Source organism: Ectopseudomonas alcaliphila (assembly GCF_900101755.1).
In the GTDB taxonomy this organism is placed as follows: Bacteria; Pseudomonadota; Gammaproteobacteria; order Pseudomonadales; family Pseudomonadaceae; genus Aquipseudomonas; species Aquipseudomonas alcaliphila.
In genome coordinates, this window is the sequence record NZ_FNAE01000001.1 from 283,700 (window position 1) to 733,400 (window position 449,701).

Below are 449,701 nucleotides of genomic sequence, written 5' to 3' on the forward strand. Positions count from 1 at the left end.
CGAGAAGGTCGCAGGTTCGAATCCTGTCTCTCCGACCAATCAAGAACCCGCCTTAATCGGCGGGTTTTTTATTGCCTGCGTTTTGTTGAAATGACTTTCTCAGCTCAGAAAGGCCACTACCTGCTCGGCATCGAATGGCCAGCTCAGTTCACTTCCACTGTCGCAGCGGCGCAGTACCGGAATGCGCAAGCCGTACTGCTCGACCATTCCCTCATGCTCGGCGATGTCGATCAACTCGACCAACAGACCATTCTCGACGAACGGCATCAGTAGCGCCTCGGCCACCTCGCAAAGATGGCAGCCCAGGGTTCCGAAAAGTTGGCATTCAGGCGTCATGAGCGCACCTCACTATCAGCAAGGTGTGCAGTTTAACATCGGCCCGGATCAGCTCGCGTCAACTCCCTTGTTGCCCGCCTGAGCGGCGAGCAGCGACTGCAAGCCGTCGAGCAGGCTGCGGTTGAGGTTGTCAGCCTTTTCCAGACGCGGCAGGTCGAAGCGCTCGTCGAGCGAGAAGCCGCCCTTGAGCAACTCTTTGAGCATGCCGCCGGCATCCTGCGCCAGGTCGCCGGCACTGCGCAGCGCATCGAGCAGGCCCTGGGCATATTCCTGCAGCCCAGCATTGACCGCACTGGCGCCCTTTCCGGCCACGGCGCCATAGGCATCGGTGGCCTGGCGCACAGTGGTCTGAGTCAGGCGCAGCGACATCGAAGCCAGTTGTTCACCATCCATTTCCAATGCCATGGCGCGATCGAAGGCGCCGGCCAGATCGCCTGCGTAGAACTTGTCGGAGAGGTCCTGCACCTGACTGAAGAGCTTCTCCAATGCCTTGATCTCGTCATCGTCCAGCTCACCCTCGACATCCACCTGCCAGCCGCCGATGCGCATGCTGCCAGACTGACTGCTGCCCACCACGCTGCTGGACTTGCCGTCGCTGGAGGCGGCGAAACTGCTCTGCGACCAACTGGCCGAAGCCTGCGCCACGGAAATGCGCAGGCGGTCACCATCACGGGTGGTGACGGACAGATCGAAAGTTTCTGCCAGCGCGCTGAAGCGCTCGCTGTAACCCGCCAGCGCAACCTTGTCCGAGGCACTCGGGGCACTGCCGAAGCGCTTGTCGAGATCGCCGAAGCCATCCTGAATGCGCTTGTAGGTATCGTCGATATCGCTGGCCACCTGGCCTTTGAGCACGCCCATGCCATCGAGAATTTTGCGCGCCTCGGCAAAGCCCTTCTCGACACCATCACGCGCCTGGGACAGCAGCTTGTCCAATTTGGCCGGATCAGCGCCAGCAGCGGCCTCGCTCTGCAAGCGCTGCTCGATGAAGCCCAGAATCCGCCCTGCCACTTTCTCCGGAGTGTAATCATCACGCGCGCCAGACAGCGAGCCCGGCGGCACGCCGAGCTTCTCGGCGAGACGATTGGCCAGCGTAGCCTGGGCGTCGGCGGCATTGTTGCGCGCCGCCATGGACTGGCTGGCTTGTGCACTGCGCGAAGCAGCGGAATTCAGTGAGCTCAGAGGATTCATGACTAAGTACCCGAACAGGTTATCTGCCGAACTTAACGGCCATTAAAAGGCAAGCTTTAACCTTTATCGACCAACGGTTGTCGATTTTTCTCAGCTCGATCGTGCTCGAACGCGTTTTTCCCGATCGATGGCCAAACCACGGAAATCCCTGATACCCACGACCTAGAGCCCACGCTCAGCTAAGCCCCGACTCCGCTCAAAGCCCCGCCAGACTAAAGTCTTACAGTCGACTCGCTATCGAGATGCTTTATTTCATCGCGCCGTAACTGGCCGGTCACTTAGTGGCCGACCTGCTTATAACAACGAGGAGACAACAATAATGAGTAAGACTCCCCTCGCCCGCGCCGTGGCCCTCGCCACGCTGGGCGCCAGCCTGACCCTGCCGAGCCTGGCACAGGCTGATTTCATCGGCGACAGCAAAGCCACTTTGGAACTCCGTAACTTCTATATGAATCGCGACCTGCGCGACACGACGGCTGCCCAGCAGTCCAAGCGTGAAGAATGGGCGCAGGGCTTCATCCTCAAGGCCGAGTCTGGCTTCACCGAGGGCACCGTGGGCTTTGGCCTGGACGCGTACGCAGGGCTGGGCTTGAAGCTGGACTCCTCGGACGAACGCGCCGGCACCAACCTGCTGCCAAACGCCTTTGGCAACGAGGGCCCGGACGAATATTCCGAAGCCACCGGCGCAGTGAAGGTGCGCCTGTCCAAGACAGTTGCCAAGGTTGGCGGGCTGATGCCCAAGCTGCCCATCGTCTCTTCTGGCGACTCGCGCCTGCTGCCTCAGGTCTTCACCGGCGGCATGATCACCTCGCAGGAGATCGACGGACTGACGCTCAACGGAGGCCAGCTGCGCGAAGTGAACTTCCGCAACTCCACCGACCGCCAGGACATCAGCGCAACCAACTACACCTCGGCGGCGAGCCCACGTGACAGCGACCGCTACAATTTCGCGGGCGGCGACTACAAATTCAATGGCGGCAACACCACCGTCGGCTTGTGGTATGGCGAGCTGGAAGATATCTACGACCAGAAGCTGTACAACCTGATCCACGTGCAGCCAATCGGCGACTGGAAGCTAGGCGCCAACCTGGCCTATTTCGACTCGCAGAACAACGGCGCCAGACGAGCCGGCAAGATCGACAACGACCTGACCTCGCTCAATCTCTGGGCCGGCCTCGGCGCCCACACGTTCCGCCTGGGCTATCAGAAAGTCAGCGGCCACGGCGCATTCCCCTTCCTCAACGAGACCGACCCCTACATCGTCAACTACATCCAGATTCTCGACTTTACCCGTGAAGACGAGAAATCCTGGCAGGCACGTTATGACGTCAACTTCGCCAGCTATGGCATTCCGGGCCTGACGGCCTTCGTCCGCTACGTGACCGGCGACGGCTTCGACGGCGTGGGTGGTGCAAGCGGCAAGGAATGGGAACGCGATGTGGATATCAGCTACATCATCCAGGAAGGCCCGCTCAAGAACCTCGGCCTGCGCTGGCGCAACGCGATGGTGCGCTCCAATGCGAGCATCGGTGATCTGGACGAAAACCGCCTGATCGTCAGCTACACCATCCCTCTGATGTAAACACTGCAGCACAACGAAAACGCCGCAACGCCTGTATCGGGTTGCGGCGTTTTTTGTCTCCCTGGAAACAGTCGGAGCCATTTCTCGGCTAGGCTCTGGCGATCGCGGAGGATGACTCGATGGACGAATACCAACCCTTGGCCTGCGCTCTCTACGACTACCTGGAGATCGCCTGCATGCACTGCTATCAGCTGGATATCGAACTGGTCGACGGCTCTCGCCTGCAGGGCCAGGCCCTGACCACGGAAACCACGGCGAGCAAGGAAGAATTTCTGCTGGTGCGCACAACAGATGGCGAGCAGCGCCTGCGCATGGACCGCCTGCTGGCGATCACCCCGCAGAATGCAGGCGCCAGTTTTGGCCGGGTACTGCTGAACGACAACCGCTGCTAGCCGCAACGCACCTAGGGATAGGGTGAGTCATGCGCGCCAGCAGCAGTCGCACTCATCTGCGGTGCGCACAGCGCAGCCTACGCGAGCGTGCAGAAACGCCGCATTACCACATCAGATCATCGGGAATCTGATAGGCCGCGTAAGGATCATCGGCATCCGGTTCTTCGACATGGGTATTGAGCAGGACGATGCGCGAGGCATCGCGCTCCTGAATCTTCAGCGCCGCCTCACGCGGGATGATTTCGTAACCACCGCCATGGCGGACGATGGCCAGCCAGCCGTTGGACAGCTTGTTGCGCACCAGGGTGTTGACCGGCAGGCGCTTGACCTTCTTGTCGTCGACGAAGTTGTAGTAGTCCTCGCCGTCGAGCTTGGGCAGGCGTGAACGCTCGATCAGTTGCTTGACCTGCGCGGTACGGGCTTTCTGCTCGGCTTTTTCCTGCTGCTGACGATTCAGCTCCTGGTCACGGGCGGCCTTCTCGGCCTGCGCCTGCAGCGCCGCCTGGCGCGTGCTGTCATCCAGCTCGGCCTGGCCCTTTTGCGCCAGACGCTTCTGCTTTTGCTGCTGCTTGCCAGCCTGCTTGGCTTGTTTTTCATTGACCAGGCCGGCTTTGAGCAGCTGGTCGCGCAGGGAAAGACCCATGAATAAAGATCCCGAACATGATTCAGTTGCGGCAGCGACGCGGATTCGCGCTACCAATCCAAGGCGCCCAGCATAAGGGCTAAGCAGCGGCGGCTCCAGCCCGAAAGCCAAGCCGCGACCCGGATGCAATCCGGGCGGCATCCATCAACAGCCAGGTGACTGCTTCTCCAGCTTCTTGGCCTCGCCCCACAGCGCATCCAGCTCCTCCAGCGAGCAACCGTCCATGCTGCGTCCCGCTTCACGCACGCTTTGTTCGATAAAGCGAAAACGTCGCTCGAACTTGCCGTTGGCCGCACGTAGCGCGGTTTCCGGATCGACCTTCAGGTGCCTAGCCAGGTTGGTGACGACGAACAGCAGGTCGCCGATTTCCTCGGCAACCGCCTCGGTATCGTTCTCGCTCATGGCTTCGAGCACTTCGTCGAGTTCTTCGCGTACCTTGTCCACCACCGGCAGTGCCTCGGGCCAGTCGAAACCGACCTGAGCTGCACGCTTCTGCAGCTTAGCCGCACGCGAGAGCGCCGGCAGTGCAGTGGGTACATCGTCGAGCAACGACAGTTGCTCGGGGGCGGCAGCCTTTTCGGCGCGCTCCTGCGCCTTGAGTTCTTCCCAGCGTTGCTTGACCGCGGCCTCTTCCAGCTTCGCCGCATCCGGCGCACCGTACAGATCGCCGTCGGGAAACACGTGCGGGTGGCGGCGGATCAGCTTGCTGGTGATGCCATCGACAACCCGGGCAAAGTCGAAACGTCCCTCCTCCTGCGCCAGCTGGCTGTAATAGACCACCTGGAACAGCAGATCGCCGAGCTCACCCGGCAGATGCTCGAAGTCGCCACGCTCGATGGCGTCGGCGACCTCGTAAGCCTCTTCCAGAGTGTAGGGCACGATGGTCGCGTAGCTTTGCTTCAGATCCCACGGGCAGCCGTGTTGCGGGTCACGCAGACGCGCCATCAGATGCAGCAGGTCGTCGAGTCGATACATGAAAGCTCTCGCTAGGGTTTGTACGAAAAGTCGTCGAGCGAAGGTCAGGCAATACCGATGGCGGCCCCGCGAAATCGCTCGAAGAAGCGCAGTTTACGTGTTGTAAATGAGCATTCTGAGAGCGATTTCAACGCAGCATCACCGAGCGCAGGCACTTTCCGTACGAAGCCTAGGATACGCGGTGGCGACGCGCCTCGATGATATTGGGCAACTGACCGATACGTGCCAGCAGACGGCCAAGGGCATCGAGCCCCGGAATCTCCACGGTGATCGACATGGAGGCGGTGTTGTCCTCCTTGTTCGAGCGGGTGTTGACCGCCAGCACGTTGAGCTTCTCGTTGAGCAGCACCTGGGTCACGTCACGCAGCAGACCGGAACGGTCGTAGGCCTTGATGACGATCTCCACCGGGTAGGTCTGCACCGGCACCGGGCCCCAGCTCACCTGGATCATCCGCTCCGGCTCGCGCGCAGTCTGCTGCAACGCCGTTGGGCAGTCCTGACGGTGAATGGTGACGCCACGGCCGAGGGTGATGTAACCGACGATCGGATCGCCCGGCAGCGGCTGGCAGCAGCCGGCCATCTGCGTCAGCAGGTTGCCGACCCCTTGGATCTGGATATCGCCACGCTTGCCCGGCTTGAAGCCCTGCGCCTTGCGCGGGATCAGCTCCAGTTGCTCGTTGCTGCGTTCCGGCTCGAGCAGTTGCTGAGCCAGGTTGGCCGCATGGGCCAGGCGCACGTCGCCGGCGCCCAAGGCTGCGAACAGATCCTCGGCGGTTTTCAGGTTGGCCTTCTCGGCCAGCTTGTCGAAGTCCGCGCCAACCAGGGCCAGGCGCGCCAGCTCGCGTTCGAGCAACTGCTTGCCGGCGGCGACGTTCTGGTCGCGATCCTGCAGCTTGAACCAGTGGACGATCTTCGCCCGTGCGCGGCTGGTGGTGACATAACCCAGGTTGGAGTTGAGCCAGTCGCGACTGGGCGTGCCCTGCTTGCTGGTGATGATTTCCACCTGCTCACCGGTCTGCAGACTGTAGGTCAGCGGCACGATGCGGCCGTTGATCTTGGCGCCCCGGCAGTTGTGGCCAATCTCGGTGTGCACGCGGTAGGCGAAGTCCAGCGGCGTGGCGCCCTTGGGCAGGTCGATGGCGTGACCGTCGGGGGTGAACACGTAAACCCGATCCGGCTCGATATCCACGCGCAGCTGTTCGGCCAGACCGCCGATATCGCCCAGTTCCTCGTGCCACTCGATGACCTGGCGCAGCCAGGAGATCTTCTCTTCATAATGGTTGGAGCCGGATTTGACGTCGGTGCCCTTGTAGCGCCAATGCGCGCAAACCCCCAGCTCGGCTTCTTCGTGCATGGCGTGGGTGCGGATCTGCACCTCCAGCACCTTGCCCTCCGGCCCGAGCACGGCAGTGTGCAGCGAGCGGTAGCCGTTTTCCTTGGGGTTGGCGATGTAGTCGTCGAACTCCTTGGGAATGTGTCGCCACAGGGTGTGCACGATGCCCAGGGTGGTGTAACAGTCGCGCACCTCCGGCACCAGCACGCGCACCGCGCGCACGTCGTAGATCTGGCTGAACTGCAGGCCCTTGCGCTGCATCTTGCGCCAGATCGAATAGATGTGTTTCGCCCGGCCACTGATGTCGGCCTTGATGCCGGTGGCTTCCAGCTCCTGACGCAGATGCGCCATGGCGTCGTTGATGTACTGTTCGCGATCGAGGCGACGCTCGTGCAGCAGCTTGGCGATCTGCTTGTACTGCTCCGGCTCCAGGTAGCGGAAGGACAGATCCTCCAGCTCCCACTTGATATGGCCGATACCGAGACGGTGAGCCAGCGGCGCGTAGATGTCGAACACCTCACGCGCCACGCGCTGACGCTTCTCTTCGTCGGCTTCCTTGATCGCGCGAATGGCGCAGGTGCGTTCGGCCAACTTGATCAGTGCCACGCGCACGTCATCGACCATGGCCACCAGCATCTTGCGCAGGTTCTCGACCTGCGTCTGCGAGCCGACCACCACCGACTCACGCGGATTGATACTGGCGCTGATCGCCGCCATGCGCAGCACGCCTTCGATCAGCTTGGCCACCACCGGACCGAAGCGCTGATGCACCGCGGCCAGGGTGATCTTGCCCTCACGCACGCCGCGATAAATGATCGCCGCGACCAGCGAATCCTGATCGAGCTTGAGATCGGCGAGGATTTCCGCGATGTCGAGACCGGCGCGGAATGTAGACGCGTCCTCGCTCCAGTGATGCGGTGTGGTGTTGGCCTGCTGCTCCAGATCACGGGCGAATTCGCAGGCTTCTTGCAACGCCTGACGATCCAGCGCCGGATCGACGCGAGTGACATGCTCCAACCAGGCCTCGAGATTGATGCTGCCGTCATCGTTGACCGGCTGATGCGCTCTCACCTGAACCATCGTCTTACCTTCCCTACGGCGCGCATAGGTCGCACCGAGCAGTCGCCGGCCTTCTCTGAGCCGGTCGGATTAACTGAAAGAATGCGCATCCTGCACATCCCTGCGGTACCGAACGTACCGCTTTGGCCCAAGACCTAAGTCTCGGGTTTCTCGAATAGAGCCATCGCCTCGACATGTGCCGTCTGCGCGAACATGTCGAGAATCCCGGCGCGGCGCAGGCGATAGCCCTGCTGCGCCAGCTCGGCCGCATCGCGCGCCAGGGTGGTCGGATTGCAGGAGACATAGACCAGGCGCCGCACGCCCAACTTACTCATCCCACGCACCGCCTCCAACGCACCATCGCGCGGAGGGTCGAGCAGCGCCGCGGTAAAACCGCCACGCGCCCAGGCCTCGGAGGCCAGCGGGTTGGACAGATCGGCACGAAAAAAGTGCGCATTATCCAAGCCATTGTTCTGCGCGTTGCCAGCGGCCCGCTGCACCATCGCTTCGACACCCTCCACAGCCACCACTTCAGCGGCCTGCCGCGCCAGCGGCAGGGCGAAATTGCCCAGACCGCAGAACAGATCCAGCACCCGCTCGCCAGGTTGCACTGCCAACCAGTCTAGCGCCTGAGCGACCATCGCCTCGTTGACCAGACCATTGACCTGTACGAAATCCCCCGGACGGTAGGCCAACTGCAGTTGCCAGCGCTCCAGCTGGAAACCCAGCTCGGCGGACGGATCGTCGGGCTGCGGCTGCCCTTCACCCTGCAACCACAACTGCGCGCGATGCTCACGGCAGAATGCACGCAGGTGGCTCAGATCAGCCTCCGTCAGCACTGCAGTGTGGCGCAGCAGCAACGCTTCGGCAGTACCACTGAACAACTCCACGTGCCCGACTGCCTGCGGTTTCTCCAGGCTGCACAACAGCGTCGGCAACGCGCTGAAAATGGGTTGCAAAGGCTGTACCAGCACCGGGCAGTCGTCGATGGCGACGATGTCCTGGCTGGCCTCTGCGCGAAAGCCGACCTGCAGCTGACGCGCCTTGGCGTCCCAGCGCACGGCGATACGCGCGCGGCGGCGGTAGCCGAATTCAGGACCGGCCAGCGGCGCGGCCCACTCATCCGGCTGCACACCGCCCAGACGTGACAGTTGCTCGGCCAGCGTGCGCTGTTTCAGGGCCAACTGATCGGCATGGGGCATGTGCTGCAGGTTGCAACCGCCACAGCGGTCGGCGTGCATGCAGGGCGCCTCACGGCGCTCACTGCTGGCGGTGATGATGCGCTCGGCGCGCGCCTCAACGGTCTGGCTGCGGGCGCTGAGCACCCGCGCTTCGACCTGCTCACCGGCCAGGGCGCCGCTGACGAACCAGGTGCGCCCGCTTTCGAAGGCGATGCCACGACCGTCACCGGCCAGGCGTTCGATGGCGAGCTTCTGCTTCTTGCCGACCGGAACCTGCGCCGCACGACTGCCGCCGCTGGGCTGAAAGCGCAGGTTGGAGCTGCGTCTGGCCATCAGCGCGCCGGTTCTTCGTAAACGCCGGTGGACAGGTAGCGGTCGCCGCGATCGCAGATGATCGCCACCAGCACCGCGTTTTCCACTTGCTGCGACAGACGCAGCATGCCGGCCACCGAACCGCCGGAAGACACACCGCAGAAGATGCCCTCTTCCCGCGCCAGGCGGCGCATGACGTGCTCGGCCTCGGTCTGGCCCATGTCCATCACCTGATCGACCCGTTCGGCCTGATAGATCTTCGGCAGATATTCCTCGGGCCAGCGGCGGATGCCGGGAATGGCCGAGCCCTCCTGCGGCTGCAGACCAACGATCTGGATCGCCGGATTCTGCTCCTTGAGGTAACGCGAGGTGCCCATGATGGTGCCGGTGGTGCCCATGGAGCTGATGAAGTGAGTGATGGTTCCGCCGGTCTGGCGCCAGATTTCCGGGCCGGTACCGCTGTAGTGCGCCTCGGGATTATCGCCGTTGGCGAACTGGTCGAGCACCTTTCCGCGCCCTTCGGCCTGCAGCCGCTCGGCCAGGTCACGCGCGCCCTCCATGCCCTCCTCCTTGCTGACCAGGATCAGCTCGGCACCGTAAGCGGTCATTGCCCACTTGCGCTCGGCGGTGGAGTTGTCCGGCATGATCAGGATCATCTTGTAGCCCTTGATCGCCGCCGCCATCGCCAGGGCGATGCCGGTGTTGCCGCTGGTGGCTTCGATCAGGGTGTCGCCAGGCTGGATATCGCCACGCAGCTCGGCGCGATTGATCATCGACAACGCCGGGCGGTCCTTGACCGAGCCGGCCGGGTTGTTGCCTTCCAGCTTGACCAGCAGGGTGTTGCTGGTTTCGCCGCCCAGGCGTTGCAGGCGTACCAGGGGGGTATTACCGATGCAGTCGGCAATGGTGGGGAATTGCAGGGTCATGGGTCGCTCGAATCCAGACTGACGCGAAGGGGCATCATGATACGCCGAACCCGTCGCTTCATCACGCCATGATCGGTTGCAGGGCGTGATCGAGCCTCGACCCGAATGCTGTCCGGGATCGTCTGATGGTGGCCCGGATGGCATCCGGGCCATGCCATTTCTTTATTGCGCGGCGGCGAAATCCTTCAGGGTGCTCATCAGCCCCTGGTGGCCGCCAGTGGCGATGTACCAGGTCGCCGGATCGAGGTAGAACACCTTGCCATCAGCCCAGGCCTTGCTGGCTGTTATACCGGCATGCTTGCCCAGCGTCTCGTCGGCCTTGCCTTCGCCGCCGGTTGCCGCGCCACGATCGAGGATCACCAGCCATTGCGGCTGTTCTTTCAACGCCGCCTCCAGGCGTACCTGCTGCCGCTCGCGCAGTTGCCTGGCCTCGGGTGAATCCGGCGCCGGGCGCCCCTGCGCAACGCTCGCCGGGTCCACCGGCTCGACCACCGAGCGAGTGCCCAGCACTTCGTTGAGCATGCCGAAACGCTCGCCCGGCGCATGCAGCATCAGCGCGTCATTGACGGTGAACAGCGTCAGCGAACTCAGGCCGGCGGACTTGGCATGAACGGCAGCCAGCTCCTTGTTCAGTTGCGCTTGCAGCTGCGCAGCCTGCTCCTGCTTATCGAAGATTTCGCCCAACAGTTGCAGATTGTTCTGAACACCCGCCAGGAACTGGTCCGGCGCGATGCTCAGGTCGATGGTCGGCGCCAGCGCCGAGAGCATCTCGAACTGATTGCTGGAGCGGCCGGCGATGATGATCAGGTCAGGCTTGAGCCGTTCCAGGGCCGCCTGATCCGGCTCGAACAGGGTGCCGACATTGACGGTCTCGCGCCCTGCGTATTGTGCTTTCAGGTAGGCCGGCCCGGCCATCTGCGGCACGCCAGCGGCGGCGATGCCAAGGGCGTCGAGCGTGTCGAGCACGCCCAGATCGAAAACGGCGACGCGCGTGGGCGCCTGGTCCAGCGTCAGCTTGCCCTGGCCATGTTCGATCACCAGCGGGTAGGCGGCCTGGGCCGATACGGCGCACATCAGCGCGCCAAGGTACAACAGGTTGATCAGGGTACGCTTGAACAGCGTCATATCGCTTTCCTCACTTTTTGAGTGTTCGGGAATGCCGCAGCAGCGCGCCAGGAGCTGGTGGCAAAGGCCGCCCGGAAGGACTCCAGGGCAGCCTGGAAGCTGTGCTGCGGATCAGAAGTTCTGGGTCAGGCCGAACACGTACCGCCTGCCATCGAGGTTGTAGGCATAGTCATCGTCGGTGGTGACTTCCTTGTTGGTGACGTTGTACACGCCGAACTTCAGGCTGAGGTCCTTGGTCGGCCTGTACACCAGACCGACGTCGGCAAAGGTATAGGACGGGTAGGTCACACCATTGGTGGAAGCACCACTGGTGCCGGTCTGCCAGCGCCCGGATGTTTCGCCCCGGTAATTGAGCTGGGTCCAGAGGTTCAGCTTCTCCGTTGCTTGCAAGTCCAGCGAGACGTTGAACATGTGCTTGGCCATGTCGTTGAGCGGCTCGCCCTTGTACTGGCCGGTCTTCTGCTCCGTGCGGGTATAGGTGTAGCTGTGGCGATACATCAGGTTGTCGAGTAGCTGGTAATCCAGGGTGAACTCGACGCCACGGAGCTCTGCCTCGTCCACGTTTTCGTAGGCGGTGTAGCCGAACTGGTGCGCCGGGTAGGTGGCGCCGTTGTACACGCAGGGCACGTTCGGCTCGCAGACACGACCGGTGCGGTTGATCTTGTCCTTGTAGTCGGTCTGGTAGACGGTCAAGGTCGTGTTGAGACCCAGATCGACGTTCTCGTAGCCGATGCCGATCTCGCGATTGAGGCTGGTCTCCGGCGTCAACTCGGGGTTGCCGATGATGACGCCGCCCCTCGAGGTGGAGCCAAAATCGGTTGCGGCCTGACGCAGGCTAGGTGCCTTGTAACCGGAGGTCACACCGCCCTTGAGGGTGAAGTTCTCGGTCAGGTGATAGACGGCATAGACCTTGGGACTGACTTCGCTGCCGAACGCCTCGTTGTCGTCATAGCGGGCACTCAGGGTCAGCGACAGGTCGTCGGTCAGGCTCCAGTTGTCTTCCAGGAAGATCGAGTTCTGGTAGCGATCCATCTCCACTACGGCATCGGCAACCGCAACGACCGGCGGACGCAGTCCGCTGCTGGCACCGTCCTTGAGCTCCTCGTACTTGTGGGTCAGGCCACCGGTCAGCGCATGGGAGCCGAGGAAATAGGTCGCCTGGGTGTTGGCCGTCAGCACGTTGTACTCGATGCCATTGCCGGTATTGGCGTTGACCCGGGTCGGGTTCTCCGAGGTGTCGTAGTTGACGTAGGTATCCAGCAGCAGGTTGTCGTAACGCCCTTCGTGGGTGATCGCGTAGGTCTTGAGGATCGACTCGTTGTAGCTCGGCTCATCGGCCACGTCGATGCTCTTACCCGGATTGGCCCAACGCCGTTGCAGCGCCTCGTTGTAGTTGAAGGTGACCAGGTTCTGCTCGTTGATGTTCCAGCCCAGCTTGCCGCCCAGGTTGCTTCTTCTGTACCTGGGGTCGGAGGCAGCGCTGTCGTCACCGCCGAGGAAATGGCTTTCGTCCTGGTGCAGGAATGAACCGTTGACCTGCAAGGCCAGCACATCCTCGATCAGTGGCGCGTTGAGATAGGCGCTGGTCTGGTAACCGTCCTCGTTCACCTTGTTGGCGCTGTCGGCCAGGCTGTACTCGGTGGTGATGCTACCGGCGAACTCGTTGCGGATTTTCTTGGTGATGATGTTGATCACCCCGCCCATGGCATCGGAGCCATACAGGGACGACGCCGGGCCACGAATGACCTCGATGCGCTCGATCGCCTCGATGGGTGGCAGGAAGTTGATCGGTGTACCGTTCTGGGTACCGTTGAGGCCGAAGGCGTCGTTGCCCTGCATCGGCCGACCATCGATCAGAAACAGCGTATAGCCGGAGGTCATGCCACGGATCTGGATCGAGCGCTCCACACCACCACCGGCAATCTGCACACCTGCCACATTCTTCAGCGCGTCGGTCACATCGGTATAGGAGCGCTTCTTCAGCTCTTCTGCGGAGATGACCGTAATGGCGGCGGGAGCGTCCTTGACGCTTTGCTCGAAGCCCGTGGCGGTGACGACCACCGCTCCGAGTTCCAGTTGCCTGGACTTCTCGTCGGCAGCAACCGAGCAGGCCAGCGAAGCCAGCGCGACTGCCAATAGGGTTTTCTTGAATCGAGGCCGAGACGATGCAACGAGACGTCGCGGGTTCAGTGACATGTGGATTGCTCCCAGTGATCGAGGTGAATCGAGTTGTCGGCTTGTTTCCAGCGACCGTCCTGCACAGGAACTCGAACCCTGCACTCCCCCGGACATAGGCTTCGCTGGCTGACCCATTCCGCAACATCGGCGGCATGCTCCGCCGTGGTCAGCGGAAGCAGCCTGCATGCAATGGTCGAAACCAATCGAAAGGGCCGTGGCAAAGCCTCGGATGGACAACACGCCATCGAGAGCGAGCACCAGGAAAAAAGAAGCGCCACTACTTGCCGGCCCTGTCGGGTCAGACACAAATAGTAAGAATTTACATTTGAGAGTAAATCTAATTTACGAACTATACACTTTGCAGGCGGAGCTTAAGCCGCAGCCCAGGCGCGGCATTCTCTGCCCACAGATAACCGCCCTGAGTCGCGATCATGCTGCGCGCAATGGCCAGCCCCAGGCCGAAGCCATCACCACCCGGACGGGCAGCGCTGAGCCGGGTGAAGGGACGGAAGATGGTCTCAAGCTCGCTCTCGGCGACACCCGGCCCCTGGTCCTCGATCCATAACAGCCATTGGTCCCCTTCGCGCTGTCCGGCCAGGCGCACCACTGCGCCTTCCGGCGAGTGGCGAATGGCATTGCGCAGGATGTTTTCCAGCGCCTGCGCCAGACCGTTGAGATTGCCCAGCACCCGGCAGTCGGCCGGCAGCTCGCAGGGCATACGCTCGATCGGCCAGCCCGTCTCGAAGCCGGCGTTCTCCCGCAGCACATCCCAGAGCCTGACGATATCCACTTCTTCCAGCGGCAAGCTGGGTCTTTCGGTGTCCAGCCAGACCAGCTCCAAGGCATCGCCGACCAGCTTTTCCATTTCCTCGACTTCACGGGCCAGACGCTGACGCAGGGCCTCGACGTCCTGTTCGCTCTCCCCTGCCACGCGCAAGCGGGCCAACGGCGTGCGCAGTTCGTGGGACAGGTCGCGCAGCAGCTGGCGCTGGAACATCACGGTGCCCTGCAGGCGTTCGGCCATATGATCGAAGGTTCGCGCCAGCTCGCCCAACTCGTCTTTGCGCCGTGTCACCTGCGGCCCGAGCCGGGCAGACAGGTCGCCAGCGCTGAGCGCGGCGGCCTGACGCCTGAGAATCGCCAGCGGCGCGATCAGCAGGCGGTAGAGCAGAACGGCCACGACGACCGCCAGAATGGCCGGCAGCACGCGCTGCAGCAGCAACTCCCACAGCTCGTTGTACTTGCGCGGGTTCAAACGCTGCGGCAACTCCATGACCAACCGGGCATTGCCGTCGTTGAAAGGAATGTAAAAAGTCGGCGTGCCACCTGGTCGTCCGACCGGGAAATCCAACCTGCGCACGAAATCAAGGCGCTGCGCCTGCTCGGCCGTCAAGGCTTGCGAGGACAGCGAAGCCTTGTGCTCATCGACCACCACAGCCCAGATCTGCTCACGCTCCTGCAGCCGCTGCAGGAAGGTATCGACGCCAGGTGCGCCCTCCTCGCGCCACGTCGCTTCCGCCTCCTGGGCATAGCCTTTGAGCGTCTGCCTGGTGGATTCGGGCAGATAGGAGGTCGCATCGATCAACTCGCGGCCCACATCCACATGCAAGCTGACCAGCAGCAGGCAGAACAGCGCCAATGCTCCGGCCAGCCGCCACAGCAGTGAGTGCCGCCCCGGCAGGTTCATGCCCCGGCCTGCGTCAGGATATAGCCCTTGCCCCAGACGGTATCGACACGCGTCGCCTCATAGCCGACGGCCTGCAACTTGCGCCGAATGTGGCTGACGTGCATGTCCAGGCTACGGTCGTGCTGGGCGTAGGCGCGGCGCAGCGCCTGCTGATAAAGGAAGGGCTTGCTCAACGCCTCGTCCCGGTGCCGCCAGAGCAGCTCCAGCACCCGGTATTCGCTGGGCGTCAGGCCGACCCAGGTGCCACGAAAAACCACATCGCAACGCCCCTCGTCGAACTGCAAGCCGTTGCCCTCCGCACTCGACTGCGGCTCGCGACGTTCATAGGCAACACGCCGCAGAATCGCATCCACTCGAACGCTCAGTTCGCCGAGACTGAAGGGCTTGGGCAGATAATCGTCGGCGCCCTGACTGAAACCGGCGATGCGATTCTGCTCATCGCCCAGCGCGGACATCAGCAGAACCGGCACGCTGCAGCGCTGGCGCAATTGCTGCAGCGCCACCAGGCCGTTGGTGCCGGGCAGCAGGATATCCATCAGGATCAGATCGAAATCCTCGTTCTCAGCCAAGCGCAACCCATCGCTACCGTCATGACTGAGGGTCACGTCGAAGCCACGGGCCATCAGGTGAGACTGCAGGTGACTGGCAAGCAGAGGGTCGTCCTCGACGGCGAGGATCCGGGCTGGAGAAGCAGAGCTGGCATTCATGAAGAGAAACCGAACAGGCAGAATGAGAACAATTCTACCTATTAAACGACAATCGCTCATCTACAGATTCCGCCGCGCTGAATCGCTACACTGCCCAGATGTCATTAAGGAGGAACGTCGTGTTCAAGGATCTAGGCATCAAAGGCCGCGTGCTGCTGCTCACCCTGTTCCCCACCAGCCTGCTGGCTCTGGTACTGGGTGGCTATTTCACCTGGGTGCAGTTGTCCGGTTTGCAGACGCAGTTGCTGCAGCGCGGTGAGATGCTGGTCGAACACCTGGCGCCCCTGGCAGCCCCCGCGCTGGAACAGAAAGCCCTGAAAAAACTCGAGCGCATCGCTCAACAGGCACTGGAGCACCCGGATGTGCGTGCGGTGGGTTTTCTCACCCCTGAGCGCGCCTCACTGGCACACGCTGGGCCCAGCATGCTCAACCCGTCACCCGGCGGTCAGCCGGGCATCAGCTTGCTCAGCGGCCAGGACGCCACGCGCTTTCTGCTCCCGGTCTACGACCAGCACCTGGTGCTCAGCGACGATTTCACTGAGGATCGCCAGCTGGAGCTGCTCGGCTGGGTCGAACTGGAGCTTTCGCATCAGGGCACCTTGCTCAGCGGCTACCGCAGCCTGTTCGCCAGCCTGCTGCTGATCGCCGGCGGCCTTGCCGTTACCGCCCTGCTTGCCCTGCGCATGGGCCGCAGCATCAACGAGCCATTGCGCGAGATCAAGGCCGGTGTCGCCCAACTCAAGGACGGCCACCTGGAAACCCGCCTGCCACCGCTGGGCAGCCATGAGATGGATGAGCTGGCCGCCGGTATCAACCGCATGGCCGAAGCCCTGCAGAACGCGCAGGAAGAACTGCAGCACAGCATCGAGCAGGCCACCGAGGACGTACGGCAGAACCTGGAAACCATCGAAATCCAGAACATCGAGCTGGACTTCGCGCGCAAGGAGGCCCTGGAAGCCAGCCGCATCAAGTCCGAGTTCCTGGCCAACATGAGCCACGAGATCCGCACCCCGCTCAACGGCATCCTTGGCTTCACCAACCTGCTGCAAAAGAGCGAGCTCAGCCCGCGCCAGCAGGACTACCTGTCGACCATCGAGAAATCCGCCGACAGACTGCTCGGCATCATCAATGAGGTGCTCGACTTCTCCAAGATCGAAGCGGGCAAGCTGATGCTCGAATCCATCCCCTTCAACCTGCGCGATCTGCTGCAGGACACCCTGACCATCCTCGCCCCCGCGGCCCACGAAAAGCAGCTGGAGCTGGTCAGCCTGATCTACCGCGACACACCGCTGGCTCTGCGCGGCGACCCACTGCGCCTGAAGCAGGTGCTGACCAACCTGGTCAGCAATGCGATCAAGTTCACCCGCGAAGGCACCATCGTCATGCGCGCCATGGTCGAGGATGAAAGTGCCGACAGCGCACAACTGCGTATCAGCGTGATGGACACCGGCATCGGCCTGTCGGATGAAGACCTGCGTGCGCTGTTCCAGGCCTTCAGCCAGGCCGACAACTCGCTCAGCCGCCAGGCCGGTGGCACCGGCCTCGGCCTGGTGATTTCCAAGCGTCTGATCGAGCAGATGGGCGGCGAGATCGGCGTCGACAGCACCCCGGGCGAAGGCTCCGAGTTCTGGATCACCCTGACCCTGCCCAAGGCCCGCGACGACGCCGAAGACCTGCCGCGTGCCGCCCTCCAGGGCCGCCGCGTGGCCGTGCTGGAAAGCCACGAGCTGGCGCGCCAGGCGCTGGCCCACCAGCTCGAAGACTGCGGCCTGGAGGTGGAAAGCTTCGCCGACCCCGGCCAACTCTTCGATGCAGTGAGCCAGCAGCAGAATCGCGAACACCCGCTGAGCCTGGCTGTTCTTGGCATCACCGCCAGCCAGCTACCGCCCGACACCCTCGGTCAACGTATCGAGGATCTCGACCGGCTCGGCTGCAAGGCCCTGGTGCTGTGCCCGACCACCGAACTGGGGCTGTTTCATGAATCGCTGCCCGATGCCTACGCCCAACTGCAGGCCAAACCAGCCTGCACACGCAAACTGTACAAGGCGCTGGTGGAGATGGTCAGCCCGCAACGCCCGTCCAGCGAGTCGGTCACCATCGGCAACACGCGCCGGCCGCAAATCCTCTGCACGGACGACAACCCGGCCAACCTGCTGCTGGTGCAAACCCTGCTCGATGACCTCGGTGCTCAGGTCACCGCCGTGGACAGCGGCTACGCGGCTATAGAAGCGGTACAGCACGGTAGCTTCGACCTGGTGTTCATGGACGTGCAGATGCCCGGCATGGATGGCCGCGAAGCCACCGAAGCGATTCGCCAGTGGGAAAGCGAACAGGGCCGCAGCGCCACGCCGATCATCGCCCTCACCGCCCACGCCCTGGCCAACGAGAAGCGCGCCCTGCTGCAGAGTGGCATGGACGACTACCTGACCAAGCCGATCAACGAGCGCCAACTGGCCCAGGTGGTGCTGAAGTGGACGGGGCTTAATCTGCGCAACCAGCCGAACAACAGGGTGGTCCCGGCTGCTGCGCCGCAGTCGCAGCCCAAGGTACTCGACGCCGAAGAAGGGCTGCGCCTGGCCGCGGGCAAAGCCGATCTGGCGGCGGACATGCTGAGCATGTTGTTGGCCGGTCTGCCCGGCGACCGCCAGGCGATCCGCCAGGCGCGCGATGCCGGCGAACGCACCGCACTGATCGAGCGGGTGCATCGCCTGCACGGTGCCACGCGCTACTGCGGGGTGCCGCAACTGCGCATGGCCTGCCAACGCAGCGAGACGTTGCTCAAACAGGACGACCCCGAGGCCCAGCGCGCCCTGGACGAACTGGACGCAGCGATCGAGCGCTTGACCGAAGCGGCGGCACAAAGTGCCTGAGGACCTGCCATGCGTATCTGCCTGTTCAGCAGCAAAACCTACGACCGCGACTCTTTCCTGGCGGCCAACGGCTCGTCCGATTGGCACCTGCAGTTTCATGAAGCGCGCCTGACCCGCGACAGCGTAGCACTGGCCACAGGCAACGACGTGGTCTGCGCCTTCATCAACGACGACCTGTCGGCAGCGGTGCTCGAACAATTGGCGGCCGGCGGCACGCGTCTGATCGCCTTGCGCTCGGCCGGCTACAACCATGTCGACCTGGCAGCGGCGCAGCGCCTCGGCCTGCCAGTGGTGCGAGTACCGGCCTATTCACCGCATGCCGTGGCCGAACACGCCGTGGCCCTGGTGCTGGCCCTCAACAGGCGCATCCACCGCGCGTTCAACCGCACGCGCGAGGGTGATTTTTCCCTGCATGGCCTGACCGGCTTCGACTTGCATGGCAAGACCGTCGGCGTGGTCGGAGGTGGCAAGATCGGCCAGGTATTCGCCCGCATCATGCACGGCTTCGGCTGCCAGGTGCTGATCTACGATCCGTTCCCGCTGACCGGGCTCGGTGAGCTCGGCGCACGACAGGCATCACTCGAAGAGGTGATCGCCAGCAGCGACATCCTCAGCCTGCACTGCCCGCTGACCGACGACAGCTACCACCTGATAGATGCCGCACGTCTGGCTCAGATGAAACGTGGCGCGATGCTGATCAACACAGGCCGCGGCGCGCTGGTCGACGCGCCGGTCCTGATCAAGGCCCTGAAAAGCGGCCAGCTCGGCTATCTGGGCCTGGATGTCTACGAGGAAGAGTCGGAGCTGTTCTTCGAGGATCACTCCGACCTGCCACTGCAGGACGACACCCTGGCCCGCCTGCTGAGTTTTCCCAACGTCATCGTTACCGCGCACCAGGCCTTTCTCACCCACGAGGCGCTCGACGCCATCGCCCGCACCACCCTGGACAACATCGCTGCCTGGCTCGCCGGCCAGCCGAGCAATGAGGTCAAGGCCGGCGCGTGATAGCATGCCGGCTGATCTGGAGGACCCATGGCCGAACACGATTTCCGTTATTCCCTGCTCAACCCGCAACACACCCTTACCGAGTGCCGCGCACTGGCGCCGGGCCGCTACCAGGTCACCGGCAACGGCGGTTTTATCCAGGCCAATGACGTGCTGCTGGTCACTCTCAAGGGCAGCCGCGACCTGCACATGCGCCTGGAGGTGGAGAAGGTTCGCCACCTGATCAACCCGCCCGGCCAATGGCTGGCCGTATGCAAGGGCCCGCAGTTCAAGGAGCTGGCCATTCATAACTGGCAAGTGAACTGCGACAGCTGCGGCAAGCAGCTTGATTTCGAATTCGCCGTCGACGCCGCCTTGGGCAAAACCGCACAAGCCCCGGCCGCCGAGGCACGTATCACCGAACTGGGCTGGCGCAACGACGCCGGCCGCCATTTGTGCCGCACCTGCCAGGAGGCCTGACACCATGTACCGCGCCCTGCCCCTCGCCCTGCTCGCCGCCACTTTGGCCGGCTGCGCCAGCGACGCACCGCAGCTGGAAACCGAACGCAGCTACCAAGTGGAATGGATCGGCGAAAGCCCGCTGATCGACCGCAGCCACCTGACCGTCACGTTTGCCGCTGACGGTCGTGCTCACGGGCACGCCGGCTGCAACCACTGGTTCGCCGGCTACACGTTAAAGGGTGATGCCGTCCGTTTCGAAGCCCCGGGCAGCACCCGCAAGATGTGCGCGCCCTCACTGATGGAGCAGGAGCAGCGCTTCCTCGCGGCATTGACTGAAGTGCAACGCTGGGACTTCAACGACATCGGCCAGCTGCAACTGTGGCCTGTCACCGGCAAGCCGATCCGCCTCTGGCCGCAATGATCGAGTCGTGAAGGTACTCCGTGGGAGGCGCTTCAGCGGCGCTACATTTATTGATGATCGCGGCTAACGCCCCTCCCACAACGGCAACTACGCGAACAGATCGAGCTGCTCCTGCCGCCCGCGCAGATCGTGCAACCTGACGCCCACACCGAGCAACCGCACCGGCTTGTTGCCACGGGCGAATGCGTTGCTCAGCAATAGCCGGTAGCTTTCCAGATCCCGACTGGCCCCCGCCTGCTCCAGAGTGGTCTGGGTGAAATCGTGGAACTTGACCTTGACGAAGGGCTTGTCCGGTCGATAGCTGGCGTCCAAACGCTGCAGGCGACCGTTCATCTCCTCGAGCAGCGCCGGCAGTTTGCCCAGACAGGTATCCAGGTCCGGCAGGTCCTGATCGTAGGTGTGCTCCACACTCAAAGACTGGCGACGGCTGTCCACCTGCACGGCGCGCTCGTCAATGCCGTGGGCCAGCCGCCACAAGCGCTCGCCAAAACTGCCGAACTCACGCACCAGCACCAACTTGTTCCAGTCACGCAGATCCAGACAGGTGCGGATGCCCAGGCGCGTCAGCTTGTCCGCCGTGACCTTGCCGACGCCATGCAGCTTGTTCACCGGCAACTCGGCCACGAAATCATCGACCTGATCCGGGGTAATCACGAACAGCCCGTTGGGTTTACGCCAGTCGCTGGCGATCTTGGCCAGGAACTTGTTCGGCGCGACACCGGCCGACACGGTGATGTGCAGCTCCTGCGCCACACGACGGCGAATTTCCTGAGCGATGCGCGTGGCACTGCCGGCGAAATGCGGCGAGTCGCTGACATCCAGATACGCCTCGTCCAGCGACAACGGCTCGATCAGATCGGTGAACTGGCGGAAGATGCCATGAATATCGCGCGACACCGAGCGGTACACCTCGAAGCGCGGCTTGACGATCAGCAGGTCCGGGCACAGCTTCAACGCATGCCGCGACGACATGGCCGAACGCACGCCATAGGCACGCGCCTCATAGTTGCAGGTAGCGATCACCCCACGCCGGTCCGCCGAACCGCCGACAGCCAGCGGCCGACTGGCCAGGCTCGGGTCGTCACGCATCTCGATGGCGGCATAGAAGCAGTCGCAGTCGACGTGGATTATCTTGCGCACAACACCCTCGGAAGCCTCGTCCAGCCTGGCCTGGAGCCAGGAAGTCTAACAGTTGTTTGACGCTAAGCACCTGAGTTGAAAACACTTTTCTTGAAAATAGCGGTTGACAGCCCAGCTTCTGGCTGTAGAATGCCGACCCACAGACGCGGGATGGAGCAGTCTGGTAGCTCGTCGGGCTCATAACCCGAAGGTCGTAGGTTCAAATCCTGCTCCCGCAACCAGCTTCACGAAAAGGCCACTCAATCGAGTGGCCTTTTTGCTTTGATGGAAAATTAACTTTTTCGATCAAAAGAAACAAATCGATTGACAACATATTAAGTAAGCGTAGAATTGCCGGCGCGGGATGGAGCAGTCTGGTAGCTCGTCGGGCTCATAACCCGAAGGTCGTAGGTTCAAATCCTGCTCCCGCAACCACCTTCAGATAAAGGCCACTCAATCGAGTGGCCTTTTTCGTTTCCGAGCGTTGATCTTCCTCAGTTTTCCTTAAGCCAAGCGCTCCTATGCTTGACGTACCTGCCGCAGATGCAGGACATCGACCGAGGAAAGCTTGTATGAATTGGAAAAACACCCCACCCCGCTATGGACGCCTCTCCATCGGCCTGCACTGGCTGATGCTGATCCTGATCGCGGCGGTTTACGCCTGTATCGAACTCAAGGGCAATTTCCCCAAGGGTAGCGATACCCGCGAACTGCTCAAGCAATGGCACTTCATGCTCGGCCTGAGCGTCTTCGCACTGGTCTGGCTGCGCCTGCTGGCCCGCGCACTCAGCCCCACCCCAGCCATCGAGCCGCCGCTGCCGACCTGGCAAGCCCTGCCTGCCAAACTGATGCACCTGGCACTCTATGCACTGATGATTGGCGCGCCGCTGGCCGGCTGGCTGATCCTCAGCGGCGCTGGCAAGCCCATCCCCTTCTTCGGCCTGGAGCTGCCCGCGCTGATCGGCCCGGACAAGGAACTGGCCGGACAGATCAAGGAACTGCACGAGTTGGCCGGCACCGCCGGTTACTGGCTGATCGGCCTACACGCCATTGCCGGCCTGTACCACCATTACGTGGCGCGCGATAACACCCTGACGCGCATGCTGCCGGGGCGTAATTGAGGTGAAGGCGCCTCTGGTCAAGCGCACGAAGCGCCGCTAGAATTGCGCACTTTTTGATCAGAGGCGCCACTCAGGCGCCCGTTAGAGGTTAGCCCGCATGTCCACCGCCACCCCGAAAGTCGGATTCGTCAGCCTTGGCTGCCCGAAAGCAACCGTCGACTCCGAACGCATCCTGACCCAACTGCGTATGGAAGGTTACGAGATCGTACCGACCTACCAGGATGCCGACGTGGTGGTGGTCAACACCTGTGGCTTCATCGACAGTGCCAAGGCCGAGTCGCTGGACGCCATCGGTGAGGCGCTGGCGGAGAACGGCAAGGTGATCGTCACCGGTTGCATGGGCGTGGCCGAAGACAGCATCCGCAACGTGCACCCCAGCGTCCTGGCGGTGACCGGCCCGCAGCAGTACGAGCAGGTGGTCAACGCCGTGCATGAGGTGATCCCGCCGAAAGCCGAGCACAATCCGCTGATCGACCTGGTACCGCCGCAGGGCATCAAGCTGACGCCTCGCCACTACGCCTACCTGAAGATTTCCGAAGGCTGCAACCACAGCTGCAGTTTCTGCATCATCCCGTCCATGCGCGGCAAGCTGGTCAGCCGTCCGGTGGGCGACGTGCTCAGCGAAGCCGAGCGCCTGGTCAAGGCCGGCGTCAAGGAGCTGCTGGTAATCAGTCAGGACACCAGCGCCTACGGCGTCGACATGAAGTACAAGCTGGACTTCTGGAACGGCCAGCCGGTGAAGACGCGCATGCTCGAGCTGTGCGAAGCGCTGTCGTCGATGGGCGTGTGGGTGCGCCTGCACTACGTCTACCCCTACCCCAACGTCGATGACGTGATCCCGCTGATGGCCGCCGGCAAGCTGCTGCCGTACCTGGATATCCCCTTCCAGCACGCCAGCCCGAAAGTGCTCAAGTCGATGAAGCGCCCTGCCTTCGAAGACAAGACCCTGGCGCGCATCAAGAAGTGGCGCGAGATCTGCCCGGAGCTGACCATTCGCTCCACCTTTATCGTCGGTTTCCCCGGCGAGACCGAGGAAGACTTCCAGTACCTGCTGGACTGGCTGACCGAAGCCCAGCTTGATCGCGTCGGCTGCTTCCAGTACTCGCCTGTAGAAGGCGCACCAGCCAACGACCTGGGCCTGGAAGTAGTGCCTGACGACGTCAAGCAGGACCGTTGGGAGCGCTTCATGGTGCACCAGCAGGCCATCAGTTCTGCACGTCTGCAGGCCAAGATCGGCCTGGAAATGGACGTGCTGGTCGACGAAGTGGACGCCGAAGGTGCCGTGGCCCGCTCCTGGGCCGACGCCCCGGAGATCGATGGCAGCGTGTTCATCGACTCCCCCGACGTCAAGCCGGGCGACAAGGTACGCGTGCGTATCGTCGATGCCGACGAGTACGACATGTGGGGCGAGCTGGTCTGACCGACCTATCTCCTGAAAAGCCCCGCAGCATGCGGGGCTTTTTCTTTCCCGGCACCACAGCTTCTTGCCGGTACAATGACCTTCTTTTTGTCGAGCGCCGTCATGAGCGAAGCCACCCGTCTGTCCAAACGCGTCATCGAACTGTTCGGTTGCTCGCGCCGTGAAGCCGATCTTTACATCGCCGGCGGCTGGGTGACGGTGGACGGCCAGGTGGTCGAGGCGCCGCAGTTCAAGGTCGAGGATCAGCGCGTCGAGTTGCATCCCGATGCCAGCCTCGACCCCGTGGAACCCGTCACCCTGCTGGTGCATGGCTCGACTGGCTGCAACGCCGCACAGTTGCAGCACCTGCTGGTGCGCGAACGACACTGGGAACAAGATCCGCACGCCCAGCGCGTCCTGCATGGCCACTTCCTGCGCCAGGAGCAGAGCCTGCCGCTGCAGACCGGCGCCAGCGGCCTGATGGTGCTTAGCCAGGACTGGCGTACGCAACGCAAGCTGCGCGAGGACGCGGCCAAGCTGGAGCAGGAATACCTGGTCGAAGTAGCCGGCGAAGTGCCCGCCAGCTCACTGGAACGCCTGAAGAAAGGCTGGTTGCACAAGGGCACGCAGTTCCCGCCGTGCAAGGCCAGCTGGCAGAGCGAACAGCGCCTGCGCTTCGCCCTGAAGAACCCGGCTCCCGACCTGCTGCGGCAGATCTGTGCGGCGTTGGGCCTGAAGGTGCTGGGCATGAAGCGCATCCGCATCGGCGGCGTACCCATGGCCAAGTTGCCGGTCGGGCAATGGCGCTATCTGGGCGAGAAGGAACGATTCTGAGGTCGTGTTAGGCTGTGTCCGTCACGCTCTGGAGACCACCATCATGCGCACCCTGCTCCTTACCGTACTGCTCGCACTGAGCCTGCCCAGCCTCGCTGCACCTGCACCGTTCTTCCTCTGGCAGAGCAAGGTCGATGGCCACCTGACCTGCGCTCAGGTCAGCCCTGGTGAGGGCTGGATTCGCTTCACCGGCCCGTTCCGCGACGCTGGCTGCCGGGTAGCGCACGACGCGCCTGTGCGTAGCCGCTAAGTAGAACGCCATGCAGCATCTGGTTTCTCCGGTCGGTATCGTTCGCTCCTGCTTCAAGGAAAAATTCGCCATTCCTCGCCAGCCGCACCTGGCGCCCGCCGCACGCGGCGTGCTGGAACTGCTGCCACCCTTCGATCAGGGCGAGGCCGTCCAGGGTCTGGAACAGGTCAGCCACGTCTGGTTGCTGTTTCTCTTTCACCAAGCGCTGGAAGACAAGCCGCGCCTGAAAGTGCGCCCGCCACGGCTGGGCGGCAACCAGGCGGTCGGCGTGTTCAGCACCCGCGCCACCCACCGCCCCAACGGCATCGGCCAGTCAGTGGTGCGCCTGGAGCGAGTGGAGCCGGACCGCCTGCACCTGTCCGGCATCGATCTGCTCGACGGTACCCCGGTACTGGATATCAAGCCCTACGTGCCCTACGCCGATGCCGTGGCCGATGCGCGCAACGACATGGCCGACGCGCCACCACCCCTGATCGCCGTGGACTGGCAGGATGACGCCCTAAACCTGGCGCACCAGCACGCGCAGCGCCTGGGTGAACCCTTGGTGGAGCTGATCGAGCAGTGCCTGGCGCAGGATCCGCGCCCTGCCTATCAGCAGCCGCAGCCCGAGCGGCGCTATGGCGCATGCTTCTGGGATCTGGACGTGCACTGGCACTATCCCGAGCCAGGGCGTATCCGCGTGCTGGATGTGCAGATGGCACAGAGCACGGCCTGACCGAGCCAAGCCTTCGGAGCGGCCGGAGCCCAGGGCTGCCTCTCTTCAGCGTGATGGATTGAGCGCCAGCATATCGGCTTCGATAGCCTCCTGACGCTCGATCAGCGGTTCCACCAGCGGCCGGCTGGCGAGGAAGTGCGCGGTTCGCGTATGCGCCTCGAAAGCCGCCTCGTCGACGTACACCTCATACAGCCAGACCCGATCGGGGTCACTGCGGTCACGCATCACGTCGAAGGTCAGGCAGCCCGGCTCATCGCGCACCGAAGCGGCCGCGTTGACACCCATGGCACCCATGAACGCCCCGAAACTGCCAGGTTTGAGTTGGGTCTTGAGCAATAGCACGTACACAGCGAACTCCATTTTGTTTTATATTCGAAAATAATTGTATACAAACTGGAGTACAAAAAGATGCTCGAACGCCCATCGCGCCTCAATGGCCTGCGCCACCTGGCCCTGCTGGTGCCCAATCTGGAAGAGTGCGAGCGCTTCTACGTGGACGTGCTGGGCATGCAGTTGCTGCACCGCGCCAACGAGGACCTAGTCTACCTGACCTGCGGCAACGACAACCTGTCGCTTGGCCGCGCTTATGCCGAGAGCCACGGCGTACCGCTGGTCGATCATTACGGTTTTATCGTCGACAGCGTCGAGGAACTTGACGCCTGGTACCAGTACCTCAAGGCACAAGGGGTGACGCTGCTGGATAGGCCCTTCGACCATGGCGACGGCGCGCGCAGCTTTCACCTGCTGGACCCGGCTGGCAACAAGGTCCAGCCGCTCTATCATCCTGCAATCTCGGGCCAGCGCTTCAACCAGCCGCAAGCGTAGCGACCGCGTCGTAGGGTGCGCCGTGCGCACCGCCGCTACTGGCGTTACGTGCCAGTGGAAGCGACCACGGCAAGCGCTCGTATGGGAATGCTCCGCAAGAGCCGGTGCGCACAGCGCACCCTACGTCCAGCAGCATTCAGATTCAGGTGCGGAACTGTCGCACCAGCTCCTGCAGCTCGACACCCAAACGCGCCAGCTCGGCGCTGGAGGCCGCAGTCTGCTCCGTGGCCGTAGCGCTCTGCTCACCGATATCGCGCACACGGGTGACGCTCTCGTTGATCGCCTCGGCCACTGCGCTTTGCTCCTCGGCAGCGGCAGCGATCTGCTGGTTCATCTGCTCGATGGTGCTCACCGCCTGGGTGATGCGCCCCAGCGCGTCGCCAGCCTCACCCGCCAGTTCGACAGTGCGACGGGTCAGGTCACGGCTGCTGTCCATCTGTTGCACGGCGCCCTTGGCCATACGCTGCAGGCCTGCGATCAGGCTCTCGATTTCTTCGGTGCTGTCCTGCGCGCGCTTGGCCAGCGCTCGTACCTCATCGGCGACCACCGCGAAACCACGGCCCTGCTCGCCCGCACGCGCGGCTTCGATGGCAGCGTTGAGTGCCAGCAGGTTGGTCTGCTCGGCGACGTTGCGAATCACTTCCAGCACACTGCCGATACGCGCGCTTTCCTGATTCAGGTCAGCGATGGCCTTGGCGGACTGTTCCACTTCGTTGGCCAGACTGTCGATCTGATCCACAGCCTGCTGCACCACGCGATTGCCCTGTTGCGCCTCCAGGTCCGCATCGCGCGCGGCCAGCGAGGCCTGCTCGGCGTTCTGCGCCACCTCCTGCACGGTCGCAGCCATCTGGTGCATGGCCGTGGCGGTCTGCTCGGTCTCCAGCTTCTGCGTCTGCACCCCGGCGCTGGTCTGCGCGGTGATCGCCGACAACTGCTCGGCGGCCGCCGCGATCTGCCCTACCCCCCCGCCAATGCGCCCGACCAGGGTGCGCAGGCTGAGGGTCATGTCCTGCATGGCTGCCAGCAGCTGCCCCACTTCGTCGTGGCGATCCTGCGGGATGTCCTGGCTGAGATCGCCAGCGGCGATGCGCTGGGCGAACGTCACGGTCTGGCGCAGCGGTGCAACGATCAGGCGGGTGATCAGCAACGCCGCGCACAGGCCCAACACCACCGCGGCAGCGCCCATGATGCCGAGCATTACCAGCGAGCGCTGACTCTCGTCGAGCATGCCCTGCTCGGCCGCAGCCTGGGCAGCTTCGGCCAAATCCACCACCGAGCGCGCACGTTCGATCATGGCGGTCTCAGTCGCCAGATTCTGCTCACGCAGTTGCTGGTAATAGAGGAAGGAACGCTGGTAGAAGGTCAGCGCCTGCAGCGCGGTGTCGATGGCGCCTTTCTGGTCGTCGTTGAGCCATACCATCAGGCTGCGAGCCACGGTCTGCAGGTCCTCGCTGACGTATTCCCACTCCTCCAGCGCCTCAGCCGAACCGTCGATGATGTACAGGCTTTCGTGGCCGCGCAGATCGAGCATGCGTTTGCTCAAGCCGGATGCGGTTTCCGCCAGGGTCAGCGGATCGCTGCCGCGCAGGCGATCGCCCTGCAGACGCAGTTCACGCACCGCGTCGTACATGTCCAGCTCGATCACCTCGAACTGGTCGCGCGCTTCGGCAGCGGCGCTACGCATGTCCTGCCGCGCCTCGCGCGACTTGCCCTGCTGCTCGACATAGTTGTCGAACTGCTTGAGGTACTCGGCCACGGCCTGCTGCATGGTCTGATTGCGCGAACTGGCGCCAGAACCGTCCTGGGCGAGCTTTTCCAGCAGCGTCTGCACCTTGAGCAGGCTGGCCCGCACGAGCTCGGCACTCTGCGGGGTCTGCTCGATGGCGAAACTGCGCTCCAGGCGACGCGCCTGAAGAATCTCCTGGTTGACCTGCGCCAACTGGCCGACCTGAGCATGCCCTTGCAGCACCGCCTGTACAGCGAGAAAGCCGCTGCCGGTCATGGCTGCAGTGAGCAGCAATACCAGACCGAAGCCGATGAATAACTTCTTGCCGACGGCAAGGTTGGCGAATACGCGTGCGGCAGGTACAAACATAGGGGCAACTCCAGGTTCTTCTTATAAAGCCGCACCTCGTGAGCGCGGCCTGGTCGGAAGGCAAGGCAACTGCTGTGCCAAATCGAACCCCAGATATCGGCAGCAAAGGCACTCAGCTTGAGTACTGGCAATTCGCCAATTCGCTTTTTTAAGCATAGCCCCTGAAAGGCGAACACCTGGCCATGCTCGGCAACTATCCGCTTATTGACGCCGATTCACTGGCGATTTTTCGCCGATAAAAAAGGCGCAGCCCCTCGCAGAGCTGCGCCTCGATCTGTCGTCAAAGCCTCAGCGACCAGCCAGCACCGGCATCACCCGTGGCCGCAGCACCTCGCCGGCCACAGCCAGCAGGCCGATGGCACCGGCAATCCAGTACCACTGCTCCACCGGATCGAACAGCAGCCAGCCCAGCGCATGCAGGAACACCACCATGATCAGCACCGGGCTGACGTAGCGCACCATGAACAACCACAAGGCATAGCCCAGCGGCGGCAGGTTCAGTTCGTCGCGCATGATGTCGCCGCGCAGCACGTAACCGGCCAGCAGCACCATGAAGATGCCGCCCAACGGCATCATCCAGCGCGAGGTCAGGTAATCCAGCCAGTCGAAGAAGTTCTTGCCCAGTGGCGTCCAACCGGCCAGCAGGTTGAACGAGAGCATGGCCAGCAGGCTGATCAACAGCAACACCACACCGGCCAGCACCGCCGACTTCAGGCGGCTGATGCCGTGTTTCTCGTTCAGGTAAGCGACGCTGGCCTCGATCATGGAAATGGCCGAGGTCAGCGCAGCAATCGACACCATGGCGAAGAACAGCACGCCGAACACCGTGCCGAACGGCATCTGCTGGAAGGCCAGCGGCAGGCTCATGAAGATCAAGCCTGGACCTGCCCCCGGACTCATGCCGTTGGCGAAGATGATCGGGAAGATCGCCAGGCCGGCGAGCAAGGCCACGCAGGTGTCGCAGATCGCCACCAGGAAGGTGGTGCGGGCGATGGATTGGCCGTCGGGAATGTAGGAGCCGTAGGTGAGGATGGCGCCCGAGGCCAGGCTGAGGGTGAAGAAGGCATGACCGAGCGCTGCCAGCAGCGCGTCACCGGTGATCTTCGAGGCATCGAAATGGAACAGGAAGTCGAAGCCGGCCTGGAAGCTGCCGCTGGTGAAGGCATAGCCGACCAGCACGATCAACATCAGTGCCAGGCCCGGCATCATCCAGCGCACGGCGTTCTCGATGCCCTTCTGCACGCCCTTGGCGACGATCCACAGGGTCAGCAGCGCCACCAGCACACTCCAGCCGCCGAGCTGCCAGGGGTTGGCGTTGTGCGCCTCGAACACCCCGCCGAGGGCCTCGACGCTGGTGGCGGCCAGAGAACCGTCGAGCATCTTCCACGTGTAGGCGAAGGCCCAGCCGGCGACGACCACGTAGAAGCACAGGATCATGAAGCCGGCGAGCATGGCCATACCGCCAACCGCCTTCCACAACGGGTTGCCATTGTTCTCGCGCACCACACGACCGATGGCGTCGATGGGGCTGCCACGACCACGACGGCCGATGGCGATCTCGGTCATCATCACCGGAATGCCGATGGCCAGGATGCAGGCCAGGTACATCAGCACGAAGGCGCCGCCGCCGTACTCGCCGGTGATGTAGGGGAATTTCCAGATATTGCCCAGCCCGACGGCCGAACCGGTTGCAGCGAGGATGAAGCCCCAGCGCGAGAGCCAGAGGTTCTTCGGTTTTTCACGGGTCATGCGTCACCTGTTTGTTTTTATCTGTGACGGAATCGGACCCGCCGCGCTCGTGGCGCAGCGGAATGCAAGGCTTGGGTTGAAGCCGAAGTGTCACTGGGCGTCGGCTTGTGCCTCCGGCGCGGCCAGTTGGAAGGCCTCCAGGGGTTCACAGCGCGCCGCCATGGCGACAATGCGTGGGTACGCGGCAAGGTCACAGTTAAAACGCCGCGCATTATACAGCTGCGGAATCAGGCAGGCCTCCAGATATCCCGGCCGCTCGCCGAGCGACAGGCGCCCGTCGAACGGCGCCAGGCCGTCCTCCACTGCCGCCAGGCCCAACGCGACCCAATGCCGGTACCAGGCGTTCTTCGCTTCGTCGGCAACGCCCAGTTCATTGCTCAGGTACTGCAGCACACGCAGGTTGTTCAGTGGGTGCACGTCGCAGGCGAGATGCAGCGCCAGCGCCCGCACCTGCGCGCGCTCGGCCGGGTCGGCCGGCAGCAGCGCCGGTACCGGAAAGATTTCTTCGAGGTATTCGATGATCGCCAGCGACTGGGCGATGCGTACGCCGCCGTTTTCCTCGTCCACCAGCAGCGGCAGCAAACCCTGCGGGTTCAGCGCACGGTACTCGGCCGAGTGCTGCTCACCCCCGCCGCGAACCAGATGCACCGGCACCGGATCAAAGGCCAGGCTCTTGAGGTTCAGGGCGATGCGCACGCGGTAGGCGGCACTGGAGCGCCAGTAGCCATAGAGCTTCAACATTGCGGATTCCTCGCGAAACGCAAACTGTAGGAGCGGCTTCAGCCGCGATCGATCTTGAACGTACCAACAACATCGCGGCTGAAGCCGCTCCTACCGATCAGCGAGCGTCGTACTTTTCCACCACCTGATCGATGGCGCCGAAGACGCTCTGCCCGGCTGCGTCGAACATCTCGATGCGCACCCGGTCGCCAAACTTGAGAAATGGCGTCTTCGCCTCGCCCTGCTCGACGATTTCCAGCATGCGTTTTTCCGCCAGGCAGCTCGAGCCCGCGCTGCGATCGTAGTTGGACACGGTGCCCGAACCGATGATGGTGCCCGCGCCCAGCGGACGGGTCTTGGCGGCGTGGGCGACCAGGGTCGGGAAGTTGAAGGTCATGTCCACGCCGGCATCCGGCTGGCCGAACAGCGCGCCGTTGATATGCGAGACCAGTGGCCGATGCACCTTGCCGTCCTTCCAGCTTTCGCCCAGCTCGTCCGGGGTGATGGCCACCGGGGAAAAACTCGACGACGGCTTGCTCTGGTAGAAACCGAAGCCCTTGGCCAGCTCGCCGGGGATCAGGTTGCGCAGCGACACGTCGTTGACCAGCATCAGCAGGCGGATATGCCCTGCCGCTTCGGCCGGCGTGGCGCCCATCGGCACGTCGTCGGTGATCACCGCCAGCTCCGCTTCCAGGTCGATGCCCCAGGCTTCGTCGGCCAGGCGGATCGGGCTGTGCGGCGGGATGAAGGCATCGGCGCCGCCCTGGTACATCAGCGGGTCGTGCCAGAAGGATTCCGGCATCTCGGCGCCACGCGCCTTGCGCACCAGTTCGACGTGGTTGACGTAGGCGCTGCCATCGGCCCAATGGTAGGCACGCGGCAGCGGGCTGTGACAGGCCGCCTGATCGAAGGCGAAGGCGCCCTCCTCCAGGCCGTCGTTGAGGCGCTGATAGACCGCCTCCAGCTTGGGCCGGGCGACAGCCCAGTCGTCCAGCGCGGCCTGCAGGGTGATGGCGATCTGCGGCGCGAGCACGGCGCGGGTGAGATCGCGGGAGACCACGATCAGCACGCCATCGCGGCCTTGGTTTAGTGATGCGAGTTTCATGGTTTCTACCTATTCGTCTGTTCGGGTGCGGGCTGTTCTCCCCTCTCCCACTTGTGGGAGAGGGGCCGGGGGAGAGGGTGTGTTGCCAGCCCCCTCTCCCTAACCCTCTCCCCGAGGGGAGAGGGGACGATTGGTGCCCGCCCTTAAGCTTGTGTGCCCGGCGCGCGCCAGGAATTGACGTACTCGGCGACATCCACCGCACTGGCGGCATCGGCCACTTCCAGGGCACGACGGGTATCGATCATCACCGCCACCTCGTCGATGAAGGTGGCCGGATCCTCCTGGCTCTTCTTCAGCGCCTTGGGGTGTGGCCCGTGTGGGAAGCCACAGGGGTGCAGGGTGACCATGCCCTGCTCGATGTTGTCGCGGCTGAAGAAATTGCCACGGTGGTAGAACAGCACTTCGTCGTAGTCATCGTTGTTGTGGAAGAACGGCACCTTGAGCGCGCCGGGGTCGGATTCCACCGGCCGCGGGGTAAAGGTGCAGATCACGAAACCGTTGGCGACGAAGGTGGTGTGCACCGATGGCGGCAGGTGGTAGCGATGGCTGATCAGCGGGCGAATGTCGCGCCAGTTAAGGCGTACCACGGTGTTGTCACCGTGCCAGCCGACCACATCCAGCGGGTTGTACGGGTAGGTCACGGTGCTGATCTGATTGCGCCGTTTGATCCTGATCTGCCAGGTGTTCTCGTCCTGCTGCGCCTTGAAGGCGTCATCGATATGCGGGTGCTTCAGCACCGCCGCATCGAAGATCGCCTGCGGGCCGAGCAGACCCTTGTCCGGCAACTGGTAGGCGCCGTCGGTATTCTCGATCAACAGGAAGTAGCTCGGCGTGCTGGCCTCGATACGCCAGGCGGTGCCACGCGGGATCAGCAGGTAATCACCGTCGCGGTACTCCAGGTGGCCGAAATCGCAATAGAAATGGCCACTGCCTTCATGCACGAACAGCAACTCGTCGCCATCGGCGTTGCGCACCAGGTGACGCATGGCGCCATGGGTGCGCCAGACGCGCAGCTTGACGTCGGCGTTGTGCAGGGTCAGCGGCGCCGCCAGCGGGCAGTCTCGCTCGCTGGGGATGTCGTTGAAGTTGAACGCGTGCGGGCGCAGCGGGCCTTGCCAGTCGATCCAGCCGGTCGGCGGATGCTTGTGGTGCAGGTGCGCAGTGGGGCCGAAGAAGCCCTCACGGCCCATCTCGCGCTCATAGGTGCCCTGCGGCAGGTCGCAATGCGCCTGGCGCGAACACTCGCCTTCGCGCAGGGGGAAACGGATCCATTGGCGGCTCATGGCATCACTCCTCGGAGATCACGCCGCGACGCAGCTGGTCTTCCTCGATGGATTCGAACAGCGCCTTGAAATTGCCCTCGCCGAAACCTTGGTTGCCCTTGCGCTGGATGATCTCGAAGAAGATCGGGCCGATCACCGTGTTGGTGAAGATCTGCAGCAGGATGCCGTCGTCGCCCGGCGCACCGTCGATCAGGATGTTCAGCTCGCGCAGCACATCAGTCGGCTCACCATGGCCGGCGACGCGGCTGTCGACCTTTTCATAATAGGTGTCCGGGGTGGTCATGAAGTCCACGCCGTTGGCACGCAGCTGGCGCACGGTGGCATAGATGTCGTCGGTGGACAGGGCGATGTGCTGGATGCCCTCGCCATGGTACTCGCGGATAAATTCCTCGATCTGCGACTTGTCATCGGCCGACTCGTTGATCGGAATGCGGATCTTGCCGCAGGGCGCGGTCATGGCGCGGGAGAACAGGCCGGTGAGCTTGCCTTCGATATCGAAGTAGCGGATCTCGCGGAAGTTGGCGATGCGCTCGTAGAAGCCGGACCAGACGTCCATCTGCCCGCGGCGCACGTTGTGGGTCAGGTGGTCGATGCACTGCAGGCCGACGGCGTTGTCGTTGGCGCTGCGGCCTTCGATGTACTCGAAGTCGACGTCGTAGATGCTCTTGTCGCCGTAACGGTCAACCAGATACAGCAGGGAGCCGCCGATGCCTTCGACGCAGGGGATGTTCAGCTCGCCGAAGTTGGCGTGGCTGCCCACCAGCGTGGCGCCCTGCTGCTCGACGTAGGCCGCGGCCTGGGCGGCGTTCTTGACCCGGAAGGCCATGGCGCAGGCGCTGGGGCCATGTTTTTCGCCGAAGGCACGCACGTGGCCGGTAGGACTGCCGTTGAGCACGATATTGATGTCGTTCTGCTGGAACAACCACACCTCTTTCGAGCGGTGCTTGGCGGTTTCGGTGAAGCCCATGGCAGTGAACAACTGGCGCAGTTGCTCGATGCCTTCGGCGTTCGGTGCGGTGAATTCGACGAACTCGAAACCGTCGGTTCCGATGGGGTTGTGCTGCTCGATCTTGGCCACGGCGGTCATTTCGCCTCCTGATTGTCATTGTTATGGCAGACGCACGAATGCGTTGCGGACAACCTCATGACAACCGAGCGCAGACCCGCTCTCAAGATGGCTTGCGACACTTCGACACAGCAGCCAAGCGCAGCACCGGCAAATTTTCGTTACGCCAGGCAGCTAACGCAGGCAGCGCCCCGCTTACCGTAAAAGAAACCTTACAGAGCGGTCTGCCGGCTTGCCGCCGGCACTCAGTCGGAGCGCGAGAAGGTGTAGGCACGCTCCACCTTGGCCACCCGTGTGGCGAAGGCGGCGTACCAATCGGCTCGCCCCTGCTCACGTACAACGCGGTGCTCGGCGTGCTCGCGCCAGGCACGAATGGCCTCCTCGCTCTGCCAGTAGGACAGGGTAATGCCCAGGCCATCGCTGCGCGCCGACTCCACGCCGAGGAAACCGGGCTGCTGGGCGGCCAGCTCCAGCATGCGCTGTGCCGCCTCGGCGTAGCCGGCATCCACTTCGGTGCGCTGGCTGGTAAACATCACCACGTAATAAGGTGGCTCAGGCGTAACGGCGATCACACTGCTGCCTGCAGATGCGCTTCGTGTACCGATTGCACCGCACAGGCGCCGACCAGACCGGCCACGACCGGCGGCAGGCGACCTTCCAGCGCCGCACGCTCGGGCTGGAACAGGGTGGCGATGAAGAACGGATGGTCCTCCAGCTCAATGGCACGCACCGCGCCCGCCTGGTCATGCCCGGAGGCCTTCAGCGCCTGGGCCATCAGCGGCTCGACGAAAGCATCGACGAGACCATAGCGGCACAGATACTGCTCGCTGATCTCACGTACGCCGTAGAGTTCGGCAATGCGCGAGCCGGAAACCAGATGCACGTGCTCGCTGACATCCAGCAAGGCGCAGGCCAGGGGCGCGATCAGAGGATTCTGCGCTTGCGGCGACAGCTCGGCGTGTTCGGCATCGGTCCAGCCAAGGCGGTTGCGCGCGTACTCCAGCAGCGCGTGCTGGAAGCCGCCACAGGTGCCCAGGAACGGCACGCCCTGTTCGCGCGCGAAACGAATGGCGCGCAGCGCACCTTCGGTGGCGGCATAGGGGCTGCCCGGCACGCACCAGATGCCGTCATAGGCCATCAGCGCGGCATCATCGAGAATGCTGTCGGTGGCCAGCCAGTCGTATTCGACCGCCACACCCAGCGCCTCGCTGGCCAGACGCAGCGCCTCGGGAATGGCCCGATGCGCGGCAATCGCCGCATTGTAGTCACCCACCAGAGCGACCTTGACTCGACACTTGCTGTACATACGCCTATCCCCCTCTTGCATGGCGGTCTCCCTGCCACTATAAGATGGCGCTCGCGCAATAATAATTGGCGAATAGACAAGCAGAGATTGCAGCCGTGCAATATCAGATCGACCATACCGACCTGTCCCTGGTGCTCGCCCTGGTGCGTGGCCGCTCCCTCGCGCGAGCGGCAGAATTGATGCAGGTCGACGTCTCCACGGTATTCCGCGCCGTGCGCAGACTGGAGGCTGCCCTGGGAGTGGCGCTGTTCGAGAAGAGTCGGCGTGGCTACGAACCCAGCGAAACCGCCCGCGCACTGGCCGAGCAGGCCGAGCGCGCCGAACAGGCACTGGATGCTGCACGCGTGGCGCTGGAGCTGGGCAAGCAGGTGGTCAGCGGTACGGTGCGCCTGACCTGCACCGATGCGGTCCTGAGCAGCCTGCTGCTGCCGGCGCTGGCGCGTTTCATGCCCAGTTACCCGGCGCTGGCGCTGGAGCTGGTGACGTCGAACGACTTCGCCAACCTGAGCCGCCGCGACGCCGACCTGGCCTTGCGCCTGACCAATCAGCCGCCGGAGCATCTGGTCGGCCGGCGTCTGGCCAGCGTGTCCTACTTCGTTTGCACCCGCGATGATGGCCAGGATCGCAGCGACCTGGCGCGCCAGAGCTGGATCGCCCCGGACGAGGCGATGCCGGACCATGCAACGGTACTCTGGCGCCTGCGCGAATTGCCGAGCGTCACCCCCAACTACCGCTGCAGCAGCATGTACGCCGTGGCGCAACTGGCCCGCGCCGGGCTGGGTGTCGCCGCCCTGCCCGGCTTCGTCCTGCGCGCCCATCCCGAACTCAAGGCACTCGGCCCGCCCCTGACCGGCTGCGACACCGAACTCTGGCTGCTGACCCGCCCCGACTGCAGGGCACTGCGCTCGGTGCAGACGCTGTTCGAGGAATTGAGCGAAGCTCTGATGAGCCATGGCTGAGGCAGAGCGTCGCCGCTAAAGCGCCTCCCACAGAGCGGGGGGCAGCCTGTCATTGCAGCTGCGAAATCTTGTGGGAGGGGCTTCAGCCGCGACAGGCCCGGAAGCTGCGTAGCCCGGATGCAATCCGGGAAATGGCGTGGCGAAGCGTTCCCCGGATTGCATCCGGGCTACGGCTGAGAGCCGACCGATCCCCCCAGCCTGCCTGGTCCGTAGGAGCGGCTTCAGCCGCGAAGAATTTACCGACAATCCTGAGCGCCGCGGTGCGCACTGCGCACCCCAGGGTTCAGCCCTGCTGCAAATGCCCGTAGAGCTTGGCGTACAGGCCGCCTTCAGCAATCAGTTGCTGGTGGTCGCCATCCTCGGCGACGCTGCCGCCATCGAACACCAGCACGCGGTCGGCCTGCTTCACCGCACTGAGGCGGTGGGCGATGATCAGCGTGGTGCGCCCCTCGAGAAACTGCGCCAGCGCTTCGTGCAGGGCGTACTCGGTGGCGGCATCCAGCGCCGAGGTGGCCTCGTCGAGGATCACCACCTTGGGCTCGGCCAGCACCATGCGGGCAATGGCCAGGCGCTGACGCTGGCCGCCAGAGAGGCGCACGCCACTGCGCCCGACCACGCTGTCCAGGCCCTGCGGCAGTTGCGCAATGCTGTCGTGAAGCTGGGCGATATGCAGCGCCTGCCAGCAGGCTTCGTCACTGCGCTCACGGCCCATGGTCAGGTTGGCGCGCACCGTGTCGTTGAACAGCGCCGGGTGCTGCAACACCACGGCGACGTTGTCGCGCACGCAATCGAGACCGATCTCCTCCAGCGCGCTGCCGCCGAAGCGAATGCTGCCCGCCTGCGGTGTGTAAAGGCCCAGCAGCAACTGCACCAGGGTGCTCTTGCCGCCACCCGAGGCACCGACGATGGCGACCTTCTCGCCCGGGCCTATGGACAGATCGAGACGATCGAGCACCGGCTCCTCGCCATAGCCGAAGGTCAGCCCGCGCACCTCGATGCCGACCGTGTCGCGCCCCTTGAACGGGTCGACACGCCCGGCGTACTGCGGCTCGTCCTTGCGCGCCAGCAGCTCGTTGATCCGCGTCAGTGCGCCACCGGCGGCGTAGAAGGCGTACTGCAGGCTGAGCAACTGTTCGACCGGGCCGATCATGAACCACAGGTAGCTGAATACCGCCAGCATCTGGCCGATGGACAGATCGGAGAACAGCACCGTGAGCATCGCCGCGGCGCGAAACACATCGATACCGAACTGGAACAGCAGACCGCTGGCACGGTTGGACGCATCGCTCTTCCATTGCGAGGCCACCGCGTAGTCGCGCACCTCACGTGCGCGCCCACCGAGACGGCCGAGGAAGTAGCCCTGGCGATTGCCAGCGCGCACCTCCTGAATCGCCTCCAGGGTCTCGGTCAGCGCCTGGGTGAAGCGTGAGGTGCTGTCGTTCTCCAGCTTCTTCAGGTGCTTGACCTTCTTGCCCAGCAGCACGGTGGCGTAGATCACCAGCGGGTTGAACAGCAGGATCAGCAAAGCCAGCTGCCAGTGCATCCAGATCAGGATGGCCGAGGTGCCGACCAGGGTCAGCACCGCCACCAGAAAGCGGCTCAGGGTTTCACCGACGAACTTGTCCAGCGTGTCCAGATCGGTGACCAGATGAGTGGTCACGGTGCCGCCGCCCAGGCTCTCGTACTCGCCGAGGGAGATGCGCTTGAGCCGTTCGATCAGGCGCATGCGGATGCGGTAGACGATGTCCTTCGACAGCCTGGCGAACAGGCGCGCCTGCAATACGTTGAAGATCAGCGCCGAACCGCGCAGCAGCAAGGTCAAAAACAGCATCAGGCCGATATAGCCGGCCGCCGTTTCCCAGTCGGCTGGCAGGAAGTTGTCCATCACCTTGAGCGCCGCGTCGCCGTCGTGCAGCAGCACTTCGTCCACCAGCAGCGGCAGCAGCAACGGGATTGGCACACTGCACAGGGTCGCCAGCACAGCCACCAGATTCGCCAGGATCAGCGCCTTCTTGTGATGCAGGGCCAGGCGACGGATTTCTGCCCAGCTCAACCGATCAGGCATGGGCAGCGCGCTCCAGCCAGCGACCCAGCAGTGGCGATAACACCTCGAGCGGCTGATAGCCATTGGTCAGCAGCGCCAGTTGGCCGTCGCGCTCGGCCAACAGCGTGGGAAAGCCGGAGATGCCCAGATCCTGCACCCAGGTGAAGTCGGCGGCGGTCGCCTCCTCCATGGCCTGGCTGTCGAAGGCCTCGGCGAACTCGATGCGCGGGATACCGGCCTGCTCGGCCAGTTGCACCAGAACGCTGGCCTGGGTGACGTCGGCGCCCTCGGTGTAGAAGGCTTCCTGAATCAGCTTGAGCAGCGTCCAGGCACTGGGCGCATGCAGGTTGCGCGCGGTGACCAGCGCGCGGCAGGCCGGCTCGGTGTCGTACACCAGGCCCTCGGGCAGGCCGCGCTCGAAGTCGAACAGCTGCCCAGTGCTGGCATTGACCGCCTGCCAATAGCCCAGGTAACGCACCCGGGCGGCGGCATCAACTGCCACCTGATCACGGCGCAGGCCGCCGACCACGATCTGCAGCGGCACAGAGGCTGCCGCCGCCTGCTCGGCGAGCGCTTCGACTACCGGCGCGAAACCCCAGCACCAGGAACACATCGGGTCCATCACGTAGAGCAGACGGCTAGCCATGGTCAGGCCTCGTTCAGTTGGCGGGGGTCACGGCCGATGGGGTGCGGCTGGTTGCGCGCACGGGCCAGCTCGATCTGTTTCTGCCGCTCGCGGGCGCTTTCGCGGGTTTTCTCTGGCAGCGAATCCCAGCAATGCGGGCAGCTGACACCGGGGCTGTAGAACTCGGACTGGCGATCTTCCACGGAAATCGGCGTGCGGCAGGCGTGACACTGATCGTAGTCGCCTTCGGACAGGTCATGGCGCACGGTCACGCGATTATCGAAGACGAAGCAGTCGCCCTGCCACTTGGTCTGTTCCTGCGGTACTTCCTCGAGGTATTTGAGGATGCCGCCCTTGAGGTGATAGACCTCCTCGAAACCCTCGCCGAGCATGTAGCTGGAGGCTTTCTCGCAGCGGATACCACCGGTGCAGAACATCGCCACCTTCTTGTGCTTGCTCGGGTCGAAGTGCTCACGAATATACTCGGGAAACTCGCGGAACGACTTGGTCTTGGGGTCGATGGCGCCCTCGAAGGTGCCGATGGCCACCTCATAGTCGTTGCGGGTATCGATCAACAGCACCTCGGGGTCGCTGATCAGGGCGTTCCAGTCCTGCGGCTCGACGTAGGTGCCGACGCGCTGGTTGGGGTCGACGCCGGGCACGCCGAGGGTGACGATTTCCTTCTTCAGCTTGACCTTGGTGCGATAGAACGGCTGCTCATCGCAGTAGGATTCCTTGTGGTCGATATCGACCAGGCGGGCGTCCAGACGGAACCAGGCGAGCAGCGCATCGATAGCGGCGCGGGTGCCGGAAACGGTGCCATTGATGCCCTCTTCGGCAAGCAGCAGGGTGCCCTTGATGTCATTGTCGATAAGGGTTTGCAGCAGGGGTTCGCGCAGCACCTGGTAATCAGGCAGGGAGACGAATTTATACAGCGCCGCGACGACGATCTTGTCGGTCATGAATATTCTCTCAGTAGTCACCCACGTAAAGGGCGGACTGGCGTGGCATGAAAACGCCGGCATAGGCCGGCGCGGGGCGATTGTAACAAAGCGGCGAATCACCGGGGCAGGTTGGCGACAAGGCGCGACAGCCTGTCACGTAGCCCGGATGCAATCCGGGAATTGCCGACGGGTTTCCCCGGATTGCATCCGGGCTACCTCAATGACCGCCGCGGCAGGTCGGCGAGGCCGGAGCCACGCCCTGCGCTGCCCACTCCTCAGGGGTATAGGTGTGCAGCGCCAGCGCATGGATCTGCCCCATCAGCTCGCCGACCGTCGCATAAACCTTCTGATGTCGCTTGACCGCATTCAGGCCGGCAAACGCCGGACTGACGATCACCGCCTTGTAGTGAGTCTCCAGACCACGGCTGTGCATATGACTCTCGTCCAGCACATCGAGGTGCTCGGGCTGCAGCGCTGCCAGGGCGGTGACGATCAGGTCTTGCTTGGACATCTTGGGCTCCATCAGGGTTGTTTTGGCAGGCCGAGCTCACCGCTCATGTCCGCCAGCAGCTTGTTCACCTCGGGCACTGCGGTTTCCAGCTTGCTCTGGGTGATCTGCGCAGACTGCGCGGTCAGGGTCGGCATCTTCTGCAGCACCTTCTGCCCCAGTGGCGACTCGTAAAAAGCGATCAGGTCCTTGAGCTCCTGCTCGTTGAAGTTGCTGGTGTAGAGCTTGACCATGTCCGGCTTGAGCTTGTCCCAGCCGACGGCCTTGTCCAGCGCAGTGTTGGCCTTGGCCTGGTAACTCTCAAGCACAGCTTTCTTGCCATCCGGCGCCTCGGCGAAACGCTGGGCGAACATCTGCTGCACCTGGCCATAGACCGGCACGGTCAGCTTGTCGGCGTGAGCCAGCTTGAGGAAACGTTCGGCATCGGCGGCGTGGCTGGCGGCATCGGCCATGGCCAGGGATGTCGAAGCGCTGAGCAGAACGGCGGTGCAGAGTTTGGAGAAACGGAGCATGAGAAGCTTCCACTGGTAATGAATGAGTCTGGGTAGACTGCGGTGGCGGCATTTTGTGCCCTGCGCCGAAATCCCTCAAGCGATGCGAGTTGTGCACTGGCTCACACGCGTCATGCACACCGGCGCACCCACTGGTCAGTTGCCAAAATGCCAGTACTTGCTCATGCTCGGCAGGGCTCGGCATTCTTTGCGATCTCCGCCATTTTTCAACAAGGCGTGCGCACCTCAAGACCCGGCAATTGATCGCCAGCTCGCGCATACACATGGACGTGCCCGATGACCAGCCTCACCTCACACGCGCCCCTGCCGCTACAGCCGCTTTGCGACAGCAAAGGCCGACTGCTGGACGAGGCCATTGGTTGGTCCAATCGACCGCAGGTGGACTGCACGCTGCACGGTCACGCCGGGCGGCGCAAGCGCTGGAATCATTGGTGCATCACCACGCCGCAGTGGATGCTCTCACTGACCCTGGCCGACCTCGACTACCTGGGCTACGGCGCCGCCTACTTTCTCGATCTGGCAACCGGTCAGTCGGTCGCCCACGCCCAGTTCCGCCCTTTTGCCCTGGGTTGCCAGCTGCCCGATCTGCCGCTGGAAAGCCACGCCTTCAACCATTCTCGCCTGCAGCTACGCATCGATGAACACCCCGGTCGCCTGCGTCTTACCGCCTCGGCGCCTGATATCGGCGGCCAGCCCCTGCAAGTCTCCCTGGACATTCAGCGCCCTGCCCACCTGCAATCGGTCAACCTGGTGTCGCCACTGCAAAAGGGCGGCTTTCATGCCACCAGTCGCCAGCTGGGCCTGCCCACCGCCGGCAGCCTGCAACTGGGTAGCAAGCATTACAGCTGCGTGCCCGGTCAGAGCTTCGCCGCGCTGGACTTCGGCCGCGGCGTCTGGCCGCTGAACACGTACTGGCAGCGCGCGGCCTTCGCGGCGGCGGGCGGCATCGCTGGCAACTTCGGTTCTGGCTGGCTCGATCACAGCGGCCTGTCGGAAAACGCCTTGTGGTTCGGCGGTGAAGTGCAATTGCTCGACAGCACGCTGCATATCGAGCGCAGTTCACAGGCGCCACTGGCCCCCTGGCGCCTGGACAGCGAAGACGATCGCGTGTCCCTGCGCTTCAAGCCCCGTCAGCTGCACAGAGCCTGCCCCAAACTCGGCCCCGTTCACGCCAACACCGTACAGCGCTTCGGTCATTATGACGGCGTATTGCGCGGTCCGAAGGGCGAGCGCGTTCCGGTGGACGGCGCGCTGGGGTGGCTGGGGGAAACCCACGCCCGCTGGTAATCGGCTCGATAGATAAGTTGCGGAACCAGTCTCCAGCGGCACGACCTAAACTGCCAGCAACCTTGCACTTGCCCCGGAGAACGCCATGAGCCGCACCGAAACCGACAGCATCGGCCCCATCGAAGTCCCTAACGACGCTTACTGGGGCGCGCAGACCCAGCGCTCGCTGATCAACTTCGCCATCGGCCAGGAGCGCATGCCACTGGCCGTATTGCACGCTCTGACGCTGATCAAGAAAGCCGCGGCGCGGGTCAACAGCCGTAGCGGCGAGCTGCCGGCGGATATCGCCCGCCTGATCGAACAAGCCGCCGACGAAGTGCTCGAAGGCAAGCACGACGCGCAATTCCCCCTGGTGGTCTGGCAGACCGGCAGTGGCACGCAGAGCAACATGAACGTCAACGAGGTAATCGCCGGCCGCGCCAATGAACTGGCCGGCGGCCAGCGCGGCGGCAAGAGCCCGGTGCACCCCAACGATCACGTCAATCGCGCGCAGAGTTCCAACGACTGCTTCCCCACGGCCATGCATATTGCCGCGGTACAGGACGTGCGCCATTGCCTGCTGCCGGCGCTGGCCGAGTTGCGCGACGGCCTGCAGGAGCAGGCGCAGCGTCACGCCAACCTGGTCAAGACCGGGCGCACCCACATGATGGACGCCACGCCGATCACTTTCGGCCAGGAGCTGTCCGCCTTCGTCGCCCAGCTCGGCCACGCCGAAGCGGCGATTCGCGCCGCCCTGCCGGCCGTCTGTGAACTGGCCCAGGGCGGCACCGCCGTCGGCACCGGCTTGAATGCGCCGGCCGGCTTCGCCGAAGCCATCGCCGCCGAGCTGGCCGCGCTCACCGGCCTGCCACTGACCAGCGCGCCGAACAAATTCGCTGCACTGTCCGGCCACGAGCCTCTTGTGCATCTGTCAGGTGCTCTGAAAACCCTGGCCGTGGCGCTGATGAAGCTGGCCAACGACCTGCGCCTGCTCGGCTCCGGCCCGCGTGCCGGCTTCGCCGAGGTACGCCTACCGGCCAACGAGCCGGGCAGCTCGATCATGCCCGGCAAGGTCAACCCGACCCAGTGCGAAGCGCTGTCGATGCTCGCCTGCCAGGTGCTGGGCAACGATGCCACCATCAGCTTCGCCGCCAGCCAGGGCCACCTGCAGCTCAATGTGTTCAAGCCGGTGATCATCCATAACCTGCTGCAGTCGATCAGGCTGCTCGCCGACGGCTGCCGCAACTTCCAGCAGCACTGCGCCGCCGATCTGCAGCCGGATGCCGCGCAGATGGCCGCGCATCTGGAAAACGGCCTGATGCTGGTGACCGCGCTCAATCCCCATATCGGCTACGACAAGGCCGCTGAAATCGCCAAGAAGGCCTACGCCGAGGGCAGCACCCTGCGCCAGGCCGCGCTGCAGCTCGGCTATCTGAACGAAGAGGAATTCGACCAATGGGTACGACCGCAGGACATGCTCGGAGCCGGGCGGCATGAGTGAAGGCAAGAGCGGCGCCACACCGCTGGAAGGTGATGGCAAACGAATCCTGCTGATTCTCGGCACACCGAAGAAGGAAAGCCTCTGCCATGCCCTGGCCGAGGCCTACAGCCTGGGAGCGCGCAGCAAAGGGCATGTGGTGCGCCAGCTCAGGCTGGGCGAGATGCAGTTCGACCCGATACTGCGCGAAGGCTACGAGCAGAGCCAGAGCCTGGAGCCGGACCTGCTCGAGGCTCAGCGTCTGATCCACTGGGCCGAGCATCTGGTGTTCGTCTACCCGGTCTGGTGGGGCGGCATTCCTGCGCTGCTCAAGGGCTTCTTCGATCGGGTGTTCCTGCCCGGTTTTGCCTTCAAGTACCGCAACCGCTCGCAACTCTGGGACAAGCTGCTGAGCGGGCGCAGCGCCGACCTGCTGGTAACCATGGACACGCCACGCTGGTACTTCCGCTGGATCTATGGTGCCCCGGCCCATCGGCAGATGGTGCGCACCATTCTCGGTTTCTGCGGGATCAGAACGCGGCGCCTGAGCGAATTCGCCCCGGTGCGCCCGTCCAACGAGGAGCAGCGCCAGAGCTGGCTGCGCAAGGCCGAAGCGTTGGGCAAGAAGGCGTGAGCATGGAGGCAAGCGCGTCTGCTCTACAGATGCCTGCTGCCCTCTTGCACCCTACCCGCCCGCCACAAGGCCAACGGGCCCAGCGTCAGTAGCAGGCCCATCAGCGCGAACGCTGCCCACCAGCCGAGCAACTGTTGATCACCCAGGACGTCGAGGGTCATGCCGAACAGCAGCGGGCCGAGAAAGGCGCCGGTAAAGCCGGTACAGGAATACAGCGCCATCGCCGCACCACGGTGGCTGGCCGGGGCGACGCTGACCAGCCCGGCGGTCAGCGAGGCGGAGTCGGCGGTCACCGTCACCGCATAGAGCAGCACCAACACCAGCATCACCCAGAACGGCAATGCCGCGCCCAGGCCGACGACCGCCGCCAGCATCGCAGAGCTGAGCATCACCCCGATCAGCCAGCGCTGCCGACCGAAACGCAGCGCCAGCTCATTGCCCAGGATGCTCGACGGCATACCGATCAGCGTTGCCAGCATCGCCACCCAGGTACCGGACAACCAGGGATCGACGCCCTGAAAATGCCCGGAGAACACCACGAAGGCCACCAGCCAGGCGCGCAGGGCGAACAGTTCCAGGTTGTGCATCGCGTAAGCCAGGCAGTAAGCCAACACCGCACGACTTTTCAGCGGTGCCAGATCCAGCAGATTGCGCGGCGCATGGACCACCACCGGTTTCGGCGCCAGCCCCCAATACACCAGCGCCCAGGCCAACAGCGCGCAGGCGCCACTGAGCAGCGCAGGCAGCTGCCAGCCACCGAGCGTGGCCAGTTCGCCGGATAGGGTGAAGGACAGCGCCGTGCCCAGGCCGAAGCTGGCGGTATAGAAGGCGATCGCCCGTGATTGCGAAGCGCCGTCGATACGCTCCGACAGTGCCTTGAGCCCCGGCATGTAGGTGCCCGCCAAGCCGATACCGGCCAGCACACGCCAGAGCAGCGCCGACCAGAAACCCTCGGCGAAGACGAAGCCGGCGCTGGCCACGGCCGTCAGCAGCATGGCCCACAGGTAGATCAGCCGGGCATCGTGGCGGTCGGTCAGGCCAGTGAGCACCGGCACGGCCAGCATGTAGCCGAGAAAGAAGCCACCGCCGATCCAGCCGGCCTCGGTGTTGCTCAGTCCCCAGAGCGTCTGGAATTGCGGCAGCAACGCGGCGAACAGGGCAAAGCCAGCCATGCCCAGGGTTTCGGCCGTACACAGCAACAGGGTTATGCGGCGAGCGTTCATGCTTTTCTTAAGGCAAGAAATCAGAAGGCTTTGCACTGTAACGGCAAAGCCGCGCGAATCGAAATATTTGGTTACACCAGGTTCAGAGCACCAGGCCGTCGCTGGCCAGGCTTACGCCGCTCGGCAGCGCCTCGGGGTGTTCCAGCAACCAGGCATCGAAGGCATGGCCGATATGGGTCAGCACCGCCTGCGTCGGCTGCAACCGCTCGATGACCTCCAGCGCGCGGGTCAGGTCGTTGTGGTTACGTGGTGCGACGGGTTGCGGCGCGGTGGAGCAATCGAGCACCAGCAGATCGAACGGCGCACGCAGCAGCTCGACGCAACTGGCCTCGGGCACGCCAACCGTATCGGTGAGGTAGGCGATGCGCCTGCCCTCGCCTTCAAGCAGGTAGCCGAAGGTGGGTTTGGAGTGATTCAGCGGCAGCGCGGTCACCCGCAACTCACCCAGCTGCCTGCGCTCGAAGGCCGCGAACGGCTGGCTGAAGTCGAGGATGCCGGGGTGTTTGTACAGATCGGCCAGACCTTCCGGGTCATCCGGGCCATGCACCGGAATCACCAGCCCCTGCCCCCAGCGCAAGTGCAGCAGGCCCTGGGCGTGATCGGCGTGGTAGTGGGTCTGCAGAATGCCGCTGAGGCTGTGCGGCGCGAAGCGCTCGGTGAGATCGGTCAGGCCGCTGTCGAGCAGCCAGCGCTGCGCGCCGCATTCGATCAGCGCACAGCAGGGGCCACGTCTTCGCGAGGGATAGACGCGGGCGGCATCGCAGGCCGGGCAGCTGCAGTTGTACACCGGCACCTGGCGCGCATCACCGGTGCCGAGCAGGGTCAGGCGCATTGGCGGGCCTCGTCGAGCAGTTGCAGCAGGCGGCTGACGGTTTGCGGCAGGGGGCCGGAATTGTCTAGAACGCAAATGTGCTCCTGCGCGACAGTCGCCGCTGAAGCGCCTCCCACAGTGCTAAAGCCGCGGCTGCGCGCCAGGCGCTGCTCGATCTGCTCCGGCGTCTCGCGGCCGCGAGCCAGCAGGCGCCGGCGCAACACCGCTTCGTCGACCTGCAGAAGAATCGCCAGCAGTTGCGGGTAGCGCTGGCGCGCAGCCTCAAGATGACCGCGCGAACCATTGATCAGCACATCCTGCCCGGCACTGAGCCAGTCATCGATCTCGCGCGGGATGCCGTAGGCCAGGCCATTGGCGCGCCAGCTCAGGGCGAAGGCGCCCTCGCCTTCCAGGCGCTCGAACTCGGCCGGGGTGACGCCCAGCGCATCCTCGCCGACGGACTCGGCACTACGGGTGATCACCCGCCGGGCGAAACGGCAGCCGTGCGCCTCCAGCGGCGCACGTGCGGCTTGCAACAGGCTGTCCTTGCCCGAGCCCGAAGGCCCCATCAGATAGATCAACCTGCCCTGCATCAGAACACCCTTCGTGCTTGGCGCCACACCTGCTGGATCACCGGCTGCTCGCCATGCGCCCTGGCCTGCACCAGGTCGGCGCGCAGACCGACGCGGATCTCGCCGCGATCATCCATCCCGGCCGCCCTGGCCGGTGCGCGGCTCACGGTGGCGATGGCCGCAGGCAAATCATAGTCGTTGTCCTGCCCGGCGAGCAGCCACGCAGCATGCAACAGGCTGGCCGGATAGTAGTCGCTGGACAGGATATCCAGCACGCCATGGCGCGCCAGTTCGGCGGCGGCGATATTGCCCGAGTGCGAACCGCCGCGCACCACGTTCGGCGCCCCCATCAGCACCTTGAGGCCCAGCTCGTGGCTGGCCCTGGCCGCTTCCAGGGTGGTAGGGAACTCGGCGATGGCCATGCCGAAGCCGGCCGACTCCTGCACATGGGCCAGGGTCGCGTCGTCGTGGCTGGCCACCGAGATACCGCGACTGTGGCAGTCCTCGACGATGGCGCGGCGCTGGCGATCGCTATACTGGCGCGAGTTGGCGATCTGTTCCTGGAGGAAATCCTCCATCTCCGCCGGGCTCAGGTGGTACTTGCCCATGTAGTACTCGCGGTACTTCTCCACCTTGGCGAACTGGCGCTGGCCGGGCGAGTGATCCATCACCGACACCAGCGCCACCAGCGGGTGCTCGACCAGGTCGCGATAGATCGTCAGAGCATCGGGATGGCACAGCTCGCAGCGCAGGTGCAGGCGGTGCTCGGCGCGGGTCTGTCCGGCCGCCTCGCTGGCGGCGATGGCTTCGATCATCGCCGGCAACTGCTGCATGCGCCGCCCACGCGGGTTGATGTCGCCGATGGACAGGGCATCGAACACCGTGGTGATGCCGGCGGCGACGATCTGTGCATCGTGAGTCAGCACCGCCGAGGCCGACGGCCAGTCCACGCCGGGACGCGGGCTCATATGCTTTTCCAGGTTGTCGGTGTGCAGCTCCACCAGCCCCGGCAGCAGGTAATCCCCCCCGAGATCCTGGACCTGCGGCAGGCGGCTGGCGCCCTCGTCCACGGCGGCGATCAGCCCGTCACGCAGCAGCAGGGTGCCGAGGAACTCGCGCTCGGCGGTGACGACACGGGCGTTGCTGAGAATCTGTTCAGACGACATAGACGTACTCCGGTTGCGCAGCGGCGGCGCTCATGTCGAGGTAACGATCGGCCACTGCCTCGCGGGCGCTGCGGTCGTGGAAAATACCGATCAGCGCGCTGCCGGCTGCCTTGGCCTCATTGATCAGCTCCAGCACCACCTGGCGGTTGGTGTCGTCCAGCGAGGCGGTGGGTTCGTCGAGCAGCAGCACCGGCCACTCGACCATGAAGCCGCGGGCGATGTTGACGCGTTGCTGCTCGCCGCCGGAGAAGGTGCCCGGCGCCAGTTGCCACAGCGCCTCGGGAATATTCAGGCGCGCCAGCAGCGCCTTGGCCCGCGCCTCGGCGTCACTGCGCGCCCAGCCACGCGACAGCGCCGGCTCCATCACCACGTCCAGCGTCGAGACGCGCGGAATCACCCGCAGGAACTGGCTGACGTAGCCCAGGCTCTGCCGGCGCACCGCCAGCACCTGGCGTGGCTCGGCGCCGACCAGTTCGACCCAGCTGCCTGCATGGCAAATGCGGATGCTGCCGCCGGCGGCCAGGTAGTTGCCGTACAGGGTGCGTAGCAGCGTGGATTTGCCGGCACCAGACTGGCCGTGCAGCACCAGACACTCGCCGCCGCGCACGGCAAAATTCAGGTCACGCAGCACCTGCAGGACGACGCCGTTCTGCTGGTGCAGGGTGAAGGTCTTGCTGAGGCCGCTGACCTCGATCAGGTTGTTCATGGTCAATAATCTCTGCGTGCGTGGGAGGGGCTTTAGCCGCGACAAAAGGGGTCGCGGCTAAAGCCCCTCCCACAAGACGGAATCAAGGCTGCAACACCGACGACACCAGCAGCTGCGAATAGGGATGCTGCGGGTCGTCGAGAATCTGGTCGGTCAGCCCCGCCTCCACCACGCGCGAGCGGCGCATCACCATCAGGCGGTCGGCCAACAGGCGCGCCACCGCCAGGTCGTGGGTGACGATCACCACCGCCAGGTCCAGTTCGCGCACCAGGCCGCGCAGCAGGTCGAGCAGGCGCGCCTGCACCGATACGTCCAATCCGCCGGTGGGTTCGTCCATAAATACCAGGCGCGGCGCGGAGACCAGGTTGCGGGCGATCTGCAGGCGCTGCTGCATGCCGCCGGAGAAGGTGCGCGGCAGGTCATCGATACGCGCCGGGTCGATCTCCACCTGGCTCAGCCAGTCGAGACCGGCGGCGCGCAGCTCGCCGTAGTGGCGCACGCCCTGGGCCATCAGCCGCTCGCCGATATTGGCGCCGGCCGACACCGCCATGCGCAGGCCGTCACGCGGGTTCTGCTCGACGAAGCCCCACTCGGTACGCAGCAGCGTGCGCCGCTCGGCCTCGCTGGCGCTGTACAGATCGAGCCACTGGCCGTCGCGAGCGCGATAACTCACCGCGCCGCGATCCGGCGGGCAGCGCCCGGAGAGCAGGCTGAGCAAGGTGGACTTGCCCGAGCCGGACTCGCCGACGATGCCCAGCACCTCGCCGGGATAGAGGTCGAAACTCACCCCCTGGCAGCCCTTGTCCGGGCCGTACAGACGGGTCAGGTCGCGCGCCGAGAACAGCGGCTCGGTCGCTGCCACTGCAGGTTGCAGACGTTCGGCGGCGCTCATTGCAGGTTCTCCTCGAGGCGCTCGGTGCGCTGGCGGCAGTAGTCGGTGTCGGAGCAGACGTAGCGCTTGCTGCCGGCATCGTCGACGATCAGCTCGTCGAGGAAGGACTCGCTGCTGCCACAGAAGGCGCAGCACTCGTCCCAGCGCTGCACGGCGAAGGGGTGATCCTCGAAGTCCAGACTCACCACGCGGGTAAAGGGCGGCACCGCGTAGAGGCGCTTCTCACGGCCGGCGCCGAACAGCATCAGCGCCGGGCTCATGTCCAGTTTGGGGTTGTCGAATTTCGGGATCGGCGACGGGTCCATCACGTAGCGCTCGTCCACCGTCACCGGGTAGGCGTAGGCGGTGGCGATATGGCCGAAGGTGGCGATGTCCTCGTACAGTTTCACGTGCATCACGCCGTAGTCCTCCAGCGCATGCATGGTCCGTGTCTCCTGCTCGCTGGGCTCGATAAAGCGCAGCGGCTCGGGGATGGGCACCTGGTAGACCATGATCTGCCCGGCCGACAGCGGGGTTTCCGGGATACGGTGGCGGGTCTGGATCACGCTGGCCTCCACCGTGCGTTCGGTGGTGGCGACGCCTGCGGTGCGGGCGAAGAAGCGGCGAATCGATACCGCATTGGTGGTGTCGTCGGCGCCCTGGTCGATCACCTTGAGCACATCGTCCGCGCCGAGAATGGCGGCGGTCAGCTGCATGCCGCCGGTGCCCCAGCCGTAGGGCAGCGGCATCTCGCGGCCGCCAAAAGGCACCTGGTAGCCGGGGATCGCCACCGCCTTGAGCAGGCCGCGGCGGATCATGCGCTTGGTCTGCTCATCCAGATAGGCGAAGTTGTAGGCCGACGCCTCGCGGGCGCCGCTTACGGTACAAGCGTTCATCAGCGGTTCTCCTCTGCCGGCGCCTGGCGGCGCAGCTTGCGGATCAGTTCCAGTTCGGCCTGGAAGTCGACGTAGTGCGGCAATTTCAGGTGCGAGACGAAGCCGGCAGCCTCGACGTTGTCGCAGTGCATCAGCACGAATTCCTCCTCCTGCGCCGGGCCCTGCACTTCCTCGCCGTACTCACTGGCACGCAGGGCACGGTCGACCAGGGCCATGCCCATCGCCTTGCGCTCGGCGTAACCGAAGGTCAGGCCGTAGCCGCGGGTGAACTGCGCCTGCTCGGCGCTTTCACCGACGAACTGGTTGACCATCTCGCACTCGGTGATTTCGATGTCGCCCAGCGGCACGGCGAAACCCAGTTCGGCGGGCGTCATCCATACCTCGACGTCGCCGATGCGAATCTCCCCGGCGAAGGGGTGATTGCGCCCATAACCACGCTGAGTGGAATAACCCAGCGCCAGCAGAAAACCTTCGTCGCCACGGGCAAGTGCCTGCAGGCGCTCGGCACGCTTGGAGGGAAAGGCCAGCGGCTCGCGGGTGATGTCCGGTACCGGCGCGCCGTCATCCTGCTCGCGGGCCATCAGGCCTTCGCCTGCGAGAAAATCCAGTACTCGCGGACAGGGCTTGGGCTCATCGCTGAGAGTGGTTTCCGGCGCCGGATACTCGCCCTCGGCCAGCAGGGCGAAGTCCAGCAGGCGGTGGGTGTAATCGAAGGTCGGGCCGAGCAGCTGACCGCCGGGCAGGTCCTTGAAGGTGGCGGAGATGCGCCGCTCCAGCTGCATCTGCGTGGTGTCCAGCGGCTCGCTGGCACCGAAACGTGGCAGCGTGGTGCGGTAGGCGCGCAGCAGGAAGATGGCCTCCATCAGATCGCCAGCCGCCTGTTTGATCGCCAGCGCGGCCAGCTCCTCGTCATACAGCGAGCCTTCGCTCATGACGCGTGCCACGGCCAGCGGCAACTGTTGACGAACCTGTTCCATGCCCAGCTCGGCGACAGCAGCATCGCCACGGCGACGGTTGGCCAGCAGTTGATGGGCGTTGTCGATGGCGCGTTCGCCACCCTTGACGGCGACATACATCAGGCAGCCTCCTCGTTTTCGATCAGCACGCGGGTGCTGCGCGGCAAGCCGATGACTTCGCCGCTTGCCGCGAAGAAGCAGTCCAGGCCACGGGGAAAGGCGTTGCGCGCCTGGCGCTGCTGCCAGAACGAGGCCGGCAATGGCAGGCTGACACTGCGCACATCCTTGATGCCCGGACCGCGCCAGCGCAGGGCTGGGCCGGCGTGCAGATCGTCGAGTTGAATGAGCAGCGTGCAGGACTGATCCGGGTAGCGTTCGCTGCCGTTGTCGAAGTCCGACAGATCATCCAGCTCGCTTTCGTCGAGCAGGGCGAACAGGGCGATCTCGCGCTCGGCGACGATCGGGCAGCCGCAGTGGAAGGCCAGGTTGGCGCGGATCAGCGGCGTATCGAAGCGCGGCGCCAGCCATAGCGGCGTGTCGCTGTCGAGAAAGGCCAGGCACAGGCCATAGGTGGCCGGCGCCAGGTCGCCCAGGGTGTGGGCGCGCGCCATCGGCTGGGCCAGGCCGGGTTCGGCCAGGGCAGCGAGGGCAGCGCGGAAGCTGACCTGGGCATCCAGCACCGGGTCGTCGAAAGCCGGTTGCAGCCAGTGCGAGCTGTGCGGCGTAGTCATCAATCCTCTCCTCTGACCAGGGTGAAGAACTCCACCTGGGTGGTGGCAGTACGGGCGGCCCGGGCCAGGCGTTGTTCACGCTGCTGGCGGGCCAGGGGTTCGATCAGGTCACTGAGCCAGCGCGCCTGGTCGCTGCCCTGCAGGTGAGCGTCGGCCAGCGCCGCCAGCTCGGCGCGGCGCTTGTCGCGGCCGGCCAGGTAGCTGTAGCCGGTGCGGCCGTCGGCCAGGCGCACCACGCAGCGGGTCACGGTCATCTCGCCGAGGTTGAAGGCGCTGCCGGTGCCGCCCATGCGCCCGCGCACCAGGGTCATACCCACCTCGGGCGCGCGGATCAGCTGATAGGCGCTGTCCTTGAGCGCCGCCTCATGGCTATCGAGGGCCTGGCCGGCACGGGCCAGCACGCCCATCCAGCGCTGTCGCGCGGTGGTGTTCGGATCATGGTCGTTCATGCGGGTCTCCATCAGGTCGCTACCTGGTACTGGAAGCGGTCGGCACGACTGCTGGACTGCGCCAGCTCCACGGCACGACCGGCGGGATCGCGGGACAGGGTGAGTACGCTGAGCAGCGGCGCATGGCGCGGCATCAGCAGGTGCGCGGCCTCCTCGCGACTGGGCAGGCGCGCGCCAATCAGGCTGAAGGTGCGCGCCAGGGGCAAGTCGCGCTCGGCCAGGTACTGGCGCAACGAGCCGCCCTGGTAGTCGGCGAGAAGCGGCGCCAGGCTGGCGCAGAAGCGGTGGCGGATCAGGCTCAGCGGCTGACCCTCGAGCAGGCGCAGGGTGGCCAGTTCGATCAGCTCGCTACCCTCGGGCAGTTGCAGATGGCGGCACTCCTCGCTGGTAGCGGTGCGGCGCAGGTTCTCGATCAGTCTCGCTTCGACACGGTGGCCAAGCGCCGATAGCGACTGACTGAAGGCGCTGCCCGCCTCCACCGGATACACCAGCGGTCTGGCCAGCACCTGGGTGCCCTTGCCCTGGCGGCGCAGCAGGCGGCCTTCGAGCACCAGTTCGTCCACGGCGCGACGCAGGGTGTGGCGGTTGACCGAGAAGCGCGCGGCCAGCTGCATCTCGCCCGGCAGGTAGTCACCAGGGCTCATGCGCTGCACGTCTTCGCGCAGCACGGCGGCCAGTTCGCGGTACAGCGGTTCGCTTTGTCTAGACAAGTTCATCGTTTGAAAAGGGCGCACGCAGGCGCCCTCCCTCTCCTTCAGATAAAGAGCTTGCGCAGGCGCTGGGACAGGATGTCGATGGCGCTCACCACCAGGATGATCACGATCAGCAGCGCGCAGGTCTGGGCGAACTGGAAGCCCCGGATGGACTCCCACAGCACCACGCCGATGCCGCCGGCGCCGACCATGCCGACCACCGTGGCCGAGCGCACGTTGGATTCGAAGCGGTACAGCGAGTAGGAAATCCACAGCGGCAGCACCTGCGGAATGACCCCGAAGATCACCTCCTGCAGGGCACTGGCACCAGTGGCGCGCACGCCCTCGACCGGGCCCGGATCGATGGCTTCGACCGCCTCGGCGAACAGCTTGGCCAGTACCCCGGTGGTGCTGATGAACAGTGCCAGCACGCCCGCGAAGGGGCCGAGCCCGACCGCAACGACGAAGAGCATGGCGAAGACCATTTCGTTGATCGAACGGCAGGCATCCATCACCCGGCGAACCGGCTGGTAGATCCACCAGGGCACGATGTTCTCGGAACAGAGGATGCCCAGCGGAATGGCGCAGACGATGGCCAGCACCGTGCCCCAGAGGGCGATCTGCACGGTGGTCACCATCTCCTTGAGGTAGTGCTGCCAGCTGCTGAAATCCGGCGGGAAAAAGTCGGCGGCGAAGGTAGCCATGTTGCCGGAGTCACGCACCAGCGCCAGCGGGTTCATTTCCGCGCCCTGCCAGGACCAGGCGAGCACGGCGAAAAACAGGCCCCAACCCATCAGTTGCGGCCAGCTGCGCTTGCCGTCGGCGATTGTGGTAGAGGTGGTCAGTGTGGTCATGGGTAATTCTCGATCCTGTGGGAGGCGCTTCAGCGGCGAGCTTGTCGAGAGCCGCCCCGCTTTCGCGGAGCGGCTCTCGCGGTCAGCCGGCGCTGGCGCCGCCCTGCTTCTCACGCTCGGCCATACGCTGCTCCAGCTTGGCCAGCTCGGCGTCCAGCTCCTTGAGCTGAGCCTGCTTGTCGGCGTCCTTGAGCTTGTCGTTGTTGGCCACTTCGGTGCGTTTCTTGAACAGTTCGAGCTGACGGATCGGCAGCAGCTGATCGTTGTCGGACGGCTTGAACTGGCCCCACTGCAGGCCTTCGAGCACCTTCTTCTCTTCCGGCTTGGCGCCGTAGGTCATGAAGAAGTTGCGCAGCTTGTCGCGGGTTTCCTGCGGCAGGTTCTTGCGCCAGACGATTGGGTCCGACGGGATCAGCGGCGAGGTCCAGATCACCTTGAGCTGCGCGGCCTTGTCCGGCGCGGTCACCTCCAAACGCTCCATGCCTTCGCTGTTGAAGGTGCCAACGTCGACCTGCTTGTTGGCCACCGACAGGGCGTTGACCTCATGGCTGCCGTTGAGCGAACGCTTGAAGATCTTGCCGGCGTCGGCATTGTTCTGGGCGAAGACGTAGTAGCCCGGCACCAGGTAGCCGGAGGTGGAGTTCGGGTCGCCGTTGGCGAAGGTCAGCGACTTGGCGTTCTTGAGCATGTCTTCGGCCGAGTCGATCGGGCTGTCCTTGTGCGCCACCAGCAGGCTGTAGTAACCCTGTGCGCCGTTGGCCGCCACGGTCTGGGCGAAGATCTCACCACCGGCACGATCCACCGCTTCCATCGCCGACTTGTTGCCGTACCAGGCCACGTCGACCTTGTCGAAGCGCATGCCCTGGATGATCCCGGCGTAGTCGGGGGCAAAGAAGGCGTTGATCTTCACCCCGGTCTGCTTGCTCATATCGGCCAGGAAGGGGTCCCACATGGCCTTGAGGTTTTGCGAGGACTCGGTGGAAATGATGCCGAAGTTGAGTTCTTCGGCGGCCTGGGCCGAGCCCAGCAGGGAACCGGTGACGAGCGCAGAGGCAGCCAGCACCTGGCCGATGCGTTTGAACATAGAGCACACTCCTGTTGCGGGTTGGCGTTTTTGTTTCGAATGAGGAAGGCGACGTCAGGCCTTGGCTAGCGCCAGCGGACGCTCTACAGCCTGTGGCCGCTGCCCTTGCGGCAGCAGCAGGCTGATATCGAGATCGCCGCCATAGAGATCGTTGAGGAAATCGGGGTTGAAGCTATCGGTGGGGCCGTCGAAATGAATGCGCCCACCCTTGAGCGCCACGGCGCGCTGGCAATAACGCACCGCGTAGTCGACCTGATGCAGGGTCACCACCACCGTCTTGCCATCGCGGCGGTTGATGTCGGCGAGAATCTCCATCACCTTGCGCGCCGACTCCGGGTCGAGCGAGGCGATGGGTTCGTCGGCGAGAATCACCTCAGCCTGCTGGCACAGCGCACGGGCGATGGCCACGCGTTGCTGCTGCCCCCCGGACAGGGTCGAAGCACGCTGTGCGGCGAACTCGGCCAGACCGACCCGCTCCAGCGCCTGCATGGCGCGCTGCTTCTCTTCGGGGTTGAACAGGCTCAAGCAGCCACGCCAGCGCGGCATGCGCCCCAGGCCACCGAGCAACACGTTCTGCATCACACTGAGGCGCCCGACCAGATTGAACTGCTGGAAGATGTAACCGATATCGGCGCGCTGACGACGCACGTCGCCGTTCAGGCGGCCATCGGCCTGCACCTGACGCCCGAGCACCTCGATGCTGCCGGCATCACCGCGCGCCAAGCCAGCGAGATGGCGCAGCAGGGTCGACTTGCCCGAGCCCGAAGCGCCGATCAACGCCACCATTTCCCCCGGCTGTACCGACAGAGCCAGGTCGAACAACGCCTGTTTACGGCCGAAGCTCTTGTTCAGACGGTCGACTCGAATCGCTGCGCGCATGGGCTGGCCCTCTACTATCATTGTCGATGCGAAGGCAGCTAGCGGGCGCCTTCTGGTGTAGACCAAGGTAGGCGCAAGCTGTGTCAAACCCGTGAACCGGGGATGACGATTGAGTGACCAAAACTTGAAACTTTTATGCTCCAGCGGAGCAACAAGATGAGTTCTGCCGAATACCGCGCATTTCAGACAATCGGTGCTGGCATAAAGCCGCCACCTGAATCACAATTCGACACGTATTTGGCGTCAAGGAAATGTTCAGATGACCCTCAGGTCATAATGACGCAGAACGCGATACCGGTTGAACGGCTAGTGCGAAACACGGTCAAACCGGTGACAATCTCGACACTGACTACCAGTATCGCTCCCTGAACTAACCGGTAATGTATGCGCCCTATGAAACAGGCTATTTATTCCAGCCGCACGGCTGACAAATTTGTCGTTCGCTTGCCAGATGGCATGCGTGAGCGTATCGCTGACGTAGCACGCAACCATCACCGCAGCATGAACTCGGAAATCATCGCCCGCCTGGAGCAAAGCATGCTTCAGGAAGGTGCTCTGGATGACGATCTCAGCCTGCGCCTCGACAGCCCCGAACTGAGCCTCCATGAGCGTGAATTGCTGCAGCGTTTTCGTCAGCTGTCGCGCCGCCAGCAGAACGCGCTGGTTGCTCTGATTGCCCACGACGTGGAAATGGCCGCCGAAGAAGCCTGAGGCGAGCCCATAAAAAAACCGGCCTTGAGCCGGTTTTTTTATGGGCAACGAAAAGACGCGGAGCGAACTCCGCGCCTTGATCAGCCAACGAAGCTGAGCAGCACCCCCGCCGCCACTGCCGAGCCAATCACCCCGGCCACGTTCGGCCCCATGGCATGCATCAGCAAGAAGTTCTGCGGATTGGCCTCCAGACCGACCTTGTTCGATACCCGTGCCGCCATTGGCACCGCCGACACGCCAGCCGAACCGATCAGCGGATTGACCTTGTGCGTGCTGAACACATTCATCAGCTTGGCCATCAGCACACCAGCTGCAGTGCCACCGCAGAACGCCACCATGCCCAGCATCAGGATGCCCAGCGTCTTGAGCTGCAGGAAGGCCTCGGCCGACAGCTTCGAGCCCACGGTCAGGCCGAGGAAGATGGTGACGATATTGATCAGCGCGTTGCGCGAGGTGTCGGCCAGGCGCTCGACCACACCACTTTCACGCAGCAGATTGCCGAGAGCGAACATACCGATCAGCGGGGCCGCGTCCGGCAACAGCAAGCCCACCAGCAGGCACAGCACGATAGGGAAGACGATTTTCTCGGTCTGCCCCACCGGACGCAGTTGCTGCATGACGATGGCGCGCTCTTCCTTGGTGGTCAGTGCGCGCATGATCGGCGGCTGCAACAGCGGTACCAGCGCCATGTAGGCATAAGCCGCCACGGCAATGGGGCCGAGCAGATCAGGCGCCAGCTTGGAGGTGACGAAGATCGATGTCGGCCCGTCCGCCCCGCCGATGATGGCGATGGACGCCGCCTCCTTGAGGGTGAACTCCATGCCGGGAATGCCCAACGCGGTGATCGCCAGAGCGCCGAGCAGGGTGCCGAAGATACCGAACTGCGCAGCAGCACCGAGCAGCAACGTCTTCGGGTTGGCCAGCATAGGACCGAAGTCGGTCATGGCGCCGACACCTAGGAAGATCAGCAACGGGAAGATGCTGGTCGGCAGGCCCACTTCGTAGATCAGATGCAGGAAACCTGCGCCCTCGGCCATGTTGGCCACCGGGATGTTCGACAGCAGGCCGCCGAAGCCGATGGGCACCAGCAGCAGGGGCTCGAAACCCTTCTTGATGGCCAGATAGATCAGCAGCAGGCAGACCGCGATCATGAATACCTGACCGGGCTCCAGATGGTACAGACCGGTGCTCTGCCAGAGCTTGAGCAACTTTTCCATGGTCCGCCCCTCAGCCGATGGTCAGCAGGCTTGCGCCCACTGCCACTGCATCGCCGACCTTGACGTTGACGGCACCGACGGTACCCGCCTTGAAGGCGCGGATCTCGGTTTCCATCTTCATTGCTTCGAGGATGATCACCAGTTGCCCCTCCTCCACGGCCTGGCCAGGCTGCACCAGCACCTTGAAAATATTGCCAGCCAGCGGCGCGGCTTGCGGCTCGCCGCCACCCACGGCGGCCGGAGCCGCCGCCGGTGCGGCGCTCGCCGCGCCACCGACAGGTTTGATGCCTTCGATATCGCCGCCTTCGTTCACTTGCACGACGAACGACTTGCCATTGACTTCGACGGTGTAGACCTCAGGCTTGCCGGCCTCGCGAGCCGGGCTTTCCTTACCGGTCGGGGCTGGTTCGAAGGCTGCCGGATTGCCGCGATTTTCCAGGAACTTCAATCCGATCTGCGGGAACAGTGCGTAAGTCAGTACATCATCGATTTCGTCGACCGCCAGCTTGATGCCTTTCTCCTGGGCGATGCCCTTGAGTTCGGCGGTCAGCTTGTCCATCTCCGCCTCGAGCAGGTCAGCCGGGCGGCAGGTAATGGCTTCGGCGCCATCGAGCACACGGGCCTGCAATTCGGCGTTGAACGGTGCGGGCGCAGCGCCGTACTCGCCCTTGAGCACACCCGCCGTTTCCTTGGTGATGGACTTGTAGCGCTCGCCGGTAAGCACGTTGATCACCGCCTGGGTGCCAACGATCTGCGAGGTCGGTGTCACCAGCGGGATGAAACCCAGGTCTTCGCGCACGCGCGGAATCTCGGCCAGCACCTGGTCGAACTTGTCCTGGGCGCCCTGCTCTTTGAGCTGGCTTTCCATATTGGTGAGCATACCGCCCGGCACCTGAGCGACCAGGATGCGCGAGTCGACGCCCTTGAGGTTGCCCTCGAACTTCGCGTACTTCTTGCGCACCTCGCGGAAATAGGCAGCAATTTCTTCCAGCAGCTCCAGGTTCAGCCCGGTATCACGTTCGGTGCCCTGGAACATGGCCACCACCGATTCGGTCGGCGAATGGCCGTAGGTCATCGACAGCGAGGAGATGGCGGTGTCGACGTTGTCGATACCGGCTTCCACCGCCTTGAGGATGGCCACGGACGACAAGCCCGCCGTGGCATGGCACTGCATATGAATCGGGATACTCAGGCTGGCCTTCAGCCGCGACACCAGTTCGAACGCGGTGTAGGGCGTAAGAATGCCGGCCATGTCCTTGATGGCGACCGAATCGGCGCCCATGTCTTCGATCTGCTTGGCCAGATCGACCCACATTTCCAGCGTGTGCACCGGGCTGGTGGTGTAGGAGATGGTGCCCTGAGCATGCTTGTCCTGCTTCTTCACCGCCTTGAGTGCGGTTTCCAGGTTGCGCGGGTCATTCATCGCATCGAACACGCGGAACACGTCGACGCCGTTGACAGCTGCGCGCTCGACGAACTTTTCCACCACATCATCGGCGTAGTGGCGGTAGCCCAGCAGGTTCTGCCCACGCAGCAGCATCTGCTGACGGGTATTGGGCATGGCTTTCTTCAGCTCGCGGATGCGCTCCCAGGGATCTTCGCCGAGATAACGAATGCAGGCGTCGAAGGTCGCACCGCCCCAGGACTCCACCGACCAGAAGCCGACCTGATCGAGCTTGGGCGCAATCGGCAGCATGTCTTCGAGACGCACACGCGTCGCCAGGATCGACTGATGCGCATCACGCAGCACCACATCGGTGATTCCGAGTGCTTGTTTCACGGCAGTCATACAGATGCTCCCTCTGAACCTGATCAACCGCGGCGTGCGCGGTGCTGAGCAATAGCGGATTGGATGGCGACCAGCGTTTCCGCATCCGGCTCATGGCTGGCCGACTTGACACTGGGCGCTGGAGAAGAAACGGCCGGGGTCGGCGCGGGCGGAGCGAAGGTCGCGATCAGACGTGACATCAGACTGACCACACCCACCAGCAACACCAAAAAGACAAATACGAAGCCCATGCCAAACAGCATGAGTTCGACACCCTCGAGCAGCAGTTCACTGGGGGTCATCTTGGCTCCTTTAGCCAGCAGCTAAGCGGCTGCGTTCATTATTGATTAGGAGCGCCCAGAGTCAGCACCTGGGCAAAGCTGGCGAACCTTAGCGTGAAACAAGCGTTTGAAGCAAACGCCAAAAGAGCTGGACGGGCTATTTATGTAGTGCTTTATCAGCATCCACTACCAAAGAAGTAGAAAGGCCCTGCGAGCGAAGCCTCAGGATGCGGAGCGAGCAGCGGTATCAACGGCAGGAGCAAGCCTCAGCAGCATCTTGAAGTGACGCGTCTCATCGCCAGGGGTGCGCCCGAACAGACGCTTGAATTCCCGGTTGAACTGCGACGGGCTTTCATAGCCCACACGCTGCGCAGCACTGATCGCACTCATCTGGTTGCGGATCATCAGCAGGCGCGCCTGATGCAAGCGAATGGCCTTGAGATACTGCAATGGCGAGCGGCTGGTCATTGCCTTGAAATGCACATGGAAGGTCGGCACGCTCATGCTGGCGATTTCGGCCAGCGAGGGCACATCGAGCGATTCCTGATAATCCCGGTGAATCCGCTGCAGGACGCGTGCAATACGACCGAAATGACTGTGTTGCGCCAGGGTCGCGCGCAGACCACTGCCCTGCTCACCCTGCAGCACGCGAAAGACGATCTCACGCAGAATCGACGGACCGAGCAGGCGCACCTCGTCGGGGTCAGCCAGCGCCTCCAGCAGGCGCAAGGTGGCGTCGCTCAGGCGTGCATCCATCGGGCTGGAATAAAGCGTGGCCGGTCGAGTTGGCTGGGGCTCGTCCAGATCCATGACCAACTCGGCCACCAGCAGCGGATCGACACGCAGCGCCACCCCCAGCATGGGCTCTTCGGCACTGGCCTCGGTTTCGATGGAGAACGGCAAAGGCAGCGCCAGCACCAGATAGTGCTGCGCATCGTAGACGTACAGATTGCCGTCGTGCAGCCCGCGCTTGCGCCCCTGGATCACGATCACGATGCTCGGCTCGTAAAGCGCTGGCGTCACCGGAAGCGGCCGATTGGAGCGCATGAAGGTGACCCCGTCGAGCTGCGCCGCGGTATACCCCTCCTCGGGGGCCAGGCGCAGCATCAGTTCGACCATGCGCCGCCTCATGCTTTCGGGATTCGCGCTCATGCCTCAGGCACCCACTCATGATGAAGACTCGGCATTTTAGGAAGCAGTCAATAGAAACAGGCAATATCGAAAGAGTAACGAGACTTAGCAACCGGCCCTCCCCTGCCTAGCATGGACTCTCCAGAACCTAATGGAGACCGACATGAGCAAAGTCATCCTCATCACCGGCGCCAGTAGCGGCATCGGTGAAGCCATCGCCAGACACCTGGCAAGCCTGGGTCATCACGTGGTACTCGGCGCACGACGCCTCGAGCGTTTGCAAACACTGGTAGAAGAACTGCAAGCACAAGGTCAACACGCCTCCTGCCGCGCCCTCGATGTCAGCCAACTGCATGACATGCAAGCCTTCGTCGAGCACGCCGAAGCGCATCACGGCCCCATCGACGTGATCATCAACAATGCCGGCGTCATGCCGCTGTCGCCGCTCAACGCCCTGAAAGTGGATGAATGGAATCGCATGATCGACGTCAACGTGCGCGGCGTGCTGCACGGTATCGCCGCCGTGCTGCCGGGCATGGAAGAGCGCGGACGCGGCCAGGTAATCAACATCGCCTCCATCGGCGCCCACGCCGTATCACCGACGGCAGCGGTCTATTGCGCCACCAAGTATGCCGTCTGGGCGATATCCGAAGGCCTGCGCCAGGAAAGCGAGCGCATACGCGTCACCACCATCTGCCCGGGCGTGGTCGAGTCCGAACTGGCCGACAGCATCTCCGACGCCAGTGCGCGCGAGGCGATGCAAGCCTTTCGCCGTATAGCCATAACACCGGACGCCATCGCCCGCGCCGTGGCCTATGCAGTCGAACAGCCGGACGACGTCGACGTCAGCGAACTGATCGTTCGGCCGACCGCCAGTCCTTATTGAGGGAGACCCGCATGCCAGCGAAGAACACCCTGGCGGCGCTGCTGATAAGCAGCGCCCTGTTGCCCGAGATGACAATGGCAGAAGCGAACAATCCACATCCCTACGTAGGCATGTGGGTAACGGACGATGGCCATGTCCGTCATGCGCTACTGGCCAACGGGCGTTATGACGAAGCACGCGGGAATCGAGAAAGCGCCTATCAGGGCAACTACCGGATCACCGGTAATCACATCGACTATGTCGACGACACCGGCTTTACCGCCGACGGTGAATTCATCGACGACGTGCTCTACCACGGCGGGATGGTGCTGCGCCGCAAAAGCCCCCCAACTAACGAGTAACGATACCCATCAGCCAAGGGAAGAAGCCCATGAACATGCAAAAGATTGTCGCCGCACTGCTTCTGAGTGCATCACTCTGCCTCCCGACCTGGGCCAGTGACAACACCGAGGCCAATCAGGCTCTGATTCAGCAAGCCTTCGATGACTGGCGTGCAGGCCAAGGCGGCATCTTCCAGTTGCTGGCCGATGACGCCGTCTGGGTCGTGGCCGGCAACAGCCCTTACTCCGGGACGTACCGCACGCGCGAGGCGTTCATGGAAGATGCAGTCAAACCCATCACTGAAAAACTCGCGACACCTATCGTCCCCACCGTCCGCCAGATCGTGGCGCAGGGACCTTACGTCGTCGTGCAGTGGGATGGCCAGGCGACCGCCAAGGACGGCAGCCGCTACGAGAACAGTTATTCCTGGCACATGCAGCTGGAGAACGGCCGGATCACCCGGGTCACGGCCTTTCTCGATACATGGCGACTGGTCGAGCTGATGAACTGACGAGACCTACATCAGGAAGATCGACGCCAGCCCCAGGAAGATGAAGAAACCGCCGCTGTCGGTCATGGCGGTGATCATCACGCTGGCTCCCATGGCCGGGTCGCGCCCCAGGCGTGCCAGGGTCATGGGGATCAGCACCCCCATCAGCGCCGCCAGCAGCAGGTTGAGAGTCATCGCCGTGGTCATCACCACGCCCAGCGACCAGCTGCCGTAGAGCGCATAGGCAACAGCACCGATCACCCCGCCCCAGAGAATGCCGTTGATCAGGGATACGCCAAGCTCCTTGCGCAGCAGGCGCTTGGTATTGCCGGTGCTGACCTGATCCAGCGCCATGGCGCGTACGATCATGGTGATGGTCTGGTTACCCGAGTTACCGCCGATACCGGCGACGATGGGCATCAACGCCGCCAGCGCCACCAGCTTCTCGATCGAACCCTCGAACAGGCCGATCACCCGCGAGGCCAGGAACGCGGTGACCAGGTTGATCGCCAGCCAGGCCCAACGGTTGCGCACCGACTTCCACACCGAGGCGAAGATATCTTCCTCCTCGCGCAGACCGGCCATGTTCAGCACTTCGCTTTCGCTTTCCTCACGGATCAGGTCGACCATCTCGTCGATGGTCAGACGGCCAATCAGCTTGCCGTTCTTGTCCACCACCGGGGCGGAAATCAGGTCGTAACGCTCGAAGGCCTGGGCGGCGTCGTAGCCGTCCTCATCCGGGTGGAAGCTCACCGGATCGTCGGCCATGACCTCGCCGACCTGCTTTTCCGGGTCGTTGACCAGCAGGCGCTTGATCGGCAGCACACCCTTGAGCACGCCGTCATAGTCGACCACGAACAGCTTGTCGGTATGCCCTGGCAGCTCCTTGAGGCGGCGCAGGTAACGCAACACCACCTCCAGGCTGACGTCTTCACGGATGGTGACCATCTCGAAGTCCATCAGCGCACCGACCTGATCCTCCTCGTAGGACAGCGCCGAGCGCACACGCTCGCGCTGCTGCGCATCGAGGGTTTCCATCAGCTCGTGAACGACGTCGCGCGGCAGTTCCGGCGCCAGGTCGGCCAGTTCGTCGGCGTCCATGTCCTTGGCCGCGGCGAGAATCTCGTGATCGTCCATGTCGGCGATCAGGGTTTCGCGTACCGCGTCGGAGACTTCCAGCAGAATGTCGCCGTCACGCTCGGCCTTGACCAGTTGCCAGACAGTCAGACGGTCATCGAGCGGCAGGGCTTCGAGGATGTGAGCGATATCGGCGGGGTGCACATCGTCGAGCTTGCGTTGCAGCTCGACGAGATTCTGCCGATGCACCAGGTTCTCGACCCGGTCTTGGTGCTGGCCTTCCTGACGATGGGTCAGGTCTTCGACCAGTTTGTGCCGATGCAGCAGTTCGATCACCTGGGCCAGGCGATCCTGCAAGCTCTCTTGCGGCTTTTTGGCTTCTACTTCAGTCATAGCGCGCTCCACCCCCAGTTGGCGGGCACGCCAAAGGGGATCAATCAGGTCTTACACGATTGTGCGATGGGAGTATTGAGTAACTACTGGGTAAGTCCATGGTGGTATTCCACAAGCCCCGGCGGGGCTGACGCGGCGAATGATAACACCGCAAAACAGCTTTGTACGTGACAAAAGCGCGGCAAGAACAATTGCTTGCATCACAAACTTCGATCTCGCATGAAAACCTGGTTATGCGACGCTGGCCAGTCGCGCCAGGGCACCCTGGCGAGCGCGAAAAAACGGTCTAACCTGAAGCAGGCAAACGTCATGGAGGACGAGTCATGCGAGGAAAGCACTTCGCAGCGCTATTGGCCGCTGCGCTTCTCTACCCTATTGAAGACAGCTCGGCCGCCAGCGTGTTCCGCTGCGTCGACGCTGACGGCCATATCACCTTCACCCGTCACGGCTGCGCTGCCGATCAGGAGCAGCATCTGCAGGATGCACGCAACCATACGCCCAGCAGTGGCAAGGCAATCCCCCTGGCCGACCCAGGCCGACGCGCGACAACCGCCTCGGCAAGCAGTAGCGAGGTGGTCATCGTCGGTCAACAGGACGATGGCTGCGGCAATCTGCTGACCAGCAGCGAAAGGCGCCAGGCAATCATCCGCAAGGAAGTGCGCCGCGGCATGAGCCGTGCCGACGTGGAAAACAGCCTGGGCAAACCGGACCGAGTCACAGCCAGCAACGGGCAGCAGCGCTATCACTACCGCGAAAAACGCAAAGGCGGCAGTAGTCGGCAGGTCAGCTTCGACGAAGCCGGCTGCGTGAAGAAATGACGGGCAAAAAAAAGGGCCTGCATTGCTGCAGGCCCTTTCGGTATGGCGGACTCAGGAGGATTCGAACCTCCGACCGCTCGGTTCGTAGCCGAGTACTCTATCCAGCTGAGCTATGAGTCCGTTTGGCGCTTTTAGACCAGATCACCACTGGTTGAAACAAAATGGCTTGCAGCGATGCAAGCCATTTGAATATGGCGGACTCAGGAGGATTCGAACCTCCGACCGCTCGGTTCGTAGCCGAGTACTCTATCCAGCTGAGCTATGAGTCCGGTCGGTGCTTTTATACCAGATCACCTCTGGTTGATTCGCCAGCCCGGCTTACACCTGACTCGCTGAATAATGGCGGAGAAGGGGGGATTCGAACCCCCGACACCCTTTTGAGGTGTACTCCCTTAGCAGGGGAGCGCCTTCGGCCACTCGGCCACCTCTCCGCAACACGGGGCGCATGATAAACATGTTTTCCCCGTTTGCAAACAGAAATTTGTAGAAAAATTAGTGGCTTGGTTCGTCACCCTTCTCTTTCTGGATGCGCTGGTAGATTTCTTCACGGTGCACGGCAACCTCTTTCGGCGCATTGACACCAATGCGCACCTGGTTACCTTTCACACCCAACACGGTGACAGTCACATCATCACCGACCATCAGGGTCTCTCCGACCCGGCGAGTCAGAATCAGCATTCCTTTCTCCTCAACGGATTACATTTTCAGGACAACAGTCTGCAAAAAGAAAATGGTGCCGGCCTCCTGCTAAATCAAGCCTGAAAGCCTCCACCCAAGTATTGACCAGCCCGCGTAGAAAGAAAGTTCCCACGTGTCAGTCAAAAAGACGAAAGGCGCGGAACCAGCCGCGCCTTTCAAATCAGTTGAATCACTCGCCCTGTCGGGCCGGGGCATCCAGCTCGAAGGCGGTATGCAGAGCGCGAACCGCCAGCTCCAGATACTTCTCTTCGATGACGACGGACACCTTGATCTCCGAGGTGGAGATCATCTGAATGTTGATGGTCTCCTTGGCCAGGGCTTCGAACATGCGGCTGGCAACGCCGGCGTGGGAACGCATGCCGACACCGACGATGGAAACCTTGGCGATATTGGTGTCGCCGACCACTTCACGGGCGCCCAGCTCGTCCGCAGTCTTCTGCAGCACGCCCAGGGCGTTGTTGTAGTCGTTGCGGTGCACGGTGAAGGTGAAATCGGTGGTGTTATCGTGCGAGACGTTCTGCACGATCATGTCCACTTCGATGTTGGCCGCGCTGATCGGGCCGAGAATCTTGAAGGCGATGCCGGGGATATCCGGTACCCCACGGATGGTCAGCTTGGCTTCGTCGCGATTGAAAGCGATGCCGGAAATGATCGGCTGTTCCATGGATTCCTCTTCATCAAGGGTAATGAGGGTGCCCGGCCCCTCCTGGAAGCTGTGCAGGACGCGCAGCGGGACGTTGTACTTGCCGGCGAACTCCACCGAACGAATCTGCAGCACCTTGGAGCCGAGGCTGGCCATTTCCAGCATCTCTTCGAAGGTGATCTTTTCCAGGCGCTGGGCCTTGGGTACAACGCGCGGGTCAGTGGTATAGACACCATCGACGTCGGTGTAGATCTGGCACTCATCGGCCTTCAGCGCCGCAGCCAGGGCCACACCGGTGGTGTCGGAACCGCCACGACCGAGGGTGGTGATGTTGCCGTGCTCGTCGACCCCCTGGAAACCGGCGACGACGACGACGCGACCGGCCTTGAGGTCAGCGCGAATCTTCTGGTCATCGATCTGCAGAATGCGCGCCTTGTTGTGCGCGCTGTCGGTGAGAATGCGCACCTGGTTGCCGGTGTAGGACACCGCTGGCACACCACGCTTGATCAGCGCCATGGCCAGCAGGGCAATGGTCACCTGCTCACCGGTGGACACCATGACATCCAGCTCACGCGCAACCGGCTCGCCATCGGTGATCTGTTTGGCCAGATCGATCAGGCGGTTGGTTTCGCCGCTCATGGCGGAAACCACGACGACGATGTCGTCACCGTTCTCGCGGAACTTCTTCACCTTGTCGGCTACCTGCGCGATACGCTCGATGGTGCCGACGGAGGTGCCCCCAAACTTCTGTACGATCAAAGCCATTTCAAAAAGCCGCCTGATTCCTCGAAGGGCGCCCATTAAACCCGCATCGGGTCATACTGCCAAGGCCCGCCGGGCGCACTGCGGGCCCCGCTTGCCAACTGTTACAGGCCCTGTTCGACGAAAGTAGCAGCCAGTGCCAGTGCTTCGTCCAGCTTGCCGGCATCGACGCCGCCGCCCTGAGCCATGTCCGGGCGACCACCGCCCTTGCCACCCACGGCAGCGGCGGCCTGACGCATCAGGTCGCCAGCCTTGAGCTTGGCGGTCAGATCCTGGGTCACACCGGCGACCAGCACCACCTTCTCGTCGAACACGCCGCCGAGCAGGATCACGGCGCTGCCCAGCTTGTTCTTCAACTGGTCGACCAGCGCCAGCAGCGCCTTGCCGTCCAGACCATCGAGACGCGCAGCCAGCACCTTGGCGCCCTTGACGTCCACGGCCGAACCGGCCAGGTCGTTACCGGCAGCGCTGGCGGCCTTGGCCTTGAGCTGCTCCAGCTCCTTTTCCAACTGACGGTTGCGCTCGATCAGGGCCGAGAGCTTGTCCAGCACGTTGTCGCGGCTGCCCTTGACCAGGGAAGCGGCTTCCTTGAGCTGCTCCTCGGCACCGTTGAGCCAGGCCAGCGCAGCGGCGCCAGTGACCGCTTCGATACGACGCACGCCAGCGGCCACACCGCCTTCGCTGGTGATCTTGAACAGACCGATGTCGCCGGTACGCGATACGTGGGTACCACCGCACAGCTCGACGGAGAAGTCGCCGCCCATGCTCAGCACGCGCACCTGGTCGCCATACTTCTCGCCGAACAGCGCCATGGCGCCCTTGGCCTTGGCGGTCTCGATGTCGGTTTCCTCGGTCTCGACCTCGGAGTTCTTGCGAATCTCGGCGTTGACGATGTCTTCCAGCTGCTTCAGTTGCTCGGGCTTGATCGCCTCGAAGTGGCTGAAGTCGAAACGCAGGCGCTGACTGTCGACCAGCGAGCCTTTCTGCTGTACGTGATCGCCCAGCACCTGACGCAGCGCGGCGTGCAGCAGGTGAGTCGCGGAATGGTTCAGCGCGGTCGCCTGGCGCACACCGGCTTCGGCTTCGGCCTTGACGCTGGTGCCGACGCTCAGGCCGCCCTTGACCACCACACCGTGGTGCAGGAAGGCGCCGCCGGCCTTGGTGGTGTCACGTACGTCGAAGCGCACGCCAGCACTTTCGAGGTAGCCGCAGTCGCCGATCTGGCCACCGGATTCGGCGTAGAACGGGGTCTGATCCAGCACCACCACGCCCTCCTCGCCTTCGGCGAGGCTGTCGACCGCAGCGCCGGCTTTGAACAGGGCAATGATCTTGCCGCTGCCGCTGGTGCCTTCGTAGCCGAGGAAGCGAGTATCACTGTCGACCTTGACCAGCGCGTTGTAGTCCATGCCGAAGGCGCTGGCGGAACGGGCGCGCTCGCGCTGCGCCTCCATCTCACGCTCGAAGCCTTCTTCATCCACCGACAGCTCGCGCTCGCGGGCGATGTCGGCGGTCAGATCAACCGGGAAGCCGTAGGTGTCGTAAAGCTTGAACACCACATCACCCGGAATGACCGAGCCCTGCAGACCGGCCAGATCCTGCTCGAGAATCTTCAGGCCCTGCTCCAGGGTCTTGGCGAACTGCTCTTCTTCGGTCTTCAGCACGCGCTCGATGTGCGCCTGCTGCTGCTTGAGCTCAGGGAAGGCTTCGCCCATCTCGGCCACCAGGGCGGCGACGATCTGGTAGAAGAAGCTGCCCTTGGCGCCCAGCTTGTTACCGTGACGGCAGGCACGACGCACGATGCGGCGCAGCACGTAGCCACGACCCTCGTTGGACGGGGTGACGCCGTCGGCGATCAGGAAGCTGCAGGAACGGATGTGATCCGCCACCACTTTCAGCGAGGCCTGGCCTTCGTTGGCGCAGCCAATGGCCTTGGCCGAGGCGGCCAGCAGGTTCTGGAACAGGTCGATCTCGTAGTTCGAGTTCACATGCTGCAGCACGGCGCTGATGCGTTCCAGGCCCATGCCAGTGTCCACGCTCGGTGCCGGCAGCGGGTGCAGCACGCCATCCGCGGTTCGGTTGAACTGCATGAACACGTTGTTCCAGATCTCGATGTAGCGGTCGCCATCTTCTTCCGGGCTGCCGGGCGGGCCGCCCCAGATGTGCTCGCCATGATCGAAGAAGATCTCGGTGCACGGGCCGCACGGGCCGGTGTCGCCCATCGCCCAGAAGTTGTCGGAAGCGTACGGTGCGCCCTTGTTGTCGCCGATGCGGATCATGCGCTCGGCCGGAACACCGATTTCCTTGTTCCAGATGTCATAGGCCTCGTCATCGGTGGCGTAGACGGTGACCCAGAGCTTGTCCTTGGGCAGGTTCAGCCACTTGTCGGAAGTCAGGAACTCCCAGGCGTAATGAATGGCATCGCGCTTGAAGTAGTCACCGAAGCTGAAGTTGCCCAGCATTTCGAAGAAGGTGTGATGGCGCGCGGTGTAACCGACGTTTTCCAGGTCGTTGTGCTTGCCGCCGGCACGCACGCACTTCTGGCTGGTGGTGGCGCGGGTGTAGGCGCGCTTTTCCAGGCCCAGGAAGCAGTCCTTGAACTGGTTCATGCCCGCGTTGGTGAACAGCAGGGTCGGGTCGTTCGCCGGGATCAGCGAGCTGGAAGCGACACGGGTGTGCCCTTTTTCTTCGAAGAAGCTCAGGAAGGCTTCACGGATTTCTGCGCTTTTCATAGGGATATCCACGGAATCAGGCGGCCACGGCAAAGCCGGCGAAGCAGACAAAGTGAAAACGTAGCGAGCGAAGGTCAGGCAAGGCAAAAAACGGAGAAGAAGCGCAGTTTACGAGTTGTAAATGAGCATTCTGAGCCGGTTTTTAACGCAGCATGACCGAGCGCAGTAGTTTTCACGCAGTCTGCAAAGGGCCGCATTATATCGGGCCCACCGCGCGCGGCTAGTACCTTGTTGATAGCCGACAGCTATGAACTGTCGGCATATTGCTCAATGAGAGCGGAAAGCGGCGAACGCCTCGATCACACGCTCGATATCTGCGCTGTCAACATCCAGATGAGTGACCAGGCGCAGCCGCGGCGCCGCGCTGACGACGATACCGCGCTCGGCCATGAAGGACTTGATCTGCTCAGCACGCTCGCCGAGCTGCACATAGACCATATTGGTTTGCACTGGCTCGACGCTGTAGCCCAGTTCGGCCAGGGCGCCGCCCAGATGCGCCGCGTTGGCGTGGTCATCGGCCAGACGCTGAACCTGATGCTGCAGCGCATACAAGCACGCCGCTGCCAATCCACCCGCCTGACGCATGCCGCCGCCGACCATTTTGCGCAGACGGCGTGCCTTGGCGATCAAGGCGGCGCTGCCGCAAAGCACGGAGCCGACTGGCGCACCGAGCCCCTTGGACAGGCATACCGAGACCGAATCGAAGTGCTGGGTGATCTCGCGCGCCGGCACGCCGAGCTTGACCGCCGCGTTGTACAGGCGGGCGCCATCGAGGTGCAGGCTCAGGCCACGACGCCGAGTGAGTTCACGGGCGGCGGCCAGGTAGTCGAGCGGCAGCACCTTGCCCTGCATGGTGTTTTCCAGGGCCAGCAAGCGGGTGCGGGCGAAGTGGAAGTCATCCTGCTTGATCGCCGCTTCGACCTTGGCCAGATCCAGCGAGCCGTCGGCTTCACCGTCGATCGGCTGCGGCTGAATGGAACCGAGCACGGCCGCGCCGCCGCCTTCGTACTTGTAGGTGTGCGCCTGCTGGCCGACGATGTATTCGTCACCCCGTTCGCAATGAGCCATCAGGCCGAGCAGGTTGCTCATGGTGCCGGAGGGGACGAACAGCGCCGCCGCGAAGCCCAGCTCATTGGCCAGCCAGGTCTCCAGACGGTTTACCGTGGGGTCTTCGCCATAGACATCGTCACCCAGCTCGGCAGCCATCATGGCTTCGCGCATGGCAGCGGTGGGTTGGGTGACGGTGTCGCTACGCAGGTCGATCAGGGGCATGACAGGCTTTCCCGGCAATTGGCGAAAGGCTCATGCTAAAGAGGTCGCGGAGACTCCCACAAGATACAGTTGAGGCGAAATCTTGCGACACGGGCGGTGAGATTGTAGGAGCGGTTTCAGCCGCGATCCGCTGTAATCGCATCGCGGCTAAAGCCCCTCCCACAGCAGTCGCTATACCAGGCCGGCGCCGTCGTCCGGGACGATCAGGATGGCCGCGCGCAGGCCATTCTTGACCTTGGGGTTGGGGAAGATGATCCGTGCGCCCCGCTCCTCCACTACCCAACGGCTGTCGGCGATGTCTTCGGCGAGCAGGTAACCGGGCTCCAGTTCGGTGAAGTTTTCGATATCCGCCGGTAGGTGTAACTGAAAGCTGTCGCTGTGCTTGATCACTTCACGCGATACCGAAAACAGCTGTAAGCCATCGAGCGTCGGCTCGCCGCTGATCACGTCGCGCCCTTCGATCAGCGCGTGCAGCGCATTCTCCAGCAGATCGAGGTTGACCAATTCGTTCTGCCCGAAGGCACGCGCCTTGCCCAGCTCCAGAGTGAAGGCCTCGGCACCGAGCTGCGCATAGGTAAAGGCGCTGAAGGTGATCGACGACTTGTTCTGCAGCAGCACCGCCTCGATGCCGGAAGCGCGCAGGCGCTCCAGCTCGCGACGCGAGTGGGCACGACCTTCCTGCCAGGGATAGAGGGCGAACTGCTCGATCTTCGAGCCGCGAATGGCGGTGTGCAGGTCGTAATGCAGGCGCGTGCGACCCGATTCCTTGCCGAAAAAAGTAGCGGCCAGATGCTCCAGATCGCAGGCACGAATGGCCTCGAAGCCGCTGGATTGCTCATGACGACCGCTGAACAGGCGATTGAGGTCCTGCTCGACATAACGCTCGCCGCGGCGCATGGCCTCGGGGTTGCCGAACAGGAAGAGAATGCGCGCCGCCGGGTGGAGCTCGTTGCGCGCAATGCCGCGTAGCAGGCGGTCGAGCAGTTCGATGGGGGCGGTTTCGTTGCCGTGCACGCCGGCCGACAGCAGCAGGTCGAGACCATTGTCGCGCGCCGCAGGCGGAGTTACCTCCAGCGCGCCTTCATCGAGCCAGCGCAGACGCGTGCCATCGGGCGTCAGTTGAATCTTCGCCGACGGCTCATGGCCGGCCAGGGTCAGTTCAAGCAGTTTGCCGAGGGCAAGCATCGAATACTCCTTGGTTCGCAGCATTCTTGTAGGGTGGGCTGAAGCGGAGCGCCGCCCGACTCACCCTACAAGGTTCAATCAGTGGTTGCAGTCAGGGCCGTGAACGTGATCATCCTCGTCCATCTCCACCGGTTCCATCTCCAACTGCAAGCTGACCAGGTTGGTGGCCTGCGGGCGCAGCAGCAGATTGACGTACTCGGTATCGCCTTCATCCACATCGACGCCGATCAGCAACTGATCGCCAACGGCCTGCACCCACAGTTCCTTGCCCTGCCAGACCACAGCAAAGCGGCTGCAGGAGGTCTCCAGCTGGGTGCCGTCGTTATCTTCAAGAATCAGTTGCAGAGCGTCGCTCATAAAATCTCCGGGAATCGAGGTTAGGTTCAGGTCATCTGGAAAGGATAGACCGAGCCCAGTTTAAGGATCTGCGTCAGTTCATCCAATGCCGTGCGGCATTCGGTCAGCAATTGTGGGTCGGCCAGATCGGCTTCGCTGAGACGGTCGCGGTAGTGTTTGTCGACCCAGACCACCAGGGTGTCGTGCAGCGCATCGCTCATCACCACGCCCGGATTGACCGCAGCCAACTCCTGCTCGTTAAGTGCCACACGCAGGCGCAGGCAGGCCGGGCCACCGCCGTTCTGCATGCTCTGCTTGAGGTCGAACACCCGCACCTCACGGATCGGCCCGCCGCTGGCGGTCAGCTGCTGCAGATAGTGCCAGACGTTGGGGTTGTTGCGGCACTCCTCCGGCACCACCAGCAGCATGCTGCCATCGGCACGGCTTAGCAGTTGGCTGTTGAACAGGTAGGAACGCACTGCGTCCTGCACGCTGACGGCAGAGCCCGGCACGCACACGGCCTGGAAGTTGCCACCACGGCGAGCCAGCTTGTCGCCCAGCTCGGCCAGCACCTTGTCGGTATCGAGGAAAGCGTCCTGGTGATAGAACAGCACCTCGCCGTTACCCACGGCGATCACGTCGTTGTGGAACACGCCCTGATCGATCACCGCCGGATTCTGCTGGGCGTAGACCACACCCGCCTCGCTCAGCCCGTGCAGACGGGCGACCGCCTGGCTGGCCTCCAGGGTTTGCCGCGCCGGATAGCGCGCCGGTGCCGGATAACGGGTATCGAAAGCGCTGCGCCCATAGACGAAGAACTCCACCCCTGCGTCGCCATAACCCCTGCAGAAGCGCGTGTGATTGGCCGCGCCTTCGTCACCGAACTGCGCCACCGCTGGCAGCGCCGGGTGATGAGCGAAGTGCGCCTCGTTGGCGAACATCGCCTGCAGCACACGGCTGGTGGTCGGGTGTTCGATGCTGCGGTGGAACTTGCAATTGAGGTTGGCGGCGGTGAAGTGCACACGGCCGTCTGCAGTATCGGCGCTGGGGCTGACGGTGCAGGCATTGGCCGTCCACATGCTCGAAGCCGAGCAGCTCGCCACCAGCAGCGGCATGGCCTCGCGCGCAGCACGCTGGATCACTTCGACGTCACTGCCGGTAAAGCCCAGGCGACGCAGCGCGGCGACATCCGGACGCTCCTGCGGGGCCAGCACAGCCTGCTTGAAGCCCATGTCCATCAGCGCCTTCATCTTCGCCAGGCCCTGTTTGGCGGCTTCCCTGGGGCTCGACACGGACTGACTGTTGCTCTGCGAGGCGACGTTGCCGTAGGACAATCCACCGTAGTTATGGGTCGGCCCGACCAGGCCATCGACATTCATTTCAAAAGCGGGCATTGCAGAGGCAGACATCACAGGGTCACTCCCGGGGTCAGGGTCGCGGGCAGGGTCAGGTTTTCACTTTCGAGTCCGGCCACCGGGTAAGCGCAGTAGTCCGCTGCGTAATAGGCACTGGCGCGATGGTTGCCCGAGGCGCCGATACCACCGAACGGCGCGGTGCTGGCAGCGCCGGTGAGCTGTTTGTTCCAGTTGACGATGCCGGCGCGGCTATGCAGCCAGAACTGCTCGAAGCGCGCGCGGGAGTCGGACAGCAGGCCGGCAGCCAGGCCGTACGCCGTGGCGTTGGCCTCAGCGATGGCAGACTCGAAGCTGTCGTAGCGGATCACCTGCAGCAGCGGGCCGAAAAATTCCTCATCAGGACGCTCGCCAACTGCCGTGACATCGAGGATGCCGGGCGTCAGCAGCGCAGCATCGGCCTGCGGCTGAGTCATCGCCAGCAATGCCGTGGCGTCGCCCGCCAACAAGTCCTGCTGCGCCTGCATCAGTTGCGCGGCGGCTTGCAGGGAAATCACCGAGCCCATGAACGGCGCCGGCTGTTCGTCGAAGCGACCGACCTTGATCTGCCCGGCGACCTGCACCAGGCGCGCCAACAGGGCATCACCCCACTCCCCCTGCGGTACCAGCAGGCGGCGCGCGCATGTGCAGCGCTGGCCGGCAGAGATGAACGCAGACTGGACGATGGTGTAAACGGCGGCGTCGACATCAGCGACCTGATCGACGATCAGCGGATTGTTGCCGCCCATTTCCAGCGCCAGGATCTTGTCCGGGCGCCCGGCGAACTGCGCATGCAGCAGGTTGCCGGTGCGGCTGGAGCCGGTGAAGAACAGCCCGTCGATACCGGGATGGCCAGCCAGGGCGACGCCTGTTTCACGACCGCCCTGCAGCAGGCTGAGCACGCCTTCGGGCAGCCCGGCCTCGATCCAGCACTGCACGGTCAGCTCGGCCACCTTGGGCGTCAGCTCGCTGGGTTTGAACAGCACGCAGTTACCGGCCAGCAGCGCCGGCACGATATGCCCGTTGGGCAGGTGACCGGGGAAGTTGTAGGGGCCGAACACCGCGACCACACCGTGCGGCTTATGGCGCAGTACCGCGGTGGCGTCGCCCAGCGGGCCGCTCTTCTCACCGGTGCGCTCGCGATAGCTCTGGATCGAGATGGCGACCTTGTTGACCATGCTGGTCACTTCAGTAGCGGCCTCCCACAGCGGCTTGCCGGTCTCTTCGCCAATCGCCCGTGCCACTTCGTCGGCACGCGACTTCAGGCAGGCAGCGAAACGTTCCAGCACGGCGATGCGGCCATCCAGCGAGTGCGCAGCCCACAGCGAGAACGCGCCACGCGCAGCGGCAACGGCTGCGTCGACCTGCGCCGCGGTGGCGCCCTGACCTTGCCAAAGCACCGCCTGGCTGACGGGGTCGAGCGATTGCAGCGACTCGCCCAGACCGGGCTGCCACTGACCTGCGATGTAATGAGTGCTCATCTTGTTTTACCACTCCCAGCATTTTCCAGCGGCCTACTTGGGCCGCCGCGCAAACGAATAACTCAGCCGTGCGCCGCCAGCGGCACGGCGCGCACCTGATCACCGGCCGAAAGGCGCAGGCGCTTGGCAGTCAGCGGGTCGACCACCAGGGTGCCCGCAGCCAGACGCGCAGGCGCAGCGGTGATGCGGCAGTCCTGGCACTTGCGGTTGTGCACCAGGAAGGGTTCGGCGTCGTCACCCGGCGTACCGATGGCCAGCACCAGATTCTGGCTGCCCTGCACGGCGCGAATCTTCCCGGTTTCCGCCTCGATGGCCGGGCCCGCATCGAAGATGTCGACATAGCCCTGATAGCTGAAGCCCTCGGCCTTGAGCATGGCCAACGCAGGCTCGGTGTCAGGGTGGACACGGCCGATCACGGCACGTGCGTCCTCGGAAAGGAAACAGGTGTACAGCGGAAACTTCGGCATCAGCTCGGCAATGAAGGCCTTGTTGCCGACGCCGGTGAGGTAGTCCGCCTGAGAGAACTCCATCTTGAAGAAATGCCGGCCCAGGCTTTCCCAGAAAGGCGAACGTCCATACTCGTCGGACATACCACGCATCTCGGCGATCAACTTGTCGCCGAACAGCTGGCGAAACTCGGCAATGAACAGAAAGCGTGCTTTCGATAGCAGCCGTCCGTTGAGGCCATTGCGGTAATCGGCGTGCAGGAACAGCGAGCACAGCTCGGAGTTGCCAGTCAGGTCGTTGGCCATGAACAGCGTCGGCACCTGGCGATGGATGTTCAGCTCCTGCGAGGCGCTGACGGTCAGGCCGACCCGGTAGTTGTACCAGGGCTCGCGCAGGCCGACGGCACCGGCCACCGCAGAAATACCCACCACCTTGCCGGCATCGTCTTCGAGCACGAACAGGTAGTCGGCGTCGGCACGCTCGGCCTCGCCACGAAACGCCTTCTCCGCCCAGCCGACCCGGTGCGCAAGACGCTCCTCATTGGCCGGCAGCGTGGTCAGGCCAGCGCCGGTACTGCGAGCCAGGTCGATCAGGGCCGGCAAGTCGGCACTGCGCACGGGACGAACGATCATAGAACCTCCGATTCGGCTTCAGGCCACAGGCGCCAGGCCTTGGGCAAAAGCCGTCATTCTCTGCCTGCAGCCTGCCGTTTGCAGTCTGCAGCCTTCTCTTTAAACCGCTACCAACCTGACGCTGGCGCCCTCACCGACACCCAGTGCCTCGGCCGCTTGCGCGCTGAGCAGCACGGGTTTGCCCGGTACCCAGTCGAGGTCGGCGACGATGGCGCGGAAATCCTGCAGTTGGCCGTTGCTCACCAGATACTGGCGGCCACCGGCCTCGGCCTCGCCAATCTTCACCGGCACCAGGCGGCTCTGCGCGATGCTGCGGATGCCCGAGGTACGCGCATGCAGAGTCGGGCCACCGTCGAAGATGTCGATGTAGTGATCGGTCTCGAAGCCTTCGCGCATGAGGATGTCGAAGGTGATCTGCGCACGCGGATGCACCTGGCCCATGGCCTCCTGCGCCTCGTCGGAGAGCAGCGGCACGTAGATCGGGTAATGCGGCATCAGCTCGGCGAGGAAGGTACGGCTCTTCAACCCGCACAGGCGCTCGGCCTCGGCGTAGGTCATGTCGAAGAAGTTGCGCCCCACCGCGTCCCAGAACGGCGAATCACCGTTCTCGTCGCTATGGCCGACAATCTCCACCACCACGGCATCGGCGAAACGCTCCGGGTGACCGGCCATGAACAGCAGGCGCCCGCGCGAGTTGAGTTCGGCGAATGCGCTGCTGACCAGCGGGCGCTCGACGTAGAAACTGGTGAGCAGGCTGTTGCCGGTCAGGTCGTGACACAGCGACAGCACGTGAATCTTGTTGTGGATCTTCAGCTCACGCGAGTTGTGCACGAAGGTTTCGTTGCGAAAGCTGTAGAAGGGTTCGGAGTAACCCGCCGAAGCGACGATGCAGGAACAGCCGACCAGACGGCCACTCTCTGTGTCCTCGAGGACGAAGAAGTAGCTTTCCTCGCCGTTGAAACTGACCTCGGCGGCGAAGGACGCCTCCGATGCGGCGATCTTGTCGCCCAGCCGGCCTGCATCGTCCGGCAAGGAAGTGACGCCTACCGGACTGTCAGCAGCCAGTCGCTGCACATCCGCCAGGTCCGCCATTTGCGCAGGGCGCATCACCAGCATGGGTCACTCCTTCTAAACACGGAATCTTCAGGGCGAGCAGACTCGAAGCTTGCCCACCGGATCGGCAACAGCGATGGACAGCGCCGTGGGAGGCGCTTCAGCGGCGATTGTCGCGGCTGAAGCCCCTCCTACGGTTGGTCCGGAAATACTCAGACCGCCGTCAGTTTGCTCAGCGCACGCTCGAAACGAGCCAGGCCTTCTTCGATGTCGGCGTCTTCGACCACCAGGCTCGGGGCGAAACGCACCACATCCGGGCCGGCCTGCAGAATCATCAGGCCTTCGGCGCTGGCGGCATCGAGCACCTGCTTGGCCTTGCCCATCCACGCCTCGTTGAGCACGCAGCCGAGCAGCAAGCCCATGCCACGCACCTGCTCGAACAGGCCGTACTGCTTGCCCAGAGCCAGCAGGCGAGTCTTGAACTGCTCGCTCTTGGCCTTCACTCCATCCAGGGTCTGGCGGGTGTTGACGATGTCCAGCACCGCTTCACCGACCGCGCAGGCCAGGGGGTTGCCGCCGTAGGTGGTACCGTGGGTGCCAGGCGAGAAATGCTTGGCCAGGTCGGTGGTGGTGAGCATCGCCGCGATGGGGAAGCCGCCGCCCAGGCTCTTGGCGCTGGAGAGAATGTCCGGCACCACGCCGTAGTTCATGTAGGCGAACAGTTCGCCGGTACGGCCCATGCCGCTCTGCACTTCATCGAACACCAGCAGCGCGTTGTGCGCGTTGCACAGTTCGCGGGCGCCTTCCAGATAGGCCTTGTCGGCCGGCAGCACACCGCCCTCGCCCTGCACGGGCTCCAGCACCACAGCGCAGGTCTTGTCGGAAATGGCGGCTTTCAGCGCGTCCAGATCGTTGTACGGCACATGGCTGATGCCCTGGATCTTCGGGCCGAAACCATCGGAGTACTTCGGCTGGCCACCGACGCTGACGGTGAACAGGGTACGGCCGTGGAAGCTGTTGGTGGCGGCGATGATCTCGTGCTTTTCCGGGCCGAAACGGTCATGGGCGACACGGCGGGCCAGCTTGAACGCCGCCTCGTTGGCCTCGGCGCCGGAGTTGCAGAAGAACACGCGCTCGGCGAAGGTCGCCTCGACCAGTTTCTTGCCCAGGCGCAGGGTCGGCTCGTTGGTGAAGACGTTGGAGATGTGCCACAGGGTGTTGGCCTGCGCGGTCAGCGCCGCGACCAGAGCCGGGTGGCAATGGCCGAGCACGTTGACGGCAATACCGCCGGCGAAGTCGATCAGCTCTCGACCGTTCTGATCCCAGACTCGCGAGCCCAGGCCGCGCACGGGTACGAAGGCAGCAGGGGCGTAGTTGGGGACCATGAACTGGTCGAAATCGGCGCGTTGCACCGCATCGTGCTGAACGGACATCAAAGCTCTCCTGATGAGAAAAACCAGCCGCAGGCAGGCGACGAAAGGCCCGCAACGACAGGGAATGCAAGGATTGTAGGGACTGAATCGGGGCCGGCATTGTCGCCATGCGACAACTTATTACAGCGCCACCCCAGGTTTTCCGCGGGTTTTCGTCCAAGCGACAGAAAGCGTCGGAAAGGCGCAGTTTAATCGCAGATCACCGCCTGGAGCACGCCGCCGGAAAAAATCTCCGCAGGCTGACCGGTCGGTATCGAAACCCTCGATTGCGTAGCCAGGATGCAATCCGGGAGCTGACATCGAGATCGCCCCGGATTTCATCCGGGCTACGGCTACCGCCGCGCAGGAGCGAACTCTGCTCGTGAACCGGGGCAACGCCAAAGCTTCGCGAGCAGAGCTCGCTCAGGCAAGACGGATCAGCCGCGCTCGACCGGGGTGGAGGTCAGTTCGAAGGGGCTGTTGCTGCGGCGCTGGTTGCGGTCATCGCGCGGCGTGGCGCCAAAGAAGTTGCGGTAGGCGCTGGAGAAGTGCGGCCCCGAGGAGAAGCCGCACGAGAGGCCGATCTGGATGATCGACTTGCTGGTCTGCATCAAGAGCTGGCGCGCCTTGTTCAGGCGCAGCTCCAGGTAGTACTGGCTGGGCACGCGATTGAGGTACTGCTTGAAGATGCGTTCCAGCTGACGACGCGACACGCACACGTGCTGGGCGATCTCGTCGGTGGTCAGCGGCTCCTCGATGTTGGCTTCCATCAGCAGCACGGCCAGGGTCAGTTTCGGATGGCTGGAGCCCAGGCGATTCTGCAGTGGAATGCGCTGACGCTCGCCCCCCTCGCGAATGCGCTCTACCACCAGTTCCTCGCTCACCGCACCGGCCAGTTCGGCGCCGTGATCGCGCGCCAGCACCGCCAGCAGCAGATCGAGCACGGCCAGGCCACCGCAGGCGGTCAAGCGATCACGATCCCAATCGAACAGATGACTGGTGGCGATGACCTTGGGGAAGCGCTCGGCGAAATCGTCCTGCCAGCGCCAGTGCACCGCTGCGCGATAGCCATCGAGCAAACCGAGCTGAGCCAGCGGGTAGACCCCGGCAGACAGACCACCGATCACACAACCGCTGCGCACCTGCTGCTTGAGCGCAGCGGCAAGGCCGGCAGCCACCTGCGCCGGCGGCGCATCGGCGAGCAGAAACAGCTTGTCTAACCCCTCCAGATGCCCGGCCCAGGGCTCGCCTGGCAGACGCCAGTCACCCGCGACCAAGGGTTCAGCCTGGAGAAACACCAGCTCGTACACCACTTCCGGGTGCACACGCTGGGCAACACGCAGGGTTTCCTCAGCCAGGGACAGGGTCAAGGCCTTGGTGCCGGGCCAATAGAGGAAGCCAATTCGATGGGGGGTCATGAGTGCCTGTTCAAAGTCTGCTACGCACCAACTCAGGGCGAAGTCTAGCTTCTTATTATTTGAGACTGCCGGAAAGGAACTGCTGCAGTCGTTCGGATTGCGGATTGACCAGCACTTCCTTCGGACAACCGCGCTCCTCGACCAATCCCTTGTGCAGGAACACCAGCTGATTCGACACCTCGCGAGCGAAACCCATTTCGTGGGTCACCACCACCATGGTGCGGCCTTCGGTGGCCAGGTCCTGCATGACCTTGAGCACCTCGCCGACCAGTTCCGGGTCGAGCGCCGAAGTCGGTTCGTCGAACAGCATCACCTCCGGCTCCATGGCCAGGGCACGGGCGATGGCCACACGCTGCTGCTCACCGCCGCTCATGTGCGCGGGGTAGGCATCCTTGCGGTGCGCGACGCCGACCTTGGCCAGGTAGTGCTCGGCCTTGTCGCGCGCCTCGGCCTTGCTCATGCCGAGTACGTGCACCGGCGCTTCCATCACGTTTTCCAGGGCGCTCATGTGCGACCACAGATTGAAGTGCTGGAACACCATGGCCAGGCGCGAGCGCATGCGCTGCAACTGCTTGGCATCGGCGGCGCGCAGCGAACCGTCCTTGGCCGGCACCAGCTTCAGCTCTTCGTTGTTGAGCAGGATCTTGCCGGCATGCGGCTGTTCGAGCAGGTTCAGGCAGCGCAGGAAGGTGCTCTTGCCCGAGCCACTGGAGCCGATGATGCTGATCACGTCGCCAGCCTTGGCCGCCATCGATACGCCCTTGATCACTTCATGGCTGCCGTAGCGCTTGTGCAGGTCCTGAACTTCGAGTTTGTACATGTTCGGGTTCTCTTGAATCGTCATGGCATCAACCCTTGCGCGGTGCCATATAGGCCAGCCAGCGGCGCTCGGCCAGCTTGAACAGGCGCACCAGGATGAAGGTCAGCGCCAGGTAGAACAGACCGGCGGTGATGAAGGCTTCGAACGGCATGTAGTACTGCGAGCTGACCGTACGCGCGGCACCGGTGATGTCGATCAGGGTCACGATCGACGCCAGCGAGGTGGTGTGCAGCATCATGATGACTTCGTTGCTGTACTGCGGCAGCGCACGGCGCAGCGCCGATGGCAGCAGGATGCGGCGATAGAGCTTGCTGCGCGACATGCCCATGGCCTTGGCCGCCTCGATCTCGCCATGCGGCGTGGCCTTGAGGCTGCCGGCAAGGATTTCGGCGGTGTAGGCGCTGGTGTTGATGGCGAAAGCCAGACAGGCGCAGAAGGTGGCACTGGAGAAGTACGGCCACATGAAGCTGTCACGGATGAATTCGAACTGGGCCAGACCGTAGTAGATCAAGAACAGCTGCACCAGCATTGGCGTGCCGCGAATCACGTAGGTGTAGAGCCAGGCCGGGAAGTTGACCAGGGGCGATTTCGACACCCGCATCAGCGCCAGCGGCACCGCCAGACTGAGGCCGACGGCCAGAGAGATCAGCAGGATTTTCAGGGTAACCAGCACGCCGCCCCAGTACAGCGGCAGGTTTTCCCAGATCATTTGATAGTCGAAGATCATAGGTCAGCCGCCTTGGTCCCCACCGAGTAGCGCTTCTCGAGGAAACGCAGCGCCAACAGGGAAACGCTGGTCAACACCAGGTACAGCCCTGCCACCGCCAGATAGAAGGTGAACGGCTCGCGCGTGGCGTCAGCCGCACTCTTGGCCTTGAACATCATGTCCTGCAGGCCGACCACCGAGATCAGCGCGGTGGCCTTGGTCAGCACCAGCCAGTTGTTGGTGAAGCCGGGAATGGCGAAACGGATCATCTGCGGCACGAGGATGCGGAAAAACACCTGCATCCCGCTCATGCCATAGGCCGCCCCGGCTTCCGCCTGACCTTTGGGGATCGCCATGAAGGCGCCCCGGAAGGTTTCCGACAGGTAGGCACCAAAAATGAAGCCCATGGTGAAGACGCCAGCGACGAAGGGGTTGATGTCGATGTAATCGTCATAGCCGAGCATCGGTGCAAGACGGTTCACCATGTCCTGGCCGCCATAGAAGATCAGCAGGATCAGCACCAGGTCGGGAATACCGCGGATCACCGTGGCATAGGTCTCACCGAGCAGCGCCAACCAGCGGATCGGCGACAGACGAAAGGCTGCACCCAGCAGACCCAGGAAGATCGCCACTGCCATCGACGTCAGCGCCAGAAGCAGAGTGAGCCAGGCACCATCGAGAATGGTCGAGCCGTAGCCTTGAAGCATGCGCTAATACCTCTCAGGCACCGCAGGCGCCACATAGCACAGAGGAAATTCATGTCGCTCACGCGACGGGTCACAGGGTTGGCATTCAGCCAAGGGCGGAAGAACCAGACCAGCAGAACCAAGAAAAAAGTGGCACAACCTCGGAAAAGGTTAGTGCCACTTCATCTGCCTCGGATCGCTTACTCGCCGTAAACGTCGAAGTCGAAGTACTTGTCCTGCACTTCCTTGTACTTGCCATTGGCGCGGATCGCCAGGATTGCAGCACTGATCTTGTCGGCCAGCGCCTTGTCACCCTTGCGCACGGCGATGCCCTGGCCTTCGCCGAAATACTTCACGTCGGTGAAATCCGGGCCGGCGAACGCAAAACCTTTGCCAGCGTCGGTCTTGAGGAAGCCATCATCGATGTTGACCGAGTCGGCCAGGGTGGCGTCCAGACGACCAGACTGCATGTCCAGGAAGATTTCGTTCTGCGAGCTGTAACGGACGACTTCCACGCCGGCCGGGGCAAAGATGTCGGTGGCGTAACGGTCATATACGGACGAACGCTGCACGCCGACCTTCTTGCCTTTCAGGTCGACCAGCGGGTCCTTGACCTCGGTACCTGCCTTCATCGCCAGCTTGGCGGGAGTAGCGTAGTACTTGCCGGTAAAGTCCACGGATTTCTTGCGATCTTCGGTGATCGACATGGACGACAGCACGGCATCGAACTTGCGCACTTTCAGTGCCGGGATCAGGCCGTCGAACTCCTGCTCGATCCACTTGCACTCGACCTTCATCTCTTCGCACAGGGCGTTGCCGATGTCGTAGTCGAAGCCGGAAATCTGGCCATCGGGAGTCTTGAATGCGAAGGGCGGATAGGCCGCCTCGATGCCAATGCGCAGCGGCTTCTCGGCCATGGCCAGGGGCGACATCAGGGACAGCGCCAGGGCGCCAAGCAGTGCGATCTTCTTCATTCTTTGCTCCTTCGAATTGGGTATGACATCGATGGCAGTGAGGGGCCCGGGCCTTTTATGGATTGTAGAAGGCGGTGCTGCGCTGTCGTGGTGGACGAGCGACAAAGGGGCCTTGGCTGGGTGAGCGGCATTCTAGCGGCAGGCAATGAGGCGATATTTCCTCAATGCGACAACTAATTACAGAAGCACAGGAAGCGCCGGGGACAGATATTGACAGCCTGCAAAAGGAGTGATCAAGCAGAAAAGGGTAAACGGATATCTACAGCAATACTCAGGCCACAAATCAACGAATGCCCATTTCATGGGCACCCAAGCCTCTCATGCGTTTCATCCGACCCTGAAAATGGCACCACATCGGCGCACCAACGTTCCCTAACCGCCCAACTGGGTGCGCAATGTTACCGTGGTGCCATGCACACCGTAGGGCGCGCCGTGCGCACCGAGATAACCACGCGCGATAGCCAAGCCCACAAGCAGCCGGTGCGCATGGCGCACCCTACCCGTCGACGCGCAGGCTTAGACGCGCGGTCACGCGGTTTTCCTCGGCGCGGTCCAGCCCGGCTTCCTCGATGCGTATGCCCTGCCCCTCCAGCGCCTGAATCCAGCGCAGCAACTGGGCGAATGCCACTGGCTGCAGGTTGACCTGCACCGCGCCAAAGCCCTCGGTATCCAGGCGCTCGATCATCAGGCCCTGCTCGGCCGCACTTGCCGTGACCACACCCTGCAGGCGCGCCGGGTCGAGGCTGGCGCGTGGCTGCAGGTCGCGCCCCTGAACCTGTGGCGCACGGCTTTGCATATAGGCATAGAGGCTGCGCTGCTCTTCGAACGCGGTGCGCGCGGCCTGAGCGTGGCGCTGCACCGGCTGCCACAACGCCAGATAGAACAGCACCAACAGCAGAAAAGCGCTCAGCGCCAGAAGTGCCAGGCGATCACGCGCCGGCAGCATCTGCCAGCGCTGCGCCAACGGCGAGCGCTGCCAGTGCAGTTGCACGCTATCGGTCAAACCCGTCCTCGACATGCCAATCATCCTCCTATCACCACGCGTGCGCTGACACCCTCGGCTTCGCGACTGGCCGAGCCCATCTGTACCGACAGGCCAGATTCCTCCAGACGCTCACGCAAACGCTCCAGCTCGGCAAAGCCCGGCGCCTGCAGCTGCAACGACAGATCGCCACGGGGCGCGCTGTAATCGAGCTGATTGACCTGCACCAGCGCTGCGCCATCGGCCTGCAGCGCCGCCGCCACTTCGGCCAGCAGGCCCAGCACCGGGCTGTCGCCGCCCGTGGACTGCGCCAGATGCTGATCGAACTGCGCGCGCAGGTTGATCAGCTTGCTGTCCTGCGGGAACAACTCGCGATAAAGCGCCTCGCTGGACGCGGCGTAGGCATCGGCTTCGCGCTGCAGATACCAGCCCTGCGCAAGATTGAAACCCCACTGCAATACGAGACACAGCGCCAGCACCCCGGCCAGCGGGCGCCAACGCCGCCAGGCGTCGCCACTCTGGCGCAAGGCAAATTCCCCCTGGGCCAGATCGACACCGCCGCCCTGACGCACCAACCACTGGTGCGCATCCTCAAGCAGATGCACCTCATCGACCGGCTCGGGCAGAGCCAGGCCAGCCGGCGCACCAACGATGCACGGTGATGGGCAGCGCTCTGCCAGCGCTGGCCAGTCCTCGCTCTGCAAAGCCAGACGCCAGGGCGCCTCGCCACCGAGCAACCAGCGCGACTGCAACCAGAGCAACTGACTACCCTGACGTGGCAACAGATCGGCATCGACGCGAATCGCCTGCGGCGGCTGCACCGCACACAGGGCCAGGCACTCGCGCAGCCAAGCGGCGCGCAGCGCATAGACGCGGTGACGACCATCGGCCAGTTGCTCCCCCAACGCCAGGTGCATCAGCTCGACATCTTCGGCCAGCAACTCCTCTACCGCGAACGGCAGCGCCTGGCGCATCCAGCGCGCCTTCTGCGTCGGCAGTTGCACCACGCAAGCGGTGACCGCCTCCACCGGCAGCACCAGCTCCCAGTGCGCCGGCAGATCGGCCAGGGCCTCGGCCAGACTGAGGGTGAGGCTGCCGTCTGCAGTGACGCGCTGCACGGGTAGATCCGCGGAGAGAGCGTGACACGCCTCAGGCGGTAGAAAAATCCATAAGGGGTTCATTCTTGTTCTTCCTCGATAGGGCGTGGCGGCATACCACCCTGCCCCAGATCACGCGCCAGGATACTGACCTGGCCATCATTGCTGCGCTGCAACAGGCTGCGCAATACCACACGGCGTTCACCCAGATTCACCTCGCTGAACACCTCGAAATACTGGCTGCCGACCGCCAACCCCTGCACCGCCTGCTCACCCAGACCGGCAAGCACAGGCTGCGCGGCGAAGGCTGCCGGGCTGGCGTACCCCTCGGTGCCGCGCCCGGCGATCAGCGCCAGGGCCGCATCCGGCGTCAAACCATCGGACAGGCTGGAGAGCACCATCGCGCTGGCGGTGTTGACGTTGAGCAGCGCCTCGCTCGGCAGCGCGCTGACGAAGGGCAGCAGGCGGCGATAGTCAGCCTCCTCCATCTCCAACAGCAGACGCAGTTCTGACACGTCGGTGATCTCACGATTGGCGGTGCGATAAGGCGGTGTCGCCAGCAGATACTGGCCGTCCTCGGCGCCATTGCCGCCCTGCAGCTCACTGTCGCTATCGAGCCAGTCCAGCAGACGCTCGGCGTAGGGTTTGTCGATCCCCAGACGCAGCAGCAGGCGGCGCAGGCGCAGCACCGCCAGCTCATTGGGCCGCCCCTGGCGCACCAGGCTGTTGAGGTTGAAGCGAGCGCTGGGATCGACGATACGAACACGCAGCTCACCGCCTTCATCCAGGGGGAACACCAGCGGCCTGGCCCAGGGCTCCAACAGATGGTCCACCGGCTGGCGCGGATCGCCCTGGCGCAGATCGCGCTCGAGCATCGCCTTGGCCAAGGTCTCGCCGCCCTGGGCGTAATGCCAGGCCTGGGTCACGTGCAACTGGTTGGCACTGCTGCGGATCGACAGCTGCTGACGAGCGATCAGCCCGGCGCAGACCACCGTGACCACGGCGACCACCAGCAGCACGGTGATCAACGCCACCCCGTTTTGCCGCTTCATGACTGCGGCCCCTCATCCGGCTCAGTCGGTGGCGCGCCAGGGCGGTTCTGCGCCGGCAGATCGGGCAGGCGCAGCAGGCGGCGCAATTCGCCATGGCGTCGATGCTGCAGCCGCAGTTCCACAGCGCGCGGCAACTCGGTGAGCAAACCATCGCCAGAGGCATTGGCCGGCGGCCAGTCAGGCTGCCACTGCCCGTCCTTGTCAAGGTAACGCAGGCTCAACGACTCGACACCATCGAGCGCCTGCTGGATCTGCGGCGCGCTGTCCTGAGCGCGATCCAGCACGCGCCAGTATCGCCGCTGCCATTGCTCGCCACTGAGTTGCCAGCGCACCCGCTGCACCTCGGCACGCGGTTGGCCAAGCGGGTTACGCCAGCCGACGCGGCTCAGTTCCAGCGCCGTGGCATCGGCCAGATCGCTGTGCAGCGCCGGCTGTGCATCACCGAAACCATCGCGAATCGGCCGGACCGTTACCTGGCGCAGATCGCGCTCGAAGGCTGACAGGGCACGAGTCAACTCGCGCAACTGGCGTTCGTGCTCACGGGTGACGGTATCGGCCCTGAGCACGCTGTCGAGCATGCGGTAGGTGGCTAGGCCCAGCAGAGCGAAGATGGCGATGGCGATCAGCAACTCAAGCAGGGTAAAGCCGCGCTGACGTGGTTTTGTAGGAGCGAGCTCTGCTCGCGAACCCGCATCGATGCCATTTCGCGAGTAGAGCTCACGCCAACAGGGCAGACGAATCACTGCGGCGCCCCCAGGAAACCGCTGAGCGTGACCAGCGCCCGTTCACGCAGGTCGCCACGGGCGCCCCGCTCTTCAGCGGCGACCCACAGCGTCACGCGGCGCATGGCTGGCTCGCTGGTAGCCTGAATCTCGCTCTGCCACGACCAGCGACGACCGGCAAACTCCACCTGGCCCTGGTCGCGACCATCAGCCGGTGGCGTGTCGGCCAGTTGCAGCTCGGTCAGTCGGTTGTCCGCCACCCACATGGCCAGGGTCTTGTTCTCAAGCTGACTGGCCGTACGCACGCTGCGGGCGCTGGCGGTCAGCACGCTGGCAGCAATCAGGGCGAAGATGGCCAGGGCCACCAGCACCTCGAGCAGCGTAAAACCGCGCGCGCGCCTCATCCGGCGCGCCCCGTGCCCAATTCCTCGACACGCGGCAGGCCAAAGCCATCGCTGGACAGTTGCAGGCGCAGGCCGTCACGACGGCGTTCGGCCAAGCGTAGACGGAAGGGTGTCAGTTCACCGCTGGAGAGAATCAACAGCTGTGGCGCGTCAGCGCTAGCTGTCGCTGGCAGGCTGAGGGCCTCGCCCTCCACCTCGAACGCCAGCTCGGCCCAGTCCGGCAGACGATGAGCCTGTCGATCCAGGGTCTGCCATTCGTTGCGCTGCGGGTCGTAACGCAGCACCCGATAGCCTTCGCGGGTGAAACTCAGGCCGTATTCGCGATTATCCAGCACCGCTTCATCGACCAGCACGCCGATCAGCCCACTGAGGCGCTCGGCCTCGCTGCGCAATTCGCGCGCCGGCCCGGCGATGCCGGTACTGAACACCGCCAGACCGATCAGACTGCCGAGGATGACCAGCACCACCAGCAGCTCGATCAGGGTGAAGCCGCGCTGCGCCTTCAACGTAGGAGCGAGCGCTGCTCGCGAAGGTTTTCCACGACGCATGTTTCGCTCGCGACACTCGCTCCTACAGGCGAACGACGGCATGGTCGAGTCAGAGATCCCAGTTGCCGATATCGGCGTTCAGGTCACTACCACCCTGCTTGCCGTCGGCGCCGAGCGAATAGAGATCGAAAGCACTCTTGGTGCCGGGGGCCAGGTATTGATAGGGGTTGCCCCAGGGGTCGATGGGCAGGCGCTTGAGGTAGCCGTCCTTGTTCCAGTTCTTCGCGGGCGGGTTGCCGCTCGGCTTGCTCACCAGCGCCTCCAGACCCTGTTGGGTACTGGGGTAGTTGTGGTTGTCGAGCTTGTACATGTCCAGTGCCGCGCCGATGGCACGAATGTCGTTCTGCGCGGCAGTGACCTTGGCCTGATCGGGCCTGCTCATTACCTGCGGCACCACCAGTGCCGCCAGAATGCCCAGAATCACCACCACCACCATGATTTCGATGAGCGTGAAGCCCGCCTGAGATTTTCTCACCTGCTATCCCACCATTTGGTTCAAAGAAAGAATGGGCAGCAGGATGGCCAGTACGATCACCAGCACCACTGCCCCCATGAATACCAGCATGAACGGCTCGAACAAGCCGACCAGCAGAGCGATCTGTGCGCCGAGGTCGTTCTCCTGATTCTTCGCCGTACGCGCCAACATCTGATCCAGCTCGCCGGAACGCTCACCGCTGGCGATCATGTGCAACATCATCGGCGGAAACTGCCCGGTGGCCTCCAGCGAGCGGGTCAGGCTGCCACCCTCGCGCACTTTCTGCGCGGCCACCAGCACCTCGCCACGGATCACCCGGTTACCGATCACCTCGCCGGCAATCGCCAGCGCCTCCACCAGCGGCACGCCGCTGCGGGTGAGGATCGCCAGGGTCGAGGCAAAGCGCGCGCAATCGGTGGCGCGGCCCAGCCGGCCGATCAGCGGTATGCGCAGCAGAAAGCGATGCCAGCGCAGGCGGAACGTCTCATCACGCAGGGCTGCGCGCAAGGCGACGACCGCCAACACCAGTGCCACCAGCGCCACCAGCCCCCAGGCCTTGACCCAGTCGCTCAGGGCGATCAGCCCGCGAGTCAACGCCGGCAGGGTCTGCCCCGAGTCGACGAATACCTTGACCACGTCCGGCACCACGTAGCCGAGCAGAAAGCCGACGATCAGCAAGGAAGCGCACATCAGGATCACCGGGTAGAGCAACGCCAGCTGCACCTTCTGCCGCGACTGCTGGCGCTGTTCGGTGTAGTCGGCCAATTGCTCCAGCACCGGGCCAAGGTGCCCGGCATGTTCACCCGCTGCCACCGTGGCGCGGTACAGCTCGGGAAAAGCGGCCGGGAATTCCTTCAGGCTGCCGGCCAGGCTGTGGCCCTCCAGCACGCGGGCGCGCACCGCCAGGAGCATGCCCTGGATACGCGCATTGGTGGATTGCGCCGCGGCGGCGCGCAGCGCCTCTTCGATGGGCAGCGCCGCCTGGATCAGCGTCGCCAGCTGGCGGGTAACCAGCGCCAGGTCGCGCGCAGACAGGCCACGGACAAAACCCAGGCGCGCCTGACCACTGTCCTGCTCGCGGCTGCGCGTGGCCTTGACCTCAAGCGGCGCCAGCTGTCGCTCACGCAGCAGTTGGCGCACCTGACGCGCGCTGTCGGCCTCCAGCACGCCCTTCTGCTGGCGACCACGCCCATCCAGGGCGATGTATTCAAAAGCTGCCATCGGCAAATCGCTCCAGTTGTCCCCGTAGGAGCCGCTTCAGCCGCGATTGTCGCCGACTCGCGGCTGAAGCCGCTCTCACAGGAGCCGAGCCCAACTTCCCGCTCACCATCATTCCTCTCGCGTCACGCGCAGCACTTCCTCGACCGTGGTCACCCCTTCCAGCACCTTGCGCCGGCCATCGTCACGGATGCTCGGGCCCAGAGTTCGAGCGTGGCGGGTCATATCCTGCTCGGAAGCGCGGCTGTGCACCAGGGTGCGCATGGTTTCATCGAAGACCACCAGTTCGTAGATGCCGGTACGCCCGCGATAACCCTGCTGATGACAGTGAGCGCAACCACGCGCGTGATACAGGGTTGGCGGCGGGCTGGCCGGCACGCCGAGCAATGCGCATTCGGCCGCATCAGCCGGGTAAGGTTCCTTGCACGCCGGGCACAGCACGCGCACCAGGCGCTGGGCCAATACGCCAAGCAGGGATGACGACAGCAAAAAGGGCTCCACCCCCATGTCCACCAGGCGGGTAATGGCGCCGATGGCACTGTTGGTGTGCAGCGTCGACAGCACCAGGTGGCCGGTCAGCGAGGCCTGCACGGCGATCTCGGCGGTTTCCCTGTCGCGGATCTCGCCGACCATCACCACGTCCGGGTCCTGACGCAGGATGGCGCGCAGCCCCCGGGCGAAGGTCATGTCCACCTTGGTGTTGACCTGGGTCTGGCCGATACCTTCGAGGTGATATTCGATGGGGTCCTCGACGGTGAGGATGTTGCGCGTGTGGTCATTGAGGCTGACCAGGCTGGCGTACAGCGTGGTGGTCTTGCCCGAACCGGTGGGACCTGTGACCAGCAGGATGCCGTGCGGCTTGCGCACGGTTTCCTCCATCAACGCACGATCCTCGGCGCGCATGCCCAGGTGCTGCAAAGACAGGCGCCCGGCCTGCTTGTCGAGTAGACGCAGCACCACCCGCTCGCCGTTGGCCGAGGGCAACGTGGACACGCGAATGTCCACCTCGCGCCCGCCGACCTTGAGCGAGATGCGCCCGTCCTGCGGCACGCGTTTCTCGGCGATGTCCAGCCGCGCCATGACCTTGACCCGCGAGACCAGCAGCGCCGCCAGCTCGCGCTTGGGTTCGAGCACCTCTCGGAGGATACCGTCGACGCGAAAGCGCACCACCAGGCGCTTCTCGAAGGTTTCCAGGTGTATGTCGGAGGCGTTTTCCTTGATCGCTTCACCGAGGATGGCATTGATCAGGCGGATGATCGGCGCATCGTCCTCCTGCTCCAGCAGGTCTTCGGTTTCCGGCACCTGATCGGCCAGCGAGGCCAGGTCGAAGCTGCCGCCGATGTCCTCGGCCAGTTGCATGGAAGCGGAATCGTGTTGATAGGCCGCACCCAGCACCTGAGCGAACTCAGGTGCACTCAGCACCTGAAGCGGCAAGCGGCGCCCGGCGAAACGCTGCGCCTCGGCCAGCGCCACCAGATCACAATCGGCGCGATGGGCCAGGCTGGCGCGCTCATCCTGCATGACGAACACCACGCCGTGACGCTTGGCAAAGCTGAAGGGCAGACGGCGAAGGGGAGTTTCGGGCAAAGAATTGTTCATGTGTGACCTTAGAACAGAACCTTATTCAGGTAGCACAGCCTAATCTGACTGTTTGACCTAATGGCTACCTCTAGGACGGTCTTTTTGTGCGTTTATTCAATTATCTTTAACACATCGTCTGTAACTGTACACCCACCCTATTTAGGGGATGCCAACCTCGTGCAGGCTGCTATGATCAGCGCGCGACGCCCAGCACATAAGAAGAACTAGACTGTCGTTTGCGGAGTAATGCTTTTGCCCATTTCGGCCCTTCCCCAGCGGATCAAGGACAATGCACCGAGCCTGATCGGCATGCTCGTGCTGCTCATCCTGAGCGTCAGTCTGGCCTGGCAGAGCGCAGAACTGCTGCGCCTGGTGCGCAGCCCCGTAGCGCAATCGCTGAGTCAGACCGCCCCCAATCTGGAACAACGCGCGCAGGCCCCCATCGCCCAGCTGTTCGGCACCCCACGCCAGGACGACAGCGGCCCGCCCCCGGCCACCAACCTGCAACTGACCCTGCTCGGCAGCTTCGTCCACAGCGACCCGCAACGCTCCAGCGCGGTGGTCCAGCGCCAGGGCCAGAGCGCCCAGCGTTATACCGTCGGCATGGATGTGGACAATGGCGTGCGCCTGGATGCCGTCTATGCCGACCGCGTCGAACTGCTGCGCAACGGCCGCCGCGAAAGCCTGGCCTTCCCTCGTCAGCAGAGTGGCCAGTACAGCCTCTATACGCCACCGGACGAGACAATCGACGACCCTGTCGAACAGCTCGATCAACTCGACCAAAACAATCTCGAACAACTGCGCCAGCGCATGCAAGACCTGCGCGAACAGATGGAAGCCTCTGGCACCCTGCCAGAGGAAACGCCCGCCGATCAGCCAATGGAAAGCGACTGAACCGATGCATGTTCTCCGAAGCCGTCTGACCCTCGCCCTCCTCGCCGCCGGCCTGGCCGCTGCACCCTTGCCTCTGCTTGCGCAGATCGAGCAGGTGCCGGCCAGCGCCAACCAGCAGGAGGAAAGCTGGACCATCAATCTCAAGGGCGCCGACATCCGCGAATTCATCGACCAGATCGCCGCCATCACCGGGCAGACCTTCGTCGTCGATCCGCGCGTGAAGGGCCAGGTCAACGTGATCTCCAGCGCGCCGCTGGGGCTGTCCGAGGTCTATCAACTGTTCCTTTCGGTGATGGCCACTCATGGTTTCAGCGTGCTGACCCAGGGCGACCAGGCGCGCATCGTGCCCAACGCCGAAGCCAAGGCCGAAGCCGATGCCGGCCGCCCGGCGCCGGATCGCCTGGAAACCCGCATGATCCAGGTGCAGCACGCGCCAGTGGCCGAACTGATACCGCTGATTCGTCCCCTGGTGCCGCAGTACGGCCACCTGGCTGCCGTCACCTCGTCCAACGCGCTAATCATCAGCGACCGCAGCGCCAACATAGAACGCATCGAAGACCTGATGCGCCAGCTCGACCAGAGCGGCGCACAGGACTTCAGCGTGGTCACCCTGCAGCACGCCTGGGTAATGGACGCCGCCGAAGTGCTCAATACCGCCATTGCCCGGGGCCAGGCCAAGGGCACCAGCGCCACCCAGGTGGTGGCCGACGCCCGCACCAATCGCCTGATTCTGCTCGGCCCACCGGACGCCCGCGCCAAACTGGCCGACCTGGCCCGCTCGCTGGACAGCCCCACCAGCCGCTCGGCCAATACGCGGGTAATCCGCCTGCGTCACAATGATGCCAAGTCCCTGGCCGAAACCCTCGGCGACATTTCCGAAGGCCTGAAGAACCAGGAAAACAGCGAAACCACCGGCAGGCAGTCGAACATCCTCATCCGCGCTGACGAGAGCCTCAACGCCCTGGTGCTGCTGGCCGACCCCGATCTGGTCGCCACCCTCGAAGACATCGTGCGCCAGCTCGACGTACCACGCGCCCAGGTGATGGTCGAAGCGGCCATCGTCGAGATCTCCGGCGACATCACCGACGCCCTCGGCGTGCAGTGGGCCGTGGATGCCCGCGGCAGAACCGGTGGTCTGGGCGGGGTGAATTTCGGCGGCACCGGCTTGTCGGTTGGCAGCGTGCTGCAGATCCTGCAAAACGGCGAAATACCGGAGAACACCACCCTGCCAGACGGCGCCATCATCGGCATCGGCAGCGACCGCTTCGGCGCACTGATCACCGCACTCTCGGCCAACAGCAAGAGCAACCTGCTGTCCACGCCGAGCCTGCTGACCCTGGATAACCAGAAAGCGGAAATCCTCGTCGGGCAGAACGTGCCCTTTCAGACCGGCTCCTACACCACCGACGCCTCGGGTGCCGGCAACCCCTTCACCACCATCGAACGCCAGGACATCGGCGTGACCCTCAAGGTCACACCGAGCATCAATGAGGGCGCCACCCTGCGCCTGGAGATCGAGCAGGAAATCTCTTCCATCGCCCCCAGCACCGGGCTCAACGCCCAGGCGGTCGATCTGGTGACCAACAAGCGCTCGATCAAGAGCACCATCCTCGCCGACGACGGCCAGGTGATCGTGCTCGGTGGCCTGATTCAGGACGACGTCACCCAGGCCATCTCCAAGGTGCCACTACTGGGCGACATTCCCTTGCTCGGTGGGCTGTTCCGCTCTACCCGCGAATCCCATATCAAGCGCAACCTGATGGTCTTCCTGCGGCCGACAATCGTCCGCGACGGCGCCGGCCTGGCTGCGCTGTCGGGCAAGAAGTACAGCGACATTCGCATCATCGGCAACGGCGGCCCGGACAACGGCCGTCCCAGCATCCTGCCCAGCACGCCGGGCCAGCTGTTCGACGGCCAGGGCGCACCGGCAGTGGATTTGCGGCAATGAGCGAGTTGGTTGCGAGGATAAACCCGTGGGAGGCGCTTTAGCGGCGACAATCTCTGCAGCAGTCGCGGCTAAAGCCCCTCCCACAGGGTTGTAGAGCGCCTGTCTCCCCTCTCCCGTTTACGGGAGAGGGGCCGGGGCAGAGGGCTGAATCGATGTGCCTTTGTAGGAGCAAGCTCTGCTCGCGAAAAGCAGTTCGCTCGCAACGCTCGCTCCTACACAACTGTCGGCCAAGCCTTTTCGCGGCGAGGCGCCGCTCCTACAGCCCTTGCGGGCACTCACCCCAACGCCGGCGTACGCGGCGGCACCAGGCGCTTGGAGCCGGTCGACTCATAGGCCGCCGCCAGTTGCAGCAACGCCGAATCGTCATAGGCGCGACCTGCGAAAGTCAGGCCCACCGGCATGCCGATATCTGCCATCACGCCCATCGGCACGGTCACGGTCGGCACGCCCAGATGACGGATCGCCAGGTTGCCATTGGCCACCCACACACCGTTGCTCCAGGCGATATCGGCGGACGCCGGGTTCACGTCGGCATCGGCCGGGCCGACATCGGCCACGGTGGGGAACAGCACCGCATCCAGGCCCAATTGATCCATCCAGTCTTCCAGATCGATCTTGCGCGTATGTTCCAGGCCCCGCAGGCCGTCGGGCAGCGTGGCGATCTGGTCCCAGGGCTTGATGCCGCGCTTGGCCATGTTGACGTATTCGTCCATGCCCGCCGCCAGGTCGCCCTCGCGGTTCGGTAGCGTGCCGGGGTCGTGCGGGAATATCTGCGGGCCGTCCACATCGGCCAGGCGGTTGAGCTTGGGGTCGCCATTGGCACGCAGGAAGTCGTCGAAGGCCCAGCCGCTGAGCTCCCACAACTCGTCATGCAGGAACTCAGGCGTGACGATGCCGCGATTGAACACGGTCGGGGCGCCGGGGCGATCGCCCTCGCAGTTGGACACCAGCGGGAAGTCCACCTCCACCACTTCGGCGCCGGCCGCTTCCAGCGCCTGGCGCGCCGCCTCCCACAGGGCGATCACCGTCGGCCGGGTATGAATGCGCTGGCCAGTCGGCCCGCCGATGCCTGGGTTCTCGCTGGTACCGGCCAGCTCGTCCTTGTTGATGAACATCCTTGGCACGCCCAGACGCTTGCCGGCCAACGCTTCAGCCTTGGCCGCCAGTGCCAGGTAGGACTGGGGACGCACTTCGGAGGCCTTCGGGATCGGCACCCAGGGCTGCATGCGCCAGAGGTCGCCACGGCTGTCGGCATCGTCGGCCACCACCACGTCGAGCACCTGCAGCAGATCGGCCATGCTGCGGGCGTAAGGCACCACCACGTCCATGGTCGGCGTCAGCGGCCAGTTGCCACGCACCGAGATCACCCCGCGCGACGGCGTGTAGGCGCACAGGCCATTGTTCGACGCCGGACCACGCCCGCTGGACCAGGTTTCCTCGGCCAGGCCAAAGGCCGCGAAGCTGGCGGCAGTCGCCGTGCCGGCGCCGTTGGACGAGCCCGAGGCGAAGGGTGCGGTCAGGTAGTCCGCGTTGTAGGGGCTTTCGGCACGGCCATAGACGCCACGTTGCATGCCGCCATTGGCCATCGGCGGCATATTGGTCTTGCCCAGGCAGATGGCGCCGGCCGCACGCAAGCGCTCGACGGTGAAGGCGTCACGCTGTGCCACCAGATCCTTGAACGCCGGGCTGCCAGAGGCCGCCGTCAGGCCCTTGACCAGATAGCTGTCCTTGGCGGTGTAGGGAATGCCATCCAGCGGGCCGAGGGTTTCGCCACGGGCGCGGCGCGCATCGGAGGCCTCGGCTTCCTTCAGTGCCTCGGGATTGCGCACCACCACCGCGTTGAGCTGGGTGGCCGTGTTCGGGCCGTCGTAGGCGTCGATACGCGCCAGATAGGCCTTGACCAGCTCAACCGCCGTGGTGCGGCCGTCCTCCAGCGCGGCGCGCAGCTCGGCAATGGAAACTTCGGTTACCTCGATCATGGTGTCATCACTCGCAGATGGCGGGCCGGTGTCGCACGGCCATGGATACGAAAACAGCGCTTGCACGGCCGACGCTCATAGGCAGATTCAGTCATGCAAATATGTGCCCGATGATACATCCCGTCAGGCCTTCGCAGCAGCCCGCGCCAATGGCCAGGATGCGCGCCAGCCATTACATTCTCGCCACTGATTACGCAGCATTGAGCAGAACAGGCTTATGACCCGCGAAGAACGCATCCATCTGTGGTTGGCGCTGTCGGACGTATTCGTCGACACCGAAGTCGACTACGGATACATCGCCCACCAAGTGCAGGGTTTCGATCGCGTCACGGCGCAAGCAGCCTTCTACGAGGATGTCGCTCCCGCGTGCTACTCCAACATGCTCGCGCCCATCCCACCGATCTGGACAGGCTTCGACAGCGCCTGGCTCAGCGAAACCATCGAGCGAGCCCAGGCCGCGCGACGGAGCTCCACCCTGCGCCGCCTGCGCGATCGACTCTTCATCGCCTACCTGCGCCGCGCCCTGAAACCGGAATGGGTGAAGATCGAGCAGGAGCTCGATCACCTAGGGCGAGGCGTTGCCAAACCCTAGGCGCCCGCTTGCCGGCGATTTCGACAGACGCATCGCCCGCAAGCGGGCGCCTACGAACAAATCCTCCCAGGCTTGACTGGTCGGCATTACGTCATCCCCTGCTATGTTCTCAGTCCCTGCACACGAAACAGGAGAACATCGCCATGTCCCACCTCACCGGCGGCTGCCTCTGCGGCCAGGTACGCTTCGAAACCAGCGGCCAGCCTTATCGGGTCGGCGTTTGCCATTGCATGGACTGCCGCAAGCACCACGGCGCCCTCTTCCACACCTCGGCGATATTCCCGCAGGACGCGGTGAGGATAGAGGGCGAAACCGGCCAGTACGCCGGCCGCCACTTCTGCCCGCGCTGCGGCTCGCCGGTGTTCGCACGCTCGGGGGATGAAATCGAAGTCAACGTCGGCTCGCTGGACGAACCGAACCGGTTCACCCCCACCTACGAACTCTGGACCATCCGCCGCGAGGCCTGGCTACCGCCCTTGCCCTTCGACCGGCATTACCCGCGCGACCGCGAGCGCAGCACGCGCCACGAGTAGAGCCGCTCAAACATCGGCTTCGCGCAGGCTTATCCAGCCGTGCATCAGCCCGGCCTGGAAGAACTGCACCGGCGCCGCGAAACCGGCGGCCTGGATGATGCCGGCTACTTGCGGCGCCGGCAGCACCGCCACATCGCGGGCATAGGCTGTGCGCGCGCGTTCCAGCATCTGCGCATCGACCCCAGCCGCGGCCATCAGCGTCATCCAGCCATGCAGCAACACCTCGTAGGCCGGCGAGTGGATATCGGCTGCCAGGTCGACACTGGCAAGCAGCCCGCCGGGTTTCAGGCGCTGCGCGATCTGGCCGAAGAAGCCGGTTCGCGCTGCAGGTTCGAGCAGGAACTGCGACACCAGGAAACAGGTGGCGCCATCGTAGGCTGCCCCAGGCGCCAGCGTATCCAGATAACCCTCGTGAAAGTCGCAACGCTGCAGAAAACCGCTGCGCTCCGCGCGCTGGCGACACACCTCGAGCATCGCCCCGGAAGGGTCGAGCGCAGTGAAGCGCCAGCCTGGAAAGCGCTCGGCCAGGTGACCGATTTCCGCACCCGTGCCGGCGCCCACGCAAAGAATCCGCGCATCGGCCGGCAGCCCGACGAACAGCGCATCGAGTAGCAGATACAGCGCCTGACGAATCGGCGCCATCCCCGCCCACTGCTGGTCGTAGCCCGCCGCCTGCTGGTCGAACAGCGCCTTGAGTTCCTCGTCACGCATGGCAAATCCTCCGTCGAATCATCGTACTGATACCTTCGAGTATCCCAGAGCTGTCAAGCCCCCACTGCATCGCCCAAAGCCCAAGCCAACTTTGTCGGCACTTTGCCAATGTGTCGGGGGACTAACTGACATGACCATTCCCAGCGAACCCGATATGCAGAGCCCGACCTTCGAACACAAAGCCTTCATCCTGCTACTCGTCCTGGTGACGGTCGCCTTCTTCTGGATACTGCTGCCTTTCTACGGGGCCGTATTCTGGGCCATGGTGCTGGCCGTGGTGTTCGCGCCGCTGCAGGAGCGCCTGCTACGGCGCACAAACGGCAGAAACAATCTGGCCGCCCTGCTGACGCTGATCATTTGCCTCATGGTGGCGATTCTGCCCGTGATCTTCATCACCTCGGCGGTAGTGGCCGAAGGCACCGCCCTGTACCAGAAGCTGGAGTCGGGCGAGCTGGATATTGGCGCCTACGTGACCAGCATCATCCAGGTGCTGCCACCCTCCATGCAGGAACAGCTCGACCGAGTCGGCATATCCAATCTCGAAGGCTTGCAGGAACAGATTTCCAAGGGCGCCATGGCCGGCAGCCAATACCTGGCCACCAAGGTGTTCGCCATCGGTCAGGGCACCTTCGAGTTTTTCATCGGCTTCTTCGTGATGCTGTACCTGCTGTTCTTCCTGCTGCGCGACGGCAAGGAGTTGGTGCGCAACATTCGTACGGCCATCCCCTTGGGCGACACCACCAAACGGCGCCTGCAAATCAAGTTCACCCGCGTGGTACGCGCCACCGTCAAGGGCAACGTGGTGGTCGCCGCCGTGCAAGGCGCGCTCGGCGGCTTCATCTTCTGGGCGCTGGGCATCTACAGCCCGCTGCTGTGGGGCGTACTGATGGCCTTTCTGTCGCTGTTACCGGCCGCCGGCGCCGGTATCGTCTGGGCCCCCGTAGCCATTTACCTGCTGTTCACCGGCAGCGTCTGGCAAGGTGTGGTGCTGACGCTATTCGGCGTGCTGGTGATCGGCCTGGTGGACAACATCCTGCGCCCGATTCTGGTCGGCAAGGACACCCGTATGCCCGACTACCTGATCCTCATCTCCACCCTCGGCGGCCTGTCCCTGCTGGGCCTCAACGGCTTCGTGATCGGCCCGCTGGTAGCCGCGTTGTTCGTGGCCAGCTGGAATCTGTTCGGGGCGAAGAAGAAGGTCAGATTGCCGGAGTGAAGAAAGCGTGGGAGCGCGACGAGATAATGGATACCCTCTCTTCAGCCTAACGCGCCTCATGACCAAGCAAGCGCACAAACCGCAGCGGGGAAGTAAATGGAATTTACCGAAGAAATTGCCGCCGCATTTCCGGTTGGGAACAAGATTCCAGCACTGCTCAAGCAAGCGCTTCAATTGCTGGAAGCGCATGGTTGTGTGCGAAAACGACGGGACGGTGTTCGCTACATCACCCTGCATCCCGAACCTGACTACAGCGATATGTGCACGATTGCCTTCTATACACCCGACGCAGCCGATACTGCGCTGTGGACCGGCAGTGATGACCCGGAGGTGAACGCGCGGCTTACTATTTTCCTCAGAACAGGAGGAGATGGCTCATGGGCTGGTTTATGGCGAGATAACGCCGGGCAGCAGAAAGTCGTTCACCTCGGGTCAGGTTCAGGTTCCCTGATGTTGTGCATCCTGACGGAAAGCATAGAAGACCTCCTGCGACTTCTGGCTATCGGATATAACGAACTCTGCTGGCCAGAACATTTCGACCGTACTCCCAGAGAAGTACAGGCCGATGAATACGGTGATAACAGCGACCCTCCGTCTCCCACCTTGCTCCGTATCCACGTTACCCAGACACTGGGACTGCATATCCCCGAACGTGCATCAGAGATCGTTCAACGCACCGAAAGCATGGATGCGATGAAGTCGGACGATCCATTCTGGAACTGGCTCAAACATGTCAGGAGGGAATGAGCCACGCACCTCTGGGCATTCCGTCGATTCGCATCTACCATATGCCGAACTCGTACTACCGCGGCTGCTGAACCCGGTATTCACGAGGAAATCACGATGGAAAGAACCCGTGCCTGGAGACGCTCACAGGCTCACAAAGATGCACCCAAACCGCTGATGCGCTTGCCGTATCAACAGCCAGAAAAGAACTGGAAGCTGCTGTATACCCGAGCGGAGAAACTGCTCAGAGCACGCCAACTCGGCCTCAGCTACCCCATTCGCACCACCCGCCAACTGCTGGATCAAGAGTGACCAAACTCCTTTTCATCTGCAGCCGCAATCAATGGCGTAGCCCGACGGCGGAAGCGATCTGGCGCCGCCGCCCCGGCTTCGAAGCCCGCTCGGCTGGTACCAGCCCGAACGCTCGCAAACCCATCGGCCCAGCGGATATCCGCTGGGCCGATGTCATCTTCGTCATGGAACACAAGCACGCCAATCGCATGCGCGCAGAATACGCCCGCCTGCTCGAACACAAGCGGCTGCACATTCTGGACATCCCTGATGACTATCGTTTCATGGACCCGGAACTGGTGGAGATGCTCGACGATATGGTCAGTGCGCATCTGGATGAGCCGGGCTTGTAAAAGCGTCCGACTCAACTGCACAACCGTCGTACCTTCATATAACGCTGTCGTTTTTCCCTGCTCCCAACCTCATCATCTACTCCTGCGTCGGGCTCTCCTCTCTGCACAGGTCCGGCTTGTCGCTGAGAATCACCCGCCGAATACGGCCACTGTCGAAGTAAGGCACTTCAGGACAATAACGCTGGCCGGCCGAGGTCTCGGTCGATTTCCAGACAACGTTTTCTGAACGCAGGAGAACCGGTTTCTCCCCAGGCTTGGCGGGTTTCCAGATGTCGATATACGTGCGATCCAGAAAAGCCCAGTCGTCGATTTCGCAGGTTTTCAGGTCGATCTGGTGCAACCGTAAGCGCCCATCTGCAGACTGCTCAACCCGCCCTGGATACTCGATGAAGCCTTCAGCGTAACCAGGGGTGATATAGCAAAGGCGCCGCGCATCGCCGTCCATCACTGGCAGGAGATAACTGCTCCGGGTATCGACCTCATGCAGCTCGGCGCCCTTCCAGCGGTAGATCGAAACACCATGCTCACAACAACTGGCGCGCCAGAAGGAATAGACGATCTGGTGCTCCGGGTCGAAATCAGGCGAGGTAATGCCCTGCAATGTTGCAGGCGCATCGACGAAGCGCCCCGCCTCCGGGTCATAGAGCCAGGTCTGATGAGGGATATTGGGGCCAGCGGGCAAGAACTGGGCAATGCTCAGATCGGGCCAGCCATCGAAGTTCGCATCGAACAACACCGGCGTGAAAATGCTGCAGGTCCCCTGGGACTCGGTTTCCAGGGTCTGCAACAGCACAGCGTCCTTGTACAGACGGATGGCCGAAACCAGCGGGGGCGTCGGGCAACCCTCGCCCTCCGGCTCGGGCAGCGCATCGGCTAACAAACGTATTTCATAGGGAAAGCGCGCCTGCAACTCATCCTCGGACTCAGCCCTGCGCAAAGCCAGTGGCAACCTGCGCTTGCCATCAGGCGAAACCCAGGTACCGGTGATGCCGTCTTTCAGCGATTCGATCTGCCAAATGCCCGTTGTGGCTGCTTTATTCTTGCGGTCTCGCTCGATCAGCTCCGCCCCGGCGCCTTGCACCTGCCCCTCCAGCACGAGCTGGATGCGCGTCTGGTTACTACACGGCTGATAGCAGTAGCTGCCCGACAGATTATCGGCAACGCGGCTCAAGGAAACCTCTACCTGCTTGCTGCCCAGAGCGCCGACAAAGGAGTGACTCCAGATGGGAAACTCCACCGAAGCGGCAGCGGTTTCTGTAGTGCTGGCATGCAGCGCCGGTAACCAGAAGGCGGCAAGGATGACGAGAAGAGCACGGGGATTTCGGATTGATGGCATACAACGTCCTTGTTTCGCAGGGAGCCCAATGGAGCGCAGTATGCCGTCATGGAGACGGAAAAAACGACTAGCGCTCGGCAGTACACGCCATCGACAGCAGCTCAGGTTGACGGAGTGAGAGAGGCAGCGGTGATGTGCTGCCTGAGTACGCCTCGCCATGCGACAGCCCGCCCTGGCGCATATTCAGTGCGCGGGTGATACAAGATCGAGACATCCCACAGCCCGGAACGAGAAATGGACTTCAGCGAATATGGCAACCCCAAAGGCAAACCGGTGGTTTATTTCCACGGGGTGCCCGGCTCGCCCCATGAGAGTTCCATCTACGATGCGCCAGCCCGAGAACACGGCCTGCGTGTCCTCTGCTTCGATCGCTTCGCCATCGACCGTGCCATCAGCGGTGCCGACTACTACCGGCATATCGCACAGGCGATCAACGAGAAGACGCAAGGCGCTCAGCTCGACGTTATCGGATTCTCCCTCGGCGCCCATGCCGCGCTGGAAGTCAGCGCGCTTATGCCGGGCCAGATTCGCAGCCTGCATCTGGTTTCCGCAGCCGCCCCGCTCGACGGCGGATACTTCCTCAATGAGATGGCTGGCAAGGCCGTTTTCTCGATGGCCAAGCGCAACCCAGGTTTGTTCCAGTGGCTGGTGAAGTGGCAGGCGCTATTGGCCAAACGAGCACCGCAGATGCTGTTTCGCATGCTGTTCGCCAGCGCTCAGGGGCAGGATCGAGAGCTGGTGAAGTCACCGGAGTTCAGAGCGCTTATCTGTCAGGTATTGCGACAGTGCTTTGCGCAAGGCACAACCGGCTACACGCGGGATATACAGCAGTATCTCCAGCCATGGGCAGCCAGCGCCTTCGCCAGCGAGGCAAACGTCTGCCTGTGGCATGGTACCGAGGACAACTGGTCGCCTTTCGGTATGTCGGAGCATCTGGCCGAACGCTTACCACGGAATGCTCGCATCGAGCGGATGGAGGGGCTTTCTCACTACTCCTGCCTGTATGCCGCAGCGCCGATGATTTGTGCGCGGCTCGATAAGGAGAAATCTTGAATCTGGCCTCTACTCTCATGGGCTGACGCTACTGAGAATGCACTGTGATCGGGCTGCTTTCGGCCAGAAGCAGTCGCTAGTTAACTGAAGGGCATTCAACGAAAGGGCATCGCGCAAGCCCTTCAGGGTATGGTTGTCGATGTGTGGCTTCACTTGGGTGACCAATCTGCCCCGTTATGAAGTGCTCTTTTCATCACCGTTGCTGCCGGCAGTGTTGTACTACCTTTCCGTTGAGCCAGCACTCCTGCGTCGGTGCAAGTGGTACGGGCGATACACTCGCTCATCGAAAGCTCCGCTGCTCAGTTGCTTACTGTCAGAATCCGCGCGTCTAAAGTGTACTGGGAGGATGGGTATTGGGGCAGGTATCAAAACCGTAAGAAGGTACTACCCATTAAGTACAGTGAGCCAATAATTCGCGCTTCCAACATCCGTACGAAAGCGACATCCTAGATTTGGATAAATAATTAAATGAGCGATCTGCTTCTAAAAGCTGCACTAAATAAAAAATTTCAGACGGATGTCCAGAAGTACATCAAAGAGCTGGAATCGAAAGTTAAGCATCTGGATTTCTTTCGAGCTGCGCAAGAAAAGCAACTTCTGCCGGCTCGAGAAAGTGCAGAGTTTTTCACTCAGTGCATTGGAGAATTAGAAAAAGCATTCACTGACAATATCAACTCATATTCAGGCATGCGTTGGATGTATTACCTTCGGCGTACACCTAATGCAATTTTTAGTGGGGACTTGTCTTCCACTGGTGTTAACTCCCGAGTATTGGCTGAGGTTTACGCAAATCGCAGTACGAAATCAGAAACAGCTACATATGGGAGTAACGGCTTCGTTTTTCCGATTAACGACAGCACGTTAAGGCACGTCGCGCGCTTTGTGTCTTTCATTACGATTATTTATGATTTACAAGTTGGATTTCGTTTTGCGAGTAAAGGATCCGAATTTGATTTTTCCAGACAGCCGCACCGGGCACTTATAAAAAGCAAGTTCATAGTGGGTCTGCCAGCTTTTAGATCAGTCCTCCCACGCCGCGTGCGACACCCGTTACTGGAAGCCGCCGTGCAGATTTATGACCAGCGCCATAACTATCAACGTCGCACTTTTCAAGGGGTAGCGATGAGCTTAGCGGGCCTCGCTCATGACGATGCAGCAGCCGGCGACATTAAAGCCCATGTCGATATAACGCAGGCGCTGTGGGGGATGCATGATGAAATAGTTTTCTCGCCTCAAGAGTTTCTTGACGGAAACTCACGAGCTGAAATTTATGGAGGAAACCGGCAAATAATTGTTCGCTTCAGCCCGTCGAACATTGACTATGCAAAACTTTTCGAGCTGTACCGCCTGCCTGTTATGGAAAAAGTCGACATTGATAACAACGCTGCGCTTTGCCTATTGCTGATTTTTCTCGCCGGGCGCTGGCTTCAGAGGCAGCGTTACTCATTCCTTCGAGTTATGGAGCTAGGCTATTTCATCATGGAATTCCAGCAGTGGGAAAATTTTGCCGACGAGCAATACTCCAAGGCATGCGATGAGATTCGTCAGTATCTTCCACAGTTTCAAGCACCTGAAAACTACAGCGCATTCGTCGCCAGTTGCTTGAACTTTAAAGGTGAAGTCTGGCCCCTCTCCCACGGAGATATCCTCCGGATTACGAACGACTACGTATGTATTGACATGTGGGCCGCTTCTACGGGTTTTCTAGGCTGGTTCCAATTCCCCAAGACTCAAGGGCAGGTTGCTAATGAGCGTGCAGCCAAGTTTGAGGACGTGGTTCAGGAGGTAATCGATTTTTCCCCTTGGGCAGACAGTTCCATTCGGGGGTTGCGGCAGCGGGAGCTTAAAGTGGACGGCCAAGCTCTAACCGACATTGATGCTATCGGATCCTACGATGGCACCCTACTAGTGGTTTCGTGCAAAAGCATCCCATACACGCGCGAGTATGATCGCGGTACGCACAACGTTATTCGCAACGCGGCATCGACGGTGGACAACGGGGTGGTTTATTGGGAAAGCATCGTCAGCCAACTCCAAGCTCGGAAGGTGGGTGATAACTTTAACTTAACAAGCTACAAGCATGTTATTGGAGTTGTTTGCACTCCATTTGCGGTATACACGAGCCATTCTGCATCTCTATCAATATCTGTAGGTGATTTACGATGGGCGTGCTCACTGGATGAGCTATCGGAATTTTTGAGAAGTAGCGCTTCAGGGGGGAGGGCGAATCGACCCGGACTTCCTGACACTATCTAGCTGGAAAAGGGGACAGATTTATTTACTGGGCAACAGTCCGCTTCTGGCCGGTAGCTGTCGCTTACTAATGGCGGCTCTCGGCCAGGAGCGAGGGCAGTCCAAATGAGGCTCGGATACGTCTACGAAACTAGGGGCGATTCAGGATGCCACTCGTTCGTACCCAACGAGTGGCTTCCTGCTGTGTTTACCGTTCGGCAGTTGTGGTGAATTTCCAGCCACGATGGTTTGCCCCGGCTAATTACGCTGCGCTAGTGTCAGCCTTCCGTGGGGGCGGAGCCCTCGTTCATTTCGGCATGGAGGTGTGCATGTTCCCTATTGATACCTGGCTGGCTTATACGGGCGCCTGCATTTTGCTGGTGCTGGCTCCCGGCCCGGACAATCTGTTGGCGGTGGCGCGCGGGCTCGGCCAGGGGCGCCTTGCCGCCATCGTTTCAGGCATGGCGTCGGGCACCGGGATTCTGTTTCACGTGCTGGCGGCATCGCTGGGGCTGACATTGCTGATGCAGACGTCGGAGCTGGCGTTCTGGCTGATCAAGTGCATCGGCGCTGGTTATCTGCTCTGGCTGGGCATCAAGGTGCTGCGCACGCGCAACCTGATCAGCTTTCGCTCCGTGACTCGGCAATCGCTGCCGAGCATCTTTCTCACCGGTTTTCTGTCCGCCGCGCTCAACCCCAAGCCGGGCTTTTTCGTGCTGGCATTCATCCCGCAGTTCGTCGATCCGCAACGCGGTTCGGTGAGCACGCAGATGCTGGTTTACGGCCTGTGGTTCGCGGTGCTGACAGCTGTGGGCTTCGCACTGATGGGTGTGTTCGCCACCTCGCTGTCGCGCTATCTGCAAGCGCGGCCACGGGTGGTGAAGGGTTTGAACCTGGGTGCTGGGATGACCTTCGTAGCCTCCGGCGTATCGGTGGCGACTCTGAGCCAGCGTTAGGCTCAGCGTAAGCGGTGGCGCCGCTCAGGCATCTGCGTCCAACGCAGCATGGGTACGCAGTTCCTCTTCAATGAATGCGGCGATCATCGCTCGGTAAACCTGCTCCACGACCGCTGCCGAGGCGCCGCGCTCATCGGCTAGTGTGCGCACCTTGGCGATAACCTGCTCGACGCGCGCAGGGGCGCGAACATCCGCACTGTCTTTCTTGAAGCGCGCCGCCTGGGCGACGAAGCCACCGCGCTGGGCGATGAGGTCGACCATGGCGCGGTCGATCTGGTCGATGCGCTCGCGCACCTCTTCAAGGGATTTGCATTGCACGTCCATATGACGATTTCCTGTGGTGCTTCGAATGGGGCCAGTCACGTTAGTCAGCATGGCGCCATGCGTCCAGCGCAAATGCCCGCCGGCTTACGCCTGCGGCTGGGGTGCCACGCCCCGTGCGTGGCATGCCGGCCCAATAAAAACAGTGAATGACTGAAGGTCTCGCGGTCTAACTCGTCAGCCCCCTAGCGGCTGCTCGTCTGCCGGGCAGGCCCATCCAACAGTCGAGCGACATCGATGAAAACCTCGCGAATCATTACCTCCGACATCCATGACCCACTGCGTGAGAAACAGGCGGAGTTGCTGATATTCGGTACGCCGAAGGAGCGGCTCGATTTCTATCGCCGGGAAATTCAGTACGAAACCAGCCTGCTGGCCGGGCGCACCAACTCCTATCTGACGGCGCAGTCGTTTCTGGTGATCGCCTATGCATCGTCCATGGCCAACTCGAACGCCAACTGGGGGGCGGTGTTCACCTTGGTAGTCCCTGCGCTGTTTACGCTATTGGGCATCATCAACTCTCTGCACGCCTGGCCTGGGATCAGGGCCTCCGCCACGATCATCGAACACTGGCACTACAAGCAGGAGCAGCTGTTGCGCAGCGATCCCGAGTTCGGCCATGCCTATGATGATTCGCCGCTGTTCAGCGAGCAGGAGGCGAGCCGAGAAAGTACCTACAAATCGCTGATGTTCTTTCTACGTTCCCCCTGGCTGTTCATCGTTTTCTGGAGCGTGCTGGGCGTGTTTTCCATCTGGTTGCAGCTGCCCTCGGCCAACCTGTGAGCCAGCCCTGCGAGGGTTAACCAGGCGTGAGCTGCGCCACAGCCCGGCACCGAGTCGCAGCGGACGCCGGCACGATGACGCTTTGGCCTGCGCGCAATCAGTTCGAACTTCTGCACCTCACGCTTTTCAATCCTGATGCATGCCGCGTTCACCAACGCGGTCATTCAGCGCGCCCGCGCGGCGCATCAGCGGAGGTATCGATCATGAATTCGAATCTGCAAGGCAAGAAGGTACTGTTCATCACCGCCAACAGCGGCATCGAGCGCGACGAGCTGCTCAAGCCGATGCAGGCATTGAAGGACCAGGGCGCCAGCGTCACCCACGCCAGCGTCAAGGGCGGCAAGGCCGAGACCTGGCTGAAGGACAGCGAGAAGGACGTTACCGTGCAGTCCGACACCCAGCTCAAGGGTGTGGGCGCGGCGGACTACGATCTGCTGGTGATCCCTGGCGGCACGGTGAACGCCGACAACCTGCGCCAGGATGAAGATGCACAGCGTCTGGTGCAGGAGTTTCGTGACGCCGGCAAGACGGTCGCGGCGATCTGCCATGGCCCCTGGCTGCTGATCGATGCCGGCGTGGTACAGGGCAAGGTGATGACGTCGTATTCCAGCGTGCGCCTGGACCTGGCCAACGCCGGTGCAAGCTGGGTGGACGCCGAAGTGCAGGTGTGCCCCGGGCAGAACTGGACGCTGATCACGTCGCGCAATCCGGGCGACATTGCGGCATTCAACGAGGCGATCAGCCAGGCATTGCTGGCGGCCTGAGCGAGCCGCGGGTCAGTGATACTCGATGCGATTACGCCCGCCGCGCTTGGCGCAGTAAAGGGCAATATCGCTGCGCGACAAGGCGGCCTCGACGCTGGCATCACTGGCGTTGAGCGATGAGATGCCAACGCTGACGGCGAGGAAGATCGGCTCCCCGGCATGCAGGATCGGCGACCTGGCCAGTTCATTCTGGATGCGCGTGGCGAAGTTTCTGGCCTTGTCCAGATTCGCCTCGCTGAGCACCACGGCGAACTCCTCGCCACCCAGGCGTCCGGCGGTGTCGGTCTTGCGCAGCTGACTGCTGAGAATGCCCGCGAAATGGCGCAAGGCCTGGTCGCCGACGTTGTGGCCCCAGCGGTCGTTGATGGTCTTGAAGTAGTCCAGGTCGAACATCAGGATCGCCGCGCTCTGCTCGGGGCTGCGCTGCAGGCGCGCCAGCTCGGCCTCGAGCTGACACATGAAGTGCCGGCGGTTGGCGAGTTGGGTGAGAAAGTCGGTGGTGGCAAAAGCCTGCAGCTCGGCCTCGATCTGCTTGCGCTCGGTCAAGTCGGTCATGAAACCATGCCAGATCACGCTGCCGTCTTCTTCGCGGCGCGGGCAGGCTTCGCCTTGGCACCAGGCGATTTCGCGCCCCGGCACCTGCACGCGGAATTCCAGATGCCAGGGTGTCAGTTGCTCGGCCGACAGCTGGAAGGAATCGATGAAAGCCTTGCGGTCATCCGGGTGGACGATGTCGGTCAGCGCCTGGGCATCCTGCATCAGCTGCATGGCACTGAGGCCACAGATGGCTTGCGCGCCGGCGCTGACATAGGTGAAGGCGGACGTGCCGTCGGCCTGCCTACGGTACTGGAAGACCATGCCGGGGATTTCGTTGGTCAGGTCGGTCATCAGGGTGGCGGTCAGCTGCACCTGCTCGGACAGCCGCCGCATGGCGGTGATGTCGGTGGTGGTGCCGACCATCCGCAGCGGTTTGCCGTGCTTGTCGCGCTCGACCACCTTGCCGCGGCTGCACACCCATTTGTACTGGCCGTCGCGGCAACGCAGGCGGTGCTCGACTTCATAGGCCTCGGTGCGCTGATCCAGATGCGCCTGGATGGTCGCACGCACGTAGTCGAGGTCAGCGGGATGTACGCGGGTGTAACTCTCTTCGATGCGATTGCCGATTTCATGCTCGGCGTAACCGAGCAGCGCCTTCCAACTGCTGGAGTAATGGATTTCGCCGGTGGCGACATTGCGATCCCAGATGCCGGTGCCGCTGCCGGAGATGGCCAGCGCCATGCGTCGTTCGCTATCGCGCAGGGCGGCAATCTCATGACGCTGCCGAGCTTCGTCCGCTGCGCGCACCAGCAGATCGAGAGCCAGGGCGGCGAAGTCCTGCAGGGCTTCGCGCTGTTTGGCGTCGAGTTGATGCGGCTGGTCAAAATGCAGGTAGAGCGTGCCGAGCGGGGTGTCTGCTTGCGCCTGCAGTGGCCAGACGAGCGTATTGGGCGTGGTTTCGCTGATGCCGATGATCCTGGTCAGTCGCGTCTCGCTCAGCCCAGGGCTGGCCCAGATATGGCGCGCAGAACCGGTCCCGGAAACCAGCACGGCGGCCGAGTCGAAATAACGGCTAACCAGGCGCACGACCCCGTCGAGCTGCTCATCATTGGCACTGTTGGGCACATTGACCGAATACAGGGGCTGCATAGTGATTCTGCTTGGATAGAAATCCAGAAGGCGCCTGATATTGATACGCCATTGGCGGGCTGACGTCTAATCGTTCGTGCAGGTCAGGCCGCTGTTCATCGGCCTTTGCACCGCATGCTCACCCACCGAGAGCTCTAGCCAGGGCTTTGTCTGGCCGTGGCAGCTTGATTGCGAGCTGGCTGAGCGCATTAAAATTGTTATGATATAACGTCTTTATAAAAGACAATTCGTCGATACGTTCCGGTCAACCGGACAACCCGTTGCCGCCTGGAGACTCGCCAGCCCGCGCAGCAGACCAGCGCAACACCCTCCCCTCACTTAGAAAACGCAACGCTAGGAATCACCATGAAAGCCACCTCGGCCTCCCTCGCCGTCATGACCGCCCTGGTCACGCCTCAGATTCACGCGGCTTCGTCCGGCAACTCCACCGTTTCGCTCGGCTCGGTCTACATCACCCCCGAGGCCAGCGGCACGCTGCGCACCGACAGCATCCTGAGCTCGGTCGACATCATGGGCAGCGACAAGATCGAGGACAAAACCGTGATGAACAGCTGGGAACTGGTGGGCCAGATGCCCGGCATCCAGCTGACCGAAACGCGCATGGGCGCCGAATCGGGCAAGGTGACCTTCCGCGCCTTCAACGGCGAGGGTTACATCAACGGCATCAAGACCCTGATCGACGGCGTGCCGAGCAACGTCAACAGCGGCAACCAGCGTTTCATCGACATGGTCTTCCCGCTGGATATGGAGTACATCGAAGTGGTGCGCGGCACCAACGACCCGCGCTACGGCCTGCACAACATCGGCGGCAACATCAATTTCGTCACCCGTCAGGGCGGCAACTACACCGATGGCCGCCTGACCTACGGCAGCTTCAATACCCGCGAATTCCAGCTGGCGGTGGGCCATGAAGAAGGCAACTTCGCGCAGAACTACTTCCTGGCCAAGCAGGACTCCGACGGTTTCCGTGACCACAGCGACTCCAACAAATATTCCTTGGGCGGCAAGTGGTTCGTCAGCGATGACGAGCAGACCATGAAGCTCGGCGTGGTCGCCCGCCTCTACCACCACGAGGCCGAGGAACCGGGCTTTCTTACCGCACAGGAGCTGGCCGCCAGCCGTAAGCGGTCGCCGGCGAAGAACGCCAACGACGGCGACGACCGCGACATGAAGCACCTCAGCGTGCATGCCGACTTCCAGCTCAGCGACGACCTGAGCCTGAGCAACAAGCTGTACTACAACAGCTACGACGATGACCGCACCGTGACCTTCACCGACTACCCGGTCGGCAACGCCCCGCGCCAACGCCGCCAGTGGGAGGAACGCCAGACCGGCGTGCTGAGCAACCTGACCTGGCGCGCGCATGAGACGCTCACCCTCGACGGCGGCATCAACTACGAGCAGCAGAACAACGAGTACCGCCGCTACCGCTACGACTTCGGCATCCCCACCGATTTCGACGCGCCGCCGGCGCGCACACAGAACGACGACAGCTACACGCTGTACAACACCGGCGCCTATGCCCAGGCCATCATCCAGCCCATCGAGCAGTTGAAGATCATCCCGGCTTACCGGGTGGACAAGTTCTCCGGTAATACCGAGCTGATGAACGGCGAGAAGGCCGAGCTGCAGGACTACGGCTGGATCGAGCAGCCCAAGCTCAGCGTGGTGTACAGCGTCACCCCGGATGTGAATGTGTACGCCAACTGGGGCCGTACCTTCCAGATTCTCACTGGCTCGACCGCACCGGCGTACATGAGCGCCGGCCAGGCGTCGTACAAACCGTCGATCAACACCGGCAAGGAAGTGGGCGTGAAGTTCAAACCGTTCGCCGGCTCGGAAGCGCGCATCGCCGTGTGGCAACAGGACGCCACCGATGAGGTTTCCAACATGCCCGCGACCGGCACCACGGTCGGCCTCGGCGAAACCCGACGTCGCGGCATCGACATGCAGCTCACCGCACAATTGAACGATCAGTGGACTGTGTGGGGCTCGCACGCCATTCAGGAGGCCAAGGTGGTCAGCGCCTTTACCGACGGCGGTCGCTCGCTGGCAGGCACCGAGGTGATCTCCACGCCGCGCTACATCAGCAATGCCGGCGTCGACTATCAGTTCAACGACGCCTGGCGCTTCGGCCTGCAAGCTCGCGCACAGGGCGATTACTACATCGACACGCTCAACGAACAGGGCAAGTACGGCGGCTTCGCAGTGCTCGATGCCAACGTGCGCTATCAGGTATCGGCCACCACCAGCCTCGACCTGCAACTGAAGAACCTGACCGACCGCGATTACGAGTACGTATGGTTCGACAACTTCTTCTGGGCCGCTGGCGACGAACAGCCAATGTTCTCCCCCGCTCCGGGCCGCTCGGCCTATCTGTCGGTGAATATGAAGCTGTAGATTCTGGCCTGAAGCCAAATCAGTAGGAGCCGGCTTGCCGGCGATCGCGTCAGTCAGCCATCGCCCGCAAGCGGGCTCCTACAACGCACGACATCGTGCCAATGCCGAGCGAACGTAGGGTGCGCCGTGCGCACCGGATATTTTCGAGGTGCCCGTTGGTGCGCACGGCGCACCCTACGTCAGAGGCTCTCAGAGGTACTTCAACCAGCGAATATCCCGCCGCCGCGCCTTGAGCCGGGCGAACCATTGCGTGGCCGGGAACAGCACCAGCGCCAGCAGCAAGGTCGCAGCCCAGACCCAGGCCATCGAGTCGAAGCCGAAGTAATGCCCATGGTTGGCGCCCCAGAGGGCGAAGGCGGCGATGTAGAGCAGCTTCAGCACATACAGGTGCAGCAGGTAGAAGAACATCGGCGCACTGCCGAACACAGCCAGGGTGCGCACCATGCGCCCGTCGTTGCGGCGCTCGAAGCAGGCCAGCAGCAACAGGCCGATGCCCAGCGTCAGCGCCAGGAACAGCAGCGACGGCGGGTACTTGGTGATATTCAGCAGGCTCATCAACGTCTGCAGCCCGGTCTCCCCGACCGCCCAGGGTTTCTCGCCATAGCCGTTGACCAGGCGCAGCCCCACGAACAACACCAGCGCGCCGAGGCCGGCCCGCTGCAGCCGTTGCAAACGCTGCTGGGGGTCGCGCGAGCTGCGGAACCAGGGACCGATCACATAACCCAGGGCGATAACCCCGATCCAGGGCAAGACCGGATAGGAGGTGCGCAGACGCAGCGAGTCGGAGAACTCGATCCAGCCACGGTCATGCAACACCGCCCAGGGGATGTGCAGCGCCGACTCGGGACCGAAGTGCAGCCCATCGAGCAGGTTGTGCCCGGCCACCAGCAGCAGGCCCAGCGCCGCCAGCCACACGCGTGGCAGCCACAACAGCAGGGAGAGCGCCAGCATGCTCAGGCCGATGGCCCAGATCACCTGCAGGTAGATCACCGTGGGCGGGAACTGGAAGGTCCAGGCGAAGTTGACCAGGATGAACTCCAGCACCACCAGAAACAGCCCGCGCTTGAACAGAAAGGCGCTGGTCGCTGCCCGGCTCATCTGCTTTTCCCCGTAGAGAAACGCCGACAGCCCGGTGAGCAGGATGAACACCGGCGCGCACAGATGTGCCAGGGTGCGGCTGAAGAACAGCGCAGGATCGGTGGCGGTCACGTCCATCGGATCCCCGACCTGCTGGTGCAGGTAGAAGGTTTCGCGGACGTGATCGAGCAACATGAAGAGGATGACCAAGCCGCGCAGGGCGTCGATCGAGAGCAGGCGATTGGAGGACATGGAAGGCTTCGAGTGGGGCGTGAAGGAAACGTAATACTATAACCAAGTTCGTACGCAGCAGCGCCACTGGCGCGCACATGCTCGGTGACCAGCAGGATGCATCCCACCTGAACGAAGCACGCCGATGAAAGTCGGAAAAGCAGGACAATCGCCACGGAGGCCCTGCCCCATGTTGCCCAGCCGCGTTCTTCTGGCCACTTTCATCATGGCTGCGCTCAGCCCGCTTGCCGATGCGCAGGAACCGTTGCGTATCCAGAGCCTGCAACGCTGCGGCGATCTGCTTGCCAGCGAAAGGCAGGACTGGTGCATGCAGGTGCGTGGCCTCGGCGAGAAACTGCCCACACTGCGGCTCGGCGACGACACCCTTCCCGCTTCGGCAGTCAAACGCAGTGGCGATGGCCTGCGCCTGCAGCTGAACAGCAAAGAACATCGCAGCGCACCGCTGTGGCTGGAAGACGGCTCGCGCGCCAGCAACCCGGTGTGGCTGTCGCTGCATCGCAGCCACGTGCTCGCCGCCGGCCCGGATGAAGTGGCGAAGAACATGGATGGCCTGACCACCTATGTCGATCTGGTCAGTCTGCTGATCGAGGAGAGCCACGAAGGTCTCGACGAGGCCAGGCGTCTGGCGAAGAAATACGACGCCGAGGTGGTCGGCGCCATCCCGCCCCTGAACGTCCACCAGTTGCGCCTGCCGGTGCAGAACCTGACCGAGCGCGATGCGCTGGTGCTGCGCATCGGCAATGAAACCAGCGTCGATGCCGTGGTCGTGGAAGAAAGCGCGCCGGAGCGCGGCGAGGAAAGTGAGGCCGCGCGCAAGCCGGCACACAAACCGGAGAAGAACTCCGAGGAATGGGCGGCCAACCGCTTCATGGATGCGGTGAACTATTACCAGCGGCGCATTCCGGCGGGCGATACGCCCATCGAAGCCGGGCCGATCCGCATCGGCGTGATCGAGCGCAACGTCGACTTCGACGCCCCCGACTTCGCCGATTACCTCGGTGCCTGCCCCGACGGCCAGCCGCGCACCTGCGTCTATGCGCGTGACGCCGAAGAGCCGGACAACCACGGCAGCACCGTGGCCGGCATCCTCGCCGCGCACTGGGACAAGGGCGGCAACACCGGTTTCCTGCGCGGGCTGGACAAGGCCAGCCAGGGCTTCGAGGTGATAGTCGAGCGAAACTCGGATGCCGGCATCACCGCCAATATCGCCGCGTCGGTCAACCTGGTGGAAGACGGTGTGCGCGTACTCAACTGGAGCTGGGGCATTCACCGCGTCGGTACGCGCAACGTCGAAGGCGACGAGATCGACTCGCTGGTGCGCTCCGGCATCGCCATGAGCGGCTACGAGGAACTGCTGGAAGAATTCTTCCTGTGGCTGCGTGAGGAACACCCGGACGTGCTGGTGATCAACTCCGCCGGCAATGGCTCGTCCTACTCAGGCAGGGACGAGTACCGCCTGCCCTCCTCGTTCATCACCGAGCAACTGCTGGTGGTCGGCGGGCATCAGCGCAGCAAGAAGGACGAGGTTGAAATCGACGACCCGAGCTACGCGGTCAAACGCAACTCGTCGAACGTCGACATGCGCGTCGACATCACCGCCGCCGCCTGTGCTCGCGCCTCCACCCGTGAAGTCGACGCCACCGGCGAGGTGCATTGCGGCACCTCCTACGCCACGCCGCTGGTAACTGGCGTGGTCGCCGCCATGCTGTCGATCAATCCGCGCCTGCAACCGGAACAGGTGCGCATGCTGTTGCGCCGCAGCGCCATGACCATTGGCGGTGATTACGACTTCGAACCGATGGACGCCGAAGACCTGACCGCGCCGATCCTGCCGTCCGAGCGCAACTACCAAATAAGCGACAAGGACGTGGGCCGCTCGGCGCGGCTGGACATGCAGAAGGCGCTGGACCTGGCGTTACAGAGCCGGGATCGGGTGCGTTGAACCGGGCTCAACGCAACAGCGCGGGCACCTTGCGCTGCAACAGGCTGACCAACTCCGGCTGCATATAGGCGTAGTCATCGGGAATATCCAGGCAGATCACCCGCTTGCCTGCCAGTACCGCCCGGTACTGGCGCGTCAGCTTGCTGCGCTGGTTCTTCTCCATCACGAAAATCAGGGTCGCCCAGTCGAGCTGTTCTGCCGAAACACGCACCTCGGCGTCAGGGGCAAGCCCGGCTGAATCGGTCTCGACATCGGGCCAATCGGCGAATACCCGTTCGGCTGTCGGGCTGCGCAAGCGATTGCGACTGCAGATGAATAAAGCGCGGATCACTCGCCGGAAACCCGCTCGTAGAGTTCGACTGGTTCCAGCTTGCCCTGGCACCCGCACTGACTGTGACCCAGGCCCAGATGGCGGAAACCGGCCTTGAACAGGACACGGCCGGATTGCGGATTGCGCGCCAGGTGGCTGGCGTGCAAACGGCGCAGGCGCAGTTGCTGGAAGGCAAAGTCCACCAGGGCATTGCAGGCTTCGCTGGCGTAGCCACGGCTCCAATAGGGCACGCCGACCCAGTAGCCCACCTCGGCCTCGCCCCGGCCAATATCCATGAGGGCCATGCTGCCGACCAGCTTGCCGCTGTCCGACTCGGTGATGATGAAGTTGGCCGCCGCACCGCTGGCCCAATCCTGCGCGCAGCGTTCGATCCACTGCTGCGCCAGCGCGGGCGGATAGGGATGGGGAATGCTGCGGGTGACATCGGCGATGCGGAAATCACCGGCCAGGCGCTGTATCTCGTCGGCATCCTGCGGCTGCGGCGGGCGCAGCGTCAGGCGTTCGGTTTCGATGCGATGCTCATCCATTTGCGTCTCCTGTCAAACCCGTCGGGTGCGCTGCGCGCACCGGCGCTTCTCCTGAATTGCCCACTCAGACCGGGGACGGCCCGATGGGATAGAACTCCCCGGCACTCCACACGCCCAACCAGGGCTCTCCGCCTATTTCGCGCTCCACCGCCAGTTCCACCAGTTGGTAGAACACGTTGCGGTGAATCAGCGCCTCGAGGTTACGCCGCACCAGAATGTAGGGCGAGGGTTCGAGTGTCGCAGGATCGATCTCCACCCGAATCGGGTGTTCGACGCCGGCCACGACTTCGTCCTCGACATTGGTGGTAAAGCGCAGCACCTGCGCTTCGCCCTCACCTTCCACCTGCAGGGTCACGGCAACGAAGGGCGCATCCTCGACCTGGATGCCGACCTTCTCCACCGGGGTGATCAGGAAATAGTCCTCGCCGTCACGGCGGATGATGGTGGAAAACAGCCGCACCATGGGTTTGCGGCCGATGGGCGTACCCTGGTAATACCAGGTGCCATCGCGGGCGATGCGCATGTCGATATCGCCACAGAAATCGGGGTTCCACAGGTGCACGGGGGGCAGGCCCTTGCCTTCGCCCTTGGGGATCTGCGCCAGCAGGTCGCCGGCCTTGCCTGGATCGCTCATGCTCTCTCCTCGTCCATTGCTGCGAACCGAAGAGGATACACCGTGGCAGCTGTCGCGGCTAAAGCCCCTCCCACGAGGGTAGCCCTCAGCTCTCAGCGCCCGACGCCAATCAGGCTGCGCGCGTAATCATGCAGCGGCGGGCCGATCAGGTCCTGCGGCCGGGCATCGTAGAACGTCAGGAATCCGCCACGGCTGCGAATCCGCGCGGTATCCACCAGGTAGCGGGTGTTGGTTTCGATCAGCATCAGCTGAATCGATGCTCGGTCGGTGCCGAGACGATCCAGTGCTTCCTGATCTTCCCACTCCTCCAGGGTGCCGATACGGTCGTCGCTGTAGGCGAAACGGGCGTACAGCAGGTAGTGCGCGCCAGCAGCACGGGCTTCGGCCATGGCTTCATCCAGGCCTGCCGGCTGACGCGCGCGGCGCACCAGCGGGAAGTATTCGACGAAGCCCTTGAAGGCCTCCTCGGCCACCACATTGGGCCGCGGGTAGCCGTGGCCTGGCGGCACGAAGTGGCCCTGGGCGATGTAGATGAAGGAGTCCTGCTGCAGGCGCCGCGAAGCCATGCGCTCGGTGCGGCCATGGTCGAGAAAACCGGCATCGCGCAGGTGGTACTCGGCGCCACTGGCCAGATCGCTGACCTTCATGCAGCCAGCCAGCCCCAGCAGCGCCACCAGTAGAAGCAGGTTACGCATGAATCCATCCTCCTCATGCCGGTGACGGAAAACCGGCGGATGAGGCGTAGATGCAGGTTCTGCGCCAGCCTCATTCACGTTGGTGTTACCAACGCCTGATGCCGGCTCATCTGCGCTGGATACTTCAGCGTCTCACCGAGGTCAGGGCACTGCTCAATGCCATGGTCCCGCGGTGCTCACCCCGCGCGCTGACAGCCGCATTCTGCCGCTGCTCGCTAACCTTCCCTCAACCAATGGCAGCAGACTTGCCGCACATCACCGTCCCAGGCCCGCATGGCGATAGACTCTCCCTTTCAAATAGCGCAGGAGCCCTCAGATGACCGCTCAATCTGAAGCCATGCACGACGTGGTCATCATCGGTGGCGGCCAGGCCGCTCTGGCGACCGCGTACTTCCTGCGTCGCACTGGTTTGTCATTGGTGATGCTCGATGCCGAGGATGGGCCCGGCGGCGCCTGGCGTCACGGCTGGAATTCCTTGCGACTGTTCTCCCCGGCGACCTGGAGTTCGATTCCCGGCTGGATGATGCCGCCGGTTGAGGATGGCTACCCCACGCGCGATCACGTCGTCGATTACCTTACGCGCTACGAGGAACGCTACCAGTTTGCGGTGCAGCGCCCCGTGCGGGTCACTTCGGTGGAGCGCCTGACGGGGGCGCTGCGCGTGCATGCCGGGCAAGGGCATTGGGACGCCAGGGCGGTGGTCAGCGCCACCGGTACCTGGAGCCATCCGCACATCCCTCACTATCCTGGCAGCGAGCTCTTTGGCGGCCAACAGTTGCACTCGGCCCACTATGTCGAGGCGCAGCCGTTCGCAGGTAAACGGGTGCTGGTGGTGGGCGCTGGCAACTCCGGGGCGCAGATCCTGGCAGAGGTTTCCAAAGTGGCCGACGCCACCTGGGTGACGCCCACCGAGCCGCTGTTTCTGCCCGATGATGTCGATGGTCGCGTGCTGTTCGAACGCGCCACCGAGCGCTGGAAAGCTCAGCAGGAAGGTCGCGTCATCGACCAGCCGGTGGGCGGGCTCGGCGATGTGGTGATGGTGCCGCCCGTGGTCGAGGCGCGGGAGCGCGGCGTGCTGCACGCGGTACGCCCCTTTCAACGCTTCACCCGCGATGGCGTGGTCTGGCCCGATGGCATGCAGAGCGAGGTGGATGTGGTGATCTGGTGTACCGGTTTCAAACCGGCGCTGGAACACCTGGCCAGCCTGGGGCTGATCACCGACGAAGGGCGAATCGAGGTCGACGGTACCCGCGCCGTACAGGAGCCCAGGCTATGGCTGGTGGGCTACGGCGAATGGACCGGCTCGGCCTCGGCCACCCTGATCGGGGTGACCCGCACCGCGCGCAGTACCGCCGCCGAGATCGAGCAGTTCCTGGGCACAGCGCAGGCCTGAAAGCCTCGACAGGTGTTCAGATCTGCCGAGCGGCATCGCGGTGTCTGGGCAAGGCCATGGAGATCAGCGCGGCGGCCAGCACGAACACGCTGGACACCCACAGGCAGGCCTCCAGCCCATAGGTTTGGAAGACCCAGCCCGAAAGCAGCGTGCCGATCAGCCGGCCCAGCGCGTTGGACATGTAGTAGAAGCCCACGTCCAGCGATACGCCGTCCTCCTTGGCGTAGCTGACGATCAGGTAGCTGTGCAGCGAGGAATTCACCGCGAACAGCACGCCGAACAGCATCAGCCCGCCGAGCAAGACCACCTGCGCCGACCAGCCAGTGCCCAGCCCCAACGCGATCAGCGCCGGCAGACCGGCCAGCAGTGCGGCCCAGACGAAAGCCGCGCGGCCGTCCGGCACACGCCCGCTTTGTTTGCCGGTGATGCGCGGGGCAAGCGATTGCACGATGCCGTAGCCGATCACCCAGGCCGCGAGAAAGCCGCCGACCAGCCAGAAGTCCCAGCCGAATACCGAGCTCAGGTACACCGGCAGCGCCACCACGAACCAGACGTCGCGCGCACCGAAGAGAAACAGCCGGGCGGCCGAGAGAATGTTGATCGCCCGGCTCTTGGAGAGCATGTCGCGAAACTTCGGCTTGGCCCTGGCCTTGCCCAGGTCCTTCTTCAGCAACACCAGGCTGGCCAGCCAGATCAGCGCCAGTGCAGCGGCCATCGCCAGCACTGCGCCGGCAAAGCCAAGCACGGCGAGCAGCGCGCCACCGAGGAAGAAGCCGACGCCCTTGAGCGCATTCTTCGAGCCGGTGAGGATCGCCACCCACTTGTACAGCGTGCCCTGCTGACTGTCCGGCACCAGGAGCTTGATCGAGCTCTTGGCGCTCATCTTGTTCAGATCCTTGGCGATACCGGACAGCGCCTGGGCGCCCATGACCCAGGGCACGGTCAACCAGGCAGTCGGCACGGTGAGCATCAACAGCGCTAGCACCTGCAGGCCGAGGCCGATATTCATGGTGCGGTTGAGCCCCAGCCGCGCCCCCAGATAACCACCCACCAGGTTGGTGATCACGCCGAAGATCTCGTAGAACAGAAACAGCGCTGCGATCTGCAGCGGCGTGTAGCCGAGGCTGTGAAAATGCAGCACCACCAACATGCGCAGAGCGCCATCGGTGAGGGTAAAGGCCCAGTAGTTGCCGGTTACCAAGAGGTACTGGCGGATCTCCGGAGAGAGTCGTGCAAGGGCGTGCATGGCGTGATTTCCTGATCGGGCGTTATAGCGGCCGGATGGCTGGCCTCAAGCGTAGGGTGCGCCGCGCGCACCATGGCGCTCCCTAACGGGCATGCGGGCAAGCCGATGATTCGTCCCAGGCAGCAGGAAGGACGCCCCATAAGCCTGTCCTTCCCATGCGGTGCGCTGGCTGGTGCGCACGGCGCACCCTACGAGACTGCAGGTCGCGGCTAAAGCCCCTCCCACAAACCGGGTCAGCCGGCCTGGCCGACCATCCGCGCCAGCTCCACCGCACGGTTGGCATAGCCCCATTCGTTGTCGTACCAGGCATAGATCTTCACCTGGGTACCGGCCACCACCATGGTCGACAGCGCATCGATGATCGAAGAACGCGGATCGGTGCGGTAGTCGATGGACACCAGCGGGCGCTCCTCGTAGCCAAGGATGTTCTTCAGTGGGCCATCGGCGGCGGCCTTGAGCAGCGCGTTGACTTCCTCAGCCGTGGTAGCGCGCTCCACCTCGAACACGCAGTCGGTCAGCGAAGCGTTGGCCAGCGGTACGCGCACGGCATGGCCGTTCAACTTGCCGCGCAGTTCGGGGAAAATCTCGGCAATTGCCGTGGCCGAACCGGTCGTAGTCGGGATCAGGCTCATACCCGAGGCGCGGGCGCGACGCAGATCCTTGTGCGGCTGATCGAGGATGCTCTGCGTGTTGGTCAGGTCGTGGATGGTAGTAATCGAACCATGACGAATGCCCAGCGCCTCGTGGATCACCTTGACCACCGGTGCCAGGCAATTGGTGGTGCAGGACGCCGCTGTGACGATGCGGTGCTGCGCCGGGTCGAACAGATGCTGGTTGACGCCCATCACCACGTTCAGCGCGCCCTGCTCCTTGACCGGCGCGCAGACCACCACGCGCCCCACGCCCTGGTCCAGATAGCCCTGCAGCACGGCGACCGTCTTCATCTTGCCGCTGGCCTCGAGCACCAGGTCGCAGCCACTCCAGTCGGTGTCGCCGATGGCCTTGTTGGCAGTAACCGCGATGCGCTTGCCGTCGATCACCACGCAGTCGCCGTCGCTGCTTGCCTCATGCTGCCAGCGGCCATGCACCGAGTCGAAGTTGAGCAGGTGCGCGTGGGTAGCAGCGTCGCCTGCCGGGTCGTTGATCTGCACGAACTCAAGTTCGGGCCAGTTCCAGGCGGCACGCAGAGCCAGACGGCCGATGCGGCCAAAACCGTTGATGCCTACTTTGATGGTCATGTCGATGCCTCTGTCAGTGGGTCGTGTCGAACTGGTTGATCCAGTTGACGTGGGCGGGATGCTGGATGGCCTTGGGCCGCAGCGCCTGCACCAGGGCAATGGCCTCACTACGCGCGATGCCGGCTTCGATGAGGATGCGCGCAGCGATCAGGCCGGTACGCCCGGAGCCGCCCTTGCAGTGAATGGCCAGCGAGCGGCCTGCACGCAGGTGCTCGACGATCACCTGGCGGGACGCCCGCCAGCCCTCGCCGAAATCCTCCAGCGGCACCTGCTCGTCGGCCACCGGCAGGTGATACCAGGCCAGATCCAGGGCCTGGCACTGCTGGGCGATCCGTTCGGCGCCGTTGGCGGAAAGCTCGTTGTAGGGCATCAGCGTGATCACACCCGCAGCACCGGCCTGCTTGAGCGCCAGCAGCGCATCTTCGAGCGTGGTTTCGCGGGTGCCAGGGCACGGTGTGAAGATCAGCGTGCCGGCCAGGCCGGGCACCTGTAGCACATCGTATGGATGAGTCATGGCGGGCAGTTCCTTCGCTCAGATGGCGCGCTGATTGACGCGTTTGGACAGTTCTTCGGCCGACTCCTTGCGCTCGGAGTAGCGATCGACCAGGTAGTCGGAGCGATCGCGCAACAGCAGGGTGAACTTGACCAGTTCCTCCATCACATCCACCAGCCGATCGTAGAACGAGGACGGCTTCATCCGGCCGTCCACGTCGAACTCCATGAAGGCCTTGGGCACCGAGGACTGGTTGGGGATGGTGAACATGCGCATCCAACGCCCCAGCACACGCAGTTGGTTGACCACGTTGAACGACTGCGAGCCGCCGCAGACCTGCATCACCGCCAGGGTCTTGCCCTGGGTCGGGCGGACAGCGCCCATGGCCAGCGGCACCCAGTCGATCTGCGCCTTGAACACGGCGGTCATCGCGCCGTGGCGCTCCGGAGAGCACCACACCTGGCCTTCCGACCACTGCATCAGCTCGCGCAGCTCCTGCACCTTGGGATGGCTCTCCGGCGCATCGTCCGGCAACGGCAGGCCGCGCGGGTCGAAGATGCGCGTCTCGGCGCCGAAGTGCTGCAGCAGGCGCGCGGCCTCCTCGGTCAGCAGGCGGCTGAAGGACTTCTCGCGGGTGGAGCCGTACAGCAGCAGGATGCGCGGCGCGTGGGTCGAGGCCGAGTCGATGGTGAGCTTGTCCGCAGTCGGCAGATCGAGCAGTTGCAGCTCGGCGTTGGGTAGGTCGTCTTGCACGGTGTCGCTCCAAAAATGGGTCAGAACAGGATCTTCACGAGGCTCGCCTCTCAGTCACAGGCAGGCTTGCGCCCAGGGCGGTCACGCATCTGCCACAGGCGCTGCACATCCGGGCGCAGCCACTCGGCATTGCTGTCCAGGGTTCGCTTGAGCACATCCCTGACCCACTCGGGCAGGTGCGGATGCAGGCGGTAGTACACCCACTGCCCATTGCGCCGATCTTCCAGCAGACCGCTGCTGCGCAATAGCGCCAGGTGCCGGGAAATCTTCGGCTGAGCCTCTTCCAGCGCGGCGGTCAGCTCGCAGACGCACAGCTCCTGCTCGAGGGTAACGAGCATGGCGATACGCGCTCGCGTCTCATCGGCCAGGCACTTGAACAGCTCAGTGGGGGTCATGCCATCGTTGGCAGCACTGGCTGGCTTGCTCTTGATCAGCACGAACATCTTTATCCGCTCGTGGATCTCGTGCAGGGTCTTGCGATAGGCGTCCTTCTGCGAGCTGGTCGCCGGGTCTTCGAAATTCCAGGCGATGTATTCGCCTGTACCAGGCAGCGCCAGGCACTCCAGCGCAGACTTGTCACATAGCGTGATCACATAGTCGAACGGCTCGCCCGCCAGCTGCTCGACGGACTTGCTGAACAGCCCGGCGGTGGAAACGCCAAGGTGCTCCAGCGCATCGCGGGTGCGCGGGTCTACCTCAGTGGGCGCGGTGCCCGCACTGAAGGCTTCGAAATGTTTGGAGTCGGTATGGCGCAGCAGCGCTTCGGCCATCTGCGAGCGCGACGAGTTGGCCACGCAGAGGAACAGGACACGCTTTTTCTGGCTCATGTTGATTTCCATCAAGGATGCACACGAGCGAATATATTATTTTTCAGATATACAGTAAATCGAATATATTTGAGCCATTCGCCCGTGACGAGGATAGGCAGCGAAGATGACAAATGCGTGCGACACCGCCCTGAAGCAATCCGCAGGCGCGCCCCTGGGTTTCTTCGAACGCTACCTGACCCTGTGGGTGTTCCTCTGTATCGCGGCCGGTACGGTACTCGGCCTGGTCGCTCCGCAGGCCGCCCAGGCGGTGGGCGCCATGGAGATTGCCCAGGTGAACATCCCGGTCGGCGTGCTGATCTGGGTGATGATCATCCCCATGCTGATGAAGATCGACTTCGCCTCGCTGCATGAAGTGCGCGGGCAGAAAGCCGGTATCGGCGTCACCCTGTTCGTCAACTGGGTGGTCAAGCCCTTCTCCATGGCCCTGATCGGCTGGCTGTTCATCAAGATCCTGTTCGCCGACTGGCTGCCGGCCGACCAGCTCGACAGCTACATGGCCGGGCTGATCCTGCTGGGCGCCGCACCCTGTACGGCGATGGTGTTCGTGTGGAGCAACCTGTGCAACGGCAACGCCAACTTCACCATCAGCCAGGTGGCGCTCAACGATCTGGTGATGGTGTTCGCCTTCGCCCCCATCGTCGCCCTGCTGCTCGGCGTATCGTCTATCCCGGTGCCCTGGGACACCCTGCTGCTGTCGGTGGTGATGTACATCGTCATCCCCCTGGCCATCGCCCAGGCCGTGCGCGCCCACCTGCTCAAGCGCGGCAAGCCCGCCTTCGATGCGGCACTGGCGAAAATCTCCCCCTTCTCCATCCTCGCCCTGCTGGCCACCCTGGTGCTGCTGTTCTCCTTTCAGGGCCAGGCCATCGTCGAACAACCGCTGGTGATCGGCATTCTGGCCATGCCTATCCTGCTGCAGACACTGTTCATCGCCGCGCTCGGTTACTGGCTCAACCGCTCACTCAAGGTACGCCATGACGTGGCCGGTCCCTCGACCATGATCGGCGCCTCCAACTTCTTCGAGTTGGCCGTGGCGGTGGCCATCGTGCTCTATGGCTTCGACTCCGGCGCCGCGCTGGCTACCGTAGTCGGTGTGCTGATCGAGGTGCCGGTGATGCTCTGGCTGGTACGCATGGTCAACAAGAGTCGCAGTTGGTACGAGCGGGCCTTGTAGCTTGCAAGCGAGCACGATGCCTCTACACCTGACTAGACGTACAAGTGAACAACCCAGTGAAGAAGACCGCGCCGCATCCGACCTGCACAAGCAGGCCGACGCCTGCTTTTCAGGGAGCAGCTCGGGCAAACAGCAAGACTTGAAGGATTGCGCTGCCCAATCGCCCCAGAACAGCGAGCAACGCGTCAGCCGCCGATGATCTTCATCACCGTGACGCCGCCGGAGAAGGCCAGGTCCTGCTTGTCACCCAGCGCCTTGACCAGCAGACGCTGCAGCGCCGGCAAGGCCTGGTGACGGGGTTTGTCCAGCAGGTCGCCAACGAAGTGGCGGTTGCTCGAAGACAGGCAGCCATGCAGCCAGCCGGTGGAGGACAGGCGCAAGCGCGAGCAGGTACGGCAGAACGGCACGCTTTCGTTGGCGATCACACCGAAATGGCCGGTGCCGGGAATGGCGTAGCGCATCGCGGTAGCGTCCACCGGGGCGCTGGCCTGGACGTACTGGTGACGAGTGCCGATCAGCTCCAGCAGCTCTGGCAGGCCGACGAACTGCTGGTTGAAGGCATTGGGATCACGCGCCAGGTGGCCCATGCGCATCAGTTCGATGAAGCGCAGCTCGAAACCGCGTTCCAGGCAGTACTCGAGCAGCGGCAGCACCTGATCGAGGTTCTGCCCGCGCAATGGCACCATGTTGACCTTGATCTTCATCCCGGCTTCGCGCGCCGCTTCCATTCCGGCCAGCACGCTGGCCAGGTCGCCGCCGCGGGCGATGCTGCGGAAGGCGTCGGCGTCGAGGGTATCGAGGGAAACATTGAGGCGGCGAATACCGCATTCGACCAACAGCGGCAACTTGCGCTCGAGCAGCTGGCCGTTGGTGGTCAGGCTGATATCGTCGAGACCGAGCTGGCTGACCTGACGCAGGAAGGGCTCCAGGCGCGTGCTAACCAGCGGCTCACCACCGGTGATGCGCAGGCGCTCGATGCCGGCTGCTTCGATCAGATAAGCCACGCCACGTGCCATGGCGTCGGCGGAGAGTTCATCCTGAGCGGCGACCAGACGCTTGCCGTTCGGCACACAGTAGGTGCAGGCGTAGTTGCAGGCGGCGGTCAGGCTGACGCGAAGATTGCGGAAGCGTCTGCCCTGGCGGTCGACGATCATTGAGAGCTCCAGTTCGTTAAGAACCGGAGTATATCGCTATGTCAGCCACGGCACAGTCCCGTGGCCGACCAGTCAAGCATCAGGCGTCGCGCTTGCGCTTGTTGCCCATACGTACGCCGATGTCCATGAGGAACTGGAAGAAGCCCTCCTGATCCTCGAGCACGTTGCTCCAGAACGGCGAGTGGTACAGTGCCACGGCGCCGTGCACCAGCGCCCAGGCAGCGCAGTAGTGGAAGTACGGCGGCACATCTTCCAGCTTGCCTTCGGCGATGCGACCCTTGATCAGCTGGGTCAGACGCTCGAAATTGGAAGCACGGATCTTGTGCAGCTGCTCGACCATTTCCGGCACTTGATTGCCCTTGACCACCTTCTCTTCCAGGCGGTCGAACAAGCGATAGCGCTGCGGATCGCGCATGCGGAATTCGAAGTAGGCACGCGACAGCGCTTCCTTGTCACGATCCACATCGGCCGAATGCAGCAGCTCGTTGAGATCACGCTCGTAGTCGAGCATCAGGCGCAGGTAAATCTCCGCCTTGGACTTGAAGTGCTTGTAGATGGTGCCTTTGCCGATACCGACCGCATCAGCGATCATCTCGACGGTAACGCTGTCTTCTCCCTGTTCAAGGAAGAGTTTCAGCGCGGTATCGAGAATTTCTTGCTCGCGGCGACGGAATTCGCGGACCTTACGGGGTTCTTTCTGCATAAAGGGACTGCGGGGTCAAAAATCGAAGCCGCCTATTATGCCCAAATGCGGCCAAATTGCACGGATCATCCGACCATGTACGTGTTTCATGATGAGTTCCCCCTGGAAAGTGGACTGCGCTACCTGAACCATGCAGCAGTCGCCCCCTGGCCAAAACGCAGTGCTGAAGCGGTTCGACGGTTCTCGGAAGCGAACGTGACCAGCGGTGCGCGTGACTATCCCGACTGGCTGAAACTTGAGCGCAGCCTACGTGAACGCCTTGTACGCCTGATGAACGCGCCAAGTACTGGTGATATTGCCCTGGTCAAGAATACGTCCGAGGCGCTTTCCTTCGTGGCCTTCGGCCTGGACTGGCGGGCCGGCGACCAGGTGATCATCAGCGACGAGGAATTCCCCTCCAACCGCATCGTCTGGCTGGCACTCGCAGCCCAAGGCGTGGAGGTGGTCGAGGTCAGCCTCAAGGGCGATGACCCGGAGGCAGCCCTGCTCGCCGCCTTCACCCCGCGAACCCGCCTGCTGTCGATCAGTGCCGTGCAGTTCGCCAGCGGTCTGCGCCTGGATCTGCCGCGCCTCGGCCGCGGCTGCCGCCAGCGCGGCGTACTGTTCTGCATCGATGCCATTCAGCAGCTGGGCGCCCTGCCCTTCGATGTACAGGCCTACGACTGCGACTTCGCCATGGCCGACGGCCACAAATGGATGCTCGGCCCGGAAGGCCTGGCGGTGTTCTATTGCCGCAGTGCGGTACGCGATCAGCTGAAACTTCACGAGTACGGCTGGCACATGCTGGAGCATGCCGGCGATTACACCCGCCAGGATTGGCAACCGGCACGCAGTGCAAGGCGCTTCGAATGTGGCAGCCCGAACATGCTGGGGGCCTTCGCTCTGGAGGCGAGCCTGTCGCTGCTCGAAGACGTGGGCATGGAGCGGGTCGGCGCGCTACTGGAAGAACGGGTTCAGCGCCTGAACGACGGTATTCGCGTATTACCCGGTGCGGTGATCCATAGCCCGCTCGACCCGGCGCGCTGTGCCGGCATCCTCAACTTCAGCCTGGCAGGCTGGGACAACCCCGCGCTGTATCAACGTCTGCGCGAGGAACAGGTGATCTGCGTGCAGCGCGGGCCTGGTGTACGTCTGTCGCCTCATTTCTACACCAGCGAGCAGGTGATCGAGGAAACACTGCGCCTGCTAACCCAGTTGGCAAAAGGGTGAGGACTCAGCAGCGTCTGCGGTATTCCAAATCCGTTTAAAAAACTCAGGCTTTGGCCTGGACGCTCGCCGATCATGGCTAATACTGGAACTTACTGGTGTGCGGCATATCCCCCCAAGTGCCCCGCCAGCCAAGGTACCGTGGACCGCGTACCTTGATTTACTCCTAATGGTCTTAACCCGGATTCATCCCCCAGAATCCGGGTTTTTTTTGCTCAGCGGATCGCCGTTCCCGTAGGGTGGGTTAGCCGCCTGTCACGGTCGTTGACTGCTTCGCTGGATCTGGGTGCGGCGTAATCCACCATGGCTGCAACGCCTCACATCGCCTGGTGCGCGCGGCGCACCCTACGGGCTGTTACGCGTCAGCCACACCAGCCAACGGGAACAGACGCTTGAAGTTGTTCGAGGTCTGCTCGGCCAGCGCCTCGTAACTCACCCCACGCAGCAGCGCCAGGTACTCGGCCACTTCACGCACGTATTGCGGCAGGTTGGGTTTACCGCGGTGCGGCACGGGCGCCAGGTAAGGCGAGTCGGTTTCCACCAGCAGACGATCGGCAGGCACCTGACGCGCCACATCACGCAGTGCCTCGGCATTGCGGAAGGTGACGATGCCGGACAGGGAAATATAGAAACCGATGTCCAGCGCCGCCTTGGCCATCTCCCAGTCTTCGGTGAAGCAATGCAGCACGCCGGCCTGTGGCAGCGCCGCCTCGCGCAGCAGAGCCAGGGTGTCGGCACGGGCTTCGCGGGTATGCACGATTACCGGCTTGCCCGTGATGCGCGCCGCCTCCAGATGCAGCCGGAAGGAGGCCTGCTGCAGCGCTGCGGATTCCGGCTCGTAGTGATAGTCCAGGCCGGTTTCACCGATGGCCACCACCTTCGGGTGCGCCAGCTCGCCCAGCAGCCAGTCCAACGCAGGCTCGGCGCCCGGCTCGAGATCCAGTGGATGCACGCCCACCGAACAGTCGACATCCGCATAGCGCTCGGCCAGGCCCTTGACCGTGGCGGCGTTGTCGGCGCTGACGCCGATGCACAGGAAATGCCCGACGCCGACGGCGCGCGCCGCATCCAGGGTAGCATCCAGCGAACCGCCATGGGCAGCGAGGTCGAGACGATCAAGGTGGCAATGGGAGTCGATCAGCACAGCGGGAGAACTCGGGCAAAGGGAAAACCCGAATTGTAATCGAAAGCGGCAGGTGTCTGGACGCTCTGAGGGATGCTTCGGCCGCGAGGACAGTCTGCTCGCGGCCAGCAGGTTACATGGTGTGAGTCGGGCGGTCGGACTTCAGCGCGCCAGCGAGGTAGGTTTCGATCTTGTTGCGGGCGGTGTTGTCGCCATCGTTGAACTGCACGCCGACACCTGCGGCGCGGTTGCCCTGGGCGCCTTTAGGGGTGATCCACACCACCTTGCCGGCCACCGGAATCTTCTCCGGCTCGTCCATCAGGTTGAGCAGCATGAACACTTCGTCACCGAGCTTGTAGCTCTTGTTGGTGGGTATGAAGAGACCGCCATTCTTGATGAAGGGCATGTAGGCCGCATACAGCACGGACTTGTCCTTGATGGTCAGGGACAGAATTCCGTTACGGGGACCCAGATTGGGTGGCAGGCTCATCAGCGCATTCCTAGCGTTTATTGCTTAATGGCTGATTCTAGGGCTTGTTCATGCTCATGCGCAAACAACCGGGCGGCAGGGAGCCAGCAGAATGTGACGCTCTGCCGAATCCTGCCCCGGCGCGAGTCAGCTGCGATCCTGCCCTGGCAAGGCGGCCCACTGCACCAGCAAGGCTTCCAATAGCAACACACGATTGAGGTTGGCTTTTCCCATCACTTTCTGCCTTTGCGCGAGCAGCCATTCCTGAATCGCCAATACCTTGGCCTGCCCGCTCTTGTCCGCCAGGTACTGCACCACCTTGCGCATATCGACCTGGCCCAGGCCTTCCTCGTCCTTGGTCAGCTGGTAGCGCAACATCAGTTGCGCCCAGTCGCAGAACCAGTCGAAGAGCAGATTCAGCGGCAGTGAATTCCAGCTTTCCGCCAGTTGGCTCGGGGATACCTGCTGCTTGAGCAGTTTTTTCACCCCCTCCACTGCCTGTGCGCGCTGCTCGCGTACACCTTGAGCCTGCAGACGCACAGCAGCCAGTGGCGAGCCCGCCGCCAGGGTCAGCAGATCGGTGCGCTCATCGTCACCCAGCTCCGGCAGTGCCTGGGCCAGCCAGGCCAGGCTCAGCGCCTCGCTCGGTAATGGGCAGGCCTGCTGCACGCAGCGACTCTTGATGGTCGGCAACAGGCGGCTGGGCTGGTGACTGATGAGCAGCAGCACGGTATTGCCGGACGGCTCTTCCAGGCTCTTGAGCAGTGCGTTGGCGGCGTTGATGTTCATCGCCTCGGCCGGCTCCAGCAGCACCACCTTGCGCCCGCCGAGCTGCGCGGTCTGCACCACGAAATCGACCAGCTCGCGCACCTGATCGACCTTGATCGGCTTGTCCGCTTCCTCGGGCTCCAGCACGTAGTTGTCCGGGTGAGTACCGGCAGCCAGCAGATGACAGGATTTGCAGTTGCCACAGGCATCCAGCCCATTCGGGTTCTGGCACAGCAAGCGCGCCATCAGGCGCTCGGCCAGCGCACGCTTGCCGATGCCGGCCGGACCATGCAGCAGATAGGCATGGGCGTGCTGACTACGCCCGGCCAGTTGCTGCCAGAGCGATTGTTGCCAGGGATAGACATCAGCCACGGCAGGCCTCCAGCAGGCTCGGCAGCAGAGCATCGATATCGGCTTGCACCTGGGCCAGGGTCTGCCCGGCGTCCAGCACGCGATAGCGCTGCGGGGCCTGTTCGGCGCGCTGCAGATAGGCCTGGCGCACGGCTTCGAAGAAGCCACGACCTTCCTGCTCGAAACGATCCAGACGACCACGAGCCGCTGCGCGAGCCAGGCCGATCTCGATGGGTAGATCGAAGATCAAGGTCAGATCCGGGCGCAACTCGCCCTGAACGAACTGCTCCAGCTGCGCGATGCGCTCGATGGAAAGACCGCGCCCACCGCCCTGGTAGGCGTAGGTGGCATCGGTGAAACGGTCGCACAGCACGACGCTACCCTTGGCCAGAGCCGGACGAATGACCTGCTGCAGGTGCTGGGCGCGAGCGGCGAATACCAGCAGCAACTCGGCATCGGCCGCCATCGGCTCATCGCTCGGATCAAGCAGCAATTCGCGGATACGCTCGGCCAGCGGCGTACCACCTGGCTCACGGGTCAGCAGCACATCGACGCCCTGCTCGCGCAGGCGCTCGGCCAGATACTCGCGATTGGTACTTTTGCCGGCGCCTTCCGGGCCTTCCAGGGTAATAAACAGACCGGTCACGGATTGCCCTTATTCGGTTTCGGCCGCCGCGCGTGGCGCGGGGCTGGAGCGGTAGTCGGCGCGACGCTTGAGCTGGTATTCGCGCACCGCGCGGTTGTGCTCGGCCAGGGTGTTGGAGAACACATGGCTACCGTCGCCTCGCGCGACGAAATACAGGGTGGTGCCATCGAGCGGGTTGAGCGCCGCGTGAATCGCCTCACGGCCGACCATGGCGATCGGCGTCGGCGGCATGCCGTCGATGGTGTAGGTGTTGTAGGGCGTTGGCGTGCGCAAGTCGGCGCGGGTGATGCGGCCGTTGTAGCGCTCGCCCATACCGTAGATGACGGTGGGATCGGTCTGCAGACGCATGCCGATGCGCAGGCGACGCACGAACACGCCAGCGATCTCGCCGCGCTCTTCGGGCACACCGGTTTCCTTCTCGATCATCGACGCCATGATCAGCGCGTCGTAGGGCTCGCGATAGGGCAACCCTTCGGCGCGCTTCTGCCACTCCTCGGCCAATACGCTCTCAAGACGAACGTTGGCCTGCTTGAGCAGGTCCTCGTCGCTCATGCCACGCACGTAGCGATAGGTATCGGGGAAGAAACGCCCTTCCGGGTTCTGCCCAGCCAGGCCCAGGCGCTCCATCAACTGGGCATCGCTGAGATCGGCCAGGCGCTGCTCCAGGCGCTCCTGACGGCCCAGGGCGGCGCGCACCTGGCGGAAGTTCCAACCCTCGACCAGGGTCAGGCTGTACTGCACCACCTCGCCACGCTGCCACAGGCCGAGCATGTCGCGAGCGTTGTGTTCGGGCAGCAAGCGGTATTCGCCGCTGTGCATGGCCGGAGCGCGCAGGTTGAAGCGCCAGTACAGGCGTAGCCAGAAGGCATTGTCGATCACGCCCTCCGCCTCCAGGCGATTGAGCAGGCCGCTCGGCGTGGCGCCGGACGGCACCTCCAGGAGCATTTCTTCATTCAGATGCAGAGGCTGTTCCAGCGCTCTCTGCTGCTGCCAGGCGGCACCCACGACTAGCAGCGCAGCCAGTAGCACGCCGCACTCAAGCAGCACCAAGATCTTGCGTAGCACCAGTTATTTACTCAGTAGGTCGCAGACGATGGCCTGCAGTTTACGGGTGAGCGGCCCGACCGACCAGTGTCGCTCTTGCAGCGCCCGTACAGGCCAGATGCCGTAAAGGCTGTTGCAGAGAAAGACTTCATCGGCAGTCAGCAGTTCGTGGAAGGAAATATCGCGTAACTCGACAGACAGCCCGAGCAACTGCGCCTGCTGCAGGATCTCGGCACGCATCACGCCGGCCACGCCACAGCGAGACAGATCGGCACTGAGCAGCCCACCGTCGACGATCAGGAACAGGTTGCTGTACACGCCCTCGATGACCCGGCCACTGCTGTCGCGCATCAGGCCCTCGGCATACTCGGCGTCCTGCCATTCGGCGCGCGCCAGTACCTGTTCCAGGCGGTTGAGGTGCTTGAGCCCGGCCAGCAACGGCTGCTCGGCCAGCCGCGTCACGCAGGGGAACAGACGCACGCCCTGCTCGGCATGCGCCGCAGGATACTGCGGCAGCGGTGCGGCCTGAAGAATACGCAGCGGCTGACAGGGCTGCGGTGGCGCATAGCCGCGCTGCCCCTCGCCACGGCTGACGATCAGCTTGGCCACGCCCTCGCCCAGCTGCGCGGCAAAGGCCTGCAGCTCGCTTTCCATCAGGAGCGGATCGAGGGGAATGGACAAGCGCCGACAGCCATCGGCCAGGCGCGCCATATGCCGCGCCAGCAGCGGAATTTGGCCGCCACGCACGGCGATGGTTTCGAACAGACCATCGCCGTAAGCCAGGCCACGGTCGCGAACCGACAACTGCTCGCCGGGCGCGCCGTTGACCCAGCTCAGCATCAGCCGTTGAACCGACGGAACAGCAGCGAGCCGTTGGTACCGCCGAAACCAAAGGAGTTCGACAGCGCGATCTCGATCGGCATGGCCTTGGCCTGATGCGCGACGAAATCCAGATCGCAGCCTTCGTCAGGCTCGTCCAGATTGATGGTCGGTGGCGCGACCTGGTCGCGGATCGCCAGCACGCTGAAGATCGCTTCCACCGCACCTGCCGCACCGAGCAGGTGACCGGTCATGGACTTGGTCGAACTGACCGACAGCTGGTAGGCGTGATCGCCGAACACGCTCTTCACTGCGGCAGCTTCGGCGAGATCGCCAGCCGAGGTCGAGGTGCCGTGAGCGTTGATGTACTGCACCTGGTCGGCATTGATACCGGCATCACGCAGGGCAGCCGCCATGCAGCGTGCAGCTCCCGCACCGTTCTCGGGTGGCGAGGTCATGTGGAAGGCATCACCGCTCATGCCGAAGCCGATCAGCTCGGCATGGATGGTGGCGCCACGCGCCTTGGCGTGCTCCAACTCTTCCAGCACCAGGGCGCCGGAGCCGTCGGACAGGACGAAGCCATCACGGCCCTTGTCCCACGGACGGCTGGCCTTGGTCGGCTCGTCGTTGCGGGTCGACAGCGCACGCGCCGCACCGAAACCGCCCATACCCAGGCCGCAGGCTGCCATCTCGGCGCCGCCGGCGACCATCACGTCAGCTTCGCCATAGGCGATGTTGCGCGCGGCCATGCCGATGCAGTGGGTACCGGTGGTGCACGCCGTGGCGATGGCGTAGTTCGGCCCCTGCAGACCCAGATGAATCGACAGGAAGCCGGAAATCATGTTGATGATCGAGCCCGGCACGAAGAACGGCGAAATGCGCCGCGGCCCCTGCTCGTGCAACGATTTGCAGTTGTTCTCGATATTGGTCAGGCCGCCGATGCCGGAGCCCATGGCCACACCGATACGCTCACGATTGGCATCGGTGATATCCAGGCCGGAATCACGCACGGCCTGGAAGCAGGCAGCGAGACCGTACTGAATGAACAGGTCGAGCTTGCGCGCCTCCTTGGCGGAGAGATATTCCTCGACATTGAAGCCCTTGAGCGAACCACCAAAACGGGTGGAATAGGCCGACAGGTCCATATGCTCGATCAGACCGATGCCACTGCGCCCGGCCAAAATGCCCTGCCAGCTGCTCGGCACATCGTTACCCAGCGGCGACAACATGCCCATACCGGTAACCACGACGCGTCTACGCGACACAGCAATCTCCTCTTGTTCTACTCAGGCGCCACATGCGCCTTGCACGTAAAGAAAAACCGCACGCCTGATTAGGGCAGTGCGGCTTTTCTCGATCAGAAAGCTGACGGTGACTTATTGCGCGTGGGCAGTCACGTAGTCGATAGCTTCCTGAACGGTGGTGATTTTCTCAGCTTGCTCGTCCGGGATCTCGGTCTCGAATTCTTCCTCGAGAGCCATCACCAGCTCAACGGTGTCAAGAGAGTCGGCACCCAGGTCTTCAACGAAGGAAGCGCTGTTGGTTACTTCCTCTTCCTTGACGCCAAGTTGCTCAGCAACGATTTTCTTGACGCGTTCTTCGATGGTGCTCATACCTTGTTTTCACTCCTATTGGACAAATCCAGGCAGCTGGTAGCGGCCAAGTGTATAGAAAGGGTTTTTAGCATTTCAAGCTGAATGCCGGGGAGCCCCCAGGAACACTTCAACGATCTGTCTATAAACCTGTTGCAGCTTTATAACGGATTTTAGACAGCCACTATGACAGTTTTCTGATGGCTCGCGTCACATTCGAGAGCCTCCGAGCGTTCGGAGGCGCCCTTTTTAGCTCATGTACATACCGCCGTTCACCGGGATAGTAGCCCCAGTGACGTAACCTGCGCCATCGGAAGCCAGGAAACCGACCACCTTGGCAATCTCTTCGGCCTGACCCAGGCGGCCCAGCGGAATCTGCGTCAGCAGCGCATCGCGCTGGCCTTCCGGCAGCTCACGAGTCATGTCGGTGTCGATGAAACCAGGGGCCACCGAGTTGACCGTGATGCCGCGCGAACCCACTTCACGCGCCAGGGCACGACTGAAACCTTCCAGACCGGCCTTGGCGGCAGCGTAGTTGACCTGACCGGCATTGCCCATCGCACCGACCACGGAGCCGATGTTGATGATGCGCCCGAAACGCGCCTTGGTCATGCCACGCAGTACAGCCTTGGACAGACGGTAGAGGCTGTTCAGGTTGGTGTTGATGACGTCATGCCACTCGTCGTCCTTCATGCGCAGCATCAGATTGTCACGGGTGATGCCGGCGTTGTTGACCAGGATCAACGGCTGACCAAGATGTTGCTGAATGTGTTCAAGGGTAGTGGCAACCGATTCGTCGTTGCTCACATCGAGCACCAGACCGGCACCTTCGACGCCGTTGGCCTTCAGGGTTTCGGCGATACGCTCGGCACCCGAGGCGCTGGTGGCAGTGCCAATGACGATGGCGCCCTGACGACCCAGCTCCAGTGCGATTGCCTGACCGATACCACGGCTGGCGCCGGTGACCAGTGCGACTTTACCTTGCAGACTCATGTTCGTTCTCCTTGCTCAAGCCAGGGCTGCGCGAGCGGCAGCAAAAGCATCCGGGGTATCCAGGTTGTGAGTGTTGATGCCTTTGACGCAGCGCTTGTTAAGGCCGCTCAGCACCTTGCCAGGGCCGCATTCGATCAGGTCGGTCACGCCCTGTTCGGACAGACGCACCATCGACTCGACCCAGCGTACCGGGCTGTACAGCTGCGCCAACAGGTCAGCCTTCAGGGTGGCCAGATCGGACACCACGGCAGCGCTGACGTTCTGCACCAGCGGGATCTGCGGCGCCTGCCAGTTCAGCGCCTCGACCGACTCGGCGAAACGCTCGGCAGCCGGCTTCATCAGCGCGCAATGCGACGGTACGCTGACCGGCAGCGCCATGGCGCGTTTGGCGCCGCGGGCCTTGCACGCCTCGATGGCACGCTCGACGGCAGCTGCGCTACCGGCGATCACCACCTGGCCTGGGGCGTTGAAATTCACGGCACTGACCACATCGCCCTGCGCCGCTTCGGCGCAGGCGGCCAGCACATCGGCATCGTCCAGGCCGAGGATGGCGGCCATGCCGCCCTGCCCGGCCGGAACGGCTTGCTGCATCAGTTGACCACGACGCTCTACCAGCTTCACGGCATCGACAAAGGCGATGCTGCCAGCGGCGACCAGCGCGGAATATTCACCCAGGCTGTGACCCGCAACGAAAGCCGGCTTGGCACCGCCCTCGGCCTGCCACAGACGCCACAGGGCGATGGAGGCAGTGAGGATGGCCGGCTGGGTCTTGTCGGTCTGGTTCAGTTGCTCTTCCGGGCCTTGCTGGGTCAGTGCCCAGAGGTCGTAGCCGAGCGCTTCGGAAGCTTCGCCGAAAGTATCGAGCACCAGTTTCTGCTGGGCGCCGTGCTCGGCGAGCATGGTCAGGGCTTGCGAACCCTGACCGGGGAAGACGAATGCGAGGGATGCAGACATGAATGGGTCCCTTGAGTCGAAAAACCAACGCCAGGCGAGCCTGGCGCAGCAAACTGACAGTTGGATGACAGGCTGCGTGCCGCGGTCACATTCCGCCACAGCCCATGCCCTGAAAACGTGACGAGTTTACAGCAACAAGTCCTCGAGGCGACCATGCAGTCGCTGCGGCAGATTCTCCTGCACCTCGCGCAGTGCACAGCGAATGGCACTCTGAAAGCTTTCCTGGCCAGCCGCACCATGACTCTTGACCACGATGCCCTGCAGACCGAGAAAGCTCGCACCATTGTGCCGCGCTGGCGCCAGATCGGCCTTCAGGCGTCGCAACAGCGGCATCGCCAGGGCACCTACCGCCTGAGCGAACAGCCCATCGCTGAACAGCGTCTCGACCCGCCCCGTGATCATTCGGGCCAGGCCTTCGCTGGATTTGAGCAGGATATTGCCGACGAAACCATCGCACACGACGACATCAGCCTCACCGCGATACACGCCATCACCCTCGATGTAACCGACGAAGTTCAGCCCGTGGGCCTGCTGCAGCATATTGGCCGCCAGCTTGACTTGCTGGTTGCCCTTGATGTCCTCGGTGCCGACGTTGAGCAAGGCGACCCGCGGTCGACTGATACCCAAGGTCTCGGCGGCGACGGCGCCCATGATCGCGAACTGATAGAGGTGCTCGGCGCTGCAGTCGACGTTGGCGCCCAGATCCAGCAGGTAGCAGTGACCGCGCTCGGTAGGAATCGGGCTGACCATCGCCGGCCGGTCGATGCCCGGCAGCGTCTTGAGCAGGTAACGCGACAGCGCCATCAACGCACCGGTATTACCGGCACTGACACAGGCATGCGCCTGACGCTGACGCACCAGCTCCAGCGCCACACGCATCGAGGCATCGGGCTTGCCACGCAGAGCCTGAGCCGGACGCTCATCCATGGCGATCACCTCACTGGCGTGATGAACCTGCAGGCGCGAGCGATCGACGCCGGACTGGCGAGCGAGCTGTTCTTCTATGAGAGGGGCTTGACCGACGATGGTCAGGTGCAGCGAGGGGAATTCGGCCAATGCAGAAATGCAGGCCGGAACAATGCAGTGGGGACCGAAGTCCCCACCCATTGCATCAATCGCGATGATCGAGGCGGACAAGGATTACTCGTCAGCGCCCTTGTCGATCACTTTGCGACCGCGGTACACACCTTCCGGAGAAACGTGGTGGCGCAGGTGAACTTCACCGGTGCTCTTCTCTACGGACAGGGTGCTGGCCTCGAGGGCGTCGTGCGAACGACGCATGTCGCGGGCGGAACGGGATTTTTTGTTCTGCTGAACAGCCATAATTCATTAACTCCTAAACGTTTGGGTCACGCTTTAACTGCGCCAATACACTGAACGGGTTGGACCGCGATACCTCGTCCTCACCCGGCTCGGGCTCATCGAGACCGTCCGGCTGCTGGCAATCACCTGGGGCATGAGCAGGAACGATCGGCAAGGCGAGAAGTAACTCCTCCTCGACCAGACCAAGCAGCTCCAGCGGCTCTTCACCCACTTCCAGTACGTCGTAGCCCTTAGGCAAGGACTGAGTGTTCGCTCCAACCCGAACCACGGCGTATTCACATTCGCTGCGGATGGGTAGCGCGACCAGCTCCAGACAACGCTGGCAGACCATTTTGACCTCAACCTCGAGCTCACTGCGGATAACCACAGTTTTCTGCTCGTCACGTGCGAAATGAAATTTCGCCTGCACGACGCCAGCCGTATCGGCAAGCGGGTCGCAGAGACGCTGCAGGCTGGCCAGTTCGAGCTGCCCTTCGAGGGTAGCTTCGCGGTCGGCGAGCTTGCGCGGATCAACGTGAGGTGGAATCGGCCCATTCAACATAGGCGCAGCATTCTAGGGATGCGCCCTGCCCGTGTCAAAGGAAATTCAGCCTGTCTTCAAGCGGTTGCGATCAGTAGAATTTCCCGCCCACCTATATAAAGGAAGAGAACATGCCCGCGCTGCTGCTCGCCTCCAGCTCGCCCTATCGCCGCGAACTGCTCGACCGCCTGCAACTGCCATTCACCTGGCAATCGCCGAGCATCGATGAAACTCGCCAGGAAGGCGAAGCAGCCATTGACCTGGTCAAACGCCTGGCCGCAGAAAAAGCTCGCGCCCTCGCAAGCAACCACACCGACCACCTGATCATCGGCTCGGACCAGGTCGCCGTACTCAGCGACGGGCAGATACTCGGCAAACCTCACGACCTGCCAAGAGCCCAGCAACAACTGCGCGCCGCCAGCGGCAGCAGCGTCACCTTCCTGACCGGCCTGGCACTACTCAACACCCACAACGGCAATTGCCAGGTCGACTGCATAGCCTTCACCGTGCATTTTCGCCCGCTGAGCGATGAACGGATTTTGCGTTATCTGCAGCGAGAACAGCCGTTCGATTGCGCCGGCAGCTTCAAGTCCGAAGGCCTGGGCATCAGCCTGTTCCGCAGCACCGAAGGCGAAGATGCCACCAGCCTGATCGGCCTGCCGCTGATTCGCCTGGTGGACATGCTACTGAACGAAGGCGTCGAGATTCCTTGACCCATCAATGAAGAAGGCCCGCTACGCGGGCCTTCTTTCATACATCAGCGCAGCGTTGGCCCCTGAAAGCCCATCCACAGCGCGATACGATCCGCCACACTGGTACCCAGGCGTTTGGCGAAGCGATCGAATGGCGTATCACGCTGAGTGAAGTCGACCATCTCTTTCTGACCAATCACCTCGCGCGCCACATAGCTGGCACTGCCCAGCGCATCGACCAAACCCAACTGCAGCGCCTGCTCACCCGACCAGACCAAACCCGAAAACAGTTCGGGATGCTCGTCCGCCTTGAGACGCTCACCGCGCCCCTGCTTCACGCTCTCGATGAACTGGCGATGCGTGGTGTCCAGCACCCCTTTCCAGAAGCGGGTTTCCTCTTCCTTCTGCGGCTGGAACGGATCGAGAAACGCCTTGTGCTCGCCCGAGGTGTAGACGCGGCGCTCGACGCCGAGCTTCTCCATGGTTTCGACGAAGCCGAAACTGGCCGCCGTGACACCGATGGAGCCGACCAGACTGGCCTTGTCGGCATAGATCTCATCGGCCGCACTGGCGATGTAGTAGGCACCGGAGGCGCCCAGATCACTGATCACCGCATAGACCTTGGTCTGCGGATATTCGCCGCGCAAACGACGGATCTCGTCATAGATGTAACCAGACTGCACCGGACTGCCGCCCGGGCTATTGATGCGCAGGATCACACCTTTGGTATTGGTATCCTCGAAGGCGGCGCGCAGACTGCCCACCACCTTGTCGGCACTGGCCTCCTCACGATCGGCGATCATGCCGCGAATTTCGATCAGCGCGGTATGCGCCTCGGTGGTCGAGGCTTTTTTCAGGTCGAGCACCGGCAACACCAGCGCCAGCGCACCGAACAGATAGATAAAGGTCAGCAGCTTGAAAAAAATGCCCCAGCGACGCGAACGACGCTGCTCCTGAACACTGGACAGCAGCGCCTTCTCCAGCAGCTTCCAGCTCTTGGCATCCTCGCCCGAAGAAGACGATGACTTCCACTCATCCGACATGCTCACTCACCTCTGCAGGACGCTGCGCATAACGGCCTTCCAGCCATGCACGCAGCTCATTGAATTGATTGATCGCCAAACGCGGCGAACACTCGCGCAGCACCGACAATGGCTGCGCACCGAAACCGACCGCCACCGCATCCATCCCGGCATTGCGCGCCATCAGCAGGTCAAAGGTCGAATCCCCCACCATCAGCGCCCGCTCGGGCTGCACCCGGCAATGCGCAAGAATCTCATGCAACATCAGCGGATCGGGCTTGCTCGCCGTCTCATCAGCACAGCGGGTGATATCGAAGTAATCCAGCCAACCCTTGTCAGCCAGCACGCGATGCAACCCCTTGCGCCCCTTGCCGGTGGCCACAGCAAGACGATAGCCCTGATCACGAAAGACTTCGAGCGACTCGCGCACGCCCTCGAACAGTGGCGACGGTTCGGTTTCCAGCGCCAGATACTGCTCGCTGTAGGCACGCCGGATGGTTTCGATTCGCAGCGGCTCATCGAGTTCCGGGTAGAGCGTGCGAATCGCCACGCCAAGCTCCAGACCAATGATGCCGCGCACCGCAACATCCGTGCAGCGCGGCACGCCCGCCACATCAGCCGCGCGATGCATGGCCTCGACGATACGACCGATGGAGTCCACCAGCGTGCCGTCCCAGTCGAAGATCAGCAGTTGATAATCAGGCACTCAGACGCTCCAGCGTTCGCGCCCATACTTCATCCACTGGCGCCTCCAGCTTCAGCACGCCGCCATCGGGCAGCGGCACGTGCAACTCGTAGGCATGCAGGAACAGGCGCTTGCCGCCCAGCTCGCGAATCTCGCGGGAGAAGTCGTCGTCGCCATACTTGGAGTCACCAGCGATCGAGTGCCCGGCATGCTTGGCATGCACGCGAATCTGATGGGTGCGACCGGTCACCGGCTTGGCTTCGACCAGGGTGGCGAATTCACCGAAGCGGCGCAGTACGCGAAACAATGTCAGCGCCTCCTTGCCCTCGGCGTCGACTTCGACCATGCGCTCACCGGAACGCAGGTTGCTCTTTTGCAGCGGTGCATTGACCTGCTTCTTGGCGGTCGCCCAGTGGCCACGCACCAGTGCCATGTAGCGCTTGTCCACGCCATCACCGCGCAGCTGTTCATGCAGATGACGCAACATGCTGCGCTTCTTGGCAATCATCAGCAGGCCGGAAGTGTCGCGATCCAGGCGATGCACCAGCTCCAGATCCTTGGCATCGGGACGCAACTGGCGAAACGCCTCGATCACACCGTAATTGAGGCCACTGCCGCCATGCACAGCGATACCGGCCGGCTTGTTCAGCACGATCAGCGCCTTGTCCTCATAGACGATGGCGGCCTCGAGACGCTCGAGCAGCCCCTGCGCCAGCGGCTCGGGCTCATCGCGCTCAGCCAGACGCAGCGGCGGCACACGCACCACATCACCCGCCTGGAGCTTGTATTCGGGCTTGATCCGACCCTTGTTCACGCGCACTTCGCCCTTGCGCAGAATGCGGTAGATCAGGGTCTTGGGCACGCCCTTGAGCTGTGTCCTGAGAAAGTTGTCGATGCGTTGGCCGGCGAGTTCCGGTGCAACCTCGATCAGCTGAACGCCGGAGGTTGGAGAGGCAGGAGTAGTCATCGCGCAATCATAACAATTTTTTATGGAATTGAAGCACTTAATCATTGCTGCTATAGTCGCGAACGCCGCCAAAAGCGGCCTGGCTTGCGGATGAATGCCAAACTTGCCATCCCCTGCCCGCGCAAACGTATTTGGACGTGAGGCCGTCCGACGGGTTCTTCAGGTTAGAAAGGCCGCAACAGGCCACGAAGACTTCGGAAATAAAGCCTTGAGTATGATGCGCGATTCGCCCACCGGGCGGTCGCGGTAACTGACAACCGCTGCGGAATCCGCGCGCGGCACCCGATTTTCAGCGATACGTGTAGGGTGGAGATGTACAACTGTCGGACTGCGTAGCATATCGCTTGATCAAAGACGCCTCATCTCGTCCGCTACCGCCAGTTGATTCCTCTTCCTGACTGAGTGCTTTCTGTCACCACAGCAAGCAGGAGACGTCCGTCGCGACCGCGGCCTGATATGGCTGACCGTCGCTAGACAGTGGAACGATTTACGACCGTTTCTGACGCGCCTGACACCGACCCTGAGAGTCGTGTGTGCCTAACGTGGCTTCCGCTAGCCCGGAACCCATTGGTACCACATGAAAAGAATGCTAATTAACGCAACTCAGCCCGAAGAGTTGCGTGTTGCCCTGGTAGATGGCCAAAAACTCTACGATCTGGACATCGAGTCCGGCGCCCGCGAACAGAAAAAGGCCAACATCTACAAAGGCCGCATCACCCGCGTTGAACCCAGCCTTGAAGCCGCCTTCGTCGATTTCGGTTCCGAACGCCACGGTTTCCTCCCCCTCAAAGAAATCTCCCGCGAATACTTCTCCAAAGCCCCTGAAGGTGGCCGCGTCAACATCAAGGACGTGCTCAAGGAAGGCCAGGAAGTCATCGTCCAGGTCGAGAAAGAAGAACGCGGCAACAAGGGCGCAGCCCTGACCACCTTCATCAGCCTGGCCGGTCGTTACCTGGTGCTGATGCCGAACAACCCGCGTGCCGGTGGCATCTCGCGCCGCATCGAAGGCGAAGAGCGCAACGAACTGCGCGAAGCGCTGAACGGCCTCAACGCTCCGGCCGACATGGGCCTGATCGTTCGCACCGCCGGCCTGGGCCGCTCCAGTGAAGAAATGCAGTGGGATCTCGATTACCTGCTGCAACTGTGGAGCGCCATCAAGGAAGCCTCCACCAGCCGCCCCGCTCCGTTCCTGATCTACCAGGAATCCAACGTCATCATCCGCGCCATCCGCGACTACCTGCGCCAGGACATCGGCGAAGTACTGGTCGACAGCGTCGAAGCCCAGGAAGAAGCCCTCTCCTTCATCCAGCAGGTGATGCCGCAGTACGCCAGCAAGATCAAGCTGTACGAAGACAGCGTGCCGCTGTTCAACCGCTTCCAGATCGAAAGCCAGATCGAAACCGCCTTCCAGCGTGAAGTGAAACTGCCGTCCGGTGGTTCCATCGTCATCGACCCGACCGAAGCCCTGGTGTCCATCGACATCAACTCGGCGCGCGCCACCAAGGGCAGCGACATCGAGGAAACCGCGCTGCAGACCAACCTGGAAGCGGCCGAGGAAATCGCCCGCCAACTGCGTCTGCGTGACATCGGTGGCCTGATCGTCATCGACTTCATCGACATGACCCCGGCCAAGAACCAGCGCGCCGTCGAAGAGAAAGTCCGCGAAGCCCTGGAAGCCGACCGTGCCCGCGTACAGGTCGGCCGCATCTCGCGCTTCGGCCTGCTGGAAATGTCCCGTCAGCGCCTGCGTCCTTCCCTGGGCGAAACCAGCGGCATCGTCTGCCCGCGCTGCAACGGCCAAGGCATCATCCGCGACGTCGAATCCCTGTCGCTGGCCATCCTGCGCCTGATCGAAGAAGAAGCGCTGAAGGATCGCACCGCCGAAGTCCGCGCCCAGGTACCGATCCCGGTCGCTGCCTTCCTGCTCAACGAAAAGCGCAACTCGATCACCAAGATCGAACTGCGCACCCGTGCGCGTATCGTGATCCTGCCGAACGATCACCTGGAAACCCCGCATTTCGAAGTGCAGCGCCTGCGTGACGATAGCCCGGAAGCCCTGAGCGGCCAGACCAGCTACGAAATCGCCGCCACTGCGGAAACCGAAGAAACCGCTGCCCAGCCGGCCGCCGCCACGCGCACCCTGGTTCGCCAGGAAGCCGCCATCAAGGCCGCGCCGCGCAGCAGCGCCCCGGTCACTGCCGAGCCGCAAGCAACACCGCTGACTCCGACCAAGGTACCTGAGCCGAGCCTGTTCAAGGGCCTGGTGAAGTCCCTGGTCAGCCTCTTCGCCGGCAAGGAAGAAGAAGCCCAGCCGGCCGTGGTCGAGAAGAAGAGCAACGAGCGTCCGCCACGCGAAGAGCGTCGCAACGGTCGTCAGCAGAGCCGCAATCGTGGCGGTCGCCGCGACGAGGAGCGCAAGCCTCGCGAAGAGCGCGCTCCACGTGAAGAGCGTCAGGCCCGCGAACCGCGCGAAGAGCGCCAACCTCGCGAAGAGCGTGCCCCGCGTGAAGAACGCGCCCCACGCGAGCCGCGCGAAGGTCAGGAAAATCGTCGCGAGCGCAAGCCACGCGAAGAACGTGCTCCGCGTGAAGAGCGCGTGCGCGAACTGCGTGAGCCTATCGATGCCGAGTCTGGTAACGAGCAACGTGAAGAGCGTGCCGAGCGTCAGCCGCGTGGTGAACGCCAGGAGCGTCAGCGTCAGCCGCGTGAAGAGCGTCAGCCGCGTGCCGAGCAGGCCGAGGCCCTGCAGGACGAAGCCCTGCCGAACGAAGAGCAACTGCAGGACGACGAGCAGGACAGCAACGATGGCGAGCGTCCGCGTCGCCGCTCCCGCGGTCAGCGTCGTCGCAGCAATCGCCGCGAACGTCAGCGTGATGCCGATGGCAACCTGATCGAGAGCGCCGAGAACAGCGAAGCTGCCGGTAACGACGCTCAGGCCGTCACCCCGGTTGCCGTGGCTAGCGCCGCCGCAGTGGTTGCAGAAAGCGTCGACAGCAGCGACACCGTGGCCAGCGAGGCTCCGGCCGTCGAAGCTCCGGTGGTACAGGCTGAAGCACCAGCCGCTCAACCGGTCGAGGCGCAAGCCGAGGCTGCGGTAAGTGAAGTGGTCGAAACCGCTCCGGTCGCAGAGAAAGCAGTTGAGGCAGAACCGGCCGCAGTCGAAACCCCTGCTGTCGTTGAAGCGCCAGCTGCCGAGCCGGTCGTTCAGGCTGAGCCGGTTGCAGAAGCCGCCCAGGAGCCGGTGCCGGCCGTAGAAGCACCTGTCGCCGAAGCCCCTGCCGCAGCCCCGGTCAGCGCTAGCGGCCGTGCGCCGAACGACCCGCGCGAAGTGCGTCGTCGTCAGCGTGAAGCCGAGCGCCTGGCACGCGAAGCTGCACAGGCCGCCGCTGCAGCCCCGGTTGTAGAAGCTGCCCCAGCAGTCGAAGCCGCTCCGGTCGCTGAAGCAAGCGCCCCGGCAGAAGCCGAAGCCAGCGCAGTCGAAACCGCTCCTGCGGTCGAGCCGGTCGCCGAAGCCGAAGCCGAAGCCGAAGCCACTCCTATCGTCAGCGAGCAAAGCGTGAGCGAAGCGGTAGAGCAAGCGCAGCCGGAAGAAGAAACGCAAGCCGACAAGGAGGAGGTCAAGCCTCAGGCTTGATCCTCCTGCGGTAAGTAAAAAGGGGATGCCTAGGCATCCCCTTTTTCATGTCCGTCACTGGTGGCCCGGATGCAATCCGGGAGCGGCATTCACCGGTTCACGTCCGCCCCACAGATCAAAGCACGTTGGGTTCGATTTCCAGCGTTACGCCAAAACGCTCCAGGATATCGGCCTGGATACGCTGCGCCAGCTGCAGCAGTTGCGCGCCACTGGCGTTGCCGTAGTTGACCAGCACCAGCGCCTGCAAACGATGTACGCCGGCGTCACCCTCACGCGCCCCCTTCCACCCTGCCCGCTCGATCAGCCAACCGGCGGCCAGCTTGGCCAGGCCAGCCCCCGCCGGATAGCTGACCAGATCAGCATGCTCGGCGCGAATGCGCTCGGCCAGTTCGAATGGCACCAGCGGATTCTTGAAGAAGCTACCGGCGTTACCCAGCTCGGCGGGATCTGGCAGCTTTTCGCTGCGAATGGCGCAGATTGCCTGGCTGACGTCGCTTGCAGTCGGTGCCTCGATGCCCATCTCGGCCAGGCGCTGACGCACCGGACCGTAATCCAGACGCAGCGCAGCCAGGCGGCTCAGACGGAAGCGCACGCGCAGGATCAGCCAGCGCCCGGCTTCGCGCTTGAACAGACTGTCGCGGTAGGCGAAGGCACATTCTTCAAGCGCGAAGTCGCGCAGCTCACCGGTGTGCCGATCCAGCGCGGTCAGGCCGGCGAACAGATCCTTGATCTCCACACCATAGGCGCCAATGTTCTGCATCGGCGCAGCGCCCACGGTGCCGGGAATCAGGCTGAGGTTTTCCAGGCCGTTCAGGCCCTGCGCCAGGCTCCATTGCACGAACGGATGCCAGGGCTCGCCGGCTTCGGCCTCCACCAGCACCTGCTCGCCGTCGGCCTCGAGAATACGAATGCCACGACTGGCCATGCGCAGTACCAGCGCCTCGACATCGCGGGTCAGCAACAGGTTGCTGCCACCCCCGATCACCAGCAGCGGCAGGCCCTGCTGATTCGCCAGGCTCAGCGCCTCGCGCACATCGTCATCATCGTGCGCTTCGGCGAAACGCCGTGCACGCACATCGACACCAAAGCTGTTGAAGGCTTTGAGCGAAACGTCGCTCTGCAGATTCAGACTCACAGGCGCCCCTTGATCTCGATCAGCAACGCATCACTGGCCTGTTCGATCAGATCCAGCACCTGCTCGAAGCCATCCTCGCCGCCGTAGTAGGGATCGGGCACCTCATCCAGCGCCAGTTCATATCGGCGCAGGTAAAGATCGAGATCGGCACGGGCATCGGCGGGGCGCAGCGCCTTGAGGTTACGCAGGTTGCTCTGGTCCATGGCCAGGATCAGGTCGAAGCGCTGGAAATCGGCGGCCTCGACCTGGCGCGCACGCTGCGCGGACAGATCATAGCCACGGCGCAGCGCCGCCTGACGCGTGCGACTGTCCGGCGCCTTGCCGACATGCCAGTCGCCGGTACCGGCGGAATCCACCAACACCCGATCGTCCAGACCCGCCGCGCGCAGCTTGTGGCGAAAAACGCCCTCGGCCGTGGGCGAACGGCAGATGTTACCCAGGCAGACGAACAGAACCTTCATCAGGCCCCCAGCAGGTGGCGTACCCGCTCCAGGTCTTCGGCGGTATCCACACCGGCAGCGGGCGCTTCGAGGGCATCGGCGACATGGATACGTACGCCGTTGTACAGCGCGCGCAGTTGCTCCAGACACTCGGTGTCTTCCAGCCAGCACGGGCCCCAGGCGACGAAGTCATGCAGGAAGCCGGCGCGGTAGGCGTAGATGCCAATATGGCGGCGATACGGCACGCCCTGCGGCAGCACATCGCGGCTCTTGGCGAAGGCATCGCGCGCCCAGGCCAGCGGCGCGCGGCTGAAAGTCAGGGCCAGGCCATCTTTGTCCGCGATCACCTTGACCACATTGGGGTTGAACAGCGCGGTGACGTCTTCGATGGGCTCGGCCAGGGTGGCGATGCCTGCCTGCGGGTTGGCCGCCAGGTTGGCCGCGACCTGATCGATGATCGATGGGGGAATAAGCGGCTCGTCACCCTGCACGTTGACCACGATGGCATCTGCAGGCAGGCCGAGCTGGGTGGCGACTTCGGCCAGGCGGTCGGTGCCGGAGTTGTGATCTTCGCGGGTCAGCAGCACCTCGGCGCCGAAGGCCTGGCAGGCCTCGACGATGCGCGCATCGTCGGTAGCGACCACCACGCGGCTGGCGGAGCTCTTCTGCGCCTGCTCCCAGACATGCTGCACCATGGGCTTGCCGGCAATGTCCTGCAGCGGCTTGCCGGGCAGGCGGGTGGAGGCGTAACGGGCGGGAATGACGACGGTGAAGGCTGCGCTCATTTACTTGTCCAGACGCTCGTCGGTATTCAGGGTGCGCGCTTCGCTTTCCAGCATCACCGGGATGCCGTCGCGAATCGGATAGGCCACACCGGCGCCCTTGCTGATCAGTTCGGTCTTGTCTTCGGAAAGCTGCAGCGGACCCTTGCAGATCGGGCAGGCGAGAATGTCGAGCAGTTTAAGGTCCATGGTGGAATCCTTGGTGGGGTCATCAGGACCCCGGTATGAGGCGGGCCAGCTCTCCATCCAGCCAGTCGACGAAAGCCGGCGTGGGCACGGCATCGACGGCCAGGTACCACCAGTCGGCGGCGGCGAAGGCCCGGCATTTCACCGCATCCTTTTCCGTCATCAGCAGTGGCAGCGACGGCTCGAAACTGAGCTGGGCGGCATCGTACTGCGCATGGTCGGCAAAGGGGTGCGGAACCGGGCGCCAGTTTAGCGCTTCGAGGGTATTGAAGAAACGCTGCGGATTACCGATACCGGCGACCGCGTGCACCGCCTGACCGGGTGGCAGATGATCGAGGCCGACGCGCTCACCGCTGGCCAGGTTGACCAGCGCGCTCGGCTGCAAGCGAAAGGCGTAGCCATCGATGCGGTCAGCTTCGGCGCCATTGAACAGAACCGCATCCACCTCATTGAGGCGCTCGACCGGCTCACGCAGTGGCCCGGCCGGCAGGCAGCGGCGATTGCCCAGGCCGCGAGCGGCGTCGATCAACACCAGCTCCAGGTCGCGCGCCAGGCGGTAATGTTGCAGGCCATCGTCACAGAGGATCAGATCCAGTGGCTCTTCGGCCAGCAGCGCACGCACGGCGCGGCTGCGATCCGGGTCGATCATCAGGGGCACGCCCGTGCGCTGAACGATCAGCAGCGGCTCGTCGCCGGCCTGCGTCGCCGGCTGCTCGGCACATACCCGCCAGGGCAGGCTGGGCGGTGTGGCGCCATAGCCACGGCTGACCACGCCGACCTTGAGGCCACGGGCCCGACAGTGTTCGATCAGAAAGAGAATAAGCGGCGTCTTGCCGGTGCCACCGACGGTGATATTGCCCACCACCAGCACGGGCACCGGGGCGCGGTAGATATCGCCCTCGCCGGCCAGGAAACGCGCACGCTTGCCCTGCACCACACGGCGGTACAGCCACTCCAGCGGGCGCAGCAGTGCCAGCGCCGGGTGGCCGCGATACCAGGCCTCGAGCAAGCGATCAGCAGCGCTCACCTAGGGGGTTTCCTGTGCTTCCACCGTGGTGATGCGCAGGTGCGAGAAGCCCAGCTTGCCGGCCGCATCCATGGCAGTGATCACCGCCTGGTGCGGGGTGTTGCCGTCGGCACTGATGATCAACGGCAGGCTGTTGTCGCCGTCGGATTCCTTCTGCAACGCCGCCATGAGATTGCTCAGGTTGCTCTCCAGCAGTGCCTTGCCATTGACCGAAAACGCGCCGTCGGCGCCGATCAGCACCTCGACCTGCTTGAGCTCGGTCTGCTCCGGCGGCGTGCCGCTGACTGCCTCGGGCAGGTCGACCTTGAGCTGAGTCTCGCGGGTGAAGGTGGTGGTGACCACGAAGAACAGCAGCAGGATGAATACCACGTCGATCAACGAGGCCAGGTTGATCTCGACGTTCTCCCGCGGTTTGCGCCGGAATTTCACGCCTTGCCCTCACCCAGGTCGACGTCGCGATCACCCTGCACCATTTCCACCAGCTTGATCGCTTCCTGCTCCATGCCGACTACCAGCTCGTCGACACGACGCTGCAGATAGCGATGGAAGAACAGTGCCGGGATCGCCACCATCAGACCAGCTGCCGTGGTGATCAGCGCCTTGGAGATACCACCGGCAAGCATCGGCGCGTTGGCCATGCCCGACCCCATGAAGGAGCTGAAGATCTCGATCATGCCCAGCACGGTGCCGAGCAGGCCGAGCAGCGGCGCGATGCCGGCAATGGTGCCGAGAGCATTAAGGTAGCGCTCCAGCTCGTGGATGACGCGGGCAGCGGCCTCCTCGATGCACTCCTTCATGATCTCGCGACCATGCTTGGAGTTGGCCAGGCCGGCGGCGAGAATCTGCCCCAGCGGCGAATCCTCGCGCAGCTCCTTGAGCTTCTGGTTGTTGAGTTTCTTGTCCTTGATCCAGCGCCACACCTGAGCCAGCAGATTGGCCGGGGTGACGCGGGCGGGCCGCAGGGTCCACAGGCGTTCGGCGACGATGCCGGCAGCAGCGATGGAACAGAGAATGATCGGCAGCATCATCCAGCCGCCAGCTTTGACCAGTTCCCACACGGTAGAGAATCCCCCTCGAAAAAGTGGCGCCACTCTAGCACAGGGTGCAACGCCCGCCGACCGCCGCCGTTCTCATTTTTCCCGCCAGAAACGTGGCTCGCTTCGCAACCCTCGCGCCGCGCCATGTTCACCCAGGCGAATATGCAGGGCGCCGCGCAACGCGGTGTCATGCACCTCGACACCTGCTGCCCGATAGCGCTCCAGCACCTGCGGGTGAGGATGTCCAAAGGCGTTGTGACGACTGCGGGTGATCAGCACGTGCTGCGCCCCGACCGCATCGATGAAAGCCTGGCTGGATGACGTGCGACTGCCGTGATGGGGCGCCAGCAGCCAGCGCGAGGCCAGGGGAAAGTCGGCCTGCATCAGCGCGCGCTCGGCCAGGATGTCAATATCACCGGTCAACAGCAGGCGCTCGCCGCCGGCCTCCACCTGTAGCACGCAGGAGCGTTGATTACCGGAGCTGGCCCGCTGCCACTGCCACAGCCTGAAAGTCACGTCATTCCATTGCCAGCTTTGCCCCGATTCGCAAGCCTCAGCGCCAAGCGCCTTGGCCAGACGCTGCGGCTCGCCACTGATGACCCGGGCCACCGGCATCCCGGCCTTGATCGCTGCAGCGCCGCCGGCATGATCATTGTCGGCATGACTGAGCAGCATCAGATCGAGACGCCTGAGGTTCATCGCACGCAAGGAAGGCAGGACAATACGCTCCCCGGTATCGAAATCGCCGAAACGCGGTCCCGCGTCGTACAGCAGGCTGTGTTCTCGGGTACGCACCAGCACCGCCAGCCCCTGCCCCACGTCCAGCACCCAGACGTCGGCACGGCCATCGTCCAGGTGCTGTGTGGGCAACAACAATGCAGGCAAAAACAGCGCGAGGCCGGGCAGGCGCAACGGTACGCCGGCAGGCAGCAGGAGCATCAACGCGCCTGCCGCTGCCAGTAGCCAGGCCCAGAGCGGCAGATTGCTGGGCAACCAGGCAGGCAGCCAAGCAGCGATCACGCCGAGCAATTCGAACAACAGATACAGTGCACCGCCGGCCAGCCACAACAGGCCCTCTCCAATCACGGGAACGGGCAGCAGCAGAGTGCCCAGCAAGGCCAGGGGCACGACCACCAGCCCCACCCAGGGTACGGCGACCAGGTTGGCCAGCGGCCCGCTGCTGCTGATAGGCAGGCCGAGGATCAGCATCATCGGCAACAAGCCGATGGCCATGGTCCATTGCGCACGCGTCAGCCCGCGCCACCAACCCCAGACGCCAAGCCGGCCACCGAACACCAACGCGAGAATCGCCACGGCCGAGAACGACAACCAGAAGCCCGGCTGCAACGACGCCAATGGCTCAAGCAGCAGCACCACGAGCAAGGCCAGCAGCAACGGCCACCAGGGGCCCAGGTGACGAAAGCGCATGCGCCACAGCAGCACCAGCGCGACCATCACACAGGCCCTGCGCACCGGCACCTCGAAACCAGCCAACATCCCGTAGACCAGGGCCCCGCTCAAGGCCAGCGCACAGGCGCAGGGCAGCCAGGGCCAGTGCCTTGGCCAGGCGCCGACTCGCGCCAGCAATGCCACCAGTCCGTAAAGAAAGCCGGCCAGCAGCGCGATATGCTGGCCGGAGATGACCATCAGGTGCACCGTGCCCGTGTGTTGCAGCAGGCGCCAGTCGCCCGCGCTCAGGCCTGAGCCATCACCCAGGACCAGAGCGGCAATGGCGCCCTCTCGTTCAAAGGCCGGCACAACCAGCAGATGCTGACGCAGACCGTCGCGCCAGCTACCCAAGCCTGTCGCGGGGGATAACCGCTCGCCAGACTTGATCGTGCCCGTAGCGCCAATGCGCTGGGCCAGCAGCCAGGCCTCGTAGTCGAAACTCTGCGGATTGACCAACCCATGCGGGCGCTTCAGGTTGACCGCCACACGCCAGCGCTCGCCGCCCTGCACCGGCGGCCCGCCATACCAGGCCAGGCGCAACCGTTTCGGCAGCTCGGCACGCCGGGAGTACGCCTCTTCGAACTGGAAGCGCACCACGCCATCGGACACCTCCGGCAGGCCGACCACCCGGCCCTCCAGCCACAGGGTCCGGCCATCGAGCTGCGGATCGAGGCGGTCGTCCAGTGCCGATTGCGCCGAGCTGCAGGCCCAAGCCAGCCCCAACAGAAACAACCCCAGCGGATAGAGGCGCGAGAACAGCAACGCCAGGCTGGCACAGACCGCCGCCAGCAACAGCCAGCCCGGCGGCAGGCTTGGCAGAAAACGCAGCGTCAGTAGCCCCAAGGCCAGCGCCAACATCCCTGTTCGCATTGTTCCTCCCTGCTCATCGAGCTGCCGCGAGCGCGTCCAGCACTCACCTCTGGTCACAATATGGAAACGCTGGCCAGGCTGAATCCGTGCATAATATCGGCGCTTTTGCCTGCCCAGAGACTCTTCATGCCGCGTCGTTTATTCAAGCGCTACATGCCCAACCCCGACAGCATCAAGGGTAACAAGTCCCTGCGCTTTCTCGGCAAACTCATTCATGATCCCAACCTCTGGCATCTCAACCGCCACTCGGTAGCCCGCGGCATGGCCATCGGCCTGTTCTGGGCGATGATCCCCATGCCCATGCAGATGCTGGCAGCCGCCGCCGTCGCCATCCCGATGCGCGCCAACCTGCCGATCTCCATCGGCCTGGTGTGGCTGACCAACCCCATCACCATGCCGCCGATCTTCTACTGCACCTATAAAATGGGCGCCTGGATCATGCAGACGCCGCCGGTGCGCATGCCGCAGACCCTCAGCCTGGAATGGATCACGGCCGAAGTCGCCGTGCTGTGGAAGCCCCTGTACCTGGGCTCCTTCGTCTCCGGTCTGATTCTCGCCGCACTGGGTTATGTGTTGACCATGCTCTACTGGCGCTGGTGGGTCCAGCGTAGCTGGCGCAAGCGTCAGGAAAAGCGCCGACTGGAACGCCCCTGAAAAAAAGCCGTCGAAGTCGACGGCTTTTTCGTTCTTACTCGTAGCGTAGCGCCTCGGCCGGCTGCACCTGCGCCGCCCGCCATGAAGGGTAGAGCGTGGCGAGGAAACTCAGGATCAGCGCCGCCGAACAGATCAGCGCCACATCCAGCCACTGCAGGTCCGATGGCAGGCTGCTGATGAAGTAAACGTCGGAGCTCATCACCTGCTGCCCGGCGAACGACTCCAGCCAAGCCACCAGCGCACTGACATTGAGCGCCGCCAGCACACCCAGCACCGTACCGATCAGCGTACCGACCAGACCGATCACCGAGCCCTGCACCATGAAAATCGCCATGATCTGCCGCGGCGTGGCGCCAAGGGTGCGCAGGATCGCGATATCGCCGCCCTTGTCCGCGACCACCATGATCAGCGTGGCGATGATGTTGAACGCCGCCACGGCGACGATCAGCAGCAGCAGCAGACCGATCATGGTCTTCTCCATCTTCATCGCGCTGAACAGGCTGCCCTGGGTATGGGTCCAGTCATCGGCACGGTAATCGCTGCCAAGCTGCGCCAGCAAGGACTTGGACACCTGCGGCGCCTGGTACAGATCCTTCAGCGCCAGACGAATACCCGGCACCGTACCTTCCGGCAAGCGCTGCATGGCAGCGGCATCGACGACGTTGATCAGTGCCAGCGAGCTGTCCAGCTCGGCCCCCACCTTGAACACCGCCGCGACGTTCAAGCGCTGCATGCGCGGCGTGACGCCACCAGGCGCGCTGCTCAGCTCGGGGATGATCAAGGTCAGCTTGTCACCCACCTGCAGGCCGAAACGGCGCGCGGTGATATCACCGATCACCACGCCGAATTCGCCCGGCTGCAGATTGTTCAGGCTGCCCTGGCGGATGTGCTCGGGCAGGATCGATACCTTGCCCTCTTCCGCCGGGTCGATGCCGTGGATCTGAATCGGCTGCATCAGCCCGCGATGCGAGAGCATGCCCTCCAGCTCGGCATAAGGGGCCGCGGCCTGCACCTGCGGATTGGTCATGGCCTTGTCCGCCAGGGCACGCCAGTCGGCGACGGGCTCGGCGCCATAGAGCATGGCGTGCGGCACCATGCCGAGAATGCGTGAGCTCATTTCCTTCTGGAAGCCGTTCATCACCGACAGCACCACGATCATCGCCAGCACGCCAAGCGCCAGGCCGATCATCGAGGTCAGCGAAATGAAGGAGATGAAATGGTTGCGGCGCTTGGCCCGTGTGTAGCGAGCGCCGATGAAGATACTCAGCGGACGAAACATCAGAGAGTCACCAGCTTGCCGTCCTGCAGGCTGAGCACGCGATCCATCTGCCGTGCCAGCTGCATGTCGTGGGTCACCACCAGAAATGCTGTATTGGAGTCGCGACTGAGCTCGCGCATCAGCTCCTGAATGCCTTCAGCGGTGTGCTGGTCGAGGTTGCCGGTGGGTTCATCGAGCAACACCAGCCCCGGGCGGTTGACCAGGGCACGGGCAATCGCCACACGCTGACGCTCACCACCGGACAGCTCTGACGGCTTGTGATTGAGGCGATGGCCAAGCCCGACTCGCTCGAGCAGCTTGGTGGCACGCTCGCGCGCCTCGCTGATCGACGTCTTGCCGATCAACAGCGGCATGCAGACGTTCTCCAGCGCGGTGAACTCGGCCAGCAGGTGGTGAAACTGATAGACGAAGCCCAGCGCACGGTTGCGCAGCAGGCCACGAGCGGTCTCGCTCAGCGCCGACAGTTGCTCGCCGGCCAGCCAGACGCTGCCCTCGCTGGGCGTATCCAGGCCGCCGAGCATGTTCAGCAGGGTGCTCTTGCCGGAACCGGAACTGCCGACGATAGCCACGCGCTCGCCGGGCAAGAGCTCCAGTTCCAGACCATCGAGCACCACCACCGACTCGGGGCCCTCGTCGTAACGCTTGCTCAGGTTGCGACAGCTGAGCACGGCATTGTGCTGTTTCATGGCGTTCTGGTTCATGGACTCACTCATAGCGCAGGGCCTCGGCCGGCTGGGTACGCGCAGCGCGCCAGGCTGGATACAGGGTGGCGAAGAAGCTCAGTAGCAGCGCCGCGGTACAGACCATCACCACGTCGGCGCTCTGCAGTTGCGAAGGCAGGTAATCGATGAAGTAGACATCGGCATTGAGAAACTTGATGCCCAGCAGACGCTCAATGCCGGCGATGAGGCTGCTGACGTTCAGCGCTGCGAGAATCCCCAGCACGGCGCCGATGAAGGTGCCAACCACACCGATCACCGTGCCCTGCACCATGAAGATGGCCATGATCTGCCGCGGCGTGGCGCCGAGGGTACGCAAGATGGCGATGTCGCCTTTCTTGTCGGTCACCACCATCACCAGGGTGGAAATGATGTTGAACGCGGCCACCGCGACGATCAGCAGCAGAAGCAGGCCGATCATGGTCTTCTCCATGCGGATGGCCTGGTACAGGTTGCCGTGGGTGCGGGTCCAGTCGCGGGCGTAGAAATCACCGTCGAGGGTCTGGGCGATCTCCCAGGCGCTGCGCGGCGCCTGGAACAGATCATCGAACTTAAGGCGCAGGCCCTGTACCTGATCCGGTTTCCAGCGCTGCAGGCGCGCCAGGTCGCTGATGTTGGCCAGGGCCAGTGCACCGTCGATCTCGCCAGCGCCGACGTGGAAGATACCGGTGACGGTAAAGCGCTTCAGACGCGGGAACATGCCGGCGGGGGTCACGGTGACCTCCGGCGCGACGAAGGTGACCTTGTCACCCAGCTTCAGGCCCAGCTTGGCCGCTGCCTTGTCGCCGATGACCATGGCGAAATCGCCTGGCTGCAGGCTGTCGAGACTGCCCTGCTGGAAGAAGCCATCGATGATCGACACCTTGCGTTCCTGCTCGGGGTCGATGGCATTGATCAGCACCTTCTGCACCTTGCCGTCGTGCGTCAGCAGGCCCTGCATCTGGGTGAAGGGCGCCAGCGCCTCGACGCGCGGATGGCGCTCGACCTGACGCGCCAATGCCGGCCAGTCGCTCACCGGGGTGGCCGATTCGACCGTGGCGTGAGGAATCATCCCCAGTACCCGAGTGCGCATTTCATGGTCGAAACCATTCATCACCGACAGCACCAGGATCATCACCATCACCCCGAGGGTGAGGCCGAGCATGGACGTCAGGGAAATGAAGGAGACGAAGTGGTTGCGACGCTTGGCCCGCGTGTAGCGCGTACCGATAAATACGAACAGAGGTCTGAACATGTCGGAGAGATTCGGGGGAAAGAAAAACGTCCTTGTGGCAGGGCCAGGTCAGCAGCCTTACACTCAGAAGCAACTCAAAGTCTGCTGCGTATCGGGCATGCTGCGTTAAAGACACGTGGAAAGCCGCTTATGGCCAACGCGCTTCAGTGTGACCCCGAAGGGGCGAGCGAAGCGAGCAATGCTCGTTTACCATTCGTAACCGAGGCTTGTTCGGCGACGCTTGCCTGGCACGCATCCAGTTCGCGAGACTTTCAACAGGGTCTTCGACCACCACCGCTTTCATGGGTTCGCCATGTCGACTAACGATGTAGATGATCGCCGCGAATACTATCGTATCGACGATACGATCGCACTGGAATTCAGCCTGCTGTCGGGGGCCGAAGCCCATGCCAGCGACGCGCTTCACGATCCATCACCGCTGTTCAACCTGCTCAGCGATCTGCACCTGATGGACTTCGAATCACAGCATCTGCTGCGCCATATCACTGAACGCGACCGCACCCTGGCCAACTACCTGAAGGTGATCAACAAGCGCATCGACCTGCTCGGCCAGGCCGTGGCGCAGAGCCTGCTGCGCGACATCGGCGCGCCACGCCAGGTATCGCTGTCTGAAGGCGGTATCAGCTTCAATAACGCCCAGGCCGTGGCGCCGGGTAGCCATCTGGCGATCAAGATGGTGCTGATGCCACAGGCGCTCGGCCTCCTGCTGCGTGGCCAGGTGGTGCACTGCAGCCAACGCACGGATGGCCAATTCGAGATCGGCACCGAGTTCGAAGCGTTGACCGACGCACAGCGCCAGTTGCTGGCTCGGCATATCCTGCAAAAGCAGGCTTTGGAGCGTCGCCAAGCCCGCGAATGACAGTCGACAAGGAACCGCCATGTATCGTCTCGCTCTGCTTTTCACCCTGCTCGCCCCTACTGCTCTCTTCGCCGATACCCTGACCATTCCCCTGGGCAACCAGGGCGCCGATCTCGACACCAGCAACCTGCCGCACAAAGGCCAGTCCAAGCGTTCGGTACTGGAGCGTTTCGGCCTGGCCGATGAAGAGCACAAGCCCGTCGGCCAGCCGCCGATCACGCGCTGGGACTACCGCGAATTCAGCGTCTATTTCGAATACGATCACGTGATCAACAGCGTGCGCCATCACCAGCCGCGCCACCTCGACACCGTCAAGGAGTAACAGTGACTCACATCTACGGCCATCGCGGCGCCAAGGGCGAAGCCCCAGAAAATACCCTGGCCAGTTTCCAGCGCTGCCTGGAACACGGCGTCGACCGCTGCGAACTGGATCTGCATCTATCGCGCGACGGCGAGCTGATGGTGATCCACGATCCGACGCTCAAGCGCACCACAGGTCTGCGCGGCAAGGTGGTTGAACACGACGCCGCCGAGCTGGTGAAGTACGACGCGCGCAAGGGCGGCCCTGGCTGGGTGCGTCCCTGCACCATTCCGCGCCTGGAAGAATTGTTCGAGCAGTGCAAATTCGCGCATTGGCAGCTGGAGGTGAAAAGCGCCTCGAAAGTGCGCGCCGCGCGTACCGTGCTGGCCATCTCGGAGCTGGTCGAACGATTTGGCCTGCGCGAGCAGATCACCATTACCTCCAGCTCTCGGGAAGTGCTCAAGGCCGCGCGCGAACTGACTCCGCAGCTGCAGCTGGGCCTGGTTGCCGAGTACGCCTGGCTCGACCCGCTGAAAGTGGCGGCGCATTACGGCTGCCATCTGCTGGCGCTGAACTGGACGCTGTGCACCCCGGAGCGCCTGCTCAAGGCGCAGAAGCAGGGGCTGCACGTGTCGGTATGGACGGTCAACGAGCCGGCGCTGATGCGTCGCCTGTCCGACTTCGGTGTCGACAGCATCATCACCGACTTCCCCGGCATCGCGGTGCAGACGCTGCGCGGCTGAGCCTCATCGCCCTCTCCCCCGGCCCCTCTCCCGCAAGCGGGAGAGGGGAGCAAGCCAGAACACGAACACAACGCCCAACAACGACAAAACCGGCCCCAGGGGCCGGTTTTGTCGTTTGCTGCCGCCTGAGACGCTAGAAGCTCTCCCGATTCGGCCAGCGCCACTCGGAAGCCACTACCCAGCCTGTCTCCCCGACCGGCTCAGGCCGCCGGCCGGAGCCGCTCAAAAAAGCCGGTTGAGGCCGTCGAACGCGGCGACCCGATAGGCCTCGGCCATGGTCGGATAGTTGAAGGTGGTGTTGATGAAGTACTTGATGCTGTTGGCTTCACCCTTCTGGTTCATGATCGCCTGGCCGATATGGACGATCTCCGAGGCCTGATAGCCGAAGCAATGCACACCCAGCACTTCCAGGGTTTCACGGTGGAAGAGGATCTTCAGCATGCCTACCGGCTCCACCGAGATCTGCGCACGGGCCATGCCCTTGAAGAAGGCCTTGCCCACTTCGTAAGGCACCTTGGCCTGGGTCAGCTCACGCTCGGTCTTGCCGATCGAGCTGATCTCCGGAATGGTGTAGATGCCGGTCGGCACGTCATCGACGAAGCGCCAACTGCCGTTGTCGACGATGCTGCCGGCAGCGGAACGCCCCTGGTCGGCGGCGGCGCTGGCCAGGCTCGGCCAGCCGATCACGTCACCGGCGGCGTAGATGTTGCTGACCTCGGTGCGGTAATGCTCGTCGACCTGGATCTGACCACGGCTGTTGACCGCGATGCCAATGTTCTCCAGACCCAGCTGATCGGTATTGCCGGTACGGCCGTTACACCAGAGCAGGGCGTCGGCCTTGATCTTCTTGCCCGACTTCAGGTGCAGGACCACACCGTTTTCCACACCCTCGATGCGCTCGTACTCTTCGTTGTGACGAATCAGCACGTTGTTGTTGCGCAGGTGATAGCTCAAGGCGTCGGAGATTTCCGAGTCGAGGAAGCTGAGCAGTTGATCGCGGTTGTCGATCAGGTCGACCAGCACACCCAGGCCACTGAAGATCGAGGCGTACTCGCAACCGATCACCCCAGCGCCGTAGATGATCAGACGGCGCGGCGTGTGGCCCAGGCTTAGAATGGTGTCGCTATCGTAGATACGCGGGTGGCGGAAATCGACATCGGCCGGGCGGTAGGGACGCGAACCGGTGGCGATGACGATCTGCTTGGCCACCAGCTTTTCCACCACACCATTGAGGCAGACGACTTCGACCGTCTGCTCGTCAGCGAAGCTGGCGGTGCCGAAATAGGTGTCGATGCGGTTGCGCGCGTAGTAGCCGGTGCGCGAAGTGACCTGCTTGGCGATCACCTTCTCGGCGCTTTTCAACACGTCGGGGAAGGAGAACCAGCGCGGCTCGCCGATCTGGCGGAACATCGGGTTGGTGTTGAACTGCATGATCTGCCGCACCGAGTGGCGCAGCGCCTTGGACGGAATGGTGCCCAGGTGGGTGCAATTGCCGCCGACCAGCGGACGGTTGTCCACCACGGCCACCTTGCGCCCGGCCTTGGCCGCGTTCATCGCCGCGCCCTCGCCCGCCGGGCCGGAGCCCAGCACCACCACATCGTAGTTGTAGACCGCCATGTTTACTCCTTCAGATCAGGCCGGAGCGCTTGTGGCGCACCCTCGGCAGGGCCGGCAGCGGATAATAGCCACCGGCTATCAAAGCTACCACCCGGCTTAACGCTTGCTCGCGTCGTAAGCCAGGTCGGTGTTCGGCGTTTCGCTCTGGTCGCGATTGACCTCTTCGCACTTTTCACGGCTACCGCCGCAAATCGAGCATTCCTTCTCGATACCCAGGTTGGCGATGCCACCGCAGGAACCGGCGATGGGTTTGCGTCCCATGATCACGCCAACGGCCATCATGCCGACGACCAGAACCATGGCCAGAAATACAACCAGAAAAGTCATTGCTCATCTCCTGCAGCGAATAGCTGCTCGAATGCGGTCGTGCCATGTGTGACGAAACCCTCGCCCTCACGCGTCACGAAAAACGCCGCGATACCGTTGCGCTCGGCGAAGGCCATGCCGGCATCCGGTCCAAGCACCATCAATAGGGTAGACAAGCCATCGGCGCGCAAGGTCGATGAATCTGCCACCGTCACCGCCGCCAGCTTGTGGTTGACCGGCTTGCCGCTCAGCGGATCGAGCGTGTGCGAGTAGCGCTGGCCGTTCTCTTCGAAGTAGTTGCGGTAGTCACCCGAGGTGGAGATACCGTAACCATCGAGCTGCAGAACGCGTTGGGCCACCCGCTGATCGTCGCGCGGGGCTTCCAGGCCGATGCGCCAATGGCTGCCATCGGGCTTGAAGCCTGCCGCCTTGAGCTCACCGGTGGCCTCGACCAGATAACTGGTGACGCCCAGCTCGCCCAGACGCACCACGATCAGATCAACGGCATAGCCGGCCGCGATGCTGTTGAAGTCGACTTCCACATCGACATCCTTGCACAGCTGCTCGCCTTCGATCTTCAGGTGCTGCTGACCGACCCGCTGACGCACTTCGGCCAGACGCTCGGCATCCGGCACCGACTCGCCCTGCCCTTTGGGCCCGAAGCCCCAGAGGTCGAGCAAGGGTTCCAGCGTCAGGTCGAAATAGCCCTGGCTCTCCTGATGCAGACGATTGCCGGCACGCACCAGATCCAGCACGCCCTTGGGCATGGTCTGGCAGGTACCCGCAGGCGCACGGTTGAACTGCTCGATCAGCGAATCATCGCGATAGGTGGACATCTGCAGATCGATCTCGGCGAGGATCGCCTCGGTCGCGGCCTTGAGTTCGGCTTGCGGCGCGACACCTTCACTGCGGACGTATTTGATCGAATAGGTGCTGCCCATGGTCGGGCCACCGAACTCTTCGATCCGTTCAGAATGCAAGCAGCCCGTTAGGGCTGCCGCCAAGGCGACAGCGATAACGGGCTGGAGTACAGCAGACCTCATGCTTAGCCGCCGAAGTCGTCGAGAAGGATGTTCTCCGGCTCGACACCCAGGTCGGTCAGCATCTTGATCACTGCGGCGTTCATCATGGGTGGACCGCACATGTAGAACTCGCAATCTTCCGGAGCCGGATGGTCCTTCAGGTAGTTCTCGTACAGCACGTTGTGGATGAAGCCCTTGAGGCCGGTCCAGTTGTCTTCCGGCTGTGGGTCGGACAGCGCCAGGTGCCACTGGAAGTTCGGGTTCTCGGCGGCCAGCTGATCGTACTCTTCGTTGTAGAACGACTCACGCATGGAGCGCGCGCCGTACCAGAAGCTGATCTTGCGCGTGGACTTCAGGCGCTTGAGCTGGTCGAAGATGTGCGAACGCATCGGCGCCATACCGGCACCACCACCGATGAAGACCATCTCGGCATCGGTGTCCTTGGCGAAGAATTCACCGAACGGTCCGTACACGGTGATCTTGTCGCCCGGCTTGAGGCTGAACACGTAGGAAGACATCTTGCCCGGTGGCAGATCGTCCTTGCCGGGGGGCGGCGAGGCGATACGGATGTTGAACTTCACCAGACCGCGCTCTTCCGGGTAGTTGGCCATGGAATAGGCACGGATCACGGTCTCGTCGACTTTGGACACGTACTTCCACTGGTTGAACTTGTCCCAGTCGCCGCGGTACTCCTCCTGGATGTCGAAGTCCTTGTAGTACACGGTGTGCGGCGGGCATTCCAGCTGCACATAGCCACCGGCACGGAAGTCGACGTTCTCGCCTTCCGGCAGTTTCAGCGTCAGCTCCTTGATAAAGGTGGCGACGTTGGGGTTGGAAACGACGGTGCATTCCCACTTCTTCACGCCGAAGACTTCTTCCGGCACTTCGATCTTCATGTCCTGCTTGACCGCGGCCTGGCAGGACAGGCGCCAACCCTCGCGGGCCTCGCGCTTGGTGAAGTGCGACTCTTCGGTGGAGAGCATCTCGCCACCGCCGGATTCGATGATGCACTTGCACTGGGCGCAGGTACCGCCGCCACCGCAAGCGGACGACAGGAAGATGCCGTTGTCGGCCAGGGTTTGCAGCAGCTTGCCGCCAGCCGGGACCACGATGGTTTTTTCGCCGTTGATTTCGATGTTCACGTCGCCGCTGGACACCAGCTTGGCGCGAGCAGCGAGAATGATCAGCACCAACGCGAGAACGATGGCGGTGAACATGCCGATGGCGAGGAAGATTTCGTAATTCATCTGTTCATCCTTTCCTTACAGCTGCACGCCGGAGAAGGACATGAAGCCCAGCGACATCAGACCGATGGTGATGAAGGTGATGCCCAGACCCTGCAGACCAGCCGGTACATCGCTGTACTTGAGCTTCTCGCGGATACCGGCCAGCGCGGCGATGGCCAGCGCCCAGGACACGCCCGCACCGATGCCGTAGACGGTGCTTTCGGCCAGGTTGTAGTCGCGCTCGACCATGAACAGCGAGCCACCCATGATGGCGCAGTTCACGGTGATCAACGGCAGGAACACGCCGAGGGCGTTGTACAGCGCCGGCACGTACTTATCCAGGGTCATCTCGAGGATCTGAACCAGCGCCGCGATCACACCGATGAAGGTCAGCAGACCGAGGAACGACAGATCCACCTCAGGCAGACCGGCCCAGGCCAGCGCACCATCCTTGAGGATGTTGGTGTAGATCAGGTTGTTCACCGGCATGGTGATACCCAGCACCACGACCACGGCGATGCCGAGGCCGATGGCGGTTTCCACCTTCTTGGAGATGGCGATGAAGGTACACATGCCAAGGAAGAACGCCAGCGCCATGTTCTCGACGAACACCGCACGGACGAACAGGCTGATGTAATGTTCCATTAATAGGCCTCCTTGCTGGATACCTGAGGCGCCATCTTGTAGGCGTTCTTCTCGATCTGGTCTTTCTTCCAGCTACGTACGGCCCAGATGAACAGACCGATCAGGAAGAAGGCAGAAGGCGGCAGCAGCAGCATGCCGTTTGGCTGATACCAACCACCGTCATTGATCACCGGCAGCACTTCGTAGCCCATCAGCTTACCCGCGCCGAACAGCTCGCGAATGATGCCCAGGGCAATCAGAAACACGCTATAGCCCAGGCCATTGCCGATACCATCGAAGAACGACAGCACAGGTGGGTTCTGCATGGCGAAGGCCTCTGCGCGGCCCATCACGATGCAGTTGGTGATGATCAGACCGACGAACACCGACAGCTGCTTGGACAGCGAGTAGGCATAGGCCTTGAGCACCTGATCCACCACGATTACCAGCGAGGCGATAATCACCATCTGCACGATCATGCGAATCGAGCTGGGGATCTGGCTGCGGATCATCGAAATGAACAGGTTGGAGAACGCACACACCAGGGTCAGCGCGGCGGACATCACCAGCGCGGTCTGCAGGTTCGAGGTGACCGCCAGCGCCGAGCAGATCCCGAGAATCTGCAGACCGATGGGGTTGTTGTTGAACAGCGGATTAAGCAGGACTTCTTTTACAGTCGACTGCGACATGATCAAGCCTCCCCTGCACGCAGGTTAGCGATAAACGGACCGAAGCCGTTCTGACCGAGCCAGAACTTCAGCAGGTTGTCTACACCGTTGCCAGTCAGGGTAGCGCCGGCCAGGCCGTCGACCTGGTGTTCGGCTCTCGGGCTCTGCGGGTCTACACCGCCCTTGACGACTTGCACAGCCAGATCGCCGTTTTCGTCGAACAAGGTCTTGCCCGGCCACTGGCCTGTCCACTTCGGATTATCTACCTCGCCCCCCAGGCCAGGCGTTTCGCCATGCTGGTAGAAGCCCATGCCAACCACGGTATTGAGGTCGCCCTTGACCGCAATGAAACCGTGCAGGGTCGACCACAGGCCGTAGCCACGTACCGGCAGGATCAGGGTTTCGACTTCACCGTCCTTTTCCACCATATAAACGGTGGTGTAACGCTCCTGACGCTTGATACCGGCGATATCCTCACTGCTCTTGAGCGCGCTGGAAGTCTTCGGATCCTTGGCCGCCTTGAGCGGGTCGAAGGTGATGGGGTCGAAGGCATCGGAGAACTTGCCATCCTCCAGATCCACCAGCTTGGCGGTGATGGTGCTGTCGAACAGTTCCTTGACCTTGGTGCCGGACATACCCGCTTCACCCAGGCCGGCAATGGCCAGGATGCTGCGCTGCTTGTCCAGCAGGCGGTTTTCAACCTGGGTCGGTTTCAGTGCAATCGCTGCGCCGGCGACGAACACCGAGCACACCAGACACACCAGCACGGCCACCGTCAGCGTGCGGACGGTGGATTCTTTTTGACTAGACATTGCGTGCCAGCCTCCGCTTGATATTGGCTTGAACGACGAAGTGGTCGATCAGCGGTGCAAACAGGTTGGCGAACAGAATCGCCAGCATCATGCCCTCGGGGAAGGCCGGGTTGACCACGCGGATCAGCACCACCATCACACCGATCAGAGCACCAAAGATCCACTTTCCGGTGTTGGTCATGGAGGCCGACACCGGGTCGGTGGCCATGAAGAACATGCCGAAGGCGAAGCCGCCTACCACCAGATGCCAGTACCAAGGCATGGCGAACATCGGGTTGGTGGTGGAGCCGATCAGGTTGAGCAGCAGACTCAGACCGATCATACCCAGCATCACGCCGGCGACGATGCGCCAAGCGGCGATCTTGGTGATCAGCAGGACCAGGCCGCCGATGGCGATGGCCAGGGTGCTGGTCTCACCGAGCGAACCGTGAATGGTGCCAACGAAGGCGTCCATCCAGGTGATGCCGTTGCTGATCACGTTCTCGATGCCGCCGGAGGCTGCCAGGCTCAGCGACGTGGCGCCGGCAAAACCATCGACCGCAGTCCATACCGCGTCACCCGACATCTGCGCCGGATAGGCGAAGAACAGGAAGGCACGGCCGGTCAGTGCCGGGTTGAGGAAGTTCTTGCCGGTACCACCGAACACTTCCTTGCCGATCACCACGCCGAAGCTGATGCCCAGGGCCACCTGCCACAGCGGAATGCTCGGCGGCAGGATCAGGGCGAACAGCACGGAAGTGACGAAGAAACCTTCGTTGACCTCATGCTTGCGGATCGAAGCGAACAGCACTTCCCAGAAACCGCCGACGATGAAGGTCACCGCGTAGACGGGCAGGAAGTAGGCTGCGCCCTGGATGAAGTTGTCCCACAGACTGCTCGGATCGAAACCCGCCAGCGAGCCGATCAGGGCGAAGCGCCAGCCTTCCTGGCTCGCCAGCAGCTCGGGGCTCTGAGCGAAGATCAGGTTGGCCTGGTAGCCGGTGTTCCACATGCCAAAGAACATCGCCGGGAAGGTGCACAGCCACACGGTGATCATCATGCGCTTGAGGTCGATGCCGTCGCGCACGTGAGCGGTGGTCTTGGTCACGCTACCAGGACGATAGAAGAAGGTGTCGATGGCCTCGTAGAGGGCATACCACTTCTCGTACTTGCCGCCCTTTTCGAAGTTGTGCTCGATCTTGTCGAGGAATGCACGAATGCCCACGGATTAACCCTCCTTCTCGATGCGGGTGAGGTTGTCCCGCAGGATCGGGCCATATTCATACTTGCCGGCGCACACGTAGGTGCACAGTGCCAGGTCTTCTTCGTCGAGTTCCAGACAACCCAGTTTCTGGGCCATCTCGGTGTCGCCAACGATCAGGTAGCGCAGCAGTTGAGTTGGCAGGATGTCCAGCGGCATCACGGCTTCGTAGTTGCCCACCGGCACCATGGCGCGCGGGCTGCCGTTGGTGGTGGTGGTGAAGTTGAAGAGCTTGGCGCCAGCCAGCTTGGAGACGAACACGTTCAGAACCGAGTGCTTGTTAACCCCGGCACGCAGGTAATGCATCATCTCGCGGTCGTTGCCTTCCACCAGGCAAGACACCTGGTTGTGGTAACGACCAAGGAAGGCGAAAGCGCCCTGAGCGGTACGACCGCCGAACACCGAACCGGAAATCACCCTGTTGAAACCAGGCTTGAGCTCACCGGCGGTAAGTTCTTCCAGGTTGGCGCCCAGGCGGGTGCGCAGCAGACGCGGCTGCTCGGCAACCGGGCCGCCCAATGCAACCACGCGCTCGACGAACAGCTGGCCGGTGGTGAACAGCTTGCCCACCGCGATCACGTCCTGATAACCGATCTGCCAGACACTCTTGCCGGTGCTGACCGGGTCAAGGAAGTGAATGTGGGTACCAGGCAGACCCGCCGGGTGCGGGCCGGAGAAGGCTTCGCTTTGCACCTTGGCCAGCTTCTCGCCAGGCAGGTTGGCGCCGTCGGCCTTGCACAGGAAGATCTTGGCCAGGTTACCGAGAACCTTCAGGCCGTTTTCGAAGTCAGCGGCATGTTCACCGATGATCACTGCAGGATCGGCGGCAAGCGGATGCGTATCGACCGCAGTCACGAAGATCGAACTCGGTACGGCATCCAGCGCCGGCACCTTGCTGAACGGACGCGTACGCAGAGCGGTCCAAAGGCCGGACTGCTGCAGGTTCTCGCGAACCTGTTCATCAGTCAGTGCCTCGAGCTGGTCGGCAGCGTATTGGGCGAAGGTTTCCTGCTCGTCGCCCTCGATATCGATGACCACGGACTGCAGGACACGCTTCTCACCACGATGGATGGCGCTGATCACGCCAGCCGCAGGGGCGGTGTAGCGCACGCCGGGTGTCTTCTTGTCGGTAAACAGCAATTGACCGAGTTTGACCCGGTCACCGACCTGCACTTCCATCGTCGGCTTCATCCCGTGATAGTCGAAGCCGATGACGGCGACACTACGTACGGGCCTGGCGGCCTCGATACGCTGTGTCGGCGCACCCGTTATGGGCAAATCAAGCCCATGCTTTAGTTTGATCATAGGTTTGCCTAACCACTGATTTAGAAAGCTTTTTATAGGACAGGCGGCGCTACCGAAGGTCTAATAGACCCGACCACGCCGATACGATATGGGCGTGGAGGAAGGCGCCAAACCTGGGTAAAAAATCCGCTTGATTATAAAGACGCCCCCCGACACTGACCACCCAAGCTCTTGCTTTTTTTGGCCTTTCGGTAACAGGGCGCAACAAACTGATGCTGCCCCATCTCCACTCGACAACCTTGCCAAGCCAGTTTCCGCGCATAAAAAAACGGGAGCCGAAGCTCCCGTCTTACTTGCGACCCTGACGCTTAGCGTGGGAAGGCTGGCGGGTTGACCCCGGCCATGTCTTCCATCACGCGTACCACCTGGCAGCTGTAACCGAACTCGTTGTCGTACCAGACGTACAGCACGACGCGGTTATCGTTGACGATGGTGGCTTCGGCATCCACTACACCGGCGTGACGCGAGCCGACGAAGTCGGTCGATACCACTTCCTGCGAGCTGACGAAGTCGATCTGCTTCTGCAGATCCGAGTGCATGGCCATCTGGCGCAGGTACTCGTTGATCTCTTCGCGAGTGGTGGCCTTCTCAAGGTTCAGATTGAGGATGGCCATGGACACGTTCGGCGTCGGCACGCGAATGGCGTTGCCGGTCAGCTTGCCCTTGAGCACCGGCAGCGCCTTGGCCGCAGCCGTGGCAGCGCCGGTTTCGGTGATGACCATGTTCAGCGCGGCGCTACGACCACGACGACTGCCTTTATGGAAGTTGTCGATCAGGTTCTGGTCGTTGGTGTACGAGTGAACGGTCTCGACGTGACCGTTGACGATGCCGTACTGATCATTGACGGCCTTGAGCACCGGCACGATGGCGTTGGTGGTGCAGGAGGCAGCGGAGATGATCTTGTCCTCAGCGGTGATTTCGCTGTGGTTGATGCCGTGCACGATGTTCTTCAGCGCGCCTTTGCCAGGAGCGGTGAGGACAACGCGATCGACACCCGGACAAGCCAGATGCTGGCCAAGACCGTCAGCATCACGCCAGACACCGGTGTTATCCACCAGCAGGGCATTCTTGATGCCGTACTGGGTGTAATCCACTTCGGTCGGCGACTTAGCGTAGATCACCTGAATCAGGTTGCCATTGGCGGTGAGGGTGTTGTTTGCCTCATCGATGGTGATGGTGCCGTTGAACTTGCCATGCACCGAGTCACGACGCAGCAGGCTGGCGCGCTTGACCAGGTCGTTCTCGGCGCCCTTGCGCACGACGATGGCGCGCAGACGCAGGCCGTCACCGCCACCGGTCTTCTCGATCAGGATACGTGCGAGCAGGCGGCCGATACGACCGAAGCCATACAGCACCACGTCGGTGCCTTCACGACCGGCGCCGTTCTGCTTGCCCACCACATCGGCCAGCTCGTCCTTGACGAACTGTTCGACGCCGCAGCCGGCACCTTCGGCCTTGAACTTGGCGACCAGCTTGCCCAGGTCCACGGAAGCGGCGCCCAGCTTGAGCTCGCTCATGGCCTTGAGCATGGGGAAGGTGTCGTGCACCGACAGCTCGGTCTCATCGGCAAGGCGATGGCGAGCGAAACGGTGAGCCTTGAGGATGTCGATGACCGAACGGTTGATCAGGCCACGGCCATAGATCGAGGTCACCACATTGTTGTTGCGATAGAGCTGACCAATCAGCGGAATCATCGCTTCCGCGAGGGCTTCACGATCGATCCATTCACCGAGACACTGGTCGGGCTTCTGAGTCACGGGCAGTACCTTCCACATGTAGGGGCTGAAAAAAGGGGCTACATTATGACGGCGCGCGCGGGCATGAGCAATGCGCGCCTGTCGCGACTGACATTGACCACCAAGCCCCGCTACAATTCCCGGCCTTTCGTCACGACCGTGAGCCGCCCGTGTCCGTACTGCGTCTTCCGTCTCTACCGGCCAGCGCCGGCAAACAACAGTGGGGTAACCTGCCCGGCGCCGCCCTGTCCCTGACCATCGCCGAAGCAGCCAGCGACGCTGGACGCTTCACGCTGGTGCTCACCGAAGGCAGCCAGAGCGCCGAGCGGCTGCAGGAAGAGCTGGCGTTCTTTGCCCCCGACCTGCCAGTGCTGCACTTCCCCGACTGGGAAACCCTGCCCTACGACGTCTTCTCGCCGCACCAAGACATCATCTCGCAGCGTATCGCCGCCCTGTATCGGCTGCCGCAACTGAGCCGCGGCATCCTCGTAGTGCCGATCACCACCGCCCTACACCGCCTGGCGCCGAAGAGTTTCCTGCTGGGTGGCAGCCTGGTGCTGGATGTCGGCCAGAAACTCGATGTGGAGCAGATGCGCACGCACCTGGAGGCGGCCGGCTACCGCTACGTCGATACCGTGTACGAGCATGGCGAGTTCGCCGTGCGCGGCGCCTTGATCGATCTGTTCCCGATGGGCAGCGACACGCCCTACCGCATCGACCTGTTCGACGACGAAATCGAAACCCTGCGCACCTTCGATCCGGAAAATCAGCGCTCGATAGACAAGGTCGAGTCGATCCGCCTGCTGCCAGCACGGGAATTTCCACTGGAGAAGAAGGCCGTCACCGATTTTCGCGGGCGTTTCCGCGAGCGTTTCGACGTGGATTTCCGTCGCTGCCCGATCTACCAGGACCTCTCCAGCGGTATCACCCCGGCCGGCATCGAGTACTACCTGCCGCTGTTCTTCGAGGAAACCGGCACCCTGTTCGACTACCTGCCGGGCGACACCCAGGTGTTCTCCCTGCCCGGCATCGAAAAGGCCGCCGAACAGTTCTGGGGGGATGCACGCAACCGCTATGAGGACCGCCGCGTAGACCCCGAGCGCCCATTGCTGCCACCCGCCGACATCTTCCTGCCGGTAGAAGACTGCTTCGCCCGCCTGAAGAACTGGCCACGCGTGGTAGTCAATCAGGACGATATCGAGCCCGGCGTCGGCCAGACCCGCTTCGACGCGCGCGCCCTGCCCGACCTGGCGATCCAGGCCAAGGCCGGCGAACCGCTGGCGGCGCTGCGCCGCTTTATCGAGGAATATCCGGGTCGCGTGCTGTTCTGCGCAGAATCGGCCGGACGCCGCGAAGTGCTGCTGGAGCTGCTCGCCCGTCTCAAACTCAAACCCAGGGAAGTCGACGGCTGGCCAGCCTTCGTCGCCAGCCCCGAGCGCCTGAACATCTGCATCGCGCCGCTGGACGAGGGTCTGCTGCTCGACGACCTGGCACTGATTGCCGAAAGCCCGCTGTTCGGCCAGCGCGTCATGCAGCGTCGCCGCCGCGAGAAAGGCCGCGAAGGCGGCGACAACGTGATCAAGAACCTCACCGAGCTGCGCGAAGGCGCTCCGGTGGTGCATATCGATCACGGTGTCGGCCGCTACCTGGGCCTGGTGACCATGGAATTCGACGGCCAGGCCGCCGAATTCCTCGCCCTGCAGTACGCCGACGAAGCCAAGCTGTACGTGCCCGTGGCCAGCCTGCACCTGATCGCCCGCTACACCGGCAGCGATGACGCCCTGGCGCCGCTGCATCGTCTGGGCTCGGAGGTCTGGCAGAAGGCCAAGCGCAAGGCCGCCGAGCAAGTACGTGACGTCGCTGCCGAACTGCTCGACATCTACGCCCGCCGCGCCGCCCGCGAAGGCTTCGCCTTCCAGGACCCGGCACTGGACTACGCCACCTTCAGCGCCGGCTTCCCGTTCGAGGAAACCCCCGACCAGCAGGCCGCCATCGACGTCGTGCGCAGCGATATGCTGGCCGGCAAACCGATGGACCGCCTGGTCTGCGGCGACGTCGGCTTCGGCAAGACCGAGGTGGCCATGCGCGCCGCCTTCATCGCCGTGCACAGCGGCAAGCAGGTCGCCGTGCTGGTGCCCACTACCCTGCTCGCCCAACAGCACTACAACAGCTTCCGCGACCGCTTCGCCGACTGGCCGGTGAAAGTCGAGGTGATGAGCCGCTTCAAGAGCAACAAGGAAGTCGAAGACGCCGTGCAGCAACTGGCCGAAGGCAAGGTAGACATCGTCATCGGCACCCACAAGCTGCTGCAGGACGACGTCAAGTTCCACAACCTGGGCCTGGTCATCATCGACGAGGAACACCGCTTCGGCGTGCGCCAGAAGGAACAGCTCAAGGCGCTGCGCAGCGAAGTGGACATCCTCACCCTCACTGCCACGCCGATTCCGCGTACGCTGAACATGGCCGTGGCCGGCATGCGCGACCTGTCGATCATCGCCACGCCGCCGGCACGTCGCCTCTCGGTGCGCACCTTCGTCATGGAAAGCAACAAGCCGACCATCAAGGAAGCGCTGCTACGCGAACTGCTGCGCGGCGGCCAGGTGTACTACCTGCACAACGATGTGAAGACCATCGAGAAGTGCGCCAGCGACCTGGCCGAACTGGTGCCCGAGGCGCGTATCGGCATCGGCCACGGGCAGATGCGCGAACGCGATCTCGAGCAGGTGATGAGCGACTTCTACCACAAGCGCTTCAACGTGCTGGTGGCCTCGACCATCATCGAAACCGGCATCGACGTACCCAGCGCCAACACCATCATCATCGACCGCGCCGACAAATTCGGCCTGGCCCAGCTGCACCAGCTACGCGGCCGTGTCGGCCGCAGCCACCACCAGGCCTACGCCTACCTGCTGACGCCGCCACGCAAGCAGATGACCCCGGATGCGGAAAAACGTCTGGAAGCCATCGCAGGCGCCCAGGACCTCGGTGCCGGCTTCGTCCTGGCCACCCACGATCTGGAAATCCGCGGCGCGGGCGAACTGCTCGGCGACGGCCAGAGCGGACAGATCCAGGCCGTTGGTTTTACCTTGTACATGGAAATGCTCGAACGTGCGGTCAAGGCCATCCAGAAAGGCGAGCAGCCGAATCTGGACCAGCCATTGGGCGGCGGCCCGGAGATCAATCTGCGCGTACCGGCGCTGATTCCCGAAGACTACCTGCCCGACGTGCACAGCCGCCTGATCCTCTACAAGCGCATCGCCAACGCCAGCGACGAGGACGGCCTCAAGGAGCTGCAGGTGGAAATGATCGATCGCTTCGGCCTGCTGCCGGAGGCGACCAAGAACCTGATGCGCCTGACTCTGCTCAAACTGCAGGCCGACAAGCTTGGCATCACCAAGGTCGACGCAGGGCCGCAGGGTGGACGCATCGAGTTCGCCGCGGAAACCTGCGTGGACCCGCTGACCCTGATCAAGCTGATCCAGGCCCAGCCAAAACGCTATAAGTTCGAAGGCGCCACTGTCTTCAAGATCCAGGTGCCGATGGAACGCGCGGAAGAGCGTTTCAATACCCTGGAAGCCCTGCTCGAGCGCCTCGCGCCCACCACCTGAAGGACTCACACATGCGCCCATTGCACCTGATCGCCCTGCTGCTCTGCCTGCTGGCACCGAGCGCCTTTGCCGAACGTCTTTATCAGGTCGAACTGCTGGTGTTCCGCCAGGCCGGCGAGCCGGTCGTCGCCCCCAAGGTGGCGCCGGACGACTGGGCGGGTACGGCATTGCCGATCACCGGCAACGAACGCCCGACAACGCTCGATGCCGAGGCGGCCAAGCTCAATCCGGGCAGCGGCTACCAGGTTCTGCTGCACAAGGCCTGGAGCCAGACCATCGGCAGTTCGCCGAGCCGAGTGGCCGTCAGCAGTGGTGAAGAGCACTTCGGCCATCACGCGGTCGAAGGCACCCTGAGTTTCACCCAGGAGCGCTTTGCCGATCTGGACCTGGAGCTGTGGATCAACCGATTCAGCGCCGACGGCCTGCTCGAGACCAGCGAACACATGAAAGTGGCCCAGCGCCTGAAAGACAACAGCCTGACCTACCTGGACCATGGCAGCCTGGGCGCACTGGTACGCATCAGGCCGCTTTGAGCGAACAACGCGAAGGCAATTGAGCGGCCAATGCCGCTCAATCAAACATCGATGAATCAGGGGAGCGGCAACCCGGGCGGCGCGGGCTCGAAAAGCTTCGCCTCAACAAGGCTGCGCTGAGAACCTTATCTGATCGGCATCATCCGCCTGGCCGTTTTCGTTACCACTAGACGGTCAGCCAGCCAGCACGCGCGCCAAAACCGCCTTGACTGTCCCCATGCCCTGCTCGATCACGCGTTCGATCTCGGCCATGGTGATCAAGGCGCTGGATTTCCCCGCCGCCGGGTTCACCACCAGCGCCAGACAGGCATAGGGCAGCGCCAATTCGCGCGCCAATACCGCTTCGGGCATGCCGGTCATACCCACCAGGTCGCAACCATCGCGCTCCATGCGGGCGATTTCCGCCACCGTTTCCAGTCGCGGCCCCTGGGTGCAGCCATAGATTCCGTGATCGCTGAATGCCGCATGCTCGGCGCGCAACGCAGCCACCAACCCCTCGCGCAGTTGCTTGTCGTAAGGCTGGCTGAAATCCACGTGGGTCACATGCTCCAGATCGCCTTCGTAAAAGGTGTGCGCACGCCCGGAGGTGTAATCGATGATCTGATGCGGCACGCAGAAATGCCCGGTGCCCATGGCGGCATGAATACCCCCCACCGCATTGACCGCGACAATGGCCTTGGCGCCGGCCTGCTTGAGCGCCCAGAGGTTGGCCCGGTAGTTCACCTGATGCGGCGCAATACGGTGCGGCTGTCCGTGTCGCGCAAGGAACAGCACCTCTCGCCCGGCGTAGCTACCGCGCAGGATATCGGCCGAGGGCGCGCCGTAAGGCGTATCCAGCGGCAGCGCTTCATGAATCGTCAACCCTTCCAGCTGGGTCAGGCCGGTACCACCGATAATGGCGTAGACAGTCATAGGCAGGTCCTCAGTCAAGCAACTGGGCAGCTCTCAGGGCCGCCACAGCGGTAAGCCAGCGTGGAGCCTGGCGGTATTCGGTAGTGGCATGAGCACGGCCACGCATGCGCTCGAGGCGCGAAGGCGCCGTCACCCGCAAACGCTGCAGCGCACCGAGCGCCAGCTCGGCCGAACCACGGTCATTGCACACCAGGCCCATATCGCAACCCGCCGCGAGCGCAGCCTCGATACGCTTGCCAGCATCACCGACCACATGGGCACCCGCCATGGACAGGTCGTCACTGAAGATCACACCCTCGAAGCCCAGCTCGCCGCGCAAGATGTCCTGCAACCAACGACGGGAGAAGCCAGCCGGCTGCTCGTCAACCTGAGAATAGATGACATGCGCCGGCATCACCGCATCGAGCTCGTGCGCCAGACGCTTAAACGGCTGCATGTCGCAGGTGCGGATTTCGTCGAGGCTGCGTTCGTCGAGCGGGATGGCGACATGAGAGTCCGCCTCGGCCCAGCCGTGCCCGGGGAAGTGTTTGCCGGTAGCCGCCATCCCGGCCTGATGCATGCCCCTGATGAAAGCAGCCGCCAGCGTGGTGGCCCGTTGCGGATCACCCTCGAAGGCGCGACTGCCAACCACCGCACTGCGCTGGTGGTCGAGATCCAGTACCGGCGCGAAACTGAGATCCAGGCCAACCGCCAGCACCTCGGTCGCCATCAGCCAGCCACAGTGCTCGGCCAGTTCCTCGGCGTTGTCGTTATCGGCAATCGCACGCATCGCCGGCAGACGCAGAAAACCCTGGCGCAGGCGCTGCACCCGACCGCCCTCCTGATCCACGGCCAGCAGCAGGTCCGGGCGCACCGCCCGGATGCTCTGGCACAGCTCGCGCACCTGACGCGGCGATTCAATATTGCGGGCAAAAATGATCAGACCGCCCACTTCGGGCTGGCGCAGCATCTGGCGATCCTCGGCGCTCAACCAGGTACCGGCGATGTCCATCATCAAAGAGCCTTGCATAAGCGTATTTCCTTACTTGAAGTCTGGGTCTGCAGCCCACTGCGGGCACGGCGCCTCATCGATACGCACCCCGCAGTGCGGTGGCACGCGCTCGAAAAGCGCCAGCATGTCGGCGTTACGCAAACGGATGCAGCCATGGGACAACGGCGTCCCCATGGGTTCCGTATCCGGCGTGCCATGCAGATAGATGTATCGGCGAAAGGTATCGACCTCGCCCAGGCGATTGCGCCCTGGCTCGAGACCGCTTAACCAGAGAATGCGGGTGAGAATCCAGTCGCGGCCGGGAAACTGCTCGTGCAGCTCAGGCGACCACACCTCCCCTGTCCAGCGACGACCGCACAATACCGCGGCCACAGGCAAACCGCTGCCGATCTTCGCGCGCACCTGATGCAGCCCGCGCGGCGTGCAACCCGAGCCGCTGTGCTCGCCCGCCCCATTGAGCGCTGTGGAGACAGGCAAGCTCAACACCAGCCGCCCGGCACGGAAGCCGTAAAGCGCCTGATCGGCAATGGAAATATGGAGTAAATCGAGATCGGACATGGGCCGCTAGCTTAGCCGAAGGGCGAAGCCAAGCCCACCTGCCATCAGGTCAAACCTTGGGCGCGGCGCTCGGTGTCTTGGTACGCGGCTTGAGCTGCGCGCCGGCCAACGCAGGGTCGGCGACCCCTGTTTCCGAACGCATGCCGGCAGCCAGGAACGGCACCATCATGCGCATCACCTGCTCGATCGAGGTGTTCACGCCAAAATCAGTCTCGGCCATCGCCCGCAGCGCCTTGATGCCGGACATGCTGAACGCAGCGGCGCCGAGCATGAAGTGCACGCGCCAGAACAGCTCAAGCGGCGGAATGCGCGGCGCAGCCTCATGCACCAGCAGCATGTAACGACGGAAGACCTTGCCGTAGACCTCTTCCAGGTACTTGCGCAGGTGTCCCTGGCTCTGGCTGAACGCCAGACCAAGCAGACGCATGAAAATGGAGAGATCATTGCCGCTACGCGGCTTCACGGCCAAGGCCTGCTCGACCAGCAATTCGAGCAGCTCTTCCAGGGAAACCTGGGTTTCGGACTTGGCCTGACGGCGATCGAGCTCCTTTTCCAGGCTGGCGCAGAAAGGCCCGAGGAAACGCGAGAAGACCGCCTGTATAAGTGCCTTCTTCGAACCGAAGTGGTAGTTGACGGCAGCCAGGTTGACCCCGGCCTTGCTGGTGATCAGCCGCAGCGAGGTCTCGGCGAAGCCTTTTTCCGCGAACAGCTGTTCCGCAGCATCGAGAATGCGTTCAACGGTTTCCGACTGAGCCATGAGTTCTCACCTGACAAACACTTGTTTGAAACATACGTTTCATCCCACTGAATTGTCAAGCCGCATGAGCCGTCTTTTGGCCGGCCGGTCACAGCTTACAACATGCAGAGACGCAGATTACCCAACCTGGGTAACAAGCCAGATCACAGACATCTGCAAAATGGTCGTTGCCAAGCCCTGCTTACTGTATATAATCCCAGTCACTGTATAAAAAGACAGAGCCCAGCCATGCTGAAACTGACGCCACGCCAAGCCGAGATTCTCGCTTTCATCAAACGCTGCCTGGAAGACAACGGCTACCCACCTACCCGCGCGGAGATCGCTCAGGAGCTGGGGTTCAAATCACCCAACGCCGCAGAAGAGCACCTCAAGGCACTCGCTCGCAAGGGTGCCATCGAGATGACCCCAGGTGCATCGCGTGGTATTCGCATTCCTGGCTTCGAGCCAGGCGCCGCCAACGACGATGAGGGCTTGCCAGTCATCGGCCGTGTCGCAGCCGGTGCACCTATCCTCGCTCAGCAACATGTCGAGGAATCCTGCCAGATCAATCCGGCATTCTTTCAACCCAAAGCCGACTACCTGCTGCGCGTACGCGGCATGAGCATGAAGGACATCGGTATTTTCGATGGCGATCTGCTCGCCGTGCACACCACCCGCGAAGCACGCAATGGCCAGATCGTCGTCGCTCGTATCGACGACGAAGTGACGGTCAAACGCTTCAAGCGCGAGGGCAACAAGGTCTGGCTGATTGCCGAGAATCCTGAGTTCGCCCCGATCGAAGTAGACCTGGAAAACCAGGACCTTGTCATCGAAGGTTTGAGCGTCGGTGTAATCCGCCGCTGAGGAGACACCATGCAAGTGCAGCAGTCGTTCGAGCGCCCACAACTTCCCCTTTTCGACGCCTTTCTAGCCGGAGCGTCGAGTGAGCCACTGGTAGCGACCGGTGACATCTCTCGTAGCGAGAATGATCAGGCGTTCAGCGAACTGGCTCTGCGCGGCGCTGCCGGCCACTGCCTGCACTTGCTGGCCCCGATTCTTCGCGAACTGAGCCAGAACCAGGATGCGCGCTGGCTGACTCTGGTGGCACCGCCAGCCAGCCTCACACAAAGCTGGCTGCGCGATGCTGGACTGAACCGTGAACGCATCCTGCTACTGCATCCGCGACAAGGGCAAAATGCCCTTGAGTTGGCAGAGGAAGCGCTGAAGCTGGGACGCAGCCATACCGTAATCAGCTGGCTACACCCGGTTGAGTGCAGCACTCGCCAGCGTCTTGCCCAGGCAGCCAATGCCGGCGGGGCACAAAGCCTGAACATCAGCCTGGGTTAAAGATCCACAAACGCAAACGGGGCTCCATTGGAGCCCCGTTTTCGTTAAGCCGTAACGCCTTCAGTGCAGAACGCGCGAGCCTTCTTCTTCGCCACTGAAATCACCCTCAGCCATTCGGCCGGCCATCTGCACGCCGACATTGAGCATGGCCTTGGCCACCTCGATGTGCTGCCCCTGCAGGAAAGCCTTGGCATCAGCGGAGAAGTCCAGAGTCACCAGTGCCTCTTCATCCTCTGCGCGACGCAGGGCAATACGCCCATCGGGCAGTTCGACGATTTCCAGGAAGGATGTAGGCATGGCTCAGTCTCTGTGCAAAAACACGACATTGTAACAGCCAGCCGGGGTCATCCCCAGCCCACTGGTCCAGTTAAACCCGATCAGCACTCGCTGAGGCCTTCGCGAAAGCGCAGTACCAGGGCCTTGAGCTGCTGACGCCAGGCATCGATCTCATCGATACTCAGTTCGACCGGCTCTTCGCCAACGCTGACAGCAGTGATCAATGGCATGGACGGATCGACCTTGGCCTTGCGCTCCTCACGCGGCGGCTGGAACAACGCGGCATAGGCAGCCAGCAGTTCGGCCAGCCAGGTTTCGCGCTGCTGCGCCAGCTCGACCAATTCAGCCAGCTCCGGGCTGGGCGAACCGTCGAGCACCGCCTGCTGCACGAAGGACTCGACACGCGAGGGCGTAGCGTCGTTCATGCGGTAATAGCCGGCAATCTCATGGCACAGCCCGAGCAGTCCACCGTACAGGTGAAACAGCGCGGCTTCTCGCTCGGCTTGCACCAATGCCTGGAGGTTGAACGCAGCGGAGGCCTCGGCCTTGCGCCAGTTATCCAGAGCAAGGCCGGCGAAGAAGATCTTCTGATTGGTGCGGGTATAGATTTCTTTGGCCATTACGGCGACCTCCACGGCATATCGGGTCATGGTACGCGCATCGGCTCCAGGCCTGACGCGCATCTCGTCAGCCCTGGGCCTTTCACGATCTCGCCGAGCTGGCCGAACCTGATTTTAACCACACCTGGCCAACGCGCAGCAGATAGTGGACAGGCCCTAGCGCTTGTCCTCGACCTTCCACTTGCCACCATCGAAGAACGCGCGCCAGCCGGTGGGCTTGCCATCGACTTCGGACTGCACGTACTGCTCCTTGGTCTTGCGGCTGTAGCGAATCACTGCCGGGCGACCATCAGGGTCCTTCTGCGGGGCATCGCAGAGGAAGTGGTACTTGGGATCGATCTCGTGCTTGTGCGGGACGATCTCCAGCACCAGCGGCGCACGCGTCTCGCGATTTTTCGGGAACTGGCTGGCAGCCAGGAACAGACCCGATGCGCCATCACGCAGCACGTAGGTGTCGTCCACCTTCTCGCACTTGAGCTCCGGCATGTCCACCTTGTCCATCTTCGGTGGCGCTGCCTCGCCGTTCTTCAACAGCTTGCGGGTGTTCTTGCAGCTGGTATTGGTGCAACCGAAGAACTTGCCGAAGCGACCAGTCTTGAGCTGCATCTGGCTGCCGCACTTGTCGCACTCCAGACTCGGGCCTTCGTAGCCCTTGATGCGGTACTGGCCCTGCTCGATCTCGTAGCCGCTGCAATCGGGATTGTTGCCGCAGATATGCAGCTTGCGGGTTTCATCCAGCAGGTAGGCATCCATGGCGGTGGCGCAGATCGGGCAGCGATGCTTGCCGAGCAGCACCAGGGACTCGGATTCACCCTCGTCATCGGCAGCGATCTCATCACCCGGCACCAGATTGATGGTGGCCTTGCAGCGTTCCTTCGGCGGCAGTGCATAACCGGAGCAACCAAGGAATACCCCGGTGGAGGCAGTACGGATCATCATCGGCCGACCGCACTCGCGGCAGGGAATGTCGGTCAGCGTCGGCTGGTTGGCACGCATGCCGCCCTCGCCCGCTTCGGCCGCTTCGAGCTTCTTCTTGAAGTCGCCGTAGAATTCATCGAGCAGATTCTTCCACTCGCGCTCGCCCTGGGCCACATCGTCGAGATGCTCTTCCATGGTGGCGGTGAAGCTGTAATCCATCAGGTTGGCGAAGCTCTCGTCGAGACGCTCGGTGACGATGTCCCCCATCTTCTCGGCATAGAAGCGACGGTTATGCACCGTGACGTAGCCGCGATCCTGAATGGTGGAAATGATCGCCGCATAGGTGGACGGACGACCGATACCGCGCTTTTCCAGCTCCTTGACCAGGCTGGCTTCGGAGTAACGCGCCGGCGGCTTGGTGAAGTGCTGGCTGGGGTCGAGCTGAAGCAGCTTGAGCGCCTCGCCCTCCTTCATTTCCGGCAGGACATCATCCTCGCCCGGCTTGCTCTGCTGCGGCAGCACACGAGTGTAACCGTCGAACTTGAGGATGCGGCCCTTGGCGCGCAGCTCGAAGTCGCCCGCAGCCACGGTGACGCTGGTGGACAGGTATTCGGCCGGCGGCATCTGGCAGGCCACGAACTGACGCCAGATCAGGTCATACAGACGCTCGGCATCACGCTCCATGCCGGACAGCTGGGTCGGGCGCAGGTTGACGTCGGACGGACGAATCGCTTCGTGCGCCTCCTGGGCGCCCTCCTTGCTCGAATACTGATTCGGCTTGCCCGGCAGGTACTTGTCACCGTACTCGCTGCCGATGAAGCCACGCACCATCTCCACGGCGTCGTTCGACAGGTTGGTCGAGTCGGTACGCATGTAGGTGATGTAGCCAGCCTCGTAGAGACGCTGAGCCATCATCATGGTCTTCTTCACCCCGAAGCCCAGGCGATTGCTCGCCGCTTGCTGCAGGGTGGAGGTAATGAAGGGGGCCGACGGTTTGCTGCTGGTCGGGCGGTCTTCACGCTTGACCACGCTGTAGCTGGAAGCCTTGAGCTTCTCCAGCGCGGCCATGGCCTGCGCTTCGTTGACCGGCTTGAAGGCGGCGCCACTTTCGCGCACGACCTCGAAACGCACCTTGGCACTCTTCGCCGTGCCGAGGTCGGCGTGCACTTCCCAGTATTCTTCCGGTACGAAAGCGCGGATTTCTTTCTCGCGCGCCACCACCAGCTTCACCGCGACCGACTGCACGCGGCCGGCAGACAGGCCACGGGCGATCTTGGCCCACAGCAGCGGCGAGACCATGTAGCCCACCACGCGGTCCAGGAAGCGGCGCGCCTGCTGGGCGTTGACGCGGTTGATATCCAGCTCGCCAGGCTTGGAGAAGGCATCCTGAATCGCCTTCTTGGTGATCTCGTTGAAGACCACGCGCTTGTAGCGGCTGTCATCGCCACCAATGGATTCGCGCAGGTGCCAGGCAATGGCTTCCCCTTCGCGGTCCAAGTCGGTTGCGAGATAGATGGTGTCAGCATCCTTGGCCAGACGGCGCAGCTCTTCGATCACCTTTTCCTTGCCGGGCAGGATCTCGTATTTGGCCTTCCAACCGTGCTCGGGGTCGACCCCCATACGGGTGAACAGCTGGCGTTTGGCCTTTTCCTTGGGCGACAGCGCAGGCGTCTCAGCGGCGGCCTTGCCGCGCTTGGCAGGCTCCTTGGTGGCGCTTGCCGAGCCGCTGGTAGGCAGGTCACGGATGTGGCCGATGCTCGACTTCACCACGTACTGGCTGCCCAAGTACTTGTTGATGGTCTTGGCCTTGGCCGGGGATTCCACGATGACCAGCGATTTGCCCATGGATCAGAAAATTCCTGAATTGCGAAATATAAAAGGCAGGGAGCCTTGAGGCCCCGCTATATATAGTGGTGACCAAGCGAAGGTCAAGCGCAGGGTCTGCGCAGTCAGACTTGCGAAGCGCCGATGGGGCTGACTTCGGCCTGAATCAAAGCAAAGCGCGGAACGCGCGTGCCGTCCACCTCGATCTCTTCGCAGAACATGCTCAGCGGCCGCACCCACAGGCCAAACTCGCCGTATAGCGCCTGGTAGACCACCACCTCCTCCTCGTTTTCGGAATGGCGTGCCACCCCAAATACGCGGTACTGCGGGCCTTTGTAGTGGCGATAGAGTCCTGGCTGCAACTGCATGAGCGGTTCCCGAAAATAAAAAGCCGTAAAAAGCAAAACCGGGGCGCTGGGCCCCGGTTTCCTGTCCGCTAGCGCTTAAACGCGCTCGAAGACGGTGGTGATGCCTTGGCCAAGGCCCACGCACATGGTGGAGACACCGAAAGTGCCGCCGTTCTGCTTCATGACGTTGAGCAGGGTACCGGAGATACGGGCACCGGAACAACCGAAGGGGTGACCCAGGGCGATCGCGCCGCCGTGCAGGTTGACCTTCTCTTCCATCTTGTCGAGCAGCTTCAGGTCCTTCAGCACAGGCAGGGCCTGGGCAGCGAAGGCTTCGTTGAGCTCGACGAAATCGATGTCGGCCATGCTCAGACCGGCGCGCTTGAGGGCCTTCTGAGTGGACGGTACCGGGCCGTAACCCATGATCGCCGGATCCACACCAGCAACGGCCATGGCGCGAACCACGGCCATCGGGGTGATACCCAGGTCCTGAGCGCGCTGAGCACTCATGACGATCATGCAGGAAGCGCCGTCAGTGATCTGCGAGGAAGTACCTGCAGTCACGGTGCCGCCTTTCGGGTTGAACGCCGGCTTCAGCGCAGCCAGGCTCTCGAGGGTGGTTTCCGGACGAATGGTTTCGTCGAAGTCATACACCTTCAGGAAGCCATTCTCGTCGTAGCCTTGCATCGGGATGATTTCATCCTTGAACTTGCCTTCAACGGTGGCCTTGTGCGCCAGACGATGCGAACGCTCACCGAAGGCGTCCTGCTGCTCACGGCTGATGCCGTGCATCTTGCCCAGCATCTCGGCGGTCAGGCCCATCATGCCGGACGCCTTGGCGGCGTACAGCGACAGGTGCGGGTTCGGGTCGACGCCATGCATCATGCCGACGTGGCCCATGTGCTCCACACCACCGACGACGAACACGTCGCCGTTGCCGGTCTGGATCGCCTGCACGGCGGTGTGCAGGGCGCTCATGGACGAACCGCACAGACGGCTGACGGTCTGACCGGCGCTGGTGTGCGGGATCTGAGTCATCAGCGACGCCATGCGCGCGATGTTCCAGCCCTGTTCCAGGGTCTGGTTGACGCAGCCCCAGATCACGTCCTCGACTTCGGCCGGATCGACCTTGGCGTTACGCTCCAGCAGCTTGCTGATCAGGTGCGCGGACATGGTCTCGGCGCGGGTGTTGCGGTGCATGCCGCCCTTGGAACGACCCATCGGGGTACGACCGAAGTCGACGATCACTGCATCTCTAGGATTCAGGCTCATATTTCTACTCTCGCTCTGTTCGCTGCACAGTTAACCGAAGAACTTCTGGCCCTTGGCGGCCATTTCGCGAAGTTTTGCGGTCGGGTGGTACAGGGCGCCCAGCTCGGCATACTTGTCAGCCAGGGCGACGAATTCAGCCACACCGATGGAGTCGATGTAGCGCAGCGCACCGCCACGGAAGGGAGGGAAGCCGATACCGTAGATCAGGCCCATGTCGGCCTCGGCTGCGGTGTCGACGATGCCGTCTTCCAGGCAACGAACGGTTTCCATGCACAGCGGGATCATCATGAAGTTGATGATGTCCTCGTCGGTGACTTCACGCTCTTCGACCACGATGGACTTGAGCAGCTCGTAAGCAGCCGGGTCGGTGACCTTCTTCGGCTTGCCGCGCTTGTCGGTCTCGTAGGCGTAGAAGCCCTTGCCGTTCTTCTGGCCCAGGCGATTGGCGTCATACATCACGTCGACGGCAGTCTTGCCTTCCACGGCCATACGGTCCGGGAAGCCTTCGGCCATCACGTCACGACCATGGTGGCCGGTGTCGATGCCGACCACGTCAGAGAGGTAGGCCGGGCCCATGGGCCAGCCGAACTTCTCCATCACCTTGTCGATACGCACGAAGTCGACACCGAAGCCCAGCAGCTTGGAGAAGCCGCCGAAGTACGGGAACAGCACGCGGTTGACCAAAAAGCCCGGGCAGTCGTTGACCACGATCGGGTTCTTGCCCATTTTCTTGGCGTAGGCAACGGTGGTGGCCACGGCCACTTCGCTGGACTTCTCGCCACGAATGACTTCCACCAGCGGCATCATGTGTACCGGGTTGAAGAAGTGCATGCCGACGAAGTTTTCCGGACGCTTGAGCGCCTGGGCCAGGAGGGAGATGGAGATGGTCGAGGTGTTGGAGGCCAGGATGGCGTCTTCACGCACCGCATCTTCCACTTCGGCCAGCACGATCTGCTTGACCTTGGGATTCTCGACCACGGCTTCGACGACGATGTCGACGTTGCCGAAATCACCGTAGGACATGGTCGGGCGAATGGCGTTGAGCGCTTCGGCCATCTTCGCCGGGGTCATGCGGCCTTTCTCGACGCGCTTGCCGAGCAGCTTGGAAGCCTCGTTCAAGCCCATCTGGATACCCTCTTCACGGATATCCTTCATCAGGATCGGCGTACCCTTGGAAGCCGACTGATAGGCGATGCCGCCGCCCATGATGCCGGCGCCGAGTACGGCGGCCAGTTTCACGTCGCGAGCGATTTCGTCGTGGTGCTTGGCTTTCTTCTTCAGTTCCTGATCATTGAGGAACAGGCCGATCAGGCTCTCGGCAACCGAGGTCTTGGCCAGCTTGACGAAGCCGGTGGCCTCGACTTCCAGCGCCTTGTCACGGCCGAAGTTGGCGGCTTTCTGAATGGTCTTGATCGCTTCGACCGGAGCCGGGTAGTTCGGGCCGGCCTGGCCAGCGACGAAGCCCTTGGCGGTCTCGAAGCACATCATCTGCTCGATGGCGTTGAGCTTGAGCTTTTCCAGCTTGGGCTGACGCTTGGCCTTGTAGTCCAGCTCGCCGGAAATGGCGCGCTTGACCAGATCGAGAGCGGCGGCCTGCAGCTTGTCTGCACTGACCACGGCATCGACGGCGCCCACTTTCAGGGCGTCATCGGCACGGTTTTCCTTGCCCGAAGCGATCCACTCGACGGCGTTATCGGTACCGATCACACGTGGCAGGCGCACGGTGCCACCGAAGCCCGGGTAGATACCCAGTTTGACTTCCGGCAGGCCGATCTTGGCGCTATCGCTCATTACGCGGTAGTCAGCGGCCAGGCACATCTCGAACCCGCCACCCAGAGCGATGCCGTTGATGGCGACGACGGTCGGCACGGCGAGGTCTTCGAAATCACTGAAGATCTTGTTGGCTTCCAGGTTGCCAGCCACCAGCTCTGCGTCGGGCAGTTTGAAGTTGTCGACGAACTCGGTGATATCGGCGCCGACGATGAACACGTCCTTGCCACTGGTGACAATCACGCCCTTGATCGAACCGTCAGCCTTGATCGCGTCGACGGAGGCGCGCAGCTCGTTGAGGGTAAGACGGTTGAATTTGTTGACGGACTCACCCTTGAGGTCGAACTTCAATTCGACGATGCCGCTCTCAAGAGCCTTAACCGTGATGGCTTTACCTTCGTAAATCATCAACTGATCTCCACGGTATGGAAGCTGAACAGTACACATCGGAGCCAACCGGCAGGCCAGCCCGCAGCAACGCCGCCTGAGCATAGCCCCAATCGGTACGACACACCCACCGACGCGATATTCGGGCTGCATATGGCGCGCCTTACAAGGCAAACGCTCAATTCATACGCCCGTTTGATTTGGGTGTGCACACCTTCAGGGAAAAGCCCGCACTTGTCAATTGGCCTCTTTTCGCCGTTTTCCCGAAGACTTACCCAGGCCAGGTCATCCGTGGCCTCCAGCCGATTCCGATAAGCAGCGTCAATAACGCACCATTGCGAGCGTTTTCTGCTTGGCACAGACACGCCCGGGTGCCTAGCCAAATCACCACGCTCCGGGTACAGTCGTCTCACTTTCGGCTGGCACAGCGCCACCTGAAGGCAATACAAAAACAAATCGAGCCCCACGATGGGCCACACGGAGTCACCAATGTCGAGCCGCCGTTCGCTTGCATTTCCCCTGGGCGCCCTGCTCCTTTTCGTCTTCACGTCACTCTTCTCCACCTTGCTCAGCGCCGCGCCAGCCAATGATCTGTTGCGCCTGCACCAGCTGCGCCTGGCCACACAGAAAAGCCTGGGCGACTTCTACATGTACAAGGGCATGGAAGGCGACCAGCGCTATGCGCGGATGATTGGCGAATCCCTGCAGGAAGGCCAATCGCACCTTGACAGCCTGGGCGACATGCCCGGCGATGCGAGCAAGGCGCTACGCGCGCAGTTGCAAACCAATTGGCAAAGTTATCGCGACGGACTCCAGGCACTGATGGAAGCCATGCGCAGTCAGGGCTACACCGACCTGCAACCTGTCGCCGACCTGGCTGAAAGCAACCAAAACATCATGGCCATTAGTCAGGAGCTCTATCAGAAGATTCAGCAAGAAAGCGGTTTCAACGTACCGCAGCTGACCCAGAAAAGCCGCGAACAGAGCCTGCTGATGCAGAACATCGCCCTGGACTACGCCTCACGCAGCGCCTCGGTCGGCGCCAGTTTCTTCGGTGGCGGCGAAGAACGCGCCATCGACGAGCTGGCCGGCGAGTTCGCCAGCAAGCTGGACAATCTCAGCGCCGCCCAGCAGAACACCCCGGAGATCAGCGCGGCCCTGAACTCCATCGGCACCAAATGGCGTTACATCGAAAAATCCCTGCGCAACTACAACGAAAACACCGTACCTTTCCTGATCAGCAAGTATTCCGACAGCATCATCGAAGGTCTGGAAGCCGTTGCCGCCCAGTACGCCACCAGCCAACACTGATGCCCCATGTTTCCGGCCTGCCTGGCCCACCTATTGCCCGGTGCTCGCACCGGGCTTTTCTTTGCCTTTTTAATGACCAGTCGCCCTATCCCACACAATGGGGCCATACTTGATACAGAGCCATTTGCCCCCTTTAAGGAGGAGTTCACCATGCCCTACCAGCACATTCTGGTCGCTGTCGACCTGACCGAGGAATGCGACCCCGTAGTGGTGCGCGCGCAGAAGCTGGCCCTGGCCAGTGGCGCCAAGATGTCCCTGGTGCATATCGTTGAGCCAATGGCCATGGCCTTCGGCGGCGACGTGCCGATGGACCTGTCGATGCTGCAGCAACAGCAGTTCGAACAGGCCCGCGAGCGCCTGGACAGCTTCACCGGCAAGTATCCCGAGCTGACTGCGGACCAGCGCCATCTGGCCTATGGCCAACCGCGCCAGGAAATCCACCGCCTGGCCGAAGAACAGGATTGCGATCTGATCGTGGTCGGTAGCCATGGACGCCACGGCCTGGCGCTGTTGCTGGGCTCCACTGCCAATGACGTGCTGCACGGTGCGCCCTGCGATGTACTCGCAGTACGCCTGAAGAAAGGCGAAAAAGGCGCTTGAGTGTAGGGTGCGCCATGCGCACCAGAGACAGCGCTGACGGCTTCGGGGCCTTCGAAACTGTGGTGCGCGCAGCGCACCCTACGCAGGGCACAGTTGCCTTATTCGAACGAATCGCCCGCACTCATGACCAGCGGGCGAATCTTCTGCAGCTGGGTCTCCAGCGACACCGTCATGCTCGATGACATCGAGAAGAAGGTAAGGAACGCCTTGAGGTTGGAATCGCCTTCACAGGTGTCGTGAATGCGCTGCCAGAAGGCCTGATTGACCAGTTTCAGTTGCTGGAACAGGCGCACCAGACCTTTCAGCTCCCAATCGGCCAGACGCCCTTCGCGCATGTTGAAATACTGCCGCGTCAGGTACAGCGATACCGCGCGCAGGATGAACTCCTGATTGTTGGCAAACGGCAGATGGTGTTGCGCCATGGGTTTCAGGCGCGCCAGCACCGGACAGGCGCTGGTGGCCATGATCACACCGAGCAGCGCACGCAGGCCCTCTTCCAAGCCGACATGCTTGGTGTACTCACGCTCCGGCGTGCGCACCCAGACGCTGGCCTTCTTGAAGGCTGGCAGGCCACGAAAATCCTCGATCACCCGATGCAGATCGACCGCTGCCGGACAATGGCTGAACTGGTCGCGACTAAGCGGACAATTGCTGCATTGCTGATGCTCAAGACGCGTCCAGGCGGGAGCCTGTTGCGCCTCAGCGGCGTCATACTCGCGATTCAGCTCGATCCGGTAGCTGAACTGATGATTGTCGTCGAGAGTAATGCGGTACTCGATGGCCATTGCCTGTTCGTTCCTTCGTCAGCCTTCCAGCTCTGCCCAGCGCTCGAGCAACTCGTCCATTTCCTTCTGCAAGCCCTCGAGACGCGCCAATACTTCCGTGGTGACCTGCACCGACTGCTGATAGAAGGCAGGATCGGAGACCTGCTCCTGCATAACCGCCATCTCCTGCTCCAGGGCATCGATCTGTCCCGGAATCGCTTCCAGCTCGCGCTGCAGCTTGTAGCTTAGTTTCTTCTTCGTCGGTTCGGCGCTCTCCTGCACCGAAGCGACTGCAGCCGGGGTCGGTGCTTCGACGATGGCAGTGGCCAGTTCGGCTTTGCCGGACTTGCTTTCACCCACACCGAGCAGGCGCGGCGAACCGCCCTGGCGCAGCCAATCCTGATAGCCACCGACGTATTCACGCACCTTGCCTTCGCCCTCGAATACCAGGGTGCTGGTCACGACGTTATCGAGGAAGGCACGGTCGTGGCTGACCATCAGCACGGTGCCTGGGAAGTTAAGCAGCACTTCTTCGAGCAGTTCCAGGGTTTCTACGTCCAGGTCGTTGGTCGGTTCGTCCAGCACCAACAGGTTGGCCGGCTTGCTGAACAACTTGGCGAGCAACAGTCGTGCCCGTTCGCCACCCGATAGCGCCTTGACAGGCGTACGCGCACGTTGCGGACTGAACAGGAAGTCGCCCAGATAGCTCAGCACATGACGGCTCTGGCCGTCGATAGTGATGAAGTCGCGGCCTTCGGCGACGTTGTCGATTACCGTCTTCTCCGGCTCGAGCTGGTGACGTAATTGGTCGAAATACGCCACTTCCAGTTTGGTGCCGACCTCGATCTTACCGCTGCTCGGTTGCAGGTCGCTGAGTAGCAGCTTGAGCAGAGTGGTCTTGCCGGTACCGTTGGCGCCAAGCAGGCCGATACGGTCACCGCGCTGCAGGACCATGGAGAAATCCTTGACCAGGAAGGGCCCGCCGGCGTGAGCGAAACTGACGTTCTCCGCCACCATCACCTGCTTGCCGGACTTGTCCGCGGTATCGAGCTGGATATTCGCCTTGCCCTGGCGCTCGCGGCGCTCGCTCCGTTCCGCGCGCATCGCCTTGAGCGCGCGCACGCGACCCTCGTTACGGGTACGACGGGCCTTGATGCCCTGACGAATCCACACTTCCTCCTGGGCCAGGCGCTTGTCGAACAGCGCGTTGGCGGTTTCCTCGGCGGCCAGCTGCTGCTCCTTGTGCACCAGGAAACTGGCGTAGTCGCCGTTCCAGTCGATCAGGCCGCCACGATCCAGCTCGAGGATGCGCGTGGCCAGGTTCTGCAGGAAGGAACGGTCGTGGGTGATGAACAGCACCGCGCCGCCGAAGTCTTTCAGCGCCTCTTCCAGCCAGGCGATGGCGCCGATGTCGAGGTGGTTGGTCGGCTCGTCGAGCAGCAGCAGATCTGGCTCGGACACCAGCGCCTGAGCCAACAGCACGCGACGACGCCAGCCACCGGAGAGCTCGGCCAGGGTCTTGTCGGCCGGCAATTGCAGTCGACTCAGGGTGCTGTCGACCAGTTGCTGCAGACGCCAGCCGTCTTTGGCTTCCAGCTCCTGCTGCACGTGCATCAGTTGCTCGAGGTCGTCATCGCCATGAATGTTCTGCGCCAGATGGTGATAACGCGCCAGCAACTCGCCAACGCCGGCCAGGCCTTCGGCAACCACGTCGAACACCGTGCGCTCATCGGCACGCGGCAGCTCCTGCGGCAGCTCGCCGATTTTCAGCCCCGGGGCACGCCAGATTTCACCGTCATCGGCCATCTGATCGCCCTTGACCAGGCGCAGCATGCTCGATTTGCCGGTGCCATTGCGGCCAATGATGCACACCCGCTCGCCCCGCGCGATCTGCCAGGACACTCCGTCGAGCAGGGGCATGGCGCCATAGGCGAGGGATACGTCGGCAAACTTGAGCAAGGTCATGGGCATCTCCAGAAACAGGGGGCGCATTCTACCCGAGATGCAAGCCGGCTGTTGCCGTTTCCACAGACGCAACAGGTGTCGCCCCTGCTCAGCATCTGCTGCAGGCACAGCGCATGTTTGCTGCATGTGTCCATCTGGCCCCGCGGCATTCACCGCGCCCCGATGAAGCGCTAAGCTAGGGGTATGCAACGACACGGACCGTGTTGCCCCATACCTCTGCTTGCCCCTGGAAATGCCATGCGCAGTCGCTTTCTCTCTGTAGTTTCCTGTCTGATTCTCACCGCCAGCGGCGTCGCCAGTGTCGAAGCTGCCAGCCTCACCCAGCAGCGCCAGTACTATGACGAAGCCAAGCGGGCCTTGGCCAAGGGCGACAGCGGCCCTTATCGCCAATACGCCAGCGCGCTACGCGATTACCCACTGACGCCTTATCTGGCCTATGACGAGCTGACCAACCGGCTGAAATCGGCCAGCAATGCCGAGATCGAGAAGTTTCTCGCCGAACATGGCGACCTGCCCCAGGCCAGCTGGATGAAACTGCGCTGGTTGCGCTGGCTGGCCGAGCGTGGTGACTGGAAGCCTTTCCTCGATCACTACGATGCCAAGCTCAATTTCACCGAACTGGACTGCCTGTACGGCCAGTACCAGCTCAGCCACGGCCTGACTGCCGAAGGCAACATCACCGCCGAAAAGCTCTGGCTGGTGGGCAAATCCCAACCCAACGCCTGTGACCCGCTATTCGAGCGCTGGGCCGCCAATGGCCAGCTCACCGAGCAGCGTCGCTGGCAGCGCACCAAACTGGCGGTGGAAAGCGGCAACTACGGCCTGGCCAACTTCCTGATCAAAGGCATGCCAACGCTCGGCGAGCGCGGCAAGCTGATGGTCGAAGTGGCGCAGAAGCCGCAGCTGCTGAAGAACACCGCGCGCTTCGCACCTGCCGATGACGCCATGAGCGATGTAGTCGGCCTCGGCTTGCGTCGCCTGGCTCGGCAGAGCCCGGAAGATGCCTTGGCCCTCCTCGACGGCTACGCCCAGCGCATGAAGTTCTCCGCGGACGAACAGGTCGCCATCGCCCGGCAGATCGGCCTGCGCCTGGCGCAACGCTTCGATCTGCGCGGCCTGCAGGTGATGGCCAAGTACGACCCGCAACTGCGTGACAACACCGTCAGCGAGTGGCGCGCACGTCTGCTGCTGCGTCACGGCCGCTGGGAAGAGGCCTATCAACTGACCCAGAGCATGCCGTCCGATCTGGCCAGCAGCAACCGCTGGCGCTATTGGAATGCGCGCAGCCTGCAACTGGCGCAACCCAACAGCCAGCAACCGGCGGTGCTGTTCCAGGCACTGGCCAAGGAACGCGACTTCTATGGTTTCATGGCCGCGGATCAGGTCAAGGCGCCTTACGCGCTGAACAACCAGCCACTGGCCCTCGATCCCAAGGTGGTGCAGAAGGTACGCAATACTGCCGGTATCAAGCGCGCGATGGAATTTCATGAACGCGGGCAGATCGTCGATGGCCGCCGCGAGTGGTATCACGTCAGCCGTCTGTTCAGCCGTGACGAACTGGTGGCCCAGGCGCGCCTGGCCTACGAAATGGAGTGGTACTTCCCGGCCATCCGCACCATCAGCCAGGCCCAGTACTGGGACGACCTAGAAGTGCGCTTCCCCATGGCCCATCGAGGCGAGCTGGTGCGCGAGGCAAAGCGCCGTGATCTGCATTCGAGCTGGGTGTTCGCCATCACCCGCCAGGAAAGTGCCTTCATGGCCGACGCCCGCTCCCACGCAGGCGCCATGGGCCTGATGCAGCTGATGCCTGCTACCGCCAAGGAAACCGCGCGCAAGTTCGGCATTCCCCTGGCCTCGCCGCAGCATGTACTCAACCCGGACACCAATATCCAGCTGGGCGCCGCCTACCTGAGCCAGGTATATGGCCAGTTCAATGGCAACCGCGTGCTCGCTTCGGCCGCCTACAACGCCGGCCCCGGTCGGGTGCGCCAGTGGCTGCGTGGTGCCAATCACCTCAGCTATGACGTGTGGGTGGAGAACATTCCGTTCGACGAAACCCGCCAGTACGTGCAGAACGTATTGTCCTACTCGGTGATCTACGGCCAGAAGCTGGGCGCGCCCCACCCGCTGGTGGCGTGGAACGAGCGGTTCTTTGAGGACCAATGAGCATCAGCCAAAACGCTGAGGTCCAGCTCTGCCACCTTGGCCTCCGCCAACAGAGGCCATAACCCCGATAACAGCCGCTGCAGGGCAAGCCTGCAGCGGCTCGAACGCAGAACAGCCTGCCTGGCTGAGCCCTGCAACTGCCTGCAGTCTCTCCAGCTATATCGCTGACCGCCTCCATACGCATCCTCTGATCCCGTTCAAGCTCCCCCACGCTTTTCCGCAGCGATCCGCAACCAGCAAGGCTCGATCGGCATTTGTGGCTAATGGCATTCGATTCACGGATGGAACCAGTCCGCCCCCAAAACCACACAGCGATATGGCTGTATGGCTGAAAGAGGCAACGGGTTATCGCTCAAACCTCAAACAGCGCGCAAAAAGCTGGGCCATTTCAGCCACACAACTCATAACAACGACGAAACGGCAGCATCACTGATGCCCACGCGATACGCGATTTGATGCTTTGTAGTTTCACAGAGAAAGAGGATTTTTTATGGACGGAGTTTCACGTGGTAACCCTGCATTACCCGTTGTACCGAATGCTCAGATCGAGAATGACCCCCGCACCGAGGGCCGCCGGGCAACCGAGATAACTCCAGCGCAGCGCCAAGAAAACAACCGGGCCCAGATACAGGATCACCTGGACGCCATGTTCCAGAAATATCGCAAACCGACTGCGCTGCCGCCAGACGCTAGCGCGGAAGATCATGCGAAAGTCGCCGAACACAATAGAAAGATCGATGCCCTGGTTGCCTCCAGAGCCGAACTTCTGGCAAGTGAAGGTGAGGATCTCGAATCCGTTTGCAGAACGCTGGATAACGCCCGTTACCTCGACAAGGTTTCGACTTCAGGCTCTTCCTTTGTCGCTGGCCTACCTTTCGCCCTGGTTGCGGTTGCGCAGCACCTAAGCCCCAACCTTGTGGAAGCCCCCGCCAAAATGTTGACCAGCCTTGCTGGCACCAGTTCTCCCGTCGCCGAAGCAGCCGCTCAAGGACTCATCGGCAGTCTACAAGCGGTCGTGGCAGACCAAATCTCCACGGCCTCTCAAAATGAGATGAACAAGGACTCGCTCTTTCTCAAGGCCCCAGAAGAAAAGCTGCATGACGTCATGGTCGAGGCGTTGAAAGACAAAGAACCGAAGCAGTTAAGACAGGCCGCCGATGGCGCTGCAGAAATGCAGACATTCAGTGCGCGTAACGTCTTGCGTAACGGCCTTGACACGCACTTGTCCTCCAACGCGAATCAGCCCGGCCTTAGTCCGCAAGCACAAACGACAGCCACAGCCAATGCGGCCAATTCGAAGGTGGCGATTACCAGCATCGGTGGTGTACTTGCCGGAATGGGAACTGGGCATCTGGCACGTATGCGAGAAGAGCGAAATGACCTACGCGACGCAGCGCAGATCTTCGCGCGCAAAGATGCAGAGCCCAAGGAAAATATCGCAGATGAAAGAGACTGGTACGAAACCTACAAGGCAGCCAAGGACACCAGCAGCAAGTCCATGCTTTCTCACGGTGCCAGCCGCGTGGGCAATGCCGCGATCGGCACCCTGAGCAGCACCCTAGAGGGCGTACGCAGCCTCGGTACTGCACGTAGCGTTCTGGCCAATGGTGGCTTTTCCGCTGTGTTCAGTGGCGTCAGCGCAGCTCAGAAAGCGGCGACGGCTCCCATAAGCAATCCACTTGCCAAGGCTGCGGTCGATAACGCCATCAACCTTGTCGGCTCAGCCGCAGCATTCGGAGCATACGGAGCCATGGGCGCCGTTGGCCAGAAAATCGCTGATAAAGCAGCAGAGTGGTACGACAAAGATAACCATGCGGCACCCAAGGCAGCGGTCCGCGATACTGCGGTTGCCGGAGCTACCATGGCTCGGGATACCGCGGTGGCCGGCGCAACTATTGCCCGAGATACTGCAGTTGCCGGTGCATCCGCAGCAGTTGCCGGCGCGCACAAGGTCATGGATGGCGCTCGTGCCACAGGAAACTATGCCCTGGACTTAGGAGAAAGAGCAGCTCGTCAAGCAAGTGAGCTTCGTCAGCGTGTGAGGCCACAGCAGAATGGAAACGATGCAATGGAAATGGTCTAGCTCGATGTTCAAAGGAAATGGCCGTGTAAGTAACGTCACTTCATCCGATATCTTGAAGGCAGACTCAAGAGGTCAATTGCCGAGCTCACTCTCGCCCCAAAGGATCGAGTGCAACGTCGCGGATGCCGGCACAACTGAAATATCGCAGGCTGTGCAGGCACCTCCCGGCGCGTTCATCCTCGACCGATAGGCAATACGGGACAAGCCAAGGATGGCTGCCCTGAGTGATAGCCGTTTGTAGCTCATCCTCTACTGCAGTATTTCAACCGGCATGCCGATCTGTAGTTCACCCAAACCGCGTGGCAGCAGGTTCTGCCCGAAATACACATCACCCTCGCGTTCACGGTAGGTCTTGAGCGTGGCCAGCGGCTCGCGCTGAGGATTACGCTCGCCGGTCTGCGGGTCGATGGTGGTGAGAATGCAGCGCGAGCAGCCCTTGGCCACCTCGAACTCCACTTCGCCGATACGGATGCGCTTCCAGCTGTCTTCGGCGTACGGCTCGCTACCGGTGACGACCAGGTTGGGGCGAAAACGCAGCATGGAAAGCGGCTGCCCGACACGCTGGGAGAGATCATCCAGCGACGCCTGGCCGATCAGCAGCAGCGGGAAACCATCGGCGAAGGCCACACGGTCACCCGGCGCGGCATAAGCGGTGTCGACCTGACGGGTGCGCCCTTCCGGCACCTGCACCAGGCGGCAAGATTTGCCTAAAAATTCGCTGAGCCATGTGGCCGCTTCATCACCAGCATCCGGAACACGCAGGCTGTCACGCCAGACGATGACGCCGCGCAGATCCTGCTCGGGATCAGGCAGCGCCACGGCCAGGTCAGCACGACCCGGCGCACTCAGGGTCAGGCCGCCGCGCGCATCGTACAGGGCGCTCAACTGACTCATCTGCGGTAGCAGACGCTGAGTGATGAAACGGCCGTTGTCGGCGTCGACCAGCATCCAGCGCCGATCGCCCTGCAGGCCCAGACCGTCGACCGCGCTGCGCTGCAACACTTCGCCGCGGCCTGACTTGAGCGGATAACGGTACAGCCCCGAGAGACTCAGCATGGGTCAGCTTCCTGTTGGCAAAACGCCGTTATACGAGCTGACGGCGACGCTCACAAGCACATCGGGGCATTAGGGGCTTAGCGAGGCTCGTCCAACTCGAGACGTTGACGAACCACATCGACCAGCTTGTCCGGCTGGAACTTGGACAGGAAGTTGTCGCAGCCGACCTTCTTCACCATCGCCTCGTTGAAACTACCCGACAGAGACGTGTGCAGCACCACGTAGAGATCCTTGAGGCGCGGATCGTTGCGAATTTCGCTGGTGAGGCGATAGCCGTCCATTTCCGGCATCTCGGCATCAGTGAAGATCATCAGCAACTTGTCGGTCATCACTTCGCCAGTGTCAGCCCAGCTTTTCAGCAGGTTGAGCGCCTTCAGACCGTCACTGGCCATATGCAGGCGAATACCCAGTTGCGACAGGGTATCGCGCACTTGAGTCAGCGCCACGTTGGAGTCGTCCACCAGCAGCACTTCACGGCCACGGGCTTTTTCCAGCAGCGGATCGGCAAGTTTTTCTTCGGAAACCTTGGTGCTCATCGGCACGATTTCGGCCAGCACCTTTTCCACGTCGATGACCTCGACGATCTGATCCTCGACCTTGGTGATGGCAGTCAGGTAATGCTGACGCCCGGCACCTCCTGGAGGCGGCAGGATCGATTCCCAGTTGAGGTTGAGAATGCGGTCGACACTGCCGACCAGGAAAGCCTGCACCGAGCGGTTGTATTCGGTGACGATGATGGTGCTGCGCTCGTCCGGTACCAGCGGACGCATGCCGATGGCCTGGGACAGATCAATCACCGGCAGGGTCTGGCCACGCAGGTTGACCACGCCACAGACATAACGATGGCGCTGCGGCATCAGCGTCAGCTTGGGCATCTGCAGGACTTCCTGCACCTTGAACACGTTGATCGCGAACAACTGACGACCTGCCAGGCGAAACATGAGAATTTCCAGACGGTTCTCGCCGACCAGCTGTGTACGTTGATCCACGGAGTCGAGAATGCCGGCCATCGCCTGCTCCTGCTGAAATATGAACGGATGCGGACCAGGCGCGAAGCCCTGGTACCAGGTTATCGGCAGGCCCTGAAAAAGCCGCAGCTTGGCTTTCTGCCACCATACTCGTTGACCAATACAGATACCAGCCTGCCCTGCCTCGGACAATCCTCATCGGGGCGCCCCTAGGGGCGTCTAGGGGAGTCCCCGATATCGCACATACGTACCAATATCTATCGTTGGAGCATTCTCCTTCCAATAGAGATCAGCTCCCGTGCTCCCCTACTCCGCTCTCTGGACAGGTATCGTCATCAGTCTCGCCGGGCTTGCCGCCGGCATGCCCTGGCTGATCGGTGCAGGCTGCGCCCTCAGCGCCCTGGCCGCGTTGTTTCAGCGCCCCGCGCGTCCGGCGCCGACCGCCACTACAAGAATAGATGAAGCCCCCACCGACGCGGCGCAGCAGACCAGTGTCGAGCCCCTGCTACTCGAAGTGCTGCCGGCCTGGAGCCAGAACCTCGGTCAGGTGCGGCAACTGGTGCAGGACAACATCCAGCGCCTGTTCGAACGTTTCGCCGGCCTCAGCGGGCGCCTGGAGCAGACCCTGAGCAGCTCGGAACACAGCATCGGCGGCGGCGGCGTCACCGCCAGCCTGCGCGAGGCGCACCAGCGTCTGGACGAAGTCATCGCCTCGTTCCATGGCGCCAGTGCGCGCAAGAACGAACTGCTCGGCACCATCGCCCACCTGGACAGCTATGCCAGCGAACTGCAGAAGATGTCCAAGCTGGTGCAGGACATCGCCAGCCAGACCAACCTGCTCGCCCTCAATGCCGCCATCGAGGCCGCCCGCGCTGGCGAGCATGGCCGCGGCTTCTCGGTGGTCGCCGACGAGGTACGCAAGCTCTCCAGTCTGTCGGCCGAGACCGGTCAACGCATGGGCGAGAAGGTTGGCGAAATCAACCAGGCGATCCGCGCCACCGTGACCGCCGCCGAGGAACTGTCCGGCAGCGAGAAGAGCAATCTCGACTATCTCGACCAGGTGGCAGGCGAAGTGATGCAGCGCCTCAGCGCCAACCTCGACGAACTGTCCAGCAGCTCCCTGCAGTTGCAGCAGGACGCGCGCACCACCCAGGCGGACATCCAGGAAATCATCGTCAGCCTGCAGTTTCAGGATCGTACCGACCAGATGCTCGACCACCTGCAGAGCGACCTTGGCCGCCTGCAGCAGGCCGTGCGCGAACAGGACGGCATCCTCGCCAACCCGACGCGCTGGCTCAGGGAACTGCGTGATCGCTTCACCACCGACGAAGAACGCCACGGTGGCCGGCGCAGCGCCAAACAGCAAGACGACGTGACCTTTTTCTGATTAGCCAAGGAGCAACCCGGCATGGCCAAGACCATCCTGATCGTCGACGACTCCCTCTCCATGCGCCAGCTGGTGAAGATGACCCTCTCTGGCGCCGGCCACACCGTGATCGAAGCGGTGGACGGGCGCGACGCCCTGAGCAAGCTCAACGGGCAGAAGATCAACCTGATCATCAGCGACGTGAACATGCCCAACCTCGACGGCATTGGCCTGGTCAAGGAAGTGAAGGCGCGCAACGAATACCGCTTCACCCCCATCGTGATGCTCACCACCGAGAGCGAACAGGGCAAGAAAGCCGAGGGTCAGGCCGCCGGTGCCAAGGCCTGGATCGTCAAGCCATTCCAGCCGCAGCAATTGCTGGCGGCCGTCGACAAGCTGGCCAGCTGAGATGTTCGAGCTCATTCACGACCCGCAGCAGCAGCCCGAACGCCTGACGCTGGTCGGCAGCCTGACCATCTACGAAGTACGCCAGGCCCACGAAGCACTGTTGGCGGCCCTCGCCGGTAGCGCTGCGGGCGGTAGCTGGCAGCTCGACCTCGGCCAACTGGAAGAGCTGGACAGCGCCGGTGCCCAACTGCTGCTGGCCCTGCAGCGCCAACTGACACAACAGCAGGCAAGCCTGGAGGTCGTCAGTGCCGCCGACGGTCCGCGCGAGCTGCTGGAGGTGCTTCACCTGCAATCGCTCCTTCCCATCACCCCGACGGCACAGGCCTGAGCCGGAGACGCAGATGCTCAATGGAGAACAATGGAGCCAGTTGCTCCGGGGTTTCATCGACGAAGCCGGCGACCTGATCAAACAGGCCGAGGAATACCTGCTGCAACTGGACCAGACGCCTGAGGATGAGGACGCCGTCAACGGCCTGTTTCGTGCCATGCACACCCTCAAGGGCTCGGCTGGGCTGTTTTCCCTGACGCCACTGGTCAGCTTCACTCATCACCTGGAAAGCCTACTGATGTCGGTGCGCGACAGCCAGCGCAAGCTGGAACCCGCACTGATCTCGCTGATGCTGCGCTGCCTGGACGAGATCGCCAGCATGGTGGCCCTGATCGATGTCGACTCCGGCGAACTGCCGGTGGACGAAACGCACCAGAACGAACTGCTCGCCGCGCTCGCCACCTTCGGTGAGCCCGCAAGCGCACCCTCCTCGACCACACCGGCCGCGCCTTCACGCCCCTGTGCGCAACGCGGTGCCTTCGTACGCTGCGCCAGCTGCGACGCAGATGGCGCGTGGCATGTCTCCCTGCGATTCCAGCCCGACCTGCTGCGCAACGGCTTCGACCCGGCATCCTTCGTCCGCTATCTGACTCGCCTTGGCGACATTCTGCGCCTCGACGTCATAGACGAATCCCTGCCGTCATTCGCCGAAATGGACCCGGAGAGCTGCTACATCGGTCTGGAAATCGACCTGTGCAGCGAGGCCAGCAAGGTCGAGATCGAAGAGGTCTTCGAGTTCATCCATGACTTCTGCACCCTGCGCATCCTGCCGCCGAACAGCGCACAGGAAGACTACCTGCGGCTGATCCGCGAGCTGCCGGAAACCGACCAGCGCATCGGCAGCATCCTGGTCGCCAGCGGCCTGCTCACCGAGCACGAGCTCAACCAGGGCCTGGCCTTGCAGGCACAAGCCGAGCCGCAGAAGGCCCCGCTGGGCAGCCTGCTGGTCGAGGAAGGCATGGTCCCGCCGCAGGTGGTCAATGCCGCCCTGGCCAAACAGCAATCCGTGCGTGAGAAACGTAACCAGGAAAACACGCAGATTCGCGTCGCAGCACACAAACTCGACGAACTGATCAACCTGGTCGGCGAGCTGGTGATCAGCGCCGCTGGTGCCCAGCTACGCGCCCAGTCCCATGGCGACACCGGGTGCGTGGAAAGCACGCAGACCGTCAACCAGCATGTCGAGCAGATCCGCGAGGCCGCGTTGAAACTGCGCATGATCGAGATCGGCGACACCTTCAACCGCTTCCACCGGGTGGTGCGCGACGTCAGCCAGCAACTGGGCAAGGACATTCGCCTGCAAATCCGTGGTGCCGATACCGAGCTGGACAAATCGGTGATCGACAAGCTCGCCGACCCGCTCACCCACCTGGTGCGCAATGCCATCGATCACGGCATCGAGTCGGCCGAGCAGCGTCTGGCCGCAGGCAAGCCGGCCGAGGGCCAGCTGCAGCTCAACGCCTACCATGAGTCGGGAATGATCGTCATCGAAGTGGCCGACGACGGCCGTGGGCTGAATACCGAACGCATCCGCCAGAAGGCCATCGACCGTGGCCTGATCGACGCCCAGGCCAACCTTGCCGAACAGGACATCCACGCCCTGGTGTTCGCCGCCGGTTTCTCCACCGCCGACAGCGTCTCCGACCTCTCCGGTCGAGGCGTTGGCATGGATGTAGTGCGCAGCGTCATCGACGGCCTGCGCGGCACCATCGAGATCGACTCGGTCCTGGGCGCCGGCTGCACCTTCCGCATTCGCCTGCCGCTGACCCTGGCGATCATCGACGGCTTCCTGATCAGTCTCGGCGAGGAATTCTTCGTAGTCCCCCTGGACATGGTCACCGAGTGCCTGGAAATGGATGCCGAGCAGCTTGGCGACAGCACCTACGGCTACCTGACCCTGCGCGGCAAACCGCTGCCGTGCATTTCCCTGGCCGCGCACTTCGACCTGCCGGCCAGTCGCAGCAAGCGCCGCAACATCGTCGTGGTCAACCTCGGCCGGCAACAGGCCGGGTTGGTGGTCGACCATCTGCACGGCGAACTGCAAACCGTGATCAAGCCGCTTGGCCTGCTGTTCCAGCATCTGCAGGGCATCGGCGGTTCAACCATCCTGGGTAGCGGGCAAGTCGCCCTGATCCTGGATATCCCCAGCCTTTTCCGTCATCTGCAAAGCCAGGTCGAAGCCAGCACTGGCAACCATCGTCAATCCCGTTTCGACATCAGCGGCTCCTGAGGAGTAACCCACCATGCAATTCATCCGCAATCTCAAGATCGGCGTCAGGCTGATCGCCGGCTTTACCCTGGTGGTGATCCTCACGGTCGCCATCGGTGGGTTGGGCATCCGCAACCTGGCGGAAGTCAGCCATCTGTCTGACCGCATGTACGAGAACGACATGCTTGGCATCAATGCCCTGCAGGAAGCCAATACCCAGTTGATAATCGCCGGCCGCTCGCTGCGCGCCGCCCTGCTGGCCAGCGACGAGATGGCCCGCGACACCGCCGCCAACAGAGCCTTCAAGGCCCTGGTCGATACCAAGGCGCTGATCGAGCAATCCAAGAACTCCTTCCTGACCGCAGAAGGCAAGGCCTATGTCGACCGTTTGGACGATCCGCTGAACGACTATGCCGTGCTGCTGGAGCAAGTGCTTAGGTCCTACATGGCCTCCGGCGCACTGTCGGCCGAGACCGTGACCAGCGCGCAGATGCCCGAGCTGTCCCGGCGCGGCGAAATCATCGACAACCTGCTCAGCGAGGTGGTTGTCCACAAGCGCGAGCGGGCCAAGGATGCCAATCAGCAGATCACCGACATCTACCTGAGCTCGCGTACCCAGATGATCGTCCTGATCCTGATCGCCGCGGCGCTCGGCTTCGCCATCGGCATTTTCATCACCCGCTCCATCTCACGGCCGCTGAACCGTGCGGTTGGCGTCGCCAACAGCCTCGCCGAGGGCGACCTGACGGTCACCGTCGAGGCCGATAGCCGCGACGAAACCGGCCGCCTGCTGGCCTCGATGCAGCACATGACCGAGCGTCTGCGCACCGTCATGGCCGACGTACGCAGTGCCGCCGACTCGCTATCCTCGGCTTCCGAGGAAGTCAGCGCCACTTCGCAATCGCTGAGCCAGGCCGCCACCGAACAGGCCGCCAGCGTCGAGGAAACCACCGCATCGGTGGAACAGATGTCCGCCTCCATCGCGCAAAACACCGAGAGTGCGCAGATCACCGACAGCATCGCCGGCAAGGCGGCCAACGACGCCGTGCAGGGCGGGCAGGCCGTGCGCGACATGGTCCAGGCGATGAAACAGATCGCTGACAAGATCGGCATCATCGACGACATCGCCTACCAGACCAATCTGCTGGCACTCAACGCGGCCATCGAAGCGGCGCGTGCCGGCGATCACGGCAAGGGCTTCGCCGTGGTGGCGGCCGAGGTGCGCAAGCTCGCCGAACGCAGCCAGGTGGCTGCCCAGGAAATCGGCGGCGTGGCCAGCAACAGCGTGCACCTGGCCGAACAGGCCGGCGCCCTGCTCGATCAGATCGTGCCGAACATCCAGAAGACCTCGGATCTGGTCCAGGAGATCACCGCCGCCTCTCAGGAACAAAGCACCGGCGCCGGGCAGATCAACATCGCCATGGGCCAGATGAACCAGATCACCCAGCAGAACGCCTCGGCCTCCGAGGAACTGGCCGCCACCGCCGAGGAAATGAACGCCCAGGCCAGCCAGTTGCAGGAGCTGATCAGCTACTTCCGCCTGGGCACCAGCAACGCGGCCAAGGCGCCGCGGCGCGACGAACGCGGCCCGAACAACGTGCGTGAGCTGCGCCGCAACAGTGAACGCAAGACGCCTGCGGCATCGGCCGATGAAGGCCAGTTCGTCAACTTCAACTGAGGGCCCTGGCATGAACAGTCTTCAAGCCAGCCAGCAGGCGGCGCCGCCGGATAGCGTGCAGCATCTGTCGTTTCGTGTGCGCGATGCCCGCTACGCCCTGCCCATCGAACTGGTGCGGGAAATCATCGAGTACGGCCAGGTGACCACGGTGCCGATGATGCCGAGCTTCATCCATGGCGTGATCAACCTGCGCGGCAACGTGGTGCCCGTGCTGGATCTGGCCGCCCGCTTCGGCTTCGAGCTGACCCGGCCTGGCAAGCGCACCTGCATCGTGATCATCGAGCTGAATCTGGATGAACAGCAGCAACGCATCGGCCTGGTGGTCGATGCGGTCGACGCGGTGCTCGACATCGAACAGGGCGAGGTCGAGCAGGCGCCGCCTTTCGGCGCTGGCATCCGCACCGACTTCATCGCCGGCATGGCCCGCGACGATGGCGGCTTCACCATCATCATCGACGTGCGACGGGTGCTCTCGCTCGACGATATCCGCCAGTTGAGCCTCGCCCAGCAGGCCAGTTGATGCCCACCGGTCACCTTCCCAAGCTCAATGATCAAGACTTCCGCTTCCTCCAGCGCCTGATGCTGGAGGAGTCGGGCATCCGCATGGCCGAGCAGAAACGCACGCTGGTCGCGGGGCGCCTGATGGGCCGCCTGCGCTCGCTGGAGCTGCAGGACTACAGCCAGTACCTGCAGTTGCTCACAAAGCCGGAATCGGTGGATGAACGGCGCACGGTGATCGACCTGCTGACCACCAACGAGACCTATTTCTTCCGCGAGCCGCAGCACTTCAAGGTGCTCGGCGAATGGGTGGCCAGGCAGCGCCGGCCACTGCATCTGTGGAGTGCTGCCAGCTCCTCCGGCGAAGAGGCCTTCAGCATGGCGATGACGGTGGCCGAGCATGCCCGCACCCAGGACTGGTCGGTGTTCGCCAGCGATATCAGCCGCCGCGTGCTGGAGCGCGCGCGCAGCGCCACCTACTCCATCGACCAGGCCGGACAATTTCCCGCTGGCTGGCTCAAGCGCCACTGCCTGCGCGGCGTGGAGGAAAGCGAGGGGCTACTGCGCATCAGCCAGCCGCTGCGCCATCGGGTGACCTTTGCCGAGGTCAACCTGATGCGGCCGCTGCCCCAGGGCATCGGCCCGTTCGACGTGATTTTCCTGCGCAATGTGCTGATCTATTTCGCCGCCGAGCAGAAGCGCGAGATCGTCACCCGGCTGCTGGAGCGCCTGCGCCCGGGTGGCCTGTTCTTCATCGGCCATGCCGAAAGCCTGCACGGTTTCGGCCTGCCGCTGCGTACCGTGCGCCCGTCGGTATTCGAGCGCCAATGATTCCTCTGCCTGGAGGGCCACCATGGCCAGCGCCCTGATCAAGGTATTTATCGTCGACGACTCGGCGCTGGTGCGCCAAGTGCTGACCACCTGTCTGGACAGTCATCCGGGCATTCAGGTGATCGGCCAGGCCGCCGACCCGCTGTTCGCCCTGGAGAAGATGCACAAGCAATGGCCCGACGTACTGGTGCTGGACGTGGAGATGCCGCGCATGGACGGCATCACCTTCCTGCGCAAGATCATGGCCGAGCGCCCTACCCCCGCGATCATCTGCTCCACCCTCACCGAAGCCGGCGCCGCGGTGACCCTGGACGCGCTGGCAGCCGGCGCAGTGGGCGTTTTCACCAAGGCCAGGCTGGGCCTGCGCGAAAGCCTGCAACAGATGTCTGGCGACCTGATCCGGCAAATCGAGATCGCCGCCCGCTGCCAGCCGCGCGCCATGCCGCGCAAGGCCGTCGAAACGCCGCCCGCCGCGGCGACGAAAATCGAACGGGCACCGGCCGTTCATCTGACCACCACCGACCGGGTGGTGGCGCTGGGCACCTCCACCGGTGGCACCCAGGCCCTCGAGGTGGTGCTGCGTCAACTGCCAGTGGACTGCCCCGGTATCGTCATCGTGCAGCATATGCCGGAGAAGTTCACCGCTGCCTTCGCCCAGCGCCTGGACAGTGTCTGTGCCATCGAGGTGCGCGAGGCACGTCACATGGACCGCGTACGCCCGGGCCTGGCGCTGGTCGCACCCGGTGGCCGGCACATGCAACTCAAGCGCAGCGGCGCTCAGTACTTCGTCGAAGTGCTCGACGGCCCGCCGGTCAACCGTCATCGGCCGTCGGTGGACGTGCTGTTCCGCTCGGTCGCCCGGCATGCCGGGCACAACGCACTGGGCGTGATCATGACCGGCATGGGCGACGACGGCGCGCGCGGCCTGCTCAGCATGCGCGAAGCAGGTGCACGCACCGTGGCCCAGGACGAAGCCAGCAGCGTGGTCTTCGGCATGCCCAAGGAAGCCCTGCGCCTGGGCGCGGCGCAGAGCACCGAGTCGCTACAGGGCATACCACGATTGATCGAGCAGTACGGGCGCAGCGAAACCGGGATCAAACGATCAAGCTGACCGTTCCATCAATCCCCGACCTGACATCTCGTCAGCATCGACTATGCTCATGCCGGTGCGGCGCCGCAATTTCGCAACATCCTCCGCATCACCCGCCGGTCGGCCGCTAGCCATGGATCTCCGGACTTATTGTCCGGGCTAAAAGGGAGCGTCCCTCATGCACAGTTCTTCTCTTCGCATCCCTCTCCGCGCAGCCAAGGCGGTGCGACCATGACCTGCCGGGTATTGCTGGCCGACGACCATGCGGTCATTCGAGCCGGCGTGCGCGCGATGATCCAGGACATCGAGGACTACACCATCGTCGGCGAAGCCGAGGACGGCAAGGAAACGGTGGATCTGGCTCGCGAACTGGAGCCAGACATCATCCTCCTGGACATTTCCATGAAGCGAGTCAGCGGCCTCGAGGCCCTGCAGGTGCTGAACCGCCATTCGCCGGACTGCAAGGTGCTGATCCTGTCCATGCACACCGGTCCGGAAGTGGTACTCGAAGCCCTGCAGAAAGGCGCACATGGCTATCTGTTGAAGGATGCCGCGGCCATCGAGCTACGTCTGGCGCTGGAGGCGGTGCGCCGCGGCGACCGCTACCTCAGCTCGGCCATCGTGCAGCCGGTGATCGAGCAGGCCGTCTCCAAGGTCAATGCCCATTCCGAGCATCGGCTGACCCAGCGCCAACTGGAGATCCTGCGCCTGATCACGCGCGGCGAATCGACCCGCTCCATCGCCAACGGCCTGGGGCTGAGCGTGAAGACCGTCGAGGCGCACCGCGCGCAGATCATGAAACGCCTGCAGATCCATGACGTGCCGAGCCTGGTGCTCTACGCGGTGCGCGAGGGCATCATCAGCCCGGACGACTGATGCAGACGGCGCGCCTAACCCGCGCCACTGAGCATTGCGCATCCCGGCGGCAGGTGCATGCGCAGCGCCGCTGGGCGGATCTCGAAACGTAGCCGATTGCTTTGCGTTGGCTCACCATCGAGGTTCAAGGCCAGGCCTTCCGGGGCCTCCAGCTCGACCAGCGGCAGTCTGGCGCGGATCGATACCGTTTCCAGGCCGAGCATGCCACCCGACAACAGGGTGCCGAGTGTGGCCGGGATATCCTGCGGCGCCGGAACGATGCACAGGTCGAGCATCCCGTCATCGGCCAACGCCTCCGGGCACAGCACATGCCCGCCTCCGGCCTGTCGACCGTTGCCGACACCCATGGCGAGAAAATCCCCCTCCCACTCGAAACCCGGCCCATGGAAACGGCCAAACGCCGCGCGCAACTCGGAAAAGCGGCTGAGACCGGTAAGCAGATAGGCTGCCCCACCGAAGACCTTCTTCAGATCTTCGGAGGTATGCGCGGTGACGTTGGAGCCAAAGCCGCCAGTGGCCATGTTGAGAAATACCCGTCCGTCCGCCAGGCCCAGATCCACCGGACGGGGGTCGACCTCAAGCAATTGCAGGGCTTCCATCGGCGCCAGCGGCACCCCGGCAGCGCGGGCAAAATCGTTGGCCGTGCCCAGTGGCAGCATGGCCAGGCTGGCCTCGGTGCCGGCCTCCAGCATGGCCTCGGCGACATCGCGCAAGGTGCCGTCGCCCCCGCCGGCGATGAGCGTCGGGTACCCGCTGGCCAGGCCCTCGCGCACCAGACGCTCGGCGTCGCCACCTTCCCAGGTCAGGCGCACCGCCAGATCCCAGCCACGCTCACGCAGGCCGTTCACGGCCGCCCTTACCTCGTCGTTCAGTGACTGCTTGCCATGCAGGATCAACCAGGCCTTGCGTTCGCGCATGGCGCGTCCTCCTTGAAAGGGTCAGCGAAAGCCTAGTGCCTGGCCCTCGCGATAATTAATCAAATTAATAGATCTTTATGCTGTAAAAATTGCGCTTTTAAATCGATCAAGCCAAATAGATCATTCATCCATCAACGCTGCACGGGACTGATCTCGTGCATGACTGGAGGATTGACCATGATCGATGTACGTCCGTTCGAACAACTCGGTGGTGCTCACCACGGCTGGCTCAACGCCCGTCACCACTTTTCCTTCGCCGAATACCATGACGCCGAGCGGATGAACTGGGGCCGCCTGCGCGTCTGGAACGATGACGAGATCGCACCGCACTCAGGCTTCCCGCCGCACCCGCACCGCGACATGGAGATCATCACCTACGTTCGCGAAGGTGCGATCAGCCACGAGGACAACCTAGGCAACAAAGGCCGTACCGAAGCCGGCGACGTGCAGGTGATGAGCGCCGGCACCGGTATCGCTCACAGCGAGTACAACCTGGAGGACGAAACCACCAAGATCTTCCAGATCTGGATTCAACCGAACCAGGCCGGTCTGCCGCCATCCTGGGGGGCCAAACCCTTCCCCAGAGGCGACCGCTCGGGAGCCTTCGTCACCCTGGCCAGCGGCTATGAGGACGACGTCGACGCACTGCGCATTCGCACCGATGCACGGCTGGTTGCCGCCACGGTCAAGGCCGGGCAAAGCGCCGAGTACGTGCTGCAGCCGGGTCGCAAGGCCTATCTGGTGGGCGCGATCGGTGCGTTCAGTGTCAACGGGGTGGCCGTCAAGGCACGTGATGGCGTGGCCATCGCCGATGAAACACTGATCCGCATCGAGGCCCAGGAAGACAGCGAGATCGTGCTGGTGGATGTCGCCTGACACAAACCAATCGCCCTCCGCTTAGGAGGGCGATCTTTTTTTGTAGGAGCCAGCTTGCTGGCGATCATCGATTAACGGCATCGCCAGCAAGCCGGCTCCTACGACACCTTCCGCAAGCTCACGCCGGATAGCCAGTGATCTTGCGAATCCGCTGGTACAGCGGTTTGAGCTGGCGATACATACGCTGGTAGACCTCTCCGTAAAGCTGCTGGTAGACGCGCTGCGCCGCCGGGTTGGGCTCGAACACCTGGCCAACGCGGGTCATGGCAGCGATGGCCGACGGGTAATCGGCGTGCAGTCCCAGGCCCACCGCGCAGTTGATCGCCGCACCCAGGCCGCTGGTTTCGTACAGATGCGGGCGCTCGGCCGGCAGACCGAAAATGTCGGCGGTCAGCTGCATCGCCGCATCGCTCTGCGAACCCCCGCCGGAAACGCGCAGGCGCTCGATGCGGGTGCCGGAGCGTTTTTCGATACGCTCCTTGCCCTGGCGCAAGGCATAGGCCAGGCCCTCAAGGATCGCGCGGTAGATATGCGCACGGGTGTGCACGTCGCCAAAACCGATGATCGAGCCCTTGGCCTCCAGCCCTGGCTCGCGGATGCCGGGCGTCCAGTACGGCTGCAGCATCAGGCCCATGGAGCCGGGCGGCACGGCGTTGACCAGCTCGTCGAACAGCGCCTCGGGCGGCACGCCCAGCGCCTCGGCGCGTTGCATCTCGCGCAGGCCGAACTCGCGCTTGAACCAGCTGACCATCCAGAAACCGCGATAGATCATCACCTCGGTATTGAAGTGATCAGGCAGCGCTGCCGGATACGGCGGGATCAACGGAATGGTTTCCAGATAACGGCTACGTATGGTGTTGATGGTGGCCGTGGTGCCGTAGGACAGACACGCGGTGCTGGCCTCCAGCGCACCTGAGCCGAGCACTTCGCAAGCCTTGTCGGCACCCGCGGCGATCAGCGGCAGGCCCTCGGGAATACCGGTATGCAGGCTGGCTTCGGCCGAGATACTGCCCAGCCGCTCGCCTGGTTTGAACAGCTCGGGCAGCTGTTCACGACGCACCGTCAGTGCCTGCCACTTCCAGTCGCCGGGCACGGCCCAGCGCAGGCGCTTGTAGTCGAACGGCAGGTAGGCCACGCAACTGCTGGTGGAATCGACGAAGCGACCACACAGACGATGGGTGAGAAAGCCCGACAGCAACAGCACCTTGTGCGTGCGCGCAGCGATATCCGGCTGGTGCTGGGCGACCCAGTTGACCTCGGCCTGGCCACGAAAATGATCGACGGCCTCCTCGGCGCGCACCAGTTTGAACAGCCAGCCCCACAGGCTCTTGATGCGCCCCGCCACCTCGGCACGCCGCTGGTCGAGCCAGAGAATCGCCGGGCGCAACGGCTTACCCTGCTCATCGACATGGATGATGCTGCCGCGCTGGGTGGTCACCGCTACGCCTTTGATCAGGCTGCGGTCGATGTCCACCTGTTGCCACAGCAGGCGGCAGGCCTCGGCGAGGCTGGCCCAGTAGTATTCCGGGTCCTGCTCGGCCCAGCCGGGCTGGCTGGAAAAATAGGGGTCGAGCTCGACCTTGCCCTTGGCCAGCAGGTTGCCGTTGGTATCGAACAACAGCGCGCGAACGCTCTGGGTGCCGTTGTCGATGCTCAGCAGGTAGCTTGGTTCGCTCAAGGTGTGATCCTTCTTGTCATGCGTTTGGCTATGCGTAGCCCGGATTTCATCCGGGCTACAGCAAGTCTGGATCGGCGGGTTGCAGGTGCGCATGGCCTAGGCGGCCCCGCGACACCCTACGGGCCGGGTAATCCGGGTCATGGCAGGCTGTAACAGCGTTGCCACAGCGCCAGGTAATCCGTCTCTTCCTGCTGCCAGCGCGCATCGCTCCAGCCCAGCCTTGGTTGGCACACTGCGCGGATACGTGGCAGTTCGGCACGGCCGCCTTCAGCCAGCAGCAGGCCCAGGCGCGTGCGACGCAGCAGCAGATCGTCCAGATGCAGCACCAGCTCGCCCTCGGCGGCCCAGGCCAGTTCGGCCCACAGGGTGTCGGTACCCGCGACGCAATCGCTGCCCACCTCGTCGATAAGACGCAGCACCTCGCCCAGTTGGCGACCATGGCGACCGGCCAGACGGCGCTGCTGTGCCAGGCTCAGATGGGCCATGACCACTGGTGGGCAGTCGCGGAACACGGCGCCGCCCTGATCATCCACCGGTTTGCCGACGAAGCCTGAGCAGGTGCGCAGCACCTCCAGCGCCAGCAGGCGGAAGGTGGTCAACTTGCCGCCAGCCAGGGTCACGCTGCCCGGCTCGACCCACAGCGCATGCTCACGTTTCTCGTCCGAGGGCTTGAGCCCCACGCTGCCATCGCCCACCACAGGGCGCACGCCAGCCCAGGTCGACAGCACATCGCCACGCGTCACCTCGGCGGTCGGGAATTGCTGAGCGCAGGCGACCAGCAGGTAATCGACCTCCTCGGCGCTGATGGCGGCTTCACGATCCAGCTCGTCCGCGTGATCCAGATCGGTGGTGCCGATCACCGTCGCGCCCTCCCAGGGGAAGACGAATACCGGCCGTCCATCGCTCTCGTGCATGAAGCTGAAGGCGTGGGCCACCGGCAGGCGCCAGCTCGGCAGCAGCAGATGACTGCCACGCAACGGACGGATGCGGCCATTGCCCGGCTGGCGCAGGCGATCGGCCCAGGCACCGGTGGCCTGCGCCACGGCGCGGCTGCGTAGTCGATATTGGTCACCCGTTTCAACGTCCTCGGCGAGCACACCTACAACCTGCCCCGCCTCACGCAACAGTTCGATCACACGCATGCCATTGAGCGCCTCGCCACCTTCGGCACGCGCCTCCCCCAGCACGCGCTGGACCAGACGGGCATCGTCGGTCACCGCATCGAAGAAGCGCGTGCCGCCGAGCAGGCCTTCCTCGCGGATGCCCGGCGCCAGGTAGCGCAGCTGCTGCAGCGGGTAGAACAGATGGTTGCGCTTGCCGGCCAGGGCGTCGTACAGGCTCAGCAGGCCGCCAAAGACTTTCGGCCCGGGGAAGCCGCCGCGGTAGTGCGGCATCACGAAACTCAGCGGTTCCACCAGCCCCGGCGCCTCGCCGAGCAGGCGCTGGCGCTCGCGTACCGAGTCGCGGGTCAGCCCGATCTGGCCCTTGGCGACGTAGCGCAGCCCGCCATGGACCATCTTCGACGAGCGGCTGGAGGTGCCCCAGGCGAAGTCGCGCTGCTCCAGCAACAGGCAGCTCCAACCACGCCGCGCCGCCTCACGGAGAATGCCGGCACCGCAGATGCCGCCGCCGATCACCAGCAGGTCCCAGTCGCGCGTGGCCAGTTCAGGCAGCGCGCGTTCGCGCCAGGTGGCGCTCCAGCGTTCCATGCTCAGTCCTGCAACAGCACGCCGGGAGCCAGGCGCTGATCAGGATCGAAATGCGTGGCCAGGCTGCGCAGAGTGGCCATGCCCAGCTCGCCCTTCTCAGCCACCAGGTAAGGCGCGTGGTCGCGACCGACGCCGTGCTGATGGCTGATGGTGCCGCGATTCTCGGCGATGGTGCGACTGGCAGCCGCCTTGAGCCGCTGCCAGCGCGCCATGGCCTCGGCATAGTCGGCGCCTGGGCGGAATACGTAGGTGGTGTAGATGCTCGAACCTTCGCCGTAGACATGCGACAGATGGGTGAAGACATGCACCCGCTCGCCGTCGCCGGCCAGCTCGTCACGCAGGCTGGCCTCGACCTTGTTCAGCAGGTTGTCGACGTTCGACCAGTCGGTGGCGGTTTCCAGTGTGTCCACCAGGTAGCCGCGCTCCCACAGGCCATGACGCAGGTAGGGGAAGCGGAAGCGGTTGTGCTCCCACTTCTTGCCCAGCAGGGTGCCGGTGAACACACCGCCAAAGCCTTTCAGCAGGCGCCGCGCCTGTTTCAGCGAGGCGGCGTTCTGCACCCGGCAGCCGGTGACGCCGAAGGTCAGCATGCACTTGCCGTCGCGGGCGCCGCGCAGGGCCAGGTACTTCTCCAGCAGGGCAATCTGCTGCGGGTGGCCGGCCAGGGCCAGTTGCGTGCGGGTTTCGATGGCGTTGGACAAGCGCAGCATGGACAGCGGCACACGTGCCTGGGCCAGGCTGCGAATGGCGCTCAGCGCCTGCTGCCAGCTGGGCAGGAACACGGCGTAGAAGCGCTCCTGCTCGGCCAGGCGGCTGATGCGTACGCGCACCTCGGAGATCACCCCGAAGCGCCCTTCCGAACCCAGCACCAGCTCGCGCAGATCAGGCCCGGCGGCGGATGCCGGGAAGGTCGGAATATCCAGGGTGCCGGCGAAGGTTTCCAGCTTGCCGCCGGCGAACAACTGCTCGATGCGCCCGTAGCGCAGCGACTGCTGGCCGCTGGAGCGGCTGGCAACCCAGCCGCCGAGGGTCGACAGCTCCCAGGACTGCGGGAAGTGGCCCAGGGTGTAGCCACGGGCGCGCAGTTGGCTTTCGACTTGCGGGCCATTGGCACCAGGACCGAAAGTGGCGATCAGGCTGTCCTCGTCGATATCCAGCAGGCGCGTCATGCGCTCCAGCGACAGGGTCAGCACCGGGCGCTGGCCGGCCTGCGGGTTGATGTGACCGGCCACCGAAGTGCCGCCGCCGTAAGGAATCAGGGTCACGTCATGCTTCTGCGCCCAGGCCAGCAGCTCGCGGATCTGCTCGGCGCTTTCCGGGCAGGCGACGCCATCGGGAAACAGGCCGAACTCACCGGAGCGCATCGCCAGCCAGTCCGGCAGGCTCTGGCCACGGGCATGGCGCACGCGCACTTCGGCGTCCTGACAGATCAGTGGATGCGGCGCCAGGCGCGAGGCCGGCACGCGCGCCAGAACATCCTGCAGGCTGGCATCGGCCAAACGCTGGCCCGGCCCGACCAGTTCGGCGAGAAAGGCCTCGCCATGGGCCGGCAGTTCCACTTCGGTCGCCTCGTCACCCCATCCGTTCCAGCGTCGCATCGCATCCCCCATTCCGATCAGCACTTATGGCTGCCTATACTAGCCAGCCGCCGATTTCCGTCACTGTCGAATCGGGACAGGCGCTATCGCCAATCAAGACAGGCATCGCAGAACAAGAAGAATCCATGGAAAACCTCGGCTATACCTCGGTTCCCGCCCTGCTCAAATACCTGCGTCAGGCCGAACAGCTCGGCCTGGACATCGACCGCGCCCTGGCCGCCGCCGGCATTGACGCGCAGGACCTGGCCGACAATGGCAAGCGGATTCCCAGCGAGGTGCACGAGCGCCTGCTGGCGCATCTGATGGCGGTTTCCGGCGACCCGCTGTTCGGCCTGCACGCCGCGCGTTTCGTCCAGCCTGGCTCGTGGAGCGTGCTCGGCTATATCGCCATGAATTGCGCCACCCTGGGCGAGGCCATGGGCCGCATCGTGCCCTACGAGAAACTGGTGGGTGACATGGGTACCAGCCGCATCGAGGCAGCCGAGGATCACGTGCGGCTGATCTGGAGCTGCCGTCATCAGGCGCCTGAGGTACGCCGCCACATGGTGGAGAACGTGCTCGCCTCCTGGTTGCTGTACGCCCGCTGGATCGCCGACTCCGAGCATTCGCCGCGCGAAGTCTGGTTCGAGCACGCGCAACCGGCCGGTACCGAGCTGGCCGAATACCAGGCTCTGTTCGGCTGCCCGGTATTGTTCGAGCACCCCTGCAATGCCCTGCTGGTGCCGCTGGACTACCTCGGCGTGCCGCTGCGCCAGGCCGATGCCAACCTGCTGCGCACACTGGAAGAACATGCCCTGACCCTGATGGCCGGGCTGGATGACGACGAGCCACTGCCACGCCGGGTGAAGAACGCCCTGCGCCTGCTGCTCAAGGACGGCCTGCCACGCAAGGAACGGGTGGCGGAGAAGTTCGACATGACCGTGCGCACCCTGCAGCGCCACCTGCAGCAGGCTGGCACCAGCTACCAGCAGATCCTCGACGAGCTGCGCCAGGAGCTGGCCGAGCACTACCTGCTGCGCAGCGACCTGGCGATTCAGGACATTGCCTGTTATCTCGGCTTCACCGAATCACGCTCGTTCCACCGTAGCTTCAAGAGCTGGACCGGACAGACGCCGGGCGAGTTTCGCGGAAGTCGGCGTCGCGACACGCTACTCGGCTAGACGGCTTCACGGCGCTGTCTGAAACGCCGCGCCAGCCAGTAATCCAGGCTCAACCAGCGCCCTGCCCCGCTGAAAAACAGCGCCACCAGCATCACCAGGTAGGTGGCGGCGAACTCGATGCCGTTGTTCAACACCACGAACCTGCCACTGCCGGTCAGCCAGTCGTAATTGCCGTGCTCACGTAGGATGCTCCGCGCCCGTTCGAGCTTCTCCGCTGCTGTCAGCACGCGCTCGTTGGCAAAGGGCGCCGAGGGGTCGGCAATCGCCTGCCAGCCATAGGGCCAGTGCACGGCGAAGATCGCCACCAGCATGGTGACGATCAGTGGAATGCTCACCCAGCGCACCGCCAGGCCGAACAGCAGCAGAATCGCGCCGCCAGCCTCGGTCAGCGCCGCCGCCCAGGCCAGCAGTTCGGGAAATGGCAGGCCCAGGCCCCAGTCGGGGTTACCGAACCAGGCGGCGGTGGCGTCTATATCCGACAGTTTCTGCATGCCGGCCATCCAGAACACCGGCACCAGGTACAGGCGCAGCAACAGCGGGCCGAGAAAGTCCAGGCGCCGGGAAGCCTCCAGCGCGTCCTGGAAGCGATTGAGCAAAGCGATCATGGTGGTCAGTCCTCGGAATGCGGAAACCAGATATCGCGCGCCTGCCAGTCATCCAGCAGCGCGCGGGCGTTATCGAAATAGGCGCGATCAGCGGCCAGGCCGTGCTCGATGGCCAGCGCCTGTTGCGCCTGCACGGACGGCTCGCCGGCCTGCAGACGCAGCGCCAGCTGATAGGCAAACGGCGTCAGTTGCATGAAGCGCACCTGATCCTGACTATCGCGCCACACCAGCAAACAGGTCGGCTCAGCAGGCGGCTGTGTGGGGCAGTGATCGACACCGATCATCTGCACCGGCCACTGGTAGGCCAACGGCCAGGCCAGCGGTGACCAGCCTTGCGCGGGCACCTGCGCATCGCTGACGTCCAGTGCCAGCTCGACCCACTCGTAGTGCGCCAGCTCCAGCACGAAGGCAGGGTCTTGCGGCTCATCGCGATAGCCCTGCTGCAGCCAGGCGATGAACTCCTGACTGATCTCGAGAAAGTACGGCGTGCTCGCCCGGTGCTCGGCGAAGAATGCCCGCAGCAACCGCTGCCAGCGCTCTGCCCCAAGAACCCCGCGCAGTACCGGAAAGGCGCCGCCGACCAGGCTGGCGACGTTGTTGAAAAACAGCTCCTCGTAGATCGCCATGCGCTCGGCCGTGATGCCCTGCAGCAGAGGCTGCGCCTCGGGCTGGCGAATACGCGCGGCGAAGTCGCGCTGCCGCTCGATGCCGCTCATGTGCCGTACCTGCTCAGCGGCTGCACAGCCTGTTGCAGGCTGCGAATATGCGCCAGCTCGGCATACAGCTCGGCCAGCGGCGGGAAGTTGAAATCGCGCTCCAGCAGCGTCGGGCGCACGCCATGCTGCGCGTAAGCGCTGCTCAGCAGTGCCCACACCGGGTCGATCACCGGCGCACCGTGGGTGTCGATCTTCAGGTCTGCCGCCTGGTCGTAATGACCGGCGACGTGCAAATAGGCGATGCGCTCACTGGGCATCGCGGCGATATAGGCCTCGGCATCGAAGCCGAAGTTCAGGCTGTTGACGTAGACATTGTTGACGTCCAGCAGCAGCTGGCAGTCGGCACGTTCCAGCACGGCGCGAACGAAATCCGCCTCGTCCAGCTCGCCGGGCAGGCGCGCGTAGGCCGAGACGTTCTCGATGATCAGCGGCCTTTCCAGCACGTCCTGCACGATGCGCACGCGCTCGGCGATGCGCAACACCGACTCGTCGGAAAACGGCAACGGCATCAGGTCATACAGCTGACCATCGTCGGCGCAGGCCGACAGGTGCTCGCTATAGGCCAACACACCATGCGCGTCGAGAAAGCCTTTGATGGCGTACAGCAACTCCAGGTTCAGCGGCGCGAAGCCGCCAAGGTTGAGGGACAGACCATGGCACAACAACGGCCGGCGCTCGCTCAGGGCGCGCAACTGCTTGCCCAGGCGGCCACCGACACCGATCCAGTTCTCCGGCGCTACTTCGAGAAAGTCGGCGCCGCTGGCATGATCGCCGATCAGCTCGGCGAGCAGCCCGCGACGCAGGCCGAGACCGGCGCCGGTGAGGTTTGCGAGGTGCATGATCCGTCCTCCCCTTGCCCTTACTCGCTCTTCTCGCCGCCGCATTTACCCTCGGCGTCGGCCTTCTTCTCGGCGCCACACTTGCCCTCGCCGCACTTGCCTTCCTTGTCGGCTTTCATCTCTCCACCGCATTTGCCTTCACCACAGGAACCTTCCTGCGCCTTCTCGGCGGCCGCCAGGCTGTAGCCGCTGGCCAGTTCCTGCGCAGCGAAGGGGTTGCTGGCGGCATGGGCAGTGAAGGCCACGGAAGTCAGCAGTGCGGCGCCCAAGGTGGCAGTCAGGGTATTGAGTTGTTTCATGGCATCTCTCCATCGGTTTCGAATGCGGGGCCAGGTTGGCGCCCTCGCAGCAATTGACGAGGCAGGGATGCTGGCGTTACAGCGGGGAAAAAAGTTTTTCGTAGCCCGGGTGAAATCTGGGGGCGCTTTGCCCGCTACCAGTCGCGGCTACGACTGCATGGATGCAGGAGGTAGAGCGAAGCAGGATGCCAGAGCCGAAAGCCCCTCCCACAGGCACAGGAAAATCCACCGCACCGTGGGAGGCGCTTCAGCGGCGAAGCTTTCGATAGCCAGTAGCAAGAACAGCCACAGCAAACGACGGATGAAAAAAGCGTCGTCCACCCTATGCGCCGCAACTCTGTATCGCCCCTTGATTTCGACATGGCCTCTCACGTGCCTTGCACCTTTCCAGTGCCTTTGTGTATACCTATCCAGTAGTAATGAAAGCGTGAAATGTGGAGGTCAAGCGAATACGTGTTGGCGCATGCTTCACGCTCTAAGTCATTGAAAGGTTTAAATTTCTCTGAGTTTAAAGCTGCCATTTTTCGGAGTTATACCGCCTTCCATGCTATTGGATTAGTACGGAAGACTATCTAATCACTGTTAGAGAACGCCATGGAAAGCCGCTCAATACCATTTGGACTAGCCGCAGCAGTCGCGGCATTTTTAATTGCAAAGATTATAAAAATCTTGCTCACCTCTATTTTCGGTGAGCCATTTTCGGGTCCATATCTGAACATCACACTTGAGGCCATTTACAGCTTTCCATGGCTGGCTGGAGGTTTTGTTGTTGGGTACTTATCCAACAACAAACCACTGAGAAACGGAGCAATCACGGGTGCTACCTATGGAGTCATATATTGCCTAATCGGATTGGCAATGATTGCAACGCAAACACATGGGCTACAAGATCGACTTTCACAACTAAATTTTGCGGCTGTTGCAGTCGTTAAATTTTCATTTTTATTCACACTATCCGCTGCTTTAGGCTACACAACCAAAGCAACGTGCAAAGTTCTCTAACAACAGGTTCAAATCGTTCGCTTCGCTCACTGGGACGGGCTAAAGCCCGCCCCTTAACCAAACGTTAGATGCTTTTCTAGAGTCACGGAATCGTCATGGCATTCGACATGTATCACGGCAGCGAAAAGGCATGCATAGAAACATATGAAGAATCCTTATTCGCTCCCATTAACGAAAATCCAAACTACCCATGCCTCGAATGGCTTCTGGCAGAGCTGTACAATTCACCGAGGATTCCGCCAGAAAAATCCAACAAAATTGTTCACGAACTTATTGCCTTGAGAGAAGAAGTGCTTGGCACAGAGCTGAACCACATAACAAAAACCATTGATAGAGTCATGCCTTTCTTCAGCAAGGCATACACTCTAAATCATGAAATAAAATGCGCAAGCGATTGAGTCCCGCACCATGCATCTAACAATTGCTCAAAGCGCTCACTTCGTTCGCTGGGACCGGCGAAGCCGGCCCCTTAAGCTTAATCGTTATATCCCATAAGGATGGTAGCACCTAATAGTTGCATTCGAATCAACGAAATAGGCCTAATTAAAACATTGAACACCAAGAGTAAAAAATGAGTGTATTTGACAATTTCAAGTTACTAAAAGCAGATATGATTGAAAATGGCTGGGTGATAGATGCGTTTCCTTTCAGTTACAATAGGCATAGTTACATTGTGTTGGCTAAATTGTACGAAGATGGGGAAAAAAAGCCGAAATACGCCTTGATGAAAGTAGAGGTGTTGAGGAGTGAAAACATTAATGAACGACTGTTTTCAGCTGTAAACGCAAATGGATTCCTTATTGACGCGAGAGAGTTAAGAGCGTTTTTCGATATAGAATATGGTGAGAACCTTGGAGATATATTGAGCCAGTTCAATGAGTACTTTGCCCAATTTATTCCAACTCAAGTAACTTTAGGTAAGCCGCCGCAAATTAAAGAAGCAATGGTCACATCTTTATCAAGGAGTGATAGCGAGGATCCTAATAAGCGCTACTGCTATGGTGTTAGAAGAAATCCAGATGGACAAAAAAGAACTCCATTCAATGATAATAAAACCAGGCTTCTAAGACCTACTTTGCACCCAGAGTTTGGTAGTGATCGGTCGATAAGCTTTTGTTACTCAACCGATTCTAACGATCATAGATCTGATGCAGTAATAATTCAAAATTTCTCTAACAGATAAGCTGGATAATTCAGTGTGAGATATGGAATATAACCAGTAGTTGAACCCGACAAATTCTTCCGGGCTTTGCCCTCCTGAATTCACGGGTTAACTAAGCGTTAGGCAACAAGAGGTAAAAATTTGATTACCTTAAAGTACATAGTGGCAGGCCTTGTTTTATCTCTAGCCGCACCAGCATATGCAAGTGATGTATATAGGCTTACTAATGGCATTAGCATTCATGCTCCGACCAATATTGCATGGAAAAAACTTGAACAAACGGAAAGCGAATTAAGCCTGACTAGGCAAACAGATAAACCGCCTTATTACACATCATTTTTAACCTTTAAAATCTCCACAGTAGACTCGAGCATCAATAGAATCGAAAATATTATCGACGATGCAGGGAAGCGCCTATCTAGGTTCTCCCTGAACGAAAGCAATAGAGAACGCCTAATAAGCCTCAGCTACAAAAGAGAAAACTTTCTTAACATGGACTGCATCTCTAGTAAGTGGGAAACTTTATATCCAAGAGAAAATGAAGACAACACCATTTATCGAATGGTGCAAATGATAGAGTGCCCAGACCCAAAATCCAGTAATAATATAGTATCTTTATCATTTGCACATTCAGGCAAGGAAAGCAGCATCCCTACTGAAATGCAGGAAGACGCTGAGAAATTCTTCAAATCATTAACATTTAGCTCTGTACCTAAGAAATAGCCTCATTGCAATTTTTTATGTTTGCCTAACAAGTGGTTCAAACTGTTCGCTCCGCTCACTGGGACCGGCTAGAGCCCGCCCCTTAACCAAACATTAGAGCTATACAATGAGTCTTTGCCAATGCCCATGCTGCGACTATTTCACCATACCTGTAGGTGAAAATCATGAAATATGCGCTGTATGCTTTTGGGAAGATGATTACTTTGGTATTGAGGAGCCAGATGCAGAATCAGGTGCAAACCATGGCCTCACCATTCGCCAAGCAAGAGCTAATTTTGTAGCCTTTGGGGCATGCCACCCAAGCATGGCTAAAAATGTCATATGCCCTGAGCAAAGAGCAAAATATGGCTACAAAGCACGTGCAATATAGCTCTAACTAGTGGTTCAAACCGTTCGCTGCGCTCACTGGGACGGGCTAAAGCCCGCCCCTTAACCAAACGTTAGGCATCAAGGAGGAATCATGCAGTGCTTTAACCATCCAACAGAAGCCATTGGTATCTGCAAACACTGCCAGCGCGCATTATGCTCGGACTGCTGCACAGATTTAAACGATGGACTTGCATGCAAAGGCGTGCATGAAGCAGAAGTAACCCATTTGAATACGCTGATTCAAAACACTAAAAAATCTTACTCATCATCACCTAGGGCATCATTGTTTGGCCCTATATTCAATATATTCATAGGAATCTCCTTCCTCGGGTTTGGCATAAAAAATGGAAGCGAGCCATTTCTAATGACGCTCGGCGCAGGCTTTATAATTTTTGGCTTAGCCATAATCGCATACAACACCAAGTACTTCAAAAAAATAACCACGAACTATGACGCCTAACAACTGGCTCAAATCGTTCGCCTCGCTCACTGGGACGGGCTAAAGCACGCCCCTTAACCATACATTAGAAAGCAAATATGGACAGGCGTCAGTCCTTAAAATGCAAAAAATGACAATTACAGTCAACATAGAAGATGATGAATCAATTGAGATTGCATTACGCAAGTTCAAGAAAAAGGTGAAGCACGAGACAGATCGGCGCTGGCACAAGCGAAGATTTGGTTATTACGAAAAACCATCCATATTGAAGCGCAAGGCAAAAAAGATGAAAAAGCTTTCAATACAGTCAGGTGGTAGTTTGTGGTTGAAAATTGGCCTTAAGGAACAATTTTCTAAAAGCGGTAACTTAGCTGCAGGGCGCTAGCAAGTAGCCCGGACAGCCACCGCAAACGGTGGATGAAAAAAGCGTCGGCTACGCGCCCCGATCCACCCTACGCAGTGCCCACCTGGGTGGGCGACACCATAGCTTTCAACAAAATGCGGCACCCCGGAATAAACATCCGAAAAACCAACCAAACCCTAGGATCACGGTTCATCCTTGATTACGCCGATTCTGCGCCAGGCGCTCGGCCAGGGCGTCGAGTTCGGGTAACTCCTCATCCGGCATCTGCCGGATCACCGCCTGGGTCAGTTTCATCTGGCGGATGAAACGCCGACAGTTGCCGCACATGGCCAGGTGCGCACGCACCGCCAGGCGCTGACGCAACGTCATTTGGCCGTCGAGATAATCGCTGGAATGAGCGACCAGTTCCTTGCAGGTCAGCATTGGCCTGTCTCCTCGAAATGTTCCAGGGTGGCAAAGACTTTCAGGCGTGCCCGATGCAGCAGCACACGGGCATTGGAGAGCGAGATGTCGAGAAGATTACAGATCGCCTCCAGTTCCAGGCCCTGACGCTCGCGCAGCACCAGCACGCTGGCCTGCAACTCGGACAGGCTGGCCAATGTGTGTTCCAGGCACTGGCGCAGTTCGTCCTCGGTGAGCAGCGCTTCGGGGCTGTCCTGGTGCCAGGCATGGGGCGCCAGCAGCCAGTGGCCGTCATCGGCGAAACGCTGGTCACCCACCGTGCCATGCGGCGCGGGCAGGTCGTCGAGCAACACCTCGCGGCGGTTGTGCTTGAGACGGGTCTTGGCGGTATTGGCGGTGATGGTCAGCAGCCAGGTCTTGAGACTGGAGCGCCCCTGGAAGCCGCCGAGGCTGCGCACCACGGCAAGCCAGGCATCCTGCACCACTTCGTCGGCGTGGCGGCTACCGACAATGGCATAGGCCACCGCCCGCATCGCCCCCTGGTAGCGAGCGACCAGCTCGCGATAGGCCGTCTGCTCACCGGCGAGCAGACGATCCAACAGATTGGTATCGGACATAGAACTCCCATGGATGGCGCCTGCGCGAACGATCAAACGCTCCGTGCAGCCAGGCCTTCCTACAGAGAGTTCAACGCTTGCGCAAAATTACACTGCCGATCGAATAACCGGCACCAAAGGAGCTTAGAACACCCAGGCTGCCCGCCGGCAGGTCGTCCTGATGCTTGTGCAGGGCGATCACCGAACCGGCCGAGCTGGTGTTGGCGTAGGTGTCGAGAATCACCGGTGCCTCGTGCGCTTCGGCATCGCGACCGAGCAGTTTGCGCGCGATCAGCAGGTTCATGTTGAGGTTGGCCTGGTGCAGCCAGAAGCGCTTGACGTCGCTGACGTTGAGCTGGTTTTCCGCCAGGTGTGCGGCGATCAGCTCGGCGACCATCGGGCAGACGTCCTTGAACACCTTGCGGCCTTCCTGCACGAACAGTTTGTCGCGCGCGCCCACGCCTTCTTCCGCCGCGCGGTTGAGGAAGCCGAAGTTGTTGCGGATGTTGTTGGAGAACTGGGTCAGCAGCTTGGTGCCGACCACATCGAACTGGTACTTGGAGGTGGCCAGGTCGGCACGCTCGATGATCACCGCAGTGGCGGCGTCGCCGAATATGAAGTGGCTGTCACGGTCGCGGAAGTTCAGGTGGCCGGTGCAGATCTCCGGGTTGACCATGAGAATGGCACGAGCCTGGCCGGTCTGAATGGCGGTGGTGGCAGCCTGGATGCCGAAGGTGGCCGAGGAGCAGGCCACGTTCATGTCGTAGCCCCAGCCTTGGATGCCCAGCGCGGCCTGCACTTCGATGGCCACTGCCGGATAGGCGCGCTGCAGGTTCGAGCAGGCGACGATCACCCCATCGATGTCGGCGACGGTCTTGCCGGCGCGCTGCAGCGCCTCCTTGGCGGCGCCCACGGCCATCTCGCAGAGGATGCCCCAGTCTTCGTTGGAACGCTCAGGGATACGCGGCACCATGCGCAGCGGATCGAGAATGCCTTCCTTGTCGATGACGAAACGGCTCTTGATGCCCGACGCCTTCTCGATGAAGCCGCTGCTGGACTCGCTCAGCGCCTCCACCTCACCGCGGGCGATGGCATCGGCATTGTCGGCGTTGAACTGCTGCACATAGGCATTGAAGGATGCCACCAGCTCGTCGTTGGAAATGCTGTTGGCCGGGGTATAGAGGCCGGTACCACTGATCACGACGTTATGCACGCTCATTCCTCTTCTCGGCCGCTGGCGGCCTCAGGCAGTAGGCCGGCGACAATGGCGCAGGCCGAAAATCGGGAGACTTGGGCCAAGCTCTTGCAACGGTTGGCTCCGGGCCACTGAGTGTGCCACAGGGCGATAGGGTTCGTCCTCAGCCCTTGAGAGTGTCTAGGTGGACAGAACATGACCCAATATAGCCGTTTGGTCTAAAGTCTTATCTCGACCCGCGCATCTGGAGCTTGCATGAACCTCTCCCTGCTCAGCCGCTACGCATTCTTCGCCTTCTGCGTGCTGTTCACCCTGGCCAGCCTGCCCTTCCTTGGCCATGAATGGATGTGGCCGTTCACCCTGCTCGCGGGCGTGCTCAGCCTGATCGGGCTCGGCGATCTGCTACAGACCCGCCATGCGGTGCGGCGCAACTACCCGATCCTCGGCAACATTCGCTATCTGGTCGAAGGCATTCGCCCGGAAATCCGTCAGTACCTGCTCGAAGGCGACGCCGAGCAACTGCCCTTCTCCCGCGCACAGCGCTCGCTGGTGTATTCCCGCGCCAAAAACGAAGGCGCCGACAAACCCTTCGGTACGCTGAGCGATGTGTACCAGAACGGCTTCGAGTTCATCAGCCACTCGATGCGCCCGGCGCCGCTGACCGACCCCTGCAGCTTTCGCGTGGAGATCGGCGGGCCGCAATGCAGCCAACCGTACTCGGCCTCCCTGTTTAATATCTCGGCGATGAGCTTCGGTTCGCTCAGCGCCAACGCCATTCGCGCGCTCAACGAAGGGGCGAAACTCGGCGAGTTCTACCACGACACTGGCGAAGGCAGCATCAGCCCCTATCACCGCGAGCACGGCGGCGATCTGGTGTGGGAGCTGGGCAGCGGCTATTTCGGTTGCCGTGCTTCCGACGGGCGCTTCGACCCCGAGCGCTTCGCCGCTCAGGCAGCCAGCCCGCAGGTGAAGATGATCGAGATCAAGCTCAGCCAGGGCGCCAAGCCGGGCCATGGAGGCATCCTGCCCAAGCACAAGGTCACCGAGGAAATCGCCAACACCCGCGGTGTGCCCATGGGCGAGGACTGTATCTCGCCCTCGCGCCACAGCGCCTTCTCCACCCCGACCGAACTGCTGCAATTCATCGCTCAACTGCGCGAGCTGTCTGGCGGCAAACCGGTCGGCTTCAAGTTCTGCCTGGGCCATCCCTGGGAATTCATGGGCATCGTCAAGGCGATGCTGGAGACCGGCATCCTGCCGGATTTCATCGTCGTCGACGGCAAGGAAGGCGGCACCGGTGCAGCGCCGCTGGAGTTCACCGATCACCTGGGCGTGCCGCTGCGCGAAGGGCTGCTGTTCGTGCACAACACCCTGGTCGGCAGCAACCTGCGCGACAAGATCAAGCTCGGCGCCAGCGGCAAGATCGTCAGCGCCTTCGATATCGCCCGTGTGCTGGCCATCGGCGCCGACTGGGCCAATTCGGCGCGCGGTTTCATGTTCGCCATTGGCTGCATCCAATCGCAGTCCTGCCACACCAACAAGTGCCCAACCGGCGTGGCGACCCAGGACCCGCTGCGCCAGCGCGCACTGGTGGTCGAGGACAAGGCCCAGCGCGTCTACAACTTCCACCGCAACACACTCAAGGCACTGGCCGAGATGCTCGCCGCCGCCGGCCTCGACCATCCGGCGCAGATCGATGCAAAGCACCTGGTGCAGCGCATGTCCGCCACCGAGATCAAGCTGTTCGCCCAACAGCACGTGTTTCTCGCGCCGGGCGAGTTGCTCAGCGGCCAGATCGCAGGGGAGTTCTACGAGCGCATGTGGCGCATGGCGCGTGCCGACAGTTTCGAGCCGGCACCGGCCTGAGCGGCCGTCGTCTAGTCTGTGACGGCCAAGCTCGGCGCGGCATCGCTTAACGTCTTGAACCGGTAACTGCATGCGCCTTTCGCTTTCCGCCCTGCTGTTTCTGCTCTGCCTCGCAGCCTCGGCCCAGGAGCAGCGCCCGCTACGCTTCTCGGTGTCCGAGAGCTGGGCCATACCGATGATAAAGATCGTCGATGGCCAAGCCACGGGCGGGATTCTCTACGATCTGCAAATGCGCCTGGCACAGAAGGTCGGCCGCCGTGCAGAGATGCTGGTGCTACCGCGCCTGCGCGTTCAACGTTTGCTGGTCAGCGGCGGAATCGACGTGCGCTGCTACGTCAATCCAGACTGGCTCGTCGAATCCCATCATCAGTACATCTGGAGCCTGCCCTTCATGGTGCAGCGCGACCTGATCGTCGCTCGCCATGCCGAGCCGGACTTCAAGCTGGAGCAGTTGCGGGGTGAGCGCCTGGGTACGGTGCTGGGCTTCAGCTATCCACACCTGGAGCCGCTGCTGGCCAGTGGTGAAATACACCGCGAAGACGCCCGCACCCAGGAACTGGCCCTGGAGAAGCTCGAAGCCGGCCGCTACCGCTATGCCATCAGCAGTCACCTGGCGTTGGCCTGGTTCAATCGCGACCGGCCACCCGACCAACGCCTGCATGGGCTCGATGAAATCAGCGCCGACCTGATCGCCTGCATCGTCCGGGACGAGCCGGACGTACCGACCCAGGCGCTGCTGCGTGCACTGGTGCAGATGAGACAGGATGGCGAGTTCGACGCCATCCTCGCTCGCTATCGCTGAAGCGCACGACGAGCGCGACTAGCCGCTCAGATGCCGCAACACCTGCTCGACTCGCTGCGCCAGCGAGCCCGTCAGGCACGTGAAAGCCCAGCCACGCCGATCCAGTTCCTGTTCGTACCACTGGTTCTGTCGGCGGCGAAAGGTCTCGTCCTGACGGGTGCCGTCCTGCACGAAGGGGAAGTCATCGGCGCACAGAAACAGATGCTGATAACGCCGCTCAGCCAGATGCTCCAGTTCAGCCTCGGCACGCCCGAACAGCTCACGGCAGTAGAACAGCGTGGTCAACGGCGTGGTGTCGCATACCAGGTAGCGCTGGCACTGCCCAGCCAGTGCCTGCTCGCGGACGACCTGGGTGCGGCCGATACGCAGCAGATCGTCATAGGCGAGCACACCGCCCTGCTCTTCCCACAGCTCACGGCCGTATTCGGCGGCATGGCGCGTGCCCAGGGTTTTGGCCAACGCCAGGGCGAGGCTGCTCTTGCCGGTGGACTCACCCCCAAGCAAGGCGATGTGCTCGACGAAATCGCCGTAGACCTGCGGCGCCAGGTAGTGACGCAAGCCATGAATATCGGCGCGCAGACGCGTACCCGACACAGGGACCTGAATGCGTGCGCGGTCGATCTCGACGTGCTCCACTGGCCGGCCGAAACACCGGCTCAAATGCGCGGCAAAGCCATCGCCATAAGCCTCGCTGGTGAACACGACATCCACCGGGTGGCCGAGTACCGCCAGGCAGAAATCGGCGACGAACTGGCGCTGTACGGTATCGGGTTCCGATTCGCGGGGAAGGTCCGGCAACGCCAAACCTCGCGCACGCTGCTGGGCAAGCCACTCGGGCGTCACCACCCAGCTGCGCAGTTCGGGAAAGCGCACCTGCAACCAGTTCGCACGGCGCTCGGGCGCGCAACCGGGGAGCTCCGGGCATGCCCAGCTGAGCAGCACCAGCTGCTCGCACTGCTCTTGCGCCTGGCGGATCAGCCATTCGTGCCCCAGGTGCAGCGGTGCGAACTTGCCGACCACCAGCCCTTTAGCAAATCGCTTGCTCATCTCAGACCGTCTGCGCGTTCAATTCACGGCGCCAGCGATACAGGCCGTACCAGGCGTTGCACCAGAACAGCAGGTAGATGAAGGCTGTCAGGTACAGCTCACGTGAGGCGAATAACGGCACCGCCAGCGTGTTCACCAGCAGCCAGCCGTACCAGGTTTCCAGCTTGCGGCGCATCAGCAGCAATTGCGCCAGCACGCTGAAAGTCAGCACCAGCGAGTCGATGAAGGGCGCGTAGGCATCGGTGAAATGGTGCAGCAAAGCCCCATAAGCGCCCGCCACGAGCACCGCCAGCAGCAGTGCCAGGCCAAGCCCGGCCCCGCGCGAACGACTGATCGGCAGTGCCTCGCCCTGGCGCCCGCGTAGCCAGCTCCACCAACCCAGCAGGCTGGTGGCGATGAAGAAGACCTGCAAGGTGACATCGGCATACAGCTGCACGCTGAAGAACAGCCAACCGAACAGTACGCAGCCGACCAGGCCGACGGCCCAGGTGTGCACCGAATTGCGCGCCGCCAGCACGACCGAAACCAGATAGAAGAGGTTGGCGAAAATCTCCAGCGACGACGGCATGCACGCATCCTTATGAACATGGAATCAGCCGCGCAGCCTACCACGTGACGTATGCCACAGCCGTGCATGCGTCACCTGACAACAGGGCTGATCCATGCTCTGATATGCCTCCCCTCGCACTCCAAAGGACTGGATCGCACCATGCCTCTGCTCGCTCTGTTAGTCATCGCCTGCCAAGTAACCTGTGGCCTTCACGTGGTGCGCAGTGGTCAGGAACGCTACTGGCTATACCTGATCATCGCCCTGCCTGGTCTCGGTTGCCTGATCTACTTCCTCGGCATCATGCTGCCGGATCTGCTCGGTAGCCGTCGCGGCCGCCGCACGCTCAACCGCCTGCATGACAGCATCGACCCAGAGCGTCACCTGCGCGCCCTACGCGATGAGCTGGATATTCGCGACACCCGCGATACCCGCGTCAACCTGGCCGATGAGCTGCTGCGCATGGGCCAGGCCGAAGAAGCGGCTACGCACTACCAGATGGCCCTGCGCGGTATTCACAGCGACGCACCCGACATCCTCCTCGGTCTGGCAAAAGCGCGTTTCGCCCTAGGCGATTTCAGCGGCTGTCAGGCGAGCCTCGATCAACTGATCGCCCACAACCCCGACTTCCGCTCCAGCGACGGCCATATGCTGTATGCCCGTGCGCTGGAAGGCCAGGGCAACGACCTCAAGGCCGAAGAGGAATACCGCGCGCTCGGCAGCTACAGCGCCAGCCCCGAGGCGAACTACCGCTATGCCCTACTGCTGCGCCGACTGGGACGCCAGCGTGAGGCCATCGAACTGCTGCAACAGATCCAGACCCACGCCCGCCGCTCCGCCCGGCACTACCGCACACTGCACAAGGAGTGGCTGGATCTGAGTCAGAAGGCGCTGCTCGAACTGCAGAGCAACTGAACGGCCTGCTGGCAGACTACTCCCAAGCCTCGCGCTCGCCCGTCCAGGCATGCAGCTCGCGCTTCTGCGCCCCCGACCACAGCCAACCGCCACGTGCACCGACCAGGGTGCTGACCGCATGCTGGCGACCAAAGCTGTTGTGGCGGGCCAGCATCAGAGCGATATCGCGCAGCACGGCCAGGGTGTTGCTGTTGGACTGGAACAGCGGCGTCAGCAAGCGGCTGGCCTGACGGTAGTAACGCAGATGATCACGGCGAGCATCACCGTAGCGGGTGAAAATCGCGTTCCAGTCGAGCCCGTGCTGCTGTTCGTCACCGGCATTACCAAGCGCGTCGGCCAGCGCGGCGGCATCGACCAGCGCCATATTGGCGCCCTGTCCCAGTTGCGGGCTCATGGCGTGGGCGCAATCACCGATGGCCAGGACGCGGCCATCGTTCCAGCGTTGCATGCGTACGTCCGCATAGGCCGCCAGGGTCAATTGCGCGGGATCATCGATCTGCTGCAGATAGGCCTCTGAAGCCTCGCCGGCGAGGTTGCGCACGCGGGTTTTCCAGGCCTCCAGGCCACTCTTGCGCCACGCATCATGTTCACTGAGCGGCAGGCTCCAGAACAGGCTGGTCAACGACGTCTCGCGTGCCTGATGGGTGCATCCGGTCGGCATCAGCCCGAACATCTCGCGGCAGCCGCGATACCACTGGCGCAACTCGCCGGACTCGGTCGCCGGCGAAGTCGGCAACATGCTCCACAGGGCGCCCCAGGGATAGGGGCGCGACCACTGCCGCACCTGCATCTGCGCGCGCAGGGTCGAACGTGTGCCATCGGCCAGGATCAGCGCAGCGAAATCACCCAAAGATTGCTCATTGCCGTCCTCGCCCTGACGCAGCAAGCGGACATGGCCACTCGCCTGCTCGAAACGGCTGACGCTCACACCGGTTTCCACCTGCACGCCCAACCGCTGCGCGGCATTGAGCAGTGCCGTCATCAACACGCCACGATGAATGCCAAGGCCGAAACTGCCTGGCTGCCAGTCGTGATAACGGGTATCCAGGATCACCCGCCCCTGGCAGCTGGTGCCGTAAAGACGGCTTACCGGCGCACCCAGCGCGGTGCACTCGGCCAGCAATCCCAGTCGTTGCAGAACGGCCAGGCCGGATGGCTGCAGGAGAATGCCGGCGCCCACCGGCTGCAGCTGTTCGACACGCTCCAACAAGCGCACCGCGTAACCCTGGCGGGCGAGGAATATGGCACTGGCCAGGCCGGCCGTGCCCGCCCCTACTATCGCGATTGGCAATCCGTTCACATTCATGCTCCCTGATTAGATGCAGGGAATACTAACCGGCACGCTTGATCCTCGGTATGAACGCCCGCACAGCAGCAAAGCGATCAGGGCTTGTCCGCGCGGATATCGAAGCCACCCTTGTTCTGGCTGACGATGCGCAGGTGCTGGGTTTCCCCGGCTTTCACCGGCACCGCCACTTCGCGCAGCAGGCGGCCCATGCCGCACAGGGTGTCATCCATACGATCCGGCGTGATGCCGACCACGCGCGTGCCTGGCGGCACTTGGAAGGTCGCGACCTCGCCGACGCCGATGCGCGCAGCGACCTTGCGGTCCACCTCGATGGCCACGAAGCAGCCACCGCCCATCATCCCGAAGTCGCGATTGACCACGATCTGCGCGCCGTTTGCCTGCGCCTCCTGAAAGGCCAGCAGGCGATCTTCCGGTACCGGTTTGATGTGCTCGGGGTCGCCCCGAAACGACGAACAACCGGCCAGCAGCAACAGCGGTAGAGCGATGAGGATCGAGCGCATGAAGCCCTCCATGGGCAGATGAGTGCCGCCTGAGTATTGGGCTTGACGCGTCTGCGGGCAAGATATCGATGGCAGCGATTTTCGCTAGCACAAGCATCGATTTCTGTAATGAAGGGCGCGGTGTTTTCATCTCTCTCGAACCCAGCGCCACCTAAGTCGGCGCAACTGATCGGAGACTACCCAGATGAAATTCGCAGCCCTCAACGCCACCCTCCTCGCCGCTTTCGCCCCCTTCGCCTTCGCCAGCGAGAAAGCACCTGCCAGCACCAACGTGGATGTGCAGGAATACCAGTACGGCATGCAGCTGGACATCGACCAGGTCCTGCAGCGTACCGACAACAGCCGCAAGAGCGGTGTAGTACCGAGCGTCATGGTCTACCGCGACAGCCAGGGCGAAGTGCACGCCGTGCGTTTCGTGGAGTGGGGCGGGCTGAGCAATCAGAACGGCTAAGCCACACGCTGCAGGATGCCCCGGCCGAGTCACTCGTCCGGGGCAATATCGCTTCAGCCTTGCAGGCGTTTGACCAGACGTGCCTGCAGCGCTTCCAGCTCGGCCGGGTCGGCCTTGGTGGCCGCGTGAATACCCAGCCCCTCGCCCTCGAAGCGCGGGATCACATGCATGTGAATGTGGAACACCGTCTGCCCGGCAGGCGCGCCGTTGAACTGCGCCACCTGCACACCAGCCGGCTGCAGTTCGTCGACCACCGCCTGGGTGACCTTCTTCACCACGGCCATGACCTTGGCCAGGCTGGCGTCGTCGATTTCCAGGATATTGCGCGCAGCCGCGCGCTTGGGGATCACCAGGCTGTGGCCTTTGGATTGCGGGAACAGATCGAGGAAGGCCAGTACATCGTCGTCCTCGTAGAGTTTGTAGCAGGGCAAGTCGCCACGAATGATCAGGGCGAAGATATTCTGGGAATCGTAGGTACCGTGCAGGCTCATGCCGATGGGCTCCGTGCCGGGTGGATGAAAACCCGCACCATACCCCCTCCCTCGCACGCAGGGAACCAGGCAGGATTGCTCGAGTCGATGACTACTAGCAGCTGGATCGATTTCCTTCGCTCTGACCACTCGTGTTCTGATCGCTTCTTTCGTAGAGGCTGTTCAGTATCTCGCGAGCTAGAGCGATACAAGGCAAAAACAAGCGAGGAAGCGCAGTTTACGAATGGTAAATGAGCATTCCGAGCTTGTTTTTAACGCAGTAGCGCCGACGCGCAGCAGATCGTGAACAGGCTCTTAGGCCCAATCGACATGGAACCCCACATGACCGACCTCAGCCCCTTCCACATCACCCGCAAATGGCCCGCCCAGCATCCCGAGCGCTTGCAGCTCTACTCGCTGCCCACGCCCAACGGGGTCAAAGCCTCGATCATGCTGGAAGAAATCGGCCTGCCCTACGAACCGCACCTGGTCAGCTTCGACAGCAACGACCAGTTCAGCCCCGAGTTTCTCTCGCTGGCGCCGAACAACAAGATTCCCGCCATCCTCGACCCCGAGGGCCCCAATGGTCATCCGCTGCCGTTGTTCGAGTCCGGCGCGATCCTGATCTACCTCGCGGAGAAGACCGGCAAGCTGCTGCCACAGGACGCCGCTGCCCGCTACGAGACGATTCAATGGCTGATGTGGCAGATGGGCGGCCTGGGACCGATGTTCGGCCAGCTCGGTTTCTTCCACAAATTTGCTGGTGCTGAGTACGAGGACAAACGCCCGCGTGACCGCTACGTCGCCGAATCCACCCGCCTGCTCGGTGTGCTCGACCAGCACCTGGAGGGCCGCGACTGGATCGCCGGCGAGTACAGCATCGCCGACATCGCCGTGTTCCCCTGGATTCGCAACCTGGTGGGCTTCTACGAGGCCGGCGACCTGGTGCAGTTCGAACGCTTCGCCAACGTGCGCCGCGTGCTCGATGCATTCCTCGCACGCCCGGCGGTACAACGCGGCCTGAACATTCCGGCGCGCGGCTGATGATGTTGCGGGAGTCGAGCGCCGACTCCCGCATCGCTGCAACCGCAGGATTTCGCTGACCTAGCTGGTCGCCGCCAACTGCTGCTCGGCACTGCGCTGATCGGCCTGCCCGCCCAGGTACCAACCGAGCAATCCCCACAGCGCCGCACAGGCAGCACCCACCAGCGCCACCAGCCAGGCACCCTGGGCCAGCATGTCGAGCAGGCTCTTGAGCCAGCCACTCATGGCATCGCCGGCACGATAGACCACGGTATCGATGAAGTTTTTCGCCTTGTACTTGCTCTCGGCATCCAGCGGCGCGAAGAGCATTTCCCGTCCTGGCCGCACGAAGGCGTATTCACCGATACGGCGCACGATCATCAGCGCCGCCAGCATGGCGAAGGTCGGCATCAACGCCAGGCCAATAAAGCCGACGCACACCAGCAGCGGCACGCAGGCCAGCAACACCCGCACGCCCAGGCGCCGCGCGATGCGCCCGGTGATGAACAACTGGGCAATCAGCGCGCCGGCCTGCACCACGAAATCGATCGCCCCGAACACCCGCACCTGATCGGCGCGCTGCGGGAACAGCTCGGCTACCAGGCGAGCCTGCTCGAAGTAGAGAAAGGTACTGGCTGTGGCGAGCAGGATCACGAAACCGGCAATGCCAAACAGATAGGGCGAAGACAGTACCCGCATCAAACCGCTGAACGGGTTGCCCGGCACCGGACGCTGCGGGCTTTCCGCCCGCACGGCACCGGCACGCCCCGCGCCACCCTCCTCGCGCCAGCGCATCAACACCTGCTTGAGCGACAGCGCCACGGCCAGCAGTACCGCGGCCAGCAGAATCAGCCCACTCTGCCCCAGCGTGCTCACCAGCAAGGCACTCAACGCCGGGCCGACCAGGCCGCCGACACTGGCACCGGCGGCGATGAAGGCGAACAGGCGCTTAGCCTGTTCGCTGTCGAACACGTCGGCCATCAGGCTCCAGGCCACCGATACGACGAACAGGTTGTAGACCGAAATCCACACGTAGAAGCTGCGCGCCAGCCACACACTCTCATCAGCGCTGAAGAACAGCAGGGCAAACAACGCCAGATTCAGGGTGAAGAAGCCATACACCCAGTCGATGAAGTGAATCCGCGGCACCCGCGAACTCAGCCAGGCGAACAATGGCACCGCGACCAGCATCACCACGAAGGTGGCGGTGAACAGCCATTGCAGGTTCTCCACGCCGGAGACGATGCCCATGGCCTCACGGATCGGCCGCAGCATGAAGTAGCCCGAGAACAGGCAGAAGAACAGGGTAAAACCGGCCAGCGCCGGCCACAGCTCATTGCGCTGCGCGTTGATGGCCACGGCCACGCGCTGCGCCATCGTTGACGATGACATGCGAAATTCCTCGAAAGGGCGCGCCTCGGCGGCGCGCCGGCATGACTCAGCCGTACCTGACGCCCGTCAGACGTTCGGCCACCGACCACAGGCGCGCGGCATCATCGGCATCCGCCGCAGCCTCCGGCACCCTGGCCAGGCCCAATGGGCCGCGTTTCTCCTCTGCGCCGGTCGGCCCGTAATAACGACCACCCTCGGCTTCAGCCGCCGTCGCTGCGAACAGCGACGACAGCGCGCCCTGCGCCGCCGAGTGATAGACATCGCGGTCCTTGGCCCACTCCTGAGCGAACTCGCTTTCAAGCCCTGGCCCGCGCTCGACCAGCTCGGTAACGGCCACACCCGGATGCGCGGCGACGCTGCGAATGCCCCAGTCATTGGCCAGGCTGCGCCGCTGCAGTTCGAAGGCCATCATCAGACAGGCCAGCTTCGACTGGGCATAAGCGGAGTAAGGGTTGTAGTCGCGCTCGGACTGCAGGTCATCGAAATTGATACGGCCACGATTCACAGCGATGCTCGCCAAGGTCACGACGCGCGGGTCAGACGACTGACGCAGCGACGGCAGGAGCAAACCGGTCAAGGCGAAATGGCCGAGGAAGTTGGTCGCCAGCTGCATCTCGAAGCCATCACGGGATACACCGCGCTGCGGCGGCGCCATGATCGCGGCGTTGTTGATCAATACGTCCAGCACCTCGCCCTCGGCATTCAGGCGCTGCGCCAGGCTGCGTACCGAGGCCAGGTCGGCCAGGTCCAGCTGTTCGAAACGCAGGCGCGCATCCGGCACCTGCGCACGAATGCGTGCGATGCTCTCGGCGCCGCGCTGTGCATTGCGCGCGGCGATGATCACCTGTGCACCCGCCCGGCTCAGGGCCAGGGCATCCTCGAAGCCCATGCCGCTGCTGCCACCGGTGACCAGCATGCGTTTGCCGATCAGCGACGGCATGTCGCTCGCCTGCCAGCCCTGTGCGCTGCTGGCCCAGGCGAATGTCGGTACGCCACCCAACACCCCGTGCAAGGCAAGACTGCCGCCCAGCATGCCGAACAGTTTCAGGGCATCGCGGCGCGTATGGCCCAGCCCTGTGTGTTTTTTCTTGTCCATTGCCGCTTCCTCGTATCCGTTAGCTCGATGCGCCAGACCAGGTTTCGACGCAAGACATAGGGTGCGGGCAGAAGCGCTGTTCGATAAGCCGGTCACGACCGGACACGGTATACGGTCAGGCGTACAGCTACCGGGTATTGCCAGCCTCGATCAGCTGCGTAGCCCGGATGCAATCCGGGGCCGTTGGTATGCATTCCCGGATTTCATCCGGGCTACATCCCAGCAGGCGCCACTCAGGATTGGCAAAGCGGCCGCTGCGCCGCATCATCGGACGCTTCGTCATTGCCCAGTCGACGCCCATGCGCCAGCCGAACCTCTCCGATATCGCCCTGTTCGCCGCCGTGGTCGAGGCCGGCGGTTTTCGTGCGGCGGCGCAGCGCCGCGGTACGTCAGCCTCATCGCTCAGTGATTGCGTGCGCCGCCTGGAAAAGGAGCTGGGCGTACGTCTGCTCAACCGCACCACACGCGGCCTGACGCCGACGGAAATCGGGACGCGCCTGCTTGAACGTCTGCGCCCTGCGCTGGACGAGATCAACGCGGCGCTCAATGACCTGCAGGAAGATCCGCAACACCCGGTCGGCTCGCTGCGCCTGCATGTGCCGGGCGTGATCGCACGGCACATCCTGCCGCAACTGCTGGATGGCTTTCTCGCCCGCTACCCCGGCATCGCGCTGGAGGTGAACATGGACAACACCTTCATCGACGTGATCGGCGCCGGCTACGACGCCGGTATCCGCTACGAGGAAAGCCTGGCCAAGGACATGATCGCCATCCCCATCGGGCCGCGCCGGCAGTGTTTCATGGCAGTCGCCGCGCCCAGCTACCTGCAGCGCCATGGCACGCCGCAACACCCCAGCGAACTGAGCGAACATCGTCTGCTTGGCTACCGCTTCGCCAGCGGCAAGCTCGGCGTGTGGGAGTTCGAGCAGGACGGGCGTACCCTGCGCATCGCCCCCGAGGGTCGGCTGGTCAGCTCATCGCAGGACCTGCTGATCGCCGCGGCCTGCGCCGGCCACGGCATTCTCTATACCTTCGAGGAATACATCGCGGCACACCTCGCCAGCGGCCAACTGCAACCGTTCATGCATGACTGGTGGCAGCACTTCGAAGGGCCTTACCTGTACTACCACAGCAGGCGCCATGTACCGGCACCGCTACGTGCCTTCGTCGACTATGTGAAGGCCCAGAACAACGCCGACCATTCGTCTCCGAGCCCGAAATAGAGCGGTCGTCAATATCCAGGCAAGGCACTGGGAGATTATAATTTCGCGCTTGCTTTCCCCCCTTCCAGGTCACTCATGAACAGTTCTGCATCCGACGCCGCGACGAGCCTGTCGCCGGGCGCGATCCTTCTCATTCAGCTCGCCCTGGCCCTCGGCGGCTTCGCCATCGGCACCGGCGAGTTCGCCATCATGGGCCTGATGCCCAACGTCGCCGCCGACCTTGGCGTCAGCGAGCCGCAGGTCGGCCATGTGATCAGCGTCTACGCCCTCGGCGTGGTGGTCGGCGCACCGGTGCTGGCCCTGCTCGGCGCCCGCCTGCCACGGCGCATCCTGCTTCTGCTGCTGATGGGCTGCTTCGCCCTCGGCAACTTCGCCAGCGCTCTGGCACCGAGCTACGAACCGCTGCTGATCTTCCGCTTCATCGCCGGCTTGCCGCACGGCGCCTACTTCGGCATCGCCATGCTGGTGGCCGCCTCCATGGCGCCCCCGCACAAGCGCGCCAAGGCGGTGAGCCGGGTGCTGGCGGGCCTGACCGTGGCCATCCTCATCGGCAACCCGCTGGCCACCTGGCTCGGCCAGTTCATGAGCTGGCGCTACGCCTTCGCCCTGGTCGGCATCATCGCCATCACCACCATCGCCATGGTGGCGATCTTCCTGCCGGCCGACCCCCACGAGCAGCGCAGCAGCCCTGCTGGCGAACTGCGCGCCTTCAATCGCGCACCGATCTGGCTGGCGCTGGGCATCGGCTCCATCGGTTTCGCCGGGATGTTCTGCGTGTTCAGCTACATGGCCCCGACCCTGCTTCACGTTACCCAGGTCGGCCCCGGCTGGATTCCCCTGGCCATGGGCGTGTTCGGCGCCGGCTGCATCGTCGGCAACAGCGCCGGCGGCTGGTTGTTCGACCGCCTGCGCCTGCGCGCCGTGGCCTGGATTCTGGCCTGGAGTACGCTGGTGCTGCTGGCCTTCCCCTTCGCCGCGCACAGCCTGTGGACCATCCTGCCGGCGATCTTCGCCCTGGGCACCATGATCGCCCTAGGCCCGGCTCTGCAGACCCACCTGATGGACGTCGCCACTGGCGCGCAGACCCTGGCAGCAGCCTCCAATCACGCCGCCTTCAACGTCGCCAATGCGCTGGGCCCGTGGCTCGGCGGCCTGGCCATCAGCGCCGGGATGGGCTGGACCATCACCGGCTACATCGGCGCCGCGACCGCCATCGGCGGCCTGCTTTTGTTTGCCTGGGCGTGGAAGGTGCAGCAGAGAAACGCAGCAGTCTGAACAGGTGCGTGAGGTGACTCGGGCAATGTATCTTCTACCTCCCGAGCCACCAACGAACCCGCCCGATGATTGTTCAGCGTTTACGCTTCGCCCTGATCGCTACCACCTTGTTCACCGCCCTGAACGTCCAGGCGCAGGTGGAAGTCGAGGCCAACGCCGGCCTGCTGGCAGCGAAGATTTCCGAAGAAATCGCTCCAGGCGACTACGAGAAATTGCTGCAGGGCTTGCGCGCCAATCCGGGCAAGCACAAGCGCAAGGTCGTGCTGCTCGACAGCATAGGCGGCAGCGCCCCGGAAGCCATACGCATGGGCCGCCTGCTGCGCGAAACCGGCTTCGAGGCGCTGGTGCCTTCAGGTGGTATGTGCCAGGGCAGTTGCATCTACCTGCTCGCTGCCGGCACCAAACGCACCATCAACGGCCACGTTGCCCTGCGTCGCCCCCCCTTCCCTGCTGGCGACTCGGCACTGGCACAGACCGCCCATGGCAGCCAGCCGTTCAGCCCGGCCAGGTACTTTCGTGACATGGGTGTCGACGTAAGCCTGGCGGAAGAGATCTATCAAGTCGCGCCAGGGCGCTTGCGTCTGCTGAGCAAGGATGAGCTGGTGCGCTATCGGCTGAAATAGCGATACGGACTTGCGGGGATAAAGCCCCGGCATCGCGCGATGCCGGGGCTTTCTTCATATTCTTCGCATTCTCGCGGGGGGATACGCTTGACACCGGACTGGCAATTAAGTGTTAGCTGTCGATGACTTGGCACTATCCATTAGCACGCCGCCTGGCCTGATGGGTTTCGCCCCTTACGGGCGAGTCACTTTCTCTTGCTTGCCCAAGAGAAAGTAACCAAAGAGAAGGGCACCCCACCATCCGGCCCCGGCTTCGCCGGGGTTCCCTCGCTCCATCACCGCTCCAGGGGCCCGCCGTGAAGGGCCATCCCTGGCCCATCACGGCTCTCGCGGCATCCATGCCGCTCAACCCCTTCCACGGTGATTCCACTCGGCCTCCTGAAGGGGACTTGGGCGTCGTCTGTGCAATCGCGCTTTCAGAGCAAAGACAAAGCGCAGTCGCCGCAAAGGTCAATTCTGTGGAGCTTTTGCAAGCTCGCGACCTGGTCCCCTTCAGGAGGCCGAGTGGAGGTGTTGCGTAGGGGAGCGAGCCGCATGGATGCGGCGAGAGGCTTAATGGGCCAGGGATGGCCCATGTAAGCCGGCCCCCGGAGCAGCGCCGGAGCGAGGGAAGTTTCGCGTAGCGAAACCCGGATGTCGGGGTGCCCTTCTTTGGCACACCTTTCTTGGGCAAGCAAGAAAGGTGTGGCGCCCGTAAGGGGCGCAACCCAAACGCTCAGCGCACGCGGTAATAGATAGTGCTAAGTCAGCAAGCAAGACGCACACAAACTTGCCAGGTCGGTGTCAACTCGCACTTTCCCCAAACTATGCGAAGAACTTTTTTTCCTCAGAACAGAAAGGTCAGCGCCAGGTTGAACAACATCGCCGCGACGAAGCCGATGGGCGCGGCGCGCAGCAGCAGTTGCGAGAACAGTGTCGAGCGCACCTTGTCGTCCGTGCACGAGCCCAGCAGCAGGCTGCCGCCCGAGGAAAACGGCGAGATCGAGGTGGCCTGGGCACCTACGACGATGGCGATGAAGATGATCATCGGGTCGATCGACATCGAGGCCGACAGCGGCAGCACCATCGGGAACAGCGCCGGCGTCACCACGCCGAGCGTACTGGCGAAAATCGACATCAGTGCCGCCACCACACCGAATGCCACCGGAACCATCAGCGGCGGGATGTTGCCGCCGATCCAGGACGCCAGCGCATCGATGGTGCCGGCCTTGATCGCGATCGAGATCAGCATGCCGACGCCGCAGATCATGATCAGCGTGGCCCAGGGTACGGAGGCGATGGCCTTGCGCTCGTCACCGAGCTTGAGCAGCAGTGCGATCACCGAGAACACGCTGGCGATCAGGCCGATATCCACCTTGCTGTTGATGAACCTGACTGTGGTGTTGTCCGGGAAGGCCAGCAGCGCCAGTGGCGCGGCGAGTACCAGCACCATCATCAGCAGAGTCAGCAGCAGGGTCAGTTTCTGTTCGCGGTTGAAGGCCTCCGGCAGATCGGCGGCGAGCACCGCATTCTTCAGGTTGCGGCCATGGCCACCGAGGAAGACGAAGGCGCTGATCACCAGAACCGGAATGATCGCGGTACTGGCGAAGATCGCCAGGGCGTTGACGAAGGCTTCGCTCTCGGGCATGCCGGCACCGGTCATCAGGCCGCGGAAGATGATGCCACTCTGGCTGGAAACGAAGTTGGCTCCGGCCAGCGCGCCGTAGTTCACCGCCATGCCGCCGAGAAACAGGCTCATACCGGTACGCTGGCACAGCAGCAGGGTCAGCGGCGCCATGAAGGCCAGTACGGTGTAGTAACCGGCGCCCATGGCGGCAATCACCCCCGAGGTCAGCAAAATGGCATAGGGCAGCAGGTGCGGCACGCCACGGCAGCAATACAGCAGATGCCCGGCGAGTTTTTCCAGGGTGCCGTTGACGGTGGCGAAGCTGTAGAACAGACAGACCGAGAAGATCACGAAGAAGATCTTCAGCGGCCACATGTTGATGATGTCACCCGGGCTCAGGCCCATGCCGAAGCAGCCGAGCAAATAGGCGAAGGCGATGGCAAACAGGCCGATGTTGATCTTGGTGGTGTACCCCAGCGCGACGGCGAGGACGATCGCGGCGACGACGAGCAAGCTCATCATGGTTTGACTCCTTTTGTTGTTCTGATGTGAGCGACGGTTACGCCGAGGCGAAACCGAACAGGGTTGCGGGGTTGTCCACCAGAACGCGGCGGCGCTCCTCGGGCTTGGGCAGCAGGGCCTCGAGCAGCGCGAACTGCTGATCGTAGCGGGTCTGCGATTCGAACTGGGTGTTGGGCCAGTCACTGCCCCAGAGGAAGCGCCCCACTCCGCCACAGGCATCACGCAGACGCGCCTCGATAGCCTGGGCACGCGCCAGGTCTGACTGACTGCGGTAGGCCGCCGACAGCTTGATCCACACCGGCGCCTGGCCGAGCAGATCGAAGAAGGCGTCATGCTGGGCAGCGTCCAATTGCACGCTCGGTGCCGGCAGGCCGAAGTGATCGATCACCACCGTCACCCCTGCTTCAAGGATCGCCGGCACGATCAGCGCCAGATCGCCGAAACCGCGCTGGATCTCCACCTGCCAGCCGCGCTGCGCCAGGCGGCGGAACAGACCATTCCAGGCCGCGCCGGTGTAATCCTCCAGCGCCTTGCCGATCAGGTTCAGGCGTATACCCACCACGCCTGCGACGGCCAATTCGTCCAGCTCGGCATCGCTGATCTGCGCATCGACCACCGCCACGCCGCGCAGGCGCTGCGGGAAGCGCTGCAGCGCCTGGACCATGTAATGGTTATCGGTGCCGAGAAAGCTGGGCTGGATCAGCACCCCATGGGATAAGCCACAGCCGTCCAGGTGGGCCAGGTACTGCTCTACGGTGGCGTCATAGCTGGGGCTGTAGCGGCGACCGGGAACCATGGGCAGGTCCTGGCGAAAGATGTGCGCATGGGTGTCGATGCCGGTGATTCCGGCATAAGGCATGGGCGTCACGAAGCGATACCTCTGTCGATTTTTGTACGAGCCGGCCGGTACGAGCGACTCCTTCTTATAAAACATCTATTCATATATATGAATAGATGACTGTATCTATAGAGATCGAGTGCTGTCAATCTGCAGGCCAGTGGTAAAGTGACGGCCGGTCGAACTGCGGATTTGAGGTTTATGAGCAACACGGCTCTGGGACAGGACGAACGCCTGCCGCTGTATCAGCGGTTACGCGATGAAATGCTGGGGAAAATTGCCGCGGGCGAATGGCTGCCTGGCGAGGCCATCCCTACCGAAGCGGAGTTGACCCGGCAGTACGGGGTGGCTGTGGGTACGGTGCGCAAGGCTGTGGAAACACTGGTCAGCGAGGGCCTGCTGCTGCGCGCTCAAGGCCGCGGCACCTTCGTACGGCGGCCGAACTTCGACGGCTCGCTGTTTCGCTTCTTCCGCCAGGTCAACGCCAGCGGCCAGTCGCAGGTGCCGCAGAGTCGTATCCTTGAGTGCCGCCAGGTACCTGCCGATGCTAGCGCCAGCAAGGCGCTGAAGCTGAGCGAAGGCGAGCCATGCATCTTCCTGCAGCGCCTGCGCCTGATCGACGGCCGCCCGCTGTTCCATGAACGCATCTGGCTACCGGCCTCGCGCTTCGGCGCCTTGCTGGACATCTCACCCGACGATTTCCCGCAGTTGCTCTATCCCTTCTACGAGCAGCACTGCGGCCAGCGCATCGCTTCGGCCCAGGAGACCCTCACGGTTTCGGCCGCCGATGCCGAGCTCGCCGCCATTCTTGGCGTGGCCGAGGCCAGCCCGAGCGTGGTGATCGAACGCACCGCATTGGGCTACGACCGCACGCCGCTGGAATATCGTCTGTCCCGCGCGGCGGCGGAGAACTTCCGCTATCAGGTGGAAATCAGCTAAGCGCTGGCGTGCGCACGCAAAACGCCCGGGCAAGCCCGGGCGTTAGATGCGGTACCGGCTGGACTTGTCAGAACAAACCGAGTGCCCAGGCGGCGCCGAACAGTACCAGCGAGAAGCCCCACATCCACCACAGCGAGTAACGGATGTGCCGGCCCAGATCCAGCCCGGCCAGGCCCAGTGCCAGCCACAGCGCTGGCGAGAACGGGCTGATGAAGGTGCCGATGATGTTGCCGATGGTCAACGCATAGACCACGCTGGCCGGCTCCACGCCCTGAGCTCCCACCACTTCCAGGGTCACCGGCAGCAGGCCGAAGTAGTAGGCGTCGGTACTCAGCATCAGTTCCATCGGCAGGCCGAACAGGCCGAGCACGATGTGCATCTGCCCCACCAGCGGCGCCGGCAGTACCTGCGCCAGGTCCTGGGCGATGGATGTAAGCATGCCGGTGCCGGTGAAGATGCCGAGCATCGAACCCGCCGCCAGAATGATCATGCCCATGCTCAAGGCCGCCGGAGCATGCGCCGAGATGCGCTGCATCTGCGCCTTGCCACCCGGATAGTTGATCAGCAGCGCCAGGCACAGGCCGATCATGAAGATATAGCCGGCCGGCAGCACGCCGGAGAACAGCGAGACCAGCACCGCGAGGAACAGCACGGCGTTGGCCCAGAGCAGACGCGGGCGTTCCAGCTCGCGCTCCTCGGCACTCGGCTCATGCAGGTCAGTGCTGGTTTCCACCAGTACACCTTCGTCCCCGGTCGTACCGGCTGCGATACGGCGTTGCTCACGCCAGCCCAGCAGCGCCGCCAGAGCGACCAACAGCACCACACCGATGCCCTGAATGGTGATCAGCGGACGCCATAGTTCGGTGACTTCGATACCGGTCACCGCCGAGGCACGGCCCAGCGGTCCAGCCCAGGGCAACATGTTGAAGATGCCGGCACCGAGCGCCAGCAAAAGCAGCATCAGGTAAGGGCTCATGCGCAGTTGCTTGTACAACGGCAGCAACGCGGGAACGGTGAGCAGGAAGGTGGTGGCGCCGGCGCCGTCGAGATGCGCCAGCATGCCGATCACCGCGGTGGCCACGGTCACCGCGATCACGTTGCCGCGGGTCAGACGCACCATGCCGCCGATCAGGGGGCGGAACAGCCCGGTGTCCTGCAGCACGCCGAAGAAGGTGATGGCAAACACGAACATGGTGGCAATCGCAGTGACGCGGCCAATGCCATCGGTGAAGAAACCGGAAATCGCCTCCGGGCCAAAGCCCGCGGCCAGGGCGCCCAGCAGCGGCACCACGATCAATGGCAGAACAGGCGACATGCGCCCTATGAGCAGCAGCACAACCAGGCTGCAGATGGTCAACAGGCCAATCAGGGTCAGCAAAGCGATTTCTCCTCTTTTTCTTGTAGATCGCACGAAAGGCGCGCGCGGAGGCTAAGACGCGAACCTTTCAATAACCTTTAAGCGCTCTACAGAAGCAGTTGGAAATGTCAGAGGAGATGTCACGCCATGCCTGAGCACAGAGCCGCGACTCAGGGCACTTTGCTTAACCCTTGAAAATCTTGACCCGCTCCAGCCAGGCCAAATCGAGTCGCGTCTGCTCGATGTCCAGCCCCTGCTGCTCCATCGCCTCGCGATGGCTGTCGATCTCGCGCACCATCTGGCTCAGCTCGCTGGAATTGCCATCGAGCTGATGCATCTGGGTCACCCCCAGGTGGTAGAAGCGCAGCAGTTTCATGGCGCTTTCATCGCCCTGCGCCACGCCCGCTTTGACGTGATGCATGACATTGGTGACGCGCATCAGACTGCGCTTGAGTCGCCAGCCGTAAACGGCCGGTGCCATGAACGGCCGCGACCAGAGTTGCTGGCGCACCAGCGCAATGGTCAGGCCGAGCCCCACCACCACACCGAGCAGGTTCCACTTGAAATTGTCGCCACCGGGCGTGCCGAACAGCTGCGTGCTCAGCGTGGCGCAAAGCATGGCCAGCGCCACGAAAATGACCGCTATCACCAGCGTGCTGCGGCGGGTCCGTTGGCGGTAGTAGACGGGGTCGATGGCTTGAATTTCGAACATGCGCGAAGGTTTCCTACGGCAACGGTTTTGTGGCGACACGATGCCTGAGAGGCGGCGGCGGGTCGAGCGCAGAATCCGTCGTGCGCTCTTTACACCTTTGGCCGCCCGTGGTTGAGGCTCGAAAAATCCATGCCGATAAGGTAAAGTTCGCCCCCTCCGACACCGTACTGGCTGCATCCGCATGACCACTCTCGCCTGGCTGCCTACGCCACCATAAGTTCTCGCCCCCCCTGGCGCCTCTCTGGTCCCGCACTCCGTGCGTGGTCATTCTTTCCGTGCGCGTGTCACGGCCTTCATCTCGACAAGTCATCCGTATCGCCCTCGAGCCACATACCCACCGCTCGACCGCGCGCTGCATTGTTCAGGACTTACCGATGCTCGACTCACTGAAACAAACCTGGTTGTTCAACGTACGTGGCGATGTGCTCGCCGGTCTGGTCGTGGCTCTGGCACTGATCCCGGAAGCCATCGCCTTCTCCATCATCGCCGGGGTCGACCCCAAGGTCGGCCTTTACGCTTCGTTCTGCATCGCGGTGGTGATTGCCTTTGTCGGCGGTCGCCCCGGGATGATCTCCGCCGCCACTGGCGCCATGGCGCTGCTGATGGTGACGCTGGTCAAGGAGCATGGCCTGCAGTATCTGCTGGCGGCCACTCTGCTGTGCGGGGTGCTACAGATCATCGCCGGCTACCTGAAGTTGGGAGCACTGATGCGCTTCGTCTCGCGTGCAGTGGTCACTGGTTTCGTCAACGCCCTGGCGATCCTGATTTTCATGGCCCAACTGCCGGAGCTGACCGGCGTGACCTGGCATGTCTATGCCATGACAGCTACGGGCCTGGCGATCATCTACCTGCTGCCCCATGTGCCGGTGGTCGGCAAGCTGCTGCCGTCACCGCTGGTGTGCATCCTGTCGATGACCGCCGTGTCCATGTATCTAGGTCTGGACATACGCACCGTCGGCGATATGGGCGAGCTGCCCGATACCCTGCCGATCTTCCTCTGGCCGCAGGTGCCGCTGAACCTGGAAACCCTGTGGATCATCCTGCCTTACTCGGCCGCCCTGGCCGTGGTCGGTTTGCTGGAGTCGCTGATGACCGCCACCATCGTCGACGAGATGACCGAGACCCGCAGCGACAAGAACCGTGAGTGCAAGGGCCAGGGCGTGGCCAACATCGCCTCCGGCCTGCTCGGCGGCATGGCCGGCTGCGCGATGATCGGCCAGTCGGTGATCAACGTGAAATCCGGTGGCCGTGGCCGCCTGTCGGCCCTGGTGGCCGGTAGCGTGCTGCTGGTGCTAGTGGTGTTTCTCAACGATTGGGTGCGGGAGATTCCCATGGCCGCGCTGGTGGCAGTGATGATCATGGTGTCGATCGGCACCTTCAATTGGGCTTCGCTACGCGATCTGAAGAAGTATCCGCTGTCGACCAATCTGGTGATGATCGTCACGGTAGTCGTGGTGGTGTGGACGCACAACCTGGCCTACGGCGTGCTGGCCGGTGTGCTGCTGGCTGCGATGTTCTTCGCCAACAAGATCGGCCATCTACTACTGATCGACTCCGAACGCGAGGGTGAAACCCGTCGCTATTTCGTCCTGGGCCAGGTGTTCTTCGCCAGTGCCGACCGTTTTGCCGATGCATTCGATACCCGTGAGCAACTGGATAACGTGGTGATCGACCTGTCCGAAGCCCACTTCTGGGATATCACGGCGGTTGGTGCGCTGGACAAGGTGGTGCTGAAGTTCCGCGCCGCCGGCACCCGGATCGATCTGGTCGGGCTGAACCAGGCCAGTGCGACACTGGTCGATCGCTTCGCGGTCTACGACAAGCCCGATGCGCTCGATCGCCTGATCAGCCACTAGCCCCAAGGGCGCTGATCGCAGCACCAAATAAGTCAAACCTGCCCTCATGCGTCGGGCGAGGGCTGCCGATATAACGAGGGCAACATCGGTACGGCACGCTGGCCGATGTGCCGTAACTGCCCTTGAACTGGAGCCTGCCCAATGCGTCTCGACGCCCTTTCTTTGAAAACCCGCCTGATCATCGCGGTGGCAATTCCCTGCATCGCCCTGCTGCTGGTGGCGCTGACCAGCCTGAGCAGCATGTCGAGCATGCATCGTGACACGGAGGTGCTCTATCTCAATACGGCTGCGCCGATGCGCGCCATGGCCGAGGTGGCCTCGCGCATCCCGCGCATGCGCGTCGGGCTGGACATGATGCTGCTGCAGGAAACCCCGCTGCGCGACGAGCGTGGCGTCAAGTCGCGGGTGCAGGACGCCCGCAACGAGGACGTGCCCGGCATGCGCGAGGCGATGCGTCAGGCCGTGGCCGCCCAGGTCAATCCGCAGCGCAAGGCGCAGGCCCAGCAACTGCTCGATCAGTTCGAAGCCATGGTCAGCAACGAACTGAACCCGATGCTCGCCGCCTTCGATGCCGGCGACATGGCCAAGGCGCAGCAGATCTATCGCGATCAGTACGCCAAGACCTACGGGGTGATGCGCCAGGGCGCCAACGATCTGCTCGACGCCCTGCTCGAACAGGCCGAGCAGCAGAACCGGCACAGCGCACAAAGCTATGACGATGGCCTGACTCGCCAGATCGCCATCATCGTCACCGGCCTGCTGGTGTCGATCATCATTTCCTGGCTGATCGTGGTGCAGCTACGTCGCCGTGTGGCGGTGTTGCAGAGCAGCCTGGGTCAGGCTGCCGACAACCTGGCCCTGGATACCCGCATCGAACTGCCCGGCCAGGACGAGCTGAGCGAGATCGCGCGCAGCTTCAACCAGTTCATCGACAAGGTGCACGGTGCCATGCGCCAACTCGCCGACAACTCGCGTCAGCTCTCGGGCATGGCGCGCGACGTGGCCGAACGCGCGCGCCTGACGCAGAGCAACTGCACCGCGCAGAGCGACCGCACGGTGCAGGTGGCTACCGCGATCAACGAACTGGGCTCCACCGTCAACGAAATTGCGCGCAATGCCGAAAATGCTGCCAATGTCGCCCGCGAAGCGACCCAGCATGCCAGCGACGGCAGCGCCGTGGTCGGCCAGGCTCAGCAACAGATCGATGCCCTCAATGGCGAGCTGGAACAGGCGGCCAAGGTGATCGGCGCACTGGCGGCGCAGACCGAAGCCATCAGCACCACGCTCAATACCATCCGCAGCATTTCCGAGCAGACCAACCTGCTCGCCCTCAACGCTGCCATCGAGGCCGCACGGGCCGGCGAACAGGGTCGCGGCTTCGCCGTGGTAGCCGATGAGGTGCGCACCCTGGCCAGCCGTTCCGGTGCCTCCACCGAGGAAATCCAGCAGGTCATCGACCGCCTGCAGAACGAATCACGCTCGGCCGTCGAAGCCATGGCCAAGGGGCAACGGCAGAGTGCGCTGGTGGTGGAGTATGCGAGCAAGGCCTCGGTGGCGCTGGAGCAGATCAACAGCCATATCGGCCAGATCAGCGATCAGAACATCCAGGTCGCCACCGCCACCGAGGAGCAGTCCAGCGTGGTGGAAGACATCAACCGCAACATCGTCGACATCAACGAGCTGACCGTGGGCACCACCCATATCGCCGATCAACTCAATCAGGCCAGCAGCGATTTGCAGGCGCTGTCCACGCAACTGGACGGGCTGGTGGGTCGCTTCCGCCTGTAACGATCAGCGCAGATCCTCGTCGATACGCTGCAGCAGGTAATCGTAGAAGGGGTTGGAGGTGGCCCGTTGCAGGCTGTCCAACCCCACCACCAGCACGCCCTGTTCGCCGCGCGGCGCCAGGGTGCCGAGGGCAACGCCGTAGGATTCACCCGCTATCGGCTCACTGCCATACAGCGGATCGCTGGGCGGGAACGGTAAGGCCACGTGTGACAGCGAGAACAACTGACTCGGGTAATCCACGCCCAACGGCTGGCGCTGCGCTTGCTGGCTGCCAGCGGCGATACGCCGGGCCTCCACCGCACGGCCCTGCTCGGGTGCGACGCCGACCACGGTCAGGTCGTAGTCACGCTCGGCCGGTGGTAGCAATGTTTCCAGCAAGCCGCTCATGTCGGCCCGCAGCAAGGTGCTGGCGGCCTGCGAGCGGTTGATGTCGAAGATCACCAGCTCGCTGCCATTGGCCGGCAGGCGCTCGAACAGCTGGCGCACCACAGCCGGTGTACTCACCGTACTGTCGGCCAGCGACTGCAGGGCCAGTACCGGTGGCAATCGCGACAGACGGCCATCGGCCTCGGCAGCATCGAAGGCGCCTTGTACCTCGCTGGTCAGCTCATAGGTCTGCCGCGCTGCATGCACCGGAAAAGAGTTGTACTTGAACGGATTGAATTCCGGCAGCACGTTCATCCAGGCCGACTTGGCGAAAGCGGGCAGCAACGCCGGCAAGGCCGCCAGCCCCGCGTAACGGGCGTAGCTGGTGACGCCGATCATCGGTGAGATCAGTACCAGGCGCTGCGGCATGGCCAGACGCTCGTCCTCCAGCGCAGCCAGGCTGTAGCGCAGTGCCAGTGCGCCTCCATTGGAGTAACCGACCAGGTACAGCGGCCCGTCCGGCACCTGCCGTCGCGCTTCGCGCACGGCCAGGCGCGTGGCGGCCAGCCATTGTTCCCAATGCGCCGCGGTGAGCGCGGCGGGCACTGTGCCGTGACCGGGCATGCGCGGCACCACGGCAAGCAAACCCTGCTCGCTCAGGTGCTGCGCGATATGGCGCAGGCTGTAGGGCGAATCGGTCAGGCCATGCAGCAACACCACCACGCCACGCGCTGGCCCTGATGGTTGCAGAATGAAGGAGCGGTTCCAGTCGCGCGGCAGATTGCCGGGGTAAACCGGGCTGTCGCTGGCGTAACGACTGCAAGGCGCCTTGCCGGAGGCCGTGACCGGCTCGATCAGCTCGCGCTGCAGGTGCTCGAAAAGGGCCGCCTCGGCGGCCAGATAGGCCTGCCAGTCGGCAGCGTCCAACTCGTCGACCTCAAGCTCCTGTGGAACCAGGCGATGCCAGGGCTCCAGCTCGGGCAACGACGACAGCCCCGCAATGCGGATCCCTAGCAGGGCCACCACGATCAAAAGTATCAGCACCAGCGTCCAGGCCATCACGTTGCGCATGCGCGGTAAACGCATCAAGCGCCTCCCTCGAAAATATCTGCCGGGAAAATCCGTCCCGGCGACCGGCTCAGGGACTGTAGAGCAAAGCCGCCCCTGGCCACCACCGGGATTGCTCTGCACACACCGGTTTACCCCCATTTGCCAGTTCGCATAGGCGAGCCTGAAGCATGCCCGAGCTCCTCTCCCCGCCTGCGCTGTTCAAATCCCTGGCTGACGAAACCCGTACCCGCTCAGACCCGCGGCCGAGCCGTGGACGAATCTGTGCCGCTGACCTGCATGAGTGAGACCAGGCGTGGATGGCTATCCCCGAACAGTGTCATCAGGTAGGCCTGCTGTTGCCGAGCGCCACGCTCGATCAACCACTGCCGCCCACCCGGCAGGCACCGCAGCAGACGCTGCAGCAGGTAGCGCGGCGGCGCCGTCAGTAGCGGATACCAGGGCAGGATGCCGTCCGGCAGCCCCAGCGCGCGGCGCCCTTCGGCGTCGATGAAGGTGCGTGCGATGCTCAGGTGAATCGCCCGGTTGAGTCGCCCACGCAGCAGCGCCAGGTTCGGGTAATGACGTTGCAGCGGCTCGTCGATCAGTGCCGCGCCAAGCTGACGGCTGCTGGCATCGGCAGGCGCCTGGGACAGCAGGTTGTGATACAGCGCGCGGGTGGCGGCGTTCTCCTCGGCGTGCAGCCAGCGCTCGTCGACGCCCATCAGCCAGGCGATGTAGCGCCACAGGTGCAGCACCGCACTGCGTTCATCCTTCGATAACGGCACGCCCAGCAGACGCTGGCCGATCAGGAAGATCACCGAGAACGCCAGGTAGGTGGCGTGCATGTCACCCTGGTTGACCGGCAGGCCGAAGTAGCTCGCGTCCCATTCGGCCATGCGCGACACGCGCCGGCGCACCAGCGCATGCACCAGGCGCACGTGCAGCGTGCCGCGGTAACCGGCAGCGCCACGGGCCATGCCGCCGGGCCGGGTGCAGTCGATCCACCATTTGCTGGTTTCGGCGATGCGCCGCTGCGCTCCCTTCTCCAGTGCGCCGGTGAGCACCAGCGTGCGGTTGATCGCCGAGGCCTGATACCCCGCCAGCAAACCCAGGTCTCGCAACACGCGCATGCCGGTCAGCCCCGACAGGCAGCAGACCCGCGAGCCTTCGACGAGCAGTTCGGCATCGAGCCAATCCGGCGTGGCCTCGACCTGGGCGAAGAAGCGCCGCAACGGCTCCGGGGCGTCGCGGATGGCATCGATGCCCCGCTCCAGCACCTGGTTGTACAGCGGCATGGTCTGCGCCAGACCGGCTTCGCTCATCCAGTCCAGCAGTGCATCCATCGGCGCATCGCCCTGCATGAGCGACTCGCCAATGGCCTGCCACTGCGCAGGGCCAGGTTCACACTCGCCTGCGATGAAGCGCCGCACAGGCGCCGCCACCTGGCGTGCGCGAAGCAGGTCGGCGCCATGGCGGCCGGGCAGAACATCAGGTTCTGGGGACATTTTCATACCTTGGTTGGCTGTCTGCTCGAGAAGTCGCCCTACGCTATTGCGACTAATTGCTCGCAAACAACTCGCGAACGGGAAGCCTATGAGGAAGCAGCCGAAACAGCAGCGCGCCAACCAGATGATCGTCCTGCTGCTCGAAGCCACGGCCCTGGAAATCGCCGACCGTGGCCTGGACAGACTCACCACCAACCATGTCGCGCAGCGCGCCGGCGTCAGCATCGGCTCGCTTTATCAGTACTTCGCCAACAAGGAGATGCTCGTCGACGCCCTGCTGATGCAGAAAGCCGAGCTGCTGATCAACAGGGTGCAGCAGCGTCTGAGCCCCCTGCTCGACCAGGACATCGCCACCGTCACGCGCGCCGTGCTGCTCGGCATCTTCGAACAGGTCGAACAGGACAAGGCGCAACGCGAATTGCTGCGTCACTGGCACAGCCTGAACGCGGCGCCGGTGTTTCAGACCCTGGAGCGGCAGATGACCGAGCTGTGCCGGCAGTACCTGATGCGTCACCTCGACGAATACCGCATCGACAACCTGCCGGCGCTGCTGTTCGTGCTGATCAATGCGGTGCAGTACACCATTGCCCGTTATCTCGGTGATCAGGGCTCAATGCTCAGCCAAGACGAGGTGATCGATACCCTGGTCAGGATGGTCGAGTCGTTGTGCCAGCCTGGCGCCCGCCCGTGGCAGCAGGCATCTGCGCAGAGCGGCTGATAGGATGTGCGCATGACCCCAGCCGCCTGTATCCAGACCCTCGTCGCCAGCGACCCCGAGCGCCTGCGCATCTTGCGCTGGATGCGCGACCTTGATCTGCCGGACTGCTGGGTGGCCGCCGGTTTCGTGCGCAGTCTGGTGTGGGACCACCTGCACCGGCGCAGCCCCTCGCCCTTGCCGCCAGATATCGACGTGATCTGGTTCGACCCGACCCAGGCTTCACCCGAGCGCGATGCCGAGCTCGATACCATACTTCGCGGCTGCAACGCCCAACTGCAGTGGTCGGTGAAGAACCAGGCGCGCATGCACCTGCGCAATGGTGACTCGCCCTATCGCTCGGCTACCGAAGCAATGACACATTGGCCGGAAACCGCAACAGCGGTGGCCGTGCGGCTCAGTGAGCGGGATGTCGTGGAAATTGCCGCACCATTCGGTCTGGAGGATCTGTTCGAGCTGATCGTGCGCCCGGCCGGAAGGTTCAAAGACGAGAAACAGCCGATCTACCGGGAACGGTTGCGTAACAAGAACTGGCAGGCCACCTGGCCGAAATTGAAGGTGCTGCCGTAGGGTGGATCACGCTTCATCGATCCACCGGCTGGTGGATGTGAAAAGCGACATCCACCCTACGGCGAAAACACCGTGGGAGGCGCTTCAGCGGCGACAATCGCGGCTGCGACTGCATGGATGCAGGAGGTAGAGCGAAGCAGGATGCCAGAGCCGAAAGCCCCTCCCACAAAACCGCTTAGGCAGCGGCCATGTAGAGCGGCGAGGCGGCCATATACAGCACGACCAGCAGCACGCCCAACGTCAGCGCATTGAGTTGGATTCGTCGCCCCTTACCAAGCCCGACAAACTCCTTGGCGACACTCAGCACAAAGATGGCACCTACCACCAGCATTGCCGGCATGGAAACCAGCGTATCGGCCAGCCAGCTGTTCATCAGTCGCGCGCTGTTCGGGTAGAGCTCCTGACTGATCGCCATATAGCTGGGCCTGGCGCTGACCATGCCCCAATACGCAGCCAAGGTGATCAGTTGCAACAGCAGCAGAAGCAGATTGCACAGGGTCTTCAAGCGCGGGAAACGACCTTGATCACGGTTAGCCACAGAGCAGGCTCCCGCTCTGAGTCTGCCCCATCATGTCCTTGATCACACCGCGCACCTTGGTATCGGCCAACTGTCCGCCGGTCGACTCGACCTGCACCCGGCTGAGGGAAAAATTGGCCTCGTTATTGGCGTCATAAATGGTGAACGCGACATCCACACTGCCACTGAACAGCAACGTACCCTTGAGCTCGATTTCCCCCAGCTTACCAACCAGCGATGAACGGCTGCACAACCAGGCATGCTTGCTTGCGTCGATCTTCATCCAGGCAGTTTCGATATGGCCGGCGATCAGCGTGCCGCTGTTACCACCGACTTCCGGCCCGGTAGCGATACCGAAGACCTGCGGCTTCTCGGCACTTGAACGTCTGAGTTGTATGTAGACGCCACTGAACAGATTGAAACCAATGCTGGTCTTGGGGATGGCCGCGCCGATGCCGCTGGCCAGAATCTTCATTTCCATTACATGTTCCCTATGTATATGCGAATCAGCCGCGAAGCTTGAATCAATGTGGCCTGCTTTGCCATGAAGCAGGACACAAACGGACGCACGGTGCGGTGGCGACAAGCCAGTACATCCCATGGACCTGAATGCCCGTGGGAGGCGCTTCAGCGGCGACAATCGCGGCTCAAGCGCCTCCCACAGAGCCAAGATCAGATACCGGCGACCACCGCGCAGAAGCCCTGCTCGCTGCCGGCGAACTGACTGCACAGGTGATTGATGGAGGTCACCAATACCTGCTCGGGCGAGGAGATGAAATCCACTGACATCATCACGCTGAGCATGGTGATGGTGACGATCGAGAAGGTGAACAGCTTGCGCGCCCACACTCGATCATCGACGGCCTTGTAGCCCGACACGCCCATCCACAGCCAGTAGGCACCGCTCAGCGCGGCGACCACGAAGTAGCTGTAGCCGGCGTAACCGCTGAGCGTCAGCATCAGGGTCGCGACCACGAAGGCGGCGATGTACAGCACGATCTGCCGCTTGGCCGCCGAGATGCCCTTGATGACGGGCAGCACCGGGATGTTCGCGGCCTGGTAGTCATTGAAACGGAAGATGGCGATGGCATAGGAATGCGGCATCTGCCACAGGCTGAAGATCAACAACAGGATGGCCGCGCCGGCATCGAACTCGTTGCTCACCGCGCAGTAGCCGACCACGGGCGGAGCCGCCCCGGACAGGCTACCGACCAGGGTGCCATACACCGAGCCACGCTTGAGCCACAGGCTGTAGAGGCCGACGTAGACCACGAAGCCCATCAGCACCAGCATCACCGCCAGGGTGTTGGTGGCGGCGTACAGCAAGGCCACCCCCGCTACCCCGAGCACGCAGGCATAGACGATGGCGTGCGCAGGCGATACCAGCCCCTGCGCCAGCACCCGGTTACGGGTGCGCTCCATTTTCTGGTCAATGTCGCGATCGATGTAGTTGTTGAACACGCAGCCTGAGGCGATCACCAGCGAAACCCCCAGCGCTGTCGCAAGGTACAGCGCCAGGTTCGCATCGCCGCGCGAAGCCAGGAAGAAACCGCCCGTCACGGAAATCAGATTGCCGAAGACGATGCCCGGCTTGGCGAGGTTGAGGTACTGCTTCAGGAGCGCCAGCATCAGTTGATCATCATGTGATAGTGCATGCTCCACATGATCCAGACCGACAGGCCGACCACGAACGCGATGATCAGCACGGTGAAGATCATCGAAACGACGTTCCAGCGGCCTTCCGCGTCGGTCTTCATGTGCAGGAAGTACACGAGGTGGACGAGCACCTGCACCAGACCGAACAGCACCACGGTGATCAGGGTCGCGCCACGGCTCAGGCCCAGTACTTCAGGATGCATGACCAGCATGAAAGGGATCACGGTGAGGATCACCGACAGGATGAAACCGGTCAGGTAATCCTTGAAGCCCACGGCGTGGGCGGCGTGATTGTCTTGGTGAGCCATTTACAGCACCCCCATCAGGTAGACGACGGTAAACACGCAGATCCACACCACGTCGAGGAAGTGCCAGAACAGGCTGAGCAGCCCCACGCGCGTCTTGTTGGTGTCGGTCAGGCCACGGCTGCCAACCTGGAACATCAGCACCAGCATCCACAGCAGACCGGCACTGACGTGCAGGCCGTGGGTGCCGACCAGGGTGAAGAACGCCGACCAGTAGGCGCTGACCTGCGGCCCGGCACCTTCATGGATCAGGTGGCGGAACTCGTACAGCTCGATGCTGATGAAGGCCGCACCGAACAGGAAGGTGACGCCCAGCCAGCGCAGCACCGCGCCCTTGTCACCACGATAAGTGGCAAGCATGGCCATACCGTAGGTGATGCTGGAGAACAGCAGCGCGAAGGTTTCCACCAGCACCAGGTGCAGGCCCGGCCTGAGCATTTCCTTGGCGGTGGGGCCACCGGCGAAAGAATTGCTCAGCACCGCGAAGGTGGCGAACACCGTGGCGAAGATCAGCAGGTCGGTCATCAGGTAAACCCAGAAGCCGAACAGCTTGATGCCACTGCTGTCGTGGTGGTGCTCATGACCATCGTGGCCATGAGCGTCATGTGAGTAATGAGGTTCGTAAGCGGTCATGGTTAGGCCTGTACGACTGCGTTGGCTTTGGTTTGCTTGTGCGCCTGCTCGATCCGCGCGATCTCTTCGGGCTGCACGTAGTAGTCGATGTCATCGTCGTAGGAGCGCACGATGAAGCTGACCACGGCGCCGACCAGGCCAACGATGGCGAGCCACCAGATGTGCCAGATCATGGCGAAGCCGAAGGCGATGACGAACGCCGATACGATCAGGCCATTGCCGGTGTTCTTCGGCATGTGAATCGGCTCGTAGTGCTCAGGTGCAGGCATCAGCTCGACACCGTTCTTCTTCGCCTCATAGAAGGCGTCGATCTTGTCCGCCGTCGGGATGACCGCGAAGTTGTAGAACGGTGGCGGCGAGGACGTCGCCCACTCCAGGGTGCGGCCGTCCCAGGGGTCGCCGCTCACGTCGACGTTTTCCTTGCGCTTGATGTAGCTGGTGACGAACTGCACCACGGTGAAGACGATGCCGATACCGATCAGCACGGCGCCGACCACGGCCACCTGCACCCACGGCACCCAGGCCGGGTTGTCGAAGTGGTTGAGGCGACGGGTCATGCCCATGAAGCCCAGCACGTACAGCGGCATGAAGGCGAAGTAGAAGCCGATCAGCCAGCACCAGAAGGAGTAGCGGCCGAAACGGTCGAGCAACTTGAAGCCAAAGGCTTTCGGGAACCAGTAGATGATGCCGGCCAGGTAGCCGAACACCGCACCACCGATGATCACGTTGTGGAAGTGGGCGATCAGGAACAGGCTGTTGTGCAGCACGAAGTCCGCCGCCGGCACCGCCATCAGTACGCCGGTCATGCCGCCGATGGAGAAGGTCACCAGAAAGCCCAGGGTCATCCAGGTCATGGCGTTCAATTGCAGACGGCCACGGAAGATGGTGAACAGCCAGGTGAAGATCTTCACCCCGGTGGGGATGGCGATGATCGAGGTCATGATGCCGAAGAAGGCGTTGACGCTGGCCCCCGAGCCCATGGTGAAGAAGTGGTGCAGCCACACCACGAACGACAGGATACCGATGGCCGCGGTCGCCCAGACCATCGAGGCATAGCCGAACAGGGTCTTGCGCGAGAAGGTCGCCACCACTTCGGAGAACACGCCGAACGCCGGCAGGATGAGGATGTACACCTCCGGGTGACCCCAGATCCAGAACAGGTTGGCGTACATCATCGGGTTGCCGCCCAGCTCATTGGTGAAGAAGTGGAAATCCAGGTAGCGGTCCAGCGACAGCATCGCCAGGGTCGCGGTCAGCGGAGGGAAGGCGCCGCAGATCAGCACGCAGGTCACCAGGATGGTCCAGGTGAAGATCGGCATCTTCATCAGGCTCATGCCCGGTGCACGCATCTTGAGGATGGTGGCGATGAAGTTGACCCCCGTCAGGGTCGTGCCCAAGCCTGATAGCTGCATGCTCCAGATGTAGTAGTCCATGCCTACACCCGGACTGAACTTGATCCCCGATAACGGCGGATAAGCCACCCAGCCGGTCTTGGCGAACTCGCCCAGGCCCAGCGACAGGTTGATCAGCAGCGCGCCGCCGACGAACAGCCAGAAGCTCAGCGAGTTCAGGTAGGGGAAGGCCACGTCACGCGCGCCGATCTGCAGCGGCACGACGATGTTCATCAGGCCGGTGACCAGTGGCATCGCCACGAAGATCAGCATGATGATGCCGTGCGCGGTGAAGATCTGGTCGTAGTGCTCGGGCGGCAGGTAGCCCTGCCCGTCACCGTGGGCCATCGCCAGGTGGGTACGCATCATGATCGCGTCGGCGAAGCCACGCACCAGCATGACCAGCGCGACGAGGATGTACATCACGCCGATTTTCTTGTGGTCCACCGAGGTGAGCCACTCGCTCCACAGGTAGCCCCACTTCCTGAAGTAGGTCACCGCCGCGAACAGCCCCAGACCACCCAGCGCCACCATGGCGAGGGTGATCATGATGATGGGCTCGTGGTACGGAATCGCGTCCAGCGTCAGTTTTCCAAACATGTTCACTCCTGCACCTCCGCTGCATCGTGCATGGCCGTGCTGTGGGAATCTTTCAGGGTCACGTACTGGCCGATCACCTTGTTGAACAGGTTGGGTTCAACCTGGCCGAAGTAACGGATCGGGTAGATCGGATAGCGGTGGTTGACCATCTCGCCCGGCTCGCCCACCTGCTTGAAGGCGGCGAAGTCCATGACCTCGGGCGACTGCTTGACCTTGTCGAGCCACTGCGCGAAGCCTTCGTCGCTGACCGAGTGGGTGGTGAAGCGCATGGCCGAGAAGCCTTCGCCGCTGAAGTTGCCGGACTGGCCGAAGAACTCGCCCTGTTCGTTGGCGATCAGGTTGAGCTGGGTACGCTGTCCGCCCATGGCGTAGATCATCCCGCCGAGCTGCGGGATCGACAGCGCGTTCATCACCGTGTCGGAGGTGATGTGGAAGGTCACCGGGGTCTTCTCCGGAATCACCAGCTCATTGACCACGGCCACGCCCTGGTCCGGGTAGATGAACAGCCATTTCCAGTCGAGCGAGACGACTTCGATGTTCAGCGCCGGCTTGTCCGATTCGATCGGGCGATAGGGGTCGAGCGAATGCGAGGTTTCCCAGATGATGACCGCCAGAACGGCGACGATGATCAGGGGAACGCCCCAGACGACCAATTCGATCTTGTGCGAATGTGCCCAGTCGGGCATGTAGGTGGCCTTCTCGTTCGACTCGCGGTAACGCCAGCCAAACAGGAAGGTCATGATGATCACGGGTACCACCACGATCAGCATGAGTCCGATGGAGATCAGGATCAGATTGCCCTGCTCGACACCGATCTGCCCTTTCGAGTTGAACAGTGCCCAGTCACATCCACCGAGCGCCGAGAAGGCAATCGCCATCACCAACCAGCGCGCACAACGATGGTATTTCTCTTCTTTCATGTCACGACCTTCAACTGAGTGATGCCCCACAGTCGGCTTCAGTCGCCGTGCGGCCCATCGAGCAAAAGGCCGGCAGCGGGAACTCAGAGCTTGAGCATCCGTGCAAGCGAAGCGGTAAAACCGTGGGGAGCGCCGATGTTGAAGGCTATGACGGCCTCGCACAATTCATTAGCAGCCTACTTATGAGCACACTGACGGCCTCTCTGCGACATATTTCGCAACATTTACGCAAAGATTTGAAACACTTTGCAGCAAGAAGCCGGCAAAGAATCGAAGGGGTGCGACAAATGATCACAGCCCCGTTTTAGAGCTGTTTGTCAGCAAATTGACAGGAATCAATGACAAGAAAGATGCCGCTAGCTGACAGCACGGTCGGCCTTGACATTGAGGAGATTTCGAGATTTTCGAATACGCAGGTGAGGAGCGTCAGCCTTGCGAAAGGCTGAGCGCAGAGCGGGGTCAAGTAGAGGCCGAGGACGGTTGGTGCTGTAGCCCGGATGCAATCCGGGGCGATTGAGCGCGGCCAAAAGCATCGCGGCTGAAGCCGCTCCCACGGGACTGTTGAACGTCTGCAGGCGCCATGCACCTGTAGGACGGGCTGGGCGGCATTCCGCTTCAACCGCGATAGCTCTGCCTGCTTCGCCCACGTGCAAACCAGGGCGATCCCATACCGGCCCCGGATTACATCCGGGCTACGCAAATGCGGCCGGCAACGCCTTCTGGGGAAATGACTGCGGCGGCCCGGCAGCCTTCCACCTACCCGTAGGAGCGGCTTCAGCCGCGATTGCTTTCCCTCGTACCCACATGCAATGCGAAACGCCTCGATATGCGCCCCGGATTCCATCCGGGCTACGCAATGGAGGCCGGCGCGGCATCTGTGGGAGGGGCTTTAGCCGCGACGCTCCTAGCCACTAAAACGGAATGCCACCCAGCCCTCCCCACCGCCGCAATGGACGCTGAGCAAGGCGCTGCACAACTACTTCCAGGCGCAATAACAGCCCACCGCCAACCCGCTGGCCAGGGAAACATGACGCCCCTGGGTCAGCGCATAGAGCACCGGCTCGACGAAGCTGTTGCTGGAGTTGCACACCAACCCCTCGCTATAAGGCCCGGCGTAGGCAAGGTTGCCATCGCGGTCCCAGATCGCCAGGGCCGGGCTGGCCGGCAGCGACTCCATGCCCTCGATGCTGGGCAAGGGCTTCATCCGCCCGCGCAGAAATGGCGCGAGCTCGCCTGTGCTGCCCGGCTTCTGCACGCTGTAGAACTCGACATCGGCATTGCGGTGCAGGCCGATCAGATAGCGCAGGTGCGCGTCGGTTTCCGCGTTGCAGGGGCAATCCGGATCCCAGAAATGCACCACGCGAATGGGGCCGGGGCCTGCCATCGATGCCGGCAGCTTCAACTCGCCCTGACCGAAGATCACCGTCTGCTCGGCATAGGGCCGCAGATAGGCCGCGCCGCTAAGCCACCAGATCAACACCACCAGGCCAAGCGCCAACACGCAGAAACCCACCACCAAGTGCTTGAAGCTCAAGCGTTGCAGCAGGTTCATGGCTGATGGCCGAACTTGCGCAGGAACTGCTTCTCCATCTCCTGGCAACTTTCCTCGGTGAAGCTGCGCTCGGTGGCCTGCGCGCTTTTCCAGCAGGCTTCGATGGCCGCGCGCTCGGCCGCCTCGATCGCGCCATCCTGGGGGCGGGTCATGATGTAGATGAGGCCGGCAAAAATCAGTACGACAAAGGCCAGGCCGGCCAGAAACAGGCCCAGGCAGCCACGGCGCCCCAGCCCGGAGTTTTCTTCACTTGCGCTCATCTTTCTCGGTTTCCGCATTCATCAGTGGTTGGCTCGCCCCAACGCCGGAGCGAGCGCCGATCATCAACCTTCAACCAGCGTCCACTGCTTGCTCAGGCGCTTGTCCGATACAGCCATCTTCGTCCCCAGTTGCTGGGCAAACAGCGATACGCGGTACTCCTCCAGCATCCAGCGATACAGCGTGAGCTGCGGGTCGCGCTTGCCTTCCTGGGCATGTTTGGCAGCACGCGCCTTGTACTGTTCCCAGCAGCCTGTGATTTCGCCCGTCCACACGCGGTCGCGCTGCACCTGCGCACCGACCTTGTCCAGGCGCTGCTCGATGGCCTTGAGGTAGCGCGGGATTTCCTTGAGCCATTCGCCCGGCGTTTCGCGCACGAAGCCTGCATAGACCAGATTGGCCAGTTGCTGCTTGATGTCGTTGAGCGCCATGGCCTGGGCCAGGTCGATCTTGCCCTTGAAGCGCTTCTGCAGGCCGTGGTTGAGCTTGAGAATATCCAGCACCAGGCGGGCGATGCGTTCGGCATGCGCCGTCCAGTCGCCGCGCTTGCGCTCGGCCAGTTGCGCCAGGGCCGCACCGTCGCGCGGCAGCGTCGCTTCGCCGTCGAGGATGCAGGCATCCAGGCTGGCCAGCAGAATGTCCTCGACCAGCGCCTCGATACGGCCAATGTCGCGGTACAGCAGGCCCAGCTCAGTCAGCCCCGGCAGCTTGCCACGCAAGAACTTCGCCTGCTCGGCAAGCTGCTGCAGCAACAGACGTTGCAAGGCGCGGCGGTGCTGGAAGTCGGCCTCGGCCTGGGTCGGGAAGCGCCCTTCCTTGACCACTCCAGCCTCCTCCACCAACGCCGGATAGACTGTCATGGAGAGGCCGGCGATCTTCTGCTGGGCCTTCTCGGCCACTTCGGCGAAGGCCTTGGCCTCCACCGTTTTCGGCTTGTCGCTCTGCTGTGGAATAGCCAATGCGGCTTGGCTGGCCTCGGCGAATCGTGCGGTCAGCTCGGCCAGATCACGGCCTTCGCCGAGGAACTTGCCACGGGCATCCACCACTTCGATGTTCATCTTCAGGTGGTTTTCCAGGCTCTCAGCCGCTTCCGCCCAGGCCTCGTCGGAGACCCGTGCGCCGGTCATGCGCAGCAGCTCCTGGCCCAGGGCGTGCGGCAACGAACCCTGGCCGAACACCAGCTTGTCCAGCGCGGCGCCGACGAAGTCCGGCACCGGCACGAAGTTCTTGCGCAGCGCCTTGGGCAGGCCACGCACTAGGGCGATGCACTTGGCTTCCAGCAGCCCCGGCACCAGCCATTGCAGACGCTCTGCTTGTAATTGCGGCAGCAGCGGCGCCGGCACCCGCAGGGTCACGCCGTCACGCGGGTGGTTGGGCTCGAAGTGATAGCTCAGCGGCAGTTGCAGCTCGCCGATGTGCAAGGTGTCCGGGTACTGCGCGGCGGTGATTTCCTTGGCATCGCGGGCCAGGGCGTCCTCCTCGCGCATGATCAACAACTGCGGGTCGGCGGCGCTGCCCTTCTTGTACCAGCTCTCGAAACTGGCGGCCTGGTAGATGTCCTGCGGGATGCGCGCCTCGTAGTAGCCGAACAGGGTTTCCTCGTCGGCAAGGATGTCGCGGCGGCGCGACTTGGCCTCCAGCTCGTCGAGGCGTTCGAGCAACTGGCGGTTGGCGGTCAGACAGCGCACGCGGCTGTTGATCTCGCCACGCACCAGGCCCTCGCGAATGAACATCTCGCGCGAAACCGGCGGGTCGATGGGGCCGTAATGCACCGGGCGACGCCCGACGACGATCATGCCGAACAGGCTGACCTGCTCGAAGGCCACCACCTGACCGCGCTTCTTCTCCCAGTGCGGTTCGAGAAAGTTCTTCTTCACCAGGTGGCCGGCCAGCGGCTCGATCCAGTCCGGCTCGATCTTCGCCACCATGCGCGCGAACAGCTTGGTGGTTTCCACCAGCTCGGCGGCCATTACCCAGTTGGGTTTCTTGCGTCCGATCACGCTCGATGGATGAATCCAGAAGCGCCGCTGGCGCGCACCGAGGTAGTCACCCTCCTCGGTCTTCTGGCCGATCTGGCTGAGCAGGCCGGCGAGAATCGCCTTGTGCACGGCGGCGTAGTTCTTCGCCCGCACCGCCGCTTCGCTGGCCTCGGCCTGCTGGCGGGCGATGGCATTGACGCGGGTGTCCTTGGTCGGAGCAACCGCCGCCTCGTAGGAGCCGGCTTGCCGGCGATCCGCCTGACCATCATCGCCCGCAAGCGGGCTCCTACGGGCAGCATTGCCGCTCAACTGCAGCTCACGCGCGATCAGCACCAGTTGCCGGTGCGCATCGCGCCATTCGCGCAGGCGCATGTAGTTGAGGAAGTTCTTCTTGCACCAGGTGCGCAGCGGGTTGCTGCCCAGCTCCTGGCGCTTCTCCTCGAAACCGCGCCACAGGTTGATCAGCGCGGCGAAGTCCGAGTCCACGTCCTTCCACTGCGCGTGTGCCTGGTCGGCGGCCTGCTGGCGATCCATCGGTCGCTCGCGCGGATCCTGGACCGACAGCGCGGCGGCAACGATAAGGATCTCTTCGAGACTGCCCTGCTTGGCACCTTCCAGCACCATGCGCCCCAGGCGCGGGTCGATGGGCAGACGCGCCAACTGGCGGCCAAGGGGCGTGAGCTGGCTTTCGCGGTTGACCGCCGACAGCTCCTGCAACAGGTTGAAGCCGTCGCTGATCGCCTTGCCGTCTGGCGGCTCGATGAAGGGGAAATCTTCGATGCTGCCCAGGCGCAGGTGCAGCATCTGCAAAATCACCGCTGCCAGGTTGGTACGCAGAATCTCCGGGTCGGTGAACGTCGGCCGACCGAGAAAATCCTCCTCGCTGTAAAGGCGAATGCAGATGCCCGGCTCGACCCGTCCGCAACGGCCCTTGCGCTGATTGGCGCTGGCCTGCGACACCGGCTCGATGGGCAGGCGCTGCACCTTGGCGCGGTAGCTGTAGCGGCTGATGCGCGCGGTGCCGCTGTCGATCACATAGCGGATGCCCGGCACGGTCAGCGAGGTTTCGGCGACGTTGGTGGCCAGCACGATCTTGCGCCCCGGCATGGGCGCGAAAATCTTCTGCTGCTCGGCCGGGGTCAGCCGCGCATACAACGGCAGCACCTCGGTATGGCGCAGGTTGGCCTTGCGCAGCACCTCGGCCGCCTCGCGAATCTCGCGCTCACCAGGCAGGAACACCAGCACATCGCCGGGGCGCTGGCCCACGCTGCGCTCGTGCTCGGCGATCTCGTCCAGCGCGGCGAGAATGCCCTGGTCGATGGACAGATCATCGAGCAGGCGCTCGCCCTCCTCGTCCACCTCGGCCGCCAGCGGGCGATACCAGGTTTCCACCGGGTAGGTGCGACCGGACACCTCGATGATCGGCGCGTCATTGAAGTGCTTACTGAAACGCTCCAGATCGATGGTCGCCGAGGTGATGATCAGCTTCAGATCCGGGCGACGCGGCAGCAGGGTCTTCAGGTAGCCGAGCAGGAAGTCGATATTGAGACTGCGTTCGTGCGCCTCGTCGACGATGATGGTGTCGTACTTTTCCAGAAAGCGGTCGTGCTGGGTTTCGGCGAGCAGGATGCCGTCGGTCATCAGCTTGATCAGCGTGCTGTCCTTGCTCTGATCCTCGAAACGCACCTGATAACCGACCAGCTCGCCCAGCGGCGTGCCGATCTCCTCGGCCACCCGTGTCGCCACACTGCGCGCCGCCAGCCGACGCGGCTGAGTATGACCGATCAGGCCATGCACGCCCCGACCGATCTCCAAACAGATCTTCGGCAACTGGGTGGTCTTGCCCGAACCAGTCTCACCGGCGATCACCACCACCTGGCTCTTCTCCAGCGCGGCCTTGATCTCGTCGCGCTTGGCGGCAATCGGCAGTGCATCGTCATAGCGCATCGCCGGAATGCTACTGCGCCGCGCCGTCACCTTGTCGCTAGACGCCTGAAAACGCTCCAGCCACTGCGCCAGCTTGGCCTCATCAGGGTGCTTCTGCAGCTCATGCAACTGCCGGCGCAAACGATGGCGCTCGGCGAGCATGACGTGGTCGAGGTTGTTCTGCAGCGTGGCGAGGTCAGTCATCTGGATCGAGGCAATCAGGGCAAAGGCGGGATTGTCGCAGATTCGAGCCCTGCACGCTGCCGAGAGAGAGTCCAGCCGGGATATCAGAGGTCGATCTACTTCTGCGAAAGCGGATATTGCTCAATCAATCAGCACTGATATTCTGCCTCTCATCTATTTGTCACATGGCTCCAACAGATGCATTTAATGAAAAAAACCATTGCGCTACTGGTACTAACCACCGCCATAACTGGATGCCAAAGCAGCAAACCTGGCAGCATGGACGAAGAGTCTCTTACTGCACTTCGCTGCTGGCACTTTAGAGATCAGAACCCCATCACCAAGGAACACGTTGCCTATGTCCGCAAGCAAAGCAAGCGCGGTAATCTCGCATGCAAGACGATCCTTGGGCATATGTATGAGCGTGGGCTGGGAATGCCAGTGGACATTCCAAAAGCCAAAGCAATTTACCAAGCCCTGGCAGACGCAGATGAGTCGGCCTATTTAGAACTTGGGCGCTTGGCAGAAGAAGGCATTGGCGAGCCGGTTGATTATGTGAAAGCAAGAGAGTTCTATGAACGGGCAGCAAAAAAAGGAAACAATACAGCTGCGACCAAACTGGCCGTACTCATGGAACAAGGAAAAGGAGGCCCCCGCGACCTTGATGGCGCACTCATCATTTATATAGCGTCACCACACCCCTATAAAGCCGACATATTGAACAGCATACAGCGCCTACGCACGCAAGGCCTGAAACTCAATACCGAAGAAAAAGAAAAGTATAATGGGAGCTGGGTGAAAAATTTTAGCTCCACATTAAGCAGCCATATACGCTACGCGCAAGCTAAGCTATCAAGAGATATCAAAACCGGCAGCTCGCTCAATAGAGCGACGCTACAACTAAAATTCACGGCCAACTCTGACACCCCCGAGATTTCGATAATTGAAAGCTCCGGAGATGCAGCTATTGATCAAAGAATCCTAGACTCGATGAGTGGCTACAGGCTACGCAGCCATCCGATATTGCCTGAAAGCCAAAAAACCTGGACTATAAACCAATACTTCAACTTAAAAAAATAAAACAGATACAACAAACTTTCCTTTCTACTTAGAACTCATGCAACTCCACCTGCCAGAACAAAAGGCGTACTACTTCGCGAGTACGCCCTACAACGCTGCGTCTGCGAAAAAAGGGGACAGATTTATGAAATCGACTCCTCTCTCGTTAGACCACCGCAGCCGCCACCGCCCTGGCACGCCAGGCAAACCCCAGTACCATCAGCAGTCCCAGCCCGGCCATCGCTGCACCGGCCAGTGAAATCGCCGGATAGCCCAGCCCGGCGTTGATCACCGCGCCGCCCAGTGCCGCGCCAATCGCGTTACCGAGGTTGAAGGCGCCGATATTCACCGCCGAGGCCAGGTTGGGTGCTTCCTTGGCGGCTTCCATCACGCGCATCTGCAGCGGCGGCACGATGGCGAAGCTGGCGATACCCCAGATCAGGATGGCCACAGCGGCTGGCAGCGGCCAGCGCATCAATACGGTGAAGGCGAGCAAGACCAGGATCAGCGCACTCAGCGAGACGATCAGGGTGCGGTCGACGGAGCGATCCGCTGCCTTGCCGCCCCATATGTTGCCCAGCGTCAGGCCGATGCCGTACAGCACCAGCATGGCGGTGATAAAGGCCGTGGACGCCTGAGTCTCGCTGCTGAGGAACGGTGCGATATAGGTGAACACGGTGAACATCGCGCTGGAACCGATCACAGTCAGGGCCAGTGCTGCCAGCACCGGGCCACGGCCCAGCACACGGATTTCTGCCAGCACGCCGTCGCTCTTCGGCAACGGCACGTTGGGCAGCGCGAACCACAGCGCAAGCATGGCCAATACGCCCAGGCCAGTAATGCCCCAGAACGCGGTGCGCCAGCCAAACACTTCACCGAACCAGGCCGCCAGCGGCACGCCGCCGATGGTCGCCAGGGTCAGGCCCATGAACATCGCCGCCACCGCGCCGGCACGTTTGTCCGGCGCGACCACGCTGGCGGCAACAATGGAGCCGACGCCGAAGAACGCGCCATGATTCAGCGAGGTGACCACCCGGGCGATCAACAGGCTGGTGTAATCGGTGGCCAGGGCCGACATCAGGTTGCCCAGGGTGAAGATGGCCATCAGCCCGATCAGCAGGTAACGCCGGGGAATCCTGCCGGTGGTCAGGGTCATCAGTGGCGCGCCGAGCAGCACGCCCAGCGCATAGGCGCTGACCAGCAGGCCGGCGGCAGGAATGGAAACACCGAGATCGTCCGCGATACCCGGCAACATGCCCATGGGGGCGAACTCGGTAACGCCGATGCCGAAGGCACCGATGGCGAGTGCAACAAGGGGTGGATTGATACGCATGGAAAGGCTCCTCATCTATGCCGCAGATGCTAGGATCCAAACCTTGACGGCGGTAGATGGCTTTTCTGGCAAACACCTTTGCTTACGGAGCACAAATGGACTTCAACGGCAGATCAGGTGAAATGGTCGTGTTCGCCACCGTGGCGGAGCAAGGCAGCCTATCGGCCGCCGCACGTGCATTGGGGCTGACCCCTTCGGCCGTCAGCCGGATCATCGCCCGCACCGAACAGCGCCTCGGCACCCGTCTGCTGCTGCGCACCACCCGCGCGATCACCTTTACCGCCGAGGGCGAGGCGTATCTGCGCGGTGCCCGGCGCATCCTCGCCGATATGGCGGAAGTCGAGGAAGCCATCGCCGACCAGGGCGTGCCACGGGGTCGCTTGCGCGTCAGCGCCGCCCTCGGTCATGGCCGGCTGGCCATCGTGCCGCTGGTGGCCGCCTTCAGCGCGCGTTACCCGAACATCACCGTCGACCTCAGCCTGGGCGACGAGGTGGTCGACATTCTCGGCGGCCAGGCCGACGTGGCCGTGCGCTTCGGCCATCTCCCGGATAGCCCGTTGACCGCCCGCAAAGTCGGCGAAACCGGCCAGGTGGTGGTGGCCTCCCCCGACTACCTGCAGCGCCACGGCACGCCACAGCAGCCGGAAGATCTGCTGCAGCACAACTGCCTGCGCTTCAACTTCCGCCGCGCCGAACCCAACTGGCCGTTCATCCGCGATGGCCAAGGGTTCTCCCTGAAGGTCTGCGGCACTATCGAATGCAGCAGCGGCGAGGCGCTGGCGCAGTTCGCCCGGGTCGGCGCCGGCATCGCGCGCATCGGCGAATTCAGTGTGGCCGAAGACCTGCAGCGCGGCGATCTGGTGCCGCTGCTGCAAACTTTCAATCCCGGTGATCGGGAGCCGATTCATGCGGTGTTCGTGGGCGGCTCGGCGATGCCGGCGCGGGTGCGGGTGTTCGTAGATTTCCTGGTGGAACATCACCGGATGTGAGCAGCGGCGATTGCCAGAACTGGAGGCGACCCTACTACCGAGGCACTAGCGCCCGGTGAACCCGTTCGCGGTCACTTCATAAGCACGCATGTCATTGCGGGTGATCGCCTTCAAGTCGCTCCTGACCGCATCGGCTAGGTCCTGTGTCGACCGAGATGACAATGAACGTACGCGTGCCTCCTCCAGCCACAACGCGGTTATTATCAAGCGTATCTCGGACTCCTGCTGCAGCTCAGGCCCACTCTTGCGAGCCAAAGGGGACCGCTGCAGCCCGCCAGCGGTCTGCCGGAAAATGGCTGCTGTCTGCTCCTCCGACAACGAGCGCCCGTTAGCAAGCTCCCAACCGACGGCCAGGAACAGCGCCGTAGCGCCACTGAGAGAATCCTCCGGTAGGCCGCGTTTCTTCAGCTCTTGGCGATAAATGGCGCGAGTGCCTGCCGTTCTTACCAGAGATGACGGGTCCTCCATCTGGAATTGCACCGTGACCATCTCGGACAAGCGCTGTGCGACACCCTCCTCGATCTGGCGGCTCAACTCACCCGAGCGCTCAAAGGACAGCGCGGCAGCATCTTCCGGTCGAGCCCGCGCAGAGGTTTCAGCCTCCTCATCATCAGCGCTCTGACCTGCTGCCTCCTGCGCATTCCGGAGAGCAGACTGGCCCAGAATACCGTTGCCCCAGATGCCGATATTGACCTGTGCCGAGGCAGAGCCGACCAGAAACATAGCGCCCAAGGCGATGGCATGGATGCGTAAAAGATGCATGGCATTTTTCCATTAGCTTCGTCGTCAAGAACTGAGCGACCGATCCCAGCCGCCAACAAAAAAGGGGGAAGAGTGTTGAATCAGACCAGCCGCACCGAAGATAAATCCGCCGTCTTTTCTTCGTTGAACGCGTAAGTTGGATCGAAACGCCGACCGCCCGTGGCGTCAGCGAACAGCTCACCACACGGGCAGTTGCGCGCTGTGCCGTGACGCAGAGCGTCACAGGCTTGCTCCCATGCGAGAACCATCGAAGAGCCAGACATGCGTAGGCATACCCCCTAGTATTGGCAGATCTTTAAGTGCATACCTGCCAGTAACGTGCATGACCGAGAGCAGCCCTCATGGATAGCAAAACGAACCAACCCACCTCCAGTGATTGGGTCGTGCGAAGCGCTCTACCCAGCGGGGTGGAACGTATCGAGGCGTGGTTTGCTGGCCATGGCTATGACCCACATCGTCACGACACTTACTCGATCGGACGAACCCTCGCAGGGGTGCAGAGCTTTAACTACAAAGGTTCTCTGTGTCACGGAGTCCCTGGAAATACGCTTGTGCTGCACCCTGACGAACTGCATGACGGCATGGCCGGCACCAATGCCGGTTTCCGCTACCGTATGGCGTATGTCGACCCGGCACTTATCCAGAACATTCTGGGCGGACAACCCCTGCCCTTCATATCCGGGGGGCTCTCGAACGATCCACGCCTGTACCGTGCCAGTGAAGCATTCGTGCAAGCGCTGGATCACCCGCTGGAAATGCTGGAAGAGCAGGACGCCCTGTATGACCTTGCGATGGCATTGCACGCAGTCGCAGGCAAGCCACGTGGCCGCAAGCGTCTGGATTACCGTGCGGCCGAGCGCGCACGGGCATTCATCATGGAGCACCTGCACTCCGGCATTACCTTGGAAATGCTCGAGCAAGCCAGCGGACGCGAACGCTGGAGCCTATCGCGTGACTTCCGCACCCTCTACGGCACCAGCCCATACCGATTTGTCACCCTACGCCGCCTGGATTGCTTTCGACGGCTTGCTCTGAATGGTTTCACCTTGGTAGACGCGTCCCTTGCTGCTGGTTTTCACGACCAAAGCCATATGACCCGGCATTTCACACGCAGCTATGGCGTATCGCCCTTACGCTGGCTGGCGCGCCTGCGTCCTGCATGCTGACTTGCAGGATCTTACAAGAGGGATGCTTTTCGCCTCGCTAGGCTGACGACTCCCATTACAAGAGGATCCGTCATGCCTCATTCCCGTCACCCACAAACCACCCTCCCAGTCGACCTCAAGCAAAAGGCCTCGCTGATCGAGCAGCAATGGAGCCCAAGGGTCGTCGCCGAAATGAACGACTACCAGTTCAAGGTGGTGCGAATAGAAGGCGAATTCATCTGGCACTCGCACCCGGAAACTGACGAGGCGTTTCTGGTACTGGAGGGTGTCTTGCGCATTGACCTGCCGGAGGGCTGCGTCCATGTGAAACCTGGGGAGCTATACGTCGTGCCACGGGGTGTTGAACACCGTACAGCAGCGCAAGGAGAGGCGAAACTGATGATGATCGAACCTCGAGGGATCCTGAATACGGGGCACGAAGGAGGTGATCTAACCGCGCTGAACGATATATGGATCTGACTCGGTGGTGCCAAGTCTAACGCCAGCAAGTAGCCCGGACATCCACTGCAACGGCTGATGAAAAAAGCGCCATCCACTTTACGGTGAAACCGAGGCGTAGGGTGGACAACGCGCAGCTTGTCCACCGCTGCTTCAAGCACCATCGATACTCGAAATATGCTGCTCCGCCCCAATGAAGCTTGAAGCAACAGCAGCCCAGGCCAGATGAACTGCCCCGGATTTCGCTGTGCTCAACCCAGGCTACATATTAATAATCGGACACCCCTCGCGAACTGCGTCCAGAGTGTCTTTCGTCTTCAGGCCGTGTACTGGGTCAACACTGATCCCAAATTTCGATGCCTAGCTCAGCATCAGGCGGACATGCGCTGATCCGCTCTTGGAGCACTTCGGGCGTGAAGTAAAGCGCCGGGGACATTCTCCGGTTTGCTGGCAGCCTCGGCAGTATGTCGCTGGCCGCTCCCCTGTACAGGCTGGGGAAGTTGTCAGAGCGGGTCCGCGTCAGCTTCCCGGCTTCGGCCAGTTCATTGACCCACTGGGGCCACCGAGCCTCCCAGAGGGCTAGGGTGTTTTCTCCTCGAACCGACTCAACGTCGGGGTGCATATAGATCCGTATCTGAAAGCTCATTCAGCGCCCCCTTCTCACTCAGCCAACCCCGCCAACAACTTGCCATGCAATTCATGCAACGTCCGCTGCTCGTCAGCGGTCAATCCTGAGAGCACGCGCTGCAGATTGGCCACATGGGCTTCGAGCATACCGTCGATCAGTTCGAAACCGGCCGAGGTCAGTGCCACCAGCACGCCACGGCGGTCGCTGGGGTGCTTACGCCGCTCGATCAGCCCGGCCTTTTCCAGACGGTCGATACGACTGGTCATGCCGCCCGAGGAAATCATCGCGCTCTCGTACAACACGGTGGGCATCAGCGCATAGGGCTCGCCCGAGCGACGCAAGGTAGCGAGCAGGTCGAACTCGCCGGCCTGCAGGCCATGTTCGGCGAAGAACGGCAGCAGATGATCACGACTGATCAGCTGGCTGAGTTCGCCCAGACGGCCAATCACCGCCATGGCAAAAGCATCCAGATCGGGCCGCTGTTGCTGCCACTGCTGGGCAGCCAGTTGTGCACGGTCTTGCATATCGTCCTCGATTTATCTTGCTATCAAGATACTTTTCAAAAAGAATGTTTGCATCGTAACGCATTCACTTTCAGGAGACAGCTGCATGCCCGGCTCCAATTTTCGTCCTGTTCTCGCCTTGTCATTATTGCTGGCCATCGGTGCATTGATGGGGCTGACCAGCAATCTGGTGAAGCTGGCCGGCAACTTCGGCTGGCCAGCCATGGCCTACCTGTTCTGGAGCCTGCTCGGCGGCGGTTTGCTGCTGTTGCTGTTCACCTGGATACGTGGCGAGCGCCCCGGCATCAGCCCAGGATTGCTGGGCTATTACCTGGCCTCGGGGCTGCTCAGTATCGCCGTACCGAACGGCTTGCTGTTCAGCTCGATTGGCCATGTCGGCGCCGGTTTCGCCTCGATGTGCCTGGCCTTTCCGCCGCTGATCACCTACCTGCTGGCCCTGGCCCTGCACATGGAAGGGTTGAGCCGCATTCGCCTGTTGGGCATCTGTATCGGGCTGGCCGGCAGCCTGTTGCTGGCGCTGGGCAAGCTCAATGCCGGTGACAGCCCAATCCTGTGGGTACTGGCGGCGCTCTGCGTGCCGGTGTTCCTGGCGCTGGGCAATATCTACCGCGCGCGCTACTGGCCGGCTGGCGCCAGCCCGCTCTCCCTGGCCCCCGGCATGCTGCTCGGCGGCGCCCTGCTGCTGGTACCGCTGGGCCTGTTCGGCGTCGACCTCGCACCACGTCTGGAAACCCCGGCAGCAGCCGGCCTGCTGGCCGTGCAGATGCTGCTGTTCGCGGCGGTCTATGCGCTGTTCTTCATCCTGCAGAACCTGGCCGGTACGGTGTTTCTCAGCCAGATCGGCTCGGTGGCGGCGATCACCGGCGCTGCCATTGCCATTGGCCTGCTCGGCGAACAGGGCAGCCTGAGCATGCTGCTGGCCGCGCTGTGCATCGTCATCGGCGTGCTGCTGGTGGCCTGGCGTGGAACGAAGGAGGCACAAGCATGAAGCGCCAGACCTTGCTGCTCATCGCCATCGTCCTGCTCGGCCTGAATCTGCGCCCGGTGCTGGCTGCCATCGGCCCGTTGCTCGACCGTATCCAGCTCGATACCGGCCTGGATCATGTCGGTGCCAGCCTGCTGACCAGTCTGCCTGTGGTGATCATGGGCCTTGGCGCTCTGGCCGCCGGCCTGCTGCGCAAACGCTTGGGTGAACGCAACGGGATTCTCTTCGGCGTACTGCTGATCGCCCTCGCCTGCCTGGTGCGCGGCTTACTGCCTGACTCCAGCACCCTGATCATCACCGCATTGCTGGCTGGCGCGGGAATCGCGTTCGTGCAGGCGCTTTTGCCGGGCCTGATCAAGTCGCGCTTCCCCACTGACAGCGGCCGCCTGATCGGTTTCTACAGCTGCGCGATCATGGGTGGCGCCGCATTCGGCGCGGCGCTGACGCCCTGGTTGGCGCAGTCGATAGGCTGGTCGTGGGCGCTGGCGAGTTGGGCACTGCCCGCTCTGCTCGCTGCTGCCTACTGGCGCCGCGCAGCGCCGCATGAAGCCTTGGCGCAAGCAGACAACGTAGCGCACCTGGACGTCTGGCGCTCACCGAGGGCCTGGCTGTTGATGAGCTTCTTCGGCATCGGCACCGCCGGCTACACACTGGTGCTGGCCTGGCTGCCGCCTTACTACACCTCGCTGGGTTGGAGCGCGCAGTACAGCGGCCTGCTGCTGGCTGCGCTGACGCTCTGCGAAGTAGTCGCCGGCCTGCTGGCATCGAGCCTGCTGCCACGCTACCCGGATCGACGTGTGTTACTGGCGGTGGTCTTGCTGGCACTGCTGGCCGGGCTGCTTGGCCTGATGCTGGCACCGCTGCAACTGGTGGTGCCGATCTGCATGCTGCTGGGCGTGGGCATCGGTGCGCTGTTCCCGCTTTCGCTGGTGGTGGCCCAGGATCACCTGGACGACCCACGCCAGACCGGCGATCTGCTGGCGTTCGTGCAAGGCGGCGGCTATCTGATCGCCGCCACCGCGCCGCTGCTGGCTGGCCTGCTACGCCAGTACACCGATAACCTGCGCCTGAGCTGGATGGCGATGGCCGCTGCCACGCTTGTGTTGATGCTCATGGCGTCCCGCTTCACCCCTGACAGCGGGCAGTTCCGCACCCGCCCTCTGCGCGTCGCGTAGGATGGGTTCAGCGCTCAGGGTGGGTCGACACGCAGACCGCGCGTAGCGACAGCGAACAGTCCATCCAGGCCAAGGCCGAACTGCTTGACGACGAATGCATGGACGCAGGAGGTGGAGCGGCGCAGGAAGCTAAAGCTGAGTACGCCCGCACCTAATACGCCTTACATTTACCTAGGTTAGAGGCCTACCAGCGATACACCGGAAAGCGCCGGCACAGCTCCGTCACCGACTCACGCACCCGGGCACGTACGGCCACTTGCGTTTCGCCACCCACCTCGAGCGCATCCAGCACCTCACACAGCCAGCCGGCTAAACGCTCGCACTCATCGATACCGAAGCCTCGCGTAGTCACGGCCGGCGTGCCGATGCGCAGCCCCGAGGTCACGAACGGCGAGCGTGGGTCGTTGGGCACCGAGTTCTTGTTGGCGGTGATATGGGCGTCGCTCAGGGCGGCATCCGCGTCCTTGCCGGTATAGGGCCTGTCGGACAGGTCGATCAGCATCAGGTGGTTGTCGGTGCCGCCCGATACGATGCGATAACCCCGCTGCTGCAGCACGGCGGCCATGGCCCGGGCGTTGCTCAATACCTGGCGCTGGTAGGTCTTGAACTCGGGCAGCAGCGCTTCCTTGAAGGCTATCGCCTTGGCGGCGATGACGTGCATCAGCGGGCCGCCCTGAATGCCGGGAAATACGGCGGAATCGAGCCGCTTGTAGAAGTCCTCACCCTGCCCCCTGGCCAGGATGATGCCGCCTCGCGGGCCGCGCAGGGTCTTGTGGGTGGTGCTGGTGACCACGTGGGCATGGGGCAACGGGCTGGGGTATTCACCCGCCGCCACCAGGCCGGCGACATGCGCCATGTCTACCCAGAACACCGCCCCTACCTTGTCGGCGATGGCGCGCATGCGCGCCCAGTCCTTGTGCCGCGAATAGGCAGAGAAGCCGCCGATCAGCATTTTCGGCCGGGTTTGCAGGGCAATGCGCTCCATCTCGTCGTAGTCGATCAGGCCGGTTTCGGGATCGAGGCCATAGGGCACGATGCGGTAATGCCGCCCGGAGAAGTTGGACGGGTTGCCGTGGGTAAGGTGGCCACCCTGCGCCAGGTTCATGCCCATCACGGTGTCGCCCGGATTGGTCAGCGCCAGGAACACTGCCGCATTGGCCTGGGCCCCGGCGTGCGGCTGGACGTTGGCGTAGTCGCAATCGAACAATGCCTTGAGCCGCTCGATGGCCAGGCGCTCGGCCACGTCCACATGCTCGCAACCGCTGTAGTAGCGCTTGCCGGGGTAGCCTTCGGCGTACTTGTTGGTGAATACCGAGTGCTGGATCGCCATCACCAGCGGGCTGGCGTAGTTCTCGGAGGCGATCAACTCAACGTGATCCTCCTGGCGGCCTTCTTCAAGGCGCACGGCCTCGGCCAGTTCGGGGTCGAAATCGGCGAGGCTCAGGGCGGCGTCATACATGGGGTAATTTCCTCGTGGGTCAGTTCGCAGGTTTCAGTAGCTGGGTAATGCGCTGGGCGATGTCGTCGATCTGCGCTTCGCTGCAGATCAGCGCCGGCAGCAGGCGGATGGTGCTGTCACGGGTCACGGTGATCAGCAGGCGTCGCTCGGTCAGTGCGCGCCCCACCAGTTCCTTGCAGGGGCGGCTCAGCTCGATGCCGACCATCAGGCCTCGGCCACGAATGGCGATGACTTCCGGGTGATCGCCCAACGCCTGCTGCAAACGCCCGAGCAGACGCTCGCCGAGCACGGCGGCGCGCAGTGGCAGGTCGTCGCGCTGCATGATGTCGAGCACGCTGCAGGCCACCCGACAGGCCAGCGGGTTGCCGCCGAAAGTGGAGCCATGCAGGCCCGGAGAGAACAGATCGGCGGCGGCGCCGCGCGCCACACAGGCGCCGATGGGCAGGCCATTGCCCAGGGCCTTGGCCAGGGTCATCACGTCGGCCGTGATGCCCGCATGCTGGTGGCCGAACCAGGCGCCGGTACGGCCCATGCCAGCCTGGATCTCGTCGAGCATCAGCAGCCAGCCATGCCGGTCGCACAGGGCCCGCAGTTCGCGCAGGTAGGCAATGCTGGCGACGCGGATGCCGCCCTCGCCCTGCACCGGCTCAAGCAGCACCGCGACGATGTCCGGGCACTGCTCGGCCACCTGGCGAACGGCCTCAATGTCGTCGTAGGGCACGCGCACGAAGCCGTCGAGCAAGGGTTCGAAGCCGGCTTGCTTGGCCGGGTTGCCCGAGGCGGACAGCGTGCCGATGGTGCGCCCATGGAAGCCGTTGTCCATCACCAGCACGGTCGGCCTGGCGATGCCCTTGCGTTGGCCATGCAGGCGCGCCAGCTTGAGGGCCGCCTCGTTGGCCTCGGCGCCCGAGTTGCAGAAGAACGCCCGCTGCATCCCGGTGAGTGCGCAAAGGCGATCGCCCAGGCGTTCCTGCCAGTCGATGCGAAAGACATTGGAGGTGTGCAGCAGCATCCCGGCCTGCTCGGCAATGACCGCAGTGATCTCCGGGTGCGCATGCCCGAGGCCGGTGACCGCCACGCCGGCGATGGCATCGAGGTACTCCACGCCCTGCTCGTCCCACAGCAGCGCACCGCTGCCACGAACGAAGGACACCGGTTGGCGGGCATAGGCACGCATCAGATGGGAATGAGCAATGGACATGGATCGAACCTCACAGCAGCAGTGGAAAAGATCAGGGTTGTTCAGCGGGCACGGCGCCCGGCCAGTAGTGGCTATCCGGCAGCGCGCGGGCGCCGAAAATCGCCTGGCCGACGCGCACCACCGTGGCGCCCTCTTCGATGGCGATCTCGAAATCCCCGGACATGCCCATCGACAGCGCATCCAGCTCGACGCCGGACGGTGCGTCCTGGCGTATTCGGTCACGCAGCTCACGCAGGCGCACGAAGCACTGGCGTACCCGCTCAGCCTCGCTGGAGAACAGCGCCAGGGTCATCAGCCCGCGCACCCGCAGGGCGGAAAATGCCGGCAGTGCCTGGACGAACGCCGCTACATCCTCCGGGGCCAGGCCGTACTTGCTGGCCTCGCCGGAGGTGTTGACCTGCACGAACACATCCAGCGCACGGCCCTCGACCTGCAGGCGGCGATCCAGCGCCTCGGCCAGGCGCAGGCTGTCCAGGGCCTGGAATTCCGTGGCGAAGCGCGCCACTAGCTTGGCCTTATTGGTCTGCAGGTGGCCGATCACCGACCACTGCAGATCGCCCAGGTCCTGCATGGCCTGCCACTTGCCATGGGCTTCCTGCACCTTGTTCTCGCCGAGCATCCGGCAGCCGGCGGCATAGGCCAGGCGCAGGCTGGCCTCGGGCTTGGTCTTGCTCACCGGCAGCAGGCGCACCGAGACCGGGTCACGGCCAACGCGCTGGCAGGCCGCTTCGATACGGCGCTGCACCTCGGCCAGGTTGTGGCGAAAATCTTCCACCGAGGCGGCCTCGGGGTAGCGCCCATGGTGGTCGTGGCGGGTGGCGGTGGGATGATCGACTGGCATCAGTTCACCCCCTTGTTCACCGGCAGTTCCGCCGCGCCGGTCTGCGCCGGGCGTGGTGACCAGCGCCCATTGAGCATGGCGTAGGCCAGCAGGCCGATCACCAGTCCCCAGAACGCACCGCCGATGCCCAGCAGGTTGATGTCGGCGGCGGCTGCCAGGAAGGTGATCAGCGAGGCCTCACGGGTGCGTGCATCGGCCATGGCGCTGGCCAGGCTGCCGCCAATGGTGCCGAGCAGCGCCAGGCCGGCCAGGGTAGCGATGAAGGTCGCCGGAAAGGCCATGAACACCGCCGCCAGGGTGACGCCGAAAATGCCCACCAGGATGTACAGCACCCCGGCGGCGATCCCGGCGATCCAGCGCTTGGAGGGGTCTTCATGGGCCTCGCGCCCAGTGCAGATGGCAGCGGTGATCGCGGCAAGGTTGAAGGCGTGCGAGCCGAACGGCGCCATCAGCAGGGAGCCAAGCCCGGTCAGGGTAACGATGGGGTTGGCGCTGGTGCTGAAACCATCGTTGCGCAACACCAGCATGCCGGGCATGTACTGCCCGGTCAGGGTGATCAGGAACAGCGGCAGCGCCACGCTCAGCAGTGCATTGAGGGAAAACGCAGGCGCGGTGAACACCGGCGCCGCCAGTGCCAGGCTGACGGTGGAGAGATCCACCCGCGCCTGCAGCAACAGGAAGGCCAGGCCCAGCAGCAGGATGCCGACCACCGCATAGCGTGCGCTCAAGCGCTTGAACAGCAGGTAGCTGACGATCAGCACCCCAGCCAGCAGCGGATCGAGGCTGACGCTGGCGAAGGCCCCGATGCCGAACTGCAGCAGGATGCCCGCCAGCAACCCGGCCGCCACCCCATTCGGAATCAGCCGAATGACCCGCTCGAACCAGCCGGATAACCCCAGTAGGACAAAGGCCGCCGCCGAGATAAGGTACGCACCGATGGCCTCGGCATAAGGCGTGGTGACCAGCGCCGTCACCAGAAACGCCGCCGCCGGCGTCGACCAGGCGGTGATGATCGGCGCGCGCGCCATCCAGCTCAGGACAATGCCGGTCACCCCCACGCCAATCGACACCGACCACACCCAGGAGGCCGTCAGCTCCGGGCTGAGCCCGGCCACCCTGGCCGCCTGAAACACCAGAATGAAGGTGCCGCCGTAGTTGACGATGACCGAGATCAGCCCCGCCACGATGGGATGGGTGAGGTCTCCCGGACGGAGGGACGAGAACGAAGAATACGCGGACATGACCTGACAAGAGCTCCTGGCGGAATGGGAGAAGGCTTGCGAGGCAACGTTATAGGCCTAGAATGGCCTGATTTATCCGTCCATTTCTGTATAGGGGTACAGACCAATTGTTCAGGCACGCCCAGCTCGAATCCGTCAAAGCCTGGATCGACGACCCAGCCCATGGCGCGCAGCCCCTGTACCTGCGCGTGCAGCGGGCGATTCGCCAGTTGATCCTCGATGGCGTGCTCGACGCGGGCAAACCCCTGCCGGCATCACGCGCCCTGGCCAAGTCCCTGGCGGTATCGCGCGATACGGTGGAATCGGCCTACAGCCAACTGCATGCCGAGGGCTTCATCGAGCGCCGTGTAGGCAGCGGCAGTTTCGTCTCGGAGCGCACGCAGCGCTTGCCGGGGCGCGGCAAGGCCAGGGCTCGGGCACCGCAGCCGGCGACGCCGCGCCTGAGCCAGCGCGGCAACGCCCTATTCCACAACGGCGGCGTGCGGGACTTCCTCATGCCGCGCCCCTTCGCCCCCGGCGTGCCGGAAACCCGCAGCTTTCCGCTACCGACCTGGGAACGCCTGCAACGCCAGGTGCTCATGGAACAGGGCTATCGCGCCCTGCTGCACAGCCCGCCACAGGGCATGGAGGCGCTGCGCCGCGCCATCGCCGATTACATCAACCTCGAACGGGGCGCCAGCGCCACGGCGGAACGGGTGCTGATCCTCACCAGCTCTCAACAGGCGCTGACCTTGTGCGCCACCGTGCTGCTCGATGCCGGTGAGCGCATCCTCATCGAAGACCCGTCCTACCACGGCGCGCGCAAGGCATTCGAGGCCGCCGGCCTGCACTGCGTACCCGTGCCGCTGGATGCGCAGGGCATGCAGGTGGAGCGGCTGAACCAGGAGAGCGAGTCCGCCAGGGCCGTGTTCCTCACCCCGTCACACCAATTCCCGACGGGGGCAACGCTGGCGCTGGATCGCCGCCTAGCCATCATCGAATGGGCGCAACGTCAGCAGGGCTGGATCATCGAAGACGACTACGACAGCGAATTCCATTACGACGGCAAACCCAAGGCCTGCGTGCAGGGGCTCGATCCCTACGAGCGCACGATCTACATCGGCACCTTCACCAAATCCCTGTTTCCCGGCCTGCGCATCGGTTACATGGTGCTGCCACCGACACTGGTCGCGCCGATGACCGTGGCGCGTACCCTGCTCGACGGGCACAGCGCGCCGATCCCGCAACTCACCCTGGCTCGCTTCATTGAGGGTGGCCACTTCGGCGCCCATATCCGCACCCTGCGCGCCGTGTACGCCGAACGCCGCGACGTGCTGGCGCGGCTGGTGCGCGAGCACCTGAGCGACTTCGTTGAGCCACGGGTTCCGAGCGGCGGCATGCAGATGCCCTGCGTATTCATCCGCGACATCGACGAAGACGAGCTGGTGGCCTCCGCGCGGCAGGCCGGTATCGACCTGTTGGGGCTGAGCGCCCTGCACGCCACCGAACAGCGCACGGCCGGTATCCTGATGGGCTTCGCCGCGCACGCGCCGCACGAGCTGGAGCCAGCAGTGAAGAAGCTGGCCAGTCTGCTACGTGCCAGGTGCAGTTGACGAGGCACTGCCGTCACGGCTTTCAGGCAAAAAAGCGTTTTTCACGTAAGCACGGAAAACAGCGAGCCTGGATGACAGGCAACAAAAAACCCGCCGTAGCGGGTTCTTCGTTTCAGCGGATACGAATCACTTCTTGCCCAGCTTCTTCAGCTCTTCGTCGCGCAGCTCGCGGCGCAGGATCTTGCCGACGTTGGTGGTCGGCAGCACGTCGCGGAATTCGACGGCCTTGGGCACCTTGTAGCCGGTGAGGTTGGCACGCATGTGCTCCATCACCTGCTCCTTGGTCAGGCTCTCGCCCGGCTTGACCACCACGAACACCTTGATCGCTTCGCCGGATTTTTCATCCGGTACGCCGATAGCAGCGCACTGCAGTACGCCAGGCAGAGTCGCCAGCACGTCTTCGAGTTCGTTCGGGTAGACGTTGAAACCGGACACCAGAATCATGTCCTTCTTGCGGTCGACGATGCGCAGGTAGCCGTCTTCCTGGATCAGGCCGATATCGCCGGTCTTCAGCCAGCCTTCGGCGTCGAGGATTTCGTCGGTGGCTTCCTGGCGCTGCCAGTAGCCCTTCATCACTTGCGGGCCCTTCACGCACAGCTCGCCGATCTCGCCGATGGCCAGCTCCTGGCCGTCGTCGTTGACGACCTTGCACAGGGTCGAGGGCACCGGAATGCCGATGGTGCCGAGCTGGATGGCGCTGAACGGGTTGACCGTGGCCACCGGACTGGTCTCGGTCATACCGAAGCCTTCGCAGATGGCGCAGCCGGTGACTTCCTTCCAACGCTCGGCGGTGGCCAGTTGCAGGGCCATGCCGCCGGATACGGTGAGCTTCAGGCTGGAGAAGTCCAGCTTGCGGAAGTCCTCGTTATTGCACAGGGCCACGAACAGGGTGTTGAGGCCAACGAAACCAGTGAAGCGGTACTTGGCCAGGTCCTTGACCACGGCCGGCAGATCGCGCGGGTTGGTCAGCAGGATGTTGTGGCCACCGATCAGCATCATCGCCATGCAGTGAAAGGTGAAGGCATAGATGTGATAGAGCGGCAGCGGCGCGATCAGCACCTCGCAGCCTTCATTCAGGTTGGCGCCCATCAGTGCCTTGACCTGCAACATGTTGGCCACCAGGTTGCGATGGGTAAGCATCGCGCCCTTGGCCACGCCGGTGGTGCCGCCGGTGTACTGCAGCACGGCGATATCGGCGTTGCTCGGGGTGGCCTCGGTGAAACTCTGGCCACGGCCCTTGGCCAGGGCGTCGTTGAGTTTGACAGCCTTGGGCAAGTTGTAGGCCGGCACCATCTTCTTCACGTGCTTGATCACGGCATTGACCAGCAGACGCTTGAAGGTCGGCAACATGTCGCCGACTTCGGTGACGATCACGGTTCTGACGCCGGTCTTGGGCACCACCTGTTCGGCCAGGTGGGCCATGTTGGCCAGGCAGATCAGCGCCTTGGCGCCGGAATCATTGAACTGGTGCTCCAGCTCCCGCGCGGTGTACAGCGGGTTGGTATTGACCACCACCAGGCCGGCGCGCATGGCACCGAACACCACGATGGGGTACTGCAGCACGTTGGGCAGCTGCACGGCGATGCGGTCGCCAGGCTTGAGATCGGTGTGCTTCTGCAGGTAGGCCGCGAAATCACCGGAGAGCTTGTAGATCTCGCCGTAGGTGAGCGTCTTGCCCAGGTTGCTGAAAGCAGGCTTGTCGGCGAAGCGTTGGCAGGACTCTTTCAATACCGCGAGGATGTTCGGGTACTGATCGGGATTGATTTCGGCAGCAACCCCAACGGGATACTTGTCCTTCCAGAAGTTTTCGGTCATGGAAGCCCACTCCTAAGCAACAGCTGATCTTCACCGCGCGACGGCGGTTGTTTGTTGTGTGTATAGCTCGCTTTCCCGCTGGCCCAGGGCCCGGAAGCGCGCCGAGAGTAGCAGCTTTGCCAGAGGCCGACCAGCACCATACATGGCCCAAAGAGTCGCGAAAGTGACCAGAAAAGACAGTAAAGTCACAAACGATCTTTATCTTCGCGAACCCGCGAAAAGCCTCTAGCTCGCATATTGCAGCGCGTAGAGCCTAGCTCGTCTCTGCCGCCGGTGCAGCAAGGGACTGCATGAAACACGCGAAGGTAGTTACCAAATCACAACAATTGGACTGCCCGATGGCAGCTGAGGCGGGAAAGCCCCTCCCCTGCATCAGGGAGGGGCCTTTGGGTCAGGCGATGTCGCGCAGTTCGCGACGCAGGATCTTGCCGACCGGGGTCATCGGCAAGGCGTCCTTGAACACGATGTGCTTGGGCACCTTGTAGCCGGTGAAGTTTTCCTTGCAGTAGGCCTTGAGCTCCTCGACCGTGACGCTGCCGTCGCGCGGCACCACGAACAGCTTGACCACCTCCCCCGACTTCTCGTCCGGCACGCCGATGGCCGCGCAACTGGCGACCTTCGGGTGGGCCATGACCACGTCCTCGATCTCGTTGGGGTACACGTTGAAACCCGAGACGATGATCATGTCCTTCTTGCGGTCGACGATACGCACGAAGCCGTCGGTGTCGATCACGGCAATGTCGCCAGTCTTGAACCAACCCTCGGCGTCGAGCACTTCGGCGGTCGCTTCTTCACGCTGCCAGTAGCCCTTCATCACCTGCGGCCCCTTGATGCACAGCTCGCCCCGCTCGCCCAGCGGCATCTCGTTGCCGTCGTCGTCGATCACCTTGAACGCCGTGCCCGGCACCGGAATGCCGACAGTGCCCAGACGCGCCTTGTCACCATAGGGGTTGGTACTGGCCACCGGCGAGGTTTCGGTCAGGCCGTAGCCTTCGACCACGGTGCAACCAGTCATCTGCTGCCAGCGCTCGGCAGTCGCCTTGACCAGCGCGGTACCGCCGGAGTTGGTGACCTTGAGGTTGGAGAAGTCGAGGTTCTTGAACTCGGGATGATCCATCAGCGCGACGAACAGGGTGTTGAGGCCCAGCAGCGCGGAAAACTTCCACTTGCCCAGCTCCTTGACGAAGCCGGGGATGTCACGTGGATTGGTGATCAACACATTCTGGTTACCGTTGACCATCATGCACATGCAGTTCGCGGTGAAGGCATAGATGTGGTACAGCGGCAGCGGCGCGATCATGATCTCCTGCCCCTGTTTCATCAGCGGCTTGCCGTCGTCACCAAGCTGCGCCAGGCAGGCGTCGACCTGCAGCATGTTGGCCACGAGATTGCCGTGGGTGAGCATGGCGCCCTTGGCCACACCAGTGGTGCCGCCGGTGTACTGCAGCACCGCAATGTCATCCTGGCTGGCCTTGACCGGCGTCAGCGCCTGGCCGTGGCCCTGCTTGAGCACCTGCTTGAAGGCAATCGCCTGGGGCAGATGGTAGTCGGGCACCATCTTCTTGACCTTCTTCACCACTGTGTTGACCAGCCAGCCCTTGAGGCTCGGCAGCATGTCGCCCATCTTGGCTTCGATCAGGTACTCGATCTCGGTATCCGGCAGCACCTCCTGCACCAGCTTGCCGAACATGTTCAGGTACACCAGCGCGCGCACGCCAGCATCCTTGAACTGGTGGCGCATCTCGCGCGCGGTGTACAGCGGGTTGGTGTTGACCACGATCAGCCCGGCACGCATGGCGCCGAACACGGCAATGGGGTACTGCAGCACATTGGGCATCTGCACCGCGATACGATCGCCCGGTTTCAGGTCGGTGTGCTTCTGCAGGTAGGCGGCGAAGGTCGCGGAGAGACGATCCAGCTCGGCATAGGTCAGCGTGACGCCAAGGTTGCTGAAGGCCGGACGGTCGGCGAAACGTTTGCATGAGCGTTCGAATACTTCGATCACCGACTTGTAGCTGGACAGGTCGATATCGTTGGGCACGCCGGGAGCGCGCTTGTCGTTCCAGAAATCAGGTTGCATTGTTCTTGTCCTCTTCCCCTGAAGTGATCTGGCCCGCAGTGCGGGACTGCCCGGAAAGTAGCAGTTCAGAGCGGCGCCGCAAATAGCTCGAAGGCGTCATTGATGGGCTGAATTTCGCAATAAATGCGGTGATTCGTAACCGATCTTTACTGCTCAGTGGAAATTCGACTGCGCTTTGCGTGATGACAGCCAAGGTGCACAATGCCGCCAACTCCCGGCACAAGGACTCGCCATGCGCCACGATACCTTCACCCTCAACGCCAGCGACGGCCTGCCGCTGCATGTCAACCACTGGTACGGTGAGGCGCCGCCCAGCGCCATGGTCATGCTGGCCCATGGCATGGCCGAGCACAGCCTGCGCTACGCACGCCTGGCCGAAGCCCTGGTAGCGGCAGGCTTCGCGCTTTACGCGCTGGACCAGCGCGGCCATGGTGCTACCGCCGAACGCGGCACCCTGGGCCACTATGCCGATGAAGACGGCTGGAGCAAGGTGGTCGGCGACCTTTCCACCCTCAACCACCACATCCGCCAGCAGCACCCGCACACGCCGATCTTCCTGTTCGGCCACAGCATGGGCAGCTACATCGGCATGGCCTACCTGATGGGGCACAGCTGCAGCCTGCAGGGCGCCGTGCTCTCCGGCTCCAATTACCAGCCCGTGACGCTGTACAAGGCCGCCCGCCTGATTGCCGGCCTCGAGCGCTGGCGCCTGGGGCCCAAGGGACGCAGCAAGGTCATCGACTTTCTCTCCTTTGGCTCGTTCAACAAGGCCTTCAAGCCCAACCGCACCGCCTTCGACTGGCTCAGCCGCGACCCGGCGGAAGTGGACAAATACGTGACCGATCCACTGTGCGGTTTCGTCTGCACCACGCAGTTGTGGTGCGACCTGCTTGAAGGCATGCAGCACATCACCCCGCCGACCAACCTGGCGCAGATCGACGCCGAGCTGCCGCTGCTGGTGATCGGCGGCTCGCGCGACCCGGTCAGCGACGGCAAGCGCCTGGGTGACCTGGCTGGCGCCCTGCGCGAGGCTGGCGTGCACGACGTACAGCTGAAGATTTATCCCGAGGCCCGTCATGAGCTGCTCAACGAGAGCAATCGCGACGAGGTCACCGCCCACCTGATCGACTGGCTACAGCAGGCGCTGAGCCAGGGTCGAAGCCCAACCAAGGAGTGTCCATGACTCAGGTCACCAATATCCCTTACGAAGCCCTCAGCGTCGGCCAGCAAGCGGCCTTCGAGAAGACCGTGGAAGAGCGCGATGTGCAGCTGTTCGCCGCCGTATCCGGCGACAACAACCCGGTGCACCTGGACGCCGCCTTCGCCGCCGAGACGATGTTCAAGGAGCGCATCGCCCATGGCATGTTCACTGGCGCCTTGATCAGCGCCGCCATCGCCTGCCGCCTGCCCGGCCCGGGCACCATCTACCTCGGCCAGCAGCTCAAGTTCACCCGCCCGGTGAAACTCGGCGACACCCTGACCGTGAAGCTGGAAGTGCTGGAAAAACTGCCGAAGAACCGCGTGCGCATCGCCACCCGCGTGTTCAACCAGGACGGCAAGCAAGTGGTCGACGGCGAAGCCGAAGTGCTCGCCCCGGCCAGCGAGCAGACCGTGACCATGCCGCCGATGCCGCAGGTCACCGTCGACTGACGCGCTGCAAGCTGGTGCGCGACCGCAGCGTCGCGCACCACTTTTGTTCTACACTCACAAATCTTGAGCGACCTGGCACTGCATAAGTACGTTTCTTTGTGCATTATGCACAAAACCCTTTGACCACCTTGCCAAGCCACCTGCTGCGCTGACTCTGGCACGCCCCCTGCTATCGCCAAGGCCTCACACCCTTACCGGAGCCAGGTCCATGAGCCACGCCACCCCCGATAGCGATTACCCCCTCAGCGAGGTGCCCAACGGCGCGCGCAAGGGGCTGTTCTCCACCGCCATCCTGTTGTTCGGTTTCACCTTCTTCACCGCCACCATGTTCGCCGGCGGCAAGATCGGCATGGCCTTCGACTTCACCACCCTGCTCTGGGCTGCAGTGATCGGTAACCTGCTGCTCGGCCTGTACGCTGCCGTGCTGGGCCTGATCGCCTGCCGCAGCGGCCTGAACTCGGTACTGATGGGTCGCTTCTGCTTCGGCGAAATGGGCAGCAAGCTGTCCGACGTGCTCCTGGGTTTCACCCAGATCGGCTGGTACGCCTGGGGCACGGCGACCATCGCCATCGTTCTGGTGAAGATTCTCGGCCTGCCCGAAAGCCTGACCATCCCGCTGATGGTGCTGTTCGGCTTCGGTTTCTGCCTCACTGCCTTCGTCGGCTACAAGGGCCTCGATCTGCTCTCGCGCGTCGCCGTGCCGGCCATGCTGGTGCTGCTGGTGGCTTCGCTGTGGATCGCCACCCGTGATATCGGCGGCCTCGCCGGGCTGCTGGCAGTGGAACCGTCCGAAAGCATGAGCCTGAGCGTGGCCATCACCCTGGTGTTCGGCACCTTCGTCAGTGGCGCCACCCAGGCCACCAACTGGACGCGTTTCGCCAAAAGCGGCCGCATCGCAGTGCTGGCCAGCCTGTTCGGCTTCTTCATCGGTAACGGCCTGATGATCATTGCCGGGGCCTACGGCGCAATCGTCTACCAGCAACCGGACGTGGTCGAAGTACTGGTGCTGCAGGGGCTGTCCATGGCCGCCGTGGTCATGCTCTTCCTCAACCTGTGGACCACCCAGGACAACACCATCTACAACTTCGCCGCCGCCGGCTGCAACCTGCTGCGCACCGGCAAGCGCAAGACAGTGACCCTGGTCGGCGCCGGCATCGGTACCCTGCTGGCCATCGGCGGCATGTACGAAATGCTGATTCCCTTCCTGATCCTGCTCGGCTCGATCATCCCGCCGATTGGCGGCGTGATCATGGCCGACTTCTTCTACGGCCACCGCGCGCGCTACCCGAAACTGGCCGATGTGCGCCTACCGACGTTCAACTGGGTCGGCCTGGGCGCCTACCTGATCGGCGCACTGAGCGCCTACTTCTCGCCCTGGGTCGCGCCGCTGGTCGGCATTGCCGTGGCTGCCGTGGTTTACGTCGTGCTGTTCGAACTTCACAAGGCCCTGGCCGGCCGCCAGCAGGTCGCCGGCGCGTGAACCTGACCGTCGCCGACGTGCTCGCACTACCCGGCCTGGCCAGCATGCACCTGCGTGCTGGTAGGGCCGGACGCGACAACGCCGTGCGCTGGCCCTACGTGGCCGAAAATGAAGGCATCGCCGATTGGGTGATGGGCGGCGAGCTGATCTTCGTCACCGGCATCAACCACCCGCGCGACGAAGCCAACCTGCTGCGCCTGGTGCGCGAGGGCCATGAGCGTGTAGTCGCCGGCATGGTCATCCTCACCGGCGCCGAGTTCATCCAGACCATCCCGCCAAGCGTCATCGCAGAGGCCGAGCGCCTGAATCTGCCGCTGATCGAGCAGCCCTACGCACTGAAGATGGTAGTGGTCACCCAGGCCATCGGCACCGCGCTGGTGCAGGCGCAGCAGCTCGGGCGCTCGCGCCAGCACGTGCTGGAACAGGTGCTCGACGGTGATTACCAGTCGCTCGAGGCGTTGTTGCAACGCGGCGACAGTCTCGGCCTGGCCCTGCACCTGCCACGTCAGGTGGCGCTGCTGCGTCTCGATGGCAGCGAGCAACTGTTCGGCGACCTGCCTGACGAAGACGCCGAGCGCCAGCTGCAAAGCCGCCAGCAACTGCTGCAACGACGCCTGGAGCAGTGCCTCGGCGAACTGGGCGACGCCCTGCCGCTGGTCAGCCAGGGCCGTCACTGGATCGCCCTGCTGCCCTGTCCCGATGCCCACACCGAAGCGCGCAATCGCCAGGCCATGACCGCGCTGCTCGACGAGCTGCGCCCGCAGCTCGGCCCGCTGCGACTGTTTCTTGGCTTGGGCAGCGCGGGCTGCGATGCGCCCCGTTTCGCTCAAGGCCTGGGGGAAGCGCGTCAGGCGCTGACCGTGGCGCAACGCTTTCCCGAGCGCCTGGGCCTGTGCAGTTTCAACGAACTGGGCGTGCTGGAGCTGCTCGGCGCGATCCGCGACCGCAGTCTGCTGGATCGCTTCGTCGAGCGCGTGCTTGGCCCGCTGATCGGCGACGACTCGCGCCACCAGCCGGTGCTGATGCCGACCCTGGAAGCCTGGTTCCAGGAGAACGGCAACCTGGCATTGGCCGCACAACGCCTGAACGTTCACCGCAACACCCTGAGCTACCGTCTACAGCGCATCGAAGCGCTGACCGGCTGCTCGTTCGAAGATCCGCACGACCGCCTGAACATCAGCGTTGCGCTGTTGATCCGGCGCCTGTCGTCGCCTGCCTGAGAGGAAATCCGATGATCATCCACAATGCCCGCCTGCGCGGCCGCGACGGCCTGCACCGCATCACCCTGGACGGCGAGCGCATCGCCGCCATCGACGCCCAGCACACCCTGCCCCCCATCGCCGAAGGCGATCTGGACGCCGTCGGCAATCTCGTCGTGCCGCCCTTCGTCGAGCCGCACATCCACCTCGACGCCACCCTCACCGCCGGCGAGCCGGCATGGAACATGAGCGGCACGCTGTTCGAGGGCATCGAGCGCTGGGCCGAGCGCAAAGCGCTGGTGACCCACGAGGACACCAAGACCCGCGCGCGCAAGACCATCGACATGCTGGTCGACCACGGCATCCAGCACGTGCGCACCCACGTCGACGTCACCGACCCGACCCTGGCCGCGCTCAAGGCCATGCTCGAAGTGCGCGAGGAAACCCGCCACCTGATCGACCTGCAGATCGTCGCCTTCCCGCAGGAGGGCATCGAGTCCTATGCCAATGGTCGTGCACTGATGGAGCAGGCCATCGAGCTGGGCGCCGACGTGGTCGGCGGCATCCCGCATTTCGAGAACACCCGCGACCAGGGCGTGGCGTCGATCAAGTTCCTCATGGATCTGGCCGAACGCACCGGCTGCCTGGTGGACGTGCACTGCGACGAAACCGACGACCCGCAATCGCGCTTTCTCGAAGTATTGGCCGAAGAAGCCCGCGTGCGCGGCATGGGCGCGCGGGTCACCGCCAGCCACACCACAGCCATGGGCTCCTATGACAACGCCTACTGCTCCAAGCTGTTCCGCCTGCTGAAGATGAGCGGCATCAGCTTCATCTCCTGCCCCACCGAAAGCATCCACCTGCAGGGCCGTTTCGACACCTACCCGAAACGCCGCGGTCTGACCCGCGTGGCGGAGATCGACCGCGCCGGGATGAATGTCTGCTTCGGTCAGGACTCCATCGTCGACCCCTGGTATCCGTTGGGCAACGGCAACATCCTGCGCATCCTCGAAGCCGGCCTGCACATCTGCCACATGCTCGGCTACGAAGACCTCAAGCGCAGCCTGGACCTGATCACCGACAACTCGGCGCGCGCGCTGAACCTGGGTGAAGGTTATGGACTGGAAGTGGGTCGCCCGGCCAACCTGCTGATTCTCTCGGCGCCGGACGATTACGAGATGGTGCGCAGCCAGGGCCACGCGCTGGTGTCGGTCCGCCACGGCAAGGTGCTGATGCGCCGCACGCCGGCCAGTATCGAGCGCGCCTGACGCTCAAATGTGGGAGGGGCTTTAGCCGCGACAACCTTTGCAACCGTAGGGTGGATGACGCTTTTTTCATCCACCATCGCGTCAGTCCAGGCGGTGGACAAGCTTCGCGTTGTCCACCCTACGAACTGAGGTACCGCATCCCCACCAGCATCGAACGCACCTGATGCAATTTGTAGGAGCCCCGCCCCGGGGCGAATAGTAGGTTCACGACGTTGCCTGAACCATTCGCCGCGAGGCGCGGCTCCTACAAGCCAGAACCGCTTTACTCCACCCGCACGCTGGCGGTCATGCCGGCGCTCAGCACCACGCCCTCGGGTACCTGATCAAGCCTGATACGTACCGGAATGCGCTGCGCCAGACGTACCCAGTTGAAGGTCGGCTCGACATCGGCCAGCAACTGCCCGTCCGGGCTGGCGTTGCGGTCGGTGATACCGCGACTGATGCTGTCCACCTCACCGCGAAGCTGCTGATCCCCCCCCATCAGCCAGACCTCCACCGGCGCGCCGACCTGAATGCGCGGCAGCTTGGTCTCCTCGAAATACGCCTGCACGTAGAACGATTGGGTGTCCACCAACGCCATCACCGCCTGCCCGGCATTCACATAGTTACCCTGGGCCAGCACCAGGTTGGTGATCTGCCCGTCGCGCGGGGCATGCACTTCGCTGCGTGCCAGATTCAGCTCGGCCACACGCAGGTCGGCCTGCGCTTCGCGATATTCACCGCGCGCCATCTCGGCATTGATCTGCGCGTTCTCCAGCAATTCGGCGCTGATCGCCTGGGCACCCAGGCGGGAGCGACGCGAGGCCTCGTGCTCGCGCAGGCTCAATTGCTGGCGGCGAATATCCACCACCGCCTTGGCCTTCTCCACCGCCGCCTGATAGCGGTCACGATCGATGCTCATCAGCAGGTCGCCGGCCTTGACCTGCTGGTTGTCGCGCACCTTGAGCTCGACCACCCAGCCGGACACGTCCGGGGCGATGGTCACCACGTCGGCGCGCACGCGGGCGTCACGCGTCCAGGGCGAGTACATGTAGTGTTGCCAGATCCAGGAGCCGGCGAAGATCGCCACCACCACCATGGCCAGGGTTATGCCGACTCGAATGGTCGAACGCATGTCGCTCTCCTTAATGTCTCCGCAAAGCTTGTTCAGCATCTCGCGAGCTAGAGCCATGCAAGGCAAAAACAGGCGAGGAAGCGGAGTTTACGAGTTTGTAAATGAGCATTCCGACCCTGTTTTTAACGCCGCAGGGCCGACGCGCAGCAGGTGCTGGCAAGCTTTCAAGTCGCCAGGACGGCGATTACCGCCGCCAGCACGCAGACATACAAGGCACAATCGAACAGGGCTTCGTGCCAGATCCAGCGCGACAGCCCGATGCGCTGCAACCCCAGGCGCAACACGCCAGTCAGTAGCAGCGCCAATACCGCGTAGGCCGCCATCGGGCTCAGCAATACGCCGCCCAGCGACCATTCATGTAAGCCCATGGGCCTCCCCTTTCACGTGACACCAGTGGCGCCAGCCGTTTTGCAGTTGCAACAGCGCCGCCTCGGCCAGACGCTTGTCGATGCTGGGCGTGCAGGCGCGCAGGGCCTCCTGCAGCTCGGCCACCGCTGCGTTCAGATCGTCTTCACGGCCCGGCGCCGGCCCACGTTCCAGAGCATCATCGAGGCGTTCCAGGAAACGCCGCTGCGACCGTGCCAGGCCGGCATCGGCATTGGCCAGGCACTTGCGCAGATGCAGCAACTCGTCGCCCAGATCGAGTCCGGCCACGCCATCGTCCCAGCGGCTGCGTGCCTGGTCCGGCCGCGCCGGATAGTGCCGCGCCAGCTGGATCAGGCGGTCGGCCATGCGCCCGCCGAACCAGTTTTCGGCGCGGCCCAGATCGCGCCGGGTCAGGCGTCCGAGGTCGGTCAGGATCGCCTGCATCAGGCGTCGCCCGTGCCAGACCGGATTGCGCAGCACCACCAGCTTGAAGGCCATCACCGCACACCCCACGCCCATCAGCATGCCGGGCGCTTCATTGAGGAAGAACTCGACGTTATAGCCGACACCCGGCGCCGGCAGGCAGAGCACGATGAAGTGCAGGCAGAACGACGTGGAGGTGGCGGCCGTCGCCGGCTTGGCCATGCCCAGCACACCAAAGAACAACGGCACGCCCAGCACCATGCAGAGCATGACGAAGCCGTCGATCTGCGGCATCAGAATCTGTCCGACGAAGAACGCCACTGGCAGTGCGTAGAAGATGCCGCGCAGAAACATCATGCCGATCTGCGGGGCGGCTTCGAGCCGGGCGAACAGGCTGCACACCACGCAGGCCAGCAGCAGCGCACCAGTGGCGTGGGTCCAGCCAGTGGCCAGCCAGAACGCGGCCAGAACCAGGAAGGTCAGCGCGCTGCGCGAGCCATACACCAGTGCGGTCTGCCAGTCGTAATGCCAGGACAAGGCGCGCGGTGCATCGGCCGGCGCCCTGCCCGCCTCGACTGCGAGCAACGCTCGACTGGCGTCCTCGACGCGCAACAGCAGCACCATCAAGCGTTCCAGGCACAGTTGCTGCCCACTGCTCAGTTCTTCGTCCTGCGCCGCCTGACGCAGTTGCTCGACAAGCTCCAGCAAGCCTTCTGGCTGCGCCTGCTGCAGGCGCTCATCCACCACTTGCAGCCAGGGTGCAACGGCCTGAGCTTCGGCGCTGCTCAGCTGTCGCCACTGCCGCGCTACTCCGCGGGCAAGGCGCAGCATGCCGAGCAGATCGCGACTCAGCACCCGCAGCGCCACGGCACGCTGGCGACCGCGAGCGCCCTCGAACCAGGCGTGCTCCCGCTGAGCATCAACGGCGACGATCCGCGCCAAGACTTCCAGCAAGCCTTGGCGGGCGTCAGCTTCACCAGCCAGCGCCTGACGCGAGGCTGCCACGCCAGCCTGCCAGGCGTTACGCGCCTGCTGCGCCAGTTGTCGCTCGACGCGCTGCGGCCAGAGCAAGGCGCTGCTCAGGGTGGCGCAGATGATACCCAGGCAGATTTCCGTGCAGCGGGCGATGGCTTCGTCGAACACCACATGCGGCTTGCCGATGGCCGGCAAGGCGATGATCGCCACCGTGTAGCCAGCCAGCACGAAAGAATACGACCAGGCGCTGCGCAACATGGTCGAAGATGCCGTACACAGCGCCAGCCACAGGGCGAATGCCAGCAGGAACAGCAACGGCGCCTGGGCGAACAGCCCCATCATCACCACCGCCATGAAGGTGCCGACCAGCGTGCCGAGCAGCCGCGCCAGGCCCTTCTGCACCACCATGCCTGACAGCGGCTGGGCGACGATGAAGGCGGTCATCAGCGCCCACTGCGGCTGCTCCAGGCCAAAACGCAGCGCGCACCACAACGCCAGACCGCCGCCGAGCAGGGTCTTGATGGCGAATTGAACGGCTTGCGAGCTTGGCGCGAGAAACGCCAGCAAGGAATCACGCACGGTGGCTACCTGAAGAAATCCCAGCTCTGAACATAGCTGTAGCGATTGGGTTGCGCCTCCATGCGAAACTCAATTATTAGCTAGCTAAGCATTTATGTCCAGACGGTGCCGCGATCCCAGGCGGGCAGCGCGCAAATAAAAAAAGGGCGACCGAAGTCGCCCGAATTGCCTTGCGTGCCCTGTGAACCGGAAGGATCAGCTCTGCTTGCGCTTGTGCGCATCCTTCCAGATGAAGTAACCGACGCCCCCGAAGAACGCGACCATCAGAAGTACGGTGCCGATGCCGGCGAGAACCACTGTATCGACGAACATGGCTGCCTCCTGTTGTGCCTGTCTGTCTGGGATGGCTTCACGTTATCAGCGCTGGCGGCGGGAAAATTGATCTGGGTCAATGGCTGGAGAGCAGGCGCGAGCGGGCCATTGGCAATACTGACCCAGGTCAAGAAATCGAGGGGGTACGAAGCGGGAAACACGGCCAGGCAGCCGTGCAAAACGATTGAACGGCGGGAGTTTCAGCGCTTCTTGGGCTTGCTCTTGGACTTCTTCTTGGCCTTGCCGATCGGCAATACCTGCTCGAAGACCTGGCGCATCTCGTTGAGGCGCTTGTCGTTGAGGTCGTGGATACGCTTGTCGCGCTCGGCGGCGAAATCGATCAGCTTGTCATCGTTGCTCATAGCGGAAACCGGATCAGGCGAAAGGTCAGATTCAGGCGTGGCGCGCAGGCTTGGCGCGTCTTCGCCACTTGATGTTGCCAATGATGCTGGGTCGGCCCGTGCATGACCAGTAGCGAAGCATGCTGCAGCGTCAGCGAATGTTCGATGCGCGTGCTGCCGACGCGGCGCAGGTCGAAACGCCGGCTACCGCCCAGGTTGAGCGAGGCAATCAATGGATTGCGCCCCAACTCGGGCTCAGCATCGCTGTGCCAGCCCATGGAATCCTGGCCGTCGCGGTAATGATTGAGCAGCACAGCATTGAGCGGCTGCCCGACCTCCCTCATGACCCGTTGGCGAATATCCTCCAGCAAGGGCGTCCAGGGCAACGGCTCGTGCACCTTCCCGGAATAGCGATAACGCGCTTCGGGCTCGCCATACCAGGCGGTCAGCCGCGGCGTTCGGTGATAGCGACCATGAATGAACAACTCCGGTTGCTGCCAGGGCGTTTGCTCGACCAGCGCGTGCAACCAACTGTCGGCCAGGGCGGCGTCGATCCAGTCGGGCAGATAGTCCAGCTCGGCGTCGGCGAGTGCGGGCAAGGGGTCGGCGAACAGCATGACAACACTCCGGAGCTAACCTAGCAAAAGTTAAAAGTCTCGCGAGCTAGAGCCATGCAAGGCAAAAGCTGGCGAGGAAGCGGAGTGTACTTTTGTACATGAGCATTACTCGCCAGCTTTTAACGCAGCAGGGCCGACGCGCAGCAGACTTTTAATCAGACTTCAACGTCTACCCACAGCCCCTGCCGTGGCAGATCTCCGAGCGCCTGCTCCACCTCTTCCGGCTCGGCCTCGGCCAGCTGTTCCGGGGTGTAGCCACGCCGCTGGCGGCGGCGCTGTTCTTCGCGCAGCAGCTCCTCGGTTTCCTGCGGGTGCCGCTTGTCGAGGCTCAGCGCACTTTCCTTGGCGCTCGCCTCGACCGGGGTCACCGGAGGAATCTCGGGCTTGGGCTTGATCACGTCCTGCGTGGCAGTGACCGGCACCAGGCTTTGGGGGATCGGTGGCAGCATGGAACAGCACCTCCTTTGGTCAGGCTGTCGGCCCCGGGAACCGCGACTTGAGGACGCGCTCGCTACACTTTCGACTGATGGACGCGACGATAGTGCCACGACCGCTTTGGCCGTGGCGCCGCATCCGTTACCATAGCCGGCTTTTTCACGCGGGAGACAGACAGGCATGGCGCAATATCAACCGGGGCAACGCTGGATCAGTGACAGCGAAGCGGAATTGGGTCTGGGAACCATCCTCGCCGAGGACGGCCGCCTGCTCACCGTGCTCTACCCGGCCACCGGCGAAACCCGCCAGTACGCTACGCGCAATGCCCCGCTGACACGTGTGCGCTTCGCTCCGGGTGACGAGATCACCCATTTCGAAGGCTGGAAGCTCACCGTGCAGGAAGTCGAGGACATCGATGGCCTGCTGGTCTACCACGGCCTCAATGCCCAGCATCAGCCGGTGACCATGCCGGAAACCCAGCTGTCGAACTTCATCCAGTTCCGCCTGGCCAGCGATCGTCTGTTCGCCGGCCAGATCGACCCGCTATCCTGGTTCGCCTTGCGCTACCACAGCCTCGAACACAACAGCCGCCTGCTGCAGTCGTCCCTCTGGGGCCTTGGCGGTGCGCGCGCCCAACCCATCGCCCACCAGCTGCATATCGCCCGCGAAGTGGCCGACCGCATCGCCCCGCGCGTACTGCTGGCCGACGAGGTGGGTCTGGGCAAGACCATCGAAGCCGGCCTGGTGATCCATCGCCAACTGCTCTCCGGCCGCGCCAGCCGTGTGCTGATCCTGGTGCCGGAAAACCTGCAGCACCAGTGGCTGGTGGAAATGCGCCGCCGTTTCAACCTCGACGTCGCGCTGTTCGACGCCGAGCGCTTCATGGAAAGCGACGCCAGCAACCCCTTCGAGGATTGCCAGCTGGCGCTGGTCGCCCTGGAGTGGCTGAAGGACGACGAGAAAGCCCAGGACGCATTGTTCGCCGCCGGCTGGGACCTGCTGGTGGTCGACGAAGCCCACCACCTGGTCTGGCACCCGGAGCAGGCCAGCGCCGAGTATTCGCTGGTCGAGCAACTGGCCGAGGTCATCCCCGGCGTGCTGCTGCTCACCGCCACCCCGGAACAGCTCGGCCAGGACAGCCACTTCGCCCGTCTGCGCCTGCTCGACCCGGCGCGCTTCCATGACCTGCAAGCCTTCCGCGCCGAAAGCAGCCAGTACCGCCCGGTCGCCGAAGCGGTGCAGGAACTGCTCGACCAGGGCAAGCTCAGCGCCCAGGCCCGCGACGCCATCGGCGGCTTCCTCGGCGATGAAGGTCGCGAGTTGCTCGACGCCATCGATGGCGGTGACGAAGAGGCGCGGGCCCGCCTGGTGCGCGAGCTGCTGGATCGCCACGGCACCGGCCGCCTGCTGTTCCGTAATACCCGCGCCGCCGTGCAGGGCTTCCCCGAGCGCGAGCTGCACCCCTACCCGCTGCCGAGCCCGGACGAATACCTGGAGCTGCCGCTGGGCGAGCACGCCGAGCTGTATCCGGAAGTCAGCTACCAGGCGCAGGAAGAGATCGACGACGAACAACGCTGGTGGCGCATCGATCCGCGCGTCGAGTGGCTGATCGACACCCTGAAGATGCTGAAGAAATTCAAGGTACTGGTGATCTGCGCCCACGCCGAGACCGCGCTGGATCTGGAGGACGCCCTGCGCGTGCGTTCCGGCATCCCCGCCACGGTGTTCCACGAAGGCATGAGCATCCTCGAACGTGACCGCGCCGCCGCCTACTTCGCCGACGAGGAATTCGGCGCGCAGGTACTGATCTGCTCGGAGATCGGCTCCGAAGGCCGTAACTTCCAGTTCGCCCATCACCTGGTGCTGTTCGACCTGCCGGCCCACCCGGACCTGCTCGAACAGCGTATCGGCCGTCTCGACCGGATCGGCCAGAAGCACCGCATCCAGTTGCACGTGCCCTATCTGGAAAACAGTCCGCAGGAGCGCCTGTTCCAGTGGTACCACCAGGCGCTGAATGCCTTCCTCGCCACCTGCCCCACCGGCAATGCCCTGCAGCACCAGTTCGGCCCACGCCTGCTGCCGCTGCTGGAAAACGGCGACGATGGCCAGTGGCAGCAACTGGTGGACGAAGCCACCGCCGAGCGCATCCGCCTGGAAGGCGAGCTGCACAGCGGCCGCGATCGCCTGCTGGAGCTGAACTCCGGCGGTGCCGGTGAAGGCGAGGCGCTGGTCGAGGCCATCCTCGAGCAGGACGACCAGTTCACCCTGCCGATCTACATGGAAGAGCTGTTCAACGCCTTCGGTATCGACAGCGAGGACCACTCCGACAACGCCCTGATCCTGCGCCCCAGCGAAAAGATGCTGGACGCCAGCTTCCCCCTCGGCGACGACGAGGCGGTGACCGTGACCTACGATCGCGAGCAGGCCCTGGCCCGCGAAGACATGCAGTTCCTCACCTGGGAACACCCCATGGTGCAGGGCGGCATGGACCTGGTGCTGTCTGGTTCGATGGGCAACACCGCCGTCGCGCTGATCAAGAACAAGGCGCTCAAGCCCGGCACCGTGCTGCTGGAGCTGCTCTACGTCAGCGAAGTGGTCGGCCCGCGCAAGCTGCAACTGGGGCGCTTCCTGCCACCAGCCGCACTGCGCTGCCTGTTCGATGCCAATGGTAATGACCTGGCCGCCAAGGTCGGCTTCGAGACCCTCAACGATCAGTTGGAAAGCGTGCCACGGGCCAGCGCCAACAAGTTCGTCCAGGCCCAGCGCGACGTGCTGGCCAAGCAGCTCAACGACGCTGAAGCCAAGATCGCGCCACGCCATGTCGAGCGCGTGGCCGAAGCCAAGCGTCGCCTGATCGCGGAGTTGGACGAGGAACTGGCACGCCTGGTCGCCCTGCGTGCGGTCAACCCGAGCGTGCGTGACAGCGAGATCGACGCCCTGCGCGAACAGCGCGAACAGAGCCTGGCCATGTTCGACAAGGCTGCCCTGCGCCTGGAAGCGATTCGCGTACTGGTAGCGGGTTAAGCCCGTCCGCTCCGTAGAGTGCGCCATGCGCAACTCATGCGCGCACAATATTGCTGGTGCGCGCAGCACACCCTACGTGCAGCCCTACAAGCCCCGTAGCCCGGATGCAATCCGGGAGTGCGTCATCCCCGGATTGCATCCGGGCTACGGATACAGGTGCTAGGCACCCAGCTCTTCCAGCCTCTTCTGCAAAAACTGCCGATCCGGGCCCTGCTGCGCCAGCGCCAGGGCCTGGCTGTAGGCTGCAATCGCCTGCTCGCGACGGCCCAGCCGGCGCAACAGATCGGCGCGCGCTGCGTGGGCCAGGTGGTAACCGTCCAACTCACCCGTAGCCAGCAGCCGGTCGATTTCCACCAGCCCTGCCTGCTCGCCGTCATGCATGGCCAGCGCCACGGCGCGGTTGAGCTCGATCACCGGCGAAGGGTGCAGCCGCAGCAACTCGTCATACAGACCGACGATCTGTGCCCAATCGGTTTCCTCCAGGCTGGCCGCCTCGGCGTGCACGGCAGCAATCGCTGCCTGCAGGCTGTAGGGGCCGAAGCGACGCGAGTGCAGCGCCTGCAACACCAGCGCCTCGCCTTCGGCGATGAGCTCCTGGCTCCACAGGCTGCGATCCTGAGCGTCAAGCAGAATCACCTCGCCATCGACGCCGCTACGCGCAGCACGACGCGACTCGTGCAGCAGCATCAACGCCAGCAGCCCCTGCACTTCCGGCTCGGGCAGCAACTCCAGCAGCAATCGTCCCAGGCGAATGGCCTCGTCGGACAGCTGGCTGCGCGTCAGTGAGTCGCCGGAGCTGGCGAAGTAGCCCTCGTTGAACACCAGATAGACCACCCGCAACACCGCATCCAGACGCTCGGGCAACTCACTGCGCCCCGGCACCTCGTAGGGAATGCGCGCATCGCGAATCTTCGCCTTGGCCCGCACGATGCGCTGGGCCAGGGTCGACGGGCTGGAGAGGAAGGCGCGCGCAATCTCCTCGGTGGTGAGGTCGCATACCTCGCGCAGGGTCAGTGCCACCTGGGCATCGCTGCCCAGCGCCGGGTGACAGCAGGTGAAGATCAGGCGCAGGCGGTCGTCTTCGAGCAGTTCGTCCTGTTCGGCAGCATTCTCGTCGGGCAGCTCGACCTGGTCATCCAGAGGCTGGAACCGACGTTGCCGACGCAGGTTGTCGATGGCCTTGAAGCGCCCGGCAGAGACCAGCCAGGCACGTGGGTTGTCCGGCACTCCGCCCTGCGGCCATTGCTCGACCGCGCTGCGAAATGCCTCGTGCAGCGCCTCCTCGGCCAGGTCGAAATCACCCAGCAGACGGATCAGGGTGGCGAGCACCCGGCGCGACTCCGCGCGGTATAGCCGTTCGATCAGCTCGGTAACAGGTGGCGATATCGACATGCGCTTCTCCTGAACGAACCCATACGGTGCCCAATACTGCCGGCGACGTCGAGCGGCATGATTCGCCACTCGATTTGGCATCCCTCGCATTGGCAGCTGCTCGCTCGCTGGGCATAGTCGCGCCATTCCAATAACGAAGGGAGTCTTGCTATGCGTTGGTTGCTGCTCGGCCTGGCGGGTGCTGCACTATTTCTTTACGGTCGGATCACCGGCGATACGCAGCTCAGCCTGCTGACCAAGGGCATCCCGGTGATCGCCCTGCTGCTGTGGCTGCGCCAGGCACCAGCCGGCACCTACCGCCGCTGGATCGGCATTGGCCTGGTGTTCTCCCTGGCCGGCGACATCCTGCTGGACTGGCCCGGCGATCTGTTCGTGTTCGGTCTCGGCGCCTTCCTGCTCGGTCACCTGGCCTACCTGCGCGCCTACTGCTCCGACAGCCGGCAACCGGCCCTGCCCGCCCTGCTGCTGGCGCTGATCGCTGGTGGCGCGATGTTCGCCATACTGGCCAGCAGCGGCCTGGGCGAGCTGCTGATCCCGGTGGCCTGCTACGCCACGGCGATCTGTCTGATGCTCTGGCGTGCCCTCGCGCGTATCGGTCACCCGGATCTGCAGCCGCGCTCCACCTGGCTCGCCGCTGGTGGCGCCACCCTCTTCGTGCTATCCGACAGCCTGATCGGCATCGACCGTTTCGTCGCCAGCTTCGACGCCGCGCCTTACGCCATCATCCTCACCTACTGGCTCGGCCAGTGGGGCATCACCGCTTCGGCCTTCCAGCGCAGCAACAGCGCCTGACTGTTGCGCCACACTTGGCTAAAATGCCGGCCTTTTCCGCTACCCGTTGCGACTGCCGTGAGCCAAGAACCCGATCGTCTATTCGCCCAGCCTCTGCCCGAGGTGCCCGATTTCGTCTTCAACGAGGACGTGGTGCGGGTGTTTCCCGACATGATCAAGCGCTCGGTGCCCGGCTACCCGACCATCGTCGAGAACATCGGCGTGCTCGCCGGTCAGTTCGCCCAGCCGCATACGACGCTGTATGACCTCGGTGCTTCGCTCGGCGCGGTGACCCAGGCGCTGCGCCGCCACGTGCGCATAGACGGCTGCAAGGTGATCGCCGTGGACAACTCGCCAGCCATGGTCGCGCGTTGCAGCGAATACCTGCATGCCCAGGACGCCATGTTCCAGGAGTTGCTGCCGGTGGAGGTGATCGAGGCGGATATTCTCGCCCTCGACCTGCAACCCACCTCATTGGTTACGCTGAACTTCACCCTGCAGTTCGTCCCGCCGGAGCGTCGCCTGGAGCTGCTCACGCATATTCGCCAGGCACTGCTGCCGGGCGGCGCGCTGATTCTCTCGGAGAAGCTGCGTTTCGAGGACGCCGCCGAGCACGACCTGCTCACCGAGCTGCATGTCGCCTTCAAGCGTGCCAACGGCTACAGCGAACTGGAAATCGCGCAGAAGCGCAGCGCCATCGAGAAGGTGATGCTGCCCGACAGCCTCGAGCAGCACCGCCAGCGCCTGCTGGCCGCCGGTTTCAGCAAGGTGCTGCCCTGGTTCCAGTGCCTGAACTTCGCCTCGCTGGTGGCCCTGCCATGATGCGCGATCTGGACCTTGACGCCCTGCAGGCGCAACTGGCCGGCACCCCGCTGCAGGACTGGTCGGCCGACCTGCCCGGCCAGCTCGATGCCAAGCTGGCCATTGGTCACGGCGACCTGGCGCGCTGGTACGGCGCCGTCCAGGCCCTGCCGGATCTGCCGGTGAGCGAGGTGGAACTGGCCCAGCGCTTCGCCTTCGGCGGCGCCTGCGACGAGTCGAGCCGCTCGCAGTTGAATACGGCCCTGCGGGGGCTGATACCCTGGCGTAAAGGCCCGTTCGAGCTGTTCGGCGTGCATGTCGATACCGAGTGGCGCTCGGACTGGAAATGGCAGCGCGTCGCCCCGCATCTGAATCTGGCCGGCAAGCGCATCCTCGACGTCGGCTGCGGCAACGGCTACTACATGTGGCGTATGCTCGGCGCGGGTGCCGACAGCGTGGTCGGCATCGACCCCAACTGGCTGTTCCTCTGCCAGTTCCTGGCGATGAAACGCTACCTGCCGGATCAACCGGTGTGGCACCTGCCGCTGGCCTTCGAGGAACTGCCGGCCAAGCTGCAAGGCTTCGACACGGTGTTCTCCATGGGTGTGCTCTATCACCGTCGCTCACCCATCGATCATCTGCTCGACCTCAAGGACACCCTGGTCAAGGGCGGCGAACTGGTGCTGGAAACCCTAGTGGTCGAAGGCGATGCCGAACAGGTGCTGGTACCCGAGGATCGCTACGCGCAGATGCGCAACGTCTGGTTCCTGCCCTCGGTACCGGCGCTGGAGCGCTGGCTGCGCCGCGCCGGCTTCGAGGACGTGCGCTGCGTCGACGTCAGCACCACCTCGGTGGAAGAACAACGCGCTACCGAGTGGATGCGCTTCCAGTCGCTGCCGGAGTTCCTCGACCCGGCCGACCACAGCCGTACCGTCGAAGGTCTGCCGGCGCCGACACGCGCCGTGCTGATTGCACGTAAGCCGTAAGCCCTGGAGGCGCAATCGGCGCTACTGACCACGTAGCCAGCAGGCACGCCGCTGCGCGATCAGCCGCAGCGGCTCACCTGCGCCCTGCTCTACCACGCCGCGAGCACTGCCCAGACGAATCGAGCCCTCGATGTCCTGCGCCAGCAGGCGGCGCATGCGCCGACGCCAGAACCAGGCGCCAATCCAGTCGGTGATGGCGTTCTGCAGATCCAACGGCCACATGGCCGGCATATAGAACTCGGGCATGGGCGGACGAGATCCGTGGGCGCCGTTGTCGTGATTGCTCGAACTGTTCATGACCTTTCCTCCGTTTCGCCACCGGCCGGTGCCGGGCTTGCGATCAGAATGAAACGCGCCTATCGTTCAAACAAACGACAAATATCAAACCTCTGGTTAAGTAATATTTAACGACCATGAACGCGACAGCCCCCATCTCACCGCCGCTTCTGGAAAGCGATGTGCTACGCACCTTCGTCGCCATCGCCGATAGCGGCAGCTTTACCCGCACCGCTGCACAGGTATTTCGCAGCACGGCGGCCGTCAGCCTGCAGATCAAGCGTCTGGAGGAAACCCTCGGCCAGCGCCTGTTCATCCGCGAAGCCAGGCGCGTGCAACTGACTGCAGAGGGCGAGGTGCTGCTGGGCTACGCCAGACGCCTGCTCAAGCTCAACGAGGAAGCGGTGGCACGCTTTCTCACCCCGGCGCTGAATGGTCGCGTACGCTTCGGCACGCCGAACGATATCGGCGACCGTGTGCTGCCCGGCGTGCTGACCCTGTTCGCCCGCAGCCATCCGGCCGTGGAGGTCGAGGTGAATGTCGGGCGCAGCGTGGATCTGGTGGCGAAGCTGGATGCCGGCGAGCTGGATCTGACTCTGATCAACGCTGGCAACGACGGTCTGGATGACGCGCGCGGCGACGTGATCTATTCCGAGGAACTGGTCTGGGCCGGGCGTGATGGCGGCCTGGCCATGCAGCGCTCGCCCCTGCCGCTGGCGCTGGCCAACCCCGGCTGCGCCTGGCGCAGGACTGCGATCGATGCACTGGATCGTCAGGGTGTGGCCTATCGCATCGCCTATTCCTGCGAGCAATGCGCTGGCCAGGAAGCGGCGATGACCGCCGATCTGGCCATCGCGCCCTTCCCGCGCAGCCTGGTCAGGCCGCCGCTGCGCCGACTCGGTGCGGAACAGGGCCTGCCACCACTAGGCGAGTACCACATCAAATTGATTCGCGGCCATCAGCACAACGACGCCATCGAGGCGCTCGCCACGCAGATGATTCAGGCGTTCGCGCAGAGCTAAGTAGGGTGCGCCGTGCGCACCGGGAATACCGCGCTGCTTGCTTGGTGCGCGCAGCACACCCTGCGAAGTCAGCGTCCGGCCGATAGGTTGATCGGCGGCATAACGTTATGCGGCCCAGTGCGCGCCTACCATTAGCCGCGGTTGGCGGCGGCCACGATCAACGCCTTCATCTCGGCGACCGCCTGCTTGAAGCCCACGAACAGCGCATGTGAGACGAGCGCATGGCCGATGTTCAGCTCGTTGATGCCCATGATCGCGGCCACTGCCTCGACGTTGTGGTAATGCAGGCCGTGGCCGGCGTTGACGGTCAACCCGTGGTTCAGGCCGCAGATGACGCCATCACGAATACGCGACAGCTCATGCGCAGCCTCTTCCGCCGTGTGGGCATCGGCGTAACGGCCGGTGTGCAGTTCGATGACCGGTGCACCGACGCGCATGGCCGCTTCGATCTGCCGCTCCTCGGCGTCGATGAACAGTGATACTTCGCAACCGGCCAGGGTCAGACGCTCGACCGCTGCGGCGATACGCGCCTCCTGCCCGGCCACGTCCAGGCCACCTTCGGTGGTCAGCTCCTGACGGGTTTCCGGCACCAGGCACACGTGCGCCGGGCGAATCTGCTCGGCGAAACCGAGCATGAAGTCGGTAACGCCCATCTCGAAGTTCATCCGCGTCTGCAGCACATCGGCCAGCACGCGTACGTCGCGGTCCTGGATATGCCGGCGGTCTTCACGCAGGTGCACGGTGATGCCATCGGCGCCGGCTTCTTCGGCGTCCAGCGCCGCCTTGACCGGGTCCGGGTAGCGCGTACCACGAGCCTGGCGCAGGGTGGCGACGTGGTCGATGTTCACGCCGAGCAGAATACGATTGGCCTCAGTCACGCTTGGACTCCTTGAGCGTCATGAAAAGTTCGCGGCTGACCAGGGGCCTGCCGCCGAGATGGGGTGCCAGCGCCTGACGCATCAGACGCTTGGCGGCGGCCAGCGCGCCCGGCGTCTGCCAGTCGGCTTCGGCCATGGCCAGCAGCTCGCGGCCCTGGAACACGCCGGGCTGCAGTTGTACCACCGGCACCAGGCCGATGTCCTGCTGCCAGCGGTAAAGTGCCGTCGGATCGATGGCTTGGTCGTGCTGGTCACGATCCAGGGCGAAACCATAGCCCAGCTCATCCAGCAGGCGCCATTCGAACGCGCGCAGCAATGGCTCCAGCGGCCGTCCGGCAGCCAGCGCCTGCAGGGTCAGGCCGTAGTGTTCGAGCATTACCGGGTGCGGGTCTTCGGCCGGCAACAGGCGGATCAGCAGTTCGTTGAGATAGAGACCGGAAAACAGCGCCTCGCCCGTCAGCAACAGGGGAATGCCGGTGCTTTCCAGGCGGCCGACGGTCTTCAGCTCACCGCGCCCACGCAGCTCCAGTTCCAGCGGCGCAAAAGGCCGGGCCACGCTGCCGACCTTGCCGCGAGCGGCGCGCAGCACGGCACGCACGCGCCCCTGGACGGTGAAGAAATCCACCAGGGCGCTGCTTTCCTTGTACGGGCGGCTATGCAGAACGTAGGCGGCAGGAGTCATGTAGGTAACCGCCAGAATGCGCCATGAGCAACACCGAGGATGCCCACGGCGCCCCGATCAATCCAGGTAACCCAGCGAACGCAGGGCGCGCTCGTCATCGGACCAACCACCTTTGACCTTGACCCAGAGGTTGAGCATCACCTTGGAGTCGAACATGGTTTCCATGTCCTTGCGCGCATCCTGGCCGATGCGTTTGATGCGCTCGCCCTTGTCGCCGATAATGATCTTCTTCTGCCCGTCACGCTCCACCAGGATCAGGCCGTGGATATGCAGGATACGGCCTTCCTGTTTGAACTCCTCGATCTCCACGGTGATCTGGTACGGCAGCTCGGCGCCGAGCTGACGCATGATCTTCTCGCGGATCAGCTCGGCAGCCAGGAAGCGGCTGGAGCGGTCGGTGATCTGGTCTTCCGGGTAGAAGTGTTCGGACTCCGGCAGGCGCTCGCCCACCAGTTTCTCCAGGGTGTCGAGGTTCTGCCCCTGCAGCGCGGAGATCGGCACGATCTCGGCCTGCGGCAATTGCTCGGCCAGCCAGTTCAGGTGCGGCAAGAGCTCGCTCTTGTCTTCCAGGCGGTCGGACTTGTTGACCGCCAGCAGGATCGGGCATTTGACGTGCTGCACCTTCTCCAGCACCAACTGGTCCTCGTCGGTCCAGCGCGTGCGGTCGACCACGAACACCACCACATCGACGTCCTTCAGCGCGGAGGAAGCGCTGCGGTTCATGTAGCGGTTGAGCGCCTTGTCGTTGTGCTTGTGCAGACCTGGGGTGTCAACGTAGACGGCCTGAACCTCGCCCTCGGTCTTGATGCCGAGCATATTGTGGCGGGTGGTCTGCGGTTTGCGCGAGGTGATCGCCAGCTTCTGCCCGAGGATGTGGTTGAGCAGCGTCGACTTGCCCACATTGGGCCGGCCAACGATGGCGACGTAGCCGCAGCGGGTCACGGGTGTATCAGTCATTGCCATTCTCCACCCCGAGGGCGATCAGCGCCGCAGCCGCAGCGACTTGCTCGGCGATACGCCGGCTGCCGCCCTGGCCCAGGGTCTTTTCATTGAGTAGGGAAACCTGACACTCGACCATGAAGGTACGGCAATGCGGTTCGCCCTGAACGTCCACCACCTCGTAACGAGGCAGTTCGCAGGCACGCGATTGCAGAAATTCCTGCAGCCGCGTTTTCGGATCCTTGTTGGTGTCGACCAAGGTCAGGCCGTCCAGCTCGCCGGTCAGCCAGTCCAGCACGCGCTCGCGCGCGGCATCCATACCGGCGTCCAGATAGATGGCGCCGATCAGCGCCTCCAGGGCATCGGCGAGGATCGACTCGCGGCGAAACCCGCCGCTTTTCAGCTCACCGGAGCCCAGGCGCAGGTATTCGCCCAGTTCAAAACCGCGAGCCAGTACGGCCAACGTCTCGCCCTTGACCAGACGTGCGCGCAGGCGCGACAGCTGGCCCTCGCGAGCCTGCGGGAAGCGCTCGAACAGCGCCTCACCGGCTACGAAATTGAGGATGGCATCACCGAGAAATTCCAGCCGCTCATTGTTGCGGCCGGCGAAACTGCGATGGGTCAGTGCCAGGACCATCAGGTCCTGGTCCTTGAAGCTATAACCGAGCTTGCGCTCGAGGCGGGACAGGTTTGAACTCACGGCATCCGTACACGAAATTCTTTGTCGAAATTCACCACCAGATCGAGGTTCTCGATCAGCGGCTCGCGTTTTTCATACTTGAGGTGGACCAGAAACTCGTTGTTTTCCACCTTCACCTGCATAGCGTCGCGCATGTTCAGGTCACGAATGTTGTTGACCTGCATACCCTTGCTCACATGGTTGTAAAACTCACCGACGGTGCGCACATCCGACGCCTTGTCGGTTTCCACCGAAGTGATGATCTTCTCCAGCGACATATAGTCGAGATAATGCGGCATCACCTTGAATGCAGTGCTGGCAAAGAATGCCACCACGGCCAGAACCATCAGCCAACCCAGAATGGAAAGCCCCTGCTGCGAGCGCGCGAAAGTCATGTGTATCCCCAATGAACGGTCTTGTTGGAAAGCCTGACGGCTAGACTATTTATAGCCTGCGGCGCTGTATTGAACAGCGCGCCAGTGCTCAATGAATCAGGCCGACTCGAGAGAAGTTGGGCAGATTGCTGGTCTTCGGCTCCGGCCAGCTCATCCAGATGGCGAAGGCCTTGCCGACGATATGGTCGTCCGGGACCATGCCCCACAGCTCCTGAGGGATATGACGATCACGCCAGTAACGGCTGTCGTTGGAGTTGTCGCGGTTGTCGCCCATCATGAAGTAGTGCCCTTCCGGCACCACCCATTGGCCGCCAGGCTCGCGGCGCATGCGGGTCATTTCCTTGCGAATGGTGTGTTCGACCTGCCCAAGGCGTTCCTGGTAGAGCATCGCACTGCCCAAGCTGCCAGCTTCTTCGCCGATCAGTTTCTCGGCCACCGGCTCACCGTTGATCAGCAGACGCTTGCCCTGGGTGTACTCGATACGATCGCCCGGCAGACCGACCACGCGCTTGATGTAGTTGATGCTTGGATCGCTGGGGTAGCGAAACACCATCACATCGCCGCGCTGCGGGTTGTCCACCTCGATGATCTTCTCGTCGATCACCGGCAGACGAATGCCGTAAGCGAACTTGTTGACCAGGATGAAATCGCCCACTTCCAGGGTCGGCTTCATCGATCCCGAAGGGATCTGGAACGGCTCGACCAGAAACGAGCGCAGCACCAGCACGATAGCCAGCACCGGAAAGAAGGATTTGCCATACTCGACGAGCAAGGGCTCCTTGCTCAGGCGCTCCAGCACCCTGTCGTCGGGATCGTCGACCCGCCCCTGGTACGCCGCAATCGCCGCACGGCGGCGCGGAGCCAGCAAAATCAGATCGACCAGAGCCAGGAAGCCGCAAACGGCGACCGCGATAACCAACAGGAGCGGGAAATTGATCGACATAGAGCCTTAGCTATCCAACCTGAGCACAGCAAGGAAGGCTTCTTGTGGAATTTCCACGTTACCGACCTGCTTCATGCGTTTCTTACCGGCTTTCTGCTTCTCCAGCAGCTTCTTCTTACGGCTCACGTCGCCGCCGTAACACTTGGCCAGTACGTTCTTTCTGAGCGCCTTGACAGTGGTCCGCGCGATGATCTGACCGCCAATGGCTGCCTGGATCGCCACGTCGAACATCTGCCGAGGAATCAGTTCCTTCATCTTCTCGGTCAACGCACGGCCCTTGTAGGCCGCATTGTCGCGGTGCACGATCAGGGCCAGGGCATCGACCTTGTCGCCATTGATCAGTACGTCCAGCTTGACCAGATTGGCAGACTGGTAGCGATCGAAATGATAGTCCAGCGAAGCGTAACCGCGGCTGGTGGACTTGAGCTTGTCGAAGAAGTCCAGCACCACTTCGTTCATCGGCATGTCATAGCGCACTTGCACCTGGCTGCCGAGGAACTGCATGTCGCGTTGCACGCCGCGTTTTTCGATGCACAGGGTGATGACGTTACCCAGGTGCTCCTGCGGTACCAGGATGGTCGCGTTGACGATCGGCTCGCGGAAATCGGTGACCGAAGAGACATCCGGTAGCTTGGAGGGGTTGTCGACGACGATGGTTTCGCCGGTCTTGAGCTCGAGCTCGTAGATCACGCTCGGCGCGGTGGTGATCAGGTCGAGGTCGTACTCGCGCTCCAGGCGCTCCTGGATGATCTCCATGTGCAGCATGCCGAGGAAGCCGCAACGGAAGCCGAAGCCCAGGGCATCGGAGCTTTCCGGCATGTACTGCAGCGACGAATCGTTGAGGGTCAGTTTCTGCAGGGCATCGCGGAAGTCCTCGAAGTCGTCGGAGCTGACCGGGAACAGCCCGGCGTAGACCTGCGGCTGGATCTTCTTGAAGCCCGGCAGCACTTCGACCTCTGGGGTCGTGGACAGGGTCAGGGTGTCGCCCACCGGCGCACCATGAATGTCCTTGATGCTGGCGATGATGAAGCCTACTTCACCGGCTTTCAGATCAGCGGTGGCGGTGTGTTTCGGGGTGAATACACCGACGCTGTCGACCAGGTGCACCTTGCCGGTGGACTTGACCAGGATCTTGTCACCCTTCTTCACGCGGCCATGACGCACACGCACCAGCGAGACCACGCCCAGGTAGTTGTCGAACCAGGAGTCGATGATCAGCGCCTGCAGCGGTGCTTCGATATCGCCAGTCGGAGCTGGAATCGTGTGCACCAGGCGCTCGAGAACCTCGTCCACGCCCATGCCGCTCTTGGCGCTGCAGGCCACGGCATCGGTGGCGTCGATGCCAATGATCTTCTCGATCTCGTCCTTGACGCGATCCGGGTCGGCCTGAGGCAAGTCCATCTTGTTCAGCACCGGCATGACCTCAAGGCCCTGCTCGATGGCGGTGTAACAGTTGGCAACCGATTGCGCTTCGACGCCCTGACCGGCATCGACTACCAGCAGCGCGCCTTCGCAAGCGGCCAGCGAGCGACTGACTTCATAGGTGAAGTCAACATGGCCCGGGGTGTCGATGAAGTTCAGTTGGTAGACCTTGCCGTCCTGCGCCTTGTAGTGAAGCGTGACGCTGTGAGCCTTGATGGTGATGCCGCGCTCACGCTCCAGATCCATGGAGTCCAGGACCTGAGCCTCCATTTCACGCGCGGTGAGGCCGCCGCACATCTGGATGAAACGGTCAGCCAAGGTGGACTTGCCGTGGTCAATGTGGGCAATGATGGAAAAATTGCGGATATGACTCAGGTCACTCACAGATCAACACTCGAAGAAGGCATAGGCAAGACGCTTGCCGAAAATAGCCGGGGATTGTACCCGATCCCTCGCGACCGCGTCACGTCTGCACAGCGCTGGTGCAGATACGAAGAAGGGCGCTCGAAAGCGCCCCTCTACCGCATTGCCTGAATTACTCAGCCAGCTTGAAGGTGATGAAGCTGGCACGCCCCTGACGCAGCACCCGCATGGATACCGAACGATTCTTCGGCAGGTCCTGCGCCACCTTGGTGAAGGCGCTGGTGGAATCGATGGCCTGATTGTTCAGGTGAGTGATCACGTCACCGGGACGCAGGCCAATCATGGCCGCCGGACCATTGAGCACTTCCTTGACGACGACACCACCCTTGAGGTCGAGGCCTTTCTTCTGCTCGGCAGTCAGTTCAACCACCGTGACGCCCAGACGGTTGTTGCTGCGCTCGCCACCCTGCGCCGAACCGGAGGACGCCAGCTCCTGGCCCTCCTCTGGCAACGTGCCGACGGTGACGTTGAGTTTCTTGCGCGAGCCGTCACGCACGACATCCAGCTCGGCTTTATCGCCCGGTTTCAGGCCGCCAACCAGATGCGGCAGATCAGCCGACATGATGATCGGCTTGCCATTGAGGCTGAGGATCACGTCACCGACCTGCAGGCCGCCCTTGTCCGCCGGACCATCTTCCAGCACCTGCGCGACCAGCGCGCCAGCCGGCTTGTCCAGACCGAAGGACTCGGCCAGATCCTTGTTCACTTCCTGAATCACCACACCGAGCCAGCCGCGGGTGACCTTGCCGTCAGCCTTGAGCTGATCGGCCACCTGCATGGCCACTTCCATCGGGATAGCGAAGGACAGCCCCATGAAACCGCCGGAACGGGTGAAGATCTGCGAGTTGATACCCACCACTTCACCCTGCAGATTGAACAGCGGACCACCGGAGTTCCCTGGATTGATCGCCACATCGGTCTGAATGAACGGCACGTAGCTGTCGCTCGGCAGGTTACGCCCCTTGGCGCTAACGATACCCGCCGTCACCGAGTGATCGAAGCCAAACGGCGAACCGATGGCCAGCACCCACTCGCCGACCTTCAGCTCATCGGACTTGCCCAGGCGCACCACGGGCAGGTCCTTGCCCTCGACCTTGAGCAGCGCGACATCGCTGCGCGGATCAGCACCGATCAGCTTGGCTTCCAGTTCGCTGCGATCGGACAGTCGCACGATGATCTCGTCGGCATCGGCGACCACATGATTGTTGGTCATGATGTAGCCGTCCGGCGAGATGATGAAACCGGATCCCAGCGACTGCGCCTCGCGCTGACGACCACCTGGGTTACGCGGAATCTGTGGAATGCTGCGCTCGAAGAACTCGCGGAACATCGGCGGCAGGCCTTCCAGATCAGGCAGGCCCGGCTGACTAGCAACGGCGCGTTCGGGCATCTTCTGGCGGGTACTGATATTGACCACCGCAGGCGAGGCTTCCTCTACCAGATCGGTGAAGTCAGGCAGACTGGCCTGAACCAACAGACTTTGCCCCCAGAGCAAGGCTACCGCCAGCAGCGGCACAATGGACTTGAGTTTTCTCATCGAACTACGACTCCCCATGTAAAACTCGGACACACTCAACCCGCCACTGGCGCAGGCACCAGCAGCGTACGTAGGACAACGGGTTGCAACGAGGGGTTCTCGGCAACGCGAGCAGCGCGCCAGCGAACCAGCAGCCAACTGGCAAGCAGACCACTCAGGCCAGCGAGAATCACCAGAGGCTCAGACAGACCGAAACCGTCCGCCAACAGCGCGGCGGCGAACAGACCAAGAAGTGGAAGCAGATAGACCAAGAGAGAGCTGCGCACCAGCAGATCCTCGCGCACTCCGATGATCACGGTGTCGCCAACTGCCAACTGCGACTGATTGAGGGCACGGACATAACCGCGCTGTCGACCTACGCCGAGACGATCCATCAGCCCCTGACCGCACGCCGCATTGGCCGAACAACTCGAGCAGGTGCTCTTGCGCAGCGTCTCGACCCAGACAGCGCCGGGCTCGAGCGCCACTACACGCCCCTGCTCTTCGATCATTGGCTAGCCTGTTCAGGCACTCCGGCGCGCATCGACAGGGCTATGCGCTCGGCAGTCCCCAGAGGAATCTCACCGACCACGGTAACCATCACGTCACCCGCATCGGTGCTCATCCGTCGCGAAACGGCGACGGTTGGACCCAACTGACTGCGCGCGTCTTCGACGACGCGACCTTTAAGAGGCTCGAGAAAAACCGAGAATCGCACCAGGCCATCGCCGTACATCAGATAGGTGACGGAGTCATCAGCGGCAGGCCCGCGACGCACCTGCGCAGTGGTCAGAGTGAAACCCGGCGGCAACCAGTCGGATCGCCAACTGCCTTCGTCCATGCTGTCGGCAGCGCGGAACCGCACCGGCCTGCAGCTGGAGCTAGGCTGCATGGCATTTTCAGCCGGTACAGAAGTATCCAGTTGGGCGAACTGGAAGCGTTCCAGAAGCTGGCCGCGCTCGTTCAACAGCAGGGACTTCAGCGGCAGCCCGGTCTCACGATCCAGATGCAATTCGAAGCCGTAGCGATGCTGGTCCTTGGGGGCCAACACCAGAACGACCGCTGGACGATTGGCAATGCGCGACTTGCCAGCGACACGAATGTCATACCAGTCGCTCAGTTGCTCGGCATCCAGCTGGCGAGCAGGCCATGCCTGCCCTTCACTGACCTGGTCGGCCAACGCGCCAGTGACGCACTGAGCCTGACCATCGACTTTCAGCACTTCCTGAGCAGGCCCATCGAGTTGCAGAAGGCGTTCGCGAACTGCGCCCCCCTCCTCCACCCGATGCCACACGGCATGGGTAGAAAAACTCCCATTACGCTCATAGATGAACGTGCCCTGGAAGCTTTGCTGGCGCTCCGCCGCAGCGAGACGCCCGAGCAGGTCCTGCACCTCGGAGGCCTGAACCGGCAACGCCAGCAGACCACCGAGAAGGTAGAGGGGAATCGCGCGCATGTGACTCCTTAGCGCTTAGCGGTTTTCCAGACTCGCAGCCCGAGCATAAGGCAGAGCGGTTTCACCGGTACCCATCACGGCTTCCTGCGCATGTTGACGCAGGTAGTTCGGCAGGCGCTGCTCATGCCAGCTGGCAGTGCCTGCTTCGGCGGCTTCGCCGGCTTCCTCGCTGCTGTTGTAACCAGCGAGCAGTGCAGGACCCTGGACCTGAGGTACCGAGAGTACCGGAGAAGTCTCCTGCTGGGCCAGTTGAGCGCCGCTCAGGTCATCCTGATTGTAGAAGCGCACACCCGCCAGCACTGCAACGGTCACCGATGCTGCCACGGCTACGCGACCGACACTACGCCAGATCGGCGCCTTGCGTGCCGGAACGGCTTCGTCGGCCAGCGCCGCGGAGACCGCAGATGCGATGTCCAGTTGCGGCACCAACAGTTCACGATGCATGGCTGCACGGGCGACCTGGTAACGCGACCAGGTGCCACGCAGCTCGCCATCCTCGCTGGCTGCGAGCACACGCCGCAGTTCCAGTTCGTCCGCTTCGTTATCCATCACCGCGGACAGCGATTCCTGCAGGGTTTCACGACTCATGGTGTTCCTCTCTTGGCTGTCGCCGCTGCCTTAGGTTTCCTGCAACAGAGGTTGCAGGGACTTATCAATTGCCTCACGTGCACGGAATATCCGCGAACGCACCGTGCCTACCGGGCATTGCATGACGCCTGCAATGTCCTCGTAACTCAAGCCTTCGAACTCACGCAGGGTCAGGGCCGTGCGCAAATCATCCGGCAGTTGGGCGATGGTTCGATGCACGGTGGCTTCGATCTCGTCGCGCAGCAATGCCCGCTCCGGTGACTCGATGTCCTTGAGGCCGTGATCGCCATCATAGAACTCCGCGTCATCGCTACTGACATCACTATCTGGCGGCCGCCGACCGCGGGACACCAGATAATTCTTCGCCGTGTTGATGGCGATGCGGTACAGCCATGTATAGAACGCACTGTCACCGCGAAAGTTTCCAAGCGCTCGGTAGGCTTTTACGAACGCCTCCTGAGCGACATCCTGAGCCTCGTGGGTGTCGTGCACGAATCGCACGATCAGACCGAGGATCTTGTGCTGATACTTCAGCACCAACAGATCGAAGGCACGCTTGTCACCACGCTGCACTCGCTCGACCAGTTGCTGATCATCTTCCTGGGTTAGCATGCATTCTCCTCGTAACGCTTGGAGGAGGCTTGCGCCCGTAAGCGAATCAGCTTGCCAAGATAGACTCGGGTCTTACGCAAAAGTTCTCCCCTCCAAGCAAGCTTCCCGCAGAGTTTTCTTCCCTCTGCCTGGAATGGCGCCAGCGGAACCTTTCCGCTCGCGCAAATAATCTTATCGCCGCTCATTTCCACACCCTCCGCTGACTTCAGATGCAGGCACGCGCATGCGCTCTCCCTTATATGGGCGACCCTCTATGGAACCTTAATGACTAAGAAAGTTCCCGAGCACCGCGGTCGGTCATAAGCTGGCTATTGTGCCGCTGCCCCTCTCTATATACTAGGGCTCGCTTTCACGCGGAACTCGGACATGAGCCAACATTTCCAGCATGACGTTCTGGTCATCGGCAGCGGTGCTGCCGGCCTGACCCTCGCACTCACCTTACCGTCCCATCTGCGCATCGCGGTATTGAGCAAAGGCAAGCTGGCCAATGGCTCGACCTACTGGGCGCAAGGTGGCGTGGCAGCCGTGCTGGACGATACCGACACGGTCGAATCCCACGTCGCCGACACCCTCAATGCCGGCGCAGGTCTGTGCAGCGAAGACGCGGTGCGCTTCACGGTAGAGCACAGCCGCGAGGCTATCCAGTGGTTGATCGATCAAGGCGTGCCTTTTACCCGTGACGATGAAACCGCACGCGAGGACGGCGGCTTCGAGTTCCACCTGACCCGCGAAGGCGGCCACAGCCATCGGCGCATCATCCATGCTGCCGACGCCACCGGTGCGGCGATTTTCAACACCCTGCTGGAACAGACCCGGCAACGCCCGAATATCGAACTGCTGGAGCAACGCGTTGCCGTCGACCTGATCACCGAGCGCAAGCTCGGATTGGACGGCGACCGCTGCCTGGGCGCTTACGTGCTCGACCGTGCGCGCGGCGAAGTGGACACCTTCAGCGCGCGCTTCGTGATTCTTGCCACCGGCGGCGCGGCCAAGGTCTACCTCTATACCAGCAACCCGGACGGTGCCTGCGGCGACGGCATCGCCATGGCCTGGCGTGCCGGTTGCCGTGTCGGCAACCTGGAGTTCAACCAGTTCCACCCTACCTGCCTGTATCACCCGCAGGCCAAGAGCTTCCTGGTCACCGAAGCCGTGCGCGGCGAAGGCGGCCTGCTCAAGCTGCCCAATGGCGAACGCTTCATGCAGCGTTTCGATGAACGCGCCGAACTGGCACCGCGCGATATCGTCGCGCGCGCCATCGACCATGAAATGAAGCGCCTGGGTGTCGACTGCGTGTACCTGGACATCAGCCACAAGCCCGCCGAGTTCATCAAGAGTCACTTCCCCACCGTCTACGAACGCTGCCTGGGCTTTGGCATCGACATCACCAGGCAGGCCATCCCGGTCGTACCGGCGGCGCATTACACCTGCGGCGGCGTGGTGGTCGACCAGCACGGCCGCACCGACGTGCCCGGCCTGTATGCCATCGGCGAAACCAGCTTCACCGGCCTGCATGGCGCCAACCGCATGGCCAGCAATTCGCTGCTCGAATGCTTCGTATACGCACGCTCTGCCTGCGCCGATATCGCCGAGCAGCTGGACATTATCGACATGCCCACCAACCTGCCGGACTGGGACGCCAGCCAGGTGACCGACTCCGACGAGGACGTGATCATCGCCCACAACTGGGACGAGCTGCGGCGCTTCATGTGGGACTACGTCGGCATCGTGCGCACCAACAAGCGTCTGCAACGCGCGCAACACCGCGTGCGCCTGCTGCTGGACGAGATCGACGAGTTCTATTCCAACTACAAGGTCAGTCGCGACCTGATCGAGCTAAGAAACCTGGCGCTTGTGGCTGAACTCATGATCCGCTCGGCGATGCAGCGCCATGAAAGCCGCGGCCTGCACTACACCCTCGACTACCCCGAGCAGTTGGCCGAAGCCCGCGACACTATTCTGACGCCGACGCCCCAGGCTCAGCCCAACGCCGCCGGCTGAACTTCAAACGCAAGCGCAGGCGCCGGTGCTGCTCGGGCGCCAGCGCATCGCGGGCAATGCACAACCCGCGACTGAAGCGCTGGCCTGGCAGGCGATACCGCAGCACCACCGCCAGCGGCAACGCCAGACTGTCCGGGCGTAGCTGCACCGCCTGCCAGCCTGCTGCAACGCTGTAGAGGTGCCAGCCGAATCCATCACGGCGCAAACCCGTGATGGCCTGCGGCGCAGTCAACAGGACATGTCGCGGCAGCACCCAAGCCGCATGTGCCAGGCATGCCACGAGTGACAGCAGCTTTGACCAGATGGGAATGTCGGCCAGCCACGGCGCCAACAAGGCCAGCGCCAGGACCGACAGATAGAGCCTCAGCAGCCAGCGTGATGGCTGCCAACGGCACTCGAAGGCATCACTTGGGTTGGACACGATCCAGGATCATGCGCACGATATGGCGCAGGTCGGCATCCTCGGGTTCGCCGCGCTGCATGAACCAGCCGAACATGTCCTGATCCTCGCACTCCAGCAGCTTGCGGTAGCGCGCCTGGTTCTCGGCATCCAGGCTCGGGTACACCTCCTTGACGAAAGGCACCAGCAGTACGTCCAGCTCCAGCATGCCACGGCGGCTATGCCAGAACAGGCGATTCAGTTCACTTTGCTCAACCATGCAACGGACTCCTCGAACGAGGGCGGCAGTATAACGGCGAATTGCCTCGCTGTTCACCGAGACACTGCGCAATTGCGCTGACAAGGCCCCACCCCGCCCACTATGATGACGCCCCTGACCCTTATTCAGTGATTCGATTTGCATCATGGCCGATAGCGCTTACTTCACCCTCCTCGATCACGAAGGCCTGCTCGCAGTACGCGGCGCGGACGCAGCCAAGTTCCTGCAGGGCCAAGTGACCTGCAACCTCAATTACCTCAGTGCCAGCCAGTCCAGCCTTGGCGCCCGCTGCACGCCCAAGGGTCGCATGCTGTCGAGTTTTCGCATCGTCCCGGTGGAAGACGGCTACCTGCTGGCCATGGCACGCGAGCTGATCGAGTCGCAGCAGGCCGATCTGCAGAAATATGCGGTGTTCTCCAAATCCAAGCTCAGCGACGAAAGCGCCGCCTGGATCCGTTTTGGCCTGGCAGGCGCCGATGCCGTACTGAGCGAGCTTGGCCTGCAACTGGGCGCTGCCAGTGATTGCCTGGCCAGCGCCGGACAACTGCTCGCCGTACGCCTGAGCGATGGCCGCGCCGAACTCTGGGCGCCAGTTGCCGAAGCCGAAGGCCTGCAAACCCGCCTGGCAGCCCAGCTGCCGCACGCGCCACTGAACGACTGGTTGCTGGCGCAGGTACGCGCGGGCGTGGGCCAGGTATTCGGCGCCACACGTGAGCTGTTCATCCCCCAGATGATCAACCTGCAGGCCCTGGGCGGCGTAAGCTTCAAGAAAGGCTGCTACACCGGCCAGGAAATCGTCGCGCGCATGCAGTACCTGGGCAAGCTCAAGCGCCGCCTGCAACGCCTGCGCCTGGTCGCTGCAGAGCTACCGGCCGTCGGCGTCGAATTGTTCTCCCCGGTGCATGGCTCCAGCGTTGGCGAAGTGGTGCTGGCGGCCCAGGCCGGCGACGTCATCGAGCTGCTCGCCGTATTGCAGGAAGACGCCGTCAACGACGGTCGCATTCATCTCGGCGGCAGTGAAGGCCCGACGCTGACCCTGCTCGACCTGCCTTATCAGCTGGATGCCGACCAGGAAATCCAGCGCTGACTAAACTTCCCCGGCGCCGCATCGGATCGCCTAAGAGAGCCATTTCATGAGCAAGCTTGCCGAAAAAGTCCAACAGGAACTGATCCACGCCATCGAGAACGATGAGCTGGTGCTGCCCACCCTGCCCGAAGTGGCGCTGAGGGTTCGCGAGGCTGCGGAAGATCCGGATATCGGCATCCCGCAGATCAGCAAGGTGATCGGTAACGATGCCGCGCTCACCGCGCGCATCATCAAGGTGGTCAACAGTCCGCTGCTGCGCAGCAACAAGGAAATCACCGACCTGCAGATGGCCGTCAGCCGTCTGGGCATCAATTACACCTGCAACCTGGCCACGGGCCTGGCCATGGAGCAGATGTTCCAGGCCACCAGCGACGTGGTCGACCGCAAGATGCGCGAGGTGTGGAACAAGAGCACCGAGATCGCCGGTATCTGCCACGTCTTGTGCCGTCACTACACCCGCCTGATGCCCGATCAGGCCACGCTCGCCGGCCTGGTGCACCAGATCGGCGTGCTGCCGATTCTCACCTACGCCGAAGAACACAACGAGCTGCTGGCCGACTCCATCAGCCTCAACCATGTGATCGAGCAGATCCACCCGATCATCGGCGACAAGATCCTGCGCACCTGGGAATTTCCCGAGCCCATCGCCATCGTGCCGAGCCAGTATCTGGACTTCACTCGCGATTCGGCCAAGGTCGATTACGTCGATATCGTCCAGGTCGCCACGCTGCAGAGCTACCTGGGCAGCGAGCACCCCTACACCCAGCTGGACTGGAGCAAGGTCCCGGCGTTCGCCAAGCTCGGCCTCGATCCGCAGGTCGACATGCAGGCCGACGAAGACCTCTCCGCCGCCATGGAAGCGGCCATGAGCATGCTGCAATAAAAGCCTCTCGCCACGGATGGCAGAACGCCTCTACACTCAAGCCACTCGCTTGAGGAAGTAGAGCCATGCGTTACGCATTCGTCCTGCTCGTCCTGTTGTTCGGCAGCGCCCAGGCTGCCGAGCAAGTACGTCTGACCAACGGCGAGTGGCCACCCTATCTCGGTAAAACCCTGCCCCACCATGGTGTGGCCTCACGCATCGTCGCCGAGGCGTTCGCGCTGCAGGGCGTCGAGGTGCAGTGGGAATTTCACCCCTGGATACGCTCCCTGAAAATGGCCGAACAGGGCCTGCGCGACGGCAGCGCCGTCTGGCTTGCCAATCCCGAACGTGAACAGCGCTTTCACATCAGCGAGCCGGTGGTCGAAAGCGGCTACTACCTGTTTCATCGCAAGGCCCATGCGTTTGACTGGGACGATCTCAAGGATCTGCGCGGCCTGCGCATTGCCGGCACTCGCGGTTATGACTACGGCGAGGCGTTTGAGCGCGCTGAAGCCGCAGGTGAACTCAAGGTGATGCGCCTGACCAGCGATGAACAGGGCCTGCGCCAACTGCTGGCCGGACGCATCGATCTGTTTCCCGTGGACAAGGTGGTGGGCTTCGACCTGCTCTATCAGAAATTCAGCGCTACCGAACGCCAGCGCCTGAGTTTTCATCGCAAGCCCCTGCGCAGCGACAGTCTGCATCTGCTGCTGTCGCGCGAAGTGCCGGGCAATGCCGAGCTGATGCAACGCTTCAATCGTGGCCTGAAGCAATTGCGCGACAGTGGCAAGGTTTCCCAGTATCTGCTGGAGATTCAGCAGCCGCTAAGCCTCAGCCACTGACAGCGGAAACTCGACCCGCACCCGCAGACCATGCGGCTGTGCCTGATGCAGACTGATCCGAGCCTGGTGGGCGCGACAGATCTCGCCGACGATGGCCAGACCGAGACCGGCACCATGGCCCAGGTTGCTGCGCCGGTAGAAACGCTCGAAAACCCTCTCATGCTCGGCCTCGGGAATGCCCGGACCGTCGTCCTCGACCTCTAGCACCGACGGCGCCAGTGCGCGGATGATCAGGTTGCCGCCAGCTGGCGTATGCGCCAACGCGTTGTCCAACAGGTTGTTCAGCAGCTCGTTGAGCAGCGTAGGCTCGCCATCGACCCACACGGGCTGATCGGCCTCCAGCGCCAACGCGACGCCGCGAGCGTGAGCCAGTGGCGCCATGGCCAGACCCAGTTCGCGCGCCAGCTGGCTGAGGTCGATACGCTGCGCGCCGCCTTCGGTAATGGCTCGCGCACCGCTCTCGATACGCGCCAGGGACAGCAATTGATTGGCCAGCGAAGTCAGACGATCACCTTGCTGCGCCACCTGCTCCAGGGTGCTGCGCCATTCTTCGGGCTGCTCAGCTCGCAAGCCCAGCGTGATGCGCGCTTTCAATGCCGCCAGCGGCGTGCGCAGCTCATGGGCGGCATCGGCTATGAACTGCGACTGCCGCTCGAACAGCCCGCGCAAGCGCTCGTTGAACTGGTTCAATGCCTCCACCAGCGGCAGCACCTCGCGCGGCAGACCGCTGTCCGGCAGCGGCTGCAGGTCGTCGCTGGCCCTTTCGGCCACTTCCCGGCGCAGCGCCTCCAGCGGCCGCAGGGCCAGGTTCACTGCCAACCACACCAGCAGCAGCGCACTGAACGAGAGCAGCCCCATGCGCCACAGGGTGCCGATCAGCAACTCACGGGCCATACGCTCGCGTGCGCCCTGGGTTTCCGCCACGCGGATCTCGGCCATGCCGTTGAGCTGCGGTTCGCTGACCGGCTGCAGCAGGCTGACCACACGCACACCCTGTCTGCGGTACTGGGCATCGTAGAAATGCGCCAGCGCCGGATAATCGTCGGTACGCGGCGTGCCCGGCGGTGCTGGTGGCAGGTCCTCATAGCCGGAAACATGATTACCCTGCAGGTCGAGCACCTGATAGTAGATACGCCCGGCGCTGTCGTAGGCGAAGGTATCCAGCGCGACGTAGGGAATATTGGCGCGCAACCGGCCATTGTCGGCATACAGACCATCGGCCACCGCGCGCGCCGATGCCAGCAGCGTGCGGTCATAAGCCGTATCGGCTGCACGCCGCGCGCTCCAATAGGCGCTGAAACTGCTCAGCAGCAGGATCAGCGACAACAGCAGCGCCAGGCGCCGCAGCAGACGTCCACGCAGGCTGACGCCACGACTCATGCCTCGACCGCCTCCAGCAGGTAGCCAAGACCGCGAAAGGTGACGATGCGTACGGCGCTGCCCTCGAGCTTCTTGCGTAGACGGTGAATGTAGATTTCGATGGCATCCGGACTGGCGTCCTCGTCCAGACCGAACACCTGCGCCGCCAGTTGCTCCTTGCTCATCACCCTGCCGGGCCTGGCGATCATTGCCTCCAGCACCGCCTGTTCACGAGCAGTCAGGCTCAGCGCCTCGCCATTGAGACTGAAACGCCGTGCCCCAAGGTCGTAGACCAGCTCGCCGCAGCGCTGCAGTTGCTCGCCGCCGAGTACGCTGCGCCGCAGTAGCGCCTTGACCCGCGCTTCCAGCTCGGTCACTTCGAAGGGTTTGGCCAGGTAGTCATCGGCACCGAGGTTGAGACCATGCACGCGGTCCTTGACCTCGCCACGTGCAGTCAACATCAGCACTGGCAGGGTCTGGCCGCGATCACGCAGGCGCGCCAGAACGGCGAAGCCATCCAGGCGTGGCAGGCCGATATCGAGAATCGCCAAGGCGTACTCTTCGCTGCACAGCGCAAGGTCAGCCGCGACGCCATCGTGCAGCACGTCCACCGTCCAGCCAGCACCTTTGAGCGCCTGGGCCACACTTTCCGCCAATTGCGGATGGTCTTCGACCAGCAGAATCCGCACCGCCACCTCCAGCTGCAGCATCGTTAAAGGCGCGCAGTTTAGCGCCGCCACGGCTGCTGTGAATTGCTCAATTGCCAAAGCGGCAACTGAATCAGTATCAGAATGACCTCTCCAGCCTCGGCAACTGGCTGCCGAAAAACTTGTCGCCATGAAAGCCTAGTGAAAGCTTGCCCTCATAGCATCGACTCAAGGTGGCTCGATCCACCTGCTCAAGCGACCTGGCAGTGGTGCCAGGCCGCGACAAGAACAAAAACGGAGACCACATGATGCTCGCAGCCTCACGCCAGGCCCTGCCGCCTGTCCGCCTGCTCTGCCTAGCCATCGCCGCTACCGGCGCTACCCCCCTCGCCAACGCCGCCTTCATCGAAGACAGCAGCGCCAGCCTCACCGCTACCAACATCTACCTGAACCGCGACTTCCGCCAGTTCGAAGGCCAGAACAAGCGTGAAGAATGGGGCCAGGGCTTTCGCCTCGACCTGCAGTCTGGCTTCACCGAAGGCACCGTCGGTTTCGGTGTCGACGCCATGGGTCTGCTCGGTATCAAGCTCGACTCGGGCAAGGGCCGCACCGGTACCGATCTGCTGCCCGTACACGACGATGGTCGCTCCGCCGACGAATTCAGCCGCCTGGGGCTGACTGCCAAGGTCAAGGTCTCCGCCACCGAACTGCGCTACGGCTCGCACGTGCCCGAGCTGCCGGTGGTCAAGGCCAGCGACAGCCGCCTGCTGCCGCAGGTGTTCGAAGGCGGCCTGCTGACTTCCTCCGAAATGGAAGGCCTGACCTTCACCGGCGGCCGCCTGGACAAGGTCATCGACCGCGCCTCGACCAACTCCGAAGAAATGGTGCTCAACGCCAAGAACCGCCGCTTCGCCTCCGGCGTCGAAGCCGACCACCTCGATCTCGCCGGTGTCGACTACAAGTTCGCCCCCGGCTTCACCGGCCGCTACTACTTTGCCGATCTGGACGACATCTATCGCCAGCACTTCTTCGGCCTGCTGAGCAGCCACAAGGTCGGTGCCGGCACCCTGAGCAGCGACGTGCGTTATATCGTCAGTCGTGACAGCGGCGCATCCAACGCAGGCAAAATCGATAACCAGGCCTTCAACGCCATGGTCAGCTACGGCCTGGGCAGCCACAAGTTCGGCCTGGGCTTTCAGGACATGAGCGGCGACACCGGCTTTGCCTACATCGATGGCAGCGACCCCTTCCTGGTCAACTTCGTGCAGATCAACGACTTCGCCAACGCCGACGAGCGCTCCTGGCAGGCCCGCTACGATTACAACTTCGCCAGCGTCGGTGTTCCCGGCCTGACCTTCATGACCCGCTACATCCGCGGTGACGATGCCCGCATCGCCGGCTCCAACGACCGTGGTGGCGAATGGGAACGCGATATCGAGTTCAAGTACGTGGTGCAGAACGGCCCACTCAAGGACCTCTACGTACGCGTACGCAACGCCAGTTTCCGCTCCGACTTCGCCCGCGACGCGGACGAGAACCGTGTCATCGTCGGCTACACGCTGCCGATCTGGTAAACAACAACAAGACTCGCGAGGAATCACCCATCATGAAATCTGTCCTGACCCGCGCCGCCCTGGCGACTGCCTGCCTGGCCTTTGCCAGCCAACTGCTGGCTGCCGAACCCAAGCGTCCGGAATGCATCGCCCCGGCCAAGCCCGGCGGTGGTTTCGACCTGACCTGCAAACTGGCCCAGAGCGGCCTGAAAGATACCGGCCTGCTCAAGGCGCCGATGCGCGTCACCTACATGCCCGGCGGCGTCGGCGCCGTGGCCTACAACGCCGTGGTCGCCCAGCGCGCCAAGGACCCGGGCACCATCACCGCCTTCTCCTCGGGTTCGCTGCTGAACCTGGCACAGGGCAAGTTCGGTCGTTACGACGAGACTGCCGTGCGCTGGCTGGCCGCCATCGGCACCGATTACGGCGCCATCACCGTGCGGGCTGACGCACCGTGGCAGACGCTCGGCGAGCTGGTCGAGACGCTGAAGAAGGACCCAGCCAGCGTGGTGTTCGGCGCCGGTGCCACCATTGGCGGCCAGGACTGGATGCAGACCGCACTGATCGCCCGCGCCGCTGGCATCGACCCGCAGAACCTGCGCTACGTCGCCTTCGAAGGCGGCGGCGAAACCCTCACCGCCATGCTCGGCGGTCATGTCCAGGTCACCTCCAGCGGCCTCGGCGAGGTCACCCCGCAACTGGCCGCCGGCAAGGTGCGCATCCTCGCCGTGCTGGCCGACGATCGTCTGCCGGGCAAGCTGGCCGATATCCCCACTGCCAAGGAACAGGGTTTCGACATCAGCTGGCCGGTGATCCGCGGCTTCTACATGGGCCCGCAGGTCAGCGACGAGCAGTTCGCCTGGTGGCAGGGTCAGTTCGAGCAAATGCTCGCCCGTGACGACTTCGCCACCCTGCGCGAGCAGCGTGACCTGTTCCCCCTGTCGCTCACCGGCGACGAGCTCAACGCTTTCGTGCTCAAGCAGGTACAGGAATACAAGGCGCTGGCCGGCGAGTTCGGCCTGATCCAGTAACACTCCTGCGTAATCCGCGTTCGGCCGCCACCTGGCGGCCGGCGCTCCCGAGGTAAAACACCATGTACGTTCGCCTGTTCTCTGCGATCTGGCTGCTGCTGTGCGCCTGGCTCGCTGTCCTTGCCTGGGGCTTCCAGGCGCCCTTCGCCTATGACCCGGTCGGCCCGCGCGCCTACCCATTGCTGCTGTTGGCGTTGATGGGCGCGGGTAGCCTGTGGCTGATCATCAAGCCCGGCATGCTCGAACAACGCCTGGACATTCCCGTGGCTATGCGCAGCGCCCTGTGCGTGGTGGTGCTGCTGGCCTATGCGCTGACCTTCGAGCTGCTCGGCTTCGTCATCAGCACCGCTCTGGCCACCTTCGCCCTAGGCCTGCTATTCACCGGCCGCCCGGTTCCTTGCGCGATCAGCGCAGTGCTGATGGGCGTACTGCTGTACAGCCTGTTCGACCTGCTGCTCGACGTGCCCCTGCCGCTCGGCCTGCTAGACGCTTTCGTGGAGAGCTGAAATGGAAACTCTTAACTTCCTCATGCAGGGCTTCGACGTCGCCACCAGGCCGACCAACCTGCTGGTGGCGCTGTTCGGCGCCTTCGTCGGCACCGTGGTCGGCCTGCTGCCGGGCCTCGGCCCGATCAACGGCGTGGCCCTGCTGCTGCCGCTGGCCTTCGCCCTCGGCCTGCCGCCGGAAACCGCACTGATCCTGCTCGCCGCCGTGTACCTGGGCTGCGAGTACGGCGGACGCATCTCCGCCATCCTGCTCAACGTGCCCGGTGACGCCGCCGCGGTAATGACCACCCTCGACGGTTATCCGCTGGCCCGTCAGGGCAAGGCTGGCATCGCCCTGTCGCTGTCGGCGGTGAGCTCGTTCATCGGCAGCATCATCGCCACCTGCGGCGTGGTGCTGTTCGCCCCGCTGCTGGCGAAATGGGCGGTGGCCTTTGGTCCTGCCGAATATTTCGTGCTGATGATCTTCGCCATCGCCTGCCTCGGCGGCATGGTCGGCGACAAGCCGGTCAAGACCCTGATGGCGGCGCTGATCGGCCTGGCCCTGGCCACGGTCGGGGTGGACTCGACCACCGGCGTATATCGCTTCACCTTCGACAGCGTCAGCCTGTCCGACGGCATCCAGTTCGTCATCGTGGTGATCGGCTTCTTCAGCGTCAGCGAGATCCTGCTGATGCTGGAGAAGACCCACGGTGGGCAGCAGGCGGTGAAGGCCAGCGGGCGCCTGCTGTTCAACTTCAAGGAGTTCTGCCTGAGCTTCTGGACCATGATCCGCAGCGCCCTGGCCGGCTTCGTCATCGGCACCCTGCCCGGAGCCGGCGCGACCATCGCCAGCGCCATGACCTACATGACCGAGAAGCGCCTGGCCGGGCCCAACGGCCGTTTCGGCAACGGTGACCTGCGCGGCCTGGCCGCCCCGGAAGCGGCCAACAACGCCTCGGCGTGCGGCTCCTTGATTCCCATGCTAACCCTTGGCGTACCCGGTTCGGGCACCACCGCGGTGATGATCGGCGCGCTGACCCTGTACAACATCACGCCCGGCCCACTGCTGTTCGAACAGCAACCGGACGTGGTCTGGGGCCTGATCGCCTCGCTGTTCATCGGCAACGTCATCCTGCTGGTGATGAACATCCCGCTGGTCGGTCTGTTCTCACGCATGCTCGCCGTGCCCAACTGGGTGCTGGTGCCGGCGATCACCGTGATCAGCATGGTCGGCGTCTACGCGGTGCACAGCACCACCTTCGACCTGGTGCTGATGATCGGCCTTGGCGTGTTCGGCTATATCCTGCGCAAGCTGGACTTCCCGCTGTCGGCGCTGATCCTCGGTTTCGTCCTCGGCGAGTTGATGGAAGACAACCTGCGCCGCGCCCTGTCGATCTCCGCCGGTGAGCTGAGCATTCTCTGGGGCAGCCCGATCACCCTGACGCTGTGGGCGCTGGTAGTCCTGATGCTGGCCCTGCCGGGCATCCGCTGGATGCGTCGGCGCAAGCAGATCAAGGCGCAGGCTGATGCCTCTGCCGCGTGATCTCTGGGTAACGCCGCTGGCCGGGGTGGTCGGCGGCTACCTGGCCAGCCTCGCCGGCTGGCCTTTGCCGTGGATGGTCGGCTCCCTTCTGGCAGTGATCGCCGTACGCTGCCTGGCCAATCGCGCCTTCAGCGAACTGCCGGGCGGACGCAAGGCCGGCCAGTGGCTGGTGGCCAGCGGTATCGGCTTGCACTTCACCAGCGAAGTGCTGGAGCAGGTGCTCAGCCATCTGCCCGTGATCGTGATGGGCGCCTTCGGCACGCTGCTTCTCAGCCTGATCGGCATCGCCATCCTGCGCCGTGCTGGCGTCGACCGCGCCACCGCCTTCTTCGCCAGCATGCCAGGTGGCGCTAGCGAAATGGTCAACCTGGCCCTGCGTCATGATGCTCAAGCGGCGCGAGTAGCGGCGGCGCATAGCCTGCGCCTGTTGCTGGTGGTGCTGCTGATTCCGGCGCTGTTCACCTGGGGCCTGCCCGCCGTCAGCGCGCCAACGCGCGCGCCGGTGGACTGGACCTGGCTGATCGGCCTGCTCGCCGCGGGCGCTGTGCTGGCGATGTTCTGGAGCCGCCTGAAACAACCCAACCCCTGGATGCTCGGCCCGCTGACCGCCTGCGCCGTGGCCAGCGCCAGCTTCGACCTGCATCTGGGCCTGCCGCAAGGCCTCGGCCAGTTTGGCCAGTGGCTGATTGGCTGCGCCCTGGGCTGTCACTTCGACCGCGCCTTCTTCCGCAGCGCGCCGGGCTTCCTCGCTCGCGTCCTGCTGTTCACCCTGCTGGCGATGCTGGCCGCTGCCGGTCTCGGCGAGGTACTCGGCTGGCTGGCCGGAGAAGATCACCTGTCGCTGATGCTGGGCATGATGCCTGGCGGTATCACCGAGCTGTGCCTGACCGCTGAGGCGTTGCAACTGTCGGTGGCTCTCGTCACCGCCCTGCAGGTGCTACGGCTGTTTCTGGTGATGTTCCTCGCCGAACCCTTATTCAAGCTCTGGTGCAAGAGCCACGCTTAGCCCGCTTTGTGCGGGCTTTTTTTTGCACGCCTGGCTGTGTGGCAAGGAAAAAGCTCGCGGCTGAAGCCCCTCCCACAGCCGTAGGGTGCGCCATGCGAACCAGGGCTACCACTGCAACTGCAATTGGCTCTCGAACTCGCGCCGCTGGCCGCTGACTGGATCGACGAAGCGCAGGCCGCGCGCCAGCAGCTTGAGTGGCTTGTTGTAGTCATCCGGCAGGTTGCGCGACTCCAGCAACTGCGGATAGAAATCATCACCGACAATCGGCGCCCCAAGCCCGGCAAGATGCACGCGCAGCTGGTGCTTGCGCCCCGTCACCGGCGACAGGCCGTAGCGCCACAGTTCGCCGCGGCGTTCCAGCACCTCGATCCACGTTTCGCTGTTGGCCTCGCCTGCGACTTCCTGCATGCGAAAGAACGGCTCGCCGTCGACCATGCGCGAACGATGCAGGTAGGGGAACTGCAACTGCGGCAGCGCCGGAGCGATGGCCTCGTAGCGTTTTTCCACTGCACGCTGGCGAAACAACGCCTGGTACTGACCGCGACTGGCCGGATCGACCGAGAACAACACCAGGCCAGCGGTCAGTCGGTCGATACGGTGGATCGGCACCAGGTCGGCATTCCCGGTGCGCCTGATCAGGCGCGCCAGCAGGGTCTGCTCGACGTACTCACCGGCCGGCATTACCGGCAGAAAATGCGGTTTGTCGGCGACCAGCAGGTGCTCGTCCTGCCACAACACCTGCTCCTCGAAAGGAACTGGCGTCTCGTTCGGTACTTCGCGGAAGTAACGCACCTTGAGCCCGACCCGATAGGGATGCGTGGCGTCGATGGACGCGCCAGCCGCGTCCAGCACACGACCACGCGCCATACGCTCCAGCCAGGTAGCGCGGTCGATGGCGGGAAAGTGATCGCACAGGCAGTCGAGCACCGTCGCCCAGTCGCCCTGTGGCAGGTGAAGGGTGCTGGGGCGCATGGCGGGATTGGGCATTGCAGAAGGTGCTCGAGCGGATCCGGACGGGCGAATTAGGCCGCACTCGCGCTACTCAGTCAAAGCAAACGGCTTGAGCGGACGTCCGCCTGTAGCTATGGTGGCCGCTCGTATCTGGAGAGACTCATGTCCATCACCCGCTCCCTGCTTACCAGCGTCGCCCTCCTCCCACTTCTGGCCGCCTGCCAGGTTTACACCGGCAAGCCGGAAGGCCCGCCACCGGCTACCCGCCTGCAGGGGCAGGTACAGGTCGAGGATGGTCAGCTGGTGTTCACCCCTTGCCAGGAGCAGCGCCGCTTCGTGCTGATCGATGGCGACAGTACCGGCATCCAGCGCGAAGTCATGCAGCTCGGCAGCGATGGCCAGACCAGCCTGTTCGCCGATCTGGCCGGTCGCCTGGGCGGCAGCCAGGGCAAGGGCAATGATGGTCGCTTCGAAGTCAGCCAGATCTATCGCCTGCAGGGCGAAGGTCATGGCTGCGACGACCTCAACTTCAAGCGCCTGGCCCTTCGCGCCAGCGGCAATGAGCCGTTCTGGCAGCTGGAAGTCGGCAGCAAGGGCCTGGTACTCAACCGCCCCGGCCAGGAGCCGCTGGCCCTGCCTTATCTGGAAGAACAGTTGCCGGACGGTCGCCTCAACTTCAGCAGCGAGGCCAACGGCCAACGTCTGGATCTGTGGGTCGCACCGCAGCGCTGCGTTGATAGCATGAGCGGCACACTCAACCACCTCAGCGCCGAACTGCGCCTCGACGGACAGGTGCTGCGTGGCTGCGCGCATGTTGGTGCCATGCGTAACTGAACAAGGCGACAGCCTGCTGCCAGGCTGAGCGAGCGCACGGGCAACTGGGGGCTTTGATCCTGTACAATCGCTGCCCTTTTCCACCTTGCCGGATCACCACCGGCCAATCAGGACACCGCCCATGCTTCGCCTGACCGAACTGAAACTGCCCCTCGACCATCCCGATGAGGCCCTGCGCCCGGCCATCGTCCAGCGCCTGGGTATCGACGATGCCGAGCTGCTGACCTTCAGTGTGTTCAAGCGCAGCTACGATGCACGGAAGAAGTTCGGCGACATGCCGTTCATCTACACCCTCGATTGCGAGGTGAAAGACGAAACCGCGCTGCTCGCTCGCCTGAGCGATGACAAACACGTCGGCCCTGCACCGGACATCGCCTACAAGCCAGTCGGCAAGGCTGCGGCGCCGCTTGACGAGCGCCCCATAGTCGTCGGTTTCGGCCCCTGCGGCATCTTCGCCGCGCTGATCCTGGCCCAGGCCGGCCTGCGTCCCATCGTGCTGGAGCGCGGCAAGGAAGTACGCCAGCGCACCAAGGACACCTGGGGCCTGTGGCGCAAGAACGTGCTCGACCCGGAGTCCAACGTGCAGTTCGGCGAGGGCGGCGCCGGCACCTTCTCCGATGGAAAGCTTTACAGCCAGATCAAGGACCCCCACCACCACGGGCGCAAGGTGCTGCAGGAGTTCGTCAAGGCTGGCGCGCCGGAGGAGATCCTGTACGTCAGCAAACCGCATATCGGCACTTTCCGCCTGACCGGCGTGGTCGCCACCATGCGCGAGGAGATCAAGGCGCTCGGCGGTGAAGTGCGCTTCCAGCAGCGCGTCAGCGATCTGCTGATCGACGACGATCAGCTGCAGGGCGTGGTGCTGGAAAGTGGCGAGCAGATCCTTAGTCGTCACGTCGTCCTCGCCCTTGGCCACAGCTCGCGCGATACCTTCCGTATGCTGCACGCCCGTGGCGTGTTTCTCGAGGCCAAGCCGTTCTCGGTGGGCTTTCGTATCGAGCATCCACAGTCGCTGATCGACCGTGCGCGCCTGGGCAAGTACGCCGGCCACCCCAAGCTCGGCGCCGCCGACTACAAGCTGGTACACCACGCCAGCAACGGCCGCTCGGTCTACAGCTTCTGCATGTGCCCAGGCGGCACCGTGGTCGCCGCCACCTCCGAGCCTGAGCGCGTGGTGACCAACGGCATGAGCCAGTATTCGCGCAACGAGCGCAACGCCAACGCCGGCATCGTCGTCGGCATCACTCCCGAGCAGGACTATCCGGGTGGCCCGCTGGCCGGTGTGGAACTGCAGGAGCGTCTTGAGTCGCATGCCTACGTGCTCGGCGGGCGCAACTACGAGGCGCCGGGGCAACTGGTGGGCGACTTCATCAAAGGCGAACCGTCCACCGCCCTGGGCGACGTGCAACCGTCCTACAAGCCGGGCGTGAAGCTGGGTGATCTGGCCCCGTCGCTGCCGGACTTCGCCATCGAAGCCATCCGCGAGGCGCTGCCGGCCTTCGGCAAGCAGATCAAGGGCTTCGACCTGGCCGATGCGGTGCTCACCGGCATCGAGACGCGCACCTCATCGCCGGTACGCATCACCCGTGGCGACAACCTGCAGAGCCTCAACCTCAAGGGGCTGTACCCGGCAGGCGAAGGCGCGGGCTACGCCGGCGGCATTCTTTCGGCCGGAGTCGACGGCATTCGCGTCGCCGAAGCCGTGGCGCGGGATATGCTCGGTTTGCAGCGCTAGGAAGCAATGCCCGGCTGAGGTACAGCTACCGAACCAGGCCTTGCGAAACGAAACAGCAGCGCCAGCGCCGGCAACGCCAGCACCAGCGTGCCTATCCCCACGACCAGCAAGCTACGGTAGGGCATGCTGGCGAAGGCATTGGCCCAGAACAGCGTCCACAGCAGCATGCAGGCACAGGCGCCGATCACACCGCTACGCCTGCTGCGGCAGCTCATCTGCCAGATGGCATTGAACAGGGCCAGCGCACCGAACAGATAAAGAGAGTGATGCAGTTGCAGGCCGTAGCTGATATCGCGGCGAATCCCGCCGACCACCTGCCGATAGGCCTCGAATGCGCTGCGGTAAAGCAGCAATGCCAACAGCATCTGCGACGCCGCGAGCACACCCATGGCGGCCAGCCGCTTGAGCATCAAAGGTTCTCCCGACGCAGGCAGCACAGGGTCGAACGCCGCGAACCATTCGGTCGACGCGCCGGGTCGGCGTAGGTGAGCAACTCGCTGAAACCGGCCTTGCGCATCATCCCGGCCGACGCGGCGTTCTCCTCGTGGCGGTCGATATAGATATCGCTGACGCCCAGCTGCCACAGTTCGGCCACCGCCTCGCGCAGCAGGCGCGCACCGAGCCCACGGCCGACGCAATCACGATGCACCACGGCCTCGCAGATATAGCCATGGCCCTGCCCGGCGCGCTCCGGTGGCTGATGGCGGGCGAAATCCTGGCTCAGGCGGAAACTGACAAAGCCGAGCAAACGGCCCTGCTCCTCGCCCAGCACCGCCAGGGTCGCACCACCTGCAACGGCCTCGAGGTGACGGCGCACATCCGCCTCGGGCAGATGATTCCAGGCATTGGGGCCATGCTCGAGGATCAGCGCACAGAGTGACTCGATGTCCTCGGCAGTAGCCGAACGGGTAGTGATCTCGTTCATTCGCTTCAGTCCAGTACGCCCGCCGGCAGCCGCGGGGTACTGCGCCACTGGCTGAGAATCACCCCGGCGAACACCAGGGCGGCCGCGAACATCTGCTGATCATTGAGACGCTCGCCCAGCAGCACGGCAGCGAACACCAGGGTGAACAGCGGAATCAGGTTGGTGAAGGCCGTCGCCTGGCTGGCCGGCAAACGACTCACGCCGAAATTGAACAAGCCATAGGCGCCGACCGTCACCACCACGCCGAGATAGGCCACTGCCGCCAGCCCCTGCGTGCTGAAGCTGCTCGGCCAGTCGACCTGCCAGGCCGCCAGCGGCACGAAGAACAGCGAACCGACCAGTGCCTGCAGAGCGGTCAGGATAAAGGGCGAATAGCGCCCGGTCAGGTGCTTGAGCAGCAGGGTGTAGGCGGTGGCGCAGAGAATCGCCAGCAGCTCAAAGAAGTTACCCAGCAAAGGATTGGGCGCATGCTCATCGGCGCTGCCGGCCAGGCTCAGCCACAACGCGCCGCTCAGGGCCAGGGCAAAGCCGACCAGGGTGGTACGACTGATACGCTCATGGAGAAACAGGTAGGCGCCGAAGGCCACCAGCAGCGGCAGCAGAGCCGTGATCATGCCGGCCTGCGAGGCGCTGGTGTGCTGCAGGGCGAGCGCCTCGAAGATGAAGTACAGGCAGGGCTCGCAGGCCGTCAGCGCCAGCAGGTACTTCCAGTCGCCCGGGCGGTAATCGATACGCCCACGCCAGCGCCAGGCGGCGAGAAACACCAGTGCGCCGAGCAGCATGCGCCCGGCGATCACCCAGAGCGCCGGCAGCTCGGCAAATGCCAGTTTGAGCGCGATGAAGGAACTCCCCCACAGCGCCATCGCCAGTACCAGCGCGGCCATCGCCAGCGCCCTGCCTCCAGTCTGCATCGCCTGCTCCCTGTCGAAAGGCGATCAGTGTAGGAGCAATGCCCGGCGCGCAACAGCTACAGTCAGACGCGAGAAACGCCTGGCAGTGAACAAGGCTCAGTGATCGTCGTCCCAGGGCTGACCGTGCGTGCGCTCGGTCAACTCGACCTTCTGCTGCATCGCAGCCTTGGACAGGATATGTGCGCTGACCGGCGCCGTCAGGAACAGGAACAGGGTGATCAGCAGCTCGTGCAGGCTCAGGCTGCCGGTGTGGTGAGCGAAGAACAGCATCGAGGCGATCAGCGTACCGCCAACGCCCAAGGTCGTGGCCTTGGTCGGCCCGTGCAGGCGAGTGAAGAAATCCGGCAGGCGATACAGACCGATGGCACCCACCAGGGCGAACAGGCTGCCGAGAAGCAGGCAGGCGCAAATCAACAGTTCCAGCCAGAACGGCATGGGCATTCTCCCTTAATCGATGATGTCGCCGTGCAGCAGGTGCTTACCCACTGCGACCGTGCCGACGAAACCCATCACCGCGATCAGCAGTGCAGCTTCGAAGAACAGATCCGAGGCCAACCAGATACCGAACAGCACGATCAGCGCCAACGCGTTGATGTACAGGGTATCCAGTGCCAGGACGCGGTCGACCACGTTCGGCCCTTCGACCAGACGCGCGACATTGAGCAGCATGGCCAGCGTGAGGATGCCCATGCACAGAAAGACTACGTTTTCGAGCATTCGAATATCTCCAGCAGGGGCGCTTCGTAACGACTTTTCACCGCCGCGACCAGCTCGTCGCGATCCGGCACATCGAGCCCGTGCACCAGCAGCGTCTTGTGATCGGAACTGATGTTCGCCGACACCGTACCCGGGGTCAGCGAAATGATGCAGGCCAGGGCGGACAACACGAACTCGTTGTCGATCTCCACCGGCACCTCGACGAACGCCGGCTGCAGGCGGGATTTCGGCCCCAGCACCAACCGCACCACCTGGAGGTTGGCCACCACGATGTCGTAGAACACCTTGCCAGTGAACAGCACCAGCCCCAGCGGCTTGCGCACGCGCGGCACATGCAGCAGGAAGTCGCTGCACAGATGAACGATGGCCCAGCCGAGGAACAGCCCGAGCAGGACATGACCGAGGTTCAGGGTGTTGACCAGCAGCAGCCAGAGCACCGCCAGCACCAGCATCATCCGCGGGTGTGGGAACAAACGCCTCATGCCGCACCTCCGGCGATGATCGACAGATAGGGTTGCAGATCGAGCAACTGCGCCGCGGCGGCCTCAAAGTAGGCCAGTATCGGCGCGGCAGCGATCAGCAGCAGCGGGCTGGCCAGCAACAGGCCCAGCGCAGCCAGGAGGCTTACACGGTCAGCCGGTGCGGCGGTCGAAGGCGCTGCATCCGCCTGCTGGCCCAGCCAGAACAGACTGGTACCGGCGCGGCTCAACGCCACCAGGGTCAGCAGACCGCCAATCAGAACCACCGGCCACAGGCTCCAGGCCTGCCAACCAGGCTCCGCCGCTCGCAGCAGCAACATCTTGCCGAGGAAACCGGAGAACGGCGGCAAACCGGCCACGGAAATGGAGGCGAAGAAGAACATGCAGCCAAGCACCAGCGGCTGACGCAGCACGCGCTCCTGCTGCAGATCGCCACCGGCGCTGTCACGCTGAGCGACCACCAGACCCGCCAACAGGAACAACGCGGCACTGATCAGCGTGCTGTGCACCATGTAATAAAGCGCGGCACTCAACGCCGCTACGTTACCGATGGCGAAGCCGGCCATCAGCGTGCCAACCGAAACCACCACCAGATAAGCCAGCAGTGCCTGCAGCTGTCGCGCGCCCAGGGCGCCAATCACCCCGAAGGCAATGGTCGGCAGCGCCAGCCACCAGAGCAGTTCATGGCCGAGATTGGCCAGCGGCCCGGCCTCTTCGCCGAACACCAGGGTAAACACGCGGACGATGGCGTAGAAGCCCACCTTGGTCATGATCGCGAACAGCGCGGCCACCGAGGCCGGCGCAGCGGCATAGGCGCGCGGCAACCAGAAGCACAGCGGCAGCACGGCAGCCTTGAGGCCGAAGACGATCAGCAGCAGGTAGGCAGCAGCCTTGATCAGCGGCGCGTCGGCAACGTCGGCGCTGGCCACACGGGCCGCCAGGTCCGGCATGTTCAAGGTGCCGGTCAGGCCATACAGCAGACTGACACCGATCAGGAAGAACGACGAGCCCAGCAGGTTGAGCACCACGTAATGCACGCCGGCCCTGACCTGATTGGCGCGGTTGCCGTGCAGCAGCAGTGCATAAGAGGAGATCAGCAGGATCTCGAAGAACACGAACAGGTTGAACAGATCGGCGGTCAGGAATGCACCGTTGATGCCCAGCAACTGAAACTGGAACAGCGCATGGAAGTGCGGCCCACGCTCATCGTCGCCACGGCAGGCGTAGATCAGGGCGAAGCAGGCGAGCAGCGAGGTGAGCAACAGCAGCGCAGCGCTGAAGCGGTCGAGCAGCAGCATGATGCCGAACGGCGCAACCCAGTTACCCAGCGCATAGACCTGCAGCTGCCCCGCACCGGCCAACAGCACCAGATACAGGCACACCGGCAGCAGCACCAGGCAGCCGACCAGGGAAATACCCCGCTTCACCTCACGCGACCAGCCGTGGCCGATCAGCAACAATGCGCCGAAGAACATCGGCAGCAGAACGGGGAGGATGATGGCGTGACTCATGCGCGCGGCTCCTCGCCATCGACGTGATCGGTTTTCAGCTCACCCATGCCACGCAGGGCCAGTACGACGACGAACGCGGTCATGGCGAAGCCAATAACGATGGCGGTGAGCACCAGCGCCTGCGGCAGCGGGTCACCATACTCGGCGCTCTTGCCGATCACCGCCGGCACACCCGTGCCGAGCCGGCCCGTGGCGAAGATGAACAGATTGACCGCATAAGAGATCAGGGTCAGCCCCATCACCACAGGGAAGATGCGCGCCCGCAGCAGCAGGTAGACGCCGCTGGCAGTCAGCACCCCGAGGGTGATTGCGAATACTGCCTCCATATCAGATGACCTCCTTGCACGACTCGTCCTGACTGACATGGCCGATATTGGAAAGAATCAGCAGGGTGGCGCCGACAACGGCCAGATACACCCCGAGATCGAAGAGGATCGCGGTCGCCAGTTCGATTTCGCCGATCAGCGGAATATGGAAATGGCCGAACGCCGAAGTCAGGAACGGCGAGCCAAAGAGCAAGCTGCCCAGACCGGTCAAGCCGGCGATCAGCACACCCCAACCGGCGGTGGCGTGATAGCTGAATTTCAGGCGCTCCTGGGTCCAGATCACACCGTGCGAGATGTACTGCAGAATCAACGCCACCGCAGTGATCAGGCCGGCGATGAAACCGCCACCCGGCAGGTTGTGCCCACGCAGGAAGATGAATGCCGAAATCAGCAGCGCCATCGGCAGCATGGCGCGCGCCAGGTTGTCGAGGATCATCGGATGCGCATCGGTCGACCACCGGCGCCCGTTCTTGTCGTGGGTCGGATGCGGCAGGTGCAGGCCATGCAGCAGCGCGTAGATACCGATGGCGGCAATCGCCAGCACGGTGATCTCACCCAGGGTATCGAAGCCGCGGAAGTCCACCAGGATCACGTTGACCACATTGGTACCGCCGCCCCCGGACACACTGTTCTCGAGGAAGAACGAGGAGATGCTCTGGTAAGGACGGGTCAGCACGGCGTAGGTCAGCATCGCCACCATGGTGCCGCTGCCCAGCGCCAGGACCAGGTCTCGCAGGCCGCGCAGGCTGCTGGACTCCGCCGGGGTGCGGTCGGTCATGAAGTACAGGGTGAGCATCAGCAGGATGATGGTCACCACTTCCACCGACAGCTGGGTCAGCGCCAGATCCGGGGCGGAGAAGCGGGCGAAGGCCAGCGCCACCATCAGACCCGCGGCGCTGAGAATGATCAGTGCCACCAGGCGACGACGGTGGAAAACCACGGTGAGCACCGCAGTCACCATCAGGATCAGCATGCCGGTAACGGTCAGCGGATCGATGGGCGTCATCGGCACGCTGCCGGCCAACTGCTCGAGAGGCGACAACGCGATCACCACCAGGGTCAGGGCACTGCCGATCATCCAGGCCAGGTAGCGTTGCAGCGAACCGCACTCCAGAAACGCGGTGATACGCACGGACAGGCGCGTCATGTAGCGCACCATCTGATCGAAGGTGTCCTTGGCATCCAGGGCCGGCAAACCTTCGTACCAGTGGAACAGCGGCTTGCGGCAGGCGTAGACGATGATCCCGCCGAACAGGGCGATGAAGCTCATCAGCAACGGCAGGTTGAAGCCGTGCCACACCGCCAGGCTGTACTCGGGCAGCTCGCCACCCAGGGTCGAAGTGGCAGCGGCGGCCAGCAGCGGCGCCACCGTGTAAGCCGGCACCACGCCCACCAGCAGGCAGAGGAACACCAGCACCTCGACCGGCACCTTCATGTAGCGCGGCGGCTCATGCGGTGGATACTTGGGCAGGTTGATCGGCTCGCCATTGAAGAACACGTCGTGAATGAAGCGCAGCGAGTAGGCAACCGAGAACACGCCGGCCAGGGTCGCGGCAGCCGGAATCACCCAGTTGAAACCGCCCAGCAGGTGCTGGTGCAGGGTTTCGGTGAAGAACATTTCCTTGCTCAAAAAGCCATTGAGCAGCGGCACGCCGGCCATCGCCGAGGCCGCCACCATCGCCAGCACCGCCGTATGCGGCATGTACTTCCACAAGCCGTTTATTCGCCGCATGTCGCGGCTACCGGTTTCGTGATCGATGATGCCCGCGGCCATGAACAGCGAGGCCTTGAAGGTGGCATGGTTGATGATGTGGAACACCGCCGCGACAGCCGCTAGCTGGGTATCCAGGCCGAACAGCAGGGTAATCAGGCCGAGGTGGCTGATGGTCGAATACGCCAACAGGCCCTTCAGGTCATGCTGGAACAGCGCCATGCCGGCGCCCACCAGCAGGGTGGCCAGGCCGGTCAGGCTGACCATGTAGAACCACCATTCGGAACCAGCCAGCGCCGGATACAGACGCGCCAGCAGGAAGACCCCCGCTTTGACCATGGTCGCCGAGTGCAGATAGGCCGACACCGGCGTCGGCGCCGCCATCGCGTGCGGCAGCCAGAAATGGAAAGGGAATTGCGCCGACTTGGTGAACACGCCCAACAGCACCAGCACCAGCGCCAGCGGATACAGCTCATGCGCGCGAATCGCGTAGCCGGCTGCCAACACCTGAGACAGCTCGAAGCTGCCGGCGATGTGGCCGATCAGCAGGATCCCGGCCAGCAGCGCCAGACCACCGCCACCGGTGATCGCCAGCGCCATGCGGGCGCCCTTGCGGGCATCGGAACGCGAACCCCAGAAGCCGATCAGCAGGAACGACGACAGGCTGGTCAGCTCCCAGAACATCAGCATCAGCAGCAAGTTTTCCGACAGCACCACGCCAAGCATGGCGCCCATGAATAGCAGCAGGAAGGCGAAGAAACGCCCCATCGGCTCGGTCTTGGCCAGGTAGTAGCGGGCGTAGAGGATCACCAACAGGCCGATGCCGAGAATCAGCAGGGCAAACAGAAAGCCCAGACCATCGAGGCGCAGGCTGAGATTCAAGCCCAGGTGCGGCAGCCACTCCAGTTTGACCCGCAACACCTCACCTGCGAACACCGCTGGCTGGTAACTGAACAGCAGCACCAGCGCCACGATGGGCGCTATAGCCGCAGCTGCGGCACAGGCCGAGCGTCCGAGCCGATCGGCAAGCACCGGCAGAAACAACCCAAGAAATGGCAAGGCGACAATCAGCGCAAGCGCCATCGGAAAACCCCTTAAGCAGGCACGCCGGGTCAGCTGACCCAACGACGAGAATTGGAGTCGCAACTCCCTGACGGTGATATTTCATGCACCACAACGGTTCAGCTAAGTCGTTGTCGGCACAAGCATAACGGCCGATTATCCATAACTATCAAGGCAACGTCATGCATTGAATTATCATTAAACACACTTGGTTACATGCATGTTGACGCAGGTGATATTAACCGCCGCCCAGCATTCCAGCGAGGCCAGGAAGAAATTGCCGGGAGCGGTTTTTCACGTTGCCTGACGACAACCCAGGAGGTGGCGGCCATGGACGGCACGCCACAAAAAAGCCGGAGCAGCCAAGGCTGCTCCGGCTCGTGTGCAACGATCAGTGAGAGACGCGACTGGTACCGTTGACAGTCATGATGCGCACGCGCTCGCCGACACGGAACACCTGGTTCGGCTCGACTTCCTGAACGTAGGCACGCATGGTGCCGTCGTCCTCACGCACGGTGATTTCCACGCCCTGGGTGCGGGTCAGGCCTTCTTCGGCTGCGGCGCCGAGCAGGCCACCGGCAACGGCGCCGACCACGGCCATGACCGCACTACCACGCCCGCCACCAAGGCCACTGCCACCAACGCCACCGATCACGGCACCGGCACCAGCGCCGATTGGCGTCTTGGTACCTTCGATCTTCACCGGACGCAGCGACTCGATGGTCCCCATGCGTACCGTTTGCACCGCTCGGGCCTCATCGCGGCTGTAGGTATCGCCGGTCAGGCTGGACTGACAGCCCCCGAGGGCCAGCATCGCGGCCAGCGAGGTAATGAGCAGAGTGGGTTTACGCATAGCAATTCCTCCAGAGGTATCTCAATCCATTAGACGCCGGGCGAGCGTAACTGTCACGACGAAGCCTGAACAATAGTTATTTCAGACAGACCAAGTTCAGCCAGGTTCGCCCTATCGGGCCCGGGCGAGGCGCCAGAGCCGGGCGATATCCGTGGTACGCGCCTGCAATTCACCCGCCGCGCCGGCCATCGCCTGCTCCAGTGACAGCGGGCCCGGCGCCAGGCTGAATGCGGCCTCGATACCAGCCTCGTACAGCGCCTGATAGTTATCGCCCAGACTACCGGACAGCGCGATAACCGGCACGCCGGCAGCACGCGCCACGCGCGCTACGCCGACCGGTGTCTTGCCGTGCAGGGTCTGGGCATCCATACGCCCTTCCCCGGTAATCACCAGATCCGCGTTCGCCACTGCGGCGGCGAGGCCGGACAGTTCGGCCACCAGTGCGATGCCGGGACGGAAACTCGCCTTGAGGAAGGCACGGGCAGCGAACCCCAGACCACCAGCGGCGCCGACACCTGGAAACCCGGCGTGATCCTCGCCCAGCGTTGCCGCTACGATACGGGCGAAGTGACCGAGTGCCGTATCCAGCTCCGCGACATGTTCAGGCGTCGCCCCCTTCTGCGGACCGAACACCGCGGATGCGCCACGTGGCCCGCACAAGGGATTGTCGACATCAGCGGCGACCTCGATCTGCACCTTGAGCAGACGCGAATCCAGCCCGCTCAGGTCAAGCTGGTCGAGACCGGCCAACGCCGCGCCGCCCGGCGCCAGCTCATGCCCCTCGGCATCGAGAAAACGCCCCCCCAGCGCCTGTAACAGGCCGACACCGGCGTCATTGGTGGCACTGCCGCCCAATCCCAGAATGATTCGCGTAGCCCCGGCATCCAGCGCCTCACGGATCAGCTCGCCAGTGCCGAAGCTGCTGGCCAGACGGGCATCGCGCTGTTCACGCGGCACCCAGTGCAGACCACTGGCAGCCGCCATTTCGATGACCGCCGTGCCCTGCCCCAGCCAGCCCCAATGCGCCTTGACCGGCGCCCCCATGGGGCCACGCACCTCACGCTCACGACGCTCACCGCCAACGGCGGCCAGCAACGCATCGACCGTGCCCTCGCCGCCATCGGCCATTGGCCGCAGCAAACACTCGGCTTCGGGAAACACCTGCTGCCAACCGCGGGCGATGGCAGCGGCCACATCGGGCGCGCTGAGGCTCTCCTTGAAGGAGTCGGGAGCGATGACGATTTTCATGATAGGCACCTCGAAAGGAGGCAGGCGACCGCAGCCGCCTGCCAGTAACGCGGATTACAGCAGAACCAGGCTAAGCAGCCAGACGGTGGCCATACCGGCCACACCCTGAATCAGAGTGGCCATGGTCTGGGCACGATAAGCGGTAGCCACTTTCATGCGGCTGAACTGGGTCACGACCCAGAAGAAGCTGTCATTGGCGTGCGAAACGGTCATGGCGCCAGCGCCGATGGCCATCACGGTCAACACTCGACCCATCTCGCTGTCGAGCCCCAGATTGCCCAGCAGCGGCGCAACCATTGCCGAGGTAGTGACCAACGCGACGGTGGAGGAACCCTGCGCGCTTTTCAGCGCAGCGGCCACCAGGAACGGCATGAACAGGCCGATGCCCAGCACCGAAAGCGTGTCCCCCAGATAGCCGGTCAGCGCGGTGGCCTTGAGAATGGCACCGAAGGCGCCACCGGCACCGGTGATCAGCAGGATTGGCGCAGCCTCTTTCAGGCCATGAGCGACATGATCATGGAACTGCTGACGCTTGCCTTCGCCCTTGAGCAGCGAGCAAGCCAGCACCAGGCCTACCAGCAACGCGGCAACCGGCTGACCGAGGAAGCTCAGCACCTCGAAGACGGCGCCAGTGCCGACGGGCTTGCTCGGGAAGGCAGCAATCGAACCCAGGCAGATCAGCGCAATGGGCACGAAGATCGGCGAAAACGCCTGCCAGGCATTGGGCAGCTTGCCGTAGCGGGCACGCAGCGCATCGAAATCGACATTGTCGGCGAGCAGCTCGCTCGGCGCTTCTTCCAGCAACTCGTGGTCGTTCTGCTTGAGGAAGCGGTTGGCCCACAGCATACCGGCCACGGCAGTGACCGCCGCCACCAGCAAGCCGACCAGGATCACCAGACCCAGCGAGGTTTCCAGGCCCAGGTTGCCGGCCGCTGCGATCGGGCCGGGGGTTGGCGGTACGAATGTGTGAGTGGCATACAGACCGGTCGCCAGCGCCACGCTCATGGCCACCACGGACACCTTCATGCGCGCGGCGAGGGCATTCTTCAGCGAGTTGAGAATGACGTAACCGGAATCGCAGAACACCGGAATCGATACCAGATAGCCGATGATCGACATGGTCAGGGTTGGGAAACGCTGGCCCAGCAGACGAATCACCGTCTCGGCCATGGTGATGGCGGCGCCGCTACGCTCGAGGATCACCCCGATGATGGTGCCGAGGACGATGACGATACCGATGTAACCGAGGATGCCGCCGAAGCCGGCAGTCATGGTCTTGATGATTTCGCCGCTGGGCAGCTGGTAGGCGAAACCGGCGATCAGTGCAGCGGCCAGCAACGCCAGGAAGGGGTGCAATTTCAAACGGGTAGTGGACAGCACGATGAACGCGATCAGTGCCACCAGAATCAGGACCAGGCCCATGACCAGTCTCCTCATTGTTGTTATGGCGGGCGCAGGGCCCGGATGGGAATGCCGAGAGGCGCCACATTGTGGCTCAGCCTACCCCGCCCTCGCCCTGTGCGTCGGCACTAAAACAGCCGAAGCAACGCGCAGGAGGCTGTGCAATCGCACAAAGCCATCGCCCCGCTTCCACCAGTTGGGAGCGGATTACCGAGCGTTCTACCGAGCTGTCGCGGCGGGCTCCAGCAAGCCCAGCCCCAAGGATAGCTGCAGGCGCTGATCCAGCCGATTGAGGTCCAGACCACTGAGTTCGGCGATGCGCTCCAGGCGATAGCGCAGCGTGTTGCGATGAATACCCAATTCCTGCGCACAGGCTTGCACCTGGCCGTCATGCGCGCACCAGGCTTCCAGCGTCGCCCGTAACGTGCCTTGTGGGTCCTGCGTCAGCACCTGACGCAACGGTGCCAGCCAGCCCTGCAGCAACCAGCTTTGGCGCTGGGCATAGAGCAGCGTCGGCAGGCGCAATTCGTCCAGACGCAGCAGGCGACGACCGGGAAAGCGCGCCTGGCCGTAGGCCTGAAGGTCGCGCAGGACCAGGCTGGCCTGGCGCAGCTCGGTCAGATCATGCAGCGGATCGCTGAGCGCCAGCGAGCTTACGCCCCACTCGCGCTCGTCGGCCTGCTGTAGCCAGGCGCGATCATCGCGCGTGGCGCTGTATGGCCGGCACCAGAGCAGTTCGTGACGCCCGAGCGGCGCCACCAGATGTTCGCTCTTGCCCCCCAGTGCGGCGAGCAGACGCGCCTGACGCGGCAGCGGATCGCCCTCACCATCGAGTTGCAGCAGGCACATCTGTCGCGGCCAGGTCAGTTGCAGCCCCAAACGTTCGGCATCGACCTCGAGGCTGGGCAGGCGCAGCAGGGGATCGAGCAGCTGTCGCAACCAGGCCTCCTGCTGATGCCGCTGCCAGTGCCGCTCGGCCTGCAGCACGCGATGCTCGACCAGCATCTCCGCAGCCATACGCACCAGTTCTGCATAGGGCCGCACGATCTCAGGATCACCGGTAATACCGAGCACACCGATCAGACGCTCGGCATGCAGCAACGGCAGGTTGACACCGGGTTTGACGCCACGCAGGCACGCCGCAGCCTGAGCGTCGATCTCCACCACACGACGGTTGGCCAGCACCAGCTGTGCACCTTCATGGCGGGTGTGCAGGCGGCTGGGGTCGCCGCTGCCGATGATCATGCCCTGCGCATCCATCACGTTGATGTTGTGCGGCAGGATGGCCATGGCGCGGTCGACGATATGCTGCGCCAGGGTGGAGTCGAGTTCGAGCATGAAAAACGGCCTCGCGAGTGAGGCCGTCATTGTAGGCGCGCCAGCGGCGCTTCACGAAGTCTCCCTCGTAGCGCCGGCGAAACCTTCAAGTAGCCAGGGAAACGCTGAAAACCGTCATTCCCGCGCAGGCGGACATCCAGAACCTGCGAATCATCTGGGCTCCCGCCTTCGCGGGAGTGACGATAAATGGCTTTTTCAGAACATCCCTAGAATTTACTCCGCAGCAGGCGCTGCAGCGTTCTCCACAGGCTTGTCATCTGCTGGCGCTTTCGCCTTGGCCTGATTGCGCCGTGCTTCGGCACGTTGCCGCCTGGCCTGCTGCCTGGCATGCAGCGCCTGCGCCGCCGTCACCACGCCGACAGGCTGGCCTTGCAGATCCAGACGTGGCGCATTCTCGGTCATGGCAGCCCAGTAGCGGCCGCCCCGGCACCAGGCGCCAATACCCGCCTTGAGCTGCTCAGCGGTGATGCCGAGCAACTGCAGGTGCTGCTCGGCATCCTTGAGAATGCCCTCTTTCAACGGCACCTTGGGCGCCGGATTGACCGGAAAGGCCAAGGGGAAGTGCTTCTGCAACCTCCAGATCGCCTCGACGGTAGGATCCTGCTCGCGCGGCTTGGCTTTCTGCGACGCCTTGCGTTTTTGCGGCTTCGCGCTCTCGGTCTTTACCTGCTCTTTTTCAGCCCGCAGGCGGTCACGTAGCTCGGCTAATTGTTCAAAACCCATCGTTCGGTTAGCGTCCTGGTCGATTCGTCGCGCAAGGGTATCTCATGTGCTGACTTGATACAGCCTTATTGGCGACTGGCGTGCTCGGCGGTAGGTAATGGATAGACCGTAGGTGGCTTATGCAGGTCAGCGTTCCGACCAGAAGCAGACAGCCATCTCTGGTTGCATACGTCCCTAAGGAGAGGGTGAAACGAGATGCTGATAGGTATTCATAAGACAGTGGAGAAGGACTGAGCTTTTTCAGCCCCCATCTCCAGCGCTTCACGTATCTCGTGAACTACCAGCGCCTCGATACCGCCCTCATCCGATTCTGTCGAGTGAACTGCGCAACACGCGGCCGCGTCTCCAACCGTGCATCGATAAACTGCCACAACACTTCCGGGCCCACATCCGGTATGCCCAGCCAGGGTCAAGCCCCCCTCAATAGAGCCTCGCATCAAACCCAGAGCATATCCTGGCGTAAGCCACGGACGGCCGGCAATAGGGCCACCCAATACCCTTGTCGACTGCATTTCCTGAAGCAGATTGGCAGGAAGAAGTTTTCCGGCGAGCAAGCGATCCAGGAGAAGGGCAGCCTGTGAAACAGGGCCAATCAGCAACCCGTGATAAACCCAGCCGGGGTCGTAATTCAATAGATTGCCGAGGTACTCCCCACTTAGTTCTGCGCGTTCCGTTGCGAAGCGAACCGTCGAAATACCGAGCGGAAGCAAAACTTGCCGCCTGATGACTTCTTCAAGCGGCAGTTCTGCAGCGCGTTCGATAAGCCTGGCTACAAGCATGAAGCCAACATTCGAGTAGCGCCAACCAGCTCCAGGGCTATAGCGGAGCCGGTAGCCATCCAGGCGCTGCATCATTTCGTCCGCGGACCATGCCGGTTCATGATTCGCAACGGCGGCGTGGTACTCGGGAAGTTCGCCATAGTCAGCGAGGCCTGCCTCGTGACGTAGGAGTTGACGCAAGGTGAACGCATTAGCAGGAAGCGGTGCATCCAAATCGAGCCGGCCGTCGCGTACCAAAGTCAGCGCGGTAGCGGATAGTACCGTTTTAGTGAAACTCCACCACGGCACAAGAGGTTCGTCTTGCGGTGGTAGTACTATTGCTCGGCCGTTGGAAAGGATTGAGATCAGCATCGAGTTCTCAAGCGTCAATTGTTGGGCGTCGCAAGGGTACCAACATTCCCTAATACCGCGATGCAGGCCTCAATCAGCCTTCCTCTACAGCCGCTGTTCGCTTCGTGAATGGCCGCTCCTGGCGCGCCCACCACGCCAGCCTGCCTATCAAGGCGCCAGCCGTTCGCGAATCCAGGCCTCACCCTTGAAGCGGTAGTTGAGGCGGTCGTGCAGGCGGCTTGGCCTGCCCTGCCAGAACTCGATGCGCTCGGGCAGCAGGCGGTAGCCGCCCCAGTGTGGTGGGCAGTGTGGCGTCTGGTTGAGGAAGCGCTTTTCGGTTTCCGCCAGCAGGTTCTCCAGCTCGGTGCGGTCGCGGATCACCTTGCTCTGCGGCGAAGCCCAGGCGCCAATGCGGCTGCCCAGCGGGCGTACCTGGAAGTAGCCATCGGATTCGGCCGGCGTGACCTGCTCGACCCGCCCTTCGATACGCACCTGGCGCTCCAGGCTGGGCCAGAAGAAGGTCATGGCGGCGAACGGGCGCGCGGCGAGTTGGCGACCCTTGGCGCTGTCGTAGTTGCTGAAGAAGGTGAAGCCGCGTTCGTCGAGGCCCTTGAGCAGTAGCACCCGGCAGTGCGGGCGGCCGTCTTCGTCGACGGTGGCCAGGGTCATGGCGTTGGGTTCGACCGGCATTTGCTCGGTCTTGACCGCGTCATCGAACCACTGACGAAACAGGGCAAAGGGTTCCAGCGGGGCCTGGGCTTCGCTCAGGCCATCGCGGGTGTAGTCGCGGCGCATATCGGCCAAGGTTTGGGTCATGGCAATTCCTCAGGGCAGGGCCAGCAACCAATCCGCCTGGTTGCTGGTGCCTGCCCGCGCAGGGTGGAAATGCCCGCAAGCTTACTCCGACTTGCTCACTTTTCCTTGATCTGCGGCAGCTACCTTGGGTGCATCCTTGAGCTCAGGCTTGGCCGGTTGGCTGTACTTGGCGATCAGGCCCTGCATGGTGTCACGCGAAGTCAGGAGAATCTCTACGCGGCGGTTGAGTGCGCGACCGGCGACGCTGTCATTGGCGGCACGGGGCATGTCCGAGCCAACCCCCATGACCTGCAAGCGGTTCTGCTTGAGGCCGCTGAGGCGGAAGATGGACGTCACGGCGCGTGCACGCTGCTGGCTCAGGTCGCGGTTCTGGGCGTCATCACCGCTGCTGTCAGCATGACCGAGGATGACCACGGCGACGTCTTCGTCGCTTTCCAGCAATTTGGCTACGCGGGTGATGGGGCCGAGGCTCACCGGCAGCAGCATGTGCGGGCGATCCGGATTGAACGAGCCCTGCACCGGGGCGGTGACCACCAGCAGGTTTTCGCGGCGCTCGAATTCGAAGTGGCTGCCTTTGACCGCTTCACGCAGTTTCGGCTCGTACTCGTCAAGCCAGGCACGCGTGACCTGCGGCGGTGGCATGACGGCCGCCTTGGCGACCTCCTTCTTTTCCGAGCCGGCGCAGCCCGCAATCAGCAGGCAGCAGGTAAAGGCAAAAATCTTGTTGGCACGCATGTAGCCCCCGAGGTCACACAAATCTAATGGTCGGTTCGTTATGGTTGGTACTGAACGGTTGGCGCGAGTTTAGCCGTTTCAATCAGATACAGTCCGCAATCTGTCGCGCAAGTTTCTGCGCGCGGGGGTCCATCAAGACGAACGGTCCTAGATTGTTGGTGACAAAACCGAATGCCAGGTCCCGTTCCGGGTCGGCAAACCCGCTGGAACCCCCGGCACCGGGATGACCGAAGGCCTTGCTGCCCATGCCATAGGTGGCGTTGGCCACGTCGGCCTGATCGAGCATGCAACCCAGCCCGAAACGCGTGCGGGTCAGCAGGGTCTTGTCGTCACCGACACTGTGCTCACGGGTCATTTCGCCCAGCAGCTCGGCATCGAGCAGGCTGCCGTCGAGCAGGCCGGCATAGAAGCCCGCCAGGCTGCGCGCGTTGCCGTGTCCATTGGCGGCCGGTTGCTGCATGCGCCGCCATTCGGGCTTGTTGGTGCTGGTCATGATCGACGGCGGGTTGGTGAACGAACGCGTACTCATGGCATGGGCGTCACTCATCATCACCTTGAGCAGGCGCTGAGCGGCGGCATCGCCGAGGTTGCCCTTGCCGCGAGCGATATGGGCGACGCGGTCGAACTCGCTGTCAGCCAGGCCGACATGAAAATCCAGCTCCAGGGGCTTGGCGATGCGCGCGGCGATGCTCTCGCCTGGACCACGGCCTTCCACGCGGCGAATCAGCTCACCGATCAGCCAGCCATAGGTAATGGGCGCGTAGCCATGGCCCTCACCCAGCGGCCACCAGGGCTCTTCAGCCGCCAGCGCGCTGGTCATGGTCTGCCAGTCGTACAGCGCCTCGGCGGGCAACGCCTGACGCAAAGCCGGCAAGCCCGCCTGATGGCAGAGCAGATGACGCACGCTGATGCGCTGCTTGCCGGCTGCTGCGAACTCAGGCCAGTAGCGCGCCACTGGTGCATCCAGATCGAGCTTGCCTTCGCCCACTAGCTGCAAGGCCACCACGGCGGCGAAGGGTTTAGTGCAGGAGAACAGATTGGCGATGGTGTCGCTGTGCCAGGCCTGCTGGCCGTCCTTGTCCATGACTCCGGCCCACAGGTCGACCACGGTTTCACCGCCGACCTTCACGCACAGGGCCGCGCCCCGCTCCTGCGCGTCATCGAACAACGCGGCGAATGCGTCCCTCACCGCTTCGAAGCGCAAGTCGAAATAGCCCTGAATCTGCACGCTGCTCTCCTGTTTCTCTGCTTGGCTCTAAGCTGCCAATGATGACAGCCGCTTATCATGCAATGTTCTGAAACTTCATAAAATAGCGATCTTCGATTGGTTTTTCCTATGATGAAACAAATGCGGCCTGATATGACCGATACGCCCTGAATAGCGCAACTGCGGTGTGTATGTGGTCGTCAGGCCGTCTTGGATTCGACGCTCGGCACAGGAGAAACGAGTGCTCTACCTACTGTCCCTGATCGCCTTGGCTGCCATCATGGCACCCGGCCTGACGCGCTTGTTGGGTGCTCGCACAGGCTGGCTGTTGATGCTGGCGCCGCTGGTGGCCTTCATCTGGTTCGTCCAACAGATTCCGCTGATCGCCGGCGGCGGCGCCGTGATGCAGAGCCTGAGTTGGATCCCGGCACTGGGTATCAACCTGAGCCTGCGCCTGGACGGCCTCTCGCTGCTGTTTGCACTGCTAATCAGCGGTATCGGCAGCCTGATCGTGCTGTACGCCGGCAGTTATCTGTCCAGCCACGCCCACCTGGGTCGCTTTCACGCCTATTTGCTGGTGTTCATGCTGGCGATGCTCGGCTTGGTGCTGGCCGACGACCTGGTGGCGATGTTCGTGTTCTGGGAGCTGACCAGTATCGCCTCCTTCCTGCTGATCAGTTTTCAACACGACAAGGCGGTATCACGTCGCGCGGCGCTGCAGGCGCTGCTGATCACCGGCGGCGGCGGCCTGGCGTTGCTCGCGGGGCTGATCCTGCTCGGCGGCGCGACCGGCAACTGGCAGTTCTCCAACCTCAGCGCCGAGCAGATCGAAGGCCATGTACTGCTGCCAGCGATCATTGCTCTGGTTCTGCTGGGCTGCTTCACCAAATCGGCGCAGGTGCCCTTCCATCTGTGGCTGCCCAACGCGATGAACGCGCCGACGCCCGTGTCGGCCTATCTGCACTCGGCGACCATGGTCAAGGCCGGTATCTACCTGCTGGCCCGGCTCAACCCGGTGCTCGGCGGCTCCGTCGGCTGGGGCACCCTGCTGATTACCTTCGGCGCAGCCACTGCGGTGCTCGGCGCCTTCCTGGCCTTCCGCCAGACCGACCTCAAGCGCTTGCTGGCGTACACCACGGTTACCGTGCTGGGCCAGCTGACCATGCTGATCGGCACCAACACCAGCTATGGCCTGCAGGCATTCGTGCTCTATCTGGTGGCGCACTCTCTATATAAAGGCGCGCTGTTCATGGCGGTCGGTGCAATCGACCACGCCACCGGTACCCGCGAGCTGGCACGCCTCGGCGGTTTGATCCGTTTCATGCCGCTGACCGGCGCTGCCGTGGCCCTGGCGGCATTCTCCAATGCCGGCCTGCCGCCGTTCTTCGGCTTCATCGCCAAGGAGTTCAAGTACACCGGCCTGATCGAGATGGGTTACATCGGCTGGGCAGTGACCTTGGTAATGATCCTCACCAACGCCCTGCTGTTCGCGGCTGCCTGCCTGGTATTCCTGCAGACCTTCCTCGGCAAGCAAGGCGACTATCCGCGCACGCCGCATGAGGTCGGCCTGCCAATGTGGCTGGGGCCGATGCTGCTGGCCATCGGCGGTTTCCTGCTCGGCGCCTGGAATGCCTGGCCGGAAACCTGGCTGGTGAACAACGCGGTGCAGGCAGTGGCGCGCGGCCCGGTGGATGTGCATCTGTATCTGTGGGGTGGCATCACCCCTGCGCTGCTGGCCAGTCTGCTGACCGTGTCGCTGGGCGTGCTGTTCTACGTGATGCGCGACAAAGTCAGACTGCTGCTCGATCGCGCCAACGCGGCCTGGAACGTCAGTGGCGACCTGCTCTGGGATCGCCTGCTCAAGCGCGTATTTCATGTCGCCGGCCTGCTGGCCGCACGCTTCCAGCACGGCTCGTTGCGCCAACACCTGGTATTGCTGGCCCTGGCGGTCGGCGGCCTGTTGGCGGTCGGCCTGTTGCCGGCCCTGCCGCAACTGCTGCAGGGCAGTTACAGCCCGATCTCGCCACTGGGCCTGGCCGGCTGCCTGTTGGCACTGGCTGGCGGCGTGGCAGCGGCGTTCCTGCCCGGCCGCCTGACCCTGCTGGCGGCCCTTGGCGCCTGCGGCCTGGGCTTGGCACTGGTGTTCATCTCGGTCAATGCGCCGGACGTGGCGATGACCCAGCTGATGGTAGAAACCCTCAGCCTGATCTTCCTCGCCCTGGTGTTCCGCAAGATGCCCACCGTTCCAGCCAGCGGCGCACGCGCACCCTGGAAACGCCGTCTGCACGCCAGCGTGGCGATCCTCTTCGGCCTCAGCGTGACCGGCGCCCTGCTGCTGGCGGTGAGCCTGCCACTGCCGGGCGAAATCGCCCAGTGGTATCAGGCCAACAGCCTGCCGGGCGGCCACGGGCATAACGTGGTCAACGTGATCCTGGTGGACTTCCGCGCCTTCGATACCCTCGGTGAGATCCTCGTCGTCGCCCTCTCCGCCCTTGCCGCCGCCAGCCTGTTGGGCAGCGGCAGACGTATCGGCAAGGAACACGGCGGCGAAGACGCCTTCACCTCGCCCCTGCTGCGCCAGGGCCTGCGCCCACTGGCCTGGCTGATGATGGCCGCCTCGCTGCTGCTGCTGTGGCGCGGCCACAACCTGCCGGGCGGTGGTTTCATCGGCGGCCTGGTGGCGGCCTGCGGCCTGATCCTGCTGGTGCTGACCTACGGCCACGGGCAGATTCGCCGGGTGCTACCCGTTGCACCTGTGCAACTGATCGGTATCGGCCTGGGCTGCGCGGCGGGCGCCGGCATTCTGGGCCTGATCGCGGGCAGCGCCTTTCTTACCGGTCTCTGGACCTTCCCCGGCGGGCTGCCGCTGGGCACGCCCCTGCTCTTCGATATCGGCGTATTCCTCACCGTGTTCGGCTCCGCCCTGCACATGATCGACAAGCTGACGGGAGTTCGCCAGTAATGGAATGGCTAGCCGCAATCACTACCGGAGGCCTGGCAGGTCTGGGCCTGTGGATGCTTCTGGACCGCAACCTCAAGCGCGTCGTGTTGGGCGTGGTGGTCCTGGGTAACGCAATCAACCTGGGAGTGCTCACCGCCGGGCGCTTCTTCGGCGAACGCCCCGCGTTCGTCGAGGCTGGCAACGCTGCCAGCACCGCCAACCCGTTGCCGCAGGCACTGGTGCTAACCGCCATCGTCATCGGTTTCAGCCTGTTCATTTTCGCCCTGGCGCTGCTCAAGCGCACCCGCGAATTGCATGGCGACAAGACCACCGACTCGGTCAGCTCGATTACCGAGCAACCGGCGCCGGACTGGCATGACAGCGAGCATGAACGCGACGCCAATGGCGCGGAGGCTCGCCGATGAATCACGCGTTACTCGTTGCGCCGATCCTCGTGCCCCTGTGCAGCCTGCTGCTGGCGATCATCCTGCGCCGCCACCTGCTGGCCGTGCGCGTGCTCAGCCTGAGCGGCACGGTGCTGCTGCTGGTAGTGGGCCTGGTACTGGTCTGGCAGGCCGCACAGGGCGTGGTGCTCAGCGGTCAGGTCGGCAGCTGGCAGGCGCCGTTCGGCATCAGCCTGGTGATCGACCGGCTGTCGGCGGTGATGATCGCCATCAGCGCCCTGGTCGCACTGGTCACCCTGCTCTATGGCGTTGCCAAGAACAACGACAGCAAGATCGGTCGCGACTTCCATCTGTTCATCCAGGGCCTGCTGACCGGTATCTGCGGCGCCTTCATCACCGCCGACATCTTCAACCTGTACGTCTGGTTCGAGGTGCTGCTGATCGCCTCCTTCGCCCTGATGGCGCTTGGCGGTGGCAGCCGCAGGCTGGCCGGCAGCATGACCTACGTGGCGCTGAACCTGTTTGCCACGCTGATCTTCCTGCTCTCCGCCGGGCTGGTCTACGGCGCCAGCGGCACGCTGAACATGGGTGAGCTGGCGGTGATCATGCGCAGCGGTGAGGCGCCACCGGGGGTGACACCGGCGCTGCTGCTGATGCTGCTGGCCTTCGCCATCAAGGCCGCGCTGTTCCCGGTGTTCGGCTGGCTGCCGGCCACCTATCACGTTGCACTGACCGCGGTTTCGGCGATGTTCGCCGGCCTGCTGACCAAGGTGGGGGTGTACGCGCTGATTCGTCTGGTGACCCTGCTCTGGCCGGAGTACGGCCTGCCGCATCAACTGCTGCTGTGGGTCGCCTGCGCCACCATGCTGGTGGGGGTGCTGGGCGCGGCGGCGCAGACCGAGGTACGGCGCATTCTGTCGTTCCACATCGTCAGCCAGGTCGGCTACATGATCCTCGGCCTTGCCCTGGCCACGCCGCTGGCGCTGGCCGGCGCGGTGTTTTACCTGATCCACCATATCGTGGTGAAAGCCAACCTGTTCTTCATCGGTGGCGTGGCGGCGCGCATCTGCGGCTCCGAACGTCTGGCCGACATGGGCGGGCTCTATCGGCGCATGCCCTGGCTGGCGCTGCTGTTCGCCATTCCGGCGCTGTCTCTGGCAGGCATTCCACCGCTGTCCGGGTTCTGGGCCAAGTTCCTGCTGGTCAAGGCCAGTCTGGATGCAGCCGCCTGGTGGGCGGCGGGCATCGCCCTGCTGACCGGCGTGTTCACCTTGCTGTCGATGAACAAGATCTGGAACGAAGCCTTTCTCAAACCTCATCCACGAGGTGAAGAGGCGCTGCACGCGGTTACCGGCATGCGCGCTGCCTGGCTGGGCATGAGCGCCCTGGCGCTGCTGACCGTGCTGATCGGTTTGGGCGCCGGCCCGCTGATCGACTACGCCGTGGCTGCCGCTGCGCAACTCGCCGACCCGCAAGCCTATCTGCAACCCTTTACCGGCGCAGGAGGTACCTGATGCTGTTTCTCGTCCATTTGCTGGCCAGCGCTGGCCTGGCCTGGAGCCTAGGCGCCGGTCATCTGGGTGGCGGTCTGCTGGCCTTCGCCCTGCTCTACCTGATCGTTCGCCTGCTGGGATTGGCAGTCCAGCGCCTTGGCCGTTACGCCCGGAGCCTGGAGCATGGCGTCAGCTTCTGCCTGTGGTTCATCGCTCAGGTGTTCCTCGCGACTTACCACGTCGCCACTCTGGTACTGGCACGCCGGGTCGAAGTGGAGCCGGCCGTACTGGCCTACCCGGTGACCCGCCGGGAGGTGGACAAGGTCACCCTGCTCGGCACCCTGCTGACCCTGACACCCGGCACCCTGGCCCTGGACTATGACGAGGAGCAGGGCTTGCTGTATATCCACGCCCTCGATGCCCGTCGCCGTGAGGACGTGACTGAAATCCTCATCGAGCTGGAACGCCGCCTGCTGGCCTGGCTCGACGCCGGCAAAGCCGAAGGAGTAACGCCATGACCCTGCACCTGGCTGGAGCAGCCTGGGTACTGCCCTTGGCCGCAACCTTGCTGGCACTGAGCGGTTTGATCAGCCTCTATCGCCTGTTGCGCGGGCCAAGCCGTCCGGATCGGGCGGTGGCCATCGACGCCCTCACCTTGCTGGCGGTCGCCGCCATGGCACTGCTGTGCCTGATGCGCGGCGAGGCGCTGTTCATCGACGTCGCCGTGCTGCTGGCACTGGTGTCGTTTCTCGGCACGGCGGCCTTTGCCTTCCTGTTCGACGATGCCCACAGCCAGATGCCGGAAAAACGCGAGGAACACCGATGAACGAAGTACAAGCCTGGCTGGCCTCGCTGCTGGTGCTGAGCGGCGCGGTGATCTCTCTGCTCGGCGCCATTGGCGTGCTGCGCCTGCCCGATAGCTACAGCCGCATGCATGCGGCGAGCAAGGCCGGGGTGCTCGGCGCCGTGCTGCTACTTGGCGCAGTGGCCTTGGCCAGCAGTGGCGAACTGGCGCTGGAGGCCTTTATCGGCCTGCTGATTCTGTTGGCCAGCGCCCCGCTGGCTGCTCACGCCATCGCCCGCGCCGCACACCGCGCCGGTATCCGGCCGACGCTGGGTCGTTTGGGCGATGAGCTGGAACAGCGCAACAGAGGCGGCGAATAGGTCGCTCAATCGATCTGTCGGCGGAACGGCGGCAGAGCATTGAGGATGGCCTTGCCGTAACGCTGAGTGACCACACGCCGATCCAGCAGGGTGATGGTGCCGCGGTCGGCCTCGGTGCGCAGCAGGCGGCCGCAAGCCTGCACCAGGCGCAGCGAAGCGTCCGGCACGGCGATTTCCATGAAGGGATTGCCACCACGCGCCTCGATCCATTCGGCCAGTGCCGCTTCCACCGGATCGTCCGGCACGGCGAAGGGAATCTTGGCGATCACCACATGCTCGCAGTAGGCCCCCGGCAGGTCGACGCCTTCGGCGAAACTGGCCAGGCCGAACAGCACGCTTTCCTCGCCTGAATCGACGCGCGCCTTGTGCTTGTTCAGGGTCTCCTGCTTGGACAGGTTGCCCTGGATGAACACGCGTTTGCGCCAGTCGCGATCCAGGCCGTCGAACACGTCCTGCATCTGTTTGCGCGAAGAGAACAGCACCAGCGTACCGCGACTGCCTGCCACCAGCCCCGGCAACTCGCGGATGATGGCCGCAGTATGCACCGCAGCCTCACGCGGATCGGCCTTGAGGTCGGGCACGCGCAGCAGGCCGGCATCGGCATGATGGAAGGGGCTCGGCACAATGGCCGCGACCGCAGCCTTGGGCAGCCCGGCACGCATACGGTAACGATCGAAGGTGCCCAGCGCGGTGAGCGTGGCGGAGGTCACCAGGGCGCCGTAGGCGACGTTCCACAGGTTGCGGCGCAAGGTCTCGGCCGCCAGGATCGGGCTGGCGTTGACCTCGATGTCGAACAGCGCACCGCTCTCGGCCAGGGTCAGCCAGCGCGCCATGGGCGGGCTTTCCTCAGGGTCTTCAGCGGTGAAGGCCAGCCACAGCTCCCAGTTGCCCTTGGCCCGCGCCATCAGGCTGCCGAACAGCGGGTACCACTCCTCGGCCTGATGACTGGCGATGCCCACGGCGCCCTCGCCATCCATCGCTTCCTTGAGCAGCTCGGTAACGCCGGTGAACAGGTCATTGAGCTTGGAAAAACCCTTCTTCAACTCCAGACCCAGTTCGGTCAGGTGCTCCGGCACCACGCCACCGACGAAGCGGTGACGCGGGCGCTCGCGCCCTTCCATGTCTTCACCGGCCTTGAAGTCGGCGATCTGCTCGCAGGCGGCGAACATGAATTGCTGCTGGGTCTTCAGCTCGCGGGCCAGCTCCGGCACCTGCTCGATAAGTCGCCCGAGATCGCCCGGCAGCGGGTTCTGCGCCAGCAACTTGGTCAGGTTCTTGTCGATCTGGGTCAGCCAGTCGGCGGTCGAGCGCAGGCGCGTGAAATGGGCGAAGTGGCCGATGGCCTTGTCCGGCAGGTGATGGCCTTCGTCGAATACGTAGATGGTTTCGCGCGGGTCGGGCAGTACCGCACCGCCACCAAGGGCCAGGTCGGCCAGCACCATGTCGTGGTTGGTGACGATCACGTCGACCTTGCCCATGCCCTCGCGCGCCTTGTAGAAGGCACACTGCTGGAAGTTCGGGCAGTGGCGGTTGGTGCACTGGCTGTGATCGGTGGTCAGTTGCGCCCAGCGCACGTCCTCCAGCTCCTCCGGCCAACTGTCGCGGTCACCATCCCACTTGTTGCCGGCGAGTTTCTCGATCATTGCGGTGAACAGCTTCTGGCCCTGTTCATCCACGTCGATGCGAAAGCCTTCTTCCTCGAACAACTGTGCGGTGGCGCTCTGCGCGGCGCCGTCCTGCAGCAGGTGGTCGAGTTTGGACAGACACAGGTAACGCCCACGGCCCTTGGCCAGGGCGAAGCTGAAGTTCAGGCCGCTGTTGCGCAACAGATCCGGCAGATCCTTGTGCACGATCTGCTCCTGCAGCGCCACGGTGGCGGTGGCGATCACCAGGCGCTTGCCAGCAGCCTTGGCCGTGGGAATGGTGGCCAGGCTATAGGCCACGGTCTTGCCGGTACCCGTGCCCGCCTCGACCGCAACCACGGCTGGATCGCCCAGACGCTTGCCCTCGTCATCGGTCTTGATGGTGCCGAGCACCTTGGCGATCTCAGCGATCATCAGCCGCTGGCCGTAACGCGGCTTGAGCGACTTGGCCTCGAGAAAGCGCGAGTAGGCGCCCTGGATCTGGGACTTGAGTTCGGTACTGAGCATGGATTCTGAAACGAAAAAGGCTGGATAAATTTTCAGTATTCGCGGAGCGGCCGCTATCATAGCGCGCCTGTCGATCTGGCGCTGACTCGCGTGCCAATCGAAGCGAACGAGCTGCCAAACGGACCCTCAGGAGATCCTGCATGACACCCTACGCCCCGCTCTATGCGCTACACCTGCTGGCCGCCGTCGTCTGGGTCGGCGGCATGTTCTTCGCCTGGATGATTCTGCGCCCGGCAGCGGTCGAAACACTGGAGCCGCCAGCACGCCTGCGCCTGTGGCTGAGCGTGTTCAAACGCTTTTTCGTCTGGGTCTGGGTGGCGGTAGCGGCCCTGCCACTGAGCGGCCTGGGCATGCTGCACATGAGCTACAGCGGTTTCGACGCCGCACCGCGCTACGTGCACATCATGATGGGACTGTATCTGGTGATGCTCGCCTTGTTCCTGCGTATTCAGGCATTGCAACTGCCGCAACTGCGTCGCGCCGTGGAGGCCGAAAACTGGCCTGCAGGCGGCGAGGTACTGGGACGAATTCGCAAGGTCGTGGGCAGCAACCTGCTGATCGGCCTGGCGCTGATGACGCTGGCGGCCATGCGCCCGTCATTCTGATGGGCGGCTGCCTTCGTTTGCACATGAGAGCGAAGGCAGCCGCAGCTATTTAAAAGCGGAACACCTGCACAGCACCACTGCGACCCGTTGCACCTTCACGCCCGGGCTGGCCGGGTTTGCCATCGGCCGCACCATCGACGCCGTAGAGCAGGCACCCCCTGGCGGCGCCACCACGGCCGGGACGTCCCGCTGAACCGGCTGCACCGCCCGCACCGCCGTCGAGCAACACCTGCATGCGCTCGACCTCGACATGGTGCGGCACCTCCAGAACCACGCTGCCGCCGGCTGCGCCTTCGTGCCCATCGGTGCCGTCCTGACCATCGTGGCCGGCACTGGCCTGCCCCCAGGTGCAACCACCCGGCTGCCCATGCGCACCATCGAGCCCGGCATAACCCGGCCTGCCCTGACCACCGCGTACATCCAGGGTCAGCGATTCGAATGTCAACTTATGCAGCTTGAGCTTGATCTCCCGCCCGGGAGTAGCCGGCCGAGTGTAAGTACCAGCCGCACCTTTGGCGCTGATCCAGGCGCCCGGACCGATATCGGCATCCTCAACCACCAGACGCAGCGGCTGATCGCTGGGCGCTACGCCAATACGCGCGTCGCGGCCCATCAGCAGCTCGCCAATGCGCAACTCCGTCACCGTTGCCGGAATCATCAGGGTCGCCTGATCCGCCACCTCCAGCCGCTCGAGCTGCAGGCTGCTGCTGGCAACCGGCAAACGCATCAAGGTGTTGGAAGGCACCTTGACCTGAGTAGCAGCCAACGAGGTACCCGCGAACAGGCAGAGCAGCAGCGCAAGACTACGCATGGGCAGCCCCCTCGATCACTGCCGTAGAGGCGCTCTCGGACTGTTGCCCGGCGTTCAGCGGGTAGAGGTGAAAAATGCCGAACAGCAGGACCTGTACACGATCCAGCCAGGGGCTAGTGCGACCGGACAGGAGACCCGAAAACAGCCACAGCTGCGCCCCATGCAGCAGCGCAAGAAAGGCCGAGAGCAGATAGACGAGTTGCTCGAAAGGAGCGCCGAAACGACCGGCCAGCGCTGCCCCGAATACTAGCCAAAAGGCCAAGGCCAGCGCCTTGCCCACCATCAACAGTGCTTTCATCCCCGCCCTCTTGCTCTGGTTTTTCTACTAGCGCAGCACGTTAACCGGTCGCGGCCCGGACCACCAGAGCGAGGGATTATTTTCCATGGTTTCACCCAACACCAGCCGCAAAAGCGATACCCCCAGGCCTGCGATGACCTGAGGGCATCCCTTTGCTTCAACGGGAAACGTACAGCTCTACGCGGCGATTCTGAGCACGTCCGGCATCGCTGCCATTGTCCGCCACCGGCTGGCTCTCACCACGGCCTTCGGTACTGAGCTTGCCGGCAGGCACCCCCTGGGCGACGAGAAAGTCTGCAACACTGCGTGCACGGCGTTCGGACAACCCCTGGTTGTAGGTATCAGAACCGACGCTATCGGTATGCCCGACGACCTTGACTGCGACCAGACTGGCGCCGGTCAGACGTGTGCTGACATCGGCAAGCAGGCGCTGCGCCTCCCCCGTCAGTTCGGCTGAGTCGAACGCGAACAACACATTGCCCAGGTCGCTGAGGACAATGACCTCATCCTGCACCTGCTGCTCCATCGCCGGCTCGGCGGCAACGCTGGCTGGATATTGCGGCAAAGGACAGCCGTTATGACCTACAGCAGTACCCGCTGGCGTACCGGGGCAACGATCGCGGCGGTCGAACACACCATCGCCATCTTCATCGCCGTCCTGCGCGTAACAGATGATGGTGCCCAGCAGAGCGCCGGCTACCGCGCCGCCTGCTGCCCAGGTAGAACTCTCGATTGCGCCGAGGCCGCCACCGGCCAGGGCTCCAATCGCACTGCACAGGGGCCAGTTCCCCTGGTTGAGCGGCGCGTCTCCCGTACTGGAAGTCGTGGCACAACCCGAGAGAACACTGCTGACCAAGAGAAAGGGTAAAACCCTCGGAAGCTGGATTCTCATGGCGGTGTCTCCTGTGATACCGGCATGTTGCCGGTATCACAGGAGTAAAGACGGCGGCCTGGCTTCGCACAAGAAAAGGCCCGACCGATGGAGAACCGGCCGGGCCTGTGCGGTTGAAGCCTCTGACGGAGTGAAGCGCCTTACGGCTGAGCTTCGACTTCGGCTTCTACGCGACGGTTGATGGCACGACCATCAGCGGTGGCGTTGTCGGCGACCGGGCGGCTTTCGCCATAACCCACTGCCTGCACGCGGCCGGACTCGACACCGTACTGGTTGACCAGAACGTCACGCACGGCACTGGCACGGCGCTCGGACAGCCCCTGGTTGTAAGCATCGCTGCCCACGGAGTCGGTGTGACCTTCAACCACGGTGCTGGTCTGCGGATACTGCTTCATGAAGTCGGCCAGGGCTTTGATATCGCCGTAGCTTTCCTGCTTGACCTGGGCCTTATCGAAGTCGAACTTGACGTCCAGTTCGACGCGAACGGCTTCGGCCGGCTCGGCAACGACAACCTCCTCGACAACGACTTCCTCGACGACGGCAACCTGCTGTGCTTCGGCACCATGTACCCAGCAGTAGGCGGCAGCCATACCGGCACCCACCAGCGCACCACCACCAGCCCAGGTAGAGCTTTCAATTGCCCCTAACGCCGCACCACCAACACCGCCTACAGCTGCGCAGGTGGGCCAGTCGGTTTTCTGTAGGCCGGCGCAGCCGGTCAGCAGGGTACTCGCCAGAATCAGGGGTACTGCATTCCTTGTGATACTCATACTTTAGGTCTCCAATGTTCATCGGCCCATAACCGACTCAATAGTAGTAAAGACAGGAGTTGTACAATCCGCCAGCTATAGCAGCTTCTGCGGATAATTTTCTCTCACTCTAGGCCTGATCCCGACACCACGTTAGTCTTTGCAGACTTTTCGAGGAAGTTCGATGACCGCCAGCCTTAGCACCCGTACTCCACAGCAGGCCATTGCGGCACTGCTTGCCCGCTATACCCCCGAGAAACTGCTGTTACTCGGTGCAAGCGAACTACCGGCAGTCAGCGCCTTTCACAGCGCCCACCCGCAATGTCAGGTCAGCAATGCCCCTGCTGCTCCCCTGGCGCCTGAACTGGCCGCACAGCGCTTCGACCTGGCACTTCTGGTCGACTGTCTGGAGCACTTACCCAAACGCGATGGACTGCAACTACTGGGCGGCATCCGCAATCTCAACGCCAGCCGGGTCGCCGTATTGGTCGACCTCAAGGCAGGTGGTTGGCAGGAAACCGACTTTTTCGCTCTGGCCATGCAAGCCAGTGAGCAGTTCCAGCGCGAGGGACAGACCCTGCATCTGTTCACTTATGATCTACTCGATTACAAGCAAGTTCCCGACTGGTTGAATGCAAAGTTCTGGGCCAATCCGGAAAATTTCGGCAAATACTGGTGGTAGAGCGATGAGCCCACTCGATCCCAATTGCCCCTGCGGCAGCGGCAACCCTCTGAGCCAGTGTTGCGGCCACTACCACAACGGCACCCACGCGCCCAGCGCAGAGCTGTTGATGCGCTCACGCTACAGCGCTTATGTACTGGGCCTGGTGGATTACCTGGTAGCCACCACCCTGCCCGCCCAGCAACAGGCGCTCGATCGCGACGCCATGGCCGCCTGGAGCGCCCAAAGTACCTGGCTTGGCCTGGAAGTTGAGGGCAGCGAGGTATTCGGCGGCAAGCCGGAACACGCCCAAGTCGCGTTCGTCGCCCGCTGGCACGATGACAACGGCGAACATCGCCACCGTGAATGCTCCGCTTTCGTGCAAGTGGACGGACGCTGGTTCTTCCTCGACCCGACGGCGCCACTGAAAGCCGGACGCAATGACCCTTGCCCCTGCCAAGGCGGGCAGAAGTTCAAGAAGTGCTGCGCGCCCTACCTGAATTCCTGATTGGCGTTAATCCTGCTTTCTGCTTGAGTTGATACGTCCCGCGAGGACACTCAACAAGGAGAAAGTCATGCACAAGAAAAGTGGTATCGCTCTTATCCTGGCCAGCCTGCTCATGGGATGCGCCAACCAGCCCGGCGGGCTGCAAGGGGAAACGCTGGATCTGGGGGACAGCCAGCGCGTCAGCCGCCTGTTCGCCTACCCGAACAACTGCAGCGTAATCTGCTACCGCGACTGGACGCTGGAGCAGACGGTCGAACACTACCTGCAACAGAGCCTGACACGCGACGGTTACCCCCAGGCCAATGTGCGCGTAACACGTAACGGGGAACGCGTTCATGCCAGTTTCGAAGGCACGCCAAAGGATTACGGCAAACCCCTGCTGCAATTGCTGGATACCGGTGACCTGGCCTATCAGGGCGCCAGTCAGCTCAATCGTGACGGCAAATGGCAGTACAACTGGTACTTCTTCCTGCCCCTGGGCATGGCACTGGAGAACCGCAAGAGCGTCGAACTGCTGCACTTCCCACCGGACTACTCACTGACTCAGGCTCAGGATTATCTGCGCTCGAGCACCACCGATCGCTGGGCATCGCTGCTCAGTTTCAATGGTGTACAGGCGGAACACACACCCGCTTACCAGACCATCATCGACATCGCCCCCATCGCCGCCCCTGCGAGTGCTGGCAGCGCATTGGAAGGTGTGTACAGCTACTTCAACAGCTATCAACGACGCATGGTCAGCGAGCTCAGCGTCGGCTCGGGCAATGCCAGCCTGCCGATGGTTGCCTTCGGCGCGCCGGTGCGCAATTGGATCACGCAGCAATACGGGGTGAATCTGCCAGTGCTGGGCCTGGGTCAGATCGAGGCAGCGCCTGGACAACAGGTCGCCGTGCTCGGCGCCAATCATCCAAGCTATATCTGGTATGCCGCCGATCCGGCCAACAACAAGGGCAACGAGGATGCCGCCAACGCAGTGGGTATCAGGGTCATGGGACAGGACCTGAGCGCCGCCTGCTGGCAGGCCGGCATGGGCCAGCAACCGACAGCTGATCCGCAGCAGACGCTGAACACCTGCACCGCAAAATGGCAGGTGACGGATAAACTGCAAACCTGCGAGCTGTTCTTCACCAGCGTGCGCAACCTCAAACCGGAGGAGGCGCAAGCCAGGTGCAAGGCGAGCTAGCCACACTTGATGCAAAAACGCCGTGGCTGCCTGCGCAGCTCACGGCGTTGCAAACCTGCGGGACGATCAATCCTGCAGTTTCAGATGCGATGTATCCGGTACAGCCGCTGGCGCGGCAGACTTGGCTTGCCCCATATCGCTGCCTACGGGCGCCAGACTGAACTGCGACAAGTCGACCTGCGGTGCTGCAGCGTCGGGCCTGGCGTCCTGCAGATCGCTGCCCACCGGAGCGATGTCGAAATCCGGTGCATCCACTTCACTGAACGCGGCCATGTACTCATCTCGTGGCGCGACCCGCAGGCGGCCCGGCTTGGTCGCAGCGGGGGTGACCGCCGGCGCCGAGAGTGGCTCGGCTGGCGGTGGTGGTGCCAGCTCGACCTCTTCTATCAGCACGTCCATGTCGACGACCTCGACCCGCGCACCGGCCCGCTCGAGGGTCGCCCGGTATTTTTCTGCCCCGGCGGCATCGAGGTTGTTCTTGATCACGATGCGACGCCCGGAGAACAACTGGGCAATGCGCTGGGCATCGGCCTGGAACAGCTTGGCCATGTTGGCCTTGACCAGCTCCGGCTGGGCGCCCGGCACCAATTGCCCGGAGAAGGCGATCTCGTAGCGACTCATGGTCACACTCCTGTCCTATTCGCCGCTCAGTATGGCGCAGGTTCCTTTGCCCTGACACTGCAGGCTTCTCATTCATGCTCTCCCAATCGTCAACGCACCGAAACCGCCACAGTATCTCATTGAAAATAATGAGAGCTTCCCCGTTGCAGCCAAGCGCTTGCTTGTTACACTGGGCCGCAATGGGGGTATGAAATGTTTTCTCAGGCGCAAATGATAAGAATTATCAGCCTATTGATGTTTTTTGGCCTGCTTTCAGGCCTGACAGGATGCTCCACCTGGATGACAGGTGGCTTCAAGGACCCGGACGTCCAACTCATCAAAGTTGATGTAGTCAAGGCCAGGCTGCTCGAACAGGAGTTTCGCCTGCGTTTTCGAATCGACAATCCCAACGGTGTCAGCCTGCCGGTGCGTGGGCTGGACTACAACGTCCATCTCAATGGTATCCAGCTGGCCGAGGGCTACTCCAACGAGTGGTTCACCGTGCCCGCCCACGGCCACCACACCTTCGAAGTACCAGTGCGCACCAACCTCTGGCGCCATGTGCGGCAGATCGTCAAAGCACTGGAAAAACCGGACGTGCCGATTCGCTACAGCCTCAAGGGCGAGGTAAAAACCGGCATGTTGTTCGGCCGCAGCGTGCACATGGCGCGTAATGGCGAGATAATTCCCGGCGATTTCATCCCCGAATAACCTGCATGAGTAACACCATGAGCAACCAACCCCACGTCCACGGCCCTGACTGCAACCATGACCACGACCATCACGATCACGGTCATGTGCATGGCCCGCACTGCAATCATGGCCATCAGGAGCCGGTACGCAATACGCTGAAGGATGTCGGCCGCAACGACCCCTGCCCATGCGGCAGCCTGAAGAAGTTCAAGAAGTGTCACGGCGCCTGAGCCGCGCATGGATGCCATGACCCTCATCCTGCTACTCACCGGCCTGCTGCTGATCGCGGCTCTGGCCGCCTATGCCTGGCACCTGTGGCGACGCGTATGGGCAAATCAGCGCGTGCGCGACGAAGCGCAACAAGAACGCCAGCAACGTATCGGCGGCGATCTGCACATCCTCGCCAGCAGCCTGCTCGACGAGCAACTGCCGTTGATCGAAGGTGCCATCCGCATCAAGGTGCTGCTCGACAACTATGACAGTGCCCTGAGCAATGACAGCCGCTGCCAGGTGTTCCATCTGCTCTTCGAGGCGACCGCCGAGGCGCCCACGCATGCAGCCTGGAAAGCGTTGGACAAGGCCGAACGGCGCCGCTTCGAAAAACGCTTCAACGAGCTCGAACTGCAACACAAGGCCGCCGCCCGCATCGCCGCGCGCTGGTTACTCGACGAAGGGCTGAAGAGGCCACAGGCAAACGCCTGAGGGCTCTTGCCAGGCAGCACCAGCCTCATTACCTTGGCGCCTTTGTGGCCGGTCACTGCGCGACCGGCCTCGACCGTCTGCATACCAAGGAAATTCGCCATGCGCACGCTGGCCTGCCTGACTCTTGCCGCCTCACTGACCAGCCTTGCCGGCTGCCAGTCCCTGCTCAACAGCCGTTATGCCGACAGCGTGCCGCCCACCCGTGGCGTCGAGCGCATTCAAGGCGTGGCCGAGAGTGCATCGGTGCGACGCAACGCCCTCGGCATGCCGCTGATCGAATCGAGCAATTTCCACGACGCGCTGTTTACCCTGGGCTACGTGCATGCAGGTGACCGCCTCAGCCAGATGGTCGGCATGCGCCTGCTGGCTCAGGGCCGCCTGGCAGAGATGGCCGGGCCAGGCGTGCTGGAAATGGACCGTTTCATGCGCGCGGTCAACCTGAAAAAGAGTGCGGAAATTCTCTACGCCGACGCTTCGCCGCGCCTGAAACGCTTCTTCGAAGTCTATTCGCGCGGCGTCAACGCCTATATGTTCCGCTACCGCGATCGTCTGCCGATGGATCTGGCCGAGTCCGGTTACCGCCCCGAGTACTGGAAACCCGAGGACTCGGTATTGCTGTTCTGCCTGCTCAACTTCGGCCTGGCGGTGAACCTGCAGGAAGAGATCGCCGCGCTGACCATGGCCCAGCAGGTGGGCGCCGACAAGCTACCCTGGCTGCTGCCGATCTACCCGGACGAGCCCCTGCCCTTCGCCGAAGCGGAAAAACTCGCCGGCCTCGACCTCAAGGGCCAGTTGCCAGGCCTGCAGGCGATTTCCCGCACCGCGGCGCAGATCGCCGAACAGCACATGCTCGGCGTCGCCGCTTCGAACAACTGGGCCATCGCCCCGCAGCGCAGCCGTGGCGGCAAGAGCCTGCTGGCCAATGACACGCACCTGCCACTGAGCATGCCCTCGCTGTGGAATTTCGTGCAGATCCGCTCGCCCAAGTATCAGGCCGCTGGCGTGTCCCTGGCCGGTGTACCGGCCGTGGTCGCCGGCTACAACGGCAAGCTGGCCTGGGGCATGACCATGGTCATGGGCGACAATCAGGACATCTACCTGGAGCGCATCAGGCGCGAAGGCAGTCGCCTGATGTACCAAGCCGACGGCAAGTGGCTGCCGGTCAGCGAACGCCAGGAAACCTTCTTCATCAGGGGCCAGCGGCCGATCCGCGAAACGCTCTACGAGACCCGCAACGGGCCGCTGCTCAACTCGGTACTGGGCGAACGCAAACATATGCTGCAACCCCTGGCCCTGCAGAGCGGCTTCGGCCTGGCGCTGAAAACCACCCAGTTCGAGCGTGACAAGAGCCTCGACGCCTTCTTCGACCTGTCGCGAGCACAGTCGGTCGATCAGGCCTTCGAAGCGACCCGGGAAATCCGCGCCATGCCGCTGAACATCGTCTTCGCCGACGCCCAGCACATTGGCTGGCAGGTGACCGGTCGCTACCCGAACCGCCGCGAAGGTCGTGGTCTGATGCCCTCGCCCGGCTGGGACGAGCGCTATGCGTGGGACGGCTTCGCCGACCCGATGCTGCATCCCTACGATCAGGACCCGCCGCAAGGCTGGCTGGGCACCGCCAATGAGCGCAGCGTGCCGCCCGGTTACGGCATGCAGCTGTCCAGTTCCTGGTACTACCCGGAGCGCGCCGAACGCATCGCCGAGCTGGCGGGCAGTGGCCGCCACGATGGCCGCAGCATGATCGCCATGCAATACGACCAGAGCTCGCCCTTCGTCGCCAAACTGCAAGCCATGCTCAACGACCCGGCCATGCACGACTCGCTGCGCCAGGCCATCGCCGCCCTGCCGGCCGGCCAACGGGCACGGGCCGATGAAGCACTGAAACGTCTGTTGGCGTTCGACGGCAAGCTCGCCGCCAGTTCGGCCGATGCCGCCATCTATGGCGCCTTCCTGCACGAAAGTGCACGGCAGATCTTCCTCGACGAGCTGGGCCCGGAAGACAGCCCGGCCTGGAAGGCGCTGGTGCAAACCGCCAACACCTCCTATTCGGCGCAGGCCGACCACCTGCTCGGCCGCGCCGACAGCCCATTCTGGAACGACATCCGCACGCCAGAGCAGGAAGACAAACCGACCATCCTCGCACGCAGTCTGGCAGCCAGCATCGAGCTGCTAGAAAGCCGTCTGGGCCCGGAGCGTCGCAACTGGCAATGGGGCAAGCTGCACACCTATGAATGGGTGACGGACACCACGCGCATGGCGCCTTACATGAGCGCCAGCCAACGCACCAGCATCAATGCCCTGAAAGGTTATCTGGATCGCGGCCCTTATCCAGCCGGGGGTGACCACAGCACACTGAATGTATCGGCCTACGCCTGGGGCCAGGATTTCAACACCTTCCTGATCCCGGCCATGCGTATCGTGGTGGATTTTGCCGCTGACGAACCCTTGGTCGGCGTCAACAGCTCAGGTCAGTCCGGCAACCCGGCCAGCCCCCACTATGCCGATGGCATCGAGTCATGGCTCAAGGGCGGCTACATGAGCTTCCCGTTCAAAGCGGAGAATCTGGACAAGGTCTACGGCAACCAGCGCCTGTTGCTGATGCCGGCCAAGTAATGACCGTTCGTCGGGTGGCGCTGAACCTTTACCTCAGTGCCTCACTCTGAATGATCGACTTACTCCATAGATCATCGTTTAAGGCGCCCTTGGCGCCTTTTCTTTTGCCTGCAAAAAAAGATGGCTTTTTTGCATCATCGGGTGGAACTTCTCGCACGATGCATGCTCAGAGACTATGCATCGATTGAAATGCTCCCCTGGCGCCTCTGGCGCCTATTTTTTTGCCTGTCATTCAGGCAATTCCCGCCTAGCAGGCCCATTGAGAACCCTAGCCGATGACTGCATGGATGCAGGAGATGGAGCGACGCAGGAAGCCAAGCCGGGGTAGTTCTTCAACAGCCTGCTAAGCCAACAGGCTGCGATCGAAGATAAAGGCCTCGAGTGCCTGCGGGCGATGCTCCAACAGATTCTGTGGTCGCCCCATCTTCGGATAATTCTTCTCGCCGGTATCACTGATCCAGTCCTGCGCCTTCATCCGCTCCAGGCGACCGCGCAAGGTGGTGTGCTGCACCGGCTCGCCCAGGCAAGCCTGGAACGCCGTCAACGCTTCGGTCACGGTAAATCGCTGCGCCAGCAGGTACAGCGGCAGCGAGCTGTAGACCGACTTGCCACGCAGACGCTCGGCAGCCAGGCGCACCAGTTGCGTATGGTCGAATGGCAAGGCCTGCTGCCCTGCGGTTACGGCCGACAAATCGACGAATTGCAGACTTTCATCCTGCGGCACCGCGTCAGGCGCCAGCAGTGCCAAGTAGCAGGTACTCAACGACCAGCCACGCGGATCACGCACGCCGTTACCCACGGTCGCGACTTGCTCCAGGTACTGCGGTTGCAGGCGCGCCTTGTCCACCAGCGCACGGGCGGCAGCGGCATCCAGGCTGGCATCGACGCAACGGCCATTGACCAGCACGCCCGGCAGTGCCCATTGCCCGACATAAGGTTCGCGCTGGCGACGCAGCAGCAGCACCTGTAACGCCCCCTCTTCGCTCAGACGCAGGGCCACGATATCCACCCCGGCCAGAACTTCGACTGCACTCATTTTTTCCCTCGCTCCCTCATGTACTTATTTCATCTTGACCAATAATTCGTCTTCTTTCACGTATGAATTGGTAAAAACGCTTGACTACATATTTCATCAGGTGAAATATGTAGTCACTAACCCACGAGAAGGAGGCGCACCATGAAGATCGCCAGCTTCGACGTCGACGCCCAGAAAGGCTTCACCCCGCTGTGCCCCAACGAGCTGCCAGTACCCGAGGGCGACGCTATCGTGCCGGCGCTCAATCAGTTGGCCGCACGCGCCCAGTTACGCATCGGCAGCAAGGATGCCCACAGTCCGCAAGCCGCCTGGGTGGTGCCAGAGCATGGGCAGATGCTGCAGCCCCTGCCGCTGGCCAATGCCGACCTGACCTGGGTCAGCCACTGCGTGCCCGGTACGCCCGGCTTCGAACTGCTCGACGGCCTGCCGGCGCCGCTGGATTACGACTACTTCGTGTGGAAAGGCGTTGAGCCGGACCTGCACCCCTACGGCGCCTGCTATCACGACCTGGCCGAGAAGCGCAGCACGGGCGTGATCGAATTTCTTCGGCAAAATGGCGTCGACCTTGTATTGGTCGGCGGCCTGGCGCTGGACTACTGCGTCAAGACCACCGCCCTGCAACTGCGTCGCGCCGGCTTCGAGGTGATCGTCCATCTGCCGGCCTGCCGAGCCATCGCCAGCGAAACTGCCGAAACCGCCTGCCTCGCCATGCGCGAACAGGGCATCACACTTGCCGCCAGCCTGGAACAGCTGGACAGCGTCTTAGCCAAGGAGAACCTGCGATGAGCGAGAGCATCTTCGCCGAACGCACCGTGCAGAACCTGCTGGATACCGATTTCTACAAGCTGACCATGATGCAGGCGGTGCTGCACAACTACCCCAACGCCGAAGTGGAATGGGAGTTCCGCTGCCGCAGCAGCGAGGACCTGACCCCCTACCTGGCCGAGATCCGCTACCAGATCGAGCGTTTGAGCGAGCTGAGCATTACCGCGGACCAGCTCGCCTTTCTCGAGCGCATCCCCTTCATCAAACCGGACTTCATTCGCTTTCTCAGTCTGTTCCGCTTCAACTTGCGCTACGTGCACACCAGCATCGAGGACGGCCAGTTGAGCATTCGCCTGCGCGGCCCCTGGTTGCACGTGATTCTCTTCGAGGTACCGCTGCTGGCCATCGTCAGCGAAGTGCGCAACCGCTATCGCTACCGCGAGGTGCTGCTGGAACAGGCCGCCGAACGCCTCTACGAGAAAATTGACTGGCTCAAGGCCGAAGCCTCGCCGAGCGAGCTGGCCGGCTTTCAGCTGGCTGATTTCGGCACCCGCCGGCGCTTCTCCTACCGCGTGCAGGAACAGGCGGTGCACATCCTCAAGCGCGACTTTCCCGGACGCTTCGTTGGCACCAGCAACGTGCACCTGGCGCGCGAGTTCGACCTCAAGCCCATCGGCACCATGGCCCACGAGTGGCTGATGGCACACCAGCAGCTCGGCCCACGGCTGATCGACAGCCAGATCGCCGCGCTCGACTGCTGGGTGCGCGAGTATCGCGGCCTGCTCGGCATCGCCCTGACCGACTGCATCACCATGGATGCCTTCCTCGCCGATTTCGACCTGTACTTCGCCAAGCTCTTCGACGGCCTGCGCCATGACTCCGGCGACCCACTGGTGTGGGCGGAAAAAGCCATCGCCCACTACGAGAAACTCGGTATCGACCCCAGGAGCAAGACCCTGGTGTTCTCCGACGGGCTCGACCTGCCCAAGTCGCTGCAGCTCTACCGTGCACTTTCCGGGCGAATCCACGTAAGCTTTGGCATCGGCACCAACCTGACCTGCGACATCCCCGGCGTCACCCCCATGAACATCGTGATCAAGATGATTGCCTGCAACGGTCAGCCAGTGGCGAAGATTTCCGATACGCCCGGCAAGACCCAATGCCGCGACGAGAACTTCGTTCATTACCTGAAACACGTCTTTCGCGTTACCCAGTGAGGAGCCAGACATGAGCAACCGCCAAGCCGAAATCGCCGCCGCCCTCGATGTGGTGCCGCCATTCGCCGACGACGCTGCGCTGAGCGCAGAGATCGAGCGGCGCAAGACCTTCATCAAGAACACCCTCAAGCAGTCCGGCCTGAAGGTGCTGGTACTGGGTATCAGCGGCGGCGTGGACTCGACCACGGCCGGGCGCCTGGCCCAGCTGTCGGTCGAGGAGCTGCGCGCCGAGACGGGCGACTCGGGCTATCGCTTCATCGCCGTGCGCCTGCCGCACAACACCCAGCACGACGAGCACGACGCTCAGGATTCGCTGAAATTCATCCGCGCCGATGAAGAAGACACGGTCAATATCGCCAGCAGCGTCTCCGGTCTCGGCGAGCAGGTCACCCACCTGCAGAAACTGACCGACGCCCGCCGCGATTTCGTCGTCGGCAACATCAAGGCGCGCATCCGCATGGTCGCCCAGTTCGCCATCGCCAACGCCAACAACGGCCTTGTGATCGGCACCGACCACGCCGCCGAAGCGGTGATGGGGTTCTTCACCAAATTCGGCGACGGCGCCTGCGACCTCGCGCCGCTGTCCGGCCTGGTGAAGAATCAGGTGCGCGCCATCGCCAAGCACCTGGGCGCGCCGCAGCATCTGGTGATGAAAACGCCGACCGCCGACCTGGAAGAACTGCGCCCAGGCAAACCGGACGAGGAAGCCCATGGCGTGACCTACGCCGAAATCGACGCCTTCCTGCATGGCGAGAAAGTCAGCGACGAAGCCTACGCCACCATCGTTCGTACGTACGACAACACGCGCCACAAACGCGAACTGCCGCTGGTGCCCTGATCTCCGCTGGCAGAAAAAGAAGCCGGGCATTGCCCGGCTTTTTCATGTGCGCAGCAACCTAATGCCATTCCCCGGCAATGCGCTCTGCTGGCGCGACGCAGCGCTCGAAAACCTCGCGAGGCCGACACTGGGCCACCGGAGCCGGCGGCGGTTGATCGGGCAACGTCGGCTCCCCCGGTTCCTGCGGCGGCACCGGTCTGCCCGGCTGATCAGGGATATCGGGGTCGGGCTGGCCGGGAATATCGCCAGCCCGAATCACACTGGAGATCAAGGTAAACGCTGAAACGGACATGGTTCTACCCTCGCTCGATGGATTACTGAGGGTAGAGTGCTCCAGTGAGTGCTAATTCCAACTTTTAGCGGACGCGCCCTGCATTGAAATGCACGGTGAGGGATACCAGTACCTGCGGCGCACCGTCCTCGGCCTGAGCGTGACTGTCAGCACTGCCGAAGCCCAGCCAGATTGGCTGGCCATGTTTGATCGCCACGGCAGAATTCTGATCGGCGGAACCTTCCAGCCCTTGCAGCAGCGGCTCTGCCTCTTCACGCGGCATGCCCAGGCGCAGCCGATCATCCAGCACGAAACCTTCCAGCCCGGCACGAGCAGGCACCTCCTGCAACCAGCCCAGATATAGATCACCACCGAAACGCGGCACGAGCCAGCAACGCACTTCACGCAGGCTATCGCCGGCGAACACCAGCATCAGGCTGTTGCCATACAACATGCCGCGGCGCCCACCATGCAGCGGCAGCTCCGCGGACGGCTGGCCGAGGGTCATTACAAAATCGGCCGGTGAAGCCGTGGGCGCCAGGCCGAACACGTTGCTGCCCGAGTACACCTGCAACTCGGCGCGAGCTGACAGACAGCCCAGAAGCAGACACAAAAATACCGTCCGCCTTAATGCCTTCATGATGGTCATGTTGCCTGACTCCGATTTTCGCTCATGAAAAAGCCGGGCAAGGCCCGGCTTCTCGGTAACGCGCTGCAATCAGGCCTTCGGCAGGGTCACGCCAACCTGGCCCTGATATTTGCCACCACGGTCCTTGTAGGAAACCTCACAAGCTTCGTCGGACTGCAGGAACAGCATCTGCGCCACGCCTTCGTTGGCGTAGATCTTCGCCGGCAGGTTGGTGGTGTTGGAGAATTCCAGGGTCACGTGACCTTCCCACTCCGGCTCCAGCGGCGTGACGTTGACGATGATGCCGCAACGCGCGTAGGTGCTCTTGCCCAGGCAGATGGTCAGCACGTCACGCGGAATACGGAAGTACTCGACGGTACGCGCCAGGGCGAAGGAGTTCGGCGGAATGATGCACACGTCGCTCTTGATGTCGACGAAGCTCTTCTCATCGAAATTCTTCGGGTCGACGATGGCCGAGTGAATATTGGTGAACACCTTGAATTCATCGGCGCAACGTACGTCGTAGCCATAGCTGGAAACGCCGTAGGAGATGACGCGACTGTCGTCGGCACCACGTACCTGGCGCTCGACGTAAGGCTCGATCATCCCGTGTTCCTGGGCCATGCGGCGAATCCACTTATCCGATTTGATGCTCATGGCGGGGAGTCCTGAGTTGGGTTATTGCGAAAAAAGTGAGCGCATCTTACCGATGCAGGCGCCACGCTTCAAAGACCGCGGCCCCCGGCACTGAGGATTATTTGCAAAAAAGCTGCATCGACTATTCGCACTTGGCGATAAAAACACGTATGGTGTCCCCACTGTGCTGCATGTGTCACCGCGAATCGCTACTTGATGCCTAGATCTCGATCCAAACATCGTCCGACTCCTAGTACTCGTTGCACTCAGTCCCGGCCTGGGCTTTTCCAGGGCTGTTATTACTTTTGTTAGGAGACATCACATGTCCAATCGTCAGACTGGCACCGTTAAGTGGTTCAACGATGAGAAAGGCTACGGCTTCATCACCCCGCAATCCGGTGACGACCTCTTCGTACACTTCAAAGCCATCCAGAGCGATGGTTTCAAGAGCCTGAAAGAAGGCCAGCAAGTGACTTTCGTGGCCACCCGTGGTCAGAAAGGCATGCAAGCTGAGGAAGTTCAGGTTGTCTAACCTGATCTGACCTGCTTGAAAGAAGCCCCGCCTCGTGCGGGGCTTTTTTGTGGGCGTTTGCGCGCCCTGTAGGAGCGGATTTATCCGCGAAATTCGCGGCTGAAGCGGAATGCCGCCCAGCCGCTCCTACAGAAGCGGGATCTGAGTGGGCTTCGCCAAGCCAGGACCGAGTTGCCTGCATTGCCCTCTCCCGCCCTTCGGGGTCATCAGAGGGCCGCTGCGCGGCCGCTATTAGTCCTCACTGATCTCGATACTCGGCATGGCCGGCTCGCCGGCACGGGCGATACGCGCACCCACCTTGCGCGCCAGATCCTGATAGATCATGGCGATCTGGCTTTCCGGATCGGCCACCGTGGTCGGCTTGCCATCATCGGCCTGCATGCGAATAGCCATCGACAACGGCAACGAAGCCAGCAGCTCGACACCATACTGCGCGGCCAGCTTCTCGCCGCCGCCCTCGCCAAACAGATGTTCGGCATGGCCGCAGTTGGAGCAGATATGCACCGCCATGTTCTCCACCACGCCGAGCACCGGGATGTGCACCTTGCGGAACATCTCCACGCCTTTCTTGGCATCGAGCAGGGCCAGGTCCTGCGGGGTGGTGACGATCACGCTGCCGGCCACCGGCACCTTCTGCGCCAGGGTCAGCTGGATGTCGCCGGTGCCGGGCGGCATGTCCACCACCAGGTAATCGAGATCATTCCAGGCGGTCTGGGTGATCAGTTGCAACAGCGCGCCGCTGACCATAGGCCCGCGCCACACCATCGGCGTGTTGTCGTCGGTCAGAAAGGCCATGGACATCACCTGCACGCCATGGGCTTCGAGCGGCACGAACCATTTCTGATCCTTGACCTGTGGCCGCGTGCCTTCGGCGATGCCGAACATGATGCCCTGGCTGGGACCATAGATATCGGCATCGAGCATGCCCACACGCGCGCCTTCGCGCGCCAGGGCCAACGCCAGGTTGGCTGCGGTGGTGGACTTGCCCACGCCGCCCTTGCCCGAGGCCACGGCGATCACGTTCTTCACGCCGGCCAGCGCCGGTACCTGAGCCTGGCCCTGATGCGAGTCGATCACACAATCGACCTTTACCTGCGCACTGTCGACGCCATCGAGATTCTCCAGCGCCATCTGCAGCATCTGCGCCCAACCGTTCTTGAACAAGCCGGCGGCGTAGCCCAGCTCCAGGCGCACGGATACGCGTGCGCCCTGAATGTCGACTTCACGCAGGCAACCGGCGCTGACCGGGTCCTGATCGAGATGGGGGTCGGTGAACTGACGCAGACAGGCTTCGACCGCTTCGCGGGTGACGGCACTCATGCATGGACTCCAGAAGGCAGCGGAAAAACAAGCCGGCATCATAGCAGCAGCCACACGCGGCAACGCAGCATGCCAGACTCCTTAGCCCGCAGCTCTTGCTTGCCACTGGTGGCTTGCGGCCTGCCGCTGCTTTATAGTTGCCGACTTCCCTCGTTTTACCAGTGCAGCCGATCACCATGACCGAAGCCCGCAAGATTCTCGTCACCAGCGCCCTCCCCTATGCCAACGGTTCGATCCACCTCGGCCACATGCTCGAGTACGTGCAGACCGACATGTGGGTGCGCTACCAGAAGCTGCGTGGCAACCAGGCCCTTTACGTCTGCGCCGATGATGCGCACGGTTCGGCGATCATGCTGCGCGCCGAAAAGGAAGGCATCACGCCCGAACAGCTGATCGCCAATGTGCAGGCCGAGCACACGGCCGACTTCGCCGACTTCGGGGTGGATTTCGACAACTATCACTCCACCCACTCGCAGGAGAACCGCGAACTGTCGGCGGCCATCTACCTGAAGCTGCGCGACGCCGGGCATATCGCCACCCGCTCGGTAACCCAGTATTTCGATCCCGAGAAGGGCATGTTCCTCGCCGACCGCTTCATCAAGGGCACCTGCCCCAAATGCGCGGCCGAGGATCAGTACGGTGACAACTGCGAGAAATGCGGCGCCACCTACGCGCCCACCGAACTGAAGAACCCGCGCTCGGCGATTTCCGGCGCGGTGCCGGTGCTCAAGGACTCCAAGCACTTCTTCTTCAAGCTGCCGGACTTCGAGGCCATGCTCAAGCAGTGGACCCGCAGCGGCACCCTGCAGGAAGCCGTGGCCAACAAGATCGCCGAATGGCTCGACGGCGGCCTGCAGGAGTGGGACATCAGCCGCGATGCGCCCTACTTCGGTTTCGAGATTCCCGACGAACCGGGCAAGTACTTCTACGTCTGGCTGGACGCGCCGATCGGCTACATGGCCAGTTTCAAGAACCTCTGCAGCAAACGCCCGGAGCTGGATTTCGATGCGTTCTGGAGCAAGGATTCCAGTGCCGAGCTGTACCACTTCATCGGCAAGGACATCGTCAACTTCCACGCCCTGTTCTGGCCCGCCATGCTCGAAGGCGCCGGCTACCGCAAACCGACCGCAGTCAACGTGCACGGCTACCTGACGGTCAACGGGCAGAAGATGTCCAAATCGCGTGGCACCTTCATCAAGGCGCGCACCTACCTGGATCACCTGAACCCGGAATACCTGCGCTACTACTACGCCGCCAAGCTGGGCCGTGGCGTGGATGACCTCGATCTGAACCTCGAAGACTTCGTGCAGAAGGTCAACTCCGACTTGGTCGGCAAGGTGGTCAATATCGCCAGCCGCTGCGCCGGCTTCATCCACAAGGGCAACAACGGCCTGCTGGTCGCCGCCAACCCGGCGCCCGAGCTGTGGGATGCCTTCCAGGCCGCCGCTCCGAGCATCGCCGAGGCTTACGAGGCGCGTGATTTCTCCCGTGCCATGCGCGAGATCATGGCGCTGGCCGACCGCGCCAATGCCTGGATCGCCGACAAGGCCCCCTGGGCACTGAACAAGGTCGAAGGCAAGCAGGCCGAGGTGCAGGAAATCTGCGCCCTGGGCATCAACCTGTTCCGCCAGTTGGTGATCATGCTCAAGCCGGTGCTGCCGAAGCTGGCCGCCGAGGCAGAAGCCTTCCTCAACGTGAAGCCGCAGACCTGGGCCGACCTCACGCTGCCGCTGGCCAACCACCAGTTGAAGCCGTTCAACCCGCTGCTGACCCGTATCGAGCCCACGAAGATAGACGCCATGATCGAAGCCTCCAAGGAAGACCTCGCCGCCGAAGCGCCCAAGCCACAAGGCAATGGCGAACTGGCCAAAGACCCGCTGGCCGCCGAGATCAATTTCGACGCCTTCGCCGCCGTCGACCTGCGCATCGCGCTTATCGAGAAGTGCGAGTTCGTCGAAGGCGCCGACAAGCTGCTGCGCCTGTCGCTGGATATCGGCGACGAGAAACGCAACGTGTTCTCCGGCATCAAATCCGCCTACCCGGACCCGAGCAAGCTGGAAGGCCGCCTGACCCTGTACGTGGCCAACCTGGCACCGCGCAAGATGAAGTTCGGCATCAGCGAAGGCATGGTGCTGGCCGCCGGCCCCGGTGGCGAGGACATCTACCTGCTCAGCCCGGACAGCGGCGCCAAGCCGGGTCAGCGCGTCAAGTAAGCCAGGCGCCAGGAGGCAAGGATGAAACCATGGATGGTAGTGGCGCTGCTGGCTGTGCTGGCCGGCTGCTCCGAGCAATCGGGCGCCCCGCTTGGCGGTGCCCTGCAAGGTGAACGCAACACGGCCGGCAACTACCTGGCCTATGAACACCATGTGGGCATCGAGCTGCCAGCCGAGCAGATCGGCGAGCGTATCGCTGCCACGCGCGAAGCCTGCCTGGCCGAGCGCTTCGGCACCTGCAGCCTGATTGCCGCCCAGCAGAGCAGCGGCCGAGCACCTCACGGCGAACTGACTCTGCGCATCGTGCCGGACGGCGTCGAGGCCATCACCGCGTTGGCCAGCGAGGGTGGCGAGCTGACCCGCCGCACCACCCGCGCCGAAGACCTGGCCCAGGCCGTGAGCGACAACCGGCGCCAGCACGAGCAACTGCTGCGCCAGCAACAGACCCTGCAGCAGTTCGAGAAGCGCGACGACCTGGCCGTGGCCGACCTGTTGGCCCTGGCCCGCGAGCAGGCCGCCCTGGAAGTGCAACTGCAGGCACTGGCGCAGGAGGCTGCGCAACAGCAGCGGCGTCTGGATACCAACCTGCTGACCCTGAATTTCAGCAGCCCCTACGAAAGCTCGCCCCTGGGCCGCATCGGTGACGCCTTCTCGCGCCTGACGTACAACCTCGCTGAAGGCACCGCCAACCTGATCGAGTTCATCGGCTACAGCCTGCCCTTCCTCATCGTGCTGTTCCCCCTGGCGCTGGGTTTGCGCAAGCTGTGGAGGCGCCTCGCCAGCCGCTGAAAAGATCCATACTGTTGCGACGCGAGGTCGCCAAGGGCAGGCAATTCGCCGCATCCGGCTTGTATGGCCGGGGCGGCTTCCCGATAATAGGCGCCCTTTTCCTATGGCCTTTGCGCACTCGACGGCAACCCGATGACCGAACTCGTCCTGATCATGGTCAGCGCCATCCTGGTCAATAATTTCGTGCTGGTGCAGTTTCTCGGCCTGTGCCCGTTCATGGGCGTGTCGAAGAAGATCGAAACCGCCATCGGCCTGTCCCTGGCCACCACCTTCGTACTGACCCTGGCCGCCATGTGCAGCTACCTGGTGCAGCAGTACGTGCTCAAGCCGCTGGACCTGGAATTTCTGCGCACCATCAGCTTCATCCTGGTGATCGCGGTGACCGTGCAGTTCACCGAGATGGTGGTGAACAAGACCAGCCCGCTGCTGTACCGCGTGCTGGGCATCTTCCTGCCGCTGATCACCACCAACTGCATCGTCCTCGGCGTTGCCCTGCTCAACGCCAACAAGGCCGAGTTCACCTTCATCACCGCCACCGCCAACGGCTTCGCCGCGGGCCTGGGCTTTTCCCTGGTGCTGGTGCTGTTCGCCGCCATGCGTGAGCGCATCGCCATCGCCGACGTGCCGAAATCCTTTCAGGGCGCGGCCATCGGCATGATCACCGCCGGCCTGATGTCGCTGGCCTTCATGGGCTTTGCCGGGTTGATCAAGCTATGAGCCTGGTTCTGGTCGCCGTCCTCGCCCTGCTCGCGCTGTGCCTGGTCGCCGGCGCCATCCTCGGTTTCGCCGCCGTGCGCTTCAAGGTCGAGGGCGACCCCATCGCCGAGCAGATCAACGCCCTGCTGCCGCAGACCCAGTGCGGCCAGTGCGGCTACCCCGGTTGCAAACCCTACGCCGAAGCGATCGCCGGCGGCGACAAGATCAACAAGTGCCCGCCCGGCGGTGAAGCGACCATCCAGGCGCTGGCCGATCTGCTCGATGTCGAGCCCGAGCCACTGGACGCGGTGGAAGGCGAGAAGCCGCAGATGGTTGCCTATATTCGCGAGGCCGAATGCATCGGCTGCACCAAGTGCATCCAGGCCTGCCCGGTGGACGCCATCGTCGGTGCAGCGCGGCAGATGCACACGGTGATCGTCAGCGAATGCACCGGCTGCGACCTGTGCGTCGAGCCCTGCCCGGTGGACTGCATCGACATGATTCAGGTCGGCAGCACCGTGCAGAGCTGGAAGTGGGACAAACCACTGGCGCCCGGCCAGTTGATCGCCAGCGACCGGGAGCAGGCCGCATGAGCGCGCAGGAACGTATCTGGGATATCCCGGGCGGCATCCACCCGGCCGAGCGCAAGGACCTGTCCAACCGCACGCCGATCCAGCAGGCACCACTGCCACAACGCCTGACCCTGCCGCTAGGCCAGCATATCGGCGCGGTCGCCGAGCCCTGCGTCGTCGTGGGCCAGCGCGTGCGCAAGGGCGAGAAGATCGCCGAGGCCAACGGCTTCGTCAGCGCGCCGCTGCATGCACCAACCTCCGGGACCGTGAGCTTCATTGGCCCGCAGCCCTACCCGCACGTCTCCGGCATGCTGGCACCGGCCATCGTCATCGACAGCGACGGCCTGGACGAGTGGGTCGAGCTGACGCCCCATGCCGACTACCGGCACATGGAATCGGCCGAGCTGCTGGCGCTGATCCGCGAGGCCGGCATCAGCGGCCTGGGCGGTGCCGGCTTCCCCACAGCGGTGAAGCTAACCGCACGACCGACGCAGAAGATTCACACGCTGATCATCAACGGTACCGAGTGCGAGCCCTATATCACCGCCGACGACCTGCTGATGCGCGAGCGCGCTGGCGAACTGGTTTCCGGCATCGATATCCTGGTGCAGCTGATCCAGCCCGATCAGGTGCTGATCGGTATCGAGGACAACAAGCCCGAGGCCATCGCCGCCGTGCGCGCTGCCTGTGTCGGCCGCGATTATCAGGTACGGGTGTTCCCCACCAAGTACCCCTCCGGTGGTGAGAAGCAACTGATCCAGATCCTCACCGGCGTCGAGGTGCCCTCGGGCGGGCTGCCGGCCGATATCGGCATCCTCTGCCAGAACGTCGGCACCTGTACGGCCATTCACGATGCGGTGGTACTTGGCCGGCCGCTGATTTCGCGCATCACCACCCTGACCGGCGAGGCGCTGGCGCGCCCCGGTAACGTCGAGGCGCGGCTCGGCACGCCGGTCGCCGAATTGCTGGAATTTGCCGGGCTGGATCAGGCCAAGCTAAATCGCCTGATCATGGGCGGGCCTATGATGGGCTTTACCCTGCCCAGCCTCGACGTGCCGCTGGTCAAGACTGCCAACTGCCTGCTCGCCAGCACGGCAGCCGAGCTGCCGCCGCCACCCCCGGCCATGCCCTGCATCCGCTGTGGCGAATGTGCCGAGGCCTGCCCAGCCAGCCTGCTGCCGCAGCAACTGCATTTCTTCGCCCTCGGCCAAGAGCACGAGCAGCTCAAGGCGCACAACCTGTTCGACTGCATCGAGTGCGGCGCCTGCGCCTATGTCTGCCCATCGAGCATTCCGCTGGTGCAGTACTACCGCGCAGCCAAGGCAGAAATCCGCGAGCTGGAGCAGAAGCAGCTCAAGGCCGAACACTCCAAGCAGCGCTTCGAGCAGCGCCAGGAGCGCCTGCGCCGCGCCGAGGAACAGAAGGAAGCCGAGCGCAAGGCCCGCGCCGAGAAGGCCGCCCGCGCCAAGGCAGCGCAGGCCGAGGCACCGGCTGTAGCGGCAGCCGCGCCGGCCGATGAAGCGCTGAAGAAACTCAAGATCGAAGCCAGCATGGCCCAGGTCGCGCTGAAGAAGGCGGAAAAACAGCTGGCCGCCCACAACACGTCAGAGTTGCAAGCTCAGGTCAATGAGCTGCGCGCCGCTGCTGAAGCCGCACAAAAGGCCCTGGCCGACGCCCAGGCGACTGCACCTACACCGGCGCCCAAACCCGCCGGTGACGAGGCGCTGAAGAAAGCCAAGATCGAAGCCGCGATGCTCAAGGCGCAGCTGCGCAAGCTGGAGAAGATCGAAACCCCGGACGACGAGCAACAGGCCGAAATCGCCCATGTGCGCCAGCAGCTGGAAGCCGCCGAGAAGGCCCTGGTCGATCTGGAAAGCCAGGCGCCCGCGCCGGCGGCCAAACCATCCGGCGACGATGCGCTGAAGAAAGCCAAGATCGAAGCGGCCATGCTCAAGGCCCAGCTGCGCAAGCTGGAGAAGATCGAAACTCCGGACGACGACCAGCAGGCCGAAATCGCCCGTGTGCGCCAGCAGCTGGAAGCCGCCGAGAAGACCCTGGCCGACCTGGAAAACCAGGCGCCCGCGCCGGCGGCCAAACCAGCCGGTGACGAAGCGCTGAAGAAGGCCAAGATCGAAGCCGCCATGCTCAAGGCCCAGCTGCGCAAGCTGGAGAAGATCGAAACTCCGGACGACGACCAGCAGGCCGAAATCGCCCGCGTGCGCCAGCAGCTGGAAGCCGCCGAGAAGACCCTGGCCGACCTGGAAAACCAGGCGCCCGCGCCGGCGGCCAAACCAGCCGGTGACGAAGCGCTGAAAAAGGCCAAGATCGAACTGGCGATGAAACGCGCCGAGCTGAAGAAAGCCGAGAAGGCTGGCAACGACGAAGCCGCTCTGCAGCCGCTACGCGATGCCCTGGCCGCTGCCGAGCAGGCTCTGCATGCAGCCGAAGCGGCCTCGAACAAGCCGGCGCCGGAGCTGGTACGAACCGAACGTCCCGGCGTGGATGCCGAACTGAAAGCGCTGAAGACAGAGGTAGCTTTCGCCCGCGCCGACCTGCGCAAGCTGGAACGTGACGACAACACCGCCAGCGAGACGCTGGAGCTGGCCCGTTCACGCCTGGCCGAGGCCGAACGCAAGTTGGCCGAATACCAGCCGTAACACACATCCCGGATTTCATCCGGGCTACAAAAGACACCCCGTCGCGCCGGATCGCATCCGGGCGACACAGACAACCGTAGCCCGGATGCAATCCGGGAATCGCGCCCGACAAGGCGCCGCGACAGTAACGACCGGAGCGCCGATGGCCCTGCCCCGCATCACATCGCCCCACGCCACGGGCAGTAACCGTACTCAGCAGGTCATGCTGCAGGTGCTGCTGGCCACCGTGCCGGGCATCCTCGCCCTGACCTGGCTGTTCGGCGCCGGCACCCTGTTCAACCTGCTCTGGGCCAGCCTCTGCGCACTGGGCTTCGAAGCCGCGCTGCTGGCCGCACGCCAGCACCCGCTGGCCTTCTTTCTCAAGGACTACAGCGCCCTGGTCACCGCCGTGCTACTGGCCCTGGCCCTGCCACCCTACTCGCCCTGGTGGCTGACCCTGATCGCCTGCGGCTTCGCCATCGGCTTCGGCAAACAGCTCTATGGCGGCCTCGGGCAGAACCCGTTCAACCCGGCCATGGTCGGCTATGTGGTGGTGCTGATTTCCTTCCCGGTGGAGATGACCAGTTGGCCCGCGCCGCACGGCGTCGCCGCGCTGGACGGTCTCAAGCACATTCTCGGCATTGTCAACCTGCCCGACGGCTGGGCCCAGGCCACTGCGCTGGATGCATTGAAGGTCAACAAGAGCCTGACCATCGACGAACTACGCGCCAGCAATGCGGCCTTCGGCCACTTCGGCGGCGCCGGCAGCGAGGCGGTCAACCTGGCCTTCCTCGCCGGCGGCCTGTACCTGCTGCACAAGCGCCTGATCACCTGGCACGCGCCGGTGGGGATGCTCGCCGCGTTGTTCGTCATGAGCCTGCTGTTCTGGAACGGCAGCGGCTCGGACTCCAACGGTTCGCCGCTGTTTCACCTGCTGACAGGCGCCACCATGCTCGGCGCCTTCTTCATCGTCACTGATCCGGTCTCCGGCGCCACCAGCAACCTGGGGCGCCTGGTGTTCGGCATCGGCGTCGGCGTACTGATCTATGTGATCCGCACCTGGGGCGGCTACCCGGACGCGGTGGCCTTCGCCGTGCTGCTGATGAACCTGGCGGCGCCGACCATCGACTACTACACCCGGCCACGCAGCTACGGCCACCGCAAGCCCAACAGCGGCTTCAAGCTGGGAGAATGAGCATGCTGCCGGAAATCAGCCGCTCGATGCTGAAAAACGCCCTGGTACTCGGCCTGTTCGCCATTGGCACCGTCGGCAGCGTCGCCCTGCTGCAACAGGGTACCGCCGAGCGTATCGCAGCCGCCGAGCGCGAGGCGCAGGTGCGTGCCCTGGCCGAGATCCTGCCGAGCGGCAGCTATGACAACCACTTGCTGGACAACCGCATCGAACTCGATGCCCGTGAGCTGGGTCACCGCAGCCCGCAGTCGGCCTACCTGGCGCTCAAGGGCGGCCAGCCCAGTGCGCTGATCCTGCCGGTGACCGCGCCGGACGGCTACAGCGGCGCCATCCACCTGCTGGTGGGTATCTTCGCCGACGGCCGCCTGGCTGGCGTGCGCGTGCTTAGTCACAGGGAAACACCGGGCCTGGGCGACAAGATCGAACTGGCCAAGAGCGACTGGGTGCGCAGCTTCGAGGGCAAGTCCCTGAGCAACCCCGGTGAAGAGCGCTGGGCGGTGAAGAAGGATCGCGGCGACTTCGACCAGTTCGCCGGCGCCACCATTACCCCGCGCGCCGTGGTCAAGGCCGTACACGGCGCCCTGCGCTATTTCGACACGCACCGCGCCCAGTTGCTGGGCCTGGCGGAGGACGAATAATGACCAGTTACCGCGAAATCAGCCTCAATGGCCTGTGGAAGAACAACCCGGCGCTGGTGCAGCTGCTCGGCCTCTGCCCGCTGTTGGGGGTGAGCAACTCCACGGTCAATGCCCTCGGCCTGGCGCTGGCCAGCGCGGTGGTGCTGGTGTGCTCGAACACCGCCGTGTCGCTGGTACGCGGCGTGGTCAACACCGCCGTGCGCCTGCCGGCCTTCGTCATGATCATCGCCGCGCTGACCACCTGCATCGAGCTGCTGATGCAGGCCTACACCTACGAGCTGTACCAGATACTCGGCATCTTCATCCCGCTGATCACCACCAACTGCGTGATCCTCGGCCGCGCCGACGGCTTTGCCGCCAAGCATGACCCGGCCCGCGCCGCCTACGACGGCCTGATGATGGGCCTGGGCTTCGGCATCGTGCTGGTGCTGATCGGCGCCATCCGTGAGCTGCTCGGCACCGGCGCCCTGTTCGCCAACATGCACCTGCTGTTCGGCCCCATCGCCGCCGACTGGACGCTCACCCTGGTGCATGACTACAAGGGGTTTCTGCTGGCCATCCTGCCGCCGGGCGCCTTTATCGTGCTGGGCCTGTTGATCGCCGGCAAGAACCGCATCGATCAGATCGCCGTCGAACGGGCCAAGGCCAGCGCGCCCGAAGCGCCGGCACAAAGCCGTCGTGTACGGGTCACCGGCGTGATCGAATGACGCCGCAAGCGAGCGCCCAACCGTAGCCCGGATGCAATCCGGGCATGCCGAAACCACCCGCCCCGGATCGCATCCGGGCTACGCCTGAAGTCTGAAGCCATGAACGCCGCCAAACGCCTGGAAATCTTCCGCCGCCTGCACGAGGACAACCCGGAGCCCAAGACCGAGCTGGCCTACAGCACGCCATTCGAACTCTTGGTGGCGGTGACGCTATCGGCCCAGGCCACCGACGTCAGCGTCAACAAGGCCACGGCCAAGCTGTTTCCGGTCGCCAACACGCCGGAGGCTATATACGCCCTGGGCGTCGAAGGACTCTCCGAGTACATCAAGACCATCGGCCTGTACAACAGCAAGGCGAAGAACGTCATCGAAGCCTGCCGCCTCCTCATCGAGAAACACGGCAGCCAGGTGCCGGACAACCGCGAAGACCTCGAAGCCCTGCCCGGCGTAGGTCGCAAGACCGCCAACGTGGTGCTCAACACCGCTTTCCGCCAGCTGGCCATGGCCGTGGACACGCATATCTTCCGCGTCAGCAACCGCACCGGCATCGCACCGGGCAAGAACGTGGTCGAGGTGGAGAAGAAGCTGCTCAAGTTCGTGCCCAAGGATTATCTGCTCGACGCCCATCACTGGCTGATCCTGCACGGGCGCTATGTCTGCACCGCGCGCAAACCACGTTGTGGCGCCTGCCGCATCGAAGATCTGTGCGAGTACAAGGCCAAGACTTCCGACGATTGATCGACCATAGAATCTGGTGATCTCCTGATTGAAAAAATCTTTTTTACCCGCTCAATTTTTGCCGCTATAAGGTGCGCAAACGGCCCCAGTAACTGGCCTGGAGTGGAATAGATGAGCACTGACAAAGAAGATCTCGAGCTGGACGAAGACTTTGTCGCGGAAGAATCGGACGATGCCGAGCCTGCGGTGGAAGTCGCCAAGACCAACCTGACCAAGCGCCGCATCATCGACAACTTCCTCGAAGAGCGTCGCCTGCACAAACAGCTGGCCGAGTACGATTTCGATATCTGATTATCGAGCTGCACAGAAAAAGCCCCGCTGATTGCGGGGCTTTTCGTATCGGGTGCTCAGTCGCGGCGCGACGGTGACAGCAGCTCGATTTTGTAACCGTCCGGATCCTCGACGAAGGCCAGGATGCTGCTGCCATGCTTCATCGGACCCGGCTCGCGGGTGATCTTGCCGCCGCGACTGCGAATGTCCTCGCAGGCCTTGTAGACGTCTTCGACTTCCAGGGCGATATGGCCGTAACCGCTACCCAGTTCGTAGCTGTCCACACCCCAGTTGTGGGTCAGCTCGATCACACTGTTGTGCGCCTCGTCGCCATAGCCGACGAAGGCCAGGGTGAACTGACCGTCCGGGTAGTCCTTGCGCCGCAGCAGGGTCATGCCCAGCACTTCGGTGTAGAAGGCGATGGACTTGTCCAGGTCGCCGACGCGCAGCATGGTGTGCAGCAGTCTCATCAGGTTTTCCTCTTCTAGAAAGCAGAACCCCGGCGCATGGCCGGGGTTCCTGTGGCGCAAGTCGCTCAGCTTAGACCAGCTTGCGGCCCTTGCCTGCGGCGATGCGCATGCGCAGCGCATTGAGCTTGATGAAGCCCGCCGCGTCCTGCTGGTTGTAGGCGCCGCCATCTTCCTCGAAGGTCGCGATGTTGGCGTCAAACAGCGAATCGTCGGACTTGCGGCCAGTGACGATGACGTTGCCCTTGTACAGCTTCAGGCGTACCACGCCGTTCACGTTGGTCTGAGAGGCGTCGATCATCTGTTGCAGCATCAGACGCTCCGGGCTCCACCAGAAACCGTTGTAGATCAGGCTGGCGTACTTCGGCATCAGCTCGTCTTTCAGGTGAGCCACTTCGCGGTCGAGGGTGATCGACTCGATGGCGCGGTGGGCCTTGAGCATGATGGTGCCGCCGGGGGTCTCGTAGCAGCCACGGGACTTCATGCCGACGAAGCGGTTCTCGACGATGTCCAGACGGCCTATGCCGTTCTCGCCGCCGATACGGTTCAGTTCGGCCAGCACCTGCGCCGGGCTCATGTCCTTGCCGTCGATGGCGACGATGTCGCCGGCGCGGTAGGTCAGCTCGATATAAGTCGGTGCGTCCGGTGCTGCCTCAGGGGAGACAGTCCATTTCCACATGTCTTCTTCGTGCTCGGTCCAGGTGTCTTCCAGCACGCCACCTTCATAGGAGATGTGCAGCAGGTTGGCGTCCATGGAGTACGGCGACTTCTTCTTGCCGTGACGCTCGATCGGGATGGCGTGCTTCTCGGCGTAGTCCATCAGCTTCTCGCGCGACAGCAGATCCCATTCACGCCACGGGGCGATGACTTTGACGCCCGGCTTCAGCGCATAGGCGCCGAGCTCGAAACGCACCTGGTCGTTGCCCTTGCCGGTAGCACCGTGGGAGATGGCGTCGGCGCCGGTCTCGTTGGCGATTTCGATCAGGCGCTTGGCGATCAGCGGACGGGCGATGGAAGTACCCAGCAGGTACTCGCCTTCGTAGACGGTGTTGGCGCGGAACATCGGGTAGACGAAATCGCGGACGAACTCTTCGCGCAGGTCGTCGATGTAGATTTCCTTGACGCCCATCGCCTGAGCCTTGGCGCGGGCCGGCTCGACCTCTTCGCCCTGACCGAGGTCAGCGGTGAAGGTCACCACTTCACAGTTATAGGTATCTTGCAGCCACTTGAGGATCACCGAGGTGTCCAGGCCACCGGAATAGGCCAGAACTACCTTTTTGACGTCCGCCATGCCATCACTCCACGGGTTGTACGGTAAAACCGGTGATTCTACTGGCCCTGCGGTCCAATTTACAGAGGCGCGACAGCTTGTGACGACGAAGCGACGCAGAGAATGGGCGTTTTTGCCTCAGGAAGGTGTGCTTGCGGCCGGATCGACCGGGGTACTTGGTGGAGCGGTCTGCGGCGCGCTCTGTGCCGGGACTTCCGGCGCAGGCATACGATCCAGGCGCAGGGTCGCACGACGGTTCTTGGCGCGATTGGCTTCGTTGTTGTTTGGCACCAGCGGGTAACGCTCGCCATGAAAGCGCATGGTGATCTGCTCGACCGGAATGCCACCGGCCACCAGATACTCCTGCACGGCCAGCGCACGACGGCGTGAGAGGTCGCGATTGGTCAGACGATTGCCGCTGTTGTCGGCGTGACCATCGATCTGGAAGCTGTTGATGCTCGGGTCGGCCTTGACGAAGTCGAGGATGATGTCGAGCTTGGCCTTGGCCATCGGATCGAGATCGATGCCGCCACCGGGAAAACCGATCTGCGCCTGACGAATCTGATCGAAATTGACCGGCAGCAACTTGGCGATACAGACTTGGTAGTCGTCATAGGCCTTGTGAAACTTCACCGGCAGCAAACGTACTTCCAGGTTGTCGCCGCCATTGAGGGTGCGGTGGCGCACCAGCGGGCTGCGCCCTTCGAGCAAACCGGTGAGCAGCCGCGAACCCTGCTCCTGCGAGCTGTTGAACGGCACCTCGCCATTGCCGACGCTGACCACCCCGAGGTTGATATCACCGCGCCCCGGCTGCCAGGGCGCCGCCGCCGCCAGCAAGGTCGCCGAACCCGCGCCCATCCAGCGCTCACGGGCCTTGAGGCGAAAGGTGACCTGCTCGCCAGCACGGCGCACGAACTCGCCACTGCCGAAATTGCTGATCGGCTGGCTCAGGCGACACTCGAACTGATCACCCTCGACCGTCCACTCCACCTTTTCCAGCCGTGTCTGGAAGCTGATGGCATGTGCCGGCAGGCACAAAGGCATGCCAGCCAGCAGGCTGATCAGAAGGAAATTGGGCGCACGCACGGTCGACTCCACGGCGGTTCACGGCATTCTCACGGGGTATCGGTCAGGCGCGCGGAAACTTGACCCCCTGCGTGCGATTGTCGCGTCGGCGCGAGCGCGAGCAGGCGCTTTTCAGTTAACATGCGGCCACGTTTTACCCGCCTGGAAACCTCCATGTCCGACCGCCTGACTCTCTTGCGTCCCGATGACTGGCACATTCACCTGCGCGACGGCGCGGTGCTGCCACACACCGTCGGCGATGCCGCGCGCACTTTCGGCCGCGCGATCATCATGCCCAATCTGGTACCGCCGGTACGCAACGCCGTCGAGGCCGACGCCTACCGTCAGCGCATTCTCGCGGCGCGCCCGGCCGGCAGCCTCTTCGAGCCACTGATGGTGCTCTACCTCACCGACAATACCAGCCCCGAGGATGTGCGCGCAGCCAAGGCCAGCGGCTTCGTGCATGCCGCCAAGCTCTACCCGGCCGGCGCTACCACCAACTCCGACTCGGGCGTGACCAGCATCGACAAGATCTTCCCGGCGCTGGAAGCCATGGCCGAAGTCGGCATGCTGCTGCTGGTGCATGGCGAAGTGACCCGCGCCGAGATCGACGTGTTCGACCGCGAGAAAGCCTTCATCGACGAGCACCTCACCCGTGTGGTCGAACGCTTCCCGACGCTCAAGGTGGTGTTCGAGCACATCACCACCCGTGACGCGGTGCAGTTCGTCGAGGCCGCTTCGGCCAACGTCGGCGCCACCATCACCGCGCACCACCTGCTGTACAACCGCAACCACATGCTGGTTGGCGGCATTCGCCCGCACTTCTATTGCCTGCCGATCCTCAAGCGCAACGTGCACCAGGAAGCCCTGCTCGACGCTGCCACCAGCGGCAACGCCAAGTTCTTCCTCGGCACCGACTCGGCGCCGCACGTCAAGCATGCCAAGGAAGCCGCCTGCGGCTGCGCCGGCTGCTACACCGCCTTTGCTGCCATCGAACTGTACGCCGAGGCTTTCGAGCAGCGCGGCGCGCTGGACAAGCTGGAAGCCTTCGCCAGCTTCCATGGCCCGGACTTCTACGGCATGCCGCGTAACAGCGACAGCATCACTCTGGTGCGTGAGGAATGGACCGTACCGGCCACCCTGCCGCTGGGCGACAACAGCGTGGTGCCGCTGCGCGCCGGCGAAACCCTGCGCTGGAAATTGCTGGAGGCTCAGGCGTGAGCGAAGACAACTACGACGACGAACTCGAACCCAGCCTGCCGTCCGGCCCGCGCACGCCCATGGCGGCGCGCTTTCGTGGCTATCTGCCGGTGGTAGTGGACGTGGAAACCGGCGGCTTCAACTGCGCCACCGATGCCCTGCTGGAAATCGCCGCGACCACCATCGCCATGGACGAGAGCGGTTTTCTCTACCCGGATCACACCCACTTCTTCCGCATCGAACCCTTCGCAGGCGCCAACATCGAACAAGCCGCGCTGGAGTTCACCGGCATCAAGCTCGACCACCCGCTGCGCATGGCGGTGAGCGAAGAGCATGCCCTGGGCGAAATCTTCAAGGGCCTGCGCAAGTCGATCAAATCGGCTGGCTGCAAGCGTGCGATTCTGGTCGGCCACAACAGCAGCTTCGACCTGGGCTTCCTCAATGCGGCGGTGGCGCGCTGCGGCATCAAACGCAACCCCTTCCACCCCTTCTCCAGCTTCGACACCGCGACATTGGCTGGTCTCGCCTACGGCCAGACCGTGCTGGCCAAGGCCTGCCAGACCGCCGGCATCGAGTTCGACGGCAAGGAAGCGCACTCCGCGCGCTACGACACCGAGAAGACCGCCGAGCTGTTCTGCGGCATCGTCAATCGCTGGAAGGAAATGGGCGGCTGGGACGAATTCGATCAGTAAGCCTCTGCACGGCGATCGAACCCCATAAAAAAACCGGCGTCTGCCGGTTTTTTTGGTTCTTCACATAGTTTGGGGACAAGTGCGAGTTGGCGCCGGACTGGCAAGTTTGTGTGTTCTTTTGCGCTATTTATATCCGGGCAAAGATCATTGGCGTATCGATCTTTCGTTTTGGTTTCGCCCCTTACGGGCGAGTCACTTTCTCTTGCTTGCCCAAGAGAAAGTAACCAAAGAGAAGGGCACCCCGACATCCGGGTTTCGCTTCGCTCAACTCCCCTCGCTCCGGCGTCGCTCCGGGGGCCGGCTTACAAGGGCCGTCCATGACCCTTTAAGCCTTTCGCCGCATCCATGCGGCTCATCCCCCTACGCAACACCTCCACTCGGCCTCCTGAAGGGGACCGGGTCGCGAGCTTGCATAATCTTTGCGAAGTTGAAATTGGCGGCGTCTGGCTTTTGCCTTTGCTCTTCAACTGCGATGGTACAGACGACACCCAAGTCCCCTTCAGGAGGCCGAGTGGAATCGCCGCGGAAGGGGTTGAGCGACATGGATGTCGCGAGAGCTGCGATGGGCCATGGATGGCCCTTCGCAGCGTGCCCCTGGAGCGGTGATGGAACGAGGGAACCCCGGCGCAGCCGGGGCCGTATGCAGGGGTGTGTTTCTTTGCTTACTTTCTTTGCACAAGCAAAGAAAGTGAGTCGCCCGTAAGGGGCGAAACCCATCAGATCAGACGACACGCTAAGGGATAGTGCCAAGTCATCGACAGCTAACACGTAATTGCCTGCCCGGTATCAAACGTATCCTCCCCGCGAAAACGCAAAGACCTTTCTCTGCCCGAACCCTGCCGGCCGCTACACCGTTCGTCAGGAGATGCGAGCATTCGCAACCGATCTTTGACAAGCATTCTCATTAACATTAGTATCCGACCCATCGAACAGAACAACCTAGACGAGCCTTGCTTATGTACGTCTGCCTCTGTGAAGGTGTCACCGATACTCAAATCCGCGACGCGGTCTACGAAGGCTGCTGCAGCTATCGTGAAGTGCGCGGCACGCTCGGCATTGCCAGCCAGTGCGGCAAGTGCGCTTGCCTGGCCAAGCAGGTCGTGCGCGAAACCATCGCCGAAGTGCAGAGCAGCCAGGCCTCGCTGGCCTACCCTGCAGGTTTCGTCGCTGCCTGAAGCACGACCCGAAAATGAAAAAACCGGATCTCAGCATCCGGTTTTTTTTCGTCCTCGAACAACCATGGGCTCACGTCAGGCCGTCGCGCTCCAGATGATCGAGGTCCACCGCTTCACCCGGCTTGGCATGCAGCTTGGCGCGAATATCTTCGAAGAGCGCATCGTATTCGGCATGGGCACGCATGATCGGGCTGTGGTTGGGCGGCAAGCCATGCTTGGCCACCAGGCGGGAAATCACGCTGGCGAAGTTGAAGGCGGTATCGCGATGCATTTCGAAGACTTCCTCGAATGCCCTGCCCTCGATCTCGCCAACCAGACGCCCATGCAGCATGGGTCCCTCGTGCGAATCCTTACGCACCTCATAGTAGAAATCGATGCTGTAACCGGGTTGCCCGCCCAGGCCAGGCGGGTTGCTGCGATGCAGGTGACCAGGTTCGAACATGGGGCTCACTCCTTTGCCATAGCGCTGTGAGAGGCTCCCAGACGGGAGCATGCGAAGAGTCTAGCTCGCTGCTCACAGCCTGCAGCGCGCCATTTCAGTGCAGGATCGAATCCACTGCCCTTTCCTGTACCAACACCCAGGGGGCGACCACGACTGCCCACAACTGCGGGTCACGCGAGAGCAGATCTTCGGCACGTGAATCTTCGAGCTTGCACAGCAGGCCTTGGTTCATCCATTGCGCAACTCGAGCATGGTCGTTCTCGGCCACAGCCTGCGCGACCGCCACCAGATCCTGGCCACCCTCGACCCAGAGCAGCGCACCGCGCGCGAAGAACGGCTGCAGTTCCTGCCAACGAATCGGTGCGGTCTCACCGAGCAGCTTGGCATAGAGGGTGCTAGATTGATCCGTCATGGTGTGTCCCGTGTCGATGGCTTTGAATGCAGGCGCGCAATGATAACGTCGGCAACTGCCCTGGCAACCGCGCGACGCTCGCCAGCCGACCCAGGCCACGCCGTTTTTCTATACATTCCTTGCAATTTAGCGACAACCCCACGTTTCGCCTCCAGCTGCCGGCTTTTCAAGGCGCAAATCCGCGCTCTACACTGTTCCGGTACAGTTGCCGGAGGCATTACCGGGGTAACAGACCCGGTTCTGCAGCTTCGGCCGCAAGAACTACAACAACGAAAAACACAAGAGTGGAGCACTCATGAACAAGGCTACTAAGCAGATTTCCAAGCTGTTCGCGGCAATGGCACTGGCGGGGGCGGCCAGCTATTCGATGGCGGCCGACAACATCAAGATCGGCCTGGCCGGTCCGGTGACCGGTGCCGTTGCTCAGTACGGTGAGATGCAATTCATCGGCGCCAAGATGGCCATCGAGCAGATCAACAAGGCCGGCGGCGTGAACGGTGCGCAACTGCAAGGCGTGGTCTACGACGACGCGTGCGATCCGAAGCAGGCCGTTGCCGTTGCCAACAAGATCGTCAACGACGGCGTCAAGTTCGTGGTTGGCCACCTGTGCTCCAGCTCCACTCAGCCGGCTTCCGACATCTACGAAGACGAAGGCATTCTGATGATCACCGCGGCCTCCACCAGCCCGGACATCACCGCTCGTGGCTACGAGCTGGTCTTCCGCACCATCGGTCTGGACAGCCTGCAGGGCCCGACCGCCGGTAACTTCATCGCCGACCACGTCAAGCCGAAGAACGTCGCCGTCATTCACGACAAGCAGCAGTACGGCGAAGGCATCGCCACCGCGGTCAAGCAGACCCTGGAAAGCAAAGGCGTGAAGGTTTCCCTGTTCGAAGGCATCAATGCCGGCGACAAGGACTTCTCGGCGCTGATCGCCAAGCTCAACCAGGCTGGCGTCGACTTCGTCTACTACGGCGGCTACCACCCGGAACTGGGCCTGCTGCTGCGCCAGACCAAAGAACGTGGCCTGAACGTCAAATTCATGGGCCCGGAAGGCGTGGGTAACAAGGAAATCTCGGCCATCGCCGGCCCGGCTTCCGAAGGCCTGCTGGTCACCCTGCCGAAGTCCTTCGACCAGGATCCGAAAAACCAGGCGCTGGTCGAGGCCTTCAAGGCCAAGAACGAAGACCCGAGCGGTCCGTTCGTGTTCCCGGCCTACGCTGCCGTTCAGGTCATTGCCGAAGGCATCGAGAAAGCCGGCGACACCGATACCGCCAAGGTAGCGGCTGCCCTGCGCGCCAACAGCTTCGACACCCCCACCGGCGCCCTGGGCTTCGACGAGAAGGGTGACCTGAAGGACTTCAGCTTCGTGGTGTACGAGTGGCACCAGGACGGCACCAAGTCCGAAGCCAAGTAAGACCCCGCCTGAACCCAAAGCCCACTGCAGCCTGCAGTGGGCTTTGTCTATTAGAAGAATTCCGGCCTCGCGCTGCGCCACAAGCGCCGCTTTACGCCAGGCCCAGGAGTTAGGCAATGCCTGATCTTTATCACTACCTACAACAGCTGATCAATGGCCTGACCATTGGCAGTACCTATGCCCTGATCGCCATCGGCTACACCATGGTCTACGGCATCATCGGCATGATCAACTTCGCCCACGGCGAGGTTTACATGATTGGCTCGTACGTAGCCTTCACCGTTATCGCCGGCCTCGCCATGTTCGGCCTGGAAGCCGTGCCCTTCGTGATGATCGCGGCCTTCGCGGCCACCATGATCGTCACCAGCGCCTACGGCTACAGCATCGAACGGGTGGCCTATCGCCCCCTGCGCGGCGGCAATCGCCTGATCCCGCTGATCTCCGCGATCGGTATGTCGATCTTCTTGCAGAATGCCGTGTTGCTCTCACAGGACTCCAAGGACAAGGCCATCCCCAGCCTGCTGCCCGGTAATTTCGTCTTCGGCGAAAGCGCCGCCAACGGCGTGGTGGTGTCCTACATGCAGGTGCTGATCTTCATCGTCACCTTCGTCACCATGATCGGTCTGACCCTGTTCATCTCCCGTTCGCGCCTGGGCCGTGCCTGCCGCGCCTGCGCCGAAGACCTGAAGATGGCCAACCTGCTCGGCATCAACACCAACAACATCATCGCCCTGACCTTCGTCATCGGTGCTGCGCTGGCCGCCATCGCCTCGGTACTGCTGGGCATGAACTACGGTGTGATCAATCCGCACCTGGGCTTCCTCGCCGGCATCAAGGCCTTCACCGCTGCGGTATTGGGCGGTATCGGCAGCATCCCTGGCGCGGTACTCGGCGGCCTGCTGCTGGGCGTTGCCGAAGCGTTCGGCGCCGATATCTTCGGTGATCAATACAAGGACGTCGTGGCGTTCAGCCTGCTGGTGCTGGTGCTGCTGTTCCGTCCAACCGGCATCCTTGGCCGCCCGGAGGTGGAAAAGGTATGAGCCGCAACATCAAATCCGCGATTTTCAGCGCCTTGCTGGTGCTGATCATCTCCTACCCGGTCCTGGGCCTGAAACTCTCCACCGTCGGCATCAGCCTGCGCGTGGAAGGCGCCACTGCCTTCGAACTCTGGTGCATCGGCGGCGCTGCTACGCTGATCTTCCTCTGGCAACTGTTGCGTGACCGACTGACTCCGGCCTGGGCCAAACTGCCCAAGCTGCCCAGTGGCTCCGGTCAGATCGGTAACTTCCTCACCCTGCCCTCCACCCAGCGCTGGATCATTCTGGCGATGGTCATGGTGGCACTGGTGTGGCCGTTCTTCGCCAGTCGCGGTTCGGTGGACATCGCCACGCTGATCCTGATCTACGTGATGCTCGGCCTTGGCCTGAACATCGTGGTCGGCCTCGCCGGCCTGCTCGATCTGGGTTACGTCGGTTTCTACGCCGTCGGCGCCTACAGCTATGCGATTCTGGCTCACTACTTCGGCCTGGGCTTCTGGATCTGCCTGCCGCTGGCCGGCATGATGGCCGCGCTGTTCGGCTTCCTGCTGGGCTTCCCGGTGCTGCGCCTGCGCGGTGACTACCTGGCCATCGTGACCCTCGGTTTCGGCGAGATCATCCGTATCCTGCTGCGCAACCTGACCGAGTACACCGGCGGCCCCAACGGCCTGAGCATCGCCAACGAGAACAAGCCAACCCTGTTCGGCCTGTCCTTCGAACGCCGCGTGCCAGCCGACATGCCGACCTTCCATGGCTACTTCGAAATCGCCTACAACTCGCAGTACAAGGTGATCTTCCTCTACCTGATCGCCCTGCTGCTGGTGCTGCTGACCCTGTTTTTGGTCAACCGCCTGCTGCGCATGCCGATCGGTCGTGCCTGGGAAGCGCTGCGCGAAGACGAGATCGCCTGCCGCGCGCTGGGCCTGAACCCGACCGTGATCAAGCTCTCGGCCTTCACCATCGGCGCCAGCCTGGCCGGTTTCGCCGGCAGCTTCTTCGCTGCCCGTCAGGGTCTGGTGACGCCGGAGTCGTTCACCTTCATCGAGTCGGCGATGATCCTCGCCATCGTCGTGCTGGGTGGCATGGGTTCGCAGCTGGGCGTGATTCTCGCGGCCATCATCATGGTGATGCTGCAGGAGATGCGTGAGCTGAGCGAGTACCGCATGCTGTTCTTCGGCCTGGTCATGATCTTCATGATGATCTGGCGCCCGCAAGGGTTGCTGCCGATGCAACGTCCCCACCTGGAGCTGAAGCGATGAGCCGCACGATTCTCGAAGTAAGCGGCCTGTCCATGCGTTTCGGCGGCCTGCTGGCCGTCAACGGGGTGGGCCTGAACGTCAAGGAAAAGCAGGTGGTCTCGATGATCGGCCCGAACGGCGCCGGCAAGACCACCGTCTTCAACTGCCTGACCGGTTTCTATCAGCCTAGCTCCGGCAGCATCCGCCTGAATGGCGAAGCGATCGAAGGCCTGCCCGGCCACAAGATCGCCCGCAAGGGCGTGGTACGAACCTTCCAGAACGTACGTCTGTTCAAGGACATGACCGCGGTGGAGAACCTGCTGGTGGCTCAACATCGCCACCTCAACACCGGCTACCTGGCTGGCCTGTTCAAGACCCCGGGGTTTCGCCGCAGCGAACGCGAGGCCATGGACTTCGCCGCCTACTGGCTGGAGCAGGTCAACCTGGTGGACTTCGCCAACCGTAGTGCCGGCACCCTGGCCTACGGTCAGCAACGTCGTCTGGAAATCGCCCGCTGCATGATGACGCGCCCGAGCATCCTCATGCTCGACGAGCCGGCCGCCGGTCTCAACCCGCGTGAAACCGAAGACCTGAAAGCGCTGATTGGCGTGCTGCGTGACGAGCACAATGTCACCGTGCTGCTGATCGAGCACGACATGAAGCTGGTGATGAGCATTTCCGACCACATCTACGTGATCAACCAGGGCACTCCCCTGGCCGACGGCACGCCGGACGACATCCGCAACAACCCGGACGTGATCAAAGCCTATCTGGGGGAGGCGTAATCCATGCTCAGCTTCAACAACGTCTCAACCTTCTACGGCAAGATCCAGGCCCTGCACGATGTCAGCATCGAAGTGCAGAAAGGCGAGATCGTCACCTTGATCGGCGCCAACGGTGCCGGCAAGTCGACCCTGCTGATGACCCTGTGCGGCAACCCGCGTGCCACCAGCGGCAGCATCCGTTACCTGGGTGAAGAACTGGTGGGCATGGATACCCCGGAGATCATGCGCAAGAGCATCGCCATCGTGCCGGAAGGCCGTCGCGTGTTCGCCCGCCTGACCGTCGAGGAAAACCTGGCCATGGGCGGCTTCTTCGGTGACAAGGCGGACAATCAGGAGCAACTGGACAAGGTGCTGCACCTGTTCCCGCGCCTGAAGGAACGCTTCGCCCAGCGCGCCGGCACCATGAGCGGTGGCGAGCAGCAGATGCTCGCCATCGGTCGTGCGTTGATGAGCAAGCCCAACCTGCTGCTGCTCGACGAGCCGTCGCTGGGTCTGGCGCCAATCATCATCCAGCAGATCTTCGACATCATCGAGCAACTGCGCAAAGACGGCGTGACCGTGTTCCTGGTCGAGCAGAATGCCAACCAGGCGCTGAAGCTGGCCGATCGCGGTTACGTGCTGGAGAACGGCCACATCGTCATGCAGGGCAGCGGCGAAGAGCTGCTCAACGACCCCAAGGTACGCGACGCCTACCTCGGCGGCTAAGCGATACCTGCGACATCGGAACCGCCCTTCGGGGCGGTTTTTTATTGGTTATTCGTATTTGGATGCGTTTGACATTGAACTGGCAAGTTTGTGTATGCGTGTATTACTCACGTGCCTAGTACTATCCGTTAGCGCGTCGTCTGATCTGATGGGTTTCGCCCCTTACGGGCGAGTCACTTTCTCTTGCTTGCCCAAGAGAAAGTAACCAAAGAGAAGGGCACCCCGTTCATCCGGCCCCGGCTGCGCCGGGGTTCCCTCGCTCCATCACCACTCCAGGGGCACGCTGCGAAGGGCCATCCCTGGCCCATCGCAGCTCTCGCGACATCCATGTCGCTCAACCCCTTACGTGGCGATTCCACTCGGCCTCCTGAAGGGGGCTTGGGCGTTGCCTGTACCATCGCAGTTGAAGAGCAAAGGCAAAAGCCAGACGCCGCCAACTCCAATTCCGCAAAGATTACGCAAGCTCGCGACCTGGTCCCCTTCAGGAGGCCGAGTGTAGGTGTTGCGTAGGGGAGCGAGCCGCATGGATGCGGCGAGAGGCTTAATGGGCCATGGATGGCCCATGTAAGCCGGCCCCCGGAGCGGCGCCGGAGCGAGAGAAGTTTCGCGTAGCGAAACCCGGATGTCGGGGTGCCCTTCTTTGGCACACCTTTCTTGGGCAAGCAAGAAAGGTGTGGCGCCCGTAAGGGGCGCAACCCAAACGCTCAGCGCACGCAGTAACGGATAGTGCTAAGCCCGTGAGCAAGACGCACACAAACTTACCAGTCCGGTATCAATCTGCACTTTCCCACACCATGCAAAGAACCTCCCCTTTTGCCCGCGATCCAAACCTCACATCACCGAACTCTTAAGCGGATATTTCCACCCTCTTGCGTCAGATGCGACGAGTATTAGTCTCAATAACTCTGCCCTCGCGAGCCCCGATCATGCGCAAGCCTCTGCTCCTGCTACTGGCCATCACCCTGCTACTGGGCGCCTGCAGCCGCGTCGGCCTGGCCTATCGCAATCTCGATTGGCTGATCCCGTGGAAGCTCAGCGACTACGTGGCACTGAGCAGCGAGCAGAGCGCCTGGCTCAAACCCCAGCTGCAGGAGCACCTGGCCTGGCACTGCAGCGTCGAGCTGCCGCGTTATCTCGACTGGCTGCAACGCAGCCAGCAGGCGCTGAGCAGCCGTGACAGCGAGCTGATGGCCAGCCAGTTGGCCGACTTCGAACAGGCCATGCAGCGCATCGCCGTGGAAATCACCCCCAGCACCATCGAGCTGCTGCGCGGCCTCAGCCCGCGTCAGGTCGATCAGCTATTGGCGGCCATGGACGAGCAGAACGCCAAGCTGCGTGAAGAGTTTCTCGAACCGCCCGTGCAGGAGCAGGTCAGCCAGCGCGCCGAGCGCATGGAAGAGCGTCTGCAACCCTGGTTCGGCCCGCTCAACGCCGAGCAGCGCGAACGGGTGCAGAGCTGGGCACAGGGCCTGGGTGAGCAGAATCAGGTCTGGCTGGAAAACCGCATGGCCTGGCAGCAGGCCCTGCGTGAGGCGTTGGAAGTACGCCGCGGCGACGACTTCGCCCCCCGCATGACCGCCCTGCTGCAACAGCGCGAGCGGTTCTACACCAGCGCCTACCAGGCCAGCTTTGATAAGAATCGTCAGGCCATGGCCGAGATGATCGTCGACCTGGTTGCCCAGGCTGACTCAAAACAGATGGAGCGAGCCGACAAGCGCCTGAAAAGCCTGCATGCCGACCTGGCTGCGCAGCAGTGCCAAGCGGGCGAGTCAGTAGTCAGTCGTTGAAACAATGGCAGCCGATAGGCACTGGGTGGCGTGGGGCCACCCAGGCCGTACGCACCGATTGAGCCGGTGCGCACGGCGCACCCTACGATGCGATCGCGCCTATAACGCTGGCAGGCGCCAGTCGATGGGCTGCATGCCGTTCTGGCTGAGGAACTGGTTGCAGCGACTGAAATGGCCGTTGCCAATAAAGCCACGATGCGCCGACAGCGGCGACGGATGCGGTGAGCGCAGCACCAGGTGCTTGGTCGGGTCGATCAGGCGCTGTTTGCTTTGCGCATGGCTGCCCCAGAGCAGGAACACCAGTTTGGGCTGATGCTCGCTGACCACTTCGATCACCCGGTCGGTAAAGAACTGCCAGCCCTTGCCCGCGTGCGAGCCGGCATTGGCGCGTTCGACGGTCAGCGAGGTGTTGAGCAGCAGCACGCCCTGATCGGCCCAGCTCTGCAGGTAGCCGTGCGCCGGGATGTCGATGTTGAGGTCGCGCTTGAGCTCCTTGTAGATGTTCAGCAGCGAGGGCGGCGTCTGCACGCCCGGTTGCACCGAAAAGCACAGGCCGTGCGCCTGACCGGGGCCGTGGTACGGGTCCTGACCGATGATCACCACCTTGATCTGATCCAGCGGCGTGGAATTGAGCGCATTGAAGATCAGTGGGCCCGGCGGATAGATTTCCTTGCCGGCCGCCTTCTCCGCCTGCAGGAACGCACGCAGTTCGCTCATGTAAGGCTTGTCGAACTCCTCACGCAGCGCGTGTTTCCAGCTGGCTTCGAGCTTGATGCGATCGTCGGTCATGCGGTTTTCCTGCGGGTACAAAACGAGTGCAGGCACGCTAGAGAAGGGAGCAAGGCAAGTCAAGGAAGAGCTGGCCGGCAGGGCCGAGGATGCTTTGCTAGCCTTTCGGGAACCGTATAAATCGATGATGCCAAGCCGATGCCTACTTCTACCGATACCCTGCGCATGGCGTTGCTCAACCGCTTCCTGAAGGGCGAAGCCAGGATTCCGCAGATGCCTGAAGCCGCCGTCCGCATCAGAAAGCTGCTGGACGACCCACGCACCTCGCTGGAACAGTTGACCCGCGTGATCACTGGCGACCCGCCGCTGGCTGCGTACCTGATGCAGTTCTCCAACACCCCCCTGCTGCGCGGGGAGCGCTCCTGTAGTTCGCTACGCGAACTGCTGAGCCGCCTGGGTACCCGCCAACTGGCAGACCTGGTGCTGGGCTTCAGCCTGCAAAATCTGTTCACCAGCACCGAACCTGCGCTGCAGCAGGCATTTCGCGCTCGTTGGCGCAGTGCCAGGGAGCGTGCCGCCCACTGCGCAGTGCTGGCGCAGCGCACAGGCTTGTCGCTGGACGACGCCATGCTCGGCGGCTTGCTGCAGGACATCGGCAGCCTGCCGCTGCTCTCGGAGCTGGAGCACTGGCCGAACGTGCCGCGCGAGAACGAAGCGCTTCAAGAACTGTGCGAGCGCCTGTCCGGTGATCTCGGCGCCCTGGTCCTGACTCGCTGGCAACTACCCTCGGCGATCATCGAATCCACCCGTCTTTATGGCCAGTGGCAGCGCGAGCATGACGGCGCTGCCGACCTCGCGGATCTGGTCCTGCTCGCCAGTGCCCTGCAGACGAGCCAGACGCTGCAAGGACCGCTGCCAGCGCAGGTAAAACTGGGCCTGGAGCAGCCGCTCGACGAACTGAGGCAGGAGCTGGCGGGCGAACTGCAACTGTGGAAGCGCCTGCTCACCTGAAGCGCCTGCTATACAACCTCATCAGGCAGCTGGATGCACCTTGCCGACATCCGTGAGCCGGTCGAGACTCATCTGCACGCATCGTGCAGGAGGTCATATGAGCGACTCGAACGGCATCAGCCGCGAGCGTCTGGAACAGGCGCTCGCCCACTCCACCTTTGCCCAGCTGCTCGGCGCCGAACTGCTCGACTTCGCGCCGGGCCGAGTCAGCCTGCAGGTGCGCAGTCGTCCCGACCTGTGCCAGCACCACGGCTACATGCATGGCGCGGTGGTCGGCTTCATGGTCGACAGTGGCTGCGCCTGGGCGGCGGCGTCGATGGTCGGCGACGTGGTCACTAGCGAATACAAGCTCAACCTGCTCGCACCCGCGCTCGGCGAACGCCTGCTGTGCCGCGCCGAAGTGCTCAAGGCCGGGCAGCGCCAGGCGGTATGCCGAGCCGACGTGTTCGCCGTGAAGGACGGCCAGGAAAAGCTGGTGGCCACCGGCCTGGCGACCATAGCGCGGGTGTGACCACTCCGGTCACGGGCTAGCCCTGATGCAGCGTCCGATAATGACTGGGCGCCATGCCCACCACCTTGCGAAACAGCCGTGAGAAATAATACGGATCCTCATAGCCCAGTTGCTCGGCAACCTGACGCACCTCGATATCGCCGCGATCGAGCAGGCGGCAAGCCAGGGCCATTTTCAACTGAATGAAGTCCTGGATTGGCGCGTGACCGGTCAGTGCACGATAGGTCTTGGCGAAGTGAAAGCGTGACAGCTTGAAGTGCGCCGCCAGTTCGTCGAGGTTGAGGCTGCCGTGCAGGTGCTCGCGCATCACCGCCTGCACCGCCTCGACATCCAGCACTCGCCCGGATTTGAGATTGGCCCGTGCCGGCAACACCGCCAGGGAGCTGAGCATCGCCTGCAAACGGTGCGCAGCATGGATGAAGGGCAAGGCGTTGAGGCTCTGGCGCTGCAGCCCCAGCAACGCTTCGAAGTCGCCGAGCTGGCGGGGCTGCACGCCAATACGCCGGAGCGTCTGCGTGCCCAGCAGGCGCAGAAAGTCCTCGCTGAGGCTACCGTCGAAATGCACCCAATAGATCGTCCACGGGCTGTGCGCATCGGCGCCATAGGCATGCGGCGCGTCCTTGGGCAGCAGCAACAGATCGCCAGCAGCAATCTCGAATCGTCCATCCGTCGTTTCCAGCCAACCCTTGCCTGAACGGCAGTAGATCAGCAGATGATCGTCCGGTTGCAGGCGCCTCATCTGGTGCCCAGCCGCCTCCGGGTAGAAGCCGATGGCCAAAGGATAACAGCCTGAGCTCAGCGCATGCCGCGCCAGCAAACGACGCAAACGCGGCGGCGTGATGAAGCGCTGCCCGCCGAGCGGCAGTGGCCAGTTGGAGGTTTCCACCCGCAAGCCCATACCCAGAGTTCCCTTTCATAACGGACTGAATGACAAGATCGTCCATCCCAAGACCAAGATCGTCAATCCACAAGCGGACATCGAGTGGCTATAAAGAGCCCATACAAGAACAACAGGAGGCGACCATGCCCCGCACGCTACCGCAACTGATCGACGGCCAGTGGCTGCAAAGCCAGGCCCCGGACCTGATCGAAGTCACCGACCCGACCACCCAGGACGTGATAGCCCTCGCCCCCAAGGCCACTGCCGAGGAAATCGAAGCTGCAGTGGGCGGCGCGCAGCAGGCTTTCCTCGCCTGGCGCGAGGTGCCGGTATCGGAGCGCGCACGCCTGATGCTGCGTTATCAGCACCTGCTCAAGGAGCATCACGACGAGCTGGCGGAGATTCTCGCGGCGGAAACCGGCAAGACCTTCGCCGATGCCAAGGGCGACGTCTGGCGCGGCATCGAAGTGGCCGAGCACGCCGCCAATATCGCCAGCCTGATGATGGGCGAGACGGTGGAGAACGTCGCCCGCGAGATCGACACCGCCAGCTGGATCCAGCCGCTGGGCGTGTGCGTCGGCATCACCCCGTTCAACTTCCCGGCGATGATCCCGCTGTGGATGTTTCCGCTGGCCATCGCCTGCGGCAATACCTTCATTCTCAAACCCTCGGAACAGGACCCGATGACGCCCAATCGTCTCGCCGAACTGTTCCTCGAAGCGGGTGCGCCAGCCGGTGTGCTGCAGGTGCTGCATGGCGGCCGCGAGCAGGTCGATGCGCTGCTGGTGCATCCGTTGGTACGCGCAGTGTCTTTCGTCGGTTCGGTGACGGTGGGCCAGCATGTCTACCGCACCGGCACCCAGCACCTGAAACGGGTACAGGCCTTCGCCGGGGCGAAGAACCATATGGTGATCATGCCCGACGCGCCGAAGGATCAAGTGATCAGCAACCTGCTCGGCGCCAGTTGTGGCGCCGCCGGTCAGCGTTGCATGGCGATCAGCGTGGCGGTGTTCATTGGCGAGTCGAAGCAATGGATCGACGAACTGGCCGAACAGATGGCCACCCTGCGCCCCGGTCACTGGCAAGACAGCGGCGCCGCCTACGGCCCGCTGATCAGCCCGCAGGCACGCCAGCGCGTGCTGCGCCTGATCGAGGAAGGCAAGGCCGAAGGTGCCGACTGCCTGCTCGACGGCTCGCACTGCAAGGTAGAAGGCTACCCGGACGGCAACTGGGTCGGGCCGACGCTGTTCCGTGGCGTGACGACGAAGATGGGCCTGTACCGCGAGGAGATCTTCGGCCCGGTGCTGGTGTGCATGGAGGTCGACACCCTGGAAGAAGCCATCGAACTGGTCAACGCCAGTCCCTACGGCAACGGCACCAGCCTGTTCACCCGCTCCGGCGGCGCTGCCCGACATTTCCAGCATGCGATTGAAGTCGGCCAGGTGGGCATCAACGTGCCGATTCCGGTGCCACTGCCGTTCTTCTCCTTCACGGGCTGGAAGGGCTCGTTCTATGGCGACCTGCACGCCTACGGCAAGCAGGCGGTGCGTTTCTATACCGAAACCAAGACGGTGACCAGCCGCTGGTTCGACGACAAACCGCTCGGCGAGGGCCCGAACATGACTATTCAGCTGAAATGAGAACTGGGTGACCGTTTCTTAGACTAATAGACGATCACTCGAACTGGACGAGCGGCGTAAAACGGTTCTCTGCAGAACAAAAACAAGGAGAACTGCAATGCGCCAACTGTCCGCCACACTGGCCCTGTGGGCCGCACTTACCGCCTGTGCGCAGGCTGCCGAGCCGATCACCCTCGGCCTCAACTACCCGCGCACCGGACCATACAAGGAGGAGGGATTGGCGCAGATGCGTGGAGCCCTGCTGGCCATCGATGAAATCAACGCCGCTGGCGGTGTGCTGGGCCGGCCTTTGCGCCTGTCCAGCAAGGACACCGCCTCGCGCCCGGCCAAGGCGGAGAAGAACGTCGACAAGCTGGCCGCCGAGGGCGCGGCGATGCTCTTCGGCGGCTCTTCCAGCGCGGTCGCCATCGCCGCAGGCAAGCGCGCCAAGCAGCACGGCCTGCTGTACTTCGGCACCCTCACCTACTCCAACGACACCACTGGCAAGGATGGCCATCGCTACATGTTTCGCGAGTGCAACAACGCCTGGATGAGCGCCAAGGTACTCGGCCAATACCTGAGCAAGACCCTGCCGAACAAGCGCTACTTCTATGTCACCGCCGACTACACCTGGGGCCACACCAGCGAGGCGTCGCTGCGCCAGGCCACCGCCACCGACAATGCCGCCCAGCACGCCAGCGTACGCATCCCCTTCCCGGGTGCGCGCCTGGCCGACTATCAGGACGCACTGACCCAGGCCGCCGCCAGCAACGCGGAGATTCTCGCCCTGGTGCTGTTCGGTGAGGACCTGGTACGCGCCATGCGCGTCGCCAAGGACCTTGGCCTGACCGAGCGCATGCAGATCGTCGCGCCGAACCTGACCCAGAGCATGGTCGAACAGGCCGGCCCCAATCTGATGGCCGGGGTGATCGGCACCGAGCCCTGGACCTGGCGCGTGCCGGCGCTGGAAAAATCCGCGCGTGGCGAAGCCTTCGTCGAAGCCTTCAAGACCCGCTACGAGATGTACCCATCCAGTTCTGCCGCCTCGGCCTACAGCATCGTCCAGCAGTGGGCCGACGCCGCCACACGAGCCAGGAGCCTCGACAGCGAAGCGCTGATCAAGGCACTGGAAGGCCACCGCTACACATTGCTCAAAGACGAACAGCAATGGCGCGCCTTCGACCACCAGAACCTGCAGACGGTCTACGCGGTAAAGGTCAAGCCGCGCGACGAGGTGCTCAAGGACCCGCTCAAGCAGGACTACTTCGAAATCGTCGACCGCCTCGATGCCAGCAGCGCGCTGCCCAGCCTCGCCGAATGGCAGGCCGAGCGCCGCGCTGGCGGCCAACCCCTGACCTTGCAATGAGATGCCATGGACTTCGAACTCAGTGATGAACAACGCCTGTTGACCGACAGCGCTCGCGCCTTCGCCGCGCGGGAGCTGACGCCCCACGCCGCCGGGTGGGATCGCGAGCAGCACTTCCCTGTCGAGGTGATTCGCCGCGCAGCCGAACAGGGCTACCTGGCCCTGTATCTGCGCGAAGAGGATGGCGGCCTGGGCCTGTCCAGGCTGTCCAGCTCACTGATTTTCGAACAACTGGCGGCCGGCTGCGTGGCCACCACCGCCTACCTGACCATCCACAACATGGCCACCTGGATGCTCGCCAGCTTCGCCGACCAGGCGCTGAAAGATGCCTGGTTGCCGGGGCTGATCAACGGCCAGTCGCTGGCCTCCTACTGCCTGACCGAGCCGGACGCCGGCTCCGATGCCGCTCACCTGCGCACCCGTGCGCGGCGCGACGGCGACGACTACGTGATCGACGGCAGCAAGTGCTTCATCTCCGGTGCGGGAAGCACGCAGGTACTGATCGTCATGGCGCGTACCGGCGAGGACGGCGCCAAGGGCATTTCCTGCTTCCTGATACCTGCCGATGCGCCCGGCGTACGCTATGGACGCAACGAGGACAAGATGGGCTGGAAAGCACAGCCAACCCGCACCATCACCTTCGAAGGCGTACGCATTCCCGCCAGTCACCGCATTGGCCCGGAAGGCGAAGGCTTCGTCTACGCCATGAAGGGGCTTGATGGTGGGCGCCTCAATATCGCCAGTTGCTCGCTCGGTGCGGCTCAGGCAGCGCTGCAGCAAAGCCTGCGCTACGTAGAAGAACGCAAGCAGTTCGGCAAGGCGCTCAGCGAATTCCAGGCCCTGCAATTCAAGCTGGCCGACATGTTCACCGCCCTGACCGCCAGCCGGCAGATGGTGCGCCTGGCCGCGCACAAGCTCGACCATGGCCACGGCGAGGCAAGCTTGTACTGCGCCATGGCCAAGCGCTTCGCCACCGACCACTGCTTCGATGTCTGCAACGAAGCGCTGCAACTGCACGGTGGTTACGGCTATCTGAATGACTACCCACTGGAACGCTGGGTGCGCGACGCCCGCGTGCACCAGATACTGGAAGGCACCAACGAGATCATGCGGGTGATCGTTGCCCGCCGCCTGCTGCAGCAGGGCGGCATGCTCGATCAGCTGCTGTAGTAACCACGATATGTAGGAACGAGCGATGCTCGCGAGCAGAGCTCGCTCCTACAGCCATGATCCGTATCGAGGACGACCATGAGTACAGCCATCGAAACCTACAAGTCCGGCATCTTCGACCTGACCCACAAGCTCACCGTGGAAAAGCACGGCCACACCGCACTGATCACCATCAATCATCCACCGGCCAACACCTGGGACCGCGACTCGCTGATCGGTCTCAAGCAGGTGGTCGAGCACCTCAACCGTGATGACGAGGTGTATGCCCTGGTGGTAACCGGCCAGGGGCCGAAGTTCTTCTCCGCCGGCGCCGATCTGAACATGTTCGCCGATGGCGACAAGGCGCGCGCCCGCGAGATGGCGCGGCGCTTTGGCGAGGCCTTCGAGACACTGCGCGATTTTCGCGGTGTGTCCATCGCCGCGATCAACGGCTACGCCATGGGTGGCGGCCTGGAATGCGCGCTGGCCTGCGACATCCGCATCGCCGAACGCCAGGCGCAGATGGCCCTGCCGGAAGCCGCCGTGGGTCTGTTGCCCTGCGCCGGTGGCACCCAGGCCCTGCCCTGGCTGGTCGGCGAAGGCTGGGCCAAACGCATGATCCTCTGCGGCGAACGCATCGACGCCGAAACCGCCCTGCGCATCGGCCTGGTGGAACAGGTGGTGGACACTGGCGAAGCACGCGGTACCGCCCTGCTGCTGGCATCCAAGGTGGCGCGGCAAAGCCCGGTGGCGGTACGCACCATCAAGCCGCTGATCCAGGGCGCCCGTGAGCGTGGCGCCAACACCTGGCTGCCGGAGGAGCGCGAGCGCTTCGTCGACCTGTTCGATGCCGACGACACCCGCGAAGGGGTCAACGCCTTTCTGGAAAAACGCGACCCGCAGTGGCGCAACAAATAAGTCCAGCGGCTGCAAGCTCGTAGGGTGGATGTCGCTTTTTACATCCACCAGCAACCCACACGGTGGATGGATAGAGCGCCATCCACCCTACGCAGGAAGATCCTGTAAACCTGCAATTCGAAGCCCTGTAGGGTGGACGTCGCCTTTTACGTCCACCACAAACCCGTAAGGTGGATAGATAGAACGTCATCCACCCTACGCAGGAAGCCCCTATGAACCTGCAATTCGAAGAACGCCCCAGCCTGCACGGCTACCGCATCGGCATCGTCAGCCTCGACGCGGAGAAGAGCCTCAACGCCCTCTCCCTGCCGATGATCGAAGCACTCGACGCGCGCCTCGAGGCCTGGGCAGAAGACCCGACCATCGCCTGCGTGGTGCTGCGCGGCAACGGCCCCAAGGCCTTCTGCGCCGGCGGTGACGTGGTGCAACTGGTCAATCAGTGTCGCGAACAGCCAGGCGAAGTACCGGCCCTGGCGCGACGCTTCTTCGCCGACGAATATCGCCTCGACCATCGCATCCACACCTACCCCAAGCCCTTCATCTGCTGGGCCCACGGCCACGTGCTAGGCGGCGGTATGGGCCTGATGCAGGGCGCCGGTATCCGTATCGTCACCCCGAGCAGCCGACTGGGCATGCCGGAAATCAATATCGGCCTCTACCCGGATGTCGGCGGCAGCTGGTTCCTCGCCCGCCTGCCGGGTCGCCTGGGCCTGTTCCTTGGTCTCACCGCAGCCAGCATCAATGCCCGCGATGCGCTGGACCTGAATCTGGCCGACCGTTTTCTGCGCGACGACCAGCAGGACGCCCTGCTCGAAGGCCTGGTGCAACTTAACTGGCGCGAACAACCCGCTGCACAGCTGCACAGCCTGCTACGGGCGCTGGAGAACGAGGCGCGCAGCGAACTGCCTGCAGCCCAGTGGCTGCCACGTCGCGAGCGCATCGACGAGTTGCTCGACGTCGCCGACCTGCCGGCTGCCGTGCACGCGCTCTGCGCCCTGCAGGCAGATGACGACGCCCTGCTCGCCCGCGCCGCCAAGACCCTGGCACATGGCTGCCCGCTGACCGCGCATCTGGTCTGGGAGCAGATCCGCCGCGCCCGCCACCTGTCGCTGGCCGAGGTGTTCCGCATGGAATACGCCATGAGCCTGAACTGCTGCCGCCACCCGGAATTCCCAGAAGGCGTGCGCGCCCGCCTGATCGACAAGGATCAAACGCCGAAGTGGCATTGGCCGGACGTGGCCGCGATCCCCGCCGCCGTGATCGAAGCGCACTTCGCGCCGGCCTGGGAAGGCGAGCATCCGCTGGCGGATCTCTAGGCCGCGGACCGGTGCGCACGGCGCACCCTACACATGTCCCATAGCCCGGATGCAATCCGGGGCATCGACCACGGTCCAGGTGCAGCAGCGCATTCATTCGCGATAGGGCAGACACGACGCCCCCAGAGGAGTACCGACATGGACGACAAGCAGTTGCAAAGAGCCCTGACCTTCCAGGCTCTGCATCGACGCGACGAGCTGCTGGTGCTGCCCAACCCCTGGGATGCCGGCTCGGCGAAGATCCTCGCGGCCCTGGGTTTCGAGGCCCTGGCCACCACCAGCGCCGGGCTGGCCTTTACGCTCGGGCGCCCGGACGGCGAAGGGCTGATCAGCCGTGAGGAAACCCTGGACAATGCCCGCGCCATAGTCGCTGCAACCCCGCTACCAGTGGCGGCCGACCTGGAGAACGGCTTTGCCGATGAGCCGCAAGGCTGCGCCGACACGCTGCTCCAGGCCGCTGCCTGCGGGCTGGTGGGCGGCTCCATCGAAGATGCCAGCGGGCGTGCGGATGCACCCATCTATCCCATGGAGCTGGCGGTGGAGCGCATCCGTGCCTCCGTCGCCGCTGCGCGCAGCCTGCCCTTTCCTTTCACCCTCTGCGCCCGCGCGGAAAACTTCCTGCACGGGCGTGAAGACCTGTCCGATACCCTGCACCGCCTGGAAGCCTATGCCGAGGCGGGCGCCGACGTGCTCTACGCGCCCGGCCTGACCACGCGCGCGCAGATTGATGCGGTGGTGCGCGCCGTCGCGCCGAAACCGGTCAACGTGCTGATGGGGCTCTCAGCCAGCCCGCTGACCCTCGACGAACTGGCTGCGCTGGGCGTACGCCGGGTCAGCGTCGGCTCCAGCCTGGCACGCGCCGCCTTCGGCGGGTTCCTGCGGGCCGCACGTGAATTGCGCCAGGGCAGCACGGACTTCGCCAGGGATGCCGCCCCCTTTGCCGAACTCAACGACATGTTCACGCGCTAACAACAAGAAAAGGAGAACCAACATGGTCCCCATCGCCTTTATCGGCCTCGGCCACATGGGCCTGCCCATGGCCCGCAACCTGCTCAGGGCGGGCTATGCGCTGAAAGTCTTCGACCTGGTGCGCAGCGCCGTCGACACGCTGGCCGGCGAAGGTGCCGTGGCGGCCGATAGCGCCGCCGACGCCATCGATCAGGCAAAGGTGGTGATCAGCATGCTGCCGGCCAGCCGTCATGTGGAAGGCCTGTACCTGGGCGACGCAGGCCTGCTTGCGCAGCTGCCTGCCGGCACGCTGGTGATCGAGTGTTCGACCATCGCCCCGGAGGCCGCGCGCAAGGTGCACGCCGCCGCCCGCGAGCGCGGTATCGCGCTGCTCGATGCGCCGGTATCCGGGGGTACAGGTGGCGCGGCAGCCGGCACCCTGACCTTCATGGTGGGTGGTGAAGCCGAAGCGCTGGAGAAAGCCAGACCGATGCTCGCCGCCATGGGCAAGAACATCTTCCACGCCGGCCCGGAGGGTGCCGGCCAAGTAGCCAAGGTGTGCAACAACCAGGTGCTCGCGGTGCAGATGATCGCCACCGCCGAAGCCATGGCCATGGGCGTGGCCAACGGCCTGGAGCCGGCAGTGCTGGCCGAGATCATGCGGCAGAGCTCCGGCGGCAACTGGACGCTGGAGAAGTACAACCCCTGGCCCGGAGTGATGGAGAACGCCCCTGCCTCGAACGGCTATAGCGGCGGTTTCATGGCCGAGCTGATGGCCAAGGACCTCGGCCTGGCCCAGGAAACCGCCAGCCACAGCGGCAACAACGCCCCCATGGGCGCCCTGGCGCTGCAGCTGTATCGCCTGCTGCTCAAGCAGGGCAAGGGCAAGCAGGATTTCTCGGTGATACAGCAATTGTTCGTGGAGTAGCGTCTACAGCCAGTGCGCATACATGCACAGTCGCACCGGCGCTGAGCTCGTAGGGTGCGCTGTGCGCACCAGGGGCTTTTCCCGATAAGGCTGGTGCGCATGGCGCACCCTACCTGGAACCGATCGCACCGCCGCCGTAGGGTGCGCCGCGCGCACCAGAGCTTTTCCCGATGTCGCCAGCGGTGTAGTCATGGTCGCAGCGATTCGCCTGGTGGATGAACAGACGCCGCGCGCCGGGCACGCGGCGGGTTGAAGTAAGGCTTACCAGCGGCGCTCGCCGCTACGGCGTTGTTCGTTATTGCTGCGCCCGTTGGAGAAACGATGCTGCGTATTGCGGCCGGCGTCCCAGCCGCGCTGGGTCTGCCCGCTGCGATGTTCCTGGCGACGTTGATCGCGACGGTAGTCGTGTCGCGGCTGCTGGTGCTTGTAGCCGTCGCGATAACGGCGATCATGGCCATAATGATGACGCGGCGGCGGTGCCGGCACATGGCGCGGTGGTACCGGGTGGTAATGCTGACGACGGTCCTCGTAGTAGTAATAACGAGGCGTGACGTAGACAGGCGGCCTGTAGTAATCACCCCGGTAGCCATCGGAATAACGATAGGCATGGCCGTTGTGATAACCACGGTCGTAGCCGCCACCGTAAACGGCACAACCGGAAAGTGAGAGCAGCAAGGCGCATAGCAGGATTTTGTAGGGCATGGCGGCCTCCTTGTGACCGCTGGGACGACGCCGACCGATGTCGGCCTCCGGGATGGTGATCCCTGACGCATCAGACAGCGCCGCCCACAACAGGTGCGATTCACTTCGTCGGCTGTGACCAAAGGCGCAAAACAACAAGAGCACAGGACAATCGCCACACCACTGGCATGGCATTCGCTTGCTCAGCGCCGCGGAAAGCCGATCCATGCACAGGGTCGTCAGTGGTAGCGAATCGCAATGGCCGACTAGGGTTCCGGCTCGCCAGAAGGCGAGTGGCTGGTCCGAGAGTCGGCGACCTCATGCAGCGGCGGGAAGCCACGGGGTTACACGGAGGGATAAAAGCCCGGGAGAACGCGCAGCCAGGCTGCCAGCTTTCCCGCTTTCGTCCATGACCCGAGGTTTCCATGTCCATTCGTTCCCTGCTTACCGTCCTGCTCTGCGCCTGCCTGCTCGGCGCTCCGACAGCCCAGGCCGCGCCAAAGACCTTCAAGCTGTGCTGGTCGATATTCGCCGGCTGGATGCCCTGGGGCTACGCCGCCGAACAGGGCATCGTGAAGAAGTGGGCGGACAAGTATGGAATTGACATTCAGGTGCAGGAAGTGCCGGATTATGTCGCTTCCATCGAGCGCTACACCGCCGGCCAGTTCGATGCCTGCAGCATGACCAACATGGATGCCCTGACCATTCCCGCTGCTGCCGGCAAGGACAGCACCGCGCTGATCATCGGCGACTTCTCCAACGGCGCCGACGCCCTGCTGCTGCGCGGCAGCGGCCAGAGAATCCAGGACCTGAAAGGCAAGAGCGTGCTGCTGGTGGAGAACTCGGTCTCGCACTACCTGCTCAGCCGCGCACTGGAGTGGGCGCTGCTCGACGAAAGCGACGTGACCATCATCAACGTCTCCGACACCGAAATCGCTGATGCCTTCCTCGCAGGCAAGGGCGACGCGGTGATCACCTGGAACCCGATCCTCTCCAAGATTCGGCGCAAGGCCGAGGTCAGCCAGGTGTTCAGTTCCAACCTGATTCCCGGCGAAATCCTCGACCTCACCGTGGTCAGCAGCCAGACCCTGACCCAGCACCCGGAATTCGGCCGCGCGCTGACCGGCGCCTGGTTCGAGACCCAGCGTCTGCTGGGCCTGCCCACCCCGGCCGGTCGCGCGGCCAGGGCCAGAATGGCAGCCGCCGCCGACACCACCCCGGAAGATTTCGACGCCCAGCTGGGCACCCTGCGCTCGTTCTACTCACCGCGCAGCGCGCTGAACTTCGCGCGTACCGGCAAACTGCCGGACATCATGCAACGGGTCGCGCGCTTCGCCGATGCTCATGGCCTGCTGGGCAAAAGCGGCATGGGCCTGACCAATCTGGGTATCGAATTCAGTGGTGAGAAGCCGCTTGGCAACCCGCAGCGCATTCTGCTGCGCTTCAACCATCGCTATATGGAACTGGCAGCCGAAGGGGCGCTGTAACGCCCCATCGCACAGCAGACGGATCACAGCCCGCACCAATAACGCGCAGCCGTAGCGGCAGACAGCGACGAACCCCGCGAGATAGGCGCCTCGGCTAACTGGCACGATGTTCGCTACGGACACTGCGTGCAGGAACAACCCGGTTCGCCGGGATCGCGGCACCACAATTTGCCAATAGCCGGCTAGGGTTCCGGCTCGCCACAGGCGAGCGACTGGTCCGAGAGCTAGCGACCTCCAGCGAGGTTACACGGCGGGACAAAAGCCCGGGAGAACGCGCCCCATCCGTGGGGACCGCCGCGAACTCCTGCCCGCCCCTGTCAAACTGGAGGTTCATCATGGGTACGCCCCACTCGCATCAGCGGCAACCAGCCGTCATCCCCAAAGGCCCGAAACCAGCGCGCCCTTGCGCTTGCTAGCTGCGCACGCCTTTCGTTCCAGGCCCGACGAGGACCATCCATGCGCCTGATCAACCGCCACCCGGATCGCAGCGGCCGCCTGCTGCTGATCCTGCTGCCTTTCGCCCTGCTGCTGTTCGTCTATTTCAGCGCCTCGGCCACGCGCCTGGCCGACAATCCCAACGACAAGCTGCTGCCAAGCGCCAGCCAGATGGTCGATGCCATCGACCGCCTGGCCTTCACCGAAGACAAACGCAGCGGCCAGTACCTGTTCTGGCAGGACACCGCCTCCAGCCTGCAGCGCCTGGGCCTGGGCCTCGGCATCGCCGCGCTACTGGGCCTGGTGCTGGGCATCGCCGCCGGCAGCGTGCCGCTGTTCGGCGCGCCGCTATCGCCGCTGCTCACGGTGCTGTCGATGATTCCGCCGCTGGCCATCCTGCCGATCCTGTTCATCGTCTTCGGCCTGGGTGAGCTGTCCAAGGTGATGCTGATCGTCATCGGCATCACCCCCTGCATCGCCCGTGACATCGAACAGCGTGCCCGCGAGATTCCCGGCGAGCTGCTGATCAAGGCGCAGACCCTCGGCGCCAACTCCTGGACGCTGATCCTGCGCCTGGTACTGCCGCAACTGATGCCACGCCTGCTGATCTCGCTGCGCCTGATGCTCGGCTCGGCCTGGCTGTTCCTGATCGCCGCCGAAGCCATCGCCAGCACCGACGGCCTCGGTTACCGCATCTTCCTGGTGCGCCGCTACATGGCCATGGACGTGATCCTGCCCTACGTCGTGTGGATCACCCTGCTGGCCTGGCTGATGGACCTGGGCCTGCGCCAGGTACTGCGCCTGTGCTTCCCCTGGCATGAAGGAGGCAAGGCATGACCCTGTTCAGCCAACACGTCGTCCCGCTAAGTGAACCTGCCATGAGCGACTGCAGTACGGCCCCTGCAAGCACAGCGAAAACCGCCTTTATCGAAGCGCGCAACCTGTGGCAGGAATACGGCGACCTGGTGGTGCTCGAGCGCCTCAACCTCAAGGTCGAAGAAGGCGAGTTCTGCACCCTGGTCGGCGCCTCCGGCTGCGGCAAGTCCACCTTCCTGCGCATGCTGCTCGGCCAGGAACGCCCGAGCCGTGGCGAGCTGCTGCTGGGCGGCCAGGCGCTGCCCAACGAGCCGGACCCGAGCCGTGGCGTGGTGTTCCAGCGCTATTCGGTATTCCCGCACCTGAGCGTGCTGGACAACGTCGTCCTGGGCCTGGAGCTGCCGAAATCGAAGCTGCTGGGCCGGTTGTTCGGCGCCGCCAAGCGCGAAGCCCGCGAGCGCGCGGCTGAAATCCTCACCCAGGTCGGCCTCGGTCACGCGCTGAGCAAATACCCCAGCTCGCTTTCTGGTGGCATGCAACAACGCCTGGCCATCGCCCAGGCGCTGGTGATGCAACCGCGCATGCTGCTGCTTGACGAACCCTTCGGCGCCCTCGACCCCGGCATCCGCAAGGACATGCACGCGCTGCTGCTGGAGCTGTGGCAGGAAACCCGCCTCACGGTGTTCATGGTCACCCACGACCTGTCCGAAGGCTTCAGCCTCGGCACCCGCCTACTGGTGTTCGACAAGGTTCGCCACGACCCGCAGGCGCCGGGCGCCTACGGCGCGCGAATCACCTACGACATCCCGCTGAACGAGACGCGCCGGGCGCAAACGCAATTGCCCAGTGAACTGGCCGAGCGTATCGCTGCACGCAACGAACTGTAGCCCGGATGAAATCCGGGGATCACCAGCACATTTTCCCCGGATTACATCCGGGCTACGGACCTGAGATGTAGCCTATCTCGGCGTATTCGGTGCGCACGGCGCACCAACTCAGCGGTTACACCGTCGCGGCTACGACTGCATGGATGCAGGAGGTAGAGCGAAGCAGGATGCCAGAGCCGAAAGCCCCTCCCACAAATCGACCGGAGCCAAACCGTGGGAGGCGCTTCAGCGGCGAGCTTTTCAGCGGTGAATCAGGCGGCTACCACCCGGCTAACTCAACACCTCCAGATACCGCGACAGCGTTTCGCCCTCCGCGGCAAACCAGCGCTGCGCCTCGTCGGTAGTCGGCGTGGCGAGATCGGCGCGCCAATCGGGTTCCAGCGTATCGATAAGGAAGGTGCGCACCACCGCACGGCCCTCCGGTCTTTGCAGGTACTGGCACACACGCCCGGCCGCCGACAGCTCGAAGCCCTCAAGCGAAACCATCTGCCCTACCCGCGCCGGCAATGTGGACAGCGCCACCTGATAACGCCCCTGCTGATCGGCGTAGGCCAACGAGGCCTCGCAGTCGAACAACGCCGCCAAAGCCTCGCCATCACCTTGCGCCAGCTCGACCCGCTCGCGCAGTTGCAGCGCTGACTCAGCCAGCTCGACCGCCCGCCCATGAACCCAGCCAAGCTGCTCGCCACAGAGAATCAGGCCGCCACCGCGCTGCAGCACCTCGCCGCTTTCGGCGTCGCATTCCTCCACTAGGCGCAGGCCGATCAACGGCCCGCTGCTGGCCTGCAAACGCCAGTCCTCGACATAGGCGCCGCTGGTGCCGAACTCGATCATGCAATTGCCGATGCGCTGCAACTGCGCCGGCTCCGGCCAGCGGTTGTGCAGTTGCAGGGACACGCCGCCATGCCAGCTCAGGTAGCCGTCCTCCCAGACGCTGTCGGCCACCCAGCCTTCATGATTGGCGAGTTGGCGCAACTCAGCGGCGTCGTAGTCCTGCCAGGCCCTTACCGGCAGCGCGGGCACCTCCGGCAGGCGCAGGTCGAGGGTGAAGCTGCGGCTTTGCAGCCAGTGCACCTGCGTGCGCTGGTCGCTGCGGCCATCGGCGAAGCTGATGGTGCGCCGGCGAAAGTGCCCGAGCATCCAGTCCGGCACACCACCCTCGGCGCGCTGTGGGTAACGTGCGACCAGTTCCAGCAGGTTCATGCCGTCACCTCCCGACGGCCTTGACCAAAGCTGGACAAACCCGCCGCACCATCCGGCAATTTCAGCGAGCCGTCCTCCAGACGCTCGCGCAGATAGCGGAAGGTCTGCGCGGTCTGCGCGAACAGGTGATCGCCACAACTCACCGGCGCGTACACACGCTCACCGCGCGCCGGCAGGCCGGCAATCGGCGCGATGCGCGTCGGGTAGTCGCAGGCGCAAAACAGCGGGAAGGCGAAACGCTCCTCGCTGACCTTGCGCACGCGGTGCGAGGTGGCGACGAAATGACCGTTGCTGAGCACCTCGAGCATGTCGCCGATATTGATCACGAAGGCGTCCTCCACCAGCGGCACGTCGATCCACTGCCCGTCGCCGTTGAGCACCTGCAAGCCTTCGGCGGTCGGCAACAGAATGGTGAAGCACTCGTAGTCGGTGTGCGCGCCGATGCCGGGGCGATCAGCCACCGGATCGGGGTCGAGCGGGTAATGGATCATGCGCAGCTGACTGGTGGGATGGCGGGTGATGCCGGCGAAAGTATCCTCAGCCAGCCCCAGCGCCAGGGCGAAACCACGAAACAGCGTGTCGCCCAGGGCCAGCGCAGCGCGGTAGTAAGCACTGACCTCGCGCTTGAAGTCCGCCGAGTCCGGCCATTGCGTCGGCCCCAGCAGCGGATAGACCTGCGCCGCCTCGGTGTAGTCGTAATTGACGTCGTAGGCCTCCTTGAGATCCTTGCTGCCGCCGACGAACTGCTCCTCGCCTTCCGGCACGTAACCGCTGTGGTTGCTCGACTGGCCGATATAGAAGCGCATCTTCTCGTCCAGCGGACGGGCGAAGAAACTGCGCGCCTGCTCGATCAAACCGTCGCGCAGCTCACGCGAAATGCCGTGCCCGGTAATCTGCAGAAAACCGACCTCACGGGCTGCGCGCCCCAGTTCATCGGCAACGCGCTGACGCTGGGCAGGGTCGTCGGCATACAGACCGGAAACGTCGATCAGAGGAATGGAGGTGAAATGGGTATGCGCCATGGCAATCTCCCTTGAACAAGTGAGTTACCTGGTCGTCCAGACGAGCAGCGGATCGGGTCGTCCCGAAGGCGGCAGCAAGGCCTCCTCTGCAACTGGGTCGATAGCGATTTCCATGCCACCGCCCTAACGCCGCCAGGGCGCGATGCCGCGAGCCAAATCGCCCCCGAACGGTGCAATTCGCACCCCGAAAGCCCCATCAGGCAGCACGCGAACCACAAGCAGCCTCGCCAGAGCGCCCAAACACGGGCCTCGGCGAGCTGGCACGCTATTCGCTAAAGCCTGGGTGTGCAGGTTCTAACCGGGTTTTCCCGGAATCGCGGCACCACAATTTGCGAAATGGATGACTAGGGTTCCGATCCGCGCAAGCGGGTGACTGGTCCGAGAGTCATCGACCTCCAGTGAGGTTACACGGCGGGATAAAAGCCCGGGAGAACGCGCCTTTCGAACCATTCGAAACGTGCCGCGACTCCTGCCCGTACTCACCAAGACTGGAGGTTCCAAATGCGCAAGTACCGTCTGCTCTCCTTCGCCGCTGCCGGTCTGGCCGCGCTGCTCAGCTTCAGCGCTCATGCCGAGAAGAAAGACAGCTTCAGCGTCTGCTGGACGCTCTACGCCGGCTGGATGCCCTGGGGCTATGCCAGCACCTCCGGCATCGTCGACAAATGGGCGAAGAAATACGGCATCGACATCGATGTCGTGCAGCTCAACGACTACGTCGAGTCCATCAACCAGTACAGCGTCGGTCAGTTCGACGGCTGCACCATGACCAACATGGACGCCCTGACCATTCCCGCCGCCGGTGGCGTGGACAGCACCGCGCTGATCGTCGGTGACTACTCCAATGGCAACGACGGCCTGCTGATCAAGGGCGAGGGCAAGACCCTGGCCGACCTCAAGGGCATGCGCATCAACCTGGTGGAGCTGTCGGTATCCCACTACTTCCTCGCCCGGGCGCTGGAGTCGGCAGGCATGAGCGAGCGCGACGTGACGGTGGTGAACACCTCCGACGCCGACATCATCGCCGCCTATACCACCCCCAGCGTACAGGCTGCCGCCACCTGGAACCCGATGCTCGCCGAAATCATCGCTCAGCCCGGCAGCACCCAGGTGTTCGATTCCTCGAAGATCCCCGGTGAAATCCTCGACATGATGGTGGTCAACACCCAGACCCTGCAGGACAACCCGGACTTCGGCAAAGCCCTGGTCGGCGCCTGGTTCGAGATTCTCGAACTGATGCAGGCCGGCACCCCCGAAGCCACCGACGCCCTGACCGAAATGGCCAAGGCCTCCGGCACCGACCTGGCCGGTTTCCAGGCCCAGCTGGCAACCACCAAGCTGTTCTACACGCCGCAGGAAACCCTGGACTTCGTCACCAGCCCGGCCCTGCCGGAGACCATGACCAAGGTCGCCAATTTCAGCTTCGAGCACGGCATCCTCGGTGAGGGCGCGCGCAGCGCCGACGCCATCGGCATGACCTTCGCGGGCGGCGTGACTACCGGCGACAGCGCCAACATCAAGCTGCGTTTCGACCCGAGCTACGTGCAGATGGCCGTCGACGGCAAGCTCTGACGGGCAACTCTAAAAACTACCTGCGTTGCCATCACTGCGTTAAAAACAGGCTCAAAATGCTCATTTACTACTCGTAAACTCCGCTTTTTCGCCTGTTTTTGCCTTGTGCTGACTGCCTCGCCAACGTTTTTAGAGCCGCCCTAAACCGTATCGCAACAATGATCAGGCGCCCCTGCCGGCGCCTGACGACCAGGCTTTGATCTCGAGGTCCCCATGACAACTGCCCTCCTTCTCCGCCCCACCCTGTACGAAGAAACCGTACCCGGCGGCGGCCACACCTCCTTCGTGCTCAAACGCGGCCAGCTGCTACGCATCACCGACCTCGAAGGCGGCGCCAACGTCAGCCTGCTGCTGTTCAACGCAGCGGAAAAGAGCGAGCGCCTGAACCTGCCCGACACCCTCAAGTGCCAGCACACCGCCAAGCTCACCGGCGGGCACTGCCTGTACTCGGACATGGGCAAGGTGCTGGCCGCCATCACGGCCGATACCTGCGGTTGGCACGACAGCTTCGGCGGCGTGCTGAATGCCGACGAGGTGTTGGAGAAGTACGGCCAGGGCCGCTACCAGGAGCTGCGCAACGGCTTCTTCCGCAACGGCATGGACAACCTGCTGGTGGAAATGGGCAAGTGGGACCTGAACCTGCTCGACCTGCTGATGAACCTCAACCTGTTCAGCCGCGTGGACGTCGACGCCGATGGCGCCTTCCACTTCCAGCCCGACAACAGCAAGGCCGGCGACTACATCGAGCTGTACGCCCCGATGGACTGCCTGGTGGTGCTCACCGCCCTGCAGCACCCGATGGACCCCAACCCGCAGTACGCCCCCAAGCCGGTGCAACTGACCTGGAGCAAGGTAGACAGCGACGGCATCACCGTGCTCTGCCGCACCTCGCGCCCGGAGAACGGCCGCGGCTTTCACAACACCGAACGCCAGTACCTCTGAGGATGCCGACATGAGCCTGATCGCAAGCAACCTGCATCCCGAAACCGCCGTGTTCCGCCACACCATCCCGGCGGGCGAACCCTACCTGTTCGAGGTCAAGGCCGGGCAGACCCTGCGTCTGCACGATCTGGAAGGCAACCAGGCGATCGACACCCTGTTCTTCGCCGCGAAAAACCCGCGCGAGCGCTTCGACCCGCAGCGCACCCTGCGCAAGCAGAACAACGTCTACCTGACCACCGGCACGGTGCTCTACTCCAACCTCGGCACGCCGCTTCTGACCATAGTCGCCGACACCTGCGGCCGCCACGACACCCTCGGCGGCGCCTGCGCCCAGGAAAGCAACACCGTGCGCTACGCCCTGGACAAGCGCTATATGCACAGCTGCCGCGACAACTTCCTGCGCGCCAGCCTGCACGACGGCCGCCTGAGCAAGCGCGACATTGGCGCCAACATCAACTTCTTCATGAACGTTCCTGTAACGCCCGAAGGCGGCCTGACCTTCGAGGACGGCATCTCCGCGCCCGGCAAATACGTGGAGCTGCGCGCCGAGACCGACGTGATCGTGCTGATCTCCAACTGCCCGCAACTGAACAACCCCTGCAACGGCTGGAACCCAACCCCCGCCGAAGTGCTGGTCTGGAACTGACGCAGGGCGGGTGAAACCCGCCAAGGCCCGGCGGGTTTCACCCGCCCTACAAAAGTCGACCCCGTAGGAGCGGCTTCAGCCGCGATACCCGTAGGGTGGATGTCGCTTTCTACATCCACCGGATTTGCCGGTTCGCGGTTAAAGCCTCCTACATATGCAACACGCGCCACCCGGATTTTTCTGCCACGGACGACCGTGACACATGACGAATGACGGCGGGACGGCCCGCCATGACCTTCGAGGGTCATCCTGATGTTTGAGAAACTGCTAATCGCCAACCGTGGCGCCATCGCCTGCCGCATCCTGCGCACCCTGCGTGAACTGAACGTCGGCGGCGTAGCCGTGTACTCCGAAGCCGACGCCGCCAGCCTGCATATCCAGCAGGCCGATGAAGCCTTCTCCCTCGGCGACGGCCCGGCCGCGCAAACCTACCTGGTGGTCGAGAAGATTCTCGCTGCCGCCAAAAACAGCGGCGCTAAAGCCATCCACCCCGGCTACGGTTTTCTCTCCGAGAACGCGGCGTTTGCCGAAGCCTGCGAAGCGGCCGGCATCGCCTTCGTTGGCCCGACGCCCGAGCAACTGCGCGTGTTCGGCCTCAAGCACACCGCCCGCGCCCTGGCCAGGCAGCACGGCGTGCCGATGCTCGAAGGCACCGAGTTGCTGGAAAACCTCGACGCCGCACTCAAGGCCGGCGAACAGGTCGGCTACCCGGTGATGCTGAAAAGCACCGCTGGCGGTGGCGGCATCGGCATGCGCGTCTGCCGCAGCGCAGAGGAACTGAGTGACGCCTTCGAGGCGGTCAAGCGCCTGGGGCAGAACAACTTCAGCGACAGCGGCGTGTTTATCGAGAAATACATCCAGCGCGCCCGCCACCTGGAAGTACAGGTGTTCGGCGACGGACAGGGCGAGGTGCTCGCCCTCGGCGTGCGCGACTGCTCGGTGCAACGCCGCAACCAGAAAGTGCTGGAAGAAACCCCGGCGCCGAACCTGCCCACCGGCATGGCCGATGAGCTGTGCGCCGCAGCGATCAAGCTGGCCAAAGCGGTGAATTACCGCAGCGCCGGCACCGTCGAATTCGTCTACGACAGCGAGACGCGGCACTTCTACTTCCTCGAAGTGAACACCCGCCTGCAGGTCGAGCACGGCGTCACCGAACAGGTGTGGGGCGTCGACCTGGTGCGCTGGATGATCGAACTGGCAGCCGGCGATCTGACGCCGCTCAGTGAACTGGCCAAGACGCTCAAGCCATCCGGTCATGCCATCCAGGCACGCTTGTATGCCGAAGACCCGGGCCGGGATTTTCAGCCCAGCCCTGGCCTGCTGACTGCCGTGAGCTTCTCCGAAGCCGACGGCAAGGCGCTGCGCATCGACACCTGGGTCGAAGCCGGCTGCGAGATTCCGCCCTACTTCGACCCGATGATCGCCAAGCTGATCACCTGGGCACCAACCCGCGAGCAGGCCAGCGCCGCGCTGGACAAGGCCCTGGCCGAGTCCGTGCTGTACGGCGTGGAATGCAACCGCGACTACCTGCGCCAGATCCTGGCTGACGCGCCCTTCGCCAGTGGCTCGCCGTGGACGCGCTGTCTGGAAAAGCTCGTCTACCAGGCCAACACCTTCGAGGTACTGAGCGCCGGCACCCAGACCAGCGTGCAGGATGTGCCTGGCCGTCTCGGCTACTGGGCCGTTGGCGTGCCGCCCTCCGGGCCGATGGACGATCGCGCCCTGCGCCTGGGCAACCGTCTGCTCGGCAATGAAGAAGGTGCCGCTGGCCTGGAACTCACCATGAGCGGCCCAACCCTGCGCTTCAACACGGACGCTGTGGTCGCCGTTACCGGCGCCGAGATACCGCTGAGCATCGATGGCCTCGCCCAGCCACTGAACACCGTGCTGCTGATCAAGGCCGGCAGCACCCTGACGCTCGGCACCATTGCAGGCAGCGGCGCGCGCAGCTACCTGAGCATTCGCGGCGGCATCCAGGTTCCGGACTACCTGGGCAGCAAGAGCACCTTCACCCTCGGCCAGTTCGGCGGCCATGGCGGCCGTGCGCTGCGTGCCGGCGACGTACTGCACCTGCTGCCGCTCGTCGATACCAGCAGCGGCGCGCAGTTGCCTGTCGAACTCTGCCCGGCCCTGCCGGCCGTACGCGAACTGCGGGTGATCTACGGCCCACACGGCGCGCCGGAATATTTCACACCCGCCTATGTCGACAGCTTCCTCGCCACCGAGTGGGAAGTGCACTTCAATTCCAGCCGCACCGGCGTGCGCCTGATCGGGCCCAAGCCCGAGTGGGTGCGTGACAGCGGCGGCGAAGCCGGTCTGCACCCGTCCAACATCCATGACAACCCCTACGCCATCGGCGCGGTGGACTTCACTGGCGACATGCCGGTGATCCTCGGCCCGGACGGCCCCAGCCTGGGTGGCTTCGTCTGCCTGGTGACCATCATCGAGGCCGACCTGTGGCAGCTCGGCCAGCTCAAGGCCGGCGACAAGGTGCGCTTCGTGCCGGTGGATATCGTCACCGCGCGGGAGTTGGCACGGAACAATGCACGCGAATACGCAGAACTCTGTAGGAGCCCGCTCGCGGGCGATCAGCCAACATCGCGGATCGCTGACAAGCCAGCTCCTACACAGCTGACCTCCCCCATCGTCCTCGACCTCGGCACCGACGACACCCGCCTGGTCGCGCGCCTGTCCGGCGACACCCATCTGCTACTGGAAATCGGCCAGCCCGAGCTCGATCTGGTGCTGCGCTTCCGTGGCCACGCGCTGATGCAGGCGCTGGAGGCCAAGCAACTGGACGGCGTGATCGACCTGACACCGGGCATCCGCTCGCTGCAGGTGCACTACCAGCCGGAAACCCTGGCGCTGCAGCAACTGCTCGACATCGTCGCCGGCGAGTGGGACGCCGTCTGCGCCGCCCGCGACCTCAAGGTGCCGTCGCGTATCGTCCACCTGCCGCTGTCCTGGGACGACCCGGCCTGCCAGCTGGCCATCGACAAGTACATGACCACCGTGCGCAAGGACGCCCCCTGGTGCCCGAGCAACCTGGAATTTATCCGCCGCATCAACGACCTGCCGAATCTGGACGAGGTGTACCGCACAGTATTCGACGCCAGCTACCTGGTCATGGGCCTGGGCGACGTCTACCTCGGCGCACCGGTGGCCACCCCGCTCGACCCGCGCCATCGCCTGGTCACCACCAAGTACAACCCGGCGCGCACCTGGACGGCGGAGAACTCAGTCGGCATCGGCGGCGCCTACATGTGCGTGTACGGCATGGAAGGCCCCGGCGGCTACCAGTTCGTCGGCCGCACTCTGCAGATGTGGAACCGCTACCGCGCGGTCGAGGCCTTCGACGGCAAGCCCTGGCTGCTGCGCTTTTTCGACCAGATCCGCTTCTATCCGGTGTCGGCCGACGAGTTGCTGCGCATCCGCCGCGACTTCCCGCTGGGCCGCTACCCGCTGCGCATCGAACACAGCGAACTGGCCCTGGCCGACTACCAACAGTTCCTCGATGACGAAGCCGACGGCATCGCCGCCTTCCGCCAGCAGCAGCGCGCAGCCTTCGATGCCGAACGCCAGCGCTGGATCGAATCAGGTCAGGCGCATTTCGAGGTCGAGGAAGTGGCCGCCGAACTTGGCGATGACGCCCCGCTGGGCGCCGGTCAGCACAGCATCGACAGCCATATCGCCGGCAACCTCTGGCAAGTGCAGGTGGAGCAAGGCGCGCGCGTGGAGGCCGGCGACGTGCTGGTGATTCTCGAATCGATGAAGATGGAAATTCCGCTGACCGCACCGGTGGCCGGCACCGTGCGCGAGGTACGTGTGCAGCCCGGCTCGCCGGTACGCGCCGGGCAGCGCGTGGTGGTGCTGGAAGAAGCCTGAAAAGCTCGCTGCTGAAGCGCCTCCCACAGGGCCTGACCAGCCCTTGTGGGAGGGGCTTCAGCCGCGATCGCCTTATGACACACCGCAATACCGACAACCCCAATCGCGGATAAATCCGCTCCTACAGCCCCGTAGCCCGGATGCAATCCGGGAAAACAGCCACCTGCCCAGCTCCACCCGGTTGAATGTCGATGCACCAAACCTGTAGGAGCGGCGTCCCGCCGCGAAGGTGTCTGACGCGGACGCGCAAAGTTTCGCCCCGGGGCGGGGCTCCTATGCAAGGCTGGTTTGCCAGCCTTGCCGGATTGGCATAACCCCGGATTTCATCCGGGCTACACAACGCCAAGCATGATCACAACTAGCGCTATCCCAGTCCCGCACGCTAGCATGGCGCCGAAAGCCCGCCGCCGGATTCACCCATGTCCCTGCGCCCCAAACGGCACACGCAAACCTCGCTGGTGTTACTGCTCCTGTTCCTGCTTGGTAGCGGCTTTCTCACCACCTCGCTGCTGAGCTACTACGCCTCGCGCGACTCGATCCGCGACAGCATCATCAATACCGAACTGCCGCTGACCTCCGACACTGTCTACTCGGAAATCCAGAAGGACCTGGTGCGCCCCATCCTCATCTCCTCGATGATGGCCCGCGACACCTTCCTGCGTGATTGGGTGCTGGCCGGCGAACAGGACAACGGGCAGATGACCCGCTACCTGCGCGAAGTACAGGAGCACTACGGCGCCTTCACCAGCTTCTTCGTCTCCGACAAGACCAGCACCTACTACCAGGCCAAGGGCGTGCTCAAGCAGGTCAAGCCGGACGAACCGCGTGACGTCTGGTACTACCGCGTACGCGGCCTCGACGAGCCCTACGAGATCAACGTCGACGTCGACCTGGCCAATGCCGACCGCCTGACCATCTTCATCAACTACAAGGTGCAGGACTACGACGGCAGCTTCATCGGCGCCACAGGCGTCGGCCTGGCGGTCGATGCCGTGGTCAAGCTGATCGACGAGTACCAGGCGCGCTACGAGCGCAGCGTCTACTTCGTCGACACCACCGGGCGCATCACCCTCACTGGCGCCCAGGGCGGGCCGATGGGCGCCAAGGTCGGCGATTCGCTGGCCGACGTGCCCGGCCTCGATGGCCTGATGGAAAAACTGCCTACGCCACAAAGCGGCCAGTTCGAATATCGGGAACAGGGCCGCGAGCACTTTCTCAACGTGCGCTACATCCCCGAGCTGGAGTGGTACCTGTTCGTCGACAAGCAGGACAAGGCCCTGGCCGGCATCCGCCAGGGGCTCTACATCAACCTGCTGCTGTGCCTGCTGGTCACCGCCATCGTGCTGACCCTGGTGAGCTTGGTGATTCGTCGCTACCAGCAGCGCATCGCCGCCCTGGCCACCACCGACAGCCTCACAGAACTGCCCAATCGTCGCGGCTTCGATATCCTCGCCGAACAGGCGCTACAGGAAGCGCAGCGCGACAGCAGCCCGCTGTGCGCCGTGCTGCTGGACCTGGACAATTTCAAGCTGATCAACGACCAGCACGGTCACCTCGCTGGCGACCAGGTGTTGCACGACTTCGCCCAGCAACTGCGCGGCACGTTGCGCCAGTCCGACATTCTCTGCCGCTGGGGCGGTGAAGAATTCATCCTGCTGCTGAAGAACACCGACCGCCAGGCCGCCCATGACCTGGCGGAAAAACTCCGCCAGCAATGCGCCGAACAGCGCTATGAAATCGAAGGCCAGCGCCTGCAAGTCACCGTCAGCCTCGGTCTCAGCCAGTGGCAAGCCGGCGAGAGCCTGCACACCCTGCTCGGTCGCACCGACCGTGCGCTGTACCGCGCCAAGCAGGCCGGGCGCGACCGCGTCTGCATCGATAACTGATGGATAGCCAACACTGCCCGCTATGCGGCAAGGTCAACCAGTGCTGCGTCGCCGCCGGGCGTGACGAACCCTGCTGGTGCTTCGAGGCGCAGATCGACCCGGCTGCGCTGCAGCGCCTGACGCCCGAGCAACGCAACCAGGCCTGCCTGTGCCCTGCCTGCGCCGGCGCACTGAAAGCCACTGAGCCCCGCGAGCACGATTGAGCCATGCGCCTGGATCGCTTCCTCAGCAACTTCCCGCGTTTCAGCCGCCAGGACAGCCGCCTGCTGATCAGCGCCGGCCGCCTGCGCGTGGACGGCGCGGTGGTTCACGACCCGCGCCATGAGGTGCGCGACTTCCAGCGCGTCGAACTGGATGACGAACTGCTGCAGGCCGGACGCAGCGCACGCTACTGGATGCTGCACAAACCGGTCGGCGTGGTCAGCGCCACCGAGCACGACGAACACCGCACCGTACTCGATCTGCTCGACGAGCCGGACAAGCATGACCTGCACCTGGCCGGGCGCCTCGACCTGAACACCAGCGGCCTGCTGCTGATCACCAACGACGGGCGCTGGTCGCGGCGCATCACCCAGCCGCAGCAGCGCAAACCCAAGGTCTACCACGTCACCACCGAACAGCCGATCACCGCCGAGTACGCCGAGGTCTTCGCCCAAGGCCTGTACTTCGCCTTCGAAGACCTCACCACCCTGCCCGCCCAGCTCGATGTACTGAGCAGCCACCAAGCCCGCCTGACCCTGTTCGAAGGTCGCTACCATCAGGTCAAGCGCATGTTTGGCCACTTCCGCAATCGCGTGGTCGCCCTGCACCGCGAAAGCATGGGCGAAATCGTCCTCGACCCACAGCTCGCCCCCGGCCAATACCGCGCCCTGACCGCCGCTGAAATCGCCAGCGTCTGATTGCCTCATGCCCCGCAATCCGACTACCCGACCAACGGCAGCCCCAATCAGCTACAAAGATGTGACTCACCCTTGCGTGGCTGCAAGGTAACTGCTTGAATCGAACCATAAGTCTTGAGATGACTATCCGGTCACTACGAGACAGCTATACGTTCTTTCAGTTACTGGCGCCCCGCGCCGACTGGATTCCTGCCTGGTAACACCGCCCTCTCCAAGGCCCTGAAAAGGCCTGGAGCGCTCGCCTGTTTCGATCCTAACTGATTGAAATTCCAATACTTATAAAAATCTCCAGCCTGACATCATGCTGTCACGCTCAGGCGCTTTTCTGACTGCTCAATCAAATGCGAACGGCCGCCCGCTCGCCTTGACACACTTGCGCCAGGAGGAAACGACATGAGGCCAGAAACCGCAGTCGTCGAGATCAACAGGAAGCACAAAGTTCACACGGAGTTCTACGGCAACCCGGCAGCAAGCAAGACCATCATCCTGGTCAATGGCTCTCTGGCGACCACCGCCTCGTTCACGCAAACGGTCAAGTACCTGCAGCCGCAGTTCAACGTGGTGGCCTTCGACCTGCCCTATGCCGGCCAGTCGAAGCCGCACAACAGCGACTTCACGCCCATCACCAAGGAAGACGAAGCGGCGATCCTGCTCAAGCTGATCGACCACTACGGCGCCAACTACCTGATGTCCTTCTCCTGGGGCGGCGTCGCCTCCCTGCTCGCCCTGGCACAACGCCCGGCGACGCTGGAGAAGGCCGCCATCTGCTCCTTCTCGCCGATCCTCAACGTGCCGATGCTCGACTACCTGCACAAGGGCCTGCGCTTCCTCGGCTCGGTAGACCGCGACAACATCGCTCTGCTGGTCAACAGCACCATCGGCAAGCACCTGCCGTCGCTGTTCAAGCGCTTCAACCACAAGCACGTCAGCACCCTCGCCGAGCACGAGTACCGGCAGATGTACGCGCACATCAAGCAGGTGCTGAACATGGAAGCGCACTGCGGCAAGGAATGCCTGCAGTCCATCGACATTCCGCTGATATTCGTCAACGGCGAACGTGACGAATACACCTCGGTCGAAGACGCCTGCCTATTCGCCCAGCACATCGACCACGCCCAGTTCGCCGTGATCGACGACGCCGGCCACTTCCTCGACATGGAACACAAGGCCGCCTGGCTGCAGACCCAACGCGTACTGCTGGACTTCTTCAACGCCCCCAGCAAACGCCTGCAACTGCCGACGCGCGGCGAGCTGCAGGAACTGCAGGCCATGGCCATATGAACCGGCCCAGAGGCGAACCGGCTGCACGACAAGCGCCGGTTCGCCCTTCATTTCCCCGCCGAGTTCCGGTATAAAGGCACCCGCTGCGGGTGTCGTATAATGGTAATACCCTAGCTTCCCAAGCTAGAGCCGTGGGTTCGATTCCCATCACCCGCTCCAAAATCGCAGATTTAAAGCCCTGTTTTTACAGGGCTTTTTCATTTCCGGGTTTTGGAAGTGTCGATAAAGTGTCGACGATGGGATTCAGCCGTAGCGCGTCCTGCAGGTGATCGGGCGACAAGTGTGCATAGCGCATGGTCATCGTCACAGAAGAGTGTCCCAGGACCTTCTGCAAGGTCAGGATATTGCCACCGGCCATAACGAAGTGACTGGCGAAGGTGTGCCGCAGAACGTGCGTAGCTTGTCCGGCCGGTAGCGTGATCGAGGTCGATTGCAGCACTCGACTGAAATGCCGGATGCAGTTCGGGAACGCCCCGTACTCCTTGAAGTAGTCCAACAGCATTCGCTCCAGAGCCGGCGCGATCGGCACGGTTCGGGTGCGTCTCGACTTGGTGTTGGCGAAGGTCACGGCGCCATTCTTCACCCTGGATGGCACCAGCCCCTGAGCCTCACCCCAACGTGCCCCGGTGGCCAGACAGACGCGAGCGATCAGCGCCATATGCGTGCAGTTCGGGTAGTTGTCGAAGGCCTCCAGCAGCTCGGTTATCTGTTCCTGGGTCAGATACGACAGCGGGCGTTCCTGCAGGCGTAACGGACGCACCTTGGCCAACGGGTTCGGGTAGTCGATATCGCCCAGGCGATGCAGCTCGTTGAATACCGACTTAACATAGCCCAGGCGGTTGTTCAGCGTCTTGCCGTTGATGCCTTCAACCAGCAGCTTGCCGCGCAGGGTGCAGAACTGGTCAGCGGTGAACTTGGCCGCTATCGGGTCGCCCAGGTCATGAGCGATGTTCGCCAGCACCTGCTTCAAGCGCTTGGAGTCGGCCAGGGTGTGGCCGTGCAGATCGTAATAGCGGGTGAACACCTCAGAGAGCTTGCGGCGGTCCTTTGGCTTGGGTGCCCAGTCGGGCGTTTCCATCACCTTGGCCCTGCAGGACGTTTCGAACCGTTGCGCCTCAGCCTTGGTCTTGAACGTCTTGCGGAAGCGCCGCCCCTTGATGGGTTCTACATCGACCTTCCAGCGCCCGTCAGGCTGTTGGATGATCGCCATCAGATCGCCCTGCCCCACCTTACGTGCCGTTCCTCCAGGATGTTCTTGAGGTGCTTGTACAGTCCATCCTCATCCATGCCCTTGGCGGCGTAGTGGTCACGAATCACCGGCCAGCATTCCCAATCCTTGAGCCGGTAAAAACCCTTTCTAGCGCCCACTCGCTCCCGTGCCAGCAGGCTTACGAAGTTTCCCAGGAACAGTTCCACGTTCTTGCCGGAGAAGCCCCGAGACGTTTTGTAGTTGCGCTTGTACTCAGTGTCATCGAGCAGCGAATCGACCGGCAGATCGACGCGGGCGTCTTCACGTAGCAGGGTCCAGATCGGTTCGTAGTACCCAGGGCGAGCCAGCAACTTGAATTGCTGCATGCCGTAGCGCCAGAGGCCATCCAAGTGCGGTGTGAAGGCGGCATAGCTGTTCGTGTCGATGGCGTTACCGGTGTGCAGATCGACCGAGCCGCTGGCGAATTGCTGGATCACCGAATGGTGGTAACGCAGCTCGATACGCCACACGGTCTGGTCCCGGTTGTAGTTGTCCGGGTCGCCTTCGTCGAAGCTGTCACGACGCCGCCAGACGCCTTCCCAGTAATCGAGCTTGTCGGTGGCCTTGGCCTGTTCGGTTTTGTTGTAGATCGCCAGTTGGACGCCACCGGCAGAGCCGAACATGTAGGTCTCACCACGACCGTAAACGCTGCTTTTGGTCTCCCAGGTAATTTCCTTGATGCCAGAGATATCGCGAGCGGATCGGGCGCGGCAGTGCATGCGGGCGACCAGATCAGCGGGCGGTTGCCAGCCTTGAACATCCAGGGCGAGATGCACCGCGCATTGGTTGCGTTCAATGTGGGTGAGGATCTGCTCGGCGTAGAAATCCATGCGGGCCTGGAGGCGCTCGGGCGACAGACTGTCGATGGCATGGGGTGACACTTCGATTTTCAGGTGTGGGCCGATGTTCTCGACTTTGGCGTTGTAGTTCTTGAGCAGCAGCACGAAGCCCAGGTCGGCGTTCTGCAGCTTGTACTGGTAGCCCGAATCCTTGCTGACACGGCCTGCATGCCAACGCTCCCCCGCGAAGTCGACGATGGTGCCGGGTTTGTCGAACAGGCACAGCAGCTCCGGCCGGAGCAGGCCACGGTACAACTGGCGAACGGTATCGACGCCGCAGTGCAGCAGGCGGACTTTCGACAGGTCAACGATACGGGCGCTGCCCGGGTCTACGAACAGCCGGCCAGTTGCATCTTCACGCGCCAGCATGTCGAGTCTCAGGAAGTCTTTTGGCTTTTTCACTTGGTCACCTATTGCTGATTACTGCGGAAGTTTTCGTCTTACTTTCTGACGTGTTACAGGGGCGTCAGCGGGCCGGCGGCGCGCACCCGCGCTCGTGCCTCGCACGCAACCCCACCGCCGGCCCGCATCCTTCGTCTGTCACTGTCCAGGCGCTCGGCGAGGGGCTTCCTGGGCTCATCATGGAGACCCAGTTATTCCCCCAGGCGGACAGCAGCAGGTAGAGGATCAACGCGAGAAAGCCCGGCAGGGTTTCAGGTGTGGGCGGGAGCAGATGCAGGCGGGAACGCCCAGGATCAGACGTGGAGGTTTCGCGGTGCTGGCGGGCGTTGAAGATCAACACCAAGGGCTTTGCCCTTGTCATCCCACTCTTGCCGCCGAGGGCTCGGGAGCGCGGGGCGGTGAAGCTGCCCCACTCTCCCGTGGTCAGGCTTGTTTTCATGGCGTGGGGTCAAGGGTTCGCTGCGCCCGTGCTTCCGTTCGCCGGAACGGTGGAGCTGTTCCGACGAGCCGGGAGCGCGGCCCCTGACCCGGAACCATCGGCGGAATGGGTCAGGGTCATACGGCCCAGTACGTTGCCGGAACCATGCCGGTCGCGGTGCCGCATCGCCCTGATAGTGCGGATGTTCGTAAAGAACACCTCATTCGGAAAGTCGTCGCTGCCGTTCAAATCCAGGGTCATGAAGCAACCATGCGGATACACCCCCTCAACGGGCAGCATGACGCCGACGATGTGCAGGCAATGCCAGACGGTCTGCGGTTCATCATCCCAGTACAGTTCGACCAGAACGGTCTGGCCGATGTAGCCGATAGCGCTTGCGGCATCCAGGGTCAGGCCAGTGCTAGTCATGGTCATAGTCCCCCGCGTCAAAGGCGTCCTTTCCGCTCAGCAGATCAGCCTGCAGGCGGCTGACGTTGATGAAGCGCTGATCGCCCAGCTTCACGCTTGGCAGGGTGCCGTTCTGTACCCAACCGCGCACCTCTTGTTCCTCAACGCCGCAGGCGGTGGCGAAGGTATCGATGGCGCACAGATCGCGGCCTATTACGTGTGTCATGGCGTGGGCTCCTTTGCTGGCTTGTCCTGGGCGTAGCTCGCTTCCAGGCGAATGACGACTTCCGAGTTCATCGAACGGCGCGAGGCGAAGGCGGACTGTTCGATCTTGGCGCGCAGCTCGGGCGGTACGCGCAGCTTGAATTGCGGGTCTGTTCGGCTCACAGCGTCCACTCCTGTTCCAGTAGCTGGCGGGTCAGCAACGCCACGTTGACCATGGTGCGTTTGCCGACCTTCTGCGAAGGCAGGTAGTTACGTTCTACCCAGGTGCGTACCACGATGGGTTCGTCGCCCATGCCGATCCACTCGGCGAACTTCTGCCACGGCATCAAGGGCGGTGCACCGTGCAGCTTTTGCGGGTCGAGACCTTCCGTATCCATAAGCTTTAATCCACTATGTTCGGCATTAATAAGCAACCAACGACATGGGTAATAGCTACCCATAGAGTGATTGTTACCCATCCCCCACGATGGAGCAATTACTACTCAGGAAATATTTTCTATATGGAAAGCGCAGCCGATAGAGCACGCGTATTGATCAAGCTGGTAGGCCCGAAAAAAGCAAGCGAACAAGGCGGGGATTACGAGCGGTGGAGAAACGTCAGCAAGGGCGCTGTACGCGTAAGCGCGGACGAGATCGACGTACTGGTGAAGATTTACCCCCAGTACGCCCTATGGCTGGCTAGCGGGAAGACTGCGCCGGAGATCGGCCAAACCAGCCCAGCCTACGACGAAGCCAACCGAAACTTGAGCCAACCCAACGCGGGATAGCGATCACCCAGGAAACAGCTAGGCGCTGGTATGCCCGGAAAATGGAAAGCACTTGTAAGGACACATAATGAAAGCAGCCGTAACCGCCCTAGCCGCATTCATGGCTATAAGTACGTGCATGACAGCGATGGCGGCACCTAGACAAGAAACTGGCTATTACACCTCTGAAAGGCGTGAAGGGCTTAAAACTTACAAATCACAAAAACGATTCAATTGGATGACTGAGAATAACCAGATCATCTTTTCAACAGTTTGTATGAATGAGAGAAGCGGAAGCATTGAATACCGCGAGTGCCGTAAAAGAGCAAAAGAGTATTTCAAAAGAAAGTGCAACGTAAGCGATGATCGATTTTGCCATGCCAGCAGGAACTTCAACCCACTATAAAAAATTAAAACGAAAACTTTACTTCTTCATCTTCCGAGAAAGCCACGAATAGGCTTTATTTAGGTCAACACCTAGCCCCATGAAATTCGGCTGCAGCATTAAAGGATTGGAGTCTGCGGCCTTGTGCATGGCGACCTGTTGCTGCATCTCAAATTCTCTTCGCGCCTTAACTGTCAACTTTAATGCGTGTTGAAAGTACATATTACCCTTCAATAAAACCTCGCGCTCCCATTCCCAACGAATGAGGGACTCCTTAATACAAATATAATCACGCTTAAACTTTGGATGAGGATAATAGTGCCCCTTAGCTTCAGATATAGAGACGACACCATTATCGATTGCTGCACCCAAGAGCGGAGCAACTGACTCCTCTCTCAATACATACAAGCAAAAATCATCCTCTGGATAGTCGTATAATCGACCCAATAAATCGGAAATCGCTTCTTCATCCTTAAAATCGCTATTTTCGTGCACCCACAACCTTGTTCTAACAATGCTATCGGGCACTATATCAGGAAACACAAGAAGCTCTTCAGAATCAGCCATCTCAGCAACCACCAGAATATATTAATCTAGCAACCTAAATGAAGTTCGAGAAATCGAGCGCCTACGAGAGAAGCGCTCGATTAACATCCAAGCTAGCTTGAACGCCCTGAGCCTCCACAACAGCCACAAGATGAACCAGATGGGAGAGCAGAAACAGTATTTGCTCTAGCCTCAAAAGAAAGGCTTTCATTCGCCATAACAAGCTTAGTACGCTTAATTGTTACAGTGATAAATTCGTCAGACTTCCCTGAGATAGAAAACTCTTTCTGGTAGCGACTTTCCCCACTATTGTAAAAATCCGAAACCGCCTGCTTTATTGAATCTTCTTTCATAATATCAACCTCTCCTTATTAAAGTTTCTTAATACTATCCTGACTTAGCCTCTCAGCCTCTAAAGACCGATAAAACTGTGTAGCAGCTCTATTTTGCTTAAGAAGAGTATCGCCACCATGATCAAACCCAGGGACAATCTGACACTTCATCACAGACTCATAATGATCCGTGAACTGATCCCTAAATGTTCTTTTTATGACGCCCTCATCTATCATCCCACCTTCACAACAAAGCGCAACCAACTCCAAAGTATTGACAACCTTTATTATGTCAGGCGTTACCGGATCAAGATGATTGATTTTCGTCAAAGTCGCCATGTGATCCCATAACGGAATCAACAACTGTCTTTGCGCTAATAATTTTTGACTTTGATGAACTTTATAAGCGACATAAACTGCTGTAGCTGTAGCCAAACCAGACAGAGCAGCGCCGAGAGATGACGCCATAGCCATTACATGTATAGCTTCCATATGCCTTTAAGTCCGTTTATATATAAATTAGAATAGAAAATTTGCCATATCTCAAAAAGAACAATAGAGACGATACACTGGCACAACGCCGTCATAGCTAGACGCTACTGCGCCTACACCTGCACTGTCTAGCTGTTGTGTCGAAAAAGTGTCGAAAACACTGCAAGGGATAGCGGAAAAATGCCGTCTTGGGCAGGCTACAAGGCCAGTAAAGCCGGGCGTTGCGGATCACTGCACAGGCCTGGAAAGGGTTCGATTCCCGCCAGCCATCACAGTATCCTCGCGCCAGTTGCTTCACACCGCGAAAAGGAATTCCCAATGAACGACCACAAATTCTTCACCAAACGCAGCATCCAGCTGTGCCGACTGATTCTGCTGGCAGCCACTCTCTACAGCGGCTTCCTGTTTGCACTGTATCTGTGGAGTGGCGAGTTTTCGGAAGCACTGAGCCATCTCGCCACCACGATGTTGCTCCTGTTTTTCTGGTCGCTACAGCCTCTAGCGAAGCTCGTACAAAAATCCAGCGCTTCGGCAAAACAGCAATGAGCATTGATGAAAGAGGGTTGATTTAAGGATGTTCTGAAAAAGCCATTTATCGTCACTCCCGCGAAGGCGGGAGCCCAGATGATTCGTCGGTTCTGGATGCCCGCCTGCGCGGGCATGACGGCTTTCAGTGCGACCCTAATCGCCTCCCCCGCCCAAGAATCAAATCTATCCCCAGCCTCACGCGACCCGGTTCAGCATCAACAACTCGAATCCGCAGGTGCGCCGCCCTTGACTTGTAATCGTGCGACACAGCGATAGGCAAGGCAGCGACGATCAGCTTGTACAAGATTTCGACGCCCCTCTCCGATACTCAACACGCCCGCAAGCACGCCATTAATCGCCTAGCACAACCCACTCCAGGCCTTGAATTTTAGCCACAGCAAGCTCATAAGCCCGATCTAGAGCGGCAAAGTGCCATCAATTAGCTTCGCCAAGCCTGCCCATTGAAAAGCCCTAATAGCTATACAAACGCAAAATCCTGTACAAGGTCGCAGCAGGCCGGGTGTGTGAATCGCGCAAGCCGCGCGGCGTTGTCTGCATCTTGAGGAGTAACCGCATGAATTCCCCCATGAGTATTGCTCAGCGTCTGAGCCTGGGCTTTGGCCTGGTGCTGTCGCTGATGATTCTGATCACGCTCATCGGTGTGCAGCGCGTCGGTTTCATCGACGAAACGCTGACCGCCGTCAGCGATGGCGCCGCGCTGAAGCAGCGCTACGCAATCAACTTTCGCGGCAGCGTGCATGATCGCGCCATCGCCATTCGCGATGCGGTATTGGATGGTGATGGGGCGGCGTTGGCCGGGCACCTGGGCGAGATCCAGCGTCTGGACCGCTTCTATCAGGAGTCGGCGCAGGCCATGGAAACGCTGCTGGCGAAACAGGCGCCCACTGCAGCGGAACAGCGTCTGCTGGAGAATATCAAGACCATTGAGCGCAGCACGCTGACGCTGACCGAGCAGTTGATCAACCTACGCCGCGACGGCAACCAGGCAGCACTGCCGCTGTTGATGGAGCGGGTTTCTCCGGCTTACAGCGAGTGGCTCAAGCACATCAATGCCTTTATCGATCACCAGGAAGAGGTGATCAGCCAGGACCTGGGCGAGGTGCGCGAGGTGGCGGGTGGCTTCCGTTTGCTGATTTTGCTGGTCACGGGCGCTGCATTGCTGCTGAGCGTGGGCATCAGCCTGTTGATCATCAACAAGTTGAAATCGACCCTGGGCGCCGAGCCGCACCGGGTCGCGCAGGTGATCCAGCAATTAGCCAAGGGCGAGCTCGATCAGCAGATCGAAACGCAGTATCCCAAGAGCGTGATGGCGGACCTGCAGAACATGGTGCGCCACCTGAGCGACACCATCGCGCAGGTACGCAGCGCGGCAACGGAGCTGACTCATTCGTCGGATCAGTTGATGGCCACGTCCGACAGCAACAACCAGCAGATTCGCCTGCAATCGAGCGAGGCCGAGCAGATGGCCACGGCGATCAACCAAATGGCCGCCACGGTCAGTGAGGTGGCCAACTATGCCGCCAGCGCGGCGGCCGCCACACGCAATGCCGGCGGTGAGGTGACCATTGGCAATCGCGTGGTGAACGAGACGGCAACCGCCATCCAGACATTGGCGCGCACCCTCGAAAGTGCAACGCAGAGCGTGCAGCAGGTTTCCACCGACAGCGAGAGCATCGAAAAGATCATCGAGGTGATCACCTCCATCGCCGAACAGACCAATCTGCTGGCGCTCAACGCAGCCATCGAGGCTGCCCGCGCCGGTGAACACGGCCGAGGCTTTGCCGTGGTGGCGGACGAGGTGCGTTCCCTGGCGACCCGCACGCAGGACTCGACACGGGAAATTCGCGGCATGATCGCCAAGCTCCAGGAAGGCGCCGGCAAGGCTGCAGAAGTGATGCTCGAGAGCCGCCAACTGGCGCAGAAGACCGTCGAGCAGACCGTGCTGGCCGAACAGGCGCTGAGCAAGATCAGTGATGAAGTGACCGCGATCAATGACATGAACACGCAAATCGCCAGCGCCTCGGAACAGCAAAGCGCGGTCGCCGAGGAGGTCAACCAGAACATCAGCCGCATCCACAACGCGACCCTGGAAACCTCCGCCGGCTCGGAGCAGGTGGCGGCCTCCAGCCAAGAGCTGGCAACCCTGGCGAACCGCCTGACCGACAAGGTGAGCTTCTTCAAGGTGCGGGCAGCCTGAAGACGCAGCGCGGGTGACGGCCAGCCGTTCGGGCGACTGCATCGATGCCTTTGCACGACGCCCGACGCTTCTGGTTTATCGCTGTCTTGATCAGGCAGTAGTTACCTCAAGCCCGCGCTGCCCCCTCGCCAAAGCACTGATCCAACCGGAACTTCTGCCCACCAACGCCACCAGAACCCTATACGTCTTTTTCTGGAGGCCCTGGCGATGGAACAGTGGAATATCTGGCTCGAGCGCGATCTCTGGCTCAACGTCGCGATCGTGGTGGTCGCCACGGTGCTGATCTACAGCGTGCTGCGTACCCTGGTGAATACGCTGCACAAGCGGCTCAAGGCCTGGTCGAAGGATCAGGACGGCAACTGGCAGCACTTCGTCGCCATGGTGATCGGGCGAACCAGCCGCGTATTGCTGCTGGCCTTTTCCCTGTTGTTGGCGTTGCGTCTGCCGGAGCTGCCCGGCAGTTGGCACAGCGCCCTTAGCCACACCTGGTTCGTCGCCCTGGCCTTGCAGGTGGCGCTGTGGGTCGATACTGGCGTGCGCCTGTGGTCGCGCAGCCTGGTGATGGGCAAGAGTGGCGGCAGCTACAACCCGGTGATGACCACCATCATCAGCATCATGATCCTGATCGTGGTGTGGTCGGTGATGCTGCTGTCGATCCTGGCCAATCTGGGGGTGGATATCACCGCGCTGGTGGCCAGCCTGGGTGTTGGCGGTATCGCCGTGGCGCTGGCGGTGCAGACGGTGCTCGGCGATGTGTTCGCCTCGCTATCCATTGGCGTCGACAAGCCGTTCGAGATCGGCGACTTCGTGGTCTTCGGCGAGGTGGCCGGGACCATCGAGCATATCGGTCTGAAGACCACGCGCATTCGTAGCCTCAGCGGTGAGCAGGTGGTCTGTGCCAATGCCGACCTGCTGCGCCAGGTCGTGCGCAACTACAAGCGCATGAACACCCGGCGTATCGTCTTCAAGTTCGGCATCAACTACGACACGCCCAGCGACAAGGTGCGTCAGGTATCGGAGAAGGTCGGCGATATCATCCGCGCCACGCCCATGGCCAGGTTCGACCGCGCGCATTTTCTCGGTTTCGATGAAAGCCAGCTGACCTTCGAGGTGGTCTATATCGTGCTCACCTCGGATTACAACCAGTACATGGACATCCAGCAGGAGATCAACCTGCAGTTGCTCGATGCCCTGCGCGAGCTGGATGTGCGCTTCGCCCTGCCCCGTCGCGATTTGCGTCTGGTGGGCGAGAGGATGCCGGTACTCAAGGTCGCCGGCCTGCCGCAGCAGTTGGAGAACGAGGGCGGCGACTCGGATCAGCGCTTGCCGAAGTTCAGCTAATTGCGAAGGCCGGAGGGCGTCAGCGCTGCTTGCAGGCTGACGCCCTGAGCGCAGCCAATGCGCCAAGCAGCCTGCAATAAAGGCTTCTAGCCATCACGCAAGCATTTGAAAAACCTGAAATTTTCATCTTCACATCGACAGCGGTGACGGCTACTCTGCCGCCCCATGATTCGACGCCTACTGCCCCTGCTTTGCTGTTTCACAGCCCTTTCCCTGCACGCCGCACCCGCCACTTTCGCCGAGGCCAAGCGCCTGGCCTGGCCGTTGTATGAGCAGCAGTCCACCGAGTTCTATTGCGGCTGCAAGTACAGCGGCAATCGGGTCGATCTGCGTTCCTGTGGTTACACGCCACGCAAGAATGCCAATCGCGCCCAGCGCATCGAGTGGGAACATATCGTCCCGGCCTGGGTGATCGGCCATCAGCGTCAGTGCTGGCAGAAAGGCGGCCGCAAGAACTGCGCGGCCAACGATGCGCAGTTCCGCAGGGCCGAGGCCGACCTGCACAACCTTGTGCCGAGCATCGGCGAGGTGAATGGCGACCGCAGCAACTACAGCTTCGCCTGGCTGCCGCAGAAGCCGCACCAGTACGGACAGTGCGAGACGGTGGTGGACTTCAAGGCGCGCAAGGTGATGCCGCGCCCGGCCATCCGCGGAATGATCGCGCGCACCTATTTCTACATGGCCGACCGCTACAAGCTGCGCCTGTCGAAACAGGATCGACAGCTTTATGAGGCCTGGAGCAAGGCCTACCCGCCCAAGGTCTGGGAGCAGCAGCGCAACCAGCAGGTGGCCTGCGTGATGGGCTGGGGCAACCATCACGTCGGCAGCGTCGACTTGAGCGCCTGCCGCAAGAACCCGTGAGACCAGAGGCCTGCGCTCAGCCCCGAGGGCTGTTCAGGCGCAGGCGTGGCAAACGCACCTCGAGCAGGCGTGCAGCCTGCAGGACCTTGTGATCCTGGAAGCGTCCGGCGACCAACTGCAGGCCAACCGGCAGACCACCATTATCCAGGCCACAAGGTAGCGAAGCGGCCGGCTGCTGGGTCAGGTTGAAGGGATAGCTGAAGGGCGTCCACTGCGTCCACTCGCTGAATCGCCCCCCCACAGGCACCTCTACACCAGCCTGGAACGGAGCGATGGGCATCATGGGTGTCACCAGCAGGTCGTAGCGCTCATGCAGCTGCGCCATCTGCGCCGTCAGCTCGGCCCGCTCGCGGCGGGCCTGCAGGTAGCGCTGCAGACTGATCTCACAGCCCTGCTCGGCGATACGACGGAAGCCTGGGTCGAGCTGCGCACGCTGTTGCGCGTCGAGTCGGCCGAGAGTCTGACTCGCGCCGGCGTACCAGAGCGTCGTGAAAGTCTCCTGCGGGTTGTTGAAACCCGGATCGACCCGCTCCACCTGAGCGCCCAATTCGCGCAGCAGCAACACCGCCTGCTCGACACACGCCCGAATGTCAGGAGCGACCTCGACGTATCCGAAATCGAGACTGACCGCTACGCGCCAGCCTTTCAGACTGCTAGGTGCCGGCACCAGCCAGTCGCCGCCGCGCGGATTACCCAGGTAGCCATCGCGCGGATCAGGCTGCGCCATGACACTCAGCATCAGCGCACTGTCGTCGGCGCTGCGGGTCATCGGCCCGAGATGCGAGAGCGTGCTCATCGCGCTGGACGGCCACTGCGGCACCCAGCCGAACGTCGGCTTGATGCCAAAGGTGCCGGTAAAGCTGCACGGAATACGAATCGAGCCACCGGCATCGCTGCCCTGGTGCAGCAAGCCGAGGTTCAGTGCAGCCGCCGCACCCGCCCCGCCGGATGACCCGCCCGGCGTCAACGCCAGGTTCCACGGGTTGCGGGTGATGCCATGCAACGGGTTGTCGGTTACCCCCTTCCAGCCGAACTCCGGCGAGATGGTCTTTCCGATCAGCACCGCGCCGGCTTTGCGCAAGTGCGCGACAACAGGTGCGTCGGTGTCCCAGGGACCAGTCGCCGAGCTGGTGGCCGAGCCCAAGCGTGAGGGCATGCCCCGAGTCAGCGTCAGGTCCTTGATACTGGTGGGAATACCATCGAGCGGCCCGCAGGGCTGCCCCGCCAGCCAGCGCGCCTCGGAAGCGCGTGCGGCCTGCATCGCTCCCTCGGCATCGACATGACAGAAGGCATTCACCTGCGGGTTGTAGCGTTCAATACGTGCCAGGCAGTCCTCAAGCAGTGCGACCGGGGACAGTGCCTTGCGCCGAAACAGCGCCAGCGCCTCGACGGCTCCGAGGGCGGCCAACTCACTGACGGCATCGGTTTGCGGATTCATCGGGTTTCCTCCTGATATCACGACTCGACAACGCCAGCCGCGCGCAGCATGGCGCGCAGCAGCACGTCGCAACCTGCCGCCAGGTGCTCGGCACTGGCGTTCTCGATCTCGTTGTGACTGATCCCCCCTTCGCAGGGCACGAAGATCATCGCCGCCGGAGCGATACGGCCGACAAAAATGGCGTCGTGACCGGCGCCGCTGACGATATCCATATGCGACAGGCCGAGTTCGCGGGCGGCATCACGCACCGCTTCGATGCAGGGCTCGGCAAAGGGCTGCGGAGCGAAATCCGCCGTAGGCGTCAACGTGTGTCCCAGGCTTCTGCGCTGGGCGACCTCGCCCACTGCCAAGCGCACATCGGCGACCATCGCCTCAAGCCGTTCGGAACAGAGGTGGCGCAGGTCGATGCTCATCTCCACACGGCCAGGAATGACGTTACGCGAACCGGGGTGCACGTTCAGATAGCCGACCGTGCCGCGTGCGTCTGGCTGGTGCGTTTCGGCAATGCGGTTGACTGCCTGTACCAGTTCGGCAGCGCCGAGCAGTGCATCCTTGCGCAGGTGCATGGGCGTCGGCCCGGCATGCGCCTCGACACCCGTGAGGACTAGGTCGAACCACTTCTGGCCTAGCGCGCCAAGCACCACACCGATGGTGGTATCGCAATCCTCCAGGATCGGCCCCTGCTCGATATGCGCCTCGAAATAGGCCTGGACCTGATCCGGGCTGACCGAGTCGCTGCCGGCATAACCTATTGCCTGCAGTGCCTCGGCAACGCTGACACCGTCGGCATCGCATCTCGCCAGCATCTCGTCCAGTTCCAACTGCCCGGTGAAAACCCCCGAGCCCATCATGCAGGGCGCAAAGCGACAGCCTTCCTCGTTGCTCCAGACCACCACCTCGATCGGCGCGCGCGTCTGGATGCCGTGCTGGTTCAGACTGCGCAGCACCTCCAGCCCGGCCATGACCCCATAGCAACCATCGAACTTGCCACCAGTGGGCTGGGTGTCGATGTGGCTGCCGGTCATCACTACCGCTGCCTGCGGGTCGCGTCCCGGGCGCCGGGCGAACAGGTTGCCGATGGCATCGATACGAATCTCGCAGCCTTCTGCCCGGCACCACTGGATAAACAGGTCACGTGCCTGGCGATCCAGTTCCGTCATGGCCTGGCGGTTGACGCCACCCTTGGCCGTGGCGCCCAGGCGCGCCAGATCCATCAGCGATTGCCACAGGCGGTGTTGATCGACGCGCGGCACGGCCGCACGCTGGAAGCTTTCGATTGCGATGGTCATTTCAGTACTCTCTGTGTAGCGGGCACCGATGGGCTCAGGTGGGCTCCATCAGACGCCGTGACAGGACTTGTTCATAGGTCGGCAACGGTGAGTCGGCGGCCAGCGCATTGGAAGCCTCGCCGCTGACCAGCATCTGCGCCGCCATCTGCGCCTCCAGGGCGCTCATGTGGTGCTCGGCGTCACACATGTGCTCGCTCATCAGGGCGCGCACTTTCTCGCGATCCGCTTCGCGATAGGCATCTATCAGTTGCTGGTGATAATCTTGGTTGGCCTGGTCGAAAGCCTTGCGCTCGGGTTTGTAGGCCTTCTTGAACACCACCAGGTCACGCAGCATGTCGTTGAGGAACTGGCACATGAAGGCCAGCAGTGGATTGGGGCAGGCCCGAGCCAGGATGTTATGGAACTCTAGTTCGAGAATACGCTGGCGCCGCTGCTCTTCCTCGCCCTCATGGCACTGCCGGCAGGCCGCCAAATTGGCCTCGAGCGAGGCAATGTCACCCTCACCCAGTTGCCCCACCACGGACATCGCCAGCTCCACCTCGAGCAGCTTGCGCAACTGATAGACCTGCTCGCCATCGAGCTTCTGGAAGTGCAGGAAGTTGCGCAGTGTGCGGCTGGCAGGCTCGGTGGTTGGCGGGTTGATGACCGCACCGCCCCCGGGCCCGGTGCGCAGACTGACCAACCCTTCGACCTCGAGGATCTTGAGCATCTCGCGGATGGTGCCCTTGGCGCAGCCGAACAACTCCATCAGGGTCTTCTCGTTCGGCAGCCGGTCACCAGCGCCCAACCGCTCGCTGGCAATCCAGCGCTTGACGTCTTCGGCGATCAGCTCGGCCAGTTTCTGGCGTTTGGGGCGATTGGGTGCAGCCATGATCTTGTTCGTTTCCATGATTGGTCTGGCGGCCGCCATGGCCGCCAGAGGGTTGGGTTCTACCTGGCGGACGTCGCTGGCGTCACCTCGGTGAGCGGCGCACGACCATCATCCAGGGTCTCCGGATGGTACTCAGCATCATAGTCATCACGCGCCTCGGCGAAGCGCTCGACCACCTGCCGGTCATGACGCTGCAGACACAGGCTCAGCACCACGAACACCGCGCTGTTCAACAGTAACCCCCAGACACCGGCGTGATAGCCAAGCGGAGCACGGAACGCCGGCACGAAGGTCATCAACAGCACGCAGGCCACTCCCGCCAGCAAGCCCCAGATGGCTGCCATGGGGTGCGCCCGACGCCAGGTAATGGCACCGACAGTGGGCACGATCAGTTGCGCCGTACCTGCCAGGGCAGCAATACCGATGGTCACCAGTACGCCGGGCACCGTCAGCGCCATCACATAGGCAATCAGCGAGAACAGCACCAGCGACCAGCGGCCGACGCTGACGATGCGCGCCTGCGAGGCGTTGCGATCGATGTAGCGCTGATAGATGTCCATGGTCACGATGGTCGAAACCGCATGTATCTGCGAGTTGGCGGTGGACATCGCCGCCGAGGCGCCTGCCGCAAGGATCAGCGAGGCCAGTACAAAAGGGGCGTACTTCATCAGCATGATCGGCAGGATCTGGTCGGGGTTGGCCACGCCGGGTTCGAGCAGCACACCGGTGTACCCGGACAGTATCGAGCCGACGTAGGCGAAGGCCGCGACACCGAGCAGGAACGGCATCAGATTGAACAGCCGCCCGCTTTTCACCGAGTACATGCGCAGCCAAATCTGCGGCCCCATGAAAGCGCCGACTGCAGTAATCAGGAACAGCGAGAACCACATCGGATAACCCATGCTGCCGTTCGGCCCTGGCAGCGTCAGATGCGCCGGTGAGCTGGCCTGCAACTGGGCGAACAATGCGCCAGGGCCACCCACCTGACTGGAGATGTAGTAGCCGGCGTACATCATGCCGAAAAACAGCAGAGCGCCGTAGATCACGTCGGTCCAGGCGATGGCGCGGATGCCGCCCACCCAGACATAGACGATGATCACGAAATAGAACAGCAACGCCGCCAGCCAGAACTTGATCACTCCGCCCGAGGCGACCTCGATCAGGTAGGCACCGCCGGTGAGCTGGATCTGCAGGTAGGGAATGGTGAACACCAGGGCGATGGCTGCCACCACGATGCGCAACGCCTCGCTGTTGTAGAAGTCGCCGAGCAGGTCGGAGGGTGTCAGGTAGTTGAAGCGTTTGCCAAGGAACCACACGCGCTTGCCGACCCAGTAGTACATCAGGCCGAACAACAGGTTCCAGGCCAGCGCGGTCAGGTAGACCGGGCCGTTGGTGTAGAACGTGGCGTTCGAACCGAGGAAGGCAAAGGCGCTCCACCAGGTGGCGGCGACGGTGAAGAACACCGCAACGCTGCCCATGCCACGCCCCTGGACGAAGAAGTCTTCACTGGTCGCCACCGACTGCTTGGCGGAAACCAGGCCAACGATCATCGGAATGATCATGAAGGCGGCAATGATCAGAATGCTGGCTGTCATGGCTCAGGCCTCCCCAGCGCGCGGAGAACCGGAGCGGCTGCCCCAGTTGCACCAGTAACCTACGAGGAACAGCAAGGTGATGACCGACCACCACAACAGGTTCCAGAAGAACAGGAAGGGCATACCTAGGACGAATGGATCGGCCATGTTGGCCAACATCACCAACGGACTCTCGAGCATGACGAAGCCAAGAAGGATGCCGGCGTACAGAGCCAGCTTGAGCGGAGTGAAGCGTCGTTTCATGGTTGGGTACCTTTCTTGTTGTAGCTGCGATGCAGCCGTGTGGCAGGACCAAAAACCGATAAACGGAGCAGTGCTTAATTTTTTATATTTATACGAATAAATAGACTAATTATCGCCACACGCTTCGACTGTCAAGCCCCAAAACCACAGACAACCCACCCAAAAGCACCGAGCGGCCCCTCCCCAGGCATTCCCCTCTCCCACGCTAGCCCTGACGCTGCAACTCGCGGCGCACCATGTTGGCGAACTCCGGCGGGCTGAGCTGGTACAGCTCCTGCGCCACCCAGGGTAGCCAGCGCCCTTGCAGCTCGGCCTTGCGCGCCAACAGGCGCTGGGCCTCGGCTTCGGCGCGGGCCTGGTGTTCGCGGTGGTAGTCGGCACGGCTCGGTTTTTCTGTACTCACGCTGTTGCCCTTTTCCTCATGCGCGGCAGAGCAGGCATAATCGCCGCCTGTTCGCCCATTTCGACCGTCATCAATGCGCATCCACGTCAGCTTCATCGACCGCGTCGGCATCACCCAGGAAGTCCTGGCGCTGCTTGGCGGGCGCAATCTGAACCTCGATGCGGTGGAGATGGTACCGCCAAACGTCTATATCGACGCACCGACCCTGAGCGCCGCGGTGCTCGAGGAGCTGCGCGGCGCGCTGCTGCAGGTGCACGGCGTGCAGAGTGTGGAGGTGGTGGACATTCTGCCCGGCCAGCGTCGCCGCCTGCAGCTCGATGCCTTGCTCGCGGCCATGCCCGACCCGGTGCTGGCGGTGGATGACCGCGCTACCGTGCTACTGGCCAACCCGGCTCTGGTGGAGTTGTGCGGCCGTACGCCCGAAAGCCTGAGCATCGCCGCGTTGTTCGCCGATGACGCACTGCAGCAATCGCTGCTCGCCGCCGGTTTTCACCAGCCGCTGCGCGAGGTGCATTTCGCCGGCCAGCCGCTGCTGCTCGATGCCCAGCCGATTACCGAGGACGGTCGCCTTACCGGCGGCCTGCTCACCCTCTATGCACCGAGCCGCATGGGCCAGCGTCTGGCCGCGCTGCATCACGACCATGCCGAGGGCTTCGACTCGCTGCTCGGTGAATCGGCGCCTATCCGTGCGCTCAAGGCCCGCGCGCTGCGCGTGGCGTCGCTCGATGCGCCGCTATTGATCCACGGCGAGACCGGTACCGGCAAGGAGCTGGTGGCGCGCGCCTGTCATACCGTCAGCGTGCGCCGCACTGCGCCCTTCCTGGCCCTGAACTGCGCCGCCCTGCCGGAAAACCTGGCCGAGAGTGAGCTGTTCGGCTACGCCCCTGGCGCCTTTACCGGCGCCCAGCGCGGCGGCAAGCCGGGGCTGCTGGAGCTGGCCAACCAGGGCACGGTGTTTCTCGACGAGATCGGCGAAATGTCGCCCTATCTGCAGGCCAAGCTGCTGCGCTTTCTCAGCGACGGCAGCTTCCGCCGCGTCGGTGGCGACCGCGAGGTGAAGGTGGATGTACGCATCCTCAGCGCCACTCACCGTGATCTGGAAAAGATGGTGGCCGAAGGCAGCTTCCGTGAAGACCTGTTCTACCGCCTCAACGTGCTCAACCTGGAAGTGCCGCCGCTGCGCGAGCGTGGCCAGGACATTCTGCTGCTGGCCCAGCACTTCATGGCCCAGGCTTGCGCGCAGATCCAGCGCCTGCCCTGCCGCCTGGCACCGGCCACCTTTCCGGCGCTGCTGGCCGGGCGCTGGCCGGGCAACGTGCGCCAATTGCAGAACGTGATCTTCCGCGCCGCCGCCATCTGCGACAGCAACTGGGTAGAAATGGATGACCTGGATATCGCCGGCACCGAAGTGGCGCCGAAGGTGGAAGGGGAAGTCGCCAGCCTGGAACAGGCCATGGACGAGTACGAGAAGGCGCTGCTGGAAAAGCTCTACGACAGTCATCCATCCAGCCGCCAACTGGCCACGCGCCTGGGCACCTCGCACACTGCCATCGCCAAGCGGCTGCGCAAGTACGGGATACCGGGCAAGCACTGACGCACTCGCCCGGTGGGTTAGGCGCGTGCCTTAAGTACTGATGATCTCGCCTACTGCGCCGTAACCCACCATTGGCGTAACGCGGAAGACCGCCCGGTGGGTTACGCGACGCACAACGACCGCAGTGCCTGAACGTTCGCCGACTGGCGCCGCTAACCCACCCTACGGTTATGACCGCACTCGCCCTCCGCCATCGCCAAGCCATGTAGGGTGGGTTAGGCGCTTGTCGCAAATACAGGTGACCCCACAGGTTCTGCCGCGCCGTAACCCACCATCGGCGCAACGCGGAAGATCGCCCGGTGGGTTACGCGGCGCACCACCACCGCACTGTCAGATCGTTCATCGATCAGCGCCGCTAACCCACCCTACGGTTCTCGGCGTTGAGTCAGATCGGCGTGGTGCTGGTCGGCACCTTGATCACCCCGCAGGCCACGCGCGCACCACCGCCGCCCAGCGGTTGCGGGTGATCGGCATGATTGTCACCGCCGGCGTGAATCATTAGCGAACGATTGTGCAGGTCTTGCAGGCTCTTGAGGCGCGGCGCCAGCACCGGCTGGCTGGCGTTGCCATCCTCGGTGACGAGCAACGCCGGCAGATCGCCGAGGTGGGCGTTGTCCTCCCAGGGGAAACCGTGGCGCCCGGCCTTTTCCGGGTCCCAGTGGCCGCCTGCCGCGCCGGCCGGCGTCAGTTTGCCGTCCACTTCCGCCGCATTGCAGTTGGCCTCGGTGTGCACGTGGAAGCCATGCACGCCCGGCTCCAGGCCCTGCAGTTGAGGGGTGAAAACCAGGCCATAGTCCGACTGGCTGATGGTCACGGTGCCAACAGGCGCGCCAGTGCCATTTTCGGTAGCCTGTTCGAGGGTCACTGTAACTGTCTCGCTGGCCTGCAGACTGGTGGCGCCGAGTAGCGCGAATGCCAGAGGAATAAGGGGTCTCATGGTCGATCTATCTCCTTGTTGATTAAGCCTCCCAGTTACCGACCCTCGATGCACCTGAGCGGTTCCAGTTAGATGACGTATCGATATCATTCCACCGTAACGATTTAGCAACAAACTAGCGAAAGCCGCGCCCTGTCTGGTGCGACTTCGACTTTTCCATTTGCGACGCCTGGATTCGTAGCGATATCGTTCCAGAGGACTGTATACAACACCCAGAAATATAATTAAGTGATTGATTTAATTGATTATTTTTACATTGGCACCGGCATTGCAAACGCTCTCGCAACCTGCCCGCCACCTAGAAGCGGACACCATTACCCCCCTGAGGAATTGACATGAGCGAGTTGCGTTTCACCGCCGATCACGAATGGCTGCGTCTGGACAACGATGGTCTGGTTACCGTCGGCATCACCCATTACGCCCAGGACGCACTCGGCGATGTGGTTTATGTGCAACTGCCGGAAGCCAAGTCCTACGCTCGGGGCGAGGAAGTGGCCGTGCTGGAGTCGGTGAAGGCCGCCAGCAACATCGTCATGCCGCTGGACGGTGAGATCGTCGAGGTCAACGGCGACCTGGAAGGCAGCCCGGAGCTGGTCAACGAGTCGCCGCTGGACAAGGCCTGGTTCTTCCGCATGCGCCTGGCCGACAACGCCGTGCTGGCCGACCTGCTGGACAAGGCCGGCTATGATCGTCTGTTGAACGCCAACGCCGACGCCTGAGTGACCGCCATGACCAAGCTCGATACCCAGAACGAATTCATCGCCCGCCACATCGGCCCGCGCGATGCCGACACCGCCGCCATGCTCGAACTGCTCGGCTATGACTCGGTCGACGCGCTGACCGGTGCCGTGATTCCCGAGAGCATCAAGGGCACCAGCATCCTCGGCGAGCAGCCGGGCCTGTCGGAAGCCGACGCCCTGGCCAAGATCAAGGCCATCGCCGCCAAGAACCTGCAGTTCAAGAACTTCATCGGCCAGGGTTACTACGGCACCCACACGCCGAGCCCAATCCTGCGCAACCTGCTGGAAAACCCGGCCTGGTACACCGCCTACACCCCCTACCAGCCGGAAATTTCCCAGGGCCGCCTGGAAGCGCTGCTGAACTTCCAGACCCTGATCAGCGACCTCACCGGCATGCAGATCGCCAACGCATCCCTGCTCGACGAAGCCACCGCTGCCGCCGAGGCCATGACCTTCTGCAAGCGTCTGTCGAAGAACAAGGCTGCCAACACCTTCTTCGTTTCCCAGCACTGCCACCCGCAGACCCTCGACGTGCTGCGCACCCGTGCCGAGCCGCTGGGCATCGACATCGAAGTCGGCGACGAAGCCGCCATCACTGACGCCAGCGCCTACTTCGGCGCGCTGCTGCAGTATCCGGCGAGCAACGGTGACATCTTCGATTACCGCGCCCTGGTCGAGCGTTTCCACGCCGCCAATGCCCTGGTCGCCGTAGCCGCCGACCTGCTGGCCCTGACCCTGCTCACCCCGCCGGGCGAGTTCGGCGCCGACGTTGCCCTGGGCAGCGCCCAGCGCTTCGGTGTGCCGCTGGGCTTCGGTGGCCCGCACGCCGCCTACTTCGCCACCCGCGACGCGTTCAAGCGCGACATGCCGGGGCGCCTGGTCGGCATGTCGGTTGACCGCTTCGGCAAGCCGGCCCTGCGCCTGGCCATGCAGACCCGCGAGCAGCACATCCGCCGCGAGAAGGCCACCAGTAACATCTGTACCGCGCAGGTGCTGCTGGCCAACATCGCCAGCATGTACGCCGTGTACCACGGCCCGAAAGGCCTGACCGCCATCGCGCAGCGCGTGCACAGCTTCACCGCCATCCTCGCCCTGGGCCTGACCAAGCTGGGCCACAGTGTCGAGCAGCAGCACTTCTTCGACACCCTCAGCATCAAGACCGGCGCCAAGACCGCCGAGCTGCATGCCAAGGCCCGTGCCGCCGGCATCAACCTGCGCGAGATCGACGCCGAGCGTCTGGGTCTGTCGCTGGACGAAACCACCGACCAGGCCACCGTCGAGGCGCTGCTGAACCTGTTCGCCGCTGACCAGGCCGCCCCTGCCGTCAGCGACCTGGCCGCACAGATCGCCAGCCGCCTGCCGCAAGGCCTGCTGCGCCAATCCGCCATCCTGCAGCACGAAGTGTTCAACCGCTACCACAGCGAAACCGAGCTGATGCGCTACCTGCGCAAGCTGGCCGACAAGGACCTGGCCCTGGATCGCAGCATGATCCCGCTGGGTTCCTGCACCATGAAGCTCAACGCCGCCAGCGAGATGATCCCGGTGACCTGGCCGGAATTCGGCAACCTGCATCCTTTCGCGCCGGTCGAGCAGGCCGCCGGTTACACCCAGCTGACCAACGAACTGGAAGCCATGCTCTGCGCCGCCACCGGCTACGACGCCGTGTCGCTGCAGCCCAACGCCGGCTCCCAGGGCGAGTACGCAGGCCTGCTGGCCATTCGTGCCTACCACCTGAGCCGTGGCGACGATCAGCGTGACATCTGCCTGATCCCGCAATCGGCTCACGGCACCAACCCGGCGACCGCCTCCATGGCCGGTATGCGCGTGGTGGTGACCGCCTGTGATGCGCGCGGCAACGTCGACATCGCCGATCTGAAGGCCAAGGCCGAAGAGCACAAGGATCGTCTGGCCGCGATCATGATCACCTACCCGTCCACCCACGGCGTGTTCGAGGAAGGCATCCGCGAGATCTGCCAGATCATCCACGACAACGGCGGCCAGGTTTACATCGACGGCGCCAACATGAACGCCATGGTCGGCCTCTGCGCGCCGGGTCAGTTCGGCGGCGACGTGTCGCACCTGAACCTGCACAAGACCTTCTGCATCCCGCACGGTGGCGGCGGCCCGGGCGTCGGCCCGATTGGCGTCAAGTCGCACCTGGCGCCGTTCCTGCCGGGCCATGCTCACATGGCACGCAAGGAAGGTGCAGTCAGCGCCGCGCCGTTCGGCAGCGCCAGCATCCTGCCGATCACCTGGATGTACATCACCATGATGGGCGGCAACGGCCTCAAGCGCGCGTCGCAGATGGCCATTCTCAACGCCAACTACATCGCCCGTCGCCTGGAAGAGCACTACCCGGTGCTGTACTCCGGCGAAGGCGGCCTGGTGGCGCACGAGTGCATCCTCGACATCCGTCCGCTCAAGGACAGCAGCGGCATCAGCGTCGACGACGTGGCCAAGCGCCTGATCGACTTCGGTTTCCATGCCCCGACCATGTCCTTCCCGGTGGCCGGCACGCTGATGATCGAGCCGACCGAGAGCGAGTCCAAGGAAGAGCTGGATCGCTTCTGCGACGCCATGATCGCCATCCGCGAGGAAATCCGCGCGGTCGAGCAAGGCCGCCTGGACAAGGACGACAACCCGCTGAAGAACGCCCCGCACACCGCCCTGGAACTGGTTGGCGAGTGGCACCACGCCTACAGCCGCGAGCAGGCCGTGTACCCGCTGGCGAGCCTGATCGAGGCCAAGTACTGGCCGCCGGTAGGCCGCGTGGACAACGTTTACGGCGACCGCAACCTGGTCTGCGCCTGCCCGTCCATCGAGGCGTATCAGGACGCGTAAGCACGGTGAAATACTGTAGGAGCCAGCTTGCTGGCGATCACGGCAACCGCCATCGCCGGCAAGCCGGCTCCTACATAACCTCGTGCCCCGGATTGCATCCGGGCTACATCCACCCCGATTCCTTTCGGCTCCCCTCACCGGGGCGGGCCGACTGCATCCCGAGAAAAACGATAAAGAGGGCCTCACCATGTTCAGCAAGCACGACCAACTGCAGGGCTATGACGATGCCCTGCTCGCGGCGATCCAGGCCGAAGAACAGCGCCAGGAAGACCATATCGAGCTGATCGCCTCGGAAAACTACGCAAGCCAGCGCGTGATGCAGGCGCAAGGCAGCGGCCTGACCAACAAGTACGCCGAAGGCTATCCGGGCAAGCGTTACTACGGTGGCTGCGAGCACGTGGACAAGGTCGAGGCGCTGGCCATCGAGCGCGCCAAGCAGCTGTTCGGCGCCGACTACGCCAACGTGCAACCGCACTCGGGCTCCTCCGCCAACAGCGCCGTGTACCTGGCGCTGCTGAGCGCGGGCGACACCATCCTCGGCATGAGCCTGGCCCACGGCGGCCACCTGACCCACGGCGCCAAGGTGTCGTCCTCGGGCAAGCTGTACAACGCCGTGCAGTACGGTATCGACGAGAACGGCCTGATCGATTACGCCGAGGTCGAGCGTCTGGCCATCGAGCACAAGCCGAAGATGATCGTCGCTGGTTTCTCGGCCTACTCGCGCGTGCTGGACTTCCCACGTTTCCGCGCCATCGCCGACAAGGTGGGTGCACTGCTGTTCGTCGACATGGCCCACGTCGCCGGCCTGGTTGCCGCTGGCCTGTATCCGAACCCGATTCCCTTCGCCGACGTGGTCACCACCACCACCCACAAGACCCTGCGCGGCCCACGTGGCGGCCTGATCCTGGCGCGCAGGAACGAAGAGATCGAGAAGAAGCTCAACTCCGCCGTGTTCCCTGGCGCCCAGGGCGGCCCGCTGATGCACGTGATCGCGGCCAAGGCGGTGTGCTTCAAGGAGGCGCTGGAGCCCGGCTTCAAGGCCTACCAGCAGCAGGTGATCGACAACGCGCGCGGCATGGCTGCAGTGTTCGTCGAGCGCGGCTATGACGTGGTCTCCGGCGGTACCGACAACCACCTGATGCTGATCAGCCTGGTCAAGCAGGGCCTGACCGGCAAGGCGGCCGATGCGGCACTGGGCGACGCTCACATCACCGTGAACAAGAACGCCGTGCCGAACGACCCGCAGTCGCCGTTCGTCACCTCGGGCATCCGCATCGGTACCCCGGCGGTGACTACTCGCGGTTTCAAGGAAGGCGAGTGCCGCACCTTGGCCGGCTGGATCTGCGACATCCTCGACGACCTGGAAAACCCGGCCGTGATCGAGCGCGTGCGCGGCCAGGTCGCCGACCTCTGCGCCACCTTCCCGGTCTACGCTGACTGACACCAGACTCACCACGGGCCGCGCGGCGGCCCCAACCGGTGCGCGCGACGCACCCAACAGGAAATCGACATGACCACTGAAACTCTCGCCAAGACTCCGCTGCACGCCCTGCACCTCGAACTCGGCGCACGCATGGTGCCCTTCGCCGGCTACGACATGCCCGTGCAATACCCGCTGGGCGTGATGAAGGAACACCTGCACACCCGCGACGCCGCTGGCCTGTTCGACGTTTCGCACATGGGCCAGATCCTGCTGCGTGGCGAAAACGCCGCGCGCGCTCTGGAAACCCTGGTGCCGGTGGACATCATCGACCTGCCGGTGGGCGTGCAGCGCTACGCCATGTTCACCGACGCCCAGGGCGGCATCCTCGACGACCTGATGGTCGCCAACCTGGGCGACGACACCCTGTACCTGGTGGTCAACGCTGCCTGCAAGGATCAGGACCTGGCCCACCTGCAGAAACACATCGGCGAACAGTGCCAGATCGAGTGCCTGTTCGAAGAGCGCGCCCTGCTCGCCCTGCAAGGCCCGAAAGCGGTCGACGTGCTGGCCCGCCTGGCCCCGGAAGTGAGCAAGATGACCTTCATGCAGGTCGCCCGTGTGCGCCTGCTGGGCAGCGAGTGCATCGTCAGCCGCAGCGGCTACACCGGCGAAGACGGTTTCGAGATCTCCGTCGCCGTCGATCAGGCCGAAGCCCTGGCGCGCAGCCTGCTGGCCGAAGTGGAAGTCGAGGCCATCGGCCTGGGGGCGCGTGACTCACTGCGCCTGGAAGCCGGCCTGTGCCTCTA

The 449,701-nt window shown here is 63.0% G+C and carries 439 protein-coding genes, 7 tRNA genes, 2 pseudogenes and 3 riboswitches (2 of these 451 cut by a window edge); of the genes and pseudogenes, 184 read left to right on the forward strand and 264 right to left on the reverse strand.

The window, feature by feature from the left end:
- Positions 1–38: transfer RNA gene (locus BLR77_RS01315), tRNA-Pro, on the forward strand (it extends 39 nt beyond the left edge of the window).
- Positions 39–99: 61 nt separating this feature from the next.
- Here the strand turns inward: BLR77_RS01315 and BLR77_RS01320 are convergent.
- Positions 100–336 carry a glutaredoxin family protein gene (locus tag BLR77_RS01320; protein ID WP_074675101.1) on the reverse strand — a complete coding sequence of 79 codons (237 nt, stop codon included), beginning with the start codon at positions 334–336 and terminating at the stop codon, positions 100–102.
- A 48-nt stretch (positions 337–384) separates the two neighbouring features.
- Complete coding sequence (locus BLR77_RS01325; RefSeq protein WP_074675102.1) at positions 385–1,524, reverse strand: DUF5610 domain-containing protein; 1,140 nt, start codon at positions 1,522–1,524, stop codon at positions 385–387.
- Positions 1,525–1,843: 319 nt separating this feature from the next.
- Here BLR77_RS01325 and BLR77_RS01330 point away from each other — a divergent pair, with 319 nt between their 5' ends.
- Together BLR77_RS01330 and BLR77_RS01335 are read left to right on the forward strand one after the other, a co-directional pair.
- Positions 1,844–3,106, forward strand: a complete 1,263-nt coding sequence (locus tag BLR77_RS01330) for an OprD family porin (protein WP_074675103.1) — start codon at positions 1,844–1,846, stop codon at positions 3,104–3,106.
- A 119-nt stretch (positions 3,107–3,225) separates the two neighbouring features.
- Positions 3,226–3,498, forward strand: a complete 273-nt coding sequence (locus tag BLR77_RS01335; RefSeq protein WP_074675104.1) for a Rho-binding antiterminator — start codon at positions 3,226–3,228, stop codon at positions 3,496–3,498.
- 103 nt (positions 3,499–3,601) lie between these two features.
- Here the strand turns inward: BLR77_RS01335 and BLR77_RS01340 are convergent, their stop codons facing one another.
- The 9 genes from BLR77_RS01340 to BLR77_RS01380 all read right to left on the reverse strand — a co-directional run bounded on the left by BLR77_RS01340 (position 3,602) and on the right by BLR77_RS01380 (position 15,624).
- The gene (locus tag BLR77_RS01340; protein WP_074675105.1) at positions 3,602–4,141 is read right to left on the reverse strand and encodes a DUF2058 domain-containing protein; all 540 of its coding nucleotides are present in this window, start codon (positions 4,139–4,141) and stop codon (positions 3,602–3,604) included.
- A gap of 144 nt (positions 4,142–4,285) precedes the next feature.
- Positions 4,286–5,116, reverse strand: a complete 831-nt coding sequence (mazG, locus tag BLR77_RS01345; RefSeq protein WP_074675106.1) for a nucleoside triphosphate pyrophosphohydrolase — start codon at positions 5,114–5,116, stop codon at positions 4,286–4,288.
- Positions 5,117–5,285: 169 nt separating this feature from the next.
- The gene (gene relA / locus BLR77_RS01350) at positions 5,286–7,529 is read right to left on the reverse strand and encodes a GTP diphosphokinase (RefSeq protein ID WP_074675107.1); all 2,244 of its coding nucleotides are present in this window, start codon (positions 7,527–7,529) and stop codon (positions 5,286–5,288) included.
- A gap of 134 nt (positions 7,530–7,663) precedes the next feature.
- Positions 7,664–9,022: a 23S rRNA (uracil(1939)-C(5))-methyltransferase RlmD gene (gene rlmD / locus BLR77_RS01355; RefSeq protein WP_074675108.1), complete on the reverse strand. Its 1,359-nt coding sequence runs from the start codon at positions 9,020–9,022 to the stop codon at positions 7,664–7,666.
- A complete protein-coding gene (gene cysM / locus BLR77_RS01360; protein WP_055987183.1) occupies positions 9,022–9,927 on the reverse strand; it encodes a cysteine synthase CysM in 906 nt (301 codons plus the stop codon). Before cysM ends, rlmD begins: the two co-directional genes overlap by 1 nt.
- A 162-nt stretch (positions 9,928–10,089) precedes the next feature.
- On the reverse strand, positions 10,090–11,052 hold the full coding sequence (locus tag BLR77_RS01365) for a siderophore ABC transporter substrate-binding protein (RefSeq protein ID WP_074675109.1): 963 nt from the start codon (positions 11,050–11,052) through the stop codon (positions 10,090–10,092).
- Between the two features lie 111 nt (positions 11,053–11,163).
- A complete protein-coding gene (locus BLR77_RS01370; RefSeq protein WP_238380528.1) occupies positions 11,164–13,188 on the reverse strand; it encodes a TonB-dependent receptor domain-containing protein in 2,025 nt (674 codons plus the stop codon).
- Between the two features lie 391 nt (positions 13,189–13,579).
- Positions 13,580–14,917: a sensor histidine kinase gene (locus BLR77_RS01375; protein ID WP_074675111.1), complete on the reverse strand. Its 1,338-nt coding sequence runs from the start codon at positions 14,915–14,917 to the stop codon at positions 13,580–13,582.
- On the reverse strand, positions 14,914–15,624 hold the full coding sequence (locus tag BLR77_RS01380) for a response regulator transcription factor (RefSeq protein ID WP_074675112.1): 711 nt from the start codon (positions 15,622–15,624) through the stop codon (positions 14,914–14,916). The genes BLR77_RS01375 and BLR77_RS01380 overlap by 4 nt, the downstream gene beginning before the upstream one ends.
- Positions 15,625–15,743: 119 nt before the next feature.
- On the opposite strand from BLR77_RS01380, the pseudogene BLR77_RS01385 reads away from it, so the two are divergent.
- The 5 genes and pseudogenes from BLR77_RS01385 to BLR77_RS01400 all read left to right on the forward strand — a co-directional run.
- Positions 15,744–17,676 (forward strand): annotated as a pseudogene (locus BLR77_RS01385) (ATP-binding protein); the annotation flags it as partial.
- Positions 17,677–17,738: 62 nt separating this feature from the next.
- Positions 17,739–18,494, forward strand: a pseudogene (locus BLR77_RS25920) (response regulator); the annotation flags it as partial.
- Positions 18,495–18,503: 9 nt separating this feature from the next.
- On the forward strand, positions 18,504–19,499 hold the full coding sequence (locus BLR77_RS01390; RefSeq protein ID WP_074675114.1) for a 2-hydroxyacid dehydrogenase: 996 nt from the start codon (positions 18,504–18,506) through the stop codon (positions 19,497–19,499).
- Positions 19,500–19,526: 27 nt separating this feature from the next.
- Positions 19,527–19,958 (forward strand): hypothetical protein, encoded by a 432-nt coding sequence (locus BLR77_RS01395; RefSeq protein WP_074675115.1) that lies wholly within the window; start codon positions 19,527–19,529, stop codon positions 19,956–19,958.
- A gap of 4 nt (positions 19,959–19,962) precedes the next feature.
- Entirely contained in the window at positions 19,963–20,361 is a 399-nt protein-coding gene (locus BLR77_RS01400) for an META domain-containing protein (protein ID WP_074675116.1), read from the forward strand.
- Between the two features lie 87 nt (positions 20,362–20,448).
- Here BLR77_RS01400 and dinB read toward each other — a convergent pair whose 3' ends face one another.
- Positions 20,449–21,501, reverse strand: a complete 1,053-nt coding sequence (gene dinB / locus BLR77_RS01405; protein WP_074675117.1) for a DNA polymerase IV — start codon at positions 21,499–21,501, stop codon at positions 20,449–20,451.
- 144 nt (positions 21,502–21,645) lie between these two features.
- Here dinB and BLR77_RS01410 point away from each other — a divergent pair.
- From BLR77_RS01410 to tsaA, 7 genes are all read left to right on the forward strand, one after another.
- Positions 21,646–21,722 (forward strand) — tRNA-Met (locus BLR77_RS01410).
- Between the two features lie 116 nt (positions 21,723–21,838).
- A tRNA-Met gene (locus BLR77_RS01415) sits at positions 21,839–21,915 on the forward strand.
- A gap of 137 nt (positions 21,916–22,052) precedes the next feature.
- Positions 22,053–22,601, forward strand: a complete 549-nt coding sequence (locus BLR77_RS01420; protein WP_074675118.1) for a cytochrome b — start codon at positions 22,053–22,055, stop codon at positions 22,599–22,601.
- Between the two features lie 97 nt (positions 22,602–22,698).
- Complete coding sequence (gene rimO / locus BLR77_RS01425) at positions 22,699–24,021, forward strand: 30S ribosomal protein S12 methylthiotransferase RimO (RefSeq protein WP_074675119.1); 1,323 nt, start codon at positions 22,699–22,701, stop codon at positions 24,019–24,021.
- A 102-nt stretch (positions 24,022–24,123) separates the two neighbouring features.
- The gene (locus BLR77_RS01430) at positions 24,124–24,834 is read left to right on the forward strand and encodes an rRNA pseudouridine synthase (protein WP_074675120.1); all 711 of its coding nucleotides are present in this window, start codon (positions 24,124–24,126) and stop codon (positions 24,832–24,834) included.
- Between the two features lie 43 nt (positions 24,835–24,877).
- Complete coding sequence (locus BLR77_RS01435) at positions 24,878–25,084, forward strand: hypothetical protein (RefSeq protein WP_074675121.1); 207 nt, start codon at positions 24,878–24,880, stop codon at positions 25,082–25,084.
- Positions 25,085–25,094: 10 nt separating this feature from the next.
- Positions 25,095–25,799, forward strand: coding sequence for a tRNA (N6-threonylcarbamoyladenosine(37)-N6)-methyltransferase TrmO (tsaA, locus tag BLR77_RS01440; protein WP_074675122.1), 705 nt, complete (start codon positions 25,095–25,097; stop codon positions 25,797–25,799).
- 45 nt (positions 25,800–25,844) lie between these two features.
- On the opposite strand, the gene BLR77_RS01445 is transcribed toward tsaA, so the two are convergent.
- Positions 25,845–26,147, reverse strand: coding sequence for a putative quinol monooxygenase (locus BLR77_RS01445; RefSeq protein WP_074675123.1), 303 nt, complete (start codon positions 26,145–26,147; stop codon positions 25,845–25,847).
- A gap of 60 nt (positions 26,148–26,207) precedes the next feature.
- On the opposite strand from BLR77_RS01445, the gene BLR77_RS01450 reads away from it, so the two are divergent.
- Positions 26,208–26,624, forward strand: a complete 417-nt coding sequence (locus BLR77_RS01450) for a VOC family protein (protein WP_074675124.1) — start codon at positions 26,208–26,210, stop codon at positions 26,622–26,624.
- 142 nt (positions 26,625–26,766) lie between these two features.
- On the opposite strand, the gene BLR77_RS01455 is transcribed toward BLR77_RS01450, so the two are convergent.
- From BLR77_RS01455 to BLR77_RS01490, 8 genes are all read right to left on the reverse strand, one after another.
- Positions 26,767–28,719, reverse strand: coding sequence for a methyl-accepting chemotaxis protein (locus BLR77_RS01455; protein ID WP_074675125.1), 1,953 nt, complete (start codon positions 28,717–28,719; stop codon positions 26,767–26,769).
- A gap of 288 nt (positions 28,720–29,007) precedes the next feature.
- Complete coding sequence (locus BLR77_RS01460) at positions 29,008–30,468, reverse strand: sodium-dependent transporter (RefSeq protein ID WP_074675126.1); 1,461 nt, start codon at positions 30,466–30,468, stop codon at positions 29,008–29,010.
- A 90-nt stretch (positions 30,469–30,558) separates the two neighbouring features.
- Positions 30,559–31,209: a maleylacetoacetate isomerase gene (gene maiA / locus BLR77_RS01465; protein WP_074675127.1), complete on the reverse strand. Its 651-nt coding sequence runs from the start codon at positions 31,207–31,209 to the stop codon at positions 30,559–30,561.
- A gap of 97 nt (positions 31,210–31,306) precedes the next feature.
- Positions 31,307–32,293, reverse strand: coding sequence for a fumarylacetoacetate hydrolase family protein (locus tag BLR77_RS01470; RefSeq protein WP_074675128.1), 987 nt, complete (start codon positions 32,291–32,293; stop codon positions 31,307–31,309).
- Positions 32,294–32,436: 143 nt separating this feature from the next.
- A complete protein-coding gene (locus BLR77_RS01475; RefSeq protein ID WP_074675129.1) occupies positions 32,437–33,576 on the reverse strand; it encodes a homogentisate 1,2-dioxygenase in 1,140 nt (379 codons plus the stop codon).
- A gap of 4 nt (positions 33,577–33,580) precedes the next feature.
- The gene (gene hppD / locus BLR77_RS01480) at positions 33,581–34,663 is read right to left on the reverse strand and encodes a 4-hydroxyphenylpyruvate dioxygenase (protein WP_017677506.1); all 1,083 of its coding nucleotides are present in this window, start codon (positions 34,661–34,663) and stop codon (positions 33,581–33,583) included.
- Positions 34,664–34,887: 224 nt separating this feature from the next.
- On the reverse strand, positions 34,888–35,214 hold the full coding sequence (locus tag BLR77_RS01485) for an antibiotic biosynthesis monooxygenase family protein (protein ID WP_074675130.1): 327 nt from the start codon (positions 35,212–35,214) through the stop codon (positions 34,888–34,890).
- On the reverse strand, positions 35,211–35,948 hold the full coding sequence (locus tag BLR77_RS01490; protein WP_074675131.1) for a CTP synthase C-terminal region-related (seleno)protein: 738 nt from the start codon (positions 35,946–35,948) through the stop codon (positions 35,211–35,213). Before BLR77_RS01490 ends, BLR77_RS01485 begins: the two co-directional genes overlap by 4 nt.
- A 95-nt stretch (positions 35,949–36,043) precedes the next feature.
- Here BLR77_RS01490 and BLR77_RS01495 point away from each other — a divergent pair, with 95 nt between their 5' ends.
- Positions 36,044–36,907 (forward strand): LysR family transcriptional regulator, encoded by an 864-nt coding sequence (locus BLR77_RS01495; protein WP_074675132.1) that lies wholly within the window; start codon positions 36,044–36,046, stop codon positions 36,905–36,907.
- Between the two features lie 283 nt (positions 36,908–37,190).
- On the opposite strand, the gene BLR77_RS01500 is transcribed toward BLR77_RS01495, so the two are convergent.
- The 5 genes from BLR77_RS01500 to BLR77_RS01520 form a co-directional block, all read right to left on the reverse strand.
- The gene (locus BLR77_RS01500; RefSeq protein WP_074675133.1) at positions 37,191–38,972 is read right to left on the reverse strand and encodes an ABC transporter ATP-binding protein; all 1,782 of its coding nucleotides are present in this window, start codon (positions 38,970–38,972) and stop codon (positions 37,191–37,193) included.
- Positions 38,965–39,597 (reverse strand): DsbA family protein, encoded by a 633-nt coding sequence (locus BLR77_RS01505; protein ID WP_074675134.1) that lies wholly within the window; start codon positions 39,595–39,597, stop codon positions 38,965–38,967. The genes BLR77_RS01500 and BLR77_RS01505 overlap by 8 nt, the downstream gene beginning before the upstream one ends.
- A 2-nt stretch (positions 39,598–39,599) precedes the next feature.
- On the reverse strand, positions 39,600–40,538 hold the full coding sequence (trhO, locus tag BLR77_RS01510) for an oxygen-dependent tRNA uridine(34) hydroxylase TrhO (RefSeq protein ID WP_074675135.1): 939 nt from the start codon (positions 40,536–40,538) through the stop codon (positions 39,600–39,602).
- A gap of 199 nt (positions 40,539–40,737) precedes the next feature.
- The gene (locus BLR77_RS01515; protein ID WP_074675136.1) at positions 40,738–41,031 is read right to left on the reverse strand and encodes a BolA family protein; all 294 of its coding nucleotides are present in this window, start codon (positions 41,029–41,031) and stop codon (positions 40,738–40,740) included.
- Between the two features lie 11 nt (positions 41,032–41,042).
- Complete coding sequence (locus tag BLR77_RS01520) at positions 41,043–41,540, reverse strand: DUF2059 domain-containing protein (protein WP_074675137.1); 498 nt, start codon at positions 41,538–41,540, stop codon at positions 41,043–41,045.
- A 276-nt stretch (positions 41,541–41,816) separates the two neighbouring features.
- Between BLR77_RS01520 and BLR77_RS01525 the strand changes: the two genes are divergently transcribed.
- The 3 genes from BLR77_RS01525 (at position 41,817) to BLR77_RS01535 (ending at position 44,917) form a co-directional block, all read left to right on the forward strand.
- Complete coding sequence (locus tag BLR77_RS01525) at positions 41,817–42,827, forward strand: DUF2804 domain-containing protein (protein WP_074675138.1); 1,011 nt, start codon at positions 41,817–41,819, stop codon at positions 42,825–42,827.
- Positions 42,828–42,912: 85 nt separating this feature from the next.
- On the forward strand, positions 42,913–44,307 hold the full coding sequence (locus tag BLR77_RS01530; protein ID WP_074675139.1) for a class II fumarate hydratase: 1,395 nt from the start codon (positions 42,913–42,915) through the stop codon (positions 44,305–44,307).
- Entirely contained in the window at positions 44,300–44,917 is a 618-nt protein-coding gene (locus BLR77_RS01535) for an NAD(P)H-dependent oxidoreductase (RefSeq protein ID WP_074675140.1), read from the forward strand. The genes BLR77_RS01530 and BLR77_RS01535 overlap by 8 nt, the downstream gene beginning before the upstream one ends.
- A gap of 23 nt (positions 44,918–44,940) precedes the next feature.
- On the opposite strand, the gene BLR77_RS01540 is transcribed toward BLR77_RS01535, so the two are convergent.
- The 14 genes from BLR77_RS01540 to phnC form a co-directional block, all read right to left on the reverse strand.
- A complete protein-coding gene (locus tag BLR77_RS01540) occupies positions 44,941–46,140 on the reverse strand; it encodes an MFS transporter (RefSeq protein ID WP_074675141.1) in 1,200 nt (399 codons plus the stop codon).
- Positions 46,141–46,222: 82 nt separating this feature from the next.
- Positions 46,223–46,972, reverse strand: a complete 750-nt coding sequence (phnP, locus tag BLR77_RS01545; RefSeq protein WP_074675142.1) for a phosphonate metabolism protein PhnP — start codon at positions 46,970–46,972, stop codon at positions 46,223–46,225.
- Positions 46,963–47,544 (reverse strand): phosphonate metabolism protein/1,5-bisphosphokinase (PRPP-forming) PhnN, encoded by a 582-nt coding sequence (phnN, locus tag BLR77_RS01550; RefSeq protein ID WP_074675143.1) that lies wholly within the window; start codon positions 47,542–47,544, stop codon positions 46,963–46,965. The genes phnP and phnN overlap by 10 nt, the downstream gene beginning before the upstream one ends.
- On the reverse strand, positions 47,544–48,689 hold the full coding sequence (locus tag BLR77_RS01555; RefSeq protein WP_074675144.1) for an alpha-D-ribose 1-methylphosphonate 5-triphosphate diphosphatase: 1,146 nt from the start codon (positions 48,687–48,689) through the stop codon (positions 47,544–47,546). Before BLR77_RS01555 ends, phnN begins: the two co-directional genes overlap by 1 nt.
- Entirely contained in the window at positions 48,679–49,395 is a 717-nt protein-coding gene (gene phnL / locus BLR77_RS01560; protein ID WP_074675145.1) for a phosphonate C-P lyase system protein PhnL, read from the reverse strand. Before phnL ends, BLR77_RS01555 begins: the two co-directional genes overlap by 11 nt.
- Before the next feature lie 82 nt (positions 49,396–49,477).
- Complete coding sequence (phnK, locus tag BLR77_RS01565) at positions 49,478–50,287, reverse strand: phosphonate C-P lyase system protein PhnK (RefSeq protein ID WP_074675146.1); 810 nt, start codon at positions 50,285–50,287, stop codon at positions 49,478–49,480.
- Positions 50,284–51,162, reverse strand: coding sequence for an alpha-D-ribose 1-methylphosphonate 5-phosphate C-P-lyase PhnJ (locus tag BLR77_RS01570; protein WP_074675147.1), 879 nt, complete (start codon positions 51,160–51,162; stop codon positions 50,284–50,286). The genes phnK and BLR77_RS01570 overlap by 4 nt, the downstream gene beginning before the upstream one ends.
- Positions 51,162–52,238 carry a carbon-phosphorus lyase complex subunit gene (locus BLR77_RS01575; protein ID WP_074675148.1) on the reverse strand — a complete coding sequence of 359 codons (1,077 nt, stop codon included), beginning with the start codon at positions 52,236–52,238 and terminating at the stop codon, positions 51,162–51,164. Before BLR77_RS01575 ends, BLR77_RS01570 begins: the two co-directional genes overlap by 1 nt.
- Positions 52,238–52,849, reverse strand: a complete 612-nt coding sequence (phnH, locus tag BLR77_RS01580) for a phosphonate C-P lyase system protein PhnH (RefSeq protein WP_074675149.1) — start codon at positions 52,847–52,849, stop codon at positions 52,238–52,240. Before phnH ends, BLR77_RS01575 begins: the two co-directional genes overlap by 1 nt.
- Entirely contained in the window at positions 52,849–53,298 is a 450-nt protein-coding gene (phnG, locus tag BLR77_RS01585; RefSeq protein WP_074675150.1) for a phosphonate C-P lyase system protein PhnG, read from the reverse strand. The genes phnH and phnG overlap by 1 nt, the downstream gene beginning before the upstream one ends.
- An 11-nt stretch (positions 53,299–53,309) precedes the next feature.
- Positions 53,310–54,032: a phosphonate metabolism transcriptional regulator PhnF gene (gene phnF / locus BLR77_RS01590; RefSeq protein ID WP_083366013.1), complete on the reverse strand. Its 723-nt coding sequence runs from the start codon at positions 54,030–54,032 to the stop codon at positions 53,310–53,312.
- A 20-nt stretch (positions 54,033–54,052) separates the two neighbouring features.
- The gene (phnE, locus tag BLR77_RS01595; RefSeq protein WP_074675152.1) at positions 54,053–54,844 is read right to left on the reverse strand and encodes a phosphonate ABC transporter, permease protein PhnE; all 792 of its coding nucleotides are present in this window, start codon (positions 54,842–54,844) and stop codon (positions 54,053–54,055) included.
- An 82-nt stretch (positions 54,845–54,926) separates the two neighbouring features.
- The gene (gene phnD, locus BLR77_RS01600) at positions 54,927–55,928 is read right to left on the reverse strand and encodes a phosphonate ABC transporter substrate-binding protein (protein ID WP_074675153.1); all 1,002 of its coding nucleotides are present in this window, start codon (positions 55,926–55,928) and stop codon (positions 54,927–54,929) included.
- Positions 55,929–55,982: 54 nt separating this feature from the next.
- A complete protein-coding gene (gene phnC, locus BLR77_RS01605) occupies positions 55,983–56,807 on the reverse strand; it encodes a phosphonate ABC transporter ATP-binding protein (RefSeq protein WP_074675154.1) in 825 nt (274 codons plus the stop codon).
- A 384-nt stretch (positions 56,808–57,191) separates the two neighbouring features.
- On the opposite strand from phnC, the gene BLR77_RS01610 reads away from it, so the two are divergent.
- Entirely contained in the window at positions 57,192–57,518 is a 327-nt protein-coding gene (locus BLR77_RS01610; RefSeq protein WP_003461866.1) for an Arc family DNA-binding protein, read from the forward strand.
- 80 nt (positions 57,519–57,598) lie between these two features.
- Here the strand turns inward: BLR77_RS01610 and BLR77_RS01615 are convergent, their stop codons facing one another.
- The 4 genes from BLR77_RS01615 to BLR77_RS01630 all read right to left on the reverse strand — a co-directional run bounded on the left by BLR77_RS01615 (position 57,599) and on the right by BLR77_RS01630 (position 61,903).
- Positions 57,599–58,735 carry a sodium ion-translocating decarboxylase subunit beta gene (locus BLR77_RS01615; protein ID WP_074675155.1) on the reverse strand — a complete coding sequence of 379 codons (1,137 nt, stop codon included), beginning with the start codon at positions 58,733–58,735 and terminating at the stop codon, positions 57,599–57,601.
- 10 nt (positions 58,736–58,745) lie between these two features.
- Complete coding sequence (gene oadA, locus BLR77_RS01620) at positions 58,746–60,524, reverse strand: sodium-extruding oxaloacetate decarboxylase subunit alpha (protein ID WP_074675156.1); 1,779 nt, start codon at positions 60,522–60,524, stop codon at positions 58,746–58,748.
- Positions 60,525–60,547: 23 nt separating this feature from the next.
- Complete coding sequence (locus BLR77_RS01625) at positions 60,548–60,805, reverse strand: OadG family protein (RefSeq protein WP_074675157.1); 258 nt, start codon at positions 60,803–60,805, stop codon at positions 60,548–60,550.
- A gap of 201 nt (positions 60,806–61,006) precedes the next feature.
- Positions 61,007–61,903 (reverse strand): AraC family transcriptional regulator, encoded by an 897-nt coding sequence (locus BLR77_RS01630; protein WP_074675158.1) that lies wholly within the window; start codon positions 61,901–61,903, stop codon positions 61,007–61,009.
- 175 nt (positions 61,904–62,078) lie between these two features.
- Between BLR77_RS01630 and BLR77_RS01635 the strand changes: the two genes are divergently transcribed.
- The 3 genes from BLR77_RS01635 (at position 62,079) to BLR77_RS01645 (ending at position 63,633) form a co-directional block, all read left to right on the forward strand.
- Complete coding sequence (locus BLR77_RS01635; RefSeq protein ID WP_074675159.1) at positions 62,079–62,801, forward strand: SDR family oxidoreductase; 723 nt, start codon at positions 62,079–62,081, stop codon at positions 62,799–62,801.
- Between the two features lie 68 nt (positions 62,802–62,869).
- Positions 62,870–63,142, forward strand: a complete 273-nt coding sequence (locus BLR77_RS01640; protein ID WP_238380542.1) for an Atu4866 domain-containing protein — start codon at positions 62,870–62,872, stop codon at positions 63,140–63,142.
- Between the two features lie 29 nt (positions 63,143–63,171).
- Entirely contained in the window at positions 63,172–63,633 is a 462-nt protein-coding gene (locus BLR77_RS01645; protein WP_074675161.1) for a nuclear transport factor 2 family protein, read from the forward strand.
- A gap of 6 nt (positions 63,634–63,639) precedes the next feature.
- On the opposite strand, the gene mgtE is transcribed toward BLR77_RS01645, so the two are convergent.
- Positions 63,640–65,082 carry a magnesium transporter gene (gene mgtE, locus BLR77_RS01650; protein WP_074675162.1) on the reverse strand — a complete coding sequence of 481 codons (1,443 nt, stop codon included), beginning with the start codon at positions 65,080–65,082 and terminating at the stop codon, positions 63,640–63,642.
- Between the two features lie 323 nt (positions 65,083–65,405).
- On the opposite strand from mgtE, the gene BLR77_RS01655 reads away from it, so the two are divergent.
- A complete protein-coding gene (locus tag BLR77_RS01655; protein WP_074675163.1) occupies positions 65,406–65,900 on the forward strand; it encodes a DUF4124 domain-containing protein in 495 nt (164 codons plus the stop codon).
- 43 nt (positions 65,901–65,943) lie between these two features.
- Here the strand turns inward: BLR77_RS01655 and BLR77_RS01660 are convergent.
- From BLR77_RS01660 to gspE, 28 genes are all read right to left on the reverse strand, one after another.
- A tRNA-Arg gene (locus tag BLR77_RS01660) sits at positions 65,944–66,020 on the reverse strand.
- 72 nt (positions 66,021–66,092) lie between these two features.
- A tRNA-Arg gene (locus tag BLR77_RS01665) sits at positions 66,093–66,169 on the reverse strand.
- 71 nt (positions 66,170–66,240) lie between these two features.
- Positions 66,241–66,331, reverse strand: a tRNA-Ser gene (locus BLR77_RS01670).
- A 61-nt stretch (positions 66,332–66,392) separates the two neighbouring features.
- The gene (csrA, locus tag BLR77_RS01675; protein WP_003244478.1) at positions 66,393–66,578 is read right to left on the reverse strand and encodes a carbon storage regulator CsrA; all 186 of its coding nucleotides are present in this window, start codon (positions 66,576–66,578) and stop codon (positions 66,393–66,395) included.
- 190 nt (positions 66,579–66,768) lie between these two features.
- Positions 66,769–68,007: an aspartate kinase gene (locus tag BLR77_RS01680; RefSeq protein ID WP_074675164.1), complete on the reverse strand. Its 1,239-nt coding sequence runs from the start codon at positions 68,005–68,007 to the stop codon at positions 66,769–66,771.
- Between the two features lie 101 nt (positions 68,008–68,108).
- Positions 68,109–70,733 carry an alanine--tRNA ligase gene (gene alaS, locus BLR77_RS01685; protein WP_074675165.1) on the reverse strand — a complete coding sequence of 875 codons (2,625 nt, stop codon included), beginning with the start codon at positions 70,731–70,733 and terminating at the stop codon, positions 68,109–68,111.
- A 267-nt stretch (positions 70,734–71,000) separates the two neighbouring features.
- The gene (ltaE, locus tag BLR77_RS01690; RefSeq protein WP_074675166.1) at positions 71,001–72,005 is read right to left on the reverse strand and encodes a low-specificity L-threonine aldolase; all 1,005 of its coding nucleotides are present in this window, start codon (positions 72,003–72,005) and stop codon (positions 71,001–71,003) included.
- A 171-nt stretch (positions 72,006–72,176) separates the two neighbouring features.
- Positions 72,177–73,190, reverse strand: coding sequence for a succinylglutamate desuccinylase (gene astE, locus BLR77_RS01695; protein ID WP_074675167.1), 1,014 nt, complete (start codon positions 73,188–73,190; stop codon positions 72,177–72,179).
- A 78-nt stretch (positions 73,191–73,268) separates the two neighbouring features.
- Positions 73,269–73,547, reverse strand: a complete 279-nt coding sequence (locus BLR77_RS01700) for a topoisomerase II (RefSeq protein WP_074675168.1) — start codon at positions 73,545–73,547, stop codon at positions 73,269–73,271.
- 26 nt (positions 73,548–73,573) lie between these two features.
- Complete coding sequence (gene astB, locus BLR77_RS01705) at positions 73,574–74,920, reverse strand: N-succinylarginine dihydrolase (protein ID WP_074675169.1); 1,347 nt, start codon at positions 74,918–74,920, stop codon at positions 73,574–73,576.
- 14 nt (positions 74,921–74,934) lie between these two features.
- A complete protein-coding gene (astD, locus tag BLR77_RS01710; RefSeq protein WP_074675170.1) occupies positions 74,935–76,398 on the reverse strand; it encodes a succinylglutamate-semialdehyde dehydrogenase in 1,464 nt (487 codons plus the stop codon).
- 62 nt (positions 76,399–76,460) lie between these two features.
- Positions 76,461–77,477, reverse strand: a complete 1,017-nt coding sequence (astA, locus tag BLR77_RS01715) for an arginine N-succinyltransferase (RefSeq protein WP_074675171.1) — start codon at positions 77,475–77,477, stop codon at positions 76,461–76,463.
- 99 nt (positions 77,478–77,576) lie between these two features.
- Positions 77,577–78,593 carry an arginine/ornithine succinyltransferase subunit alpha gene (gene aruF / locus BLR77_RS01720; protein WP_074675172.1) on the reverse strand — a complete coding sequence of 339 codons (1,017 nt, stop codon included), beginning with the start codon at positions 78,591–78,593 and terminating at the stop codon, positions 77,577–77,579.
- 149 nt (positions 78,594–78,742) lie between these two features.
- Positions 78,743–79,963: an aspartate aminotransferase family protein gene (locus tag BLR77_RS01725; RefSeq protein ID WP_074675173.1), complete on the reverse strand. Its 1,221-nt coding sequence runs from the start codon at positions 79,961–79,963 to the stop codon at positions 78,743–78,745.
- A 416-nt stretch (positions 79,964–80,379) separates the two neighbouring features.
- Positions 80,380–81,360: a transcriptional regulator ArgR gene (gene argR / locus BLR77_RS01730; protein ID WP_074675174.1), complete on the reverse strand. Its 981-nt coding sequence runs from the start codon at positions 81,358–81,360 to the stop codon at positions 80,380–80,382.
- 55 nt (positions 81,361–81,415) lie between these two features.
- Positions 81,416–82,180, reverse strand: a complete 765-nt coding sequence (locus BLR77_RS01735; RefSeq protein WP_074675175.1) for an ABC transporter ATP-binding protein — start codon at positions 82,178–82,180, stop codon at positions 81,416–81,418.
- Between the two features lie 28 nt (positions 82,181–82,208).
- Positions 82,209–82,907 carry an ABC transporter permease gene (locus BLR77_RS01740; RefSeq protein WP_074675176.1) on the reverse strand — a complete coding sequence of 233 codons (699 nt, stop codon included), beginning with the start codon at positions 82,905–82,907 and terminating at the stop codon, positions 82,209–82,211.
- Positions 82,904–83,593 carry an ABC transporter permease gene (locus BLR77_RS01745; protein ID WP_074675177.1) on the reverse strand — a complete coding sequence of 230 codons (690 nt, stop codon included), beginning with the start codon at positions 83,591–83,593 and terminating at the stop codon, positions 82,904–82,906. The genes BLR77_RS01740 and BLR77_RS01745 overlap by 4 nt, the downstream gene beginning before the upstream one ends.
- A 179-nt stretch (positions 83,594–83,772) precedes the next feature.
- Positions 83,773–84,546, reverse strand: coding sequence for an ABC transporter substrate-binding protein (locus BLR77_RS01750; RefSeq protein WP_074675178.1), 774 nt, complete (start codon positions 84,544–84,546; stop codon positions 83,773–83,775).
- Positions 84,547–85,042: 496 nt separating this feature from the next.
- Positions 85,043–85,564 (reverse strand): type II secretion system protein M, encoded by a 522-nt coding sequence (locus tag BLR77_RS01755; RefSeq protein WP_074675179.1) that lies wholly within the window; start codon positions 85,562–85,564, stop codon positions 85,043–85,045.
- A 5-nt stretch (positions 85,565–85,569) separates the two neighbouring features.
- The gene (gene gspL / locus BLR77_RS01760) at positions 85,570–86,709 is read right to left on the reverse strand and encodes a type II secretion system protein GspL (RefSeq protein ID WP_074675180.1); all 1,140 of its coding nucleotides are present in this window, start codon (positions 86,707–86,709) and stop codon (positions 85,570–85,572) included.
- Positions 86,706–87,677: a type II secretion system minor pseudopilin GspK gene (gene gspK, locus BLR77_RS01765; RefSeq protein WP_074675181.1), complete on the reverse strand. Its 972-nt coding sequence runs from the start codon at positions 87,675–87,677 to the stop codon at positions 86,706–86,708. The genes gspL and gspK overlap by 4 nt, the downstream gene beginning before the upstream one ends.
- Positions 87,674–88,375: a type II secretion system minor pseudopilin GspJ gene (gene gspJ / locus BLR77_RS01770; protein WP_074676724.1), complete on the reverse strand. Its 702-nt coding sequence runs from the start codon at positions 88,373–88,375 to the stop codon at positions 87,674–87,676. The genes gspK and gspJ overlap by 4 nt, the downstream gene beginning before the upstream one ends.
- Positions 88,376–88,416: 41 nt before the next feature.
- Positions 88,417–88,803, reverse strand: coding sequence for a type II secretion system minor pseudopilin GspI (gene gspI / locus BLR77_RS01775; protein WP_074675182.1), 387 nt, complete (start codon positions 88,801–88,803; stop codon positions 88,417–88,419).
- Positions 88,800–89,309 (reverse strand): type II secretion system minor pseudopilin GspH, encoded by a 510-nt coding sequence (gspH, locus tag BLR77_RS01780; protein WP_169716333.1) that lies wholly within the window; start codon positions 89,307–89,309, stop codon positions 88,800–88,802. Before gspH ends, gspI begins: the two co-directional genes overlap by 4 nt.
- A 91-nt stretch (positions 89,310–89,400) precedes the next feature.
- Positions 89,401–89,826: a type II secretion system major pseudopilin GspG gene (gspG, locus tag BLR77_RS01785; protein ID WP_074675184.1), complete on the reverse strand. Its 426-nt coding sequence runs from the start codon at positions 89,824–89,826 to the stop codon at positions 89,401–89,403.
- Between the two features lie 3 nt (positions 89,827–89,829).
- Entirely contained in the window at positions 89,830–91,047 is a 1,218-nt protein-coding gene (gene xcpS, locus BLR77_RS01790) for a GspF family T2SS innner membrane protein variant XcpS (protein WP_074675185.1), read from the reverse strand.
- Positions 91,048–91,155: 108 nt separating this feature from the next.
- Positions 91,156–92,643: a type II secretion system ATPase GspE gene (gene gspE, locus BLR77_RS01795; protein WP_074675186.1), complete on the reverse strand. Its 1,488-nt coding sequence runs from the start codon at positions 92,641–92,643 to the stop codon at positions 91,156–91,158.
- Between the two features lie 228 nt (positions 92,644–92,871).
- On the opposite strand from gspE, the gene BLR77_RS01800 reads away from it, so the two are divergent.
- Both BLR77_RS01800 and gspD read left to right on the forward strand, forming a co-directional pair.
- Complete coding sequence (locus tag BLR77_RS01800) at positions 92,872–93,519, forward strand: type II secretion system protein N (protein WP_238380529.1); 648 nt, start codon at positions 92,872–92,874, stop codon at positions 93,517–93,519.
- A 4-nt stretch (positions 93,520–93,523) separates the two neighbouring features.
- A complete protein-coding gene (gspD, locus tag BLR77_RS01805; RefSeq protein ID WP_074675187.1) occupies positions 93,524–95,467 on the forward strand; it encodes a type II secretion system secretin GspD in 1,944 nt (647 codons plus the stop codon).
- Between the two features lie 275 nt (positions 95,468–95,742).
- On the opposite strand, the gene BLR77_RS01810 is transcribed toward gspD, so the two are convergent.
- The gene (locus tag BLR77_RS01810; RefSeq protein ID WP_074675188.1) at positions 95,743–97,446 is read right to left on the reverse strand and encodes an amidase; all 1,704 of its coding nucleotides are present in this window, start codon (positions 97,444–97,446) and stop codon (positions 95,743–95,745) included.
- 217 nt (positions 97,447–97,663) lie between these two features.
- Here BLR77_RS01810 and BLR77_RS01815 point away from each other — a divergent pair, with 217 nt between their 5' ends.
- Complete coding sequence (locus BLR77_RS01815; protein ID WP_074675189.1) at positions 97,664–98,038, forward strand: DUF7079 family protein; 375 nt, start codon at positions 97,664–97,666, stop codon at positions 98,036–98,038.
- 143 nt (positions 98,039–98,181) lie between these two features.
- Positions 98,182–98,571, forward strand: a complete 390-nt coding sequence (locus tag BLR77_RS01820; RefSeq protein ID WP_074675190.1) for a GFA family protein — start codon at positions 98,182–98,184, stop codon at positions 98,569–98,571.
- Between the two features lie 6 nt (positions 98,572–98,577).
- Here the strand turns inward: BLR77_RS01820 and BLR77_RS01825 are convergent, their stop codons facing one another.
- Positions 98,578–99,282 carry a class I SAM-dependent methyltransferase gene (locus BLR77_RS01825; RefSeq protein ID WP_074675191.1) on the reverse strand — a complete coding sequence of 235 codons (705 nt, stop codon included), beginning with the start codon at positions 99,280–99,282 and terminating at the stop codon, positions 98,578–98,580.
- Positions 99,283–99,436: 154 nt separating this feature from the next.
- On the opposite strand from BLR77_RS01825, the gene BLR77_RS01830 reads away from it, so the two are divergent.
- From BLR77_RS01830 to BLR77_RS01845, 4 genes are all read left to right on the forward strand, one after another.
- Entirely contained in the window at positions 99,437–100,498 is a 1,062-nt protein-coding gene (locus BLR77_RS01830; protein ID WP_074676728.1) for an AI-2E family transporter, read from the forward strand.
- Between the two features lie 96 nt (positions 100,499–100,594).
- Positions 100,595–101,245, forward strand: a complete 651-nt coding sequence (locus tag BLR77_RS24930) for a hypothetical protein (protein ID WP_139202846.1) — start codon at positions 100,595–100,597, stop codon at positions 101,243–101,245.
- A gap of 96 nt (positions 101,246–101,341) precedes the next feature.
- Positions 101,342–101,536, forward strand: a complete 195-nt coding sequence (locus BLR77_RS01840; RefSeq protein WP_074675193.1) for a hypothetical protein — start codon at positions 101,342–101,344, stop codon at positions 101,534–101,536.
- Entirely contained in the window at positions 101,533–101,868 is a 336-nt protein-coding gene (locus BLR77_RS01845; protein WP_074675194.1) for a low molecular weight protein tyrosine phosphatase family protein, read from the forward strand. The genes BLR77_RS01840 and BLR77_RS01845 overlap by 4 nt, the downstream gene beginning before the upstream one ends.
- A 76-nt stretch (positions 101,869–101,944) precedes the next feature.
- Here the strand turns inward: BLR77_RS01845 and BLR77_RS01850 are convergent, their stop codons facing one another.
- Positions 101,945–103,204, reverse strand: a complete 1,260-nt coding sequence (locus BLR77_RS01850; protein WP_074675195.1) for an XAC2610-related protein — start codon at positions 103,202–103,204, stop codon at positions 101,945–101,947.
- A gap of 234 nt (positions 103,205–103,438) precedes the next feature.
- On the opposite strand from BLR77_RS01850, the gene BLR77_RS01855 reads away from it, so the two are divergent.
- From BLR77_RS01855 to BLR77_RS01865, 3 genes are all read left to right on the forward strand, one after another.
- A complete protein-coding gene (locus tag BLR77_RS01855; RefSeq protein ID WP_074675196.1) occupies positions 103,439–104,257 on the forward strand; it encodes an alpha/beta fold hydrolase in 819 nt (272 codons plus the stop codon).
- 468 nt (positions 104,258–104,725) lie between these two features.
- A complete protein-coding gene (locus BLR77_RS01860) occupies positions 104,726–106,513 on the forward strand; it encodes a hypothetical protein (protein ID WP_139202847.1) in 1,788 nt (595 codons plus the stop codon).
- Positions 106,514–106,818: 305 nt separating this feature from the next.
- On the forward strand, positions 106,819–107,445 hold the full coding sequence (locus BLR77_RS01865; protein WP_074675198.1) for a LysE family translocator: 627 nt from the start codon (positions 106,819–106,821) through the stop codon (positions 107,443–107,445).
- 24 nt (positions 107,446–107,469) lie between these two features.
- Here BLR77_RS01865 and BLR77_RS01870 read toward each other — a convergent pair whose 3' ends face one another.
- Positions 107,470–107,769: a chorismate mutase gene (locus BLR77_RS01870; protein WP_074675199.1), complete on the reverse strand. Its 300-nt coding sequence runs from the start codon at positions 107,767–107,769 to the stop codon at positions 107,470–107,472.
- 234 nt (positions 107,770–108,003) lie between these two features.
- Here BLR77_RS01870 and BLR77_RS01875 point away from each other — a divergent pair, with 234 nt between their 5' ends.
- The gene (locus BLR77_RS01875) at positions 108,004–108,549 is read left to right on the forward strand and encodes a hypothetical protein (RefSeq protein ID WP_074675200.1); all 546 of its coding nucleotides are present in this window, start codon (positions 108,004–108,006) and stop codon (positions 108,547–108,549) included.
- Positions 108,550–108,752: 203 nt separating this feature from the next.
- Complete coding sequence (locus tag BLR77_RS01880) at positions 108,753–109,313, forward strand: type 1 glutamine amidotransferase domain-containing protein (protein WP_074675201.1); 561 nt, start codon at positions 108,753–108,755, stop codon at positions 109,311–109,313.
- Positions 109,314–109,325: 12 nt separating this feature from the next.
- Here BLR77_RS01880 and BLR77_RS01885 read toward each other — a convergent pair whose 3' ends face one another.
- Complete coding sequence (locus BLR77_RS01885; protein ID WP_074675202.1) at positions 109,326–110,999, reverse strand: sensor domain-containing diguanylate cyclase; 1,674 nt, start codon at positions 110,997–110,999, stop codon at positions 109,326–109,328.
- A gap of 345 nt (positions 111,000–111,344) precedes the next feature.
- Between BLR77_RS01885 and BLR77_RS01890 the strand changes: the two genes are divergently transcribed.
- Positions 111,345–113,399, forward strand: coding sequence for a TonB-dependent receptor (locus tag BLR77_RS01890; RefSeq protein ID WP_074675203.1), 2,055 nt, complete (start codon positions 111,345–111,347; stop codon positions 113,397–113,399).
- 189 nt (positions 113,400–113,588) lie between these two features.
- On the opposite strand, the gene BLR77_RS01895 is transcribed toward BLR77_RS01890, so the two are convergent.
- On the reverse strand, positions 113,589–114,728 hold the full coding sequence (locus BLR77_RS01895) for an acetyltransferase domain-containing protein (RefSeq protein WP_074675204.1): 1,140 nt from the start codon (positions 114,726–114,728) through the stop codon (positions 113,589–113,591).
- Between the two features lie 205 nt (positions 114,729–114,933).
- Between BLR77_RS01895 and BLR77_RS01900 the strand changes: the two genes are divergently transcribed.
- Positions 114,934–116,670: a S8/S53 family peptidase gene (locus tag BLR77_RS01900; RefSeq protein ID WP_394328040.1), complete on the forward strand. Its 1,737-nt coding sequence runs from the start codon at positions 114,934–114,936 to the stop codon at positions 116,668–116,670.
- Between the two features lie 7 nt (positions 116,671–116,677).
- On the opposite strand, the gene BLR77_RS01905 is transcribed toward BLR77_RS01900, so the two are convergent.
- The 4 genes from BLR77_RS01905 to BLR77_RS01920 form a co-directional block, all read right to left on the reverse strand.
- Entirely contained in the window at positions 116,678–117,001 is a 324-nt protein-coding gene (locus BLR77_RS01905) for a low molecular weight protein tyrosine phosphatase family protein (protein ID WP_074675206.1), read from the reverse strand.
- Complete coding sequence (locus BLR77_RS01910) at positions 116,998–117,528, reverse strand: GNAT family N-acetyltransferase (protein WP_074675207.1); 531 nt, start codon at positions 117,526–117,528, stop codon at positions 116,998–117,000. Before BLR77_RS01910 ends, BLR77_RS01905 begins: the two co-directional genes overlap by 4 nt.
- A 64-nt stretch (positions 117,529–117,592) precedes the next feature.
- Complete coding sequence (locus BLR77_RS01915) at positions 117,593–118,162, reverse strand: DUF1285 domain-containing protein (protein WP_074675208.1); 570 nt, start codon at positions 118,160–118,162, stop codon at positions 117,593–117,595.
- 92 nt (positions 118,163–118,254) lie between these two features.
- Positions 118,255–118,857 (reverse strand): DUF4823 domain-containing protein, encoded by a 603-nt coding sequence (locus tag BLR77_RS01920; RefSeq protein WP_074675209.1) that lies wholly within the window; start codon positions 118,855–118,857, stop codon positions 118,255–118,257.
- A 316-nt stretch (positions 118,858–119,173) separates the two neighbouring features.
- On the opposite strand from BLR77_RS01920, the gene BLR77_RS01925 reads away from it, so the two are divergent.
- On the forward strand, positions 119,174–120,250 hold the full coding sequence (locus BLR77_RS01925) for an ArsO family NAD(P)H-dependent flavin-containing monooxygenase (RefSeq protein WP_074675210.1): 1,077 nt from the start codon (positions 119,174–119,176) through the stop codon (positions 120,248–120,250).
- Positions 120,251–120,266: 16 nt separating this feature from the next.
- Here BLR77_RS01925 and arsJ read toward each other — a convergent pair whose 3' ends face one another.
- The 5 genes from arsJ to BLR77_RS25790 form a co-directional block, all read right to left on the reverse strand.
- Positions 120,267–121,496 (reverse strand): organoarsenical effux MFS transporter ArsJ, encoded by a 1,230-nt coding sequence (arsJ, locus tag BLR77_RS01930; protein WP_074675211.1) that lies wholly within the window; start codon positions 121,494–121,496, stop codon positions 120,267–120,269.
- A gap of 233 nt (positions 121,497–121,729) precedes the next feature.
- The gene (locus BLR77_RS01935; RefSeq protein ID WP_074675212.1) at positions 121,730–122,734 is read right to left on the reverse strand and encodes an ArsJ-associated glyceraldehyde-3-phosphate dehydrogenase; all 1,005 of its coding nucleotides are present in this window, start codon (positions 122,732–122,734) and stop codon (positions 121,730–121,732) included.
- Between the two features lie 13 nt (positions 122,735–122,747).
- The gene (locus BLR77_RS01940; protein WP_074675213.1) at positions 122,748–123,248 is read right to left on the reverse strand and encodes a cyclin-dependent kinase inhibitor 3 family protein; all 501 of its coding nucleotides are present in this window, start codon (positions 123,246–123,248) and stop codon (positions 122,748–122,750) included.
- Positions 123,249–123,266: 18 nt separating this feature from the next.
- Positions 123,267–123,980, reverse strand: coding sequence for an arsenical resistance protein ArsH (gene arsH, locus BLR77_RS01945; RefSeq protein WP_074675214.1), 714 nt, complete (start codon positions 123,978–123,980; stop codon positions 123,267–123,269).
- Between the two features lie 50 nt (positions 123,981–124,030).
- Positions 124,031–124,807: a metalloregulator ArsR/SmtB family transcription factor gene (locus BLR77_RS25790; protein ID WP_074675215.1), complete on the reverse strand. Its 777-nt coding sequence runs from the start codon at positions 124,805–124,807 to the stop codon at positions 124,031–124,033.
- A 106-nt stretch (positions 124,808–124,913) separates the two neighbouring features.
- Between BLR77_RS25790 and arsB the strand changes: the two genes are divergently transcribed.
- Positions 124,914–125,984: an ACR3 family arsenite efflux transporter gene (gene arsB / locus BLR77_RS01955; protein ID WP_074675216.1), complete on the forward strand. Its 1,071-nt coding sequence runs from the start codon at positions 124,914–124,916 to the stop codon at positions 125,982–125,984.
- Between the two features lie 185 nt (positions 125,985–126,169).
- Here arsB and BLR77_RS01960 read toward each other — a convergent pair whose 3' ends face one another.
- Together BLR77_RS01960 and BLR77_RS01965 are read right to left on the reverse strand one after the other, a co-directional pair.
- A complete protein-coding gene (locus BLR77_RS01960; RefSeq protein WP_074675217.1) occupies positions 126,170–127,138 on the reverse strand; it encodes a GTP 3',8-cyclase MoaA in 969 nt (322 codons plus the stop codon).
- A 79-nt stretch (positions 127,139–127,217) separates the two neighbouring features.
- Positions 127,218–127,841 (reverse strand): TetR/AcrR family transcriptional regulator, encoded by a 624-nt coding sequence (locus tag BLR77_RS01965; protein ID WP_003461933.1) that lies wholly within the window; start codon positions 127,839–127,841, stop codon positions 127,218–127,220.
- A 75-nt stretch (positions 127,842–127,916) separates the two neighbouring features.
- On the opposite strand from BLR77_RS01965, the gene BLR77_RS01970 reads away from it, so the two are divergent.
- On the forward strand, positions 127,917–129,050 hold the full coding sequence (locus tag BLR77_RS01970) for an aminotransferase class V-fold PLP-dependent enzyme (RefSeq protein WP_074675218.1): 1,134 nt from the start codon (positions 127,917–127,919) through the stop codon (positions 129,048–129,050).
- Positions 129,051–129,402: 352 nt separating this feature from the next.
- Here the strand turns inward: BLR77_RS01970 and BLR77_RS01975 are convergent, their stop codons facing one another.
- The 13 genes from BLR77_RS01975 to BLR77_RS02035 form a co-directional block, all read right to left on the reverse strand.
- Positions 129,403–130,191: a TatD family hydrolase gene (locus BLR77_RS01975; RefSeq protein ID WP_074675219.1), complete on the reverse strand. Its 789-nt coding sequence runs from the start codon at positions 130,189–130,191 to the stop codon at positions 129,403–129,405.
- Positions 130,192–130,303: 112 nt separating this feature from the next.
- Complete coding sequence (locus BLR77_RS01980) at positions 130,304–130,660, reverse strand: PilZ domain-containing protein (protein ID WP_003245164.1); 357 nt, start codon at positions 130,658–130,660, stop codon at positions 130,304–130,306.
- Positions 130,661–130,786: 126 nt separating this feature from the next.
- On the reverse strand, positions 130,787–131,779 hold the full coding sequence (locus BLR77_RS01985) for a DNA polymerase III subunit delta' (RefSeq protein ID WP_074675220.1): 993 nt from the start codon (positions 131,777–131,779) through the stop codon (positions 130,787–130,789).
- Positions 131,772–132,404 (reverse strand): dTMP kinase, encoded by a 633-nt coding sequence (gene tmk, locus BLR77_RS01990; RefSeq protein WP_074675221.1) that lies wholly within the window; start codon positions 132,402–132,404, stop codon positions 131,772–131,774. Before tmk ends, BLR77_RS01985 begins: the two co-directional genes overlap by 8 nt.
- Before the next feature lie 9 nt (positions 132,405–132,413).
- Positions 132,414–133,469, reverse strand: coding sequence for an endolytic transglycosylase MltG (gene mltG / locus BLR77_RS01995; RefSeq protein ID WP_074675222.1), 1,056 nt, complete (start codon positions 133,467–133,469; stop codon positions 132,414–132,416).
- Positions 133,470–133,472: 3 nt separating this feature from the next.
- Positions 133,473–134,288 (reverse strand): aminodeoxychorismate lyase, encoded by an 816-nt coding sequence (pabC, locus tag BLR77_RS02000; RefSeq protein ID WP_074675223.1) that lies wholly within the window; start codon positions 134,286–134,288, stop codon positions 133,473–133,475.
- Positions 134,288–135,532: a beta-ketoacyl-ACP synthase II gene (gene fabF, locus BLR77_RS02005; RefSeq protein WP_074675224.1), complete on the reverse strand. Its 1,245-nt coding sequence runs from the start codon at positions 135,530–135,532 to the stop codon at positions 134,288–134,290. The genes pabC and fabF overlap by 1 nt, the downstream gene beginning before the upstream one ends.
- A 111-nt stretch (positions 135,533–135,643) precedes the next feature.
- Positions 135,644–135,880, reverse strand: a complete 237-nt coding sequence (gene acpP / locus BLR77_RS02010; protein ID WP_003245177.1) for an acyl carrier protein — start codon at positions 135,878–135,880, stop codon at positions 135,644–135,646.
- A 228-nt stretch (positions 135,881–136,108) separates the two neighbouring features.
- Positions 136,109–136,852, reverse strand: coding sequence for a 3-oxoacyl-ACP reductase FabG (fabG, locus tag BLR77_RS02015; RefSeq protein ID WP_003245179.1), 744 nt, complete (start codon positions 136,850–136,852; stop codon positions 136,109–136,111).
- Positions 136,853–136,867: 15 nt separating this feature from the next.
- Positions 136,868–137,806, reverse strand: a complete 939-nt coding sequence (gene fabD / locus BLR77_RS02020; RefSeq protein ID WP_074675225.1) for an ACP S-malonyltransferase — start codon at positions 137,804–137,806, stop codon at positions 136,868–136,870.
- A gap of 126 nt (positions 137,807–137,932) precedes the next feature.
- Positions 137,933–138,943, reverse strand: a complete 1,011-nt coding sequence (gene plsX, locus BLR77_RS02025; protein ID WP_074675226.1) for a phosphate acyltransferase PlsX — start codon at positions 138,941–138,943, stop codon at positions 137,933–137,935.
- Positions 138,944–138,946: 3 nt separating this feature from the next.
- Positions 138,947–139,129 (reverse strand): 50S ribosomal protein L32, encoded by a 183-nt coding sequence (rpmF, locus tag BLR77_RS02030; protein WP_003245185.1) that lies wholly within the window; start codon positions 139,127–139,129, stop codon positions 138,947–138,949.
- A 13-nt stretch (positions 139,130–139,142) separates the two neighbouring features.
- Positions 139,143–139,670, reverse strand: coding sequence for a YceD family protein (locus BLR77_RS02035; RefSeq protein ID WP_074675227.1), 528 nt, complete (start codon positions 139,668–139,670; stop codon positions 139,143–139,145).
- Between the two features lie 110 nt (positions 139,671–139,780).
- Between BLR77_RS02035 and BLR77_RS02040 the strand changes: the two genes are divergently transcribed.
- On the forward strand, positions 139,781–140,362 hold the full coding sequence (locus tag BLR77_RS02040) for a Maf family protein (RefSeq protein ID WP_074675228.1): 582 nt from the start codon (positions 139,781–139,783) through the stop codon (positions 140,360–140,362).
- A gap of 44 nt (positions 140,363–140,406) precedes the next feature.
- On the opposite strand, the gene sppA is transcribed toward BLR77_RS02040, so the two are convergent.
- Genes sppA through rluC form a run of 3 tightly spaced genes read right to left on the reverse strand, consistent with a single transcriptional unit; the run spans position 140,407 to position 143,015 of the window.
- On the reverse strand, positions 140,407–141,384 hold the full coding sequence (gene sppA / locus BLR77_RS02045) for a signal peptide peptidase SppA (RefSeq protein WP_045734573.1): 978 nt from the start codon (positions 141,382–141,384) through the stop codon (positions 140,407–140,409).
- Positions 141,374–142,069: an HAD-IA family hydrolase gene (locus tag BLR77_RS02050; protein WP_074675229.1), complete on the reverse strand. Its 696-nt coding sequence runs from the start codon at positions 142,067–142,069 to the stop codon at positions 141,374–141,376. The genes sppA and BLR77_RS02050 overlap by 11 nt, the downstream gene beginning before the upstream one ends.
- Positions 142,062–143,015, reverse strand: a complete 954-nt coding sequence (gene rluC / locus BLR77_RS02055) for a 23S rRNA pseudouridine(955/2504/2580) synthase RluC (RefSeq protein ID WP_074675230.1) — start codon at positions 143,013–143,015, stop codon at positions 142,062–142,064. The genes BLR77_RS02050 and rluC overlap by 8 nt, the downstream gene beginning before the upstream one ends.
- A gap of 577 nt (positions 143,016–143,592) precedes the next feature.
- Between rluC and rne the strand changes: the two genes are divergently transcribed.
- On the forward strand, positions 143,593–146,649 hold the full coding sequence (gene rne, locus BLR77_RS02060; protein ID WP_074675231.1) for a ribonuclease E: 3,057 nt from the start codon (positions 143,593–143,595) through the stop codon (positions 146,647–146,649).
- Positions 146,650–146,764: 115 nt separating this feature from the next.
- On the opposite strand, the gene murB is transcribed toward rne, so the two are convergent.
- The 8 genes from murB to BLR77_RS02100 all read right to left on the reverse strand — a co-directional run bounded on the left by murB (position 146,765) and on the right by BLR77_RS02100 (position 153,563).
- Positions 146,765–147,784 (reverse strand): UDP-N-acetylmuramate dehydrogenase, encoded by a 1,020-nt coding sequence (gene murB / locus BLR77_RS02065; protein ID WP_074675232.1) that lies wholly within the window; start codon positions 147,782–147,784, stop codon positions 146,765–146,767.
- Positions 147,781–148,245 (reverse strand): low molecular weight protein-tyrosine-phosphatase, encoded by a 465-nt coding sequence (locus BLR77_RS02070; protein ID WP_074675233.1) that lies wholly within the window; start codon positions 148,243–148,245, stop codon positions 147,781–147,783. Before BLR77_RS02070 ends, murB begins: the two co-directional genes overlap by 4 nt.
- A complete protein-coding gene (gene kdsB / locus BLR77_RS02075) occupies positions 148,245–149,009 on the reverse strand; it encodes a 3-deoxy-manno-octulosonate cytidylyltransferase (RefSeq protein ID WP_074675234.1) in 765 nt (254 codons plus the stop codon). Before kdsB ends, BLR77_RS02070 begins: the two co-directional genes overlap by 1 nt.
- Positions 149,010–149,195, reverse strand: a complete 186-nt coding sequence (locus tag BLR77_RS02080; protein WP_013714804.1) for a Trm112 family protein — start codon at positions 149,193–149,195, stop codon at positions 149,010–149,012. It abuts the gene before it with no gap.
- Positions 149,196–149,217: 22 nt separating this feature from the next.
- The gene (gene lpxK, locus BLR77_RS02085) at positions 149,218–150,219 is read right to left on the reverse strand and encodes a tetraacyldisaccharide 4'-kinase (RefSeq protein WP_074675235.1); all 1,002 of its coding nucleotides are present in this window, start codon (positions 150,217–150,219) and stop codon (positions 149,218–149,220) included.
- Positions 150,220–150,648 carry an ExbD/TolR family protein gene (locus BLR77_RS02090; RefSeq protein WP_074675236.1) on the reverse strand — a complete coding sequence of 143 codons (429 nt, stop codon included), beginning with the start codon at positions 150,646–150,648 and terminating at the stop codon, positions 150,220–150,222. It lies immediately after the preceding gene.
- Positions 150,645–151,277, reverse strand: a complete 633-nt coding sequence (locus BLR77_RS02095; protein WP_017677620.1) for a MotA/TolQ/ExbB proton channel family protein — start codon at positions 151,275–151,277, stop codon at positions 150,645–150,647. The genes BLR77_RS02090 and BLR77_RS02095 overlap by 4 nt, the downstream gene beginning before the upstream one ends.
- 72 nt (positions 151,278–151,349) lie before the next feature.
- Positions 151,350–153,563 carry a DNA internalization-related competence protein ComEC/Rec2 gene (locus BLR77_RS02100; protein ID WP_074675237.1) on the reverse strand — a complete coding sequence of 738 codons (2,214 nt, stop codon included), beginning with the start codon at positions 153,561–153,563 and terminating at the stop codon, positions 151,350–151,352.
- Between the two features lie 138 nt (positions 153,564–153,701).
- Between BLR77_RS02100 and BLR77_RS02105 the strand changes: the two genes are divergently transcribed.
- On the forward strand, positions 153,702–154,229 hold the full coding sequence (locus BLR77_RS02105) for a DUF2062 domain-containing protein (protein ID WP_074675238.1): 528 nt from the start codon (positions 153,702–153,704) through the stop codon (positions 154,227–154,229).
- 34 nt (positions 154,230–154,263) lie between these two features.
- On the opposite strand, the gene BLR77_RS02110 is transcribed toward BLR77_RS02105, so the two are convergent.
- Genes BLR77_RS02110 through BLR77_RS02120 form a run of 3 tightly spaced genes read right to left on the reverse strand, consistent with a single transcriptional unit; the run spans position 154,264 to position 157,461 of the window.
- Positions 154,264–155,508, reverse strand: a complete 1,245-nt coding sequence (locus tag BLR77_RS02110) for a lipoprotein-releasing ABC transporter permease subunit (RefSeq protein WP_074675239.1) — start codon at positions 155,506–155,508, stop codon at positions 154,264–154,266.
- Positions 155,508–156,209 (reverse strand): lipoprotein-releasing ABC transporter ATP-binding protein LolD, encoded by a 702-nt coding sequence (gene lolD, locus BLR77_RS02115; protein ID WP_074675240.1) that lies wholly within the window; start codon positions 156,207–156,209, stop codon positions 155,508–155,510. Before lolD ends, BLR77_RS02110 begins: the two co-directional genes overlap by 1 nt.
- A gap of 4 nt (positions 156,210–156,213) precedes the next feature.
- Positions 156,214–157,461 carry a lipoprotein-releasing ABC transporter permease subunit gene (locus BLR77_RS02120; protein ID WP_074675241.1) on the reverse strand — a complete coding sequence of 416 codons (1,248 nt, stop codon included), beginning with the start codon at positions 157,459–157,461 and terminating at the stop codon, positions 156,214–156,216.
- Positions 157,462–157,753: 292 nt separating this feature from the next.
- Here BLR77_RS02120 and BLR77_RS02125 point away from each other — a divergent pair, with 292 nt between their 5' ends.
- Genes BLR77_RS02125 through BLR77_RS02135 form a run of 3 tightly spaced genes read left to right on the forward strand, consistent with a single transcriptional unit; the run spans position 157,754 to position 159,364 of the window.
- On the forward strand, positions 157,754–158,320 hold the full coding sequence (locus BLR77_RS02125; RefSeq protein WP_074675242.1) for a PilZ domain-containing protein: 567 nt from the start codon (positions 157,754–157,756) through the stop codon (positions 158,318–158,320).
- 19 nt (positions 158,321–158,339) lie between these two features.
- Positions 158,340–158,642 carry a phosphodiesterase gene (locus tag BLR77_RS02130; protein ID WP_074675243.1) on the forward strand — a complete coding sequence of 101 codons (303 nt, stop codon included), beginning with the start codon at positions 158,340–158,342 and terminating at the stop codon, positions 158,640–158,642.
- Positions 158,643–158,644: 2 nt separating this feature from the next.
- A complete protein-coding gene (locus tag BLR77_RS02135; protein WP_074675244.1) occupies positions 158,645–159,364 on the forward strand; it encodes a glycerophosphodiester phosphodiesterase in 720 nt (239 codons plus the stop codon).
- 222 nt (positions 159,365–159,586) lie between these two features.
- Here the strand turns inward: BLR77_RS02135 and sthA are convergent, their stop codons facing one another.
- From sthA to BLR77_RS02185, 10 genes are all read right to left on the reverse strand, one after another.
- The gene (sthA, locus tag BLR77_RS02140) at positions 159,587–160,981 is read right to left on the reverse strand and encodes a Si-specific NAD(P)(+) transhydrogenase (protein WP_017677629.1); all 1,395 of its coding nucleotides are present in this window, start codon (positions 160,979–160,981) and stop codon (positions 159,587–159,589) included.
- A gap of 96 nt (positions 160,982–161,077) precedes the next feature.
- Positions 161,078–161,308: a (Na+)-NQR maturation NqrM gene (nqrM, locus tag BLR77_RS02145; RefSeq protein WP_074675245.1), complete on the reverse strand. Its 231-nt coding sequence runs from the start codon at positions 161,306–161,308 to the stop codon at positions 161,078–161,080.
- Positions 161,305–162,228, reverse strand: a complete 924-nt coding sequence (locus BLR77_RS02150) for an FAD:protein FMN transferase (RefSeq protein WP_074675246.1) — start codon at positions 162,226–162,228, stop codon at positions 161,305–161,307. Before BLR77_RS02150 ends, nqrM begins: the two co-directional genes overlap by 4 nt.
- Before the next feature lie 104 nt (positions 162,229–162,332).
- The gene (gene nqrF / locus BLR77_RS02155) at positions 162,333–163,556 is read right to left on the reverse strand and encodes an NADH:ubiquinone reductase (Na(+)-transporting) subunit F (RefSeq protein ID WP_074675247.1); all 1,224 of its coding nucleotides are present in this window, start codon (positions 163,554–163,556) and stop codon (positions 162,333–162,335) included.
- Between the two features lie 15 nt (positions 163,557–163,571).
- Complete coding sequence (gene nqrE / locus BLR77_RS02160; protein ID WP_074675248.1) at positions 163,572–164,180, reverse strand: NADH:ubiquinone reductase (Na(+)-transporting) subunit E; 609 nt, start codon at positions 164,178–164,180, stop codon at positions 163,572–163,574.
- On the reverse strand, positions 164,180–164,848 hold the full coding sequence (locus BLR77_RS02165) for an NADH:ubiquinone reductase (Na(+)-transporting) subunit D (RefSeq protein WP_074675249.1): 669 nt from the start codon (positions 164,846–164,848) through the stop codon (positions 164,180–164,182). Before BLR77_RS02165 ends, nqrE begins: the two co-directional genes overlap by 1 nt.
- A gap of 2 nt (positions 164,849–164,850) precedes the next feature.
- Positions 164,851–165,639 (reverse strand): Na(+)-translocating NADH-quinone reductase subunit C, encoded by a 789-nt coding sequence (locus BLR77_RS02170; protein WP_074675250.1) that lies wholly within the window; start codon positions 165,637–165,639, stop codon positions 164,851–164,853.
- On the reverse strand, positions 165,632–166,843 hold the full coding sequence (locus BLR77_RS02175) for an NADH:ubiquinone reductase (Na(+)-transporting) subunit B (RefSeq protein WP_074675251.1): 1,212 nt from the start codon (positions 166,841–166,843) through the stop codon (positions 165,632–165,634). The genes BLR77_RS02170 and BLR77_RS02175 overlap by 8 nt, the downstream gene beginning before the upstream one ends.
- A 3-nt stretch (positions 166,844–166,846) precedes the next feature.
- On the reverse strand, positions 166,847–168,184 hold the full coding sequence (locus BLR77_RS02180; RefSeq protein ID WP_074675252.1) for a Na(+)-translocating NADH-quinone reductase subunit A: 1,338 nt from the start codon (positions 168,182–168,184) through the stop codon (positions 166,847–166,849).
- A 308-nt stretch (positions 168,185–168,492) separates the two neighbouring features.
- Positions 168,493–169,959, reverse strand: a complete 1,467-nt coding sequence (locus BLR77_RS02185) for a glyceraldehyde-3-phosphate dehydrogenase (RefSeq protein WP_074675253.1) — start codon at positions 169,957–169,959, stop codon at positions 168,493–168,495.
- A gap of 131 nt (positions 169,960–170,090) precedes the next feature.
- On the opposite strand from BLR77_RS02185, the gene mfd reads away from it, so the two are divergent.
- Entirely contained in the window at positions 170,091–173,528 is a 3,438-nt protein-coding gene (mfd, locus tag BLR77_RS02190; protein ID WP_074675254.1) for a transcription-repair coupling factor, read from the forward strand.
- Positions 173,529–173,539: 11 nt separating this feature from the next.
- A complete protein-coding gene (locus BLR77_RS02195; RefSeq protein WP_074675255.1) occupies positions 173,540–174,061 on the forward strand; it encodes a peptidoglycan binding protein CsiV in 522 nt (173 codons plus the stop codon).
- A gap of 174 nt (positions 174,062–174,235) precedes the next feature.
- On the opposite strand, the gene BLR77_RS02200 is transcribed toward BLR77_RS02195, so the two are convergent.
- From BLR77_RS02200 to BLR77_RS02215, 4 genes are read right to left on the reverse strand one after another with little or no spacing between them, the layout of a single operon-like run.
- Positions 174,236–174,973, reverse strand: a complete 738-nt coding sequence (locus BLR77_RS02200) for an S-methyl-5'-thioinosine phosphorylase (protein WP_074675256.1) — start codon at positions 174,971–174,973, stop codon at positions 174,236–174,238.
- Between the two features lie 10 nt (positions 174,974–174,983).
- The gene (nagZ, locus tag BLR77_RS02205) at positions 174,984–175,982 is read right to left on the reverse strand and encodes a beta-N-acetylhexosaminidase (RefSeq protein WP_074675257.1); all 999 of its coding nucleotides are present in this window, start codon (positions 175,980–175,982) and stop codon (positions 174,984–174,986) included.
- 12 nt (positions 175,983–175,994) lie between these two features.
- A complete protein-coding gene (locus BLR77_RS02210; RefSeq protein ID WP_074675258.1) occupies positions 175,995–176,522 on the reverse strand; it encodes a L,D-transpeptidase in 528 nt (175 codons plus the stop codon).
- Positions 176,523–176,571: 49 nt separating this feature from the next.
- A complete protein-coding gene (locus BLR77_RS02215; protein ID WP_074675259.1) occupies positions 176,572–177,279 on the reverse strand; it encodes a TetR/AcrR family transcriptional regulator in 708 nt (235 codons plus the stop codon).
- Between the two features lie 228 nt (positions 177,280–177,507).
- Here BLR77_RS02215 and lexA point away from each other — a divergent pair, with 228 nt between their 5' ends.
- The gene (lexA, locus tag BLR77_RS02220; protein WP_074675260.1) at positions 177,508–178,122 is read left to right on the forward strand and encodes a transcriptional repressor LexA; all 615 of its coding nucleotides are present in this window, start codon (positions 177,508–177,510) and stop codon (positions 178,120–178,122) included.
- 9 nt (positions 178,123–178,131) lie between these two features.
- On the forward strand, positions 178,132–178,605 hold the full coding sequence (sulA, locus tag BLR77_RS02225; RefSeq protein ID WP_074675261.1) for an SOS-induced cell division inhibitor SulA: 474 nt from the start codon (positions 178,132–178,134) through the stop codon (positions 178,603–178,605).
- A gap of 60 nt (positions 178,606–178,665) precedes the next feature.
- Here the strand turns inward: sulA and BLR77_RS02230 are convergent, their stop codons facing one another.
- From BLR77_RS02230 to fadB, 6 genes are all read right to left on the reverse strand, one after another.
- Positions 178,666–178,902 (reverse strand): hypothetical protein, encoded by a 237-nt coding sequence (locus BLR77_RS02230; RefSeq protein WP_003462072.1) that lies wholly within the window; start codon positions 178,900–178,902, stop codon positions 178,666–178,668.
- A gap of 80 nt (positions 178,903–178,982) precedes the next feature.
- A complete protein-coding gene (locus BLR77_RS02235) occupies positions 178,983–179,501 on the reverse strand; it encodes a DUF6586 family protein (RefSeq protein WP_074675262.1) in 519 nt (172 codons plus the stop codon).
- 156 nt (positions 179,502–179,657) lie between these two features.
- A complete protein-coding gene (topA, locus tag BLR77_RS02240) occupies positions 179,658–182,264 on the reverse strand; it encodes a type I DNA topoisomerase (protein ID WP_074675263.1) in 2,607 nt (868 codons plus the stop codon).
- A gap of 104 nt (positions 182,265–182,368) precedes the next feature.
- Entirely contained in the window at positions 182,369–182,611 is a 243-nt protein-coding gene (locus tag BLR77_RS02245; protein ID WP_074675264.1) for a DUF1653 domain-containing protein, read from the reverse strand.
- 75 nt (positions 182,612–182,686) lie between these two features.
- Complete coding sequence (gene fadA / locus BLR77_RS02250) at positions 182,687–183,862, reverse strand: acetyl-CoA C-acyltransferase FadA (RefSeq protein ID WP_074675265.1); 1,176 nt, start codon at positions 183,860–183,862, stop codon at positions 182,687–182,689.
- 30 nt (positions 183,863–183,892) lie between these two features.
- On the reverse strand, positions 183,893–186,040 hold the full coding sequence (gene fadB, locus BLR77_RS02255; protein WP_074675266.1) for a fatty acid oxidation complex subunit alpha FadB: 2,148 nt from the start codon (positions 186,038–186,040) through the stop codon (positions 183,893–183,895).
- A gap of 468 nt (positions 186,041–186,508) precedes the next feature.
- On the opposite strand from fadB, the gene BLR77_RS02265 reads away from it, so the two are divergent.
- Together BLR77_RS02265 and BLR77_RS02270 are read left to right on the forward strand one after the other, a co-directional pair.
- Positions 186,509–187,330, forward strand: a complete 822-nt coding sequence (locus BLR77_RS02265) for a hypothetical protein (protein WP_074675268.1) — start codon at positions 186,509–186,511, stop codon at positions 187,328–187,330.
- Between the two features lie 150 nt (positions 187,331–187,480).
- The gene (locus BLR77_RS02270) at positions 187,481–187,930 is read left to right on the forward strand and encodes a universal stress protein (protein ID WP_074675269.1); all 450 of its coding nucleotides are present in this window, start codon (positions 187,481–187,483) and stop codon (positions 187,928–187,930) included.
- A gap of 98 nt (positions 187,931–188,028) precedes the next feature.
- Here BLR77_RS02270 and BLR77_RS02275 read toward each other — a convergent pair whose 3' ends face one another.
- Together BLR77_RS02275 and BLR77_RS02280 are read right to left on the reverse strand one after the other, a co-directional pair.
- Positions 188,029–188,715 (reverse strand): DUF6901 family protein, encoded by a 687-nt coding sequence (locus tag BLR77_RS02275; RefSeq protein ID WP_074675270.1) that lies wholly within the window; start codon positions 188,713–188,715, stop codon positions 188,029–188,031.
- Between the two features lie 18 nt (positions 188,716–188,733).
- Positions 188,734–190,659: an ATP-binding cassette domain-containing protein gene (locus BLR77_RS02280; protein WP_074675271.1), complete on the reverse strand. Its 1,926-nt coding sequence runs from the start codon at positions 190,657–190,659 to the stop codon at positions 188,734–188,736.
- A 237-nt stretch (positions 190,660–190,896) separates the two neighbouring features.
- Between BLR77_RS02280 and BLR77_RS02285 the strand changes: the two genes are divergently transcribed.
- Both BLR77_RS02285 and BLR77_RS02290 read left to right on the forward strand, forming a co-directional pair.
- A complete protein-coding gene (locus BLR77_RS02285; RefSeq protein WP_074675272.1) occupies positions 190,897–192,825 on the forward strand; it encodes a transglycosylase SLT domain-containing protein in 1,929 nt (642 codons plus the stop codon).
- Between the two features lie 646 nt (positions 192,826–193,471).
- Positions 193,472–194,908 (forward strand): hypothetical protein, encoded by a 1,437-nt coding sequence (locus tag BLR77_RS02290; protein WP_238380530.1) that lies wholly within the window; start codon positions 193,472–193,474, stop codon positions 194,906–194,908.
- Positions 194,909–195,157: 249 nt separating this feature from the next.
- Here the strand turns inward: BLR77_RS02290 and BLR77_RS02295 are convergent, their stop codons facing one another.
- Positions 195,158–195,964 carry an MOSC domain-containing protein gene (locus BLR77_RS02295; RefSeq protein WP_074675274.1) on the reverse strand — a complete coding sequence of 269 codons (807 nt, stop codon included), beginning with the start codon at positions 195,962–195,964 and terminating at the stop codon, positions 195,158–195,160.
- Between the two features lie 77 nt (positions 195,965–196,041).
- Positions 196,042–196,974, reverse strand: coding sequence for a chemotaxis protein CheV (locus tag BLR77_RS02300; protein ID WP_074675275.1), 933 nt, complete (start codon positions 196,972–196,974; stop codon positions 196,042–196,044).
- A 319-nt stretch (positions 196,975–197,293) separates the two neighbouring features.
- Here BLR77_RS02300 and BLR77_RS02305 point away from each other — a divergent pair, with 319 nt between their 5' ends.
- The 9 genes from BLR77_RS02305 to BLR77_RS02345 all read left to right on the forward strand — a co-directional run bounded on the left by BLR77_RS02305 (position 197,294) and on the right by BLR77_RS02345 (position 206,216).
- A complete protein-coding gene (locus tag BLR77_RS02305) occupies positions 197,294–198,319 on the forward strand; it encodes a methyl-accepting chemotaxis protein (RefSeq protein WP_394328041.1) in 1,026 nt (341 codons plus the stop codon).
- Between the two features lie 21 nt (positions 198,320–198,340).
- Positions 198,341–198,706 carry a response regulator gene (locus tag BLR77_RS02310; protein WP_003245288.1) on the forward strand — a complete coding sequence of 122 codons (366 nt, stop codon included), beginning with the start codon at positions 198,341–198,343 and terminating at the stop codon, positions 198,704–198,706.
- A gap of 1 nt (position 198,707) precedes the next feature.
- Positions 198,708–199,034 carry an STAS domain-containing protein gene (locus tag BLR77_RS02315; RefSeq protein ID WP_074675277.1) on the forward strand — a complete coding sequence of 109 codons (327 nt, stop codon included), beginning with the start codon at positions 198,708–198,710 and terminating at the stop codon, positions 199,032–199,034.
- A 13-nt stretch (positions 199,035–199,047) separates the two neighbouring features.
- The gene (locus tag BLR77_RS02320) at positions 199,048–201,264 is read left to right on the forward strand and encodes a chemotaxis protein CheA (protein ID WP_074675278.1); all 2,217 of its coding nucleotides are present in this window, start codon (positions 199,048–199,050) and stop codon (positions 201,262–201,264) included.
- 13 nt (positions 201,265–201,277) lie between these two features.
- The gene (locus tag BLR77_RS02325) at positions 201,278–202,921 is read left to right on the forward strand and encodes a methyl-accepting chemotaxis protein (protein WP_074675279.1); all 1,644 of its coding nucleotides are present in this window, start codon (positions 201,278–201,280) and stop codon (positions 202,919–202,921) included.
- Positions 202,922–202,931: 10 nt separating this feature from the next.
- Positions 202,932–203,441 (forward strand): chemotaxis protein CheW, encoded by a 510-nt coding sequence (locus BLR77_RS02330; protein WP_074675280.1) that lies wholly within the window; start codon positions 202,932–202,934, stop codon positions 203,439–203,441.
- Positions 203,441–204,250: a CheR family methyltransferase gene (locus BLR77_RS02335; RefSeq protein WP_074675281.1), complete on the forward strand. Its 810-nt coding sequence runs from the start codon at positions 203,441–203,443 to the stop codon at positions 204,248–204,250. Before BLR77_RS02330 ends, BLR77_RS02335 begins: the two co-directional genes overlap by 1 nt.
- A 34-nt stretch (positions 204,251–204,284) precedes the next feature.
- A complete protein-coding gene (locus tag BLR77_RS02340) occupies positions 204,285–205,361 on the forward strand; it encodes a protein-glutamate methylesterase/protein-glutamine glutaminase (RefSeq protein WP_174578078.1) in 1,077 nt (358 codons plus the stop codon).
- Positions 205,362–205,571: 210 nt separating this feature from the next.
- A complete protein-coding gene (locus BLR77_RS02345; RefSeq protein ID WP_074675283.1) occupies positions 205,572–206,216 on the forward strand; it encodes a response regulator in 645 nt (214 codons plus the stop codon).
- 14 nt (positions 206,217–206,230) lie between these two features.
- On the opposite strand, the gene yegS is transcribed toward BLR77_RS02345, so the two are convergent.
- Positions 206,231–207,133 carry a lipid kinase YegS gene (yegS, locus tag BLR77_RS02350; RefSeq protein WP_074675284.1) on the reverse strand — a complete coding sequence of 301 codons (903 nt, stop codon included), beginning with the start codon at positions 207,131–207,133 and terminating at the stop codon, positions 206,231–206,233.
- A 177-nt stretch (positions 207,134–207,310) separates the two neighbouring features.
- Between yegS and BLR77_RS02355 the strand changes: the two genes are divergently transcribed.
- On the forward strand, positions 207,311–208,009 hold the full coding sequence (locus BLR77_RS02355; RefSeq protein ID WP_074675285.1) for a pirin family protein: 699 nt from the start codon (positions 207,311–207,313) through the stop codon (positions 208,007–208,009).
- Positions 208,010–208,127: 118 nt separating this feature from the next.
- Here BLR77_RS02355 and BLR77_RS02360 read toward each other — a convergent pair whose 3' ends face one another.
- The 3 genes from BLR77_RS02360 to BLR77_RS02370 form a co-directional block, all read right to left on the reverse strand.
- Complete coding sequence (locus tag BLR77_RS02360) at positions 208,128–209,687, reverse strand: FGGY-family carbohydrate kinase (RefSeq protein ID WP_074675286.1); 1,560 nt, start codon at positions 209,685–209,687, stop codon at positions 208,128–208,130.
- Between the two features lie 137 nt (positions 209,688–209,824).
- Complete coding sequence (locus BLR77_RS02365; protein WP_074675287.1) at positions 209,825–211,396, reverse strand: glycerol-3-phosphate dehydrogenase/oxidase; 1,572 nt, start codon at positions 211,394–211,396, stop codon at positions 209,825–209,827.
- Positions 211,397–211,398: 2 nt separating this feature from the next.
- Positions 211,399–212,994, reverse strand: coding sequence for an FAD-binding oxidoreductase (locus BLR77_RS02370; protein WP_074675288.1), 1,596 nt, complete (start codon positions 212,992–212,994; stop codon positions 211,399–211,401).
- A gap of 125 nt (positions 212,995–213,119) precedes the next feature.
- On the opposite strand from BLR77_RS02370, the gene gliR reads away from it, so the two are divergent.
- Complete coding sequence (gliR, locus tag BLR77_RS02375) at positions 213,120–214,154, forward strand: AraC family transcriptional regulator GliR (protein ID WP_074675289.1); 1,035 nt, start codon at positions 213,120–213,122, stop codon at positions 214,152–214,154.
- Here gliR and BLR77_RS02380 read toward each other — a convergent pair.
- From BLR77_RS02380 to BLR77_RS02395, 4 genes are read right to left on the reverse strand one after another with little or no spacing between them, the layout of a single operon-like run.
- On the reverse strand, positions 214,151–214,759 hold the full coding sequence (locus tag BLR77_RS02380; protein ID WP_074675290.1) for an HvfX family Cu-binding RiPP maturation protein: 609 nt from the start codon (positions 214,757–214,759) through the stop codon (positions 214,151–214,153). The two genes, gliR and BLR77_RS02380, sit on opposite strands and share 4 nt — an antisense overlap.
- A gap of 5 nt (positions 214,760–214,764) precedes the next feature.
- Entirely contained in the window at positions 214,765–215,475 is a 711-nt protein-coding gene (locus tag BLR77_RS02385) for an HvfC family RiPP maturation protein (protein ID WP_074675291.1), read from the reverse strand.
- The gene (locus BLR77_RS02390) at positions 215,472–216,314 is read right to left on the reverse strand and encodes an HvfB family MNIO-type RiPP peptide maturase (RefSeq protein ID WP_074675292.1); all 843 of its coding nucleotides are present in this window, start codon (positions 216,312–216,314) and stop codon (positions 215,472–215,474) included. Before BLR77_RS02390 ends, BLR77_RS02385 begins: the two co-directional genes overlap by 4 nt.
- Before the next feature lie 20 nt (positions 216,315–216,334).
- Complete coding sequence (locus tag BLR77_RS02395) at positions 216,335–216,613, reverse strand: HvfA family oxazolone/thioamide-modified RiPP metallophore (RefSeq protein WP_074675293.1); 279 nt, start codon at positions 216,611–216,613, stop codon at positions 216,335–216,337.
- Positions 216,614–217,207: 594 nt separating this feature from the next.
- Between BLR77_RS02395 and BLR77_RS24935 the strand changes: the two genes are divergently transcribed.
- The 7 genes from BLR77_RS24935 to rpsU all read left to right on the forward strand — a co-directional run bounded on the left by BLR77_RS24935 (position 217,208) and on the right by rpsU (position 220,693).
- Positions 217,208–217,615: a DUF5518 domain-containing protein gene (locus BLR77_RS24935; protein ID WP_139202850.1), complete on the forward strand. Its 408-nt coding sequence runs from the start codon at positions 217,208–217,210 to the stop codon at positions 217,613–217,615.
- Positions 217,616–217,710: 95 nt separating this feature from the next.
- On the forward strand, positions 217,711–218,013 hold the full coding sequence (locus tag BLR77_RS24940; protein WP_139202852.1) for a hypothetical protein: 303 nt from the start codon (positions 217,711–217,713) through the stop codon (positions 218,011–218,013).
- A 173-nt stretch (positions 218,014–218,186) separates the two neighbouring features.
- The gene (locus tag BLR77_RS02400; protein WP_074675294.1) at positions 218,187–218,798 is read left to right on the forward strand and encodes a DUF6037 family protein; all 612 of its coding nucleotides are present in this window, start codon (positions 218,187–218,189) and stop codon (positions 218,796–218,798) included.
- Between the two features lie 120 nt (positions 218,799–218,918).
- Entirely contained in the window at positions 218,919–219,500 is a 582-nt protein-coding gene (locus BLR77_RS24945) for a hypothetical protein (RefSeq protein ID WP_139202853.1), read from the forward strand.
- 106 nt (positions 219,501–219,606) lie between these two features.
- Complete coding sequence (locus BLR77_RS02405; RefSeq protein ID WP_074675295.1) at positions 219,607–219,870, forward strand: CPCC family cysteine-rich protein; 264 nt, start codon at positions 219,607–219,609, stop codon at positions 219,868–219,870.
- A gap of 90 nt (positions 219,871–219,960) precedes the next feature.
- On the forward strand, positions 219,961–220,329 hold the full coding sequence (locus BLR77_RS24950) for a hypothetical protein (protein WP_139202855.1): 369 nt from the start codon (positions 219,961–219,963) through the stop codon (positions 220,327–220,329).
- Between the two features lie 100 nt (positions 220,330–220,429).
- Entirely contained in the window at positions 220,430–220,693 is a 264-nt protein-coding gene (gene rpsU / locus BLR77_RS02410) for a 30S ribosomal protein S21 (RefSeq protein ID WP_238380531.1), read from the forward strand.
- Between the two features lie 168 nt (positions 220,694–220,861).
- On the opposite strand, the gene BLR77_RS02415 is transcribed toward rpsU, so the two are convergent.
- The 3 genes from BLR77_RS02415 to BLR77_RS02425 form a co-directional block, all read right to left on the reverse strand.
- Entirely contained in the window at positions 220,862–221,095 is a 234-nt protein-coding gene (locus BLR77_RS02415; protein WP_074675296.1) for an anti-sigma factor family protein, read from the reverse strand.
- Positions 221,089–221,691, reverse strand: coding sequence for an RNA polymerase sigma factor (locus BLR77_RS02420; protein ID WP_074675297.1), 603 nt, complete (start codon positions 221,689–221,691; stop codon positions 221,089–221,091). The genes BLR77_RS02415 and BLR77_RS02420 overlap by 7 nt, the downstream gene beginning before the upstream one ends.
- 70 nt (positions 221,692–221,761) lie before the next feature.
- A complete protein-coding gene (locus tag BLR77_RS02425) occupies positions 221,762–222,883 on the reverse strand; it encodes a beta-ketoacyl-ACP synthase III (RefSeq protein WP_074676732.1) in 1,122 nt (373 codons plus the stop codon).
- Between the two features lie 237 nt (positions 222,884–223,120).
- On the opposite strand from BLR77_RS02425, the gene BLR77_RS02430 reads away from it, so the two are divergent.
- Both BLR77_RS02430 and BLR77_RS02435 read left to right on the forward strand, forming a co-directional pair.
- Positions 223,121–224,731, forward strand: a complete 1,611-nt coding sequence (locus BLR77_RS02430) for an FMN-binding glutamate synthase family protein (protein ID WP_074675298.1) — start codon at positions 223,121–223,123, stop codon at positions 224,729–224,731.
- Between the two features lie 70 nt (positions 224,732–224,801).
- Positions 224,802–225,533, forward strand: coding sequence for a substrate-binding periplasmic protein (locus BLR77_RS02435; RefSeq protein ID WP_074675299.1), 732 nt, complete (start codon positions 224,802–224,804; stop codon positions 225,531–225,533).
- 18 nt (positions 225,534–225,551) lie between these two features.
- Here BLR77_RS02435 and BLR77_RS02440 read toward each other — a convergent pair whose 3' ends face one another.
- Together BLR77_RS02440 and pnuC are read right to left on the reverse strand one after the other, a co-directional pair.
- The gene (locus tag BLR77_RS02440; protein WP_074675300.1) at positions 225,552–226,580 is read right to left on the reverse strand and encodes an AAA family ATPase; all 1,029 of its coding nucleotides are present in this window, start codon (positions 226,578–226,580) and stop codon (positions 225,552–225,554) included.
- Position 226,581: 1 nt separating this feature from the next.
- Positions 226,582–227,148: a nicotinamide riboside transporter PnuC gene (pnuC, locus tag BLR77_RS02445; RefSeq protein ID WP_074675301.1), complete on the reverse strand. Its 567-nt coding sequence runs from the start codon at positions 227,146–227,148 to the stop codon at positions 226,582–226,584.
- A 141-nt stretch (positions 227,149–227,289) separates the two neighbouring features.
- On the opposite strand from pnuC, the gene BLR77_RS02450 reads away from it, so the two are divergent.
- Positions 227,290–228,042: a tetratricopeptide repeat protein gene (locus BLR77_RS02450; RefSeq protein WP_074675302.1), complete on the forward strand. Its 753-nt coding sequence runs from the start codon at positions 227,290–227,292 to the stop codon at positions 228,040–228,042.
- 16 nt (positions 228,043–228,058) lie between these two features.
- On the opposite strand, the gene BLR77_RS02455 is transcribed toward BLR77_RS02450, so the two are convergent.
- Both BLR77_RS02455 and BLR77_RS02460 read right to left on the reverse strand, forming a co-directional pair.
- Entirely contained in the window at positions 228,059–229,342 is a 1,284-nt protein-coding gene (locus BLR77_RS02455; protein ID WP_074676734.1) for an FAD-dependent oxidoreductase, read from the reverse strand.
- Positions 229,343–229,425: 83 nt separating this feature from the next.
- Positions 229,426–229,851, reverse strand: a complete 426-nt coding sequence (locus BLR77_RS02460; protein WP_074675303.1) for a 3-isopropylmalate dehydratase — start codon at positions 229,849–229,851, stop codon at positions 229,426–229,428.
- A gap of 184 nt (positions 229,852–230,035) precedes the next feature.
- Here BLR77_RS02460 and BLR77_RS02465 point away from each other — a divergent pair, with 184 nt between their 5' ends.
- A complete protein-coding gene (locus tag BLR77_RS02465; protein WP_074675304.1) occupies positions 230,036–230,302 on the forward strand; it encodes a DUF2790 domain-containing protein in 267 nt (88 codons plus the stop codon).
- 53 nt (positions 230,303–230,355) lie between these two features.
- On the opposite strand, the gene BLR77_RS02470 is transcribed toward BLR77_RS02465, so the two are convergent.
- A complete protein-coding gene (locus tag BLR77_RS02470; protein ID WP_074675305.1) occupies positions 230,356–230,793 on the reverse strand; it encodes an HIT family protein in 438 nt (145 codons plus the stop codon).
- A gap of 321 nt (positions 230,794–231,114) precedes the next feature.
- Between BLR77_RS02470 and BLR77_RS02475 the strand changes: the two genes are divergently transcribed.
- Positions 231,115–231,816 (forward strand): glutathione S-transferase N-terminal domain-containing protein, encoded by a 702-nt coding sequence (locus BLR77_RS02475; RefSeq protein ID WP_074675306.1) that lies wholly within the window; start codon positions 231,115–231,117, stop codon positions 231,814–231,816.
- A 60-nt stretch (positions 231,817–231,876) separates the two neighbouring features.
- On the opposite strand, the gene BLR77_RS02480 is transcribed toward BLR77_RS02475, so the two are convergent.
- Positions 231,877–233,187: an NTP/NDP exchange transporter gene (locus BLR77_RS02480; RefSeq protein ID WP_074675307.1), complete on the reverse strand. Its 1,311-nt coding sequence runs from the start codon at positions 233,185–233,187 to the stop codon at positions 231,877–231,879.
- Positions 233,188–233,233: 46 nt separating this feature from the next.
- Entirely contained in the window at positions 233,234–234,283 is a 1,050-nt protein-coding gene (locus BLR77_RS02485) for an SDR family oxidoreductase (protein WP_074675308.1), read from the reverse strand.
- A 299-nt stretch (positions 234,284–234,582) separates the two neighbouring features.
- On the opposite strand from BLR77_RS02485, the gene BLR77_RS02490 reads away from it, so the two are divergent.
- The 3 genes from BLR77_RS02490 (at position 234,583) to BLR77_RS02500 (ending at position 237,404) form a co-directional block, all read left to right on the forward strand.
- Entirely contained in the window at positions 234,583–235,506 is a 924-nt protein-coding gene (locus tag BLR77_RS02490) for a LysR family transcriptional regulator (RefSeq protein WP_074676736.1), read from the forward strand.
- Positions 235,507–235,581: 75 nt separating this feature from the next.
- Complete coding sequence (locus BLR77_RS02495; protein WP_074675309.1) at positions 235,582–236,781, forward strand: MFS transporter; 1,200 nt, start codon at positions 235,582–235,584, stop codon at positions 236,779–236,781.
- Between the two features lie 65 nt (positions 236,782–236,846).
- The gene (locus tag BLR77_RS02500; protein WP_074675310.1) at positions 236,847–237,404 is read left to right on the forward strand and encodes a COG3904 family protein; all 558 of its coding nucleotides are present in this window, start codon (positions 236,847–236,849) and stop codon (positions 237,402–237,404) included.
- Between the two features lie 826 nt (positions 237,405–238,230).
- Here BLR77_RS02500 and BLR77_RS02510 read toward each other — a convergent pair.
- Positions 238,231–239,532 (reverse strand): SLC13 family permease, encoded by a 1,302-nt coding sequence (locus BLR77_RS02510; RefSeq protein ID WP_074675311.1) that lies wholly within the window; start codon positions 239,530–239,532, stop codon positions 238,231–238,233.
- Positions 239,533–239,569: 37 nt separating this feature from the next.
- On the reverse strand, positions 239,570–240,391 hold the full coding sequence (locus BLR77_RS02515) for an amidohydrolase family protein (protein ID WP_174578076.1): 822 nt from the start codon (positions 240,389–240,391) through the stop codon (positions 239,570–239,572).
- A 180-nt stretch (positions 240,392–240,571) separates the two neighbouring features.
- Between BLR77_RS02515 and BLR77_RS02520 the strand changes: the two genes are divergently transcribed.
- Positions 240,572–241,309: a GntR family transcriptional regulator gene (locus BLR77_RS02520; protein WP_074675312.1), complete on the forward strand. Its 738-nt coding sequence runs from the start codon at positions 240,572–240,574 to the stop codon at positions 241,307–241,309.
- Between the two features lie 67 nt (positions 241,310–241,376).
- Here BLR77_RS02520 and BLR77_RS02525 read toward each other — a convergent pair whose 3' ends face one another.
- Positions 241,377–242,687, reverse strand: coding sequence for a CitMHS family transporter (locus tag BLR77_RS02525; protein WP_074675313.1), 1,311 nt, complete (start codon positions 242,685–242,687; stop codon positions 241,377–241,379).
- Positions 242,688–242,850: 163 nt separating this feature from the next.
- Positions 242,851–243,378: a DUF3087 domain-containing protein gene (locus tag BLR77_RS02530; protein WP_074675314.1), complete on the reverse strand. Its 528-nt coding sequence runs from the start codon at positions 243,376–243,378 to the stop codon at positions 242,851–242,853.
- A gap of 374 nt (positions 243,379–243,752) precedes the next feature.
- Between BLR77_RS02530 and BLR77_RS02535 the strand changes: the two genes are divergently transcribed.
- Together BLR77_RS02535 and BLR77_RS02540 are read left to right on the forward strand one after the other, a co-directional pair.
- Positions 243,753–245,234: a SulP family inorganic anion transporter gene (locus BLR77_RS02535; RefSeq protein WP_074675315.1), complete on the forward strand. Its 1,482-nt coding sequence runs from the start codon at positions 243,753–243,755 to the stop codon at positions 245,232–245,234.
- A gap of 141 nt (positions 245,235–245,375) precedes the next feature.
- Positions 245,376–247,022, forward strand: coding sequence for a methyl-accepting chemotaxis protein (locus BLR77_RS02540; RefSeq protein WP_074675316.1), 1,647 nt, complete (start codon positions 245,376–245,378; stop codon positions 247,020–247,022).
- Between the two features lie 3 nt (positions 247,023–247,025).
- Here the strand turns inward: BLR77_RS02540 and BLR77_RS02545 are convergent, their stop codons facing one another.
- Complete coding sequence (locus BLR77_RS02545) at positions 247,026–248,474, reverse strand: alpha/beta hydrolase (RefSeq protein ID WP_074675317.1); 1,449 nt, start codon at positions 248,472–248,474, stop codon at positions 247,026–247,028.
- Positions 248,475–248,689: 215 nt separating this feature from the next.
- Complete coding sequence (locus BLR77_RS02550; RefSeq protein WP_074675318.1) at positions 248,690–249,943, reverse strand: oxygenase MpaB family protein; 1,254 nt, start codon at positions 249,941–249,943, stop codon at positions 248,690–248,692.
- An 88-nt stretch (positions 249,944–250,031) separates the two neighbouring features.
- Between BLR77_RS02550 and BLR77_RS25520 the strand changes: the two genes are divergently transcribed.
- Both BLR77_RS25520 and BLR77_RS02560 read left to right on the forward strand, forming a co-directional pair.
- On the forward strand, positions 250,032–250,661 hold the full coding sequence (locus BLR77_RS25520; RefSeq protein WP_074675319.1) for a TetR/AcrR family transcriptional regulator: 630 nt from the start codon (positions 250,032–250,034) through the stop codon (positions 250,659–250,661).
- Between the two features lie 12 nt (positions 250,662–250,673).
- Entirely contained in the window at positions 250,674–251,228 is a 555-nt protein-coding gene (locus BLR77_RS02560; protein ID WP_074675320.1) for a nucleotidyltransferase family protein, read from the forward strand.
- 175 nt (positions 251,229–251,403) lie between these two features.
- On the opposite strand, the gene BLR77_RS02565 is transcribed toward BLR77_RS02560, so the two are convergent.
- The 10 genes from BLR77_RS02565 to hrpA form a co-directional block, all read right to left on the reverse strand.
- Complete coding sequence (locus BLR77_RS02565) at positions 251,404–251,766, reverse strand: hypothetical protein (RefSeq protein WP_074675321.1); 363 nt, start codon at positions 251,764–251,766, stop codon at positions 251,404–251,406.
- On the reverse strand, positions 251,759–252,226 hold the full coding sequence (locus BLR77_RS02570; protein ID WP_074675322.1) for a hypothetical protein: 468 nt from the start codon (positions 252,224–252,226) through the stop codon (positions 251,759–251,761). The genes BLR77_RS02565 and BLR77_RS02570 overlap by 8 nt, the downstream gene beginning before the upstream one ends.
- Positions 252,227–252,417: 191 nt before the next feature.
- Positions 252,418–253,374 carry a heme o synthase gene (gene cyoE, locus BLR77_RS02575; RefSeq protein WP_074675323.1) on the reverse strand — a complete coding sequence of 319 codons (957 nt, stop codon included), beginning with the start codon at positions 253,372–253,374 and terminating at the stop codon, positions 252,418–252,420.
- Positions 253,374–253,709 (reverse strand): cytochrome o ubiquinol oxidase subunit IV, encoded by a 336-nt coding sequence (gene cyoD / locus BLR77_RS02580; RefSeq protein ID WP_074675324.1) that lies wholly within the window; start codon positions 253,707–253,709, stop codon positions 253,374–253,376. Before cyoD ends, cyoE begins: the two co-directional genes overlap by 1 nt.
- Entirely contained in the window at positions 253,710–254,339 is a 630-nt protein-coding gene (gene cyoC, locus BLR77_RS02585) for a cytochrome o ubiquinol oxidase subunit III (protein WP_074675325.1), read from the reverse strand. It lies immediately after the preceding gene.
- Between the two features lie 2 nt (positions 254,340–254,341).
- On the reverse strand, positions 254,342–256,330 hold the full coding sequence (gene cyoB, locus BLR77_RS02590; RefSeq protein WP_074675326.1) for a cytochrome o ubiquinol oxidase subunit I: 1,989 nt from the start codon (positions 256,328–256,330) through the stop codon (positions 254,342–254,344).
- 2 nt (positions 256,331–256,332) lie between these two features.
- Positions 256,333–257,250 (reverse strand): ubiquinol oxidase subunit II, encoded by a 918-nt coding sequence (cyoA, locus tag BLR77_RS02595; RefSeq protein ID WP_074675327.1) that lies wholly within the window; start codon positions 257,248–257,250, stop codon positions 256,333–256,335.
- A 976-nt stretch (positions 257,251–258,226) separates the two neighbouring features.
- On the reverse strand, positions 258,227–258,802 hold the full coding sequence (locus tag BLR77_RS02600) for a DUF6436 domain-containing protein (RefSeq protein ID WP_074675328.1): 576 nt from the start codon (positions 258,800–258,802) through the stop codon (positions 258,227–258,229).
- Positions 258,799–259,062: a hypothetical protein gene (locus BLR77_RS02605; protein ID WP_074675329.1), complete on the reverse strand. Its 264-nt coding sequence runs from the start codon at positions 259,060–259,062 to the stop codon at positions 258,799–258,801. Before BLR77_RS02605 ends, BLR77_RS02600 begins: the two co-directional genes overlap by 4 nt.
- A gap of 63 nt (positions 259,063–259,125) precedes the next feature.
- Positions 259,126–263,169 carry an ATP-dependent RNA helicase HrpA gene (hrpA, locus tag BLR77_RS02610; protein WP_074675330.1) on the reverse strand — a complete coding sequence of 1,348 codons (4,044 nt, stop codon included), beginning with the start codon at positions 263,167–263,169 and terminating at the stop codon, positions 259,126–259,128.
- Positions 263,170–263,355: 186 nt separating this feature from the next.
- Here hrpA and BLR77_RS02615 point away from each other — a divergent pair, with 186 nt between their 5' ends.
- Entirely contained in the window at positions 263,356–264,228 is an 873-nt protein-coding gene (locus tag BLR77_RS02615; RefSeq protein WP_074676740.1) for a tetratricopeptide repeat protein, read from the forward strand.
- 145 nt (positions 264,229–264,373) lie between these two features.
- Here the strand turns inward: BLR77_RS02615 and BLR77_RS02620 are convergent, their stop codons facing one another.
- Positions 264,374–265,540 carry an MFS transporter gene (locus BLR77_RS02620; protein ID WP_074675331.1) on the reverse strand — a complete coding sequence of 389 codons (1,167 nt, stop codon included), beginning with the start codon at positions 265,538–265,540 and terminating at the stop codon, positions 264,374–264,376.
- Positions 265,541–265,635: 95 nt separating this feature from the next.
- On the opposite strand from BLR77_RS02620, the gene BLR77_RS02625 reads away from it, so the two are divergent.
- Entirely contained in the window at positions 265,636–266,529 is an 894-nt protein-coding gene (locus BLR77_RS02625) for a LysR family transcriptional regulator (RefSeq protein ID WP_074675332.1), read from the forward strand.
- 45 nt (positions 266,530–266,574) lie between these two features.
- Here BLR77_RS02625 and BLR77_RS02630 read toward each other — a convergent pair whose 3' ends face one another.
- Positions 266,575–267,291 (reverse strand): DUF6683 family protein, encoded by a 717-nt coding sequence (locus tag BLR77_RS02630; RefSeq protein ID WP_074675333.1) that lies wholly within the window; start codon positions 267,289–267,291, stop codon positions 266,575–266,577.
- 341 nt (positions 267,292–267,632) lie between these two features.
- Between BLR77_RS02630 and BLR77_RS02635 the strand changes: the two genes are divergently transcribed.
- Both BLR77_RS02635 and BLR77_RS02640 read left to right on the forward strand, forming a co-directional pair.
- Complete coding sequence (locus BLR77_RS02635) at positions 267,633–268,457, forward strand: AraC family transcriptional regulator (RefSeq protein ID WP_074675334.1); 825 nt, start codon at positions 267,633–267,635, stop codon at positions 268,455–268,457.
- A gap of 72 nt (positions 268,458–268,529) precedes the next feature.
- Positions 268,530–268,916, forward strand: coding sequence for a cupin domain-containing protein (locus tag BLR77_RS02640; RefSeq protein ID WP_074675335.1), 387 nt, complete (start codon positions 268,530–268,532; stop codon positions 268,914–268,916).
- Positions 268,917–269,555: 639 nt separating this feature from the next.
- Here the strand turns inward: BLR77_RS02640 and BLR77_RS02650 are convergent.
- Positions 269,556–270,047 carry a MarR family winged helix-turn-helix transcriptional regulator gene (locus BLR77_RS02650; RefSeq protein WP_074675337.1) on the reverse strand — a complete coding sequence of 164 codons (492 nt, stop codon included), beginning with the start codon at positions 270,045–270,047 and terminating at the stop codon, positions 269,556–269,558.
- Between the two features lie 85 nt (positions 270,048–270,132).
- On the opposite strand from BLR77_RS02650, the gene BLR77_RS02655 reads away from it, so the two are divergent.
- Together BLR77_RS02655 and BLR77_RS02660 are read left to right on the forward strand one after the other, a co-directional pair.
- Positions 270,133–271,035 (forward strand): DMT family transporter, encoded by a 903-nt coding sequence (locus BLR77_RS02655; RefSeq protein ID WP_074675338.1) that lies wholly within the window; start codon positions 270,133–270,135, stop codon positions 271,033–271,035.
- Positions 271,032–272,207, forward strand: a complete 1,176-nt coding sequence (locus BLR77_RS02660; protein WP_074675339.1) for a cyanate transporter — start codon at positions 271,032–271,034, stop codon at positions 272,205–272,207. The genes BLR77_RS02655 and BLR77_RS02660 overlap by 4 nt, the downstream gene beginning before the upstream one ends.
- Positions 272,208–272,391: 184 nt before the next feature.
- On the opposite strand, the gene glyA (BLR77_RS02665) is transcribed toward BLR77_RS02660, so the two are convergent.
- The 4 genes from glyA (BLR77_RS02665) to BLR77_RS02680 are packed head-to-tail and all read right to left on the reverse strand — an operon-like array spanning position 272,392 to position 276,949.
- Positions 272,392–273,666 carry a serine hydroxymethyltransferase gene (gene glyA / locus BLR77_RS02665; RefSeq protein WP_074675340.1) on the reverse strand — a complete coding sequence of 425 codons (1,275 nt, stop codon included), beginning with the start codon at positions 273,664–273,666 and terminating at the stop codon, positions 272,392–272,394.
- Positions 273,667–273,685: 19 nt separating this feature from the next.
- Complete coding sequence (locus BLR77_RS02670) at positions 273,686–274,867, reverse strand: aspartate aminotransferase family protein (protein WP_074675341.1); 1,182 nt, start codon at positions 274,865–274,867, stop codon at positions 273,686–273,688.
- 31 nt (positions 274,868–274,898) lie between these two features.
- A complete protein-coding gene (locus BLR77_RS02675; protein ID WP_074675342.1) occupies positions 274,899–275,708 on the reverse strand; it encodes a YggS family pyridoxal phosphate-dependent enzyme in 810 nt (269 codons plus the stop codon).
- Positions 275,708–276,949, reverse strand: a complete 1,242-nt coding sequence (locus BLR77_RS02680) for a benzoate/H(+) symporter BenE family transporter (RefSeq protein ID WP_074675343.1) — start codon at positions 276,947–276,949, stop codon at positions 275,708–275,710. The genes BLR77_RS02675 and BLR77_RS02680 overlap by 1 nt, the downstream gene beginning before the upstream one ends.
- A 107-nt stretch (positions 276,950–277,056) precedes the next feature.
- Between BLR77_RS02680 and pdxR the strand changes: the two genes are divergently transcribed.
- Complete coding sequence (gene pdxR / locus BLR77_RS02685) at positions 277,057–278,541, forward strand: MocR-like pyridoxine biosynthesis transcription factor PdxR (protein WP_074675344.1); 1,485 nt, start codon at positions 277,057–277,059, stop codon at positions 278,539–278,541.
- 126 nt (positions 278,542–278,667) lie between these two features.
- On the opposite strand, the gene fadD1 is transcribed toward pdxR, so the two are convergent.
- Both fadD1 and fadD2 read right to left on the reverse strand, forming a co-directional pair.
- Entirely contained in the window at positions 278,668–280,356 is a 1,689-nt protein-coding gene (fadD1, locus tag BLR77_RS02690; protein WP_074675345.1) for a long-chain-fatty-acid--CoA ligase FadD1, read from the reverse strand.
- Between the two features lie 391 nt (positions 280,357–280,747).
- Positions 280,748–282,436 carry a long-chain-fatty-acid--CoA ligase FadD2 gene (fadD2, locus tag BLR77_RS02695; protein WP_074675346.1) on the reverse strand — a complete coding sequence of 563 codons (1,689 nt, stop codon included), beginning with the start codon at positions 282,434–282,436 and terminating at the stop codon, positions 280,748–280,750.
- Between the two features lie 232 nt (positions 282,437–282,668).
- Here fadD2 and BLR77_RS02700 point away from each other — a divergent pair, with 232 nt between their 5' ends.
- The 5 genes from BLR77_RS02700 to codA all read left to right on the forward strand — a co-directional run bounded on the left by BLR77_RS02700 (position 282,669) and on the right by codA (position 288,033).
- Positions 282,669–283,619 carry an alpha/beta hydrolase gene (locus BLR77_RS02700; RefSeq protein WP_074675347.1) on the forward strand — a complete coding sequence of 317 codons (951 nt, stop codon included), beginning with the start codon at positions 282,669–282,671 and terminating at the stop codon, positions 283,617–283,619.
- Positions 283,616–284,086: a MaoC family dehydratase gene (locus BLR77_RS02705; protein ID WP_074675348.1), complete on the forward strand. Its 471-nt coding sequence runs from the start codon at positions 283,616–283,618 to the stop codon at positions 284,084–284,086. Before BLR77_RS02700 ends, BLR77_RS02705 begins: the two co-directional genes overlap by 4 nt.
- 208 nt (positions 284,087–284,294) lie before the next feature.
- Positions 284,295–285,566 (forward strand): cytosine permease, encoded by a 1,272-nt coding sequence (gene codB / locus BLR77_RS02710; RefSeq protein ID WP_074675349.1) that lies wholly within the window; start codon positions 284,295–284,297, stop codon positions 285,564–285,566.
- Positions 285,563–286,786, forward strand: a complete 1,224-nt coding sequence (locus BLR77_RS02715; RefSeq protein WP_074675350.1) for a PucR family transcriptional regulator — start codon at positions 285,563–285,565, stop codon at positions 286,784–286,786. Before codB ends, BLR77_RS02715 begins: the two co-directional genes overlap by 4 nt.
- Before the next feature lie 11 nt (positions 286,787–286,797).
- Entirely contained in the window at positions 286,798–288,033 is a 1,236-nt protein-coding gene (gene codA / locus BLR77_RS02720; RefSeq protein ID WP_074675351.1) for a cytosine deaminase, read from the forward strand.
- 262 nt (positions 288,034–288,295) lie between these two features.
- Here codA and BLR77_RS02725 read toward each other — a convergent pair whose 3' ends face one another.
- The 7 genes from BLR77_RS02725 to BLR77_RS02745 form a co-directional block, all read right to left on the reverse strand.
- The gene (locus BLR77_RS02725; protein WP_074675352.1) at positions 288,296–289,147 is read right to left on the reverse strand and encodes an efflux RND transporter periplasmic adaptor subunit; all 852 of its coding nucleotides are present in this window, start codon (positions 289,145–289,147) and stop codon (positions 288,296–288,298) included.
- 164 nt (positions 289,148–289,311) lie between these two features.
- A complete protein-coding gene (locus BLR77_RS02730; protein ID WP_074675353.1) occupies positions 289,312–289,515 on the reverse strand; it encodes a DUF1656 domain-containing protein in 204 nt (67 codons plus the stop codon).
- On the reverse strand, positions 289,502–291,490 hold the full coding sequence (locus tag BLR77_RS02735; RefSeq protein WP_074675354.1) for an FUSC family protein: 1,989 nt from the start codon (positions 291,488–291,490) through the stop codon (positions 289,502–289,504). The genes BLR77_RS02730 and BLR77_RS02735 overlap by 14 nt, the downstream gene beginning before the upstream one ends.
- Positions 291,491–291,685: 195 nt before the next feature.
- Complete coding sequence (gene ccoM, locus BLR77_RS25885) at positions 291,686–291,802, reverse strand: cytochrome c oxidase subunit CcoM (protein ID WP_280522799.1); 117 nt, start codon at positions 291,800–291,802, stop codon at positions 291,686–291,688.
- 200 nt (positions 291,803–292,002) lie between these two features.
- Complete coding sequence (locus BLR77_RS25565; protein WP_017361613.1) at positions 292,003–292,164, reverse strand: hypothetical protein; 162 nt, start codon at positions 292,162–292,164, stop codon at positions 292,003–292,005.
- Positions 292,161–292,760 (reverse strand): alpha-ketoglutarate-dependent dioxygenase AlkB family protein, encoded by a 600-nt coding sequence (locus BLR77_RS02740; protein WP_074675355.1) that lies wholly within the window; start codon positions 292,758–292,760, stop codon positions 292,161–292,163. Before BLR77_RS02740 ends, BLR77_RS25565 begins: the two co-directional genes overlap by 4 nt.
- 155 nt (positions 292,761–292,915) lie before the next feature.
- Entirely contained in the window at positions 292,916–293,209 is a 294-nt protein-coding gene (locus tag BLR77_RS02745; protein WP_074675356.1) for an aspartate-semialdehyde dehydrogenase, read from the reverse strand.
- Between the two features lie 166 nt (positions 293,210–293,375).
- Between BLR77_RS02745 and rapA the strand changes: the two genes are divergently transcribed.
- Entirely contained in the window at positions 293,376–296,219 is a 2,844-nt protein-coding gene (gene rapA / locus BLR77_RS02750) for an RNA polymerase-associated protein RapA (RefSeq protein ID WP_074675357.1), read from the forward strand.
- A 159-nt stretch (positions 296,220–296,378) separates the two neighbouring features.
- Here rapA and BLR77_RS02755 read toward each other — a convergent pair whose 3' ends face one another.
- The gene (locus tag BLR77_RS02755) at positions 296,379–297,611 is read right to left on the reverse strand and encodes an RNA polymerase sigma factor (protein WP_074675358.1); all 1,233 of its coding nucleotides are present in this window, start codon (positions 297,609–297,611) and stop codon (positions 296,379–296,381) included.
- A 150-nt stretch (positions 297,612–297,761) separates the two neighbouring features.
- Here BLR77_RS02755 and BLR77_RS02760 point away from each other — a divergent pair, with 150 nt between their 5' ends.
- From BLR77_RS02760 to cmoB, 3 genes are read left to right on the forward strand one after another with little or no spacing between them, the layout of a single operon-like run.
- Positions 297,762–298,403 carry a lysoplasmalogenase gene (locus BLR77_RS02760; protein ID WP_074675359.1) on the forward strand — a complete coding sequence of 214 codons (642 nt, stop codon included), beginning with the start codon at positions 297,762–297,764 and terminating at the stop codon, positions 298,401–298,403.
- Between the two features lie 57 nt (positions 298,404–298,460).
- Positions 298,461–299,204 (forward strand): carboxy-S-adenosyl-L-methionine synthase CmoA, encoded by a 744-nt coding sequence (cmoA, locus tag BLR77_RS02765; RefSeq protein WP_074675360.1) that lies wholly within the window; start codon positions 298,461–298,463, stop codon positions 299,202–299,204.
- Positions 299,201–300,169 carry a tRNA 5-methoxyuridine(34)/uridine 5-oxyacetic acid(34) synthase CmoB gene (gene cmoB / locus BLR77_RS02770; protein ID WP_074675361.1) on the forward strand — a complete coding sequence of 323 codons (969 nt, stop codon included), beginning with the start codon at positions 299,201–299,203 and terminating at the stop codon, positions 300,167–300,169. The genes cmoA and cmoB overlap by 4 nt, the downstream gene beginning before the upstream one ends.
- Positions 300,170–300,190: 21 nt before the next feature.
- Here the strand turns inward: cmoB and BLR77_RS02775 are convergent, their stop codons facing one another.
- Positions 300,191–300,466 carry a hypothetical protein gene (locus BLR77_RS02775; protein ID WP_074675362.1) on the reverse strand — a complete coding sequence of 92 codons (276 nt, stop codon included), beginning with the start codon at positions 300,464–300,466 and terminating at the stop codon, positions 300,191–300,193.
- 116 nt (positions 300,467–300,582) lie between these two features.
- Between BLR77_RS02775 and BLR77_RS02780 the strand changes: the two genes are divergently transcribed.
- A complete protein-coding gene (locus BLR77_RS02780) occupies positions 300,583–301,467 on the forward strand; it encodes a LysR substrate-binding domain-containing protein (RefSeq protein WP_074675363.1) in 885 nt (294 codons plus the stop codon).
- Positions 301,468–301,598: 131 nt separating this feature from the next.
- Here BLR77_RS02780 and pdxJ read toward each other — a convergent pair whose 3' ends face one another.
- The 12 genes from pdxJ to rpoE form a co-directional block, all read right to left on the reverse strand.
- Complete coding sequence (gene pdxJ / locus BLR77_RS02785) at positions 301,599–302,345, reverse strand: pyridoxine 5'-phosphate synthase (RefSeq protein WP_074675364.1); 747 nt, start codon at positions 302,343–302,345, stop codon at positions 301,599–301,601.
- The gene (recO, locus tag BLR77_RS02790) at positions 302,338–303,027 is read right to left on the reverse strand and encodes a DNA repair protein RecO (protein ID WP_074675365.1); all 690 of its coding nucleotides are present in this window, start codon (positions 303,025–303,027) and stop codon (positions 302,338–302,340) included. Before recO ends, pdxJ begins: the two co-directional genes overlap by 8 nt.
- Before the next feature lie 57 nt (positions 303,028–303,084).
- A complete protein-coding gene (gene era / locus BLR77_RS02795) occupies positions 303,085–303,984 on the reverse strand; it encodes a GTPase Era (RefSeq protein WP_074675366.1) in 900 nt (299 codons plus the stop codon).
- Positions 303,977–304,666 (reverse strand): ribonuclease III, encoded by a 690-nt coding sequence (gene rnc / locus BLR77_RS02800; RefSeq protein WP_074675367.1) that lies wholly within the window; start codon positions 304,664–304,666, stop codon positions 303,977–303,979. The genes era and rnc overlap by 8 nt, the downstream gene beginning before the upstream one ends.
- Positions 304,663–305,040 carry a DUF4845 domain-containing protein gene (locus BLR77_RS02805; protein WP_074675368.1) on the reverse strand — a complete coding sequence of 126 codons (378 nt, stop codon included), beginning with the start codon at positions 305,038–305,040 and terminating at the stop codon, positions 304,663–304,665. Before BLR77_RS02805 ends, rnc begins: the two co-directional genes overlap by 4 nt.
- Positions 305,041–305,128: 88 nt before the next feature.
- The gene (gene lepB / locus BLR77_RS02810) at positions 305,129–305,983 is read right to left on the reverse strand and encodes a signal peptidase I (RefSeq protein WP_074675369.1); all 855 of its coding nucleotides are present in this window, start codon (positions 305,981–305,983) and stop codon (positions 305,129–305,131) included.
- A 6-nt stretch (positions 305,984–305,989) separates the two neighbouring features.
- Positions 305,990–307,789, reverse strand: coding sequence for a translation elongation factor 4 (gene lepA, locus BLR77_RS02815; RefSeq protein WP_074675370.1), 1,800 nt, complete (start codon positions 307,787–307,789; stop codon positions 305,990–305,992).
- Between the two features lie 151 nt (positions 307,790–307,940).
- Positions 307,941–309,365 carry a DegQ family serine endoprotease gene (locus BLR77_RS02820; protein ID WP_074675371.1) on the reverse strand — a complete coding sequence of 475 codons (1,425 nt, stop codon included), beginning with the start codon at positions 309,363–309,365 and terminating at the stop codon, positions 307,941–307,943.
- A gap of 35 nt (positions 309,366–309,400) precedes the next feature.
- Positions 309,401–309,856: a SoxR reducing system RseC family protein gene (locus tag BLR77_RS02825; protein ID WP_074675372.1), complete on the reverse strand. Its 456-nt coding sequence runs from the start codon at positions 309,854–309,856 to the stop codon at positions 309,401–309,403.
- Positions 309,853–310,800: a MucB/RseB C-terminal domain-containing protein gene (locus BLR77_RS02830; protein WP_074675373.1), complete on the reverse strand. Its 948-nt coding sequence runs from the start codon at positions 310,798–310,800 to the stop codon at positions 309,853–309,855. The genes BLR77_RS02825 and BLR77_RS02830 overlap by 4 nt, the downstream gene beginning before the upstream one ends.
- Before the next feature lie 15 nt (positions 310,801–310,815).
- The gene (locus BLR77_RS02835) at positions 310,816–311,388 is read right to left on the reverse strand and encodes a sigma-E factor negative regulatory protein (RefSeq protein WP_074675374.1); all 573 of its coding nucleotides are present in this window, start codon (positions 311,386–311,388) and stop codon (positions 310,816–310,818) included.
- 30 nt (positions 311,389–311,418) lie between these two features.
- Positions 311,419–312,000 (reverse strand): RNA polymerase sigma factor RpoE/AlgU, encoded by a 582-nt coding sequence (rpoE, locus tag BLR77_RS02840; RefSeq protein WP_017677768.1) that lies wholly within the window; start codon positions 311,998–312,000, stop codon positions 311,419–311,421.
- Positions 312,001–312,366: 366 nt separating this feature from the next.
- Here rpoE and nadB point away from each other — a divergent pair, with 366 nt between their 5' ends.
- Positions 312,367–313,998, forward strand: coding sequence for an L-aspartate oxidase (nadB, locus tag BLR77_RS02845; protein WP_074675375.1), 1,632 nt, complete (start codon positions 312,367–312,369; stop codon positions 313,996–313,998).
- Here the strand turns inward: nadB and BLR77_RS02850 are convergent.
- Complete coding sequence (locus BLR77_RS02850; RefSeq protein WP_074675376.1) at positions 313,952–314,419, reverse strand: protein YgfX; 468 nt, start codon at positions 314,417–314,419, stop codon at positions 313,952–313,954. The genes nadB and BLR77_RS02850 overlap by 47 nt on opposite strands.
- A complete protein-coding gene (locus BLR77_RS02855) occupies positions 314,403–314,657 on the reverse strand; it encodes an FAD assembly factor SdhE (RefSeq protein ID WP_017677771.1) in 255 nt (84 codons plus the stop codon). The genes BLR77_RS02850 and BLR77_RS02855 overlap by 17 nt, the downstream gene beginning before the upstream one ends.
- 145 nt (positions 314,658–314,802) lie before the next feature.
- Here BLR77_RS02855 and ygfZ point away from each other — a divergent pair, with 145 nt between their 5' ends.
- The 3 genes from ygfZ to BLR77_RS02870 all read left to right on the forward strand — a co-directional run bounded on the left by ygfZ (position 314,803) and on the right by BLR77_RS02870 (position 317,448).
- On the forward strand, positions 314,803–315,744 hold the full coding sequence (gene ygfZ, locus BLR77_RS02860) for a CAF17-like 4Fe-4S cluster assembly/insertion protein YgfZ (protein ID WP_074675377.1): 942 nt from the start codon (positions 314,803–314,805) through the stop codon (positions 315,742–315,744).
- A 46-nt stretch (positions 315,745–315,790) separates the two neighbouring features.
- Positions 315,791–316,627, forward strand: coding sequence for an HDOD domain-containing protein (locus BLR77_RS02865; protein ID WP_074675378.1), 837 nt, complete (start codon positions 315,791–315,793; stop codon positions 316,625–316,627).
- 65 nt (positions 316,628–316,692) lie between these two features.
- Positions 316,693–317,448, forward strand: coding sequence for a substrate-binding periplasmic protein (locus BLR77_RS02870; protein ID WP_074675379.1), 756 nt, complete (start codon positions 316,693–316,695; stop codon positions 317,446–317,448).
- Here BLR77_RS02870 and BLR77_RS02875 read toward each other — a convergent pair.
- Together BLR77_RS02875 and BLR77_RS02880 are read right to left on the reverse strand one after the other, a co-directional pair.
- A complete protein-coding gene (locus BLR77_RS02875; RefSeq protein WP_074675380.1) occupies positions 317,431–318,828 on the reverse strand; it encodes a sensor histidine kinase in 1,398 nt (465 codons plus the stop codon). The two genes, BLR77_RS02870 and BLR77_RS02875, sit on opposite strands and share 18 nt — an antisense overlap.
- Positions 318,825–319,496, reverse strand: coding sequence for a response regulator (locus BLR77_RS02880; protein ID WP_074676742.1), 672 nt, complete (start codon positions 319,494–319,496; stop codon positions 318,825–318,827). Before BLR77_RS02880 ends, BLR77_RS02875 begins: the two co-directional genes overlap by 4 nt.
- A gap of 266 nt (positions 319,497–319,762) precedes the next feature.
- On the opposite strand from BLR77_RS02880, the gene BLR77_RS02885 reads away from it, so the two are divergent.
- The 5 genes from BLR77_RS02885 to BLR77_RS02905 all read left to right on the forward strand — a co-directional run bounded on the left by BLR77_RS02885 (position 319,763) and on the right by BLR77_RS02905 (position 325,072).
- The gene (locus BLR77_RS02885) at positions 319,763–321,028 is read left to right on the forward strand and encodes an OprD family porin (protein ID WP_074676744.1); all 1,266 of its coding nucleotides are present in this window, start codon (positions 319,763–319,765) and stop codon (positions 321,026–321,028) included.
- A gap of 32 nt (positions 321,029–321,060) precedes the next feature.
- The gene (locus tag BLR77_RS02890) at positions 321,061–322,038 is read left to right on the forward strand and encodes a Bug family tripartite tricarboxylate transporter substrate binding protein (RefSeq protein ID WP_074675381.1); all 978 of its coding nucleotides are present in this window, start codon (positions 321,061–321,063) and stop codon (positions 322,036–322,038) included.
- A 62-nt stretch (positions 322,039–322,100) separates the two neighbouring features.
- The gene (locus BLR77_RS02895) at positions 322,101–322,544 is read left to right on the forward strand and encodes a tripartite tricarboxylate transporter TctB family protein (protein WP_074675382.1); all 444 of its coding nucleotides are present in this window, start codon (positions 322,101–322,103) and stop codon (positions 322,542–322,544) included.
- A 1-nt stretch (position 322,545) separates the two neighbouring features.
- Entirely contained in the window at positions 322,546–324,066 is a 1,521-nt protein-coding gene (locus tag BLR77_RS02900) for a tripartite tricarboxylate transporter permease (RefSeq protein WP_074675383.1), read from the forward strand.
- Positions 324,050–325,072: an AbrB family transcriptional regulator gene (locus BLR77_RS02905; RefSeq protein WP_074675384.1), complete on the forward strand. Its 1,023-nt coding sequence runs from the start codon at positions 324,050–324,052 to the stop codon at positions 325,070–325,072. The genes BLR77_RS02900 and BLR77_RS02905 overlap by 17 nt, the downstream gene beginning before the upstream one ends.
- A gap of 105 nt (positions 325,073–325,177) precedes the next feature.
- On the opposite strand, the gene BLR77_RS02910 is transcribed toward BLR77_RS02905, so the two are convergent.
- Entirely contained in the window at positions 325,178–326,059 is an 882-nt protein-coding gene (locus tag BLR77_RS02910; protein ID WP_074675385.1) for an RluA family pseudouridine synthase, read from the reverse strand.
- A gap of 126 nt (positions 326,060–326,185) precedes the next feature.
- Here BLR77_RS02910 and BLR77_RS02915 point away from each other — a divergent pair, with 126 nt between their 5' ends.
- Positions 326,186–326,857: a COG3650 family protein gene (locus BLR77_RS02915; protein ID WP_074675386.1), complete on the forward strand. Its 672-nt coding sequence runs from the start codon at positions 326,186–326,188 to the stop codon at positions 326,855–326,857.
- Between the two features lie 121 nt (positions 326,858–326,978).
- Positions 326,979–328,592 carry an NAD(P)/FAD-dependent oxidoreductase gene (locus BLR77_RS02920; protein ID WP_074675387.1) on the forward strand — a complete coding sequence of 538 codons (1,614 nt, stop codon included), beginning with the start codon at positions 326,979–326,981 and terminating at the stop codon, positions 328,590–328,592.
- Here the strand turns inward: BLR77_RS02920 and BLR77_RS02925 are convergent.
- The 18 genes from BLR77_RS02925 to BLR77_RS03010 form a co-directional block, all read right to left on the reverse strand.
- The gene (locus BLR77_RS02925; RefSeq protein WP_074675388.1) at positions 328,589–329,002 is read right to left on the reverse strand and encodes a hypothetical protein; all 414 of its coding nucleotides are present in this window, start codon (positions 329,000–329,002) and stop codon (positions 328,589–328,591) included. The genes BLR77_RS02920 and BLR77_RS02925 overlap by 4 nt on opposite strands.
- Entirely contained in the window at positions 329,002–329,517 is a 516-nt protein-coding gene (locus BLR77_RS02930; RefSeq protein ID WP_074675389.1) for a GNAT family N-acetyltransferase, read from the reverse strand. Before BLR77_RS02930 ends, BLR77_RS02925 begins: the two co-directional genes overlap by 1 nt.
- 5 nt (positions 329,518–329,522) lie before the next feature.
- A complete protein-coding gene (locus BLR77_RS02935; protein WP_074675390.1) occupies positions 329,523–330,428 on the reverse strand; it encodes a DMT family transporter in 906 nt (301 codons plus the stop codon).
- Positions 330,429–330,524: 96 nt separating this feature from the next.
- The gene (locus tag BLR77_RS02940) at positions 330,525–330,863 is read right to left on the reverse strand and encodes a Na+/H+ antiporter subunit G (protein ID WP_074675391.1); all 339 of its coding nucleotides are present in this window, start codon (positions 330,861–330,863) and stop codon (positions 330,525–330,527) included.
- A 12-nt stretch (positions 330,864–330,875) separates the two neighbouring features.
- Complete coding sequence (locus BLR77_RS02945; RefSeq protein WP_004423843.1) at positions 330,876–331,145, reverse strand: K+/H+ antiporter subunit F; 270 nt, start codon at positions 331,143–331,145, stop codon at positions 330,876–330,878.
- On the reverse strand, positions 331,130–331,627 hold the full coding sequence (locus tag BLR77_RS02950) for a Na+/H+ antiporter subunit E (RefSeq protein WP_074675392.1): 498 nt from the start codon (positions 331,625–331,627) through the stop codon (positions 331,130–331,132). The genes BLR77_RS02945 and BLR77_RS02950 overlap by 16 nt, the downstream gene beginning before the upstream one ends.
- Entirely contained in the window at positions 331,624–333,135 is a 1,512-nt protein-coding gene (locus BLR77_RS02955) for a monovalent cation/H+ antiporter subunit D (RefSeq protein WP_074675393.1), read from the reverse strand. The genes BLR77_RS02950 and BLR77_RS02955 overlap by 4 nt, the downstream gene beginning before the upstream one ends.
- Positions 333,132–333,461 (reverse strand): Na+/H+ antiporter subunit C, encoded by a 330-nt coding sequence (locus BLR77_RS02960; RefSeq protein WP_074675394.1) that lies wholly within the window; start codon positions 333,459–333,461, stop codon positions 333,132–333,134. Before BLR77_RS02960 ends, BLR77_RS02955 begins: the two co-directional genes overlap by 4 nt.
- 1 nt (position 333,462) lies before the next feature.
- A complete protein-coding gene (locus tag BLR77_RS02965; RefSeq protein ID WP_074675395.1) occupies positions 333,463–336,255 on the reverse strand; it encodes a monovalent cation/H+ antiporter subunit A in 2,793 nt (930 codons plus the stop codon).
- Positions 336,256–336,625: 370 nt separating this feature from the next.
- Positions 336,626–337,087, reverse strand: coding sequence for an outer membrane lipoprotein (locus tag BLR77_RS02970; protein ID WP_074675396.1), 462 nt, complete (start codon positions 337,085–337,087; stop codon positions 336,626–336,628).
- A 111-nt stretch (positions 337,088–337,198) separates the two neighbouring features.
- The gene (locus tag BLR77_RS02975; RefSeq protein WP_074675397.1) at positions 337,199–338,335 is read right to left on the reverse strand and encodes a glycerate kinase; all 1,137 of its coding nucleotides are present in this window, start codon (positions 338,333–338,335) and stop codon (positions 337,199–337,201) included.
- Between the two features lie 54 nt (positions 338,336–338,389).
- Positions 338,390–339,757 carry a GntP family permease gene (locus tag BLR77_RS02980; RefSeq protein ID WP_074675398.1) on the reverse strand — a complete coding sequence of 456 codons (1,368 nt, stop codon included), beginning with the start codon at positions 339,755–339,757 and terminating at the stop codon, positions 338,390–338,392.
- 198 nt (positions 339,758–339,955) lie between these two features.
- Positions 339,956–341,074, reverse strand: coding sequence for a sugar diacid recognition domain-containing protein (locus tag BLR77_RS02985; protein ID WP_074675399.1), 1,119 nt, complete (start codon positions 341,072–341,074; stop codon positions 339,956–339,958).
- Positions 341,075–341,287: 213 nt separating this feature from the next.
- Complete coding sequence (locus BLR77_RS02990) at positions 341,288–341,797, reverse strand: ProQ/FinO family protein (protein WP_074675400.1); 510 nt, start codon at positions 341,795–341,797, stop codon at positions 341,288–341,290.
- Between the two features lie 209 nt (positions 341,798–342,006).
- Entirely contained in the window at positions 342,007–342,927 is a 921-nt protein-coding gene (locus BLR77_RS02995) for a serine hydrolase domain-containing protein (protein WP_074675401.1), read from the reverse strand.
- Between the two features lie 147 nt (positions 342,928–343,074).
- Positions 343,075–343,722 carry a pyridoxamine 5'-phosphate oxidase gene (gene pdxH / locus BLR77_RS03000; RefSeq protein ID WP_074675402.1) on the reverse strand — a complete coding sequence of 216 codons (648 nt, stop codon included), beginning with the start codon at positions 343,720–343,722 and terminating at the stop codon, positions 343,075–343,077.
- A gap of 81 nt (positions 343,723–343,803) precedes the next feature.
- Positions 343,804–344,457 carry an OmpA family protein gene (locus BLR77_RS03005; protein WP_074675403.1) on the reverse strand — a complete coding sequence of 218 codons (654 nt, stop codon included), beginning with the start codon at positions 344,455–344,457 and terminating at the stop codon, positions 343,804–343,806.
- 82 nt (positions 344,458–344,539) lie between these two features.
- Entirely contained in the window at positions 344,540–345,685 is a 1,146-nt protein-coding gene (locus tag BLR77_RS03010; RefSeq protein WP_074675404.1) for a serine hydrolase domain-containing protein, read from the reverse strand.
- Between the two features lie 220 nt (positions 345,686–345,905).
- Between BLR77_RS03010 and mbhE the strand changes: the two genes are divergently transcribed.
- From mbhE to mnhG, 6 genes are read left to right on the forward strand one after another with little or no spacing between them, the layout of a single operon-like run.
- Positions 345,906–348,626, forward strand: coding sequence for a hydrogen gas-evolving membrane-bound hydrogenase subunit E (mbhE, locus tag BLR77_RS03015; RefSeq protein ID WP_074675405.1), 2,721 nt, complete (start codon positions 345,906–345,908; stop codon positions 348,624–348,626).
- Positions 348,626–349,030 carry a sodium:proton antiporter gene (locus BLR77_RS03020; protein WP_074675406.1) on the forward strand — a complete coding sequence of 135 codons (405 nt, stop codon included), beginning with the start codon at positions 348,626–348,628 and terminating at the stop codon, positions 349,028–349,030. The genes mbhE and BLR77_RS03020 overlap by 1 nt, the downstream gene beginning before the upstream one ends.
- The gene (locus BLR77_RS03025) at positions 349,027–350,523 is read left to right on the forward strand and encodes a proton-conducting transporter transmembrane domain-containing protein (RefSeq protein ID WP_074675407.1); all 1,497 of its coding nucleotides are present in this window, start codon (positions 349,027–349,029) and stop codon (positions 350,521–350,523) included. Before BLR77_RS03020 ends, BLR77_RS03025 begins: the two co-directional genes overlap by 4 nt.
- The gene (locus BLR77_RS03030) at positions 350,523–351,020 is read left to right on the forward strand and encodes a Na+/H+ antiporter subunit E (protein ID WP_074675408.1); all 498 of its coding nucleotides are present in this window, start codon (positions 350,523–350,525) and stop codon (positions 351,018–351,020) included. The genes BLR77_RS03025 and BLR77_RS03030 overlap by 1 nt, the downstream gene beginning before the upstream one ends.
- Positions 351,017–351,328 (forward strand): monovalent cation/H+ antiporter complex subunit F, encoded by a 312-nt coding sequence (locus tag BLR77_RS03035; RefSeq protein ID WP_074675409.1) that lies wholly within the window; start codon positions 351,017–351,019, stop codon positions 351,326–351,328. Before BLR77_RS03030 ends, BLR77_RS03035 begins: the two co-directional genes overlap by 4 nt.
- Positions 351,325–351,666, forward strand: coding sequence for a monovalent cation/H(+) antiporter subunit G (gene mnhG, locus BLR77_RS03040; protein WP_004423812.1), 342 nt, complete (start codon positions 351,325–351,327; stop codon positions 351,664–351,666). The genes BLR77_RS03035 and mnhG overlap by 4 nt, the downstream gene beginning before the upstream one ends.
- A 5-nt stretch (positions 351,667–351,671) precedes the next feature.
- Here mnhG and dinG read toward each other — a convergent pair whose 3' ends face one another.
- Entirely contained in the window at positions 351,672–353,816 is a 2,145-nt protein-coding gene (gene dinG / locus BLR77_RS03045) for an ATP-dependent DNA helicase DinG (RefSeq protein ID WP_074675410.1), read from the reverse strand.
- Positions 353,817–353,956: 140 nt separating this feature from the next.
- Between dinG and BLR77_RS03050 the strand changes: the two genes are divergently transcribed.
- Positions 353,957–354,421, forward strand: a complete 465-nt coding sequence (locus BLR77_RS03050; protein ID WP_074675411.1) for a CopD family protein — start codon at positions 353,957–353,959, stop codon at positions 354,419–354,421.
- 49 nt (positions 354,422–354,470) lie between these two features.
- Here the strand turns inward: BLR77_RS03050 and BLR77_RS03055 are convergent, their stop codons facing one another.
- The 4 genes from BLR77_RS03055 to BLR77_RS25925 form a co-directional block, all read right to left on the reverse strand.
- Entirely contained in the window at positions 354,471–355,232 is a 762-nt protein-coding gene (locus BLR77_RS03055) for a hypothetical protein (protein WP_074675412.1), read from the reverse strand.
- Positions 355,225–355,530 carry a DUF1145 domain-containing protein gene (locus tag BLR77_RS03060; protein WP_074675413.1) on the reverse strand — a complete coding sequence of 102 codons (306 nt, stop codon included), beginning with the start codon at positions 355,528–355,530 and terminating at the stop codon, positions 355,225–355,227. Before BLR77_RS03060 ends, BLR77_RS03055 begins: the two co-directional genes overlap by 8 nt.
- Before the next feature lie 157 nt (positions 355,531–355,687).
- Positions 355,688–356,422: a PA1041 family peptidoglycan-binding anchor lipoprotein gene (locus tag BLR77_RS03065; protein WP_174578077.1), complete on the reverse strand. Its 735-nt coding sequence runs from the start codon at positions 356,420–356,422 to the stop codon at positions 355,688–355,690.
- Positions 356,423–356,562: 140 nt separating this feature from the next.
- Positions 356,563–357,192: an OmpA family protein gene (locus BLR77_RS25925; RefSeq protein WP_074675415.1), complete on the reverse strand. Its 630-nt coding sequence runs from the start codon at positions 357,190–357,192 to the stop codon at positions 356,563–356,565.
- A gap of 163 nt (positions 357,193–357,355) precedes the next feature.
- On the opposite strand from BLR77_RS25925, the gene BLR77_RS03075 reads away from it, so the two are divergent.
- The 3 genes from BLR77_RS03075 (at position 357,356) to BLR77_RS03085 (ending at position 359,523) form a co-directional block, all read left to right on the forward strand.
- Positions 357,356–357,853, forward strand: coding sequence for a DUF6231 family protein (locus tag BLR77_RS03075; RefSeq protein WP_074675416.1), 498 nt, complete (start codon positions 357,356–357,358; stop codon positions 357,851–357,853).
- Positions 357,854–357,857: 4 nt separating this feature from the next.
- Complete coding sequence (locus tag BLR77_RS03080; RefSeq protein ID WP_074675417.1) at positions 357,858–358,340, forward strand: YchJ family protein; 483 nt, start codon at positions 357,858–357,860, stop codon at positions 358,338–358,340.
- Positions 358,341–358,407: 67 nt separating this feature from the next.
- On the forward strand, positions 358,408–359,523 hold the full coding sequence (locus tag BLR77_RS03085; protein ID WP_074675418.1) for a hypothetical protein: 1,116 nt from the start codon (positions 358,408–358,410) through the stop codon (positions 359,521–359,523).
- A gap of 66 nt (positions 359,524–359,589) precedes the next feature.
- Here BLR77_RS03085 and BLR77_RS03090 read toward each other — a convergent pair whose 3' ends face one another.
- Positions 359,590–360,144, reverse strand: a complete 555-nt coding sequence (locus BLR77_RS03090; RefSeq protein WP_074675419.1) for a hypothetical protein — start codon at positions 360,142–360,144, stop codon at positions 359,590–359,592.
- A gap of 192 nt (positions 360,145–360,336) precedes the next feature.
- On the opposite strand from BLR77_RS03090, the gene BLR77_RS03095 reads away from it, so the two are divergent.
- From BLR77_RS03095 to BLR77_RS03110, 4 genes are all read left to right on the forward strand, one after another.
- Positions 360,337–360,834 carry an LEA/WHy family protein gene (locus tag BLR77_RS03095; protein ID WP_139202864.1) on the forward strand — a complete coding sequence of 166 codons (498 nt, stop codon included), beginning with the start codon at positions 360,337–360,339 and terminating at the stop codon, positions 360,832–360,834.
- Positions 360,835–360,851: 17 nt separating this feature from the next.
- Positions 360,852–361,046 (forward strand): SEC-C metal-binding domain-containing protein, encoded by a 195-nt coding sequence (locus BLR77_RS03100; protein WP_037001315.1) that lies wholly within the window; start codon positions 360,852–360,854, stop codon positions 361,044–361,046.
- 7 nt (positions 361,047–361,053) lie between these two features.
- Positions 361,054–361,518: a DUF2489 domain-containing protein gene (locus BLR77_RS03105; RefSeq protein WP_074675421.1), complete on the forward strand. Its 465-nt coding sequence runs from the start codon at positions 361,054–361,056 to the stop codon at positions 361,516–361,518.
- Positions 361,519–361,617: 99 nt separating this feature from the next.
- Positions 361,618–364,131, forward strand: coding sequence for a penicillin acylase family protein (locus BLR77_RS03110; protein WP_074675422.1), 2,514 nt, complete (start codon positions 361,618–361,620; stop codon positions 364,129–364,131).
- A gap of 343 nt (positions 364,132–364,474) precedes the next feature.
- On the opposite strand, the gene BLR77_RS03115 is transcribed toward BLR77_RS03110, so the two are convergent.
- Positions 364,475–365,167 carry an NUDIX hydrolase gene (locus BLR77_RS03115; protein ID WP_074675423.1) on the reverse strand — a complete coding sequence of 231 codons (693 nt, stop codon included), beginning with the start codon at positions 365,165–365,167 and terminating at the stop codon, positions 364,475–364,477.
- 141 nt (positions 365,168–365,308) lie between these two features.
- Between BLR77_RS03115 and BLR77_RS03120 the strand changes: the two genes are divergently transcribed.
- From BLR77_RS03120 to nadE, 3 genes are read left to right on the forward strand one after another with little or no spacing between them, the layout of a single operon-like run.
- Positions 365,309–365,953, forward strand: coding sequence for a nicotinamidase (locus tag BLR77_RS03120; protein ID WP_074675424.1), 645 nt, complete (start codon positions 365,309–365,311; stop codon positions 365,951–365,953).
- Positions 365,950–367,149, forward strand: coding sequence for a nicotinate phosphoribosyltransferase (gene pncB, locus BLR77_RS03125; RefSeq protein WP_074675425.1), 1,200 nt, complete (start codon positions 365,950–365,952; stop codon positions 367,147–367,149). Before BLR77_RS03120 ends, pncB begins: the two co-directional genes overlap by 4 nt.
- 10 nt (positions 367,150–367,159) lie before the next feature.
- The gene (nadE, locus tag BLR77_RS03130; protein ID WP_074675426.1) at positions 367,160–367,987 is read left to right on the forward strand and encodes an ammonia-dependent NAD(+) synthetase; all 828 of its coding nucleotides are present in this window, start codon (positions 367,160–367,162) and stop codon (positions 367,985–367,987) included.
- A 356-nt stretch (positions 367,988–368,343) separates the two neighbouring features.
- Here nadE and BLR77_RS03140 read toward each other — a convergent pair whose 3' ends face one another.
- Together BLR77_RS03140 and dcd are read right to left on the reverse strand one after the other, a co-directional pair.
- A complete protein-coding gene (locus BLR77_RS03140) occupies positions 368,344–368,907 on the reverse strand; it encodes a hypothetical protein (protein ID WP_238380532.1) in 564 nt (187 codons plus the stop codon).
- Positions 368,908–368,976: 69 nt separating this feature from the next.
- On the reverse strand, positions 368,977–369,543 hold the full coding sequence (gene dcd, locus BLR77_RS03145; RefSeq protein WP_074675428.1) for a dCTP deaminase: 567 nt from the start codon (positions 369,541–369,543) through the stop codon (positions 368,977–368,979).
- A gap of 301 nt (positions 369,544–369,844) precedes the next feature.
- Between dcd and BLR77_RS03150 the strand changes: the two genes are divergently transcribed.
- The gene (locus BLR77_RS03150) at positions 369,845–370,054 is read left to right on the forward strand and encodes a cold-shock protein (protein ID WP_004423761.1); all 210 of its coding nucleotides are present in this window, start codon (positions 369,845–369,847) and stop codon (positions 370,052–370,054) included.
- 231 nt (positions 370,055–370,285) lie between these two features.
- On the opposite strand, the gene apbC is transcribed toward BLR77_RS03150, so the two are convergent.
- Positions 370,286–371,374 carry an iron-sulfur cluster carrier protein ApbC gene (apbC, locus tag BLR77_RS03155; RefSeq protein WP_074675429.1) on the reverse strand — a complete coding sequence of 363 codons (1,089 nt, stop codon included), beginning with the start codon at positions 371,372–371,374 and terminating at the stop codon, positions 370,286–370,288.
- Positions 371,375–371,550: 176 nt separating this feature from the next.
- Here apbC and metG point away from each other — a divergent pair, with 176 nt between their 5' ends.
- From metG to BLR77_RS03205, 10 genes are all read left to right on the forward strand, one after another.
- The gene (gene metG / locus BLR77_RS03160; RefSeq protein ID WP_074675430.1) at positions 371,551–373,587 is read left to right on the forward strand and encodes a methionine--tRNA ligase; all 2,037 of its coding nucleotides are present in this window, start codon (positions 371,551–371,553) and stop codon (positions 373,585–373,587) included.
- 21 nt (positions 373,588–373,608) lie between these two features.
- Complete coding sequence (locus BLR77_RS03165; protein WP_074675431.1) at positions 373,609–374,376, forward strand: DUF4349 domain-containing protein; 768 nt, start codon at positions 373,609–373,611, stop codon at positions 374,374–374,376.
- 132 nt (positions 374,377–374,508) lie between these two features.
- Positions 374,509–375,093, forward strand: coding sequence for an electron transport complex subunit RsxA (rsxA, locus tag BLR77_RS03170; protein WP_021488430.1), 585 nt, complete (start codon positions 374,509–374,511; stop codon positions 375,091–375,093).
- Entirely contained in the window at positions 375,090–375,665 is a 576-nt protein-coding gene (gene rsxB / locus BLR77_RS03175) for an electron transport complex subunit RsxB (protein ID WP_074675432.1), read from the forward strand. Before rsxA ends, rsxB begins: the two co-directional genes overlap by 4 nt.
- Positions 375,662–378,301 carry an electron transport complex subunit RsxC gene (gene rsxC, locus BLR77_RS03180; RefSeq protein WP_074675433.1) on the forward strand — a complete coding sequence of 880 codons (2,640 nt, stop codon included), beginning with the start codon at positions 375,662–375,664 and terminating at the stop codon, positions 378,299–378,301. The genes rsxB and rsxC overlap by 4 nt, the downstream gene beginning before the upstream one ends.
- A gap of 142 nt (positions 378,302–378,443) precedes the next feature.
- Positions 378,444–379,475, forward strand: coding sequence for an RnfABCDGE type electron transport complex subunit D (locus BLR77_RS03185; RefSeq protein WP_074675434.1), 1,032 nt, complete (start codon positions 378,444–378,446; stop codon positions 379,473–379,475).
- A 2-nt stretch (positions 379,476–379,477) separates the two neighbouring features.
- Entirely contained in the window at positions 379,478–380,110 is a 633-nt protein-coding gene (gene rsxG / locus BLR77_RS03190) for an electron transport complex subunit RsxG (protein WP_074675435.1), read from the forward strand.
- Complete coding sequence (locus BLR77_RS03195) at positions 380,110–380,817, forward strand: electron transport complex subunit E (RefSeq protein ID WP_074675436.1); 708 nt, start codon at positions 380,110–380,112, stop codon at positions 380,815–380,817. The genes rsxG and BLR77_RS03195 overlap by 1 nt, the downstream gene beginning before the upstream one ends.
- Before the next feature lie 99 nt (positions 380,818–380,916).
- Positions 380,917–381,555 (forward strand): endonuclease III, encoded by a 639-nt coding sequence (gene nth, locus BLR77_RS03200; RefSeq protein WP_074675437.1) that lies wholly within the window; start codon positions 380,917–380,919, stop codon positions 381,553–381,555.
- 111 nt (positions 381,556–381,666) lie between these two features.
- Positions 381,667–381,846, forward strand: coding sequence for a PA3496 family putative envelope integrity protein (locus tag BLR77_RS03205; protein ID WP_017677837.1), 180 nt, complete (start codon positions 381,667–381,669; stop codon positions 381,844–381,846).
- 56 nt (positions 381,847–381,902) lie between these two features.
- Here the strand turns inward: BLR77_RS03205 and gloA are convergent, their stop codons facing one another.
- From gloA to BLR77_RS03220, 3 genes are all read right to left on the reverse strand, one after another.
- The gene (gene gloA / locus BLR77_RS03210) at positions 381,903–382,295 is read right to left on the reverse strand and encodes a lactoylglutathione lyase (protein ID WP_074675438.1); all 393 of its coding nucleotides are present in this window, start codon (positions 382,293–382,295) and stop codon (positions 381,903–381,905) included.
- Between the two features lie 70 nt (positions 382,296–382,365).
- Positions 382,366–383,583 carry an argininosuccinate synthase gene (locus tag BLR77_RS03215; RefSeq protein WP_074675439.1) on the reverse strand — a complete coding sequence of 406 codons (1,218 nt, stop codon included), beginning with the start codon at positions 383,581–383,583 and terminating at the stop codon, positions 382,366–382,368.
- A 117-nt stretch (positions 383,584–383,700) separates the two neighbouring features.
- Positions 383,701–384,648, reverse strand: a complete 948-nt coding sequence (locus tag BLR77_RS03220) for a flagellar protein MotY (RefSeq protein ID WP_074675440.1) — start codon at positions 384,646–384,648, stop codon at positions 383,701–383,703.
- 153 nt (positions 384,649–384,801) lie between these two features.
- On the opposite strand from BLR77_RS03220, the gene pyrC reads away from it, so the two are divergent.
- The 3 genes from pyrC to BLR77_RS03235 all read left to right on the forward strand — a co-directional run bounded on the left by pyrC (position 384,802) and on the right by BLR77_RS03235 (position 387,694).
- Complete coding sequence (gene pyrC, locus BLR77_RS03225; protein ID WP_074675441.1) at positions 384,802–385,848, forward strand: dihydroorotase; 1,047 nt, start codon at positions 384,802–384,804, stop codon at positions 385,846–385,848.
- Entirely contained in the window at positions 385,845–386,519 is a 675-nt protein-coding gene (gene rnt / locus BLR77_RS03230) for a ribonuclease T (RefSeq protein WP_004423716.1), read from the forward strand. The genes pyrC and rnt overlap by 4 nt, the downstream gene beginning before the upstream one ends.
- 956 nt (positions 386,520–387,475) lie before the next feature.
- On the forward strand, positions 387,476–387,694 hold the full coding sequence (locus BLR77_RS03235; protein ID WP_004423711.1) for a bacterioferritin-associated ferredoxin: 219 nt from the start codon (positions 387,476–387,478) through the stop codon (positions 387,692–387,694).
- Between the two features lie 70 nt (positions 387,695–387,764).
- Here the strand turns inward: BLR77_RS03235 and BLR77_RS03240 are convergent, their stop codons facing one another.
- Positions 387,765–388,136, reverse strand: coding sequence for a DUF5064 family protein (locus BLR77_RS03240; protein ID WP_074675442.1), 372 nt, complete (start codon positions 388,134–388,136; stop codon positions 387,765–387,767).
- A gap of 94 nt (positions 388,137–388,230) precedes the next feature.
- Positions 388,231–388,548: a DUF2288 domain-containing protein gene (locus BLR77_RS03245; RefSeq protein WP_074675443.1), complete on the reverse strand. Its 318-nt coding sequence runs from the start codon at positions 388,546–388,548 to the stop codon at positions 388,231–388,233.
- A gap of 295 nt (positions 388,549–388,843) precedes the next feature.
- Between BLR77_RS03245 and BLR77_RS03250 the strand changes: the two genes are divergently transcribed.
- The 6 genes from BLR77_RS03250 (at position 388,844) to BLR77_RS03275 (ending at position 395,517) form a co-directional block, all read left to right on the forward strand.
- On the forward strand, positions 388,844–389,965 hold the full coding sequence (locus BLR77_RS03250) for a branched-chain amino acid ABC transporter substrate-binding protein (RefSeq protein ID WP_074675444.1): 1,122 nt from the start codon (positions 388,844–388,846) through the stop codon (positions 389,963–389,965).
- A gap of 116 nt (positions 389,966–390,081) precedes the next feature.
- Entirely contained in the window at positions 390,082–391,005 is a 924-nt protein-coding gene (livH, locus tag BLR77_RS03255; RefSeq protein ID WP_004423699.1) for a high-affinity branched-chain amino acid ABC transporter permease LivH, read from the forward strand.
- Positions 391,002–392,261, forward strand: a complete 1,260-nt coding sequence (locus BLR77_RS03260; RefSeq protein WP_074675445.1) for a high-affinity branched-chain amino acid ABC transporter permease LivM — start codon at positions 391,002–391,004, stop codon at positions 392,259–392,261. Before livH ends, BLR77_RS03260 begins: the two co-directional genes overlap by 4 nt.
- On the forward strand, positions 392,258–393,025 hold the full coding sequence (livG, locus tag BLR77_RS03265) for a high-affinity branched-chain amino acid ABC transporter ATP-binding protein LivG (protein WP_074675446.1): 768 nt from the start codon (positions 392,258–392,260) through the stop codon (positions 393,023–393,025). The genes BLR77_RS03260 and livG overlap by 4 nt, the downstream gene beginning before the upstream one ends.
- A 3-nt stretch (positions 393,026–393,028) precedes the next feature.
- Positions 393,029–393,730 carry an ABC transporter ATP-binding protein gene (locus BLR77_RS03270; protein ID WP_024307362.1) on the forward strand — a complete coding sequence of 234 codons (702 nt, stop codon included), beginning with the start codon at positions 393,029–393,031 and terminating at the stop codon, positions 393,728–393,730.
- Between the two features lie 926 nt (positions 393,731–394,656).
- Positions 394,657–395,517, forward strand: coding sequence for a DUF6279 family lipoprotein (locus BLR77_RS03275; RefSeq protein WP_074675447.1), 861 nt, complete (start codon positions 394,657–394,659; stop codon positions 395,515–395,517).
- 99 nt (positions 395,518–395,616) lie between these two features.
- Here the strand turns inward: BLR77_RS03275 and ung are convergent, their stop codons facing one another.
- Positions 395,617–396,306, reverse strand: coding sequence for a uracil-DNA glycosylase (ung, locus tag BLR77_RS03280; protein WP_074675448.1), 690 nt, complete (start codon positions 396,304–396,306; stop codon positions 395,617–395,619).
- Between the two features lie 138 nt (positions 396,307–396,444).
- On the opposite strand from ung, the gene BLR77_RS03285 reads away from it, so the two are divergent.
- Both BLR77_RS03285 and BLR77_RS03290 read left to right on the forward strand, forming a co-directional pair.
- The gene (locus BLR77_RS03285) at positions 396,445–397,257 is read left to right on the forward strand and encodes an HDOD domain-containing protein (RefSeq protein WP_074675449.1); all 813 of its coding nucleotides are present in this window, start codon (positions 396,445–396,447) and stop codon (positions 397,255–397,257) included.
- A gap of 97 nt (positions 397,258–397,354) precedes the next feature.
- Positions 397,355–397,768 carry a PaaI family thioesterase gene (locus tag BLR77_RS03290; protein ID WP_074675450.1) on the forward strand — a complete coding sequence of 138 codons (414 nt, stop codon included), beginning with the start codon at positions 397,355–397,357 and terminating at the stop codon, positions 397,766–397,768.
- A gap of 16 nt (positions 397,769–397,784) precedes the next feature.
- On the opposite strand, the gene BLR77_RS03295 is transcribed toward BLR77_RS03290, so the two are convergent.
- Positions 397,785–398,666, reverse strand: a complete 882-nt coding sequence (locus BLR77_RS03295) for an AraC family transcriptional regulator (RefSeq protein ID WP_074675451.1) — start codon at positions 398,664–398,666, stop codon at positions 397,785–397,787.
- A 125-nt stretch (positions 398,667–398,791) separates the two neighbouring features.
- Here BLR77_RS03295 and BLR77_RS03300 point away from each other — a divergent pair, with 125 nt between their 5' ends.
- The 7 genes from BLR77_RS03300 to mmsB all read left to right on the forward strand — a co-directional run bounded on the left by BLR77_RS03300 (position 398,792) and on the right by mmsB (position 406,892).
- Positions 398,792–400,288, forward strand: coding sequence for a CoA-acylating methylmalonate-semialdehyde dehydrogenase (locus tag BLR77_RS03300; protein WP_074675452.1), 1,497 nt, complete (start codon positions 398,792–398,794; stop codon positions 400,286–400,288).
- Positions 400,289–400,385: 97 nt separating this feature from the next.
- Complete coding sequence (locus BLR77_RS03305) at positions 400,386–401,633, forward strand: ABC transporter substrate-binding protein (RefSeq protein WP_074675453.1); 1,248 nt, start codon at positions 400,386–400,388, stop codon at positions 401,631–401,633.
- 6 nt (positions 401,634–401,639) lie between these two features.
- Positions 401,640–402,803 (forward strand): acyl-CoA dehydrogenase family protein, encoded by a 1,164-nt coding sequence (locus BLR77_RS03310; protein ID WP_074675454.1) that lies wholly within the window; start codon positions 401,640–401,642, stop codon positions 402,801–402,803.
- A 78-nt stretch (positions 402,804–402,881) separates the two neighbouring features.
- Entirely contained in the window at positions 402,882–403,700 is an 819-nt protein-coding gene (locus tag BLR77_RS03315; RefSeq protein ID WP_074675455.1) for an enoyl-CoA hydratase, read from the forward strand.
- A gap of 212 nt (positions 403,701–403,912) precedes the next feature.
- Complete coding sequence (locus BLR77_RS03320; protein WP_074675456.1) at positions 403,913–405,016, forward strand: enoyl-CoA hydratase/isomerase family protein; 1,104 nt, start codon at positions 403,913–403,915, stop codon at positions 405,014–405,016.
- Positions 405,017–405,154: 138 nt separating this feature from the next.
- Positions 405,155–405,985: an isocitrate lyase/PEP mutase family protein gene (locus BLR77_RS03325; protein WP_074675457.1), complete on the forward strand. Its 831-nt coding sequence runs from the start codon at positions 405,155–405,157 to the stop codon at positions 405,983–405,985.
- A 22-nt stretch (positions 405,986–406,007) separates the two neighbouring features.
- Entirely contained in the window at positions 406,008–406,892 is an 885-nt protein-coding gene (gene mmsB / locus BLR77_RS03330; protein ID WP_074675458.1) for a 3-hydroxyisobutyrate dehydrogenase, read from the forward strand.
- Positions 406,893–407,153: 261 nt separating this feature from the next.
- Here the strand turns inward: mmsB and BLR77_RS03335 are convergent, their stop codons facing one another.
- On the reverse strand, positions 407,154–407,594 hold the full coding sequence (locus BLR77_RS03335; protein WP_074675459.1) for a hypothetical protein: 441 nt from the start codon (positions 407,592–407,594) through the stop codon (positions 407,154–407,156).
- 234 nt (positions 407,595–407,828) lie between these two features.
- A riboswitch (guanidine-I (ykkC/yxkD leader) is annotated at positions 407,829–407,946 on the forward strand.
- A gap of 52 nt (positions 407,947–407,998) precedes the next feature.
- On the opposite strand from BLR77_RS03335, the gene BLR77_RS03340 reads away from it, so the two are divergent.
- The 3 genes from BLR77_RS03340 (at position 407,999) to BLR77_RS03350 (ending at position 411,198) form a co-directional block, all read left to right on the forward strand.
- Complete coding sequence (locus tag BLR77_RS03340) at positions 407,999–409,060, forward strand: putative urea ABC transporter substrate-binding protein (protein ID WP_074675460.1); 1,062 nt, start codon at positions 407,999–408,001, stop codon at positions 409,058–409,060.
- A gap of 171 nt (positions 409,061–409,231) precedes the next feature.
- A riboswitch (guanidine-I (ykkC/yxkD leader) is annotated at positions 409,232–409,332 on the forward strand.
- Positions 409,333–409,516: 184 nt separating this feature from the next.
- Entirely contained in the window at positions 409,517–410,332 is an 816-nt protein-coding gene (locus BLR77_RS03345) for an ABC transporter permease (protein ID WP_074675461.1), read from the forward strand.
- A gap of 41 nt (positions 410,333–410,373) precedes the next feature.
- Entirely contained in the window at positions 410,374–411,198 is an 825-nt protein-coding gene (locus BLR77_RS03350; protein ID WP_074676748.1) for an ABC transporter ATP-binding protein, read from the forward strand.
- A gap of 270 nt (positions 411,199–411,468) precedes the next feature.
- On the opposite strand, the gene BLR77_RS03355 is transcribed toward BLR77_RS03350, so the two are convergent.
- Positions 411,469–412,401: a hypothetical protein gene (locus BLR77_RS03355; RefSeq protein WP_074675462.1), complete on the reverse strand. Its 933-nt coding sequence runs from the start codon at positions 412,399–412,401 to the stop codon at positions 411,469–411,471.
- Entirely contained in the window at positions 412,398–413,423 is a 1,026-nt protein-coding gene (locus tag BLR77_RS03360; protein WP_074675463.1) for an isopenicillin N synthase family dioxygenase, read from the reverse strand. Before BLR77_RS03360 ends, BLR77_RS03355 begins: the two co-directional genes overlap by 4 nt.
- Before the next feature lie 333 nt (positions 413,424–413,756).
- Positions 413,757–413,856: riboswitch (guanidine-I (ykkC/yxkD leader) on the forward strand.
- A gap of 68 nt (positions 413,857–413,924) precedes the next feature.
- Between BLR77_RS03360 and BLR77_RS03365 the strand changes: the two genes are divergently transcribed.
- The 9 genes from BLR77_RS03365 to BLR77_RS03405 all read left to right on the forward strand — a co-directional run bounded on the left by BLR77_RS03365 (position 413,925) and on the right by BLR77_RS03405 (position 424,690).
- Positions 413,925–414,992 carry a putative urea ABC transporter substrate-binding protein gene (locus tag BLR77_RS03365; RefSeq protein ID WP_074675464.1) on the forward strand — a complete coding sequence of 356 codons (1,068 nt, stop codon included), beginning with the start codon at positions 413,925–413,927 and terminating at the stop codon, positions 414,990–414,992.
- Positions 414,993–415,205: 213 nt separating this feature from the next.
- A complete protein-coding gene (locus BLR77_RS03370) occupies positions 415,206–415,934 on the forward strand; it encodes an urea amidolyase associated protein UAAP1 (protein WP_074675465.1) in 729 nt (242 codons plus the stop codon).
- 10 nt (positions 415,935–415,944) lie between these two features.
- Positions 415,945–416,580 carry an urea amidolyase associated protein UAAP2 gene (locus tag BLR77_RS03375; protein WP_074675466.1) on the forward strand — a complete coding sequence of 212 codons (636 nt, stop codon included), beginning with the start codon at positions 415,945–415,947 and terminating at the stop codon, positions 416,578–416,580.
- Positions 416,581–416,832: 252 nt separating this feature from the next.
- A complete protein-coding gene (uca, locus tag BLR77_RS03380; protein WP_074675467.1) occupies positions 416,833–420,465 on the forward strand; it encodes an urea carboxylase in 3,633 nt (1,210 codons plus the stop codon).
- Between the two features lie 419 nt (positions 420,466–420,884).
- Complete coding sequence (locus BLR77_RS03385) at positions 420,885–422,351, forward strand: sensor domain-containing diguanylate cyclase (RefSeq protein ID WP_074675468.1); 1,467 nt, start codon at positions 420,885–420,887, stop codon at positions 422,349–422,351.
- Complete coding sequence (locus BLR77_RS03390) at positions 422,351–422,554, forward strand: cysteine-rich CWC family protein (protein WP_074675469.1); 204 nt, start codon at positions 422,351–422,353, stop codon at positions 422,552–422,554. The genes BLR77_RS03385 and BLR77_RS03390 overlap by 1 nt, the downstream gene beginning before the upstream one ends.
- 3 nt (positions 422,555–422,557) lie before the next feature.
- The gene (locus BLR77_RS03395) at positions 422,558–423,250 is read left to right on the forward strand and encodes a pseudouridine synthase (protein ID WP_074675470.1); all 693 of its coding nucleotides are present in this window, start codon (positions 422,558–422,560) and stop codon (positions 423,248–423,250) included.
- A 393-nt stretch (positions 423,251–423,643) separates the two neighbouring features.
- Positions 423,644–424,531 carry an alpha/beta fold hydrolase gene (locus BLR77_RS03400; protein WP_074675471.1) on the forward strand — a complete coding sequence of 296 codons (888 nt, stop codon included), beginning with the start codon at positions 423,644–423,646 and terminating at the stop codon, positions 424,529–424,531.
- Between the two features lie 85 nt (positions 424,532–424,616).
- Positions 424,617–424,690: transfer RNA gene (locus tag BLR77_RS03405), tRNA-Gly, on the forward strand.
- A 25-nt stretch (positions 424,691–424,715) separates the two neighbouring features.
- Here BLR77_RS03405 and BLR77_RS03410 read toward each other — a convergent pair.
- From BLR77_RS03410 to BLR77_RS03445, 6 genes are all read right to left on the reverse strand, one after another.
- Positions 424,716–425,741, reverse strand: coding sequence for a phage integrase (locus BLR77_RS03410; RefSeq protein ID WP_074676750.1), 1,026 nt, complete (start codon positions 425,739–425,741; stop codon positions 424,716–424,718).
- The gene (locus BLR77_RS03415; protein ID WP_074675472.1) at positions 425,741–426,988 is read right to left on the reverse strand and encodes a hypothetical protein; all 1,248 of its coding nucleotides are present in this window, start codon (positions 426,986–426,988) and stop codon (positions 425,741–425,743) included. Before BLR77_RS03415 ends, BLR77_RS03410 begins: the two co-directional genes overlap by 1 nt.
- Before the next feature lie 481 nt (positions 426,989–427,469).
- Positions 427,470–427,868, reverse strand: coding sequence for a hypothetical protein (locus BLR77_RS03430; RefSeq protein WP_074676752.1), 399 nt, complete (start codon positions 427,866–427,868; stop codon positions 427,470–427,472).
- Positions 427,861–428,073, reverse strand: a complete 213-nt coding sequence (locus tag BLR77_RS03435; RefSeq protein ID WP_013714358.1) for a MerR family transcriptional regulator — start codon at positions 428,071–428,073, stop codon at positions 427,861–427,863. The genes BLR77_RS03430 and BLR77_RS03435 overlap by 8 nt, the downstream gene beginning before the upstream one ends.
- Positions 428,070–428,234: an Arc family DNA-binding protein gene (locus BLR77_RS03440; RefSeq protein WP_013714357.1), complete on the reverse strand. Its 165-nt coding sequence runs from the start codon at positions 428,232–428,234 to the stop codon at positions 428,070–428,072. Before BLR77_RS03440 ends, BLR77_RS03435 begins: the two co-directional genes overlap by 4 nt.
- The gene (locus BLR77_RS03445) at positions 428,231–428,449 is read right to left on the reverse strand and encodes a hypothetical protein (RefSeq protein ID WP_059390727.1); all 219 of its coding nucleotides are present in this window, start codon (positions 428,447–428,449) and stop codon (positions 428,231–428,233) included. Before BLR77_RS03445 ends, BLR77_RS03440 begins: the two co-directional genes overlap by 4 nt.
- A 457-nt stretch (positions 428,450–428,906) precedes the next feature.
- On the opposite strand from BLR77_RS03445, the gene BLR77_RS24975 reads away from it, so the two are divergent.
- Complete coding sequence (locus tag BLR77_RS24975) at positions 428,907–429,224, forward strand: hypothetical protein (protein ID WP_139202870.1); 318 nt, start codon at positions 428,907–428,909, stop codon at positions 429,222–429,224.
- An 18-nt stretch (positions 429,225–429,242) separates the two neighbouring features.
- Here the strand turns inward: BLR77_RS24975 and BLR77_RS03455 are convergent, their stop codons facing one another.
- The 3 genes from BLR77_RS03455 to BLR77_RS24985 form a co-directional block, all read right to left on the reverse strand.
- Positions 429,243–429,770 carry a hypothetical protein gene (locus BLR77_RS03455; protein ID WP_074675473.1) on the reverse strand — a complete coding sequence of 176 codons (528 nt, stop codon included), beginning with the start codon at positions 429,768–429,770 and terminating at the stop codon, positions 429,243–429,245.
- A gap of 92 nt (positions 429,771–429,862) precedes the next feature.
- Entirely contained in the window at positions 429,863–430,102 is a 240-nt protein-coding gene (locus BLR77_RS24980) for a hypothetical protein (protein ID WP_139202872.1), read from the reverse strand.
- A gap of 18 nt (positions 430,103–430,120) precedes the next feature.
- The gene (locus BLR77_RS24985) at positions 430,121–430,573 is read right to left on the reverse strand and encodes a DUF4760 domain-containing protein (RefSeq protein ID WP_074675474.1); all 453 of its coding nucleotides are present in this window, start codon (positions 430,571–430,573) and stop codon (positions 430,121–430,123) included.
- A gap of 318 nt (positions 430,574–430,891) precedes the next feature.
- Between BLR77_RS24985 and BLR77_RS25465 the strand changes: the two genes are divergently transcribed.
- From BLR77_RS25465 to BLR77_RS03480, 4 genes are all read left to right on the forward strand, one after another.
- Positions 430,892–431,119 carry a hypothetical protein gene (locus BLR77_RS25465; RefSeq protein WP_156085545.1) on the forward strand — a complete coding sequence of 76 codons (228 nt, stop codon included), beginning with the start codon at positions 430,892–430,894 and terminating at the stop codon, positions 431,117–431,119.
- Positions 431,120–431,675: 556 nt separating this feature from the next.
- Positions 431,676–433,319, forward strand: a complete 1,644-nt coding sequence (locus BLR77_RS03470) for a methyl-accepting chemotaxis protein (RefSeq protein ID WP_074675476.1) — start codon at positions 431,676–431,678, stop codon at positions 433,317–433,319.
- 207 nt (positions 433,320–433,526) lie between these two features.
- Positions 433,527–434,660: a mechanosensitive ion channel family protein gene (locus BLR77_RS03475; RefSeq protein WP_074675477.1), complete on the forward strand. Its 1,134-nt coding sequence runs from the start codon at positions 433,527–433,529 to the stop codon at positions 434,658–434,660.
- Between the two features lie 165 nt (positions 434,661–434,825).
- Entirely contained in the window at positions 434,826–435,521 is a 696-nt protein-coding gene (locus BLR77_RS03480; RefSeq protein WP_074675478.1) for an endonuclease, read from the forward strand.
- A gap of 16 nt (positions 435,522–435,537) precedes the next feature.
- On the opposite strand, the gene BLR77_RS03485 is transcribed toward BLR77_RS03480, so the two are convergent.
- From BLR77_RS03485 to BLR77_RS03510, 6 genes are all read right to left on the reverse strand, one after another.
- Positions 435,538–436,959, reverse strand: a complete 1,422-nt coding sequence (locus BLR77_RS03485; protein WP_074675479.1) for an amidase — start codon at positions 436,957–436,959, stop codon at positions 435,538–435,540.
- Positions 436,960–436,976: 17 nt separating this feature from the next.
- On the reverse strand, positions 436,977–438,248 hold the full coding sequence (locus BLR77_RS03490; protein ID WP_074675480.1) for a Zn-dependent hydrolase: 1,272 nt from the start codon (positions 438,246–438,248) through the stop codon (positions 436,977–436,979).
- 34 nt (positions 438,249–438,282) lie between these two features.
- Positions 438,283–439,122 (reverse strand): FadR/GntR family transcriptional regulator, encoded by an 840-nt coding sequence (locus BLR77_RS03495; RefSeq protein ID WP_083366040.1) that lies wholly within the window; start codon positions 439,120–439,122, stop codon positions 438,283–438,285.
- Between the two features lie 56 nt (positions 439,123–439,178).
- On the reverse strand, positions 439,179–440,714 hold the full coding sequence (locus BLR77_RS03500; RefSeq protein WP_074675481.1) for a sodium:solute symporter family protein: 1,536 nt from the start codon (positions 440,712–440,714) through the stop codon (positions 439,179–439,181).
- A 3-nt stretch (positions 440,715–440,717) separates the two neighbouring features.
- A complete protein-coding gene (locus BLR77_RS03505; RefSeq protein ID WP_074675482.1) occupies positions 440,718–440,957 on the reverse strand; it encodes a hypothetical protein in 240 nt (79 codons plus the stop codon).
- A 205-nt stretch (positions 440,958–441,162) separates the two neighbouring features.
- Complete coding sequence (locus tag BLR77_RS03510; RefSeq protein WP_074675483.1) at positions 441,163–441,360, reverse strand: hypothetical protein; 198 nt, start codon at positions 441,358–441,360, stop codon at positions 441,163–441,165.
- A 73-nt stretch (positions 441,361–441,433) separates the two neighbouring features.
- Here BLR77_RS03510 and BLR77_RS03515 point away from each other — a divergent pair, with 73 nt between their 5' ends.
- Positions 441,434–442,954, forward strand: a complete 1,521-nt coding sequence (locus BLR77_RS03515) for a sigma-54-dependent transcriptional regulator (protein WP_074675484.1) — start codon at positions 441,434–441,436, stop codon at positions 442,952–442,954.
- A 385-nt stretch (positions 442,955–443,339) separates the two neighbouring features.
- On the opposite strand, the gene sodC is transcribed toward BLR77_RS03515, so the two are convergent.
- Positions 443,340–443,891: a superoxide dismutase family protein gene (gene sodC / locus BLR77_RS03520; RefSeq protein WP_074675485.1), complete on the reverse strand. Its 552-nt coding sequence runs from the start codon at positions 443,889–443,891 to the stop codon at positions 443,340–443,342.
- A gap of 335 nt (positions 443,892–444,226) precedes the next feature.
- Here sodC and gcvH point away from each other — a divergent pair, with 335 nt between their 5' ends.
- From gcvH to gcvT, 4 genes are all read left to right on the forward strand, one after another.
- The gene (gcvH, locus tag BLR77_RS03525; RefSeq protein WP_074675486.1) at positions 444,227–444,610 is read left to right on the forward strand and encodes a glycine cleavage system protein GcvH; all 384 of its coding nucleotides are present in this window, start codon (positions 444,227–444,229) and stop codon (positions 444,608–444,610) included.
- Positions 444,611–444,619: 9 nt separating this feature from the next.
- The gene (gene gcvP, locus BLR77_RS03530) at positions 444,620–447,472 is read left to right on the forward strand and encodes an aminomethyl-transferring glycine dehydrogenase (RefSeq protein ID WP_074675487.1); all 2,853 of its coding nucleotides are present in this window, start codon (positions 444,620–444,622) and stop codon (positions 447,470–447,472) included.
- A gap of 187 nt (positions 447,473–447,659) precedes the next feature.
- The gene (gene glyA, locus BLR77_RS03535; RefSeq protein ID WP_074675488.1) at positions 447,660–448,913 is read left to right on the forward strand and encodes a serine hydroxymethyltransferase; all 1,254 of its coding nucleotides are present in this window, start codon (positions 447,660–447,662) and stop codon (positions 448,911–448,913) included.
- Positions 448,914–448,982: 69 nt separating this feature from the next.
- Positions 448,983–449,701, forward strand: the 5' portion of a protein-coding gene (gene gcvT, locus BLR77_RS03540) for a glycine cleavage system aminomethyltransferase GcvT (protein ID WP_074675489.1). The gene runs 406 nt beyond the window's last position; the window shows 719 of its 1,125 coding nt (coding positions 1–719); its start codon is at positions 448,983–448,985; its stop codon lies off the right edge, out of view.

What these genes read in the sequence shown, in the direction of transcription:
- BLR77_RS01320 (WP_074675101.1), bottom strand. Translation starts at nt 336, where the DNA reads ATGACGCCTGAATGCCAACTTTTCGGAACCCTGGGCTGCCATCTTTGC.
- BLR77_RS01325 (WP_074675102.1), bottom strand. Translation starts at nt 1,524, where the DNA reads ATGAATCCTCTGAGCTCACTGAATTCCGCTGCTTCGCGCAGTGCACAA.
- BLR77_RS01330 (WP_074675103.1), top strand. Translation starts at nt 1,844, where the DNA reads ATGAGTAAGACTCCCCTCGCCCGCGCCGTGGCCCTCGCCACGCTGGGC.
- BLR77_RS01335 (WP_074675104.1), top strand. Translation starts at nt 3,226, where the DNA reads ATGGACGAATACCAACCCTTGGCCTGCGCTCTCTACGACTACCTGGAG.
- BLR77_RS01340 (WP_074675105.1), bottom strand. Translation starts at nt 4,141, where the DNA reads ATGGGTCTTTCCCTGCGCGACCAGCTGCTCAAAGCCGGCCTGGTCAAT.
- mazG (WP_074675106.1), bottom strand. Translation starts at nt 5,116, where the DNA reads ATGTATCGACTCGACGACCTGCTGCATCTGATGGCGCGTCTGCGTGAC.
- relA (WP_074675107.1), bottom strand. Translation starts at nt 7,529, where the DNA reads ATGGTTCAGGTGAGAGCGCATCAGCCGGTCAACGATGACGGCAGCATC.
- rlmD (WP_074675108.1), bottom strand. Translation starts at nt 9,022, where the DNA reads ATGGCCAGACGCAGCTCCAACCTGCGCTTTCAGCCCAGCGGCGGCAGT.
- cysM (WP_055987183.1), bottom strand. Translation starts at nt 9,927, where the DNA reads ATGACCCTGCAATTCCCCACCATTGCCGACTGCATCGGTAATACCCCC.
- BLR77_RS01365 (WP_074675109.1), bottom strand. Translation starts at nt 11,052, where the DNA reads ATGACGCTGTTCAAGCGTACCCTGATCAACCTGTTGTACCTTGGCGCG.
- BLR77_RS01375 (WP_074675111.1), bottom strand. Translation starts at nt 14,917, where the DNA reads ATGAACCTGCCGGGGCGGCACTCACTGCTGTGGCGGCTGGCCGGAGCA.
- BLR77_RS01380 (WP_074675112.1), bottom strand. Translation starts at nt 15,624, where the DNA reads ATGAATGCCAGCTCTGCTTCTCCAGCCCGGATCCTCGCCGTCGAGGAC.
- BLR77_RS01390 (WP_074675114.1), top strand. Translation starts at nt 18,504, where the DNA reads ATGCGTATCTGCCTGTTCAGCAGCAAAACCTACGACCGCGACTCTTTC.
- BLR77_RS01395 (WP_074675115.1), top strand. Translation starts at nt 19,527, where the DNA reads ATGGCCGAACACGATTTCCGTTATTCCCTGCTCAACCCGCAACACACC.
- BLR77_RS01400 (WP_074675116.1), top strand. Translation starts at nt 19,963, where the DNA reads ATGTACCGCGCCCTGCCCCTCGCCCTGCTCGCCGCCACTTTGGCCGGC.
- BLR77_RS01420 (WP_074675118.1), top strand. Translation starts at nt 22,053, where the DNA reads ATGAATTGGAAAAACACCCCACCCCGCTATGGACGCCTCTCCATCGGC.
- rimO (WP_074675119.1), top strand. Translation starts at nt 22,699, where the DNA reads ATGTCCACCGCCACCCCGAAAGTCGGATTCGTCAGCCTTGGCTGCCCG.
- BLR77_RS01430 (WP_074675120.1), top strand. Translation starts at nt 24,124, where the DNA reads ATGAGCGAAGCCACCCGTCTGTCCAAACGCGTCATCGAACTGTTCGGT.
- BLR77_RS01435 (WP_074675121.1), top strand. Translation starts at nt 24,878, where the DNA reads ATGCGCACCCTGCTCCTTACCGTACTGCTCGCACTGAGCCTGCCCAGC.
- tsaA (WP_074675122.1), top strand. Translation starts at nt 25,095, where the DNA reads ATGCAGCATCTGGTTTCTCCGGTCGGTATCGTTCGCTCCTGCTTCAAG.
- BLR77_RS01450 (WP_074675124.1), top strand. Translation starts at nt 26,208, where the DNA reads ATGCTCGAACGCCCATCGCGCCTCAATGGCCTGCGCCACCTGGCCCTG.
- BLR77_RS01455 (WP_074675125.1), bottom strand. Translation starts at nt 28,719, where the DNA reads ATGTTTGTACCTGCCGCACGCGTATTCGCCAACCTTGCCGTCGGCAAG.
- BLR77_RS01460 (WP_074675126.1), bottom strand. Translation starts at nt 30,468, where the DNA reads ATGACCCGTGAAAAACCGAAGAACCTCTGGCTCTCGCGCTGGGGCTTC.
- maiA (WP_074675127.1), bottom strand. Translation starts at nt 31,209, where the DNA reads ATGTTGAAGCTCTATGGCTACTGGCGCTCCAGTGCCGCCTACCGCGTG.
- BLR77_RS01470 (WP_074675128.1), bottom strand. Translation starts at nt 32,293, where the DNA reads ATGAAACTCGCATCACTAAACCAAGGCCGCGATGGCGTGCTGATCGTG.
- BLR77_RS01475 (WP_074675129.1), bottom strand. Translation starts at nt 33,576, where the DNA reads ATGAGCCGCCAATGGATCCGTTTCCCCCTGCGCGAAGGCGAGTGTTCG.
- hppD (WP_017677506.1), bottom strand. Translation starts at nt 34,663, where the DNA reads ATGACCGCCGTGGCCAAGATCGAGCAGCACAACCCCATCGGAACCGAC.
- BLR77_RS01490 (WP_074675131.1), bottom strand. Translation starts at nt 35,948, where the DNA reads ATGTACAGCAAGTGTCGAGTCAAGGTCGCTCTGGTGGGTGACTACAAT.
- BLR77_RS01500 (WP_074675133.1), bottom strand. Translation starts at nt 38,972, where the DNA reads ATGCCTGATCGGTTGAGCTGGGCAGAAATCCGTCGCCTGGCCCTGCAT.
- BLR77_RS01505 (WP_074675134.1), bottom strand. Translation starts at nt 39,597, where the DNA reads ATGGCTAGCCGTCTGCTCTACGTGATGGACCCGATGTGTTCCTGGTGC.
- trhO (WP_074675135.1), bottom strand. Translation starts at nt 40,538, where the DNA reads ATGACCGACAAGATCGTCGTCGCGGCGCTGTATAAATTCGTCTCCCTG.
- BLR77_RS01515 (WP_074675136.1), bottom strand. Translation starts at nt 41,031, where the DNA reads ATGTCCAAGCAAGACCTGATCGTCACCGCCCTGGCAGCGCTGCAGCCC.
- BLR77_RS01520 (WP_074675137.1), bottom strand. Translation starts at nt 41,540, where the DNA reads ATGCTCCGTTTCTCCAAACTCTGCACCGCCGTTCTGCTCAGCGCTTCG.
- BLR77_RS01525 (WP_074675138.1), top strand. Translation starts at nt 41,817, where the DNA reads ATGACCAGCCTCACCTCACACGCGCCCCTGCCGCTACAGCCGCTTTGC.
- BLR77_RS01530 (WP_074675139.1), top strand. Translation starts at nt 42,913, where the DNA reads ATGAGCCGCACCGAAACCGACAGCATCGGCCCCATCGAAGTCCCTAAC.
- BLR77_RS01535 (WP_074675140.1), top strand. Translation starts at nt 44,300, where the DNA reads ATGAGTGAAGGCAAGAGCGGCGCCACACCGCTGGAAGGTGATGGCAAA.
- BLR77_RS01540 (WP_074675141.1), bottom strand. Translation starts at nt 46,140, where the DNA reads ATGAACGCTCGCCGCATAACCCTGTTGCTGTGTACGGCCGAAACCCTG.
- phnP (WP_074675142.1), bottom strand. Translation starts at nt 46,972, where the DNA reads ATGCGCCTGACCCTGCTCGGCACCGGTGATGCGCGCCAGGTGCCGGTG.
- phnN (WP_074675143.1), bottom strand. Translation starts at nt 47,544, where the DNA reads ATGCAGGGCAGGTTGATCTATCTGATGGGGCCTTCGGGCTCGGGCAAG.
- BLR77_RS01555 (WP_074675144.1), bottom strand. Translation starts at nt 48,689, where the DNA reads ATGTCGTCTGAACAGATTCTCAGCAACGCCCGTGTCGTCACCGCCGAG.
- phnL (WP_074675145.1), bottom strand. Translation starts at nt 49,395, where the DNA reads ATGAACAACCTGATCGAGGTCAGCGGCCTCAGCAAGACCTTCACCCTG.
- phnK (WP_074675146.1), bottom strand. Translation starts at nt 50,287, where the DNA reads ATGAGCGCCGCCGAACGTCTGCAACCTGCAGTGGCAGCGACCGAGCCG.
- BLR77_RS01570 (WP_074675147.1), bottom strand. Translation starts at nt 51,162, where the DNA reads ATGAACGCTTGTACCGTAAGCGGCGCCCGCGAGGCGTCGGCCTACAAC.
- BLR77_RS01575 (WP_074675148.1), bottom strand. Translation starts at nt 52,238, where the DNA reads ATGTATGTCGCCGTCAAGGGTGGCGAACGCGCCATCGACAACGCCCAT.
- phnH (WP_074675149.1), bottom strand. Translation starts at nt 52,849, where the DNA reads ATGACTACGCCGCACAGCTCGCACTGGCTGCAACCGGCTTTCGACGAC.
- phnG (WP_074675150.1), bottom strand. Translation starts at nt 53,298, where the DNA reads ATGAACGACCATGATCCGAACACCACCGCGCGACAGCGCTGGATGGGC.
- phnE (WP_074675152.1), bottom strand. Translation starts at nt 54,844, where the DNA reads ATGACCACACTGACCACCTCTACCACAATCGCCGACGGCAAGCGCAGC.
- phnD (WP_074675153.1), bottom strand. Translation starts at nt 55,928, where the DNA reads ATGTTCAAACGCATCGGCCAGGTGCTGGCTGCCTCTGCGCTCGTCACC.
- phnC (WP_074675154.1), bottom strand. Translation starts at nt 56,807, where the DNA reads ATGCGCGCAGCGATTCGAGTCGACCGTCTGAACAAGAGCTTCGGCCGT.
- BLR77_RS01610 (WP_003461866.1), top strand. Translation starts at nt 57,192, where the DNA reads ATGCGCCCTATGAAACAGGCTATTTATTCCAGCCGCACGGCTGACAAA.
- BLR77_RS01615 (WP_074675155.1), bottom strand. Translation starts at nt 58,735, where the DNA reads ATGGAAAAGTTGCTCAAGCTCTGGCAGAGCACCGGTCTGTACCATCTG.
- oadA (WP_074675156.1), bottom strand. Translation starts at nt 60,524, where the DNA reads ATGACTGCCGTGAAACAAGCACTCGGAATCACCGATGTGGTGCTGCGT.
- BLR77_RS01625 (WP_074675157.1), bottom strand. Translation starts at nt 60,805, where the DNA reads ATGACCCCCAGTGAACTGCTGCTCGAGGGTGTCGAACTCATGCTGTTT.
- BLR77_RS01630 (WP_074675158.1), bottom strand. Translation starts at nt 61,903, where the DNA reads ATGGTCGAACTGATGCTGCGCCTGGCCCCCGAGGAGGGGTATACCGCG.
- BLR77_RS01635 (WP_074675159.1), top strand. Translation starts at nt 62,079, where the DNA reads ATGAGCAAAGTCATCCTCATCACCGGCGCCAGTAGCGGCATCGGTGAA.
- BLR77_RS01640 (WP_238380542.1), top strand. Translation starts at nt 62,870, where the DNA reads ATGACAATGGCAGAAGCGAACAATCCACATCCCTACGTAGGCATGTGG.
- BLR77_RS01645 (WP_074675161.1), top strand. Translation starts at nt 63,172, where the DNA reads ATGAACATGCAAAAGATTGTCGCCGCACTGCTTCTGAGTGCATCACTC.
- mgtE (WP_074675162.1), bottom strand. Translation starts at nt 65,082, where the DNA reads ATGACTGAAGTAGAAGCCAAAAAGCCGCAAGAGAGCTTGCAGGATCGC.
- BLR77_RS01655 (WP_074675163.1), top strand. Translation starts at nt 65,406, where the DNA reads ATGCGAGGAAAGCACTTCGCAGCGCTATTGGCCGCTGCGCTTCTCTAC.
- csrA (WP_003244478.1), bottom strand. Translation starts at nt 66,578, where the DNA reads ATGCTGATTCTGACTCGCCGGGTCGGAGAGACCCTGATGGTCGGTGAT.
- BLR77_RS01680 (WP_074675164.1), bottom strand. Translation starts at nt 68,007, where the DNA reads ATGGCTTTGATCGTACAGAAGTTTGGGGGCACCTCCGTCGGCACCATC.
- alaS (WP_074675165.1), bottom strand. Translation starts at nt 70,733, where the DNA reads ATGAAAAGCGCAGAAATCCGTGAAGCCTTCCTGAGCTTCTTCGAAGAA.
- ltaE (WP_074675166.1), bottom strand. Translation starts at nt 72,005, where the DNA reads ATGCCCCTGATCGACCTGCGTAGCGACACCGTCACCCAACCCACCGCT.
- astE (WP_074675167.1), bottom strand. Translation starts at nt 73,190, where the DNA reads ATGCTTGCCCTCGGCAAACTGCTTGAACTGACCCTGGCCGGCCATGAG.
- BLR77_RS01700 (WP_074675168.1), bottom strand. Translation starts at nt 73,547, where the DNA reads ATGAGCGACGCTCTGCAACTGATTCTTGAAGATAACGACGGCACCCAG.
- astB (WP_074675169.1), bottom strand. Translation starts at nt 74,920, where the DNA reads ATGCCCGCTTTTGAAATGAATGTCGATGGCCTGGTCGGGCCGACCCAT.
- astD (WP_074675170.1), bottom strand. Translation starts at nt 76,398, where the DNA reads ATGAGCACTCATTACATCGCAGGTCAGTGGCAGCCCGGTCTGGGCGAG.
- astA (WP_074675171.1), bottom strand. Translation starts at nt 77,477, where the DNA reads ATGATCGTTCGTCCCGTGCGCAGTGCCGACTTGCCGGCCCTGATCGAC.
- aruF (WP_074675172.1), bottom strand. Translation starts at nt 78,593, where the DNA reads ATGCTGGTGATGCGCCCTGCGCAAATGGCGGACCTGGCGGATGTGCAG.
- BLR77_RS01725 (WP_074675173.1), bottom strand. Translation starts at nt 79,963, where the DNA reads ATGTCCGTTCAGCACGATGCGGTGCAACGCGCCGATTTCGACCAGTTC.
- argR (WP_074675174.1), bottom strand. Translation starts at nt 81,360, where the DNA reads ATGACCCCCCATCGAATTGGCTTCCTCTATTGGCCCGGCACCAAGGCC.
- BLR77_RS01735 (WP_074675175.1), bottom strand. Translation starts at nt 82,180, where the DNA reads ATGTACAAACTCGAAGTTCAGGACCTGCACAAGCGCTACGGCAGCCAT.
- BLR77_RS01740 (WP_074675176.1), bottom strand. Translation starts at nt 82,907, where the DNA reads ATGATCTTCGACTATCAAATGATCTGGGAAAACCTGCCGCTGTACTGG.
- BLR77_RS01745 (WP_074675177.1), bottom strand. Translation starts at nt 83,593, where the DNA reads ATGCTTCAAGGCTACGGCTCGACCATTCTCGATGGTGCCTGGCTCACT.
- BLR77_RS01750 (WP_074675178.1), bottom strand. Translation starts at nt 84,546, where the DNA reads ATGAAGAAGATCGCACTGCTTGGCGCCCTGGCGCTGTCCCTGATGTCG.
- BLR77_RS01755 (WP_074675179.1), bottom strand. Translation starts at nt 85,564, where the DNA reads ATGTCGAGGACGGGTTTGACCGATAGCGTGCAACTGCACTGGCAGCGC.
- gspL (WP_074675180.1), bottom strand. Translation starts at nt 86,709, where the DNA reads ATGAACCCCTTATGGATTTTTCTACCGCCTGAGGCGTGTCACGCTCTC.
- gspK (WP_074675181.1), bottom strand. Translation starts at nt 87,677, where the DNA reads ATGAAGCGGCAAAACGGGGTGGCGTTGATCACCGTGCTGCTGGTGGTC.
- gspI (WP_074675182.1), bottom strand. Translation starts at nt 88,803, where the DNA reads ATGAGGCGCGCGCGCGGTTTTACGCTGCTCGAGGTGCTGGTGGCCCTG.
- xcpS (WP_074675185.1), bottom strand. Translation starts at nt 91,047, where the DNA reads ATGGCAGCTTTTGAATACATCGCCCTGGATGGGCGTGGTCGCCAGCAG.
- gspE (WP_074675186.1), bottom strand. Translation starts at nt 92,643, where the DNA reads ATGAACAATTCTTTGCCCGAAACTCCCCTTCGCCGTCTGCCCTTCAGC.
- BLR77_RS01800 (WP_238380529.1), top strand. Translation starts at nt 92,872, where the DNA reads ATGCTTTTGCCCATTTCGGCCCTTCCCCAGCGGATCAAGGACAATGCA.
- gspD (WP_074675187.1), top strand. Translation starts at nt 93,524, where the DNA reads ATGCATGTTCTCCGAAGCCGTCTGACCCTCGCCCTCCTCGCCGCCGGC.
- BLR77_RS01810 (WP_074675188.1), bottom strand. Translation starts at nt 97,446, where the DNA reads ATGATCGAGGTAACCGAAGTTTCCATTGCCGAGCTGCGCGCCGCGCTG.
- BLR77_RS01815 (WP_074675189.1), top strand. Translation starts at nt 97,664, where the DNA reads ATGACCCGCGAAGAACGCATCCATCTGTGGTTGGCGCTGTCGGACGTA.
- BLR77_RS01820 (WP_074675190.1), top strand. Translation starts at nt 98,182, where the DNA reads ATGTCCCACCTCACCGGCGGCTGCCTCTGCGGCCAGGTACGCTTCGAA.
- BLR77_RS01825 (WP_074675191.1), bottom strand. Translation starts at nt 99,282, where the DNA reads ATGCGTGACGAGGAACTCAAGGCGCTGTTCGACCAGCAGGCGGCGGGC.
- BLR77_RS01830 (WP_074676728.1), top strand. Translation starts at nt 99,437, where the DNA reads ATGCAGAGCCCGACCTTCGAACACAAAGCCTTCATCCTGCTACTCGTC.
- BLR77_RS24930 (WP_139202846.1), top strand. Translation starts at nt 100,595, where the DNA reads ATGGAATTTACCGAAGAAATTGCCGCCGCATTTCCGGTTGGGAACAAG.
- BLR77_RS01840 (WP_074675193.1), top strand. Translation starts at nt 101,342, where the DNA reads ATGGAAAGAACCCGTGCCTGGAGACGCTCACAGGCTCACAAAGATGCA.
- BLR77_RS01850 (WP_074675195.1), bottom strand. Translation starts at nt 103,204, where the DNA reads ATGCCATCAATCCGAAATCCCCGTGCTCTTCTCGTCATCCTTGCCGCC.
- BLR77_RS01855 (WP_074675196.1), top strand. Translation starts at nt 103,439, where the DNA reads ATGGACTTCAGCGAATATGGCAACCCCAAAGGCAAACCGGTGGTTTAT.
- BLR77_RS01860 (WP_139202847.1), top strand. Translation starts at nt 104,726, where the DNA reads ATGAGCGATCTGCTTCTAAAAGCTGCACTAAATAAAAAATTTCAGACG.
- BLR77_RS01865 (WP_074675198.1), top strand. Translation starts at nt 106,819, where the DNA reads ATGTTCCCTATTGATACCTGGCTGGCTTATACGGGCGCCTGCATTTTG.
- BLR77_RS01870 (WP_074675199.1), bottom strand. Translation starts at nt 107,769, where the DNA reads ATGGACGTGCAATGCAAATCCCTTGAAGAGGTGCGCGAGCGCATCGAC.
- BLR77_RS01875 (WP_074675200.1), top strand. Translation starts at nt 108,004, where the DNA reads ATGAAAACCTCGCGAATCATTACCTCCGACATCCATGACCCACTGCGT.
- BLR77_RS01880 (WP_074675201.1), top strand. Translation starts at nt 108,753, where the DNA reads ATGAATTCGAATCTGCAAGGCAAGAAGGTACTGTTCATCACCGCCAAC.
- BLR77_RS01885 (WP_074675202.1), bottom strand. Translation starts at nt 110,999, where the DNA reads ATGCAGCCCCTGTATTCGGTCAATGTGCCCAACAGTGCCAATGATGAG.
- BLR77_RS01890 (WP_074675203.1), top strand. Translation starts at nt 111,345, where the DNA reads ATGAAAGCCACCTCGGCCTCCCTCGCCGTCATGACCGCCCTGGTCACG.
- BLR77_RS01895 (WP_074675204.1), bottom strand. Translation starts at nt 114,728, where the DNA reads ATGTCCTCCAATCGCCTGCTCTCGATCGACGCCCTGCGCGGCTTGGTC.
- BLR77_RS01900 (WP_394328040.1), top strand. Translation starts at nt 114,934, where the DNA reads ATGGCTGCGCTCAGCCCGCTTGCCGATGCGCAGGAACCGTTGCGTATC.
- BLR77_RS01910 (WP_074675207.1), bottom strand. Translation starts at nt 117,528, where the DNA reads ATGGATGAGCATCGCATCGAAACCGAACGCCTGACGCTGCGCCCGCCG.
- BLR77_RS01915 (WP_074675208.1), bottom strand. Translation starts at nt 118,162, where the DNA reads ATGAGCGATCCAGGCAAGGCCGGCGACCTGCTGGCGCAGATCCCCAAG.
- BLR77_RS01920 (WP_074675209.1), bottom strand. Translation starts at nt 118,857, where the DNA reads ATGCGTAACCTGCTTCTACTGGTGGCGCTGCTGGGGCTGGCTGGCTGC.
- BLR77_RS01925 (WP_074675210.1), top strand. Translation starts at nt 119,174, where the DNA reads ATGACCGCTCAATCTGAAGCCATGCACGACGTGGTCATCATCGGTGGC.
- arsJ (WP_074675211.1), bottom strand. Translation starts at nt 121,496, where the DNA reads ATGCACGCCCTTGCACGACTCTCTCCGGAGATCCGCCAGTACCTCTTG.
- BLR77_RS01935 (WP_074675212.1), bottom strand. Translation starts at nt 122,734, where the DNA reads ATGACCATCAAAGTAGGCATCAACGGTTTTGGCCGCATCGGCCGTCTG.
- BLR77_RS01940 (WP_074675213.1), bottom strand. Translation starts at nt 123,248, where the DNA reads ATGACTCATCCATACGATGTGCTACAGGTGCCCGGCCTGGCCGGCACG.
- BLR77_RS25790 (WP_074675215.1), bottom strand. Translation starts at nt 124,807, where the DNA reads ATGAGCCAGAAAAAGCGTGTCCTGTTCCTCTGCGTGGCCAACTCGTCG.
- arsB (WP_074675216.1), top strand. Translation starts at nt 124,914, where the DNA reads ATGACAAATGCGTGCGACACCGCCCTGAAGCAATCCGCAGGCGCGCCC.
- BLR77_RS01960 (WP_074675217.1), bottom strand. Translation starts at nt 127,138, where the DNA reads ATGATCGTCGACCGCCAGGGCAGACGCTTCCGCAATCTTCGCGTCAGC.
- BLR77_RS01965 (WP_003461933.1), bottom strand. Translation starts at nt 127,841, where the DNA reads ATGCAGAAAGAACCCCGTAAGGTCCGCGAATTCCGTCGCCGCGAGCAA.
- BLR77_RS01970 (WP_074675218.1), top strand. Translation starts at nt 127,917, where the DNA reads ATGTACGTGTTTCATGATGAGTTCCCCCTGGAAAGTGGACTGCGCTAC.
- BLR77_RS01980 (WP_003245164.1), bottom strand. Translation starts at nt 130,660, where the DNA reads ATGAGCCTGCCACCCAATCTGGGTCCCCGTAACGGAATTCTGTCCCTG.
- pabC (WP_074675223.1), bottom strand. Translation starts at nt 134,288, where the DNA reads ATGCTGAGCTGGGTCAACGGCGCGCCCGGCGAGCAGTTGTCGGTTCGC.
- acpP (WP_003245177.1), bottom strand. Translation starts at nt 135,880, where the DNA reads ATGAGCACCATCGAAGAACGCGTCAAGAAAATCGTTGCTGAGCAACTT.
- fabG (WP_003245179.1), bottom strand. Translation starts at nt 136,852, where the DNA reads ATGAGTCTGCAAGGTAAAGTCGCACTGGTCACCGGCGCCAGCCGTGGT.
- fabD (WP_074675225.1), bottom strand. Translation starts at nt 137,806, where the DNA reads ATGTCTGCATCCCTCGCATTCGTCTTCCCCGGTCAGGGTTCGCAAGCC.
- rpmF (WP_003245185.1), bottom strand. Translation starts at nt 139,129, where the DNA reads ATGGCTGTTCAGCAGAACAAAAAATCCCGTTCCGCCCGCGACATGCGT.
- BLR77_RS02035 (WP_074675227.1), bottom strand. Translation starts at nt 139,670, where the DNA reads ATGTTGAATGGGCCGATTCCACCTCACGTTGATCCGCGCAAGCTCGCC.
- BLR77_RS02040 (WP_074675228.1), top strand. Translation starts at nt 139,781, where the DNA reads ATGCCCGCGCTGCTGCTCGCCTCCAGCTCGCCCTATCGCCGCGAACTG.
- sppA (WP_045734573.1), bottom strand. Translation starts at nt 141,384, where the DNA reads ATGTCGGATGAGTGGAAGTCATCGTCTTCTTCGGGCGAGGATGCCAAG.
- rluC (WP_074675230.1), bottom strand. Translation starts at nt 143,015, where the DNA reads ATGACTACTCCTGCCTCTCCAACCTCCGGCGTTCAGCTGATCGAGGTT.
- rne (WP_074675231.1), top strand. Translation starts at nt 143,593, where the DNA reads ATGAAAAGAATGCTAATTAACGCAACTCAGCCCGAAGAGTTGCGTGTT.
- BLR77_RS02070 (WP_074675233.1), bottom strand. Translation starts at nt 148,245, where the DNA reads ATGAAGGTTCTGTTCGTCTGCCTGGGTAACATCTGCCGTTCGCCCACG.
- kdsB (WP_074675234.1), bottom strand. Translation starts at nt 149,009, where the DNA reads ATGAGCGCAGCCTTCACCGTCGTCATTCCCGCCCGTTACGCCTCCACC.
- BLR77_RS02080 (WP_013714804.1), bottom strand. Translation starts at nt 149,195, where the DNA reads ATGGACCTTAAACTGCTCGACATTCTCGCCTGCCCGATCTGCAAGGGT.
- BLR77_RS02100 (WP_074675237.1), bottom strand. Translation starts at nt 153,563, where the DNA reads ATGTTGGCGCTGGCCTTGGGGCTACTGACGCTGCGTTTTCTGCCAAGC.
- BLR77_RS02105 (WP_074675238.1), top strand. Translation starts at nt 153,702, where the DNA reads ATGCCGCGTCGTTTATTCAAGCGCTACATGCCCAACCCCGACAGCATC.
- BLR77_RS02110 (WP_074675239.1), bottom strand. Translation starts at nt 155,508, where the DNA reads ATGTTTCGTCCGCTGAGTATCTTCATCGGCGCTCGCTACACACGGGCC.
- lolD (WP_074675240.1), bottom strand. Translation starts at nt 156,209, where the DNA reads ATGAACCAGAACGCCATGAAACAGCACAATGCCGTGCTCAGCTGTCGC.
- BLR77_RS02120 (WP_074675241.1), bottom strand. Translation starts at nt 157,461, where the DNA reads ATGTTCAGACCTCTGTTCGTATTTATCGGTACGCGCTACACGCGGGCC.
- BLR77_RS02125 (WP_074675242.1), top strand. Translation starts at nt 157,754, where the DNA reads ATGTCGACTAACGATGTAGATGATCGCCGCGAATACTATCGTATCGAC.
- BLR77_RS02130 (WP_074675243.1), top strand. Translation starts at nt 158,340, where the DNA reads ATGTATCGTCTCGCTCTGCTTTTCACCCTGCTCGCCCCTACTGCTCTC.
- sthA (WP_017677629.1), bottom strand. Translation starts at nt 160,981, where the DNA reads ATGGCGGTCTACAACTACGATGTGGTGGTGCTGGGCTCCGGCCCGGCG.
- nqrM (WP_074675245.1), bottom strand. Translation starts at nt 161,308, where the DNA reads ATGACTTTTCTGGTTGTATTTCTGGCCATGGTTCTGGTCGTCGGCATG.
- BLR77_RS02150 (WP_074675246.1), bottom strand. Translation starts at nt 162,228, where the DNA reads ATGGGCAGCACCTATTCGATCAAATACGTCCGCAGTGAAGGTGTCGCG.
- nqrF (WP_074675247.1), bottom strand. Translation starts at nt 163,556, where the DNA reads ATGAATTACGAAATCTTCCTCGCCATCGGCATGTTCACCGCCATCGTT.
- nqrE (WP_074675248.1), bottom strand. Translation starts at nt 164,180, where the DNA reads ATGGAACATTACATCAGCCTGTTCGTCCGTGCGGTGTTCGTCGAGAAC.
- BLR77_RS02165 (WP_074675249.1), bottom strand. Translation starts at nt 164,848, where the DNA reads ATGTCGCAGTCGACTGTAAAAGAAGTCCTGCTTAATCCGCTGTTCAAC.
- BLR77_RS02170 (WP_074675250.1), bottom strand. Translation starts at nt 165,639, where the DNA reads ATGTCTAGTCAAAAAGAATCCACCGTCCGCACGCTGACGGTGGCCGTG.
- BLR77_RS02180 (WP_074675252.1), bottom strand. Translation starts at nt 168,184, where the DNA reads ATGATCAAACTAAAGCATGGGCTTGATTTGCCCATAACGGGTGCGCCG.
- BLR77_RS02185 (WP_074675253.1), bottom strand. Translation starts at nt 169,959, where the DNA reads ATGTGGAAGGTACTGCCCGTGACTCAGAAGCCCGACCAGTGTCTCGGT.
- BLR77_RS02195 (WP_074675255.1), top strand. Translation starts at nt 173,540, where the DNA reads ATGCGCCCATTGCACCTGATCGCCCTGCTGCTCTGCCTGCTGGCACCG.
- BLR77_RS02200 (WP_074675256.1), bottom strand. Translation starts at nt 174,973, where the DNA reads ATGACTGTCTACGCCATTATCGGTGGTACCGGCCTGACCCAGCTGGAA.
- nagZ (WP_074675257.1), bottom strand. Translation starts at nt 175,982, where the DNA reads ATGCAAGGCTCTTTGATGATGGACATCGCCGGTACCTGGTTGAGCGCC.
- BLR77_RS02210 (WP_074675258.1), bottom strand. Translation starts at nt 176,522, where the DNA reads ATGTCCGATCTCGATTTACTCCATATTTCCATTGCCGATCAGGCGCTT.
- BLR77_RS02215 (WP_074675259.1), bottom strand. Translation starts at nt 177,279, where the DNA reads ATGGCTCAGTCGGAAACCGTTGAACGCATTCTCGATGCTGCGGAACAG.
- lexA (WP_074675260.1), top strand. Translation starts at nt 177,508, where the DNA reads ATGCTGAAACTGACGCCACGCCAAGCCGAGATTCTCGCTTTCATCAAA.
- sulA (WP_074675261.1), top strand. Translation starts at nt 178,132, where the DNA reads ATGCAAGTGCAGCAGTCGTTCGAGCGCCCACAACTTCCCCTTTTCGAC.
- BLR77_RS02230 (WP_003462072.1), bottom strand. Translation starts at nt 178,902, where the DNA reads ATGCCTACATCCTTCCTGGAAATCGTCGAACTGCCCGATGGGCGTATT.
- BLR77_RS02235 (WP_074675262.1), bottom strand. Translation starts at nt 179,501, where the DNA reads ATGGCCAAAGAAATCTATACCCGCACCAATCAGAAGATCTTCTTCGCC.
- topA (WP_074675263.1), bottom strand. Translation starts at nt 182,264, where the DNA reads ATGGGCAAATCGCTGGTCATCGTGGAATCCCCGGCCAAGGCCAAGACC.
- BLR77_RS02245 (WP_074675264.1), bottom strand. Translation starts at nt 182,611, where the DNA reads ATGCAGTTGCAGCCAGGACTCTATCGCCACTACAAAGGCCCGCAGTAC.
- fadA (WP_074675265.1), bottom strand. Translation starts at nt 183,862, where the DNA reads ATGAGCCTGAATCCTAGAGATGCAGTGATCGTCGACTTCGGTCGTACC.
- fadB (WP_074675266.1), bottom strand. Translation starts at nt 186,040, where the DNA reads ATGATTTACGAAGGTAAAGCCATCACGGTTAAGGCTCTTGAGAGCGGC.
- BLR77_RS02265 (WP_074675268.1), top strand. Translation starts at nt 186,509, where the DNA reads ATGTCGAGCCGCCGTTCGCTTGCATTTCCCCTGGGCGCCCTGCTCCTT.
- BLR77_RS02270 (WP_074675269.1), top strand. Translation starts at nt 187,481, where the DNA reads ATGCCCTACCAGCACATTCTGGTCGCTGTCGACCTGACCGAGGAATGC.
- BLR77_RS02275 (WP_074675270.1), bottom strand. Translation starts at nt 188,715, where the DNA reads ATGGCCATCGAGTACCGCATTACTCTCGACGACAATCATCAGTTCAGC.
- BLR77_RS02280 (WP_074675271.1), bottom strand. Translation starts at nt 190,659, where the DNA reads ATGACCTTGCTCAAGTTTGCCGACGTATCCCTCGCCTATGGCGCCATG.
- BLR77_RS02285 (WP_074675272.1), top strand. Translation starts at nt 190,897, where the DNA reads ATGCGCAGTCGCTTTCTCTCTGTAGTTTCCTGTCTGATTCTCACCGCC.
- BLR77_RS02290 (WP_238380530.1), top strand. Translation starts at nt 193,472, where the DNA reads ATGTTCCAGAAATATCGCAAACCGACTGCGCTGCCGCCAGACGCTAGC.
- BLR77_RS02295 (WP_074675274.1), bottom strand. Translation starts at nt 195,964, where the DNA reads ATGCTGAGTCTCTCGGGGCTGTACCGTTATCCGCTCAAGTCAGGCCGC.
- BLR77_RS02300 (WP_074675275.1), bottom strand. Translation starts at nt 196,974, where the DNA reads ATGGCCGGCATTCTCGACTCCGTGGATCAACGTACACAGCTGGTCGGC.
- BLR77_RS02305 (WP_394328041.1), top strand. Translation starts at nt 197,294, where the DNA reads ATGCCCTGGCTGATCGGTGCAGGCTGCGCCCTCAGCGCCCTGGCCGCG.
- BLR77_RS02310 (WP_003245288.1), top strand. Translation starts at nt 198,341, where the DNA reads ATGGCCAAGACCATCCTGATCGTCGACGACTCCCTCTCCATGCGCCAG.
- BLR77_RS02315 (WP_074675277.1), top strand. Translation starts at nt 198,708, where the DNA reads ATGTTCGAGCTCATTCACGACCCGCAGCAGCAGCCCGAACGCCTGACG.
- BLR77_RS02320 (WP_074675278.1), top strand. Translation starts at nt 199,048, where the DNA reads ATGCTCAATGGAGAACAATGGAGCCAGTTGCTCCGGGGTTTCATCGAC.
- BLR77_RS02325 (WP_074675279.1), top strand. Translation starts at nt 201,278, where the DNA reads ATGCAATTCATCCGCAATCTCAAGATCGGCGTCAGGCTGATCGCCGGC.
- BLR77_RS02330 (WP_074675280.1), top strand. Translation starts at nt 202,932, where the DNA reads ATGAACAGTCTTCAAGCCAGCCAGCAGGCGGCGCCGCCGGATAGCGTG.
- BLR77_RS02335 (WP_074675281.1), top strand. Translation starts at nt 203,441, where the DNA reads ATGCCCACCGGTCACCTTCCCAAGCTCAATGATCAAGACTTCCGCTTC.
- BLR77_RS02345 (WP_074675283.1), top strand. Translation starts at nt 205,572, where the DNA reads ATGACCTGCCGGGTATTGCTGGCCGACGACCATGCGGTCATTCGAGCC.
- yegS (WP_074675284.1), bottom strand. Translation starts at nt 207,133, where the DNA reads ATGCGCGAACGCAAGGCCTGGTTGATCCTGCATGGCAAGCAGTCACTG.
- BLR77_RS02355 (WP_074675285.1), top strand. Translation starts at nt 207,311, where the DNA reads ATGATCGATGTACGTCCGTTCGAACAACTCGGTGGTGCTCACCACGGC.
- BLR77_RS02365 (WP_074675287.1), bottom strand. Translation starts at nt 211,396, where the DNA reads ATGGAACGCTGGAGCGCCACCTGGCGCGAACGCGCGCTGCCTGAACTG.
- BLR77_RS02370 (WP_074675288.1), bottom strand. Translation starts at nt 212,994, where the DNA reads ATGCGACGCTGGAACGGATGGGGTGACGAGGCGACCGAAGTGGAACTG.
- gliR (WP_074675289.1), top strand. Translation starts at nt 213,120, where the DNA reads ATGGAAAACCTCGGCTATACCTCGGTTCCCGCCCTGCTCAAATACCTG.
- BLR77_RS02380 (WP_074675290.1), bottom strand. Translation starts at nt 214,759, where the DNA reads ATGATCGCTTTGCTCAATCGCTTCCAGGACGCGCTGGAGGCTTCCCGG.
- BLR77_RS02385 (WP_074675291.1), bottom strand. Translation starts at nt 215,475, where the DNA reads ATGAGCGGCATCGAGCGGCAGCGCGACTTCGCCGCGCGTATTCGCCAG.
- BLR77_RS02390 (WP_074675292.1), bottom strand. Translation starts at nt 216,314, where the DNA reads ATGCACCTCGCAAACCTCACCGGCGCCGGTCTCGGCCTGCGTCGCGGG.
- BLR77_RS02395 (WP_074675293.1), bottom strand. Translation starts at nt 216,613, where the DNA reads ATGAAACAACTCAATACCCTGACTGCCACCTTGGGCGCCGCACTGCTG.
- BLR77_RS24935 (WP_139202850.1), top strand. Translation starts at nt 217,208, where the DNA reads ATGGAAAGCCGCTCAATACCATTTGGACTAGCCGCAGCAGTCGCGGCA.
- BLR77_RS24940 (WP_139202852.1), top strand. Translation starts at nt 217,711, where the DNA reads ATGGCATTCGACATGTATCACGGCAGCGAAAAGGCATGCATAGAAACA.
- BLR77_RS02400 (WP_074675294.1), top strand. Translation starts at nt 218,187, where the DNA reads ATGAGTGTATTTGACAATTTCAAGTTACTAAAAGCAGATATGATTGAA.
- BLR77_RS02405 (WP_074675295.1), top strand. Translation starts at nt 219,607, where the DNA reads ATGAGTCTTTGCCAATGCCCATGCTGCGACTATTTCACCATACCTGTA.
- BLR77_RS24950 (WP_139202855.1), top strand. Translation starts at nt 219,961, where the DNA reads ATGCAGTGCTTTAACCATCCAACAGAAGCCATTGGTATCTGCAAACAC.
- rpsU (WP_238380531.1), top strand. Translation starts at nt 220,430, where the DNA reads ATGCAAAAAATGACAATTACAGTCAACATAGAAGATGATGAATCAATT.
- BLR77_RS02415 (WP_074675296.1), bottom strand. Translation starts at nt 221,095, where the DNA reads ATGCTGACCTGCAAGGAACTGGTCGCTCATTCCAGCGATTATCTCGAC.
- BLR77_RS02420 (WP_074675297.1), bottom strand. Translation starts at nt 221,691, where the DNA reads ATGTCCGATACCAATCTGTTGGATCGTCTGCTCGCCGGTGAGCAGACG.
- BLR77_RS02430 (WP_074675298.1), top strand. Translation starts at nt 223,121, where the DNA reads ATGAACCTCTCCCTGCTCAGCCGCTACGCATTCTTCGCCTTCTGCGTG.
- BLR77_RS02435 (WP_074675299.1), top strand. Translation starts at nt 224,802, where the DNA reads ATGCGCCTTTCGCTTTCCGCCCTGCTGTTTCTGCTCTGCCTCGCAGCC.
- BLR77_RS02440 (WP_074675300.1), bottom strand. Translation starts at nt 226,580, where the DNA reads ATGAGCAAGCGATTTGCTAAAGGGCTGGTGGTCGGCAAGTTCGCACCG.
- pnuC (WP_074675301.1), bottom strand. Translation starts at nt 227,148, where the DNA reads ATGCCGTCGTCGCTGGAGATTTTCGCCAACCTCTTCTATCTGGTTTCG.
- BLR77_RS02450 (WP_074675302.1), top strand. Translation starts at nt 227,290, where the DNA reads ATGCCTCTGCTCGCTCTGTTAGTCATCGCCTGCCAAGTAACCTGTGGC.
- BLR77_RS02460 (WP_074675303.1), bottom strand. Translation starts at nt 229,851, where the DNA reads ATGCGCTCGATCCTCATCGCTCTACCGCTGTTGCTGCTGGCCGGTTGT.
- BLR77_RS02465 (WP_074675304.1), top strand. Translation starts at nt 230,036, where the DNA reads ATGAAATTCGCAGCCCTCAACGCCACCCTCCTCGCCGCTTTCGCCCCC.
- BLR77_RS02470 (WP_074675305.1), bottom strand. Translation starts at nt 230,793, where the DNA reads ATGAGCCTGCACGGTACCTACGATTCCCAGAATATCTTCGCCCTGATC.
- BLR77_RS02475 (WP_074675306.1), top strand. Translation starts at nt 231,115, where the DNA reads ATGACCGACCTCAGCCCCTTCCACATCACCCGCAAATGGCCCGCCCAG.
- BLR77_RS02480 (WP_074675307.1), bottom strand. Translation starts at nt 233,187, where the DNA reads ATGTCATCGTCAACGATGGCGCAGCGCGTGGCCGTGGCCATCAACGCG.
- BLR77_RS02485 (WP_074675308.1), bottom strand. Translation starts at nt 234,283, where the DNA reads ATGGACAAGAAAAAACACACAGGGCTGGGCCATACGCGCCGCGATGCC.
- BLR77_RS02490 (WP_074676736.1), top strand. Translation starts at nt 234,583, where the DNA reads ATGCGCCAGCCGAACCTCTCCGATATCGCCCTGTTCGCCGCCGTGGTC.
- BLR77_RS02495 (WP_074675309.1), top strand. Translation starts at nt 235,582, where the DNA reads ATGAACAGTTCTGCATCCGACGCCGCGACGAGCCTGTCGCCGGGCGCG.
- BLR77_RS02500 (WP_074675310.1), top strand. Translation starts at nt 236,847, where the DNA reads ATGATTGTTCAGCGTTTACGCTTCGCCCTGATCGCTACCACCTTGTTC.
- BLR77_RS02510 (WP_074675311.1), bottom strand. Translation starts at nt 239,532, where the DNA reads ATGATGAGCTTGCTCGTCGTCGCCGCGATCGTCCTCGCCGTCGCGCTG.
- BLR77_RS02515 (WP_174578076.1), bottom strand. Translation starts at nt 240,391, where the DNA reads ATGCCTTATGCCGGAATCACCGGCATCGACACCCATGCGCACATCTTT.
- BLR77_RS02520 (WP_074675312.1), top strand. Translation starts at nt 240,572, where the DNA reads ATGAGCAACACGGCTCTGGGACAGGACGAACGCCTGCCGCTGTATCAG.
- BLR77_RS02530 (WP_074675314.1), bottom strand. Translation starts at nt 243,378, where the DNA reads ATGTTCGAAATTCAAGCCATCGACCCCGTCTACTACCGCCAACGGACC.
- BLR77_RS02535 (WP_074675315.1), top strand. Translation starts at nt 243,753, where the DNA reads ATGCTCGACTCACTGAAACAAACCTGGTTGTTCAACGTACGTGGCGAT.
- BLR77_RS02540 (WP_074675316.1), top strand. Translation starts at nt 245,376, where the DNA reads ATGCGTCTCGACGCCCTTTCTTTGAAAACCCGCCTGATCATCGCGGTG.
- BLR77_RS02545 (WP_074675317.1), bottom strand. Translation starts at nt 248,474, where the DNA reads ATGCGTTTACCGCGCATGCGCAACGTGATGGCCTGGACGCTGGTGCTG.
- BLR77_RS02550 (WP_074675318.1), bottom strand. Translation starts at nt 249,943, where the DNA reads ATGTCCCCAGAACCTGATGTTCTGCCCGGCCGCCATGGCGCCGACCTG.
- BLR77_RS25520 (WP_074675319.1), top strand. Translation starts at nt 250,032, where the DNA reads ATGAGGAAGCAGCCGAAACAGCAGCGCGCCAACCAGATGATCGTCCTG.
- BLR77_RS02560 (WP_074675320.1), top strand. Translation starts at nt 250,674, where the DNA reads ATGACCCCAGCCGCCTGTATCCAGACCCTCGTCGCCAGCGACCCCGAG.
- BLR77_RS02570 (WP_074675322.1), bottom strand. Translation starts at nt 252,226, where the DNA reads ATGGAAATGAAGATTCTGGCCAGCGGCATCGGCGCGGCCATCCCCAAG.
- cyoE (WP_074675323.1), bottom strand. Translation starts at nt 253,374, where the DNA reads ATGCTGGCGCTCCTGAAGCAGTACCTCAACCTCGCCAAGCCGGGCATC.
- cyoD (WP_074675324.1), bottom strand. Translation starts at nt 253,709, where the DNA reads ATGGCTCACCAAGACAATCACGCCGCCCACGCCGTGGGCTTCAAGGAT.
- cyoC (WP_074675325.1), bottom strand. Translation starts at nt 254,339, where the DNA reads ATGACCGCTTACGAACCTCATTACTCACATGACGCTCATGGCCACGAT.
- cyoB (WP_074675326.1), bottom strand. Translation starts at nt 256,330, where the DNA reads ATGTTTGGAAAACTGACGCTGGACGCGATTCCGTACCACGAGCCCATC.
- cyoA (WP_074675327.1), bottom strand. Translation starts at nt 257,250, where the DNA reads ATGAAAGAAGAGAAATACCATCGTTGTGCGCGCTGGTTGGTGATGGCG.
- BLR77_RS02600 (WP_074675328.1), bottom strand. Translation starts at nt 258,802, where the DNA reads ATGAACCTGCTGCAACGCTTGAGCTTCAAGCACTTGGTGGTGGGTTTC.
- BLR77_RS02605 (WP_074675329.1), bottom strand. Translation starts at nt 259,062, where the DNA reads ATGAGCGCAAGTGAAGAAAACTCCGGGCTGGGGCGCCGTGGCTGCCTG.
- hrpA (WP_074675330.1), bottom strand. Translation starts at nt 263,169, where the DNA reads ATGACTGACCTCGCCACGCTGCAGAACAACCTCGACCACGTCATGCTC.
- BLR77_RS02615 (WP_074676740.1), top strand. Translation starts at nt 263,356, where the DNA reads ATGAAAAAAACCATTGCGCTACTGGTACTAACCACCGCCATAACTGGA.
- BLR77_RS02620 (WP_074675331.1), bottom strand. Translation starts at nt 265,540, where the DNA reads ATGCGTATCAATCCACCCCTTGTTGCACTCGCCATCGGTGCCTTCGGC.
- BLR77_RS02625 (WP_074675332.1), top strand. Translation starts at nt 265,636, where the DNA reads ATGGACTTCAACGGCAGATCAGGTGAAATGGTCGTGTTCGCCACCGTG.
- BLR77_RS02630 (WP_074675333.1), bottom strand. Translation starts at nt 267,291, where the DNA reads ATGCATCTTTTACGCATCCATGCCATCGCCTTGGGCGCTATGTTTCTG.
- BLR77_RS02635 (WP_074675334.1), top strand. Translation starts at nt 267,633, where the DNA reads ATGGATAGCAAAACGAACCAACCCACCTCCAGTGATTGGGTCGTGCGA.
- BLR77_RS02640 (WP_074675335.1), top strand. Translation starts at nt 268,530, where the DNA reads ATGCCTCATTCCCGTCACCCACAAACCACCCTCCCAGTCGACCTCAAG.
- BLR77_RS02650 (WP_074675337.1), bottom strand. Translation starts at nt 270,047, where the DNA reads ATGCAAGACCGTGCACAACTGGCTGCCCAGCAGTGGCAGCAACAGCGG.
- BLR77_RS02655 (WP_074675338.1), top strand. Translation starts at nt 270,133, where the DNA reads ATGCCCGGCTCCAATTTTCGTCCTGTTCTCGCCTTGTCATTATTGCTG.
- BLR77_RS02660 (WP_074675339.1), top strand. Translation starts at nt 271,032, where the DNA reads ATGAAGCGCCAGACCTTGCTGCTCATCGCCATCGTCCTGCTCGGCCTG.
- glyA (WP_074675340.1), bottom strand. Translation starts at nt 273,666, where the DNA reads ATGTATGACGCCGCCCTGAGCCTCGCCGATTTCGACCCCGAACTGGCC.
- BLR77_RS02670 (WP_074675341.1), bottom strand. Translation starts at nt 274,867, where the DNA reads ATGTCCATTGCTCATTCCCATCTGATGCGTGCCTATGCCCGCCAACCG.
- BLR77_RS02675 (WP_074675342.1), bottom strand. Translation starts at nt 275,708, where the DNA reads ATGCCAGTCGATCATCCCACCGCCACCCGCCACGACCACCATGGGCGC.
- BLR77_RS02680 (WP_074675343.1), bottom strand. Translation starts at nt 276,949, where the DNA reads ATGTCCGCGTATTCTTCGTTCTCGTCCCTCCGTCCGGGAGACCTCACC.
- fadD1 (WP_074675345.1), bottom strand. Translation starts at nt 280,356, where the DNA reads ATGACCGAAAACTTCTGGAAGGACAAGTATCCCGTTGGGGTTGCTGCC.
- fadD2 (WP_074675346.1), bottom strand. Translation starts at nt 282,436, where the DNA reads ATGCAACCTGATTTCTGGAACGACAAGCGCGCTCCCGGCGTGCCCAAC.
- BLR77_RS02700 (WP_074675347.1), top strand. Translation starts at nt 282,669, where the DNA reads ATGCGCCACGATACCTTCACCCTCAACGCCAGCGACGGCCTGCCGCTG.
- BLR77_RS02705 (WP_074675348.1), top strand. Translation starts at nt 283,616, where the DNA reads ATGACTCAGGTCACCAATATCCCTTACGAAGCCCTCAGCGTCGGCCAG.
- codB (WP_074675349.1), top strand. Translation starts at nt 284,295, where the DNA reads ATGAGCCACGCCACCCCCGATAGCGATTACCCCCTCAGCGAGGTGCCC.
- codA (WP_074675351.1), top strand. Translation starts at nt 286,798, where the DNA reads ATGATCATCCACAATGCCCGCCTGCGCGGCCGCGACGGCCTGCACCGC.
- BLR77_RS02725 (WP_074675352.1), bottom strand. Translation starts at nt 289,147, where the DNA reads ATGCGTTCGACCATTCGAGTCGGCATAACCCTGGCCATGGTGGTGGTG.
- BLR77_RS02730 (WP_074675353.1), bottom strand. Translation starts at nt 289,515, where the DNA reads ATGGGCTTACATGAATGGTCGCTGGGCGGCGTATTGCTGAGCCCGATG.
- ccoM (WP_280522799.1), bottom strand. Translation starts at nt 291,802, where the DNA reads ATGTTCGTCGATACAGTGGTTCTCGCCGGCATCGGCACCGTACTTCTG.
- BLR77_RS25565 (WP_017361613.1), bottom strand. Translation starts at nt 292,164, where the DNA reads ATGAGCAACGATGACAAGCTGATCGATTTCGCCGCCGAGCGCGACAAG.
- BLR77_RS02740 (WP_074675355.1), bottom strand. Translation starts at nt 292,760, where the DNA reads ATGCTGTTCGCCGACCCCTTGCCCGCACTCGCCGACGCCGAGCTGGAC.
- BLR77_RS02745 (WP_074675356.1), bottom strand. Translation starts at nt 293,209, where the DNA reads ATGCTGCCACCGATCCCCCAAAGCCTGGTGCCGGTCACTGCCACGCAG.
- rapA (WP_074675357.1), top strand. Translation starts at nt 293,376, where the DNA reads ATGGCGCAATATCAACCGGGGCAACGCTGGATCAGTGACAGCGAAGCG.
- BLR77_RS02755 (WP_074675358.1), bottom strand. Translation starts at nt 297,611, where the DNA reads ATGTCGATATCGCCACCTGTTACCGAGCTGATCGAACGGCTATACCGC.
- BLR77_RS02760 (WP_074675359.1), top strand. Translation starts at nt 297,762, where the DNA reads ATGCGTTGGTTGCTGCTCGGCCTGGCGGGTGCTGCACTATTTCTTTAC.
- cmoB (WP_074675361.1), top strand. Translation starts at nt 299,201, where the DNA reads ATGATGCGCGATCTGGACCTTGACGCCCTGCAGGCGCAACTGGCCGGC.
- BLR77_RS02775 (WP_074675362.1), bottom strand. Translation starts at nt 300,466, where the DNA reads ATGAACAGTTCGAGCAATCACGACAACGGCGCCCACGGATCTCGTCCG.
- BLR77_RS02780 (WP_074675363.1), top strand. Translation starts at nt 300,583, where the DNA reads ATGAACGCGACAGCCCCCATCTCACCGCCGCTTCTGGAAAGCGATGTG.
- recO (WP_074675365.1), bottom strand. Translation starts at nt 303,027, where the DNA reads ATGACTCCTGCCGCCTACGTTCTGCATAGCCGCCCGTACAAGGAAAGC.
- era (WP_074675366.1), bottom strand. Translation starts at nt 303,984, where the DNA reads ATGACTGATACACCCGTGACCCGCTGCGGCTACGTCGCCATCGTTGGC.
- BLR77_RS02805 (WP_074675368.1), bottom strand. Translation starts at nt 305,040, where the DNA reads ATGACTTTCGCGCGCTCGCAGCAGGGGCTTTCCATTCTGGGTTGGCTG.
- lepB (WP_074675369.1), bottom strand. Translation starts at nt 305,983, where the DNA reads ATGTCGATCAATTTCCCGCTCCTGTTGGTTATCGCGGTCGCCGTTTGC.
- BLR77_RS02820 (WP_074675371.1), bottom strand. Translation starts at nt 309,365, where the DNA reads ATGAGAAAACTCAAGTCCATTGTGCCGCTGCTGGCGGTAGCCTTGCTC.
- BLR77_RS02825 (WP_074675372.1), bottom strand. Translation starts at nt 309,856, where the DNA reads ATGATCGAAGAGCAGGGGCGTGTAGTGGCGCTCGAGCCCGGCGCTGTC.
- BLR77_RS02830 (WP_074675373.1), bottom strand. Translation starts at nt 310,800, where the DNA reads ATGCGCGCGATTCCCCTCTACCTTCTCGGTGGTCTGCTGGCGTTGCCG.
- BLR77_RS02835 (WP_074675374.1), bottom strand. Translation starts at nt 311,388, where the DNA reads ATGAGTCGTGAAACCCTGCAGGAATCGCTGTCCGCGGTGATGGATAAC.
- rpoE (WP_017677768.1), bottom strand. Translation starts at nt 312,000, where the DNA reads ATGCTAACCCAGGAAGATGATCAGCAACTGGTCGAGCGAGTGCAGCGT.
- nadB (WP_074675375.1), top strand. Translation starts at nt 312,367, where the DNA reads ATGAGCCAACATTTCCAGCATGACGTTCTGGTCATCGGCAGCGGTGCT.
- BLR77_RS02855 (WP_017677771.1), bottom strand. Translation starts at nt 314,657, where the DNA reads ATGGTTGAGCAAAGTGAACTGAATCGCCTGTTCTGGCATAGCCGCCGT.
- ygfZ (WP_074675377.1), top strand. Translation starts at nt 314,803, where the DNA reads ATGGCCGATAGCGCTTACTTCACCCTCCTCGATCACGAAGGCCTGCTC.
- BLR77_RS02865 (WP_074675378.1), top strand. Translation starts at nt 315,791, where the DNA reads ATGAGCAAGCTTGCCGAAAAAGTCCAACAGGAACTGATCCACGCCATC.
- BLR77_RS02870 (WP_074675379.1), top strand. Translation starts at nt 316,693, where the DNA reads ATGCGTTACGCATTCGTCCTGCTCGTCCTGTTGTTCGGCAGCGCCCAG.
- BLR77_RS02875 (WP_074675380.1), bottom strand. Translation starts at nt 318,828, where the DNA reads ATGAGTCGTGGCGTCAGCCTGCGTGGACGTCTGCTGCGGCGCCTGGCG.
- BLR77_RS02885 (WP_074676744.1), top strand. Translation starts at nt 319,763, where the DNA reads ATGCTCGCAGCCTCACGCCAGGCCCTGCCGCCTGTCCGCCTGCTCTGC.
- BLR77_RS02890 (WP_074675381.1), top strand. Translation starts at nt 321,061, where the DNA reads ATGAAATCTGTCCTGACCCGCGCCGCCCTGGCGACTGCCTGCCTGGCC.
- BLR77_RS02895 (WP_074675382.1), top strand. Translation starts at nt 322,101, where the DNA reads ATGTACGTTCGCCTGTTCTCTGCGATCTGGCTGCTGCTGTGCGCCTGG.
- BLR77_RS02900 (WP_074675383.1), top strand. Translation starts at nt 322,546, where the DNA reads ATGGAAACTCTTAACTTCCTCATGCAGGGCTTCGACGTCGCCACCAGG.
- BLR77_RS02905 (WP_074675384.1), top strand. Translation starts at nt 324,050, where the DNA reads ATGCCTCTGCCGCGTGATCTCTGGGTAACGCCGCTGGCCGGGGTGGTC.
- BLR77_RS02910 (WP_074675385.1), bottom strand. Translation starts at nt 326,059, where the DNA reads ATGCCCAATCCCGCCATGCGCCCCAGCACCCTTCACCTGCCACAGGGC.
- BLR77_RS02915 (WP_074675386.1), top strand. Translation starts at nt 326,186, where the DNA reads ATGTCCATCACCCGCTCCCTGCTTACCAGCGTCGCCCTCCTCCCACTT.
- BLR77_RS02920 (WP_074675387.1), top strand. Translation starts at nt 326,979, where the DNA reads ATGCTTCGCCTGACCGAACTGAAACTGCCCCTCGACCATCCCGATGAG.
- BLR77_RS02925 (WP_074675388.1), bottom strand. Translation starts at nt 329,002, where the DNA reads ATGCTCAAGCGGCTGGCCGCCATGGGTGTGCTCGCGGCGTCGCAGATG.
- BLR77_RS02930 (WP_074675389.1), bottom strand. Translation starts at nt 329,517, where the DNA reads ATGAACGAGATCACTACCCGTTCGGCTACTGCCGAGGACATCGAGTCA.
- BLR77_RS02935 (WP_074675390.1), bottom strand. Translation starts at nt 330,428, where the DNA reads ATGCAGACTGGAGGCAGGGCGCTGGCGATGGCCGCGCTGGTACTGGCG.
- BLR77_RS02940 (WP_074675391.1), bottom strand. Translation starts at nt 330,863, where the DNA reads ATGCCGTTCTGGCTGGAACTGTTGATTTGCGCCTGCCTGCTTCTCGGC.
- BLR77_RS02945 (WP_004423843.1), bottom strand. Translation starts at nt 331,145, where the DNA reads ATGCTCGAAAACGTAGTCTTTCTGTGCATGGGCATCCTCACGCTGGCC.
- BLR77_RS02950 (WP_074675392.1), bottom strand. Translation starts at nt 331,627, where the DNA reads ATGAGGCGTTTGTTCCCACACCCGCGGATGATGCTGGTGCTGGCGGTG.
- BLR77_RS02955 (WP_074675393.1), bottom strand. Translation starts at nt 333,135, where the DNA reads ATGAGTCACGCCATCATCCTCCCCGTTCTGCTGCCGATGTTCTTCGGC.
- BLR77_RS02960 (WP_074675394.1), bottom strand. Translation starts at nt 333,461, where the DNA reads ATGGAGGCAGTATTCGCAATCACCCTCGGGGTGCTGACTGCCAGCGGC.
- BLR77_RS02965 (WP_074675395.1), bottom strand. Translation starts at nt 336,255, where the DNA reads ATGGCGCTTGCGCTGATTGTCGCCTTGCCATTTCTTGGGTTGTTTCTG.
- BLR77_RS02970 (WP_074675396.1), bottom strand. Translation starts at nt 337,087, where the DNA reads ATGCGTAAACCCACTCTGCTCATTACCTCGCTGGCCGCGATGCTGGCC.
- BLR77_RS02975 (WP_074675397.1), bottom strand. Translation starts at nt 338,335, where the DNA reads ATGAAAATCGTCATCGCTCCCGACTCCTTCAAGGAGAGCCTCAGCGCG.
- BLR77_RS02980 (WP_074675398.1), bottom strand. Translation starts at nt 339,757, where the DNA reads ATGGGCCTGGTCCTGATTCTGGTGGCACTGATCGCGTTCATCGTGCTG.
- BLR77_RS02985 (WP_074675399.1), bottom strand. Translation starts at nt 341,074, where the DNA reads ATGCTCGAACTCGACTCCACCCTGGCGCAGCATATCGTCGACCGCGCC.
- BLR77_RS02990 (WP_074675400.1), bottom strand. Translation starts at nt 341,797, where the DNA reads ATGGGTTTTGAACAATTAGCCGAGCTACGTGACCGCCTGCGGGCTGAA.
- BLR77_RS02995 (WP_074675401.1), bottom strand. Translation starts at nt 342,927, where the DNA reads ATGCTGATCTCAATCCTTTCCAACGGCCGAGCAATAGTACTACCACCG.
- pdxH (WP_074675402.1), bottom strand. Translation starts at nt 343,722, where the DNA reads ATGACCCAAACCTTGGCCGATATGCGCCGCGACTACACCCGCGATGGC.
- BLR77_RS03005 (WP_074675403.1), bottom strand. Translation starts at nt 344,457, where the DNA reads ATGCGTGCCAACAAGATTTTTGCCTTTACCTGCTGCCTGCTGATTGCG.
- BLR77_RS03020 (WP_074675406.1), top strand. Translation starts at nt 348,626, where the DNA reads ATGGAATGGCTAGCCGCAATCACTACCGGAGGCCTGGCAGGTCTGGGC.
- BLR77_RS03025 (WP_074675407.1), top strand. Translation starts at nt 349,027, where the DNA reads ATGAATCACGCGTTACTCGTTGCGCCGATCCTCGTGCCCCTGTGCAGC.
- BLR77_RS03030 (WP_074675408.1), top strand. Translation starts at nt 350,523, where the DNA reads ATGCTGTTTCTCGTCCATTTGCTGGCCAGCGCTGGCCTGGCCTGGAGC.
- BLR77_RS03035 (WP_074675409.1), top strand. Translation starts at nt 351,017, where the DNA reads ATGACCCTGCACCTGGCTGGAGCAGCCTGGGTACTGCCCTTGGCCGCA.
- mnhG (WP_004423812.1), top strand. Translation starts at nt 351,325, where the DNA reads ATGAACGAAGTACAAGCCTGGCTGGCCTCGCTGCTGGTGCTGAGCGGC.
- dinG (WP_074675410.1), bottom strand. Translation starts at nt 353,816, where the DNA reads ATGCTCAGTACCGAACTCAAGTCCCAGATCCAGGGCGCCTACTCGCGC.
- BLR77_RS03050 (WP_074675411.1), top strand. Translation starts at nt 353,957, where the DNA reads ATGACACCCTACGCCCCGCTCTATGCGCTACACCTGCTGGCCGCCGTC.
- BLR77_RS03055 (WP_074675412.1), bottom strand. Translation starts at nt 355,232, where the DNA reads ATGCGTAGTCTTGCGCTGCTGCTCTGCCTGTTCGCGGGTACCTCGTTG.
- BLR77_RS03060 (WP_074675413.1), bottom strand. Translation starts at nt 355,530, where the DNA reads ATGAAAGCACTGTTGATGGTGGGCAAGGCGCTGGCCTTGGCCTTTTGG.
- BLR77_RS03065 (WP_174578077.1), bottom strand. Translation starts at nt 356,422, where the DNA reads ATGAGAATCCAGCTTCCGAGGGTTTTACCCTTTCTCTTGGTCAGCAGT.
- BLR77_RS25925 (WP_074675415.1), bottom strand. Translation starts at nt 357,192, where the DNA reads ATGAGTATCACAAGGAATGCAGTACCCCTGATTCTGGCGAGTACCCTG.
- BLR77_RS03075 (WP_074675416.1), top strand. Translation starts at nt 357,356, where the DNA reads ATGACCGCCAGCCTTAGCACCCGTACTCCACAGCAGGCCATTGCGGCA.
- BLR77_RS03080 (WP_074675417.1), top strand. Translation starts at nt 357,858, where the DNA reads ATGAGCCCACTCGATCCCAATTGCCCCTGCGGCAGCGGCAACCCTCTG.
- BLR77_RS03085 (WP_074675418.1), top strand. Translation starts at nt 358,408, where the DNA reads ATGCACAAGAAAAGTGGTATCGCTCTTATCCTGGCCAGCCTGCTCATG.
- BLR77_RS03090 (WP_074675419.1), bottom strand. Translation starts at nt 360,144, where the DNA reads ATGAGTCGCTACGAGATCGCCTTCTCCGGGCAATTGGTGCCGGGCGCC.
- BLR77_RS03095 (WP_139202864.1), top strand. Translation starts at nt 360,337, where the DNA reads ATGTTTTCTCAGGCGCAAATGATAAGAATTATCAGCCTATTGATGTTT.
- BLR77_RS03100 (WP_037001315.1), top strand. Translation starts at nt 360,852, where the DNA reads ATGAGCAACCAACCCCACGTCCACGGCCCTGACTGCAACCATGACCAC.
- BLR77_RS03105 (WP_074675421.1), top strand. Translation starts at nt 361,054, where the DNA reads ATGGATGCCATGACCCTCATCCTGCTACTCACCGGCCTGCTGCTGATC.
- BLR77_RS03110 (WP_074675422.1), top strand. Translation starts at nt 361,618, where the DNA reads ATGCGCACGCTGGCCTGCCTGACTCTTGCCGCCTCACTGACCAGCCTT.
- BLR77_RS03115 (WP_074675423.1), bottom strand. Translation starts at nt 365,167, where the DNA reads ATGAGTGCAGTCGAAGTTCTGGCCGGGGTGGATATCGTGGCCCTGCGT.
- BLR77_RS03120 (WP_074675424.1), top strand. Translation starts at nt 365,309, where the DNA reads ATGAAGATCGCCAGCTTCGACGTCGACGCCCAGAAAGGCTTCACCCCG.
- pncB (WP_074675425.1), top strand. Translation starts at nt 365,950, where the DNA reads ATGAGCGAGAGCATCTTCGCCGAACGCACCGTGCAGAACCTGCTGGAT.
- nadE (WP_074675426.1), top strand. Translation starts at nt 367,160, where the DNA reads ATGAGCAACCGCCAAGCCGAAATCGCCGCCGCCCTCGATGTGGTGCCG.
- BLR77_RS03140 (WP_238380532.1), bottom strand. Translation starts at nt 368,907, where the DNA reads ATGACCATCATGAAGGCATTAAGGCGGACGGTATTTTTGTGTCTGCTT.
- dcd (WP_074675428.1), bottom strand. Translation starts at nt 369,543, where the DNA reads ATGAGCATCAAATCGGATAAGTGGATTCGCCGCATGGCCCAGGAACAC.
- BLR77_RS03150 (WP_004423761.1), top strand. Translation starts at nt 369,845, where the DNA reads ATGTCCAATCGTCAGACTGGCACCGTTAAGTGGTTCAACGATGAGAAA.
- apbC (WP_074675429.1), bottom strand. Translation starts at nt 371,374, where the DNA reads ATGAGTGCCGTCACCCGCGAAGCGGTCGAAGCCTGTCTGCGTCAGTTC.
- metG (WP_074675430.1), top strand. Translation starts at nt 371,551, where the DNA reads ATGACCGAAGCCCGCAAGATTCTCGTCACCAGCGCCCTCCCCTATGCC.
- BLR77_RS03165 (WP_074675431.1), top strand. Translation starts at nt 373,609, where the DNA reads ATGAAACCATGGATGGTAGTGGCGCTGCTGGCTGTGCTGGCCGGCTGC.
- rsxA (WP_021488430.1), top strand. Translation starts at nt 374,509, where the DNA reads ATGACCGAACTCGTCCTGATCATGGTCAGCGCCATCCTGGTCAATAAT.
- rsxB (WP_074675432.1), top strand. Translation starts at nt 375,090, where the DNA reads ATGAGCCTGGTTCTGGTCGCCGTCCTCGCCCTGCTCGCGCTGTGCCTG.
- rsxC (WP_074675433.1), top strand. Translation starts at nt 375,662, where the DNA reads ATGAGCGCGCAGGAACGTATCTGGGATATCCCGGGCGGCATCCACCCG.
- BLR77_RS03185 (WP_074675434.1), top strand. Translation starts at nt 378,444, where the DNA reads ATGGCCCTGCCCCGCATCACATCGCCCCACGCCACGGGCAGTAACCGT.
- rsxG (WP_074675435.1), top strand. Translation starts at nt 379,478, where the DNA reads ATGCTGCCGGAAATCAGCCGCTCGATGCTGAAAAACGCCCTGGTACTC.
- BLR77_RS03195 (WP_074675436.1), top strand. Translation starts at nt 380,110, where the DNA reads ATGACCAGTTACCGCGAAATCAGCCTCAATGGCCTGTGGAAGAACAAC.
- nth (WP_074675437.1), top strand. Translation starts at nt 380,917, where the DNA reads ATGAACGCCGCCAAACGCCTGGAAATCTTCCGCCGCCTGCACGAGGAC.
- BLR77_RS03205 (WP_017677837.1), top strand. Translation starts at nt 381,667, where the DNA reads ATGAGCACTGACAAAGAAGATCTCGAGCTGGACGAAGACTTTGTCGCG.
- gloA (WP_074675438.1), bottom strand. Translation starts at nt 382,295, where the DNA reads ATGAGACTGCTGCACACCATGCTGCGCGTCGGCGACCTGGACAAGTCC.
- BLR77_RS03215 (WP_074675439.1), bottom strand. Translation starts at nt 383,583, where the DNA reads ATGGCGGACGTCAAAAAGGTAGTTCTGGCCTATTCCGGTGGCCTGGAC.
- pyrC (WP_074675441.1), top strand. Translation starts at nt 384,802, where the DNA reads ATGTCCGACCGCCTGACTCTCTTGCGTCCCGATGACTGGCACATTCAC.
- BLR77_RS03235 (WP_004423711.1), top strand. Translation starts at nt 387,476, where the DNA reads ATGTACGTCTGCCTCTGTGAAGGTGTCACCGATACTCAAATCCGCGAC.
- BLR77_RS03240 (WP_074675442.1), bottom strand. Translation starts at nt 388,136, where the DNA reads ATGTTCGAACCTGGTCACCTGCATCGCAGCAACCCGCCTGGCCTGGGC.
- BLR77_RS03245 (WP_074675443.1), bottom strand. Translation starts at nt 388,548, where the DNA reads ATGACGGATCAATCTAGCACCCTCTATGCCAAGCTGCTCGGTGAGACC.
- BLR77_RS03250 (WP_074675444.1), top strand. Translation starts at nt 388,844, where the DNA reads ATGAACAAGGCTACTAAGCAGATTTCCAAGCTGTTCGCGGCAATGGCA.
- livH (WP_004423699.1), top strand. Translation starts at nt 390,082, where the DNA reads ATGCCTGATCTTTATCACTACCTACAACAGCTGATCAATGGCCTGACC.
- BLR77_RS03260 (WP_074675445.1), top strand. Translation starts at nt 391,002, where the DNA reads ATGAGCCGCAACATCAAATCCGCGATTTTCAGCGCCTTGCTGGTGCTG.
- livG (WP_074675446.1), top strand. Translation starts at nt 392,258, where the DNA reads ATGAGCCGCACGATTCTCGAAGTAAGCGGCCTGTCCATGCGTTTCGGC.
- BLR77_RS03270 (WP_024307362.1), top strand. Translation starts at nt 393,029, where the DNA reads ATGCTCAGCTTCAACAACGTCTCAACCTTCTACGGCAAGATCCAGGCC.
- BLR77_RS03275 (WP_074675447.1), top strand. Translation starts at nt 394,657, where the DNA reads ATGCGCAAGCCTCTGCTCCTGCTACTGGCCATCACCCTGCTACTGGGC.
- ung (WP_074675448.1), bottom strand. Translation starts at nt 396,306, where the DNA reads ATGACCGACGATCGCATCAAGCTCGAAGCCAGCTGGAAACACGCGCTG.
- BLR77_RS03285 (WP_074675449.1), top strand. Translation starts at nt 396,445, where the DNA reads ATGCCTACTTCTACCGATACCCTGCGCATGGCGTTGCTCAACCGCTTC.
- BLR77_RS03290 (WP_074675450.1), top strand. Translation starts at nt 397,355, where the DNA reads ATGAGCGACTCGAACGGCATCAGCCGCGAGCGTCTGGAACAGGCGCTC.
- BLR77_RS03295 (WP_074675451.1), bottom strand. Translation starts at nt 398,666, where the DNA reads ATGGGCTTGCGGGTGGAAACCTCCAACTGGCCACTGCCGCTCGGCGGG.
- BLR77_RS03300 (WP_074675452.1), top strand. Translation starts at nt 398,792, where the DNA reads ATGCCCCGCACGCTACCGCAACTGATCGACGGCCAGTGGCTGCAAAGC.
- BLR77_RS03305 (WP_074675453.1), top strand. Translation starts at nt 400,386, where the DNA reads ATGCGCCAACTGTCCGCCACACTGGCCCTGTGGGCCGCACTTACCGCC.
- BLR77_RS03310 (WP_074675454.1), top strand. Translation starts at nt 401,640, where the DNA reads ATGGACTTCGAACTCAGTGATGAACAACGCCTGTTGACCGACAGCGCT.
- BLR77_RS03315 (WP_074675455.1), top strand. Translation starts at nt 402,882, where the DNA reads ATGAGTACAGCCATCGAAACCTACAAGTCCGGCATCTTCGACCTGACC.
- BLR77_RS03320 (WP_074675456.1), top strand. Translation starts at nt 403,913, where the DNA reads ATGAACCTGCAATTCGAAGAACGCCCCAGCCTGCACGGCTACCGCATC.
- BLR77_RS03325 (WP_074675457.1), top strand. Translation starts at nt 405,155, where the DNA reads ATGGACGACAAGCAGTTGCAAAGAGCCCTGACCTTCCAGGCTCTGCAT.
- mmsB (WP_074675458.1), top strand. Translation starts at nt 406,008, where the DNA reads ATGGTCCCCATCGCCTTTATCGGCCTCGGCCACATGGGCCTGCCCATG.
- BLR77_RS03335 (WP_074675459.1), bottom strand. Translation starts at nt 407,594, where the DNA reads ATGCCCTACAAAATCCTGCTATGCGCCTTGCTGCTCTCACTTTCCGGT.
- BLR77_RS03340 (WP_074675460.1), top strand. Translation starts at nt 407,999, where the DNA reads ATGTCCATTCGTTCCCTGCTTACCGTCCTGCTCTGCGCCTGCCTGCTC.
- BLR77_RS03345 (WP_074675461.1), top strand. Translation starts at nt 409,517, where the DNA reads ATGCGCCTGATCAACCGCCACCCGGATCGCAGCGGCCGCCTGCTGCTG.
- BLR77_RS03350 (WP_074676748.1), top strand. Translation starts at nt 410,374, where the DNA reads ATGAGCGACTGCAGTACGGCCCCTGCAAGCACAGCGAAAACCGCCTTT.
- BLR77_RS03355 (WP_074675462.1), bottom strand. Translation starts at nt 412,401, where the DNA reads ATGAACCTGCTGGAACTGGTCGCACGTTACCCACAGCGCGCCGAGGGT.
- BLR77_RS03360 (WP_074675463.1), bottom strand. Translation starts at nt 413,423, where the DNA reads ATGGCGCATACCCATTTCACCTCCATTCCTCTGATCGACGTTTCCGGT.
- BLR77_RS03365 (WP_074675464.1), top strand. Translation starts at nt 413,925, where the DNA reads ATGCGCAAGTACCGTCTGCTCTCCTTCGCCGCTGCCGGTCTGGCCGCG.
- BLR77_RS03370 (WP_074675465.1), top strand. Translation starts at nt 415,206, where the DNA reads ATGACAACTGCCCTCCTTCTCCGCCCCACCCTGTACGAAGAAACCGTA.
- BLR77_RS03375 (WP_074675466.1), top strand. Translation starts at nt 415,945, where the DNA reads ATGAGCCTGATCGCAAGCAACCTGCATCCCGAAACCGCCGTGTTCCGC.
- uca (WP_074675467.1), top strand. Translation starts at nt 416,833, where the DNA reads ATGTTTGAGAAACTGCTAATCGCCAACCGTGGCGCCATCGCCTGCCGC.
- BLR77_RS03385 (WP_074675468.1), top strand. Translation starts at nt 420,885, where the DNA reads ATGTCCCTGCGCCCCAAACGGCACACGCAAACCTCGCTGGTGTTACTG.
- BLR77_RS03390 (WP_074675469.1), top strand. Translation starts at nt 422,351, where the DNA reads ATGGATAGCCAACACTGCCCGCTATGCGGCAAGGTCAACCAGTGCTGC.
- BLR77_RS03395 (WP_074675470.1), top strand. Translation starts at nt 422,558, where the DNA reads ATGCGCCTGGATCGCTTCCTCAGCAACTTCCCGCGTTTCAGCCGCCAG.
- BLR77_RS03400 (WP_074675471.1), top strand. Translation starts at nt 423,644, where the DNA reads ATGAGGCCAGAAACCGCAGTCGTCGAGATCAACAGGAAGCACAAAGTT.
- BLR77_RS03410 (WP_074676750.1), bottom strand. Translation starts at nt 425,741, where the DNA reads ATGGCGATCATCCAACAGCCTGACGGGCGCTGGAAGGTCGATGTAGAA.
- BLR77_RS03415 (WP_074675472.1), bottom strand. Translation starts at nt 426,988, where the DNA reads ATGCTGGCGCGTGAAGATGCAACTGGCCGGCTGTTCGTAGACCCGGGC.
- BLR77_RS03430 (WP_074676752.1), bottom strand. Translation starts at nt 427,868, where the DNA reads ATGACTAGCACTGGCCTGACCCTGGATGCCGCAAGCGCTATCGGCTAC.
- BLR77_RS03435 (WP_013714358.1), bottom strand. Translation starts at nt 428,073, where the DNA reads ATGACACACGTAATAGGCCGCGATCTGTGCGCCATCGATACCTTCGCC.
- BLR77_RS03445 (WP_059390727.1), bottom strand. Translation starts at nt 428,449, where the DNA reads ATGGATACGGAAGGTCTCGACCCGCAAAAGCTGCACGGTGCACCGCCC.
- BLR77_RS24975 (WP_139202870.1), top strand. Translation starts at nt 428,907, where the DNA reads ATGAAAGCAGCCGTAACCGCCCTAGCCGCATTCATGGCTATAAGTACG.
- BLR77_RS03455 (WP_074675473.1), bottom strand. Translation starts at nt 429,770, where the DNA reads ATGGCTGATTCTGAAGAGCTTCTTGTGTTTCCTGATATAGTGCCCGAT.
- BLR77_RS24980 (WP_139202872.1), bottom strand. Translation starts at nt 430,102, where the DNA reads ATGAAAGAAGATTCAATAAAGCAGGCGGTTTCGGATTTTTACAATAGT.
- BLR77_RS24985 (WP_074675474.1), bottom strand. Translation starts at nt 430,573, where the DNA reads ATGGAAGCTATACATGTAATGGCTATGGCGTCATCTCTCGGCGCTGCT.
- BLR77_RS25465 (WP_156085545.1), top strand. Translation starts at nt 430,892, where the DNA reads ATGAACGACCACAAATTCTTCACCAAACGCAGCATCCAGCTGTGCCGA.
- BLR77_RS03470 (WP_074675476.1), top strand. Translation starts at nt 431,676, where the DNA reads ATGAATTCCCCCATGAGTATTGCTCAGCGTCTGAGCCTGGGCTTTGGC.
- BLR77_RS03475 (WP_074675477.1), top strand. Translation starts at nt 433,527, where the DNA reads ATGGAACAGTGGAATATCTGGCTCGAGCGCGATCTCTGGCTCAACGTC.
- BLR77_RS03480 (WP_074675478.1), top strand. Translation starts at nt 434,826, where the DNA reads ATGATTCGACGCCTACTGCCCCTGCTTTGCTGTTTCACAGCCCTTTCC.
- BLR77_RS03485 (WP_074675479.1), bottom strand. Translation starts at nt 436,959, where the DNA reads ATGAATCCGCAAACCGATGCCGTCAGTGAGTTGGCCGCCCTCGGAGCC.
- BLR77_RS03490 (WP_074675480.1), bottom strand. Translation starts at nt 438,248, where the DNA reads ATGACCATCGCAATCGAAAGCTTCCAGCGTGCGGCCGTGCCGCGCGTC.
- BLR77_RS03500 (WP_074675481.1), bottom strand. Translation starts at nt 440,714, where the DNA reads ATGACAGCCAGCATTCTGATCATTGCCGCCTTCATGATCATTCCGATG.
- BLR77_RS03505 (WP_074675482.1), bottom strand. Translation starts at nt 440,957, where the DNA reads ATGAAACGACGCTTCACTCCGCTCAAGCTGGCTCTGTACGCCGGCATC.
- BLR77_RS03515 (WP_074675484.1), top strand. Translation starts at nt 441,434, where the DNA reads ATGCGCATCCACGTCAGCTTCATCGACCGCGTCGGCATCACCCAGGAA.
- sodC (WP_074675485.1), bottom strand. Translation starts at nt 443,891, where the DNA reads ATGAGACCCCTTATTCCTCTGGCATTCGCGCTACTCGGCGCCACCAGT.
- gcvH (WP_074675486.1), top strand. Translation starts at nt 444,227, where the DNA reads ATGAGCGAGTTGCGTTTCACCGCCGATCACGAATGGCTGCGTCTGGAC.
- gcvP (WP_074675487.1), top strand. Translation starts at nt 444,620, where the DNA reads ATGACCAAGCTCGATACCCAGAACGAATTCATCGCCCGCCACATCGGC.
- glyA (WP_074675488.1), top strand. Translation starts at nt 447,660, where the DNA reads ATGTTCAGCAAGCACGACCAACTGCAGGGCTATGACGATGCCCTGCTC.